The sequence below is a fragment of the Polynucleobacter sp. 71A-WALBACH genome, from assembly GCF_018882365.1.
Classification (GTDB): domain Bacteria; phylum Pseudomonadota; class Gammaproteobacteria; order Burkholderiales; family Burkholderiaceae; genus Polynucleobacter.
Genome location: NZ_JACVOP010000001.1, coordinates 173,015 through 600,349 on the forward strand (window position 1 = coordinate 173,015; position 427,335 = coordinate 600,349).

Sequence of the window (427,335 nt, forward strand, 5' to 3'; positions counted from 1 at the left end):
CACCGAGGGCGAGGTGTACTTTTCCATTACCGTACTTGCTGATGATCATGCTGGACAATTATTAGAGTTCAGAGTGATTGATACTGGAATGGGAATGGGTAGTGAGCAAGTCAAATTGGCTCTGCAAGCCTTTGAGCAATTGCCCGCTACACAAGAGTCTTACTTATCAGAGCAAAATAGGGGGACAGGCCTTGGACTCACCATCACGAATCATCTGGTGAATTCCATGAATAGTCATCTCTATTTTGAAAGCGCTCCGGGCTTTGGCAGCAATGTTCACTTTTCAGTAGCACTCCCTAGAACTAGTATTGCCGCTCCACAGGTTACAGGTGTCGACTCTCTCGGACCGTCGTCTACAAACTTAATCTCAAAAAGGCCAGGTCGAAAAAACTGTCGCATTCATGCATTGGTAGTGGAAGATCACCCAGCCAGCCGCCAAATTTTATCGCTGCAATTAGAGGCGCTCGGGATTGAGGCTTGCGTTTGTGAGAGTGCCGCCATGGCACTAGAGTTAATGAAGGATCATCATTTCGATCTCATGCTGACAGATCAATCTATGCCCGGTATGCAAGGCTCCGAATTGGCCAAACAAATTCGATCTCTTGGAAATCGTGACTTAATCATTATTGGCGTCACAGCGGATATTTATGCCCTAGACTCGCGACATCAATTTTTATCATCCGGCATGAATGGCGTACTCATCAAACCGCTGAGCTTGAGCGCCCTTGAGAATGAACTCATGCGCTATTTTGAGTCCGGCAAAGAACCCATCTTTACTAATGATGCTTATTCGTTTGATGCCTTCTCCAGTCTCATCAAAAACGACCCCCACCAAATCGTCGTCATCCTAGAAGAAATTGAAAAGGTTCATCTTGAAACTCTGGGTCAATTAAGCTCAGACGGCAATCAAGTAGCAATGGATGAAGCGCAATTTCAGAGTCTGGTTCATAAAGTCAAAGGTGGGGCGCAACTGCTGCAAGCTACTGAATTTATCTATGCCTGTGATTCACTTGAAGTTGAAGGTTCACTTTCAGGGCGCATTGAGCGATTCATCACCCTTCTTGAAGAACAAAACCAAATTATTGAGACTTACAGGAAAAGATACCAACAGTAATTTAGGATGGCTAAGATAGTTATTGGGCGGTGAGCGCCAAGGTTTATCCTATGGGGAATGCGCAACCAAAACCCTTCGCCCACCACTGCTGCACTGCTAGCCAGCCTCTTAGTCTGCTTGTTAGCTAGTCAACAGGCCTATTCTGCCGATCTAGTCTCTCAAGAGACTGCTTTGCAGTACATCCCCAAAGCTGTTGCTGCTAGCCTTGAAAAGAATCAGATCCCTAAAGATGCGATCAGCATTTCAGTAGTTGAAATTGAGCCAGGACGACCAGGAAAAATTACTGCCAAAACAGAATTGGACTGGCGCTCTAAGCAGGCAATGAACCCTGCATCCACTATGAAGCTGGTCACTACGCTCACAGGGCTCGATGTCTTGGGGCCTCAATATCGCTGGCGCACGAATGTCTATACCGACGGACTCATTCGTCAAGGAACCCTCAAGGGGAATGTCTATTTACAAGGTACTGGTGATCCAAAGCTAGTCCCTGAAGAAATGGCCAAGATGATGAAGGCTTTACAAAATCTAGGCATTCAGAAAATTGATGGCAACCTATTCTTTGATAGAAGCGCCTATGCTCCCAGCGTCATGGAGCACAACACTATTGATGGCGAGTCATTGCGCGCCTATAACGTGCCCCCAGATCCCCTGCTTTACGCCTTTAGAACCCTGTCATTCCAGCTAGGAAAATCGCGTACCGCAGACTTTATTGACATCAGCTACACACCGCCACTCTCTCAACTCAAGGTGATCAACCAAATGCAATTGGTCGATCAATCCTGCGATAGCTGGAAAAGCAATATTCGCTTTAACCTGGATCCCGAAGGAGATGAAGCCACTACCAACCAACTCCTAACTGCGCAGTTCTCTGGTAGCTTTCCCAATGCCTGCAAGGGAGTGAACTACAACGTCGTTGCTTTAGATGCCAATACTTTCCTTACCCAGGGATTTGCTGCAGCCTGGGAGTTGGCTGGTGGAACGTGGATCCAGGCACCAACCGGAAAGTCTGGCGCCGTTCCCCTAGCAGCTCGACTGCTACTGCAGTTTGAAGGCATCGCTTTGGCAGACGATGTACAAGATATTAATAAGTACTCCAATAATGTGATGGCTCGGCAATTAATGTTGACCTTAGCCCTTGAGAAAATGGGTAGGCCAGCAACTACTGAAAATGGTGAGCTCGTCATTCAGAGTTGGTTAAAGGGTGTGGGACTGCAGTTTCCAGAGTTGGTAATTGAGAATGGTTCGGGCCTATCTCGTAATGAGGCAATCTCTGCCCAGCATATGACTCAATTATTAGTGGCAGCTCGTAACTTATCCGTAGCGGATACTTTTTATAACAGCCTACCCATTGCCGGAACAGACGGCACCATGAGAAATCGCCTCATGGCGCATTTACGGAAATTTCTGCATTTAAAGAAAAAGCCTGAAGCCAGAATTAAAACAGGATCACTTGCCGATGTTAGAGCGATATCAGGTTATGTGATGAGTAAATCTGGAAAGATGTATGCCGTGACCTCCTTCATAAACCACCCCAATGCATGGAGAGGCCTAGAGGCACACGATCAACTATTGGCGTGGCTACTAGACGATGGGCCAGAACCAAAACAGGCGCGCTGAAGTCGGTCTCTAACACCATCCCACTCCTCGCCTGCTGGCGGCTCCGGAAACAGAATCAGATCCCAACCCTGTTGATCTAAATCTCGTAAAGAACGATACAAGCGACTTGCGAAGGCGGTACTATTACTGGGAACGATGACTTCCTCAAAGTGCACAGAAGGATGACCATCATGCCCCAAAGAAGAATCTGAATCCCACACTGCAACCGCTACCCGTGACTTGATATCTGGAAACTCACTGAGTGCATCCAAGACTCTGCCCGGTGCATACATTCTTAATGGGGTTGTAGGGGCATAGTGGGCACGCAGACTGCCAGAGACCCTAGGTAGGTCGCCATGCTGCTGTGTTGAGGTGTTTTCACCAGGCAAATAGACTTTGATGCCTGTCTTGGCAAAAATTTCTCCAGGAGTAATGAGTCCAGGGCGCAATAAGACAGGATGATCACCAGACGATAAATCAATGATGGTCGATTCAATGCCAACCTCGCAATCACCGCCATCCAAAATCATGAGATCCAACATGCCTTCAAATTCGCTACGGACATCTGAGGCACTCGTTGGAGATACTTTACCGAAACGATTGGCAGAAGGGGCAACTACTCCACCTTTAAATTTGCGCAGCAGCTCTTGTGCAATGGGATGGGCAGGCGCCCGAATCGCTACCGTATCCTGACCGCCTGTAAGTTCATTCAAAACACTTTTATCTTTTTTAAAGACTAGGGTTAGCGGACCCGGCCAAAATGCATTGATAAGCTTTAATGCATCCTCTGATAAATCCCTTACCCATGGCGCTAATACTGGCACCCAGTCAACTTGAGCCTGATCGAACTTATTAGGGGCTGCCAAGTGAACAATCAGCGGGTGATTAGAAGGTCTACCCTTGGCAGTGAAAATCTGTTTAATTGCTTCAGGATTCTTCGCATCCGCACCCAAGCCATATACCGTCTCCGTCGGAAACGCGACTAAGCCACCATCTCGCAAAGTTTGCACTGCTTCATTAATGACTGCGGAAGAATGCAGTGCGCTACTATCGCTGGACATTTCTAGGGCTCGATCCCTAATTCAACAGCGACGGCTGCGCAATTTTGGCGCGCCTGATTGAGCGACTCACCTAAACAGTTGATATGGCCCATCTTGCGACCCATACGTGGATCGGATTTACCGTAAAGATGCAACTTCGCATCTGGATGAGAAAGTACTTTATCCCAGGCAGGCTCCCTTGCCTTATCTTCACTGCCTTCGTACCAAAGATCACCCAAGAGGTTAAGCATAGAGACTGGGGCTAACAGGCGGGTATCGCCTAAGGGTAAGCGGGCCATGCTTCTAACTTGCTGCTCAAACTGACTGCTGATACAGGCATCCATCGTGTAGTGACCAGAGTTATGTGGGCGTGGTGCGATTTCGTTTGCTACGATATCGCCACTCTTGAGCACAAAGAACTCCACACATAAAACACCCACGTAATCAATCTTACGAATGAGTGCTTTAGCAGCTTCAATAATCTTTTTCTCCTGGGCGGGCTTAAGTGATGGTGCCGGCACAGTCGAGGTATGCAAGATACCATCGCGATGAATATTTTGCGAAACTGGATATGCCACGACTGCATCATCATATCCACGCACTACTAAAGCAGACACTTCAAAGTCCAAGTCCATCCGCTTTTCCAGAACACAAGGTACCTTACCTAATTCAGACCAAGCGGCAACTAGGTTGGCAGAGTCATAAACCGTAATTTGACCTTTACCGTCATAACCCATGCGGGCGGTTTTCAGAATGCCAGGAAATAACTCTGCAGGAACATGCTCAATATCGGCATCGTGCTCGACTACACAGTAAGGCGCAGGGCCAATATTAGTTTCCGCTTTCCAGGTAGCTAAGAATTTTTTCTCAGCAACACGATTTTGAGCCAAGGAAACACAGCTGCTGCGGGGCGCCACGAAGACACCTAAAGATTCCAACTCATCTAAAGCTTGTGCGGGAACATTTTCAAATTCAGTGCTAACGGATTTGCATAAAACTGCCATCTCTTTTAATGCGGCGGAGTCGGTGTAATCTGCTTGAATGAATTTTTCAGCGATGGAACCGGCGGGACTATCAGATCCAGGATCAAGAACGCAGACTTTGTAGCCCATAGCTTGAGCGGCTTGTGTAAACATCCGCCCCAATTGACCGCCACCTAAAATTCCTAAATACGAGCCCGGTAATATGGGCTCCAAACGATCTGCCATCTTATGAATATCCTGGCAAATTCATGGAGCGCGCGGTATCTGACTGCTTTGCACGAAACTCTTCTAGCTGTTTTGCTAAAGCAGGATCATTGACTGCTAAATTGGCAATCACGTGTAAGGCTGCATTTGCAGCTCCTGCTTCACCAATAGCAAATGTTGCCACTGGAATGCCCTTAGGCATTTGCACGATGGAATACAGAGAGTCCTCACCGCGTAAATATTTGCTAGCTACTGGAACGCCATAGATAGGGACAATTGTTTTCGATGCCAGCATACCCGGCAAATGCGCCGCACCACCAGCACCAGCAATAATGGCCTTGAGACCATTTTTAGAGGCATTTTCTGCATAAGAAAACATATCGTCTGGCATGCGATGGGCGGAGACGACTTTAGCCTCGTGAGCGATGCCGAATTGCTCCAGCATTTGAGCGGCGTGCTGCATGGTGTCCCAATCTGAATTGGAGCCCATTACTATTCCGACGACTGGCTTCTTACTCATTGACCTCTCCAAATGCCCTGATCTAATTCATTAATTTATCTAAGGCCTTATTATCCCAGCCTTTTTAGGGCCCCAAGAAAATTAGACCTTAGTTAAGCGAGCGAGGGCTTCGCGGTACTTTTCGGCTGTTTTATCAATTACATCGACTGGAAGAGTCGGTGCTGGAGCTGTTTTTGACCAAAGCTTGCCATCCACCATGGCCGTTTCGAGCCAGTCCCGTACAAATTGCTTGTCATAGGAGGGAGGATTTGCGCCCACATAATAGGTTTCAGCAGGCCAGAAGCGGGAGGAATCTGCGGTCAATATCTCATCCATCAATACCAATTGACCAGCGTCATCTAAACCAAATTCAAACTTAGTATCAGCAATGATGATCCCGCGAGTTGCAGCGTACTCAGAAGCCTCTTTGTACAAACGAATGCTGACCTCACGAATCTGATTGGCTAACTTCTCACCAATCATCTCAATTACTTTATCAAAAGAGATATTTTCATCATGCTCACCCGCCTCTGCTTTTGCAGCAGGAGTAAAAATAGGTTCAGGTAATTTCTGGGCATTTTCAAGGCCTTCTGGCAATGCGATGCCACATACCTTGCCAGTCTCTTTGTAGTCTTTCCAGCCGCTACCAGCGAGGTAGCCACGCACTACCGCTTCAACCAAGATCGGTTTGAGTCTTTTAGCCACTACAGCTCGCCCCTTCACTTGCTCTACTTCATCGGCAAGCACAACACTTTCGGGGGCAATCCCAGTTAAGTGGTTGGGGATCACCTTAGCTAACCTATTGAACCAAAAGTTGGCCATTTGATTGAGCACAATGCCCTTCTCAGGAATAGGTTGACCCATCACAACGTCAAAGGCAGATAGACGATCAGTCGTGATCATTAATAGCTTGTCTTCACCAAGGGCATAAACATCGCGCACTTTCCCTTTTGATAGCAAAGGCAGCGACTTGATGGAGGATGCGTATAAAGCTGGCATATTTATCTCACTTCACAATCTGGGCTAATTTGCCGCTCTTGTACAGCTCGGCCATTTTTTCCAAAGGAATTGGCTTGATTTTGGATGCTTGGCCTGCACTACCAAACGCATTGAAGCGCGCAATACACACTTTCTTAGCCGCTTCACGCGCAGGCTTCAGATAATCCCGTGGATCAAACTTGCTTGGGTTCTCAAACATATAGCGGCGGATAGCGCCAGTCATCGCCAAACGAATATCGGTATCGATATTGATCTTACGAACGCCGTTCTTAATACCCTCTTGAATTTCCTCAACAGGAACACCGTAAGTTTCTTTCATATCGCCGCCGAATTCACGAATCTCAGCAAGCAGCTCCTGCGGAACGCTAGAGGAACCATGCATGACTAAATGCGTATTCGGAATACGTGTATGAATTTCTTTAATACGCTCGATTGCTAAGATATCGCCTGTTGGCTTCTTAGTAAATTTATAGGCACCGTGGCTAGTACCAATTGCAATAGCTAGAGCATCACACTGCGTAGCTTTTACAAAGTCAGCCGCTTGCTCAACATCAGTCAACAACTGCTCACGCGTCATCTTGCCATCAGCCCCGTGACCATCTTCTTTGTCGCCTTGCATGGTCTCTAGTGAGCCAAGTACACCTAACTCAGCTTCAACAGTAACTCCAATAGAGTGGGAAAACTTCACTACTTCTCTAGATACTTCGACGTTGTATTCATAGCTGGCTACCGTCTTACCGTCGGCCTCTAAAGAACCATCCATCATCACACTGGTAAAGCCGCTCTTAATCGCAGCCATACACACCGCTGGACTTTGACCGTGATCTTGATGCATGACGACAGGAATATGCGGATACGCCTCAACCGCAGCAGAAATTAAATGGCGTAAGAATGATTCGCCAGCATATTTACGAGCACCAGCAGAGGCTTGCATGATGACTGGAGAATCTGCCTCATTGGCAGCTTCCATAATCGCAGTAACCTGCTCTAAATTGTTAACGTTAAATGCTGGCAAGCCATAGCCATTTTCAGCTGCGTGATCCAATAGTTGTCGTAAAGATACTAAAGCCATGATGGTCTCTTAATTGAAATGTTAGTAATAAATGATATGAATCAAAATCTTAAAAAAGTGAATTACTTCACCTGAATAATCTTGAGCGAATTAGTACCGCCAGGCTCACCCATGGGTTCACCTGAAGTCAAAACCACTACATCGCCTTTATTCACTGCCCCTAACTTCTTCAAGCAATCCTCCACCTCTTGCAAAGCAGTATCGCGTTGCTTGGTGTAATTCAAGCCAATTGGAAACACATTGCGATAAGTGCTCAAGGCACGCTGAGTTGCAATCTTTGAAGTTAAAGCAAAGATAGGTAAATGAATATTGTGACGACTCATCCATACCGCAGTAGATCCGGAGTCTGTTAAGGCGGCAATCGCAGTGGCATTGAGGTGATGCGCCGTAAATAGCGCGCCCAAGGCAATGGTTTGATCGATGCGTGAGAAAGTTTGATCCAAGAAATCAGTATCGAGTTTTACGCGGTCCGACTTTTCAGCTTCAACACAAATCTCAGCCATCGCCTTGATAGTTTGCACCGGGTACATACCAGCAGCAGATTCCGCGGACAACATCACAGCATCCGTTCCATCCAAGACCGCATTAGCTACGTCGCTCACTTCAGCACGCGTAGGCACTGGAGCATTGATCATGGACTCCATCATTTGGGTCGCAGTAATTGTAAATTTATCAGCCTCGAGTGCTAACTTGATCATGCGCTTTTGCAAGGCTGGGACAGCGGCGTTACCAACTTCAATCGCTAAATCTCCACGCGCGACCATGATGCCGTCACTCTCAGCAATGATGCTATTGAGTGCATCAGGCTCAATTGCTTCTGCGCGCTCAACCTTAGCAATCGTACGAACTTTACCAACGCCATGCTTTGTACTAGCGGCATCTGCTAACTTGCGGGCGTAAGCCATGTCTGCGCCGTCTTTTGGAAAACTGATCGCCAGAAAATCAACGCCCATCGCGATCGCGGCATCCAAATCCGCAATATCTTTTTCTGTCAGCGCTGGCGCAGTCAAACCCCCACCGGCGCGGTTAATACCTTTGTTATTCGAGAGTGGCCCGCCCTGCTCGACGAGGGTAATGATTTCTCCACCCTTCACGGCCTCTACTCGCAGTACAACTAAGCCATCATTCAATAGGAGTCGATCACCTGGTTTGACATCTTGCGGCAGCTCTTTGTAATCCAAACCGACGCGCTCTTGATTGCCGAGCTCACAAGCGACATCTAGAATAAATTGTGCGCCCTCTTTTAAAAGAATTTTGTTTTCTGCAAATTTGCCAACGCGAATTTTTGGACCTTGAAGATCGGCCATGATGCCGACCTCTTTGCCGACTTCCGCAGAAATACTCCGAACTAAATCATGGCGAGCCTTATGGTCAGCAACAGTGCCATGAGAAAAGTTCATTCTCACGACATCCACACCTGCACGAATCATCTCGCGTAATACCTCAGGCTTTTCGGATGCAGGCCCTAATGTGGCAATGATCTTTGTTGCTCTCAACATATTTAGTCTTTCGCTCTTTCAGCCAATACCGCAAAGGCTGGCAAGGTCTTGCCTTCTAAGAATTCTAGGAAGGCGCCACCGCCAGTAGAGATGTAATCCACTTGATTTTCAATGCCGTACTTCGCAATTGCCGCCAAGGTATCGCCACCCCCCGCAATCGAAAATGCCGGTGAATGTGCAATGGCTGCTGCCAACATTTTGGTGCCACCGCCAAACTGATCAATCTCAAATACACCCAAGGGACCATTCCAGACAATCGTGCCAGCATGCGCCAACATGATGGATAAACGCGCAGCAGTTTTAGGCCCAATATCTAAAATCATGTCATCTTCCGCGACCTGATCTGCGGGTACACGGTTAGCGCGTGCCAAGGGAGAGAGTTCATTCGCCACCACTACGTCTTCAGGAATGGGAACGTGCGCGCCGCGCTTTTCCATAATCTCCATGATTTCTCGAGCCTCATCAACTAAGTCTGGCTCTGCCAATGACTTACCGATTGGCAAACCTTTAGCCAACATAAAAGTATTAGCAATACCGCCCCCCACAATCAACTCGTCCACCTTGTCAGCCAGCGCTTTAAGAATGGTAAGTTTCGAAGATACTTTGGAGCCTGCCACAATCGCCACAAGCGGACGCTTAGGGCTTGCAAGAGCGCGACTCAAGGCATCTAACTCTGCGGCCATCAAAGGACCGGCGCAAGCAATCGGAGCAAATTTAGCCACACCATTTGTAGTTGCCTCTGCACGGTGAGCGGTACCAAAGGCGTCATTGACATACACATCACAAAGAGCGGCAATCTTCTTAGCTAGCTCATCGTTATTCTTTTTCTCACCCACATTGAGACGACAGTTCTCCAGCAATACCAACTCGCCTGGATTCACTTCAAAACCACCATCCACCCAATCGCTAATTAAAGGAACTTTACGATTTAAGAGTGCGGCAATTCGGTCTGCCACCGGAGCCAAACTATCCTCAGGCTTAAATTCACCTTCAGTTGGGCGACCTAAGTGGGATGTGACCATGACAGCCGCACCAGCATCCAAACACATTTGCACTGCCGGCATGGAGGCTCTAATACGAGTATCTTCGGTAATATTGCCCACATCATCCTGGGGAACATTGAGGTCGGCACGGATTAAAACCCGTTTTCCCTTAAGAAGACCCGCTGCAGCTAGTTCACTAAGGCGTTTTACTTTGAAGAGAGATTCCGGCATGAGAATGGGCGAATTAAGTGGTTTAAGGGGAATGCTCTATTCTAAATCGTCTGGGCTTGCCACCACAAAGGAATTGGGCTCCTCTAATGCGCTCCCTGCTCTACAATAAAGGCTTGGACGTAATTCAGGTCTTGGGGCTTCCCAGCGGCCTGGCACACTGTTTTACCCAATTGAATCACCCAATTTATTAAATATTTAAAAGGTAGAGAAAATGTCGATGTCCGACCGCGATGGCTTTATTTGGTCCGATGGGAAGCTGATTCCTTGGCGTGAGGCCAATATTCATGTGCTAACCCACAGTCTTCACTACGGAATGGGTGTATTTGAAGGTATTCGCGCCTACAAAACCCCTCAAGGCACTGCCATTTTCCGCCTGCCAGAGCATGTTAAGCGTCTATTCAATGGCACCAAGATTTTCCAGATGAATATGCCATGGACTCCTGAGCAGATTTCCAGCGGGATTATTGATGTTGTGAATAGCAACAAGTTGGAATCTTGCTATATCCGCCCAATTATCTTTATCGGCTCCCAAAAGCTCGGCATCTCACCCAAAGGCAATAGCATTCATACCGCGATCGCCGCTTGGGAGTGGGGCGCTTATTTGGGTGAAGATGGTCTCAACAAGGGCATCCGCGTTAAAACTTCCTCGTTTACCCGCCATTTCGTGAACTCCTCACTAGTTCGCGCTAAGGCATCCGGTTACTACATCAACTCCATTTTGGCCAATCAAGAAGTAACGGCAAATGGTTACGATGAAGCCCTTCTGCTCGATACAGAGGGCTATGTCTCCGAAGGTTCTGGCGAAAATATCTTCATCGTTAACAACGGAATTATTTACACCCCAGACTTGGCATCTTGTTTAGATGGCATTACTCGTAACTCCATCATGCAAATCGCCAAAGACCTTGGCTACGAATTGCGTGAGAAACGCATCACTCGTGATGAGGTGTATTCAGCGGATGAAGCTTTCTTCACCGGCACCGCCGCTGAAGTAACACCAATCCGCGAGTTGGATGATCGCACTATCGGTGATGGTAAACGGGGTCCGATTACTGAGAAAATCCAAAAGACCTACTTTGATGCGGTCTACGGTAGAAGTGATCAGTACAAAGCTTGGTTAACTTACGTTAAGTAATGGGAAATCAGAGAATGAGTGATGCTCAAGTTGTAATGGTTAATGGCAATACCGATTTACCTTTGCATTGCCCTACCAATAAAACCCCTAGCTGGAATTCGCATCCACGTGTATTTCTAGATGTTGCTAAAACGGGTGAAGCAAAGTGTCCGTACTGCGGCACCAAGTACAAACTCATTCCTGGTACCGAGCCCCACGGGCACTAAGCCTATCAGCACCCCTAAGTGGGGTGCTGTGTCGGGATACCTCATATGAATCGTATTCTGATCATCGCGCCCAACTGGATTGGCGATGCCGTAATGTCCCAGCCTCTGCTGGCGAATCTCAAAGTAATTTACCCGCAGTCTCAAATTGATGTTTTAGCAAGCCCTTGGGTTGCGCCGATTTATCGCGCCTGCGCAGAAGTACAGCAAGTCATCGAAGCGCGGCTAGAACACAAGCAATTGCAATGGAGCTTACGCAAGCAACTCGCAAAGCAACTGGAGTCGAATCAATACGATGCCTGCTTTGTTCTGCCCAATAGCTTGAAATCTGCCCTCATTCCTTGGCTCGCCAACATTCCGCTTCGGATTGGCTATCGTGGAGAGATGCGCTTTGGTTTAATTAATTTTGCTTTAGATAATCCAAGCAAGATTCATCGTCCACCCATGGCAAATCATTACCTTGCGCTCTGCAATGTAATGAACCATTTAAAAGAAATTGATAGCAAAAAGCCTGCAGACCCTAAACTCAATATTTCACCTGTAGCCAAAGCATCTATCGGCACAAAGTTGCAAGCGGCATCCATTAATGAGAAATCAATCTATGTGCTGTGTCCGGGTGCCGAGTACGGAGCAACAAAACGCTGGCCTACCGAGCACTTCGCTAATCTTGCGCAGCAGTTAATTGAAAACGAACCAGACGCTCATGTGATTCTTCTGGGTAGCAAGAGTGATCACGCTTTAGGCGAACAAATTCTTTCAAAAATGGCAAATACTTCTCAGATACAGAACTGGTGTGGGGAGACTTCACTCGATGAAGCGATCGCGCTCATTGGCTTAAGTAAGGCACTGGTCAGTAATGACTCTGGCTTAATGCATATTGGTGCTGCTTTAAAAGTACCGCAGGTGGCGATTTTTGGGTCAAGCGACCCACACCATACTCCACCACTGTCCGATAGAGCCGAAGTGATTTGGCTTAACTTACCATGTAGTCCTTGCCATAAAAGAGAGTGTCCACTGGGCCATCTCAAATGCTTAAAAGATATTTCGCCTACAACAGTATTAGGCGCAATACAAACGCTCCACTAAAACACTCGATTAATTTTGTAGATTCTTACATCATCAGAAAGTAAGCTATGTCTAAACTTGCCAGACTTTTTCATAACGCCGATGAGGTAGTAGAAGCATGGCGCGATGCCTTAAAACATCGTGATGTTAAAGGGGCTCTAGCAATCTGGTTAGATGATGACTCGATTACTTGTGTACTTCCAGAGGGTCAACGCCTGAGTGGTCATGCAGAAATCAGGGCGGGCTTAGAGCGCCTCTTGGCGAAACAAGCTCTTTTTTTAGAGCCGATTGCCTGCATTAGCCATTCTGTTTTAGGTGCTGCGGTATACGACACTACTGAAGCAGTGCATCTGCGCGATGATCAAATTGAGGCGGAGTTCTTTCTCAACATCACCCTGGTTCTCCTGCAGGATAGTCAAGGTTGGCGCATTGCCCACCTGCATGCCAGTCACTCGACCGAAGAGACCTTTGATGCACCTTCTACTCCACACGGACTGCATTAATTGGTAATGTTGCCAAGATTGCCACGCTATGGATGAGCAAGTACTGCGGTCTCTAATCAAGTGGCCCAATGTACCTCATTGTTTTGGCTGGCTAGCCCTTGATCGCCGCGGTCAATGGCGTATGCGTGATGAATTCGCACAAGCCAATCACTTAGCTGGGAGCGTAATCCAGCACGCCGCCCTCAATGAATTTATCTCCAGAAATTATGCGCATGATTCTTTGGGTAGGTATTTTTTTCAGAATGGCCCTCAAAGGGTTTTCATCACACTAGATGCAACGCCCTGGATTGCCAGAATCATTCCCAGTGAAAGTGGTCATCAACTATTAACCCAGTGTGGTACAGAGATAAGACCAGATGGCGCCCTGAGTGATGAAAAAGGCAATATCTACATCACTGGATTAATACCGCAATCACATTCCGATCAAATTGATGGCGCAGTATTTACTAAAACAGAATCTCTATCAGTTGCACTATTACACGATCACGACTTAGATCTTTTTTCAGAGCAATCCAAAGTGCAAGAAGATGCTTGTAGCTTTAGGGGTACTTGGCAATGGGAAGGCAAGGACCTACCAATTGAGCCCATTCTCTCCGCTGAACTGAGTGAGCGATTTCAATTCGTTAAAGCACCTAGCAATTAATTAGCTGGGCATATTTTTGCCCTGCTCCTTCAATTCCTCTTGATATTGCTTTTGTATTTCACGAAGGCGCGCATCAATGCTGGAGGCTTGATAAAAGTCAGCACCACCAGAGCTTCTAGCAATTTTGAGCTGCTCAATTGCTGAAGGCCATGCACCCTCAAGCGCATACTTTTCCCCAAGCGCGTAATGACGCATCGGGATATTTTTAGCCTGATCATAGGCATTGGATAGCATGGTCCACCACACCACCTCATTGGGTTGCGCTCTAGTTCGCGCCTTTAACCAAGTAATGGCGTCATTGGTACGACCCAGCTTGAGATAAGCATTCATCATCGCCGCACCAGCGGCATAGGACTGTGGGTAAGCTTTTAAAGTAGCCTGCGCAATTTGCAAGGCTTCATCACCCTTACCTTTAGCCAATGCTAACTCAGAAGCCGTGATATCTAAAGAGAGGCTTTGCCGCTGAATAGGTGATCCTGGAGCGCTAGCGCTATTAGCAAGATTACGCGCTTGTTGCAAATAGCTGGTGGCCTGATCAAACTTACCTTGTTTTTGGGCAACGAGTGCAAGCCCATAAAAGCCTTCCATCTGCTTGCCAGGAGCTGACTGTTTACTCAAACCTTCAAAGGTATTTTTTAAGTCGTACATCTGACTAGAACTTCCAGATTGCTCCATGCGGGCGCGCGCCTTTACCAAGTAAAACTCAACGGCCGTAGGTACATTGCGATTAGGGATATTGCGAGCACGATCTTGCATATCCGCAATACGATCTGTAGTTAACGGGTGAGTACGTACATAGGCTGGAACCCCGTTATCCATGATGCCAGTTGCTTTTTGTAGGCGCTGGAAAAAACCTGGCGCACCATTGACGTCATAACCACTTGCACTAAGTATCTGAAAGCCAATACGGTCAGCCTCGCGCTCAGCATCTCTTGAGTAGGAGAGTTGGTTATTCACGGCCATCGCTTGACCGCCCTGCATTAACCCAGAAGCTGCGCCAGGATTACGTGAAGCCGCTAGCGCACCTAGCAAAATACCAGCAAGCGCAATCATGGTGTTGGTAGCTTGCTTATCCATTTGACGTGCTAGATGACGCTGCAAAACGTGGCCCGTCTCGTGACCCATAACTGAGGCTACTTCAGAATCTGTTTCAGCGCTAACCAATAACCCGGTATGGAAACCAATAAACCCACCAGGCAATGCAAACGCATTAATACTGCTGTCTTTAACAGCGAATACCTCAAAGTTATAGGCCCCACTACCCTGCTCGTTAGCACCGCCCAATTGCAGCCGTTTTGCAGCTTGCAATAAGCGCCGCTCCATTTGATTTAAGAAATCATAGATTGGCAGGTCATTGGAATAATCGGCATCTGGACGAATCTGGCGCATGATCATCTCGCCATACTTTTTCTCATCCATACGGCTTAAGCTATCGCCACCAGGATCACCCATATCTGGGAGAACAAAGCTGGGTTGGGCTTGGGGCGCATTGCGTGATGGCAGATTCGAAGAGCGGGCATCTGGTGACTGAACCGCCCTACCCAAGTTTTGCAAAGCAGCCGAGTCACCTTGTACTGACACATCTCCTATTACCGAAGAAGAGGGAGGTCCGGCCGCATATACGAGGCCCGCACTAGGGCAAGCCAAGGCCAGAATGAGCTGGCCAGCCAAAATTCGCCTAAATAACGAAGATTTTCGTGATGTCTTTATGACTCGCATCCCTATATGGTAAAACTTATCTCATGAACAAACTAACTCATTTTGATGCCAGCGGCCAAGCCCATATGGTCAACGTTGGAGACAAACCCAATACCCATCGGATTGCTATTGCTACAGGCAGAATCACCATGCTGCCAGAGACCTTCAGCATGATCGAAGCAGGCACCCATAAAAAAGGGGATGTTCTAGGCATCGCCCGAATTGCAGGCATTCAGGCATCCAAAAAGACCTCAGACCTAATCCCACTTTGCCATCCCTTAGCCCTGACACACGTAAGCCTGGAGTTTGCCCTAAACCAGGAAACCAGTAGCATTGCCTGCCAAGTAAGAGTAGAGACTACTGGACCCACCGGCGTTGAAATGGAAGCCCTGACCGCAGTCCAAGTCGCCCTTCTCACAATTTATGACATGGCAAAAGCCGTTGACAGGGGTATGGTCATTGGTGATGTTCGCCTACTAGAAAAGAGTGGTGGCAAGTCTGGAGAATGGAAGGTTGTTAACCCAATTTAATCGATTCAACGCTGCTTCAAAAACTCAATATATCTCCGACTTGCTTCTGTGGGATTTTCTAACATCAGCAGGTGTCCCGCATCAGGCATGACGTAATGCTGATTGCCGGGGTACTTTGATTGCAAGGCGCTGATATCAACCACGGAGAAAATTTCATCCCGATCTCCCCAGAGTATCAAGGCTGGAGTACGGACCGAAGAGCTCTTTGCAATCTGGTTCAAATATAAATTCACAATATCCCACACCTGCTGGTAATGTCGATTTGATTTCCGATAATCATCGAGCAATTGATCCTTGATCGTTTCTGGAACTACTGGTGGCTTGTAAAACAATAAATTCATCTCTAAATTTAGCTGCTCCATTGTGATTGGAATAAATGGATTAACCCCTTGAGCAAGGAGATCTTTTACCTTTGCACCCCAGGGTCCTATGCCCAAAGGCGAGCCAATAAACGCCAAAGAGCGAGTCTGCATTGGGTATTGATTGGCATACATGCTAGAAATTGCCCCACCCATTGAACTGCCTGCAATATGCACCTTGCCAAGGCTTAATGCATTAGCTAACTGATGCAGGAGTACTACCTGATTCTCTAGCCGGTAATCCTCAATTGGAAAAGGAATGCTCTTTCCGTATCCAGGCAGATCTGGTGCAATGGCCATGAACCCAGCTGATGAGAGCGCACAAGCCATCTCAATCCACTGCTCTTTTTGAGCAAAGAGCCCATGTAATAAAAAGACTGAACTACCGCTCCCAGCCTTTAAATACTCAATTGAGCCTTTCCCAACCTGTCTACTATCAATTTCTATAAAACAGGGAGCACCAATTAGCGGTTCGGCTCTAGCAACACTAAGCGCCAACAAAATAACGCATAGGGACTGCACCAATTTTGCAAGCATTACATTCATGGGTTTAGCTTAACAAAAAGCCACCCTAGGGTGGCTAAATTTCTTATAGATTACTTGTAACTATTTTATTTGGTGATACGGCACTCCGAAGGTAGTAACTGCGGCAAAAGATTAGTGTCAGTAGAACGACAAGACCAACCACCAGCCCAAGTTGATCCCTCTGGCTTAGATAAATCAATCGCTTTGGGAACATTGGCATCTGGGTCATTTGTCGGAATAAGATGTAATGTATTTTTATTTTCAGGTGCGACATTGTTCTGAAAGTCGATAGCAATAGCTCCAGAAGGTGTGATCTCAATTAACTTCACACTTCGAGTGGGTACAAAGGTAAAGGAACCATGGGTTGCCTCGTCCATCATTACGGTGCCTCTACTTGCAAACGCCTCGGTCACTGCCAGCTTAGCGCTAGAAGAAAGATTCATGCCTTCTACGATGCGGCTACGAGCGATATAGTCCTGGTATTGAGGAACTGCAACAGCCACCAAAATACCAATGATGGCGACAACTACCATTACTTCAATTAATGTAAATCCAGACTCTTGGTGCTGATCTTGTTTAGACATTATTTTGCTCCTGAGGTTAAATACCCCATCATCCAGTCTATACCCAACATACTCAAGGCGTCCTAACGTCAGAAAAGCCGGCTTTGAAGGCCGGCTTTTCTGATTAATGCGTAAGAAAATTAATGCGCTTCTTTAGCTGCGTTCTTTTTCTTAAAGTAGGTACCGACAAGAATGACGATAGCCACACCAATAATTTCAAAGGCCAACTTAGCATCACCCAAAGCTGCCTGGATACTATCCTTAATGGCCGGATCTTCAACCAACATACCACCAGCTAGCAAGCCCAATAGGCCAGCGCCTAAGGTAATGATGATTGGGAAGCGCTCCATCACTTTGAGCAACATGGCGCTACCAAAAATGATTAATGGAATTGACATACCCAAACCAATAATCAAGAGCAATAAACGAGTCTCTTCAGGACCTTTTTGAGCAGCAGCAGCAACTGCCAAAACGTTATCCAAACTCATGACTAAGTCAGCAATCAAGATGGTGCGGATGGCAGCCCAAATACTGGTCTTGCCTTCCAGATGCTCCTCACCGTCGCTATCAGCCAATAGCTGAACGCCAATGTAGACGAGCAAAATTGCACCAACAATTTTTAGATATGGGAGACTTAATAATGCAACGGCAGTGATAGTCAAAATCACTCGCAAAACAATCGCTGCCGCACTACCCCAAAAAATAGCTTTCTTTTGTTGAGCGGGCGGTAGATTGCGGGAAGCTAAAGCAATCACAACCGCGTTATCGCCAGATAACAAAATATTTGCAACGATGATTGAGAGTAATGCCGCCCAAAAGGTTGCATCTGAAAATGCTGAAAAATCCATAATGTCTCCGTACTTTTATATATTTTAGTTTTGACTACAAGGTATTACAAAAAGCATGCCGACGAATCGGCATGCTTCTTTGATTACAACATGGCTTTGAGCAAAGCGGCCATTTCTGAAGGATTTCTTGTTACTTTAAAGCCACATTCTTCCATAACGGCAAGCTTAGCATCAGCTGTATCTGCACCGCCAGAGATCAATGCGCCAGCATGGCCCATACGTTTTCCAGGAGGTGCTGTTACACCTGCAATAAAGCCAACAACTGGCTTCTTCATATTGGCTTTACACCAGCGAGCTGCTTCAGCTTCATCTGGGCCGCCGATTTCACCAATCATGATGACCGCATCAGTATCCGGATCTTCATTAAACATGCGCATGATGTCAATGTGCTTTAAGCCATTGATAGGATCGCCACCAATGCCAACTGCTGTGGACTGGCCTAGACCAATTGCCGTCAATTGACCAACTGCTTCATAAGTCAAAGTACCAGAACGGCTAACTACACCAATGCGGCCCTTTTTATGAATATGGCCAGGCATGATGCCGATTTTGATTTCGTCTGGAGTAATGATTCCAGGGCAGTTTGGTCCTAGCAATAAAGTTTTCTTGCCACCAGCCGCTTCTTTTGCAGTCATCTTGTTACGTACTTCCAACATATCCTTGACTGGAATGCCTTCAGTAATACAGATAACAAAATCAAGGTCAGCTTCAACAGCTTCCCAAATTGCAGCAGCAGCGCCAGGAGGCGGAACATAAATTACAGAAGTAGTTGCGCCAGTTTGTTGAGCGGCTTCTTTTACAGTTCCATAAATTGGAATATTGAAAATAGACTCGCCCGCTTTTTTAGGATTTACACCAGCAACAAAACAGTTTTTACCGTTTGCATATTCTTGACACTTCTCAGTGTGGAATTGGCCAGTCTTACCAGTAATACCTTGAGTAATTACTTTAGTATTTTTATTTACCAAAATAGACATATTGAAGTTCCTTGATTATTTGTTTTTCGCAACAGCAGCAACTACCTTAGTAGCAGCTTCTGCCATTGAATCGGCGCTAATGATTGGCAAACCTGAGTCCGCAAGAATTTTCTTGCCCAACTCTTCATTAGTACCCTTCATGCGTACAACCAAAGGTACAGTCAAGTTCACCGCTTTACATGCTGTAACTACGCCATCAGCGATTACGTCACAACGCATGATGCCGCCGAAAATATTTACCAAAATCGCTTCAACGCTCTTGTTCTTGAGCATAATCTTGAACGCTTCTGTTACTTTCTCTGCAGTTGCGCCACCGCCAACGTCCAAGAAGTTTGCTGGCTCGCCGCCAAACAACTTAATAGTGTCCATCGTAGCCATTGCCAAGCCAGCACCATTTACCAAACAACCGATATTGCCGTCGAGTGAAATGTAAGCCAAATCAAATTTAGAAGCTTCGATCTCCGCCGCATCTTCTTCATCGATATCGCGGTAAGCCACGATTTCTGGATGACGATACAAAGCATTCGGATCAAAATTGAATTTAGCATCAAGCGCCTTGATCTTGCCGTTGCCTTCAAGAATCAATGGGTTGATCTCAACCAATGAAGCATCGGTTTCCCAATAGGTCTTGTACAAATTCTTAAACACATCGCTTGCCATTGGAATAGAAGCATCTGGAACTCCAATGCCTTTCGCAATGATCTGACAATCAGCGTCAGTTAAACCAATCAATGGATCAACAAACACTTTAATAATTTTTTCTGGGTGAGATTCTGCAACCTCTTCAATATCCATACCACCTTCGCTGGACGCCATGATCACATTCTTCTGTGTGCCACGATCGGTAACGATACTAAAGTAGTACTCTTTCTTGATATCAGCGCCGTCTTCAATTAAGAGGCGATTTACTTTTTGACCTTCTGGGCCAGTTTGATGGGTTTTTAATTGCATACCCAAAATTTCAGAAGCGTATTTTTTCACTTCGTCCATGCTGCGAGCTAACTTCACACCGCCGCCTTTACCGCGACCACCCGCATGAATTTGAGCCTTAACAACCCATACTGGGCCGCCTAGCTTTTCGGCAGCTTTAATTGCCTCATCAACACTAAATGCAGGAATGCCATTTGGAACAGGCACATTAAATTGGCGTAGTAATTCTTTGCCTTGGTACTCGTGAATTTTCATTATTACTCCCGAAACGGTATCTTTTTTAGCAAGCGATGAGGATTAGTAAAACCGGTTTCACCTTAATCACCTATCTACTCAATGGACAACCCATAGGTGTTCATCCGAATAAATGGAAGCGGTTCTGCCGACTTCATAAGTCTATCATGCTGCAATGCGGCAACTATGCCTCTTTACTCCGTAATTGCCCTAGTCAGGGCGACCAGCTATCACCTTAGACACCACATTCGAACTGAAGCCCTTAGAGGCCAGAAAACGATACTGACGAGCTCGTTCCTTTTGCTCTGTTGCCACAGCACCAAACTTACGGAGCCATAGCTCATAAGCGCGCTGATATTCAGTTTCTTTGAGATTCTTGAGCAGATCTGCTGTTTTTGAGCTATCCACCCCAGCCTGAGAAAGCTCATCCTGTATTTTGCGGGTCCCAAACCGCTCGCTACGGCGCCGAACTAGAGCCTCCGCAAAGCGCTGGTCAGAAAGCCAACCGCGGGCTTCGAAATCATCTAAAACCGCTTCAATCTGGATGTTTAGGGGAACGGCTGGGATAATTTCCTCGGACTCTTCCTCGGGTAACTTGAACTTCAGCATCCTTGCCGCAGACTCTTCGAGTTTCGCAGCTAGCCCCTTACGGCTGTACTCGCGCATAGATAAAAGGCGCAAAGCCCGAGCTTTGAGACTCGGGCTTTGATTCTTACCTTTTTTAACGGTGCTACCCAATTCTGACATCGAAGAATTACGCTTCCTCTTCCTCGCTCAAAACATCACTAATCACTGCGGTTCCAGCTTTAACACCTAATTTGGCACGAATCTTTGCTTCAATATCTTGTGAAATGGCTGGATTCTCTTTTAAGAACTCGCGAACATTGTCTTTACCTTGGCCAATGCGATCGCCGTTATAGGCATACCAAGAACCTGATTTCTCAACGATATCGGCTTCTACACCCATATCGATGATTTCACCTTCTCTTGAAATACCAGCGCCGTACATGATGTCAAAGATTGCTTCACGGAACGGTGGGGATACTTTGTTCTTCACTACCTTGACGCGGGTCTCGTTACCAACAATCTCATCACCTTTCTTAATGCTGCCGATGCGACGAATATCTAAACGCATAGAAGCGTAGAACTTCAGTGCATTACCGCCAGTAGTCGTTTCAGGCGAACCAAACATCACGCCAATCTTCATACGAATCTGGTTGATAAAGATCACTGTTGTATTGGTACGCTTGATTGCGCCAGTCAGCTTACGCAAGGCTTGGCTCATTAGGCGAGCCTGGAGGCCTGGTAATGAATCCCCCATATCGCCCTCGATCTCCGCCCTTGGAACCAAAGCGGCTACGGAGTCAATCACAATTAAATCGATTGAGCCCGAGCGCACTAAAGCATCGGCTATTTCCAAAGCTTGTTCGCCAGTATCTGGCTGGGAGATCAATAAATTATTTACATCCACACCAAGGCGTGAAGCGTACTGAACATCTAAGGCGTGCTCAGCATCGATAAAGGCGCAAGTGCCACCAATCTTTTGCATCTCAGCAATCGCATGCAGGGTCAGTGTTGTTTTGCCTGAAGATTCTGGACCGTAAATCTCAATCACGCGCCCACGCGCCAAACCACCAACTCCAAGAGCAATATCCAAACCCAATGAACCACTAGAAACTACCTGAATATCTTGATGAATCTCTGCATCGCCCAATCTCATGATTGAGCCCTTACCAAATTGCTTCTCAATTTGCGCTAAGGCTGCAGTTAATGCCTTTTGCTTATCTCCGCTCATACCGTCAAATTCGGATGAGGCTGATTTTCTCTTATCGTCCAAGGCCATGTTTAATCCCTTTTCACTATTTGTTAGGCTGTTTTTTGAGTTTTTTGTGCTTTTTATTGACATACGACTCACTGTATATAAAACCAGTACTATTTGCAAGTGGCTTTTAAAAAGAATTTACTGATTTTGTATTGGGCTTGATCCCACATGACGGCGATGCCAATAGAAAAACAGTGGCATCGCAACACCCCAAACGATAGCCAAGAGCGTTAGGCCTCCTAACTGCCCATTAGGCCCCCATGAACCTGCGCCCATACGGATGCCGGCTTCATAAGACATTGGACCTGCTATTGCGCCTAAGGCCGCCCCCAGCCATGGTCTGCCACGCAACCAGGACAAAGATCCATTGATGGTGCTTGCCACCAATGCCCATAGGGTCCACATCCAAAAAGGGGATAAGTAAGGACTGGGCCAGGCATCTTTAAAGTATAAAAAGCCTAAATTGGCTATAAGTGTGTCAGCGCTCACTCCAAATACAACCGCCTTCAATATGAGCTTTAGCTCTAACTTTGAATGCTCTGAGCGCCAAATATGTATTGCGAGATACAACAGCGTGCCGATGACTGGCCATAAAACCTGCTCATTGGCCGCGCCAATAATGCAGGTAAACCAACCAATCTGGAAAAGGACGAAATTCCAAAATTTAGCCATCGATCGAACCCAAGCGACATTACTAAGAAAAAGGCCACTGCCGGTGGGCAATGGCCTTTTGATATGGTGGCGAATCAGGGATTTGAACCCCGGACCTGCGGATTATGATTCCGTCGCTCTAACCAGCTGAGCTAATTCGCCGAACTCGTAATTGTAAATGATCAGACGCCTTCTGTCTAAACCAAAGGGCTCGCACTACCTAATCTGAAAGACGCTTAGCGCCTCATCTCGGTTATAGCGCACAAAAACCTCAATTTTCTTGGCTAGAAAGAGCTTTTTCAGAACCTCATCCTTGTTTTCAAAAATGATGGCGGTTTGCTCTGGAAAGCGCGAAAAAGGATCACTCATCACCTCGATAGCCTGTCCATCGACTTTAATGAGGCGAATAGTGCGTTTATAAAGACGGTCAGGCTGAATGAAAATGAGGCGCTTCACGTACTTATCTAAAACCAGCTTTTGGCCCTGATCATTAGTCTTGAAGTAATAAACCAGCTCATCTTTACCATTGGTAGTGACATCCCGTTCCTCATCCCACTTAGCGAATGCAGTCTGACTGGCAAGCATACAAAGCATTGCCGCCACTAATACTCTATAAAGATGCATTATTTACTTTCTTAATTTGATCATTTCATCTTATCAGCCATCTGAACTTATGCGACTTCTCTCAATATCTTCCGGCAAAGTCATGCCGCTTTTTGGATCCCATCACCCGAACTACTCAACAGTAGCCTCGGCTATCGATAAAAAGTCCATTAGTAATCTTGCCTCCCCTACCCCCATTGAAATCACTCGACTGGGTGTTGCAGGCGACGAACAAGCAGACCTATCAGTGCATGGCGGTATTGAGAAAGCCATTTACGTATATCCAATTGAGCACTATGATTTTTGGAATTCGCTCCTCACCAGAGAAACCAAAAAATCAGTCGAGCTTCCCCTAGGCGCTTTCGGCGAAAACTTTACTATTGAAGGCTTACTAGAAACTGAGATATTTATTGGAGATCAAATGCAGATTGGTGATCTGCAATTTACTGTAGTCAAACTACGTGAACCCTGCTTTAAGTTCAATGCCAAGATGGGGTATAAAGGCGCAGCCAAGGCCATGCTGCAATCTGGCTTTAGTGGATGGTATCTACGCGTTAATCACACAGGCCTAGTTACAGCGGGCGCTGAGATCAAAGTGATCCCAGGTCAAAGACTGACGTCTATCGCCGACCAGAATCAAGCCATGTTTAATCGTGGCAATCAAAAAAATCTTTGGGATTAATTTAGGCAATAAAAAACCCGACCATTTTGTGGTCGGGTTTAATTTTGAAACGGACTAGTAAAGCTTAGTCTTTAGCGTAGATATCTACGTCTTTAGTTTCTTTAACAAACAGTACACCGATTACCAATGTCATCGCAGCGATGATGATTGGGTACCAGAGACCGTAGTAAATATTACCGTTTTGCGCTACCAAGGCGAAGGAGATCGTTGGCAACAAGCCACCGAACCAACCGTTACCAATATGGTATGGCAAGGACATAGAGGTATAACGAATGCGAGTTGGGAACATCTCAACTAACATCGCTGCGATTGGGCCATAAACCATGGTTACCAAAAGTACCAAGTAAACCAACAAGAGCAATACAGCAACATAGTTAATGTCGGCTGGGTTTGCTTTAGCTGGGTAACCCTCTTTATTCAAGGCATCACGAATCGCAGCCTTAAACTCAGCATCTTTTGCTTTTGCATCAGCTGGAGCTAAACCTTTAGCTGAGTAGCCAGGGATTTCGATGTCGCCAATCTTCACAACAGCCGTACCACCAGCAGGACCCGCAACAGTGCTATAGCTAGCAGAGTTGGAAGCCATCACTTGTTTTGCAATGTCGCAAGAACTAGTGAACTTGGCTGTACCTGTTGGGTTGAACTGGAATGTACATTCATTCACATCAGCAGTAATCGTAGCTGGTGCGCTGGCCATTGCTTTTTCTAACGCTGGGTTAGCAAAGTGGGTCAAAGCATTAAATACGGAAACTGGTGTATTTGGAATGTATGTGATTACAGCTAATAACAAGCCACCCATGATGATGACCTTACGGCCGATCTTGTCTGACAAGCTACCGAAGATTACAAAGAATGGTGTGCCGATTACTAATGAAGCAGCAATCAACAAGTTCGCAGTCTTAGCATCTACCTTCAACACTTGTGTGAGGTAGAACAAAGCGTAGAACTGACCTGTGTACCAAACCACCGCTTGACCTGCAACCAGACCAAACAATGCCAAGATAACAATCTTCAAGTTCTTCCATTGACCGAATGACTCTGTCAATGGCGCTTTAGATAATTTGCCTTCTTCTTTCATCTTCTTGAAGGCTGGGGATTCGTTCATTGATAAACGGATCCAAACAGAAACAGCTAACAAAGCGATAGAAACGATGAACGGAACACGCCAGCCCCAAACATCAAAGTCTGCGCCAGTGAATTCACGTGTGAACAAAATCACTAACAAGGACAAGAACAAGCCAAGAGTAGCTGTTGTCTGAATCCAAGCTGTGTATGCGCCACGACGACCATGAGGAGCATGCTCAGCAACATAAGTTGCGGCACCGCCGTACTCACCGCCCAAAGCCAAACCTTGAAGCATACGCAATGCGATCAAGATCACAGGCGCAGCAACACCGATAGTGGCGTAGTTAGGAAGAATACCCACGATGAATGTTGCACCACCCATCAACAGGATCGTCACCAAGAAGGTGTATTTACGACCGATCAAATCACCTAAGCGACCGAATACCAAAGCGCCGAATGGGCGAACGATAAAACCGGCTGCGAACGCAAGCAATGCGAAAATGAAGGCTGAGCCTGCATCTAGGCCTGAGAAGAACTGCTTGGCGATAACGGCGGCCAATGAACCGTAAAGATAAAAGTCGTACCACTCAAAAACCGTACCTAAAGAGGAAGCAAAAATAACTTTGCGTTCTTCAGCGGTCATTGGGGCTGCTTTAGTTGATGTTGACATCAGTAGCTCCTAACTATTTTTATTGAAATAAAAAACAACGGGTCGATTATGCTTTGAAAAAAATCAAAGAAATCCACTACTTAGGGTAATTCCTCATCAAATCAGATCGGGGTTTTCCCGAGAATTTAGCGATTAGATGGAATCTAAACAACAATTGGAAGGGAAGGGCTCTAAATACACAGATCAAGCAATACGCCCAATTAAAGTGCACACTCTGTCTATAAAGGCTACAAAATTCGCTCTAATAGAGCCTCAATACAAATAATAAAAACTTTTTCAATAAAGTATTCAATGGAGAAATTAGCATGCAGCAAAAATGGGGTATTCGGGGTATGGCAGTGGCGCCCCACTCTCTGGCATCTGAATCTGCGTTAGCAGTTTTAAGAGAGGGTGGAAATGCCCTAGAAGCCATGATCGCTGCAGCAGCAACGATCGCAGTTGTATATCCCCACATGAATTCGATTGGTGGCGACTCTTTCTGGGTAGTTCACTCCCCCGGTAAGGCTATTGGTGGAATTGACGCCTGTGGTGCAGCAGCTGGCCTAGCAACCAAGCAATGGTATGCAGAGCGTGGAATCACAAAGGCTATCCCCTTCCGAGGCGCCGTTGCAGCCAACACCGTGGCTGGCACCATTTCTGGCTGGGGAGCGGCACAACAACTTTCAAAACAAGGTTTGAGTGGAAAGCTTCCCTTATCCCGCCTACTAGCCGATGCGATTCACTACGCCGAAGCTGGTGTACCAGTCACATTTAGCCAATCAAGCCTCACCGCCAAAAAACAGGGCGACTTGAAAGACATTCCTGGGTTTGCCGAAACATTCCTGGTTAATGGTCAAGCACCTGAAGTAGGCAGCATCTTTAAGCAAGAACGTCTAGCTAAAACCTTGCGCCAAATTGCTCGCAAGGGAACAGAGGATTACTACCGTGGTGATTTGGCCGATCTCATCGCCAAAGAACTCACAGAAATTGGTAGCCCGATCAGACTCGGAGATCTCCATCGTCATCAAGCAAAACTAATTGACCCGCTCGAACTCAAACACAGCATGGGTAATGTGTACAACATGACGCCACCAACCCAAGGTGTCGTATCTCTGATGATCATTGGAATCTTGGATCAACTTAATCTCAAACGCTTCAAAGTGGATAGCGCGGAGTATGTTCATCACTGTGTTGAAGCTACAAAACAAGCTTTTAAAGTCAGAGATCAATATGTGACTGATCCCGCCTACATGACAAAGCACGCACAAGCTTTCTTGTCTCCTGCTTTCTTAAAAAAATTAGCAAAAAATATTGACCCTCAAAAAGCCTTACCTTGGGGTCAAGGTAAAGGCCCGGCCGATACGATTTGGATGGGGGTGATAGATGGCAATGGAAATTGCGTTTCCTTCATTCAAAGTATTTATCACGAGTTTGGTGCTGGCATTGTGCTACCCAAGTCTGGCGTGAACTGGCAAAACCGCGGCTGCAGCTTCTCTCTTGATCCAAAGACACTAAATCACCTTGAGCCCTATCGCAAACCATTTCATACATTGAACCCTGCCATGGCTTTATTTAAGGATGGTCGCTCAATGGTTTACGGCACGATGGGTGGCGATGGCCAACCCCAAACACAATGCGCAGTCTTCACTCGCACGGCCACATACGGACTTGATCCACAAGATGCTATCAGCCGCCCACGCTGGCTCTTAGGTAGAACCTGGGGACAAACTAGCGACAGCTTAAAGTTGGAGTCACGCTTTAGTCCATGGGTAGCCAAAGAACTGCATGCCTTAGGTCATGAGATTGAAATGCTTGATGCCTTTGATGAAACTGTTGGTCACGCAGGCTGCATTATTCGTGATCCTTCCGGGACACTTCATGGCGGCTGGGATCCGCGTAGCGACGGCGCCGTTAGCGCGTTTTAGTAATAAATAATTTGGGTACGCGCAAATCCCAGTAAATGGCGGCTGCGCGTAATCCAAAAATAGCAAGCATGCAGATCACTGATCCCTCTAGCGTGTACGCGGGGAAGAAATTCAAAATCAGGATGTAAATACAACAACCCAAAGTGACGGGAATTGCATATAGCTCGTGCGACATGAGTAGAGTTTTCCGACCCGCCAAGATGTCACGTAGCAAGCCGCCACCAATCGCGGTAACAACACCCAAGATTACTGGCGCAACCGGCAATCCAAACCCTAAGTTCCAAGCCTTATCAGCCCCCTGAATTCCGAACAAAGCAGCGCCAAGGCCGTCGATGTAGAGCATCCAGCGGTAAATCTGCGGTTGTGTAAAAAAAGATTCAGCCACAAAGGTCACGATGCATGCGCCTAATGCAACCCAGATATAAATTTGAGCAATCGACCAAAACACAGGCACATCCAAAATGATGTCACGCACAGTTCCACCACCAATGGCGGTAATGACTCCTAAGACCAGCACGCCAAAAAGGTCAACGCCCCTATCGGCAATGGCTAGAACTCCAGTCACCGCAAAAGCAATCGTGGCAATGATGCCAATCCAGAAATTAATTTGATCCATGTTCCATAGTCTAAATCACCCAAGGGGATAATCTTCGAGGCCCTGAATATACTGAGGGCTATATTCCCAAGGAATCTCTCATGAAAACTCAGCTCTATAGTTTTTGGCGTAGCTCGGCAGCCTTTCGAGTACGTATTGCCCTTAATTTAAAAGGACTTGATTACGAAGTGATTCCGGTGCACCTAGTGAAGAATGGAGGCGAACAAGTCTCCCCTGACTATGCCAATAAAAATCCCAATCGCTTGGTGCCGCTTTATACCGATGGTAGTCATACTATCCATCAATCTCTTGCCATCATTGAATATCTCAATGAGATTCAAGCAAATCCTCCATTACTACCGCAGACCGCGATTGATCGAGCATGGGTGCGTGCGGTAGCAATGGATATTGCGATGGACATTCATCCGCTGAATAACCTGAGGGTATTGCGTTACCTCATCAAAACTTTAGGCGTGAGCTCTGACGCGAAAGATACCTGGAGTCAACATTGGATGACTTTAGGTTTAGAAAGTCTAGAAAAGCGATTAAGCACAGATGCTCGGGTCGGTCGTTTTTCCTATGGTGATCAAGCTGGCTTGATTGACATTTGTTTGGTGCCTCAAGTATTTAATGCCCTCAGCGCCAAGATCGATACGAAAGCCTATCCAACATTAATGAAGATATTTTATGAGTGCATGAAGCTACCGGCATTTATAGATGCCTCTTGGGAAAAACAAATCGATGCAGAGGGATTAAACCCCCCTATTCCACCACAGGAATAAAGACAGCGTTACCAAAGATCCCATCGTAGTTAAGAGCACTACCCTAGAAATTATTCTGCCATCTGCGTTGTAATACTGAGCCAGCATAAATGGGCCAGTTCCAGTGGGAAGAGCAGCCAGTATTACGATGGCACTCACCCACAACGCAGGCAGATCCAATATTGGCCCTGCTATGAACCAAGCGACTAGTGGCTGAATAATCAACTTTGCAAAAGTAATGCCCCATGCCTGTTGAGGCGCTGACTTTTCTTTTTGCATCAAAAATAGGCCAATAGAAACTAGTGCGCAAGGCGTTGCGGCTGCCGCCAAAAAAGCAATCACCTGAGCCAATGGCTCATATAAAACGAAGTCTGTAGATGACCATAACAAACCTGCAACCGGTGCAATCAATAAGGGATTTGTACAGAGCGACTTGAGTACGCTCCAAAAAATTTCATGGGATTTTTTGTGGGACTGTATGCCGACCTCAATGAGGACGGTTGCTATAGCAAACATCACAAACACAATAAAAGTAGAAATGATTGCTGGCGCTAAACCATCCTGACCAAGCGCTAAAACACAAAGCGGAATGCCCATATATCCCGTATTGGAATAAGACGCGCTCAAGCCCGAAAAACTCGCAGCCACTAAATCTCGGTTACGCATCCAACTGATTGCCAGTACAAAAAAGAATACCGCTAAGCAACTCAGAAAAAAAGCGGCGATAAATCCTGGCTGCCAAAGCGTTTGCCAACTACTACTAGAGGCGAAATTAAATAGCTGTGCAGGTAGTGCCAGCCACACTACAAAGCGATTTAACTCAATGGACGCGCTTTCACCGAGCTTGCCTGTTCTGCCACAAATATAGCCAATCAGAATGAGCGCAAATACCGGAAAGACGACATTAAAGACGTAGAACAATTTAGGCGTACTTTTTTAGATCAAGCAATTTTCTTCAGAGTCTTCTGGTATCGCTGTGCGTTTTTGACATAACGACCCGCAATATCTTCGATACCAGCAATCTGCTCTGGTGTCAGCGTCTTCACCGCCTTAGCCGGTGAGCCCAAAATCATCGAGCCATCTGGAAATTCTTTACCTTCAGTGACTAGTGCGCCAGCGCCGACTAAACAGTTCTTGCCAATTTTGGCGCCATTCAAAATGACTGCGCCAATTCCAATCAAGCTGCCATCGCCAACATGGCAACCATGAAGCATCACCTGATGACCAACGGTGACCTGCTTACCAATAATGAGGGGGTAGCCAGGGTCGGTATGCAAAATTGAAGCATCTTGCACATTGCTACCCTCGCCAATCTGAATAAGGTCGTTATCGCCGCGGATAACTACCTTGGGCCACACACTCGCATTTTGGTGAAGCTCGACTCTGCCGATCACTTCTGCGCTTTCGGCGACCCAAGCTCCCTCAGCCAAGTGAGGAGCATTTCCATCTAGTTCAAATATAGCCATGACTCATTATAGGTAATGGCTATATTTAGGAAAGCCTACCAGTTAGGCTCACGATCGGGAGTTGAAGAAATGCGGTGAATACTCAAATCCGCACCGTCATACTCTTCTTCATGGGACATCCGAATGCCAAGAATCGCCTTTAACAGTCCATAGACCACAAAACCGCTGATGAAGGCAATCGCAACTCCCAGACCGCTTCCAATCAACTGACCCAGGAAAGTTACGCCGCCAATACCACCCAATGCTTTTGTCCCAAAGATGCCTGCGGCCAAGCCACCCCATAAACCACACAGACCATGTAGAGGCCATACACCCAAAACATCGTCAATCTTCCAGCGGTTTTGTACCAAAGTAAACATATACACAAAGAGAGCGCCAGCAATTACGCCAACCACTAAAGCGCCCATGGGATGCATTAAATCCGAGCCCGCGCAAACTGCCACTAAGCCAGCCAAAGGGCCGTTATAGGTAAAGCCTGGATCGTTGCGCCCAATGACCCATGCAGCCAAAGTACCGCCAACCATTGCCATTAAGGAATTCATCGCTACTAGGCCGCTGACCTTGTCGATAGTCTGCGCACTCATGACGTTAAATCCAAACCAACCTACCGCCAAAATCCATGCGCCTAATGCCAAGAACGGAATGCTTGAGGGTGGATGCGCTGCGACGTTGCCATCCTTGGTGTAACGACCGCGACGTGCGCCCAGAAGAATCACTGCGGGCAAAGCGATCCAGCCGCCTACAGCATGCACCACAACGGATCCAGCAAAGTCATGAAACTCTTCACCAGTAAGAGACTTGATCCATGCCTGAATGCCGTAATGCTGATTCCAAGCAATGCCCTCAAAGAAAGGGTAAATGAAGCCAACCAAAATAAAGGTAGCAATTAATTGGGGATTGAACTTCGCACGCTCAGCGATACCGCCAGAGATGATGGCCGGAATAGCAGCAGCAAAGGTGAGTAAGAAAAAGAATTTGACTAATTCATAGCCATTTTTTTCTGCCAGCAACTCAGCGCCAGAGAAAAAGTCAACGCCATAAGCAATGCTGTAGCCAATAAAGAAATAAGCAATGGTTGAGACTGCAAAATCGACCAAGATTTTGACTAAAGCATTAACTTGATTCTTTTTGCGAACAGTGCCAAGCTCAAGAAACGCGAACCCCGCATGCATAGCCAGAACCATGATGGCGCCGAGCAAAATAAATAAGACATCGCTGCCTGATTTCAAAGTTTCCACCGAAATACTCCCCCTGTTTTTTGCATCATTATGGGGAATTCAGAGACCGAATTTGGGCATTAATGCACTCATTTAGTGCAATTTAGCGTCCTGAATATGGTTTATTATCGAATTTACACACACCCAAGGGAGAACCCATGAAAAAAGTTTTAGTTCTATTGGCCACTTTAGGCGCATTTTCTGGCTTAGTACAAGCTCAAGAAAAAGTTCAGGTACTAAGTACTCAAGAGCTCGTGAATGTTTGTAAATTACCAGCTAGTCCAGAATCCCGTAGCTTCTGCGTTGGTTATTCGACTGGTATTTATGACACTTACTTAGCTACTCGTCACCCACAACGCGCAAAACCTTATATTTGCGTAAAACAACCAGCCCCTTCACGCGATGAAGTAATTGGTGAGTTTGTGAAATTTGGACAAGCTAATCAACAGGTTTTGGATAAGCCTGCTGCGGGTGTGTTCTTGGGTTTCTTGGCGTCACGTTTTCCTTGCGCCAGAAAATAATTCAAGACATTTAGTTAATTCAATATTTAAAGACATAAGGAACAGTTGATATGAAAAAAATTATCGCTATTACCGCAGCAACTCTAGCAATCGCAGGTTGCTCCAATATGAGCAACACTGAGCAACGCACCTTATCTGGTGCCGGTATCGGCGCTGCTGCTGGTGCAGTTGGCACTGCTATTTTCCACGGCAACCCAATTTGGGGTGCAGTAGGTGGTGCAGCAGTAGGTGCAGCATCTGGCTACGTATACGATGCATACAAAAAAGAGCAAGCCTCCGAGTACAACTCTGGTTACAACGCTGGAAAAAATAATCAGCCAGCTAAAGCTCCTCAGTAAAAATCAACATGACAAGCTAGATTGAGTTCTAGTTGTAGCAAACAAAAAACCCGACCTGCGCAATGCAAGTCGGGTTTTTCTTTGGATGCCTTTGAGAGCTTTTCTGATTATGAAAGCAATAGCTGATTAACTCGCTTTACATAAGCGGCTGGATCATTTAATTGACCGCCTTCAGCCAAGAGGGCCTGATCAAACAAGACCTGAGTCCACTCGTCAAAATGCTGGTCATCTGACTTCAGCTTGAGCAGCAAAGGATGCTCTGGATTAATTTCTAGAATAGGCTTGGTATCAGGAGCTTGCTGGCCAGCAGCCTTTAACATGCGTAATAAATTTCCAGAAAGTTCATTCTCATCAGAGACTAAGCATGCTGGGGAGTCGGTTAGACGGAAGGTCACACGAACATCCTTCACTTTCTCCTCTAAAGCCGACTTCATGCGATCGAGTAAGTCCTTGAAGTTCTTCTCGGTTTCTTCATGCTCTTTCTTTTCCTTTTCATCACTTAAGCTACCAAGATCAAGTCCACCTTTGGCTACTGAGGTCATATGCTTGCCATCAAACTCGGTAAAGAAAGAAAGCATCCATTCATCAACTCGATCAGAGAGTAATAACACCTCGACACCCTTCTTGCGGAAGATTTCTAAATGCGGGCTGTTTTTAGCAGCATTAAAAGTATCGCCAGTCACGTAATAAATCTTGTCCTGACCCTCTTTCATACGCGAAACGTATTCAGCCAAGGAAACCGTTTGCTCTGCAGAATCGGAATGCGTACTTGCAAAGCGTAAGAGCTTTAAGATGCGCTCTTGATTTGGCTGATCCTCACCCACACCCTCTTTGAGTACTTGCCCAAATTGAGTCCAGAAGGTGCGGTACTTTTCTTTCTTAGCCTCGTCATCGCTATTAGCGAGATCCTCCAACATGCTCAGCACACGCTTAGTGGAGCTTTCGCGAATGATTTTGACATCCCGCGATTCCTGCAAAATTTCACGGGAGACATTTAATGGCAAATCCGTCGAGTCAATAACTCCCGTAACAAATCGCAAATACATCGGCACTAATTGCTCAGCATCATCCATGATGAATACCCGCTTCACGTACAGCTTAATGCCGCCCCGCTTATTGCGATCCCACAAATCAAACGGTGCACGTGCAGGCACATACAGAAGTTGTGTAAATTCACTGCGCCCTTCTACCCGATTGAGGGAGTAGCACAAGGGATTTTCGTAGTCATGTGACAGGTGCTTATAAAATTCGTCATACTGCTCTTCAGTAATCTCCGACTTGGCACGCGCCCACAAAGCACTCGATTGATTAATACTTTCGAGCTCATCTTTAATGACTTGCTCTTTTTTATCCGCATCCCATTCTTCTTTATTCATCTGAATAGGTAAGGAGATATGATCAGAGTATTTACGAATAATTGATTTGAGCTTATGAGTGGAAAGGAAGTCATCCTCGCCTTCACGCAGATGCATCGTGATCGATGTACCACGCTGAGGGCGATCAATACTTTCCACTGTGAATTCTCCCGAGCCATCAGACTCCCAACGAACACCATCGGTCGCTGGTAGACCAGCTCGACGAGTCTCAACAGTAATGCGATCAGCCACAATAAAAGCCGAGTAGAAACCCACTCCAAACTGGCCAATCAGAGCAGCATCTTTTTGCTGATCACCAGAGAGTTTAGAGAAAAATTCTTTAGTACCAGACCGCGCAATAGTTCCTAAATTAGAAATCACTTCCTCACGACTCATACCAATTCCGTTATCGGAAATCGTCACAGTTCTAGCGGCTTTATCAAAATTGACTTTAATCTTGAGATCAGGGTCATCGCCATACCAGTCGGGATGCTCGATTCCCTCAAAGCGGAGCTTGTCAGAAGCGTCAGACGCATTCGAGATCAACTCACGGAGAAAAATTTCCTTGTTGGAATACAAGGAATGAATCATTAGTTGTAAAAGTTGCTTTACTTCAGCCTGAAAGCCTAAGGTCTCTTTGCTAGCTACAGTCATACGAATACCCTCTTGATCAATGAACATAACCTCCAATACATGGGGGCTATTTAATGCATTTCAAGATCTCTGAAGCCAGAAATTTAGCCTGGGTGCGACTTTGAATGCTTTTCCGCTACCGGCAATTCAGCCTTTTTCCACGCACTAAATCCACCCTCTAAATGGCAAACTCCAGGCACCCCCATTTTTTGAAGGGTTTCTGTTGCCAGGGCCGAGCGCCATGCGGATGCGCAGTAGAGCAACAAACGCTTATCTTCACCAAAAACCGGCTTGTAATAAGGGCTGTCAGGATCAACCCAAAACTCCAGCATGCCACGGGGTGCATGTATTGCGTTTGGAATCATGCCATCACGCTCCAACTCCCTCACATCCCGAATATCGACAAAAATGGTGTTTTCATCACCCAGGAGTTTTTGCGCTTGGTCTAATGAAATAGTCTCAATTTGAACCATCGCATTTGCGATTAACTCCTGATAACCCAGTTTCAGTTTCATCAACATCTCCTAAATTGCCAATACTTTTACTGAATTAGCTTTATACCTATTCTGACAGGCTTGCCCTGATAATATGTCTGCATGAACTTTACCCCTACAGAGCTTGGCGCTAGTATTATTTTTGCCATCGCAGTACTGCATACTTTTTGTACCTCCTATTTTGAAGCGCTCGCTAAAAAATCTCCAAGACATGCTGGTTTATGGCATCTATTAGGTGAAGTAGAAATCGTCTTTGGATTTTGGGCGGCCATCCTGATTATTTTTATGTGGCTTGCAAACGATCTAGCGACAGCCAAAGATTTTGCAAACAAACGTAATTTCACAGAACCACTATTTGTATTTGCCATCATGGTTGTGGCTGGTAGTAAACCGATTCTGCATATTGCAACCCAGCTTCTCTACAAACTCGGCAAGTTCATCCAATTGGTCTTGCGTACCAAGCAAACACCGACTCTATATTTCTTAACCCTGAGCATCACTCCCTTACTGGGCTCACTCATTACTGAGCCTGCAGCAATGACGCTGGCAGCATTCTTATTGCGAGACCTAGTCTATCGCCACAAATGCTCTACCTCTCTTCTCTATGGGACCTTGGGCGTGTTGTTCGTCAATATCTCGGTTGGTGGCACGCTGACTAATTTTGCCGCGCCCCCCGTACTGATGGTGGCCTCTACTTGGGGCTGGGATACTCCATTCATGTTTGCCAACTTTGGCCTTGAGGCAACGATTGCGATTTTTATCAATGCAACGATTGCGACACTACTCTTTCATAAACAATTAATTGAGCCCACCAGCAAATCTGATCAGACTCGCATTCCACTAACGATTACCGCGATTCATCTACTCTTTTTGTTAGGTATCGTGGGATTTGCGCATGACCCAGTGATTTTTATGTGGCTGCTACTCTTCTTTATTGGCTACACCACCGCTTATCCAAAACATCAGAGCCCGTTAATTCTGCGTGAAGCTTTGCTAGTCGGATTCTTCTTGGGCGGATTAGTCGTATTGGGCGGACTACAAGGGTGGTGGTTGCAACCGATCCTGGAGACTATGAGCCCCACTGCCGTGTTCTATGGCAGCTTGGCACTAACAGCGATTACCGACAATGCGGCGCTCACGTATTTGGGCTCGCTAGTACAAGGCACCTCTCCAGAATTTAAGCTGGCTTTGGTTGGCGGTGCAGTTGCTGGCGGCGGCTTAACCGTGATCGCCAATGCACCCAACCCAGCTGGATTGGCTATTTTGCGTAGTTACTTCCCTAATGCGGCAGTTTCTGCAGGATTGCTATTGGTAGCAGCCATTCCCCCCACCATTGTTGCGATTCTGGCACTACGCATCCTCTAAACGTCTTATCCCGTAAAATCTGAGCTTCGCCCCCAGCTATAAACCTGAGAACGGCATATGAAAAAGCTCTATATCAAAACCTTTGGCTGTCAAATGAACGAGTACGACTCGGGCAAGATGGCCGACCTCCTACATGCCAATGACGGCATGGTTATGACTGATACACCTGAAGATGCAGATGTGGTGCTTTTAAACACCTGCTCGATTCGGGAAAAAGCAGAAGATAAAGTATTTTCTGATTTAGGTCGTCTACGCGAACTCAAGAAAACCAAACCCAATTTATTGATCGGTGTTGGCGGATGTGTTGCCAGCCAGGAAGGACAACAAATTATTAGTCGGGCGCCCTATGTAGATGTGGTCTTTGGTCCACAAACACTACATCGCTTATCCGACCTGATTACACAACGTCGTGAGACTGGCAGATCCCAGGTAGACATCTCTTTTCCAGAAATTGAAAAGTTTGATCATCTCCCTGCCTCACGCCAAACTCGCGGCTCTGCTTACGTCTCCATCATGGAAGGCTGCTCAAAGTATTGCAGCTACTGCGTAGTTCCTTACACTCGCGGCGAAGAAGTATCGCGCCCCTTCGATGATGTCTTGACTGAAGTGGCTGGTCTTGCGGGTCAAGGCGTGAAAGAGATTGTCTTGCTCGGTCAAAACGTCAATGCCTATCTTGGCAAGATGGGTGGCAGTGAAGAGATCGCAGACTTTGCATTACTGATTGAATACATCGCAGATATTCCCGGTGTTGAAAGAATTCGCTTTACTACCAGCCATCCCAAAGAATTTACACAGCGTTTAATTGATGTCTACGCAAAAGTTCCTAAGCTAGTAAGCCATCTGCATTTGCCCGTACAGCATGCATCTGACTCTGTTTTGTCTGCGATGAAACGTGGCTATACCGCCCTGGAATACAAGAGCATTATTCGTAAGATGCGCGCTGTGAGGCCCGACCTGACGCTCTCTAGTGACTTTATTGTTGGCTTTCCTGGTGAGACCGATGAAGACTTTGCAAAACTTCTCAAGATGGTTGAAGAGCTCAATTTTGATAACAGTTTTTGCTTCATCTTCAGCGCGCGCCCTGGTACACCTGCGGCTAACTTGAGTGATGACACTCCTTATGAAGTCAAACTCAAGAGACTACAAACATTACTTGCCCTGGTTGAGTCACAAGCAAATCAGATCAGCAAAAATATGTTGGGTAACACCGAGCGAGTGCTCGTTGAAGGCCTAGCGAAGGATGGTGTGAACCTACAAGGTCGCGCTACGAATAATCGCGTGATTCACTTTACTGCGCCCGAAGCGGATATTGAATCGCTAATAGGTCAAATGGTAGACATCCGCATCACTGAAGTACTCAATTACACCCTCCGGGGTGATCTCATCACCGAACTCACTCCCACCCAAACTCACTAACATGACGGCCAAGCAAACATCCACCTCTAAATTAGAGATTGATATTCAATTTGCTAGCGTTGCTATTGAAGACAAAGTACTGGCGATGACATCTCTAGCAGCAATTAAAAGATGGGTAAAAACTGCAGTTCAGTTAAATGGCCTCATCACCTTGCGCTTTGTTAATGCAGCTGAAGGTAAAAAACTCAATTTGGCTTTTCGCAATAAAGACAAGGCAACTAACGTACTCACCTTTCCGTATGAGCTCAGTAAAAATACTTTAGCTGCTGATATTATTTTTTGTCTTCCCGTGATTCAAAAAGAGGCTTCAGAACAAGGCAAGACTGTGAAGGCTCATCTAGCTCATCTGATTATTCATGGTTGCTTGCATGCCCAAGGCCTTGACCATGAGAGCGCTACAGAAGCGAAAAAAATGGAAGGTCGAGAAATCCGCCTGCTGCAATCCCTGGGCTATGCTAATCCCTACGCACCCATTTAAAGCATCTTTAACGCTTCCTTCATTGAATTTACTTATTTCTGCGATATTCTTGCTATATGCCTGACCCCAATAAATCCCTTTTAGAGCGCTTGGCTGATTTTTTAACGCCACAGCCAACCAGCCCAGCAGAACGTCGTCAAGAACTGATTGATACCCTCAGAGAGGCTCAGACTGAGGGCTTAATTGATGCGGATGCCCTATCGATGATTGAAGGTGTATTCCAGGTAGGTCAATTGTGTGCTCGTGATATTTTGATTCCAAGAGCTCAGATTGATTGGATTGACATCAACCTGCCTTTATCCGAAATTATTAAGAGCGTCATCACGGCAGCTCACTCACGCTTCCCTGTATTTGAAGGCACTCGCGATAACGTCATCGGCACCTTATTAGCAAAAGATTTGTTGCGGCACTCCAGCGAAAAAGATTTTCAGGTGCGTGACTGGCTTCGCCCAGCAGTCTTTATTCCTGAATCCAAGCGCTTGAGTGTTTTACTGCGTGACTTTAAAGATAACCGCAATCATCTAGCGATTGTGGTGGATGAATACAGCGGTGTTGCTGGAGTCATTACGATTGAGGATGTACTTGAGCAAATTGTCGGCGACATTGAAGACGAGCATGACATTGATGAAGAAGCGGATAACCTTATCTCTTTAGATAATGGCGACATTCGCGTTAAAGGAATTACTGAGCTCGAACAATTCAATGAGACCTTAGGCACCCAATTTGATGCTGAGGGTATTGAAACAGTGGCCGGCCTAGTCATTCAGCATCTGGGTCGAGTACCTAAGATGGGTGAACTAATTGAGATCGACGGAATTGAATTTGAGGTTCAGCGCGCTGACCCAAGACAGATACATATTCTGCTCGCACGACAACTCCCGAAAAAGTCTTCCTGAGAATTACCTTGATTGATCGGCAATCAGCAAGACCTAGGAATAGTCTCAATCTATTGCTGCTATTTTTTCTAGGGGCACTACTAGCTGCTGCAGCAGAGCTACCCTATGGCGGCTGGATACAAATCCCCATCTTGAGCTTGATTTGGTGGAGGATGAGTCAACAATCCATTGCTTCTATTAAAAATCAATTTATTTCCGGAATGTTGTTTGGCCTTGGCTACTTTGTTCTGGGCTTATGGTGGATCTACATTAGCCTGCATGATGTCGGCGGAATGCACACTGTCGTCTCTTGCTTGGCAGTTTTTTTGCTAGCTGCAGGAATGGCTTTATTTTTCTCTAGCGCCTCGCTCTCCCTCTGCCTACAAAGGCGCAGGCACTTAACGGGTTTGGTACTAGCGGCTTCTTGGGTACTCATCGAGTATCTGCGTAGTGTGGTGTTAACTGGCTTTCCTTGGATGGGATTTGCTGAAGCGCAATTCAATGGCCCCTTCGCGCCAGTGGCGCCATTCTTCGGCGGCTTAGCCTGCACATTTTTGGTGGTGTGGATTTCATGGGAAATAACACAGCTAAAGAAGAATATTTTCTTTAGCGGCATCTGCATCATTTCTGCCATCGCCCTCGCTCAACTCGCCAGCTTCTGGACTTTCACAAGCCCAATGGGTGAGCCACTTAGTGTACGTTTAATCCAAGGTAATTTTGAGCAAAGCCTCAAGTTCAATCCCAAGGCCATTGAAGAGCAATTTAGTTTTTATTCCAATGCTATCGAGCACCAATCAGCTGATCTGATCATCACCCCAGAGACCGCCTATCCTTGGCCCCAAAGCAATTTGCCTGCTGGCTTATTAGGATCACTCCAACAGTTTTCTACTACTACCTCTAGCAATGTCTTACTTGGCGTGATTGGAGAAGTACGCAGCCCCACTGGGGTGCAATACACCAATCGCGCACTTGGACTCTCTCCTAATGTACCGAGCTATCAATATGACAAGTCTCACCTAGTACCCTTTGGAGAATTTATTCCCCCTGGATTTCATTGGTTTGTGAATGCTTTCCATGTACCCATGAGCGACTTTGCGCGTGGCAAGTTGGATCAACCCCCTTTCAGCATTTTGCGTTCTGGCCAAGAGCCTATTAATGCAGCCATTACCATTTGCTATGAAGATGTCTTTGGCGGGGAACTGGCCTCCCGAATTCATCACAGCAGTAAACCTGTCAACCTGTTGATCAATATGACTAATCTGGCATGGTTTGGAGATTCTCAAGCGCCAGCCCAGCAATTGCGCTTGTCCCAACTGCGCTCACTAGAGACTGGCCTCCCATCATTGCGAGCTACCAACACGGGCATTACTGCAGCTCTTGGGTCCGATGGCAAAGTACTCTCGCAACTAGATGACTTTACCCAGGGGGTACTCAACCTAAAGCTTCAGGCCTACTCAGGCACAACCCCATACGTACTTTGGGGAAATGCACCCATTTTGAGTCTTTCTTGCCTCCTACTCATCCTAGGCCTCATTCGCCAAAAACGAATTTAATCGCTATTTCATGGTTGACTAGCTTAGCCATGTAAAATCAAAGGCTTAGCCAGGTTAATCATGCTTACTTTTCAGCAAATCATTCTCAAACTCCAAGATTACTGGGACCAACAAGGTTGCGCCCTATTGCAACCTATTGACCTTGAGGTCGGTGCCGGTACATCGCATACAGCCACGTTCTTGAGGGCCATTGGCCCTGAGCCATGGAAAGCCGCTTACGTCCAACCGTCACGCAGACCAAAAGATGGCCGCTATGGAGAAAATCCAAATCGCTTACAGCACTACTATCAGTACCAGGTAGTACTTAAGCCTGCTCCAGAAAATATTCTGGAGCTCTACCTTGGCTCACTTGCTGCACTAGGCCTAGATCTTCAGAAGAACGATGTGCGTTTTGTTGAAGACGATTGGGAAAACCCAACTTTGGGTGCCTGGGGTTTAGGCTGGGAAGTCTGGCTTAACGGCATGGAAGTAACTCAGTTCACCTATTTCCAGCAAGTGGGTGGTATTGACTGCAAACCCGTTTTAGGTGAGATCACCTATGGTATCGAACGCTTAGCGATGTATATCCAAAATTGTTCCAACGTATATGACCTCGTTTGGGCGGATGGCATCTCTTATGGTGATGTGTATCACCAGAATGAAGTAGAGCAGTCTTGCTACAACTTTGAACATTCCAACACTGACCTATTATTTGCCAACTTCACCAACTACGAAAGTGAAGCCAAGCGTTTGATGGAGGTCCCATTAGCCTTACCCGCTTATGAAATGGTGCTCAAGGCTGGACATACCTTCAACTTACTTGATGCCCGTGGCGCCATCTCAGTTACCGAGCGTGCGGCCTATATTGGACGCATCCGCAATCTATCTCGCGCAGTAGCGCAGGCTTACTTTGAGTCTCGCGAGAAGTTGGGATTCCCGATGTGCCAACGTCAATCCAAAGCCTAACCAGCTCGATCCAATTATGAGTACACAGAACTCCCTCTCTCAATCAGATAATCTTCTGATTGAAATATTTACCGAAGAGCTTCCACCAAAGTCTTTGCGCCGCTTAGGTGATGCGTTTAGCGAAGGTATTTATTCCGCCCTGAAGGCTGCAGGGCTCTTGAGCGAAGGCTCCGTTGCCACTGGTTACGCCACACCGCGACGCCTTGCAGTTCAAGTTACTCATGTCTTGAGTCAAGCGCAGGATTATCCAGTACGTGAAAAATTGCTGCCGACCAGCATTGCCTTTGACGCAGACGGAAAGCCCACTGCACCGCTGCAAAAAAAATTAGCCGCTTTGGGTTACGCTGATATTGAGCTTTCGACCTTGGAAAAAGCAGGTGAAGGAAAAAATGAAGCTCTGTATCTCAACATCATCGCCAAAGGCGCAGCATTAGAGCAAACTGCTCAACAAGCGCTCGAGCAGGCACTCAATAAATTACCTATCGCCAAAATGATGCACTACCAAGTGTTGCAGAAAAATGGTGAATTGGCGGATGTCGAGTTTGCACGTCCCGCACACAGCATCATTGCTCTTCATGGCAAACAAATATTGAATATCAGCGCCCTAGGTATTGATGCAGCAAATCAAACAGAGGGTCACCGCTTCCTAGCCCCAGGCACTATTACTATAGCCTCTGCAGATCAGTATGAGTCCGACCTTACTACCAAGGCAAAAGTATTACCAAGCTTTAATCAGCGCCGTGCATTTATCGAATCCGCTTTATTAAAAGCCGCTGGCAGTGATCTAGTTTTGATGCCAGATAGCCTATTAGATGAAGTGACGGCTCTAGTTGAGTGGCCAGCAATTTATGAGTGTCATTTTGATCAAGAGTTCTTGGAAGTGCCGCAAGAATGCTTAATTCTGACAATGCAGACCAATCAGAAATACTTTGCTTTGACTGATAAGCAAGGTAAGTTACGCAATCGTTTTCTGATTGTTTCCAATATTGAGACGGATAAGCCGGAAGCCATTATTTCCGGAAACGAACGAGTCGTTCGTCCACGTCTATCCGATGCACGCTTCTTCTTCCAGCAGGATCAAAAACGTCCGCTAGCATCCCGTGTTGCCGATCTTGCAAAAGTGGTTTATCACAATCAGCTCGGCAATCAATTGGATCGCACCAAGCGCGTTCAAGGAATTGCAGTGGGCATTGCAAAAGCCTTATCAGCCGATGAGGCACTAGCCAGTCGCGCTGCTGAAATTGCTAAAACAGATTTGCTGACCGATATGGTTGGCGAGTTCCCGGAGCTCCAAGGCATCATGGGTCGTTACTACGCTACCCATGATGGTGAGAATGCCGAAGTAGCCTCTGCTTGTAGCGAACATTACATGCCACGCTTTGCTGGTGACGTATTACCGCAGACTCAAACCGGCACCATTCTGGCCATTGCTGACAAATTAGAGACTCTCGTTGGTATTTGGGGTGTTGGACTTGCCCCTACTGGAGATAAAGACCCTTACGCATTACGTCGCCATGCTTTGGGAATCTGCCGACTCTTGCTAGAGAAGAATCTCAGCTTGAACCTGCCCGACTTAATTGAACTGGCTCGTAAACAATTTCCACAGAAAGACGTGCAAGAAAAAGCAAAGGCTGAAGACATTTACGCTTTCATCATTGATCGTCTGCGCGCTTACTTACGCGATCAAGCGGTTGCTGGCAAGCCATTCACTACCGAGGAGATTGATGCTGTATTAAGTCAGTCACCTGCTCAGCTTAATGATTTAATTGATCGCTTAACTGCATTGCGTGAATTTAACGCCCTAGCAGAAGCTGCTCAATTAGCTGCCGCCAATAAGCGCATTAGTAATATTCTGAAAAAGAATGCTACCGCTATACCAGCAACCTGCTCAAGCACTCTCTTGCAGGTTCCAGCCGAGATCGCACTTCATCAGGCTCTCGAGAAGCTCACCCCAACACTCACTGCCGCTTATGAGAAACGTCAGTTCGTGGATCTATTAAAAGCACTAGTAGCCTTAAGCGCCCCAATTGATCAATTCTTTGCCGATGTCATGGTGATGGATCCAAATCCAGAGTTGCGTGATAACCGCCTAGCTCTCCTGCAACAACTTCACCAGAAAATGAATCTCATTGCCGACCTCGGCAAATTAGCATGAGCACCAGCTCTTCTAAACTAATTATTCTTGATCGCGATGGCGTGATCAATGAAGATCGAGATGATTATGTGAAGTCGAGTGATGAGTGGGTTCCGCTACCAGGCAGCCTTGAAGCGATTGCACTGCTTAATCAAGCTGGATACCAAATTGCCATAGCAACCAATCAATCAGGCCTGGCGCGCGGTTATTTCAACATCAATGATCTGCATGCGATGCATAGCAAGATGGATAAGCTGCTTAAACCCCTCGGCGGCCACATTGACAGTATTTTCTTTTGTCCACATACCGATGCCAATGCCTGTGATTGCCGCAAACCTCTGCCGGGGATGATGAAAGAGATTGCCCTTCGTTACAAAAAAAATCAAAGTTCCCTGCCTTTATTAGGGGTGCCGATTGTTGGCGACTCCTTACGCGACCTTGAAGCAGGTATTGCCTTGGGTGCCAGCCCGCATCTAGTATTGACTGGCAAGGGTAGTAAAACCTTAGAAAAAGGGAAGCTTCCTGAGGGTACGCAGATTCATGCGGATTTAATGGCGTTTGCTAATGGGCTCTTACAAGATAAGGTTTAATGCAGATATGACTTTTATTCGCTCAGCCCTGTTTACCCTATTCTTGCTGATATTCACGCCTATCTGGTCGATACTCTGCATCCTGGTTTTTCCCTTCCTCAGTCCTGAGAATCGCTATCGCTTTATCGGCCTTTGGAATAAGGTCGTAATCTGGATCTTGCAACCCCTCTGCGGCATTCGCTACGAGATTCGCGGCATGGAAAACATGATGGCGGTTTTAGATAAACCCATTGTCGTTCTTAGCAAACATCAATCCGCTTACGAAACAATTTTTTATATCGCTTTACTGCCTAAGCAAGTCTGCTTCGTTTTCAAAAGAGAGTTGCTTTGGATTCCTTTCTTCGGCTGGGCTTTAGCTCTACTCAAGATGATTCATATTAATCGCAACAGTAAAGAAACCGCAGCCCTCTCCGTTGTCAGCCAAGGGAAAAAACGTTTAAGTGAAGGCAAATGGATTTTGCTATTTCCGGAAGGCACTAGAACGGCCACTGGATCACACAAACCTTATAGCAAGGGTGGCGCAAGGCTAGCGAGTGCTACTGAGGCCTTAGTAATTCCAATTGCGCATAACGCAGGTCGTTGCTGGCCTAAGAACAGCTTTCTAAAGCAACCAGGTACTGTCATATTTTCAATTGGTCCCGCAATTAGCTCTGCTGGAAAAACGGGTGGTCAACTTCACCAAGAAGTAGAGCAGTGGATTGAAGCAGAGATGCGAGTAATCGATCCTACGGCTTACCAGAAAACCTAGAGATCAATCAGCTAAAGTTTTAGCCCACTCAATATAGCGCTCTACTGGAATATCCTGGGCACGCGCTTTTAATTCAGATTCAGATAAAGATAATCGATCAGCAAAGGCTGATAAGTTAGTACGCAGCATTTTTCTTCTTTGAGAAAATGCTGCCGCGACTACCTTTTCCAAAGCATGCCACTGCGCATCACTTAAGCTGAAATCTCTTCGCGGAATCATGCGCACTACCGCCGAGTTCACTTTAGGCTGGGGATCAAATGCCTCAGGGGGGACTTCTAAAACCTGCTCCATGTCATAGCGAGCTTGCAGCATCACAGACAGGCGACTGAACTCCGAACCACCTGCCTTAGACACCATGCGCTCGACCACTTCGGCCTGAAGCATAAATACCTGCTCATCAATCACAGGAGCGGCGGAAACGAGATGAAAGAGTAGTGGGGAGGAAATGTTATAAGGCAAGTTACCAACCACCTTACATAAGCCACTATTAGCTGGACGAGTCTTTGCCCATTCTAAGAAATCAAACTTCAGCGCATCACCCTCAATGACATTGAGGCCCTGGAGATTTTCTTGATTCCAATATGCGACCAAATCTCGGTCGATTTCCAGTAGGTCTAAGCGATCTAGGTTGCTTAATAAGGGTCTTGTGAGTGCGCCAAGACCAGGACCAATCTCAATCACGTGCATATTTTCACTGGGATTAATAGCCGCAACTATGGAATAAATTACCCCTGAGTCCTGCAAAAAGTTTTGGCCAAATCGTTTACGAGCGCGATGCGTCATGTCTTTAGATTCTTTACGTTTACCGCTAATTGATGGGCGAGTCGCAGCGCCTCTAACATGCTGCCTGAATCCGCAATACCTTTGCCAGCAATATCTAAGGCGGTGCCGTGATCTACCGAGGTACGAATGATCGGCAGGCCCAAAGTGACGTTCACCCCGCCTCCAAAACTAACAAACTTAAATGGTGCTAAACCTTGATCGTGATACATCGCAATAAACGCATCTACACTATCTAAGGCTTTAGCATCAAACATCGTGTCACCTGGATAGGGTCCGCTTACTTCAATACCTAACTTTTTAGCCACCTCAATAGCTGGCGCAATCACATCAATTTCTTCGCGTCCAAGATAGCCTGACTCACCCGCATGCGGATTAAGACCAGCCACTCGAATCACGGGATTAGTAATATTAAATTTTGTCCGCAAGTCATGATCGACAATCTGAATGGTTTCTAGAATATGTTGGTGATTGAGTGACTCGGGAACTTCTTTCAAAGGCAAGTGGGTTGTTACTAAAGCCACCCGAAGATCACGACTTTTCTGAAGCCCTAAAAATCCTGCTGGTAATGTCGCGCAAAGCATCATAACCACATGCTCTTGATGACAAAGTTTGGCTAGATATTCAGTATGTCCGGTAAATAAGGTATCGCCTGAAGCAGCCCCCTCATTAATTACGCTCTTTTGTATTGGCGCAGTCACCATAGCATCAAAGCGTCCATCAAGACATCCCTGAACTGCAACATCTAAAAGATGGAGGACATACTGCGCATTGGCAGGATTTAACTGGCCTGCAGTTACTGGGGAAGCCGGCGAAATAGATTCGACTTTTAAGCGAGTCGATAATTCCTTGGAGATGCCAGGCATGGGAAATAAGCTTGGGTCCCCAACTAAAGTAATCGTGCATGCAGGCTGCTCTTGCAAGAAGGCCAGCGCAGCTGCAATAGAGACCTCTGGACCAACCCCTGCAGGCTCTCCAGAGCTGATGACTAGGTTAACGAGGGCTGGCTGCTGGATCATCTGCGTTAATGATCTTTACCGTAGCGGTGTCGCGTAATTCACGTAACCAATCTTGATAAGCCTGCTCAAACTTACGCTCACGAATCGCTGCGCGAGCAAATTGACGCTGCTTCTCGACCGTTAACTGCGCTTCACGACGTTCGAGCACCTGAATTAAATGCCAACCAAACTCGGTCTTCACTGGATTGCTGACCTCGCCAATTTGCAGGCGATTCATTGCTTGATCAAATTCGGGAACTAAATCGCCAGGCCCCATCCAGCCCAGATTGCCACCGTTCGCAGCGGATCCATCTTCAGAATATTTTTTTGCTAACTCACCAAAATCAGCAGTCTTAGCGCGAACCTGATCACGATAGCCCGCTAGGCGTCTTTCAGCATCTTGGTCAGTTAAGCCTGCACGGCTACGCAACAAAATATGGCGCGACAGAGTCTGAGTCACCATGATGTTTTGTGGGGTAGAAGCAGTATCCTGGGGTGCGGCTTGCTGTGGCTCAGGAGCACCTGCAACTAGCGCACGTCTATCGAGGACCTTCAGTACGTGATAGCCGGCAGGACTTTTAACAACGGCATTGGCAACCTGGCCTCCGCCCGTATTTCTGACAGCCTCGTAAAACAATTGTGGCAAGCGATCTGGAGTACGGTAGCCCAGCTCTTGAAACTTAATCTTCGGATTGTCTTTTGCAGCCATTGCACCCAATTGCAAGAAATCCACATCGCCACGTGCCTCACGCAATAGTGATTCTGCTTTTTTCTTTGCTTCCGCTTGGGCACCGGCACCCGCAGCGGCATCAGCAGGAATAAAAATCTGCGCCACATCGATTTCTTCAGGCTCACCTTTTGCAGCCGGAGTTGAGCGCACTGGTTTTCCTCCGCCAACTACTGCACGATTACGATCGGCAATAAAATTATCAACCTCTGCATCGGAAATCTTAATCTTGCCTTCAACTTCTCGCTCACGATAACGACTAATAACAACATCATCACGCAACATCTGACGATAGCGCTCATAACTACTTCCAGTTGCGGCAATTTTTACCTTCAACTCAGCTACGGTTAATTTATTCTTGGCGGCAATATCAGCAATAATTTTGTCGAGTTCTTTATTGGTAACGACCACGCCTTCTTGCTCAGCATTTTGCAACTGGATCTTTTCAATAATGAGGCGCTCGAGAATAGTCTTGCGCAAAGTGACAGCATCAGGCAATTTAGTGCCCTGCTTTTGTAACGCAGCAATGCGATCATCAATCTCTTTACGAGTAACGTAGCCAGTGTTGACTACCGCAGCAACTCCATCAATATTGCGAATTTTGCTATCGCTAGATGGCTTTGAACTATCTTGCGCAAATGCAAATTGAGACAGAACAGCGGCGCCAGCCAAAATCATGGCTGCAAGGGCTTGGTTAAATCGATTCCTACGCATCATTGATAGTTCTCATAGGTTGAGGGTGGTATAGGCTTGGAAGTAGGCATATATCCAGGAACATTAAGCTTCATGATATCAACTGGATTGCTACCAGCACTACCAAAGCCCCTAAATTCTATTTGGAATAAAACCTGGGTAGTGGTTATTTGTGAGGTATTGAGCATTTGTGAATAGGCTCCGCGCAGAGTCCAACAGTCGCGCATCCACTCTAAAGCCACCAGCGTATTTAGCGTTTTGGTCGTTAAGGCGTCATAACCCCAGCGGCCCAAGACCGATACCTCACGAGTAAGGGGCCACTGACCTGAGACGTTGTATTGGTCTGTTGTAGTCTGTGCCAAGGTAGCAGGAGTGGGGCCAAAAGCCTGCGTTGGCGGAGTCCAAACGTTTCGATACCCAAAGTTCAAGCTTCTACCTGGTGTGGGACGCCAACTGCCACCCACCGTGGTCTGTACAAATTTATTTAACTGAGTGTTGTATTGCCCGAACATATCTGCACTAAAGTTTCCAAGCAGGCGAACCGCGGCTGAACCCAAGGTATCTGAATAGGTTGTGGGATTGGCAATATTGCCATTGAGCCCCACCCGTTGGCCGGTAAAGTCTTGTCTTTGGGCAATAGTCACGTTTGCACGTTCGGCACCAGTATTGGCCTCAATCATGCGGCTAGTAATACCGCCAGTGAGTTTATTGTTATCCGCAATACGGTCATTACCAACAAAAGTATTTTCACTAAATATCTGAGTCACCCCAAAACCAGCATCCGTCGTGTCAAACAAAGGGGTAAGAGCCTGATTTTGATAGGGGGTGTAGACATAAAAGGCTCTCGGCTCCATTGTGAGCAACATATCGCGCCCGAAGAAACCTTTTAATTCTGCAGCATCCCTTTCAAAAGCAAGACCTGAGTCCAAACTAAATGTTGGAATCGTAAAACCTTGCACTGGAGGAGCAACGCCCAAGGGATTATTGGCAGTCACAGCGGCAGTAGCCGCGTAAGTATTGGACTGAAAACTTACCTTCGGAGTGATGTAATAACCCGGCGTAATTTGAGGTAAAGACATTGCGCCTTTAATGACAGTACGATCTGCCTGGCTGTAGAGATAGCCTGCTGGTGCATAAGCAGGGTTACTATTTACGTTATATGCAAAGCGGGTGTAATCCGTTGAGAACGTAGTGACTGGCCCAGAGGGCAATGCCAGGTACTTACCGCTAGCATCTGCGACCGTTGGCGTCAAACGATTGCTATAGCTCGCATTGATATTTGGTAATACGTTATATGGCGACTGAACTGGTGCAGTTAGGTCAGGCTGCAAGGTTTGGAAAGTGACCGCCTTTGCCGAAACATTCCAGTTACTCAAACTTCCAGTCAGGTTCTTGGTAGTGCCCACTTCTTGACGAAACTGACTGGTAACTGCCCCCGCAATGCTCTGAGAAAAGTCGGTAGGGTACAAGCTATCCGAAACACGGGCAACGTTGGCATATCCAGTCCAAGAGCCAGGCATGGGGATACCACCGGGTCCAAGACCACCAGTAAAGGCTTGACGCTGCTGCCAGTCATAGCGCCAGCGATCTGTTCCTGTTTTACGGTCATATGGCAGGTAATCACCACCAAGAGTCCCGGAATAAAGCGGGTCTAAGAATTGATACTTAGCGCCCAGCTGAACGCCGCGTTGACCCATTACTCGAGGTATCAACAACAAGTCGCGATTAGGTGCAATGTTGACGTAATACGGTTGCGTCACATCAATACCATTATTGGAGTTGTAGCCTGCTACCGGTGACAATATTCCAGAGCGACGTTGATTCGATGTTGGTGCGGTGAAATAAGGCACATAAGCAATGGGTACATCGAAGAATCGCATGACACCATGTGTGCCAACCATTTCTTTTTGCTCGTTATCAATCTCCAGCGTACTCGCCGTGAAATACCAATCTAAATTTTCTGGAGTACAGGTTGTGTAGGTGGCCTTATCAAACACAAACACGTCAGAAGTTTCGATCGTTAATTTTTTTGCATTTCCGCTGGCACGGTTATCACGCAACTCATAAGTAGGAGTTTCCATTTCCCCTTCACGCGCGTCTACCCTAAAGCGCGCTTTCGGCCCCTTGAACGATGCATTGCCTTTTGAAAATTCGGTATTGCCAGATAAATTGGCTACATCAGAATCGGGATCGTATTTAATTTCATCCGCTTTAATCACTGCGCCATTACGACGAATTTGAGCGCGCCCTTTTAAACGCATTTCACGATCGACAATTCCATCAATCGAATCGCTGGAGGTAAAGGTTAAAGCTCGACCGTCATCAATAGGCTTTCCAACACGCAGTTGATCATCCAATTTTAAGACAGTGACGTCTCCACGATCAGGTATTAAAACTGTATTTTGGGCTTTATTTGGATCACTGATTGGAGGCAAAGGAGCGGGTGCTTGAGCAACGCTTGGGAGGGCAAATTGCGACAATCCAACCCCCATCATTATTCGCAGGGTGACAGCTAAAAAAAGAGGGGCGCAAAGGCCGGCGCGACGGCGATAATGACTCATAGATCCAGACCCGCCTTATTATACGAATCGACCATGACTGACTCTCGCTTAGACACCCTCCGCAACTGGCTAAAAGGCCTTGAACCTCGCTGGCAATTAGATCTCCCCACTTTAGCCCCTGCCTCGGCAGATGCCAGCTTTAGGCGGTATTTCCGAATTAGGTCCAAAAACCCGGATTTTCCGACTTTGATCGTGATGGATGCCCCACCCCAACATGAGCCCTTAGATGCCTTCATTAAGGTTGATTTATTGCTTGAAAATGCCGGTCTTAATGTTCCTAAAATTTTAGAAAAAAATGTAGCCGAGGGATTTTTATTACTCAATGATCTGGGTACTAAAACTTACCTTGCAGAACTCAACTCTGAGAGCGCTGACCATCTATACAAAGATGCGACCCATGCCTTAATTCAAATGCAATTAGCAAGTAAGTCAGATGGATTGCCAAACTATGATGAAGCGCTATTACAACATGAGTTGGATTTATTTCCTGAGTGGTATCTTAAGAAACACTTACATGTCGAGTTAACAGCACTTCAAGATTCTCAAATCAAGCAAGCATTTGAATTGATTATTCAAAATAATTTGGCCCAAGCAAAAGTCTATGTACATCGCGATTACCATTCACGTAATTTGATGGTGACGGAAAAAAATAATCCTGGAGTAATCGATTTTCAAGATGCAGTGTATGGCCCCATCACTTACGATGCATCTTCACTCTGGCGTGATGCTTACATTGCATGGCCAGAAGAACGCGTGATTGATTGGGTGATTAAGTTTTGGGAAGAAGGTCGTCAAGCAGGCTTACCCATGCCAACTGATTTTGGTCAGTTCTATCGTGACTTTGAATGGATGGGTTTGCAACGCCACTTAAAAGTCTTGGGAATATTTGCCAGACTCTATCATCGCGATGGTAAAGATGGCTATCTCAAAGACATCCCCTTGGTACTCGAATATGCGATTGCCACTGCAAATCGTTATATCGAATTGAAGCCCTTGGCCCGTATTCTAGAATCGACGCGGCCCACTCAGGATTGATGGTCACTCCTCATGAATAAGCCCACTCTCATTCCGTGCTTTTTACTAGCCGCTGGTCGAGGTGAGCGCATGCGCCCATTAACGGATGAGCTGCCCAAGCCACTACTCACCATCAAAAACAAATCCTTGCTAGCCTGGCATCTAGAAGCCTTGAGTGAAGCAGGCATTCAAAAGGTTGTAATAAACCATGCCTGGCTTGGCCAGAAAATTGAATCGGCTCTGGGCAGTGGCAGCCAATTTAACCTCAATATCACCTACTCTCCAGAAGCGAGCGCCCTAGAAACAGCAGGAGGCATTCGCAAGGCATTACCCCTACTAAACCCTAGTGATTATTTCCTAGTCATCAACGGTGATGTTTTTAGCCCAAACCTGCCAATAAAGCAGCTTTTGGACCAAGTTTCCGTCTTACGCAGCCTGCCAAACAAGCCTTTAGCGCATCTTTTGATGGTTCCAAACCCGCCTCAACACCCTGATGGGGACTTTCATCTCAAAGACTCCCAGGTGACTGGTGAGCCTCTCGCTGGCACTGAAAAACTTACCTTTTCCGGTATTGGGCTCTATCACCTGGACCTCTTTCAGGATTTAGAGCTAGATGTGCCGGCTAAGCTTGCCCCACTTCTCAGAGAGGCTATGTCTGAAAATAGGGTGACTGGTGAAAAATATATCGGTCCGTGGCACGATGTAGGTACACCCCAACGATTACAAGAGCTCAATGTAGCTAATGAATAAATCTGCTATTTACCAACAACGTCGAGTTGAACTCGCAAAACTGATCTGTGCCAAAACCGGTGGGGGCATTGCCATCATCAGTACAGCACCTGAGACTGCTCGCAATCGAGATAGCGAGTTTCCCTATCGTCATGACAGTGATTTTTTCTACCTTACCGGCTTTGAAGAGCCGGGCGCAACACTGGTACTAAAAATTGCTGGATCAACCTCACAACCTCAACTGGAATCACATCTTTTTTGCCGGCCTAAAGATGCAGAGCGAGAAATTTGGGATGGCATTCGCCTAGGTCCAGACGCAGCACCGGCGGTATTGGGTGTGGAATATGCCCACAGCAATCATGAGCTTGATGGCAAGCTGAGTAATTTATTAGCTGATCAAGATGCTGTTTATATCCGCCTGTCAGAGAGTGCCGAGATAGATCGTCGCTTGCGTCATTGGATGGAAGAAGTGCGAGCTCAGGCTCGTGCTGGCGTCAATCCACCCTCAGAGTTTCATGACATTGAGAGTCTCATTCATGAAATGCGTCTCTTTAAAGATGCACATGAAATTGACATCATGCGTCGTGCTGCCGCAATTTCTGCGCGCGCCCACGTTCGCGCCATGCAAGCTTGTAAACCGGGAATCCGGGAGTACCATCTCGAAGCGGAACTCCTTCACGAGTTCCGCTATAGCGGTGCACAAAGCGTTGCCTACAACAGTATTGTTGCTGGCGGCGCCAACTCCTGCATTTTGCATTACCGCGCTAGTGATGCCGAACTCCGAAGTGGTGATTTATGCTTGATAGATGCTGGCTGCGAGCTTGATGGCTATGCTTCCGATATCACTCGTACCTTTCCAGTAAATGGAAAATTTTCAGGACCACAACGCGCTCTGTATGACATTACCCTCGCATCTCAAGAAGCTGCCATCGCGGCAACTAAGCCTGGCAATACATTTATGCAGCCACATGAGGCAGCGCTCAAAGTGCTGACTCAAGGCTTGCTTGATGAGAAGCTTCTCAGCTTAGCTGAGCTAGGTTCACTAGAGAACGCGATTGAGACTGCTGCCTATCGTCGTTTTTATATGCATCGCACCTCACATTGGTTAGGCATGGATGTGCACGATGTTGGCTCTTATCGTGAACCACTTAGCGCAGTAACAGATTCTTCAGAAAAACCATGGCGCCATCTAAGGCCCGGCATGGTGCTCACTATCGAGCCAGGCCTTTATGTGCGCCCAGCAAATGATATAGATGAGCGCTTCTGGAATATCGGCATCCGCATTGAAGATGATGTCGTAGTCAACGATGTCGGATGCGAATTAATTTCTCGTGGCGTGCCGGTTAATGCCGATGAGATTGAAGCGCTAATGAAGAATAATTAAATTCCCAAGCATGTCAGCAAAGAACTTCGATATCCTGATTCAAGGTGGCGGCCCAGTAGGCTTAGCCTGCGCCGCCTGGTGTCTGCAAAAATTTCCAGAAGCAAGCATCGCCTTACTTGACCGCAATCCGGTGGATGATGCTGATTTAGCGGCTGCTGACAGCCGAGGGATTGCCTTATCGCACGGCAGTAAATTATTGCTAGACACCATTGATGCATGGCCTACCGAATGTGCTGACATTTATCGGGTACACGTATCGCAAGCGGGCCGTTTTGGTCGCGCACTCATGACTCGTGAAGAGCTGAAACAAGATGCACTGGGCCACATCATTCGCTATCGTGATATTCACCTCACACTGCGTAAAGCTTTAAGAGCTATTCAAGCAAATAGTCCACATTTTGTGTGGCGCCATATCGATACCAATACAGATATTGCTGACATAGAAGCTAAATGTGTAGTTCATGCTGAAGGTGGCTTGTTTAAAAAACAGGATTGGGTGGAATCTGGCAGAGACTATGAACAATCCGCTTTAGTTGGATTGGTCGAGGTCGAGAATGCAGCGCCTCATCAGGCATGGGAGCGCTTTACCTCTGAAGGGCCTTTAGCAGTTTTGCCAAGCCACTATGGCCCCAATATTCTCAATCTCGTTTGGTGTGGTACCCCAAGCTCTTCGCAAACACGCCTCGCTTTAAGTGATGCTGATTTTTTGAAGAGCTTGCAAGCTGAGTTTGGATCGCGTATCGGGCAATTTCTTAAAATCCAAGATCGCCGCCTTTACGAACTGGGGCTCAATTACCGCAAAGAAATTACTCGGGTTAATGAGGTCTGGATTGGCAATGCAGCCCAGGCTTTGCATCCCGTTGCAGGACAAGGCCTCAACCTTGGGTTGAGGGATGCCTATCTTTTAGCCGAAAAACTCAGCTCCTTATTTTCCAAACCTGAAGATCATAAAACCGCTGCCGCCATAGAAAGCACCCTGCAAGACTATGCTCAAAGCCGCAAGGCGGATCGATCCGCCACCATTGGCTTGACCGACTTCATGGCCAGAATCTTCACCTCAAATCTTCTGCCGCTTGTGATCGGCCGAGGATTAGCTTTATCAGCCCTCCAATGGCTTCCCCCAGTCAAAACAGCCTTAGCCCGCCAGATGATGTTTGGCAGGCGCTAAGGGGCTTAAATAGCCTACCAAATACCCGCATTACCAGTTTGACCTAAGTCACGGAATCTGCCTATTTTTTAGGCAGATTTAGGCTGACTTGTGCTAAAGTGACACCCTTTCCCTAGCTCTAGAAGTGCTCCAGAATCCATCCTGAAATACATGAAGATTGGCCCACACCTTCTCGCAAATAGATTATTTGTTGCCCCGATGGCAGGGGTAACGGATCGCCCCTTTCGTCAGCTTTGCAAAAAGCTGGGTGCTGGCTATGCCGTGTCTGAAATGATCGCCTCTAACGCTTTGCTGTGGAAGAGTGAAAAAACCCAGCGTCGCGCTAATCACCAAGGTGAATTTAAGCCGATCGCAGTTCAAATCGCTGGGGCTGATCCCAGGATGATGGCTGCGGCAGCCAAACTCAACGTCGACCATGGCGCCCAAATTATTGATATCAATATGGGTTGCCCTGCTAAAAAAGTATGCAATGTTGCAGCCGGTTCTGCGCTATTAAGAGATGAACCTTTAGTGCGGCAAATTTTAGAAGCCGTAGTTCAGGCTGTAGGCATAGGCCCCAATGCAGTTCCTGTCACGTTAAAGATTCGGACAGGCTGGGATCGAGAGCATAAAAATGCGATTGATATTGCGCGTCTTGCAGAAAAGTCCGGTATCTCCATGTTGACTGTTCATGGTCGCACAAGAGCGGATTTGTATCACGGTGAAGCCGAGTACGAGACCATTACCGCAGTGAAAAATAGCGTTGCCATTCCAGTAGTGGCTAATGGCGACATCACGACTCCAGAAAAAGCGGCATTTGTTTTAAAAGAAACGGGTGCTGATGCCATCATGATTGGTCGAGCCGCGCAAGGGCGTCCCTGGATTTTTCGTGAGATTAATCATTTTCTGGAAACTGGCGGTAAATTACCAACTCCACAGATTAATGAGATTCAAGAGATCATGAATGCTCATCTCATTGATCACTATGAGTTCTACGGCGAATATATTGGTTTACGCACTGCGCGTAAGCACATCGGCTGGTATTGCAAGGGCTTGCGAGACTCTCGTGCATTTCGACAAAAAATGAATACTGCCGATGATTGCAAAACCCAATTGCAAATGGTGAATGATTTTTTCAATGAAATGAAATCCCATTCTGATCGTTTGTTATTTTTAGAAGCAGCCTAAATTTAGTTTTTTAGTTATTCAATTTATCTATGACCAATAAGCACCCTATTACCGAATGTATTGAGACTCAACTCCAACGTTATTTGGATGACCTCAAAGGAACACCCCCATCTGATCTTTACCAAATGGTTCTCGCAGTGGTTGAAAAGCCGATGTTGGAATTAGTGATGCAGCACGCGAAGCAGAATCAATCTTTGGCTGCGCAGTATCTTGGCATCAACCGCAATACGCTGCACAAGAAGTTGCTTGAACACCAACTCCTCAAATAAGCCAAATCCATTCGCAAATTCTTGATTAATTAAACCTTCTGAAAAATATGATCCGCACAGCCCTACTCTCTGTTTCCGATAAAAATGGCATTGTGCCGTTCGCCAAAGCCCTACATGATCAAGGCGTCAAGCTGATCTCTACTGGCGGTACCGCAAAGCTCTTAGCTGAAAATGATTTACCCGTAGTGGAAGTATCTTCACTCACTAAGTTTCCAGAGATGCTAGACGGCCGCGTAAAAACTCTGCACCCTATGGTGCATGGTGGCTTATTGGCTCGCCGAGATTTTCCGGAGCATATGGCTGCTTTAAAAGAGCATGGCATCGATACGATCGATATGCTGGTTATTAATCTCTACCCATTTAATGAGACCGTTGCTAAAGCGGATTGCTCATTTGAAGATGCGGTTGAGAATATTGATATTGGTGGGCCAGCGATGTTGCGCGCTGCCGCCAAGAATCATCAAGATGTGACCGTACTGATCTCCCCCGAAGATTACGCGCCAGTATTAAATGAAATGAAAGCCAATCAGAATGTGGTTTCTTATAAAACCAATTTGGGTCTGGCTAAAAAAGTATTTGCCCATACCGCACAATACGACGGTGCGATTGCAAATTATTTATCCGCCCTAGGCGATGACCTTGATCACAAAAAGCGCTCTGCCTATCCAGAAACTCTGCACCTTGCCTTCGAAAAGGTGCAAGAAATGCGTTACGGTGAAAACCCACACCAATCCGCAGCCTTCTATAAAGACATCTATCCAGTCGATGGCGCACTGGCCAATTACAAACAATTGCAAGGCAAAGAGCTCTCTTACAACAACATCGCTGACGCCGACTCTGCTTGGGAATGCGTTAAGAGCTTTACTGGTAATGTCGGTGGTGCAGCAGCTTGCGTCATTATTAAACATGCCAATCCTTGCGGTGTAGCTGTAGGTGGCAATGCGCTTGAGGCCTATCAAAAAGCATTTAAAACAGATCCAAGTTCAGCATTTGGTGGAATTATTGCCTTCAATGTACCGTGTGACGGTGTCGCAGCTGAAGCAATTGCTAAGCAGTTCGTAGAAGTATTGATTGCGCCTAGCTTTAGTGATGAAGCAAAAGCCATCTTTGCTGCCAAACAAAATGTCCGTCTCCTGGAAATTCCTCTAGGCACTGCATTTAATACTTTTGATTTAAAACGCGTTGGTGGTGGCTTGCTAGTTCAGTCTCCAGATGCGAAGAACGTACTTGAGAATGAAATGCGTGTTGTGAGCAAGCGCCTTCCAACGCCAAGCGAAATGCACGAAATGATGTTTGCATGGCGTGTTGCGAAGTTCGTAAAATCCAATGCGATTGTGTATTGTGCTAACGGCATGACGCTCGGGATTGGCGCCGGCCAAATGAGCCGCGTTGACTCTGCTCGTATGGCAAGTATTAAGGCTGAGAACGCTGGCTTGAGCCTCAAAGGCTCTGCAGTTGCCAGCGATGCCTTCTTCCCATTCCGTGACGGCTTAGATGTCGTGGTCAATGGTGGTGCAAGTTGTGCCATTCAACCAGGTGGCAGTATGCGTGATGATGAAATCATTGCTGCGGCTAATGAGCATGGCATTGCCATGATCTTTACTGGTACACGCCACTTCCGTCATTAAGCAAAGAAATTAGTAAACCACTCATGCGCTGGATAGGAATCGACCCAGGTCTACGAACAACTGGTTTTGGTGTCATTGATGTTGATGGCCAAAAACTGACTTATGTAGCATCTGGGACGATTGAAAGTGGTGATCCAGCCCAAGGACTTCCACAGAGATTGGGAATCTTGTACGCGGGAATCAAAGAAGTGCTGGAGACCTACCACCCAGAGCAAGCCGCTATTGAGGAAGTGTTTCTCAACGTCAACCCGCGCTCTACCCTGATGCTGGGTCAAGCTAGAGGCGCCGTGATTGCCGCACTGGTTTCTGAAAAACTATCCGTCGCTGAATACAGCGCCCTCAGAGTAAAGCAATCTATCGTTGGGACTGGTCGAGCTACCAAACCCCAAGTACAAGAAATGGTTAAACGTTTATTGCGTTTAAGCCGTGCTCCAGGAACGGATGCGGCAGATGCTTTGGGGGTAGCTATTTGCGCCGCCCATCACGCCCAGATTCCAAAAGCAATTACTGCCGCACTTGCGCCCAAAAAGACTGGCAAGAAATAACAATACAAACAGGTTAAGATCTTCACATGATTGGTCGCATTCAAGGAATTCTCGTTTCAGTTCATCCTCCCCGCCTCTTGGTAGATTGCCAAGGCGTTGGTTATGAGATTGATGTACCTATGAGTACTTTGTACCAATTGCCTGAGACCAATCAAAAAATTACGCTACTCACCCACTTCCAAGTCCGCGAAGATGCCCAACAACTGTTTGGCTTTGCTACCGAGACAGAGCGTGAAGCATTTAGACAACTGATCAAGATTAGTGGTGTTGGCTCACGCACTGCTCTCGCCGTGCTTTCTGGTATGAGCGTGAACGAACTCGCTCAAGCGATTGCAATGCAGGAGGCGGGTCGACTTACTCAGGTTCCTGGTATTGGTAAAAAAACTGCGGAGCGCCTTTGCCTGGAACTCAAAGGGAAGTTAGCTCCCGACTTAGAGATTACTGGTGGCAAGCCCCAAGCGGTTGAAGCGAGTAGCGAGGTATTACAAGCGCTTTTGGCGCTGGGCTACTCAGAAAAAGAGGCTCATTTAGCCCTCAAACAAATACCACCTGATACGACTGTGTCAGATGGTATTCGTATGGGCCTGAAATACCTCTCAAAATCTTAAAACCACTACACTTGTAGTATGGCAATACATACCGAAGACCTGAGCTCTATTCCTGAAGATTTGCCGGAAGACCATGATCGTATCGTCAGCGGTGCAGCAGGTAATTCTGAGGCCGTCTTTGAAAGGGCTTTGCGTCCAAAACAGCTTGATGAGTATGTTGGTCAAACTAAGGCACGCGCCCAACTAGAAATCTTCATTACCGCAACTAGAGCCCGTCAAGAAGCCTTAGATCACGTTCTGTTATTTGGCCCTCCCGGGCTAGGTAAAACCACCTTGGCCCACATCATTGCTAGAGAGCTTGGCGTGAACTTGCGCCAAACCAGTGGTCCAGTATTAGATCGGCCTGGTGATCTTGCCGCTTTACTGACTAACTTAGAAGCAAACGATGTGCTCTTTATTGATGAGATCCATCGCCTCTCTCCTGTGGTTGAAGAAATTCTATATCCAGCCCTTGAGGATTACAGCCTCGACATCATGATTGGTGAAGGTCCTGCCGCACGTAGTGTCAAGATTGATCTCAAGCCATTTACATTGATCGGTGCAACCACTCGCGCTGGTATGCTCACCAACCCACTGCGTGATCGCTTTGGCATTGTGGCAAGACTGGAGTTCTACACCACTGAAGAACTTACTCAGATCATCACCCGCTCCGCGAGCTTACTGAAGGCAGATATCGATCCCGAAGGATCAATTGAGATTGCGAAGCGCGCTAGAGGTACTCCACGTATCGCCAACCGTCTATTACGTCGAGTGCGTGACTATGCCGAAGTCAAAGGTAACGGTACCATCACTAAAGATATGGCCGATGCCGCATTGAAGATGCTCGATGTAGATCCAAGCGGCTTTGATGTGATGGACCGTAAACTGCTCGAAGCAATTTTGCACAAATTTGATGGTGGCCCAGTAGGTATTGATAACTTGGCCGCCGCGATTGGTGAAGAGCGCGATACCATTGAAGATGTCTTAGAACCTTACTTAATCCAGCAGGGCTACCTACAAAGAACGTCTCGTGGACGCGTTGCCACTAGACAAGCTTATGAGCATTTTGGTTTAAAAGCGCCAAGTAATTTATCGAACTCAGAGCCTTTGGAATAGCACTCGGCTTATTTAAGCGCAGGTGCTAATCTTTTCTTGGAGCTTGCCATGGCCAGCGGCCATCAATTTCTAATGTCAAAGACCAGCTTAAGAAGCATCGAATAAGCACAATAGCTCCGAGTACCGCGACACTAGTTAAGGTTGGGCTAATTGCCACCGTGCGAATCACATCGCCAGCAACCAGTACTTCAAGGCCCAAAATTAATGAGCGCACAATTTGAATGCGAAATCCTTTGTAAGCAATATCCGCTGATTGAGTAAGCAACTCTTTAGCAAAGATACATAAACCCCAAAGCACTCCTAGAGAAACAACTGCTACCCCTAAGGCATCCATGACATCGCTTACATCTCGAATAATTTCAATTAGATTCATGGGGAATTTTTATATGGAAGAATTAATGTAAGCAAATCATTGAAAATCTATACCAATACAACCTTAGCAAACTTTCGCTTACCCACTTGAACTACATAAGTTCCCGCTTCAACCTTCAATTGTTTATCACCAATAGTTACGCTATCAATCTTCACGCCGTTTTGCTCAATATTACGCATGGCTTCAGATGTTGATGGCGCAAGGCCTGCAGCTTTGAGTAAGCTGGCGATCCCCATAGGGGCACCAGTTAAATGGACTTCTGGAATCTCATCAGGTACTCCGCCTTTAGCTCGATGGTTAAAGTCTTCAAGCGCCTTTTCTGCAGCAGCCTGAGAATGGAAGCGCGCTACGATTTCTTGACCGAGCAGTACTTTGCAATCGCGTGGATTACGACCAGCAGCGACTTCTTGCTTCATTAAATCAATTTCAGCCATGGGGCGGAATGACAGCAATGTAAAGTAATCCCACATTAAGTCATCAGAAATACTCATGAGCTTACCGAACATCTCGCTAGCAGGCTCGCTGATACCAATGTAATTGCCTTTGGACTTACTCATCTTGTCCACGCCATCCAAACCAACGAGGAGTGGCATTGTCAAAATACATTGTGGCTCTTGGCCATACTCTCGTTGAAGTTCGCGCCCAACTAAAAGATTAAATTTTTGATCGGTGCCACCGAGCTCTAAATCACTCTTCAAGGCAACAGAGTCATAGCCCTGCATCAATGGATATAAAAACTCATGCACAGAGATAGGTACACCACTGCGGTAACGCTTTGTAAAGTCATCACGCTCTAGCATCTGGGCAACGGTATATCGAGCAGCTAACTGAATCATGCCACGTGCGCCCAGTGGATCACACCACTCGCTGTTGTAACGCACTTCAGTTTTACTTGGATCTAGCACCATACTGGCTTGACGATAGTAAGTCTGCGCATTGACGGCGATTTCTTCAGCAGTCAGTGGTGGACGCGTTGCATTACGTCCAGAAGGATCGCCAATCATGCTGGTGAAGTCGCCAATCAAGAAAATGACTGTATGGCCCAAATCCTGTAGCTGACGTAATTTATTCAAAACTACCGTATGGCCCAAATGAATATCAGGCGCAGTAGGATCTAAACCCAACTTAATCCGTAAAGGTGTACCCGTAGCCTGGCTCTTAGCTAGCTTTTGAATCCAATCGGCCTCGACTAATAGCTCGTCACAGCCTCTTTTGGTCACTTCAAGAGCTGTAAAAACCTCAGGAGTTAGTGGATATTTTTGTTCTGGTTTAGCCGTCATGCTGATGGGTTAACTTAGTTACTTACGTAGTCGGTTAAATTAGGAGTTAAATTGCTAAAGCATAATTGTCGCATTCCTGAGAACAAAGTCCCGATACCGCATGAATAAGCCGCAATCCCTCTATATTGGCCTGATGTCTGGCACTAGCCTAGATGGGATTGATGCCGTGCTGGCACAGATTGAAGCCTCTGGGGAGGCCTGCCTTCTAAACTACGTAAGCACCCCTTTTAGTGCCGAGTTACGCAAAGCCTTGCTGGACTTACAAAGTCCTGGACAAAACGAGATTCACCGAGAAAATCAGGCCGCCAACGCCCTGGCTACTGCTTATGCAGATACTGTTCACCAATTACTCGCTAAAGCCAAAGTAAGCCCTGCAGAAATCAGCGCTATTGGTGCCCATGGCCAAACTATTCGCCATCAGGCTGATCTCTCTCATCATCTTGCGTATACCCACCAAACTCTCAATCCAGCCCTGTTAGCTGAATTAACTGGCATCGATGTGATCGCCGATTTTAGAAGTCGTGATCTAGCGGCAGGTGGTCATGGCGCCCCTCTAGTACCCGCTTTTCATGCGCAACAATTTACTGCTAACAAGAGCATTGCCGTACTCAATCTTGGTGGGATTGCTAACCTGACGCTACTGCCAAAAGATGGTGAGGTAAAAGGGTTTGATTGTGGCCCCGGAAACATGCTGATGGATGCCTGGATTGCTGATCAGCAAGGGCATACCTTTGATGAAAATGGTGCCTGGGCATTGCAAGGCGAGGTCAATCAAGCTCTTTTAGAAAAACTATTAGCTGATCCATTTTTTGCAAAAGCTCCGCCCAAGAGTACCGGTCGCGACGACTTCCATTTAGCGTGGCTACAAAAACATATTGATGCAGAAAATATTAACGCTGAAGATATCCAAGCCACGCTATTACATCTCACTGTGAACTCAGCTTTACAGGCTTTAGTACGCCATGCGCCGCAAACCCAGACGCTGATTGTCTGTGGTGGTGGTGCTCGTAATATCGCTCTGCTAGATTTATTTAAAAGCAGAGCCAATGAAGTGTTTAAAAAATCGCTAGAGATTGTGACAAGTGATGCGCTTGGCATTGATCCACAACTAGTAGAAGGTCTTGCATTCGCATGGCTTGCCTGGGCCCACAAAGAAAAACGGCCAGCAAATTTGCCAGCCGTTACGGGAGCGAAGGGTCCTAGAATCCTAGGCGCTTGCTATCCTGCGTAGTTTTCTATTCCCTTAAGCAGAGAAAGAAGATCCGCAACCACAAGTAGTTTGGGCATTTGGATTTTTGATTACAAACTGTGAACCGTTAATATCTTCTTTGTAATCAATCTCAGCACCAACCAAGTATTGGAAGCTCATTGAATCAACCAATAAAGTCACGCCATTCTTTTCAAAGAGTGTGTCATCTTCATTCACAGCATCATCAAATGTGAAGCCGTATTGAAATCCTGAGCAACCACCACCCTGAACAAACACGCGTAGCTTTAATTCAGGATTACCCTCTTCGGCAATCAAGTCAGCCACTTTTGCAGCAGCACTATCCGTAAACACCAAAGGAGTTGGTGGCTCGGCTAAATCTTGTACAGATTGCGCAGTTTCTTGCGTTGCTAATTGGGTCATGATTTACTCCTAATTCAAAAGGCGATGATCTATTTTAGGCTTTTAATACCAAGTGTGCTGAAGGGTCTTTCCTTATGGGGAAACAGCAATCTGCGTTAATCCAGTGGTCTCAGGCAAGCCAAACATGAGGTTCATACACTGAACGCCCTGACCTGAGGCGCCCTTAACCAGATTATCCTCAACCACCAAAATGACTAAAGTATCGCCGTCGCCGGGACGATGAATGGCGATACGTAAGCCATTACTCCCCCGTACAGAGCGTGTTTCTGGGTGACTGCCTGCAGGCATCACATCCACAAAAGGCTCGTCTTTGTAGAAATCCTCGTATAGCTTTTGGAAATCCACATTCATTCCAGCCTCAGTCAAGCGCACATAAAGCGTTGAATGAATACCCCTAATCATTGGCGTCAAGTGCGGCACAAATGTCAGGCCAATTTGATCATGGCCAGCAATTGCCTTTAAGCCCTGGACGATCTCTGGAAGATGACGATGACCTTTAACGGCATAGGCTTTGAAGTTATCGCTAGACTCTGACAGCAAGGTTCCAATCTCTGCCTTACGTCCAGCGCCGGATGTTCCTGACTTAGAGTCGGAAATAATATGTTTGCCATCAATCAGCTGTTTACCGCTGGTGGACTTTGGTGAAAGTAATGGGGCAAGTCCAAGTTGTACTGAAGTAGGGTAGCAGCCAGCTAAACCGACAACACGCGCTTTTTTAATAGCCTCACGATTAATCTCAGCTAAGCCATAAACTGCTTCTGCCAATATTTCTGGACAGCCATGCTCCATGCCGTACCACTTGGAAAATTCTTTGACATCCTTCAAACGGAAGTCAGCAGCGAGATCCAAAATTTTCACATTATTGGCGAGCAACTCTTTTGCTTGCGCCATAGCAACGCCATGTGGAGTTGCAAAGAACACCACATCACATTCATTTAACTTAGCTTCGTCTGGGGTCGTGAACTTGAGGTCAATGCGGCCACGTAAAGAAGGGAACATCTCAGCCACTGGCATACCCGCTTCTGTGCGAGAAGTAATTGCCTGGATCTTTACGTCGGGGTGTTGCGCTAACAAACGCAGTAATTCCACTCCCGTGTATCCAGTGCCGCCTACGATACCAACTTTAATCATGCCATTCTCCAAAATACCGACTGATGAATTTTATTTCTTTAATACCTAGATTGTAGAAACAAAAAGGGCCGCTTGCGCGACCCTTTCGATAAAACTGAAGCGACCGAAAGAAATTAGCGCTTGCTGAACTGCTTACGGCGACGCGCGCCATGCAGACCAACTTTTTTACGCTCAACTTCACGAGCATCGCGAGTTACCAGGCCTGCTTTTGACAGGGCTGGCTTCAATGCGTTGTCGTAGTCAATCAATGCACGAGTAACACCGTGACGAACCGCACCAGCTTGGCCAGTTTCACCGCCACCGCTAACGTTTACTTTGATATCAAAGGTAGTTAGGTGAGCTGTGAGAGCCAAAGGCTGACGAGCAATCATGCGTGATGTTTCACGAGCAAAATAAGCATCGATAGGCTTACCATTAACAATGATTTCGCCCTTGCCAGATTTAATGAATACACGCGCCACAGAACTCTTGCGACGACCAGTACCGTAATTCCAATTTCCGTAATTAATAGCCATTTGGTTTCCTTAAATCTCTAACGCTTTTGGCTGTTGAGCCGCATGCGGATGACTGGCGTCGCCATAGACTTTTAATTTCTTAATCATGGCATAGCCTAGTGGGCCTTTTGGCAACATACCCTTCACAGCCTTCTCCAAAGCGCGACCTGGAAAACGATCTTGCATCTTGTCGAAGTTGGTCGAGCTAATACCACCTGGGTATCCGCTGTGACGGTAATAAATTTTGTTCAAGCCTTTTGTGCCTGTAACACGCAGCTTAGAAGAGTTGATGACAACAATGAAGTCGCCGGTATCAACGTGTGGGGTGTATTCAGGTTTATGCTTGCCGCGTAGACGGAGTGCCACTTCACTGGCGACACGACCGAGGACTTTGTCCGTAGCGTCAATCACGAACCATTCATGCACTACCTCATGGGATTTTGCAGAAAAAGTTTTCATGATTTCTCAAATTGTTATAGTCAAAAAAAATTACTCCAATCAAACTACGTCCACCTTGGCCCTGCTTATGTTTGCAAGCTCGCAGATTCTGTAATTCACTTGGTACAACAATTACCGCTGACTGGTTCGGTAATTCAGTAAAGCCTTGAATTGTAACCCAAAAAAAACCCAGGAACGAGTCCTGGGTTGGAATCCACCTATGTTTTAAGTGGAGGAGACACTGGGAGGTAAGTCGCAGTCTTGTATAAGACTGACTACCAATATGGTCATTCTACACAATAAATATGGTGCAATGCAAGAAAGTTGATCAAAATCAAGTTTTTGATGCTTTTTTGCAAAAACGGGCCTTCAGCTGGAACCCATCATTATTGGTAAACTATTGATAATATTGATTAATTTTGCAATTTAAGGGTCACTAGCATGGAATGTCGAGTAAGTTGGTTGGGTAACGGCGGAATGGCCTTTTCAGCGGAAACTGGTAGCGGCCATCAAGTCAAAATGGATGGTCCACCCGAAGCTGGGGGAAACAATAGCGCCCCAAGGCCCATGGAGCTGATTTTGGCTGGCACTGGTGGTTGCTCTGCCTTTGATGTGGTTTTAATCCTACAGCGCTCCCGTCAAGAGATTAGCGCCTGCGATGTCCAGCTAACTGCAGAGAGGGCGGAAACCGAGCCCAAGGTGTTTACGAAAATTAACCTGCATTTCACGGTTAAGGGCAAAAACTTAGATTTGGCCAAGGTTGAGCGTGCAGTAAAGCTATCTCACGAAAAATACTGCTCAGCTACCACAATGCTCGCCAAAACTGCAGAAATCACTTATTCCATCGATGTCCTGAACGACGATTAAAAGTACTTGATAGGTATTTGAAAAGTGCAGAGTCAATCGATAAGCCGGATTCTGTCGCCTAGATTTGCATCTAGGGGCAATCATTCCTCTAGGCCGGCAGTTACCTGACGGCTCAAGCTCCCTACCCGCAGACTCAGCGGGACGCCTCATCGCCTGCTTACTTGGGATTGCTCCAGGTGGAGGTTACCGCGTTTCACCGTAACTAAATACGCTCGTCTCTGTGGCCCTATTCCTCACGTCACCGTGGATGGCCGTTAGCCATCACCCTTCCCTATGGAGTCCGGACTTTCCTCCCCCTCAATAAAGAGGCGGCGATTGCCCAATTGACTCTGCGACTGCAGTCTAACGCAGTCGCAGAAATTTAGTCTAAAAATGAATTCTAAGAATCTTGGGGGACTTAAGCCAAAGACCAGGCAACAGTTTCGCCAGCGCGTAGGGGCACAATCGTCGCATCACCCAATGGAAGCTCTGCTGGAATACTTTGCGCCTGCTTTACCAAAGTAATTTTCTTAGTATTGCGTGGCAATGCATAAAAGTCAGGGCCATAGAAGCTAGCAAAGCCTTCAAGCTTGTCCAGCTTGCCAACACTTTCAAATGCCTCAGCATATAAGCCAAGAGCATTGAAGGCGCTATAGCATCCTGCACAGCCACAAGCCGCCTCTTTAGCGCCTTTGGCATGTGGCGCACTATCAGTGCCTAAGAAAAATCTAGGGCTAGCACTGGTTGCCGCCTCTAGCAAGGCAATGCGATGCTCCTCACGCTTAAGTACTGGCAAGCAATAATTATGCGGACGAATCCCGCCAGCAAAAATCGCATTGCGATTCATCAGCAAATGTTGTGGGGTGATAGTAGCTGCTAGAATATTTTTTCCACTGGTTTGCGCATCTCGCACATAGTGTGCAGCTTGCTTGGTAGTGATGTGTTCAAAGACAATCTTCAGCCCCGGAAAATCTTTGCGCAAAGGCTCGAGCACTTGATCTATAAATACTGCCTCACGATCAAAGATATCAATATCAGCACTAGTGACTTCACCATGCACTAACAAGGGCATACCGACCTCCTGCATTGCTTCAAGCGCAGCGTAGCAATGCTTGATATCACTCACACCAGCATCACTATTGGTTGTCGCCCCAGCGGGATAGAGCTTAAATCCGGCAACACCCACAGCTTTTGCTTTGCGTACTTCAGCAGCTGAAGTATTGTCAGTGAGGTACAAAGTCATCAATGGCGTAAAACCAGTCACACCTAAAGATTGAAGACTAGCTTCAATCCGACCGCGATAAGCATTTGCTAAATCTACAGTCGTCACTGGAGGCTTCAAATTTGGCATGATGATGGCGCGCGCAAATTGCCGCGCGGTATCTGCCAATACATCTTTCATGATTTCACCATCACGAATGTGTAAATGCCAGTCGTCTGGCTGAATCAGTTGGATTTGTGTTGGGCTATTGGACATAATTATTTATCGAGCAAGATGATGCGGAAATCATTCACATTCGTCAGTGTAGGGCCAGTTTCTACCAAAGCATCTAATTGAGCAAAAAAACCATAACAATCGTGCTGAGCCAAATACTGTGAAGGCATTAGACCCTGCTCATGAGCTGCCTGGCGAATCGCAGGAGTAAACCACGCACCAGCATTTTTTTCACTACCATCGATACCATCGGTGTCAGCAGCCAGAGCAGAAATATTCGGCAGATCTGTAGAGGCTGCGAAGAGTGAAAGGAGGTATTCGCTACAGCGACCACCGCGACCTTTGATTCCATTGGGAATAGTTACCGTGCACTCTCCACCAGAGATGAGGGCGATTGGTTTAGTAGTCTCGGTCAAAAAATGCTGACGCGACAATGTAGACTGCTCGATACCCACATCCCGAGCCTCTCCGGTAATGGTGTCACCCAATATCACTGGCTCGTAACCTTGGGTGCGGACATAGTTCGCTGCTGCCTCAAGACTCTGATAAGCAGTAGCAATCACATGATTACTTACTGCAGTATTTTTTAGGTCAGCCTCTTTTAAAGTCTCTGGAATCTCGCCAGCAACTCCACGATGCAAATGCGATAAAACAGAAGCTGGAATGATTTCACTTCCTAGGTGGTGTTTTTCCAAAATAGATAAAGCATCTTGGTACGTTGAGTAATCGGGAGCGCAAGGTCCGCTCGCAATATCCGCGGGAGCATCCCCCGTAACATCAGAAATCAATAAAGCTTCAACTCGAGCGCCTCTTGCAATCGCGAGTCTAGCTAAATTACCGCCTTGAATCGCTGATAAGTGTTTACGAATCACATTCATCTCTTCGATCGGCGCGCCAGATCGCAATAAGGCCTCAGTAGTCTTACGTATATCCTCAATACTGATACCCGCTTGGGGCATAGTGAGCAAGCTAGAACCGCCTCCGGAGATCAATGCAATCAGAATGTCACCAGCTTGTAATTCACCAACCAAACGGTAGATTTCTCTAGCGCCATCCATGCCCGCTTGATCAGGCACGGGGTGTCCAGCTTCAATAATTCGAATATGGTTTGTTGGCGAATGATGGCCATAACGAGTCAGTACCAAGCCCTCAAGATTTGCTTGGGGCCAATGGGTCTTTGCATGCGATTCCAGAGCGGTCGCCATTGAGGCGCTTGCCTTTCCAGCACCAACCACTAAACATCTACCTCTAGGCTCTGAGCCTTGAGGAAAGATCTTGGCGAGATATTCAGGGACGATTTGCTTTGGGTCAGCAACCCCTAAAGCTGCTTCAAAGGCATTTTTGAGGATAGATTCTTGCTGGCTCATGCGGATATTCTAATCAAGAGCAGTTCGCTCTTGCATTTGCCACATCTCGGCATATCGGCCATTAGCAGCTAACAGTTCGGCATGTGTGCCACGCTCAATAATCTGGCCATGACCCATAACCAAAATTTGATCAGCATGAACAATGGTGGATAGCCTATGAGCAATGATTAAAGTCGTACGGTTTTTAGCCAGGCTAAGCAACTCCTCCTGAAAAGCCCGCTCAGTTTTGGAGTCTAGCGCTGATGTCGCCTCATCAAAAATTAGCATCGCTGGCTTTTTAAGCAAGGTGCGTGCAATTGCAACGCGCTGCTTCTCTCCACCAGATAACTTCAAACCACGCTCACCCACTTGGGTGTCATAACCATCGGGGAGATGCTTGATAAAACGATCTATCTGCGCAGCTCTCGCAGCCTCATGGACTTCATCAATTGAGGCCTCGGGATTGCCATAGGCAATGTTGTAGCCAATCGTGTCATTAAATAAAACCGTATCCTGTGGAACGATACCAATCGCCTTGCGCAAACTCGATTGAGTGACATCCGTAATATTTTGACCATCAATCAGGATCTTGCCTGACTGAACATCATAAAAACGAAACAGCAGGCGCGCTAAAGTACTTTTACCAGCACCGCTTTGTCCGACGACTGCAGTAATTGTTCCGGCCGGAATGTTAAAGCTGACATCCTTCAGAATTTCACGCTTAGCGTCGTAATGAAAAGACACATTCTCAAAACGAACATCTGGGCCCCGGCCTTGATTGCTAATATGCAAAGGCCGTGCATTAGGCGCATCAGCAATCTCTTTCTCTGTATTGAGAAGAGAGAACATGCGATCCATATCCGTCAGTGCCTGCTTAATCTCACGATAGATCACACCCAAGAAATTGAGCGGAATATATAACTGGATCATCAAGGTATTGACTAAGACCAAATCACCCAAGGTCATGGATCCATCAATCACACCTAGGGTAGCGCGCCAAAGAATCATCACTAGACCAGTAGCAATAATGGTCTGCTGACCAAAATTGAGGATTGCTAAGGATTTTTGTGATTTGACTGCGGCAGCTTGATAGCGCACTAAATTTTGGTCATAGCGACTCGCTTCAAACGCCTCATTACCAAAATACTTTACGGTCTCAAAATTTAAAAGGGAGTCAATTGCTTTCTGATTAGCCTTGGAATCCATGTCATTCATGGTGCGGCGGAAATGCGTCCGCCATTCAGTCACTACAACAGTAAAGCCAATATAGAGCACCAAAGCCACCAGCGTAATAGCAGCAAACCAAATATCGTACGCATAAGCAAAGTAACCTAGAACCAAACAAAACTCGATCAGAGTCGGCAGAATGCTGTAAAGCGAATAGGAGATGAGAGACTGAATACCACGTGTACCGCGCTCAATATCTCGACTTACCCCACCGGTCTGACGAGCCAAATGAAAGCTCAGAGCTAAAGAATGTAAATGCTCAAAAACCTGTAAGGCTACCTTGCGAACGGCATTTTGGGTAACACGCGCAAAAAGAGATTCACGCAACTCAGTAAACAAAGAGGCGGAAATTCTTAAGAGGCCGTAGGCCAAAATCAATCCAGCGGGAACTACTAATAATGCTTGGGGAGAATCTGCCCTGATATTAAGCGCATCGATCAATCGCTTCATCAAAATCGGAATACCTAGGTTCGTAACCTTGGCAGCCACCAAGCATGTTAGAGCGATCGCGACTCTAAATTTGTATTCTAATAAGTAGGGGAGTAAATCGCGAATGACTTTCCAGTCGCTTCCTCGTGATGATTTTGAATCTTCTACCGAATGATGATGCCCTGATGAATGTCTCATCGCTCTATCTTAGTCAGTTATGCTCTGGCGCGCAGAAAATAGCCTTAGAAGCGCTTCACCATTGCTGGGAGAGAAACATTTTTTAGCAGCCTCCGTAAAGGGTAACCACTCATAAGCAACATGCTCTCTAGGCGCTAATTGGACTTGAGTGTCATCTGGCACTAGTAATGAAAACCAATGCTCAGTATTTCTGGTAACACCAGGGGCGTAGCGGTGACGCCATTGCGGATAAATCTCATACTCGATTTGGTGATCCATATCTTGCAAAGAGCCTGCTGGAAGAGATTGAACATCAATCCCAGTTTCCTCAAGGACTTCGCGCGCAGCAGCTAATCTGAGATCCTCATCGACAGAATCAACACTGCCAGTAACCGATTGCCAAAAGTTGGCTTTATCGGCTCGCTCTATTAGCAAGACCTCCCCATTCAATTTGTAAATAACAACTAAAACTGAAATGGGGATTTTCAAGATACTTTAAATACTCTCTTGCTTAAGCAGCTGGAGCCGCTTGGCGCAAGCGAATATGCAGCTCTTTTAACTGACGCTCATCTACTGGACTAGGAGCCTGTGTAAGCAAGCATTGCGCACGTTGTGTCTTAGGGAAGGCAATGACGTCACGAATAGATTCGGCGCCAGTCATCATAGTGACAATGCGATCCAAACCAAATGCAATACCACCATGCGGAGGCGCGCCGTATTGCAAAGCATCTAATAAGAATCCAAATTTCGCTTGCGCTTCTTCAGGACCGATCTTCAGCGCACGGAATACTTGACTCTGAACTGCCTCTTGATGGATACGGACTGATCCGCCGCCAATCTCGCTGCCATTCAGAACCATGTCATAGGCTTTGGCCAAGCACTTTCCAGGACTCGATTCGAGATACTGCATGTGTTCGTCTTTAGGACTAGTAAACGGATGATGGCATGCAACCCAACGAGCATTGTCTTCATCGTACTCAAACATTGGGAAATCAACTACCCATAATGGCTTCCAACCTTCTGTAGAGAGGCCATGTTCTTTACCCCAAGCCGAGTGGCCAATCTTCAGACGTAATCCACCGATAGCATCGTTCACTACTTTTTCTTTATCAGCACCGAAGAAAATAATGTCGCCGTCTTTAGCGCCAGTACGCTTCAAGATGCCTTCGATAGCAGCATCATGCAAGTTCTTGACGATTGGTGATTGCAGGCCATTGCGACCTTCGGCAACAGAGTTCACTTTGATCCATGCCAAACCTTTGGCACCATAGATTGCTACAAATTGAGTGTAGTCATCAATTTCACTACGGCTAATCTCTGCACCACCCGGGACGCATAGGCCGACTACGCGACCGCCTTCTTGATTTGCGGCACCAGAAAACACCTTGAAATCAACATCTTTCATTAAGTCTGTCAATTCAGTGAATTCAAAATTCACACGCAAATCTGGCTTGTCTGAACCAAAACGCGCCATACCCTCAGAGTAAGGCATTGTTGGGAACGGATTCGGCAATTCAACATTCATCGTTGTTTTGAAAATATGACGAATCATGTTTTCAAATAACTCACGGATTTCCAATTCATCTAAGAAAGCTGTTTCACAGTCAATTTGTGTAAATTCAGGCTGACGATCAGCACGCAAATCTTCATCACGGAAACACTTTGTAATTTGGTAGTAGCGATCAAAGCCAGCCACCATCAACAGCTGCTTAAATAACTGAGGGGATTGTGGCAAGGCAAAGAACTGACCATCATGAACACGTGAAGGCACCAAATAGTCGCGCGCACCTTCAGGGGTGCTCTTGGTCAACATTGGTGTTTCGATATCAATGAAGCCTGCAGCGTCTAAGTAGCGACGGCATTCCATGGCAACGTTGTAGCGCAGACGTAAATTCTTTTGCATTTGCGGGCGACGTAAATCCAAAACACGGTGGGTTAAGCGAGTGGTCTCGGATAAATTCTCATCCTCCAATTGGAACGGGGGAGTAATAGACGCATTCAAAATCACCAAGCTATGACAAAGCACTTCAATCTTGCCGCTGACTAAATCATTATTCTCAGTGCCAGCAGGACGCGCGCGCACCAGGCCTTTGATCTGAATACAAAATTCATTACGAACCTGCTCAGCCAACGCAAACATCTCTGGGCGATCTGGGTCACACACTACTTGCACAAAACCTTGATGGTCACGCAAGTCAATAAAGATCACACCACCGTGGTCACGGCGACGATTAACCCAGCCGCAGAGGGTAATTTCTTGACCAATGAGTGATTCGGTTACCTGACCGCAGGTATGGCTTCGCATCGACATAACAATTTCCTATAAATCAAAGATGATGGTTTGACCCAATAGCAGTCAAGCCAGGTGAACTGGTGGGAGGAACAGATCCCATTGAAACAATATGTTTGAGCGCCTCTTCGACACTCATCTCCAATTCAATGGTGTGTGCACGTGGGACGATCATAAAAAATCCAGAGGTTGGATTCGGAGTAGTTGGAAGAAATACATTGACGTAGTCCTCGCCTAACTTAGCAGCCACTTCTTTTGCTGGCATGCCAGTCTGGAATGCAATCGCCCAAGAGTCTGCGTGGGGATAGCGAATTAATAGCGCCTTACTGAAGGCTTGGCCACTGCCAGAAAATAAGGTAGAGGATACCTGTTGCACACTGGAATAGATTGATCGAACAATTGGAATTCGATTCATAAACCGATTCCATACCTTCATCCACCACTGTCCTGCAAAACTGATTGCGAGTAATCCAGTAATCATGATGACTGAAACAACAATCAGAATTCCAACACCCGGCAACTCACGGAAGTGCTGTAGATCAGCCGCAAACTGGCTAGGGAATACCGCAATAATGGCATGCATTACGGAACCAAAAACACCATCGAGCAGGCCCAAGCCCCATGCAATCACCCAAATGGTGATTGACATCGGTGCCCACACCAGAATGCCTGCGATAAAGTATTTTTTCATTTGCCCATGCTTACGCTTTGCCTAACCTGACATTTTAGCGGTTTAAGCGACGGCCGGCGACAGACTAGTAAAGACCAAGGCCGATTATCAGAATCCCAGCCAAAAAGCCGCCTGCGAATAGCAATGCCCCTACCAGAAGGCCATGAGTACGCCTTTCCTGCAATAAAAGGCCTTTTAAGACCTCTAATTCCACATTTTGCTCTCTGTGAGGGGCCCGCGTTTGCGCCAAACTCTCTGCAATCAGACGCGGCAAGGTTGGCAAGATTTGCGCCCAGCTTGGTGCTTCAGCCTTAATGCCATCCACCAAAGCCCTCCACCCTAACTGCTGGCTGACCCATTTTTCCAAGATTGGCTTAGCAGTCTTCCAGAGATCCAGATCTGGATCAAGCTGGCGCGCAAGACCCTCAACGTTCAATAAAGTCTTCTGGAGCAAGGTTAATTGGGGCTGAATTTCCACCTTAAAGCGGCGGGAGGTTTGAAATAAACGCATCAGCACGATCCCCAGGGAGATTTCTTTTAAGGGACGGTCAAAATAAGGTTCGCAAACGGAACGCACTGCACCTTCAAGCTCTTCAACGCGTGTATTCGCTGGGACCCAGCCAGACTCAATATGCAACTCAGCAACACGACGGTAGTCACGATTAAAGAAAGCGAGGAAATTTAATGCCAAATAACTTTTATCAGACTGACTTAAGGCACCAACAATACCGAAATCCAAGGAAATAAATCGCCCAAATGTTTCTGGCTCGAGACTGATCATGATATTGCCAGGATGCATGTCAGCATGAAAGAAGCCATGCTCAAAAACTTGTGTGAAAAATATTTCTACGCCATCAGCTGCAAGCTTTTTGAAGTCAACGCCAGCGGCACGCAACTCCGCAGTACGTCCAATCGAGATACCATTCATTTTTTCCATCACGATGACATTGGTATGACATAAATCCCAATACATCTCTGGAATCATCAACTTTTTAGAGTCGACAAAATATCGGCGCAACTGACTTGCATTTGCCGCCTCGCGCATCAAATCTAATTCATCATGCAAATAAGTATCAAACTCTGCAACATTCTCACGGGGCTTTAAGCGACGACCATCTTCCGAAAGTCTCTCAATAATTTTTGCCAAGTCATAGAGCAAAGCAAGATCGCCATCAATGATTGGCAAAATCCCGGGGCGCAGAACTTTAACCGCTACCGCACGACCCTCCCACTCTGGATGCTTCTCAGTCCCACGCAATAAACCAAAGTGCACTTGTGCCACAGAGGCACTAGCCACGGGGGTTGCATCAAAACTAATAAACACCTCTTCGATGGATTGCCCAAGAGCCTGTTCAATCAAACGGCAAGATTCATCATTAGAAAATGGCGGTACTTGATCTTGCAACTTCGCTAATTCATTAGCGATATCTTCTGGCAATAAATCGCGCCGAGTAGAAAGTACTTGTCCAAATTTCACAAAAATTGGGCCCAAGGCCTCTAGGGTCAAACGTATACGCTCACCCCTAGGCAGATCCTGACCCGGAGAAGTCCAACAAAGAATTGTTAACAAACCACGACGAATGCCAGGCTTCAAAATGTCGCGCAACAATGGCAATAAGCCATAGCGCCATGCAGTGAAGAAAATAAAAGAAAGACGAGCTAGACGACGCACAATGAATTAACCTTTTCGCTCTAAGAGTTGGATGCGCTTGTCCATACGATCGACCGCATCACGCAATGCGTTTAATTCATTTTTTCGAATTATAAAATCTCGTTTATTCAAAAGTACTTTTCTTTCTTCGCTAACATACTCCACTACATTTTCCAGCAGATCAGTAGCAGCAGATTTCCCAGCTGAAACTAACTTTTTACCTTGAAGTACAGCAAAGTTAGCTGGGGCATCTCCAATGACACGCGCCAAGTCTTCTTCATACTCCCAACGTATCTGACCTGCTAAACGACCCAATAATTGCGCTAGATCAGCATCACCAGTAATCTTGACTGACTTCATGGCCTGCTCTCGTAAATTACCAGTACCCCCGGCTAGGGCGCTGAGCGCTTCAGTGGAGACTTCCAGTTCAAGCGATGGAACATCAAGATTCGTTAAGGCAACTAATGAACCCTCGGGTGTTAGCTTAAAACAGAGCTTACCCATTGGCAGGCTTAGCAAGATGACTTTGCCAGCATGGCGCGCCAACTCTGACATAGCCCATGGCTCAGCCTTCAGCACATGGTTAATCCCTCGGCAAGCGGCAGAAGTTGCAATGTGGTGGGTAGTGGGAGAAATGGTGGTCATAAGCGTAAAAAACCCGCACAAGTGCGGGCTTTCAATGGAAAGTACCTCAAGCTTAAACTAACTGAGAAATACCCGCCAGTACCCAACCTCCAGGACCGTTTACTGGCTTACTTAAGTTCCAAATTTCAGAGAAATTATTTGCCTGTGCGCCCGCCTGCTCACGGATCATGCCAGTGAACTGCACGCTACAGTAATACACATTATCAGTTGTCTCAATTCCTAGTAGCTGAGCATTGAGCGTAACAACATCCGTTTGATTGGCGCTATCAGCACGGCCCGATAGATCTTGCTCAATTGTTGCGAACATTTCAGGCGTAGTGTACTCACGCAAGGCCGCTAAATCCCCTTGATCCCAAGCCTTTTGTAAGGTTGAGAAATATTGCTTCGCATTATCCAAAAATGCGAATTCATCAAAACCCGGGGGTAATGTTGATTGAAATGGTGCCGGCTCACTAGAGACACCTCCAAAAGCATTTGCAGCTGGCGTAAATGCAGGCTCCTGTCTAGGGGCTTGATCCATGCTTGCGCGCTGGATTCCCTGCGAGGTGACTTGAGGGCCTTTGTTGGCGCCAGATAAAGCAGGCATCAGTCTTCTCATGACAAACATAATGGCAAAGCCTGCCAAAACAGCAATTAACAATCCAGTAATGAGTGAGGATGCAGCCTCCCCCAAACCAAAATGCGATAAGAGGTATCCAATACCAAGTCCTGCCGCAAGACCGCCTAAGATACCGCCCACACCACCAAAACGGCTTGGTGCTGGCGCTTGAGGAGCCGTAGCTGGTGTTGCTGGTTGAACTTGTTGAGCTGGTTTTTGAACAGGGGCGGCTTGCTTTTGCATCGGCGCACTTGGCGCCTTACCGATACTCCTACCACCACCTAAACGGGCAGCATCAGCATGACCAACGGTAGCAAATATTAAGCTGACACTTAATAGAACTGCCTTGAAAAAATGCTTATTCATAATTTTTATCCCCTATAAAACTGCTTTAATTCTTGACTGCTAAAAACTACAAATTCACTAGTATTTAATACCAATATGTAGTGCAACGATACCCCCAGTCATTCTATGGGTATCCACTTCATCAAAACCAACCCCCAACATCATCTCTTTGAGGGCTTGTGCGTCTGGATGCATCCTAATGGATTCAGCCAGGTAACGATAACTTTCAGAATCTTGAGCAATTTTTTCACCCAACCAAGGCAGCACTTTAAATGAGTAGGTGTCATAAACCGGCTGCAGAAAGGGATCTGGCTTGGAGAACTCCAAGACCAACACTCGACCACCCGGTTTAATCACTCGCAACATCTCTTTTAAAGCAAGGTCTTTATAAGTCATATTGCGCAAACCAAACGCAACCGTGACCACATCAAAGTGATTGGCAGGAAAAGGGATTTTCTCTGCATCAAACTGAACACAGGGCAAAGCCAGGCCCTTATCTAAAAGACGATCACGACCAACTCCCAGCATAGAGGCATTGATATCACTTAACCATACCTGAGCTTCAGGGTTATGACCCCAATCTGCTGCGCGTGCAAAGGCAGCCGCTAGGTCACCTGTGCCTCCAGCAATATCTAGCACTTTTTGACCGGGGCGGACTTGAGCACGAGCAATCGTGACTTTCTTCCACAAGCGATGAAGACCAAATGACATCAAGTCATTCATGACATCGTATTTACTAGCTACAGAATGAAATACCTCTGCGACCTTACCCGCTTTTTCAGCTTCATCAACGCTTTGATATCCAAAGTGAGTCTTGCTCATATTGTTCGCTCTATCTTATTTAATGCTTAGTGACTGCCGCAAGATTTGCCACCGGCAACACTCATTGGAGTATCGCGGTCCAGACCAGCAGCAGCCAATTTATCCAAGTGCTCTTTCCACAATACCTCATGGTTCTCGCATAAAAATTGAAGGTAGTCCCAGGAATACAAACCTGAATCGTGCCCATCTGAGAATGAAGGCTTCAGCGCATAGTGGCCTACTGGCTCAATATTAGCGATGAGCACTTCACGTTTACCAGTTTGCAAAGTCTCCTGCCCAGGCCCATGACCCTGCACCTCAGCCGAAGGAGATACCACCCTCAAAAACTCGAAAGGAAGGCGATAGGTATTGCCATTCTCATAAGCGAGCTCTAGCACTTTCGACTGCTGGTGCACTACAACGTTAGTTGGGATCATCAAACCAATACCCTCTCAATTCCACCTTGATTTGCCTTGGCAACATAATCTTGCATCCAGTCCGGGCCCAATAATTTTTGTGCCATCTCAACCACGATGTAGTCGGCAGTCGTATCGCTATCTGCATCAAAACGGGTGAGGCCTTGTAAGCAAGAAGGGCAACTAGTTAGTACTTTGACTTCACCAGTAAAGTCGTCTTTACGCAATTCATTTGCGCCCTTCTCCATTTCAATCTGCTTACGGAAACGCACTTGAGTTGAAATATCAGGGCGTGTCACTGCAAGAGTTCCAGACTCACCACAGCAACGATCATTTTTCTGAATAGCTTTGCCATCCTCTTGCTGAATCAGCTCATTCACCGTCTTAAGTGGGTCTTGCAACTTCATAGGTGAGTGGCATGGATCGTGATACATATACTTCACACCAGTCACGTTTGAAAGTTTGACGCCCTTTTCAAGCAAGTACTCATGGATATCAATAATGCGACAACCTGGAAAGATCTGTTCAAACTGATAGCCTGCCAACTGGTCGTAGCAAGTGCCGCATGAAACCACGACAGTTTTAATATCCAGATAGTTAAGAGTATTGGCAACGCGATGGAAGAGAACGCGATTGTCCGTAATCATCTTCTCCGCTTTATCAAAGTCACCATTACCGCGCTGTGGGTAGCCGCAACATAAGTAACCCGGAGGCAGAACAGTTTGCACACCGACATTCCACAACATTGCTTGCGTAGCCAAACCTACCTGAGAGAACAAGCGCTCAGAGCCACACCCTGGGAAATAAAACACCGCTTCAGTATCAGCAGAAGTCGTTTTAGGATCCCTAATAATAGGAACGTAATTCGCATCCTCAATATCCAAAAGCGCACGGGCAGTTTTCTTCGGCAAATTGCCGGGCATCTTCTTGTTCACAAAGAAAATGACCTGCTCTTTTATGTTTGGCTTTGTGACGGTTGCGGGAGGATGCGCAGTTTGTTTGCGAGCTAACTTACGGAAAACATCATTACCTAAACGCTGGAGCTTATAACCCCAACCAATCATGCTCTTACGAACTAACTTGATTGTGTCTGGATCAGTAGCATTTAAGAAGAGCATTGAAGCTGCTGTTCCAGGGTTAAAACGCTGCTGACCCATCTTGCGTAATAGGTTACGCATATTCATGGTGACATCACCAAAATCAATTTTGACTGGGCATGGTGTTAAGCACTTATGGCACACAGTGCAATGTGCAGCAACATCATCAAACATTTCCCAATGGCGAATCGAAACGCCACGACGCGTCTGCTCTTCATACAAGAAGGCTTCGATTAACAAAGAGGTTGCCAAAATTTTGTCGCGTGGACTGTACAACAAATTAGCGCGTGGTACATGCGTAGAGCAGACCGGCTTGCACTTTCCACAACGCAGACAATCTTTGATGCTATCGGCAATCGCGCCAATGTCACTCTGTTGCATGATGAGGGACTCATGACCCATCAAACCAAAGCTCGGCGTGTAGGCAATGCTGAGATCCGCATGCGGCATCAACTTGCCTTTATTGAAGCGTCCCTCAGGATCCACGCGTTTTTTGTACGCACGAAAATCCTTAAGCTCTTCCTCAGTCAAATACTCAAGCTTCGTAATACCAATGCCATGCTCACCAGAAATCACACCATCTAATGAGCGGGCTAATTTCATAATCCGATCGACAGCGCGATGCGCATCTTGCAGCATCTCGTAGTCATCCGAGTTCACCGGGATATTGGTATGGACATTGCCGTCACCAGCATGCATATGCAAAGCTACAAATACCCGCTTGCGCAGAATATTTTTATGAATAGCCTCTAGCTCATTGAGGATGGGCTCAAACGCCAAGCCACCAAAAATAATTCTCAGCTCTGCACGAACTTCCGTCTTCCATGAGGCACGCAAACTAAAATTCTGCAGATCCGGAAAGTAGGTATCCATCTGCGTAAGCCAGTCTGACCAACGCGCTCGTACTTTAGAAATGAGCTCAAGAGCTTGCTGAACACGATCACCCAAGATTTCAGCGCTGGGGATTTCATAGTCTTCATCACTCTTACCAAGCGGCAAAGCACTCTTTTTCAAGAATGCTTCGAGACCATCTAAAACTTGTAATTTATTTTTTAGGGAGAGTTCGATATTGATACGCTCAATACCTTCGGTGTACTCGCCCATGCGTGGCAATGGAATCACCACATCTTCGTTGATCTTGAAAGCATTAGTATGGCGAGCAATTGCGGCAGTACGCGCACGATCCAACCAAAACTTCTTGCGCGCCTCAGCGCTCACCGCTACAAAACCCTCGCCAACACGATTGTTGGCCATGCGCACGACTTCACTAGTCGCTGCCGCTACAGCCTCTTCATCATCACCAGCGATATCGCCAATCAATACCATCTTAGGCAAGGCATTCCGTTTTGATTTGGTGGAGTAACCAACTGCCCTCAAATAGCGATCATCCAAATGCTCTAAGCCAGCGAGGATTGGCCCGCCATCCTTGCTCAAACCATCGAGATAAGCTTTGATTTCCACGATGCTTGGAATCGCCTCTTGTGCTTGACCAAAAAATTCCAGGCAAACAGTGCGCATGTGTTTAGGCATGCGATGCAAAATCCAAGTTGCGCTTGTAATTAATCCATCACAACCTTCTTTTTGAACACCAGGTAAGCCTGATAAAAACTTATCAGTCACATCCTTACCTAAACCTTCTTTTCGGAAGCGCTTACCTTCCACTTCCAAAATTTCTGTTTTCAGAATACGTTCGCCTGGCTCGCTCGAACCATCCGACCAAGTCAGTTGAAAACGGACTTTTTCTGCAACGTGAATTTTTCCTAGATTGTGGTCAAGGCGCTCAACATCGAGCCAATTACCTTCTGGATCTACCATGCGCCAGCTGGCCAAGTTATCCAGGGCAGTACCCCAGAGAACCGCCTTCTTACCGCCAGCGTTCATGGCAATATTGCCACCAATACAACTCGCATCAGCTGAAGTGGGATCGACAGCAAACACCAGTCCAGCGCGCTCTGCAGCATCTGAGACTCTGCGGGTTACAACACCAGCGCCAGTAAAGATCGTGGAAACTTCATGATCCACGCCCGGCAAATGTTTGAGCTTGACGCCATCGATTTGCTCAAGTTTCTCGGTATTAATGACTGCCGACATCGCGTAGAGAGGAATAGCGCCGCCGGTATAACCCGTACCACCTCCACGCGGAATAATAGTTAAGCCTAATTCAACACAAGCTTTAACCAGCCCAGGAATTTCTGACTCGTAATCCGGCTTGAGAACCACCAGTGGGAATTCAACCCGCCAGTCCGTCGCATCAGTCACATGCGCTGCACGTGAAACACCGTCAAAACAAATATTGTCAGAGGCAGTAATGCGGCCAAGCTCTTTACGGGCTCGTTTGCGAATCTCCGTAACTTCCCTAAAGCCCTGCTCAAAACTTTCAACCGCGCGATGCGCCGCTTTCAATAAAACCTGTACTTGCTCAACAGATTCACCGCTGGATCTTTTCTTTACTTCGCCCAAGCGATGCCATAAAGCATCAACTAACAACTGACGACGATTGGCGTTATCCAATAAGTCATCTTGCAAGAAAGGATTACGCTGGACTACCCAAATATCACCCAAGACTTCGAACAACATACGGGCTGAGCGGCCAGTGCGACGAACGCCGCGCAAGTCATTCAGAACACGCCATGACTCCTCGCCCAACAAGCGAATAACGATTTCACGATCGGAAAAAGAGGTGTAGTTGTAGGGGATTTCGCGAAGGCGGGGGGAGCCGGCTTCGGCATCCAACAACTGGTTCAAAGCTAATGGAGCGTTCATAGCGTCATATTTGATAAATATGCATTTTAATTGAGGGATCTTGATATTGGCAGGAAACCAAGAAAGATGTTGGTCTAAGGCGATAAACCCTTGCAAATCTAAGGGCTTAGAGCCCATTCATGGTACGCTCATCGCATGGCAACGAACTATTTAAAGAAAATTTTATCGGCCCGAGTCTACGATGTGGCCAGGGAAACAGAGCTCCAAGTAGCCCCCGAACTCACCAAGCGCTTAGGCAACCAAGTTTTGCTCAAAAGAGAGGATAACCAGCCGGTTTTCTCCTTCAAACTGCGTGGTGCCTATAACAAAATGGCGCATTTACCTCAGGAAGCCCTAAAAAGGGGGGTAATTGCGGCCTCAGCAGGCAATCATGCGCAGGGCGTAGCCCTAGCAGCAGCCAAAATGAAATGCAAAGCCGTGATCGTGATGCCGCTCACTACTCCCAGCGTCAAGATTGATGCCGTCAAGGCGCGTGGCGGATCCTGGGTTGAAGTGATCTTGCATGGCGAATCCTATAGTGATGCCTTCCAATATTCTGAAGTTTTAGAAAAAAAACGAGGGCTAACCTTTGTCCACCCTTTTGATGACCCTGACGTCATCGCTGGACAAGGTACGATTGCCCAGGAAATATTTCAGCAATACCAAGAGCCAATTGATGCGATTTTTGTCGCTATCGGTGGTGGAGGCTTAATTGCGGGCATTGGAGAATATGTCAAAGCGGTTAGTCCCAAGACTAAAGTCATTGGTGTTCAATCAGTAGACTCGGATGCTATGCGAAGATCGCTTGAAGCCAATAAGCGCATCGAAATGAAAGACGTTGGTCTTTTTTCAGATGGCACGGCAGTGAAGCTAGTTGGCAAAGAAACTTTTCGTATTTGCAAGCGCGTTGTGGATGACATTATCACTGTCGATACCGATGAAATCTGCGCTGCTATCAATGATGTCTTCACAGACACTCGCAGCATTCTAGAGCCCGCTGGCGCCTTAGCCATTGCTGGCATGAAGAAGTATGTAGAAAAGCATCGACTCAAAAAGAAAACATTGGTAGCGATTGCTTGCGGTGCCAATATGAATTTCAGTCGCCTACGTTTTGTTGCTGAACGTGCTGATGTTGGCGAATCCCGCGAAGCTGTTTTTGCCGTCACTATTCCTGAAGAGCGTGGCTCATTTAAACGTTTCTGCGAATTACTTGGTAATCGCAATGTCACAGAATTTAACTACCGCATTGCCGACCAAAGCGAAGCGCATATCTTTGTTGGCATTGGTACACAAAAGGCGACTGATAGCACCGCCATTGCAAAACATTTTCGCAAGGCAAAATTTGCCACCATCGATCTAACGCATGATGAGTTAGCAAAATCTCACTTGCGTCATATGGTGGGTGGACGCTCTACTCTCGCCAAAGATGAATTGCTCTACCGCTTTGAGTTTCCAGAGCGTCCAGGCGCACTCATGAAGTTCCTCACTAGCATGGCACCCAATTGGAATATCAGTCTTTTCCATTACCGGAATCATGGAGCAGACTACGGCCGCATCCTAGTTGGCCTACAAGTGCCGAAAAATGAGCAGAAGAAATTTCAAAGTTTCCTAGCATCACTCGGCTATCCGCATTGGAATGAAACTGATAACCCGGCTTATCGCCTATTTCTTAAGTAGGATGTAATTCGTCAATGTCATACACACTTACCGGAAAACTCGTTGTTGCGATTTCATCGCGTGCACTATTTGATTTCGAAGAAGAGAATCGCATCTTCGAATCTACTGATGACAGTGCCTATATGAAATTGCAATTAGAACGCCTATCTGAGGCCGCTCAAACGGGAGTTGCTTTTCCATTGGTAAAGAAGTTACTTGCTTTTAATGAAGAAGGTGAACAATGTGTCGAGGTAGTGATCCTGTCGCGCAATGATCCTGTTAGCGGCTTACGCGTGTTCCGTTCGGCCGAGCACCATGGCCTGCATTTAGAACGTGGTGTATTCACAAGAGGGCGCCCGCCTTATCACTACTTACGCTCCTTGCATGCCAACTTATTTCTCTCCGCGAATGAAGATGATGTGCGAGCCACCATTGATGCTGGCTTTCCTGCAGCTCGCGTCTATCCAGAATCTAGTAAGACCGCAGAGTCTCACCCCAATGAAATCCGCATTGCGTTTGACGGAGATGCTGTTCTCTTTTCCGATGAAGCCGAACAAGTATTTCAGAGTGAAGGCTTGGTAGCCTTTGTGGATCATGAAAGCAAGAAGGCTGCGATACCTTTGCCACCCGGTCCATTTAAACCCTTGCTAGAAGCGCTACATCGCTTGCAACGCAGCACCAGCGAGAAAGGCATGCGTATTCGCACTGCCCTAGTGACCGCTCGTTCCGCACCTGCACATGAACGCGCTATTCGCACGCTAATGGCTTGGGGTATTGACGTAGATGAAGCTATGTTCCTCGGTGGACTTTCCAAAAGTGAGTTCCTGCGCGAGTTTGAGCCAGACTTTTTCTTTGATGACCAAACGGGTCACTGCCAATCTGCCGCATCAGTAGCGCCTACTGGTCACGTTGTATCTGGCGTATCCAATAAACCTAAAAGCTAATGTCCATACTTCCTCTTGGTCAAGCGACACAATATCCCGATCAATACGATCCCAGCTTGCTCTTTCCTATTCCGCGCTCTGAAAATCGTCTCAAGCTCAACATTAAACCCAATCAAGCCTTACCATTTGTGGGTGTTGATATTTGGAATGCCTTTGAGCTCAGCTGGTTAAATAAAAAAGGGAAGCCGCAGATTGCTTTAGCGGAATTTCAGATTCCAGCAGATTCGCCAAACATGATTGAATCCAAGTCTTTCAAGCTTTATCTGAATAGCCTTAATAGCGCCCGCTTTGAAGACGAGAATGAGGTTCGTCAAAAATTAATTGCCGATTTATCGGCAGTAGCCGGTAGCCTGATTTCTACACGCATTAATGCACCTGAAGCCGTTGCCAAAAAAGGGATTCAGGAGATGAGTGGTGTTCTGATAGACCGCCTCGATATCGAAATTGATCCGAGTCTGTATGCTGACCCAAGCTTACTTGAAGTGAATCATTCTTTTGGGCCGATTGAGCAATGCCTAGTTTCTCATTTACTCAAATCGAATTGCCCGGTAACCGGTCAACCAGATTGGGCAAGTGTGCAAATTCGCTATCAAGGCCGTCCAATCCTGGAAGAAGGTTTACTTCGCTACCTCATCGGCTTTAGGCAACTAGGTGAGTTTCATGAGCATTGTGTTGAAACTATCTTTACCGACATCAAGCGACAGTGCAAACCAGAGAAACTCTCCGTCTATGCTCGCTATACCCGACGCGGCGGACTGGACATCAACCCCTTCCGTACCGATCACAATGCTCCCTGGCCTGACAATACTCGCCACGCAAGGCAATAACTAGGGTTCGAGTGCCCGCTTTTGCTGTGCGTTGCTGGGGCCATAGATCAGCTCAAGATTTTTTTGAATACTAGGTACCTGGGAAAAACAGTTTTTTACTAAAGCTGGGTTGGCATACCAATCGGCATCACCCTTTGCTTCATCAATAAATGATTTCATCACTATAGCGCTGTCAACATCATCAAGGCCCGCAGCCTTTAGTTTTGTAAACCCCGAGGAGCAGGCTTTTGCTAAATCAAGACCTTCTGCTTTAGCAATACGCTGTAATAAGCTGGGGGCAGAGCTATTTAAGATCTGCATAAAGTTCTGGCCCGCGCCAGGCATCTGGAAGTTCAGGATATATTCAGATGAGAGATTTTCTCGACTTGCCAATCCCTCAATATGGGAAACCGTCGGATAGAACACACTGCGGAAAAATTGAAACTCTAACTTCACCGTGAATAGAAGTTGCTTTTCCGCCTTAGGATCTTTTTGTAATTGCAGAATTTGTTTGTCAGTCAAACTACCAACACTTTGATCGGCTTTGTAGACTAAGATCTCAACCGCTTGAATTCCTTTGCGCAATTCAGACCAACTCAAAGTGACGGGCACCTTAGCATCAACCATTCCCTGCAAAAGGCCATTGGCTTTCTTTTGAGTCTCGCCTACTACTGAATTTCCGACAGTCGCAGAAATCCCGCCAATAGCTGCTGCTGAACCCCCCGTTGCCACAATCGCAGCCGCTCCCAGTAATAATTTGGCAGATCCAATGAAATCCTGATTGGAGTCACTTGAGCTCCTGACATTGAGAACCAAAGAGAGCGCACCTGGGTTAAATATGGAGTAGGTTCCCAGTAAGGTCATTGGAACTATTGATAAAGGAGTGGTGCTCAGTGAGGCGCATTCAGAGCCACCCTCCCTGCCATCAAAAGTAGCAATCGGAATTTCTAGCTTATCGAGCTTGCCCTTGAAACCATTTGTCACCACTGATAACACGAGTTGTGTTTTATCCGATCCCCAAAAACTGCGACTTGCCATTTGTGTACAACTACTAACAGGAATCACCTCTGAGCTAATCGTGAGGTATCCATCATTACCTCGCCCATCATGCAACCAATCGGGAGGATCCCCTTTGACAAATGAGGGGTTCATATCTGGAAAGAAAAAAGGAGCCGCCAGAGTTGATTGAGGCAAAACAGCAATGAAAATGGCTACACATGCCAAAAGTGGAGATTTCAGTGTCCCTAAATATTTCATGGATTCATTTTAAGGTGAATATAGAAAATCTAGTGTTGGTCTATCCCTGCAGCAAAAAGAAAACCCCAGAAAGCAAAAGCTCGCTGGGGTTAATTAATGCACAGTCAAATGACTGCTGCCGTCTCAATTAAAACGGAATGTCATCATCCATAGCACCAAGGGATGCAGCATTTGAAGATGCTGGCGCAGACTGCTCAGCCGGCTTTGAGCGGCTATAGCTTTCACCACCACCATCACCACTACCGCCTACTGGCTTGCCACCAAGCATTTGCATTGTTTCTGCAACGATCTCAGTGGAATATTTTTCTTGGCCACTAGCATCAGTCCATTTACGCGTACGTAAACGACCTTCTACATAAACCTGCGAACCCTTTTTCAGATATTGACCAGCGATCTCTGCAAGCTTTCCAAAGAATGCAACACGGTGCCATTCTGTGGTTTCTTTCATTTCGCCAGACTGCTTATCTTTGTAACGATCTGATGTCGCTACTGAAATGTTTGTTACTGCGTCGCCGCTTGGCATGTAACGTGTTTCTGGGTCGCGCCCGACGTTACCTACGATGATGACCTTATTTACCGAAGCCATGTTGTCTCCCGAAGAAAAATACTACTGTTATTAATACTAAAAAATAAACGACTCGCCTTAACCAAAATAGTGAAGCTACGGTTATATCTTTGCCGCCACATCCTTTGAATCCACTACTTTCGCAGGCAATTCGCGCATCGACCAAGCAATTATAAGCCAGCATAAAAGCAGGGCTCCACCCATAGCAAAGACTGATAAATCGCCATGGCTATCCATTAAGTAACCCCCAATTACAGCGCCTGTAAAGAGACCAATCGACTGAGTAGTGTTGTAAACACCCAATGCTGTGCCTTTAGATTCTTTGGCAAAGCGAGAGACTAATGATGGTTGCAATGCTTCAAGCAAGTTAAAGCCTACGAAGTAAATTAATAAGGCAGTAGCAATACCAGCGATGGAGTGGGTGCTTGTAAATACAAATTCTGCGACTAGGAGCAACACAATCGCCACCAATAGGATGGTTCTTAACTGCTGTTTCTTTTCACCAAAAATCAGAATTGGGGCCATCAAGAAAAAAGAGAGTAGCACTACTGGGAGATAAACCTGCCAATGAGATGCCAGCGGCAGACCTGCTTGAACTAGCAGGCGAGGCACAACCAAGAACATCGCCACTTGAGTTGCATGCAATACAAACACCCCTGCATTTAAACGCATCAACTCAGAACGCAAAAACACTTCTTTCAAGCTTGCTTGCTGCACCTTGGGTTCAGGCTTAGTGCTTGGCAGAACATAGTAAGCAACAAACATTGCCCCAACACCTAGTATTGCTAAGACCACAAAAATTCCACTTAAACTAATTAAGCGATAGATTGGCGCGGCAATCACGAGCGACAAAGCAAATGAAAGCGCAATACTGCCTCCCACTAAAGCCATCGCCCGAGTGCGAACCTGTTCACGCGTCAAATCAGCAACCCAAGCAGAAATCGCCGCTGAAACCGCGCCGGCACCCATTACCCCACGACCAATAGCAATCCAGAGAAGGTCATCTTGGGCGGCGCAAATTAAGGCCCCAGCTACAAACAAGGAAAGTCCCCATAAAACGACTGGTTTTCGGCCGATTCGGTCGGAAAGTCGGCCTAAGGGGATATAAAAGCAGGCCTGCACAATATTGAAGATTCCAAGGGTTAAGCCGACCCACAGGGCGTGCTCGCCACCGGGCAATCCTCGCGCATGAATGCTGAAAACCGGCAAAAGCAGAAATAGGCCCAGCATACGGAGGCCAAAGATGCCTGCTAAGGCCAGAGTGGAGCGAAGTTCAGAAGGATTCATGAGAAAGGGCTATATTAACAAGTTACGCTAAAAAATCATGAATAACGAAATTAAGATCCGCGGTGCGCGCACGCACAACCTCAAAAATATCAATCTAGATATCCCTAGAGAGAAATTGGTCGTTTTGACTGGCCTATCTGGCTCCGGCAAGAGCTCATTGGCTTTTGATACCCTATACGCCGAAGGTCAACGTCGCTATGTTGAGTCCCTGTCTGCCTACGCTCGCCAATTCTTGCAACTGATGGAAAAGCCGGACGTCGATACGATTGAAGGCCTCTCTCCCGCGATCTCGATTGAGCAAAAGGCCACTAGCCACAATCCTCGCTCGACCGTAGGCACAGTTACAGAAATTCATGATTACTTGCGCCTACTATTTGCTCGCGCTGGAACTCCACATTGCCCAGAACATGATTTACCGCTAGAAGCGCAAAGCGTTTCTCAAATGGTCGATACCGTTCTATCAATGCCTGAAGATACCAAGCTCATGATTCTGGCTCCAGTAGTCAGCGAGCGCAAAGGTGAATTCGTAGATTTATTCCAAGACCTTCAAGCACAAGGTTTTGTGCGTTTTCGTGTGCGCTCAGGCGGCGGCACAACCAATACTGCCAAAGCAGAGATCTTTGAAGTTGACCAGCTGCCAACACTCAAGAAGAACGATAAGCACTCTATTGAAGTAGTTGTAGATCGCATCAAAGTACGTCCCGACATTCAGCAACGTCTAGCTGAATCCTTTGAGACCGCTTTGCGCCTCGCTGATGGCAAAGCCATGATCGTCAACATGGATACTGGCAAAGAGATGATTTTCTCCAGTAAGTTTGCTTGCCCAATTTGTTCCTACTCCTTGCAAGAACTTGAGCCACGCCTCTTCTCATTCAACAATCCGATGGGTGCGTGCCCCTCTTGTGACGGCCTGGGCCATCAATCATTCTTTGACCCAAAACGTATTGTTGCTCATCCTGATTTATCGCTAGCATCTGGCGCCATCAAAGGCTGGGATCGTCGTAATCAGTTTTACTTCAAACTCTTGCAAACACTCGCTAAGCATGGTGGCTTTGATGTCGAGAAACCCTTCGAGACTTTAAATAAGAAACAGCAAGACCTCATTCTGCTTGGTTCTGGTGACGTCACCATTCCTTTTGAATATATCAATGAGCGCGGCAAAAATAGCATTCGCGAGCATGCCTTCGAAGGCATCGTTGCGAACTTTGAAAGACGTTATCGCGAAACCGACTCAGCAACAGTTCGTGAAGAATTGTCGCGTTATCAAAATGTACAAACCTGTCCAGAATGTAGCGGCAGTCGTTTGCGTAAAGAGGCGCGCTTTGTCAAAGTGGGTGATGGTAAGCAGTCACGTGCCATTTATGAAATCAGCGCCCTGCCTTTAAAAGAAGCTAAAGAGTATTTTGAGTCGCTCGAACTTAAAGGTGCTAAACGAGAAATCGCCGACAAGATTGTCAAAGAGATCGGTTCACGTCTGCGCTTCCTAAATGATGTCGGACTAGACTATCTCTCACTAGAGCGAAGTGCTGATACCCTCTCAGGCGGCGAGGCGCAGCGTATTCGTCTAGCGTCTCAGATTGGTTCTGGCTTGACTGGCGTGATGTATGTGTTGGACGAACCCTCCATTGGCCTACACCAACGCGATAACGATCGACTCATTGGCACCCTCAAGCATTTACGCGATTTAGGTAATAGCGTTCTAGTGGTAGAGCATGATGAAGACATGATTCGCGCTTCTGACTATGTCATCGACATTGGTCCTGGTGCTGGAGTGCATGGTGGTGAAGTTGTTGCCGAAGGCACTCCTGCAGAAGTTGAGGCCAACCCTAAATCGCTGACGGGTGCCTATCTATCTGGTCGTGAGTGGATCGCCGTTCCCGAACAACGCATTCCGGTTAATGATAAGTTCCTGGAGATTATTGGCGCGCGTGGCAATAACTTGCAATCCGTTCATGCAAAGATTCCAGTTGGCTTATTAACCTGTGTCACTGGTGTATCTGGCTCTGGTAAATCCACGCTCATTAACGACACACTGCACCATGCAGTTGCGCAGCATATCTACGGCTCTAATGCAGAACCGGCAGCACACGATGCAATCAAAGGCTTAGAGAATTTTGACAAGGTCATTAGCGTAGACCAGTCCCCGATTGGTAGAACGCCACGCTCTAACCCTGCCACCTACACTGGATTATTTACCCCGATCAGAGAACTCTTTTGTGGCGTACCTGCTTCACGTGAACGCGGCTATGAAGCTGGACGTTTTTCTTTCAACGTCAAAGGCGGTCGTTGTGATGCCTGTGAAGGCGATGGCGTTATTAAAGTAGAAATGCACTTCTTGCCAGACGTGTATGTGCCTTGTGATGTTTGTCATGGCAAACGTTACAACCGTGAGACTTTAGATATTCGCTATAAAGGCAAGAATATTCATGAGGTGCTGTCGATGACAATCGAGCAAGCCCATGAATTTTTTGAAGCGGTTCCGATTGTTAAACGTAAACTCAAAACCTTGCTTGATGTGGGCTTAGGCTACGTTAAGCTAGGCCAAAGCGCCACCACCTTATCTGGCGGCGAAGCTCAACGTGTCAAACTCTCGCTAGAACTTTCTAAACGCGATACTGGCAGAACCCTCTACATCCTGGATGAGCCGACTACTGGCCTGCATTTTCATGATATTCAGCTACTGCTGACCGTTCTACAGACCTTGAAGAAACAGGGCAATACGATCGTCATCATTGAACACAATTTAGATGTGATCAAAACTGCGGATTGGATTATTGACTTAGGTCCTAAAGGGGGTGCTGGTGGTGGACAGATTATTGCTACCGGTACACCTGAGGAAGTTTCTAAAAATGAGGCTAGCTTTACTGGACATTACTTAGCACCGTTATTGGTTCGTAAACAGCCCGTAGCTAGTAAAAAGAAAAAGTAATTCGCTCGGAATTAATTTGCAATCAGAGTAATTTAGATTCGGCTAAATCAGTCGCTTCTGAGTTACCTGAGAGCACCAGGATATCGTTAGCCTGTAAACGCAATTCTGGAGTGAGCTCCAACTTCACATAATCAGAGCCTCCAATCTTTCGTCTCACCGCTTGTACGCTCACGCCTTCATTTTCAAGATGCAACTCTTCCAGCGTCTTGCCAATACTAGCTGACTCAGGCAACAAGGTGACGGAGTGTAAGCGCCAAGATTCATTGGACTCAGCATCATCGGCAGCGCCACGAAAGTAGCCACGTAAAAGACTGTAGCGGGCTTCACGCGCACTCGTAATGCGACGTACCACCTTACGCATGGGAACGCCCATCATCAACAAGACGTGCGATGCCATCATGAGGCTACCTTCAATTAACTCTGGCACCACCTCAGTCGCTCCAGCCGCTTGCAGCTTTGCTAAATCTGCATCATCTTTTGTGCGCACTAATATCGTCATACCTGGGCGAAGGTGTTCTACCTGATGCAACACTTTTAAAGTTGCGGGGGTATCTGCATAGGTAATCACCACTGCCTTTGCTCTTGATAAGCCGGCAGCTACTAAATAATTTTCTCGACTGGCATCGCCATAGACGACGTTATCACCTGCAGCCGCAGCTTCTTTCACGCGATCAGGATCCATATCTAAAGCAATATAAGGAATCTTTTCTTGATCCAGCATACGGGCCAAGCTCTGTCCTGAGCGGCCGAATCCGCAGATAACAACATGGTTTTCTGTACGAACACTTTTTGCGGCCACACGAGTGAGTGCCAATGATTGCAATAGCCACTCGTTACTAGAGAAACGCATCGCAATGCGATCACTATATTGAATTAAGAAGGGCGCCCCAAACATCGAGAGCAACATCGCCGCCAATACTGCTTGACTCAAGGCGGGATCAATTAAATCCAAACCATCGATTTGATTTAAAAGAACGAAACCAAATTCACCAGCCTGCGCCAAACATAAACCCGTCCGAATAGAAATGCCAGGACTCGAGCCAAAGGTACGTGACAACAAAGCAATTAAGCCAAACTTAAAGACTAAAGGGCCAATGAGCAAGAGTATTACGAGCATCCACTGTTGATAGATCACCTCGAAATCCAAGAGCATGCCAACGGTGATGAAGAAGAGACCCAAGAGCACATCTCTAAAGGGTTTGACGTCCTCTTCGACTTGATGGCGATAAGGCGTCTCTGCAATCAACATCCCCGCCAAGAAAGCCCCAAGCGCTAGCGATAAGCCAAAGTGTTCAGTAAGACCTGCCATACCCAAAACAATGAGTAGCAGATTGAGCATGAATAATTCTTGGGAACGTAACTTAGCGACTAAGCTAAACCAGCGACTCATCAAGGTTTGGCCAATTACGAAAATAAGCACTAAGGCTACCGTGATCTTGATAGACGCTGCCGTCAATGCTAAAAATAAATCACCTGGATTTTTGCCCAGAGAGGGCAACAAAATCAATAAGAAAACTACCGCCAAATCCTGAAATAGCAAGATGCCGATGATGTTGCGTCCATGCTCAGTTTCAATTTCGGAGCGGTCTGAGATGAGCTTGGTCACAATGGCTGTTGAGGACATCGCTAGGGCGCCCCCTAGTGCGATGGCAGCCTGCCAAGAAATTGGATAAATCCAGTTCATCAGTAAGCTAGCTGGAACTGCCAGCAACATGGTCAAAACCACCTGACTGCCGCCCAAACCAAATACGATAGTCCGCATAGCCCGCAGCTTGTGGAGATTAAATTCCAGGCCAATCGAGAACATCAAGAAAACCACGCCAAATTCAGCCAAATACTTCACAGTGGCGGAATCATTAGCCAAAGCAAGGGCATGCGGCCCAATAAGGACGCCAATGGCTAGATACCCCAAAATAGGGGGTAGCCCAAAATAGCGGAAAATAACTACCCCGGCCACTCCGGAGGCCAGCAAGATGAGAGTTAACTGAAGGACTGACGGCATATACTCACCCCATGATAGCTAAGACTCGTGACCGAACCCTAAAGCTTGCGCGCGACACCCTCACCATTGAGGCTGCTGCACTGCACACAATGCGTGATCGCCTAGAAGGCGCAAACGCTGATGCCCTCGTATTGGCAGTTGATCTATTGCATTCTTGCAAAGGCCGCATCGTCGTTTCTGGAATTGGTAAATCAGGTCATATTGCCCGAAAGATTGCGGCTACTTTTGCCTCTACCGGCTCCCCTGCTTTTTTTGTGCATCCTGCGGAAGCCAGTCATGGCGACCTTGGAATGGTGACTCGTGATGATGTCTTTGTTGCGCTATCCAATTCTGGTGAGACCGATGAACTACTGACCATCGTACCGATAGTCAAGCGTACCGGTGCAAAACTGATCGCACTTACTGGTGCACCAAACTCTTCTTTGGCAAAGTTGGCAGACGCTCATTTGGACACTAGTGTTGAAAAAGAGGCCTGTCCACTCAATCTAGCCCCAACTACAAGCACAACAGCAGCGCTCGCCATGGGCGATGCCTTGGCAGTTGCACTTTTAGATGCTCGCGGCTTTCAGGCTGAAGACTTCCAACGCTCACACCCAGGCGGACGCTTGGGTCGCAAACAGCTAATGCATGTCAGTGAAGTTATGCGTAGCTTTGATGAGACTCCGAAAATTTCCATTAGCGCCACATTAAAAGATGCACTACTTGAAATGACCGCTAAACGCATGGGCATGGTTGTCACACTGGATGAAAAAAATCAGGTTGCCGGAATTTTTACTGACGGTGATTTGCGTCGACTACTTGAGAAGAGTACCAATCTCGATGGACTAACGCTAAAGAATGCCATCACTTCTGCTCCTCGCACAATTCCTCCTGAGTTATTAGCGGAAGAGGCGATTGAGATGATGGAAAAACATCGCATTAATCATTTAGTGGTGACTGCTCCTACAGGTGAATTACTTGGAGCACTCAACCTACATGATTTATTTGCCGCCAAGGTTATTTAAGGCGCTTACTTTTCAATCATTCACTGACTCACTCACATGCCTAGCGCCTTTCACGTTCACAACACCAACCCTTTAAGTCAATATCCACAGGCATTGGAGCGCGCTGGAGCAGTCAAACTTCTAGTTCTGGATGTCGATGGTGTTCTCACAAATGGCCAAGTATTTATTGGCGATAACGGCAAAGAATCGCTGAAGGCTTTCGATATTCAGGATGGATTGGGAATCAAACTGCTAGAGAAGATCGGTATTCAAACAGCCATTATCACGGGACGTAGCTCTAAGATGGTTTTGGCGCGTTGTGAAGAGCTGGGTATTCAGCATGTTCATATGGGTGTAGATAACAAAGCATTGGCTTTGGAAAATATCCTGCAATCGCTTGGACTAAAGTCATCCGACTGCGCAGTCATGGGGGATGATTGGCCAGATTTTCAAATGATGAAGTCTGCAGGCTTAAAAGTATGCCCCGCCCAAGGACATGAAGCAGTTAAGGAAATTGCTCACTTTGTTACTCTTCGTTCTGGTGGCAGTGGCGCCGTACGTGAAGTCTGTGACCTGATCTTAAAAGCGCAAAACCGCTACGACGAATTACTTGCTCAGGCTAAGGCTTAAGGTCTTTCGTCATGCAACTGAATGCCCAACACATCAAACTGAGTATCTGGCGTACCTTATTACGTCTCATGCCCTTGATATTGATGAGCACACTAACCCTCGTCACGTTTTGGCTAGTCAAGAAAAATACTCCTGCAGAGAAATCCGCCATCGAACGTGTACGCCTTCATGAGCCTGACTACATTATTAATAATGGCGCACTATCCGCGTTAAATGAAGCTGGAAATACCAAATATCGCGTCTTAGGTAAAAAGGTAACGCATTACGATGATGATGCATCGATCGATATTGAAACGCCTCGTATACGCCTATTCCCACCTGAAAAATCACCTGTTACCGTTAAAGCAGATACAGGCCATTTAGATGGTGATCTGACCATTCTGGATCTCATCGATAACGCCGAAATTTTTCGTCCACCTCAAGCCGCCACAGCAACTGAGCCAGCAAGACCTCGCATGCTTGCACGCTCTTCTTATTTCAAGGTGCTCATTAATGATGACATTATTGAGACTGATAAGCCCATTACGCTTGAGCAAGGAGTTTCCGTGATTCGTTCAACCGATGGCGGGGTATTTAACAATATTGAGCAAAGCATGGTGTTATCAGGACAAGTAAGAGGTCGCATTGAACGAGTGCAGCAAGGTGGTCAACCATGAGTCTATCGATCAATCGGATCATGGCAACTATGTTGCTAGTCGCTTGTTTTACTACTACTTCTCACGCTGAGAAAGCCGATCAAGACAAGCCGATTATTTTGGAAGCAGAAAAAGTTTCCGTGAACGACGTGCAACAAGTTTATGAACTTGACGGTGAAGTACTGTTAATTAAAGGCAGTATTTTGATTACGGGCGAGAAGGGCAATATCAAAGTCGATCCCGAGGGCTATGAGTATGTTGATGTTCAAGGCAACCCTGAATCCACTGCCAGCTTTAGACAAAGACGTGAAGGTCCGGCTAATGAGTTTATGCAGGGTCGCGGTCAAACGGTCACCTACAATGCAAAAACTGAGTTACTTACCTTGACTGGGGATGCCAACTTAAAGCGTCTTCAGAACATGCAAATGCTGGACCAATTACGTGGCTGGAAAATTGACTATGACGATGTCAAGCAGCACTACCAAGTCTCGCCGCCTGCCAATGCCAAACCAGAAGACTTGCCACTGGCTAGGGCCATCCTTTCACCAAGAAGAAAAGCTACACTAGAGAAATGACCACGGATTCCAGCAATAATCAAAACCCAGCAACCTTAAGTGCTCAACATCTTCAAAAGCGCTATGGGTCTCGTACGGTTGTGCGGGATGTATCGGTGGAGGTTAAGTGCGGCGAAGTGGTTGGACTCTTGGGGCCGAATGGCGCTGGCAAAACAACCTCTTTTTATATGATTGTTGGCCTAGTTCCTTTGGACGGCGGCAGCATTGTTCTGGATGGCACGGATATTACCCACCTCCCCATTCATGAACGAGCGCGCATGGGCTTATCCTACCTTCCGCAAGAGGCTTCTGTTTTCAGAAAATTGAATGTAGCTGAAAATATTCAAGCGGTATTAGAACTACAAGTTCAAGGTGGCAAACCATTGAGTAAGGCCGAGATAGCGCATCGCTTAGATGAACTCTTGGGCGAACTCCAAATTAGCCATCTCCGTGACAACCCAGCGCTCTCCCTATCTGGTGGAGAACGCCGCCGCGTTGAGATTGCTAGAGCCCTCGCCTCCCAGCCTAAGTTTATTTTGTTGGATGAGCCGTTTGCCGGTGTTGACCCGATTGCCGTTGGAGAGATTCAGCGGATTGTGCGCTTCTTAAGGGATCGTCAAATTGGCGTCCTCATCACCGACCATAATGTTCGAGAAACTTTAGGTATTTGTGATCACGCCTACATCATCAGCGAAGGTAGTGTGCTAGCAGAAGGCAAACCAGACCAAATCATCGAGAACGATGCCGTCAGAAGAGTCTATCTAGGCGAAAACTTCCGCATGTAAATTTTCGGAGTTTTTCGACTATTTATTAAATAAACATGATCTCCCCCCTTGGTTTTCAGCAAAATCGCTGATACGCTGGAGGTTCATGAAGTTCATTCCCATATAAACAAGTAGAACATTACAGGGGCATGCTGCGCACCCCGGGTAATTATTTGCGCATGCATTTTGTTTTGCTATGAATAGGAGCTGCTGATGAATCTGAAAATTAATAGCCGTCATGTCGAAGTTACTCCAGCCATGCGTTCCCATCTCGAGGCTGGGTTAGCCAAAATTCGCAAGCACTTTGATCACGTCTTAGATGCCTCTGCATTTTTGATTGTCGATAACGCTAAGGAAAAAAATCTTCGTCAAGCAGCCGAGATCACTATTCACCTCAAAGGCAAGGATCTTTTTGCTGAAGCGCATAACGCCGATCTTTACCACGCCATGGATGCGGTAGTCGATAAACTTGAGCGTCAAGTAGTGAAGCACAAAGAAAAAATCCAAGATCATCACCACGAAAAGCACTTTGAGTGATCTGAAGTGTCGGGACACCTATAATCAATCTACATGAATGCCCTGACCGATCTTTTCGCCTTAGACCGCATTGCCTTAAATAGCCCCTCTAAAAACCGGGCCGAGGCATTTGCGGCCGTAGGGCAACTATTTGCCAAACAAGCAGGACTAGAAGCAGAAGCAATTGTTGGCTTCTTAAATGCCCGCGAAGACTTAGGCTCTACCGCACTAGGTGCGGGTGTTGCCATCCCGCATGGTCGTGTAAAGGGGTTAAAGCATCCGATTGCTGCATTTGTAAAATTAAAAGAGCCTATTGAATTCGCTGCACCTGATGGTGAAGCTGTCTCTATTTTGATTTTTTTGCTCGTTCCGGAAAAAGCTACCCAGCAACACCTAGAAATTCTGTCTTCGATTGCACAACTCCTCTCTGACCAAGACGCTCGTAAGCTGCTTGCCTCAGAAGATAATCCAGAGAAGGTGTGCCAGCTGTTACAAACGTGGGGCTCGGCTTGACTACTCAGCCCCTACTCCTTGAGGGGGTAACCGCCCAACAGATCTTTGATGACAATGTCTCTGACTTAAAGTTATCTTGGATTGGCGGCCTAGAAGGTGCTGATCGAACATTTCCACCAGAGGCCGTTAAAGCTGCCGCAGCTAGTTCCGACCTGGTGGGTCACTTAAACCTGATTCACCCAAGCCGGATTCAGATTTTTGGCGAACAAGAGGTTGACTATCACGCCGAACTTGAACCAAAGCAGAGACAGGACCAGATCTCCAGCTTAATTTCCAAAACGCCACCTTGCGTCATCGTGGCCGACGGCAAAACAGCTGACGCCGATCTCCAACTCTTCTGCCAAAGATCTTCTACCCCACTGTTTACAACGGCGATATCGGCCGCTGAGGTGATTGACCACCTGCGTACTTATCTCACCAAGATTGGCGCCCCCCAGATCACCATGCATGGCGTATTCATGGATATTCTGGGCTTAGGCGTCTTAATCATGGGAGAGTCTGGTTTAGGCAAAAGCGAATTAGGCCTGGAGTTGATTTCTCGTGGCCATGGTTTGGTCGCTGATGATGCGGTAGATTTTGCTCGCCTTGGGCCTGACTATGTCGAGGGTCGCTGCCCTGTAATCTTGCGCAATCTCTTGGAGGTTCGTGGGCTAGGCTTACTGGATATCCGCACCATCTTTGGTGAAACCGCTGTGCGTCGTAAATTGAAATTACGTTTGATTGTGCAGCTGGTCCGCCGTAATGATGGTGAATTCGAGCGCCTCCCCCTAGAAACACAGCATATTGATGTATTGGGTATCCCGATTAGAACCGTAAAAATTCAAGTGGCTGCAGGACGCAACTTAGCGGTTCTTGTAGAAGCGGCAGTGCGCAACACCATTTTGCAACTGCGGGGTATAGACACCTTAAAAGAGTTTATGGAGCGCCAGCGTTTGCAAATGAATGCGGAGGCAGAGTCTTCAAAATCACAAGGCCGACTCATTTAATATGCAAATCAATCTGATTACCGGCATCTCCGGCTCAGGTAAATCAGTTGCGCTGAGAGCCTTTGAGGATGCGGGCTACGACTGTGTAGATAATCTACCGGTTACCCTCCTAGAAAATCTTATCACTACGCTAGAAAGTGAAAGGAGTGAGCGCGTTGCGGTAGCCATAGATGCGCGCCGTGGTCAGTCCATTGCAGATCTGCCTCAAATCCTAGAAAACCTGCGACGTAACCATCAGGTACGAATTGTTTTCTTAAATGCCGATACCAATACGTTGATCCAGCGCTTCTCTGAAACTCGCAGGCGTCACCCGCTATCTGGAAAAACTCAACAGACTCAAGCTGCCACCCTAATCGAGGCAATTGACAAGGAACGTAGCCTCTTAGAGCCGCTACGTTCTCAAGCACACAGCATTGATACCAGTAACATTCCTGCCCACGCCCTACGCTCGTGGATACATGATCTTCTTAAAGATAAGCCGCAAGGGCTCACTGTGATTTTTGAATCGTTTGGATTTAAAAAAGGTTTGCCAAGTGAAGCCGATCTCGTGTTTGATGTTCGCTGCCTACCTAACCCTCACTATGACAAAGTCTTACGCCCTCTGTCTGGCAAAGACCAACCCGTTCGCGAGTTCTTAGAAAAAATCCCTGAAGTAGTCAGCATGGAAAATGACATTATTCAATTTATCGAAAAATGGTTACCCCACTACATTGCAGATGGTCGTAGTTACCTTACCGTTGCCATTGGCTGTACTGGTGGGCAGCATCGCTCGGTTTATCTGGTAAGTCGCATCATTGCGCATTTTTTGCCACAAAAAGATTTAGCAGCACTCCAAATCAATTTCTTAAGTCGTCACCGCGAGCTAGACTCAATCCCTGCAACAGCAATTTAATGGGTTGAGGCAGACCGTATTTTCCTAGCTGACGCAAAGGAACCCACTTCAAGTCCTCGCCAGAGAATTTCACGGCATCACTTAATGCCACACTCCAGATCTGCATCCATAACCGTCGATGGGTAAAGACATGTTTAATCTCCAATCCCCGCTCAATTGATTTGTAACTCTTTACGGCGATAGAAGTCTTTTCCTCTGGCATTACCAGATTCAATAATTCCTTCAGAGTCAAACTAACTGCATCGCTAGCTAGAGGCTTGGAGTCTTTCTCTTTAATTCTCCAAGCCGATTCTGGCAAAGACCAAAGTCCGCCCCAGATGGCTTTATCTGGACGCCTCTGCAGTAAGACTGAATCACCATGCCGAAGTAACAACATATCGCAATTAAATTCAGGAGATTTAGCCTTTACCACCTTACGGGGCAATAGCAAAACTTGATCACTTAGATTGGCCTGACATTCTTTTGCAAATGGGCATATCTTTGCCCCACTCACACACACGGGTTTGCGGGAGGTACACCACGTTGCCCCAAAATCCATGAGTGCCTGGGTATACACCGGCATGTCTGTAGGTTTTTTAGGGAGCATTGTTTTGGCGAGGAGCCATAGTTCATCGTTCACCGCTTTTTCTTGAATCGCGCCCCCTATACCAAACAGTCTTGCCAAAATTCGTTTCACATTGGCATCTAAAATTGGTGCTCGCTCATGAAATGCAAAAGCGGCAATGGCCCCTGCGGTAGATCTACCAATACCCTTGAGTTGCTCAAGTAATACTGGATCTTCTGGAAACTTCCCACTAAATTCTTCCATGACCTGCTTAGCGCAGGCATGGAGATTACGCGCTCGCGTGTAGTAGCCGAGGCCCGCCCACTCCGCTAAAACATCATCCAATGGGGCGGCAGCCAATTTCTTGACGGTTGGAAAACGTTTCATGAAGCGGGGATATCGCTCCAGAACAGTGGCTACCTGAGTTTGCTGCAACATGATTTCAGAAACCCAAACTGCATAGGGGTCTCGAATACTTTGCCATGGCAAACCTTGACGCCCATCCTTGCCATGCCAGGCAATCAGTTTGGTGGCGAAGTGCTTAATCAGCGCTTCTGACATTGGGGGCAAAAATAAGTGGAGCGTTGACCTTGCACTATTTGCTTAATCGGCGTTTTACATACTTTGCAAGGCTGGTCTTTGCGATCGTAGACCTTGGTTTGCACCATGAAATGCCCGGGGTCACCCTCGCTATTCACAAAATCTTTTAAAGTACTACCACCCGCGGCAATCGCTTTTTTCAAAATCAATCTCACTGCGGCAGCGAGTCGAGAACATTGTGGGCGCGTTAACTTTCCGGCAGCTTTTGATGGATGAATACCCGCCTCAAATAAACTTTCTGAGCAATAGATATTGCCAACACCTACTACCGCTTGCCCTGCCAATAAAAACTGCTTTACCGCAACGCTCCGCTTGCGTGAGCACTGATATAAAACATCCGCACCGAGCTCACCAGAAAACTCTGACGAAAAGGGTTCAACCCCGAGCTTTTGCAAGAGCGCATGATTTTCAATCGGTCCTTTAGATTTTGGATGCCATAAAACAGCGCCAAACTTTCGGGGATCATGCAAACGTAAACTGAGATTCTCAAACTCGAAGGTCACTCGATCATGTAATTTGAGGAGGTCACTACTAGGGAGCACCCGCAAAGTTCCTGTCATACCTAGGTGAAGTAATAGATAGCCCGCATCCAATTCCATTAATAAATATTTACCGCGACGCTCTATTCCCAACACTTTCTGGCCAGAAAGGAGCTTATTCAAATTGCTCGGGACCGGCCAACGCAAACGGCCATCAATAATTTTGACCGCACTGACCCTGCGCCCCTCTAAATGGGGCTGAATACCCAATCGGGTTACTTCGACTTCTGGGAGTTCTGGCATAAATGGATTGTAGATTCGCGGATTAGAATGTGCTCATGACCAAATTTTCACTCAAGCCTTCTTTAAGGGCCTTAATACTAGTGACTGGGCTGGGCTTGGGCCTGGTCTCCAGTTACGCTGTTGCCAGAACCAATAGCCTAGATAGTGGTGAAGCCGTGTTTGAGGTCTTGGCCTCGGAAATCGCCCTACAACGCGGAGAAGCTGGTCTAGCGTACAAAACCTATTTAGAGCTTGCTCGCCAACTTGATGACCCCCGCTTAGCGCAAAGGGCTATGGAGATTGCCATTACGGCAGGCGCGCCCGATCTTGCGCTCCAAGCCGCTCAAACTTGGGATAGCTTAGCCGGACCTAAACAGACCAAACCCAAAGAAGTTCTCCTTACCCTCTTAATTCTGAATCAACGCTGGTCAGATGCGGTTAAACCAGCCATCTCCATATTGAATCAGCAGACCCCAGCACAACGAGAAAATACCTTACTGCAGATTCAGGCACTACTGGCCAAAGCCACTAATGAAACAGAGGCCTTAAGAGCTTTCTACGACATTGTTTCGACATTAAAACCAGAGCCAAAAGATCCAGGGCTACTCTATACCTACGCCATGTCTGCTGAAAAGTCTGGGCATATTGATGTGATGGAAAAAACTCTGCGCGAAATCTTGCGCAAGAATCCGAATGATGTAAATAGCCTAAATGCCCTTGGTTACTCACTGGCCGATCGCAATCAGAAGTTGCCAGAAGCATTCAAACTGATTAGCAAAGCACATCAACTCTCACCGAAAGATGGTTTTATTTTGGACAGTCTTGGCTGGGTGAACTTTCGCATGGGCAAAAATGCACTGGCGCTTGAACAACTGCAACAAGCATTTAGCATGAAGCCTGAGGCGGATATTGCTGCGCATATCGGTGAAGTCTTGTGGGTCATGAATCGCCCAGTCGAGGCAGAAGATATTTGGCGTCAAGGACAACAACTGGATGCTAACAACCCGACTCTCAAAGAAACCTTGAAGCGTATGAAACCAGATTGGTCGGTAGCTGATACCACCCTCAAAGGATCATGGGATGGTCGTTTCGCGGTGAAGGTCACCGGCTTAACTGAAAGCAGAAATCAAGGGGGTTCTGGTGGATTTACCTTAACTCAAGATGCGCTAACTGATGTTTTGGAAATTCGTAATCCCGTTGGTGGATCGATTGCCAAAATTACGATTAGGCCAGGAGAGGCTTCGCTTGAACGTGATGGTCAAGTAACTACTGCAATTGATGCTGATACCTTGCTTCAAAATGCATTAGGACTGCCACTGCCTGCTCGCGGTTTGTCTGACTGGTTGCGCGGACAAACTCGTCCTGGTAGCAATGCGAGTGTTGAGCGCAATGCCAAAGGGCAAGTAAGCAAGATTACGCAAGATGGTTGGACTTTAAATTACCTCTGGAGCAATGATCTGCGCTTAGAAAAACTCACAATGACTCGTAGCTCTAATATCGGATCAATTGACATCCGTTTGGTATTTGATACTCCGAATGAGTAATGCGATTGAACTGCTTTGCCCCGCAAAGCTTAATCTTTTTCTACACATTGTTGGACGCCGTGAAGATGGTTATCACCTCTTGCAATCTGTTTTTCAATTGATTGATTGGTACGATCTTCTCACCTTAAAACCTATTCCGGAAAATGAGATTCGTCGGATTGATCCCATTCCAGAGCTTCCCCCAGAACACGATTTAGTAGTTCGCGCCGCCCAACTGTTAAAAGATTTCTGCAAGACCGATCAGGGCGTCGAAATCAACCTTGAGAAAAATATCCCCATGGGCGCAGGTCTCGGTGGAGGATCGTCGGATGCAGCATCCACCCTGATTGGCCTGAATAGGCTTTGGGGTCTCCATCTGGATACACCCACACTTTGCCAGCTTGGCCTAAGGCTGGGGGCTGATGTGCCATTTTTCATCTTTGGTCAAAATGCCTTTGTGGAGGGCGTGGGGGAGAAATTAGAGGCGATTTCCCTTGAATCCCAAGACTTTGTAGTCATCTTCCCGAATCAGGGAATTGCCACAGCTCAGATTTTTCAAGACCCTGAATTGACCCGAGATCACGCACCGATTACAATAGATCGCTTTCTTGCATCGCCAAGGTCATATCAGTCGAATGATTGTCAGGCAGTAGCGGTGCAGAATTGTCCTGAAGTGAAGCAAGCATTAGATTGGATTTCCAAGGCAGTGCCAAACTCGGCGCCTTGCATGTCTGGATCCGGAAGTAGCGTATTTGCCGCCTTAGACCCTAAGACGGACACAGCGAATCTGGAAATTCTTCTGCAAAAGCTTCCAAAAGGATGGATAGGTCGAATTGTTCGGGGGCTAAATAAAAATCCCGCTTACAATTTGATTTCTTCAGATTGACCTGTAGGGGAATCGCCAAGCTGGTTAAGGCACTGGATTTTGATTCCAGCATGCGAAGGTTCGAATCCTTCTTCCCCTGCCAACCACTGTAGATACGACCAAAAGACATCCATCCGACCCCTACCAAAATTCCAAAATCACTTATGTCCGCCCCAATGAACGCTGATTTACTGACTCTTTTCACAGGCAATGCAAATCCGGTTTTGGCCCATGCAGTAGCCAAAGAGCTCAATCTCCCGATGGGAAAAGCATTTGTTGGTCGTTTCTCTGACGGTGAAATTCAGGTAGAAATTCAAGAAAACGTCCGCGGTAAGAATGTTGTAGTAATCCAATCAACTTGTGCTCCAACGAATGATAGTTTGATGGAGCTCATGATCATGATTGATGCCCTAAAACGAGCATCAGCAAGCCGCATAACCGCAGTGATCCCTTACTTCGGTTACGCGAGACAAGATCGTCGCCCACGCTCAGCTCGGGTTGCTATCTCTGCCAGGATCGTGGCGAATATGCTCCAGTCCGTTGCTGGCGTTGAGCGCGTCTTGACTATGGACCTCCATGCTGACCAAATTCAGGGTTTCTTTGATATCCCGGTAGATAACATCTATGCCTCCCCAGTCCTGCTGGCGGATTTAGAAGCTCAAAAAACTAAAAAAGACCTCATTATTGTTTCGCCTGATATCGGTGGCGTTGTTCGCGCCCGCGCAATGGCCAAGCAATTGGGCACAGATTTGGCAATTATTGATAAACGCCGCCCTAAAGCAAACGTATCAGAAGTAATGCACTTAATCGGCGAGGTAGAAGGCCGCCATTGCGTCATCATGGATGACATCATCGATACTGGCGGAACACTCTGTAAGGCCGCTGAGGCGCTTAAAGAGCGTGGTGCCAAGGGCGTTACCGCCTACTGTACTCATGCTGTGCTTTCTGGTGGTGCCGTAGCCCGTATTGCCGCCTCTGAATTAGATGAATTGGTTGTAACTGACACTATCCCATTGACTCCAGAAGCAATGAAAGTAGCCAAAATTCGCCAATTGAGCGTTGCCCCCATCTTAGCTGAGACCCTTTCCCGTATTAGCAAGGGTGATTCAGTCATGTCGATGTTCGCCGAATAAGCTAAAAATAGCGTTTCTAACCCTGTTTTTGCTAGTTTTGAGCCTTTTCTAGGCAAAAACCTCGATTCCCAAGATATAATCAAAGGCTTTTCTGTTTGGTCGCGAACGGAAATTAACCTTAATTTAGGAATTCGATATGAAAGTAGTAGCCTTTGAAAGAAGCGTACAGGGAACGGGTGCGAGCCGCCGTCTGCGCAACTCCGGTAAAACTCCGGGCATTATCTACGGCGGTAAAGACGCCGTAACTGTAATTGAGTTGGATCACAACGCACTGTTTCATGCTCTCCGCAAGGAAGCATTCCACTCATCCATCCTTGACATCGAAATCGGCGGAAAAGCACAAAAAGTGTTGTTACGCGATTACCAGATGCATCCATTTAAGCCGTTGGTTCTGCACATCGACTTCCAGCGCGTTTCAGCGACTGAGAAAGTTCACATGCGCGTTCCATTGCACTTCATCAATGCTGACACTTCATCTGCAGTGAAATTGCAAGGCGCTGTAATCAGCCATATTTCAACTGAATTGGAAGTGTCTTGCTTACCGGCAGACTTACCAGAGTTCATTGAAGTGGACTTGAGCAAAATTGAAGTTGGTCACGGTATTCATGCCAAAGACCTCGCATTGCCAAAAGGCGTTTCCTTGGTATTGCATCTTGAGCAAGAAAATCCAGTATTAGCTAACGCACGTATCCCAGCAGTGAAATCTGCCGATACTGAAGCTGCTCCTGCAGCTGCTGCGGCTCCTGCTGCTGAAGCACCAAAGGATAAAGCTTAATATTTAGGCGCTATCTTTGCGACAGAGGAAGCCCGCTACCAAGCGGGTTTTCTTTTTTGTAGAAATGCTTTTATCCTTATGCACTCATCATGACTAAATTAATTGTTGGCCTCGGCAACCCAGGCGAAGAACATATTGAAGATCGGCACAATGCTGGCTTCTGGTTTCTGGACGCCCTTGCTAAACAATTCAATACCCGCTTTGAAACTGAAAAGCGTTTTCATGGAAAAGTAGCGAAGGCTAAATGGGAAAATGAAGATCTCTTCTTGCTCAAGCCAACTACCTACATGAATCTCAGCGGTCAAGCCGTAGGGGCGCTCTGCCGCTTTCATAAAATTACCCCCAAAGATGTGCTGGTGGTTCAGGACGAGCTTGATCTGAAGCCAGGCACCGCACGCATCAAACTTGGCGGAAGTACTGGGGGGCATAACGGCTTAAAAGACATCCAAGCCCACCTTGGAAGCCCTGAATACTGGCGCTTACGCTTGGGTATTGGTCACCCACGCGATCTTGCTGCAGAAGGTGCGCGAGTAATGGATGTGGCTGACTATGTACTGAGAAGGCCTTTACAAGCAGAGCAAAAACAAATTGATGCCAGCATTGAAAATGGCTTGCAAATTCTGCCCTTATTCCTCAAAGGCGATATCCAAGCAGCGATGCTGGAGTTGCACTCTAAAACTAACTAAAAGAGACTGGCGTACTTGCGCCAATCGCTTATTTAGCGAGGGCTTTTTTGGCAGCAGTTAAAGCTTGATACTTCGCCATTAACTGTGTTTTATTTTCTGGAAACGCGGGGTTCAGTGGAATGCAATCCACTGGACAGACCTGCTGACACTGTGGCGCATCATAGTGGCCAACACATTCAGTGCACTTATTGGGATCAATCTCATAGATCTCTAGACCCATATAGATTGCATCATTTGGACATTCTGGCTCGCATACATCGCAATTGATGCATTCGTCCGTAATCAATAAAGCCATCTTATTTGTCTGCTAGCCTTACTCTTTATTTTGATTGGCAGCTGAAATCTTGTTGACTAGCCACTTTTCTACAGATGGGAAGACAAACTTACTAACATCTCCACCCATAGAAGCAATCTCACGAACAAAGGTTCCAGAGATAAATTGGTATTGATCGGATGGTGTAAGGAATAGCGTTTCAACATCAGGCAATAAATAGCGGTTCATACCGGCCATCTGAAACTCGTACTCAAAATCAGAGACTGCGCGCAAGCCACGCACAATCACGCGTGCATTGTGTTCGCGGGCAAAATCCTTTAACAAGCCTGTAAAACCAACAATCTTCACATTGGAATAATGGCCAAGAACTTCTTTAGCAATCTCAATGCGCTCTTCTAAGTTGAAGAAAGGGCGCTTGCTACGACTATCAGCAACGCCAACAATGAGTTCGCCAAAAATACTTGAGGCGCGACGCACTAAGTCCTCGTGACCACGAGTAAAGGGATCAAATGTTCCAGGGTATACGGCAACAGTCATAACTCTCCTAAGGCTTTTTCAGCTACACGCAAGAGTTTAGTCCCTCTTAGAGCGAAATAGACAAGCTTTTACTTGCCCGGCCTCTAAGTACTTTCCACAATGCCAATCGGGCACTAGAGCCTCAATCTCCTCGCGGGAGCGGCTGGCAGGAAACTCCACATAAATGCCCCCACCCGCACTATCATCGCAAACACGAGCAGCCTCTGTCAGCGCCTGATTTAATAAACCCTCCTCCTGAAAGGGAGGATCTATAAAGATCAAATTGCTAGAGCGATCGGCTTGTTGCTTTAAAAACTCCAAACTATCTCTGTGCAAAATCCGCACTTCTCCAGGAGCAGGAGATGACTGTAGCAATGCAAGATTAGCCAAAAGCTTGGCATGCGCCTTCTTATCTTTTTCTAATAGAGTCACTACATCAGCATGTCGTGAAGCAGCTTCAAAACCCAAAGCACCAGTCCCAGCAAATAAATCTAAGCAACTCAAACCGACTAGATCTTGCCCAAGCCAGTTAAATAAGGTCTCACGAACGCGATCAGTACTGGGACGTAGACCAGGCAAATCCAACACACTTAACAAACGACTGCGCCACACACCACCAATAATGCGAATTTTCTGTGGGAGCTCCGCATGCTTTCCCGTCTTTACTAGCTTATTGATTTTTAGCCCCCAAAACCACAATCTTCATTCGATCCATGGCTAAGTATTTTTGAAATGCTGCCTTTACTTGCTCTAAGCTCACCGCCTCTACTTGCTTAGTCCATACCTCCATCGTATCAAGGGGTAAATGATTCCAAGCAATGGATGACACGTTATCGAGCAACTTGCGGTTGTTATCAATTCTCAAAGGGTAGCCATTCACTAAATTTGATTTGGCAGCATCAAGCTCAGATTGTGTAGGTCCATCAGCAATAAATTGTGCAATGGTGGAGCTCATCACTTCTAGCGCCAAAGCAGCCTGATCATTCTTGGTTTGTAGACCCGCCTGAAAAATCCCCGCATCCTTACCAGGCGCGAAGTAACTAAACACACTATAGGCAAGGCCACGCTTTTCACGAACCTCTGACATCAGACGCGATACAAAGCCGCCGCCGCCCAAAACATAATTCCCCACTAGCAATGGAAAATAATCGGGGTTGCTACGACTTACCGCAGTCATTCCCATAGCAATATGCGCTTGCTGAGAATCAAATGGAATACTTACTTCGCGCTGACTTAAAGGCTCTACTGGCGAACGCTCGAACTCTGGTAGCTTTGCAATAGTAGGGCCAGACTGAGGTACTCTTTGCAATAAACCCTGAACGATCTCTGCAGCCTCGACTTTACTGACATCGCCCACGATGCTGACAATCATTCGATCGCCACGGTAAAACTGTTTATGAAACTGCTGCAAATCTAGTGCACTGATACTTGCAATACTTTGCACTGTTGGTGAATTGGCTAATGGATAGTTTCCATAGACTGATTTTCTAAAACGGCGATCCAACACTGGCTCAGGCTTAGTCTCTGACTCTAGTAATGCAGTAGTCATTCTTTGCTTCTCACGCGTCAAGATCTTGGCATCGTAAGTCGGTGCGCTCAACATAGCTGACGCCAATTGAATGGCGCGATCACGTAAATCTTTTCGACTTAAAGTCCGAATACGCATAACAGCACGCTCACCGCTAACAGAAACGCCGAGGTTTGCACCCAAGTCGGCAATCTCATCCGCAATCTGCGCCTCAGTCAATAAACCCTTCTCGGACTTGGCGCCGTAGTTCATGAGTTGGCCAGCCATAGTTGCTAAGCCACTCTTCACCGCCGGATCATAACGATCTCCTGCATCAATACTGATCTCAATGTCCACCATGGGTAGCGCTTTGGTTTGAACTAGATAAGCTTGCGTGCCCTTAAAAGAGTCCAATTTTTCAATTGGCAATATCGCATGGACGGATGACAGCAACCCAAGCATCAATGCCATCGCAAGAAAAACTTGCTTGATCAATTTATTTAGCAGCACTATTGCCCCCTTGCTTGCTCTCGCCCGACTGACGTGACTGGGGATCCAGCACTGCAATTGTTAAGCCCTCGTCGACTAAATATTTTTTTGCAACGGCTTGGACTTGTGTAGGAGTAATTATTTGCATCTTCTCCAACATGACATCAATATCTCGCCAAGAGAATCCTGCCATCTCCGTACCGCCGATTTCCATTGCCTGGCCAAAGATCGAGTCGCGCTTATAGATTTGATCAGACAAAATACGCACCTTAATGCGCTTGAGCTCTGACTCTAGAACGCCCTTATTGGCAATCTCCTTTAAAGCCTTCCGAATACTGCTCTCAGCCTGCTCTACTGTTTTACCTTTAGCCATGCTGACATTAATGAGAAATAGTTCCGGCCCTCTAGAGACCATGTCGTAACCGACACCCACATCATTGACTACGCGCTCTTGCTTCACCAAGGTGCGATTCAAGCGAGCATTGTCATAGCCATCAAGTACTGCGGCCAATAGTTCTAAAGCATACGGCTCATCATCATCCAGCTTCCCCACTTGAAGTTTGGGAACCTTCCATGCCATGGCTAGCTGTGCACTATCTGCAAGCGCTTTTACCTGAACCTGTTTAATGCCTTTTTGTGGAGGCTCGATCTGAGGTTTACGCACGGGCAACTCTCTTGCGGAAGCAGCTCCATAATATTTTTCGACTGCCCTCAAAATAACTTGAGGATCAACATCACCTGCGACAACAACCGTTGCGTTATTTGGTTTATACCAACTGCGATACCAATCACGTGCATCTGCAGCCTTCATATTAGCTAAGTCATTCATCCAACCGACTACTGGATGACGATAAGGAGAGCTCATGTAGGCAGTCGCCATGAGGGATTCGTTTAGCAAGCTACTAGGATTGTCTTCAGTGCGTAAACGACGTTCTTCCATCACTACCTGAATTTCTTTCAAAAACTCCGCATCATCAAAATTGAGATTAGACATACGGTCAGCCTCTAGCTTCATGACTTCATCTAGCTTGGACTTTTCAACTTGTTGAAAATACGCTGTGTAATCACGAGAAGTGAACGCATTTTCTCGCCCTCCTACTGCCGCAACCAAACGAGAAAATTCGCCTGACTTTACTTTGTCAGTACCCTTAAACATCATGTGTTCCAGCACATGAGCCACCCCAGTCTTACCATTGACCTCATCCATGGAGCCAGCACGGTACCAAACCATGTGCGCAACCGTAGGTGCTCGATGATCCTCACGCACAATCAGCTTGAGACCATTAGAGAGTTGAAACTCGTGGGTATTAGCTTGGCCTGACTCCGTCGCCGCCCAAGCGGTAGGACAACAGAGCATTAAATAGAAAGAAAAACACAATAAAGTGGAGCGCATCTGTAAGATCACCTATCCCAAGAATTAAATTGATAAGATGCAAGGATTAAATTGTATCGATTATGTTCGGCCTACGTAAAACCCTCGGATCCCTATTCAAATCTAATCAGACTGATGAAGCCTGGTTTGATGCCCTAGAAGAATCTCTCATTCTGAGCGATGTGGGTCTGCCTACGACCGAACAACTGATTAACAAACTTCGTAAAGCCGCTAAATCAGAAAAAGCGAATAGCCCAGAAGATCTTAAGCAACTACTCATCCAAGAAGTGGCAAGCCTATTAAAGCCTTTGGAGCCCGTCCCCAATCCCTTATATGTGCATGAGCAAAAGACCATGCCAGAGGTATGGCTAGTGATTGGTGTCAATGGCGCGGGCAAGACCACCACAATAGGTAAGCTCTGCAAACTCTTTCAGTCGCAAGGTAAGTCCGTCTTACTAGCAGCTGGCGATACCTTCCGAGCAGCAGCTCGCAACCAGCTGCTTGAATGGGGCGGTCGCAATCAGGTCGATGTCATCATGCAAGAGAGCGGAGATGCGGCAGCAGTTGCCCACGATGCCATTCATGCGGCGATTTCTCGTAAGAGCGATATTTTGATTATTGATACAGCCGGAAGACTGGCTACTCAAGACCACCTTATGGAAGAGTTAAAGAAGGTCAAAAGAGTGATCGGGAAGGCCCTTCCTGGGGCGCCTCACCAGACTTTGCTAGTTCTTGATGGGAATACTGGTCAAAACGGTTTAAGCCAAGTAAAAGCCTTTCATGCCGCTTTAGGGCTTTCTGCCTTAATCGTGACTAAATTAGATGGCACCGCTAAAGGCGGGGTGATTTGCGCACTCGCCCACACTCTTAATGACCCCACAAAACCAGCTGTTTTAGCACTAGGTAAAGGAGAGGGAATTGATGATTTAGCCCCCTTCACGGCTACCCAGTACTCCTCTGAATTATTCAATTAAATCAGATACTTATAGTAATAAAAAACCATTAGCACTCTCTTGACAAGAGTGCTAAAATGTAAGCTTGTTAATACCTAAAATATATAAAAAGAAAATGGTTCAAAAGAAAGCATACAAACCGCAATCGCAAGCAAGGCAAACATTGCCAGCAGCGCAGACTGCTGCGGCTTCGCTTGCCTTTCCGATGCTGCCTTCCCTTGGGGTTGGCACGCTCGACTCTTATATCTCGTACGTCAATCGCGTACCCATGCTCAGCGCTGCCGAGGAACTTCACCTCGCGCAAGAATTTCGTCGCACTGAAAATGTGGATGCTGCGAAAACTTTGGTTCTCTCGCACCTCCGCTTAGTGGTGTCTGTGGCTCGTCAGTACCTAGGTTATGGCATTCCACATGCCGACTTAATTCAAGAAGGCAATATTGGCTTAATGAAAGCCGTTAAACGCTACGACCCAAACCAAGGCGCACGCTTAGTCTCTTATGCAATCCACTGGATTAAGGCGGAGATTCATGAGTACATTCTCAAGAATTGGCGTTTAGTCAAAGTTGCGACAACTAAAGCACAACGCAAGTTGTTCTTTAATTTGCGTAGCAACAAGCCCACCCTAGCTGCCCTGACACCAAATGAGGTTGAGGCATTAGCAAAGGCACTGGATGTAAAAGGTTCTGACGTTAAAGAAATGGAAATGCGTCTTGCTGGTGGCGACGTTGCCTTAGAAGGTGACGATAATGACGATGAGTCCGCCTATGCACCGATTCAATGGCTAGCTGATAACAGTCAAGAGCCTACTGAAATGATGGCTGCCGCTGCGACTGATGCATTACATGGTCCTCAACTAGATCAAGCGCTCATGGCTTTAGATGAGCGTAGTCGCAACATTGTGCAATCGCGTTGGCTGGCAATGGATGCGGAAGGCAATGGTACAAAAACATTGCATGATCTCGCAAGTGAATACGGCATCTCTGCAGAGCGAGTTCGCCAAATTGAGACTGCTGCTCTCAAAAAGATGCGCGGCCTCTTACAAGCTGAAGCTGCTTAAGTCGCCTCGCTTTTCACTACGGCTTTACTTCAGTAGTTCTTTCAAGTCTTGCGCCAAGGTCTCAGGACCTTGCGCATGCTTGATATAAAGGCGTAAACGTCCCTCAGGATCGAAGGCATAGCTTCCTGCTGTGTGATCCATGGTGTATGAACCTGGACTCGTGCCAGGTACTTTCTTGTAATAAATCTTAAAGTCCTTGGTCACTTTTTCTAATGCTGCTTCATCAGCTGGACGTAAACCCAAAAAACGTGCATCGAATGCAGGAACATACTGCTTCAAGATGCTTGCACTATCTCGCTCAGGATCTACTGTCACAAACAGCACTTGCACTTTATCGGCCTGAGGGCCCAGTAAGGTCATCACCTGCTGCATCTCCGTCAGGGTTGTAGGGCAAATATCAGGGCACTGTGTATAGCCAAAGAACATCACAACCGCTTTGCCTTTAAAGTCAGCTAGCGTTCTTACTTTCCCATCTGGATCCAGTAAACTAAAGTCAGTGCCAAATGCCTTGCTGCCAGTAATATCCACATTCTTAAAGCTCTGCTTGGGGCTACAAGCCACCAAAGCCAAACCAATCAGCGACAACATAAAGATGTGCGCAATGCGAATGGAAAATGTTGATAAATTCATATTCATCTCAAATGAAATAATGATCGATTAATAGCGCTGCAAACAGCAGAGATAAATACGTAATCGAAAAACGGAAAGTCTTTTTCGCCAGCGCATCGCTATAAGAAACAAACAAAGCAATCACATAGGCGAGGAACATTAAACCTAAAATCATGGCAGAGATTAAATACACTATGCCACTCATGCCATAGATATAGGGAAGCAAAGTCGCAGCAATCAAAATTAAGGTATACAACAAGATATTCAGTAACGTAAATCGCTCACCATGAGTGACCGGTAGCATTGGCAAACCACTTTGCACATAGTCATCGCGACGATAAAGCGCCAGAGCCCAAAAATGTGGAGGGGTCCAAACAAAAATGATCAGCACTAAGAGCCAAGCCTCTGCAGATAAGCCATTGGTGACTGCTGCCCAACCTAAGGCCGGTGGCATGGCGCCAGAAAGACCGCCAATCACAATATTTTGTGGTGTCGCTGGCTTGAGCAACCAGGTGTAAATCACAGCGTAACCCACAAAAGTTGCTACGGTGAGCCACATAGTCAATGGATTACAGAAGTTCCATAAGATGACCATTCCCAAACTACCGAGAACAATCGAAAAAATAGTAATGTGAAAAGGCGTCACTTCACCAGTCGCGGAAGGCCGCCAAGCAGTACGTTTCATCTTGGCATCAACGGCTTGCTCAATCAAACAATTCATTGCAAAGGCAGCGCCCGCCAACAACCAAATACCAACAATGCCACCAATCAGAACGGGATAAGGAACCATGCCAGGGGTAGCCAAGAACATACCAATCACTGCGCAGAAAACTGCTAGCTGAGTGACGCGGGGCTTAGTGAGAACCCAATATTGACGCCAACGCGGCATAGCTACAGGAGCAGAAGAAGTAGGGCTACTCATAATGATTTAACTATCTTAAGATGAATGGGAGCGCTCCAAGAAGACCATTGAGCCAGACGAACCAAACAGAACACTAATGCAGCAGAACCAGCTGTATGCATTAAAGCGGCAAAGAGTGGCCACTGGAAGACCACATTGGAAATACCTGTCAGCGCTTGAAGAATTAATAAACCTAACAATAACCTAGCCATCCTACCCATTCCTGACAATGTGGAATTACTCAACTGGAGAGCGCTGATTCCCAAGAGGCCTAAGGCTGCTATAGCAATCACCGCAAATAAGCGATGCGCCCAATGAATTGTTTGTAAGGCTATAGGGGAAATCGATTCGCCTTGAGCATTTAGACCTAGGCCGCGCCATAGAGTAAAGCCCTCTTGCCAAGCCGTTTCTGGTAGAAATGATCCCATGCAAGTTGGAAAATCGGGGCAAGCTAATACAGCGTAATTCGTACTCACCCATGCACCCAAAAAGATTTGGGTGAATAAAGCCACTGAAGCAAGCAGGAGTAACTTCGCGGAAAGGGGTTTCGTTTGAAAGCGCAGAATAGAGGAATATTTTTCTTCCCACTCTTGCTGCGCATAAGCTGTCAGACAAGCCAGCAAAGCCAAAGCAAGCATTAAGTGGATGGTCACAATGATAGGTTGCAATTTGAGTGTTACTGTCCAAGCGCCAAACGCTCCCTGAGTACAAACCAAAACCAATAAGCCGAGACTACCCAACAAAGGCTTCTTACCTAAGCTCTTTACTTTACTGAATGCGAGGCCCACTTGAATCAAAATTAATGCGCCGACTGTCATTGCTAAATAACGATGAATCATTTCAATCCAAGCCTTGATAACCGTCACTGGGCCAGTGGGCATATTGGCTTCAGCTAGCTGAATTTCACCAATCGCATGCCATGGGTTCGATGTACCGTAGCAACCAGGCCAATCAGGGCAACCTAAACCAGAGTCCGTTAAACGGGTAAAGGCGCCAAAGACAATCAAGTCGAAAGTCATGAAGACCAAAACCCAATTCAGTTTTTGGAAAAAGCTATAGCCAGGCCTACTCCAGAGGTAAGCCAAAGGTAGGCCAGCAAAGACAATTGCGATTGCAGCTAACTCTGCAAGCAATAACAAACTACTCATTGCAAATTCTCGCCTTTACGATTGAGACGTAGTAGCTTCTCAAGATCTTTCTTGATACTGCCAAACTCTTTAGGTGAGTTGGTCACTGGAAAAACCATCATCTTGGCTGGGCTTGGATCAATCAGCTGAATTTTCTGACCAGTACCATCGCGATTAAGCCAAGCATCAAACTCGGCTTTCAACTTTGGATCGGTAGGCAAACTCAGAATCTGAAAACCGGCCGTCTTCTGATCGTAGGCTAACAATACTTCTGGATCTACCGGCTTGCCATCGGTATTGACCCATACCAACTGCACGCGACTACTCTCACGCCCAACAGCAATGCGCAACTGACGCATTAAAAATAAAGCCTCAAGGCAGGATTCATTTTTAATAGTGCATTCACCAGCAGGTCTAGCAACCAGTAAAGTCCACTTACCATTAAAGGGAATATCAAACCAAGCAGGATTCACCTCTTGCACAGGCTGAACTAAGGTTCCGAAATTAGTTTTACCGCCCTCAGGTTTAAAGACGTAATAGGCCAAATAAGAGCCGATTACGGGTGCTGCGCACGCAAGCAATAAAAAAAGCATCTGCAAACGGCCACGGCGAGTCTGCGCATTAATCGCTGCGGAATCCATTTGCGAAGCTGGGATCAATAATTCTTTATCACTCACACTCTATCTCCATTCACAGCAAGCTCTCGCCGATATTTCATGAGCCCATTAATGAGCCAAAATAAAAATCCAGCCAATGCCAATGCAAACCACTGGAAGGCATAAGCATAATGGCGATCGACTCCATTTGTTGGGGAGGGCCAATTTCTTACTAAACCGTCATTTTTATCTGAATTCGATTCTCGAACGATGAACGGCAATTGCTGCCAACCATGACTTTGAGCCTCAAGCGCCAAATCAAAATTCTGCTCAATTCTAGGGATGGCTTTCGTATCACCCTTTTGACCCAACTCATAAACCCTTCCTGGGTGAGCAAAGGCAACCCCCTCAATAGTCACTTCTGCATCAGCAGTCTTCACTGGGGGAAGTTCAATACGGTTTTCGTTATTGCGGGGAGCCCAACCCCGATTAACCCAAAGTACAGACTCCTGGCCATCCAATTTCAGAGGCATCATCAGGTAAAAGCCGGATTGCCCAGCACTGCCAGCACCACCCTCTGGAATGGGGCGAGGACGATTATCCAGCCAGATTGCCTCTTGTTGAATGAAGCGGCCACGGGCAACGATACGGCGCTCCAGAGCCTGCTCTAAGGTCAAACTATCGGCATTGGCATTTAATACGGGCAATTGCAATTTGGCAGCCAGGGATTCACCCAGACTAATTTTTTGATCCGCCCGATTTAATTGCCAAACGCCTGCTCCACAGCCCACCAAAACCACCAGTAGGGCTGATAAAGTAGCGACAATACGACTAGTAATCAAGCTAGAAAACATATTCACAGGAGTATTTTGAGATGAAATGGATTATTCCAGTTGCACTACTCATGATTGTAGGAAGCTTAGGATCTGCTCTCTACTTCATGATGAAAGATAAAGGCGGTAGCTCAAGAATGGTTCAGTCTCTCATGCTGCGTATTGGACTTTCAATAATTCTGTTTCTGGGTATCTTGATTGCCCACTACTTTGGCTACATTGAAGCTACCGGAGTTCGGGTGGGTACAAACTAAGCAATATTCAGCAGCACTCCAAAACAAATCGGGGCTTAACGCCCCGATTTTTTATTTCCTTACATCCAGTAAACAGCGATGTAGAGACCTAGCCAGACTACGTCAACGAAGTGCCAGTACCAAGCCGCACCCTCAAATGCAAAGTGATTTTCAGCTGTAAAGTCACCGCGGATCATACGGCGCAACACAATCGCTAGCATCAAGCCACCGAGGAATACGTGGAAGCCGTGGAAGCCAGTCAACATAAAGAATGTTGAGCCATAAACACCTGAAGTTAACTTCAAGTTCAGTGCATGGTAAGCGTGGTAATACTCGTAGCCTTGGAAGCATAAGAATACAAAGCCTAAGCCAACCGTTGCCGCCAAGCCCATGATCGCTTGCTTCATGTGATTTTCACGAAGCGCGTGGTGGGCATAAGTAACAGTGACACCTGAACTCAAGAGCAATAAAGTATTGATGGTCGGAATTGGCCATGGACCCATGGTCGTAAATTTCTCTACCAAACCTGCAGGGCCATCATTTGGCCAAACCGCTGTGAAGTTAGGCCAAAGTAATTTGCTCTCCACATCACCCATCCAAGGCATCGCAATATTGCGCGCGTAAAACAATGCCGCAAAGAAGGCGCCGAAGAACATGATCTCCGAGAAGATGAACCAAGCCATCGACCAGCGATAAGAAATGTCAACGTTCAAGCCGTTTTTGCCTGCATTAGACTCGGCAATAGTGTCCCCAAACCAGTTGTAGAGAACAAATAAAACCCAGAGAACGCCTAAAGCAGTTACGGGACCGCCCCAAGCTGCATGGTTTACCCAGCCAGACATACCGGCGGCAAAAGCGAGTAAACCCAGAGCCGCTGCAGCTGGATGACTGGATAGTCCAGGAACGAAATAGTAAGGGGTTGAATTGGATGACATCTTATTCTCTCTATTCAATCAAAAAATAATCAATGGGACACAACTGCTTTAACTATCAAGAGGAGTACGCCCATAAAAATCAAGGCACCAACTACTCCCGCAATAATAATGTGGACAAAACTTAATGAAGCAACATCTTCCTGCAATCCTGATTTTTTACGCACACCCAAAAAAGCCCACAATACAGCGATCATGGATTGCATAAAGGTACTTTTCTTGCTCATGACACCGATTTCGATTTAGGGGTTGTAGAGCCTGCCGGTTGCTGGCCAACACCCAACTCAAAGAAGGTGTAAGACAAAGTGATTGTTTTCACATCAGCAGGCAAGCCCGCATCAATCACAAACACTACCGGCATCTTCTTCATTTCATGAGCCGCCAAGGTTTGTTGCTGAAAACAAAAACATTCTAATTTAGTAAAAAACTCCATGGCGCTTTTAGGCGCATAACTTGGAATCGCTTGAGCTTCAACGGGGCGATTCAAATTATTGGTCACCTCGTAGACAATCTCTGTCATTTCGCCTGGATGCACTTCTAGAAAGTTCTTCACTGGACGAAACGTAAAAGGGCCGCGACTATTGGAGTCAAATTCGATAGTCACCTTACGGGAATAATCAACCTGAGTATTGCCGACTTTATTGGCGCTATAAGCTCGGATGCCATAGTCATTCTTGCTAGTGACCACATTAATACCAGTCACTTCACACAAGGCCTTATACATCGGCACTAATGCGTAACCAAAACCAAACATCATGACAGAAGCAATCAGGAGTTTCAGCAAGATTTGGCGGTTTATAGAGGCAATAGCGGACATGATGATGCGAAGGGCCTTAACCCAGTACGCTCCGCTTAATTACGATGCCAATAAAGAAAATAATGGCAACGCTTAAAAGGATAAAACCCAATCTGCGATTGCTGGCAGATTGGGATTTTTGTGTAGCTACTTTAGATTCCTGCGGCATTTAACTCTGCAGCGTTAGGAGGGGTTTCAAATGTGTGGTGCGGTGCTGGTGAAGGCACAGTCCACTCCAAACCTTTAGCGCCATCCCATGGCTTCATTGGCGCTTTTTCACCTTTGCCGTTGTAAGCTGGCAAAACAACGAAGAGCAAGAAATAAACCTGGGATAAGCCAAAACCAAGCGCGCCAATAGAAGCAACCATATTGAAGTCAGCGAACTGAGTTGGGTAATCAGCGTAACGACGTGGCATACCAGCTAAGCCCAAGAAGTGCATTGGGAAGAAGGTGATGTTAAAGAAAATCATGGAAGTCCAGAAATGGATCTTGCCGCGAGTTTCATTGGCCATGTAGCCAGTCCACTTAGGACACCAGTAATAGAAGCCAGCAAACATCGCAAACAATGAGCCCGCTACCAACACATAGTGGAAGTGAGCAACAACGTAGTAGGTATCTTGCACACCAATATCAATTGGCGCCATCGCCAAGATCAATCCTGTGAAACCACCCATGGTGAACACGAAAATAAAGCCAACTGCCCACAACATTGGAGTTTCGAATGTCATCGAACCCTTCCACATAGTTGCTACCCAGTTGAAAATTTTCACACCCGTTGGAACCGCGATCAACATAGTGGCGTACATGAAGAACAGTTGACCAGTTACCGGCATACCTGTTGCAAACATGTGGTGAGCCCAAACGATGAATGACAAGATCGCAATCGATGCAGTCGCATAAACCATTGAGCTATAGCCAAACAATGTTTTTCTAGAAAAAGCAGGGATGATTTCACTAACGATTCCAAATGCTGGAAGAATCATGATGTACACCTCTGGGTGACCAAAGAACCAGAAAATATGCTGGAACATAATTGGGTCGCCACCGCCAACTGCGGAGAAGAAAGAAGTGCCGAAATGACGGTCTGTGAGAACCATGGTGATTGCGCCAGCCAATACAGGCATTACCGCGATCAACAAATAAGCTGTGATCAACCAAGTCCAGCAGAACATTGGCATCTTCATCAAGGTCAAGCCAGGAGCGCGCATGTTCAAGATGGTCACGATGATATTAATCGAGCCCATGATGGAAGAAGCACCCAATAAGTGGAGTGCAAAAATACCCATATCTAAGCCTGGGCCCATTTGTGAGGTCAATGGAGCATACAAAGTCCAACCGCCAGCAGGTGCACCACCAGGAGCTAAAAATGATCCAAACAGCAAGCAAGCCGCTACTGGAAGAATCCAGAAGCTAAAGTTATTCATACGGGCAAAGGCCATATCCGATGCGCCGATTTGCAAAGGAATCATCCAGTTCGCAAATCCGACGAAGGCCGGCATGATCGCACCGAACACCATTACCAAACCGTGCATGGTAGTTAACTGGTTAAAGAATTCAGGGCGGAAGAATTGCAAACCTGGCTGGAACAATTCCAAGCGAATGCCCAAAGCCATCACACCACCAGCCAACAGACTGATGAATGAAAAGATAAGGTACATCGTGCCGATGTCTTTATGGTTGGTTGCGAACAACCAACGACGCCAGCCATGTGGCGTGTGATCATCATGCGCATGGTCGTGTGCGTGATCGTGGGTAGTAGAGACTGTGCTCATGGATTACTCCGGTTTAGTTTGATCTGTATTAATAAATGAATTACTTGCCAGCGCGCGCAGAAACAATATCTTGGGTCTGAATCACTTCACCCGTTTTATTGCCCCAAGCATTGCGGGTATATGTCATAACTGCAGCAATGTCGCCATCAGAAATCACACCAGCCCACTTCGGCATTGCACCTTTGCCATTGATGAGAATGTTGTACTGACCGGCTTTTGGTCCATTAACTACTTTGCTGCCATCCAACGCCGGGAAAGCGCCTGCTCCCTTGCCGTTAGGCTGATGACATGCTGCGCAATTGGCCGCATAAACTTTAGCACCACGCTCTTTTTGTTCGTCCAAGGTATAAACCTTAGTAGGATCATCAGAGGCCGCGCCCATTTCTTTTTTCTTCTCTTCTACCCACTTTGTATAGTCCTCTTGCGAAACTACTTTGACTACGATAGGCATAAAGGCATGTTCGGCACCACACAACTCTGAACACTGCCCGCGGAAAGTGCCGATTTTGTCAGCGCGGAACCAAGCATCACGCACAAAACCAGGGATCGCATCTTGCTTAACGCCAAATGCAGGAATAGTCCAAGAGTGGATCACGTCATTAGCGGTAGTAATCATGCGAATTTTTTTACCGACCGGTACAACCATCTCGTTATCCACTTCCATCAAATACGTATTTGATTTAGGGGCTAAGTTATTGATGGCTTCACGTGATGTAGACAGGGTGGATAAGAAGCTGATGCCCTCACCCTCGCCTTTAATGTAGTCATATCCCCATTTCCACTGGTAACCAGTGGTCTTAATAGTGATATCAGAATTGGTAGTGTCTTTCATCGCAACAACAGTTTTTGTTGCTGGCAAAGCCATGCCGATAACAATTAACAATGGGATAACTGTCCAGATAATCTCAACAGTGGTGCTTTCATGGAAGGAGGCAGATTTGGCGCCTAAGGATTTGCGATGCTTAAGGATGGAATAAAACATCACCCCAAAAACGCCCACAAAAATCACTGCGCAAATGATCAACATCATCCAATGCAACCAATGGATTTCTTGCATGATTTTGGTTGCCGGGGCAGTGAAATTTAACTGCATGACAGCTGGGCCGCCTGGCATATTTTCAGCCGCTTGTGCAAATGCAGTGCCAAAGGCTGCTACTAAATAGAGCGAAGCCCTAGTGACTTTTCCAAATAAATTCATCTTATTCTCTGTTTATTGTCGTGAACTTCTGTAGCAATACTGCTCCAGATGGTCCAAAAAAGCGGTATCAAGCCAATACTTCCAGCGCTGATTATAGGGTTAATTGAGTTCCAGAACAAACGGGGTAAACCATGCTTGCTTCAATCTTGGCAATGGTTTAAAAGATAGTAAGCACTCACACTTAAGCAGAATCACTCCTAGTCTTGCGTCCGATTTGATTTGGATCAATATAGGCGACATGATCTTGGGCCCTAGCAAGGTGCTTCCCTAAAGCCCAAGCATGCCCATAAACCACCTCTAAAGTGAGTTTTTTGGGCAATGGAGTCAATTGAGCGCAATGTTGATCACCAGGAACAAGCAAATTTAGAGCTCGAGCATCAGACAAGAGAACCGCGTCAGACTCGTAATCCAAGCCCAAGAACTCCATATCCATCACCGGATCAGAAAAACGCTCTCCCAGGAGAGCATCTCCCATATCGTGCATATCCCAAGGGCTAGCCAACTTCTGAAGTGGCAGTTGCTGCGCTAGGAGTTCGGAGTTGAGCTCCTTCGCTGTATCGGGACCCAAGTAACTCAAGGTTAGTAATCCCCCTTCTTTGAGCACTCGCCAGCACTCCTGCAGGAAATGCTTGGGGTCAGCCAAATCCTGAATCAAGAGAACGCTCACTACCAAATCAACAGAATTATTGGGAAGATTAATGCGGCCTGTTTTTTTGTAATCATCAAGAGAAACCAAGGATGCGGACTTCATTCTTGAGTTCCAAAAACGAGCCATCCTCAGCTTGAATAAACTAAAACTAGAAAGCTCACATTCTGGTGCACTGTGAAAACGAATTCCAGGAAAACGTTTTGTCAGAAAAGGGGCATGCGCTCCAGGGAAATCTGGAATCAACAGGACGTCCTTTACCTCTAGCTTCACAATGTCCAATTTTTGCAACATGCGGTCTGCAATTTCATCCTGAAGCCATCTGATTGATTGGGTCATTGGCTCAGTATACTCAGCGGCCCATGCATCCAATAGAGAATATTTTCCAGACAATTTTTTCTCACCTGTTGCCTAGCGCATGTATTGTTTGCGGGGCATTTCAGCAACATACTCTCTGTATTGATTGCTCCCTCCTATTGGAATCAGAGCAGTTATTAAATTACGAATGCTGTCAGCAATGCGGCCTTACTTTAGTAGTGGATGAGCTAAAAGAAAAACGTTGCCGAGCATGCTCAACCAATCCACCCGACTTTGATGAGACCCACTGTCTTGATCGCTACGATGGCAGACTGCAATCCGCATTGCATCAATTGAAATATCAGCGACGACTTGCTTGCGGGCATGGGCTAGCATCGGCATGGAATCAAATGATGAGTGGAAGTCTAATGAATTCACAAGCAAACTATTTGCTACCAGTGCCACTCAGTTCAGAAAAACTGTGCGCCCGCGGCTTTAATCAAAGCTGGGAATTAGCTAGGCGCATTGATTGTGACAAGCATATTCATAAAAACCCGCACATCTTGAGGCGCCATCACCATGTCCAGCATCAGGCTCAGGAAAACCGCGCCAATCGTCAAATCGCTATTCAAGGCATGTTCTACATCAACCCTCAATATCAGGACTGCTTAGAGTCTGCCTCAGTAATTGTGTTTGATGATGTCATGACTAGCGGGGCGACCTTAAATGAAATAGCCCGCGTATTGAAGGACAATGGCGTATCTCGTGTTATCAATTGGGTTCTGCTGCGAACGCTGTACCCAAGCTCATGAAGTGAATATAAAGATCAACCCATGTTTAATATTGTTTTATTCGAACCAGAAATTCCACCTAATACGGGCAACATTATTCGCCTGTGTGCAAATACGGGCGCTAAGTTACACTTAATTGAGCCACTCGGTTTTCCGATGGAGGATGCCAAACTTCGCAGAGCAGGCTTGGATTATCACGAGTTCGCCAAGGTAAAGGTTCACAAAAATTGGGCACAATTTCTGATTGATGAGCAACCTCAGCCTGAGCGTATTTTTGCGCTGACCACTAAGGGATCTGGAAAATTTCATGATGGTAAATATTTACCTGAAGATTATTTTGTTTTTGGCTCAGAAACCAAAGGCTTCACAGAAGAAGTAAGAAGCTCTATTCCAGCGCCCAACCAAATGCGCTTAGCGATGCAAGATGGCAGTCGCAGCTTGAATCTTTCGAATACGGTAGCGATTGTGGTTTTTGAAGCTTGGCGCCAAAACGGATTGCTTGGCGGAAGTTAGAAAACCTACACTTCGACTTTAGGATCGCGCCCCATTAGTTTTTTAACGGCTTCCTGTGGTGAGAGTTTTCCAGATAAGACCTCACCCATCATGGCAGTAATGGGCATTTCAACACCCAAACGAGTTGCCAGATTACCAACCGCAGAGGCGCACAAGACACCTTCAGCAACGTGCCCTAAAGTACCCAAAATTTCAGTTAAAGGTTTTCCTGCGGCAAGCGCTAAACCAACACGACGATTGCGTGAGAGATCGCCAGTTGCAGTCAGAATCAAATCACCTACGCCAGTTAATCCCATACAGGTCTCAGGTCTACCCCCGGCAGCTTTTACTAAGCGCATCATTTCTGCAAGGCCGCGAGTTAATACTGCAGCACGTGCATTTAAGCCAAGACCCAAGCCATCACCAATACCAGCAGCAATTGCTAGGACGTTTTTAATCGCCCCGCCCAGTTCAACACCAACCAAATCATCACTGGCATAAATGCGCATATTACCGTGATGGAAAGCGCCTTGAACGATGTCACATAAGGCATTGGATTTGCTAGCGACAGTTAATGCGCATGGCATTTCATTGCCAACCTCTTGCGCAAAACTTGGTCCCGATAGAGCGCCATAAGAATGATGTAGGCCATGGCTATACAGCTGATCTTCACGCTCTACTACTTGGTGTGGCAATAAGGTGGTGCTGGGCTCTAAGCCCTTACATAACCAAACAATATTGAGTGGATGTTTTGCAATGCGCAATACCTGCGCTACCGTTTCTGACAAACCTGACATCGGAGTTGCAATCACCAACAGATCGCTTTCAGAAAGGCGTTCAATAGCCCGCTCAAAACTCACTTCTAATTGCAAGCCCTTAGGCAAGATGATCCCAGGCAAATAGCTTGTGTTTTCGCCCGACTTCTGAATACCCTCTAACTGCTCAGCACTGCGTGACCACAGACAAACATCGCCCGACTGAAGATGGCGCGCAGCTTGTGCGGCCATAGCTGTGCCCCACGATCCAGCTCCAAGCAGCGTCACTTTCATGATCTGTGGGCTTTAACTAATTGAGCTTAGTGAGGAAGAATGATTTTGCTTTCATCGGCCGAGCTCTTTTCCGTTGCCGCACCCTGGGCAGCCTGCATGAGACGATGCTCGTACATACCGTGGAAATTGATCTCATTCAAATGAATTGGCTGGAAGCCAGCGCGACTGATGGTGTCAGCAATATTCGAGCGCAAGTAAGGATACAAAATCGTTGGGCAGGCAATACCCAGCATTGGGTCAATTTGCTCTGCGGGAATATTGCTAAATTCAAAAATACCCGCTTGCTTTGCTTCAACCAAAAAGAGTACTTTGCTTTCAACTTTAGCAGTTACGGTCCCAATCAAGGCAACCTCAAAAATTTCATCGCTCAAGCGAGTGACTGCTACATCGACTTCAACCTCTACTTGAGGCTCAGCCGCAACTAATAAAATTTGTGGTGCGTTTGGCTGCTCTAAAGACAGGTCCTTGAGATAGATCCGTTGAATACGAAAACCAGGCTCTTTTGAATTGTCTGCTGCGTCTGGAGAGGGAGTAGTTTGTTCAGTCATGGAAAACTTTCTGAGTAAATTTTTAAGCTAATAGTGGATCAAGTTTGCCGGCACGGTCTAGAGCAACTAGATCGTCATAACCACCAACATGAGTTTCACCAATATAAATTTGCGGTACGGTACGGCGGCCTGTACGAGTCATCATGATCTCGCGCTGCGCAGGATCGCGATCAATCAGGATCTTCTCTAAATTTGCAACGCCCTTCTTTTGCAATAGCTTCTCTGCCATAACGCAATAAGGACAAACTTGGGTGCTATACATCATGACTGTTGGCATATCTGAGACTCTCTGAATTATTTGACCAGCGGCAGGGCCGCAGCCTGCCAACCTTGAACGCCGCCATCTAAGACAGCAACTTCAGCGAATCCCAGTTTCTTCAAATCTGGAACGATCTTGCGAGCACTATTACCAGATTGGCACACCAAAATGATGGGGTTTTTGCGATCTAGCTTGAGCTTATCAATTCCAGATGGGATTTGCTCAGCCAAAATATGTTTTGCTCCAGGCAGATGGCCGGCCTTAAAGTCCGATTCTGGACGCAAATCCAAAACGGCCGCTTTACGGCGATTCATCCAAATAGTGGCTTCTGTAGGCGATAAGCCTTTTCCGCTAATAAGCGTAGATAATGTGGGAAGGAAGAGTGCTGCGCCCGAAACAAGCAGGAGGGCGATAAGCGCTAAATTATCAATTTGCGTGAGAAAGTTCATCACCGGATTATAGAATGGCTCTATGAAACAACTTGTCCTTATTCGTCATGGCGAATCCGCCTGGAACCTTGAAAACCGCTTCACTGGCTGGGCGGACGTTGACTTAACCCCAAAAGGTACTGAACAAGCCCTAGCTGCAGGTGAAAACCTGCGCAAAGCAGGCTATGAGTTCGATGTGGCCTACACCTCAGTTCTCAGAAGAGCCATCCGCACGCTGTGGCACGTTCAAGACACCATGGACCTGATGTGGCTGCCCGTAGTTCATAGCTGGAGATTGAACGAGCGTCACTACGGCGCCCTCACCGGCCTGAATAAGGCTGAAACTGCCCAACAGTATGGAGATGCCCAAGTTCATATTTGGCGTCGCTCCTACGATATACGTCCACCCCTCTTAGAAAAAGATGATGAGCGTAATCCCCAAAATGATCGACGTTACGAAAAACTGAGTGCTTCTGATATTCCTTTAGGTGAGTGCCTTAAAGATAACGTCGAGCGTGTATTACCACTCTGGAATGAATCTATCGCCCCCGCCCTCAAAGCAGGCAAGCGAGTACTGCTAGTAGCGCACGGTAATAGCATTCGCTCTTTAATTAAGTATCTTGACCAGGTTTCTGACGAAGACATTATGGAAATTAACGTTCCTAATGGCATCCCGCTCGTATATGAGCTCGATGACAACCTCAAGCCTATTCAGCATTTTTATTTGGATTAAGGTAAAACAAAAGCATGCGCGTATTTTTCAAGAACTTTGCCCTCGTATCTGTTGGCCTCATCGCCGGGGTTGCAGCCACCATCCAACTGTCCGCTACTGCACAGCAGGGAGCAACACTACCCTTAGATGAGCTACGAACACTATCCAATGTGTTTGCTCAAATTAAACGTGAATATGTTGAGCCGATTGAAGATAAACAGTTACTCACTGATGCTGTTAAGGGTATGGTGAGCAGTCTTGATCCTCACTCCACTTATCTTGATAAAAAAGACTTCTCTGAAATGCAGGAACAAACTAGCGGCAAGTTCGCTGGCTTGGGCATTGAAATCACTTCAGAAGATGGTGTTGTCAAAGTGCTTAATCCGATTGAAGATAGTCCTGCTGCGCGCGCTGGCTTACAAGCTGGCGACCTGATTACGCGCCTAGATGACAAACCAGTTCGCGGCATGTCGCTGGATAAAGCAGTACGCACGATGCGCGGTACACCAGGCACAAAAATTACATTAACCGTCTTCCGCAAAAGTGAAGAGCGTAGCTTTCCGGTGACGATTACTCGCGCTGAAATTAAAGTGCAATCCGTCAAAGCCAAAATTTTGGATAACGACATTGCTTGGGTCAGAGTAACTAGCTTTCAAGAACGAACTGTTCCTGATCTGGCTAAGAAATTAGCTGAGCTTGCAACTCAAGACCCAAAAATGAAGGGCATCATTCTTGATCTCAGAAACAATGGCGGAGGCTTGCTACAAGGTGCTGTTGGAGTTGCTGCTGCCTTTTTGCCAGCAGATGCTGTGATCGTCTCTACCAAAGGTCAGACCGCTGACTCCAAGCAAGTGTTCAATGCAACACCAGCGATGTATCGCCTCAGCGAGCCTGGTGATCCTTTAGCTAGCGTACCAGCGATGTATAAAAAATTACCGATGGTAGTTTTGGTAAATGCCTACTCTGCCTCTGCCTCTGAAATTGTTGCTGGTGCATTACAAGATTACAAGCGCGCAACCATTATCGGAAAAACCACTTTTGGTAAAGGCTCTGTCCAAACAGTCCGTCCGCTTACTAATGATTCCGCATTGAAAATCACTACGGCTTATTACTACACGCCGAGCGGCAAATCGATTCAAGCTTATGGTATCAAACCTGATATCGCGGTTGATCAAAATAAAGATGGCGATCCTGATGATGTATTGATCACCCGTGAAATCGATAGTGAGAAGCATTTGCGCAATAAACAATCGTCGGAAGAAAAGCTAGTTGCTGATCGTGAAAAACGTCGCCTAGAAGAGCTTCAGCGCATTGAAGAAAAAAATGCCAAGAAGACTCCAGAGGAGAAAGAAAAAGAAAAGTCTAAGAAGCCTGTCGAACTTGGCAGCGCAGATGACTTTATGCTTTCTCAGGCTGTTGCCTTTATCAATGGTGAGCCTGTAAAACGCTCCGCCTCTAAGCTAGAGTAAGTCCTAGTAATTAGGCCTACATATGAATGATGAGCAGCTACTTCGCTACTCGCGGCATTTACTGCTAGAAGAAATTGATGTTGCTGGCCAAGAAACACTCCTTGGCTCGCACGTCCTCATCATTGGTGCTGGCGGATTAGGAAGTGCTGCCGCACCTTATTTAGCAGCGGCTGGCGTAGGAAAAATAACGCTGGTCGATCATGACAAAGTCGAACTAACCAATTTGCAACGACAAATCATGCATACCCAGAAGTCCATTGGCAAGAATAAGGTGGAGTCTGGAAAGCAGTTTTTGCAAAGCATTAATCCAACCTTAATGATTAATGCAGTCGCAGAGAAAGCATCTAAGAATTTGTTGGAAGAACTCTTGCCAACAGTGAATCTCGTTTTGGACTGCACGGATAACTTTGCTACTCGCCAACTGATTAATGTAGCTTGCTTTTCTCATCAGGTGCCGCTCGTCTCTGGATCTGCCCTCAAATTTGATGGTCAATTAAGCGTCTTTGATTTTCGTCATTCAACATCACCCTGCTACGCCTGCCTCTTCTCCCCAGTAGAACAGTTTGAAGAAGTGAGCTGCGCTAGCATGGGCATCTTTTCACCTCTAGTTGGCATTATTGGCGCCATGCAAGCAGCTCAAGCCTTACAGGTACTGATTGGCTTTGGTCAGCCTTTAGTAGGGAGAATGTTGCTTTGGAATGCGCTCAATACTCAGATTGATGAGATTCGTATCTCTAGAAATTCTGAGTGCTTGGTATGCGGTCAAGCCCGCTAAACCTAGGGCTCCTCAAAACCGCACATTATTTAAGAGAGTAGATTTTCCAGCGCTTCGGCCTGCTCTTCAGGCTCAATTGCCCTGAGAACTGCACCAATACGGGATTTCAATAAACCGACATCCGCCTTTAAGATCTCTCGCTTTACCAATAACAGCTGGCTAAAGTGCATTGAAAAGTCTGTCAATCCCAGGCCGAGCAACAACTTAGTCATTGAGGGATCGCCCGCCATCTCTCCGCACACTGCCACAGGAATATTGGCGCGCTTGGCTTGATCAATGATGTTAAATAACAAATTCAAAATAGCTGGGTGATAGGGGTCATAGAGGTGAGCAACTGCATGATCTGCCCGGTCAATAGCCAAGGTGTACTGAATCAAATCATTGGTACCAATAGATAAGAAATCAAAGCGATTAATAAATAAAGGTAATACCAAAGCGGCAGCTGGAATCTCAATCATGGCACCCACTTGGATATTGGGATTAAATGCCTGACCACGTTGATGTAACTGCTGCTTCGCTTTTCCAATCAAACGCAAGGTCTCATCAATTTCCTTAACATGAGCCAGCATCGGAATCATGATCCGCGCCTGACCATGCGCCGAAGCCCTCAGGATCGCCCGTAATTGCGTCAAGAAGATCTCAGGCTCAGTCAAAGACCAGCGAATTGCTCGCAAACCTAGAGGTGAAGTACCCGTCTCCGATAAGTCAGAGCCAGCACCCAGAGCCTTATCTGCACCAACGTCAATAGTACGAATATTGACTGGCAAGCCATGCATCAGATCAACTACACGACGGTATTCTTGGTATTGTTGCTCTTCATCTGGAAGGGCTTGCTTGCGATCCATAAATAAAAATTCTGAGCGGAATAGACCAACACCAATTGCACCTAGATCTACTGCCTGAGTAGCATCTTCTGGTAATTCAATATTAGCTAGCAATTCAATCGCAACGTGGTCAACTGTAGTGGTCCGCGAATGCTTAAGCTCCTGAAGCTTACGCGTCTCCTGAATGGCTTTCTCTTGCAAAAGGCGGTATTCAGAAAGTAGCTGCTCGTCAGGCGCAACCACTACTACACCATGCTCACCATCTATAACTAACCAATCTCCATGGCGAATCATTTCACTAGCATGGCGTACCCCCACCACGGCGGGGATCTCCATACTGCGCGCAACAATCGCAGTATGTGAAGTCTTACCACCCAAGTCCGTCACAAATCCGGTAAAGGCATGCTCTTTAAAGCGCAACATATCATGTGGTGCGATATCGTGCGCCACAATGATGGCATCTACACCAACATCGCTAGGTGATAACAAATCAGAATTGTCTAGAGCATCTTTTTGCTGCGCATTGAGCGCTTTGAGCACACGCTCTGCCACCTGACGAATATCATTCGCCCGCTCTTTTAAGTAGGCATCCTCAATCTCTGAAAATTGCTCCAAGAGATCATTGAGCTCAGTAGTCAATGCCCAAGCAGCATTTAACCGTTGTGTACGAATCAGCTTTAATGGCTTCTCAGCCAAAGCTGGGTCCGCCAAAATCATGCCATGCACATCTAAGAAGGCGGCCATTTCTTGAGGCGCATCTTTAGGCAATCCTTGCCGCAATTGCACCAACTCCAGGCGCACCTGCTCAAAAGCATCTAATAACTTTTTAGCTTCAGCCTCTTCTTTCCCAGCTTCAACTAAGTAATGACTAACCTCTAATGCTGCACGCGATATCAGTACGGCTTTGCCGATAGCAATGCCTTTAGATACTGCAATTCCGTGCAAAGCAAAAGTCATCCTTATTCGCCCTCACCAAATCGATCATTGATTAAGGCAGTCAAAGCCTGCATTGCCTCATCCTCTTGTTCACCAACGGCCTCCAGAGTGACTGTGCTACCAATGCCGGCAGCTAACATCATGACGCCCATAATGCTCTTGGCATTGATTTGACGGCCATTGCGAGATAAGAAGATTTCGCAGGGGAACTCGGCAGCAAGTTGAGATAGCTTGGCAGATGCACGAGCATGCAATCCCAATTTATTAATGATTTCGATTTCAGCAACAGGCATAGCGAATCCTATTTCTCCGTAGTGACTTGTGGGGCTTTGGAACCTAAACGCAGAATGCCATTTTGACCACCTTGAAGCGCTTTATGCGCTAACTCTTCCAGGCTCTCGCCGCGATGAGAGATGCAACGCATCAGCATGGGTAAATTTAATCCCGCCAAAACAATTACAGGCGCATTCAAACCGGATAGTGGCCCTAAAGCCTCAAGCTTAGAGGCAACATTAGCAGGTGTAGCTCCCATCACATCTGTCAGAATTAAAACGCCCTGGCCACTGTTGACCCCGTAGGCCGCTTTTAAAACTCGATCGAAGCTAGCTTTTGTATCTTCATAGGGCGGAATATCGACAGCCCTAACTCTCTCCGGCACCACACCAAATGCATGCTCAGCAAAACCGAGCATCGCGCTTGCCACCGGGGTGTGGGCAACTATTAGGATTCCAACCATGTTTAAGCCAATGCCTTTTCGAGCGCTGTTAACCAAAATTTCGGAACATCAAATCCGCTTTGCTCAGTAATCTCTACAAAACATGTTGGGCTAGTCACATTAATTTCAGTGACATAAGCGCCAATTAAATCTAATCCTACCAAGAACAAGCCTCGGGCATTCAAAATAGGCGCGAGACGCTCTGCAACCTTCCTCTCGGCATCAGATAGTGGCATTGCCACCCCCTTGCCTCCAGCAGCTAAATTACCTCGAATTTCACTACCCTGAGGAATGCGAGCCAAAGCAAATGGCACCACCTCACCACCGATTAGCAGAACACGTTTATCGCCTTGAGCTATCTCCGGCAAGAATCGTTGCACCATCAAAGTACGCTCACCATTCTCACCTAGAGTCTCAACAATACTGGCAAGATTTAAGCCATCCGGCCCTACGCGAAACACGCCCATGCCACCCATACCATCTAGGGGCTTAATCACAATGTCTTGATGCTCTTGATGAAATACTTCAATAGCGCTAAGTTCACGCGTCACTAAAGTTGGGGGAATAAGTTCTGGAAATTCAGTAATGGATATCTTTTCGGAGTGATCTCGAATCGCTGTTGGATTATTGAATACCCTTGCGCCTTGACGAACTGCAGCAGACAGCAACCAAGTGGTATTGAGATATTCAATATCAAATGGTGGATCAGTGCGCATCATGACTGCGTTAAAGGTGTTTAAAGGGCGGCCCTCTATGGAGCCTAATTCAAACCATCCCGTACCGCTTGGCTTAATGTCGAGAGCTTGGCAATCAGCCACTACAAAATCATCTCTCCAGAGAATGTTGCGACTTTCACAAAACCAAAGTTGATGTCCTGCCTCTTGCGCAACTCGCATCATTGCTAAGGTAGAGTCCTTGCTTATCTTGAAAGACTCCAAGGGATCGGCAATGAAAAGAAGGTTCATCTCAGTACCTGAATAAATTAAGCAGCTTCAGCATTGGGATCAGAGCGCTCCAACTCCAAAGAGGCGGCTAGCAAAGCTAGGCGAGCCACGACGCCATAAAGGTAGAAACGATTTGGCGGTGCGCTGCCAGGCTTAGCGCCCATATCTGGCATAGAGTTTTGCTCAAACGCTAAGGGGACAAAATGCATACCAGGCGCATTGAGATTCTCATCAGGACCACGGTCAGTGTGCACGCGATAGAAGCCACCAATCACATAGCGGTCAATCATGTACACCACTGGCTCTGCAACTGCCTCATTCACTTTCTCAAAGGTATACACACCTTCCTGAATTAATACATCGCTTACTTCAAGACCTTCTTTTACTACGCTCATCTTGTTACGATCTTTGCGATTCAAGCCTTTGAGTTGTGAGGGATCATTCACCACCATCACACCCATGCCATAAGTACCAGCATCTGCCTTAACAACGACGTAAGGTTTTTCTTTAATGCCGTACTCACGGTATTTCTTAGCAGTTTTCTTGAGAACTTTTTCTACAGCAGCCTGCAATTCCTCTTCGCCCTTGCGCTCATGGAAGTTCACATTAGAGCAACTAGCAAAATAGGGGTTGATCATCCATGGATCAATATCGACCACCTTCGCAAATTTCTTAGCCACTTCATCGTAGGCTGCGAAGTGATTAGACTTGCGACGGACATGCCAACCAGCATGTAGTCCTGGCAAAAGATACTGCTCATGAATATTTTCTAAAATCGGGGGAATGCCGGCTGATAAATCATTGTTCAGCAGAATAGAACATGGATCAAAATCTTTTAATCCAAGACGTTGCTTCTTCAGACCCAGACGCGATAAAGGCTCCATTAAAAGACGATTGCCATCAGGCAAATCAATCCAAGTTGGTTTTTTAATTTCGTCAGACAAAGTACCTAGGCGGACATTCAGGCCCGCTTGACGCAAGATTGAAGACAAGCGCGCAATATTCTGTAAATAGAAAGTGTTGCGAGTATGTCGCTCAGGTATCAAGAGTAAGTTTTTTGCTTCAGGACAGATTTTCTCAATTGCCGCCATTGCTGCCTGAACTGCTAAAGGCAACATCTGAGGTGAAAGGTTATTAAAACCACCTGGAAAGAGATTGGTATCGACCGGTGCTAACTTAAAGCCAGCATTACGCAGGTCAACCGAACAGTAGAACGGGGGCGTGTGCTCCTGCCATTCAAGCCTGAACCAGCGCTCAATCGTCGGGGTTGCTTCTAATACCTTCGACTCGAGATCGAGAAGAGGGCCGCTAAGGGCAGTGATGAGATGTGGAACCATTTCACCATTGTAAGATTTTTAAAAGAAAGACGCGGAATCCGAGGATCCCGCGCTTAAAAACTGGGCAACCAACAAAAGCCGCCCAGTGAGGGGTAAAAAACGCTATTTAAGACTCGTAAGCAGACTCACCGTGGGAAGTGATATCCAAACCTTCGCGCTCTGCATCTTCTTTAACGCGCAGGCCAATCACCATATCAACCAATTTGTAGGCAATGTAAGAAACTACGCCTGACCAAATTAAGGTAACGATGACACCTTGACTCTGAATCCACAGCTGACTAGCGATAGAGTAATCAGGGGCCGCAGCATTAGCTACGTAATCCCAAATACCTGTTCCACCTAAAGCTGGGTCTGCGAACACACCAGTTAACAAAGCGCCCAAGATACCGCCCACGCCATGCACACCGAATACGTCCAAGCTGTCGTCTGAGCCCAAAATCTTCTTGAGACCAGAAACACCCCACAAGCAAACTACACCAGCAGCGGCACCGATAACCAGCGCGCCCATTGGGCCAACAAAACCAGCAGCGGGAGTAATAGCAACCAAACCTGCTACGCAACCAGATGCACCACCCAACATGGAAGGCTTACCTTTGTGAACCCACTCAGCAATTGACCAGCTCAATACTGCAGCCGCAGTTGCCAACAATGTGTTTACGAATGCCAAGGCCGCACTGCCGTTTGCTTCGAGAGCAGAGCCAGCATTGAAACCAAACCAACCAAACCACAAGAGTGAAGCACCAATCATCACGAACACTAAGTTATGGGGTTTCATAGCTTCTTTGCCATAACCTAAACGTTTGCCGATCACGAACGAACCTACCAAGCCAGCAATCGCTGCATTGATATGAACAACGGTACCGCCAGCAAAGTCGAGAACACCCTTCTGCCACAACCAACCAGCACGCGCTGTGATTGCTTCAAGTGATGCAGCATCTTTGATGTCATCAGGACCAGGCCAGAACCAAACCATGTGAGCGATTGGCAAGTAGCTGAAAGTGAACCAAAGAACCACAAACAAAACGATTGCAGAAAACTTAGCGCGCTCAGCAAATGAACCAATGATCAAACAGCAAGTAATGGTTGCGAATGCAGCTTGGAAGGCCATGAATACATACTCAGGAATCACAATGCCTTTACTAAACGTAGCGGCAACTGAGTCTGGAGTAATGCCTTGCAAGAACAAACGATCAAGTCCACCAATGAACGCGCCGCCTTCAGTAAATGCAAAGCTATATCCATAGAGAGACCACAACACGGTAATCAATGCGAAAACGAACATGCACTGTACGAGTACAGACAGAATGTTTTTGCTACGTGTTAAACCACCGTAGAACAAAGCCAAACCAGGCAATGTCATCAAGATCACTAATGCTGTACACACTAACAACCAAGCTGTATCACCCTTATTTGGGACTAATGCAGGAGCAGCAGCAACTGCAGCGGCTGCAGCAGCGGCAACCGGCTTAGCTTCATCAGCAAAGGCTGGGGAAGCCACCATGACACTGGTTGCACCAATAGCCAAGGCCATTGCGCTTCCAGCTAGGAGTCGTTTCATCCAAGTTAACATTTTGAACCTCTCTTTAAAGTGCTGACGCGCCGGTTTCACCGGTGCGAATGCGAATGACGTGTTCAACTGGGGAGACAAAAATCTTGCCATCGCCAATTTTTCCAGTACGAGCAGATTTTTCAATTGCTTCAATCGCTCGCTCCAAGATGCCATCTTCAACAGCAGCTTCAATTTTTACTTTAGGCAAAAAGTCGACTACATACTCAGCACCGCGATACAACTCGGTGTGACCTTTTTGACGGCCAAAGCCCTTAACTTCAGTGACGGTAATACCCGAAACTCCCACTTCTGAGAGAGCTTCGCGCACTTCGTCAAGCTTGAAGGGCTTGATGATTGCGGTAATTAATTTCATACGTTTCTCCGTTCAGAGGAAATTATTAGAAAGTTTTTGTAAGAGAAATCAAGCCTGTTTGACCACCAAGGTTTCTACCAGTTGGGGAAACATAAGCATACGAACCTCCGCTACCCTGCTTAACATTTGTACCAACATACGCCGCTGAAGCAGATAAACCGCCCCCGAAATCTTTAGTAAGGCCCAGTTTCCAATCTGTGTAACTAGCCGTGGCTTGCTGAGCTGTGTAGTATTGACCAGCAATTCTTTGCATACCGACGTGCGCATTTAAGGCAATACCATAAAAACCAGTATCGTAATTACCGGTTAAATCAAGATAACTTGATCCAGTACTGCTCGCAAATCCGAAAGTGTTGCTTAAAGCATAAGAAAATTTCAAGAAACCAGTAACTGGGCCAAATGTCGCATTTTGTGCAGCATAAATTTCAGTTGTATTTGGATTCGTAAAACCAGCAATGATCCCGCTAGTAGGATAGTAGTACTGCAAGAGACCAACATCAGAAGCAAATCCTTCTGCAATTAGATCTTTCTTAAAACCACCATAAAAGTCCATTTCAATAGGAGCGCTTGTAGCTGCACCGCCGTCTGAAACCCAACTAATTGAAGAGTTCCAGTTGCCGATATAGAAACCACTTTCGTGTGCATAATCAAAGCCGCCTTGAATAGCAGGCTTGTAATTTGACTGTGAAATACCACGGTAAATATAGTTATTTGTTATGGTCACATTGGCTGTAACTGGGCTAGCTTCTGGAGCCGCTGGAGCCTCTGCTGCTGGCGCTGTTTGCGCAAATGCCGCTGTTGCGAATAAGCCAGAAGCCGCTAGTGCGATGGCTGTCTTTTGAATCGTTTTCATTTGAAACTCCTTAGTGGTCATGAAAAAGGGATAAATGCTTTATTGCATGGAGTGATCATGAATCTCGGACCCCTTCTCCATTTGGTGCAATTCCCCTAAATAAGGCTAATGCCCTATTTTGGTGCTTTGCTTTGCACCATTTCCGTTCTTTTTGGGGCAATTTTTCAGTTTTAGCCCTTTTTTGCCTGTTTTTGCCTGTTTTTGGCCCAACAACATAAAATGTTAACTGTGTCTTTTATGCAACTCTTTATAGAATGGCGGGCAGCATCATGCAAAAACCAGGTGAAATCCTCGAACAAATTCAGCGTATTGCTAGCGATATGCAAAACAAAGTTGGTGATGCGATTCGTAATTCACCAGCGCAAGAGATTGAAAAAAATGTGCGCGCTATGATGAATCAAGGTTTTCAGAAAATGGATCTGGTTACTCGAGAAGAATTTGATCTGCAATCTAAAGTGCTTGCTAAAACTAGAGAAAAGTTAGAGGCTCTCGAAGCTAAAGTAGCCGCATTAGAAAAGTCTTAATTAGGACTTCAGTTTCATCTAGAAACTATTCTGGATGAAACTCATCAAAGAAGTTGGAGTAAGCCTCTTCAGAGAAAAACTTTTTTGCATCCACTCTTGCTGGAGCTGTATGTAAAACTGAGATCTGATAAATCCAAATCCCGTTATCTGGTGCTAGCCTGGTAATCCAACGTACCCGCATTGACTGCTCTACTGCACCACTAGATTTAAATTCCAGGAAATAATCTTTAGTAGAAAGACGCTGACGATTAGTTGTCTGGTACTGAGCATCGACACTAACAGCACTTTCTAAATTGACATTTGCACGATTCAGTAAATTGCCTTGTAATTGCTCTAATAATTTAGGCGCTAGTGCAGCTTGATCTTTACTCAAGTGAATCGTACTCACTGAATAAATATCATCCTCAATCTTTACCGCTTCTAAGGTTTGCGGAATGTCTTGATTTTGATATGGCAGTCGTCGCTCAATCTTTTCAGGTTTGCCCGGAAATAAAGTGCTATAGCCTTCTTGTGGAGACTGCACGGTCCGCCAATCCAGCTTGGGACTACAGCCAGTAAGCAGAAAAGCAAATGCTAGAAATACCCCGAGCTTTTGGAACACAGGTTTAGACAACACCAGCCCCATGCGCTTGTTCGTCAGCATGGTAGCTAGAGCGCACCATGGCGCCAACGGCAGCATGTGAGAAGCCCATGGCATAAGCCTCTTCCTCGAAATGCTTAAATACATCCGGATGCACATAGCGCCGAACTGGGAGATGATGACCTGAGGGAGCAAGATACTGGCCGATCGTCAGCATGTCGATATTGTGTTCGCGCATATCACGCATGACTTCTAAGATCTCTTCATCCGTCTCACCCAAGCCAACCATCAAGCCACTCTTAGTTGGAATATGTGGGAAGCGCTCTTTAAAGTCTTTTAATAACTTCAGGGAATGTGCGTAATCAGCTCCAGGTCGTGCTTGTTTATAAAGACGCGGCACAGTTTCTAAGTTGTGATTCATCACATCAGGCAGGCCTTGCGGCGCATGCTGAGAAAAAATATCTAAAGCTTTATCTAGACGCCCGCGAAAATCCGGAACTAAAACCTCAATGCGTGTATTGGGGGAGAGATCTCGGGATTGAGAAATGCAGTCCACATAATGCATCGCACCACCGTCGCGCAAATCATCGCGATCTACGCTAGTAATCACTACATAATTCAATTTCAAGGCGGCGATCGTGCGCGCCAAATTACCAGGCTCTTTTGTATCTAGCGGATCTGGTCTGCCGTGACCCACATCACAAAACGGGCAACGACGCGTACATTTATCGCCCATGATCATGAAGGTAGCGGTACCTTTTCCAAAGCACTCACCAATATTGGGGCAGCTTGCTTCTTCGCAAACCGTGACTAACTCATTTTCACGAAGAATCTTTTTAATTTCAGAAAAACGAGAGTTTCCAGAGGCGGCTCTTACTCGAATCCAATCTGGCTTTTTGAGAACTTGCTCTAAAGGCACGATCTTGATCGGAATACGCGCAGTTTTCTCACTCGACTTCTGCTTACGTGAAGCATCGTAGTTAAGATCCTGCCGACTATTGCTAGTGACAGTGGAATCGAGATCCGGCTTATTGATAGTCATGATGAAATCAGTTGCTTTTGCAAATGCCCTAAAAGGGTTTGGCCAATAATGTCTACATTGTCCTTGATCCCAAGGGTTTGCATATCCACCGTCCTTAAGCCCTCATAACCGCATGGGTGAATCCGGGAAAAAGCCGCCAAATCAGTTGATACATTCAAGGCAAGCCCATGATAGGAGCACCCCTTGGAGACCTTAAGGCCCAAAGCGGCAATCTTAGCGCCCCGATACTCTAATGGAGCTGGGCTCTCTTGGGCAACATAAATGCCAGGCGCACCAGCGTGTCTTTCAGCCTGGATACCAAAGTCCGCCAGGGTATCAATCAAAGCTTGCTCAATACGAGACACCAGCTCTTTAACAAAGATCCCTAAACGCCTCAGATCAAGCAGCAGATAGACCACGATTTGCCCGGGCCCGTGATAAGTGATCTCACCACCACGATCTACCTGTACTAATGGAATTTGATTGCTAGGGGAATGCAAATTACTGGCATCCCCCGCCAAACCCAAAGTAAACACTGGAGGATGCTCGAGGATCCAAATTTCATCTGGAGTATCACTATCTCGCTGCTGCGTGAAATCCCGCATCGCTTGATATGTCGACTCGTAGTCAGCCACTCCTAAATGTTTTACTAAAAAACTCATGCAGGCAATTTAGAGAACTATGCTAATCAAAGGATGTGTAGATAGAGTTCGATACAACTCATCTAACTGCTCACGGCTGGTCGCGGTAATTGGCAAAGTAATGCCAAGATAATTACCGTCTTTAGAGGGTCGCTGCTCAACCTTGCTCTCATCAAATGTAGGATCAAATTGACGGGCAATATGCAAAATCGCCGGTAGGTATTCTGGATTAGCTTTACCCATCACCTTAATTGGAAATTCAGATGGATACTCGATGAGGGATTTTTTATCTTCAGTCATTGATTTTTATCTTTCTCTCTATTTTTTCTTTTACTTTACTTAATGCGGTGATCGGGCATACCCAACCAAGCACTAGTGATGATGTTTCGAATGCAATGCAAACGTCGGTGGAAAAAATGATCCGCCCCTGGCACGACTTGCACTGTTAATTCTTGAGGGCGCGCCCAATCCAAGACATCGATCAGAGGAATAGTCTCATCTACTTCACCATGAATCAAAATCGTATCGGCAGGCACAGGTGCTAAGACCCACTTACCCGCTGCGCTACCCACCATGACTAGGCGCTCGGCAGTACGCCCTAGCTCTGCCAAGCGTTGCACTAGATGCGTTCCAACGAAACTTCCAAATGAAAAACCTGAAACTACTAAAGGTAATGTATTTGCAGTCTGAATCCATGCCTGTTGAGAAGTAGCCTCGAATTGATTCCAGCTCGAAGGGGTTCGCATCCAATCAGTAACATGCAACAAGTCTTCCATCTCGCCAACACCATCATCATGTACACCGGCAGTAGCGCCTACTCCACGAAAATTAGGGCGCACACTGACGTAACCCAATTGATTGAAGGCGCGCGCCATAGTTTGCGCAACCTTGTTATCCATCGTTCCACCCATTAGTGGGTGTGGATGCGCAACTAAGGCCAAACCCCTCACCAAAAAATTAGGATTATTTTTTAACTCATCAGGAAAATCAATTGACATTTCAATTTGACCCACAACACCATCAATATGAATTATTTTTGTACGGCTATTCATGGAAGAGCTTTCTTAAATCTTTTTAAACTAACTGCAGGCGCTCTACTGGGCGCCCTTGTATTAGGTGTGACTGGATAATATCTTCAATGTCTTCAGTATCCACAAAGGTGTACCAAACACCCTCTGGATAGATCACCATCACTGGGCCGTCAGCACAACGATCTAAACATCCAGCCTTATTAATACGGATTTTTCCAGGGCCAGATAAACCCAACTCTTTCACGCGTTTTTTTGCATACTCAAACAATGCAAAAGCGTTATGACGATCACAACAATCTTCTCCATTACTGCGCTGGTTTAGGCAGAAAAAAACATGGTGTTTAAAACTCATATGGAATCTCAATTAAGGTTTTAAATTAAAGGCAGTCCTGTTTCGAAGCACCCAAAATAATGCTAATGGCAACCATACTACTGAAACCCACTGCATTAATTCATTAAAGTGTAATAGCCGACCTTGGTACCAGTGTCGTAAAGTCAGGATGAAATACGGGTTGGCGGGTAAGAGATTAATTGCCAAGGTGGCACTAACCAAACAAGCGATCGCAAGCCAAGCTTTACCGGAAACAGAAAACTGGAGAGACCATCTGAGCAACAGACTTCCCAGCACCATTCCCCAAATAGCCCCCGCGGTAAGCCACAGCAAGCTAAATTCCGCCCCGAATTGCAAAGCAGTGAAAGCAATCTTTACCAACACAGTGAAGCAAAGCAAACTATTCAAGATTTTCCACTGAGGCGCTTTTTCGCGCATTCCCAGGGATAGTAAGAGCCCAGTCCCTAGCCAACATACTGCCGTAATAACGGCTTCTTGGACAACATGATTCACCACCATCGTGCCCCAATCAACTGAGGCAAAAATGGCATGCCCCCAGACCCCTGTACCCAACCAAGAGCTCTGAGGGTAAATCTGAGCCCAAGGAAAGAGCAGAAACAGGGCACAAGCAGCCCAATTCAGGCCAAACCACTGGTCAAAACAACGGCGTACCGCACTACCGGAGAGCCACTGGGGACCTAGGGGGATCGCCAATAAGGCACCCATCAAACCACCCAACACGTTGGCCCACCAATCCATTTGGCTCGGTATCCGAGTGGGTAGCCAAGTTTGCAAAGACTCCACGCTAAAAGCCAATACCGCACTAAAGCTCAAAGCAATGCCCAGGGCAACAAAATTACGCCAACGCGGGTAGCAGGCAAAGACCAGCAAAAATCCCAGGGGGATATAGGCCAAGATATTGACCGAAACGTCAAAGAGCGTAATAAAGCGGGGCAAAGGGGCATCTAACCATGCCCATGCAGTTATGCCATTGTCAAAGTTGAAATCAAAGGGATTTAGGCTAACGTAAACGATTAATAGCGCGTAGCTCAAGCTAATGGCCCTAGCCAATGGCATTGCCTGGAGGGGCCAAACAAACTTGCGAGGACGCTGATCTTCACGATGCATTCCCTCATTCTAGGTCAGCCCAGTCAGATCTTTCTACAATAGGAAAATGAGCCCGAATTGCATACTAGAACGTGTTGCCACCACCAAATCGACTAATGATGATTTATTGGCCCGTTGGCGTGCCGGGGAATTAATTGATCCAGTTGCTCGAATCGCCCATGAGCAGACCTCCGGCAAGGGCAGAGCTGGAAGGGTTTGGTTTTCTCGTCCTGAAGATACCCTGTGCTTCTCCTTGGCCTACCCCTTTTGTAAGCGCCCCAATGAACTAAGCGGACTCAGCCTAGTAATTGGACTGGCCGTGGTTGCTGGTATTGCCGGGGCCTTAGGAATCAGTGAAGCTGAGCTCCATCAACAAGGCCTTCGACTGAAGTGGCCTAACGATTTGCTACTAAACAATGCCAAGCTTGGCGGCATTCTGATTGAAGGCGGACAGAGCAATCCAGAATCAGCCACTTGGATGGTGATCGGCCTAGGTCTGAACTTACGTCATGGGGAGCTAATTGAAAAGAGTCTGAAGGACAGCACCTCTCTCAAGGTTGCAGCTCTAGATCAACTCATGCCACACCAGGCACCGATTCCTGATAATGAGTTCATTTGGCTCAAACTGATTGAGTCATTTGAAAAACATTTGATCGACTTTGAACGGCATGGGTTTAGTTATTTTAAGAACTCCTGGGCACAGTGGGATGCATTCGATGGTCAGTCAGTCTGTATATCTGGCACTGGTAAAGAATCTCTTGCTGGAATTTCTGTAGGAGTAGACGATACTGGCGCGCTTATCCTCAAGCAAAATGACAAATCAATTGCCATTCATGCGGGCGATGTTTCTTTGCGAGTTCAATCATGAGTCTGTATTTAGTATTCGATCTTGGCAATACTCGCCTTAAATGGGCTGCTGTTGAGTCCACGCAAAACATTGCAGATCGTAATAAAAAACTGTGGGCGTATTCTGGATCGATCAGCAATAAATCATTCCAATCCCCCGAGCTGCGCGCCGAGCTATCCGACTATATTTCTAAAACTTTACCCAAGCCTGATGCCATCGCTTTTTGCTGTGTAGCTGGCGATGCTGCAATTGACAATCTACGTGGTCTTTTTCCACAATGGCAGGATCTGGAGTGGAAGCAATTAACCGGTAGCAGCTCTTATGAGGGTGTACGCACACTCTATCAAGATCCAAATAAGCTGGGCGCAGATCGATGGGCCGCGCTGATTGGGGCAAGGGCACTCTCAAACACCAACACGCTAGTGATTAATGCTGGGACCGCCACCACTATTGACTTGCTAGGCGGTAATGGCGTTCATTACGGCGGCTGGATCTTGCCGGGTCTGAGCCTGATGCAAGAGAGCCTGCAGCAAAATACCGCTCAGCTTCCATTAGCAGTGCGCGCCAACCAATCTGATGCTCAAGCTCGCTTTGGCATAACAACAGATGAAGCCATTACTGGTGGTTGTGATGCCGCGCAAATGGGAGCGATACTGCGCGCCGTCTATTTAGCTAAAGCAATGAACCATCCAGTCGAGCGAATTTGGCTTGATGGCGGTAATGCCAAAATTTTGGCAAATGAGATTAAACAATTTCCAGAGCTAGCAGTACTGCCAATCGAACCGATTGAAGGTCTAGTGCTTCGCGGTCTTTGGGCCTGGCTCTTACAAAACCTTTAAACCAGCCCACGTTTATTTGCACTACTTAGTTAGTACGAATCTTGCTTAGCAGCGTTGTTGTGGAGCGCTCGTATAAAAACGGAATGGCAACTGCTGTGCCACCCCAAGTCTTCACCAAGCGAGTTTCTTCGAGAGAATCGATTTCATAATCTCCGCCCTTGACGTAGATATCTGGATGAATTTTAGAAATGAGATTTACCGGGGTCTGGTCCGTAAACAACACCGCTAAATCCACACTCTCCAGTGCCGCCAAGAGCGCTTGGCGGTCAGCCTCGCTATTAATGGGCCTGTCATCGCCTTTCCCCAGCATCTTGACTGAAGCATCCGAATTTACCCCCACCACAAGACTGGCGCCTAAGGCGCGCGCTTGGGCCAAATAACTGGCATGTCCGCGATGCAGAATATCAAAGACGCCATTCGTAAATACTAGTGGCCTCGGAAGTGCAGCAATTCGAGCCTCCAGCTCTGCCGGAGGGCAGACTTTGGACTCAAAAGAAGGTAAAGGTAAGGTACTCATAGCGTCATATTAATAGCATTGAGCTAGGCTCAACGATATTTGCCAGAATGTCTTAGACTTGGATATCCCCGCCCCACCTAAAGGTTCAAGATGATTCGCAATATGCCGAGATATTTATTAGCACTACTTTTGCTGCTACCGGCAATGCAATTGGTGGAGGCAGCTCCCCCAGCCGCACCAAACTGCAGCCCCCTTTTATCCCATACCTTTCCAAGATTGCAGGATGAGGCGCCTCAAAGCCTTTGCCAATATCAGGGCAAAGTCATATTGGTTGTGAATACAGCCAGTTTTTGTGGATTCACTAGCCAATATGAGGGGCTTGAGAAGGTGTACGCCAAATACAAAGATCGTGGCTTAGTTGTATTGGGATTTCCATCCAATGATTTTGGCCAGCAGGAGCCAGGCAGCAATAAAGAAATTGCCGACTTCTGTAAAAATACCTATGACGTGAAGTTCCCCATGTTTGCAAAGAGCTCCGTTAGCGGTAACAATCCCAATCCTTTATTTAAGATGCTTATTGCCAAAACTGGCACAACTCCTAAATGGAATTTTTACAAATACCTCATAGATCGCAACGGGAATGTAGTGGAAGCATTTGGCAGCATGACTAAACCAACAAGCAGTAGCATTACTGGCGAGATAGAAAAACTTCTTGGAGAGAAAATTTAGTGGGTAAGAAAAAAGTTGCCATCATTGGCGCTGGTATATCTGGCTTAGGATGCGCATATGCATTAAGACAGCACCCTGATTTAGATATCACTGTATTCGAAGGTGGCAATCATATTGGTGGTCATAGTAATACGGTAGATCTCACACTAGAAACTCCTCAAGGTATGGTGACGCATGGAGTAGATACTGGATTTTTAGTATTTAACCGTAAAACCTACCCCCGTTTAGTGCGTTTGTTTGAGGAAATTCAGGTTCCAATTGCGCCATCAGAAATGTCTTTTTCAGTATCGATTGATGCCAGCAAAAAAATGGGGCAAAGCAAAAAAATTGAATGGGCTGGCAATGATCTCAATTCATTCTTTGGGCAAAGATCAAATTTGTTTTCATTCTCATTTTGGAGAATGGCTTATGACATCTTGCGCTTTAATCGTCTCGCTACCCGACTCGCAGAAGAACAGATAACATCCAAGCTTGAGTACTCAGAGCCAGATGAACGCATTAAAGATTTTTTAGACCGCAATCGTTTTAGTACCAGCTTTAGAGAAAATTATTTTTTGCCGATGATTGGCGCTATTTGGTCATGCTCTGTTGAGCAGATGCTGGAATTTCCGATTCAAACGATGGTACGCTTCTGTCACAATCATGGCCTTTTACAAATCCAGAATCGACCGCAATGGCTTACCGTTAAAGGTGGTTCAAGAGAATATGTGAAACTCTTAGTAGCGGCTTTGGAGAGGCATCAGGTCAAATTTGTACGTGAATCTGTTTCTCGCGTCAACACGAGTCAAGCCGAGCATTCTCCAGTAGAAGTAATGACTCCCTCAGGATCGTACTGGTTTGATGAAGTGGTAATGGCATGTCATAGCGACCAGACTTTAGAATTAGTGCATGGCATTGACCAAGATGCTCGTAATATTTTGGCTTCAGTTCCTTATCAAAAAAATCGTGCGATTTTGCATACTGATATTCATTTCTTGCCGAAGACAGAGCGTTGCTGGGCAGCCTGGAACTACACCGCAAAATCTGGTACAACACCAACCGCACAACAACATGTCAGCGTAAATTATTTAATCAACCGCCTACAGCCATTGCCTACAGCATTCGAGCGCACCCAGATTATTGTGAGCTTAAATCCGCAAACAGATCCAAATCCAGAATTAGTGCATGAAGAAATTCATTACTCACATCCAGTCTTTGATATGCGTGCAGTACAGGCACAAAAAGCACTCCCCTTGATTCAGGGTAACTCCTCAATTTGGTATTGCGGTGCATGGACTTGTTTTGGTTTTCATGAGGATGGGCTTCGCTCAGGCGAGTTGGTGGCAATGGATCTGATGGAAAGCATTTCTCATCGCGTTAAACCCAATTCCATTAAAGATGTTCAGTAAATGAATTTGCCAACGATTAATTTTGGGGCGGTAAAACATCGGCGTTTTCGCCCCGCCATAAATGCGTTTGGCTATGGCGTCTTTACTCTATCTATTCCGATGCGCGCGCGCAGACAGGATCCAACATTACTTAGCAAGCGCGGTCTAAAAGACAAACAATTTGGTCTATTTTCCTTCTTTGATCAAGATCATGGATTAGGTAATCAGGATAGTCTGACCTGGATCGAATCGATCCTTAAAGAAAATCACATACATCGAGTTGATGGTGAAATTTGGCTTCAAACTTTTCCACGAGTGCTCGGCTATGTCTTTAATCCCGTCAGCTTTTGGATCTGTACCCAGGCCAATGGTCAAGTTCAAGCAGTACTGGCTGAGGTGAATAACACCTTTGGCGAACGACACTGCTACCTACTCCATCATGACTCTGGTGAAGCCCTACAATCTGGAGAAACTCTGGTAAGCAAGAAGGTATTCCATGTGTCCCCTTTTTGTGACGTACGAGGGGAATACCACTTCCGCTTTTTATTTCCCCAAGACAGCAAATCAAAGCGAAATATTGTGTGCCGGATTGAGCTCCACGAAGATGGCGCCCCGTTGATCAATACCAGCATCAGCGGCTTATCCCAACCCTTGAGTAAAAGCGCCCTCTATCTGGCCTTCCTGCGCTACCCTCTGATGAGTCTAGGCGTTATTGGCCGAATTCACTGGCAGGCATTGAAATTATGGTTAAAAGGTGTACCCTTTTATTCCAAACCTAAACCACCAGAACTTGAAATTACCCGATGAATCGCCCCGGTCAATCACTGCTATCTCGCCTTACCTTCTCTCGCCCTGAGAAACGGACGTCTAAACAACAGCAATATCGCGCCAGCACGCAAACCTTATTAAGTCTCTTGGCGCAATTACGCAGCGGCCATCTGGTACTCACTCTGCCAAATAAGGAAGTAAGGGAGTTTGGTAACAGTTCAGACCAACTACATGCTGAAATTCAAGTTTTAGACTGGTCCGTGTTTAAGCAAGTTTTATCTCATGGCGATATTGGCTTTGCCGAGAGCTATATTCGGGGCGAATGGAATACGCCTGATCTCAAGACTGTTCTGGAGCTAGCCATTCGAAATCGCACCATCCTAGAAAAAGCAATCTATGGAAGCTGGCTAGGATCCATCGCATATCGTCTGAGACATTGGTTTAGAGATAACTCTAAATCGGGAAGTCGCAAGAATATTCATGCGCACTATGACCTGGGTAATGCCTTCTATACCCTTTGGTTAGACCCCACGATGAGCTATTCAAGCGCATGGTTCTCTGAGGGTGACAAGCAATCACTCATGGATGCTCAGCGCGCCAAAATCAAACGTATTCTGGACTCTATTCATGCCAAAGCAGGTGATCAACTCTTGGAAATAGGCTGTGGTTGGGGCGGCTTTATGGAAGAAGCCTTGCGCAATGGTAATCAGATCACTGGTTTGACTTTATCGACGGAGCAAAAAGCTTTTGCAGATTCTAGACTTCAGAACGTCGCTGCAGAAGCAAGTAATGCAAGGAAATTTGAAGTTCGCCTGCAAGATTATCGAGATTGCGCAGAGCAATTTGATGGCATTGCCTCTATTGAAATGTTTGAAGCGGTTGGCGAGAATCATTGGGGCGAATACTTCCAAACGGTTGCGAAGCGACTAAAAACCGGCGGTAGAGCTTGCATCCAAACAATCGTGATAGCGGAAGATTTGTTTGATCGCTATCGCCAAAATACTGACTTTATTCAGCAGTATGTTTTCCCAGGGGGCATGCTTCCCTCGCCCACTAAATTCAAGGCTGCTGCAGCCAGTGCAGGCTTAGAGGTAGAGGCCGAATTTGCATTTGGTGCTGACTATGCCAAAACCTTATGTTTGTGGCGCGATAGCTTTAATCACAAGATTGAAGAAATCTATCGCCTCGGTTTTGATGAGGCCTTTATTCGACTCTGGAATTTCTATCTAATGTATTGTGCCGCTGGATTCACTGAAAAAAACATTGATGTCGTGCAGTACACACTAAAACACCAAAATATCGTTTGCTCAAGCGATGCCCTGCGCCCATGAAACAAAAAGGAATTAATTCTTTTGCAAACCAACGGATTTGGGTCATTGGGGCTTCCAGTGGAATTGGTGAGGCCTGCGCAAAAGCCTTTATTAAGGCAGGTGCAAAAGTTGCCCTTTCTAGCCGTCGTGCAGAGCGTCTAAATACCCTTGCACATTCCGGAGAGCCTGGACAAGCTTTAGCACTCCCACTAGATGTCACTCAGCAAGAGCAACTCACTACAGCCTATCACAGCATCTTAGAGGTCTGGGGCGGATTGGACCTACTGCTTTTTGTTTCGGGCGTATATACCCCCTTACGCGCTGACAATTTTGACTTTGAGATCGCACAAAAAACCATTGATGCTAACTTGCTGGGGCCTATGAGGGCAGTCGGCGTGGTCTTACCTAATATGCTCAAAAATCATGCTGGTCATATTGCTATCGTTGGTAGCGTAGCTGGATATAGCGGACTCCCAAAAGCCCTGGCCTATGGGCCAAGTAAAGCAGGGATTATTAATTTCTGTGAAACCCTATATTACGATTTACTACCGCAGGGTGTGAGCGTGCACATGATCTCTCCAGGGTTTGTCGCTACTGAAGCTACTGCACAGAATGATTTTGAGATGCCAGCACTGATCACTGCTGAAGCGGCTGCAAATAAAATCCTAGCAGGAATAGTGGCTGGAGAATTTGATATTCACTTCCCCAAGCGGTTTTCAGGATTCTTAAAGTTCCTCAGAATCCTACCTTACCCGCTGTACTTCTGGATCGTACGGCGCTTCGTCAAAATCTAAGATTCTGAATTACTGGTACTTATCCTTGCGGATTTTTTGTACTAAGTAATCCATTACCGCAATCGCCTTGGCTTTAGTTCCAGCAATTGATGGGGAGGTTACATAGCGGCCCTGCATCACAATCGTTGGAACACCATCAATACGATATGCATCAGCCATCTGTCTTGCAGCGCGCGCTTTAGACACCACAGCAAATGAACGATAGGTAGCCAAGAAAGTATTGCGATCGATACCCTGAGAGGCGACCCAATCCGCAATCTCATTTTCTGTCATGAGACGTTTATTTTCTTTATGCATGGCATACATCACTTTTTCATTCATCGCCTCGCCTTTGCCCATGGCCTCTAAGGCATAGAACAACTGGCTATGCGGCATAAAGTCATCACGGAAGGCAACGGGCACTCTACGGAAAGTTACATCCTTAGGTTGGCGCTTTACCCACGCACTTAACTCTGGTTCAAAGTCATAGCAATGTGGGCAACCATACCAAAAAAACTCGATGACCTCGACCTTACCTTTAGATTCAACTGGCTGAGGGGTGGGCAGAATACGATAATCAAATCCCTCTTCGATCTTAGGACTTTGCGCAGTAGCAATCCCTGAAAATAAAAATGCCAAGCCAAGAACGGCGGCAGATAAAAAGACTCGCTTAGACTTAGATAATGTAATCATGATTTGCTAGATTTAATAACGCTCGGTTTAATGCCCATGCCATTCAGTTTGTCTCGCACGGGGTTGCTTTCTTCAACACTGTTATATGGGCCAACGCGCACTCGCCAAAGTGTATTGCCCTCACTACTAATCTCACTTAACTGAGACTGAATACCTTGAATAGCTAGATTAGCTTTTTGTGCATCCGCATCAGCACGCTTATTGAAGGCGCCTACTTGTAAGAAATAGATTGCATCCGACTTTGCAGTAGGGGTCGGAGCCGCCTCTACTGGTTTTTTGCCATTAGCTAGATCAGCAATTGGATCTGGCGCGCTAGCGGCAGGCGCAGCCGACTTACCTTGTAAAGGCTTATTCAAGTCTAAGGCCTCTGCTGGGGCAGCTGACTCACCTTCGGCAGGCGCTGGTCCTGACTTAATTGTTAAAGGTAGATTAGGGGCTCTTACTCCTGGACGCTCTTGAGGGGTGTTCTTAGAAAGGTAAAAAGCGATCACGAAAGCGACCCCTAAGCCAACCCCAAGTCCCAGAATAAAGCCGAGAATAGTGCCACCATATTCCGGGCTTGATGACTGCATCTTTGGGGTGAAGCTGGTGTGTTGATTTGTTTTTTTCATCTTATCTCCATACCTCTTTTTACCACTTAAGCGCTAGCAAGTAACTACAGCTTACATCTTAGCGGGTGCTGAAACACCCAATACCTTTAATCCATTTTCTAGCACCTGGCGAGTCGCCGAGAGCAAGGCAAGGCGAGCCAATTTCAATGCAGGGTCATCCACTAAAACGCGATCCGCATTATAGAAAGTATGAAAGTCTCCCGCTAAATCACGCAAGTAAAAAGCTAAAGCATGTGGCGCTAAGTCTGCCGCAGCATCGGTGAGCATTTCGGGATACTCAGCCAAACGACGCAGTAAATGATCCGAGGCTTTGCTTTGCAGTAAAGAAAGATCTGCGTCCTTCAGATCAGAAACTTGTCCACCCCATTGAGTCAAGATTGAGCAAATGCGAGCATGGGCATATTGCACATAGAACACTGGGTTCTCATCATTCTGCTGTAACGCTAAATCAACATCAAAAACAAATTCAGTATCGGCCTTGCGGGAGATGAGGAAGAAACGCACGGCGTCTCTTCCGCGCTGAAGCGCTAACTCACGCTCATCAGCAGTCATTTCTGGTGTAACGCCACCCGACCACTCAACCAAATCACGCACAGTGACATATGAGCCGGCACGTTTAGAAATTTTGACTTCCTCACCATGGCGCATCACTGTGACCATCTTATGCAAAACATAGTCGGGGTAGGTTTTCGGAATATCCCAACCGCGCTTCTGCGCTACACCCTGCAAGCCAGAACGCACACGGGCGATCGTGCCATGATGATCGCTACCTTGAACATTGATCACCTTCTCAAAGCCACGACTCCACTTACTGGTGTGATATGCGACATCAGGCACAAAATAGGTAAAACTTCCATCAGACTTACGCATGACGCGATCTTTATCGTCACCATCATCCGTGGTCTTAAGCCAAAGCGCGCCCTCAGACTCATAGGTCTTACCAATACTCTGCAACTCTTCAACAATCTTCGCAACACTACCGTCGGTATACAAGGAAGACTCTAAGTAATAACAATCAAACTCCACACCAAACGTTTTTAAATCAATGTCTTGTTCATTACGCAAATACGCTACGGCAAATTGACGAATGGCTTCAAGATCATCTTTATATTCTGATGAAGCCTTAAAAGCAGTCGCAATCTCTGCAATATATTCACCGTTATAAGCACTCTCCGGCCAAGTAGTGTCGCCTGGCTTAAGCCCATTTAATCTAGCCTTTACTGAGAGCGCTAAATTCGCAATCTGCACTCCAGCATCGTTGTAATAAAACTCGCGATGCACCTTGATTCCCTGTGTAGCCAACAAGTTAGCCAAGGCATCGCCTAGCGCAGCTTGACGGCCATGACCAACGTGCAGCGGGCCAGTAGGATTGGCAGACACAAACTCAATCATGGCACTAGCCACTGTGGCCGCTTCCGGGGTAAGTTGACCAAATCGGGATCCTGCTGCAAGAACCTCTTGCACTACAGTAGTTTTGGCGGCATTACTAAGGCGAAAGTTAATAAAACCAGGTCCTGCGATTTCGCAAGAAGCAATGAGCTCACCATAGCCAGGCTGCTGCTCCAAACGCTTAACCAGGGCTTCTGCCAGCTCTCTAGGATTCAACTTCCAAGCCTTGGAGAGTTGGAGGGCAATATTACAAGCGACATCTCCATGGTCAACTGCCTTGGGGCGCTCTAAACGAGGCGCAGGGGCATCTCCTAAACCACGCTCCTGAGCCAAACCCTGCAGAGCTGCGCTCAGCATTTCAATTAAACGATTTTTATTAGTTAACAACATAGATAAGTGAGTTTATCAGGTGGTAAGCTATCGAAATGATCTATCAATTTCGCTCCAAAGCGGGTCCTGACGTCATCATGCTGGCTGATCTGACCCAGCGAATCTTTGAAATTTTGGGCCGCCCATTAGAGCCCAGAGGGATTTTGACCGTTGAGCAACTACCAGCCCTCATCATCGCCCTAGAAACTGCCATTCTGAAAGACTTGGAAGAGCGTGCCAGCAGCAATACGGCTGATCAAGAAAACAGCGAAAAACCGAAGCTTGCCGACAGGCTGGGACAGCGCGCCTACCCCTTCCTTGAACTGATGAAACAGGCTAAAGCCAAAGATGAGCCGGTGATGTGGGGCGTTTAAAGCGCCACATCACTGAATACGCCCGACTTAGTCGATTGAACTCGCCAACTGGCGGCGGATATCCTCAACAGACTCGTTACGTCGCTGAGCAAGATCCTCAATCTGATCTACTGAAAGCTTACCAACGTTGAAATAACGTGCATCCGGGTGCGCTAGATAAAAACCACTGACGCTAGAGGCGGGATTCATGGCCATCGACTCAGTCAAGGTCATACCAATATCTTCTGAGCCAATCACGCGCAGTAAATCTTTTTTCACTTCATGCGCAGGACAAGCTGGATATCCCGGCGCTGGACGGATACCGCGATATTCCTCATTGATCATTTGCTCATTCGTCAAAATCTCATCAGTGGCATAACCCCAAAGATCAGTACGAACACGATGGTGCATCAACTCTGCGAATGCTTCCGCTAAACGATCAGCCAAAGACTGCAGCATGATTGCACTGTAGTCATCATGCTTCGCATGAAACTCGGCAACCTTTTTCTCCACACCATGGCCAGTTGTAACTGCAAAGCAGCCTAGGTAATCCGCCACACTTGAATCTTTTGGAGCCACGTAATCTGCCAAGCAACGATTAGGTCGACGTACGCCATCCACTACTGGACGCTCAGACTGCTGGCGCAAGTTGTGCCATACAAACAATGGATGTTCACGAGATTCATCGCTATACAAGACAATGTCATCGCCGATCGTGTTGGCTGGATAAAAAGCCACTACCGCATCGGCTTGCAACCACTGACCCTTGATTAACTTATCTAATAGCGCCTTGCCATCTTCAAACACTTTACGAGCCTCTACACCAACTATTTCATCATCCAAGATTGCCGGAAACTTACCAGCTAAATCCCAAGTCTGAAAGAACGGCGTCCAGTCAATATATTTAGCAATATCACTGAGAGCAAAGTTCTTGAAAATGCGACGCCCAATAAATTTAGGTTTCTCAGGCACATAGTGAGCCCAATCAATTAATTCACGATTCTTGCGAGCTGCTTGTAGTGAGATAGTAGGGGATGCTTTTTTGTTTGCATGTTGCTCACGAATACGCACATAGTCATCGCGTAATTCTTGAATAAATTTCTTAGCGCTTTCATCAGAAAGCAAACTCGATGCTACTGAAACAGAGCGGGATGCATCCGGCACATAGACCACTGGGCCATCGTAATGCGGCGCAATCTTTACCGCGGTATGCACGCGAGAAGTTGTGGCGCCACCAATCATTAGTGGAATTTGACGCTCACGGAAGTAGTCGTCACGTTGCATCTCTTGAGCAACGTAGGTCATCTCTTCTAAAGATGGGGTAATCAAACCAGACAGGCCAACGATATCTGCTTTTTCTTCCTTGGCACGCTTAAGAATTTCTGCGCAAGGAACCATCACACCCATATTGGCAACTTCAAAGTTATTACATTGCAGCACCACTGTCACAATATTTTTACCAATATCGTGCACATCTCCCTTAACGGTCGCCATCACAATCTTACCTTTGGCTTTTGCTTCGCCACCAGAGGCGACATGCAGGCGCTTTTCTTCCTCGATATAGGGAATTAAAATCGCAACCGCTTGCTTCATCACACGCGCACTCTTCACTACTTGAGGTAGAAACATCTTGCCAGCGCCAAATAAGTCGCCGACGACATTCATGCCATCCATTAGAGGGCCTTCAATGACCTCAATTGGACGACCACCCGCACCCATAATTTGGGCACGCAGCTCTTCAGTATCTTCTTCAATAAAGGTGGTGATGCCATGCACCAAGGCATGGGTTAAACGCTCACGCACTGGGGCTTCACGCCATACCAAGTTCTCTACTTGTTTTGCGCCACCACCTTTAAATTGGTCAGCAATATCCAGCAAACGCTCAGTTGGGGTCTTGCCTTCTTTTTCCTTAAAGCGGTTTAGCACTACATCTTCAACACGCTCACGTAATTCAGGATCAAGGTCTGCGTAGACGCCGAGCTGCCCTGCATTGACAATACCCATATCCATACCAGCCTGAATAGCGTGGTACAGGAAAACCGTATGGATAGCTTCACGTACGCGATCATTGCCACGGAAAGAGAAGCTGACATTCGAAACACCACCACTCACTTTCGCGCCCGGCAGATTTTCCTTAATCCAGCGAGTGGCGTTAATGAAATCGACAGCATAGTTGTCATGCTCTTCAATGCCAGTGGCGATTGCGAAGATATTGGGATCAAAAATAATGTCTTCTGCTGGGAAGCCAATTTCATTAACCAGTATTTGATAGCAGCGTTGGCAAATTTCTGTCTTGCGCTTAAAAGTATCTGCTTGACCCACTTCATCAAATGCCATCACTACAGAAGCTGCGCCATACCGACGAATTAAACGCGCTTGTTTTCTAAAAGGCTCTTCACCCTCTTTGAGTGAGATCGAGTTAACAATCGGCTTACCTTGAACACATTTCAGACCCGCTTCGATCACACTCCATTTAGATGAATCAATCATGATCGGTACACGAGCAATATCTGGCTCGGAAGCAATTAAATTCAGGAAGCGCGTCATCGCAGCTTCAGAATCTAACATCGCCTCATCCATATTGATGTCAATGACTTGAGCACCATTCTCAACTTGCTGTCTTGCAACTACCAAGGCTTCATCAAATTGATTATTTAAAATCATGCGCGAAAATGCTTTGGAGCCCGTTACGTTAGTGCGCTCCCCAATATTGACAAAACCAACATCAGCCGTGACATTGAAAGGCTCTAGACCTGAGAGCTTCATCGGTGGCATTACTTTTACAGTCTTACTCATACTGATACCTCCGCGCTCTCGCGATAGAAAGCGCGTGGCTGGCGCTTAGCAACCGCATTAGCAATCGCACGAATATGGTCCGGAGTAGTTCCACAGCAACCGCCTACGAGATTGACTAAGCCATCTTTTGCAAAGCCATCAACCAAGCTAGAAGTAATTTCTGGAGTTTCATCAAAGCCCGTGTCACTCATCGGATTAGGCAAACCCGCGTTGGGGTAGCAAGATACAGCGGCATCGCAGATGCGCGCCAGTTCAGCAATGTAAGGTCGCATCAGCGCAGCACCTAAAGCGCAGTTCAAGCCAAAGGTCAGCGGTTTAATGTGACGCAGGCTATTCCAAAATGCCTCAACAGTTTGGCCAGACAGGATGCGACCAGAAGCATCGGTGACTGTCCCTGAAATCATTACCGGTAAACGCTCGCCAGTTTCTTCAAAGAATTCATCTAAGGCAAACAGTGCAGCTTTGGCATTGAGTGTGTCGAAAATAGTTTCAACTAGAAATAAATCAACGCCACCTTCAAAAAGGCCTTCAATCTGCTCGCGATAGGAAGCTCGTAACGCGTCAAAGGTCACATTGCGCGCACCAGGATCATTTACATCAGGAGAAATGCTCGCCGTCTTTGGAGTAGGTCCAATCGCGCCCGCTGCAAAACGGGGTTTATCTGGCGTAGAGTATTTTTCACAAGCAGCGCGAGCCAACTGCGCGGAGATCACATTCATCTCACGCGCTAAGCCAGCCATCTTGTAGTCTTCTTGCGCAACAGAGGTGGCGCCAAAAGTATTGGTCTCAATAATGTCAGCGCCCGCATCTAAATACTGCTCATGAATCTTGCTGATAATTTGAGGCTGCGTGAGAACTAAGAGTTCGTTATTACCCTTGATATCGCCAGGATGATCTTCAAAGCGGGTATTCGCAGGCAAGCCACGGTAATCTGCCTCATTCAGCTTGTATTGCTGAATCATGGTGCCCATGGCGCCATCCAGAATCAGAATGCGCTGCTTCAGTAGCTCGGGAAGTGCCTGACCGCGGGTGTAAGGCTGGGATAAACCATTAGATTGCATTGCTTAACCGGGATTAATCTCTAGAATCTCTTATTGTATTGGCAATAAGCCACTTTTATCTGACCTGGAGCCCGCCCTATGTTTGGAACTATCCCTGAATTCAACCAAAGCCTTGAAATGATGAAAACTATGTGGGGTCAAGGGGCAGCTGGACAGACCCCAGGCCAATTTCCGTTCACCACAGACGCCTCTAAGGCGGCAGGAGGGTTTGGGTCAGCTTTTCCAGGGCTCGATACAGACGAACTTGAAAAACGCATCAAGGACCTTAAAAGCGTAGAAAACTGGCTCAATCTCAATCTCAACATCTTGAAGTCCACCATTCAAGGCCTTGAAGTGCAGCACGCCACCATGATGGCGCTCAAATCTTTTGGGGATGCCGTTTCAGCAACTGCCGCCGCGGCAACTGGGGGGTCTTCTGAAGAATCTGGAACTAAGGCTTCTAAACCACGCAAAACCGCAACACGCCGTCGTCGCAAAGCTGGCGACTCAACTTACCTCGACGAAGTAGGTAATTCAGATGAGCAATAGCCTCACCCATGGCAAATGTCATTTGGTGAATATCTAGTTCACGCTTAAATAAAACCGGCACTATCTCACGAGCAGTTGCCGGTTTTTTACATGCTCCCAGTGTTTCCGCCAAGCGCTCATCATGATGCGCTTTCAACTGATCGATCCGCGGCTTCATCCCTGTAAAAGGCTTGCCATGTGATGGCAGCACTAGAGAGTCGTCAGGCAATGGCAGATATCGATCTAAAGAGCTTAGATATAAGCCCAAAGGATCCGCATCCGGATCCGCATCGTAAACACTGACATTCGTAGAAATGCGTGGCAACAACATATCCCCCGAAATCAGTACGCCCAAATCTTTGCAATACAAAGAGGCATGTTCTGGCGCATGACCAAATCCCATAATGACTCGCCACTCATGGCCACCAATCAAAATCATTTCGCCATCAATGATCCGGCGATATTGTCTGGGCACACCTGGAACCATATTGCTGTAGTAGTTGGAGCGCGCCCGAATTTTTTCTAAATCCTCTGGCGCATTTAATCCATGCTTTTGAAAGTGATCCGCTGAACCACCGCCACCAGCGCGCGCACCAATAGCAGCACCGCCCTCTTTATGGCTAAGCCATTGCGCAGTTAAATAATCCGTCATGGAAATCCAGAGCGGCACATTCCATTTTTCACAAAGCCATTGGGAGAGGCCCACGTGATCAGGATGCATATGTGTCACAATCACCCTCAGCACCGGCAAGCCCTCTAACTGAGTAGCAAAGATCTGATCCCAGGACGCTTTTGTCTCTTCATTAGCAATACCACAATCAATAATTGTCCAACCCTGAATACCCTCAAACTCATCACGCAGTAGCCATAAATTGATGTGATCTAAAGCAAACGGCAGGCGCATCCGCAACCAACGCACGCCAGGCGCAACCTCCATTGAGCTACCCACTTCCGGTAAAGCATCGGCTAAGGGATAATGAATAGAACTAAGATCGCTGGATTGGTTTTTGGTATTCATTTATTTCTATTCTAGGTTTGCTTTGACAACAGTTCCATCGCCCTGTATCAACTGGTGCGACATCAACCCTGAAAATGGTTTTTGCCGTGGCTGTTATCGCACGCTTTCTGAGATTGCGGACTGGTCTGAACTTTCTAACTCGGACAAACTTGAGGTTTGGGAAAAACTAGAAACGCGCAAACCTCAAGCACCACAGTAAATATTGCTAATGGCTAATTGCTTATTTATTTACATCCACAATTAAACGACCACGAACATTTCCAGCCATGAGTTCTGCGGCGTACTTTAAAGAATCCTCAAGACTAATTTCATGAGAGATCTCTTCTAAAGTATTGAGATCTACTAACTTGCTTAATTGCTCATAGGCAGCAATACGTTTTGCTTTTGGCACTGTCACGCTATTAATACCGTACAAAGTGACCCCACGCAAAATAAATGGCGCAACAGACGATGGAAAATCCATTCCCTGAGCAAGACCACAAGCGGCGACCGCCCCATCGCTCTTAGTTTGTGCGCAGGCATTAGCTAAGGTATGACTACCAACGCTATCGACCACTGCCGCCCAGCGCTCTTTAGCTAAAGGCTTGCCAGGAGCTGACAAAACCGCTCGATCAATGACTTCACTTGCGCCCAATTTCTTCAAATAATCAGCCTCAGACATCCGTCCTGTACTGGCCACAACCGTAAATCCTAATTTGCTCAAAAGAGTTATAGCGAAGCTACCAACCCCACCTGCAGCACCAGTCACTAATACCTCTCCATCACTAGGCTTCAAACCATGCTTTTGTAAAGCCATTACACACAGCATTGCGGTGTAGCCCGCAGTACCAATAGCCAAGGCCTGCTTAGCGGTGAAACCCTTCGGCAAAGGAATAAGCCATTCAGACTTCACACGTGCTTGCTGGGCTAGTCCACCCCAATGACCTTCACCAACACCCCAACCATTGAGTAGCACCATATCGCCAACCTTAAATTCTGGGCTAGCACTTTCTAAGACCTCGCCTGCAAAATCAATCCCGGGGACCATAGGGAAGCTACGCACTACCGGGCCTTTACCAGTAATTGCCAAACCATCTTTGTAATTCAGTGTGGAATAGAGCACCTTAACCCTGACATCCCCCTCAGGCAGGCTAGCCTCATCGACTTGAGCAAGCTCAGCCCGATAACCTTGATCATCTTTATTTACCAAAATTGCGTTAAACATGTCTCTTCCTTTTAAAAGCGCTGCATTCTCCACAGCAAATACGTAATAGGTTTATCCTAACGAGCATTGCTGATTATGGAGGTTTCCATGAAAAAAATTCTACTATTAACTTCGATTTCCGGTTTAGTGCTGATTGGCTGCTCTTCAAGCCAAATTAACATGTCTATGGGTAACATGCGCTTGATTACCTCCAGTGCGGCACCACAAGATGTCATGGATTTTGCCAATACGACCTGTCAGAATGATTTCTACCAAGGCGCAAGCTTCCTTTCTAAGGCTGGTAAGGAATATCGCTTTAAATGCGTTAAAGCCGAAGAAAATGAAATCCTGACTCCAATCCCCGGCACGACTATCCCCGCTGATACTCCTGCAGCAAAGTAAGTCACCAAATAAGCAAAGTAAGATGACCCCCTTTACCTCCCAAGAGCTCCGCAAAGGCTTCTCTTCCTTTGCAACTGGGGTCACTGTCATTACCTGCCTCGATACGGATCAGAATGCTCACGGCATCACTATCAGCTCTTTTAATACCGTTTCATTAGAGCCGCCACTCATTTTGTGGAGCCTCAAGAAGCATTCGCGTTTAATGCCCTACTTTGAAGTAGGTCACAAACAGCTAATCCATGTGCTGGAGCGCTCCCAAGAGTCAATGGCAATGCACTTTGCCACCGTTAAAGAAAATCAATTTGTGGGTATCTCTCACAAAATCGCAGCGAGTGGCCTCACCCAAATTGAAGGATGCTCTGCCTACTTTGAATGTGAGACTGTATCCGTGCATACCGGCGGTGACCACAACATTATTGTTGCTAAAGTCATCAACCTAAAACACGCCCCAGAAAGTCATCCACTCATATTTGCTCACAGCAAATTTATGGGTTTAGATTCATCACTTTAAAAATACCAAAATAGGAATTCTCATGATTCGCTTATGGGGAAGAAAAAGTTCCATCAACGTGCAGAAGGTGCTGTGGTGTCTTGCAGAGTTAGGACTTGAGGAAGGTAAGGATTTTGAGCGAATCGATGCCGGCTTACATTTTGGGAAAAATCGAACTCCTGAATTTCTAGCGCTCAATCCCAATGGCTTGGTTCCAACCCTAGAAGATGGTGATCTTGTGCTCTGGGAATCCAATACTATTTTGCGATATCTCATTCGTCAGTATGATCAGTCGAAGCGCTTTCCTGCGGATATTCAAAAGCAATACCAATCTGAAAAGTGGATGGATTGGCAGCTAGGAACGATGTGGCCAACCTTACGCATTGCTTTTCTGGGGCTAACTCGTACGCCTGAAATCGAACGTAACTACGAAGCCATCCGTAAAGCTTATCAAGGCACCAATGGATTGCTTGCCTTATTGGATCAGCAATTAACCAATCAACAATATTGCTCTGGAGACTCTTTCAATCTTGGAGATATCCCATTAGCACTCTGTGTCAGCAGATGGCTTCTATTGAATCAAACCTTTCCAGATCAAACTGGGCCACGCACTTCTCTGCCCAATATCGAATCATGGATGAAGCGCATCGAGGCAGAAACTCAATATAGTGTAGTCGCAGAAAAAGAACTTAACATCATGAAGTAAGTCTGCTGCTTCCTAGACTCTCAGAAGCTACTGGCTCAAATGAAAAGGGTGAACTGTGTTCACCCTTTTCATTTATTACCTTATCAACTAAATTACTGTTGCTTGAATTTCCTCTGATGGTGATCAGCGCCAATAAATAAGTACATTGCTGGTACTACGAATAATGTAAACAACGTACCAATCGATAAGCCAGTAAAGATCACGATACCCATAGATTGACGGCCAGCAGCGCCAGCACCCGAGGCGATCACCAGAGGTACTACGCCCAGTACCATTGCCGCTGTTGTCATCAAGATGGGGCGCAAACGTACGCTACTTGCCTCTACGATAGCGTCCACCTTACTACGTCCAGCTTCTTGTAGCTCATTGGCAAATTCCACAATCAAAATACCATGCTTACTAATTAAGCCCATCAGGGTAACGAGTCCCACCTGGGTATACACATTCAAAGTTGTGAATCCTAAATTAATAAAGATGAGTGCGCCAAATAAGGCGAGCGGCACTGAAACTAAAATCACGATTGGGTCTCGGAAACTTTCAAACTGTGCAGCCAAGACCAAGAACACGATCAAGATCGCAAAGAACATCGTGACCAAGAAACCGCCAGACTCTGCCATGAACTGACGGGACGGACCAGCGTAATCCATGGTGTAACCATTCGGCGCGACTTCTTTTAAAGTTTGACGCATAAACTCAAGCAAATCCGCCTGAGAAATAAATGGGGTACTCACCCCAGAGATTGTTGCCGAATTCAGCTGCTGAAAGTGATTGATCGATTGTGGAACCACTTTCTGCTTAATCGTAGCAATCGTGCGCGCCTGAATCATCTGCCCACTAGGAGTGCGAATGTAGTAATCCAAGATTTGATCTGGATTTAAGCGGTCCACTTGTTTAACTTGTGGGATAACGCGATAGGAGCGACCAGCGACAGAGAAGTAATTAACATAACCGCCACCCAATGCGGCAGATAACGCACTACCTACCTGCTGCTGAGTCATACCCAGTGCGGCTACTTTTTCACGATCAATTTCTAAAACATCTTGTGGCTTATCAATCTTCAGGTCGGAGTCCACAAAGAAGAAGTTACCGCTCCGGCGCGCTTTATCTAGCACCGCCTGAGATACCTCATTGAGCTGCTCATAAGACTCGGTAGTATTAATTACGACTTGAACTGGTAAGCCTTGTGCACCAGGCAAAGCTGGAAATTGAAAGGCTGCTACGCGAGCACCGGCGATCGTATTCCATTTATTCTGCATATCTTCTTGAAACTTCGTCGCATTACGGCTACGCTTATCCCAATCTTTGAGTAACACGCCACCAAAGCTACTAGTTGGACTAGTGATCTGGAACATCTGCTCATACTCAGGCTCTGCTGCTGATATTTGATATATCTGATCAGCGTAGGTCTGCATCTGATTGACTGTACTGTTAGGTGGTCCTGATGCCTGCATCAACACAATACCCTGGTCTTCTGTTGGCGCTAATTCAGCGCGAGCAGTAGCGTAAAGATAAGCTACTCCACCTAGCAAAATGACACCCATCACAATAATGACCTGCCAAGTACTCAAGAGATCGCGCAAAGTTGTTTGGTAGCTGTGATGAACTTTTTCAAAAATACGATCAATTTTTTGAACAAATGGGGAAGCTTCTTGCTCCTCGGTAAAGATACGCGAGCACATCATCGGAGAAAGTGTCAGAGCAATCAAACCAGATACCGCTACAGCACTTGCTAGAGTAAAGGCGAACTCAGTGAAAAGTGCACCCGTTAAGCCACCCTGAAAACCAATTGGAATATAGACTGCGATCAACACAATCGTCATTGCCAAAATAGGGCCACCCAATTCACGCGCAGCGATTAAAGAAGCCTCCAGTGGAGACTTTCCTTCCTTCATATGGCGGTCCACGTTCTCGACCACAATAATCGCATCATCCACTACCAGACCAATAGCTAGCACCAAGGCCAGCAGTGTTAGCAAATTAATGGAGTAGCCTAGAACCTGCATTAAGAAGAATGTACCAATCAAAGAGAGTGGCATAGCAATCACTGGTACCGCAACTGCGCGAGCGCTTCCTAGGAATAAATAGATCACCACGGTGACAATTAATAGCGCCTCTAACAGAGTCGCCACAACCTCATCAATTGAAGTAGTGATGAACATAGTGGAGTCATACACCACCTTGCCCGACATGCCGGTTGGCAATTGTTTCTGAATATCTGGTACTGCGGCACGAACGCGCGCAGCTACATCAAGTAGATTGGCTTGAGGCGCAACCTTGATAGCAATAAAGACAGATCTCTTGCCACTAAAGGCGACATTTGTGTTGTAGTCCTCGGAGCCCATGCTCACGGTCGCCACTTGATCAAGATACACAATATTGATGCCATCTTTTTTGACAACCAATTTGCGGAACTCATCGAGCGTATGTAGATCAGTGCCAGCCACTAAGTCCACGGCAACCATGTCACCTTTAGTGCTACCAACTGCTGATAAATAGTTATTAGCGGACATAGCGCTATAGACATCGTCCGCACCCACACCAAGGCCAGCCATCTTCTCGCGATCAAGCCAAGCACGCAGCGCAAACTTTCGACCGCCAGTAATTTCTGCATTTTGTACGCCATCTACAGAATCCAACTTTGGCTTCACTACCCGTAATAAGTAATCAGTAATCGCATTATTTGGAATGTCATCGCTATAAAAGCCCATATACATCGCTGCAGTCGACTGACCAATTTGCACTGTTAATACAGGCTGCTGGGCTTGTGGCGGTAGTTGATTCTTGACAGAACTAATCTGGGTCTGAATTTGCGTTAATGCCGCATTGGAATCGTAATTCAGCTTGAGAGTGGCGGTAATCGTTGAGAGACCGCTCACACTCGTGGAGGATAAATAGTCGATACCTTGCGATTGAGCAATCGCCGTCTCTAATGGTTGGGTAATAAATCCTGCAATCGTCTCGGGGTCAGCGCCATAGTAAGCCGTTGTAATCGTAACGATCGCATTTTGGGTTTGCGGATATTGATTCACTGGCAAAGAACCAACCGCCTTCAAACCAAATACCAAAACAAGCGCACTCACTACCAGTGATAGCACTGGCCTACGAATAAATATGTCAGTCCAATTCATCTAGGACTTATTCCTGTGGCTGTGGGTTTGGAGAATTCGAAGGCAGCACTTTGTTATTCACAATCAGTGGAGTGCCGTTCTTCAGCTTGAGCTGACCACTAGTGACCACAGTAGCACCCTCTTCAACGCCTTTGAGGATCGCCACTTGATCGCCGCGCGTTGGCCCTGTAGTCACAAAGACTTGCTGAGCCTCAAGCGCAGGCTTGCCCTGTTTATCCTTTTTACCAGTTGGCTTGGCAATAAAAACTGTTGAGCCATACGGGTTATAAGTTACGGCGGTTTGGGGCAAAGTAAGCATCTTTACCTCGTCACCTAACTTAATATTCACATTAGCAAACATGCCCGGCAAAATCTTTTTATCTGGATTAGCTAGCTGAGCTTCAATCTGAATATTGCGAGTATTAGTATCTACCTTAGGGCTTACCGCAGTGACCTTACCAGTAAAGCTAGCATCTTTGAATGCATCTGTTGTCACCACAATTTCTTGACCAACCTGAATTTGCTCAGCATTACTTTGTGGGAGATTGAAATCCACAAAAATAGGATCCAAAGTTTGCAGGGTGAGTAACTTATCGCCGGGGTTAACAAACTGACCTGGATTCATCATCACAATACCTACACGGCCACTGAAGGGTGCTCTTAAATTCTTCTTAGCCACTAAAGCCGTTTGCTGCTCTACCTGAGCCTGCTTAGATTTCGCATCCGCCTTACTGGTATCGAACACGTTCTTACTAATCGCTTGAATAGCCAGCTGCTGTCTATCCCGCTCATTAATCACTTTAGCTAAATCTGCTTGAGCCTTTAATGAATTGAGTTGCGCGACATCGGAAGCATCATTCAATTTAATCAGTAAGTCGCCTTCCTTTACGTCCATACCCGATTTAATGGGTACGGTTTGTACAAGACCGCCAATTTCGGTGCTGAGATCTACCCCTCTAAATGCACGCACATTACCAACGCTAGATAACTTGGGTTGCCATGCGGTAGTTTCTACAACCATGGTTGAAACCGTTGCAGGGGGCAATCCCATGCCAGCAATAAAATGCTTAATCATGAAAGTCTTGAGTTGATTAAAACCAAAGATCAAACCCAGTAACAGAAATACGCCACACAACATGATGGTCATGCGTCGACCCAAAGGACTCATAGTCTGTAGCTTGGCATAGGCCTTGCTGCGCATGAAGCGTTCACGCAAGCGCGCCCATAACCCTTTTGCTTTTTCCCAAAGCGCAATAAGTTTCTCGCGTAGCTTCCACTCCTCCGCTTTCGCAAGCATCCAAGCCCACAAGGCAACCGCAGCAGCAGTTACTTTGGTTTTAATTGTTTCCAGAAGTTTCATTTTGATCTTTGTTCGCTATGGCTTTTGGTTGAAAGGCTGGGCCGGTGCGATTCCACCAACCACCGCCTAATGCTGCAAATAATGCTGCTGTGTCAGAGAACCGAGTTGCTTGTGCAGAAACCGATTTGACTTTTGCAATTTGATACTGATTTTGATAGTAGAGAACGGCGAGGTAACTAGCGGTACCTAGCTTATATTGCTGCTGTACTAAATCCAAAGTTTCGTAAGCGTAACGCTCTGCATCGGATGCAGACTTTAATGCTTGGGCACCAGTCTCTAAAGCGCGCAAGGCATCAGCTACCTCCTGAAATGCTTTAAGTACGGTTGCTTGATATTGAAAAACCGCTTGTTCGTAATTTGCAATCGCACCACGACGTTGGGCTAGCAACTGACCGCCCTGAAAGAGTGGCTGGAAGATGCCCCCAGCAATAGACCACAAAGTAGCATTCGGTCCAAACAGGGCTGCGCTAGTTAATGCCGCAGAACCAATGGCTCCCGTGATATTAAATTGTGGCAACAAGTTCGCTGTAGCAACACCAACCAATGCATTAGTAGCCTTCAGCTGCGCCTCGGCTGCGCGTACATCTGGACGCTGCCTTACTAGGCTTGATGGCACTGATAGCGGTAACTTCTCTGGCAAATGCAAAGACTTTAAATCGAACTTGGTGATGTTGGCATTGCTAGGCAACTCGCCAACCAATACTGCTAACTGATTGCGTGCAAAAGCCAGATTGCGCTCATAGGTAAATAAATCTACTTGAGAGTTAGAGACCAAAGTTCTTTGTGACGTCACATCTACTTTAGAGACGGTACCAATTACGAGCTGCTTCTCAGTAACTTCCGCTAAATTCGTTTGCGCCTTCAAAATTTCTTCGGTAGCTTGCATTTGTGCACGCAGAGCAGCTTCACGTACAGCGCTAGTCACAATATTGGCCGTTAAAGAAAGATATGCACCCTCTAACTGAAACTGAGCAATCTCTGCCTGTGCTTTAGCGCCCTCAACCGCGCGGCGTGCGCCACCGAAGACATCGAGCTTATAGGTGACATTTACAGAAGCGTTATAGAGATTGTAGGTATCGGAGCCATAAGGCAAGCCATAGATGGCGGAGGGTTGTAGCTGTCGCGTAACTCCACCGCCCAAGCCAATGGCCGGAAAGTACTGTCCGCCAATTTGCGCGCTGACATTTTCTTGACTAGCACGCAGAGCTGCATCAGCAGCTCCTAGGTTTGGATTTTGCTGCAAAGCTTTTTTAATGAGTACATCTAGCTCAGGAGATTTAAATAGCTCCCACCACTGAGCCTCGATATCCGCACCCTCAATGAATTCTTGATCAGTACCACCGGGCACTCCTGGTGCAGTAGCTAATTTTTTGGAGAGAGTGGTATCGGTGTAAGTAGAAGTATTGGGAGCATCAGGCTGCTTAAAGTCTGGGCCTACCGCACAGGCGGAAAGTAGCCCCACAGAAAGTAGCGAGAGTAAACGCAAACTAGAGAAATCTTTAGAGCAGAGCATGAACTGTGACAAATATCCTTTTCAACGTTTATTAGAACACACTTTTATCAATCAATTCTTGTAACACATTGATTTAATTGGTATTTTTTGTACACAGCTAAACAAAGAAGTCAAATAGAATTTGGACGTCTTTGATTTTCAATGGGAAATTCTTCCGAAAGCACCACTATTAAAATCCTGCATAGCCTGAGCAATCTCCTCTTTGGAATTCATGACAAATGGGCCATAGCCAACAATAGGCTCATGAATAGGTTCGCCACTCAGGAGCAAGGCAATTGAATCTTCAAGCACATTCACTTGAATATCCTGACCTTGATTGCTAAACATCAGCATCTGAGCATCTTTGGCCACCACGCCATCGCCAGCCTCAACGGCACCCTTGAGAACCACTAGAGAGACATTCCAACCTTCTGGCACGGGTATATTGGTTGGGCCTTTGTTCAACTTAAGGTCAATCACATTCATTGGTGTAAATGTGTTGGCGGGTCCTTTATGGCCTCCAAACTCCCCGGCAATAATACGGGCTTGCCCAGCGCTATTTTTTAGATCAATCACGGGAATCTGTTTATCCAGAATCGCTTGATACCCCGGCTCAGTCATTTTGAGCTTAGCCGGCAAATTCACCCATAGCTGAACCATATTCAGTATTCCGCCTTCTTTGGCAAAGCCTTCTGAGTGAAACTCTTCATGCAAGATTCCAGAGCCAGCTGTCATCCACTGAACATCACCAGGCCCAATCACACCGCCCTGACCTGTTGAATCTTTATGCGCCACTTCACCCTCATAAACAATGGTGACAGTTTCAAAACCACGATGGGGATGTGATCCCACGCCCTTGTGTTCAGTTGTTGGGGGAAAGTCTGCTGGACCTGCGTAGTCCAGCATCAAGAATGGACTCATTTGCTTTCCTAGGTCTTGATAGAAGAACAGGGTGCGCACAGGAAAGCCATCACCTACCCAGTGACCCCGATCATTACCTTGCAAACCAATGAGTTGTTTCATCATTCCCCCAATTTTTTAGATCAACAATCTTTACTTAGCTTTAAGTTCACTAGCAATCTTGGCGATACGTTCACCATAAAGACGTGCCGTTTCCAAGTCGCCAGCATTTACCTCATCAGCACTTGCATCTGAAGGTGTCTGCATCATTGCGCCAGCAAAAGAGCCAACATAATTAACGTCATCACGTTTAGCTGCTTTAGCGTTAGAAGGCATTAGACCAGTACCAACCCAAACACCAGAATGCTGCATAGCTAAAGTAAAGAAGTAATGCAATGTGGAATGCTTATCACCATTCATAGTGGCAGAGTTAGTGAAGCCACCAAATACTTTATCTTTCCACTGCTGTGTGAACCATGGCTTAGAGCTAGCATCAGCGAACTTCTTGAATTGCCAGCTCACTGTACCCATGTAGGTTGGAGAACCAAATACGATAGCATCAGCAGTATTTAAAATTTCCCACTGAGCATCGGTGATATTACCTTCAGCATCAATCGCCACTAGGGTGCCATTGGCCCCCTTGGCTAGAGCTTCAGCTTGTTTAACAGTGTGGCCATAGCCACTATGAAATACAACTGCTACTTTAGTCATCATCATCTCCTTAGATAAATTAAATTACTGTGCCGCTTTACGACCATCAATACTGAAACTACCGGCACCAGCAGAAGCCAGCACCAACAAACCACCCATTACGGCGATATTTTTGAAGAACAACAATTGTGCGATGAATGCAGCGTCGGCGGGAGCCGCCCAGAAGGCATGGCCAGTTACCGCTGCTAACAAAGTAAAGGCCGCCATAATGATTGCAACCAACCTGGTTTGGAAGCCTACGAGCAAAGCAATGCTGCCAACCACTTCAATCACGATCGTGGCTACCAATGCAAATACTGGAGCAGGAATTCCCAATGAGGCGAAATAGCCTAGCGTTCCCTCGAATCCAGAAATCTTTCCAAGGCCCGCTGGCAAAAATAAGGCCACGATAAGCAATCGGCCGATGAAATTGAGTGCACTTTGATATGTATTCATTTGATATTCCTTTATGTTTTTTACTGAAATGTTAATTAATTAAAAATTGCTTTAACTTCTTTTAAAACTATGACCGCTTGCTCTAATTCCTTTTTACTTAACTTTCCAAAAGCTTTACTTAGATAATCCACGTGCTCTGGAAATACCTTCCTAAATAACTTGTCACCTGCTTTAGAGAGGCCAATCTTGTAGCTACGGCCATCCTCTAGATTCATCAATTTTTCTATGAACCCTTTAGCCTCCAAGCGCTCAAGAACCCCTGTCATGGTCCCCTTAGAAACCAGTGTTTTTTCACCCAGCTCTTTACAAGTCATTGGCGGCTGATTTCCCAGGGTTGCAATAATGTCAAACTGGGTTGTAGTCAGCCCCATATCTTTAATATGGGCCGCCGAATGAGCCTCGAAAGCCTGGTATGTCTGCACTAATTCCTTAACGAGCGACAAGTGATTCATGTCAATACCTCAATTTAGTCTGTATGCGTACTAGTTTAGTACTAGTTCGTACTAATTGCAAGACTCCATCAAAAAGGGTTTATACAAGGAGCACGAAAACACTAACCTGTAAATTAGGGTGAATCAATCCAAAAAATCAGTATTTTCTTTAATTTTTTCTAGTATTTTTTTCCGAGTAGACAGATACTAATGAAAATAAGCACCCGATGTTGCGAAGTCCTCAGATAGATTAAAAATTTGAAAGGATTGGATATGAAAGCCCTCAATACAGATCGTCGTCTCGTTCTTAAAGGCATTGGCCTTCTTGGTACGTCAGGCCTATTGGTAGCGTGTGGGGGAGGTTCCTCTGATAGCGCTACCCCATCAAGCTCATCCTCTACAAAGGGGCCAAGCGCTCCAATCTGCACTGGCTCAACCGCTACGATCCCCCTGACTATTGATGCAAGCGTAACCGCAACAGGCATTCCAGCGTCTGTCCCTATGTTTGCCTATATTGTTGGTCTTACTGCTTCTGGTGGGAACTCTTATTACCGCTACGACGCTACGCAGAACAAACCGGTTCTAATGTCTACCCTAGATAATTTGAATGCGGCTGGCACTTGCTCCGGAATGACCACCAACGGCGCTAGCGCCCTTATCAATTGCCCCACAACTTGGGCAAACTACTCCATTCCATTGGATCGTAGCTGCGCCACTGTAGTTGCTGACTTGGCCAGCTTTAATGGTACTAATCTACCAGGACTTGGGACAGGCACCAATGCATTTAGTGGTCGTATTTATATTTCAGTAGGAAAGCCCCTGATTCCCTTCACTCCACGTGCAGGAGTCAATGCAGATCAACTAAGTGGGAGCCCCGTAACGGGCTACACCGCTCCTGCACTTGCATCGGGTAGCGTTGGCTCGCTCTGCCTCTTTGATTGGCTAGAATTTTCCTTTGACATTAATCAAGCCCTGAACATCAATACAACACAGGTTGATCAATTTGGCTTTCCCATCTCCATGAATGCCTCAGGAGTCGGCATGAGTGGAGGAGAACAAGGGGTACTTAATACCAGTCGCTCCGCAATCATTAACAATTTAGCTGGGCTTTCCAGCTCTTTGTTTAATAGCGCAGTTCCGGTCCCTACAAGCGGAGTGGACACAGATGCATACCCATCAAGCATCTACACTAACAACACGCTACGCTCAGTTTCACCAAAAACCGTAGCTACAGTCAGCGATAGTTACTTCACTAATACTATTAATACCTGGTACACCAATTGGACAACAACTCCATTAGTAACAAATGATACGGCCACAGGTTATTACTCGGGAATGGTTGTTGGTGGAACGTTAACCTTTAAGCAAGGTAACTACAGCACCGCATCAAGCTGGATAAGTGCAAGCACTAGTGGTCAATTTACCAATTCACAAATAATCTCATACGATGTTTGGCAGTGCGCAAACTCACTGGCCAGCGGAACTGGCAGTCAAAAGAACGTGCAGAAAATGATCGCCGCCGCATTTCAGAGGGGGACAATGAATGCCGCAAACTATTCTTTAGACGACTCCAATAGTGCCAGCTTCTCTCCACCACTGAGCGAGAACTATTTCAATTCACCCTCTAATACTTGGGCTCAAAAGTTTCATCAATTTAATGCAAATAAGCTTGCCTATGGATTTCCCTATGACGATGTAGGAAGTCTACAACCCTCCATTTCGACTTCATCAGGAACAACTGCGCTAAATATTCAAGTGGGTTTATTTACTTAGAAAGAGCATGCTCTAGCGACGTAGCTAGAGTTACTCGACCGTAACGCTCTTTGCGAGGTTGCGTGGCTTATCCACATCGGTGCCTAGTGCGCATGCAGTGTGATAAGCCAAGAGCTGCAGGGGAACTACGTGCAAGATTGGGGAAAGATTGCCGTAGTGCTCCGGCAATCGAATCACATTGATGCCCTCACTACTCGTAATCTCAGTGTCTTGATCTGCAAAAACATACAGCCTGCCACCACGAGCTTTAACTTCCTGCATATTAGATTTGAGCTTCTCCAACAAATCATCTTTCGGCGCCACAGTAACCACTGGCATCTTCTCAGTAACTAGTGCGAGTGGGCCGTGCTTTAGCTCACCAGCTGGGTAGGCCTCAGCATGAATATAAGAAATCTCTTTCAGTTTGAGGGCACCCTCAAGCGCGATCGGATAATGCATGCCACGACCCAGGAAGAGGGCATTTTCACATTTGGCAAAGGCAGCGCTCCAAGCAATAATTTGCGGCTCAAGGGCTAAGACCGCATGCAACGCTTTTGGTAAATGGCGTAAGTCACGTAGGAGCACTTTTTCTTCTTCAGCATTCACCCTACCTGCACGTTTAGCTAATGAGACCGCCAACAGATAAAGAGCAACCAGCTGCGTCGTAAATGCTTTAGTAGAGGCGACACCAATCTCCATGCCCGCTTTAGTTAAAAAGTTCCAGTTTGTTTCGCGAACCATGGCACTGCTTGCAACGTTGCAAATAGCCAAGGTGTATTGGTGGCCCAAAGCCTGCGCATGACGCAAAGCCGCTAAAGTATCTGCAGTCTCGCCAGATTGGGAGACCACCACAATTAATGTATTCGGATTGGGAACGGTAGTGCGGTAGCGGTATTCACTAGCAATCTCTACCTGAGTAGGAATGCCCGCCAAATCTTCTAACCAATACTTCGCAACACATGCCGAGTAGTAACTGGTGCCACAGGCCAAGATCAAAATTTGATTAAACTTTTTCCACTGCTCGGGATCAGCATGAAAAAGCTCAGGGCCAAAACTAGCAATATTGGCAAGTGTGTCACCAATTGCTCTCGGTTGCTCAAAGATCTCTTTTTGCATGTAATGCTGATAAGGGCCTAGATCCACAGAGTCGGCTTGGGCAGGCATTGGCTTTTGCTCTCGCTGCACCATCTTGCCTATTTGATCAATGATCTCGACGCTCTCTGCCTTGAGAACAGCAACATCGCCTTCCTCTAAATACATCATCGCATGTGCGCGACCAGCTAAAGCTAGGGCATCAGAAGCGAGAAAATTTTCATTCTCGCCAAGCGCAACAACCAATGGAGAACCAGCGCGTGCGCCCACCAAAATACCTGGACGATCTTGCGCAATTACACCAATAGCGTATGCGCCATGCAATCGCGGCAATACCGAACGTACTGAATCCACTAAATCAGCTTGCTTGCTAGATATGTACGCTTGATGAATTAAATGAGCAATCACTTCAGTATCTGTTTCTGAATCAAAGCAATAACCCGCAGCTTTTAATTCAGTGCGGAGTGACTCATAGTTTTCGATAATGCCGTTATGTACTACAGCAATTAAGTCATCGGAAATATGTGGATGGGCATTTTGCGTATCTGGCTTGCCATGGGTTGCCCAACGAGTGTGCGCAATACCTAGGGTGCCATGGAAATCTTTACCCTGTTCAGCCAACTCAGAAACTCGTGCAGTAGTGCGAGCGCGCTCTATTGGATGCTTAACATCATCGCCATTGATTACTGCAAATCCACAGGAATCGTAACCGCGGTACTCGAGACGTCGAAGACCTTCAATCAAGACATCAACAATATTCTTACGCGATGCCGCGCCAACGATTCCGCACATTATTTTTTAGCCTTCACAGATTTTTTGCCAGCTACTTTCTTATCCTTCTTTACAGGGCGCTGCCACTGTAAAGAAATTTGCTTGGCTCGTGACACAGTTAGCTGATTAGGCGGTGCATCTTTGGTGAGGGTAGTTCCTGCACCCAAAGTGGCGCCACGCCCAACTCGCACCGGGGCAACTAACTGCGTATCCGAACCAATGAAGACATCGTCCTCGATAATTGTTTGGTGTTTATTCACCCCATCGTAGTTGCAGGTAATTGTGCCTGCACCGATATTGACTCTAGAGCCCACAATCGAATCGCCCACATAAGCCAAGTGATTAGCCTTGCTATTGGCGGCGATTTTGCTGTTCTTCACTTCTACAAAGTTGCCAATATGCACATCGTTGGCCAAGTCTGCGCCTGGACGTAAACGCGCATAAGGGCCAATCAGCGAACTTGCGCCAACCTGGGCGCCATCAATATGGCTATAGGGATGAATTGTGACGCTCTTACCAATCACGCTGTTTCGAACGATGCAGTACGGACCAACTTTTGTACCCGTAGCTAAAGTTACGCAACCTTCAAATATGCAACCGACATCAATAAAGACATCAGTACCGCACTCCAGCGTTCCCCGAATATCAATACGCGCTGGGTCAGCCAAAGAAACGCCGGCATCCATCAACACATTTGCTTGATTGAGTTGATGGACTCGCTCCAAAGCAGCTAACTGATCGCGGCTATTAACGCCAACGGTCTCATACTCGGCGTCTGCTTGTGCGGTACGAATGGGTACACCATCTTTAACTGCCATCGCAATGACATCTGTTAAATAGTATTCGCCCTGAGCATTACTGGCTCGTAAAGCTTTCAACCACTTTTTTAGTGAGTTAGTTGGCAGCACCATGATTCCAGTATTAATTTCTTGAATAGACTTTTGCTCAGGTGTTGCATCTTTTTCCTCAACAATCGCCTTTACCGAACGATCGATATCGCGCACGATGCGGCCATAGCCCATTGGATTGCTTAGGTTTTGGGTCAGGAGCGCTAAAGCAGAATCTTGGCCACGCGCGCCATCAGCCAATTTAACCAATTTAGATAGCGTCTTTTTACTGGTGAGAGGTACATCGCCATACAAAACTAAAGTAGGCTCGTTCACATCTAGCTTAGGTAAGGCTTGTAATAAAGCGTGGCCAGTCCCTTTTTGCTCAGCCTGTAACGCAGTACCCACTTTGCCGAAGCGAGAGTCCTGGTCGCCTACGACTTTGAGAAACTCTTTGACATCAGCAGCGCCATGCCCCACAACAACGATGGGGCCAGTTTTGGCGCTTTTGCCTTGTAGGTCAAGGGCCGTATTAAGAACGTGCTGGAGAAGTGGTTTCCCGGCCAAGGTTTGAAGAACCTTGGGTAATGCGGACTTCATCCGCTTTCCCTGCCCAGCAGCCAAAATAACGATGTTCATAGAGGCTGATTATAGGCCGTCTTTAACTCCAATCGGCATGATCATGTCAACTCACGGAGTGCTTATAACCCCATAGGCTATGGTTCCGCAAGCCGTTTTGTCAATTTCTGCTTCATCAATCGCTCTATCTCCCGACGATCTGGCAGCAATGCCTGTTAGTTCTGTAGAAATCTCTAAATTCTTGAAATCAAAAGCTTCACCATCCATTAAATGGGACGGGACAATGTGGTGCATTGAGCGAAATAGATTCTCAACACGCCCAGGGTGCTTTTTCTCCCACTCACGCAACATCTCTTTCATGGCGCCACGCTGTAAGTTTGGCTGACTACCACAGAGATTGCACGGAATAATTGGGAAATTCATATCTACTGCATAACGCTCAAGTAATTTTTCAGGAACGTATGCGAGGGGACGAATGACGATGTGCTTACCATCATCAGAACGTAATTTAGGAGGCATGCCTTTGAGCTTGCCAGCAAAGAACATGTTTAATAAGAGTGTTTCTAGGATATCGTCACGATGATGACCTAAAGCAATCTTGGTCGCACCCAATTCATCTGCTACACGATACAAAATCCCACGACGCAAACGAGAACACAGCCCGCAGGTAGTCTTACCTTCTGGAACTACACGCTTCACGATGCTATAGGTATCCTGATTTTCAATGTGGTACTGAACACCTAAAGCCTTCAAATAGTTTGGCAGGATCTCCGCCGGAAATCCTGGCTGCTTTTGATCCAAATTAACGGCAATAATTTCAAAGTCAATTGGGGCGCGCTCGCGCAACTTTAAAAGAATGTCGAGCATGGCATAGCTATCTTTGCCACCTGACAAGCACACCATCACCTTATCGCCCTCTTCGATCATGCCAAAGTCACCAATTGCTTGACCAACTAAACGGCATAGCTTTTTCTCAAGCTTATTTTCTTCGAAGACGACTTTGCGAATATCACTCATGGCTATAAAATTCTTTTCTGGATTTTCTTTAGATTTGCTTCATCCGAAATACTTCAACACCGACGGAGTGGCAGTCTGGATAGACATCTGGCTTTGCTGTGCTAACGCGAGCAGCAATGACCTTAGGGTGTAGCAGCATGGCGGTCACGATGTCATCGCAGAAGGTTTCTTGTAGATGGATGTGTCCCTGGGAAGACCGCGCCTTAATGGTTTCACGCATAAAGTCATAATCCACTACTTCATCTAATAGATCCTTAGAGGGGGTATTCATATTCAATGGAATATAAAGATCCACATTGAGTATGACGCGCTGCTCAGCCTTCTTCTCAAAATCATGTACACCGATATTGATATAGATTTCATAGTCACGCAGAAATAAGCGGCGGCAATCCGCAAGTGAGGGATGAGAAAGAATGGCGTGCATAAATTTTTATTCTGTATTGAAATTTTTAATTTGTTTTAAACATCACATCGCGTGAAGATGGTAATAGATGTTGTCCACCATCTACATATAAGGTGGTGCCAGTGATTGCATTTGAACTTGCTAAAAATACTGCTGCTTTTGAAATATCACTAGGCGTTGATGACTTACCCAATGGCGTCATCTGATGTGCTTTAGCGAATCCCGCTTCAGTTTGGTCACCAGAAGTCATTGTGATACCAGGAGCTAAACCGATGACTCGCACATGAGGCGCAAAATCTACCGCAAGCACTTCAACTGAGGTGAGAAGCGCGGCTTTGGATAATGTGTAAGACAAATAATCAGGGTTAAGGTTAATCAACTTTTGATCAAGCAACTGAATTACCGAGGGGATAGAAAAACCGCTCTCACTCGTTTGAATTGCCTTGCTCTTCTGATGCGAAAACATTAACTGAGATAGCAAGATGGGTGCAGTTAAATTGACCTGCATATGGTCTTGCAGACTTTTGCCACTTAATGGCGTCTCAGAATTAGCGCGATCATATTCAAAGATCGAAGCGCTATTGACCAGGCATTCCAAATTATTGAACTCACCAACCACTGCGGCAAACAGGGTATTGATTTCTGATTCGCTAGCGAGGTTAGCCTTAAAAGCCACCGCCTTACGCCCTAGCTTCCGAATTTCAGCTACAGTGGCTTGAGCGTCCGATGCGGACTGGCCATAATGAACCGCCACATCCCAGCCCTGACGCGCAAACTCCAAGGCAATTTCCCGACCAAGACGCTTGGCAGCGCCAGTCACTAAAACCGCTTTATTTTGCTGATGTTGTGGGTTTGAACTCAAGTTCACTTAAATTCTCTTAGACTAGCGAGCTATGGATATTACCTTGACCAGCCTTGAAACGGCTCATACTGAGCTTCTTAGTCAAAAAATAATGGCTGAAATCGCCTCTCAAGGTGGCTGGATACCCTTTTCAAGGTATATGGAAATGGCTCTTTATGAGCCAGGAATGGGTTATTACAGTGCCGGAGCCCATAAATTAGGCGCTGGTGGTGATTTCACGACCGCACCTGAGCTCTCCCCCTTATTTGGCGCAACCATTGTCGAGGCACTGTTACCCGTCTTGGAGGGCCTCCAAGCCCAAGGGCTCCCCACCCAGATTCTGGAATTTGGCGCCGGCACTGGCAAGCTGGCCGAATCCATTCTCACCCGACTACAGGATCTTGATTTTTCCTTAGATCGCTATGACATCATCGAGATCTCACCCGACCTAGCCCAAAGACAAGAGGAGCGCCTTCAAAGCCTTACCAAGCAGCTCAATCAATCCACTCAATGCCGTTGGCTCAACTCTTTGCCCAATAACTTCAAGGGCGTTATTTTGGCCAATGAGGTAATTGATGCCATTCCCTGTGATGCCATCATTTTTCAAAATGGCTTTTGGTACTGGCAAGGGGTTGCTGTGATTGACGGCAAGCTGGCTTGGGCGATAGGAAAGCCTGTTGAACAATCCCTACTTCCGGAAGCACTGCATCATGGCAACTTTTCTGAAGGCTATGTTACAGAGCTACACGCGCCAGCAAATGCATGGATACGCCAAGTAGCGAAACATCTCGATACCGGTCTCTTCCTCACTTTTGATTACGGCTTTCCGGAGAGCGAGTACTATCACGCGCAACGTCTCGAGGGGACCTTAATGGCGCACCATCGCCATCATGCTATTCAAGATCCATTTCATCTTCCTGGACTATGCGATTTAACAACTCACGTAGAGTGGTCTCAGATTGCACGCAGTGCACTCGAAGAACAAGTTGATGACGTCTATCTCAGCAATCAAGCGAGTTTCTTACTGGACGCTGGCATTGGCGACATTGCCCTAGAGGTCGGTGACCCGAGCAATCCAGAAACTTTCTTGCCAATTTCAAATGCATTACAAAAGTTATTGTCTGAAGCGGAGATGGGTGAGCTCTTCAAGGTCTTCGCATTCTCAAAGAAATTACACGATGTGCTTCCGGATCATGTCCTAGAGGATTTGCCTGGCCTTCGAGGCAGAAACCGACTTTAAGTGGGCTAGGTATTTAACGCTGCAGCAATAGCTGCGAGTCTTGCAGCATCTACTGCACGTCGAATACTTTCACCATTAGCTCGATCTTCAACAGGAATACCGTCAATCACTCCTGCGGTGTTGAGTGACTGAGTGCTATGCATCGCTGTAATTAGAGCGCTGACATTCAAGCCAATACGTTTTGCTAGATCTAGCAGAGCATGTCCACGATCCGACTTGCGCCAAACATCCGCACGATTAAACCAAGCCAATATATCGACAGCCTGATATACACCACCTGTATCGCCGACCGTCTTCTTAATTAGCACATTCAGCTCGGTAAATATTTCACTAAAATCACGCACTTCATTTGGCATCTTGACACACTCTGACCAAGACCGAATGTCACTGGCAGGCAGCTCCATGAGCGTTACGGCGCAGCGATCTTCCAAGCGACTACCCGATGCGTGTAAATATGAAATGAGCTGCTCACGATATTCTTCTTTAGCTAAATTGGACGTCAGCGTCAACGGCAGTAACACTTTAGCTGCACCAGTATCCAACAAAACTTGAAACATTCTCATTGGCTTGCTGGCAGTAAAACCTCTAGCCAACTCCTGCCAGATTCTCTCGGCCGAAAGTGCAGACAACTCATTGGATTGAACAATCGCCTTCAAAGCCTCCATTGTTTCTGGCGCTACTGAGAATTCTGGAAAGCGCGCGGCAAAACGGGCGATGCGCAATAAGCGCAATGGATCTTCAGCAAAAGCATCCGAGACGTGACGAAATACTTTCGCCGCTAAATCTTGCTGACCGTTGTATGGATCCAAAATAGGCCCCACCCATTTGCCATCAGCACCTACCTCCCGTGCCATTGCATTAATAGTCAGATCGCGACGTTCTAAGTCTTGCTCTAGCGTGACGCTCGGGTCAGCGTAAAACATAAAGCCTTTGTAGCCCTTACCCGTTTTACGCTCTGTACGCGCCAAGGCATATTCGGCCTGTGTATCTGGATGCAGAAATACTGGAAAATCTTTTCCTACTGGACGATATCCCTGGGTAATCATTTCCTCTACGCTAGAGCCAACCACTACATAATCAATATCATGCACCGGCAAACCCATGAGGGTATCCCGAATAGCGCCACCGACTGCATAGACCTTCATTTGATTACTGCATACCTTCTAATGTACGCCGACTGATACCAAAAACTTGAGTCAAGGCGTCTACACCATTGAGTGGCAAGATGTTTGGCAGCTGCATTGATGCGATATTGTCGCGGGACATTAAGGTCGGAACTGGTAAGAACTCAAAAGCCAAGGCCTGAAGATAGCCGACAAAAGCAGGTACTGGAATAATCGCACAGCGTGTATTGACCTTGCGCGCAGCAAATTCCACAATTTCTTTCATAGTGTAAACCGTAGGCCCCACCAAATCATAAGACTGATGAATGGTCGATGGCATTTTTAGAGACTTGGTAAATGCAGTAGCTACATCATCCACGCTAACAGGCTGGAACTGTGCTCCAGAGTTTGCCAAAGGCATCGCTGGAAACAACTTCGTTAGCTTGGCGAATAAATTAATAAATTGATCTTGAGCACCAAAGATTACTGAGGGCCTAAAAATAGTCCAGTCTAGATTGCTAGCTTTTACTGCGGCCTCACCGTCCCCCTTGCTGCGCTGATACATTGATGGTCCTTTTGAATCTGCGCCCAATGCACTCATGTGCAGATACCGCTTAAGGCCATGCAACTGCATAGCGGTGATGATATTTTTTGGAAGCTCTACATGAGCCGCCTCAAATACTTTTCCGTAAGGTTGCGCAGGCTTGTCATGCAGCACACCCACTAAATTAATAACTGCGCCACCAGGCTTAATTCGCGAGCAAAGCTCTTGCAAAGAATCAAACTCATGCACATCAGCATCTTCTAAATGCACCTTTGGAAGCATGCGCAATTCACGTGCAGATGCTAAGTGCCTAGTAGGCAGTAAAACGGAATAGCCCTCTGCTTGTAATTGGGCAGCCAAGACTCTGCCTACAAATCCGTTACCACCAATTAGCAGAATGTCATATTTCATAAAACTCCCATGTAGTTGAAATACTAAGGTAGCTCAGATGCGTTTGCCGCCTTAGGAGTGATTACGCCTAAACGCTGTTTTAAAGACTGTGTCTGCCCCTGCATTACCGATGAATAATACGTTGCATTAGCCAAAACATTTTTGACATAAGTTCGCGTCTCATTGAACGGAATAGTTTCCGCAAAAATAGCACCCTCAGTAGGGCTAGTTAGTTTTTCTCGCCAAGTTTTCGAGCGCGAGGGGCCGGCGTTATAAGCAGCTGAAGCCAGAACCCAAGAACCGTCTAAGTCCACCAAGACCATATTCAAGTAATTGCTGCCTAGGGTTAGATTGGTATTGGTATCAGCCAGCTTGTCATTGGTATAGGAGGTCATTCCAATCTTTTTAGCCACATACTTCGCTGTGTTCGGCATGACCTGCATCAAACCCGATGCGCCCACCGAGGAAGAGGCATTCATGATGAAGCGCGATTCTTGACGAATCAGACCATAAGCCCACGCCAAGTTCAAATCAATTTGCTTAGCAATTGGCGATAGCTCATCACGATAGGGGGTTGGGTAACGCAAGCTAAAGTCATGCTCTAACTTGGTACGATCTGCGGTATTCACAACACGGTCGTATAGACCAATGCGCTTAGCGTATTCGGCAGAGGCCAGCAACTGTTTATCAGTCATGTTGCGCAACTCCCAGTTCCACTCGCGATTGCCCTCAAAGCGCAGGTTCATGGCATACAAGCGCTCACCCCTGACAAAACCTTTGCGCTGAGACATGGCCTCGATTTCTGCATCACTGACTTTAGTACGCACGGGGGCATGATTGGACTTGCCCAAATCTTCGCGAGCTAATTGGCCATAGAAATTGTATTGATCAGCAATGAGTTCAAAATTCTCACGCGCTTTCTCATTCTGACCTTCGACCTTCAGTGCGCGCCCATACCAATAGGTCCAAGCAGGATCTTTGCTACGTACCGCAGGATTCATGCCTTCAATGGCATTCTTTACCAACGTCCAATCTTTAGCACGCAAGCCTGCACGCACTTTCCACTCTTGGCTTTCAGTAGAGAGAAGTTCGTTGTAGCCCAAGTCTTGTTGTAGTCGATATGCATCATCCGCATTGGGGTCTAATTTTTTTGCGAGGAACTGGCCAATCACACCCCAAGCTACCGCCTGATTTTCTTTGCTATAGCGAGACGCATTTTGTGAAAAATCTTTAAATGCTTTTGCAGGATCTGCTTTGGCCGCCTTCACGATTTCAGCAATGGGATCTTCACCTCCCAAGCGACGTGACATAGTGTCAAAACCCATCTCACTGGCAGCGCGGCCAATTGCTTTTGCTTCGCTGGGCGTCATACCTCCAGCACCAACTAAAGTAGGCACCAATTCTTGGCAAGCCTGACCAAAATAACGTGGGTCTAATAAAATTGCGCGCGCATCGATCGCTACTTTTGTTGGATTTTCACCTTGCGCCAATTTTGACTGAAGCGAGTAACACTTCACCTGAGTGTCATCATCCAAAACAAACTTGGGGTATTCAGCATCAAAGCGAGACCAATCTTTTCGCTTACCCAAAACGAGCAGCCAATCATTGCGCATACGATCGGCTAGGGCAGTGCCTTGATATTGATTTAGAAAAGCCACTACCTGAGAGTCCGCACTGCTATCGGCTCGGGCGCCACCAGCACTATCAAATAGCTGGGGCTTGATGCGGAAATAAGCTACGTAATCGTCATACGGGTAATTAGAGAGGCTGGCAGCCAAGGTTTGCGAACGAGTCACATCATTTCTTTTGGCAGCTTCACGCAGCTCTATAAAAGTACGATCGCCTTCGGTGATCTCAAAGGCTGAGATTCTGCTTTCTTTTGCAGGGATGGTTTTCTTGGATTTCTCTGCAAAAATGCTGGGCGCAGAAACTAGGAGGGTCAGAAATAGAATCCGGCCCACTGTTTTTTGCCAACCACTAAAAACACCAAACATCTTTTTCACCGTCTTGCCTTATCGATTTACTATATCTCTTAATTTTCGCCTGATAATGGCCTCTATGCACGGCAATTCTCCAAAAACGCTTCGGCAGGACTTGCTAGCCCAAAGAAAACAGTTTGTGGGCAGCGCAAGCTATGCCACGACACAAGCAACCATCTTGGCCAATCTGACCCACTTTCTAGCCGATTACGATGAGAAAGTTCAATCTATTGCCCTGTATTGCCCCATACAAGATGAGCTAGATCTCAGGCCAACTTTATTGACTTGGGCTAAGAGTAAAGCAGATAAAACGCTAGCCCTTCCTTTTGCACGTCCTGACAAGCATTTGGAGTTTTACACCTGGCAGGAGGCTGACCTGCTGATTCCAAGTCGCCACGGCGTGCCAGAGCCTGACCCTAACAACCCCCGTAGATCTCAGGTCGTTCCAGACTGCATTTTGATTCCTTGCGTAGGCTGGTCAGAATCTACAGCAGGTGAGAAAACACAGTATTGGCGACTGGGTTATGGTGGCGGCTATTTTGACCGCACCTTAGCTCAATTACGCAAAGCCAAACCAAACCTACTGTGTGTCGGTATAGGCTTTAATTGGCAAAAGTTAAATGATGCGCAGTGGCAGGCTCAAACGCATGATGAGCCTCTGGACGCCATGCTGACTGAGTCAGGCTTAGTAATTACTTACTAAGACTTAAATTATCCGCAATAGCTAGAACAGCGTCTGCTTGATTCAGTGAATAGAAGTGCAAACCTGGCGCACCCGCAGTCAAGAGCTGATCACAAAGATCCGTTACCACCTCCTCACCAAATGCACGAATAGAAGCAGTGTCATCACCGTAAGATTGCAAACGCAAGCGAATCCAACGCGGTATCTCCGCGCCACAAGTATCCGAGAAGCGCAGTAGTTGAGTGCTATTGGTAATCGGCATGATTCCAGCAATAACTGGCTGAGTAACGCCTAAGTCATAAGCCTCATCCACAAAACGGAAGTAGGCATCGCTATTATAAAAATACTGAGTCACCGCTGAATTGGCTCCAGCCTTCATCTTTTGCACAAAGAAATCCACATCAGTTGCTGGCGACTTGGCTTGAGGATGACATTCTGGATATGCAGCTACATCAATGTGAAACCAATCACCAGTTTCTGCGCGAATAAATTCCACTAATTCGTTAGCGTGATGGAACTCACCATACTGGCCCATGCCAGATGGTAAGTCGCCACGTAAAGCCACAATACGTTTAACGCCTAATGCTTGGTATTGCTTCAACATCTCACGCACGCTTTCACGTGAGCTACCAACACAAGATAAGTGTGGGGCAACCGCTGCGCCTGCAGCATGAATATCACTTACCACCTTTAATGTGCCAGATTGAGTAGAGCCACCAGCACCAAAGGTCACAGAATAAAAAGCGGGCTTGAGCGTTTCACTAAAACGCTCGCGCACGAGATGCAGCTTGCTCTCACCTTCAGGTGTTTTTGGAGGGAAGAATTCAACGCTTAATTCCATGATCTTGGGCCTGTATCTCTATTTCTCTATTGAACAATGTATAGCAAGGAGCAGATTAATAACGATAGTGGTCAGCCTTATAAGGGCCTTGCTTCGTTACACCAATATAGGAGGCTTGCTGATCAGACAATACAGTTAACACCGCATTCAAGGTCTTGAGCTGCAAACGAGCAACCTTCTCATCCAAATGCTTAGGCAAGGTGTAAACACCAACTGGGTATTTATCTGTACCCACTGCATTCCACAATTCGATCTGCGCAATCACTTGGTTTGCAAATGAAGAGCTCATCACATAAGAAGGGTGTCCAGTTCCACAACCGAGGTTAACTAAACGGCCTTTAGCCAAGATGATGATGCGCTTCTCAGGATTACCATTAGCTGCTGGGAAAATCACGTGATCTACTTGTGGCTTAATTTCTTCCCACTTGTATTTCTCGATACCAGCAACATCTATCTCGTTATCAAAGTGGCCAATATTACAAACAATAGCTTGGTTCTTCATCTTAGCCATATGGTCATGCGTAATCACATGGTAATTACCCGTTGCTGAAACAAAGATATCCGCCTTGTCTGCAGCGTAGTCCATTGTGACGACACGGTAGCCTTCCATCGCCGCTTGCAATGCGCAGATAGGATCAACTTCAGTAACCCAAACTTGAGCAGATAAAGCGCGCAAAGCTTGAGCTGAGCCCTTGCCCACATCGCCATAACCACAAACTACTGCAACCTTACCGGCAACCATGACATCAGTAGCACGCTTGATCGCATCAACCAAAGACTCGCGGCAACCATAAAGATTGTCGAACTTACTCTTGGTAACAGAATCGTTCACGTTAATCGCTGGGAACTTCAAATCGCCTTTTGCAAACATTTGATACAAGCGATGAACGCCAGTAGTGGTTTCTTCTGTAACGCCTTTTACTTTTTCTAAGCGCGTGGAATACCAAGTTGGGTCTTGCGCCAATTTCTTTTTAATGGCTGCGAACAAAATAGTTTCTTCTTCGCTGGTTGGGTGATTCAAGCAAGCCTGATCTTTTTCAGCACGGGCACCGAGGTGCAATAGCAAAGTAGCATCGCCACCGTCATCCAAAATCATATTGGTGAAGCCGCCATCCGCCCACTCAAAGATGCGGTGGGTGTAATCCCAATACTGCTCAAGAGTTTCACCTTTGATCGCAAATACAGGTGTGCCGTTAGCAGCAATCGCTGCAGCAGCGTGATCTTGTGTGGAGAAAATATTGCATGATGCCCATTGCACTTCAGCGCCAAGGGCCTCTAGAGTCTCGATCAATACCGCGGTTTGAATGGTCATGTGTAATGAACCAGTAATACGTGCGCCACGCAGTGGCTGCTGTGATGCGAACTCATCACGAATCGCGATAAGGCCTGGCATTTCAGTTTCGGCAATCGCGATTTCTTTACGACCAAAGTCAGCCAAAGAAATATCGGCAATAGCGCAACGGGTTGCTACAAAGTTGTTTAAATCGGAAACGGTACTCATGAATGCTCCAGCTAAATACGATCCAATGCTGGAGTAGAAACTCGCTAGCCATTGAATCATGGGTTAGCGAGCGCAGTTGCAATTAGCAAACTCTGGGATTACCTAGGAGTCCACTCCCTTCAAGCCTGGGGAAACACTGGTTCTCAGCATTCCTTGCAACGCTCCTTGAAGGTATGGCGAAATTGTAATCAATTTCGCCATATTTCGCCTCAATACAAAACAAACTGCCAATTTACTGCTTAGAAAGCAGATTACAAGCCAGCAGCTGCACGCAATGCAGGCGCCTTATCGCACTGTTCCCAAGTAAATTCCGGTTCTTCACGGCCAAAGTGCCCATAAGCAGCGGTCTTGCGATAAATCGGACGCAAGAGGTTCAACATCTTGACGATGCCTTTTGGACGCAGGTCAAAGTGCTCGGATACCAGTTGCGCAATCTTCTCATCAGAGATCTTCCCAGTGCCAAAGGTGCTTACCATCACTGAAGTTGGTTTAGCCACACCAATCGCATAAGAGATCTGAATCAAGCACTTGCTTGCCAAACCTGCGGCCACTATGTTCTTCGCCACATAACGACCAGCATAAGCAGCGGAACGGTCAACCTTAGAGGGGTCCTTGCCTGAGAACGCGCCACCACCGTGAGGAGCCGCACCGCCGTAGGTATCCACAATGATCTTACGACCTGTCAGACCACAGTCGCCTTGCGGGCCGCCGATAACAAATCGACCTGTTGGGTTTACTAAGAAATTAATAGCGCCCTTGATCAAATGCTTTGGCAATACTGGTTTGATAATTTCTTCGATCACTGCTTCGCGCAATTTCTCAAGAGAAATTTCTTCATCATGTTGTGTCGAGAGCACAACAGTGTCGATCGAGTCAGGCTTACCATCCACATAACGCAAGGTCACTTGAGACTTTGCATCTGGGCGCAACCAGTTCAAACGGCCATCACGGCGCAATTGAGATTGACGCTCTACTAAGCGGTGTGACAAATGAATTGGCAAAGGCATGAGTTCGGTAGTCTCATCGCAAGCGTATCCAAACATCAACCCTTGGTCACCAGCGCCTTGGTCTAGGCCGTCATCGTGCGCTTTGTCTACGCCCTGAGCAATGTCAGGACTTTGCTTGTCATAAGCAACTAATACAGCGCAACCTTTGTAATCGATACCATAGTCAGTATTGTCGTAACCAATTTCACGCAAAGTATTACGCGCTACTTGGATGTAATCCACATTGGCGTTCGTAGTAATCTCGCCAGCCAAAACTACCAAGCCGGTATTACACAAAGTTTCTGCAGCAACACGTGCTGTTGGGTCCTGAGCTAGGATTGAATCCAAGATAGCATCAGAAATTTGATCTGCTACTTTATCGGGGTGACCTTCAGAAACAGATTCTGAGGTAAAGAAGTAATCATTTGCCATTGCATATTCCTTTAAAAAATTAACACGATCTAAGGGACAACTCGACGTGCCAGGAACTACAACGGCGACGCTTTAGCAGAATTTATGAATCGCCCTGCAAGTTGCCTTAACTCAGCGATAGACGAATTCTATCCGACAAACACCTTATTCATCAAGTCAAACGTGAAATTTGGCCCTAGCGCCAGCATTGAATATCATGAGAGGGTGCGCAAACTCCTTCTCAAGCTAACCCTCGCTGCAATAGCGGTATTGCCCCTATTCCTAGTTCAGGCGATTGGGGCTGCTTTAGGGATATTGGCCTATCTAGGCTCAAAGCAATATCGATCACTTTTTCGCCCTCAATACGAGGCCGTTGTTAAAAGCCATCATCTACCCCTACAAATCTGGAGCGCGGCAGCGGCTTCAGGACAACTCTTTTCAGACAGTCTATGGATTTGGCGAAATCCAGCTAAGGCCATCAAACTGGTTGAAGTGCAAGACTGGGACATAGTCGAGACTGCTATTAATGAAGGTCATGGCTTAGTCATGCTCACACCCCACCTGGGTGGCTTTGAGATTATCCCCAGGGTGTTAGCTCAGCACTTCCCCGCCACCATCCTGTATCGACCCTCACGCCAAGAATGGCTGAACGAAGTAGTGGAAGAGGGTCGCGCTTATCCCAATATGCATTTCGTACCCACCAACCTGAATGGCGTGCGTCAAATGACGCGGGCGCTGACACGCGGAGAAGCTATTGGCATTCTTCCCGATCAAGTCCCCAGCGGCGGTGAAGGGGTTTGGGTACCCTTCTTTGGGCGCCCCGCTTACACCACGCCACTGCCAGCACGCCTAGCTAATCGGAACAACACGCCAGTCGTCATGTTTACCGCCAAACGTAAAGGCCTTGGTAAGGGTTGGCTCATGCAGGCGAAGAGACTGGAACCACTTTCCGAGGATTCTACTATTGCAGCCGCTGAGCTCAATGTCGCAATTGAAAATGCAATCTTGCTTGCGCCCAATCAATTTATCTGGGCCTATAACCGCTATAAGCACCCCAGCGGAGCAGAATTACCTCCAAGCCCTTAGTTAATAAATTTATAATTTATTCAACATGGCCTGGCTACAAAACGTATTTAATTTTCTGGCGCTTAATCTGTTGCGCCTTTTTGCATTTTTACCCTACAGCCTCACTATTTATGTTGGCTACGGTCTTGGCTGGCTAGCAGCCCATATTCCGAATGAACGCGCCAAGGTTGTAAAAACCAACCTGCGCCTCTGCTTTCCCAATCTGAGTAAAGACGAAATTGAGGCCCTTGCGCTAGAGCACTGGAAATTATTTGGACGCAGCGTGATGGAGAGAAGTCGTATTTGGCTTGGTAGCGGGAAACAGATTACCGACATCGTCGCCATCAACTCTGCAATTACGCTAGGTGATCGGAAGCCACGACTTTTAATCAACCCCCACTTTGTTGGGCTTGAGGGTGGCTTCATGGCGCTTTCTGTTTTAGCCAGTCAGCATGATTGGCCACGCGGTGCAGGTCTCTATCAAAATATGAAGAACCCCTTCTTTAATCAGAAGATGATTGAATGGAGAAATCGTTTTGGCGGTAAATCAATTGAGCGGCAAAGTCGCTTACGAGATTTGATACGTGAAATCCAAACGGGCAACTTTATTTTTATTGCGCCCGACATTGACCTAGGGCCGCGCGACTCTGTTTTTGTTCCCTTCTTTGGAATCCAAACTAATACGATCACTTCAGTTTCACGTTTAGCCAGACTCAGTGGTGCGGAGGTCTGCCTCATGACGACCACTTTAAATCCTGATCGTATGGGGTATACCTGCAACATCAGCGCACCACTTCCGAATTTTCCAACGGATGATGTAACGGCTGATACTGCCCGCCTGAACAAATACATCGAAGACCTTGTTCGAGAAAGGCCGGCAGAGTACTATTGGGTACACAAACGCTTCAAACATCGGCCGCCTGGCGAGCCCAGCCTTTACAACTAATTGGAATTCTTTTGAGTACGCATTTAAATAAGTCCACACGCACATTACGCTTCACTAAAATGCATGGTGCCGGCAATGATTTCATTGTGCTCAATGGCATTGATCAAGATCTCAGCAACATCACTCAGGAGCAATGGCAAAAACTAGCTCATCGCCAGTTTGGTATTGGTGCCGATCAAATTCTGATTGTTGAAAAGGCCACGCGCCCTGATGCTGATTTTCGTTATCGCATCTTTAATTCCGATGGGGGCGAGGTTGAACAATGCGGCAATGGATCACGTTGCTTTGTACGCTTTGTACTCGACCAAAGCTTATCAACAAAAAACCCTTTACGCGTAGAGGTTGCGCATACCGTTCTTACCCTAAGGTCTCATGAAGACGGCCAGGTGGAAGTGGATATGGGCGCTCCTATTTTTGAACATAGCAAAATTCCATTTAATGCAGACGGCCTGGCCAGCAAACAAGAGTTTCATGAAATGCTCTACGCGCTACCGATTGCCACGCCTGCCACGCACGACAGCTGGATTGGCGTGGTCTCGATGGGTAATCCCCATGCAGTACAAGTAGTAGGTGATGTCGATAGCGCACCGGTACTCGAAGAGGGTCCATCAATCGAGAAAGATCCTGCTTTTCCAAAGCGAGTAAATGCGGGTTATATGCAAGTTTTGAATCGCAACGAAATCAAGTTAAGGGTATATGAGCGCGGTGCTGGCGAGACTCTCGCTTGCGGCACTGGTGCATGCGCTGCGGTAGTGTCGGGTATTCGTCGTGGCCTACTGAGCTCACCAGTCAAAGTACATACCCGTGGTGGCGATTTACAGATTGCGTGGGGTGGCATGATCAATGAAGTCGCACAGCCTGTCATCATGACTGGCCCAGCAGTTACTGTATTTGAAGGTGAAGCAAGCATCTAAAGAGCGGTGCTACTGTACCTGCCCTTGAGATTAAATGCCGTATTTCTCACGATAAGCTTTTACTGCAGGTAAATACGTTGTTAACTCGGAATTACTTGAGTTGGTTAAGAAGGCCATCAAGTCTGCCAAGTTTGCAATCGCTACTACTGGCAATCCAAATTCTTGCTCCACCGCTTGTACCGCTGACTTATCGCCAATCTCTGTAGCAGTCCCTGACTTTTCCATACGATCAAGCGCAATCAATACTGCCGCTGGCTCGGCGCCAGCATCTCGGATTAACTTCACAGACTCTCTGACCGAAGTCCCAGCAGAAATTACATCATCAATGATGACTACCCTACCCTTGACCGGAGCACCTACCAATGAGCCGCCCTCGCCATGATCCTTGGCTTCCTTACGGTTATAGGCATAAGGCACATTACGACCCGCATCTGCTAAAGCAATTGCAGTGGCAGCGGCCAAGGTAATCCCTTTATAGGCGGGTCCATAGAGCATGTCGTATTCAAGACCAGATTCTTGCAAAGCTTTAGCGTAATAGCGGCCCAGCGCACTTAAACGGGCGCCATCATTAAATCCACCCGCATTAAAGAAATAAGGAGAAAGGCGGCCGGCTTTAGTTTTAAACTCCCCAAACGACAAAACATTTGCCTCCAGGGCAAATTGAATGAAGTTATCTTGATTAGAATTTTTTGAGCTCATAGGCCTATATGTTACGCATCATTTCTGCCAACCTCAACGGTATCCGCTCTGCGGTCAAAAAAGGCTTCTTGCCTTGGGTTGTAAAACAAAAGGCAGACTTTGTCTGTATGCAAGAGCTCAAGGCTCAACAGGATGAGCTGGAAGATGCCGTTCTTAATCCAGATGGCCTGCACGGCTTCTTTCATCATGCAGAAAAAAAGGGCTATAGCGGTTGCGGCATCTATACCCCACATAAGCCCGATGAGGTGCTCTATGGCTACGGCAATCCAGAATTTGATGCTGAAGGTCGCTACGTAGAGGCTAGATTCAAAAAGCTGTCAGTGATCTCGGTATACATGCCCTCGGGCTCAAGCTCTCCTGAAAGGCAGGAGGCTAAGTATCGCTATCTAGATTCTTTCTTACCGCATCTAGTTGAGCTTAAAAACTCAGGGCGCGAGATTGTGCTGTGTGGAGACGTCAATATTGCCCACAATGAGATTGACCTCAAAAACTGGAAAGGCAATCTCAAGAACTCGGGATTTTTGCCAGAGGAGCGTGCCTGGCTTACCAATCTATTCACTAAGGTTGGCTATGTGGATGTGTATCGCAAATTAGAGCCAGAAGCGACCGAGGCCTGCTACACCTGGTGGAGTAATCGTGGCCAAGCATATGCAAAAAATGTAGGTTGGCGCATCGACTATCACATCACCACCCCTGGGATTGCAGCTAGCGCTAAAAATACCGCCATTTATAAGGATGAGCGCTTTTCAGACCATGCGCCACTCACGGTAGATTACGACTGGTCTATTTAGCAACCTGAGAGTCGTGTTTTTTAAATTCGACCACTTTGAAGTGAATGGTGAGCCAAATCAGAATTAAGACTGGCGCGCCAATAATCGCGGTACTGATGAAAAAGCTTGAATAACCGAAAGCATTTACAAAGACGCCAGAGAACCCTGCCAACCACTTGGGCAATAAGAGCATCATCGAGCTAAACAATGCGTACTGCGTTGCGGAATACTGAATATTGGTCAATGCAGATAGGAACGCTATGAACGCTGCCGTTGCAATTCCGGAACTCAGGTTGTCAGCGGAGATTACCCATATCAGACCATGCAAGTCATGGCCCTGTGTAGCAAGCCAAGCAAATAACAAATTGCTAACAGCCGATAAAATTGCCCCCAGAAATAAAATGCGCATCACCCCAAAGCGCAAAGTGAGCACGCCACCAACGAATGCACCGACCAATGTCATCACCACACCAAAGACCTTGCTAACCGCAGCAACCTCATCTTTGGTGTAACCCATATCAACGTAAAACGGATTAGCCATAATGCCCATCACCACATCGCTAATCCGATAGATGGCGATTAAGGACAAAATTAAAATAGCGTGCCAGCCATAGCGCTTAATAAAGTCCGCAAATGGTTCAATCAAAGTTTGATGCAGCCATGCTTTTGCATTGCGGGCTTTAGCAAGCTCAACACGCACTGGCTCCCTACTAAACAAGGTAGTAATGACACCCACACCAATCGAGAGAGCCATACAAAGATAGGCAAATTGCCAGGCAGCTGGATCATAGCCAGCGACACTAGATTCAGCGCGAGCAGCTAACCAGAGAACGCCGGCACCAGACCAAATTAAGGCCAATCGATAGCCCGTTTGATAGGTGGCGGCTAGGGCTGCTTGATGATCACTATCGGCGGACTCAATCCGAAAAGCATCTAATGCGATATCTTGGGTTGCAGAGCCGAAGGCAACGAGGAGTGCGCACCACACAATCGGAGTGAGCTGAACCTTAGGATCAATACTGGCCATACCTACCAGCCCAAGAACAATGAGTAGCTGCGCAAAGAGCAACCAGCTCCGCCTTCTACCAAATAATGTTGATAACAAGGGAATGGGAAGTCGATCCACTAAAGGAGCCCACATCCACTTAAAAGCGTAAATCAAGCCTACCCAGGTAAGGTAGCCAATAGTGCTGCGATCAATGCCCGCTTCTCTCAACCAAAAACTGAGCGTTCCTAAAATTAGTAGTAGGGGTAGGCCTGCAGAGAAGCCCAAGAAGAGCATTCGGAGGCAAGGCCATTCGAGATAAACCCGAAAATCTTTTGCCCAGGACTGAAGCTTACTAAGCACGTCGAACGCGGAACAGCGCTAGGCTTCCAAAAAGATTCGGCATCAAAGTCACTTGTCGCCCCTCATGCAAAATGCATTGGTCCAAAATCCGCAATCCTAGGCTCGAGGCTAATTTTTCAAAATCGGCTACGGTGAGAACGCGCACATTGGGGGTGTTGTACCACTGGTATGGCAAGCTTTTAGAAACTGGCATGCGACCAAAGCCTACGGCTAGGCGGTGTGACCAATGCCCAAAATTCGGGAAGGAAACAATGGATTCCTTGCCAACTCGGACCACTTCACGCAAGATCTTTTCAGTTTCATGAATCGTTTGCAATGTTTGCGAGAGCACAACCGTATCAAAGCTATTATTCTCAAATAAAGCTAGGCCACCCTCTAGGTTTTGCTGAATGACGTTCAAACCTTTTTGTACGCAAGAAAGTACGCGTGCATCATCAATTTCAACTCCGTAAGCATGAACGGGTTTTTGTTTTTGCAAATACTCTAGGAAGCTGCCGTCACCACAACCAAGATCCAGCACTTCGCTATTGGGCGCAATCCAGTTGGCTATTGCGGCAAAGTCAGCGCGCTTCATGATTTGGCCTCTAGCATTTGTTCAAAATAAGCGCGAATCAAATTGTGATACCGAGAGTCATCCAATAAGAAAGCATCGTGCCCATGCGGTGCATCAATCTCCGCATAACTTACTTCACTCTTATTGCTAAGCAAAGACTCCACAATCTCGCGACTGCGGTTTGGGGGGAAGCGCCAATCTGTGCAAAAGCTTACAACTAAAAATTTGGCTTGCACTTCGGCTAGGGCGCGGTTCAAGCTGCCACCATAACGACGAGAGGGGTCGAAATAATCCAATGCCCTAGTAATCAGTAAATAGGTATTGGCGTCAAAGTAAGTGGAAAACTTATCGCCTTGATGGCGCAAATAGCTCTCAACCTCAAATTCGACATCGAAGCTAAAGCGATAGTCTTGAGATTCGCCATTGGGCCTTTGTAGCTCGCGCCCAAACTTTTCCGCCATATCATCGTCAGATAAATAGGTGATATGCCCAACCATGCGAGCCAATTTTAGGCCGCTCTTGGGAACTACGCCATGCTCGTAGTAATTGCCGCCATGAAAATCTGGATCAGACAAAATGGCATTACGCGCCACTTCATTAAACGCAATATTCTGTGCACTCAGTTTTGGTGTGGATGCAATTACCAAGCAATGCCCGAGGCGCTTTGGAAACTGAATTGACCAAGCCAATGCCTGCATACCGCCTAAGCTCCCGCCCATTACAGCAGCAAAACGGCGAATGCCTAACTTATCAGCCAAGCGCGCTTGGGTATTTACCCAATCTTCAACCGTAATCACCGGGAAGTCTGCGCCATAAGGTTTGCTAGTAGCGGGATTGATGCTCATTGGGCCTGTAGATCCAAAACAAGACCCCAAGTTGTTAACGCCAATGACAAAGAAGTGATCAGTATCAACAGGCTTGCCCGGTCCAATCATGTTGTCCCACCAACCAATATCGCTAGCATCATCAGGATTAGGGCCAGCTACATGGTGAGAGGCATTTAATGCATGGCAAACCAGCACAGCATTACTTTTATCGGCATTGAGCTTGCCGTAAGTTTCAATAACTAAATCGTAGCCCGATAAAATGGCGCCACTCTGCAAAGGCAAGGGCTCGGCAAAGTGGATAGTGTTTCTAGAGAGATGTAGCTCGCTCATTCGGACAGAAGAATACGAAGACTAATATCAGATGCTTCAGTTGGAAGCTTCTTAAAGCCACTACGAGCAAAGCGATGCCAGCGACCCAAGACATAACTCATCAACATCGCTGCGCGAATACTGACTTCATCTTGAGATACATTTGCCCACGCACCACCCTGAGATTGAGCAATACGTAGCGCCTGCTTTATAGATGCCTCGACTCGATCGAGCACTTGAGTAATGCGCTCTTGCAAGCGGTCATCCTCTTGCAATAAAGCATCGCCCAAAAGAACGCGAGTCATACCGGGATTTTTTTCAGCAAAGAATAGAAGCATTTGCAACATGCCACGAGCTTGCGCAAGACCAGATTCTTCTTTTTGATTAATTTGATTAATCAAACCAAATACAGTTTGCTCAATAAACGAAATCAAGCCCTCAAACATTTGCGCCTTACTAGCAAAGTGTCGGTAAAGCGCTGCTTCTGAAACTTGGATTTTTGCCGCCAAGGCCGCAGTAGTTACGCGCTCACCCTTGGGGTTTTGCAACATCTCTGCCAGCACTTGCAGAATCTGCAGGCGACGCTCACCTGGGCGCGGACGCTTACGTGTCTTACCCTCATCAGCAACTGTGGCTTCGATTTCTGACGAGGAAGAATCTAAAGAATCACGCATGTATGTATCTCTTGTTAAATTCTTAACGCGAGCGGATCATCGTTCCAAATGCTTGCTCTGTCAGAATCTCCAACAGTAAAGAGTGCTCGATTCGTCCATCAATAATGTGAACCGAATTCACCCCACTCTTTGCTGCATCCAATGCAGAAGAAATCTTTGGTAACATCCCGCCGGAAATCGTGCCATCAGCAAATAGGCCATCAATTTCACGAGCCGTTAGATCTGTTAAGAGCGTGCCATTTTTATCCATCACACCAGGAATATTAGTCATCATGACCAACTTCTCTGCATGCAAAATCTCTGCCATCTTCCCAGCTACCAAGTCAGCATTAATGTTGTACGCTTGACCCTCTTCGCTAAATCCAATTGGGGAGATCACCGGAATAAAGGCGTCGTCTTGCAATGCCTTAACTACCGCCGGATTAATTGCTTCAATCTCACCGACAAAACCTAAATCAATGGTTCCGCCAGCTTTCTTTTCATCGGCAACTAACATCTTCTTAGCGCGAATTAAACCACCATCTTTACCAGTCAAGCCAACTGCCTGACCACCAAAGTGGTTAATCAACATCACGATGTCTTGCTGCACTTCGCCACCGAGAACCCATTCGACCACTTCCATGGTTTCTTCGTCGGTCACTCGCATACCTTGAATAAAGGTGCCAGTCTTACCAATCTTCTTAAGAGCCTCATCAATTTGCGGGCCGCCACCATGCACTACTACTGGATTCATTCCGACCAGCTTAAGCAAGATGACATCACGCGCAAAACTTTCCTTCAAGCGCTCTTCCACCATGGCATTTCCGCCGTACTTAATCACAATGGTTTTACCGTGATAAGCGCGAATATAGGGCAAAGCCTCGGCCAAAATCTCCGCCTTTAATAAAGGAGGGATCTCACTAATAGATGGGGATTGCTTAGTCATTGCTACTTTTATATTCGATCTAGTAAATTAATCGCCAAACAACTTTTGACGAAGTTCGCGACGCTCTTGCGCCTCAAGAGAGAGATTGGCTGTCGGGCGTGCAATTAAACGGTTTAAGCCAATCGGCTCACCAGTTTCTTCGCACCAACCATAATCACCAGACTCAATACGGGCCAAAGCCTGCTCTACTTTTTTCAATAGTTTGCGCTCACGATCACGCGTGCGTAATTCAAGAGCATGCTCTTCTTCAATCGTTGCACGATCCGCAGGATCGGGAACCAAAATGTTTTCACGTAAATGCTCTGTAGTCTCAGAGGCATTTTTCAAAATATCGTTTTTTAAGGTCTGAAGCTTTTGACGGAAAAAATCCAACTGAGCCGCATTCATATAGTCCTTCTCGGACATCTTGAGCAATTCAGCTTCTGTTAAAGGCGCACCCTTAACAACCTTAGCGCTTGCAGCCTTACTAGGGGCCTTTGCTGTAGCTGTAGATTTCGTTGGTGTTTTTACCGTCATTTCATTCTTTCCATGGGTTTGAACCATTATTACTTCATTCTGCCAAAGTTTTACTGCACTTTTGCCAATATTCATCAATATTGGCCGTGGCGCCGGATTGTACTTGAAATTCCCTAGGCCAAACAGCCCTCAAGCCCAGCCAGCAGGGTATCTTTAGGCAAATCTATCCCAATAAAGACCATGCGGGTTTGCTTGGGTTCTGTACCCCATAAACCAGCCATATCACTCCCCATCATCTGATGGACGCCCTGAAACACCACTTTTCGGTTACTTCCCTTCACATATAGGACGCCCTTGTAACGCAGCATCTTTTCTCCAAAGACCTCCAAAATGCCCCCAAGGAAGTCTTCCAATTTTTTATGATCAAAGGGTTTATCACTACGAAAAACGAAGGATTGGATGCGGTCAGTATGGCCAGAATGATCGTGATGATCATGACTATGGTCGTGTCCGCAAGTACTGTGGTCGTGGTGATCATGACTATGGTCATGACCACAATTAGCGTGGTCATGGTCGTCTTGCCCTAGAAAATGAGGGTCTATATCGAGTTTGGCATTTAAATTAAAGCCCTTGAGATCCAAAACAGCATCTAAAGGCACCACTCCTTTAGAAATTCCCTGAATTGGAGCGCGGGGGTTCATGTGCATCAAACGATTGCGTAAGGCATCTACTTCAGAGGGTGTCACTAAATCTGTCTTAGTAATAAATATTTGATCGGCAAAGCCTACTTGGCGCTGCGCTTCTTCATGCTCGGTCAGTTGCTGTGGGCCATGTTTAGCATCTACAAGAGTAACTACCGCATCCAATACGTAGTGATCCGCGACATCATCGTCCATAAAGAATGTTTGGGCCACGGGACCTGGATTAGCAACCCCAGTAGTCTCAATGACTACGCGATCAAAGCTGATCTTTTTATCTTTCCGCTGCTCCCAGAGTGAATTGAGCGCTTCAACTAAGTCGCCTCGAATGGTGCAACAAATACAACCATTGCTCATTTGCACAATATTTTCTTGATTGTCTTGAACTAAGATGTCGTTGTCGATATTCTCTTCGCCGAACTCGTTTTCAATCACGGCAATTTTTTTACCATGTTCTTCCGTCAAAATATGTTTGAGCAAAGTTGTTTTGCCGCTACCCAAAAAGCCTGTGAGAATTGTTACCGGAATTAATGCCATCATTGATCCAATCAAAATCTATAAATACATTCCCCCAAATGGGAAGCCTTCTATCTTACCGAGTTCCTCAGGCTTTGCCAGCCTTTGCGCGAGGATGGGCTTTATCGTATGCCTGCGCTAGGTGCTGAAAATCCAAAGAGGTGTAAATCTGAGTGCTAGCAATACTGGCATGACCCAGCATCTCCTGCACCGCCCGCAAATCCTGGGACGATTGCAAAACATGGCTAGCGAAGCTATGGCGCATCATGTGCGGGTGCACATGGGTTGGCAGGCCCGCCCTCATTGCCAGAGTTCTTAGGCGAGCTTGAACTGTCCGAGGTGATAAACGCGCCCCGGTAGCTGATATAAATAAAGCGATTGATACATCCGCTTGCTCCAGCTGATCGCGAACCGCACGCCAGACCTTAAGAGATTGCATCGCTGGTCCACCAATAGGAACTGAGCGACGTTTTCCACCCTTACCCAATACCGTCACTTCCGCAGCATCCCAATCCAACCAGCCAGCAGACTCATGCTGACGATCCTTACTTTGTATTACATCAATGCCAAGTAGTTCTGATAAACGCAGACCGGAGGAATACAGTAAATCAATGATCGCGGCATCACGCACCGTTTCTAGATCTTGCTTTTCTTCAGCCTCTTTAACTGCTTGATTAACCAAGGCAAGCGCCTGCTCAACTGAAAGCGCTTTAGGTAAAGACTTCAAACGTTTTGGCGCTTTCACATCATCAACGGGGTTAGCAATGAGATTGGCGGTCACTCTTCCTGCTTGCGCATCACGGCGCGCATCTTTCTCGGTCAACCAGTCATACCAGCCCCGCCAAGCTGAAAGAGCTCTGGCAATGGTGCGAGAAGACTTTCCTTTTGAGTGCAAACGACCAGCCCAACGACGTACATGAGCATTAGTGACTTTCAATAACTCCACCGCATCATCTGTTGCAAGTGCCTGCAACTCAGCAAGATCCATACGATACGCTTTTAGCGTATGCGGTGAGAGCTGCCTCAATACATGCAGCTCGTGCAAATACTCTTGCACCAAGGGGTGAATATCAGCTGGTACTTGGCTCATAAGCCTGGATACGATCCAACGCTGCAGCAGTTAGCTCGGCAATTTGACGCAAATAGAATGCGCCCATATCTGCAGTAAAACGGGATTCATCTTTACTCGCCAACAAAAGTACTGCTGGTGATTGCACTGCACCGATACTTTTGCCTAATGGCAAGCCAATGGCTACCATGCTTTGCCACTCAGGATCGATGCTCGCTTGAGTTGCCAACAAATCTACACTTGCTGCAGCTAGCTCTTTAGCGGAGCCACATAGAGGCGTATCTATCCAGGGGCCAAATGCCGTATTTGGTGACAGGAGTTGCGCTGACTCCACTTCAAATACTTCCGCCAAACCAGCGGTTACTGCAGACTCAACATCTGCTTTTGTGTTGGCACGCATCAGGCGTAACAACCAAGCGACCAGGCTTTGCTGAGTCTTGTCATTCCGACTGCCAAAGTGAAGCATCTCACTCAAGCGACGATTGAGCTCTTGGTTTTGCGTGCGCAACAAAGTCATTTGGCGCTCTTGTAAAGAAATTGCGCGATCTTCATGTGGATGCTTCAGGCGAATCTCATTTAAGAGATTGGCATAGCGCTCAAAGAAACCAGGGGTAGCACGCAACCACTCCGCCACCAATTCCTCTTGTTCGGCCTGCTTAGGATCAATTGCGCTCATCTATTTCTTTCTCAATTAACTTGGTATTAGCCCAGCTTTTTACGCAGTAGCTCATTTACTTGGCCTGGATTGGCTTTGCCTTGGGAGGCTTTCATAATCTGGCCTACCAAAGCATTGAATGCTTTTTCTTTACCAGAGCGGAACTCTTCAACAGACTTTTCATTGGCTGCCAATACCTGATCAATCATGGCCTCTAGCTCACCACTATCGCTAATTTGCTTTAAACCTTTAGCATCAATCACTTGATCAACAGTGCTAATGGCTTTACCAGCGATCGCCTCCTCCCACAAAATCGCAAAGATATCTTTTGCGATCTTATTAGAAATGGTGCCATCTGCAACGCGAGTTAATAGCGGCGCTAAATGTTCAGCCTTCAAGGGCGCATCTGCAGTAGCAATTCCAGCGCGATTTAATGATGAAGCGAGCTCACCCGCAATCAGGTTAGCCGCAGCCTTTGCCAAAGACTTGCCAACAATGGCAAGCAGCTCTTCAAATACTTTTGCAGTGTCGCGATCTTGCGTGAGCAATTGCGTATCGTAGGCGCTTAAGCCAAATTCGCCTTGCCACTGTTCGCGAAGTTGCGCCGGCAACGCTGGCATCTTGCTGCGTACATCGGCAATCCATGCATCGTCAATCACAACTGGTAACAAATCCGGATCAGGAAAATAGCGATAGTCGTTTGCATCCTCTTTGCTGCGCATGCTACGAGTTTCTTGACGATCAGGATCATATAAGCGAGTTTCTTGAATGACTGTGCCGCCGTCTTCAATCAGCTCAATTTGCCTGCGCACTTCGTATTGAATCGCCTCTTCCAAAAAGCGGAAGGAGTTCAAGTTTTTAATCTCGCAACGTGTACCGAATTCTTTTTGACCAAGCGGGCGAACAGACACGTTGGCATCGCAACGGAAAGAGCCCTCTTGCATGTTGCCATCACAGACTCCGAGCCAGACCACTAGGGTATGAAGTGTTTTCGCGTAAGCTACTGCTTCAGCAGCGCTACGCATCACTGGCTCAGTCACAATTTCTAGCAATGGTGTGCCCGCACGATTTAAGTCGATACCACTGGATGCTTCGCCGTGCGGACCCAGAAAGCCCTCTTCGTGTACTGACTTCCCTGCATCCTCTTCCATATGGGCGCGCGTGAGCTCAACCACCATAACTTGATCGCCGACCAAGATCTCTAGCTGCCCTCCAACGACTACGGGGAGCTCCATCTGGCTGATCTGATATCCCTTCGGCAGGTCAGGATAGAAATAATTCTTGCGTGCAAAAATGCTCGCCGGTGAAATCTTCGCGCCCACCGCCAATCCAAAACGAATGGCATGCTCAACCGCCTGACGATTTAGCACGGGCAAAACACCAGGCAAAGCCAAATCGACCGCACATGCTTGGGTATTTGGACCTGCTCCAAAGCGCGTACTTGCACCACTAAAAATTTTCGATTGTGTTTGTAATTGCGCGTGGGTCTCAAGACCAATAACGATTTCCCATTGCATCATGCCACCTCGCTTGCTTGACGCAGATGCCAGTCACTATTTTGCTGATATTGATGCGCCACTTGAAGTAAGCGCGCTTCAGAAAAGTAATTACCAATGAGCTGCATACCGATAGGCAATTTGTTTGAATTAAATCCACAAGGAACACTCATCGCCGGTAGTCCCGCTAAATTCGTGGAGAGCGTGTAAATATCTTCTAGATACATTTGCACTGGATCTTTTGATTTTTCACCTAAGCGCCATGCAACATCAGGTGCGACAGGCCCCAAGATCACATCGCACTTTTCAAATGCCGCCTGGAAGTCGGCCGCAATGATGCGACGAATTTTTTGAGCCTGCAAATAATAAGCGTCGTAATAACCATGACAAAGCACATAGGTGCCAACCAAGATCCTGCGCTTGACTTCCGCACCAAATCCTTCGGTACGTGATTTCTTATACATGTCTGATAAATCGCGGTATTCATTTGCGCGGTGCCCGTAACGCACCCCATCAAAGCGACTCAAATTACTTGAGGCTTCGGCTGGAGCCAACACGTAATACACCGGAATGGATAGCTTAGTTTTTGGCAGACTAACTTCTAGCAACTCTGCACCCAAATCTTGTAATGCTTTTGCTGCAGCGTTGACTGCGTTAGCCACTTCTTCTGCGAGGCCTTCGGCAAAGAATTCTTTTGGCAGCCCAACGCGCAAGCCCTCTAATGGTTTTGCTGAATTGGAGCTACCCTCTTTCCAATTTTGCGTGAGATAGCGACCATAATCCTCACCAGAATCAGCCAGAGAGGTAGAGTCCCGCGGATCATGGGAAGACATTGCCGTTAGCAACAGGGCGCAATCTTCGGCAGTCTTGCCCATTGGGCCAGCCTGATCCAAAGAGGATGCATAGGCGATCATCCCATAGCGAGATACGCGCCCGTAACTTGGCTTGATTCCAGTCAGCCCACAAAAAGCGGCTGGCTGACGGATAGAGCCGCCAGTATCGGTGCCTGTTGCAATTGGAGCTAATCCTGCAGCTACTGCCGCTGCAGAGCCGCCAGATGAGCCGCCAGCAACATATTCTGAATTCCAGGGATTGAGGACTGGGCCATATGCTGAATTCTCATTAGAGGAGCCCATCGCAAACTCATCCATATTGGTTTTGCCAAGGCAAACCATGCCGGCACCATTGGGATTAAGTTCGTCTGGAATTCCGAGATTCGACACTACTGCAGCATCAAATGGGCTGAGGTAGCCTTCGAGCATTTTGGACGCGGCGGTCGACTTCCAGCCACGCGTCACAAAGACATCTTTATGGGCAACTGGAATACCCGTCAATTTTCCACCCTTACCGGATGATAATATCGCATCCGCTTTAGCTGCTTGCTCTAAACTTAAGCGAGCACTTACATCAAGGTATGCATTCCAGCGTTTTCCAGCTTCAATACGATCCAAAAAGTACTTGGTTAGCTCTGTGCTGGAGACCTCTTTTGCAGCCAATGCCTTGGCCATTAGGGCGATGGGGGTTTGGTGCCAGCTCATTCGATCACCCGCGGCACTAAGAAGTAACCATCCTGCACAGCAGGGGCGGATTGCATGTTTTCGGCTCGGTGGTCGGTTTCGGTAACCACATCGCTACGCAAAGGTTGTGCCAAATCACGCAAAAAGAGTATGGGGTGAGCCAAGGGGGCAAGACCGCTTGTGTCGACGGCCTGCATCTCCTCAACTAAGGCAAAAACTGCCTGTAATTGGGGCAAAACTGCCTCGGCTTCTGCTTGACTTAACTCAAGACTGGAAAGGTGCGCAATGCGCTGGACATCATCAAGTTTCATGGGGCGCTAGAGTATCATTCCTATATATATTTTTTAACACTTACTTATTTTCCCACTACATCATGTTTGGTTTTTTCCGCACCTACTTTTCCAATGACCTGGCCATCGACCTGGGTACCGCCAACACCTTAATTTACATGCGTGAACGGGGTATTGTGCTTGATGAACCGTCAGTTGTGGCAATTCGCACTGAAGGTGGTCCAAATGGCAAAAAAACCATTTTGGCCGTTGGAAAAGAAGCAAAAGCGATGTTGGGGCGCGTTCCTGGGAATATTGAGGCGATTCGCCCTATGAAAGACGGTGTTATTGCCGATTTCACCATTACCGAGCAAATGCTCAAGCAATTCATCAAACTGGTGCACGAGAGCAAGCTATTGAAGCCAAGCCCACGCATCATTATTTGCGTTCCTTGCGGCTCCACCCAAGTTGAGCGTCGCGCAATTCGCGAATCCGCCTTGGGTGCAGGCGCATCACAGGTATTTCTGATCGAAGAACCAATGGCTGCAGCAATTGGTGCAGGTCTGCCAGTTTCCGAAGCGGCTGGCTCGATGGTTGTCGACATTGGTGGCGGCACAACTGAAGTTGGTGTGATGTCATTGGGCGGTATGGTTTACAAAGGCTCTGTTCGTGTTGGCGGCGATAAGTTTGACGAAGCAATCACAAACTACATTCGTCGTAACTACGGCATGTTGATCGGCGAGCAAACTGCCGAGTTAATTAAGAAAACTATTGGGTCTGCATTCCCAGGGCAAGAAGTGCGTGAGATGGAAGTAAAGGGTCGCAATCTTTCTGAAGGTATTCCACGTAGCTTCACTGTTACAAGTAATGAAGTGCTCGAGGCCTTGACTGATCCATTGAATCAAATCGTGACAGCAGTTAAAGCAGCATTGGAACAAATTCCTCCTGAGCTTGCATCTGACATCGCCGAACGCGGCATGATGTTGACCGGTGGCGGCGCACTATTGCGCGACCTCGATCGCCTGCTCCTTGAAGAAACTGGTCTGCCAATTCATGTTGCAGAAGATCCCCTCACTTGCGTCGCTCGTGGTTGCGGCATTGCCTTAGAGCGCATGGACAAGCTGGGTGGCGTGTTCTCACAAGAGTAATTGACTTAAGCGTCGATTAGGGAATTGCAACATAGCGCTCCTCCTCTTTTCAGACAAGGCATTCCGGCTTTAGTCAAACTGATTGTCTGTCTATCGATCAGCATCGCATTGATGTTGATCGATTTTCGCTTTAAAGCGCTTGATCCTATTCGTAATAACGTCAACTGGTTATTGCGCCCACTAGAGTATGTGATGATGATGCCGCGCAATGCGTATGAAGCGACCTCAGAATATTTCACTAGTCGTGGAACGCTTGACAAAGAAAATCAAGAAATGAAAGCGCGCCAAGCAGAGCTCTCTTTGCTTGCTAACCAATCTGAATTTCTTCTGGTAGAAAACCAAAACCTGCGTCAGCTGATGGATTTGCAAAAGCATGTTCCATTCAAAACCCTGCCAGTAGAAATTTTATTTAACCCACCCAATCCAATCTCTCAGCGCATTGTGATTAATCGCGGCAGCGATGATGGTCTAAAGCTAGGTAATCCCATTGCAAATGATTCCGGCATCTTAGGTCAAGTAGTGCGTATTTACGATCACTCTGCAGAGGTATCTTTATTAGAAGATCGTGACTTTGCAGTGCCCGTGCAAGTTGCTCGTAATGGCTTGAGGGCAGCAGTATTTGGTGCGGGACGTGGCAACCCGCTTGAGCTTCGCTACCTTCCCGTAGCCAGCGACTTAGAAGTGGGTGATGTACTGATTACCTCGGGCATTGATGGTGTTTACCCGCCTGGCTTTGCGGTGGCCGTGATTAGCCGCATAGAACGTAATGCCGACAAAAATTCTTCCAATGTATTTTGCGTACCGGTTGCGCCAGTCAACCGCTATCGCCAAGCCTTGGCACTGCTCTATGACCCACAATGGGATGCCAAAGCCTCTACCGCCACTAGCAAACCCGGCACGTCACTGACAAATACACCGGGCCGCCGCCAAACTCGTGCGCGAGGAATGCAATGATCGATTTTCAAAGCGGCTACATCCTGCGCCCGGTAAATCCGGTCTTTATTTATTTCAGCCTATTTTGCGCACTACTACTCAACCTGTTGCCCATTGGTAATTACGGCTGGGTTCCTGACTGGCTCATCATTTGCATTGTGTTCTGGAATATCCACCAGCATCGCTATGTTGGCGTAATCATCGCCTTCACTCTTGGTCTGTTAATGGATGTCCATAACTCTGACTTATTGGGCCTGCATGCTTTTAGCTACTCCTTGGTGGCTTACCTCGCCATCTCCTGGCATCGCCGAATCATCGCCTTGTCAGTATTAACGCAAGCCCTCCATCTGCTGCCAATCTTTTTATTGGTTTCTTTATTTCCAGTATTGGCTCATTGGTTATTAAGTGGTGAGGTACATTGGTGGGCCTTGACTGGCGCCATTCAAGCCCTGATTGAGGCAATGCTGTGGCCTCTGGCAACGCGAATCTTGTTGTCACCTCAACGTCGCCCCATTGACGTTGATCACAATCGTCCAATTTAAAGAGCAGTATGGTTTCATTTAAAAAACCAGATCTCGACTCGTTTCAAGAACGCATCCATATTGCGACCTTGTTTGTCACCTTTTGCTTTTTATTATTAATTACGAGATTGGTGTGGTTACAGCTCGTAAGCCACGGCAAATACGCCCTATTGGCTGAAAACAACCGAATTGCCCTAGTGCCAGCGCCTGCTAATCGCGGTCTTCTCATAGATCGCAATGGCATCGTGATTGGCAGAAACTATTCCGCATTGACCTTGGACGTGAATGCTGAAGAAGTTAAAGGCAATGTTGATGAGCTCATCGATGAGCTCTCTCAAATTGTGCTGATTTCTCCAAGAGACCGCCGAAATTTCAAGCGTTCTCTGGAAGATTCTCGAAAAATGGGCACTTTTCCCCTTAGATCGATGCTCACTGAGGCTGAAACAGCCCGATTTATGGCCAACCGCTATCGTTTTCCGGGGGTGGAGATCCGTGCCCGCAGCTTTCGCGAGTACCCCTACAACGAGTTAGCCTCCCATTTAATTGGCTATATCGGGCGCGTTTCTCAAAGAGATAAAGAGAAAATGCAGGCAGAAATTGAGAGCTCCAAAGCGGATGATCCAGATGCACTACAGACTTCTTTTTTGCCAGGTATTCAGTATGTCGGCAAGATTGGTCTAGAGCAAAGTTATGAAACGGTTCTTCGTGGAGTGCCGGGATACGATCAAGTAGAAATTACAGCGGGCGGCAAACCAGTACGCACGCTCTCTAGCTCACCTTCAGTGCCTGGAAAAAATATAGTGCTATCAGTTGATATCAAACTGCAGTACTTAGTTGAACAGCTCTACGGTAATTTCCGCGGCGCATTTGTAGCAATTGAGCCTGAGACCGGCGATATTTTGGCCTTTGTCTCTAAGCCCAACTTTAATCCAAATGATTTTGTAGAGGGCATTGATTCAGTGACTTGGAAAGAGTTGAATGACTCTCCACAAAAGCCACTCTACAATCGCCCGCTTAAGGGAATCTACCCGCCGGGATCAACATACAAACCCTTTATGGCACTTGCTGCTTTAGAAAATAAAAAGCGTACACCCTCACAAACCATTTCTGATCCTGGATATTTTGATTTTGGAAATCACACTTTCCGCGACGATAAAAAAGGTGGGCACGGCATTGTAGATATGCAAAAGTCTATCGTCGAATCTTGTGACACTTACTACTACATGCTGGCACGCGATATGGGCGTGAACATGATGCATGACTTTATGAAGCCATTTGGTTTCGGGCAAATTACCGGCATTGATTTGCAGGGTGAATCTAAAGGCGTATTACCCTCTACTGAATGGAAGAAAAACACTTTCAAAAAACCAGAGCAGCAAAAATGGTACGAGGGTGAAACGATTTCCCTTGGTATTGGTCAAGGCTATAACGCATTCACTATTTTGCAGTTAGCGCACGCTATGGCGAATATGGCAAATAACGGAATTGTGATGAAGCCGCATCTAGTAAAAGCGATTGAAGATCCTTTCACAAGAAATCGTACCCTCACTACACCCAAAGAAAGTTATCGCATTGATCTTGTTCCAGAAAATATTGAGGTCATCAAGAAGGCCATGGTGGAGGTAAATAATTCGGGAACCTCTGCCTCTGTTTTTAAAGGTACGGGTTATCAAGTTGGTGGCAAGACAGGAACGGCACAAGTATTTAGTTTGAATTCAAAAGAATATAAGCATGGTGCAACTGCGGAATTTTTACGTGACCATGCTTTATATATTGCTTTTGCACCTGCAGAAAAACCGACTATCGTGATCGCCATGGTTGTTGAGAATGCTGGATTTGGTGCGCAGTATGCGGCACCGATTGCCAGAAAAGCGCTAGATTTTTATCTTGAAGGTAAATGGCCCAAGGAGATTCCTGAATGGAAAAGAGCGCCATAAGCAAAGCAAAGAAAATATTTCTGAGTATTTTCAGTGGGCTTGATCGCCAGCTTGGCCTTATTCTGCTTGGCTTAGCGACTGTTGGCTTTGTGACATTCTTATCCGCGAGCCAAAACACCCCCGTTCGCTTTGAAGATGAGCTTCGTAATCTCGCTCTATCTTTTGTGGTGATGTGGATAGTCTCTCGCATTCCACCAAAGTGGTTAGAGATGGCAGCTGTTTGGGTATACGGTTTTGGCATTGCACTACTTGTTGCGGTTGCTGCTTTTGGCCTAATTAAAAAAGGCGCACGTCGTTGGCTCAATCTTGGGGTGGTGATTCAACCATCGGAGATAATGAAGATTGCTATGCCGCTGATGTTGGCCTGGTACTTTCAAAAACGCGAGGGCATACAAAAAACTTGGGACTATGGGGTGGCTGCAATTATTCTTGGCATTCCAGTATTGTTGATTGCACGCCAACCAGATCTAGGTACTGCGCTCCTCGTTTTTGCTGCTGGCATGTATGTCATCATCCTCGCAGGACTGCCCTGGAAATGGATTCTTCCATTTGTTGGCATTGGTGCCTTTGGCATCATCTTGATTATTATTTTTGGCTCAACCATTTGTGCACACGACATTGTGTGGCCACTCGTACATGATTATCAGAAACATCGCGTGTGCACCTTACTCGACCCAAGTAGCGACCCTCTAGGAAAAGGTTTCCACACAATTCAGTCAATGATCGCCATTGGCTCTGGTGGATTTTTCGGCAAGGGTTGGTTTCAGGGTACACAAGCGCATCTTGAATTTATTCCAGAAAAACATACTGACTTTGTCTTCGCTGTTTTTTCTGAAGAATTTGGCTTACTGGGTAACTTAGTCTTGTTGGCACTTTTCTTCGCTTTAATTAAACGAGGCCTAGCAATCTCTGCCAGCGCACCCAATCTATTTACACGTCTACTTGGCGCATCCGTTACGCTGATTTTCTTTACCTACGCATTCGTCAATATCGGCATGGTAAGCGGTCTATTACCTGTTGTGGGTGTTCCGCTCCCCTTTATTAGTTATGGAGGCACTGCCCTAGTGACCCTGGGATTTGGTGCTGGCATTTTGATGAGTATTCATCGCCATCGACGTTTGGTACAAAGCTAAAAATTCGCATCACTGCGACGGCGCATTGCGCTATCTCTTGAAACAAAAAAGCCCGGCATGCCGGGCTTTTTCATCAACAAAGCAAGAATTACTTCTTACGCTTGTTAACTGAATCTTTAAATGCTTTACCAGCAGAAAACTTAACAGTTTTAGCAGCAGCAATTTTGAGTGGCTCGCCAGTTTTTGGGTTACGACCCATACGTGCAGCGCGCTTACCAGAAGCAAAAGTACCGAAACCGATCAGTTGTACTGAGTCGCCTTTAGTAACAGCTTTAATGATTTGCTCAATAGCAGAATTCAATGCAAATTCAGCTTTGGCTTTTGAGATCTCAGCGTCGTCAGCAATCGCTGCGATTAGTTCTGCTTTGTTCAAGTGAAGCTCCTTATAGATATTGATGTCAGCGCACAGTGCGCTTACATGATTTTAACCACAAAAAATTACAAAAATAAAGCTGCGTCACAGCAATTTTTTTTATTACCGCTTTTTTACTCTTCTAGAACTGTCACATCTGATACAAAATACTCGGTATCGCCAAAACAGCTTGTAGGCAATCCGATGTGCTGATCATATTTAAGGGCAACCTTTTTACCCAAATTAGCATTAATTTTTTGCGCCACAGCATCTTCACGAACCGTAAAGAGGAATTTTTCTGACATGGTTCCAGGCATAGAAACCATAGCTAGTTCACCTTCCCAGGTTTTACACACATAACCTCGATTTGAAAACTTCTGGACATACCCAGCACGCTCACCACTACCATAACTCCAATTGAGCATAATCCAGGTATAAGCCGCTAAACCGGCTAAGCCAATCAATATAAGGCTTACAAGCCATTTTACGAATCTATTCATGTGGTTTTCCTTAACAAATCATCTTTGCAGCCCTAATTAGGCGCATTTCCCGCGGCCTGTTTTGACCTCTACCAACATTTGAGCATATTCATTACAAAAATAGGGATGAAATGGCGCCCCATACAAATTAAAATACTAGTATTAACGCTAATTGGTAAATCCTATGGAACTACGTCACGCCATTTTTTTGATCTTTGTTGTCTCGGCTATTTATGTCTACTTCAGAGGAAAGGTGCGTTTTGGCTTAGTGCGCTCATTAACAGACTACCAAGTACTTTTAGCGCCAGTTAATTGCCTGCTCTACCTATTCTCGAAAACCAAGGCTGGGGCATTTATTCCAGTTGCAGACTTTCCAGAGATGAAACCCCTTCAGGATCATTGGCAGATTATCCGTGATGAAGCGCTCGCTTTAAATGCAGACGGTGCCATTGCAGTAGCTACAGGCTACAACGATATTGGATTTAACTCCTTTTTTCGGACAGGCTGGAAGCGCTTTCATCTCTATTGGTATGGCAAAGAAATTCCATCCGCACAACTGCATTGCCCCAAAACTGTTGCCCTTCTCAAATCAATACCCTCGATCAAGGCAGCGATGTTTGCCTCACTACCCCCTGGGGCAACGCTAGTAAGGCATCGCGACCCCTATGCAGGCTCGCTACGCTATCACATTGGGCTAGTCACCCCAAACGATCCTAAATGCTTTATTGATGTGGATGGGGAGCGCTATTTCTGGAAAGATGGCGAGCCAGTGATGTTTGATGAAACTTACATTCACTACGCAGCCAATGAAACCGATCACCAGCGCATCGTCTTATTTTGCGATGTGGAGCGACCAGTTCACACTAAATTGGTGCAATTATTAAATCGCTGGTTTGGGCGCTATGTCATGAGCGCTGCCGCCTCCCAGAATGTTGAAGGGGAGAAGGTGGGATTTGTAAATATTCTCTTTAAATACTTTTATCATCTGAGAGCGCAGGCAAAAAAGCTCAAAGCAAAACATCGCAGCGTTTATTACATTGGAAAGTGGGTTCTGATTTTAGGGATTTTGTGGGCGATATTCTGGTAAGCCTTAGGGACTTAGTGCCTCAATAATCTGCTCTGGGGTGATTGAGCCCCAGATTTCTACCCGCTTTACCCGGCTGCTTTGCCCCGATAAGAGCTGAATTTGTTTTTGCGGCACTCTTAAGCGCTTTGAAAGCCAAGACAGCAGCATCTCATTCGCCCTGTTTTCTAGGGCCGGGGCCTGAAGGGATATCTTGAGGCAGCCGTCGTGAAGGCCAACTATCTTGGTCAGCTTTGCGCCTGGCTGGCAGTGCAAATTAAGAACAATGCCGGCGGGGGTTTGTTTTAACCAAATAGGCATCATTAAAGTACTTTAAACTCAAAACATGATTATGAAGAACTCCAACGCCTTAGACCAGCTATTTGCCAATAATCGCAAATGGGCGGAGGCTATGATTGCTAAGGATGCTGATTTTTTTAAGCGCCTAGTTTCGCAGCAAGCTCCTGAATATCTTTGGATTGGCTGCTCAGATAGCCGTGTACCTGCAAATGACATTGTCAATCTCTTGCCAGGCGAACTCTTTGTGCATCGCAATGTTGCCAACGTCGTAGTTCACACGGACCTGAACTGCTTATCCGTCATTCAGTTTGCAATCGATCTCTTAAAGGTCAAACACATATTAGTGGTGGGTCATTATGGCTGCTCTGGTGTGCATGCTGCCCTAGCCGATAAACGCGTTGGACTTGCCGACAATTGGTTGCGTCACGTTAAGGATGTGCATCAAAAGCATGAGCGCTATCTTGGCGATCTCATCCCCACCCCAAAACGACAAGATCGCTTGTGCGAACTCAATGTTATCGAGCAGGTAGTGAATGTTTGCGAGACTACTATTGTGCAAGATGCATGGGCGAGAGGACAAGATCTAACGGTGCATGGTTGGGCTTATCGCCTTGAGACTGGACTGGTGAATGATTTAGGCATGTCCATTAGCTCAACTGAAGAAATGAATATGCGCTACGCCAAATCTTTATCTCGCTACGACGCCGAATCAGTTTAGTTTTGCTTAAAAACCTTTCAAACTATTCTGGGGTAGCACTCCTTAGATTTTTAGCATCGCTTCCTTATAGAGCTTTGGTTTCTATTGGATATGGCTTAGGCTATCTAGCGGCTCATATTCCTAACGACCGTAATCGCGTAGTTCAGAAAAACTTAGAACTGTGCTTCCCCGAACTTAGTGCGCAAGAAATTAATCAACTCAGGAAAGAGCATTGGCGATTACTCGGACGTAGCTTAGTAGAGAAAAGTATTATTTGGCTCGGCAGTAAAAAACAGCTCAGCGATATGATTGAAGTCAGATCAGAAGTCGACCTGAGTGATAGGCAGCCCCGTATCTTGGTGAATATGCACTTCATTGGCATTGAAGGTAGCATTATTTTGAGCGCGCTCGCTAACGATAAAGGCTGGCCTCGCACCTCTGGTTTTTTTCAAAGAATGAAAAACCCCTTCTTCAATAGAAAAATCATTGAGTGGCGCAATCGCTTTGGTGGAAATTCTATTGATCGCCAGGGAAACTCGCTTGAGCTCATTAGAGAAATCCGTAGGGGGAGCTTTATTATCATTGCGCCAGATATTGATTTAGGCCTCAAGGATTCCACCTTCGTTCCTTTTTTTAATATTCAAACCAATACGATCACAGCCGTATCTCGCCTTGCCAAAATCACTGGGGCGCAAGTCTGCATGATGATCACGACCCTTAAAAAGAATGAGTCTGGCTATATTTGCACTATTAGTAAGCCGCTTGAGAATTTTCCAACCGAAAATCCAGAGGCAGATACAGCACGTTTAAACCAAATTTTTGAACAAGAAATCAGGCTCAGACCAGCTGAATACTATTGGGTTCATAAGCGCTTTAAAAATAGGCCATTTAATGAAACTGGGCCCTATTAACCCTTCTTCTGTAAGCGCTTTTGTCCTATCATTAAAGAATGATTGAACGTATTGGGCTATTTGCCGATCTACATAGCAATTTGGAAGCTTTTGATGCTTGCATGGAGCAGGCCAAAGAGCTGGGCGTTACTCGCATGGTTTTCTTAGGGGATATTGTTGGCTATAACGCCGATCCTGGTGCTCTGATTGATCGCATTGGTGAGATGGTTGCCAATAAGAAAGCGATTGCAGTTTTAGGCAATCATGATCAAGCGGTTTTTGAAGACCACAGCAATCAAATGAATGCGAGCGCAAACGCAGCAATCGAGTGGACTAAAACTCAACTCAACTCAACTCAAGTGCAGTTTCTAAAAGATCTGCCATTAATGGTTCAAGAGGATGCGATATGTTTTGTTCACGCATCAGCCCACAATCCCGCAGACTGGAATTACATCACCGATAGCATGAGTGCTTGGCGTTGTGTACAAAATTCTGGCAAGACATACACTTTTGTTGGTCATTCTCATGAGCAAGCGCTTTTCTATCAAAGTGCCGTCGGTAAATTGATTCGCTTTGCACCCCACCCAGGTGACGGGGTTCCAGTAATGCATCATCGTCAGTGGGTTGGCGTGGTTGGCTCACTTGGGCAGCCACGAGATGGCAATCCAGAAGCTTGCTTTGCGGTTTTTGAACCAGAAATTGAAGTACTTACTTTTCATCGCACCCCCTATGATCAATTTACGGCAGCGGCTAAAGTACGTCGCGCAGGATTACCGGAAGATCTAGCCAACCGCCTCATCACAGGCAAATAATTTATCCATGTCGATGAATACTGATATTGAAGCTGTTGATGAGATTTTCCAAGAAGGTAAAGTAGTTGATGGATTTGTATTGGGAACAGAAGTTCATCGTGGTGGTATGGCCAGCCTGTACTCTGCAACCAAAGAGGGAATTGATGTTCCTATTCTCTTAAAGATTCCTAGGGTAGGCCGCGATCAGCCTGTGGAAAGTCTTATTGGCTTTGAGACCGAGCTCACTATTCTGCGTTCACTCAAGAGCCCATATGTTCCTAAGTATCTTGGCTCTGGCAATATGGCGACACGCCCCTACATCGCAATGGAGCGCGTGGCAGGGCGGCCACTTGAGGACTTCATCAAAGAAGGTAAAGTTTTTACAATTGATGAGGTAGTAAAGATTGGCGCTGACTTAGCGCAAGCAGTGCAATCCTTGCACGCACAAGATGCCATTCATTTAGACATTAAGCCAGAAAATATTCTGATTGATGATGAAGGCAAGCTTACTTTAATTGATTTTGGCTTATCGCATCACGCACGTTTCCCTGACTTGCTCGCCGAAGAAATGCGCAAGGGAATTGGCTCAGCACCCTATATTTCACCAGAGCAGGTGACTGGAATTCGCTCGGATTATCGTAGCGATATCTTTTCTATTGGCGTCATTCTGTATGAGTTGCTAACGGGCGAACTTCCCTTTGGTAATCCACAGTCTATGAGTGGTCTGCGAAAAAGAATGTGGGCTCAAGCATTTCCTCCGCGCGCCATCCGCAAAGAGATCCCACGCTGGTTACAAGAAATTGTTTTGCGTTGTCTAGAGCCACGCGCAGCCGACCGCTATCAAAGCGCTACTCGTCTACGTCAAGTCTTGCGTGATCATGAGAGCGTCACTCTGACCGAACGCGCAGACCGAGTCGACCCACTAAGCTTTTGGGAAAACCTGAAGCGCATGTTCCGTGCGGCAGGTTACGAACCCTCCCCAAGTCCGCGCCCTAGCATCGGAAATTACGATGCGCCATTAATGATTGCGGCGATTGATACACGACAATCTGATGCAGACTTGCGTGAGCGTATGCAAATAACCGCGAAGAATTTATTACAGGCCTATCCTGAAAGTCGTCTTGTATGTATTAGTACTATTGCGAGCACTCCGACTTTTGAGGGCAATCAAGAGAGTGAAACTGCTAGTGGCATTGTCCGAGGACATCTCGTGCAGCTGATGGAATGGGCTAAGCCCTTGAAGTTACCGCCAGAACGGATTTCATATCACGTACTAGAAGCGCTAGATCCAGCCACTCGAATTGTGGAATTTGCCAAAGATAACGACGCTTCACTTATCCTCATTGGCGCATCCCACAAGCTGCCAAATAAAGTAACGCCATGGCGAACCTCTATGACAAAAATTGTCGAAGAAGCCCCTTGCAGCGTCCATATTGTCAGAACCTAGATCATTGCTCTGATCTAGGTAGCAATTAATGCATTTTGTCTTGCTTCTGATCCAGAATTACTTCTGGCTCCTGAGCCTCAATCCAGCTATCGCGATTCAGTGCGGCCGTTAATTGCTCCTGATTTAACTCACCGGTCCAGCGCGCCACCACAATGGTCGCCACGCCATTACCAACTAAATTAGTAAGGGCGCGAGCTTCAGACATAAAGCGGTCGATGCCCAAAATAATCGCCAGGCCCGCAACAGGCACATTTCCTACTGCAGACAAAGTTGCCGCCAAGACGATAAAGCCGCTACCAGTGATTCCAGCAGCCCCCTTCGAGGTCAGAAGTAAGACTAGCAACAAAGTAACCTGCTGAGTAATAGTCATTGGCGTGTCCGTCGCCTGAGCAATAAAAACGGCTGCCATTGTTAAGTAAATTGAAGTGCCATCCAGATTAAATGAGTAACCCGTTGGAATAATTAAGCCGACACAGCTTTTTTTCGCGCCAAGCAATTCCATTTTTTCCATCATGCGCGGCAAAACCGACTCCGATGAGGATGTTCCCAAAACAATTAAGAGTTCTTCTTTTATATATCGCACAAACTTGAAAATGCTAAAGCCATTTAAGCGCGCAATGGTCCCGAGGACAATAAAGACAAAAAGTAAGCAAGTGATATAAAACGCGCCCATCAATTTTCCTAAAGAAAATAGAGAGCCCACTCCATACTTACCGATCGTGAATGCCATTGCGCCAAAGGCGCCAATTGGAGCAAATTTCATGACGATGCCAATAATGTCAAAAAGAACATGTGAGGTCTTTTCGATCAAGTCAAACACCATGGTTCCTCTGCCGCCGAACTTATGCAATGCAAACCCAAACAACACGGCAATAAAAAGCACCTGCAAAATTTCTCCTTTTGCAAAAGCGTCAACTACTGTATTGGGAATGATGTTGAGCAAGAACTCAGTGGTTGTGGCCATCTTGCCTGGACCAGTGTAGGCAGCGATTCCCTTGGTATCTAAAGACGCAGGGTCAATATTCATGCCGGCGCCTGGCTGCAGCACATTCACCACAACTAAGCCCACTATGAGGGCGATAGTGCTCACAACCTCAAAATAGAGAAGAGCTAAGCCACCAGTCTTGCCCACCTTCTTCATGTCCTCCATACCTGCAATACCCAATACAACAGTACAAAAGATAATCGGGGCAATGAGCATCTTGATGCCCTTGATAAAAGCATCACCAAATGGCTTCATATCTACGCCCAAGGACGGATATAGGTGGCCGAGCAATACGCCTACTACGACAGCTACAAGCACCTGAAAGTAAAGGATTTTGTAAATTGGGGGCTTTTTTAGTGTGGGTATCAATTTAATTTCCTTTGCTTAATAGATGACGCAGTCCGAATAAGGCGCCAAATCCCAATAATACCCTCGGCCAAACAGAATAAATTGGCAGCTTGCCCGATAATGTAGTCATGGAAGAAAAAATACGTGTATCCAAGCTGCTCTCTGAGCTAGGCCTATGCTCCCGACGCGAAGCTGACTCTTATATTGAACAAGGTTTGGTGACCGTCGATGGTGAAGTAGTCAATGAGCTGGGCTCTCGAGCCTTTCGTCATCAGAAGATTGAACTCCAGTCTGGCGCCAAAGCGCAGCAAGCATCCCGGATTACAGTCATTCTCAACAAGCCAGTCGGCTTTATCTCTCACTTCGATGACGAGCAAGAGTATCAACCCGCTGCCTCTCTCATTACTCCAGATAATTACTTTGCTAGCCCGCTGGATAAGGGCCGCAACCCGCGCTTTAATACCCGCGGTTTAGCGCCTGCCGGTCGCCTTGATATCGATTCCACTGGCATGCTAGTTTTAACCCAAGATGGCCGCATTGCAAAACTCCTCATTGGCGAAAACAGTCCGATTGAGAAGGAGTATTTAGTCCGAGTGGAGGGCGCCCTCTCTTTTGAGGATCTAGATCGCCTAAAACATGGCCTGGAATTAGATGGCGTTGTTTTGAAGCCAGCCCAAGTCAGCTGGCAAAACGAAGATCAGCTTCGCTTTGTCCTACGAGAGGGTCGCAAGCGTCAAATTCGTCGTATGTGCGAAATGGTGGGCTTGAGAGTTTTGGGTCTTAAGCGCGTGCGCATGGGCAGAATTTCCCTAGGCGCACTCCCCCCTGGGAAATGGCGATTTGTAAGGCCTGAAGAGCAATTCTAAGAAGCTCCACCCGCTTATAATTCTGTCAATTAGATTAAGCGCAGAATTACCATCGATACCATCACCTCCAGCACTCCCGGCGCAGAAGTTTTAAGACGCCGTAGCTTTGCCATCATTTCTCACCCAGATGCTGGTAAGACCACGCTTACCGAAAAACTCTTGCTATACGCGGGGGCCATTCAAATTGCCGGTAGCGTGAAGGCTCGTAAGGCAAGTCGCCACGCAACCTCCGACTGGATGGAGATTGAGAAACAGCGCGGTATCTCGGTTGCGAGCTCGGTCATGCAGATGGAATATCGTGACTGCATTATTAATCTTTTAGATACCCCAGGTCACCAAGACTTTTCTGAAGATACCTATCGCGTATTAACTGCCGTAGATTCTGCACTGATGGTGATTGATGCCGCGAATGGTGTTGAGTCGCAGACCTTGCGCTTGCTTGAAGTCTGTCGCGCACGCAACACACCAATTGTCACTTTCATTAATAAAATGGATCGTGAAGTAAAGCCACCCATGGAACTCATGGATGAGATTGAAACCGCACTTGGCATTGAAGTGGTTCCTTTTACTTGGCCAGTAGGCATGGGGAAATCATTTGCCGGCGTGATTGATATTGCCAATTCTCAAATGCGCATGTTCAAAGCTGGCGAAGATCGTGTAACCGAAGATTCTCATGCGATTGTTGATATCAATGATCCCGCACTGAGGGAGCGCCTAGGTGCTGATCTTGAAACTGCACTTGCCGAGGTGGACCTAATTAAAAATGCCATGCCAGCATTTGATCGGGAAGCCTTTTTAGCAGGCCGTCAGTCGCCAGTATTCTTTGGCTCAGCCATTAATAATTTTGGTGTGCGTGAAATTCTGAATACTTTAGTAGAGCTTGCGCCATCGCCAGGCTCACGCAAAGCGCTACAACGTGAAGTAAGTCCAGCTGAAAATAAATTCACTGCAGTGGTCTTTAAGATTCAAGCAAACATGGATCCTGCGCATCGAGATCGCGTTGCCTTCTTGCGTATTTGCTCTGGACATTTTCAGCGCGGCATGAAGCTCAAGATTTGCCGTAACGGCAAAGAGGTACGTACCAATAATGCATTGTCCTTCTTGTCGCAAAGACGCGACATTCTAGATGAGGCCTTTCCAGGTGACATTATTGGATTACCAAACCATGGCCTTCTGAGATTGGGCGATACGCTCACCGAAGGTGAGCAATTGCAATTCACGGGCTTGCCATTTTTTGCCCCAGAAATTTTCCGTATGGTCGAGTCTGCCGATCCATTGCGCTCCAAACAATTGCGCACAGGCTTAATGCAACTTGGTGAAGAGGGTGCGATTCAGGTATTCCGCCCCATGACTGGTGGCACCATGTTACTAGGAGCATTTGGACAGTTACAGTTTGAAGTGGTGAGTCATCGCCTGCAAACGGAGTATGGTGCGGAAGTTCGGTTGCTACCTGCTCGCTATAACCTAGCTCGCTGGGTAAGCTCGGACGATCCTGTAGCACTCAAAAAGTTCATACAAGAAAACATTCACCGCATGGCAGAAGATGTTGTGGGAGCGTCGGTATTTCTTGCTAGCCATAAATCCGAGCTGGATGTTGCTCAACAGCGCTGGGAATCTATTCAATTCCATGCGCTAAGAGAGCATGCGGGCCTTATCTATCAGTCAGACCTCGCTGGCTAAATCTAGCGTGTGCTTGATTGTGGCCAATTGCAATCAAATACCGCCACCAACTGAGTATCACTCTTCCTAAAAGATGCGGTCTTGCCATATTGCGCGCAATACGCATTGGCTTTTGGTGTAAGCGACGCAATAGATTCGTCGTCACTATTTAAAAAAGTGACATGATTAGAGTCTGATGCATCGGTATAAACCGCTGCACAGGCAGTTAAGCCAATGATGCTCAGTAACAAAACATATTTAAGATGCATCATTCGAACCCTATCTCTCAAGCTTCTTCACCAAACTTGCAGTAAGTTTGCTTGCAAATGGCCGATAAATCAAAATACAAATAATCGCAATGGGATAGGCGACTGACCATGCCTCTAGCCATACCCAAATGAAATCCTGTGCAATACCCACCAGCACAAAGGTTGTGGCTAAAGTAATGCTCAAGGACATGAGTCCACCCATGATGGCGGCAAAAATTAGATTTGGAACATTCATCGGAGTTCATTAAAAGGGCTAATGGCCCCCCAATCATAGCGCCTGATCCAGTTAACTGTTATTCTGATTTGTGATCACTATTCCGCGCCCTAGATAGGGGAGTCTACTGAGCAATCTCAGAGGTTCATCATTCCAAGACTCTAGGAAAATATATGGCTGTTGGCCAAAATCAAAGAAATAGAAAAAACGACCCCATGGTTAGCAAAACTGGTAAAGCCAAATTGGGTCCGCTTAACGTTGCTCAACTCAGCAAATTGCTTGACTCAAGCACTAAGCCTAAAGAAAAAGCAAAGATTCAAAGAGCTCTCAATAAGCGACCACCAGCACCAGCAGAAGCCGTAGCTGCACCAGTAGCAGCCTAAATACTAAGCCCCGAAATTACCGGGGCTTTTTCTTATGTAATATGCTCTTGTTATGAAGGCATCCCCCCAGATTCACTCGATTTTTATTGCTAACCTAGCAGGTGAGCCCATGATGCCAATCGAGCAAGCTGACATTATTGCCGGCGCGGGAATTGTGGGTGATCGATATGCATTAGGCCTGGGCGCATTCTCCAAAACTAAAGCTAAGATACGCCATATTTCTCTTATCGCCCTCTCTGGTGTGGAGCGGGCTAATTGTCAATTACTCGCTAAACACCAGACGCCCTTTAGCGAAGGCGATACTCGCAGAAATCTCGTGATCAGCGGTATCTCTGAGGATGAACTCAATAGCCTAGTTGGCAAGATTTTCTATTTAGGGGGCCTGGCGTTTAAAGGTACTGAATTGTGTGTACCCTGCCAGCGACCAGCCAACTTACTTCGAAGGCCGGATTTTATGACTGTATTTGAAGGTAGAGGCGGTCTCAGAGCGGAAGCGCTTGAGTCTGGAATACTTAACCATGGGGACATGCTCACCCACACTGGTAGCCAAGAAAAATGATCACTTATACCGAGCATGCCAGCATTGATCCCGAACAGGCAATTGATCTCTATACCCGATCTACGCTAGGAGAGCGTCGCCCGATCAACAATGTTGAAACATTTAGAGCAATGCTAGCCAATGCAAACCTCACCATCTCCGCATGGGACGGTGACAAATTAGTTGGGATCAGTCGCAGCCTGACAGATTTTTCCTATGTGGCTTATTTGGCTGACCTTGCGGTCGATGAGCAATACCAACGGCAAGGCATAGGCAAACGCCTCATTGAAGAAACTCAAAAGCGTTTAGGGTCAGAGTGCATGATTGTGCTTCTAGCAGCCCCGAAGGCAAACTCCTACTACGAACATCTTGGTTTTGAGCATAACCCGCGCGCCTGGATACTGAAAAAGTAATTCAACTTAATATAGCAATATGCTCACAACTAGACTCTGCTTAATTCGCCATGGCGAAACTTCCTGGAATGCGGAGAAACGTCTGCAAGGACACACAGACATTCCCTTAAATTCAAGGGGCGCCTTACAAGCGCGCCAAATGGCACAAGCCCTTAAAGACATCAATCTCACATTTGATGTCTTGTATACCAGTGACCTTAAAAGAGCAGCTGACACTGCAAATGCTGTCGTTGAATTATTTGGCGTAGATGCCCAAGTAGATAGCACTTTACGCGAGCGTCATTTTGGTGCACTTCAAGGACTTTCAATTAGCGAGGCGCCATTGCAGAGGCCTGATATTTGGCAAGCCCACATTGCTCGCGACTTGGAGCATGAGCTCGCTGGCGGTGAAAGTATTCAGCAGTTTGCATTACGCGTACAAAGTGCTCTAGACAAAATCCAAGTGAGGCATGCTGGTAAAACCATTTTGATTGTTAGCCATGGCGGCACGCTCGACATGATGTATCGGATTGCTAGCAAGCAAGCTTTAAATGCTGAAAGGGTGGCTTCAGTACCAAATGCTTCATTAAATTGGATTACCCATAGCGAACTTAATGGCTGGTCAGTAGAGCAATGGGCCGACACTCGCCACCTAGAGGGTCCTGCCTTAGAAAATATTGACCTCTAAGTAAAAAGTCACCCGAAGGTGACTTTGAACTTTTCAGAAAAGGTTTACTTTCTGATATGCGCGTGACGGGCAGCGTCTTGTGACATGCCCTCACCCTTTGGCTTGCCTTCAAGCGCTTCTTTTTCAGCGGTAATTTCTTTGCGGCGCTCTTTACAGGAACCAGCAATCTCTTGCAAAGCCTTACGAGCTCTTGCAGCAGAAGCTTTAATTCCTTTTCCATGGAACTTTTCATTCTCTGATTGATACGCTTCAAAAGCAGCAATTAACTTGTCATGATGGGACATATTTTCCTTATGAATAATTGAAATAATCGGCTTAAGATGCACTTTAACCCAATATACGGGATTCACTTCAATTTATTGCGTCCAACGATTAATAATCGCTTTTAACTTTTCTGGGCCTAGCTCAGAAAGGTATAGATTAAAGTCATCTCGTAACTTTGATCCCTTTTTAAAGGCAAACCCCAAATTATCAAACCCAACCACTTGGTAGCTACTACTCACTGGGAGGTTTAAGGATTTTTGATAATTAACTAGCATGACGTTGTCTACAAACACCAAATCCACATTACCATTTTGCAATGCGATCAGCGCCTCTGCTGGCGAAGGATATAGCTTGACCTGCTCTACTGAGTAATAGCCTTTTGGCTGCAAGACTGTTTTTACATAATCATCAAACACGCTACCCGTCGGATAAGCAATGGTATATTTTTTTAGCTGGGATAAATCTGTAATTTTGATATGGCGATTTTTTAAACCAATCAGCTGCCAAGTACTGGTGAAATAGGGGTTAGAAAAATCCATTACTTCTTTACGCTTATCGGTAATGGAGATTCCTGAAAATGCAACATCAGCTTGTCCGCTAGTTACCGCGCCCAGCATACCCAGCCAATCGTATGCAGTCATTTTGAATGTGCAGCCACGTGACTTGCAATAGCCTTCGAAAATCTCTAAATCTATACCTGTGTATTTGCCATCTTTTTCAAAAAGCATGGGGGGTATCGTAGGAGATACGGCAACCTTAATGACATTAGATGACTCTTCTTTAGTGCAGGCGCCAAGGAAAAATAGGGCCACTAACAATATAGAAATTAGGCGGGCAAGTCTCATGATGTATTCAGAATTAATTTAGGTAAATGATCTTATCAAGAATTGAATGTAAAAAACCACCCGAAGGTGGCTTTTAATTTTTTAGCGTGTACTGCCCAAGAAGCCCTATCCAGTGGTCACCTTTTTGGTTGCCACATGGCTCGCTTTACAGAAATCTACAATCGCATCGGCAAATTTTAAGTAGCGCGCATTCACTCGCCTAAGTTCACTTAACTCCAAAACACTTTTTGATATTTCCTGTTTAAAAGATGCATCTTCATAGCCTGGATGGTATGGGGCTTCTTTGGTATAGGTATTACTCATGTTGTATGCCTTATTCAGTAAGTTATATAGCTCCCGGTGGAGGGATTGGTAATTCGCTGTTACTGAGTTAGCTGGGGACGATATTCATACAGGACTCCTAACATGCACGTGCGCAATGAATACGTCACACGCTTGCCGCTCCCCCTGTCCTTGATACCTGAGAGATTCACACTGAGACCTAGCTGAGTGCTTGCTCCTTCGGTGCACCATAAATATGATGGCTCTCCAGACGGCTGTTTAGGATAAGCAGTACCTTCCTGTTGGGTACCTGAGCGTTCATGGGAGTTTGCGCCTTCGGTGGAGGCCTATGACCTCACTCTCCTGCTTGAGATAAGTATATCTCCTGAAGTTATTTTTTGACTACTGGCTTATACCTAGCCCCATGATTTACGAGAAATTAATCCTGTCGCCCAATAAAATAATCTGAGAGCTAGATCATTTCAAACTCGTGCATATTCGCTTCTGTAATGGATGGCTCTATTTGCTTAAATTTTTTGAAGTAAGGCCATAAAAAAACCCCGCATACACGGGGCTTTTTGTGTGGCTATTGTCTGCTAATTACTTAGCGCGGCTTTTTGTTGCCTTTGGAGTCTGACCAAATTGGCCTTGCGCAGTCTTCATCGCTGTTTCAACACTCTTCTCGAAATTTGCAAAAGCATCTTGAGTCGTTGAACGTACTTGGTCGAAATTTTGCATGGCTGTATTGAATGCGGATGTAAAGGCGCTGACATAGGCCTCTGATCCAGCGGGTGCCTTTGATGTAGCGGCAGCTACGAAACTCTTCAGATCATCCTGTGATTGATCAATGGCAGCTTCTACAGCCTCAACCAATTCTTGATTTCCGCGACGCAATACTGCAGCCACTTTTTTCTGGTACGCAGCAACTTCAGCAACAGCCTCTTGTACTTCTGGGCTTTGCAGGAGGTCTAATGCGGCTTTGGCATCTTTACCCTTTAATAACTCGGCGGCCTTCGCTTGCGCATTTGCTACGGCTTGCTGTGCAGCCTGGTAATTGATTTCTGCTAACTCTTGAGCATTCTCAAGGGCAGTTTGACTCAGCGCGCGTGCGCTTTCTACGGATTTAGCTTGATTTTCTGCAAATTGATTTTTGAACATGGCGTTTCCTTTAATGGGTTATTTGTTGCACTGCACCATATTAATGGCTAATTTTGTACTTAGCAAGCAAATATTGCTGCAAAGCAACATAAAGCCTCGTCAGATTAAGTGCTTATTACAAAAAAACAGCATTAAGCCGCGCTAAAAGGGGATTTTGCTGTTCTGTATGCCATTTGTAGTCTCCCGCGCCGTTTGAACCGCTACTTGGGATAAAAGTGGGGTTGAGATCAGTATTCAGGCGGCCTAGGTGCCTAGGTGAAACGAAATTAAGCGGGATTATTTTTTAAATAGTGAATCACCCAAGCTGGATCGCTATCGCTTGGAAAGATGGGATAGTGCACAGCCTCAATCACGCCATCATTCACTATCAGCGTAATACGCTTTAATAAAGTCATGCCTGCAGCAACGAAGGTGGGTAACTGCAAGGCTTTCTGAAATCGGTAATCCACATCACTTAGCACCGGAAACGGCAAATGTAGGCGATTTGCCATCTCTTGCTGGTATTCAGTAGACTGCACACTGAGACCCACCACATCGGCACCTAAGGAGCGTAGCTCCTGATAGTGATCTCTAAAAGAGCAACTTTGTGGCGTACATCCTCTTGCTCCCGGTATCTGATCCCAGCCCTCTGGTAACGCGACATTAGGCTGGCCCGTCATTGGATAGCAGTAAATCACCAAGCGACCGCTAATCTCACCGAAATTGAATTGGCTATCAGTAGTTGTGCTCAAGGAGATAGCAGGCAAGCGCATACCCACTAAATGATTGGCAGCTCCATCATCCTGGGGTATGGGTAGGTCACTGGGCAGCTGATTGATACTAGTCATGAATTTCACCTTAATTATTTACAGGCCTTTGCGGACAGTGGCCTCTTGAGTGATGCCATCTCAGCCATTGATTCAAACTGTCGGCGCACAATATTATTAATGAAGAATTCGATCACTGCTGATGGCACGAAAGAACTTGGTTCAACTTGTGCATCGTATTTAAAAGTGGTGAAATCCTTCCCAGGCAAAAGCCGCCAACTTCCCTTGTAATACTTTGTGTCTCCGCTTAACTGCTCAAAGAGTAATGCTTTATTAGGCACCTCAACATACTCTAGCTCAGATCGCATTTCAAATGGAATGAACAGAATTCTTTCCTCGAGTATGCGGGCAACCTTCACTTTGTTGCCTGATCTAGAAAGTACTTTTGAATCCACTATTCCCGGCAAATTTTTGGCGCCCTCATAGTCAGTAATAAATGCAAAGGCTTCACATGGAGTAATCGGCACCTCATAGCTTGCATTCACCTGAAAACGATCACCCGCTCTAGTAACAGCCACCCTTAAGTCATAAGAATTAGATCCTTCTTGTGCAAAGACAATACCAAAGGATGTAATCAGAAAAAAGGAGATAAGCTGCTTCATGCCCGTAGTTTAGAGACTATTAAGGCGACCTGCTTTCGCATGCCGCAAGGGGGTGCATTGACTGGGCAGAGCAGCTTTTTTCTTGATTTCTTCCATCTTTAACACGCTGTTGTCGTCTTATCTGCTTATCTATTTATTAGATTAATAAGTTCATATTAATTCATTGGACGGATCCCTTGATAAGGAACAAGATGGCCTCATCGCAACAAACAACGAAAGGCAAGTTATGAATATTCTGATCGCATTTATGGCTGGTGAATAGATCACTCAGCCGCATACAGACAAACAATTGGTTTATCAGTTAATCTGAAACAGTCAGGTTGAAAAAACCAAAAATGATTTACCTATATAGAAGGAGATCTAAATGACATCAAAAGGAATGTGCCCAGTTGCTCACGGGGCCAATACCGAATCCAGCAGTACCCCTATGGCATGGTGGCCAAAATCACTTAATCTCGACATTCTTCATCAGCAAGATACAAAGACAAACCCCATGGGTCCATCTTTCAGCTATCGAGATGAATTAAAAAAACTTGATGTAGGCGCACTCAAGCAGGATATGAAAGAGTTACTTCTCAATAGCCAAGATTGGTGGCCAGCGGATTGGGGTCACTATGGCGGCCTAATGATACGCATGGCATGGCACTCTGCCGGTAGCTATCGTATTGCCGATGGTCGTGGTGGAGCTGGAACAGGTAATCAACGCTTTGCCCCTTTAAATTCTTGGCCAGATAATGCCAACTTAGATAAAGCCCGTCGCCTCTTATGGCCCATTAAAAAGAAATATGGCAACAAAGTAAGCTGGGCTGATCTGATGATCTTGGCTGGCACTATTGCTTACGAATCCATGGGACTCAAAACATTTGGCTTCTCATTTGGCCGCGAAGATATTTGGCATCCAGAAAAAGATATCTATTGGGGCTCCGAAAAAGAATGGCTCCAAAAAAGTGGCGGGGAAGGAAGTCGCTATTCTGGTGAACGAGATTTAGCCAACCCTCTTGCGGCTGTCATGATGGGCTTGATTTATGTAAATCCAGAAGGCGTGGATGGTAATCCAGACCCCTTGAAAACTGCTCAAGATATTCGCGTGACTTTTGCCCGCATGGCGATGAATGACGAAGAGACGGTTGCACTGACTGCTGGCGGACATACCGTTGGCAAAGCGCATGGAAATGGCAATGCAGCAAATCTTGGCCCAGCCCCAGAGGGTGCGCCACTTGATGAACAAGGCCTTGGCTGGATGAATCACAAGACTCGCGGTATTGGCAGAGATACTGTCACCAGTGGTATTGAGGGTGCTTGGACAGCACATCCTACCCAGTGGGATAACGGCTACTTCCATCTATTACTCAATTACGACTGGAAGCTCACTAAGAGCCCGGCAGGCGCTTGGCAATATGAGCCTATCAATATCAAAGAAGAAGATAAACCAGTCGATGTTGAGGATGCCTCGATTCGTTGCATGCCGATGATGACGGATGCGGACATGGCGATGAAGATGGATCCTGAGTATCGCAAGATCTCGGAAAAGTTCTCCAAGGATCAGGCTTATTTCTCTGAAACATTTGCTAGGGCTTGGTTTAAGTTAACCCATCGCGATATGGGGCCAAAAGCGAGATATTTCGGACCAGACGTACCTAAGGAAGATTTAATTTGGCAAGACCCCATCCCAACGGGCCCAAAAGGCTATGACATTGAGTCTGTAAAAACCAAGATCAAGGCTAGCGGCTTATCGATTCGCGATCTGGTGACAACTGCCTGGGATAGTGCTCGCACTTATCGCGGCTCAGATAAACGTGGCGGAGCTAATGGTGCACGCATTCGTTTAGCGCCTCAGAAAAGCTGGGAAGGAAACGAACCAGAGCGTTTGGCAAGAGTGCTCTCAGTCTATGAAAAAATCGCCCAAGAATCTGGTATCAGCATCGCTGACACGATCGTACTCGGCGGCAATATTGGCATTGAACAAGCCGCTAAGGCCGGGGGATTTGACGTTAAGGCGCCATTTACTCCAGGCCGTGGCGATGCCACTCAAGAAATGACAGATGTAGAGTCATTTGAAGTTCTGGAGCCTCTAGCGGACGGCTATCGAAATTGGTTGAAGGAAAACTATGTTGTCACTCCAGAAGAGTTGCTCTTAGACCGTACACAGTTGATGGGGCTCACTGCGCAAGAGATGACTGCCCTAGTTGGCGGTATGCGCGTCATTGGAACAAACCATGGCGGGACTCAACAGGGTGTATTCACAGAAAGAGAGGGTGCATTAAGCAATGACTTCTTCGTCAATCTGACTGATATGAATTACCAGTGGAAGCCGACCGGCAGAAATAGCTACGATATTGTTGAGCGCGATACAGGAGAAACCAAGTGGACAGCTACTCGAGTTGATCTGGTATTTGGCTCCAACTCTATCCTGCGCGCTTATGCAGAGGTATACGCACAAGACGATAACAAGGAGAAGTTTGTAAACGACTTTGTCGCCGCTTGGACTAAGGCAATGAATGCAGATTTGTTTTAATTAATATCCAGTAATGAGTTACCAATAAGGGAGGCTTTGCCTCCCTTATTTTTTACCTTACCTTAGCAAGAGAAAGACTCCCCCCGAGTCACCATTGCCGATGCTGACTTTGCTAGATCTTCTCTGACTAATGAATGCAAGAATTGCTGTATTCAATAACGCTGAGACATCCTTAAATAAGCTCTAATACCTTACTTAGAGAGCTACCCTCATAGTTTGGCTTCTCACCAATTTCTTCAAAAGGATGCCCAAGACGATTAACCCAAAACACATCAAATCCAAACCACTTGGCTGCTAGCGCATCCCAAGCATTGCTCGACACAAATAAAACCTCTTCCCTAGAAACCGGAAATGCTTTTAATAAAAGTTCATAGGATTGGGGGGCGGTCTTAAATAAGCGGATCTCCTCAACAGTGACCACTTTATCCAAGTAAGCCGTCAGGCCATTACTCTCAACTACTGTTGCCAACATCTCGGTGCTTCCATTCGACAAAATTGCTGTGGAGATGTCTTTATTTTTAATTGTCTTTAGCACACTCAAACTATCTTCAAAACCAGTGAGCTTGGCGTACTGGCCCATCAATCGCTCCTCATACTCAGGAGTGAGGTTTAATTTCATACGTTTACATACATAACGCAATGAGCGAACCGTTAATTCCCAAAAGGGGAGATAGTGTTTACTGCCTCCAGGATTAGGGTCGCTCATAGTGACCAGGCGAGTGTATTCAATTTGGCGATCACGCCACATTAGGGCGAAGGGCTGGCCGTTGCCTGGGAATAATTCTTCCGCTAACTTTCCCATGGAATAGACATCAAATAATGTTCCATAGGCATCAAAGGCTATGAGCTTGTACATTCAGTCTCCTCATTATTGGCATTCGTTAGTATTGTCGTTTAAATCAATATTTCTTGATGATGCTCGATAAACTAGTAGGGCATCATCCGACGAACTCAATGAAAAACCACCCGAAGGTGGTTTAGAACTTACTAAAGATGGCGGCCGGAGCCAAAGTAAATACTATCCAACTTATTTAATCAGTCCACAGGCAATTCTTGGGCCTGAATTTCCGGCCGGCTGAGATTTGTAATCATCTGGGTCGCGATGCACTACAACAGATCTACCCAATATTCCATTGGATCCGCTATTAACGGCAAATCCACTCAACTTTGCTGAATAGCTGGCATTTCCATTAGCATCTGACTTGATGTTTGGCATATCTCCAGCGTGATTCGATCCGCTTCCAGGCATGCCATGTGATTTTGTATCTGGATTAAAGTGGCCACCAGCGCTTGTTGCGTCAGGGGCAGAACAATCCCCTTTTTCGTGAACATGAAAACCTTGCTCAGAATTAGGTTTCAGGCCAGAAAAGTTTCCAGTGACGAGGACATCATTTCCTTGCCATACAAAATTAACCGTACCCTTGGCACTTGATCCTGAACGCGACTCAAGAGCAGCAGAGGCCTTTTGTCCAGTTCCATGCTCCATTGACTGACAGGCAGTCAGCACTAAAACAGACAAAGCGCCAATTGATAGAGAGATATTTTTAATCATTATTAATTCCCTTTGTTTTTATCTTTGAGGACAAGTGCATTCATTCTCACACATAAATATCGCCAATAGAGACCTTGTTCCTAGTAGTCTTATTTCCCTGGGCTTTACTAGTGCAACCTTGGCCCGAGATATCAAATTCGGCATCAGTTGTGATATCTATATTCCTGAGTCTTTCCACCATAGCCATAGGATGCCGCACTAACATCCTGAACATAGATATAACTTTCTTCATGTATGTTGCCGAGAATTTGCTCAAAGCCTTCAAATGCCTCCTTAATATATTGGGCCTTTTCATCCTTGGTGTTAGTTTCATCGGTCACTTTGATATCAAAGTAAAAACTATTTTTTCCTTGCTCGCTTAGTAGATGCCCCCCAACAAACCAAGAATCATGCCCTACATAATCAATCGTAATCGCTGTAACTTCTTTCTTCTTACCGAGAATTCTGTGAGTGAGATCTAGAAGCAATTCATTAATCCGTTTGGTGGTTTCCGCTGACTTTTTACCGCTGACCTTGACATTTAAAATTGGCATAATATTCTTCTAATTAGTTAGCTATACAACTATATGAACAAAAAATAGGGGGCTCTACAAAGCACTACTAATTCCCCTCAGCTTTCCTACAACATCTAAAAACTCATCGGCTCCCAATAACTTCTTAAACTTCTTGGTCACCTCACCGCTGGCAGCATTGATTCCATCTTTCATGGCCTTGGCTTTTTTAGTGGGATGAACTTCCATTTCACGAGCATCATTTGCTGATGGCAATCTTTCTATTAGCCCTAAGCGCTCCAATCCATCTAAGCCTCTAGAGGCTGTAGGCTTGGTGATATTCATTTCTTTAGCTAAAGCATTTTGGTAGGACTGGGGCTTTTCTAAAATCACTCTCAGCATGAATGCTTGAGATGGAGTTAGGCCAAATGGTTTGAATGCTAATGTCCATTCCCGCTCTAACTTACGAGCAAGGGAGGTAGTGTTGAAATATAGGCACTGTTCAAACATGAAGTCACTATATCACAAAATGGTTAGCTATACAACTATTATGAAGAATGCTTATTAATTAGTACCTAGGAATGCCTAATCCACCGCCACCACAAAATCAATTTCTACTGGTGCATTCTTGGGCAGTTGAAATACTCCAACAGATGTTCTTGAGTGAACTCCAGCATCACCAAAGATTGAATATAGGACTTCAGAGGCTCCATCTGACACTTCGCTTTGCTGGGTAAAGCTGGCTGAAGACTGCACATAGACAGAAATTCGCAAAATTTTTTGAACTTGTTCCAATGATCCCAATTGCTTTAGCAAAAGCGCAACTGCTCGCATTACACAAATCTTTGCGGCCACCTGTCCAGCTTCAAGGGAGACATCAGCCCCTAGGGCACCCTGAATAACTACATGATTACCAATGCGAGGGATTTGTCCGCTGATATAGATGGTGTTTTGATGTCGCACCAAAGGAGCGTAGTTGCCCCCAACCTTGATTTCTCCATCAAAGCTGTATCCAAGCTCTTTGGCTATTTGCTGAAAGCGTTCTTCTCTTGTCATATAAGAAACATTCTAAGGGGCCCGTAAATGAAAAAACCACTCGAAGGTGGTTTTTGGTGTTTCTTAGTGGCTCGGGCCGGAATCGAACCAGAGCCTAGGATTCGTACATCTAGTTTCTAGACTAAGCAACCAGCTCGACATTGCCCGCGTCTAAATGATAAAGGCCGCCCACAACTATCAATTTTTGATTTGCGACCAACTGTCTCAATAATGGAGTTGAATCTTTGAGCATTGCCACATTGATTTTGATATTTTCTAATGTGGTCGCAGCAAGCAAATCGCCACCATCCTTTTGCCCAGCCTTAACGGCACCACGAAGGCTGGTAGTGATGGTTTGAATGTGTCCAGGGAAGTCAACATTATCTTTATCGGCTTTGATTGAGGCCTTGATTGCACCACATTCAGTATGGCCCAAGACCATTATCAATGGGGAATTCAATACTGCCGCGCCATATTCAATGCTTGCTAGGATATCTGGAGAAACATAATTTCCCGCCAAGCGGTTTACAAATAAATCTCCTCGACCCTCATCAAAGCAGAGCTCTGGACTTACTCTTGAGTCGGCACATGACAATATAGAGGCATAAGGATTTTGGCCCTTAGTTAGTGCCGCCCTTGTTTTTGTGAAATTTCGAGCATTAACCTTACCTGTCGTATATCTTTTATTTCCCTCCATTAGGCGCTTAAGGGCGCCCTCAGGAGTCATCACATTTGAGGCAATTGGCGGCTGATCACTGGCGGCCAATAATGTATTGCTATCCAGCATCGAGAAAAATGAAATGGCGCCAATCATCTTAAAAATAGCGCGGCGGGAATATGAATTCATTTTTAGCATTCAATCTTATTGACGGTTATCTCATACTACCCCTTAAAAATGAAAAAACCACCCGAAGGTGGTTTTAGTGTTTCTTGGTGGCCCGGGGCGGAATCTAACCAGGGCCGAGGATTCCCAACTCTGCTTTAGACTATCCAATAACCACTTCTTCAAAAGGCTCAAATGGCTTGGATCATTACCAAATATCTTTTAACAGCTGGAATGGTTGTATTCATTTCCGAAGTTGCTAAAAGAAGCGATAGGCTAGGAGGTTTTATTGCGGCATTACCTCTAATGACTTTGCTTACGCTCACTTGGCTCTACATAGAAAACCAACCTGAAGAGAAAATTGCCAATCACGCTTATTACACTTTTTGGTATGTAATCCCCACACTACCAATGTTTCTGCTATTTCCATACTTACTTCCAAAGCTAGGCTTCTGGCTAACAATGGGAGTAAGTCTTGTTGTGACTGTTATTTGTTTCGGGCTATTTGCCCTAGCAATGAAAAACTTTGGGGTAGAGCTCCTATAAATGGAAAAACCACCCGAAGGTGGTTTTAGTGTTTCTTGGTGGCCCGGGGCGGAATCGAACCACCGACACAAGGATTTTCAATCCTCTGCTCTACCGACTGAGCTACCAGGCCAAGACTGCTTATTATACGCAAACTGTAGTAGAACTTTCAAAAAATGTTCTCTACTGTTGTCAATCGCCTTGTAATTGCTCAATCCATTGCCACATCAGGATCTTTAATCCTGTTCAACGGTGTTCTGCTTTTCCTGCTTACGCAGACATTGCCTTCGTTAAATTCTGCTGTGCTTTTGCCACCTTCTGCCGCTTACGCTCCGTGTCTAACGCTCTGCTGACATTGTCTTTCTGCGTTTTTAATGCGTCTAAGCGTGCTTGCTGTGGGGTGCGTGGCTTGTTGGGGTTGGGCACGCTTTTAACCATCCTCTATCTATGGAGGCTTGATGATGCTTTTATAACAAGCTACTTCTTGACTGCAGATTTTGCCAGTGAATTAGCTTTAATACAGCTGATTGAGCCCAATGAATTCGATTCATAAACCCATTTATTATCCACCTGCTTTCTTGAAGCTGTCTCTGGCATCAATATATAACAAATGACGTCGTCAGACTGGTCATAAAGCTTGTAAATTCCTGCGCCAGGTTGACCTGCTTCAAATGTAGCGACATACTGCATTTGAGCTTTTTGTTGGGCTTGACTATTCTGAGCACTAAGAGCCAATATGAATAGACAGCCAACCAAAAATGAGAATTTTAATGTGCTCTTCATAATTAGAAGCTGATACCTAAACCTGCGCCAGCTGTGTAACTACCAGTTGAAGAACTACCTGATACCTTAAAAACTACATTCTCAGAAAGTCTTGCTTGTGCGCCAACAGCAATCGCACTAGCACTAATGTAGTTACCTACGCCAATACCCACGGCAAACTGTTTATTGGTCTCCAATGCTGGGATATTAGCTACCGCACTAACGCCCGCAACACCGCGTTGAGCGATTAGGTTATTTTGATTAACTTGGTTTTGTAAATTGTTAACTTGATTTTGAATACCATTAACTTGATTTTGGAGCGCAGGTGAAGCTCCGCCGCCGGACGCTGCAATTAACTGATTGACTTGACCCAAGTTGACGGCATCGGTCAGAGCAGTTGCTGCTGCAACATTCTGCAGTTTATTGTTATTAAAGCTAACGGTTGAAGTGCCAACGCCACCAGTCTGGTTACCAACAGTTACAGTTGAGTTTGAAGCAGAACCAACAACCGTATTGCCTGTAGTAGTTAAGGTACCCGCCTGCACCGCTCCAGTTGTTTGAATCGTGCCAGATCCGGCATTAAGACTACCTACGGTTGCTGCACCAGTGGTAGTTAATGTACCAGCCTGTATTGCACCTGTTGTTTGAATGATCCCTGAGCCAGCATTTACGCTAGCCACACTTATTGCTGTTGATCCATCCTGCAACTGCCCTAGATTTACAGCATCGGTTTGGCTTGTTGCAACACCAACAGACTGAAGCCTATTGCCATTAAAGGAAATATTGGAAGCGGCAGCAGTAGTTACGTCGTTACCAATCGTAATTGTGCCGCCAAATACCTGTGCGGTAGATGATGGCGAGAATGCTGTGCCAATCGTTGTTGATCCTGCACCAGAGTTATTGATTTGAACAGAGGTGCCATATAAAGAAACAGATCCACCGCCAGTATGGCCAATTTGTGTGGTTGATGAACCAGATGTATTAATGGATGTTGTGCCAACAACATTATTTGTGCCAGTAATCGTATTGGTTGATGCTGCATTACCAATATTTGTTGAAGCACTACCAGAGGTATTGATATTTGTAGCGCCAGTACTAGTTAAAGCACCAGTATTGGTAATACCTGTTGTTGATGAGGCGCCAGAAACACTTAAGCCAGTAAAAGATGCAGATCCTAGAGTGGTAATTGAAGCTGTCGTAACATTTCCAGCTGATGGATTTTGAATGTTCACAGCGCCACGAAAATTTGATGCCTGATTAACGTACAAGCCCCCGCCATTTAATGATGTAACACTACCGTAAATTTCAGTTCCCCCGTTACCTGCCGCAGTATTACCAATACGGGTTGTCGTTGTTCCGTTGGTATTGAATTGCGCCGCATCCCCAGTACCGGTAGCTCGAATATCAATTAATCCGTTGCTTGAGTTAATTAAAACTCCAATTGAACCGGAACCTGCAGTTGCATTCGTATTGGTTCCGGTGATGACTGTGCCCGCAGTATTGCTGTCGTAGACGCCAGTTGAACCATTGATGGTTGTTGTCCCTATTCCCGCTGAATTTAAGCTAGTTGCAGCTCCAGCGGTTGAATTGACGGCATCTGTTGCCGATTGCGCAAATACTCTAGATGAGCCTAGGCCTAATACTCCAGTAATAATTAGACTGATTGCTATGTATTTGAGTCGGGGCTTGTGATGCAGATTGTTATTCATATGTGTTTTGGTCAATTTTGGAATTGCCAAAATTTTCACAGCCAACAACCCACATAGCTATCCCCATCTTCTATGGATTGACGTCATTATTCTATGAATAGTGGATAGCAAACAATTCATAGAAGAAAAACTGCTTAAAATCCACCGATGCAGAGCAAACTCAAGATCGACTGGTTAATTAAAGATGACTCCATTCAGTCGACATCAATTACATCTGGCGGTAACCAAGTTCAAAGGCTCCACTACCAGATACCAAAAGAACTTGGCGCAGGGTATTACGAGCAGCTAGAAATTCTCCCGGGAATCCTAATAGTTCACGGAGTTCAAGAATTCACCCCAGCCGCAGCAGGCCAGATGATCTCAATTGGCAGGTTCTCATTTAACTTTCCTGAACCGACCCTAGTGGTGCAATCCATCACAGGCGGTATTGCCGTCCATCAAGAAGAAATCCCCAAGATGGATATTATTTTTAAGCCCGGGATTGATTTTTTTAGACATGCAAAAGATTTCAGCGTTACTCCACTAGCTGATGGCAGTAGCACCTTACTGCGAATGAACGGTGTAATTGCGGCCGATTCTAGTCTCAAGAAGTTATTAGGCGATGAGATTGTTAACAGCCTTTACGACGCGCTAAAGCTGGACCCAACACCAGCGATCAAAGCCATACCCACACCCATTAGTATTTCCAAATTTTTACGTGAGAGCTTCTCTCACACGGTAGCCGGTGATCTACAAAAGCTCTACGCGCAGTCAAAGATTATTGAGTACTTCTGTGCTCTGGTTTCGTATATCAATAAACCGGTTGAGCATAAGAAGAACGATAAGAAATTAGTAGAGGCCGCTCACTCGGCTAGGGAGTACCTTCTTAACCTTGACGGCAAGCTTCCAACCCTTGATGAGTTAGGAGGTAAGTTTGGAATTTCCTCAAAGAGACTAAATGAACAATTTGCTGTTGAGTTTGGCCAGTCAATGTATTCATTTATTACCGATAGACGCCTAACCGAAGCCTATGAGGCGATACAGCAGAGTGACGTACCCCTAAAGACCATTGCCGCTAGGCTTGGCTATTCTCATGTGAATAACTTTATCGGCGCATTTACAAAGAAGTTTGGTTACCCTCCAGGAAAGTTAAGACAAAACTCACAATCTAATTGAGTCACTGCTTTTGCACATAGCACATGAAGAATCTCATAACTAGACACCCCTCAAATTTGTTCCATTTGGAACAGACAAAAAACAAATCCTCTATCTATCCAGGCTTGATGGAATGGGGGTGGAAAGAGGCAAAGAAAAACCACCCGAAGGTGGTTCTTGTTTACCGCCAAAAATTGGTGCATCTATTATTTAGAAGCCAGCAATGGAAACATTTCATTGGCAAATTCTTTAGCAATATTTAAAGCCTGAGCGCCAGTAATCTTGGCCTTCGGATCCTTTGGCATTGAAGGAACAGCAAAACCTTCTTTTCTCGCAAATGTCACAATTGCAGGAACCATTGCTTGAGCCAACTCTGAATAAGATGTATCTAGATTATTAGGATCTGGAGCTACATAAGCTGGCGCTGGTCTTGCAACAATATTAGGCCATGTACTTGGGTCACGAGGCTTTTGTAGAGTAAAGCAAGTCTCTAATGTTCTAGCGCTTGCATCACGCTGGGTAAATGGTTTGCCTAGATCCCAGACTTTGCGCAATGTGGCAATCAATGAAGTGTGACGAAACTCTTCTGTGAAAACTGACTTCTCAGGAATCCACGGTGAAACTAATACTGCTGGCGTGCGATAACCCGATAAGGTGAAATCAAAATCGCATTGTCCTTTAGGTGCGCCCGCTTCAGGAGCCGGCACTCGTGGAGGCGGCACATGGTCATAGGTACCGCCTGGCTCATCCCAGCCAACTAGCAAGGTGGTATTGAGAACGTTAGAACCCTTCTGCTTAGTGCCCATTGCTTTATATGCGTTATAAATCTTTGACAGATAAGCCTCCCCACTTAAAGTGGATGACGGAGGATCTAGAGGCAAATCTTTGCCAGCAATCATCGCCATGCCAGCACTTGGATGATAGTCAGCGTGACCATTTACTAACGGTGGCTCGACAAAAGCAAAATTAGGTAATGTGCCATTTGCACAATCTTTTTCAAACTCAGAGAACGGCACAATATTGGTAGCAAAGTACTTCCTTAATACAGGCATGCTCACCAATGCTGTAAACGAAAGTGGGTCAGGTTGACCAACATAGATCTTCCAAGTCTTTCCCTTTTCAGACAGGCGATTGAAAATTGTTTCCGCCTTGTTGTTCATTAAAAAGTTATCAGCTGGGGAATTCACCACAAAGCCAGATGAAGTACCTGCGGTCCAGAAAGAGCGATTTGGAAATGTTTGCGATGGCACTTCTGAGTACCAATGGTCAAAGCAAGAAAAACCCTTTGCCAGCCCTGTAATCACTGGGATTTGCTCTGGAGTAAAGCCCGTCATAATCTCAGAGTACTCTTTAAGAGTAGGCTGACGAAGATGATCAGCCGTGAAATTACTGATGTAATCAGTCACAAAGCCTTGCATATTCGGAACTGCATCGGCTGACTTTGGCACATTCCAAGGGGCGACGATATTTTTACCCATCTTGAACTTATTTTGCTCATCAATGGTATTGAACATCTGTGTATTGGTATGAGGATACTCCTCACCCGGATCTGAACTTGGACAATTCATTGAAGGACTTACACCGTAGTACACCCTTCCGCCAGGGGCTGGATGCTGAGCCCAAGATGGAACTGGATTACTTAAATTCTTACCAATTACGCCTTCAAATTGGGGAACTTCTCCTGCCTGATATAGATGCCCCAAAATATTATCGAAGGAGCGATTTTCAAACAGCACCACAATCATGTGGTCCATTGCATTCTTACTTGTGGGCTCTTTCGTAGAACATCCAGATGCCCCAAGGGCGACAGTTGCGCTACCAAGAGCCGTAGTTTTTAAGAATTTACGGCGAGACTGTTGAGCCATAACTGCCTTTCTGAATTGGTTATAGTTATTACTAAGAACCCAATATACCGAAGTTCTCAAACTAAAAATAACCTTACATAAAATAGTCCATTATTGGCCGGAAAAAGCCATTGAGCGTCCCGTAACTAGACGCCTCTCGAAACTGTTCCATTTAGAACAGTCAATAAACAGTCCTCTATCTATCTGACCCCGTAGAATCAAGACATGAGAATGGAAGATATTGGAACGATTTGCCCAGCTTGCGGAATGACTAACGACTGCCAAATGACTGGTGACAAGAAATGTTGGTGTTTTGATGTGCAGGTTGATAAGGCAAAACTTGAACAGTCACTCAAAGACAAATCAAAAGATCACTGCTTGTGTAGAGACTGCCTGAAGAAGTTAAGTGTCCAGTAACTAGACGCTTAAAGCCTTCTACCAGCTCATCATCAGATTTCTAAGTCTAGATTTAATCTCCTCTTTCGCATCTTTAGAGTTTTGCAACGGCCTTGAGTTAAAGTTGCCACCCAAAGACTTTTGCCCAACAGCATAAGTGCCCCAGACTGAATCAAACAAAACAAAGACTTCTCCAACACTGTTGTCGCTAGAGACTGTGAACTTAATTGCTGGAGAATTAAATTCAATAACAGGCTCCACAAAAGAATGAAAATCAATGTGCTCCAACTCATTTTGAAGATCTACGATTATTTGGGGCGCAACTAAATTTAGAAAATCGTTATAAGCAATGCGACGATTCTCGTTTCTAAACAAAGAGTCTATTAAGTTCATATGGCTTTCTTTCCCAATTTAAGCCCTAACCATCAATAATTAACTGTAAATTTATACAGTCTTAGTTAAGGCGAAAATTACTTGGTTTACTTAAAAACTCTTCTATGTTACATTTAAACTCGTTTTTTGCAGAAAAACTGCGTAAATTACAAATTAATTACACGAAAAGACATGTTAATAGAATTTAGCGTCGCCAATTTCAAGTCCATTCTTGAGCGCCAAACCCTAAGCATGGTGGCCAGCGCGGACTCTGAACATGCTGAAAAAAATGTAATCGAGCTCCCTGGCGAGACAATTAAATACCTGAAATCGGCAGTTGTTTATGGGCCAAATGCTGCGGGTAAGAGCAACCTCTTAAAGGCGATGCTCGTATTGCAGCAACTTATCCTCCATTCCGCCTCCTCCCAAGAAGGCATTCCAATGATTGGGATTACACCTTTTCTGCTTGATGGGAATATTCCAGATGAGCCTTCTGAATTCAACATCGTCTTCATAGCAAGCGATGGAGTGAAATATGAATATCATTTTTCTGCAACACCAAAAGCAGTGGAAAAAGAGTGGATGGTTGCCTATCCCCATGGCAGACCGCAGCGTTGGTTTGAGCGCGAACTTAATAAAACAACCGGCAAATACGAGTGGTGGTTTGGCTCGAAGTTTAAAGGCGAAAAGGCAGAGAAAAAAGTTTGGCAAGATTTCACAAGAAATAATTCTTTGTTTTTTTCTACTGCCGTTCAGCTAAACAACGAACAACTTAAAACGCCTTTTGGCTGGATAGCCAATCAACTTATTGTCATAACATCGGGCATTGACCTTAACCCATTGCTCAGCATTAATCTCATTAAGAATAATGAAGGCCACAAAATTCTTGATTACTTGCAAGCCGCTGATATTGGAATTGATGGGATCGATATTAAAGAAGAGGATTTGCCCCCTCAAGCTCAGTTCATGGGCGGCAATCCTTTTATGCAGGCGATTGGCGCACTGAACTTCAACCCTGGCGGACCTGAAGATACAGCGGGACAAAAGCCAAAAATGATTAGGGTTACAACTACGCACAAAAATGCAGAAACCAATGAAGTGGTTCATTTAGGCATTGAGGACGAATCCGAGGGCACCAGAAAGCTATTCAACCTAACTGGCGGCTGGATTAGATCTCTTGACATTGGAGCAACCTTATTGGTTGATGAGCTTGAAAGAAGTCTTCACCCAAAGATAACCCGATTTTTAGTTGAGCTTTTTCATAGCAATAAAAATCAAAGCAATGCCCAATTAATTTTTACAACACACGATACAAATCTTTTGGACACCTCTTTATTGAGAAGAGATCAAATTTGGTTTGTCGAGAAAAACAATAGCAAGGCAACATACCTTTATTCCCTACTCGATTACAACCCACGCAAAGAAGAGGCTTTGGAGCGAGGATACTTAAAAGGCAGGTATGGGGCAGTTCCTGTTGTGGGGGAAATTAATTAATGCCACCTCGCAGGCTATCAAAATTAAGAAGTGAAAGGTCTTTTTCCAGAAAGGCTGGAAAGACTCCGCCCAAAGAGGTGACCTTGATTGTTTGCGAGGGCGAAACAGAGACAAAATATCTAAAAACTCTTTGTCAAACCCTTAGACTCACTACCGCCAGCATATATGTTTGTGATAACGGCACCGATTCTGCCCCAATTAATTTAGTGAACAGAGCAGAACGGCTCAATCTAACCAACGATGGCTACGACCATATTTATTGCGTGTTTGATAAAGATATTCATGAAAGTTTCGACAGAGCCAGAGAAAGAATACAAGCCTTAAATAAACGCAGCAGAAAACCCCTTCCCATTAAAGAAGCTATTAGCATCCCATCATTTGAGCTATGGATATTGCTCCACTATGAACAAACCGATCGCTCATTTAGTAACTCTGCTGAAGTGGTTAGATATATTACAAATCAAAATCACATACGAGCCTATAAAAAAGCTGATGATTCAATTTGTCAGGAGCTAATCGGGAAACTTGAAATCGCAATTGCTAATGCTGTCTGGCTTGAAAAACGCGGTCACACTAAAAATGAAAATCCGATGACCAATGTTCACAAACTTGTAGAACACATAAAAGAAATTTCTATTAAATAATCTCGCCAACTCAACGCTGTCGATGCCATTTTGGAAATATTTGAAACCGCTGCGAGCCAATAGATTCGGTGCTTGTAGGGCGGTAGGTTACAACCAGCTTAGACCCAATGTGCAGAACTGTTTTAGTCCTCTATCCTAGCTTTTCAATCCTCTGCTCTACCGACTGAGCTACCAGGCCAAGAGTTGGAATTATAAATGAAACTTATGGAAAGCCGTCTAAATGTGCCTACCGCAGCTAACTCTTGAGAAAATCTTGTAAATCCTGGCTGAGTGGGGAGGTTTGATCCTGCTGGACGGTACGGCAACTCGGACAAACTATTGCCAAATATCTCTTGCGATCCAGTTTTCAGGAAATCCCATGCGCTGAATCTCAATGGATGGATATTCGTTAAATAAATCAAGCAGGCGAGTGCTCCAATCTGAGCCTGGCGAAATCTTTTTCAGTAGCACCTGAATCATTACGGCCTGAGCATAGAACCGATCTTGCTGATATAGATCTATAGACACCCTCTTAGTAAGAGCCGGCTTAATTGTGTACTTTCTATTCCATAAACGCTGATGGTGAGCGGCAAGATTTCTTAAATAACTTAAAGAATGTAGCCAGGAAGCAAATATTCCAGCATCAAGATCATAGGTTCTTGCTATAGGCTTCTGATACTCTCGCGAAATATTCTTAAATATTTTAGAAACAGTACCCACAGATAAGACCTCAAACACCATCCATGATGGCGGTAATTCTGGCTCAGAATATTTATCGTAATAGTGTTGAATAAATGTCTGCCTTGCAGGCTTTCTAGAGTGGTCATGTCCGATATCTTTTTTGAGCCGATCCAGGAATGCTGCGTAATCAAAGGTGGGAACAAATAATTGTTTTCCCAAATACCAATGGGGGCCATATTGTTCAGCCATAGCCTGGCTAATAGTTGCTCTTACAGCAACCTCAATTCTCTCCAGCGCATCTATAACTAGAAGGCGCAGCTTCCGATCAAATGCATACAGATCAACAATATCCTCAAATCGCGTTCCAGGAAGAAAGAAGTGAGATCCATCTTCGTTGTAATTGATTTGTAAAGGCAATGCATAACCAGCTAACCTAAAGTACCCAATGAACTTCAGATATTGCTCTGCATAATCCGCATCTGAAATAATCAAACCGCGATTTCGCATAATCGCGATCTGCTCCTGAATCGAGGTTGATGGCTTTTGATATCTCATAAGTAAAAAACCCCCCGGGGTGAGCATTGTTAAGAGGCTTGGGGGGTGTTGTTGCAATGAATTGTACAGATATCTAAAGCCTTAATCTATTAGGGTGTTTATTTACAACAATATAAGAATTAGATCTTTAAAAAGGGGGTTTCTTTACTTCTGCCTTTGTATTGCGCTCAAATTTTGCTGTGCTTTTGTAATTTGTTGTCTAGCTCGCTCTGCTTTAACCGCTTCTTGATCTCGCTTTAAGCGATCCTTCATTGATTTAAGCCTAGCTTGCTCTGGGCTTAACGGTTTGTGCGGGGCTATCTCATCAAATCTCATGGGTTCTGTCCTTAGCAAATCTGCAGCGGTTGATGCGGCACATTACTAGCGCCAAATATGGCCTGAAATAACTTATATGCTTGGGCTTGATTTTGGGCATAGAGAATAGTTTCCACCCACATTCCAGCGGCATTAACGGTTGCCTTGTATCTTTTCATATAGATATTTAGTTGAACCATGATCGGGCCACCCCGCAAGTTTGCGAGGATGGCGCTGCCTTAAAGCTCTTTCATACCCAATATATGCGTTGCTCCCCAACTATGAGCTATAGCCTTAGCCTGTTCGGGATTGGGTGCGTAAATAATTGTCATCACTTCTGAGCCATTAATTCTGAGGGTTAATTGATATGTTTTCATATAGATATTTAGGCGCTCTTTTTGGTGCCAAAATATTTTCTAGATCCCCTCGAATGGCCACGAGCGATATCGTGGCCATTAATAACATCACTATCGCTTAAACCCACTCCTCAAGCTGGCGCTTGCAGTTTCTATTTGAGCATCTAGCTCACCAGCATCGACAGCGGCCTTAATCGACTCCAGTGCTTTTACTAGCTCAAGGCCACTTGCCACTTCAACGCTGGGCTTACCCTTTGCTAATTCTATGGTCCAGCTTCCATATTTGACTGACACACAAACCTTGCCCTGTTCTGATTGGAACCACCAGGGCTTAATTCTTTTTGGAACCTCTACTTGCTTACGAAGTCCTGTTTGAGGGTCTTTAATGGAACGATATTTCATGACTACAAAGGGCGTGCCGTCCATTTGACTCTTTGCCAACTGAATCTGCTCCCAAAGTTTTGATCCGAGTTTGTTTCTGCGAATCACGACGGCAGGCATATGGGTTGGTTTTTTAACTGCTACTAACTTTAAATTGCTTAATGCGCTCATTGTTTTCTCCTTTTGGTTAATGGGCACAAGCAGTTTGTTTTCGATCTATTTATTTGGTCGACCTCTTTTTGCCAATTCTTCTATTTCGACTCATTTTGGATAGAAAAAATATGGTTTTTATTGGGTTGTCATAAATATTTTTGCGAGTTGCTTGGTTACACAGTAGATGTCGCATAAAGAAAAAAGAAGTTGCAAAGTTGAGTTTGAGTAGTTACTAGTAAGTTACTCGTAGTGGCAAATGAGTAACTCTGACCAAGCAACACAACTTCGTCACTCCTCTTTGAGATCTGCGACTTTTTACTGCAACTGATCTCTTCTGATCTCTCTTGTAACCAACCAAGCAACTAGCAACGAGAACTCAATTAAAAACACAAGGAGAAAATAAATGAGAGAAATCGCAATCAGAGGCTTTATCAATGAGAAGTACAACACCCTGTTTGGCAAGGGATTATTTAGACGAGCCATCTATAATGGATCGGTGGAGCTTCATGATCCAAACCAAAAGTATCTAGTGGACTTTTATGAATATGAGCAATTTCAACATACCGCCAAAACAGATGATCAAATCAGAACGCTTAAGAAATTAGATGCTTGCGGCGTAGCGAATACACCCGATCTTGTGATGTCATGGATTGTGCATTACGAACCCCTAACTAAATCTAAAGAGCTGGTCGATGGCTATTGCATTTACCTACAAACTACGGGTGAAGTGCACATTGAAATTGATGATGTTCTAAATGGAACAAAAGATCAGTGGGACTTAAAAGCCCATCATTGCAAAGCTATAGGCGCCAACAAGCCTGTATTTGTTGCTACGAACGTGGACTTGAACATAAAACCATAAAAACCCCTCAAAAAAGCTCTACACGCAACAATCCTGGGGCATCACAGCGCTTTGTTGCTTGGCGCCAACCAAGCCCATCTGCCAAAGCTTTAAATAAAAATTCTTTTTTCGCATCCAGCGGCGGATTGGAACTAACAAAATTAGAAAACCGCCCAAAGTCATTTCGACCAATCGCTCATCAAGCCGCACTAAAGTATTCACACCCAACACCGTGAATGGTATTGCTGTAAAACTATAGGCAATACAAACGCGCCACTGAATGACATTCCACCACAAAAAAATACGCGAGAGATTGGCTACGGTTGCAACCAAAGCAATAACAGGAATGGCCTGAATAGGCCCATAAAAATAAACGAGAGCGGGCATTAGGATGATAGTGGTGCCAAAGCCAATGACACCACCCAAAACTCCGGCGCCCAGACCGAGCGAACCCAGAACTAGAGCCTGAAGAATCAGATCAAGCAAGCTTACTCATCTCAAATTATCAACAGTGGGTGACTAAATAAATACCCAGTCAATCCTTTAGCGACCGCCCTGGCAATCTAGCGGCATTTCCCACATGGGCTTACCTTGAGAATAGTTACAGTTAACCCCATCAGGAGAGGTTGAGCTGGCAAGACAGCCTGTTAGAGCCATAGCAACTAAAGTCGATGTAATAGTAAGAAGTAATTTTTTCATGATTTTTTATCCCGATTGAATGTATGAAATCCACTCCATTAGATATCCAATTTATAGCAGAACTTTTGATAAAAACTGCCCACGGGCGGTCTTAGAATTCCTCACCAGGAAAATTAAACGTGAATTGAATGACCCCTATGCAACTAGGCTATACAAGGGCCAGCCTACATTGAGAATTGCCAATGTAATGAGAGTCCCAAAAGTAAATTTCATCCCCAATACACGACTACTAAAGTTAGGTGGCGGCTCATTAATACCTTTGGCATGAATTAGGCGCCCAATGATTAAAGCGATGCCGGGAAGAATTACAAGCCACGAAGGGGCGCCATTTAACTCAAGGCAAGCAATCAAAATGAGTCCAATTGGCACATACTCGGCAAAGTTACCTTGAGCGCGAATAGCTCTTTCAAGATCGTCGTAACCCCCACTTCCTAGGCCAACTTTATTTTTTCTTCTAAGGCCAATTACCGCAAAAGAAAGCTTTACGAAAATAATAGTCAAGATTGCGGCAATAATTGAAGTCATTAGCAACATTTATTTCTCCTTAAATAACTTCTAAAACTTTGCTTAAAGAATTTCCTTCGTAATTTGGTTTTTCACCAATCTCTTCGAAAGGATGGCCAAGACGATTGACCCAAAATACATCAAATCCGTACCATTTCGCCGCTAGCGCATCCCAGGCATTGCTTGAGACAAACAAGATCTCTTCTTTCTTCACTGGAAAAGCTTTTAATAAAAGTTCATAAGCCTGTGGTGCCGTTTTAAACAAACGTACATCCTCAATTGTGACAACCTTATCTAGATATGGTGCTAGCCCATTGCTTTCGACTACCGTTGCCAACATCCCTCTACTACCGTTAGACAAAATCGCAGTAGAAATTCCCATATCCTTAATCGTTTTAAGAACGCTTAAGCTGTCGTTAAAGCCAGTGAGCTTGGCATACTGATCCATGAGTCGCTTCTCATATTCTGCTGTGAGATTTAATTCCATGCGCTTACAAACATAGCGAAGCGAACGAATGGTTAATTCCCAGAATGGCAGATAGTGTTTGCTTCCACCCGGATTAGGATCGCTCATCGTAACTAAGCGGGTATATTCAATTTGACGATCGCGCCACATTAAAGCAAAAGTCTGTCCGTGGCCAGGAAATAATTCTTCCGCCAACTGGCCCATCGAGTACACATCAAACAATGTTCCATAGGCATCAAAGGCTATCAGCTTATACATGCAGTCTCCGGCTTTTTATTATGAGTTTCTATTGTCGCTTAATGGCCTTGAGGTCCGTGAGTGATGGAAGCAACTGTGTTCCTTATTGAAATAGGGGCAACTTTAATACCGGTTTTATTATCTATTTTTTCGATCAATAAGTTCAATTTAATTCATTTGACTAATGATCTATCTAAGAACAAGATGAGTTCGTAGCAAGCAATAAGTAAGCGCCTAAAACTGGGGAAAGATTATTAATAATTTTTAACAAGGAGGGCATGTCATGAGCATTCTCATTACATATATGGCGGGCGAATAAAAATACTGTTTAGCACACAGACTATTTATAGCTTTATCATTTAATCTGAACGACAGAGATTAACAAATCAAATTATTTGTTATCTAAAAGGAGATCAATATGACATCAAAGGGAATGTGCCCAGTAGCACACGGAGCAAACACTGAGTCTGGCAATACTCCAATGGCATGGTGGCCTAAGTCACTTAATCTCGATATTCTGCATCAGCACGATACCAAGACCAACCCGATGGGGCCATCATTCAATTATCGTGATGAATTAAAAAAGCTAGATGTGAGCGCACTCAAAAAAGATATGCGAGAGCTCATGACAAATAGCCAAGATTGGTGGCCAGCCGATTGGGGACATTATGGTGGTCTCATGATTAGGATGGCATGGCACTCGGCCGGCAGCTATCGTATCGCCGATGGTCGCGGCGGAGCCGGCACTGGCAATCAACGTTTTGCGCCGCTCAATTCGTGGCCTGACAACACCAATTTGGATAAGGCTCGCAGGCTTTTATGGCCCATCAAGAAGAAATATGGCAACAAGGTTAGCTGGGCAGATTTAATGATTCTCGCCGGCACAATTGCTTACGAATCCATGGGGCTAAAAACTTTTGGCTTCTCATTTGGACGCGAAGATATCTGGCATCCGGAAAAAGATATCTACTGGGGATCAGAAAAAGAATGGCTACAAAAAAGCGGCGGGGAAGGTAGTCGCTATTCTGGCGAACGCGATTTAGCTAACCCTCTTGCAGCAGTGATGATGGGCTTGATTTACGTTAACCCAGAAGGTGTTGATGGCAATCCGGATCCGCTGAAAACAGCCAAAGATATGCGGGTCACATTCGCTCGCATGGCCATGAATGATGAAGAAACTGTTGCACTGACAGCCGGTGGTCATACGGTAGGCAAAGCACACGGTAACGGTAACGCTGCAAATCTTGGGCCTGCACCAGAAGGGGCGCCAATTGAAGAGCAGGGCCTCGGTTGGATGAATCATAAGACTCGTGGCATCGGCAGAGATACCGTTACCAGTGGCATTGAGGGCGCATGGACCACCCATCCAACTCAATGGGATAACGGCTATTTCCGCTTATTGCTCAATTATGAGTGGAAGCTCACCAAGAGTCCTGCGGGTGCTTGGCAATACGAGCCAATAAACATCAAAGAAGAAGATAAGCCTGTTGATGTTGAAGACCCGTCTATTCGTTGCATGCCGATGATGACAGATGCCGATATGGCCCTCAAAATGGATCCTGAATATCGCAAAATCTCAGAGAAATTTTCGCAAGATCCTGCGTATTTTTCAGAAACTTTTGCAAGAGCATGGTTTAAGTTAACTCACCGAGATATGGGTCCTAAAGCAAGATACTTTGGCCCCGATGTTCCCAAGGAAAGTTTGATTTGGCAAGATCCTATTCCAGTCGGCTCAAAAGACTATGGGGTTGAAGCGATTAAAAACAAGATCAAAGCTAGCGGCTTATCCATCGGCGATATGGTGACAACGGCATGGGATAGCGCTCGTACCTTCCGAGGCTCAGACAAACGCGGCGGAGCTAATGGCGCGCGCATTCGTCTGGCACCTCAAAAAGATTGGGTTGGCAACGAGCCCGATCGCTTAGCAAGGGTACTTAGTGTGTATGAAAAAATCTCCAAAGACTCTGGTGTAAGCATTGCTGACATCATTGTTCTCGCCGGAAATATTGGCATCGAACAAGCGGCGAAGGCTGGAGGATTTGATATCAAAGTGCCATTTAAGGCTGGTCGTGGAGATGCCACTCAAGAGATGACTGATGTTGAATCTTTCGAAGTTCTGGAACCATTGGCTGATGGTTATCGGAATTGGCTGAAAGAAAACTATGCAGTCACTCCTGAAGAGCTGTTACTTGACCGCACTCAATTAATGGGCCTAACTGCCCAAGAAATGACAGCGCTTGTTGGTGGCATGCGCGCACTTGGTACAAATCATGGCGGCACTCAACATGGAGTATTTACGGACAAGCCCGACGTATTGAGTAATGATTTCTTTGTGAATCTCACTGACATGAGTTACTCATGGAAGCCAACCGGCCGCAATAGCTATGACATCGTTGAGCGCATTACTGGCAAAACCAAGTGGACTGCTACACGAGTGGACTTGGTGTTTGGGTCAAACTCTATCCTGCGTGCATATGCTGAAGTCTATGCACAAGACGACAACAAAGAAAAGTTTGTGAATGACTTTGTTGCTGCATGGACCAAAGTCATGAACGCAGATATGTTTGAGTAGTTGAGCAATTCAGGCGCTAAACAGGGGGCAGTTTATGCTCCCTGTTTTTTAATGGCTCTTCAAATAATCAATTACCCATGCTGGATCACTATCGCTTGGGAAGATGGGGTAATGAACTGCCTCAATTACGCCGTTGTTCGCAATGAGCGTGACTCGCTTTAAGAGAGTCATTCCAGCAACAACAAATGTTGGCATATTCAATGCCTTTTGAAATTCATAATTCACATCACTAGCTACTGGAAATGGGAGATGAAGTCGATCGGCCATCTCTTTTTGATACTCAGTGGTTTGAACACTTAAACCCACAACCTCGGCACCCAATGATTGAAGCTCTTGGTAATGATCCCTAAATGAACAGCTCTGCGGTGTGCATCCTCTTGCTCCAGGAATTTGATCCCAACCATCTGGCAAAGCAACATTGGGCTGCCCTGTCATTGGGTAGCAATAAATAACCAGCTTACCTTTGATGTCACCAAAGTTAATGATCATTCCATTGGTAGCATTTAAAGAAACATTGGGTAGTTTCATTCCCTTCAAATGATTGGTTGAGCCGTCATCTTGAGGAATAGGTAGATCTGTAGGGAGCTGATTTAGGTTTGTCATATCTAAATACTATACAAAAAAGCCCCACATGAGGCTAAGGCAAAATAAAAACCACCCGAAGGTGGTTTATGGATTCTTGGTGGCCCGGGGCGGAATCGACCAGGGCCGAGGATGTCTAATCCGACTTGGCTTAAATTACATCTTCACAATTTTCCAAGCACCATTTAAGAAGCCATCACCAGTTTTATCGCCTGGCTTGGTATCTTTAACCCAGAAATATAAGGGCATACCTTTATATGCTAATTGTTTTTTGCCATCGTCTCGGGTGATCACAGAGTAATCGCCAGAAACAGTCGGGTTGCCGTCAACCAAGAGCGGAGGCCAATTAGCGGCACATGGGCCATTACATGTAGACTTACCAGAACCAGCGGTATCTTTAGCAAAGGTATACAGGGTCATGTTATTACTTCCTACCAACATGCCATCACTAACTTTTGTATACGGAGCCATTGCTCCTCCGCCCATCATTGACGCACATGCGGCCAATGTAGCAGTAGCAATCAAGCCAATTAATACGCTTTTAATATGATTCATCTGGATCTCCTTTGAGTGTTATTGATTGAGTCTACGCTGAATTTGTGTTTATCGCATTAAGTTGCTTAGAGCAGGCGAGCTTGGAATAAAAAACCACCCGAAGGTGGTTTAGGTATTAATAGGGCTAGATTCTGAATCTCTACTTCCTATTTGCCCCATAAGTCTTATTTAGATAATCCACTATGACTGGGACTTCTTCATCTGTAATTTGGGCCTTGAAAACATTTTTCATTCTCAAGACCTGCGCATTCCAATATCCTACTCCAGTGTTGGGTGGCTGATATTCAGCATAGTGGGCCGAGTGACAGGCGGAACATTTCTGTAAGGTCAGCTGATAGCCAGGCAAATCTGAAGGTCTCCATAAAATAGTATCTGCTGGCAACTCAATCGTTTTAGCTTGTGCCATTTGTGCCAAAGCAAGAACGGATAGAAGAAGGATAATTTTTTTCATATTCTTCTCCTTAAACCGCCGTGACTTTGACAGTCTCAACAATATTTCGCATATAGCCAGCAGGCATCCAGCTGGCCGTCATCGGCTGAACTTGGCCAGCATGATTAAAAGCTCTAACTCTCAAATCAAGAACGCCTTTTTGTTTTGGTGTGAACTCAACTCGCCACTCTCTAAATGAGAAGCGTCCAAGGTCCTGACCCAATCTAGCCTCGGTCCAATTCTGTCCATTGTCTTGAGAAAAAAGCACTTTCTTAATGCCGTAGCCAGCATCAAAGGCAATGCCTCGAGCTTGAACGGCCTTACCAACAGTGACAACACTATTGTCTGTGAAGTTCGTAATGAAAGAGCGAATCGTAAATTGATTAATTGGAATCGTTTTAGTGGGAGCAGTTCCAGGCGCAACACAGTTACAGTCATTGTCTGGAATGCGATAGGCAGGATTCATCCAGTAGCCGTTATACACATCATCAACCACCTTGATTTCACTAAGATGTTTAACCCAGTAGGTGCCGTAATAGCCAGGAACAATTAATTTAATTGGATAGCCATTGAGAAAAGGAATATCGGTACCATTCATTTGATAGGCAACCATGACATTGCCATCCATGGCGTGATCAATGTCTAAGCCTTTTACAAAATCAGAATCACTTGGCAATACTGGTTCATCCAATCCATTAAAAGTCACCTGCTTAGCACCACGACCAGGATTGGCCGCCCTCAGAATATCTTTTAGGGCAACGCCAACCCAAGCGGCATTACCCATCGCACCATTACCGAGTTGACCGCCATTCACCCTAGGTTCAAACAAGCCACGACTGTTACCAGAGCATTGATTAACAGCAACAATGCGTTGAGATGGAAAGTTTTTCTTTAAAGACTCTAGAGATATCTCTAAAGGTTTTTCTACATTACCGCCAACCTTTAATCGATAAGTATTGGGATCAATCGATGTTGGAATACCCGCCATGTGATAACGCACAAAGAATTCATCATTCGGCGTAATGACATGATTGTCGTAATACTTAAATGGGGTTTCTAATTGCGGTGGCCTAGAGGTCAACACAATCATGGGCTTCTTTTCAGGAAAGGCCATGAGTTCGCGCTCACCATAGGCTATGGGTAAATTTGTTTTCTCTGCTCCCATTGCCCAAGATGGCAATAATGAACTGGCTCCACCAGCCAAGGCCGCTGTAATGACTTTACGTCTATTAGTAAAGTTTTCTGAATTCATGGATATCTCCTCCATAGTATTTTTGGTTCAAATCAGAATAGCCACTTTTAGAAAGCAACGCCTTAGTGATAACCCTTGGAATTCATTAAAAGCGCTGTTTTAAACAATATTTTTATGAGTTTGGCCTTCTAATGAGCATGTTCGCCAATTGATCAACTACCTCCGACCACTCTGAGTCATCCGCTTTAGCCTCAATCAAAAAAGCCTTTTGATCTGGCGCCCAATAAATGGCATCGGACAAGATAGACCCCGGTTTTAATTGGTGTCTTTCTACAAATCGTTCCATATGAATCTGTTGCGAGGAAAGCCCTAACTGCTCGAATAGCTCCTCAAGGGTTCTTTGATGTTCACTCATCACAATTCTCCTTTACCAATATTTAAATGGCTTCTCGGCGTCCACATCTCCGCCTAGGGCCCTCATATTCATATTGCAGTGGGGACAGGTAAGCCCATCCCACTCCGACAAATGGCTACTAGAGTGGCAACTGGTACAAACTGGCGGCATACTAATTTCAGTATTAATGCTTCCTGGATGAGCAACTGTATATGCATCAATTGTTGAACAAGACTTGCAGACCATTGCCACTCTAGAAGAGTGAAGCCCAACTTCTCTCCCTATGCCACTGATGCATTCAAACTTACAAGAACGACAGACAAATTTATATCTAGCCATAAACAGCCCCCACTAATTATTTTTAGGCTGAAGCGCCAGCTTCTTCATGTGAGCATCTTGAATAAGCAGTTGCCTTTCTTGATTAGCTACACCAATGGTGATCTTTTTAGCGATAAGGTCCGCATACACGCCATCAATCTTCTTAAAGAAATCCTCATAGATCATTTTCTTTTCGGAACCTAAGCCCTCCAAAGCAATGGGCCGGCAAGAGTTTGCTTCAACCAAATAATTCGTCAATGCCACAGCTTGCTGATCAGTCAATTTATCTGGTGAACTAAAGAGTGCTTTAGCGTGAGGGTTGTTTCTTGTAACAGAGATGATTTGACTATCTACCAATAATGCATCAGCACTTTGATTGCTACGGATAATACAATCATTCAGTCTTTTAGCTACAGCCCCCGAGTGATCTGGTGCTGGAGCTGTCATTGGTGACGGAGCCTTTGCAACTTGCACTGAATTATTGGGTGCAAAGTTTGTCGCACATCCACTTAGGAAAGCAATTCCTATCAAACTTAATTTAAATATGTTTTTCATTGAGTAGCCCTTTAGTTATTGATAGACAAAATCAGCGCGGCGATTTTCTTTAAATGCCGCCTCTGTCTGATCTGAATTAGCTGGCTTTTCTTTTCCAAAGCTCACCGCCTCTAACTGAGATTCGCTAACACCTTGAGCAATTAAAGCCTTCTTAACAGCTTCTGATCGCTTTTGGCCTAGGGCTAGGTTGTACTCTGCAGTTCCACGATCATCCGTATTGCCTTGAATGATGATGAATGCTTTTTGTTTTTGAAATGCTTTTAGATATGCGGCATGAGCAGAGATAGTGGAAACATACTTTGGATCTACGGTATAGCTATCAAACTCAAAATAAATTGAACGCTTGCCATAGACGCTAGACTTTGGATCACTGATTGGATCGTAACCAGAAGAGCCCCTAGCATTAACAGTAGCAACGCCATTAGTGTCATCTAATTTAACGCTACTGCAGGCGGAGACGAATAAAACCAATAATGCCAAAGGCAATATTTTTACAAATTTAAACATGATGAAATTTCCCAAATATAGCTACGCACTGGTAGCCAAATAGCAAAGGGACATGCTAGAAAAGCACGCCCCACCTAAGAAAATTAGGCAATAGCTTTGGGTGGTTTAAACGCTGAGTCAGGAAAGTTTTGCGAAAACAAAACTTCTTTTGCAGGAGTAAATTTATTGGTAGTTATTGGCGGAAGAAAAATGGAAATTCCAACATCGCTAATATTTGCAGTTACATGACTCATAAGATACATGGTGTGAACCTGCTCTTTATCGTCAGCCGATTCAGAACTGCTGTGTGTTTGTTGTGAGACTGAAGCATTGCTGTAACTACCAGCAAGCTCTGCCCGCTCTATTGCGGCCTGGATAAAAATACTCCCAGCGGCCACTTTGAATGAGATCAAAAAGAGGCAAATCAATAAAACGATGGTTTTACTACGCGGCAACATGGCACAAATTCTATACCTGATTAACAAATTTGTCGTTTTAAACGACATCGACTGATGCGGGGATGTCTACGTGAACCGTCCTTTAAAAGGACACTTCATGAACCAGACACCCAGTCTAGAAACAGAGTGGTGGAATCCTGATTGACGGATTAAATCTATGGGATTTGACCGACTACGCTAAAAGCAAGGTGGAGATACCATCAACCACTTTAGAAACAAACAGGCAATAAAAAACCACCCGAAGGTGGTTTTGGTATTTCTTGGCACTATTAGGTAGCAGTTACCCAAGACTTTAATAGGTTGCTTCACCACAATAGGGGGTATGTTTCGCATACCCCCTTCTCTTTCTTGGTTGATAAATAAAAGAGCTCAATTATTGGGCGAAATTAATGCTGCCAGAAAAAATCTCAGTGAATATATCGCCGCCGAGGAAGAAAGAATAGCTTCCCTTGAGGTGAGTCTAAAAAATTTAGACGGGACAATGAAATTGCATGAGATTCAAATAGATCCCAAGCTAATTTCAGCAAAAAGGGTTAACAACGCCAAAAAGCATTTACCGCATGGTGGCTATACAAAATTAATTCTTGATAGCCTTAGGCAAGTACACCCAACCGCTATTGGTACTGATGATTTAACCTTAATCTTAATGAAAGTGATAAATAATCCAGAATTAACTTTCGAAGAGTTAAGGCCAATTTTTAGGCAACGTCTTAAAGCAATGTCTAGAAAAGGCACGATTATTGCTGTTCATAAAGATAACCCAGCATGGAATGCAAAGGGTTTATGGAAATTAAATCCCGACGGCATCCCAAATCCCAAAAAGGTCGTCAATGGTGAGCTCGCATCCTCTTTTGTGCCCTTGCCAATAACCCCTCCACCAGACTGACGTACCGTGCTTACCAATCTTGGTAAATATGTCCTGCATTTTTTCTTTATTCGTTTTTCTTCGTACCTCTTCACGCCATACCATCTCATAGCTGTAGTCCGTACAATAGGTCGGTCTCATTCCATGGGTTACTCCCACGACATTTCTTCTCATTCTGGAGAAAAATGATTCAGCTTGATTTTCGTTATAACCCTCAGCACTCACATATTCTTTGGAGTGGACCACTGTCTTGTGGTCATAAAAAGCAGATAACCAGCCATAGCAAGGGGCTTCGTCCGTTTGGATGGTTGAACCTCTAGCAACCAATCTAGAGACAATTTTTTTAACCTCTGGCTCACTCTCGGACCTAGCGACAAAGGTTAAGGTCTGCCCAGCTCCTTTGCCTTTCACTGTTTTTCTGATGACAAAGACTAATCGCTTCTTCTTGCGATTTCGAATTGTTTTCATGGAAGTCTTATGTTTTGGAACAAACGTTTTACCAGTCTTTAAATTTTCCTCAATGATGCGTGCTTTAACCTTGGGGTCGACTTCAATTTTCCTGGCGGGATTACGTTTCATGCCGCAAAACCAGCCGCCGTCTATTTCTATATTTCCAGACATAAAAGATACATCCGCTTGATAAATAAACATTTCCCTGAATTTACCAAACAGAACTGAAACTGTTTTGGGGTTAATTCCCAAATTATTTGCGACATGAAGTGCGGCAATACCTTTCTGCGCGGTCACGAAAGTCAGAATCAAATCTAATATCAAGTGATATTTGAGTTTTCGCTTATGAAGGATAGTCCCAGAAGTCGGGCTAAATTGCCTGTAGCAACCTCTGCAGGTAAATTGCATTCTCTGGCGCTTAAAGTAATGATTATTTATCTCGCCACAGTCTGGGCAAGCTTGCTTGTCGCCCATTTCCCAGCGAAATTCACAAAACTTCCAAAATGCCTGTTCCTCGCTGATCCCCATCAGGTCCTTTCTGGAAAATCTTCTAACAGCGCTACTTTGGAGAAAGTGTTGCCCCTGCTTCTTTTTTATACTCATTTAGTGCTTTTTCACGCCAAGCAAAGGCTTGGCCCCTAATGCGTTTGGAAAATTAAGAAAAAGCACTTCCCCATGCCCAAAAAATGGGCTTGACATGAAAAATGACCTAGGAGATACTGCAGACATCAATCGCCGTCAAAGCTTGATGCACTGATGAAAAACCGGATATCCGCTACAACGGAATTCGGTTTTTGTGCTTTTATCCCTCGCTTTACTACTCTTTACTTGGGATTCATGGGGCACCTCCATTTGAATTGTTATTTAGCCTATTAATCCAGTTGGCTACATCGCTTGTTTTGGCATATCTGCCCTTACGGCCGGGCAAATTAAATATATCGATTTCAACAGCCCCGTTTCGTACGGCTTTTGCAAAACCAGCCCAGGATTTATATCCAAGCGCCTTGTATAGATTTTCACCTGTCATCAGTGGGCCATGCTGCTCCAAGAGCTTTTCCAAAAGGTTGTCAGATGTCATCTATTGCCTCAAATTGCCATTAAAAAATACTGAATATCGCTATTAATAGCACCCTTTTTTGATATTCTTGAGAGCATGAAATGATCAATTTCATCGTACCAATCGAAAATCAGGGTTAAATGAATAAAGTCGCGAATCCCGCGCCGTTAAAAAAATCTAAAGCCGGCAGAAAAGAGCGTATGCAGATTGAAGGCTTTAGGGCCAAGGTTTGGTACTGGGCTGTTAGGCACTACAGTCAATTATCGGATTACAGATTAGATATGGAGTTTGGGCAGGAGGAAGGGCCCATTGAAACAGGTGGCGTTGGCAGAACACGCGTCTTTGGGGTGATTAAGAACAAAGGGACTGTCCCCAGTCGCGGCAAACACCCCAAGAGAAAGTTTGATCTGATTGAAAGGGTTGGCGATGTCTACCCTGAAACCATATGCTATTTTGATTCCCTGATTTGGGAATTATTTACTCTTGAGCCTTATGATTTGAAGGCAACAAATCAATTTTTAAATAAGTGTTTTGAAAAACATAAAGTTGCATTGATTAGTGGGAAATCAGCTGGAATTTGGGCGCAATACGCTCATCAACAACAAGAGCATGGCTTTGAGGACTATTTTTGGAATAGACGAAAACTAAGCTCCTTCAAGATGTCCCTGATTAATACGCTTGATTCGATTCCAGATAACTTGGATTCCTTGGCTTTATTTGGAGCGCTGTATCGAAAATACCACCTGGAGTTTAATCACCTTAAAGCTGAAGAAATAAAAGATGTTTTTAAAAGATGTCTTTCTGAAATCGCAGATTCAGAGGCGATGGAAAGGTGCGGCGCTACCTTTAAAGCACTAGCAGCAATGAATATTCTATGTGGACGGAAGGGGGTATTTCCGACTAGAAGAAATCGCCCGCAATATGATGATGAAGAATCGGTGCAACTAAAGTCGTCAGGAACTCTTTTGGTGAGCAATCTGAATTCTGCATATCATTTTTATAGGAAAAATAGGGGCGAAATTTCGACCAATATAACTAAAGGGCAGGAAGTTTTCTTGCAGATGCTGGGCGAAAAAGATCCGGTCAAATGTAAAAGGCTCAAGAATTTATACGAACAACTTGGCTATAGAAAATAGAGCATCTGTGGGGGGGGTGACAGCACTCAATCCAAAAGGTGTCCGCACCCTGAAATAAAGACTCTGAAATATTTCACTTCGCGTTCATCCTCTTGGAATAGATGCTATCGGAGCTCTATCAAAGTTTGAGTGGTTTTAGGGCAAATTAGGCTAGGACCGCCAGCTTACTTAATAAATGCCGAGCAAGATATCGAGCCACTGGAGCGGCAACAGCATCGCCCATGGCTTGATAGCCATCGTTATATGAACCAGGCAATTTATATGACTCTGGAGCACCCATGAGCCGAGCAGTTTCGCGCACCGTTAGTAGTCGAGTTGCCAAACCTTTGCTATGTTTTATAACTAAGTACTGGCGGCTACTACCTCCCTTGGGGGTTCGCAAGCATCCAGCAATTCCATCAAATCGCAACTCCAGAACCTGACTTCCATTGCGCGTGCGCTTATATCCCGGAGCAACTGCAATAGAGTCGCTTGATACCAGATCACGATGACGTTTAGGTATTAAACTAATGTTGCGAGCAGATGTTTTATCGTCATGGCACTCGGCTGCCCACTCAACAATGTCCTCTAGATTTTTCTTGCGCGCCTTGGGCTCCGGTAAATTCCACCACAGCCAGCCCTCCAAATTTCTAGCTGCTGATACCACGGCATTTGAATGAGCCCATGTTGGGCCGTCAGCCAGTAGGGCTGCAGGAATATCGATCGACTCCTTTATGGCAATAGCAAAGACACGGGGTCGCGAATGAGGCACCCAATGCGATGCGTCCAACTGCACAACTCCCACTAAATATCCTCGATTGCGCAATCCTTCGTGCAACATTCTATATTGACTGCCGCCATCAACAGACATTAAACCCACCACATTTTCAGCCACCAGGATTGACGGTGTATTTTTCATCTCATCCATTACACGCAACCATTCCCACACCAAACCGCTTCGCTCCCCATCGATGCCAGCGATTAGCCCGGCCAGCGAAAGATCTTGGCAAGGAAAACTTGCCCATGCAAGCGGAGCATCTGGAAGTGTAGAGCCATCAACATCCAGAATTGAGCCGAGGTGAAAGTGTTTTGTGCCATGATTGGCGGAATAGACGGCAGCTTTTTTTTCGCAAATATCATTTGCCCAAATCGCATTAAAGTACTTTTGTACTCCATAGGCTACTAAGCCGCTACCAGCAAAAAATTCGAGGTATCCATGGAGGGGTGCCTTTTGGGCTTTCGTTTTAATTTGCCCAAGTTGCTTAACCCTTGGCAAAAGGGGTTTGCATTCTTTAATTCGGATATGTCGTTCCATGCGCAACTTTATATGTTAATGACAACGCTTAATTGTCATGATTAATACTGTATAAATATACAGTATTTAGTTTCACTGATCTATTCTTGAGGATGTGGGGTGCGGGCTACCCCTAAAACGCCCCGTGGCAGTTCCGCGCGACTTTTTTGGTTGGATATCAATCTTTTCGAGAATGCTTTCGAAATCAATCCTGCATTCTTTCATTTCACCCAGTAACGCTGCAATTAATGCCAAATGTGATGGCACCAACCCTTTTTGCGAATAGTTGGTAATCGAACTGCGATTCATTTTTGTTATATCCGCAAATCTATAGGTGGTAAGACCAGCCTTACCCAAGTGATTTTTAAATTCTTGATAGGTCATTGAAGGGATTCTAACTGCCTTATTTAAATAGTGCTTTAGTCTGACTGTAATTCACATATTTTTATTTTAATTAAAAATAAATTTATTTGCAATAATAACAAATAAATAAAGCTTAATAAGACTTTAAAAATATTCATATCCATGAGCTTGCCTGAGACCATGTGGCACCAACTTTGGTTATCTAGATATATTTCAAATGGCGATGGTTGTTAAAATCTATTGCCCCCGCTAAACCATGTTTGCTACGTCCAATGGTGTTTCTAGCTTTTATGGGGTTTAAACTGAGGCTTTAATTGCAATTAAATTTCATTTTCAAATGATGTGCCCCTGCTTAAGCTGGCCGCATATAAAAACAGGGGCAAAAACCGATGAGCTCAATCCTTCTTGATAGCATCCTTCAAAAAGAGAAGCAAAAATATCCAGCGGATTTATCTGATGATGTTCTATTTGAATATTATTCCGCCGACAATATCTTGGTTAACTACGACCTAAATAGTGATGAAATTGAATGTGGGTTAATAGATGGCTCTCGTGATGCCGGTGTGGATGCGGGATATATTTTTGTAAACACAAACTTAGTTGCAGAAGACTTTAAATTTAGCTCCATCCGAGAGCCGGTTGAGCTTGAGTTGTATTTAATACAATCCAAAAACCAAGATTCATTTAAGGAGGGTCCGGTTGATAAACTCGCCTCATCTTTACCGCTCTTGCTGGATCACACAAAAAAACAAGAGGAACTGGAGCCTCTTTTTAAAAAGGAAGTGGTCGAAATTTCCCGAAGATTTCTTGATGCAATGGATAAGCTTGCTGATAAGTTTCCAAAAATATCAATACGAATTTTTTATTGCTGCAAGGGAATTGAGCCCAATGAAACCACTAAAGCAAAAGCAACTGCTCTAGAAAATACCCTCAAGGGTATGCAATTTACCAACGTGAATTTTAGGTTTCTTGGCTCACAGAATTTATATGAGCGATCCGCTCTCCAAAAAGTTCTAGTGAGCAAACTTACTACAACGGGTACTCCAATTTCCGGGGCCAACTCATACGTGGGGCTAATTAAATTGCGTGATTATCTGAAATTTATTTCAGATGATGGTGGAAGTTTAATTACTAGAATATTTGAGGCCAACGTCCGCGCCTACCAAGGTGAAGTCGAAGTTAATCGTGAAATTGCAACCTCCTTAGGGGCTCCAATAGTAGATTTAGATTTTTGGTGGCTGAATAATGGCGTAACCATAGTTGCCGATGAGGCTAGCTACATAAATAATCAATTGGTAATTAAAAATCCATTGATTGTTAATGGCCTGCAGACATCCCATGAAATTCATGCGTTCGCAAATTTACTTCGGGATAGTGATGAGCGCTCTATCCTAGTGCGTGTCATTGTTGAGCAAGATATAACCAAGCGCGATCAAATCATTAGGGCGACAAATCGTCAAACAAGTCTTAATAGCTCATCATTTAGAGCAACCGAACAAGTCCATCGCGAATTAGAGGATTTTCTTTTAACAATTGGCTACTATTATGATCGTCGAAAAAATGCCTATAAACGTGAAGGAAAGCCTGCAAATAAAATTATTAGTATCGATAGGTTGGCCCAAGCTATTCTCTCTCTTCTCGTGCAAGAGCCTCATACTGCGCGCGCACGACCAACGACTGCCATCAAAAGCGATGTTGATTACAGACGCATCTTCTCGGGTGATAAAACTCAGCAGCCATTGGAGATGTATGGGGTTGCTGTTCGCCTATTAGAAAAAGTAGAGAGTCATTTAAAAAGCATTTCAGGTGATGAGGCAAGAATTTATCGCAATAACCTTAAATTTCACACGCTAATGGTTCTGGGGTGGGCTATGAACCAAAGCGCTAACCTACCCGCACTGCGCATCGCGCAACTGAACATGTCAAAAATGACTGATGAACAGGTGGGAAAAGTTGTTTCTTGGGTATTTAATGAGTTTAAGGCGGCTGGGGCGGAAGATAAAACCGCTAAAGATAGCTCATTCACTAGCCGACTAAAAAGCAACTGGAGTGCGGCTGCAACGAGTGTCTAAATCTCTTACTATTTATTAAATGTAATGGGTTAAAAATGCAAAAAAGGCTAGAAGTAATTAAAATTATTGGGGTATTAAATGGCTATTGATCTAGCATTTCGTCAGGTGGCGCTGCGCGCACTCACAAACGATATTGGATGCTACGTTCTCTGCGATCTTAACGGTGTGCCTATGTATGTTGGGCAATCAAAAGACGGAATTCGCTCTAGAGTTAATCGACATCTTACATCTGCGAGATCAGACATCATTGCTAATAGGCAAATCGATGTATGGGAAATTGCATTTGTGTGGGCATATCCAGTTTCAGAGAGGGATGATATTTCCCCACTTGAGGATGCGCTCTTCCATGAATTTCATCCAAAGTCTGCGTTAATGAATGGGAGGGTTCCTCAAAAGCCGAAAAAAGAATTGGCGCTTCCAAAGCCAGCGCAAATTGTTCAAGTAATGTCAGATGCGGAAATTGCAGAGAAGCTTGATCCCGCGTTACGCTTGCCACGACAAGCGGAGCACTATACGCAAATTGTGGGGCATTTTTTGGCAGTCAAAAACTCAAAAGAAATTGCTGGTGCAATACAGGCTCACTTTGATCGCCTGCAGACTTATCACAATGAATTGCTGGGTAAGGCCGTAGATATTGAAGGCGACTAGGTAAAACTGGATTTAGGGCGATGCAATTAATGTCATTCGATGATGCGCTTCAATCATCCCCCGACCCCACTAAAAGGCATCTTCTGTTGGGACACGGTTTCAGTATTGGCTGTAGATCTGACATATTCTTGTACGGGAAATTATTCGAGCAGGCTGACTTTTCTAAATTTTCACCGCCACCCAAGAAAGCCTTTGATCCCCCGCCAACCTATTGAACCCAAGGGTTAATAACGCTTCAGGTAAATGTACAATAGATCGCCACGTATGCTTTCGTTCCCATAGTTTATGAATGCACCCACTCAGGATTTCGCAAATTCTTCATTAAGCCTCAAGTCCAATCAAGAGGGGCGGCGACCTCTCCGGGCATTTCTTGACAGTGCCGATTACTCAATCCTTTCTGATGAGAGGCGATCTAAACCGCAATTGAGTAAATTGAGGGATCAGCTAATTGGATGGGCTGATTCGGGTGCTGTTGAATTTTGGTATTCCGGGACTATTTTGAGTGAAATGGCACCATTAGAGAGTCGGTATGCTGGCGCATCGGTTGCAAGAGCTGATTTGTTGGTTAGGTTATGCAAGAGGCAGGCTCTTATTTCGTTTGACCAAATCCTTTTAAGAGAACTGCAAATCTTAAGGGCTGGAATACTGGAAACGGACTTAAGATCCGTTTATTCATATACAGGCGATTGGTTCCCTGAGAATGCTGTCGATATTTTGCCAGTGTCTTGGCTTGAAGGTATTCGAGAGTTTGATGTGGGCGCAAGGCAACAGGGCCATAATCGAGAGACTCGAAGAAAGCTAAAGAAGCAATTCTTCAAGAATGGACGGCCAACAAATGTAATGAGTGGGATGCTCGAAAAGCGGCAATTTGATTTGGACGAATTTCTTCAAAAATATCCAATGCGAGAGAACGATGCTCTGGTACTTGCAGGTTACGTAGCAGGAAGAGCCACTTGCGCTCAAGCTCAAGAAGCATTTCTTGCCAGTTTGCGCGACCCAAGCTGGATGATTCGATGGTATTACAACCACTCCAATAAGTTATCATCATTCACCGACTGGGTTCGGGGCTCTTCGAGCAGTATTGTTGAAATGATTGAGCAAGTCTCCGAAGATGCACTAATTCTCAAAGGAGACGCTGAAAAATTAAGAGAGACGGGATCGGAGTTAGGCATATCTCCGCTATTTCCAGCTATAGATAAGCTATGGTGGTTAAAACAGCAGGATCAATTAGTCGCTCACCTTGCAAAGCAACTTGCATCTCGACTATTTGAAATTTCTCTAGAGGACCGTACTTCATCGGATGTCGATAGACTAGCTCCAGGGTTTTCAACTTGCATAAGAGTGCTCCATTCTTCAATCTGGGAGTCAGTCGGCCCATCTGCTCGTAATCCTAAGCCAAGTGATTGGGCGGATACTCTTCACGCGCTGTACGCCCCTTATGTTGATATATTTCGCACTGATTCGTACATGGCACGAATTATTCAAGAAAAGACTCATAAATACGGAACTACCATCGTTGCAAAAATTGAAGATTTAGCGGAACAAATTGAAGTGCGACTGGAAGATTGATTGGTTAAATTGGGGGCGCTGGAGCCCTTAGAAAAGCAAAGCGCCGTAAAACAAAAGCCCAAGGCGAGCATCAAAAGCAACAAAAGATAGCAAAAGTTGCTTAGACGAAGGCTCCTAAGGGGGCTTTTTTCTTGCCCATGATGATTTCCTGGTCAGGGGAATGAGGGCATAAAAAAGTGCCTGAGCAGGTGTTTATTATGCTTAATTTGATTTTTATGTTTGCTTGCATATATAATTTGCAAGTAAACTACTTACGGAGACATTATGCAAGCAAAAGACCCATCAAAACAGAAAGGAGCACTAGCAAGAAGTGCGGTTCTGACCCCCGAAAGACGAAAAGAGATTGCTACAAAGGCTGCATTAAAGCGGGCGGGATATATAAGCGCATCTCATAGTGGAAATATAGTTATTGGTGGGGCCTCAATACCATGCGCAGTTCTTGAAGATGGAAGGCGTGTTGTTTGGCAGCGTGAAGTTGTTGGCCTTCTTACTGGAAATAAAAAAGGTGGATTGGGGAGGTATTTATCACCGGCCAATTTAGAGCCCTATGCTCCTGAAAAATTTAAATCGGGAGGATTTGATGAAACTGCAATTTCATTTGAAATTAATGGAAGAAAAGCTCACGGATTTGAGGCTGAAGATATTGTAGAAATTTGCAGAATGTATATGAATGCTAGAAGGGCAAATGCACTGTTACCAAGCCAAATACATCTTGCTGCTCAAGCTGAAATTATTGTTCTTTCACTGGCAAAAGTTGGTATAACGGCCTTAATTGATGAAGCAACAGGCTATCAAGAAATAAGGGATAGAAAAGCCCTTCAATCATTGCTAGATGCATATTTGAAAAAAGAGCATGCGGCATGGGCCAAAAGATTTCCTGATGAATTTTATCGGGAAATGTTTAGGTTAAAAGACTGGGTTTATCCGACTGTATCTGGTGGAAAACCTGGTGTTGTAGGAAGGTACACCAATGATTTAGTCTATGAAAGACTAGCTCCTGGACTGCTTGATGAACTAGAGCATAGAAACCCTAAAAATGAATCTGGCTATAGAAAAGCAAAACATCATCAATGGATGACTGATGATATTGGGCATCCTGCTCTTGCCACTCACATACATTCAGTCATGGGGTTAATGAGGGCTTCAGATACGTGGGATCAATTTATGACAATGATGAATAGATCGTTTGTAAAAAAGGGTGATCAAATACCTTTAATGCTCGATATTTAAAATCAAGCCCCATAAGGGGCTTTGGTTTTTAATCAATCCATGGTCTTATCATTGATTCAATTCTTTTCATTTCGGTATCGTAATGAGATTTAGATGCGCCAGCGTCAATTAGACTTTTTGAAAAAAGTGCTTTAGCTTCTTCCCATGTCATATTATCTTTAATAAATTTTCCTAGCAATTCATAAGCTCTCTCTAAGTCGCTTGGATGGCGCGCAAATTCTTTATCAGTACTTCCAAAGCAGCTATTAATTTTATATATAGCCATTTAACCCTCCTTAAGTAAATTAATCTCTAATATCAAAAAGTCTAGTATCCATGTCTTCTGGAATGTCTCCAAGGGTTACTGTAACAAGCCAGCTATGAAGCTCTTGATGATTTTCTTTGCTCCTGAATATGTCATAGTGAACGGATAAGACAATAAATTGCTGTACCTCTGATGGTGAGTTGACTGGATAATGTCTAACTATCTCACCAACTCTTGGGATTGGCATGCCAGCTTTAATCTCTACTGGCACATCGGTAATTAAATAACCCGAACTTGGCCGCTCTGCGTCATTTGATAAGTATTGAAATCTAATTGCACCACTCATTTTTAAGCCCCTTTACAGTTTTGATCCATTCTTAATTTAGGTCTTTATCTTTTGTGACGAGAATATGTCCTTCGATAGTCATATCAATTTCTTTCGCTAAATTGCTGCATTAAAAAATTATTCAAGATTTTCAATCACGACCAAACCATTGGCATCTCTATAAACCTGTTGATTAAATTCAACTTGAATTTGTTTATCAGATCGCTGCTTTAATCTATAAAAATCAAGACCAGAGAAGTCTAGGCTGCAGTCATCATCATAGTTAGATAGATACTCCTTCATCTGTCCAACAGTAATTAATGTTGGGCGTTCATTTTTGGATTTAGTTTGCATTTTTATATTTCCCATATCGATTCAAATTTAAAAACATTAACTTACATACCACCTGGCGGAAACGGACGGATTCGAACCCTCGATACTCTTACGAATATGCCGGTTTAGTAGACCGGTGCCTTCAGCCGCTCGGCCACGTTTCCTTTTGCTACTTAATATTCCTATTCTTCAAACGGCTCACGGCTGCATAGACCCAGACCATCTTCATCACCCGGAGGAAGGACTACTTTAGATCCCTTGATCTCACCAGCAACTGCCCTACGGTAGTTAAGCTCGGTATTGGTTCCATTATTTATAACATATTGATTTAACTAGGATTAAGCGGCAACTACATAATTGCGCTACAGCTATCACATAGCACTGAATAACCTATTGATTTACAACGATTTAGGTAACTGCTACCTAATAGCGTTTCTTGGTGGCCCGGGGCGGAATCGACCAGGGCAGAGGATTCCTATCCTAGTTAGTGATACAGTAAATCTTAATCAAACCACTTTTGGAGAAAAAATGCCGACCTATACAGTGACTTATTCCAATACAAAACTAAACTCCGCACAAATGGAGGGTATTGCTCAGGCCATTACAAAGACTCACAACGAGTGTACAGGTGCGAATACCTACTTCGCACAAGTGATATTTCAAGAAACCCCGAACGGTAAACATTTTATGGGTGGCAAACCAGTCCAAGATAGCCAAATTTTCTTACATGGACAAATACGGGCAGGGAGACCGCCGGAACTTAAAGAAAAACTTATATTAGCAATGAGGGAAGCTTTAATTAAAAGCTCTGGTCTAAGCAAAGATCAAATTTGGATTTACATTGTTGATCTCGTTCCCGCCCAGATGATTGAATATGGCGAAATCCTTCCCCTATCGGGAAAAGAGAATGAGTGGTTTGCTAGCCTATCAGCCGATCTACAAGCAAAACTAAAGGCCCTAGAAAAATAGCCCAACAAGTGGGCTATTAAGATTCTTGGTGGCCCAAGGCGGAATCGACCAGGGCACAGGATGCCTATCCTGCTTTACTACTATTACATTTTCACTATTTTCCAAGCGCCATTTAAGAAGCCATCACCGGTTTTATCTCCTGGCTTGGTATCTTTAGCCCAGAAATACAGGGGCATGCCTTTATATGCCAATTGCTTCTTGCCATCATCACGGGTGATTACAGAATAGTCACCTGAAACAGTTGGACTACCATCAATCAACAGTGGCGGCCAATTAGTGGCACATGGGCCGTTACACATCGACTTACCTGAGCCAGCCGTATCTTTGGCAAAGGTATATAAAGTCATACTGTTACTACCTACCAATATCCCATCACTCACTTTGGTATATGGCGCGATTGCTCCACCCGTCATCGACGCACATGCGGCTAAAGTAGCAGTAGCGATCAAAGCAATTAATACGCTCTTAATGCGATTCATTTAGGTCTCCTTTTAAAGTTACCTGAGTACTCTACTGGTAATTTAGGTTTATCGCATGAAGCCAGTAAAAGTAAGGGGTAAGCCATAAAAGAAAATAGCCCAACAAGTGGGCTATTGAGATTCTTGGTGGCCGGGGGCGGAATCGACCAGGGCCAAGGATGCCTAAGCCTGCCTTATGCCCGCTTTTCTTGAGGAAAAATCACCGCACCAAGAACGGTAAACAAACTTAATGCCGCAATTGATTTGAGCATTAAATCAAATCCGCCTTGGTTATACAAAATGGATACCAAACCAACAGATAATCCTGCCGCAGTAAAGCCCAAGAAGTATCTCGCGGAGTACGCTCTACCTCGCCACTCATCCACTGTGTACTTTCCAAGCATCGTGTCATTGACTGTGACCTGACCAAAGACTGCGGCAATAATCACAATCGCCAAAAGTATTAGTCCATAGTCGGTCATTGTGGAAGCTATGAATAATGCGGGAACAATCATCAAGGCCAGTGGCAAGAACACATTCTTTAATGAATGCCTATCAAGTAGATGGCCAATGATGTATTGCGATAAAGCGCCAAACAAGTAGACCAAGAACGTAATCGTTCCCAGTGCGGCAGTGTTGCTAGTAAGGTTCGACAGTCTTTCTTGAAAGATTTTAGGTAAAGCAACGGTGACGGAATTAAAGGTAATTGAGCTGGCAATAATCGTAATGATTAAAGAGGCTACCACCCAGATCATGACTGATTTAGGTACGCGGGCTGTACCTGCCACTGACTTCTTGGAGATACCATCAGCCGACCTTGGAACATCGCGCATAAACAAAAATCCAATAATTAAACAAACAATTCCAGGAACCCAAAAGGCGGCACGCCATCCAAAGTATTGGTTGATAACCCCTGTCACCAATGCTGATGAGGCAACACCGAAATTACCCCACATTCCATTGATGCCCATTTCTTTGCCGAGCTTATCTACGTTTGATACCAGCATCGCGGTTCCAACAGGGTGATAAATCGAAGCAACAACACCAACAGCCAATAACATCGCACCTAATTGGATGGGTGTTTGGACGAGCGAAATCCCAGCTAATGCCAAACCCATACCCACAAAGAAGATGGCCATCATATTGCGACGACTCCACTTATCGCCAAGCCATCCTGAAAATAATGAGCCTGCGCCAAAAGCAATAAAGCCTGGAGTTGCGTAAGGGAGCAACTCTCCATAAGTCATTCCAAAAGTCGGCGCAATCACAATCACGGCGGCGGCAAAGATCAACATCGCATAGTGATCTATGAAATGGGCGATGTTCATATACGAAATGATTTTGGAATGGCTCATGGGTATCTCCTTGTTTTGCTCATCATAATGTGGCAACCTATCGATAAAATGCCAAAAGACATCGCCAAACCGCCAAAATTGGGCAATGACATCATTACCCACCCGCGCTCATATAAGCGAGGGCATCAACTTGGCCTTCATGCTCACGCCCAAGCTCAGCTTTTGTATGTAGCTACTGGGCTAGTCAATGTCACCACACCCATTGGCAGATTCTTAGCGCCACCCCAAAGAGCAGTTTGGATACCGACAAACATTGAACATAGCGTGGATGTTATTACCGACATCGAAATGCGAAGTGTCTACATAGAACCCTCTTGGTTAAAGCGACATACCAATTATTCAAAACTCAATCAGGTTTATCTCATTGAAATAAGCGCATTGTTACGAGAACTCATATTGGCAACGCATCAGCAGAAGGCAAGTAAAGAGAAAATTAATTTATTAATGACGCTTGCGCTACTTGAATTAACTGGGGCGGAAGATGCCAGCACTTTCTTGCCAATGCCAATAGATGCTAGAGCAAAGAAGGTGGCTGAATTAATGCTGGGTGATATTCATTCAATGAAAGATTTTGAGCAACTTTGCTTTGAAGCAAGTACCTCAAGCCGAACGATAACAAGGCTCTTTACAAAAGAAACCAAAATGAGTTTTAGAGAATGGCGCCAAAGGGCAAGGATTATGAATGCTCTTGAATTATTAGAAAACAAAAAGCTCTCAATTAAGCAAGTGGCAATGAGTTTGGGGTTCTCAAGCACCGCATCATTTGCTCACGCATTCAAAGAAGTAATGGGAATGACCCCCACAGAGTTCTAACAGGCGTCCCGTAACTAGACGCCAAATAAATTTGTTCCATTTGGAACAGAGGATTAAGTATCCTCTATCTATCCAACCCCGTAGAATCAAGGCATGAGAGCGGAAGATATTGGAACTATTTGCCCAGTCTGCGGAAGGGCAAACGACTGTCAAATAAGCGGCAATAAGAAATGCTGGTGTTTTGATGTGCCAGTAGATAAGGCAGAGCTTGAACAAATCCTTCAGCGTAAATCAAAGGTCAGTGCTTGTGTAGAAACTGCCTGAAGAAGTTAGGCGTCTAGCGATGGGGCGCTTAATTGCTCTTGGGTAGTGGTTGATTTCCTGCTAGCAAGATACTTCACACCTTTCGCACCATAATTTTCTGTATGGATTTGATTGGGCAGTAAATGAAAAGCGTCTCCTGCCAAGTAGGCAGTCTTTATGCCGTTAATGGTGATGTCAATCTGCCCCTCAATCACCAATGCATGAACTTCATAAGGATGAGAATGTAAGTCTAAGAATCCGCCGACTTCTCGCTCGACTAAAACGGGGGCTGGAAAGTCTTCTTTTGCTAATTTTTCTAAAAATGCTTCTGGCTTCATTGACGAACTTCTATTAATTTGAGTGCCTCATTGTAATGACTGCGTTAATTAGCAGGATATGCCTTCATCTCACGCCAAACCAAATACGAGCTGCTTCATATGAATCTTCTACATGCTCATCTCTGATTTCAAAACTTTGCATAACATCACGAATCATCTGTACAGCTAGATTTTGTCGATTGTTATTAAAGTAACGATCTGCATCATTGCCCATCAACCAGTCAATTGCCTCTTCGAATACGCCCTCATCATTGGCGGTTTGCAACCACTTGCTAATGACAAACTTGCCCTGTAAGAAGATACTTACTTGAGCCTGTAATACTTGCTCATCTAAAGAGCCTACCAATACTTTCATATTGATTGGTTCTTTAAACATGAGTGAACGCTTACTTTGTACGCTTAATTACTTGGCGCGAGTCTTCTTTGGAGGAGCTTTAACCGCCTCACCAAACTGACCTTGAGCCTGGCTTAATGCTGACTCAACTGTTTTTTCAAAGTTAGCGACTGCATCTGCTGCAGATGCGCGAGCCTGATCAAACTGTTGAAGTGAAGTTTCAAAGGCTGTTTTGAATGCAGAAACAAAAGCCTCTGAACCAGCGGGAGCGGTTTTAGTTGCCTCTTTAACAAACTTCACCAAATCATCACGAGCATCATCAATGGATGACTCAACCACTTGTGCCACTTCTTTATTGGCGTTACGAAGAACATTGCCCACTTTGGCTTGATAAGCGGCAGCATACTTGGCCACTTCTTGAGCAGCTTCTTGCTGGCCTAAGTTAGCGAACTGTTGTGGATCTTTAATGGCGGACAATTGGGCGCTAGCTTCTTGGGCTACAACCATTGCGTCTTTAGCGGCAGCTTGATTAATTTCTGCCAATTCTTGTGCGCTCTTGGCGGCCACTTCAGCCAAATGTTTAGCGTTTTCTAGAGCCTTAGCTTGAGCTTGGGCAATCTGGTAATTTAATTGATTCTGAAACATGGCATTTCCTTTATTAGTGAGATAGCTGTATTTTGCTGCGATGCACCATTTTAAGAGCACTTTGGCGACAAAACAAGGCCTATTTGCTGCGACGCAACATATTTAGGGTGATTACCTAATATCCACAGCTAATAAATTGCATATGATGAAATGACTGTTAAAACCCTAGATAGGCAACATGCTCAGAAATACCAATCAATTACCCGTTAAATCTAGCGTGGTTTATATAGTAGATGATGATGGGGCAACGCGGGATTCGCTATCCTGGTTACTTGAATCAAATGGGTTTATGGTGAGCTGTCATGAAAATGCCGAGCGTTTTTTACAAGCACTTGCCAGCACCGATTCCGCAACAGTGGCTTGCGCCTTATTGGACATGAGACTGCCAGGCATGTCGGGGATTGAACTTCAAAATAGGCTTCGTGAGGATGGTCACCTGTTTCCTGTTGCGATAGTTACTGGATATGGGGAAGTGAAATTAGCTGTTCAAGCAATTAAACAAGGCGCAGTAGATTTTTTAGAAAAGCCGTTTAAAGAAAATCAACTTTGTAGTCTAGTAGAGAATATGTTGTCAAAAGCTTATCTAGAGCAAAAGCAAAATTTAGAAGTGCAAGCAGCGCAGTCCAAACTAAAAACTCTAACGAAACGCGAACGAGAAGTTTTAGAGTGCATTGTTGCAGGGTGCACCAATAGAGAGGTTGGTGAGACTTTAAATATTTCACTCAAAACAGTTGAAGCACATCGAGCCAATGTCATGGATAAGCTCGGAGTGAATAGAGCGGCAAGTTTATTAAAGCTAGCCATCTCTCATCAGCAATAATTTTACATAGCAAGCGTCTATTAACCAGACGCTTAACTTTTTTGTTCTAAATGGAACGGATAATCAACCATCCTCTATCTATCGAGGTTTTATTGGATATGGCACCTAAAGACCCAAAGAATTAGTTCTCATTAATGCTAGAAGCATTCTTCTCTAATTTTGATAAGACTTGGTTACGCACTAAATTAAGTGCACCCTTCATTGTGTATAGACGATTCTTCTCCTCTGAGGATACCCACCCATCTCGGGTGTCTTTATCGAGTTGCTCCAACCTAATCAATAACTTCCTAAGGAGATCTGGATTATTTGTATTCGCAGATAATTGATCAATTTCTTGAATCTCATCATAGCCATCCTCAATAATCATTAGCGAGTGCTTACTTCTATAGCTAGGTAACAACCTAAAAATTGGATAAATTACTGCTAATAGCCCTAGTAATATAAGCCACATGCGATCGATGTAACTTGAAAGCCAAACTGGTAGTCGCTCCAACATCGGCATCCTGCCGCCCTCATAAAATCTTTTAGCAATCGGACTAATTGCAACTGCATGATCTACATAAGCTGGAAAAAATTCTGGCTTTGCAAAGAATTGGTCTAGTTCATTAGAAATTTTTTCCGCGGCTAAAAGGAAAATGCTCTGTACCGCAGGATGCATATCCTTCCCAATTAAGAGGGTGACTGTTGAAGCTAACATCTGTATATCTTCAGCGGGGTAGGCTTTGTTTAGATCTAAAGAGCCCTTAGGAATAGTCACCACACTCATGTAGGGTAATTTTTTTACATAGGCAGGTGCATAACTAAAATTGAGAACATGGATGTCAGGATGTTGTAATAGCTCCTGAATATTAGGGCTATTAAATCCATCCATAATGAACACTCCATCAATCTCATTACTCAGCAATCTTGAAATAGCATCTTTGTTCGGTATTTTGAGCACATTAGGTCGACCCTCGATGGAAATTCCGCTTAAAGCCAATATCCTTCGCAAGATAATCTCGGCCGCACTTCCACTCGGGCCAACCGAGACTTGTTTGGTTGAAAAATACGCAAATGGCTTTGGTCCATGAAATTCTGGCCCCCTATAAAACAGCCAAAGTGGAGCATATTCAACGCTTCCAAGCGATCTCAATCCTGGATAGGCCCCGCTATCGGCTACACCGCCAATCATGAGTGCCGCATTAACAGCGTTTCCCTTATCCGCAAGATCGACAAGACTTTTTGCGGAGCCCTGGGTATTAACCAAGTGAAGGTGAACACCCTCAGCCTCAAAATAGGGAATAAACTTTTTTCCAAGCATTTCAAATGTTGAGCCTTCTTGTCCAACAGCGAAATAAACATCCTTTGGCGGCAAAGGGCGGCTGAGAATAATTAAAGCGGTTATGCCAACGCATAGCAGCAATAACCAGTGCCAATCAGTTCTAATTAAATTCATCCATGAGTGAAGCTCTTGAGCCAAAGAATTTCGAAGATGAGAAATTAGAGAGGGATTTCTAGACATTAGTGCGCCCAAAGAGAGATTAAAAAATTAACACTTGGCTCTTACTCTTTTATTAGACAACAATCCCTTGCTTGAATCTATTTAAATTCTTATTGCTTAATCAAAAGATTCAGAGTTCTATGGCTAAACTTTGCGGCTCTATATGTGAAAAAATATTTCTCCAACTAGACGCTGTCGATGCCATTTGGGAAATATTCGAAACCGCTGTGAGCCAATAGATTCGGTGCTTGTAGGGCGGTGGGTCACAACCAGCTAAGACCCAATGTGCAGAACTGTTTTAGTCCTCTATCCTAGCTTTTCAATCCTCTGCTCTACCGACTGAGCTACCAGGCCAAGAGATGGAATTATAAATGAAACTTCGTTCTGCCCTGAAAAACGGGTTAACTATCGATAAGTCTTGGCTAAACGCTGTAAATCTGCGGAAAAGGTCTTACCGTGAGTCTAGCTACTGGTTACTGTAGTTTTAGCTCTAGCAATATGTAATTTTCTATAGCTGTCAATCAAGCGATGATGCCTGTCGAGGCCCTCTAGCTTCATGGTCGTGGGGGTCAGGCCATAAAAGCGGATGTTTCCATCTACTGAGCCCATGACCGCATCCATTCTCTCGTTACCAAACATTCGGCGGAAGTTGACTATGTAATCATCAAGCTCCAGCTCGTCGTCTAGGATGGTCTCTAATACTGCACTTAAAGTCTGATAAAACAATTTGCGCTCGACGGTGTTGTCGTTGTATTGAAGAAAGGCGCCGATGAGCTCCTGTGCCTCTTCAAATTGCTTTAGGGCAAGATGAATGAGCAGCTTCAACTCCAAAACTGTTAGCTGACCCCAGGGCGTGTTCTCATCAAACTCAATGCCGATCAATGTTGCAATATCACCATACTCATCTAACTCATTATTTTCTAAACGCTCAAGCAGCGCACTTAAGCCTGCATCGTCTAAGTTAGACAGATTCAAAATATCGCTGCGGAACAATAGCGCTTTATTAGTGTTGTCCCAAATTAAATCTTCAATTGGATAAACCTCGGAATAGTCTGGCACCAAGATTCGGCATGCGATCGCGCCCAGCTGGTCATACACTGCAACGTAAGCTTCTTTACCCAGAGTCTCAAGAATGCCAAACATGGTTTTTACTTCTTCAGCATTGGAGTTTTCACCCTTGCCAGAAAAATCCCATTCAACAAAATCGTAATCTGATTTTGCGCTAAAGAATCGCCAAGACACAATGCCACTCGAATCAATAAAGTGCTCAACGAAGTTATTTGGCTCAGTGACCGCCTCGCTTGCAAAAGTGGGTGGCGGTAAATCGTTCAGGCCTTCTAAGCTTCGGCCCTGAAGTAACTCTGTCAAACTTCGCTCCAGCGCCACCTCTAGACTTGGATGTGCACCAAACGATGCAAATACTCCGCCTGTTCTTGGGTTCATCAAGGTAACGCACATGACTGGGTAGATGCCACCTAATGACGCATCCTTTACCAAGACTGGAAAGCCCTGCTCCTCAAGACTCTGAATGCCTGCCAGAATGCTGGGATATTTAGCTAGCACTTCTTGTGGCACATCCGGTAAAGCGATTTCACCTTCAAGAATTTCACGTTTAACCGCCCGCTCGAAAATCTCTGATAAGCATTGCACTTGTGCTTCAGCTAGTGTATTGCCAGCACTCATGCCATTGCTGACATAGAGATTTTCAATCAGGTTAGACGGAAAATACACAGTCTCACCATCTGACTGACGTACATATGGCAAGGAACAAATCCCACGCTCGCTGTTGCCAGAATTGGTGTCGACTAGATGAGAACCACGGAGCTCGCCATCAGAATTAAAAATATTGAGGCAATACTCATCAAGGATTTCTTTAGGCAGCGCATCTTTAGGCCCGGGTTTAAACCAGCGCTCATTTGGGTAATGAACAAAAGCGCTATTAGCGATCTCTTCACCCCAAAATGCGCCAGCATAGAAGTGATTATTGCTGAGCCGCTCGATATATTCGCCCAGGGCTGAGGCCAAGGCGCTTTCCTTCGTAGAGCCCTTACCGTTTGTAAAGCACATTGGTGAATGCGCATCACGGATATGCAAGGACCACACATTGGGAATCAGGTTACGCCATGAGGCGATTTCAATCTTAATGCCTAGATTGGCCAACACGCCTGACATATTGGCAATAGTTTGCTCTAAGGGCAAGTCCTTGCCTGCAATGTAGGTGCTCGCGTCTGAGGCCGGCTTCAAGGTCAATAAAGTCTGCGCATCAGCATCTAAGTTCTTGACCTCTTCAATAATGAATTCAGGTCCAGCTTGCACCACTTTTTTAACAGTACAACGCTCGATGGAGCGCAAGATCCCCTGACGATCATTGGCGGAGATATCCTCCGGCAGTTCAACCTGAATTTTGAAAATCTGCTGGTAACGGTTTTCTGGATCGACAATATTATTTTGCGAAAGACGAATGTTTTCAGTCGAAATATTGCGCGTATCGCAATACAACTTGACGAAATAGGCAGCACATAAGGCTGATGACGCCAGAAAGTAGTCAAAAGGCCCTGGGGCTGAGCCGTCACCCTTGTATCGGATGGGCTGATCAGCAATCACCGTAAAGTCATCGAACTTGGCTTCAAGACGCAACTTATCGAGAAAGTTAACCTTTATTTCCATGGGAATAATTCCGAAATGATATGAGCGCTATTATCCGTTGCAATAGCGATACCGTGTGCTACATCAAAAAGCCCACATGCCAATATGAGAAAAGATTGCCAGCCGCGAATGACGAACTAATTTATTGCTCGGTCTTGTTGCGCGAAGTGTCGATTCCCAAAGCTTTTAGCTTGCGATAAAGGTGGGTTCTTTCAAGGCCTGTGTATTCAGAAATCTTAGTCATGCTACCGCCCATAATGATCATTTGATGCTCAAAATAGGCCTTTTCAAATAAGTCCCTTGCCTCACGAAGTGGCAAATCAAAATAGGTTTTTGCAATCCCGCTGATGTATTCGCCATCCTGAGCTTGCGGGGCTAGTTCACTAACCGCTGCCTTAGGGCTTGGGCTTGATGAAGGCGCTAACGATGCCTTCTCTTCAAGAGGCTCAACGTATTTAGGGGAGCTCTCCAGGGCTTTATTGACTGTTTTGAGTAACTTTTGGAGCGCAATGGGCTTTTCTAAAAAATTGAGGGCACCAATGCGTGTAGCTTCAACCGCTGTGTCAATCGTGGCATGTCCAGACATCATCACTACGGGCATTGTGAGCTGCCCCGTCTTGGACCACTCTTTTAGTAAGGTAATGCCGTCAACGTCTGGCATCCAGATATCGAGTAAGACGAGGTCTGGGCGCATTTGCTCGCGGATTGTGCGAGCCTGCATAGCGCTCTCAGCTGCATAAACAGTGTGGCCTTCATCCGTCAGAATCTCATTGAGAAGCTCTCGGATTCCCATCTCATCGTCGACCACCAAAATACTTGCCATTCTTATGCTGCCTCTTTTGCCAGATTCATAAACAAAATTGATACTTGCGCACCGACCACTTCATCTCCCTGCATGCGGTTCCGGACTTCAATTTTGGCGCCGTGATCATCTACGATTTTCTTCACTACCGCCAATCCCAATCCAGTGCCCTTACTCTTTGTTGTTACATATGGTTCAAAAGCTCTTGCCAATATCTTAGCTGGAAACCCTGATCCACTATCACTTATTGTTAAACGCACCGCATTTTGTGGCACACCATTAACCTCACCATAAGGCACTAATTCTGTTTTTACTTCAACCGGCTCCGCCTGATGCTTACCCTCAAGGGTAGCATCTTGTGCGTTCTGTAAAAGATTATGAATAATCTGTCTGAGCTGCGTAGGGTCACCCATAATATTTGGGCAACGCGGATCAAGCTGAGTCTTGAGGGGGCTGCCCTCATATAAACCCAAGATCTCTTGCGTCAACGTATTGATGGAGACTGATTTCAGTTGCGGGCTTGGCGTCTTAGCGAAATCCCTAAAATCATTCACCATTTCTTTCATGGCTTGTACTTGGCCGATGATGGTTTCCGTACTGCGATTGATCATTTCTTCCTGCTCTGGACTCAACTTGCCAGCCAACTTATGCTGCAATCTCTCTGCAGAGAGCTGTATAGGGGTTAGCGGATTCTTAATCTCATGCGCTAGACGCCTTGCCACCTCGCTCCAGGCAATGGATCGCTGCGCGCTCACAACATCGGTAATGTCATCAAATACCACCATACGTAAATCATCAGTCAGCTCGGTTCCACGAATAAATAAGGTTACGCCAAGCTCGTTCTCAAACTCATTTGTGCTGTGGAGTTGAATCTGTTTTTGCCATACTGGCGCCGATTTATTTTTGCCCTGAGCTGGCTGACCACTCTCCACGCCAACCGCTAGCTTCATCGTGGCAAAGCCCTCTTTAATAGCCTCATCAAACTCAACAAGGCTTGGGGTATCGCTTAAAGGACGCCCATCCATGCGCGTTAAGTCTTGCCCAAAGATACGGTCAGCACCAGCATTACTAGAAACCACATTGAAATTTTTATCAAAAATACAAACCCCAGCAGTTAAATTACCCAGCACCGTCTCTAGGAATGATTTTGACTCCTGGAGGGATGTTCTTGTATCGGCTAACTGGCGTGTCATCACATTAAATTGACGGGTCAACATCCCCAACTCATCACCTGTATCTAGCTCTGGCTTAGGAGACAAATCTCCCTGAGCAACAGCCTGCGTTCCCTTCAACAGCATTAATAAAGGCCTAGCCAGCTGACGGCCAAGAATTAAGGCCAAGGTCACCGCTACGAATAATGCAAAAAATAGCGTTAATGTAAGCGTACCTACAAACATTTTTCTCAATCCAGTCCTACCCAATGACTTCTCTTGATAGTCACTATAGGCAGACTCAACCGCAACGATATTTTTAGCCAATGGGCCAGGAATGAAGCGCACTAATTGCAAAAAATATTTATCGTCTACTTCTTTGCCAGAATCTAATTTATTAGGTGTGTGTTTTTTACGGACAATCGGCACAATCGCTCTTACCCGATAGCCGCGTTGCCCATCACCCATTTCAATTTGATCTATAAAGGTGATGCCCTTCTTTTTGAATGCTTCGGCAATGACATCGGGGCTTGGTGCGGGAAAATATTTTTTTGGCCGTGACTCGCTGGTCAAAATCAAATTACGTTGAATATTAAAGAGGCTAACCTCTTGAATACCAAATTGATTGCGCGCCTTCATCACCATAGCGCCAACTTGCTCAGTAGTCGCACCTGGTGGAACTTGCACAATTTGCTCAGCAATGAAATTTCCTTCAGACAAAATCTCTTCTTGTGCAACGCGCAAAGTGACGCGCCCTAACTCAAGACCGGCATCTAGTGCTGACTCTACTTGGACATCAAACCAGGTCTCAATACTGCGTGATACGAACTGTAAAGAAACGCCGTACAAAATTAGTCCTGGGACAACACCAACTAAAGCAAAAATCATGGCTAGCTTTGCAACCAGGCGGGTACCAAATCGACCTTTACGCCAGCGAATAGCAATCACAATCACCAGGGTTAAGATGACCAAGGTTAAGCAAATACCAATAATGACATTGGCTGCATACAGCCAAATAAAATAGTTATCAAAGAACTCGGTATTTGACGTTGCAATCGACAGCAGCACTAACAATAAAAGCGCAAAGGCACCAATCACTGCCATCGCCGTAGGCAGTGCACGCCTTTTCCAGGCGCTCTTCTCAAAGGCGTTTGAGCCAATGAAGTCTAAAGATATCTTCATCGTTTAATGATGTTGGGTCCATTTGGCAAAAATGGAAAACGCAACCAATCGCTAGTGACATTCCAGTCGCGATTATTTAATGCATTCACTTGAAACGGTTTTGGTAGCTTGCTTAAATCTAGAGTCATTCTTAATGCAGCGGTGTAAGACTTGCTGGGATCAATTTGGTTGTTATCAATCACTCGCCAACCCCCGATACTACCCACAGCTTGCAATGCCTCAAACATTGTCTTAGCGGAAAAGGTAAAGCCCTCAGAGGCGATACGATATTGTTGCGTCATTGGCTGATAAGACAGACGTGTTAGTCGTTGAGCAAGCGCAGGCTTTTCGTCAAACCAGTACCAACGTGAACGCGTAAGGTCAAACTCAGTTTGAAAGTACAAAACGACGCCTTTTTGAACTGCATCTTCTAGCCCTGGGGTTAATTCAATCTGAAATGTGGCATTTAATAGCCAGTCACTATCCACCCGCTCAAGGTCGGCAGATTTAAGCTTGATCCCCTCTGCGCTTACTGCCGCTGAAAATAGACTCAGCGACATCAAAGCACACAGAATGAATTGTTTAATGCATTGGCTCATGGACCATTTTTCTTAAACAAAGCGTAGTAAAAACCATCATTTAGCTCGGCGGGCAAAATTTGTCCGGGGGCGCTTAATCGTAACGCATCAGCATGCTCTGCCGCAAACCACGTCGCCTGCTCTTCTCCCTCCTCTGGAAATATGGAGCAAGTGACATACAAAAGCGTGCCACCAGCCTTAAGCATCTTCCAAGCCTGCTCCAAAATCGCGCGCTGCCTTAGTTGTAGAGCCTGAATGTCTGCCTCGCGACGCAAGAAGGGAATATCAGGATGTCTTGCAACAATTCCTGATGCTGAGCAAGGCGCGTCCAAGAGGATTTTGTCGAATGGCTTGCCATCCCACCAAGCTGCCTTAGAGGCATCGCCACGCACTACTCGAACAGCATCAGACTGAAGGCGCAAGCGATCCAAGTTGCCACCAATTTTTCCAAGGCGCTCGCCATCCAACTCTAAGGCAATCAGCTCGCATTGCGCTAACTCTAATAAATGGGCGGTTTTTCCTCCAGGTGCGGCACAGGCATCCAAAATGCGCTCGCCCGGCTTTGGATCAAGCAATACTGCCGCAATTTGTGCTCCCGCATCTTGAACAGAAACCGCGCCACTATAAAAGCCTGGTAAATCTGATACCGGCACCGCCTCACGTAATAGCAAAGCAGAATCCAATGCGATCCCAGCAATACCATTAATAGGCTCAGCGACGATACTTGCCTGTTGCAATAACTCTTGATACTCTTTGCGCGTATGTTGTTGAGCGTTGACACGCAAAATGAGGGGTGCGCGTTGGGCTTGCTGAATCAACATGGCCTGCCACGACTTTGAATAATTGCGCTTCAGACTAGCTCGCCACCAAGGAGGAAAAAACATTGGAATAGGGTCTGGAGGATAAGGCTTTTCATTCTCAGCCTGAACCGCAAGACTAATCTTGCGAAGTACGGCATTCACCAAGCCCTTGGCGTACATCGTCGGCCCATATTCACTACAAGCTTTTACTGCTTGATCGACGATTGTATGTGCTGCATAGCCTTTACCATCGGCTCCGCTTTGCAAAAATAAGGCAATTGCTACGCTTAATAAATACTCTACCTCTGGCGGTGGTGTCTTTGGAATAAATTGTTTAATGAACTCGTGAGATCTCACCCACTTACGCAAAGCATCAAAGGTGAGGCTTTGAACAATAGGTCGCTCATGGGCATCTAATTGATCCAATACTTCTGTGAGTGATCGACCGACCATCACCTCGCCAATTGCTTGCGCAGAAATAGTGATCGCCTCTGATAGCGGAAGGCTGCGTGGTGTTTTTTGGTCGGTCAAATTATTCCGCTCCGGGGTAAGCCCCGTTTTTAGACATGCTGATTAAACGAGCTACCCGCTCCTCCATTGGGGGATGGGTAGAAAAAAGTTGTGAGAGTCCGCCAGCGGTCAAGGGATTGATAATCATCATCTGCGCTGCTTCAGGATGTCGCTCAATCGCTTGAAATGTTGTGCCTTGAGAGTAAGCATGGATTTTTTGTAAGGCTTGCGCTAGCGCCAGAGGATCGGCGCTAATTTCAGCGCCTCCACGATCTGCCTCATATTCACGAGCGCGGGAGACGCTCATCTGAATTAGGCTTGCTGCTAGTGGCGCCAAAATCATGGCCAGTAACGATGCCAGCGGATTGCCTTGTCGGCCTTCTGAATTTCGACCGCCAGCGAACATCGCAAAATTTGCTAATGCAGAAATTGCGCCTGCCATCGTTGCAGCCAAAGTAGAAATTAAGATATCCCGATGCTTTACATGTGCAAGCTCATGCGCCATGACGCCACGCAATTCGCGACTTGAAAGAATTCTGAGAATGCCAGTGGTTGCCGCAACGGAGGCATGCTCAGGATTTCGGCCAGTTGCAAACGCATTTGGTGCGTCCTCATCAATCAAAAATACTTTGGGCATAGGTAGCCCAGCCTTATTAGCTAACTCCTTGACCAGGGCATAGAATTGAGGAGCGGAATGTTCATCCACCTGTTGCGCATTGGTCATTTTCAGCACCATCGTGTCTGAAAACCAATAACTAAAAAAGTTCATGCCGACTGCCATCAATAAGGCTAAGAGCATTCCTTGTTTACCGCCCAGCATGCCACCAACCACGACAAAGAGCGCAGTAATTGCTGCCATCAAAATAGCGGTTTTCGCTAAATTAAACATTTGCGTCTCCTTGCTTACTTATGGATTTTTCAAATCTCATTAAAGGCTCTGCACTTGCACCACCAGAAACACATAGACTGGCAGCAATTCTTTTTCCGCCGGGCTTTTGCATTTCTAAGATCTCAATCACGCCCTCACCACACTGAACAAATACGCCATCTCCACTCAATCCCACAATTTGTCCTGGGATAGCATCTTGGTTCTCTGTCGCTTTACTAGGTAAGCAGGAATTCCAAAATTTGAGTTGCTCGCCATGAAGGCTACTGGTGGATCCCGGGAATGGATTAAAGGCTCGAATACGTCGATCAATTTCAGTGGCGCTTAACTGCCAATCAATCTCGGCTTCACTCTTTAATATTTTCTCCGCATAGGTAATACCTTCGCTAGGCTGAGGTGTTCTGAGAATAACAACGCCTTTATCCAATTCATCGAGAGTCTTCACCATTAACTCAGCGCCAAGGACTGCCAAACGATCATGTAGTGATGCGCTAGTTTCATGCGAAGTAATTTGTAGGTCGCCCACCAAAATAGTATCGCCAGTATCTAAGCCAGCATCCATTTGCATGATGCTCACACCCGTCCTGTCATCACCGCTCTCTATAGCACGCTGAATCGGCGCTGCACCGCGCCACCTTGGCAACAAAGAGGCATGAATATTAAAGCAGCCATATCTACCATTCTGAGAAGCAAGATCAAGAATATCTTGGGGCAGAATTAATCCATAAGCGACAACTACCATTGCATCAAAATCAATATCAGATAAATATTGATGCGCCTCTTGTGCCGCAGTTCTTGTTTCTAAATCCGCATGGCTCCGCTTCAGGGTTTCTGGTTGCAAGACTGGAATATTTTTTTCTTGCGCAAATACTTTTACGGGGCTGGCTTGAAGACGCATGCCGCGGCCCGCACGACGATCTGGTTGTGTAAGCGCTAAAACAATTTGATGACCAGCGCTTTCAATTGCACGCATTGCCTGTGCAGCAAACTCCGGGGTGCCAGCAAAAACAATTTTCATTGGGCGCTTAGCGCTCGCCTACTAATTCTTTTGCGCGCTTTTTCATTTTGAGAGAAATGCGATTGCGCTTTAACATCGAGAGATACTCAACAAATACCTTGCCTTGCAAGTGGTCCATTTCGTGTTGTAAGCAGACCGATAACAGACCGTCTGCCTCTACCTCAAATTCTTTGCCGTTGATGTCAAGGGCCTTTACTCGCACAACTGCTGGGCGATCAACTTCGTCGTAATACTCTGGAACAGAGAGACAGCCCTCGCGCCAGGATTTTTTTTCCGGGCTTGCCCAAACCAATTCTGGGTTGATGAACACCATCAACTCATCTTGATTTTCTGAGACATCAATCACCACGATCCGCTCATGAATATCGACCTGCGTTGCAGCCAAACCAACTCCAGGGGCTTCGTACATTGTCTCGGCCATATCGGCCACAATTTTTTTGATGCGTGCGTCTACCTGAGCCACAGGTTTGGCAACCTTGTGTAGGCGTGGATCTGGATAGCAAAGGACGGTTAATAAAGCCATATGGGAATTATCCAACAGAGTAATCAGACTGTCCCGATAGTTCTATTCCTCCCTATGCCGAAAATTGCTTTATGCACATCCCCAAAACCTCACACATCACCCAAATACAACGAAATGCTCCTAGCTATCCGGCTCGCTTGCTGGATTTATACGACCCGCCCAATTCACTCTATATATATGGGGATATTGATTTGCTGACTTTGCCCATGATCGCCATTGTTGGGTCACGCGCTGCCAGCCCCGAAGGACTCAAAAATGCCCACTACTTTGCTCAAGCCCTATCTGCAGAGGGGTATCTTGTTGTTTCTGGGTTGGCAAAGGGCATTGATGGTGCCGCCCACTTGGGGGCACTTGGGCCGGAACAGAACCGCCCGACTATCGCGGTATGTGGGACTGGGCTAGACCTCGTATATCCAAAGGAGCATCTAGAACTAGCGCACGCCATTGGTAACAGCGGGCTTCTGATTTCTGAGCTTGCACCAGGAGTCGGGCCAAAGGCCTGGCACTTCCCCCGCAGAAACCGCATCATTGCAGCCCTATCCTTGGGAATCCTGGTAATCGAGGCTGCTGAGCGCTCTGGCTCACTGATTACAGCCAGACTGGGCTGTGAGCTGGGTCGTGAAATTTTTGCCATTCCAGGCTCGATACATCACCCACTATCCAGCGGGTGCCACCAACTACTTCAGCAGGGCGCCAAACTAGTCCAATCCCCAAAAGATATTCTTGAGGAGCTGCCAAAATAGGAAAAAACCCTATTTAAGGCCAATTAAAGCGCTATTTTGGCAAAATTAAGCCCCTTAATAAGGCCTAGTTAATCATCAAAAAATGGGGGTTTTGGACTTTTGTCAATTTATCGGTTAATAATAAAAAAGGGTTCGGGGAGGATCGGCCCAAGAATTGGTTTAAATTGATCCCCCTTTTTCACCCATTAAAAACATCATTTTTAGCTCAAATTTAGGCAAAACGCGTGGCAACTAAAGCATCTACCAAAAAAAGCAGCCCAAAGACTTCAACCGTTGATCATCCTAAGGCGCTGATCATTGCGGAGAAACCTTCCGTTGCAAATGACATTGCCAAAGCTTTGGGTGGCTTCACTAAATACGAAGACTATTTCGAGAGCGATGACTTTGTTATTTCTTCTGCAGTTGGCCATCTACTGGAAATCGCTGCCCCCGAGGAATTTGATGTCAAACGTGGCAAGTGGTCGTTTGCAAACCTTCCGGTTGTGCCACCCTATTTTGATTTACGCCCTATAGCTAAAACGGAGTCACGGCTTAAGGTGTTGCAAAAACTCATTAAGCGCAAAGATATTAATGAGCTCATTAACGCGTGTGACGCGGGCCGCGAAGGTGAGTTGATCTTCCGCCTGATTGCGCAGCATGCAAAAGCGCCACAGGCCATTAAGCGCCTCTGGCTGCAATCAATGACGCCCGCAGCCATTCGAGATGGCTTTGCCTCTCTGCGCAGCGATGCCGACATGCAGCCCCTCGCAGACGCGGCACGCTGCCGTTCTGAAGCAGACTGGCTAGTCGGCATCAACGGCACTCGCGCCATGACAGCATTCAACAGCAAAAGTGGTGGATTCTTTCTGACGACAGTTGGTCGAGTACAAACACCAACGCTATCGATCGTAGTTGAGCGTGAAGAACTCATCCGTAAATTTATCTCTAAAGACTACTGGGAAGTGAAAGCGGAGTTCATTGCCGCAGCTGGCGTGTATGAAGGCCGCTGGTTTGATCCCAAGTTTAAGAAAGATGCGGCTATACCTGACGCGCGCGAGAATCGCCTTTGGAGCGAAGCTGCCGCACAGAGCATTGTCGCTGCGTGTCGCGATAAAAAAGCAAGTGTCAAGGAAGAAGCTAAGCCGGCGACCCAACTAGCGCCTCAGCTGTTTGATTTAACCAGTCTGCAGCGTGAAGCGAACGCGCGCTTTGGCTTCTCCGCTAAAAATACCTTGGGTCTAGCCCAAGCGCTTTACGAGCGTCACAAAGTGCTGACCTATCCACGTACAGATGCTAAGGCCCTGCCCGAGGACTATCTAGATACCGTGAAGCAGACCATGGAAAATCTGGCTGAGCACTCTCAAGAATATCGGGCATTCGCTAAGCAAATTTTGCAAGGCGACCCGAAAGATCCAAAAGCTAAGGCGGGATATGGCTGGATCAAACCCAACAAACGGATTTTTGATAACTCAAAAATATCCGATCACTTTGCAATCATCCCCACACTAGAGTCTCCAAAGACCCTTAGCGAGCCAGAGCAAAAGCTTTATGACTTAGTGGTTCGTCGCTTCCTAGCCGTGTTTTATCCTGCGGCTGAATTCCGCGTCACCACCCGCATCACCGAGGCATCAGGGCATCACTTTAAGACAGAGGGTCGCGTACTAGTCACGCCGGGTTGGCTAACGGTCTATGGTAGATCCAATCAAGCCGATGATGAATTAGTGGCGGTGCAAGAAGGTGAAACTGTCCAAAATGAATCTATCGCTGCGGTTCCGCTAAAAACCAAACCACCAGCCCGCTATACAGAAGCCACATTATTGTCTGCAATGGAGAGTGCTGGTAAATGGGTAGATGATGATGACATGCGTGAAGCCATGGCTGAAAAAGGCTTGGGCACACCTGCAACGCGTGCAGCCATTATTGAGGGCTTACTTGCAGAAAGGTATATGGTTCGCGAAGCGCGTGAACTCATTCCCACCGCTAAAGCATTCCAATTAATGACACTCTTGCGTGGCTTAGATGTTGAAGAATTAACCAGGCCCGATCTCACAGGTAACTGGGAAAATAAACTCTCCTTGATTGAGCGTGGCGAGATGAATCGCGACACCTTTATGCAAGAAATTGCACAGATGACGCAACGTATCGTCAAGCGCGCAAAAGAATATGACAGTGACACCATTCCTGGTGACTATGCGACTATGTCTACGCCGTGCCCACACTGTAAGGGCGCTGTTAAAGAAAATTATCGTCGCTTTGCCTGTGAGAAATGTGGCTTTACGATTAGCAAAACTCCGGGTGGGCGCGCATTCGAATACCCAGAAGTAGAAGAATTGCTTCGTGAAAAAACCATTGGGCCGTTGCAGGGATTCCGTAGCAAGATGGGAAGGCCGTTTGCGGCAATTATTAAGTTAAGCGAAATTCCTGAAGATGATGCCGATTATCCAAACGCGGGCTTTAAGCTTGAGTTTGATTTTGGTAACAATCAAGAAGATGAGTCTGAGGCAATTGACTTTACAGGTCGGCAGGCTTTGGGTGTTTGTCCAAAATGCTCTGGTGCCGTATATGAAGATGGCATGCGTTACCTTTGTGAAAATAATACCGGCCCAAATAAGTCATGCGATTTCAAAACAGGCAAGGTCGTTTTGCAACAAGAAATTTCTGCTGAGCAAGTTCAAAAATTGCTCACTGAAGGTAAAACCGATTTGCTGACGAATTTCAAATCTAATCGTACCGGGCGCGGCTTTAAAGCCTACCTAGCTTTAGGTACGGATGGCAAAATTGGTTTTGAGTTCGAAGCAAAGGCACCTAAAGCTGGTGCTGTCGCTAAAGCTCCTGCGAAGAAGCGAGCGGGTGCAAGCGCGGCAACTAAGTCTGTGGCAAAGCCCAAACGCGCTAGCAAAGCAAAGTCATCTTCGAGCACTTGAGCGGTAATGAGTTTGGCCGCTAAGGCCGACCAAAGCGCACCTCTCGATCCCAGGGCTGTTGCCAAAAATATCCCTGGGCGCTGAGCAAGCGCACCAATAATCGGCAGACGATCGCCAGCTACACAGCGAACGCCCACAAAGCTTCCAGCCTTTTGAAGCTGGCTGATATCACCCTCCGCATAACTCAGCAGACCCCTTGCCTGCTCGCGATTAAAGTCATCGCTTGAATCCCAATCTTGAAGATCAGACTCTCCTTCATCAAAACTTGAGCCCACAATCCATTCATAACTTCTATCAGCCAATTGTTTTGACGGCAGGCAATATCCATCACCCGAAATTGCAGTTCTTGGTAGCAGAGGTGTCCATACACTATCTGCGGCTACAGAAAAAATGCTCAGCTGTCCACGTACTGGCCTCAAGGGAAGTCGAACACCTATGCTAGCGGCTAACTTTTTGGTTTCAAGCGCTGCAGCAATAATGACCTTGTCGGCAGTCATGATTTCCTGATTTTGGAAGTCAAATAACTTCCAGCCCAAATCAGCTTTCTCCAATCTTGCTACAGAGGTATTCCAGTAACAATTGAGTTTTGGATGAGGCTTTAGCGCATCTTTGGTTGCTTCCGATAAATTGAGTGATGCGCCCCGTGGAAGCCAAATGCCGTCTTGATTCACTCCACAGGCTTGCAGTGCTTGATGCGCATAAAGCGCTTGCGCCATACTTTCGTCATGATCGAGTGATTGCAGATAACTCGCGACATCATCACGATTAAAAATCTTATCTTTCTTGCTTGGCTGAAATATGCCATGCTGATTCCAAATATGGCCCCAGCGAGCCTCAGCCATCAAAAATGCAATGCGAGTTAAGCGTAATAAACGGGGGGCGCCACGACCAACATGGGGATGAGCAATAGCGTAGGAGTGGCTAGAACATGCTGATGCAGGGTTAGGTGCGGATTCAACTATGCATACCGTTTGACCACGCTCAAGCAGCTCACTGGCAATGCTTGCACCTGCAATGCCTGCCCCAATCACCACGATGTCATGGTGTTGGGGAGAGGTCATTAAATAAAAATGTTGTTAAAAAGGCTTCTTAAATTTCTAGGGGATGCCTAGGCGTTTAAGCGCTTCTCAATTTTGCTGCGGGCTTCGATTAATTCTTTAGGCAAACGCTCGCCTAAATGCTCAAATAATTCAGAATGTAGTTTGAGCTCGTTCTTCCAATCGTCAACAGCAACAGTGATAGCTTTCTCGAATTTTTCTAACGAATAATCAAGACCATCCCAATGCATATCAGCATGTTCTGGGCAAATACCAAATACTGTTTCTGTGCCCTTAGCTGTGCCTTCGGCACGACCCAAGATCCAAGAAAGTACGCGCATGTTTTCGCCGAAACCAGGCCATACAAACTTGCCACTTTCATCTTTGCGGAACCAATTCACGCAATAGATTTTTGGCAACACAGCGCCCTCAGCAGCAAGCTTGCTACCGATGTTCAACCAGTGTTGGAAGTAATCACTCATGTTGTAGCCAGCAAACGCAATCATTGCGAAAGGATCGCGACGAACAACGCCTACTTGGCCCGTGATCGCAGCAGTAGTCTCAGAACCCATTGTTGCGGCCATGTAAACGCCCTCTACCCAGTCGCGCGCTTCACTCACCAGCGGCACAGTATTTGAACGACGACCACCAAATAAGAACGCATCAATCGCGACGCCTTCTGGATCATCCCAATTAGGATCAACCGCAGGGTTGTTAGTAGCGGCTACGGTGAAACGTGAATTTGGATGCGCCGCTTTGCGGCCAGCAGCACCGTCAGCAGGTGTCCAGTCTTTGCCTTGCCAATCAATTAAATGCGCTGGAGGGGTCTCGGTCAACCCTTCCCACCAAACATCGCCATCATCAGTTAAACCAACGTTAGTGAAAATCACATCTTGATTTAATGAGTCGAGACAGTTTGGATTGGTTTGACGATTGGTTCCTGGAGCAACGCCAAAGTAGCCGGACTCTGGGTTAATCGCAAACAAGCGGGTCTTGCCTGTAACGGCATCTTTGCGCGGCTTGATCCATGCAATGTCATCACCAACTGTAGTGACCTTCCAGCCCTCAAATCCCTTTGGAGGAATCATCATAGAGAAGTTGGTCTTGCCACAAGCTGACGGGAATGCGGCAGCGATATGGTATTTCTTACCCTCGGGTGAAGTCACACCCAAGATCAACATGTGCTCTGCTAACCAACCCTGGTCGCGCCCCATGTTTGAAGCGATGCGCAATGCAAAGCACTTTTTACCCAGTAAGGCATTGCCGCCATAACCAGATCCGAAAGACCAGATTTCACGAGTTTCTGGGTAATGAACAATGTACTTGTTTTTGTTGTTAGGCCAAGCAACGTCTTTTTCACCAGCAGCCAAAGGCTTACCAACTGTATGGATACAAGGAACGAATTCGCCGGTAGCGCCAAGCTGATCAATCACTGCTTTGCCCATGCGGGTCATCAGGCGCATGTTGATAGCAACATATGGGCTGTCAGAAAGCTCAACGCCAATATGGGCGATTGGGGAGCCAATTGGGCCCATTGAGAATGGCACTACGTACATTGTTCTACCGCGCATACAACCATCAAACAATGGTTGGAGGGTGGCGCGCATTTCACTTGGCTCTACCCAGTTATTAGTTGGGCCTGCATCCTCTTTTTTTGCAGAACAAATAAAGGTACGATCTTCAACGCGAGCTACATCATCAGGATCAGACAATGCTAAGAATGAGTTTTTACGCTTGGCTGGATTAAGGCGTTTGAATACGCCCGCCTTTACCAAAAGCTCACAAAATTCATCATATTCAGACTGGGAACCATCACACCAGTGGATCTTGTCAGGCTTAGTTAAGGCGGCTACATCTGCCACCCATTGAATCAGTTTTTGATTTTTTACGTACTCAGGTGCATTGGTGTTGATAGTCATGAGAGTCCTATGAAATGTAATATTTTTAATCGCACTATTTTAACATTTTGGGCATATTTTTAGGGATGGGCCTACCAAGTGCAAACCCTTTATTTACCAATACAAAATTGGCTAAATATCTTGCCCAAAAGATCATCTGGAAGCAGTTTTCCAGTGATTTGCCCAAGCTGATCTTGCGCTAAACGGAGCTCTTCTGCAAACAACTCCAGTGATATGTTGCCATCTGCTGCGAATTGTTGAGATTTCTCCAAATGGTTAGCTGCCCTATCCAGACAATCTAAGTGCCGCCTACGCGCCACAATGGCGCCCTCTTGAGAGCCACCCCAGCCTACAGACTCTAGGATTTTCTGTTTTAGGGTCTCGATACCATCCCCAGTCTTGGCTGAAATGAATAAGGGAGGGTTTTTACCTTGACTGGGGATAGGCAGACCTGACAAATCCGATTTATTGTTGACCTCTAAAACGGGGCATTTGGATGGAAGGGTTTTCAATATTTGGGTTTTCAACTCGGAAACCTCTGTGGCTTGCGCTACGTCCGAGGCGCCTGGTGCTTGCAGAAAAATAACCAAATCAGCGGCCCGAATGGCCTCCCAAGATCTTTCAATACCCTTTGCCTCAACTAGATCGCTAGTTTCTCGCAATCCAGCGGTATCAATGATGTGCATGGGGACGCCGCCAATAGTGATGCTCTCCTTAACGCGATCTCGTGTAGTTCCAGCGATCGGAGTGACGATGGCTACCTCTTCACCAGCCAGTCGATTAAGAAGAGAGCTTTTTCCTACGTTGGGTGCGCCAGCTAAAACCAGCTGAATACCATCCCTCAATATCTTTCCCTGTTTTGCGCCCTCTCTTAGCGCACGCAACTTTTTCATCACCGTACCAAGGCGCTCGCGAGCTTGAGCATTCTCTAAAAACTCAATCTCCTCTTCGGGGAAGTCCAGGGTGGACTCCACCAAAATGCGTAGCTGGGTAATTTCTTCAATCAGACTATTGATGTCGTTTGAGAAAGCGCCCTGCAATGAGCGTGCCGCACCGCGAACTGCGGCCTCACTTTGAGCATCAATTAAATCCGCAATAGCCTCCGCTTGAGCTAAATCGATTTTGTTGTTGAGATAGGCGCGCAAGGAAAATTCTCCCGGCTCCGCAATTACTAGGCCCCGGTCTTTTCCTAACTCGAGACATCGCTTCATGACCAGCTCTAAGAGTTGTGGCCCACCATGGCATTGCAGCTCTAAGACATCCTCCCCAGTAAAGGAGGCGGGGGCCGCAAAGTAAATAGCAATGAGTTGATCGATCGAGGCGCCTTGAGCATCACGGAGTGTGAGAAGGTTAGCCTGACGAGGAGCAAGCGATTTTTGAAATAAAGCTTCGGCCATTGGCAAAAGCTGAGGCCCGCTAATACGAATGACGCCAACGCCAGCCTTGCCTGGAGCGGTGGCAACCGCAATGATGGGTAGCTTTCTAGTCATCATTGCGGGTACTCCTTATATCTATAGGCAGCTAAAAATTTTATTTAGCCGGCTTCTTTCCAAACATTTGATTGATCTGCCATTGTTGAGCGATCGAAAGTAAGTTGTTCACTACCCAGTACAGAACCAAGCCCGCAGGGAAGAAGAAGAACATCACCGAGAATACGAGCGGCATATACATCATCACCTTAGCCTGAATTGGATCTGGTGGCGTTGGGTTTAATTTGGTTTGAACAAACATGGAGGCAGCCATGATGATCGGCAAAATGTAATACGGGTCTGGGACTGATAGATCATGAATCCATCCAATCCACGGTGCATTGCGCATTTCTACTGAAGACAACAGAACCCAGTACAAAGAAATAAATACGGGGATCTGAATCACTACCGGCAAGCAACCACCCAAAGGATTAATTTTTTCCTTGCGATACATCTCCATCATCGCTTGATTTAGTTTTTGTGGCTCACCCTTATATTGCTCCTTCATTGCAATCAGTCTTGGCTGCACTTCTTTCATACGCGCCATTGACTTATAGCTTGCTGCGGAAAGTGGGAAGAACACCAACTTAATCAAAATGGTTAACAGGATAATTGACCAACCCCAGTTACCAACATATGCGTGGATATTTTCTAGCAACCAAAAAATAGGTTTAGCAAGAATAGTGAGATAGCCATAATCTTTTAATAAAGCAAATCCAGGGGCAATTGTTTCTAAAACACTTTCTTCTTGAGGCCCTACAAATAGTTTTGCTTTTTCAACCACTGTTGATCCTGGCGCAATTACACCAAGCGGGGTTTGCATGCCAATACGGTAAAGGTTGTTATCAATCTTTCCCGCATATATGTCACGCGCCATTTTGTCGCCAGGAATCCAGGCGCTAGCAAAATAGTGTTGAACCATGGCGATCCATGCCGGGTCTCCAGCTGGTACTTGGGTTGGGATGGTAATTTTGTTTTTATCAATAGCCGTGAACTCAAGCTTATTGAATTTTTCTTTTTCGGTATAAGCGGCTGGGCCAGTAAACGTGCTTGCTGAGAATGCGCCACCAAAGGGTCCAATTTTTTGCTCTTGTGAAGCATCGCGAACAATCTCAGTGTAGAGAACTAAAGGCGCTGCATTTGCATTACTTTGAGTAATGCGATGCCCAACATCAACAACATAACTACCCGGACTTAAGATAAATGTCTTCTCTAGTTTTACGCCATTGCGCTCGCTAGCTAGAACAATAAAAGGTTTTCCAGACCCATCTTTACCAGACTGCACCAATTTAAATGCACTAGTGTGATTGGGTAAGTCTGCATTGCCCAAAGCAATTAAGCCAGAACGCGCAAAATATTTGTGATTGGGTAGATATTGGAATAGCTCAACTGGTTTTTTTTCTGCGGTAAGTTGTTTCGGCAACTTCGCATCAATAATGTTGCCACCATTGGCGCTGATTTCTAAAATCAATACATCGTTTTGTAAAACAAATTTTTCGGATGTTTCTATTGCGCCCGCAACAACAGCAGGCGCTTGGTTCGGCGCCAGAATGTTTGGGTTTTGTACTGGCGATGGAATATCTATTTTGGCCGGTGGCGCTTTATCCGCTACAACGGCAGTGCTTGTTGGGCTTCCACCAAACATCGATGGCTTTCCTTCGTGAACCTGCCAGTTGTTGTACAACATGAGGCCGGACATAGAAAAGACTGCCCAAAGAATTGTTTTTTTAAAGTCCATTTGCATTCACTTAATGATGATGTGTTGGTTTTACCGCGGGGTCGTGTCCGCCTTGTGACCATGGGTTGCAACGCAAAACACGCCACACCATTAGCCTAAAGCTTTTTAAAAATCCATAGTTCGCGAAGCAGTCGCATGCATATTGGGAGCAAGAGGGCTCAAATTTACAATGCATACCAACGAAAGGGCTAAGTGCTATTTGATAGAGTCTCACAGCCTTAATGGCAACTTTGTTTAGTAGGTGCACGTTAAATTAGCCCTGCAATTTGAGTTCGCAGAATATCTTTTTCTTTGTTTCTGAGTCTGCCACGGGTTTCGCGACCAATTGGTTTTTTTAGCTTCACTACAACATCGCTGCTGAGGTTTGTGGCCTGCGCGCTCCTGATTAGTTCTCGGATCATGCGCTTTAATTGGTTGCGATCTACCGCACGCTTAGCTAGTTTTTTAGCTACCGCAATACCTAAATCTGGTTTCGCGCCCTGATCAGCGGATGCCAAATACAAACCCCAATACAAACTTGTCTTGGGGCGTGTTTTTAGTAACTCAGAAATCCTAGCGCTATTCAACTTCTAAATTAAACGGCTAGACGTTTGCGGCCTTTAGCGCGACGAGCGTTTAATACTGCGCGTCCACTCTTAGTTTTCATACGAATACGGAATCCGTGAGTGCGTTTACGACGTGTTACTGAGGGTTGGTATGTTCTTTTCATGATTCATCCTGCAAAACCACGTATTTTCCTTGTTGCACAGCAAAAGGTCAACCGCTACGGAAGAATATATAGGTATTTTTCTCTATTTTATAAGGTTACATTTACCAAGCCCTTGATTTTTCTCATTTTTTTAGTTTTATACACAACTTATCCACAGGTTTTCCACGTTTTTCTAGCTTGTGGATAACTTTGGGGGATCGCTACAATGGATCCTCCAAAAATATGAGTAACTTACAGAATCCCCCCACATTGAATTCACTTAGCCCACTGGGGTTTTGGGACGGCGCCCTTGGTGCTCTCGCGCGCGAGCTCTCCCCCCAACAATTTAAAACCTGGATTCAACCTTTGAGTTTGGTTTCTTATGATGAAAGTGAGCAATCACTCATTGTTGGGGCACCAAATAGATTCAAACTAGATTGGATAAAGAAGACTTTTTCTGACCGATTCCAAGAGATGGCAGACCAGTACTTTGGACACCCAATCACACTTAGTTTTATTTTGAACGTCGATGGGTCGAGCACCCAAGCCATGGAAGTCCTCACACCCCAGGAAAAGCTTGAGCCACAAGAGCTTGTAATTGGCCCAGATAGCACCTCTACAGAGGAGCGGGCTTTTGAGATAGAAGACCACTCTAAACTCAACCCAAACCTTACTTTTGAGACTTTTGTAACCGGAAAAGCCAATCAACTTGCAAGGGCTGCATCAATTCAGGTTGCCCACAACCCGGGCACCTCTTACAACCCAATGTTTTTATATGGCGGGGTGGGTTTAGGTAAGACCCATTTAATCCATGCGATTGGAAACCACCTACTCAAAGAGAAGCCTAACGCTCGAATTCGATACATTCATGCTGAGCAGTATGTATCTGACGTGGTTAGGGCTTATCAACAAAAGGCTTTTGATCGTTTTAAGCGCTATTACCACTCTTTAGACCTGTTATTGATTGACGATATTCAATTTTTTAGCGGTAAATCACGTACGCAGGAAGAATTTTTCTACGCCTTTGAGGCGCTTTTAAGCAACAAAGCTCAGGTCATTATTACCAGTGACACCTATCCAAAAGAAATGGCTGGAATAGATGATCGTCTTATTTCACGTTTTGACTCGGGTTTAACTGTTGCCATCGAACCCCCCGAACTTGAGATGCGGGTTGCTATTTTAATGAAGAAGGCCCTGAGCGAGGGCATCCCTATGAGTGAGGACGTAGCCTTTTTTGTGGCAAAGCACCTAAGATCTAACGTACGCGAGCTAGAGGGCGCATTAAGGAAGATTTTGGCATTTGTTCGCTTCCACGGTAAAGAGGTCACGATTGACGTGGCCAGGGTGGCCCTAAAAGACTTGCTATCAATACAAAATCGACAGATTTCAGTAGAAAACATTCAAAAAGCGGTGGCAGACTTTTACAGCATCAAGGTTGCCGACATGTACTCTAAAAAGCGTCCGGCAAATATAGCTCGTCCGAGGCAAATTGCGATGTTTATGGCTAAGGAGTTGACCCAAAAAAGCCTCCCAGAGATCGGTGAGCTATTTGGTGGACGAGACCACACCACTGTTTTGCACGCTGTTCGGAAGATTGGCGAAGAGCGCTCCCATGATGGGCAGCTTAATCATGAAATCCACGTTATTGAACAAACCCTTAAATCATAGGTTTTTGCCTGTGGATAAGGTTGTGGATGACTTATTGGATAACTTTGGGGACAACATGTGGATAAATTGTGGAAAGCCCACGCTTCATGCAAAAATAGGGTGTTGATGAAAAGTTATCCAATATTTATACAGTGTTTATACAAAAGTTTTCCACAGGTTTTTTTGGTTTTAATGGGTTGTTTTATATACGGTTTTTGAGTTATCCACCGAAATAACGAGCCTTATTACTACTACTAATAAGATATATACAAGGATTTAAAAGCAATGCAACTCGTAAACACTTCACGTGACAGTTTATTAAAACCACTTCAGGTTGTTAGTGGCATTGTTGAACGTAGACACACCTTACCTATTTTGGCGAACCTGTTGTTTAAAAAGCAGGGGGATAAGGTATCGTTTATATCAACGGATATAGAGATCCAAATTACGACCAATGCGAATTTTGGTGTTGGTACAGAGGATGTCACCACTACTGTTGCTGCTAGAAAGTTACTTGATATCTTGCGCGCCCTTCCTGAGGGTCCTGTAGCGCTAAATCTTAAAGACAATAAGATGGTCGTCCAAAGCGGTAAAAGCCGCTTCTCATTACAAACCCTCTCTGCCACAGAATTTCCTGTGATGCAAAGTGTGGGTGAGGTGACTGCTAGTTGGAAAATGACTCAAAAAAGTTTTCGTCAACTGGTTAGTCAAGTTCATTTTGCAATGGCGCAACAAGATATTCGTTATTACCTTAACGGCATGTTGTTGGTTGTTGAGGGCAAGCAGGTGATTGCTGTAGCAACCGATGGTCATCGTTTAGCCTATTCGCAGGTTGAGTTGGCGGAGGCCCCAGTGGGCTCTGGTCAGAGACAGGAAATTATTATTCCTCGTAAAACCATTCTCGAGTGTCAGCACCTCCTAGAAGACTCTGATGAGATGTTGGAAATGAGTCTCACATCAAACCAGGTGAAATTTACTTTTGGTGATATTGAGTTGATCTCAAAGTTGGTTGAAGGTAAATTCCCCGACTTTCAGCGCGTAATACCTAAAGGTCACAAAAACTCATTGGTGGTCGGTCGGGATGTTCTGCAATCCGCGTTGCAGCGCGCCGCAATTCTTACCACTGATAAATTTAAGGGTGTACGTTTTTCTCTATCACCTAATCGAATTACTGTTCAATCAACCAATGCTGAGCAAGAAGAAGCGCAAGAAGAGATTGAAACTGAATATGCTGGTGACGCGGTAGAAATTGGTTTCAACGTAAGTTACTTGTTAGATGTTTTGTCAAACTTGAAGAATGAAAAAATTCAAATTAGTTTGGGTGATGCCAACAGCAGTGCGGTGATTACCTTACCTGGTTCGGAAGACTTCAAGTATGTTGTGATGCCAATGCGTATTTAATTTAGAAAAAAATGACTGAAGAAAAAAAAGTAGTTGAGCAGTACGGTGCATCATCAATTCAAATCTTAGAAGGTCTTGAAGCTGTTCGTAAGCGCCCAGGTATGTACATTGGAGACACCTCCGATGGAACAGGATTGCACCACTTAGTCTTTGAGGTTTTAGATAACTCTATTGATGAGGCCTTAGCAGGTTATTGCACTGAGATTACTGTTGTCATTCAAACTGATAACTCAATCTCTATTGTTGACAACGGTCGCGGTGTTCCAACTGGCATTAAATACGACGATAAACACGAGCCTAAAAGAAGTGCAGCTGAGATTGTAATGACCGAGTTACATGCTGGTGGTAAGTTTGACCAGAATAGTTATAAAGTCTCCGGCGGTCTGCACGGCGTTGGTGTAAGTTGCGTTAATGCATTGTCGAAATGGTTAAAGTTAACCATCCGTCGTGACGGTAAAGCTCACTACATGGAGTTTGCCCGTGGCGTTATTCAGAATCCCAATATTCAAGAGGAAAATGGTGTTGCAATTTCACCAATCACTGTAGTTGGTGACACTACATTATCTGGTACTGAGGTTCACTTCCTAGCTGATGAAGATATTTTTGGAAACATAGAGTTTCATTATGAAATTCTTGTTAAGCGTATTCGTGAACTCTCGTTCTTAAATAACGGTGTTCACATTAAATTAATTGATCAACGCTCTGGTCAAGAAGAGGATTTCGCTTTCTCTGGTGGTGTAAAAGGTTTTGTTGAATATATCAATCAAACAAAAAATGTTCTACATCCAAATATTTTTTATGCAGAGGGTATGCGCCCCTCGGATTTGGGTGGCAACATTACTGCTGAAGTATCTATGCAGTGGAATGACAGTTTTAGCGAGCAAGTATTGTGTTTTACGAACAATATTCCTCAGCGTGATGGTGGTACCCACCTTACTGGGTTGCGCGCGGCGATGACGCGCGTCATCAATAAATACATTGATGAGCATGAGGTAGCAAAAAAAGCGAAAGTGGAAATTTCTGGCGATGATATGCGTGAGGGCCTTGCCTGCGTTTTATCGGTTAAAGTTCCTGAGCCTAAATTTTCAAGCCAAACAAAAGACAAATTAGTTTCTAGCGAGGTTCGTGGACCTGTTGAAGAAATTGTTGCTGAGGCTCTAAGTGCTTATTTGCAAGAGCGCCCAGCTGATGCCAAAATTCTGTGCGGGAAAATTGTAGATGCAGCACGTGCCCGCGAAGCGGCACGTAAGGCGCGTGACATGACGCGACGCAAGGGTGTTTTGGATGGCTTGGGCCTTCCTGGAAAATTAGCTGATTGCCAAGAAAAAGATCCAACCAAATCTGAATTATTTATTGTCGAGGGAGACTCTGCGGGAGGCTCTGCGAAGCAGGGACGTGATCGCCGCTTTCAAGCAATTCTGCCCCTTAAGGGAAAAATTCTCAACGTTGAGAAAGCGCGTTTTGACAAAATGTTGGCCAGCCAAGAGGTGGTAACTTTAATTACTGTGCTTGGTACGGGTATCGGTATTGAAGAATATAAGGCCGACAAACTGCGTTATCACCGCATCATTATCATGACCGACGCGGACGTCGATGGAAGCCACATTCGCACACTTTTACTTACCTTCTTCTATAGGCAGATGCCTGAGTTGATTGAGCGGGGTCACATCTATATTGCGCAACCACCTTTATATAAGGTCAAGTTTGGCAAGAATGAGCAGTACATTAAAGATGATGCTGAGCTTAATCAACTTCTCTTAAAAATTGCTCTTGAGTCAGCATCACTTCAAACGCCTACTGGTGAAATTATCGAGGGCGCTGCATTGGGAGAGTTGGCCAAACACTATCAAGTTATTCAATCCATTGTGGATCGCCTTTCCCGAACCATTGATGAGGATGCCTTGCGCGCCATTGCTTCTGGTACGCAGTTAAATTTAGATACAGAAGCGTCCGCACAAGAATCTGCAGAGCGCCTTCGTGTCGCGCTAGCGGACTCTCTAAATCCCTTGGCTTTGCCCCCAGAAATTATTGTGCAAAAGGAAGAGCGAACCGATCGCTTTAAGTTGCTACTATCCCGCCGTATTCATGGAAACCTCAAGTTGTCCGCTATTAACTCCGACTTTGTTCATGGTGATGACTATCAAAGTCTGGCAAACGCTGCTGCGGTTTTATCTGGAAAAGTATTGCCAGGCTCAAAGGTACGCCGTGGCGACCCAGACAAAAACCAAAAGGAACAAGCTATTCAAAACTTCAGAGCAGCTTTTGCCTGGCTTCTCTCTGAGGCGGAACGCGTACTTAGCCGTCAGCGTTACAAGGGTCTTGGTGAGATGAACCCATCACAGTTATGGGAAACCACAATGGATGCTAACTCACGCACCTTGCTCCAAGTCAAAATTGAAGATGCTATTACTGCGGATCAAGTTTTTACTACCTTGATGGGTGACGAGGTTGAACCGCGCCGCGCGTTTATTGAGAAAAATGCCCTAATTGCCCGCAACCTGGATGTTTGACTTAAATGAGCAAAAAGAAATTAGTAATCCCTAAAATTGATCGTTCACGCATTATTGTTAAGTCTTCACCCATTCATGGAAAGGGTGTTTTTGTAGCAAAGCCAATTAAAAAAGGCGATGCCATCATTGAGTACAAGGGCGAGCGTATTAGTTGGAAGTTGGCTGAGAAACGGCACCCACATGATCCAAAAGATCCAAACCATACCTTTTACTTTTCATTGGAAGATGGCCGTTGCATTGATGCCAAGTATGGTGGTAATGCCGCCCGCTGGATTAATCACTCATGCAAACCAAGTTGTGAAACCCGGGAAGATAGTTTTGATGGAGAGCCCCGCGTTTTTATTTATGCTAAACGAGACCTTAAGTTGGGCGAAGAGCTTTTTTATGACTACTCGCTTGATGTTGAGGGTCGCGTTACCAAGCAAATGAAAAAAGATTACGAGTGTCGTTGCGGTGCAAAAAAATGCCGTGGCACTATGCTATCCCTTGACAATAAGTAACCCGTAGAAAATGTTGTTTGTTAGTATTCAAGATTTAGAGGCTGCCATCAATTATTGGCGCAGCCAATCTCCCGCGGTAGGTGAAGAGCTTCATTTGTGCCCAGAGGCGGCGGCACTTGCAAAACCTTATGCCCTCATGATTATTCAAGGGGCCCAAAGGGTTCCCATGGATGTTTTGGATGAAGTGGCAATGTCAGCAATTCAAGTTTTTCTAAAAAACACGCATAGAAATTAATCACCACACCCTTCGAGTGTTTAGGGTTATTGCTATATTAGTAAATGCTCTCTTAAGGTATTCTCAAACTCTTGCCCATGGAAGGGTATAAGGATTTGAGCTTGCAAGAAACAATATTAAAAACAATTGGCCTTGGAAAAACCTTTAAAGGCTTTTCCGCTGTGAGTGATGTCAATTTAGATGTCGCTCGAGGAACTATTCACGCCCTTATTGGACCCAATGGAGCTGGTAAGACTACCTGCTTTAATCTCCTCACAAAATTCTTAGAGCCCACCAGTGGCCAAATCTTATTTAATGGTTTTGACATCACCAAAGAAAAGCCCGCTCAAATCGCGCGACGTGGGGTTGTTCGGTCGTTTCAGATCTCCGCCGTTTTTCCACACCTTAGCGTCTTGGAAAATGTTCGTGTTGCACTGCAGCGAGGTCTAGGTACGGAGTTTCATTTTTGGAGGTCTGGGGACTCTCTTAATGTTCTCAATGAGCGTGCTGAGGAGCTTTTGTGTGAGGTTGGTTTGGCTGATTTTGCCCATGAGGAGACCTTAAACCTTGCTTACGGACGTAAAAGAGCCCTAGAAATCGCTACCACCATGGCAATGGAGCCTGAATTAATGCTCTTGGATGAGCCAACACAGGGAATGGGGCACGAGGATGTAGAGCGTGTCACAGAATTGATTGATAGAGTCGCTAAAGGCCGCACTATTTTGATGGTTGAACACAATATGAAGGTGGTTTCTTCTATTGCAGACCGTATTACGGTATTGCAACGGGGATCTATCTTGGCTGAGGGCTCCTATCATGAGGTCTCAAGCAACCCCTTGGTGATAGAGGCTTATATGGGCAGTCATGGGGGTGACAACCTATGAGCAACATGGCGCTTGAAGTCAAAAATCTTGAGTCTTGGTATGGGGAGTCTCACATTCTTCATGGTGTGAACTTTGCCGTACGTGATGGTGAGGTGGTTACCCTTTTGGGGCGCAATGGTGCTGGCCGCAGCACTATTTTAAAAACTATCTTGGGCTTAACTAGCAAAAGAACGGGATCGGTAGAGGTTTACGGCAAGCAAACTATTGCAATGCCTACGTACAGAATTGCACGCTTGGGGGTTGGTTTTTGCCCAGAAGAGCGCGGTATCTTTGCGAGCTTAAGTACCGAAGAAAACTTGATGTTGTTGCCAGAGATAGCTCCTGGCGGCATGGGATTAGATGAGATTTATGAAATGTTCCCCAACCTTTATGAGAGACGCAATAGCCCTGGTACTAGATTGTCGGGTGGCGAGCAGCAAATGCTTGCAATGGCGCGCATTCTGAGGACGGGCGCAAAACTATTGTTGCTTGACGAGATTACCGAGGGCCTGGCTCCGGTGATTGTTCAAAAACTGGGTGAGGTGGTAACGAGCCTGCGTAATAAGGGCTTCACCATTGTGTTGGTAGAGCAAAATTTTCGCTTCGCAGCGCCTTTAGCTGACCGTCATTATGTGGTTGAGCACGGCAACGTAGTTGAGGTTGTCAATCAAAATGAGCTTACTGAGAAGGCAAGCCTATTAAATGAGTATCTTGGTGTTTAGTGGTTATCTATAGGAGACAACAATGAAGTTAAAGCAAATTACCGCGTGTCTGGTGGCGGCAACCTTTTTTGGTTCAAATCCAGCCTTTGCCCAAACACCTAAAGTCAGCGGCGACGTAATCAAAATTGGTGTATTGACTGATCTATCTTCAACCTATTCTGATTTGGCTGGTCCTGGTGCCGTCATTGCAGCAAAAATGGCGATTGCTGACTTTTCAAAAGATGGCACTGTTATTGGTAAAAAAATCGAGTTAGTTAGTGCTGACCACCAAAACAAAGCAGACATTGCCGCAAACAAAGCGCGTGAGTGGTATGACAAGGATGGTGTTGATGTCATTGTTGAGTTGGTGTCCACCAACGTTGCCCTAGCCGTAATGGAAGTTGCAGAGCAAAAAAATAAAATTACACTGGTATCTGGAGCTGGCTCTTTACCTATTACCAATGAAAAATGCACGGCTAATAATGTTCATTGGGCCTACGATACTTATGCGCTCTCAAACGGTACAGGTAAGGCGATTGTTAAGCAGGGTAAAAAGAATTGGTACTTCATTACTGCAGACTACGCTTTTGGCGCGGCCTTAGAGAAAGATGCAACCGCTGTTGTAACTGCTAATGGCGGTAAAGTTTTGGGAACCAGTAAGCACCCATTCCCTAATAGCGACTTCTCCTCTTATCTGCTGAAGGCGCAAGCTAGTGGCGCCGATGTAGTTGCTTTAGCAAATGCGGGCCAAGACACCATTAATACTGTTAAACAAGCCTCTGAGTTTGGTATTAACAAAAAGCAAACAGTTGTTCCTTTGTTGATGTTTATTTCCGATGTTCACTCTTTGGGTTTAAATGCTGCACAAGGCATGTACCTGACCGAAGGATTCTATTGGGATAAAGACGAAAAAACCCGCGCATTCTCTAAGCGCTTTATCTTGCAACATAAGCGTATGCCAACCATGGTTCAGGCTGGTGTTTATTCATCTGTTCTCGCTTATTTAAACGCAGTGCAAAAAGCGGGCACTGATGATACTCAAGCTGTGATGAAGGCGCTTAAATCCACCAATATTGATGACGGTCTCTTCAAGGGCAAGATCCGGGCTGACGGTAAGTTTGAGCATGACATGTATCTCTTGGAAGTGAAGAAGCCTTCTGACTCTAAGAGCCCGTGGGATTACTACTATGTACGCGCTACGATCCCCGCCGCTGAAGCTACTTTGCCGCTTTCTCAGTCGAAGTGTAAGTTGGTTAACAAGTAATTTTTTAGAAATCAAGTATGTTTGAACTTCTTGGTATCACCCCACAAGGGCTGGTTGCTCAGCTCTTGGTGGGGCTGATTAATGGCTCTTTTTATGCCATATTGAGTTTGGGTCTGGCCATTATTTTTGGCCTGCTCAATATCATCAATTTTTCGCATGGTGCGCAATATACGATGGGAGCGTTCGTCGCGTGGATTGGTCTGACTCAGGTGGGTCAATGGTTTGGCTTTCCGGAATTCTCAATTAATTATTGGTTCGCATTAATTTTGGTTCCCTTGGTTATGGCGGGCTTCGGTTTAATTCTTGAGCGCACAATGCTCAGACGCCTCTATCACCTAGACCATCTTTATGGCTTGCTACTTACTTTCGGCCTGGCTTTAATCATTGAGGGTATGTTCCGTCATTGGTATGGTATCTCTGGTGAGAGCTATCCAGCCCCCGAGTTGCTGCAAGGTGCCATCCCTTTAGAGTCGATCGGTATTATTTTGCCCAAGTATCGTTTGTGGGTAGTGGTCATTTCTTTGGTGGTTTGTTTCTCCACTTGGTATGTGATTGAGAGAACTAAATTGGGCGCCTACCTTCGTGCTGGTACGGAAAATCCTAAATTACTTCAGGCCTTTGGTATTAATGTTCCTTTAATGATTTCTTTGGCCTATGCCTACGGTGTGGGTCTTGCTGGTTTTGCTGGTGTTTTGGCCGCACCTATTTTTCAAGTCAACCCATTGATGGGTTCAAACCTCATTATTGTGGTTTTTGCAGTGGTGGTAATCGGCGGAATGGGCTCCATCATGGGGTCTATTTTGACTGGCCTTGCTTTGGGTTTGATTGAAGGTTTAACTAAAGTGTTTTATCCCGAGGCATCTGGCGTAGTGATTTTTGTGATCATGGCAATCGTGTTGCTCATTCGTCCCGCTGGACTTTTCGGTCGGGAGAAATAAAATGAATTCAAAAACAAAACTACTCTACGGCATTCTTGTTTTCATTGCCCTGCTCTTACCTTTCCAAGACTTTATTTATTTAGTGTTTGCAATGAAGGTGCTGTGTTTCGCACTCTTTGCTTGCGCTTTCAATTTGTTATTGGGATTTACTGGCCTCCTCTCCTTTGGTCATGCCGCATTTTTTGGAACCTCCGCCTACATTACGGCATATCTTTGCAAAGAGGCCGGCTTATCACCTGAGTTTGGAATTGTTTTGGGAGTGCTGGGTTCGGGCGCGCTGGGCCTTCTAATTGGTTCTTTAGCAATTCGTCGTCAAGGCATTTATTTTGCGATGGTGACCTTAGCCCTTTCTCAGATGGTGTACTTCTTGGCTGTGCAGCTTCCATTCACCGGTGGTGAGGATGGAATTCAAGGCGTTCCTCGTGGAATGTTATTTGGGTTAATTGACTTAAAAGATGACGTGAGTATGTATTACTTTGTGCTGGCGGTATTCTTGTTGGGGTTCGCATTAATTGTGCGCACCGTTCACTCTCCTTTTGGCCAAGTTTTAAAGGCTATTCGTGAGAATGAGCCTCGTGCCATTTCTTTGGGTTATGACGTCGATCGGTTTAAATTGATCTCTTTTGTAATTTCAGCTGCGCTTGCTGGTTTAGCTGGTTCTTTAAAAACCCTAGTCTTCCAGTTGGCAACATTGACCGATGTTCATTGGCACATGTCGGGCGAGGTAGTTTTAATGACCCTGCTTGGTGGCATGGGTACCATCCTTGGTCCTGTAGTTGGTGCTGGCATTGTGGTTGGTTTGCAAAACTACCTAGCCAATATTGGTTCTTGGAGCACCATTGCCACCGGATTTATCTTCGTGATCTGTGTATTAGCATTTCGTCGCGGGGTTGTTGGCGAAATTACACACCTCTTTAAGAAGTAGATTTGATTTAGGTTTTTATCCTATTGGGGTTTTAATGCGGCGCTTCGGCGCCGTACTCATTTAAGGAGTCTTCCAAGCGGCCCATCTAGATAAAGTATCTATTCTGTTGATCGATTACCCGAGTGAGCCTATAGAGAAGGCCCATATTTTATAAAATATCAATAAAATCAATGACTTATAAAATATAAAAGATATATTTCATTACTAGGAAATGTATTTGTTTCACGTGAAACCAACAAAATGCTATGATCATCGCCCTATCTGAGGCAAATCATGCGCTATTCAAAGAATTTCGATGTCATTGTGGTTGGCGGCGGTCATGCCGGAACTGAGGCTGCCCTTGCGGCCGCGCGCATGGGATGTGACACGCTTCTCATTACCCATAGCATTGAGAGCTTAGGCGCCATGAGTTGTAACCCCTCAATTGGCGGTATTGGCAAGGGCCATCTAGTTAAAGAGATTGACGCTATGGGTGGCGCCATGGCGGCGGCTACTGATGAGGCTGGTATCCAGTTTCGGATACTGAACTCAAGCAAGGGCCCAGCTGTGCGCGCGACCCGCGCACAAGGTGACCGGGTTTTATATAAGGCAGCAATTCGCCGCCGCCTCGAGAACCAACAAAATCTGACTCTTTTTCAGGCTGCGGTAGATGATCTACTTGTGCAGGGCGACGAGGTTCAGGGCGTGGTAACCCAAATGGGCCTGAAGTTTATGGCCAAGAAGGTGGTGCTAACGGCTGGCACTTTCTTGGATGGGAAGATTCATGTGGGTTTAAATAACTATGCTGGTGGAAGAGCTGGCGACCCAGCAGCGGTTTCCTTATCTGCCAGGTTAAAAGAGTTGAAACTTCCCCAGGGAAGACTAAAAACGGGCACCCCACCACGGATTGATGGGCGAACCATTGATTTCTCGGTCATGCTGGAACAGCCGGGGGATTTAGATCCTGTGCCCGTTTTCTCATACCTTGGTCGACCAGAGCAGCATCCTAAGCAAGTTCCCTGCTGGATTTCTCATACAAATGAGCAAACACACGACATTATTCGAGGCGGGCTAGATCGCTCCCCAATGTATACAGGAGTAATTGAGGGTGTTGGCCCGCGCTACTGCCCCTCTATTGAGGACAAGATTCACCGCTTTGCCTCTAGAAATAGCCATCAGATCTTTTTGGAGCCGGAAGGCCTAACAACGAATGAGTTCTATCCTAATGGAATTTCTACTAGCCTCCCATTTGATGTCCAGTGGGACTTGGTTCGCAGTATCCGTGGTTTAGAGTCTGCGGTGATTGTGCGCCCTGGTTACGCGATTGAGTACGATTTCTTCGACCCACGCCATTTGCGCCATAGTTTGGAGACCAAGGCTATTTCTGGCCTGTACTTCGCCGGCCAGATTAACGGCACAACTGGCTATGAGGAGGCGGCAGCCCAAGGAATGCTTGCGGGCATTAACGCGGGCTTAGCATCGCAGGGCAAGGAACCTTGGCTACCTAAACGTAGCGAGTCCTATATTGGCGTTTTAGTGGACGACCTCATTACCTTGGGCGTTCAGGAGCCATACCGCATGTTTACAAGCCGCGCTGAATACCGCCTGAGCTTGCGTGAAGACAATGCGGATATGCGTCTGACTTCGATTGGCCGGGAACTTGGTTTAGTGGATGATTACCGCTGGAGCACGTTTTGTAGGAAACAAGAGGCTGTTTCACGTGAAACATCCCGCTTGCAAGAAATTTGGATTGGTCCAAAACATGGTTCAGCAAAGGCTGTATCTGAGCTTTTAGGCCAAGACTTATCACATGAATGTAGTTTGGCAGACCTTTTAAGGCGCCCGGGCATCACTTATGAGGCTGTTACTAGTTTGTCAGAAGGCCTTTGGTCACCAGGAACCCTGGATGATGACTTGGGTTTAGCGCAGCAAATTAGTGATCAGGTTGAAATTTCCATTAAATATCAAGGCTATATAGATCGGCAGGCGGTCGAGATTGCTCGTCAAGAACATAATGAAACCTTCCCATTGCCAGAGGCCTTGGACTACAACCAGGTTATTGGTTTGTCTAAAGAGGTGCAGCAAAAACTCAATTTGCATAAGCCTGGCACCTTGGGTCAGGCTGGTAGGATCTCTGGTGTTACGCCTGCAGCCCTCTCCTTGTTGTTGGTTCATCTTAAAAAGGGCTTAGGCCGCACCCAAGAAGAAGCGCATGAGTAATGATTTGGTTTCTTTAGGGATTGAGGATTTAGGTCTCAATCTCAGCCCGGCCAACATTGCTGATTTAGAGCTCTTTTTACAGGAAATGGGTCGCTGGAATCAGGTGCATAACTTAACTGCTATTGAGGGTGAGAAGAACTCTGTTCGTCTGCATCTCATTGATTCTATTACAGTTTTACCAATAATGCGCCAGTTTCTAAGTTTAGAAAACCCAAAAATTGCCGATCTTGGATCTGGTGGCGGTTTGCCGGCAATCCCTATTGCTATCTTGCAGCCAGAATGGCACGTGACCTTGATTGAGGCTATCCGCAAAAAGACTGCGTTCTTGCAACATGTGCGTGGCAAGTTGGGTTTGAAGAATATTCAAGTTTTAAGCGAGCGCGTCGAAGCTGTGGCGAAATCTCGGCCGGGGCAGTTTGACGCAGTGATTTCTAGAGCGTTTACCAACCTTGCTCATTTTCTGGAGCTTTCCCTCCCCCTTCTCAAGCCTGATGGCCTGGTATTTGCAATGAAAGCGAGGCGAGCGGATGAAGAGTTGCAGGATGTTTGTATGGACGACTGGCGATTGGTCGCTGATGAGCCCTTGCAGATTCCGAATTTAGCGGTGGAGCGTCGGCTTTTGGTCCTATCCCCCGTGAGAAAATTACCCCTTTAAAGCGCGACATTTTTTAAGAAAATTATGGCCAAAATATTTTGTATTGCAAATCAAAAAGGTGGGGTTGGAAAAACCACTACCGCTGTTAATTTGGCCGCTGGTTTAGCTGGGCATCAGCAACGTGTTTTGTTGGTCGATTTGGATCCCCAAGGTAATGCCACGATGGGATCTGGAATTGAAAAATCAGATCTCAACAGCACTGTGTATCAAGTGTTGATCGGCCTCTCATCGGTTAAAGAATCCGCGGTGCGTTGCGAGAGCTCTGGCTACGACGTGTTACCAGCGAATCGTGATTTAGCTGGTGCAGAAATTGAGTTGGTAGATTTAGATTCTCGCGAACAACGATTGAAAGATGCGCTTGCTGTCGTTGCAAATGACTACGACTTTATTTTGATTGACTGTCCCCCTGCGCTCTCATTGTTAACGTTAAATGGATTGTGTGCGGCAAATGGTGTGATCGTACCAATGCAGTGTGAATATTTTGCGTTGGAAGGGTTATCAGATTTGGTGAACACCATCAAGCAGGTACATGCAAACTTAAATCCTGATTTAGTAATCATTGGTTTGTTGCGCGTGATGTTTGACTCGCGCATGACATTACAACAACAGGTTTCAGATCAATTGCTGGAGCACTTTGGCGACAAAGTATTCAAGAGCATCATTCCCCGTAACGTCCGCCTGGCGGAAGCCCCGTCTTATGGGCTTCCCGGGGTGGCGTTTGATCGGTCATCTCGTGGCGCCAAAGCCTACTTGGAGTTTGGCGCTGAGATGATTGAGCGCATTAAGCAAATGTAAAACCTAGGAACAATAAAAATATTATGGTTGCAATAAAGAAAAAAGGTTTGGGTCGTGGCTTAGAGGCATTGCTCGGTGACAAGGCGCAAACAGAAGTCACAACAGAAATTAATCGTTTGCCTTTAACTGCATTGCAGGCAGGCAAGTATCAGCCGCGTCAAAAAATGGAAGTAGGTGCATTGCAAGAGTTGGCTGAAAGTATTCGCGAGCAAGGCGTAATGCAACCATTGCTAGTGCGTTTAGTTGCCCCTGGTAAATATGAAATTATTGCGGGTGAGCGTCGCTTTCGTGCGGCCACTTTAGCTGGCTTAAAAGAGGTGCCTGTTTTAGTTTCTGGCGCCAACGACCAGGCTGCTGCTGCAATGGCTTTGATTGAGAATATGCAGCGCGAAGATTTGAATCCGCTGGAAGAATCTCAGGGCCTGGCAAGATTGATTGAAGAGTTTGGCTTTACACACGAACAAGCTGCCAAAGCGGTGGGCAAGTCACGTAGCGCCGTAACCAATTTATTGCGTTTAAATCAATTAGCTAAACCGGTGCAAGCCATGCTCTTGGCTGGTGACATTGATATGGGTCACGCCCGCGCTCTTTTGCCTTTGCCCGGAGCAAGCCAAGTGGCTTTGGCGCAGAGAATTGCGGCACAAGGTTTGTCTGTTCGAGAGGCTGAAAGAATGTCTACCGCCCTTGCACTCGCAGGCGGTCAGATTGGAGACAAAAAAGCCAAAACTCAGGCGGAAGGCGGTGCGCCAAGTCGCGACCCAGATATGCGTCGTTTAACTCAAGAAATCGCTGATTTAATTGGATTAAGCGCTGAATTTAAGTTCAAAGGCAACGGTGGAGAGCTGAGAATCCGCTTTAGCCAGTTTGATGAGCTAGATTCTTTGTTGAAAAAGCTAGGCGTCGAGGCTTAAAAGTCTTCATAAATGACCCTAAAACATTTGACCTATTGCAGTGCACACATTAAACTCACGGGGCTAAATTGATTCCTCAAAAAGATCGATTTTCCGAGGCAAATGACTGGGATGAGCCTGAAGAAGAGGTATACCGGGTTTTAAGTAAAGAGGAAATGACCGCGTTGCAAGCCAGCAATGCCGTTAAACACCCCCCGCTGTCGCCTTGGAAGATTTTGGCTGCGCAAGTAGCTGTTACCGTGATTAGTATGGTGATTTGGTCATTTTTTGGGGAGCCGGTAGGGGTAAGCCTTTATACTCAGTCGGCCTTTTTAGGTGGTTTAATTAGCGTCTTGCCATCAGCCTTGTTTTTAACCAGGCTGGAGTTGGCAAAAAAAACGCAGAAATTGAATCCAGGGAATTATTTAGCAGCATTGGTTTCGGGCGAATTTATCAAAATCGCCGTGACTTTGATGCTGTTTATAGGGATTGCATATTTGATCCCAGGGGTGCATTGGGTCCCGTTGTTGGTGACTTATGTGCTTGCCCTAAAGTGTGTGTGGCTGGCGTGGTTGTGGCGCTAAGAGTAATAAATGAGATTGAACCAAAGGACTAGTTAAGAGATGTCTAGCGAAGTAAACCAAGCCCACGCGGCAGCCGAGCAAATGACGCCAACAGCGTACATTTCCGAGCATTTGCAAAACCTCACCAGCACTGGTGAGCATCAAGCCTCTATTATCGATTTCAGCATCATCAATTTAGATACTATTTTCTGGGCATCCCTCATGGGCCTGCTCACTGTTTTCATTTTGTTGATTGCAGCACGACGCGCAACCCCAGGCGTTCCAGGTCGTTTCCAATGTTTCGTTGAAATGATTGTGGAAATGGCGGACACACAAGCTAAGAGCATTGTTCATGGTGATCGTAGTTACATTGCACCGCTTGCACTATTTGTATTCTTTTGGATCATCCTCCTCAACACTTTGGACTTAGTGCCTGTGGATTGGGTTTTGGGTGTAAACCACTTCATCGAGAGCTTTGGCGTTCATGTGCCGCACCACAAATTGGTTCCTACAACTGATTTGAATGCCACTATGGGCATGTCCATGTCTGTCCTATTGTTAGTTTTCTTTTATAGCTTCAAAGTCAAAGGTTTTGGCGGCTTCTTGCACGAGCTCATTTCTGCCCCGTTTGGTGCAAAGTGGTACTTGGCCCCATTCAACCTAGCTTTGAACATCATCGAATATCTCGCTAAAGGTGTTTCATTGGGAATGCGACTGTTCGGCAATATGTATGCCGGCGAGTTGGTCTTCTTATTGATCGCATTGCTAGGTAGTGTGTGGACATTTAATTTAGATTTATCCCTGTTCGGATTGGTGGGTCATGTTATTGCTGGATCAGCTTGGGCCATCTTCCACATTTTGGTTATTTTGTTGCAAGCCTTTATTTTCATGATGTTGACCTTGGTCTACATCGGGCAAGCGCATAGCCATCACTAAGATTTTTATTTTTAACTTATCTCTTTAACTTCAGGAGTCAGCAACATGCAACAATTTCTCGCAAACATTCAAGGTTTCACAGCAATCGCTATCGGCATCATCATCGGCCTCGGCGCGATCGGTGCTTGTTTAGGTATTGCATTGATGGGCGGCAAGTACATCGAAGCTTGTGCACGTCAACCAGAATTGATGGAGCCACTGCAAACTAAGATGTTCCTTTTGGCTGGTTTGATCGACGCTGCGTTCTTGATCGGCGTTGGTGTTGCAATGTTGTTTGCTTTCGCAAACCCACTGCTCGCAGTTATTAAGTAATTGTTTTGGCGTGGATGACTACCGGGTCATCCAACCGTTCTCAACAATACTGAAAGGAATATCGTGAATCTGAACGCGACCCTATTCGCGCAAATGATCGTTTTCTTCGTCTTATGGTGGGTTGTTGCACGCTTTGTGTGGCCACCACTAGTTAAGGCGTTAGACGAGCGTTCAAGCAAAATTGCTGACGGCTTAGCTGCTGCCGAGCGTGGTAAAGAAGCACTCGCACTGGCAAGCAATGAAGCAGAGCAAGAATTAACTAAAGCACGCCAAGAGGGTGTGCAGCGTGTTGCAGAAGCTGAAAAACGTGCGCAAATGTCCGCTGAAGAAATTCGCGCCAATGCACAAGCTGAAGCAGCTCGCATCATCTCTCAAGCCAAGCAAGATGCAGATCAACAAGTAACTCGCGCACGTGAAGTATTGCGAGCTGAAGTCGCGGTGTTGGCTGTTAAAGGTGCTGAGCAAATTTTGCGTCGTGAAGTAGATGCAAAAGCCCATGGCACATTGCTTGATCAACTAAAGGCAGAACTTTGATATGGCTGAATTAGCCACGATTGCACGCCCTTACGCTGAAGCACTTTTTCAAAGTGCTAAGCCTGCTGAGCTTGCTACTTGTTTAGAGCAGTTAAATGAATTGGCGCAGCTTGCTGCATTGCCAGAAGTTGCTGCTTTATCAAACAATCCAAAAGTATCTGCAGATGATTTAAGCAAATTACTCTCCGGCATGGTGAAGACAAAGCTGGACGGCAAAACTGCAAGTTTTTTAAGTCTTGTAAATCAAAACCATCGCTTATCTGCCATTCCTGAAATTGCTCGTCAATTTGAGGCAATGAAGAATCAGAGCGAGGGTGCAGCAGAAGTAATGATTACTAGCGCATTCCCATTAGAGGGTTCTGCGCTGAATGATTTGTTGTCAAGTTTGAAGAAGCGCTTTGGGGGTAAAGAATTGCGCCCAACTATTCAAGTAGATCCTGCGTTGATTGGCGGAGTTCGCATTCAAGTTGGAGATGAGGTATTGGATAGTTCAGTTAAGGCACAGTTAGCTCAAATGCAAGCAAGTCTTGGCGCATAAGTTATCCCTATTAAGAACATACGAAATAAGACCCAGGAGTAAGTAATGCAACTCAACCCTTCCGAGATCAGTGAACTGATCAAAAGCCGAATTAGCGAAATGGGTGTTGATTCCCAACTTCGCAACGAAGGCACTGTAATTTCAGTGACCGACGGTATTTGCCGCGTACATGGCTTGTCTGGTGTTATGCAGGGCGAAATGTTGGAATTCCCTAACAACACTATCGGCCTCGCGTTGAACCTTGAGCGTGATTCAGTTGGTGCTGTAGTGTTGGGTGAGTACACCCACATTAAAGAAGGCGATCCAGTTAAATGTACGGGCCGTATTTTGGAAGTACCAGTTGGTCCAGAGTTGCTCGGTCGCGTTGTAAACGCACTTGGTCAACCGATTGATGGCAAAGGCCCAATCAATACTAAGCTGACTGACTTTATTGAAAAAGTTGCTCCAGGCGTTATTGCACGTCAATCCGTTAGCCAGCCAGTTCAAACTGGTTTGAAGGCGATTGATGCAATGGTTCCAATCGGCCGTGGCCAGCGCGAGTTGATCATTGGTGACCGTCAAACCGGTAAGACAGCAGTTGCGGTTGACGCGATCATTAACCAAAAAGGTAAAGGCGTTTATTGCGTTTACGTTGCGATTGGTCAAAAAGCTTCTACTATTGCTAACGTTGTTCGCAAGCTCACGGAGTTGGGCGCAATGGAATACACCGTTGTTGTTGCGGCAAGTGCTTCTGAGTCTGCAGCGATGCAATACCTCTCAGCATATGCTGGTTGCACAATGGGCGAATACTTCCGCGATCGTGGTGAAGACGCATTGATCGTTTATGACGATTTAACAAAACAAGCTGTTGCATACCGTCAGATTTCTTTGCTCTTGCGCCGCCCACCAGGCCGCGAAGCTTACCCTGGCGACGTGTTCTATCTCCACTCACGTTTGCTTGAGCGCGCTGCTCGTGTAAATGCTGAATATGTCGAGAAATTTACAAATGGTTCAGTAAAAGGTAAGACAGGTTCTTTGACTGCATTGCCAATTATTGAAACTCAAGCTGGCGACGTTTCTGCATTCGTTCCAACCAACGTAATTTCGATTACCGATGGCCAGATCTTCTTGGAAACTGACTTGTTTAACGCGGGCGTACGTCCTGCGATTAACGCTGGTATTTCTGTTTCACGTGTTGGTGGCGCAGCTCAAACTAAAGTCATTAAGAAATTGTCTGGCGGTATTCGTACCGACTTGGCACAGTATCGTGAATTGGCAGCATTTGCTCAGTTCGCTTCTGACCTTGATGAAGCAACACGTAAGCAGTTGGAGCGCGGTCGTCGCGTGACAGAATTGTGTAAGCAAGCTCAGTACAAGCCTTTGCAGGTTTGGGAAATGGCTGCATCACTCTTCGCTGTTAACAACGGCTACTTTGATGACCTCGAAGTGAAAAACGTATTGCCATTCGAAAAAGGTTTGCAAGATCACTTGAAATCTAAATACGCTGATTTAGTTGGTCGTATTGAAGAGACTAAAGATTTGAGCAAAGATGACGAAGCTGCTTTGCGTGCTGCAATTGAGGATTACAAGCGTTCAGCCTCTTTCTAGGAGGGCTCGCATAAATCATGGCAAGCACAAAAGAGATACGATCTAAGATCAAGAGCGTGCAAAACACGCGCAAGATCACGAAGGCAATGGAAATGGTCGCCGCATCGAAGATGCGTCGCGCCCAAGAGCGCATGCGTAATGCACGTCCATATGCTGAAAAAATTCGTGAGATTGTCGCCAATCTTTCCAAAGCAAATCCTGAGTTCCGCCCTGCTTACATGGCAACTCGTGAGGTAAAGAAAATTGGCACGATCTTGGTTACAACGGACAAGGGTTTATGCGGTGGTTTGAATACCAACGTATTGCGTCTGATTGCAAACCAAGTGCGCGATATGGAAGGCAGCAATGTGGGTATTGAATACACTGCTATCGGTTCAAAAGGCCTCCAGTTTTTAAATCGCTCAAAAGCAAAACTCATTTCTCAAACAATTCAGATTGGTGACACACCACATATGGATGTTTTGATTGGTGCTATTACTGCCCAGTTGGAAGCGTTTGAGCGTGGTGAAATTGATGCTGTTTATTTGGCATACACCCGCTTTGTAAATGCAATGAAACAAGAGCCTGTTTTAGAAAAGCTCTTGCCATTGGAGCCGGCTGAATTAACCCCAGAAGAAAAAGCAGGAAACTCCTGGGATTACATCTATGAACCAGACGCAGAGTCCATTTTGAATGGCTTGCTCAAGCGTTACGTAGAGGCAATGATTTATCAAGCGGTTGCTGAGAACATGGCTTCTGAACAATCTGCGCGTATGGTCTCGATGAAGGCCGCTTCAGATAATGCGAAGAATGTAATCGGTGAATTGCAATTGGAATACAACAAAACACGACAGGCTGCTATTACTAAAGAGTTGTCAGAGATTGTTGGCGGAGCGGCTGCTGTTTAAGCGGTTAGCGTTTAGGAATACGAAAGAATTCAGGAATTAAAAGCGGAGAAATGCGATGAGTAACGGAAATATCGTGCAGTGTATCGGTCCAGTGGTGGACATTCAGTTCCCACGCGACAAAATGCCAAACATTTATGATGCGTTGACATTAGTTGATAGCGGCGAAAAATCATTTGCTGAAAAAGGTCTGACCTTTGAAGTACAACAGCAGATCGGTGACGGCGTAGTTCGCGCGATTGCCATGGGCGCTAGTGATGGTTTGCGTCGTGGCATGGAAGTTGCTTCTACAGGTAAGCCAATTTCGGTTCCTGTTGGACCAGCAACATTGGGTCGCATCATGGACGTTTTAGGTCGCCCAATTGATGATGCAGGTCCAATCGCTACTGAAGAGCGTCGCGCTATTCACCAGCCAGCGCCAAAGTTTGATGAACTCTCCCCTTCTGTTGACTTGTTAGAAACCGGTATTAAGGTTATTGACTTAGTTTGCCCATTCGCTAAAGGCGGTAAGGTTGGCTTGTTCGGTGGCGCGGGTGTTGGTAAGACCGTGAACATGATGGAGTTGATTAACAACATTGCTAAGCAACACTCAGGTTTATCCGTGTTCGCTGGTGTTGGTGAGCGCACTCGTGAAGGTAACGACTTCTATCACGAGATGAAAGAATCTAACGTTATCGATAAAGTGGCGATGGTGTTTGGTCAGATGAACGAACCTCCTGGCAACCGTTTGCGCGTTGCGTTGACTGGTTTGACAATGGCCGAAGCATTCCGTGACGAAGGCCGTGACATTTTGTTCTTCGTTGACAATATTTATCGTTACACATTGGCCGGTACCGAAGTATCTGCGTTGTTGGGTCGTATGCCTTCAGCTGTGGGTTATCAACCTACTTTGGCTGAAGAAATGGGTAAGTTGCAAGAGCGTATTACTTCAACTAAGACTGGTTCTGTTACTTCTATTCAGGCCGTTTACGTTCCTGCGGATGACTTGACTGACCCATCACCAGCTACAACCTTCTTACACCTGGACTCCACTGTTGTGTTGTCACGTGATATTGCTGCTTTGGGTATCTACCCAGCGGTTGATCCATTGGATTCAACTAGCCGTCAGCTTGACCCACAAGTGGTTGGTCAAGAGCACTATGAAGTAGCTCGCGAAGTTCAGATGACATTGCAACGTTACAAAGAGTTGCGCGACATTATTGCTATTTTGGGTATGGACGAGTTATCACCAGAAGACAAATTAGCCGTGTCCCGTGCACGTAAGATTCAACGTTTCTTGTCCCAGCCGTTCCACGTTGCTGAAGTGTTTACTGGTTCACCAGGCAAATACGTTCCATTGAAAGAAACTATCCGTGGTTTCAAAATGATTTGCAGCGGTGAATTGGATCACTTGCCTGAGCAAGCGTTCTACATGGTGGGTTCAATTGATGAAGCCATCGAGAAAGCTAAGAAGCTTTAATCGAACTCATCTAGGGAAATTATGTCAACCATACGCGTCGATGTAGTAAGTGCTGAGCAATCTATTTTCAGCGGTGAAGCCAAGTTTGTTGCGCTTCCTGGTGAGAATGGTGAGCTCGGTATTTTGCGCGGCCACACTCCTTTGATTACACGTATTCGTCCAGGTTCAGTTCGTATTGAAAAAGCTGATGGCGATGAAGAGTTTGTATTCGTGGCGGGTGGCTATTTAGAAGTGCAGCCAGATCATGTGACTGTCTTAGCGGATACAGCTATACGCGGTCATGATCTTGATGAAGCTAAAGCTAACGAAGCTAAGAAGCGCGCCGAAGAAGCAATGCAGAATCGTGGCACCGACTTTGACTTGGCATTAGCTCAGTCAGAGTTTGCAATGGCTGCGGCACAACTTGCAGCTATTGCTCGTTTCCGTCGTAAAAAGTAAGAGCTGATCACCCCCTTGTTGTTAAATGATCGGTTTTTAAAGGCCTGCCTGGGCGAAGCGGTTGATCAAACACCGCTTTGGCTCATGCGCCAAGCGGGCCGCTATCTCCCAGAATATAACGCTACCCGATCTAGGGCAGGCAGTTTTTTAGGTCTTGCAAAAAATCCCGCATATGCAACTGAAGTAACGCTCCAGCCATTGGATCGCTACCCATTGGATGCGGCAATTTTGTTCTCAGACATTTTGACCATTCCCGATGCAATGGGTTTAGGTTTGAAATTCACTGCAGGCGAAGGGCCTAGTTTTGATAATCCGCTTCGTACTGAAGAGGCGGTAAAAAAATTACGTGTTGCGGACATGGATCAGCTCAAATATGTTTTTGATGCTGTGTCTGAGATTCGCAAAGCATTAATTCAGGATGGCAAGCAACGGGTACCATTGATTGGATTCTCTGGAAGCCCATGGACATTGGCTTGCTACATGATTGATGGTTCAGGATCTGATGATTTCCGTCACGCCAAGACCATGATGTTTAGCCGCCCAGATTTACTTGAGCATATTCTAGAAATCAATGTGCAGTCAGTTGCCGCTTATTTAATTGAGCAGGTAAAAGCTGGCGCACAAGCACTCATGATTTTCGATACTTGGGGAGGCTTACTTCCGGATGGTTGGTATCAGCGCATGTCGTTAGCTGCAATGCAAAAAGTAATTGCATTATTACCGCGCGAACATGAGGGACGTAAGATCCCAATCATCATGTTTACTAAGGGTGGTGGAATTTGGTTGAATGATATGGCTCAAGCTGGAGCAGATGTCATTGCAATCGACTGGACTATGCGTTTAAGTCGCGCCCGAAAGCAGCTCTTAGACATTAAGAAGCCTTTGGCCTTGCAGGGAAACCTAGACCCACTGATTTTATTCTCAGAGGCAAAGCAAATTGCTGCGGCTGCAGAAAGTCTTTTGATTGACTTAGCTGGAGCCCCCCCATTAAAGCCGGGCCTCCATTCACTCGATGGCCACATCTTTAATCTTGGCCATGGCATTAACCAATTTACCCCTCCCGAAAGCGTGACTGCCCTCTCCGAGACCGTAATCGCTAAGTCAAAAGCCCTACGGGCAAAGCAATAACCACAAGTAATTGCTAACTTTGGCCAATATTTTGGCAAAAGTTATGCACAGAAATGTGCAAAATCATAAATACAGTGAGATTGACGAGAATTATGAACTTTCACATTTAGTAAGCAATGTAAACCATTGATTAATATAGTTAAATAATAAAATGCTGATTTTCTGTGCAAGATAGCATTCCTATAAAATGACTATAGAAATCTAAATCAACGAATGATATCCACAGACTTATCCACAGGGTAAGACAGAAAATTTTAAGTAAATGACGGCTAAGCCCATCGTTGTTCAGGTAGTGATAGATAAGCCTTTGGCTCAGGGCTTTGACTATCTATGGGATGCTGAAAAATTAGGCAAGCTACCAGAGATAGGCAACGTGGTTGAGGTACCCTTTGCTAGATCAAAAATAATTGGGCTTGTAATAAAAGTGAGCGGTCACTCCGAATACGAGATAGAAAAACTCAAATCTGTAGAGCGTCTTGGCCCACTTCCAGCGTTCGATCCAGCACTGTTGAGGCTGATGAATTTTGCAAGCCAGTACTACATCCATGCACTAGGTGAAACCATATTGCCTGTAATACCGCTAATGTGGAAAAAGCCAGACGACTGGGAAAAGATTCCAGAAAAGATAGAGTCGGCAGAAAAGAAAAGTAAAAAAAAGATTGATGTAGTAGCAGAGGGATTAATCACGCTTGATCAATTGAATGTCGACCAAAAGAATGCCTTGCAAGAATTGCTCAAAGATGGCGAAAAAGAAAGTCAATTTAGAGCGATCTTGTTGCAGGGCCAAACAGGAAGTGGCAAGACTGCTGTCTTTCTAAATTGGCTGGCAAGCATCCTCGATGATGAAAGTGCCCAAGTACTTTTACTGGTGCCAGAGATCAATTTAACGCCACAATTAGAAAGACGCGTTAGAGCCTACTTTCCTAATAAAAAGATGGCAGTGTTACATAGTGGGGTCAGTGAAAAGAAAAGAGGCATTGCTTGGTATGAGGCAATGACCGGTAAAGCGCAAATAATTTTAGGAACCAGGCTGGCAGCTTTAACGCCAATGCCAAATTTACGCGCCATAGTCGTAGATGAGGAGCATGATCCATCTTATAAACAACAAGATGGGACGCGTTACTCTGCGCGGGATTTAGCAATCTGGCGAGCGCATGATCAAAAAATTCCGATAATGCTCTCCTCAGCTACGCCGTCTTTAGAAACATGGTTGGCTGCACAATCAGGACGGTATGAATATATTCGACTGGATCAGAGGGCGCAGGGAGCAAGCCTGCCGAGCGTGCATCTAATTAATACGCGTGACCCACAAAACCAATTTAGTCCTGGCGATGATGCAGCACCTAAGCAAAAAAGTCTCATCACCAAAACGCTAGCAAATGCCATCAGCAAAACACTTGCAGAAAATAAACAGAGCCTAATTTTAATTAATCGCCGTGGATATGCTCCTGTACTGAGTTGCTCAGCATGCAACTGGTTATCAAAATGTACCCAATGCTCTACCTATACGGTCATGCACAAGGCTGGCGCATTAGGAAAAAGATCGGTGTTAAGTTGCCATCATTGCGGATTAGTTAAGCCCATTCCACAGTTTTGCCCAGATTGTGGGAACGCAGACTTAAAAACCCTAGGTCATGGCACGCAAAAACTTGAAGATGCTATTGAGGAAATGTGGCCACAGGCGAGAGTGTTGCGGGTTGATACGGACTCAAGCAGAAAGAGTAAAGGAGCAGAAGCACTCTTTCAAGAGATTCATGATGGCAATGTAGATATTGTTATCGGCACACAAATGATTGCCAAGGGACATGACTATCAGAATATTGGCTTGGTTGCAGTTTTGGATGCAGATAGTCGGCTGTACTCGGCTGACTTTAGAGCGGCCGAAAGATTGTTTGCACAGTTAGTACAAGTGGCTGGTCGTGCTGGAAGATCTGGCGCTAGCGGAGAGTCAGGTGGCGATATTTATATCGAGACCCAATTCCCAGAGTCACCCGTATTCCAGTTTTTGTTAAGACACGACGTCGATGGATTTTTAGCATTCACTGCAAGTGAGCGAGAAGAGGCAAAGTTGCCGCCCTACTCATATCAAGCCCTCATCCATGCTGAGGGCAAAAGCATTGATAAGGCGATTCAGTTTTTGAGTGAGTTGAAGGCGCACCTGAAAAGCAGGGGCTTGATTACAAAAGAGTTGAAGGTGTACGACCCAGTGCCCAAGCCAGTTATGCGGGTGGCAGGTGCAGAGCGCGCCCAGTTATTGGTTGAGTCGGTTAATCGCAAGGCATTACAAGAAGCTCTTGAAATGATTGATCAAGAATTACGTCAAGATTCCACAGGAAGAATCAGCAAAACATCTCGCATTCGTTGGTTGGTAGAGCGCGACCCGATTTCTATTTAAGCGCCTGCAGTAGATTCGTATTTAGCAAGAGACATTAGCGTGCCGAGATCAGCACTCAGTGTTTCTGGAGATGTTGGCTTTACTTTAAAAAGCCAAACTGCATATGGATTTTCATTCACCATCTCTGGGGCGGCATCCATCTCTTCATTAAGAGAGATGATCTCACCGCTAATAGGCGCATGAATATCGCTAGCAGCCTTAACGGATTCGATGGCCGCAATCGCTTCACCCTGTTTAACTTCCTGACCAATCTTCGGCGCTTGAAAAAACATCACATCACCCAAGGCCTCTTGGGCGTGATTACTAATGCCGACCCATACAAGCCCATCATCTTCGATGCTGGCCCATTCATGTGTTTCTGCGAATTTAAATGTATCTTGAGTTTTCATTGTGTATCCTGTGAGATATATTCTAGCTTCTTTGCCGTAAGCTAGTGGCCAATCAATTTAAGCGCGCTCTATTTATGCCAATCAAATTAGGAATTGTTCCCGTTACCCCATTTGAACAAAACTGCTCTATCTTGGTTTGCCAAGAAACGGGAGATGCGGCAGTGGTCGACCCTGGTGGAGATATCGACAAGATTTTGGATGGTGTTAAGCAAATGGGCGGTACCGTTAAAAAGATTTTATTAACGCACGGACACCTTGATCATTGTGCTGCTGCTAAGGACTTATCCGATCAACTGGGGGTACCAATTGAAGGGCCTCAGATTGATGAACAATTTTGGTTAGATCAATTGCCAGAGCAAACTGTACGCTTTGGATTTGGTCATGCAAAGGCATTCGTACCAACACGTTGGTTGGAAGATGGCGATCATGTGCAAGTTGGTAATGTTGATTTAGAGGTGCTGCATTGTCCGGGCCATACGCCGGGCCACGTTGTGTTCTTTGATAAAGAAGATCGCCTAGCTCTAGTTGGTGATGTGCTCTTTGCGGGATCTATTGGAAGGACCGATTTTCCGCGCGGCAATCACGCAGATTTAATTCATGCGATTAAGACAAAATTATGGCCATTAGGTGACGACGTGCAGTTTGTTCCTGGCCACGGGCCGATGTCAACTTTTGGTAAAGAGCGCCAGACGAATCCCTATGTGGGGGATTGAGAAAGCTTGAGTTGATGAAACCTAATTGAGTAATTAGGTTTTTGCTGAACCAGTACGGTGAGTGCGGTTATATAAACAGCTTGCGCAAATCCAGCGTTGTTTACGATTACTCGTCGGAATCCATGTGCCACCTTCCAGGCGCTTTTCGCGACTGCAAGAAGAGCAAAACTTAAGGCTCTGAGAGGTTTCTTGAGGGGCAGCTGGAGTCGAGGTAGTCATGGGCAATCCGGGTAATCCAAATCTTGTACAGAAGATCTATTTTACCCGTTTTGTCCCGCTGGGGCTGGGCTCAGGACTACACGAACGGATTCAGCCGTTTTGTTACCATCAAAATCGAGCCAAGCCTTGTTTTCGAAGTCATAAAGCTTGCACTTGCGAGCCGTATCAAAATACCAGGCCCAAGAGAACTTTTGCACAAAAATACGCTCTGGAAGGATGGTTTCGAGGGTGTTTTGAGCTTCTTGTAGGCGATAGAGGGGTACGCTCATATCTACGTGATGGGCGGTGTGCTCCATGATATGGTGCATTAAAGAGCCCCAAATCCAGTTAAAGGTCAAATGCACCGTGGTTGAAACAAAAGGCTGGGCGCGTAACCACTCAGACTTCTTGTCGTACCAAGAAACTTTTGGATGGGTATGGTGAACATAGACAACAAAGCCAATCATGCCGTTCCAAAACAAGAATGGAACAGCAAAGCCAGTAATTAACCCAAGCCATATAGACTGCCCTGTGGCAATTGCTCCAGCAATCAGGCAGCCAATCCAAATAATGGCAAAGCCAGTAACTAATAAGTTGTCTTTAAGGAAGATTGGGCGATCACCTGGCTTGTTCTTGGCATTAGGGAAGTACTCACGTCTCCACCAGATTTCAATGAGGTAATAGAAAACGGGGCCCCAGCCACTACGGTAGAGGCGCTCTAGGGCTTTACGCCAGGCTGGCAAAGCATCAAATTCCGACTTGGATAGCGGAGCCCAGACAAAGTCAAAACCTTTGAGATTGGTTTGGCCGTGGTGAACCACGTTATGCCCAACATCCCATAGGCTGTATGGAGTTAAGGACGGTAAGAATGCAATGCGACCCAATATTTTGTTCAGTTCACGGTGTGGGGTATAGCTTTGGTGGCAAGCATCATGACCCAAAATGAAGATGCGACCAGTAACAAACCCAGCAACCAAGCCCAAGATGATCTTGATGAGGATGCTTTCGACAAAAATAGTCCCAGCTATACAGCCAAGCCACAAAACCGCATCTAATGCGAGAAGGGCGATTGCTTTTGCTGTTTCTCCTTGAGCCATTGGGATCAGCCAGCTACGAATGACTTTTCGGTGTGGCAATGGGAGATCTGGAGCCAAAGGATTGGCTAAAGATGGCTCAGAGAGTGCAGAATTTAGATGATTTGACATGATAAGAATCAATAAGTTAGGTGCAAATGATAGCCTTTTTCACGAATTTACGCATGATGTAGGTCAAAAACCCCCCTGTTTTGGTGCGCCCGGCAGGAATCGAACCTGCGACCCGCTTCGGAGACCTCAACCGACAAAAAATATACAAATACCTTAAATAACTGTACATTGTCTAAAACGCCTTAAGTCTATATAGATAAAGGGTTTAATGTTCAAAAACTTGTTTTAATAAAGACTAAAAACAACGTTTAATACCGATTAATTTTTTAAGTAGATATTTCTCGAATAATTCGCAAAATAGGCCAATTAGACCCCTAGCCTCAATGCCCAACAGCCTTATTTTACGTTAAACGGCGTTCGTAAATATTTTACTAACCTCTTCTAGGAAGGCGGTTATAAGCGCGGAGCTATTGTTTATCACTTCGAGCTAAAGCCTTTATAAAAGAGGTCAAGATGAGCATGAACCTTCAGCACAGAATCCGCATCGCCGATGGAGAGGCTTTTGCTAGTTAGTTGGTCGGTTAGTCGTTGTCTTAGTGTGGAATCTGAAAATATGGCATCGATACTTTGCTTGGTTGTATCTAAGCAAATCTTGGCAACATCCCTGCCTAACAACTGAATACCTGCCAACTCTGGGTCATGCCCCAATGATTCTAGTAGCGCTAATTCTTCCGTATAAATGCGATCCTCATTTCCAGCGTCGTGATAGCTTTTGGCGATAAGAAGAAAGTCGACGGCATCTTTACCTTGGTTTTCTTGGCCCCGGTCTTGCCAGGCAATTAGTTTGAGTGCGGCCATGCCCGCTAGTGATGCAACCCGTATAGAGAAATTCTCAGCAATCTTTAGCAAAATAGCTGATCTTAGGGCCTCAGAAAATCCAGAGACGTTCATAACCACATTCATTTCGGGTGGCCATTCAATCGTTGAGTCTAAATTTTCAACTCCGCCAAATGGAATGAGATCAAGTGGTGTGGAGTATTGGTCCTGCGGTCTTTTAAAGTGCATTTTCTGTGGCGCCTTACCCTCTGTAAAGCAGCCCATGGAAATCAAGATTGATTTAAGTTTGTCAAACTTAGCCCAGTCTTCTAGGCAGATCCCCAGATCAAGATCATAGGTTGCTTGCCCGGTTTGCTTGTTAAATACATGCCCCAAGATAAGATCTCTGGCCTGGGCTCCAGCTAAAAAATAGTCAATATTTAAAGACCGTGCCACGTCATCAAAAATTTGTAGGATGGCTAGATGCTCTGCCTTTAAAGGGCGGTTAGGTCTAATTTCAAGCTTGAGTGAGATATCGGTCATATATTAGTCTAGCTGTTTCAATATTGCGTGGATTGGTGGTGGCCAATAAATCTGCATATGCCAGTAGCGCAGGCACAACCCCGTTCATTTGCAACTCTGTATCTACTGCCCAAAAGGCTTCCAAAATTTCAATATTGCCGTTAACGTCGGGGCGCAGCCGATTTTCTACGATGAGTCGATCTAGGTTTTTACGGGCATAAATAGTTATCTTTGCAGGCTTGAGATAGCCAGTGAGTTTTTCTGCTGCGACTTCCCCGCCCCAATAGGCGTCGTACTGCTCAATATTGACATCTCGATACCAATCTTCTTTGGCAGCAGTAAATCGGCGTGCATTTAGTTTTGGTCGTAATTTAATGGGGTAGTGAGCCACCCACTCCTCTTCTAGTCGTTTCTTATCTAAAATTCGCCGTGGACCTATTTCAGCGGGAGTGAGAAAGCCTCGGTTTTCTAAATTCGTTAATACGGGGCCTACAGTTCCAAGGGCTACCTTGGCAAAAGTGGCTATTTGGCGATAAGTTTGGGGGGTAATTGTTTTTTGATTAAGCAGTGCAAAGACAATTTTTAACCCTCCAGTGGTCAAGGCTGTGAATTCTGGCTTTTCATGAGCACGTTCTGGGCGAGCTTGACCAACAACATATACAAATAGCCCCGGAGTCTTCATATAAGCATTGCCAGCTTCATCAATAAAGGGCAAATCTAGCTCGCGGCACTGAGTTGCAATGTCTTTGGTGATATAGGGCGCTACAAGCAAAACGGGGTTTGTTCGAACTCCCAGCTCTTTGATGAGCGTGAGCGTTTTGAAGCGATCGATTACCCCCTTAATTTCCGCCTCAAAATAAACGGGGTGATCAGGGGTTTGAATAGTTAACAAGGCATCTGCTGGCCCCCCTTGCCAAACATGGTCGATTTGTAGGCCAGTAGTTCTCAGAAAGGCATCAATTGCTTTAGCGAGAATGAGTTGTTCTTTAGTTTCTAGGTTCATCATTTTGTACGTAAAATTTAAATGTTCACGTTACGTGAACGATATACTTAATTGAACGCACTTTACTTTTGTTCAATGGTTTTAATTGTACACGTTACGTGAACAATAATCAATACTGAACAAACAAGATTCAGTCATATTGCTTGATTTGCAAACCCTCTTCTTTCGGTTTAAATGGTGGAATGGGGAAATCATCAGGAAAAGGTAAAAGAGCTGTTATTCGGATTTATGAAGAGAGTCCTGAGATTGAATTATTGCGAGAGCAATTCTCGCCCGCGCAAATTTACAAGCTCACGAAATCGACCGATTATCTCGAGAGGACCTTAACCAATTTCTCTGGTTAGTCAGACCAGAGCCTAAATTTCGGGCATTAGCACCGGCGATCGGTCGCCTTGCGGCAGTGTGCAAGGAAATGCAAAAGCCAGAAACTGGAGGTCTAAAGATAGACTGGGCGCTTCTCTTGCGCGTGGCTAATGAGATTCACCGATTGGGCATTTGGGCCCACAAGGTAAATCCATTGCTTTTTGAAAATATGGGGGAATTGGATGATGCCGTTTTGGGGAGCTTGGAGGATGCTAGCGATAAACCTCCAGTCAATCCAATTTTGGGTCACGGATCTTCTGCATTTCCATGGAGACTGTGAAGACTTTTTCTGGATTGGGTACTTGGCCTAGCATTGACTGGCTGCCAATGATCACAAATTCATACTGGTTAGTGATATCAGCGCTGGCGCGAATGATGTGCTCTAACTCTTCTCGTGTCATAGCGCATCCTTAAGATCTTCATCATCCTGAGCGGTAGTCAAAGAGCTACCAAACACCACCCCTTTTTTGAGCGCACTCACATCTTTCAAAATACGTAGGCGCACTTCATCTGGGGGGATGGTCGCCAGTGGTGAAGTTTGTCTGAGTTGCTGAGCATGTCTTGTGCGACCAAGCACCTTACGCCAAGAGCCTGCACTTAAGATGCTTTGCCATTCTCGCCATAGGCCAGCTGAGCGAGAATCGCCAGTAGCAAGCCAGCGCTCTAGGGTGCCTTGAGCTTGTAGTAGCAATGCAGGATCAGTCTTCACTAACTGAACAGCTTCTTCATGCAGAGCAAGGCTTTGTAGATCTTGAAGTCGGTGCCCGGCGTTATCTGGCAAAACGCGTACTTGTACGTTAGGGGCAATGCGTCTGGACCTTGCTCCTGCCGATCCAGCGGGAGCAACTTGCATCGTGTCGCCCGCCAAAAGCGCTAACTCTCCGCTAACGCCCAGAACGGACATCACTCTTAGGTAAGCGCCGATTGAAGGAGATGGATCACCTGCTTCAATGGACCGTAGAGTATTACGAGTAAGTTTTGCGCGCGCAGACACTTCGACCGTGCCAAGCCCCTGCGCCTTACGTAAGCGCTTAATGCGATCACCTAGCTGCAGTAGCAACTGGCGCTCTAGGATGGGGCTAAGTTCAGAAGTAGTCATTTGATCATTATTTTAACCATAAATATATTATTTGGTCAATATATTGATCAAATAACCACAAAATGATTCAAAGAATTGGCTGCCAATTGCTGAGTGGTCTTTCCGGTTTTCATCCAATGCTAACTAAGTGAACTTCGCATCTTGGAATCATGTGTGGGCAACCCCACGGCTTTACGGACAAGCTCAAAAATCCCCTTACCAAGTCGGTCGGGATGCTTGGGAATTCGCTGCAGGTTGGGGTTTGACTCTCGCTGAGCTATAAAGTCCGAAAAATAGAAGCATTTTTCTAATAGGAGTATTTCTATAGCTTCTGAAATGGTTTTAACTTTTGGAATGCGTGATGCGAGCATATCGCGCAATTGAATCCAGTCCGGTCGTCTTTGTAGATCCTCATAAAGCCTCCCCCTTGTTTTATTCAATAGTCTAGTGCTATGTAGGCCTAATTTTTTTAGGTAAAAGACGGATGCCTTAGTGTCAAGTGTCTTAAATTCGTTGATAAGTTTATTTGTGATTTCAATTTCAGCTTTTATACGTTCCTGCTCTGTGGGGCTGGTATTTCCCAGAAAGTCCGGCCAACTAGTCCACTCCGAATATCCACCGCTTGGGGCTGTTGGGGATTTTCTGATGAAGCCCCAGTCGCTACCCGTCTTGGGATGTTTCTCAAATTCTGTTTTTGATTGGAAGTTAAAGGAGCGTACAAATTGCTTTGCAGTCTCCCAGGCCCAAAAATCATCAATTTTTCTACCGTTAATAAACTCAAACCATGTCATTCCATAGCTTTGCAATATTGAATAAGGCGTATCTGTTGGGAAAAGACCTTTTTGGTGCGCATGTTCATATTGAGATCTTTCGATAATTCCCAGTCGAAGGCAATCTGCCCTGACATCTTCAATAGGCCTCAGCTCTTCTTTGTATGCGATAGACTTTCTTGCATAGATTTCATCGAGCTTAACTCTAACTTGCTTACGAAGGCCTTTAATTTTGATTAGGTTGTATAGATCTTGCGCCTTCTCCTGAAAATGCGACAGAAATTGAATATTGTTGGTTTGAGCGTAATTTATAAAATCATCTAAAGCCCAATTAATACCAAGGTCATGTTGACTATATTCAATTGGGAAATTTGTGGGATCGCATAACTCAAGGCCAAGGTTGATAAATTCTTGCTGGATATGACTTAAATATCTCTTATAGCCATGTTGACGATAAATTTCAGCCTCAATCGCAATGAATGGTAACCCCTCTGTTTCATAATAGAGTTCCTTTTTTTGGCGATTATTTAGGTAGTCTTTGCTCCAATTCGGCAAGTTTGTTCGACACTTGACCCCGTCTTTGGAGAACATAAATACTTCAATATTTGCCACCATGGGCAATTGAAAATCACCTCTGTACGGCTTGCTTGTTTCTTGCAGTCTTAGCTTTGGATGGCTGATGTATTCAATTTTTGAGTAATGAAGCCAATTGGCGACAATGAGTTCCGAGCGACTGGCATATTTGCGACCATCAATGCCATAAAGTTGGTTGGACCATTTCCCAGAATCAACCATTAATTTTTCTATTTCAGGCCAAAGACCTAAGTTATGTGCAGCACTTTGAGCGGCACCATAACTATCGCGAAATTTTCCAGCAGACGTAAATTGTTCGCACAGATTTAGCCAGTCGGGTAATTTATAGGATTCCCAATTCTCTACTCCCCTGCGCCATCCTCGTGTATCGCTTAAACGCGTTCTGAGAGTTTTGCGTAGCCCAATTTCGTTATACAAAACTGAGTCTAGGTTTCGAAGGCGGCTCAAGTTTGAGGGGTCGTAATTGCAAACTAATTCAAATAAAAAGTCATCAGTTGCATTGCCATAAAGCTTGTATTTAGGTGTCATATTTTTCTCAAGTGGTTAGTGATGGGTTGAAGTAAGGAGTTTGGCGAGCCTCATAAAAGGCCTCCCTTTGGGTGATCTGAGGATGGGATTGGGTCGCCTTTAGGGGGCACAGAAAGACCAGAATGTTTGGCAATTTCTAACCAAGGATTGGCGATAAGCGCAGCATCGGCACTTGGATTTACCCGAGTGTCGGGTAGATGATTTGGCAAATTCGGAGGGGCAAAAGGAGGTGGCTCAGGCGGGTTTATTGCCTGAGGCTCGGGCAATTGTGGCTCCTGATTAATTTCCTTGGGTGCTCGACTCTGATTTTTCGGTAAATGATTCACTCCAATGCTGTTGGGATTTATACCTGAGTGGGCACTTACTTCATTGTCTAATTGGGGGTTCACAATGGGGTGTGGCTGGTCTTGCATCTGCGCCGCCATGAGTCTTTCAAAGGCGCTTCCGTCCTGACGGGTCAAGTTTGGAATAAATCGGGAATACACCCGAAAGAGCATCTCGGTAGTGGTGTGGCCCATCTGACGGGCGATCCATTCGGGCGCCTCGCCAGAAGCCAACATGAGGGTGGCATAGGTATGGCGAGTTTGATACGGCACTCGCTTTTTTAAGCCCAATAATCTTAAGAGTGGATACCAAACTCGCTTAGAAATATTGCGATGAGAAATCGGCGTTCCCGCGCTAGTGGCAAAAACATAGACGCCCTGCCCGGTCACTTTATGTTGAGCCAAGAGTGCGTCAAAGACCATCTGGGACATTTGGATGTCACGTTCAGATTCTCCCGTTTTGGGAGTTTCCTCATAGTCATTCACAATCGTCTCTTTTATGGAAATCGTGCGACGTTCAAAATCAACGTACTGCCATTTCAGGCCATCGATCTCACCAGTACGGGTTCCCGTAAAAAAGCGAACAATGTAGTAATTGCGAAAATCAGTTCGAACTGTGCGAAGAATGTCTTGGACTTCTTGCATCGCGAACGGCTGAACGTCAGTCTTGCCTACTTTTAAGGGCTTGATATTGATAAAGGCCGGGGCAAATTCATATCGGTCGGCAGCCTCTGTCAATATCATCCGCAATGGGGTCATGATGTGGTTAATGCGGGAGGCCGAAAGGCTCTGTTTGTTCTTAATTCCGGGTAACTTCGCCAAAGAGGAGCGAAAAGCCAGAATGTCGCCCTTTTTGATCTCATTTACCGTCTTTTGGCCAAACTGAGGAATCAGGGAGTTATCTAGAACACCGCGGGTAGTCGTTCTATGGGAACGCTTCCACCCTACTTCCATCTCTGAGTACCACTGGTTGGCAAAGTCTGCAAATAAAGGGCCGCTAGCCTGAACTTGCGCAGGGAGGGCTGAAATGGGAGCTGCTTGAGTCTTAAAAGAAGGGTCAATCCTTGCTGGCATTGATTCTGGTGGCGATCCGTTTTCCAGCAATTCGATGGCGAAAAGCTGTTTACTACCTGGAAAGTAGTCTCGATAGTAAAAAGTGCGGTTCTTAATCTTGCCTATGATTTCATCTAAGACCTTTTGCATCTTTTTGCGGTTAGGTTTTGAGTCTTCTAATAAAGACTGCTCGCGGCAGCGTACCTTCAGGTATTGAAAGTCAAAGTACAGCAACCCCGTTTCTTTTCTTACGCGGATATTAGGCATAAAGGGCATCTCCTTGAGTCATTGGAATTGCCGAGATTGCAGCCATGGCTTTAAACATGTCTTGTTCCACGTTTTCCCAGATATAGAGAATCTTGCGACCCCCAAATGGGCGGAAATAGTGGCGACCCTCTAATAAGACAGAATCTTTGAGTTGATCCCGAATCGTGCGGGGGTCGTATTTGATGCGAGCTGATAGCTCTTCGGTGGTTAGATAGGTATTGTTCATAGCGGTAAAACTCCTTTAAAATCATTACAATCAAATGATCATTTTGTAGTCATGAAGACTAAAAGTGATCTTCTGTAGATCATTATATACCTATTATGATCTATTGCAAGTATTTTTGTAGCATTTAAGCTACATAATGATCTTTAGGAGATTATTTTGCGCATTTATCTGGCTCGGATGCTTGGAGAGCACAAGAAGAAGATCTCAGATGTAGTGAGGGATACCGGCGTGAATCGGGGTACGCTGACGCGCATGTATTACGAGAAGGTAGAAAGAATTGAGCTCGATGTGCTCGATATCTTGTGTGAATACTTTGGTTGCACGATTGCCGATTTGCTAGAACCCCAGAAGCCAGGAACTAAAAATGACACAGAGGCCGACTAGGCTAGTACTCAGCGGGGATTCTGTGCCAAATAATCTGTCACAGAGTTGGGCACAGATTTGTCACGCAGACAAAAGAAAAGGTAGATAAAAAGCGGCTACATCCTAGCAACTTCAATAGAATCAAGGCTTAAGGGTGTGACATTGTGGTGCGCCCGGCAGGAATCGAACCTGCGACCCTTGGCTTCGGAGGCCAATACTCTATCCACTGAGCTACGGGCGCCAGTAGGAAATTCGCTAACTACACTATTGTAAGTGCCTATATCCCCGCGGTCTCGTTATAATCTGTGCAAAGTCACCCTTTAACCCGTCAAACGATAAAAGTCCTATGAGCGAAGCGCACGGTAGCCTAATTAAGTCCCCTAAACAACTCATCATCATGGTGTTTGCCAGCTTTTTTGTGCCCCTGATCATCATTTTGTTGTTAATGGTGTTTGTAAACAATGGCAAGCGCACAGATGCTGCCGCTTCTGCGGAGCAACTGATTAAACCTGTTGCCCAATTAAATTTCAAAGATGCAAACCCACCGGCGGAGTCTAATAATGCCGCCCCTGCCGCTAAATAATTTTTAGCATCAGCAAAAAGCTGGCTATATGCCAGCTTTTTTATTGTTCTTCGCTTTGACCTTTTGCATCAAGCGCTACTTGGTAGGCTTCCTTTTTACTAAGACCAAGTGCTTGAGCGAGCACAGCAGCAATTTCTTTGCTGCCTAAATAAGGGCTTAATGCATTAGCCCACAGCAATAAGGCGGAATGCTCTGGAGCCTCGTGTGCACTAGCTTGGCGTCCAGCTACCAAAATAATAAATTCACCCTTGAGGCTCTCCGCTTTTTCAAGCCATTCTGGAATGGTGGCCGCAGTGAGTGTCACTAACTGCTCAAATTTTTTAGTAAGCTCCCTGCCTACCAGCACCTGTCGCTCAGGCTCAAGCTCATTGCTAAGCGTTGTTAACGTATCGCGTATTTGATGTGGCGATTCAAAGAAGATGCTCGTTTTTGAATTACTGCGAATATCTTGAATCAGTGCGCCCCGCTCTTTCGCCTTGTTTGGCCAAAAGCCAAGAAACTGAAAGCGCCCTTCCGAGGGCAACATGACTGAGCCACTAGCTGAAATAGCGGAAGACACTGCGCTAGCCCCAGGAATAGGAATAATTCGAAAGCCTGCTTTTTGAACGGCATTCACTAGGCGTGCGCCTGGATCAGAAACACCCGGAGTCCCTGCATCTGAAATATAGGCCCAGCGCTCGTTATGGGCGAGATGAGCAATGATGTTTTGAGCGCCAGCAATTTCATTGTGCTCATGTAAGGCGAGACACTTTTTATGAATACCAAAGTGTTGAAGCAAGGGCGCGCTATGCCTAGTGTCTTCGCAGGCAATGCCGTCTACCGCATTGAGGACGTGGAGTGCGCGTAAGGTGATATCTCCCAAATTACCAATCGGGGTTGCAACCATATACAGGGCTCCAGTAGGCAGATCCTGCTGTTTTAAAAATTCAAAGGAGCTTAATTCCATGGGGGCAATCTTTTGTGAAAGAGATATCAATAAGTAAGAGGATACGTCCCTTTTGAATTCAAGGGCAGCGCAGACATCTTGTCTGTAGTTTGGCGCATAATAATGTGATGGATAAAGATACCCTCGAACGTTTGCGCGCTCGCGCATCCCAACATTTTTTAGACAGCATTGCTGTAAAGCAAGAGGCCGAGAAGATGCTTCCCGAGCAAGTTGCTCGGGGCATAGTTGCTATGACGAATTGTCTGCGCGCTGGTGGAAAGATAATGGCCTGTGGCAATGGTGGATCTGCTGCGGATGCTCAACATTTTGCTGCTGAGCTTATTGGACGCTTTGAGAGAGAGCGACAAGAACTGGCTGCGATTGCATTGACAACTGATACCTCAATCTTGACCGCTGTTGGAAATGACTATAGCTATGACGAGATCTTTAGTAAGCAAGTACGTGGCCTTGGTAAAACAGGCGATATCTTAATGGGTATTTCCACTTCGGGAAATTCAAAAAACGTAGTGAAGGCAATCGAGGCTGCAAAAAAGATGGGGATCAAAATTATTGCTCTGACTGGTAATGGTGGTGGAAAAATTGCAACCCTATTAGATGCGGATGATATTCATCTGTGCGCACCCTCTACTCGTACTGCCCGTATTCAAGAAACACATTTAGTTTTACTCCACGCCCTATGTGATGGCGTAGATCATCTTTTGCTAGATTAATCGTTTTATATTTAAGAAAGCATTTCATATGCGCACTCATTTCATTGGCAAAGCATTGGCTGTATTAACGCTCACCTCCTTTTTATCTTCTTGTGCGGTGGTTGCTGTTGGCGGTGTCGCTGCTGGTGCAAGTGTGATGGCTGATCGACGATCTCCAGCAGTGCAAGCAATTGATAAAGGGATTGGGCTGGAAGTAGAGAACGCTTTAGACAAGAAGTTTGGAGATAGCGCGCATATCAATGTGACATCCTTTAATCAAAAAGTATTGCTAACTGGTGAAGTAAAGGATGCGAGCATTAAAGAGCAGGCTGGCGCTTATGCAAAAGCAAACAAGAATGTTCGCGCTATGTTTAATGAATTGGTTATTGGACCAAACAGTACCTACACTGCTCGTGCAAATGATTCTTATCTCGAATCTAAAATTAAAACCCAGATGATCTTTACTGATAAGTTACCGTCAAATTCAATGGAGATTGTTGCTGAAGGTAACAGTGTTTATTTGATGGGTATTCTGACGCAGAACGAGGCGGAGATCGCCAAGAAAGTAGCAAGCAATACTAATGGCGTAAAAGATGTTTACGCCTACTTCGATATTATTTCTGAAGCGGAAAAAGCGCGTCTAGAAAAACAAGGCAAAGCAGATGAGTCGCAACCTAACTCAATGCCTAAACAGTAAAACTGTTTGATGAGAAGTGGGTAATGAATTTATTTAAACAGCACCTGAAATATTTTTTTCTAGCCGCCCTCTTCTCGCTGCGCTCACTTAGTGCGCAAGCAGCTAGCGATGATGTAAAGGCAATGACACTTGCAAAACAAAATGCCTGCCTGGGATGCCATGCCATAGATAAAAAAATTGTGGGCCCTAGCTTTCAATCCGTTGCAAAAAAATATGCGAACGATCCCGGGGCAACTGTATTTCTAAAAAACAAAATTCTGAAAGGTGGTTCGGGATCTTGGGGCGTTGTGCCAATGCCAGCAAATGCAAAGTTAAGTGATGCAGACGTATCTTTACTAGCAAGTTGGATTTTGCGCGGAGCGCCCAGCGCAAATTAAGTTGGGCGAACTATTGGTTTGCCAAGAAACCAAGACCACACATCGTTTGAGCGTTTAAAGTTTTCTTTAACTGCATAGTCAAAGTCTGCCCATTGCTCATTGGTAGCTTCCTCAACGAACGTTCCTGGGTTTGCGGGCGGTAACTTTAAGTAGGCGTCTGCATCGCCGTAAGCGTATTCAACACGCATGCCAGCCTTTTGAGCTAAATGCATCATGGCGCGGTTGTTTGCCAGGCAATGAACAAACAAGGTTTCGATGCGAGTATTGCGAGAGTGCACCGCGGCACGTGCCAATAATGCAGTGCCTATGCCCTGTCCTCTACCATCAGGAAGTACGGATACACCGAACTCAGCAGCCACTGGAAGGCCTTTAGCTTTTGGTAGGTAGGCCAAATGCGCCATACCAATCAGATTAAGCTGGGAGTCAAAGCTACCAAATAGAGTGTCTTTGTCGAAATCTAGGCTCTCTACATAGTGGTGAATAACCTCATCAGGTGTCTGAGTACCAAAACGTAAGCGACGATCCTCTTCGTTTAAGAGTAAAAAGTGACGCAGAATCTCGTCCCTATGGTTGGCATGTAATTCACGTACAGGGACGGCCAAGCCGGCCATATATGGCTTGCTAGGTGAGTGACTGTTTGCTAATTTATTGTGCATAGCAACATATTAGCAGAAATCAGTGGAAATAACAGGGTTTTCCCTAGGATTACCAAAGAACAAAAAGAAAACGAAGTGATTCGGCCACAATATCCACTATCCCAGGCGCTATTTTCTTGCCCTATCCATAAAAACCCGTATATTTTGAAAAAAAGTTGAAAATATTTTCAACTCATATCCCACTGTTTTTAAAGGGTTTATTTCAAAAGTAAGAAAAAACTTCGCTTTTTTATAGAAAAAGACTACGAAAGGTGTTGACAGACCCCAATGACTAGGATAAAGTCTCATCTCTCTGCTGAATGTTATTAAGAAACACCAACAAGTCAGCCCTCTTTAAAAATTAGTCAACCGATAAATGTGGGTACTAAGTGAAAGCATCAAGTCCTTCGGGACAGATGTAAATAAATAGTACTCATAGACAGTAAAAAGATTTGGTTTTAAAACCAAGTCAATTTCTTGAATGAGTGCGACGATCCGCAAGGATCACAGGAATTGAACTGAAGAGTTTGATCCTGGCTCAGATTGAACGCTGGCGGCATGCCTTACACATGCAAGTCGAACGGCAGCACGGGTGCTTGCACCTGGTGGCGAGTGGCGAACGGGTGAGTAATACATCGGAACGTACCTTATCGTGGGGGATAACGCAGCGAAAGCTGTGCTAATACCGCATACGCCCTGAGGGGGAAAGCGGGGGATCGAAAGACCTCGCGCGATTAGAGCGGCCGATGCCTGATTAGCTTGTTGGTGGGGTAAAAGCCCACCAAGGCGACGATCAGTAGCTGGTCTGAGAGGACGATCAGCCACACTGGGACTGAGACACGGCCCAGACTCCTACGGGAGGCAGCAGTGGGGAATTTTGGACAATGGGGGAAACCCTGATCCAGCAATGCCGCGTGAGTGAAGAAGGCCTTCGGGTTGTAAAGCTCTTTTGTCAGGGAAGAAACACCGGCTCTAACACAGTCCGGGAATGACGGTACCTGAAGAATAAGCACCGGCTAACTACGTGCCAGCAGCCGCGGTAATACGTAGGGTGCAAGCGTTAATCGGAATTACTGGGCGTAAAGCGTGCGCAGGCGGTTATACAAGACAGGCGTGAAATCCCCGGGCTTAACCTGGGAATGGCGCCTGTGACTGTATAGCTAGAGTGTGTCAGAGGGGGGTAGAATTCCACGTGTAGCAGTGAAATGCGTAGATATGTGGAGGAATACCAATGGCGAAGGCAGCCCCCTGGGATAACACTGACGCTCATGCACGAAAGCGTGGGGAGCAAACAGGATTAGATACCCTGGTAGTCCACGCCCTAAACGATGCTGACTAGTTGTTCGGGATTTACATCCTGAGTAACGTAGCTAACGCGTGAAGTCAGCCGCCTGGGGAGTACGGTCGCAAGATTAAAACTCAAAGGAATTGACGGGGACCCGCACAAGCGGTGGATGATGTGGATTAATTCGATGCAACGCGAAAAACCTTACCTACCCTTGACATGTCACTAACGAAGTAGAGATACATTAGGTGCCCGTAAGGGAAAGTGAACACAGGTGCTGCATGGCTGTCGTCAGCTCGTGTCGTGAGATGTTGGGTTAAGTCCCGCAACGAGCGCAACCCTTGTCTTTAGTTGCTACGCAAGAGCACTCTAAAGAGACTGCCGGTGACAAACCGGAGGAAGGTGGGGATGACGTCAAGTCCTCATGGCCCTTATGGGTAGGGCTTCACACGTCATACAATGGTGCATACAGAGGGTTGCCAACCCGCGAGGGGGAGCTAATCTCAGAAAATGCATCGTAGTCCGGATCGTAGTCTGCAACTCGACTACGTGAAGCTGGAATCGCTAGTAATCGCGGATCAGAATGTCGCGGTGAATACGTTCCCGGGTCTTGTACACACCGCCCGTCATACCATGGGAGTGGGTTTTGCCAGAAGCCGTTAGCCTAACCGCAAGGAGGGCGACTGCCACGGCAGGGTTCATGACTGGGGTAAAGTCGTAACAAGGTAGCCGTATCGGAAGGTGCGGCTGGATCACCTCCTTTCTAGAGAAAGATGCTGAATCCTAGTGCCCACACTTATCGGTTGACAATAAAAGCCACGGGTCTGTAGCTCAGCTGGTTAGAGCACTGTGTTGATAACGCAGGGGTCGTAGGTTCAAGTCCTACCAGACCCACCACCAGCCAGAAACAAGACTTAGTGGGACGTTGGGGGATTAGCTCAGCTGGGAGAGCACCTGCTTTGCAAGCAGGGGGTCGTCGGTTCGATCCCGTCATCCTCCACCATCATCTAAATGTCAAAACTAAGCGAATATTTAATCGTTTAGTTTTGCCATTTATGGCTGTTCTTTAAAAATTTGAGTAAGCAAAGTGTCAAATGTTTCTTTGAGAGGACATTTGACAATGTAATAAGGGTAAAGATTGAATCATCAATCAGTAATACAAACGAGTTTTACCAAGTTCTTTAACAAGTACTTACAGTTTGGATTACGGCAAACATGTCAGAAGTAGAAGTAAACCTGTAACAGGTACTAGCAATGGTGCTCGTTATAGGATCAAGTGAATAAGTGCACATGATGGATGCCTTGGCGATTACAGGCGACGAAAGACGTTATAACCTGCGATAAGCCCCGGGGAGCTGGTAAATAAGCTTTGATCCGGGGATTTCTGAATGGGGAAACCCACCACTTTTGTGGTATCCATACCTGAATACATAGGGTATGAGAAGCGAACCTTGTGAACTGAAACATCTAAGTAGCAAGAGGAAAAGACATCAACCGAGATTCCCAGAGTAGTGGCGAGCGAAATGGGAACAGCCTTCTAGTGATAGCTCAGTAATTAACAGAATGGAATGGAAAGTCCAACAATAAAGGGTGATAGTCCCGTATGTGAAAATTATTGGGTGGTACTAGGCTAGAGACAAGTAGGGCGGGACACGTGAAATCCTGTCTGAATATGGGGGGACCATCCTCCAAGGCTAAATACTCGTAATCGACCGATAGTGAACAAGTACCGTGAGGGAAAGGCGAAAAGAACCCCGGGAGGGGAGTGAAATAGATCCTGAAATTGTGTGCATACAAACAGTAGGAGCCTCGTAAGGGGTGACTGCGTACCTTTTGTATAATGGGTCAGCGACTTACATTCAGTAGCAAGCTTAACCGAATAGGGAAGGCGTAGCGAAAGCGAGTCCGAATAGGGCGCTAGTTGCTGGGTGTAGACCCGAAACCAGTTGATCTATCCATGGCCAGGTTGAAGGTGCGGTAACACGTACTGGAGGACCGAACCCACTAACGTTGAAAAGTTAGGGGATGAGCTGTGGATAGGGGTGAAAGGCTAAACAAAACTGGAAATAGCTGGTTCTCTCCGAAAACTATTTAGGTAGTGCCTCGTGTATCACTGTAGGGGGTAGAGCACTGTCATGGTAGTGGGGTCCATTGCGGATTACTGCGCCATAGCAAACTCCGAATACCTACAAGTGCAAGCACGGGAGACAGACATCGGGTGCTAACGTCCGGTGTCAAGAGGGAAACAACCCAGACCGCCAGCTAAGGTCCCTAATATATGCTAAGTGGGAAACGAAGTGGGAAGGCTAAAACAGTCAGGAGGTTGGCTTAGAAGCAGCCATCCTTTAAAGAAAGCGTAATAGCTCACTGATCGAGTCGTCCTGCGCGGAAGATGTAACGGGGCTAAGCATATAACCGAAGCTGCGGATCACAGCAATGTGATGGTAGGAGAGCGTTCTGTAAGCCTGTGAAGGTGTCTTGTAAAGGATGCTGGAGGTATCAGAAGTGCGAATGCTGACATGAGTAGCGATAAAGGGGGTGAAAAGCCCCCTCGCCGTAAGCCCAAGGTTTCCTGTTCAACGTTCATCGGAACAGGGTGAGTCGGCCCCTAAGGCGAGGCAGAGATGCGTAGCTGATGGGAACAAGGTTAATATTCCTTGACCATTGTTAGATGCGATGGGGGGACGGATCGCGGAAAGTTGTCCGGGTGTTGGAAGTCCCGGTTCTTGCGTTGGAGATGGCTATTAGGTAAATCCGGTAGCGTAATTCAAGGGCGTGAGACGAGCGAATTTATTCGCGAAGCAATTGGAAGTGGTTCCAAGAAAAGCCTCTAAGCTTCAGTCTAACAAGACCGTACCGCAAACCGACACAGGTGGGCGAGATGAGTATTCTAAGGCGCTTGAGAGAACTCAGGAGAAGGAACTCGGCAAATTTGTACCGTAACTTCGGGATAAGGTACGCCCTCGTAGTTTGACCCTGTACAAGGGGAGGACGATAGGGTTGCAATAAAAAGGTGGCTGCGACTGTTTAATAAAAACACAGCACTCTGCAAACACGAAAGTGGACGTATAGGGTGTGACTCCTGCCCGGTGCTGGAAGATTAAATGATGGGGTGCAAGCTCTTGATTGAAGTCCCAGTAAACGGCGGCCGTAACTATAACGGTCCTAAGGTAGCGAAATTCCTTGTCGGGTAAGTTCCGACCTGCACGAATGGAGTAACGATGGCCACACTGTCTCCTCCTGAGACTCAGCGAAGTTGAAATGTTTGTGATGATGCAATCTACCCGTGGCTAGACGGAAAGACCCCATGAACCTTTACTGTAGCTTTGCATTGAATTTTGAACCGGTCTGTGTAGGATAGGTGGGAGGCGTTGAAAGCGGGATGCTAGTTCCGCTGGAGCCAACCTTGAAATACCACCCTGGTTTGTTTGAGATTCTAACCTTGGCCCATTATCTGGGTCGGGAACAGTGCATGGTAGGCAGTTTGACTGGGGCGGTCTCCTCCCAAAGTGTAACGGAGGAGTACGAAGGTACGCTTGGTACGGTCGGACATCGTACCTAAAGTGCAATGGCAAAAGCGTGCTTAACTGCGAGACCGACAAGTCGAGCAGGTGCGAAAGCAGGTCATAGTGATCCGGTGGTTCTGTATGGAAGGGCCATCGCTCAACGGATAAAAGGTACTCTGGGGATAACAGGCTGATACCGCCCAAGAGTTCATATCGACGGCGGTGTTTGGCACCTCGATGTCGGCTCATCTCATCCTGGGGCTGTAGCCGGTCCCAAGGGTATGGCTGTTCGCCATTTAAAGAGGTACGTGAGCTGGGTTTAAAACGTCGTGAGACAGTTTGGTCCCTATCTGCCATGGGCGTTGGAGATTTGACGGGGGCTGCTCCTAGTACGAGAGGACCGGAGTGGACGTACCGCTGGTGTACCTGTTGTTTCGCCAGAAGCATCGCAGGGTAGCTATGTACGGAAGAGATAACCGCTGAAAGCATCTAAGCGGGAAACTTGCCTGAAGATGAGATCTCCCGTAGGTTTAACCTACATAAAGGGTCGTTGAAGACCACAACGTTGATAGGTCGGGTGTGTAAGCGCAGTAATGCGTTGAGCTAACCGATACTAATTGCCCGTTAGGCTTGATCCTATAACCAGCACTATTGTGTTGGATGTTTGCCAGATTTAATTTGCATCCTTAATTACATGCTTACTCAAATAGAGTTGTTGATAAAATTATCAACAACTCGACCCTCTACGCCCGGTGACCATAGCAAGTTGGAACCACTCCTTCCCATCCCGAACAGGACAGTGAAACGACTTTACGCCGATGATAGTGCGGATTACCCGTGTGAAAGTAGGTAACTGCCGGGCACCAATGCGACGCCCAGACCCTTTTAGGTCTGGGCGTTTTTACTTGTGCAAAGCGTTTTGAGGTTTAAGAGATTGACATAAACTCCATTTGGAGTCAGAATATTGGGTTCGCGGAGGGGTGTCCGAGCGGCTAAAGGAGGCAGACTGTAAATCTGTTGGCTATGCCTACGTAGGTTCGAATCCTACCCCCTCCACCAGATGTGCGGGATTAGTTTAATGGTAAAACAGCAGATTTCCAATCTTCGGTCAAGAGTTCGATTCTCTTATCCCGCTCCAGTATTAATAGCATTTGTATTTGCCCATGTGGCTCAGTGGTAGAGCACTCCCTTGGTAAGGGAGAGGTCGGCAGTTCGATCCTGCCCATGGGCACCATGGCTTAAGTCGTAAATATTTTAATTTCGTGTGTTGGTTTGAGAGTTAACTAAAGGCAGACAAAAAAATGGCAAAAGAAAAGTTTGAGCGGACAAAACCGCACGTAAACGTTGGCACAATCGGTCACGTTGACCATGGTAAAACCACATTGACAGCAGCAATCGCAACCGTGCTTTCTAAAGCATTCGGTGGCGAAGCTAAAGCATACGATCAGATTGATGCTGCTCCAGAAGAAAAAGCACGCGGTATTACGATTAATACAGCACACGTTGAGTATGAGACTGCGAATCGTCACTACGCTCACGTAGATTGCCCAGGACATGCTGACTACGTTAAGAACATGATTACTGGCGCTGCTCAGATGGACGGCGCTATTTTGGTTTGCTCCGCAGCTGACGGCCCAATGCCACAAACTCGTGAGCACATCCTCTTGGCACGCCAAGTTGGTGTTCCTTACATCGTCGTATTTTTGAACAAGTGCGACATGGTGGATGATGCTGAGTTGTTAGAGCTCGTCGAAATGGAAGTTCGTGAGCTTCTATCTAAGTACGACTTCCCAGGTGATGACACACCAATTATTCAAGGTTCTGCTAAGTTAGCCCTTGAAGGCGACGAAGGCCCAATGGGTAAAGAAGCCATCATGAAATTGGCTGAAGCATTAGATACTTATATCCCAACTCCAGAGCGCGCAATTGATGGTGCGTTCTTGATGCCAGTAGAGGACGTGTTCTCTATCTCCGGTCGCGGTACTGTAGTTACAGGCCGTATCGAGCGCGGTATCGTTAAGGTTGGTGAAGAGATTGAAATTATCGGTATCAAACCAACTCTCAAGACAACTTGTACTGGTGTTGAAATGTTCCGCAAATTGCTCGACCAAGGTCAAGCAGGCGATAACGTTGGTATCTTGTTACGCGGTACAAAACGTGAAGAAGTTGAGCGCGGCCAAGTATTGGCTAAGCCAGGTTCAATCACCCCACATACTCACTTTACAGCCGAGGTTTATATCTTGGGTAAAGATGAAGGTGGTCGTCATACGCCATTCTTTAACAACTATCGTCCACAGTTCTACTTCCGTACTACGGACGTAACTGGTTCAATCGAGTTGCCAAAAGACAAAGAAATGGTAATGCCTGGTGATAACGTCACAATTACCGTAAAACTCATCGCTCCTATCGCGATGGAAGAAGGTTTACGTTTTGCGATCCGTGAAGGTGGCCGTACTGTTGGCGCCGGCGTGGTTGCAAAGATTTTGGCTTAATAGTTTTAATAAAGGGGTGTAGCTCAATTGGCAGAGCGTTGGTCTCCAAAACCAAAGGTTGGGGGTTCGATGCCCTCCGCCCCTGCCACGATTTGAACTGAAAGTAATATGTCTCAACATACAGCAAGTCACTCTGAAGAAAAGAGCAGCTGGGTCTCCGGACTCGCTGCTTTAATCGTCGTTGCAGCGTTAGTTCTTTACTACACGCTGGCGGATCAATCCTTATTGATTCGTTTAGCTGTTTTGTTAGGCGGCATTGCACTGGCAGTTTTGATTGTGGCGATGTCACCAGATGGGCGTCGTTTTATTGCCTATGCAAAAGATTCTTGGTATGAAGTAAAAAAGGTTGTTTGGCCGACTCGCAAAGAGACGACCCAAATGACTCTAGTCGTATTTGGCTTTGTTCTGATCATGTCCTTGTTTTTATGGATTGCAGACAAATTAATTGAATGGCTAGTTTTTTCAGTCTTCCTAGGCTGGAAGTGAGTAAAAAATGATTGATACTGAATTGGTCTCAAATCCACAAGCTACTGGCAATATGCGCTGGTACGTGATTCATGCCTATTCAGGCATGGAAAAAAGCGTCAAAAGAGGTCTTGAGGAGCGTATTGCACGCTCGGGTATGCCAGAAAAGTTTGGCCGTATCCTGGTTCCCTCCGAAGAGGTTGTAGAAATCAAGTCCGGAACAAAATCTGTCTCTGAGCGCCGTTTCTTCCCTGGTTATGTCTTAATCGAGATGGAAATGACTGATGAGAGCTGGCATTTGGTGAAAAACACACCAAAAGTGACTGGATTCGTTGGTGGTGTTCGTAATCGCCCAAGTCCGATTTCAACAGCAGAAGTATCCAAAATCATGGACCAAATGCAAGCTGGGGTTGATAAACCTAAGCCTAAGACTCTATTTGAGGTTGGTGAGATTGTTCGCGTTAAAGAAGGCCCATTTGTTGATTTCAACGGCAATATTGAAGAAGTTAACTATGAGAAGTCAAGATTGCGCGTTTCTGTTACAATTTTTGGCCGCGGTACCCCAGTTGAGCTGGAGTTTGGTCAGGTAGAAAAGATGTAAAAAATACCCTTTTTTGGGTGTTTTGTAGCAAAAAGTAGTGGTTTTAAGTGGTTAGCAATAACCGAGGAGCGGATCTAGAAAGCCAAAAACTAGTGAAGCGTTTACTCAACAGCGGTCTTTCCTAATGAGGTTAGGCGCGCTTTTAGGAGCAATCAATGGCAAAGAAGATCATTGGCTTTATCAAGCTGCAGATTCCTGCAGGTAAAGCAAATCCATCACCTCCCGTAGGTCCAGCATTGGGTCAACGCGGTCTCAATATTATGGAATTTTGTAAGGCGTTTAATGCTCAAACTCAGAGCATGGAACCAGGCCTACCAATTCCAGTCGTGATTACAGCGTTTGCTGATAAGAGCTTCACGTTCATCATGAAGACTCCTCCAGCGACCATCATGATTAAGAAGGCTGCGAAGATCGAAAAAGGATCACCGCGCCCCCATACCGATAAGGTTGGAAAAATTACTCGTGCTCAAGCAGAAGAAATTGCTAAAGCAAAAATGCCCGATTTAACAGCTGCTGATATGGATGCTGCTGTAAGAACAATCGCTGGTAGCGCCCGTTCCATGGGCATCACAGTGGAAGGTCTCTAATCATGACTAAATTATCTAAGCGTTTAAAAGCAATCGAATCTAAAGTAGATCGCAATAAGTTTTATGCATTGGAAGATGCATTGAACCTCGTTAAAGAGTGTGCGACTGCCAAGTTCGATGAGTCCATTGACGTTGCAGTTCAATTGGGTATTGATGCCAAGAAATCTGATCAAGTTGTGCGTGGCGCAGTTGTGCTCCCAGCTGGTACAGGTAAGCATGTTCGTGTAGCAGTTTTTGCACAAGGTGAAAAAGCTGAACAAGCTAAAGCTGCTGGTGCGGAGATCGTTGGCATGGAAGAGCTTGCAGATCAAATTAAAGGCGGCAAAATCGATTTCGATATTTTGATCGCATCCCCAGACACAATGAAGATCGTTGGTACTTTGGGTCAAGTATTGGGCCCACGTGGTTTGATGCCAAATCCAAAAGTTGGAACTGTTACTCCTGACGTTGCTACTGCAGTTAAGAATGCAAAAGCAGGTCAAGTGCAATTCCGCGTGGACAAAGCCGGTATCGTGCACGCAAGCATTGGTCGCCGTTCATTCGAGCCAGCTGCATTGAAGTCCAACTTGCTCGCATTGCTTGAGGCTTTGAACAAAGCTAAGCCACCAGCATCTAAGGGCATTTATTTAAAGAAGGTTGCCGTAAGCAGCACGATGGGTGCGGGCGTACGTGTAGACCAGGCATCGATACAGGCGGCGCAGTAATACGTCTGTAGCAAAAAGAACTTTGGGTCGACTCTCACTCTTTGAGAGGGAGTCGAACATCAAAGACCGTTGGTGAATTATTTGCTTACTCAGAATTAATTCTTAATCGTTACGAAAGTAATAGCCAGCGCAGATGGCGACCCTGAAAAGATTTCACAAGATCCTCTTGTGACAAATGATCAGACGCTGGTGTGTAACCCCAACTGGAAACAGTTGGTTTTTTAGGAGTTAAACCGTGCCTTTGAATGTACAAGACAAAAAAGCGATTGTTGCTGATGTCGGCGCTCAATTGGCTGGAGCTCAAACAGTCGTGCTCGCTGAATACCGTGGTATTCCAGTTGAGCAGTTGACAAAGCTACGTGCTAGCGCACGTGACCAAGGTGTATATCTTCGCGTTTTGAAGAACACATTGGCACGCCGTGCTGCACAAGGCACACAGTTTGAGCCTCTTGCTGATTCGATGGTTGGCCCCTTGATCTACGGCATCTCTGCTGATCCGATTGCTTCGGCAAAAGTATTGCAGAACTTTGCTAAGACTCAAGACAAGCTAGTCATTACTGCTGGCTTATATAACGGCAAGTTGTTGGACGTAGCGGGCGTTAAATCCCTCGCGTCTATTCCAAGCCGCGATGAGTTGTTATCACAGTTGTTGGGTGTCATGTTGGCCCCAGTATCTGCAATGGCTCGCGTATTGGGCGCAGTAGCAGCGCAAAAAGCAGAAGGAGCACCCGCTCCAGTTGCAGCGCCTGTAGCAGAAGTTGCTGAAGTGGCAGCAGCACCAGCAGTAGTTGCTGAAGCCGCCGCTCCAGAAGCAAGTGCAGAGCCTGCAGCAGCAAGCCCAGAAGCTGGAACAGAAACAAGCGAAACCCCTGCCGCTGAATAAGCGCAGATTAACTATCAAGTATTAGGAGCTAAAAATGGCGATTACCAAAGAAGAAATCATTGATGCAGTAGGCAGCATGTCCGTAATGGATTTGAATGACTTAGTTAAGGCATTCGAAGAGAAGTTTGGCGTTTCAGCTGCAGCTATGGCTGTTGCTGGTCCTGCTGGTGCTGGTGCTGCTGCAGCAGAAGAGCAAACTGAATTTACTGTTAACTTGCTCGAAGCTGGTGCAAATAAAGTTTCAGTAATTAAGGCTGTTCGCGAAATCACTGGTCTTGGCTTGAAAGAAGCTAAAGACTTAGTTGATGGCGCACCAAAGCCAATCAAAGAAGCTGTTGATAAGAAGACAGCTGAAGAAGCTAAGAAGAAGCTTGAAGAAGCTGGCGCTAAAGCAGAACTCAAGTAATACGAACTCAGTTAGTGCCCCTCAAAAAGGGGCGCTAGCCCTGTTGGGTTTGACCATTAGTGGTCAAACCCGATTTCATTTCTGATTGAAATCGGGTTTGCCTTCTGATACGACTGCAGAATGCAAGTTTGGTCGGACACTGAATCTATCGATTTAGTGTTGTCCGCCAGTGATTGGTAGTGGCCAATCGCCAAATCTTTGTACAGTCGCTGAATTCGGAGATGAAATGAACTACAGCTTCACCGAACGCAAGCGAGTCCGTAAAAGCTTTGCTAAGCGAGTAAATAATCATCAGGTGCCTTACCTGATCGCAACGCAGCTGGAATCCTACGCTAAATTTTTACAGGCCGAAAAGCCTGCCATGTCTCGTCTTACAGAGGGACTTCAAGCTGCCTTTACATCAGCATTCCCAATTGTGTCCAACAATGGCTACGCACGTATGGAATACGTGTCATACCAGCTGTCACAGCCACCGTTTGACGTTAAAGAATGTCAACAGCGTGGTTACACATACCACTCAGCCTTACGTGCAAAAGTTCGCTTGATTATTTATGATCGCGAAGCACCTACTAAGGTTAAAGAGGTAAAAGAGAGTGAAGTCTACATGGGTGAAATTCCACTCATGACAGATAACGGCTCTTTCGTTATTAACGGTACTGAGCGCGTCATCGTTTCTCAGTTACACCGTTCCCCAGGCGTGTTCTTTGAACACGATAAGGGTAAGACACATAGCTCAGGTAAGTTGCTGTTCTCAGCACGCATCATTCCTTACCGTGGTTCATGGCTTGATTTCGAATTTGATCCAAAAGATATTCTGTATTTCCGCGTTGACCGTCGTCGCAAGATGCCTGTCACCATTTTGCTCAAGGCAATTGGATTAAACAACGAGCAGATTCTTGCAAACTTCTTCAACTTTGATCATTTCTCCTTGAGCGCAAATGGCGCGTCAATGGAATTTGTTCCAGAGCGTTTGCGTGGTCAGATGGCTAACTTTGATGTGCTTGACAAGAATGGCGTTGTTGTCATTCAAAAAGACAAGCGTATCAATGCAAAACATATTCGTGAACTCGAAGCAGCTAAAACTAAGAACATCGTTGTTCCAGATGACTACTTGGTTGGCCGCGTAGTTGCACGCAACATTATTGATCCAGACTCTGGTGAAATCTTGGCTTACGCTAATGATGAGATCACTGAAGAGTTGTTGGCTACATTGCGTGATGCAGGCATCAAGCAATTGGAAACTATCTACACCAATGATTTGGATTCTGGTGCTTATATTTCACAGACATTGCGTACTGACGAAACTGCGGATCAAATGGCTGCACGTATTGCCATCTATCGCATGATGCGTCCTGGTGAGCCTCCAACAGAAGATGCTGTTGAAGCTTTGTTCCAGCGCTTGTTCTACAACGAAGATAGCTACGATTTATCACGCGTTGGCCGTATGAAAGTTAACAGCCGTCTCGGTCGTTCAGAGATGGAAGGCAAAATGGTTTTGTCGGACGAAGATATCCTCGACACCATCAAGTCTTTGGTTGACTTGCGTAACGGCAAAGGTGAAGTCGATGACATCGATCACTTAGGCAATCGTCGCGTACGTTGCGTAGGTGAGTTGGCAGAGAATCAATTCCGCGCTGGTTTGTCACGTGTTGAGCGTGCGGTTAAAGAACGTCTCGGCCAAGCTGAAACCGAAAACCTCATGCCGCATGACTTGATTAACAGCAAGCCAATCTCTTCAGCGATTCGTGAGTTCTTCGGTTCTTCACAGTTGTCCCAGTTTATGGACCAAACAAACCCATTGTCAGAGATCACGCATAAGCGTCGTATTTCTGCATTGGGACCTGGTGGTTTGACACGCGAGCGCGCCGGCTTCGAAGTGCGCGACGTGCATCCAACCCACTACGGTCGTGTTTGCCCAATTGAAACTCCAGAAGGACCAAACATTGGTCTGATCAACTCACTCGCGTTGTTTGCGCGTTTGAATGAGCATGGTTTCTTGGAAACACCATATCGTAAGGTTGCCACTAGCAAGGTTAGCGATGAAGTAATGTACCTCTCTGCAATTGAAGAGGCGAAGTATGTAATTGCTCAGGCAAATGCAACGATCGACAAGAGCGGTAAGTTGGCCGACGAATTGGTTTCAGCGCGTCAAGCTGGTGAGACTATGATGGTTAGCCCAGAGCGTATCGATTTCATCGACGTTGCTCCTAGCCAGATTGTTTCTGCTGCTGCTTCATTGGTTCCGTTCTTGGAGCATGATGATGCGAACCGTGCGTTGATGGGTGCGAATATGCAACGTCAAGCGGTTCCTTGCTTGCGTCCTGATAAGCCATTGGTTGGTACGGGTTTAGAGCGTATTGTTGCGGTTGACTCAGGCACGGTTATTTTGGCTTCTCGTGGCGGTATCGTTGATTATGTTGACGCAAATCGTGTAGTTATTCGTGTAAACGATGACGAGACAGCAGCTGGTGAAGTTGGTGTGGATATTTATAACCTCATCAAGTACACCCGTTCAAACCAAAATACCAACATCAACCAACGTCCAATCGTTCAGGCTGGTGATCGTGTAGCCCGTGGCGACGTAGTTGCTGACGGCGCATCTACCGATTTGGGTGAATTGGCTTTGGGTCAGAACATGACTGTGGCATTTATGCCATGGAACGGTTACAACTTCGAAGATTCAATCTTGATCTCTGAGAAAGTGGTTGCTGACGACCGTTACACCTCTATTCATATTGAAGAGTTGTCGGTTGTTGCTCGTGATACCAAACTCGGTTCAGAAGAAATTACACGCGATATCTCCAACTTGGCTGAGTCACAACTCTCCCGTTTGGATGAGAGCGGTATTGTTTACATCGGTGCTGAAGTTGAAGCGGGTGACGTATTGGTTGGTAAGGTAACTCCAAAGGGCGAGACTACTCTCACTCCAGAAGAGAAGCTCCTCCGTGCGATCTTCGGTGAAAAAGCATCTGACGTTAAAGATACTTCTTTGCGCGTTCCATCTGGAATGATCGGTACAGTTATCGATGTTCAAGTCTTCACTCGTGAAGGTATTGAGCGCGATGCCCGTGCACAAGCAATTATTCAAGAAGAATTACAACGCTATCGTTTGGACTTAAACGACCAGTTGCGTATTGTTGAAGGCGATGCCTTCATGCGTTTAGAAAAGCTGTTGATTGGCAAAGTTGCTAACGGCGGCCCTAAGAAATTAGCTAAAGGCACCAAGATCGACAAGGAATACCTTGCTGACCTAGACAAATACCATTGGTTTGATGTTCGTCCAGCAGATGATGAAGTTGCCACACAGGTTGAAGCAATTAAATCTTCTATCGAAGCGAAGCGTAAGCAGTTTGATGAGGCCTTCGAAGAGAAACGCACTAAGCTTACCCAAGGCGATGATTTGCAGCCTGGTGTAACGAAGATGGTTAAGGTGTACTTGGCAGTGAAGCGTCGCTTACAGCCTGGTGACAAGATGGCCGGTCGTCACGGTAACAAAGGTGTGGTTTCTAAAATCGCTCCAGCGGAAGACATGCCATTTATGGCTGACGGACGCCCTGTTGACATCGTCTTGAACCCATTAGGCGTTCCTTCCCGTATGAACGTAGGTCAGATCTTGGAAACCCACTTAGGTTGGGCGGCTCAAGGTATTGGTAAGCGTATTGACGAGATGGTTCGTCAACAGGCCAAACAAGCTGAACTCCGTAAGTTCATGAAGCAGCTTTACAACGAAACAGGTCGCATCGAAGACATCGACAACTTCACTGATGAGCAGATCACAGTATTGGCTGAGAATTTACGCCAAGGCTTGCCATTTGCTACTCCGGTATTTGACGGTGCAACTGAAGCTGAAATCGGCCGCATGCTCGAGTTGGCATATCCAGAAGAAGTAGCTACTTCTTTGAAGATGACGCCTTCACGTCAGCAGATGATTTTGTGCGACGGCCGCACTGGCGATCAGTTTGAGCGTCCAGTAACTGTTGGCGTAATGCACGTCTTGAAACTCCACCATTTGGTCGATGACAAGATGCACGCACGTTCAACCGGACCTTACTCGTTAGTAACGCAACAGCCACTGGGCGGTAAAGCTCAGTTTGGTGGTCAGCGCTTTGGTGAGATGGAAGTTTGGGCCCTCGAAGCATACGGTGCTTCATATGTCTTGCAGGAAATGCTGACAGTGAAGTCCGATGACGTCGCAGGCCGTACCAAGGTTTACGAAAACATCGTCAAGGGCGAGCACACAATTGATGCTGGCATGCCCGAATCCTTCAACGTGTTGGTAAAAGAAATCCGCTCGTTGGGTATTGACATTGACATGGAGCGCAACTGATATGAAAGCATTGCTCGATTTATTTAAGCAAACGCAGGGTGATGAGCAGTTTGATGTCATCAAGATTGGTCTTGCATCCCCTGAGAAAATTCGTTCATGGTCTTTTGGTGAAGTACGCAAACCAGAAACCATCAACTACCGGACTTTTAAGCCCGAGCGTGATGGTTTGTTCTGCGCCAAGATTTTTGGACCAACTAAAGACTATGAGTGCTTATGCGGTAAGTACAAGCGCTTAAAGTTCCGTGGCGTTATTTGCGAGAAGTGTGGCGTTGAAGTTACTCTCGCTAAGGTACGTCGTGAGCGCATGGGCCACATTGAGTTGGCAGCCCCTGTAGCGCACATTTGGTTCTTGAAGTCATTGCCTTCCCGTTTGGGTATGGTTCTCGATATGACCCTCCGGGATATCGAGCGCGTTCTTTACTTTGAAGCCTATGTAGTTGTTGATCCTGGCATGACACCTGAAGGCGCTATGAAGCGTGGTCAGATCATGTCTGAGGACGAGTACATTACCAAGACTGAAGAGTATGGTGATGGTGCATTTACTGCCATCATGGGCGCCGAAGGTATTCGTGATCTCTTGCGTTCGATTGATATCGATCGTGAAGTTGAGACGATTCGCGCTGACTTAAAAGCCACTGGTAGCGATGCCAAGATCAAGAAATACGCTAAGCGCTTAAAAGTGCTCGAGGCATTCCAGACTTCAGGTATTAAGCCTGACTGGATGATCATGGAAGTGTTACCAGTATTGCCACCTGAATTGCGCCCATTGGTGCCATTGGATGGCGGTCGCTTTGCTACTTCCGATTTGAACGATCTCTATCGTCGTGTGATTAACCGTAACAACCGTCTCAAGCGTTTGTTAGAGTTGCGCGCACCAGAGATCATCGTTCGCAATGAAAAGCGCATGTTGCAAGAAGCGGTTGACTCATTACTCGATAACGGTCGTCGCGGTAAGGCTATGACTGGCGCTAACAAGCGTCCTCTCAAGTCCTTGGCTGAGATGATTAAAGGTAAGAGCGGTCGTTTCCGTCAAAACTTGTTGGGTAAACGTGTTGACTATTCTGGTCGTTCAGTCATCGTGGTTGGTCCAACATTAAAATTGCATCAGTGCGGCTTGCCAAAATTGATGGCCTTGGAATTGTTCAAGCCATTTATTTTCAACAAGCTCGAGACTTTGGGAATCGCAACTACGATTAAGGCTGCGAAGAAAGAAGTTGAAAGTCAAACTCCAATCGTTTGGGACATTCTCGAAGAAGTGATTCGTGAACATCCAATCATGTTGAACCGTGCGCCTACATTGCACCGTCTTGGTATTCAGGCTTTCGAGCCAATGCTGATTGAAGGCAAGGCGATCCAATTGCACCCATTAGTCTGCGCGGCATTCAACGCCGACTTTGACGGTGACCAAATGGCGGTTCACGTTCCTTTGTCGCTCGAAGCGCAAATGGAAGCACGTACATTGATGTTGGCTTCGAACAACGTATTGTTCCCAGCTAACGGCGAGCCATCGATCGTTCCTTCGCAGGACGTGGTGTTGGGTCTGTACTACGCTACTCGTGACAAGATCAACGGTAAAGGCGAAGGCATGGTTTTCGCTAATATCACTGAAGTAATTCGTGCATACGAAGCTGGCCAAGTTGAATTGGCTTCCCGCGTTGCCGTACGTATTACTGAGTTTGAGATTGTGGATAAGAAGGCAGAGGGCGATGCCCGTTTTGCTGAAAAGACTAAGATCTATCAAACTTCAGTTGGCCGCGCCATCTTGTCGGAAATTTTGCCTAAAGGCATGTCTTTCGAGGAAATCAACAAGCCTCTGAAGAAAAAAGAAATCTCACGTTTGATCAATACTTCATTCCGTAAGTGCGGTCTTCGTGAAACAGTTATTTTTGCTGACCGTCTCTTGCAGTCTGGTTTCCGCTTGGCTACCAATGCCGGTATCTCGGTTGCGATCGACGATATGCTGATTCCAAGCTCTAAAGAGCGCATCATCACTGAAGCTTCAAATAAGGTTAAAGAGTATGACAAGCAGTTCATGTCAGGTCTTGTAACTAATCAAGAGCGTTATAACAACGTGGTTGATATTTGGGGTGCTGCTGGTGACCAAGTTGGTAAGGCGATGATGGATGAGTTGTCACACGTTGACGTACTCGACCGTAACGGTAAAACTGTTCGTCAAGAGTCCTTTAACTCCATCTATATGATGGCGGATTCTGGTGCTCGTGGATCTGCGGCGCAGATTCGTCAGTTGGCCGGTATGCGTGGTTTGATGGCTAAGCCTGATGGCTCCATTATTGAAACCCCAATTACCGCAAACTTCCGCGAAGGTTTAAACGTATTGCAGTACTTCATCTCAACCCATGGTGCTCGTAAAGGCTTGGCTGATACAGCGTTGAAGACGGCGAACTCTGGTTACTTGACACGTCGTTTGTGCGACGTAACTCAAGATCTCGTTGTGATTGAGGATGATTGCGGTGCGACTTCTGGTGTCACCATGAAGGCGCTTGTAGAGGGTGGCGAAATTATCGAAGCATTGCGTGATCGTATTTTAGGTCGTGTATGTATCGGTGACATCGTTCATCCAGACACGCAAGAAGTGATTGTTCCTAACGACACATTGCTTGACGAAGATCACGTTGATCAAATCGTTGCTTTGGGCATTGATGAAGTTAAAGTTCGCACAGTATTGTCATGCTTAACTCGCTTCGGCTTGTGCGCTAAGTGCTACGGACGTGATTTAGGTCGCGGTGGTTTGGTGAACGTTGGTGAGGCAGTTGGTGTGATCGCTGCTCAGTCCATTGGTGAGCCTGGCACACAGTTGACTATGCGTACCTTCCACATTGGTGGTGCAGCGTCACGGGCGTTGGTTGCAAGTAATATTGAAGCTAAGTCTAACGGTGCTTTGAAATTCTCTGCAACGATGCGTGTTGTGAAGAACGCAAAAGGTGAGCAGATCGTGATTTCACGTTCTGGTGAAGCTCTGATCATTGACGATAACGGCCGTGAGCGCGAGCGTCATAAAGTGCCTTACGGCGCAACTCTCTTGTTGAAAGAGGATGCGGCAGTGAAGGCCGGTGCAAGCTTGGCTACATGGGATCCGTTAACACGTCCAATCATTTCTGAGTACGCTGGTATTGCTCGCTTCGATAACGTTGAAGAAGGCGTTACTGTAGCTAAGCAGGTTGACGAAGTAACTGGCCTCTCTACTTTGGTGGTGATTGACGGTAAGCGTCGCAGTGCTGCTAGCAAAGGCGTTCGCCCAATGATCAACTTGGTTGATGATAAAGGCGGTGAAGTGATGATTGCAGGTACAGATCATCCAGTAAACATCGGCTTGCAAGTGGGCGCTTTGATCACTGTTAAAGACGGTCAAAAAGTTGAAGTTGGTGAAGTATTGGCGCGTATTCCAATCGAATCACAGAAGACTCGCGACATTACCGGTGGTTTGCCACGCGTTGCTGAATTATTCGAAGCACGTTCACCAAAAGATGCAGCTGTATTGGCTAAAGTCACTGGAACTGTTTCCTTCGGTAAAGAAACTAAAGGTAAACAACGTTTAGTGATTACCGATATGGATGGTGAAGCGAATGAATTCTTGATTCCTAAAGAGAAGCAAGTTCTCGTTCATGACGGCCAAGTTGTGAACAAGGGCGAGATGATTGTGGAAGGCCCTGCCGATCCACACGATATCTTGACACTCAGAGGCATTGAAGAGTTGGCGATCTACATCGTGGATGAAGTTCAAGACGTTTACCGTTTGCAAGGCGTGAAGATTAACGACAAGCACATTGAAGTCATCGTGCGTCAAATGTTGCGTCGTGTGCAAATTACTGATGGTGGCGATACTGCCTACATCACTGGTGAGCAAGTTGAGCGTTCTAAGTTGTATGACGCAAACGATGCTGTGATTGCTCAAGGTAAGCGCCCAGCTCAGTTCGAGAATGTGTTGCTCGGTATTACTAAGGCATCCTTGTCGACAGACAGTTTCATTTCAGCGGCTTCTTTCCAAGAAACCACCCGTGTATTGACCGAAGCCGCAATTATGGGCAAGACCGATACACTCCGTGGCCTCAAGGAAAACGTCATTATTGGTCGCCTGATCCCAGCTGGTACCGGCCTGTCTTATCGCCGTGCACGCAAGGTCAGAGAGCAATTCGAGCGTGATCGCGCTCAAATGATTGCTGCCGAAGAGGAAGCAATGGCTGATATGCCTGTAGAAATAGAGGCTGAAGTGATTGCTCCTGCTGCTGAGGCGGATCCAAGCTAATTTGGTATTTCTGGCCAGAAATGGCCAGTTTTTTCCCTCGAGGTTGACGGAAAGGGCTGGCCAGGCTAGAATGCTGAGTTCTACTGATTCAGAAGAGGGTCGTTTTGACCTAGAAATTATCTAAGTCATTGATTTTCTTGAAGAAAGCAACAAAGAAGTACTAACCGAGCTATTTTATGCCAACAATTAATCAATTATTACGTAAGCCAAGAACTCGGCTGACCGTTAAAAGCAAGAGCCCTGCGCTGCAAAACAGCCCGCAGCGCCGTGGTGTATGTACACGTGTGTACACAACCACTCCTAAGAAGCCTAACTCTGCGTTACGTAAAGTAGCAAAAGTTCGCTTAACCAATGGTTTTGAAGTCATTTCATACATTGGCGGTGAAGGCCATAACCTCCAGGAACACTCAGTAGTGTTGATTCGTGGTGGTCGTGTAAAGGATTTGCCAGGTGTTCGTTACCACATTGTTCGTGGCTCACTTGACTTGCAAGGTGTTAAAGACCGCAAGCAGTCACGTTCCAAGTACGGTGCTAAGCGCGCTAAGAAAGCTTAATAGCAACCAAAGCATTTGCAGTAAGTCTTCGTTTGTCAGACTTTAAAGACAAGTAAGTGGCCGTTCCGTCTAGAGATTGATGTATTTCAGTCTCCAGATAGTAGGACGGCCGGAGCGGGTGATCCATGTGGGCCACCCCTAACTGAACTGAAGGAGTAGTTATGCCACGTCGTCGTGAAGTTCCCAAACGGGAAATCCTGCCTGATCCAAAATTCGGCAATGTAGAAGTAGCAAAATTCATGAACGTCCTCATGTTGGATGGCAAGAAATCGGTTGCAGAGCGTATCGTTTACGGTGCCTTTGATCACATCGAGAAAAAAGCAAATAAAGAACCACTCGAAGTTTTCTCAACAGCTATGGGCAACGTTAAGCCAATGGTTGAGGTGAAAAGCCGTCGTGTTGGTGGCGCAAACTACCAGGTTCCTGTTGAAGTTCGCCCATCACGCCGTTCAGCTTTGGCAATGCGCTGGGTGCGTGAAGCCGCTAAAAAGCGCGGTGAAAAATCCATGGCTCAACGTTTGGCCAACGAATTATTAGAAGCTGCAGAAGGTCGCGGCGGAGCAATGAAGAAGCGTGAAGAAGTTCACCGTATGGCAGAAGCTAACAAAGCTTTCTCACATTTCCGCTTCTAATCGCACAGTAAAGAAAAGGTACCAACAGTGGCACGTAAAACCCCTATCGACAGATATCGCAATATCGGTATCTCTGCGCACATTGACGCAGGCAAGACAACAACTACAGAACGCGTTTTGTTCTACACCGGTGTTAATCACAAAATTGGTGAAGTGCATGATGGCGCTGCAACCATGGACTGGATGGAGCAAGAGCAAGAGCGTGGTATCACGATTACTTCTGCTGCTACCACAACGTTCTGGAAGGGTATGGCTGGTAATTTTGCAGAGCACCGCATCAATATTATTGATACCCCAGGACACGTAGACTTCACTATCGAAGTTGAGCGTTCAATGCGCGTTTTGGATGGTGCTTGCATGGTTTACTGTGCGGTAGGTGGTGTACAGCCACAATCCGAAACTGTTTGGCGTCAAGCTAATAAGTACCATGTTCCCCGTTTAGCATTCGTAAACAAGATGGACCGCACGGGCGCGAATTTCTTCAAGGTCTATGACCAGATGAAATTGCGCTTGAAAGCTAATCCTATCTTGATCCAAATTCCCATTGGCGCAGAAGAAAACTTCAAAGGCGTTGTGGATTTGGTAAAGATGAAAGCAATCTATTGGGATGAGGCTTCACAAGGTACTAAGTTTACTTACGAAGAAATTCCAGCTGAGTTGAAGGCGTCTGCTGATGAGTGGCGCGAGAAAATGGTTGAAGCCGCTGCTGAAAGTTCAGAAGAGTTGATGGAGAAGTACCTCGGTGGCGAAGAGTTGACCGAAGAAGAAATCAAAGCAGCATTGCGTCAGCGCACGATCGCCAATGAAATTATTCCAATGATGTGTGGAACAGCTTTCAAAAACAAGGGTGTTCAGGCGATGTTGGATGCGGTAGTTGAATTGCTACCATCCCCATTAGATGTTCCACCAGTTCCTTGTGAATTGGAAGACGGCACTCCGACAACACGCAAAGCCTCTGATGATGAGAAATTCTCAGCATTGGCATTTAAGATCATGACTGACCCATTTGTTGGCCAGTTAATTTTCTTCCGCGTGTACTCAGGTGTAATGAAGTCTGGCGACACGATCTACAACCCAATCAAGGGTAAGAAAGAACGTGTTGGTCGTTTGTTGCAAATGCATGCAAACGAACGCGAAGAAATTAAAGAAGTTTTTGCTGGTGATATCGCAGCTGCTGTTGGTTTAAAAGATGCGACTACAGGCGAAACATTATGTGATCCAGATGGCATCGTTATTTTGGAGCGCATGGTATTCCCAGAGCCAGTGATCTCACAGGCTGTCGAGCCAAAAACAAAGCCAGACCAAGAAAAAATGGGTCTTGCTTTGAATCGCTTGGCACAAGAAGATCCATCATTCCGCGTTAAGACTGATGAAGAATCAGGTCAAACCATTATTTCCGGAATGGGCGAGCTCCATTTGGAAATTTTGGTTGACCGTATGCGCCGCGAGTTTGGTGTAGAAGCAACTGTTGGTAAGCCACAGGTTGCCTATCGTGAAACAATTCGCAAGGTTTGCGAAGAGATCGAAGGTAAATTTGTTAAGCAATCTGGTGGTCGCGGTCAATACGGACACGTTGTATTGAAGCTTGAGCCACAAGAGCCAGGTAAAGGCTTTGAGTTTATTGACGCTATTAAAGGCGGCGTAGTTCCACGTGAATACATCCCTGCAGTAGAAAAAGGAATTCGTGAAACATTGAATTCCGGTATTTTGGCTGGCTATCCAGTTGTTGATATCAAAGCTACATTGTTCTTCGGCTCATACCATGACGTTGACTCCAATGAAAACGCATTTAAGATGGCGGGTTCAATGGCGTTCAAAGATGGTATGCGCAAAGCATCACCAGTGTTGCTTGAGCCAATGATGGCTGTTGAAGTTGAAACACCAGAAGATTTCATGGGTAACGTAATGGGTGACCTTTCATCCCGTCGCGGTATTTTGCAAGGTATGGATGACATTCCAGGGGGCGGCAAGATTGTTCGCGCTGAAGTGCCATTGGCAGAGATGTTTGGTTACTCAACTGGCTTGCGCTCGTTGACCCAGGGTCGCGCTACCTACACCATGGAATTTAAGCATTATTCCGAAGCACCTAAGAACGTTGCTGAAGCAGTTATGGCTGCTAAAGCGAAGTAATTTATCCACATTATTTTGAATATTGACTAGCTAAGAAGGCAGACAAAAAAATGGCAAAAGAAAAGTTTGAGCGGACAAAACCGCACGTAAACGTTGGCACAATCGGTCACGTTGACCATGGTAAAACCACATTGACAGCAGCAATCGCAACCGTGCTTTCTAAAGCATTCGGTGGCGAAGCTAAAGCATACGATCAGATTGATGCTGCTCCAGAAGAAAAAGCACGCGGTATTACGATTAATACAGCACACGTTGAGTATGAGACTGCGAATCGTCACTACGCTCACGTAGATTGCCCAGGACATGCTGACTACGTTAAGAACATGATTACTGGCGCTGCTCAGATGGACGGCGCTATTTTGGTTTGCTCCGCAGCTGACGGCCCAATGCCACAAACTCGTGAGCACATCCTCTTGGCACGCCAAGTTGGTGTTCCTTACATCGTCGTATTTTTGAACAAGTGCGACATGGTGGATGATGCTGAGTTGTTAGAGCTCGTCGAAATGGAAGTTCGTGAGCTTCTATCTAAGTACGACTTCCCAGGTGATGACACACCAATTATTCAAGGTTCTGCTAAGTTAGCCCTTGAAGGCGACGAAGGCCCAATGGGTAAAGAAGCCATCATGAAATTGGCTGAAGCATTAGATACTTATATCCCAACTCCAGAGCGCGCAATTGATGGTGCGTTCTTGATGCCAGTAGAGGACGTGTTCTCTATCTCCGGTCGCGGTACTGTAGTTACAGGCCGTATCGAGCGCGGTATCGTTAAGGTTGGTGAAGAGATTGAAATTATCGGTATCAAACCAACTCTCAAGACAACTTGTACTGGTGTTGAAATGTTCCGCAAATTGCTCGACCAAGGTCAAGCAGGCGATAACGTTGGTATCTTGTTACGCGGTACAAAACGTGAAGAAGTTGAGCGCGGCCAAGTATTGGCTAAGCCAGGTTCAATCACCCCACATACTCACTTTACAGCCGAGGTTTATATCTTGGGTAAAGATGAAGGTGGTCGTCATACGCCATTCTTTAACAACTATCGTCCACAGTTCTACTTCCGTACTACGGACGTAACTGGTTCAATCGAGTTGCCAAAAGACAAAGAAATGGTAATGCCTGGTGATAACGTCACAATTACCGTAAAACTCATCGCTCCTATCGCGATGGAAGAAGGTTTACGTTTTGCGATCCGTGAAGGTGGCCGTACTGTTGGCGCCGGCGTGGTTGCAAAGATTTTGGCTTAATAGTTTTAGGTATTAATCAGTAATCAATATTTAGCGGTTTGCTAACCGGTGACATCAGTGCTGCTGATGTCACCGAGCTCTTTAGAAATATAACGCGGCAGCACCGCAACGCTCTTTGGAATTAATATGCAAAACCAAAAAATTCGTATTCGCCTTAAAGCATTCGATTACCGTTTGATCGACCAGTCTGCAGCTGAAATCGTTGACACAGCCAAGCGTACTGGTGCAGTTGTTAAGGGTCCAGTACCTTTACCAACCCGTATTGAGCGTTTTGATATTCTGCGCTCACCTCACGTAAACAAGACTTCACGTGATCAGTTAGAGATTCGTACCCATCTGCGTTTGATGGATATCGTTGATCCTACAGAGAAAACAGTGGATGCCTTAATGAAATTAGATCTTCCAGCAGGTGTGGACGTCGAAATTAAGTTGCAATAATTCAGTATTTCCAGTCTTAGCTCTTGCCAAGACTGGCCTTTCGGGATAGAATCTAAGGCTTCGCTCAATTATTTGGGCGAATATTCAGGTTTTATCAGCATCAAAAACGTTGTAACTTATTGATTTAGAAGTACTTTTACTTGTAAATCACTTAAATTAATTTTGCCGACCAATCGAAGTCGGCGTGGAGCATGAATATGAGCTTAGGCTTAATCGGTCGCAAGATCGGCATGACCCGTCTATTTACGGACGAAGGGGAAGCGATTCCTGTCACCGTAATTGACGTGAGCGACAACAGAATCGCTCAAATCAAGACCCAGGCAACTGATGGCTATGATGCTATCCAGTTGGCACATGGCACACGTAGAGCTACTCGCGTTACCAAAGCAATGGCTGGACACTTCGCTAAAGCAGGTGTAATGGCTGGTAACGGACTCAACGAATTCCAATTAGATGCTACAAAAATCGCAGAAATGACAACAGGTCTAGTAATTCCTGCTGACACTGCATTTGCAGCAGGCCAAAAAGTGGATGTGCAAGGTGTAACGATTGGTAAAGGCTATGCAGGTACCATTAAACGTCACCACTTCAAATCTGGTCGTGCATCACACGGTAACTCACGTTCACATAACGTGCCAGGTTCTATCGGTATGGCGCAAGATCCAGGCCGTGTTTTCCCAGGTAAGCGCATGACAGGCCACCTTGGTGACGAAACACGTACTGTACAAAATTTAGTCATCGCACGCATTGATGCAGAACGCAATCTCATCATGGTTAAAGGCGCTATTCCAGGCGCCCCAGGCGGTAAAGTTATTGTTACTCCAGCGGTGAAGACACCGTTGAAGAAGAAATAAGGAGAGCGAATATGGAACTTAAGCTTCTCCAAGACAACGGAACTTTGGGCGCAGGCTTTCAAGCCTCACCAGAAGTATTCGAGCGCGAATATAACGAAGCATTGGTACACCAAGTTGTTGTGGCTTACCAAGCTAATGCACGCAGCGGTAACCGTGCACAAAAAGACCGTGAGCAAGTTAAGCACACAACCAAAAAACCTTGGCGTCAAAAAGGTACTGGTCGTGCACGTGCTGGTATGAGCTCTTCCCCGCTGTGGCGTGGAGGTGGTCGTATATTCCCGAATTCACCTGAAGAAAATTTCAGCCAAAAAGTAAACAAAAAAATGTATCGCGCAGGTATGAGATCTATTTTGTCTCAGTTAGCCCGCGAAGGTCGTTTAAATGTTGTTGACCAATTTAATCTTGATGCTCCAAAGACTAAAGTTTTAGCTGACAAAGTTAAAGCAATGGGATTGGATTCAGTCTTGATCATTGTTGATCAGGTTAGCGAGAATTTGTACTTGGCATCACGCAACTTGCATAAGGTTGCTGTATGTGAGCCACAGCACGCTGATCCATTAGCTTTAGTCCAATACAAAAAAGTATTGGTAAGTAAAGCAGCGATCGCAAAAATTGAGGAGTTGCTGAAATGAGCCAAGTCCGTAAAAACGATCACAGCTTGATGAAGGTTCTGCTTGGACCGGTTATCTCTGAAAAAGCCACTATGGTTGCAGAGAAAAACGAACAAGTGGTATTTCAGGTTACACGCGACGCTAATAAGAGCGATGTGAAACAGGCGGTTGAATTGCTCTTTAAAGTGCAAGTTGACTCTGTTCAAATCGTAAATCAAAAAGGTAAGCCAAAGCGCTATGGCCGTTTTGAAGGTCGTCGTGACCACACTAAGAAGGCCTACGTTAGCTTGAAGCCAGGTCAAGAAATTAACTTTGAAGCGGAGGCGAATTAATCATGCCTTTGATGAAGACAAAACCGACCTCACCAGGTCGTCGCTCAATGGTCAAGGTGGTAAATCCTGACCTGCATAAAGGTAAACCTTTTGCAGCGTTGGTAGAGCCACAGTTCCAAAAAGCAGGTCGTAACAATAATGGTCACATCACTACCCGCCATAAGGGTGGTGGTCATAAGCATCACTATCGTGTTGTTGATTTCAAACGCAACGACAAGGATGGCATTCCAGCAAAAGTAGAACGCTTGGAATACGATCCAAACCGCAGTGCAAATATTGCATTGATCGTGTTTGCTGATGGTGAGCGTCGCTATATTCTTGCTGCAAAAGGCATGACTGTAGGGCAGCCATTGATGGCCGGCTCAGAAGCCCCAATTAAGTCTGGTAACAACTTGCCAATTCGCAATATTCCAGTTGGTAGCACGATTCACTGTATCGAAATGTTGCCAGGTAAGGGTGCCCAAATCGCACGTTCTGCTGGTGGATCTGCAGTGTTATTGGCTCGTGAAGGTGTATACGCTCAGGTGCGCTTGCGCTCTGGTGAAGTACGTCGTATTTTGATCGATTGCCGTGCCACTATTGGTGAAGTTGGTAATGAAGAGCACAGCTTGCGCGTTATCGGTAAAGCAGGTGCAAATCGCTGGCGTGGTATTCGCCCAACCGTTCGCGGTGTGGCAATGAACCCAGTAGATCACCCACACGGTGGTGGTGAAGGTAAGACTGGCGAAGGCCGCGTACCTGTCTCCCCATGGGGCACACCAACCAAAGGTTATCGTACACGTCGTAACAAGCGTACAACATCGATGATCGTTCAACGCCGTCAGAAGCGCTAAACGAGAAAGCGATTAAGGAAAAGATATGACACGTTCAGCTAAAAAAGGCCCATTTTGCGAAGCCAGCTTAGTAAATAAAGTTGAAGTCGCACAAGCCAACAAAGACAAAAAGCCGATTAAAACTTGGTCACGCCGTTCAACAATCCTCCCAGACTTTATTGGTCTGACGATTGCTGTACATAACGGTCGTCAACACGTTCCGGTATATGTATCAGAAAACATGGTGGGTCATAAGTTAGGCGAGTTTGCCTTGACCCGTACTTTCAAAGGTCACGCTGCTGACAAGAAAGTAACGAAGAAGTAAGGGGATGATGATGGAAGTTAAAGCTATTCACAAGGGCGCCCGCATTTCTGCGCAAAAGACACGTTTGGTCGCTGATCAAATCCGTGGTTTGCCAATTGCGCGCGCTATGAACATTTTGAATTTCAGCCCCAAAAAAGCTGCCTTCATTGTGAAAAAAGTTGTTGAGTCCGCAATGGCCAACGCTGAACACAATAAGGGTGCTGATATTGATGAGCTCAAGGTTTCAACAATTATTGTTGATAAAGGTACTTCCTTGAAGCGCTTCACAGCACGTGCTAAGGGTCGCGGCAATCAAATTGAAAAACAAACATGTCACATCACCGTGACCTTGAGTAACTAAGGAAAGATATGGGACAAAAGATAAACCCAACCGGATTCCGACTCTCGGTAACGAAGAACTGGACATCTAAGTGGTATGCAAACAATACTGATTTTGCGAAGATGTTGAAAGAGGACGTAGATGTCCGCATCTATCTCAAAAAGAAGTTGAAGAATGCATCCGTAAGTAAAGTCATTATTGAGCGTCCTGCAAAGAATGCGCGAATCACTATTTACAGCTCACGCCCAGGTGTTGTGATCGGTAAAAAAGGTGAAGATATTGAAGTTCTCCGTCGTGAACTCCAGAAGCGTATGGGCGTTCCAGTCCATGTGAACATCGAAGAAATTCGTAAGCCTGAAGTTGATGCGCAATTGATCGCTGATTCTATTACTCAGCAGCTTGAAAAGCGCATTATGTTCCGTCGTGCAATGAAGCGTGCTATGCAAAATGCAATGCGTCTTGGCGCACAAGGAATCAAGATCATGTCTTCTGGTCGTTTGAACGGTGCTGAAATTGCACGTCGCGAATGGTACCGTGAAGGTCGTGTTCCACTTCATACATTGAAGGCTGATATTGATTACGCTACTTCAGAAGCGGAAACAACATACGGCATCATCGGTGTAAAAGTTTGGGTATACAAAGGCGATACATTAGGCCGCGGTGCGGATGCTCCAGCAGTAACAGCAGAGCCAGCAGCTGATGAGAAAAAGCCACGTCGCGCACCAGCTAAAACAACCGCACGCAAACCAGCAGCTGACAGCAAGCCATTGGTTGCTGCTAAGCCAGCAGTAAAGCGTGCACCGAAAGCCGTTGAAGCCGCAAGTGCTGAAGCGCAGAAGTCAGGAGAGTAAGCATGCTACAACCAAAGCGTCGTAAGTATCGCAAGGAACAAAAGGGTCGTAATACTGGCGTGGCAACACGCGGTAGCTCGGTAGCCTTTGGTGACTTCGGATTGAAGGCTATTGGCCGTGGTCGTTTGACAGCACGTCAGATTGAATCTGCACGTCGCGCAATGACCCGTCACATTAAACGTGGTGGTCGTATTTGGATCCGCATTTTCCCAGATAAGCCAATTTCACAAAAGCCAGCTGAAGTACGTATGGGTAACGGTAAAGGTAATCCAGAGTACTACGTAGCAGAAATTCAACCAGGCAAGATTTTGTACGAGATGGATGGCGTGGATGAAACTTTGGCACGCGAGGCTTTTAAGCTTGCCGCTGCTAAGTTGCCACTACAAACCACTTTCGTGATTCGCCACTTAGGTTGATCGGGATAGAGATTATGAAAAAGACAGAATTAGCATCCAAAGATCTGGTTGCCTTAAATGCAGAATTAACAGAGCTCTTGAAGACTAGCTTCAAGCTCCGTATGCAAAAGGGTACTCAGCAACTCACCAATACCAGCCAATTGGGTAAGACTAAGCGTGAAATTGCTCGCGTAAAGACTTTTATTACTCAAAAAACTGCACAGAAATAAGGAAAAAGGGATATGACAGAATTATCTAAACCCTTGCGCCGCACCCTTGTGGGTCGTGTCGTTAGCGATAAAATGCAAAAAACTGTGACTGTGCTAGTCGAGCGCCAAGTAAAACATGCGCTTTATGGCAAATATGTTGGACAGTCCAAAAAATACCACGCACATGACGAAGCTGGTCAATACAAGATGGGTGATACTGTTGAAATTGCTGAATCTAGACCAATTTCACGTACTAAATCTTGGGTTGTTACCCGTTTAGTTCAAGAATCAAAAGGTATTTAAAGAAATATTAGGGATTTTGGCGAACTTTCTTGCCAAATCCCTGTTTTGCGTAGTATGATAGAAGGCTTCTCCGGTTTTATTGGGAGAAGCAGTGTTTTTTCATTAATTCCGGGTTTTAACTTTCGTTAAAACCCATAGACGGAACCAAGACTGTTTGCCTTTGGCTAACAAGTTGGGGATTAAAAAATGATTCAGACCGAAAGTAGATTACAGGTCGCCGACAACACAGGCGCCAGTGAAGTTTTGTGCATCAAGGTATTGGGCGGCTCTAAGCGTCGTTACGCCAGTATCGGTGATGTCATTAAAGTGACTGTCAAGTCCGCTGCTCCACGTGGCCGTGTAAAAAAAGGTGATATTTACAACGCCGTAGTAGTGAGAACTGCTAAGGGTGTTCGCCGTCCAGACGGTTCATTGATTAAGTTCGATGGAAACGCTGCGGTATTGCTCAACGCGAAGTTAGAGCCAATTGGCACACGTATCTTTGGACCAGTGACGCGCGAGTTGCGTACTGAGAAGTTCATGAAGATCGTTTCTCTCGCCCCCGAAGTTATTTAAGAGGCTGATATGAAAAAGATTCGTAAAGGTGATTCAGTAGTTCTGTTGACTGGCCGCGATAAGGGCAAGCAAGGAACAGTTACAGCCGTACTCGAGAACAAATTAGTGATCGAAGGCGTAAATATTTACAAAAAGAGCGTTAAGCCAAATCCAGCAGCCGGTGTTACTGGCGGCATGATTGACAAGACGATGCCTGTTCACATTTCAAATGTGGCTGTGGTTGACGGTAACGGCAAACCATCACGTGTTGGTATCAAACTCGTTGATGGTAAGAAGCAGCGTTTCCTCAAAACCACTGGCGCGACTTTAAGCGCATAAGGGGCACGGAGAAATTATGAGCACACGTTTTCAAGAACACTACCAAGCTAAAGTTGTTGCTGATTTGATCGCCAAGTTTGGCTACAAGTCAGTAATGGAAGTTCCGCGTATCACCAAGGTAACCCTGAACATGGGCTTGGGCGATGCAGTGAACGACAAGAAAATTATCGAAAATGCAGTTGGTGATTTGACTAAAGTAGCAGGTCAAAAGCCAGTTGTGACAAAAGCGAAAAAAGCGATTGCTGGTTTCAAAATTCGTCAAGGCTACCCAATCGGCGCCATGGTGACATTGCGCGGTCAGCGCATGTATGAATTTTTAGATCGCTTCGTGACTGTTGCTTTGCCACGCGTACGTGACTTCCGCGGTATTTCCGGGAAGGCATTTGACGGCCGCGGTAACTACAACATCGGCGTTAAAGAGCAAATCATTTTCCCTGAAATCGAATACGACAAGATTGATGCCCTCCGTGGTCTCAATATCAGTATTACGACGACCGCTAAGACTGACGAAGAAGCAAAAGCTTTGTTAGCAGCGTTCAAATTCCCTTTCCGCAATTAAGAGGCTAACGTGGCAAAACTATCCCTAATTGAGCGCGAGAATAAGCGCGCAAAAACTGTAGAGAAGTACGCTGTAAAGCGTGCTGAACTCAAGGCAATCATTGCTGATCAATCACGCAGCGATGAAGAGCGCTATGAAGCTCGCTTGAAGCTACAGGCACTTCCACGTAACGCAAGCCCGATTCGTCAAAGAAATCGTTGTTCATTAACCGGTCGTCCACGTGGCACATTCCGTAAGTTTGGTTTGGCCCGTAGCAAGATTCGTGAAATCGCCTTCCGTGGCGAAATCCCCGGTTTAACCAAGGCCAGCTGGTAAGCGGCGAAAGAATTAGGAGAACTCATGAGTATCAGCGATCCAATCGCCGACATGTTGACAAGGATCCGCAATGCGCAAGCAGTGCAGAAACCCGTAGTCTTGATGCCGTCGTCAAAAGTTAAAGTAGCTATTGCAAAAGTCTTGCAGGATGAAGGTTATATCGATAGTTTCGAAATCAAAGGTGAAGCAGCTAAGCCAGTGCTACACATTGATCTCAAATACTATGCAGGCCGTCCTGTTATTGAGCGTATTGACCGTGTTTCAACACCAAGTCTTCGTATCTACAAAGGCCGTCACGACATTCCAGAAGTAATGAATGGTTTGGGCATTGCAATTATTTCAACCCCACAAGGCGTAATGACAGACCGCAAAGCACGTGCAAACGGCGTTGGTGGCGAAGTTATTTGCTACGTCGCGTAAGGAGAGAAATATGTCCCGCGTTGGTAAATCACCTATTCCAGTCCCTAAGGGCGCTGAAATCAGCATCAACGGTGCAAACATTACTGTTAAAGGCCCATTAGGCACTTTGACGCATAACTTGCATCCTTCTGTTGGTTTGAAACAAGAAGACGGCTTATTGACAGTTGTTTTAAATAACGACACACCAGAAGCTGGTGCACAGTCAGGTACAGCCCGCGCTTTAGTGAACAACATGGTTGTTGGCGTAACTACTGGCTTTGAGCGCAAGCTCAGCTTGGTAGGCGTTGGTTACCGTGCTGCTGCTCAAGGCGAAACATTGAAGTTGCAGTTAGGTTTCTCGCACGACATTATTTACAACCTGCCAAAGGGTGTAAAAGCTGAGACTCCAACTCAAACTGAAATCATTATTAAAGGTTCCAACAAGCAGCAAGTTGGCCAGGTTGCCGCTGAAGTTCGCGCATACCGTTCACCAGAGCCATACAAAGGCAAAGGCGTTCGCTACGTGGATGAGGTTGTACACCTGAAAGAAACTAAGAAGAAGTAAGCGAGATTAGAAAATGAATAAAGACGAATCCAGACAAAGACGTGCTAGGCAGACTCGTATTCGCATTGCCGAAGCATTGGCAAATCGCTTAACAGTTATCCGTAGCAATTCACATATTTCTGCGCAGGTTTATAGCCCATGCGGAACCAAAGTTGTAGCAGCTGCTTCAACAATGGAAAAAGATTTGCGCCAAGCGATCAAAAACGGCGGTAACGCTGATGCGGCTAAACAAATCGGCAAGTTAGTTGCTGAGCGTGCTGTTAAAGCAGGCGTTGTTGATGTTGCTTTTGATCGTTCCGGTCATCGTTATCACGGCCGTATTAAGGCCTTGGCTGAAGCTGCGCGTGAAGCCGGCCTGAAGTTCTAATAGGGTTTAGGAAAAAACATGGCAAAAATGCAAAACAAGATGCAAAACGAAGAGCGTGATGACGGTCTTCGCGAGAAGATGATTGCTGTTAATCGTGTAACTAAAGTTGTTAAGGGTGGTCGTATTCTCGGCTTCGCTGCACTGACTGTAGTTGGCGATGGCGATGGTCGTATCGGCATGGGTAAAGGAAAATCAAAAGAAGTTCCAGTTGCTGTTCAAAAGGCAATGGACGAAGCACGCCGCAAGATGATCAAAGTTTCCTTACGCAAAGGCACTTTGCAACATACTGTGATTGGTAAGCATGGCGCGTCACGCGTGATGATTTCTCCAGCTAAAGACGGTACTGGCGTTATCGCTGGTGGCCCAATGCGCGCAATTTTCGATGTAATGGGTGTAACTAACGTTGTTGCTAAGTCGCTTGGATCAACAAACCCTTACAACATGGTTCGTGCAACGATTGATGGCTTGAGCAAGATGAGCACTCCTTCTGAAATTGCTGCTAAGCGCGGTAAGTCAGTTGAAGAGATTCTCGGCTAAGACCAAAAGATTAGGAATCTATAAATGACAACAACTAACTCTAAAGTCAAACTGCAATTAGTACGCAGCTTGATCGGCACACGCGAAAGCCACCGTGCAACCGTTCGCGGCCTAGGTCTGCGTCGCATCAATTCTGTTTCAGAATTGGAAGACACACCAGCTGTTCGCGGAATGATTAATAAAGTTTCTTATCTAGTTAAAGTCGTTGGCTAATAACTAGCAAGTAAATAGGCGAAGAATATGCAACTCAATACACTAAAACCCGCAGCGGGCTCCAATAAAAATCGTCGTCGCGTAGGTCGCGGCATCGGTTCTGGTCTTGGAAAAACAGCTGGTCGTGGTCACAAAGGTCAGAAGTCACGTTCAGGCGGATTCCACAAAGTTGGATTCGAAGGCGGTCAGATGCCTATGTATCGTCGTTTACCTAAACGCGGTTTCGTGTCTTTGACACGTCGTCACGTTGGTCAAATTACTTTGAATGACTTGGCTAAAATCAACTTGCCAGAAGTGGACTTGTTGGTTTTGAGAGCCCACGGTTTTGCCGGTGAGCAAATCAATTCGGTAAAAGTCATTAAGACTGGTGAACTGTCTATTGCTGTAACCCTCAAGGGTATTACTGCAACTGCAGGTGCAAAAGCAGCTATTGAAGCAGCTGGCGGCAAATTGGTTGACTTGGTTTAATAAGTTTTAAGTAAACGATGGCACTCGCACCTAACAACGCAGCAAATATTGCTCAATCAGGAAACAAGTTCGGCGAATTACGTCAACGCTTGATATTCTTGGTTTTGGCATTGCTCGTGTTCCGTTTGGGCGCACATATTCCAGTGCCAGGCATTGATCCAGACCAGCTAGCACAATTGTTCTCAGGTCAAAAAGACGGTATCTTGGGAATGTTCAATCTATTCTCAGGCGGTGCTTTATCTCGGTTTACAGTTTTTGCCTTAGGAATCATGCCTTACATCTCCGCTTCAATCATCATGCAGTTAATGACGATTGTTGTGCCTTCTTTAGAGTCTTTGAAAAAAGAAGGTCAAGCAGGTCAACGCAAGATTACGCAGTACACCCGTTACGGCACCGTGTTTTTGGCAACGTTCCAGGCTTTAGGTATCTCTGTTGCATTGCAAGCTCAACCAGGTTTAGTTATTAATCCAGGCTTGATGTTTGAACTCAACACTGTAGTGACTTTGGTAACTGGCACGATGTTCTTGATGTGGCTTGGTGAGCAAATTACCGAGCGTGGTCTTGGTAATGGCATCTCCATCATTATCTTCGGCGGAATTGTTTCTGGCCTGCCAACTGCAATCGGTAGCTTGCTTGAATTGGTTCGCACTGGTTCCATGAATATCTTGTCCGCCTTACTTATCGTAGTGATTTGTATTGCAGTTACTTATTTTGTTGTGTTTGTAGAACGTGGTCAGCGCCGTATTTTGGTGAACTATGCCAAGCGTCAAGTTGGTAATAAGGTGTATGGCGGTCAGTCTTCTTACTTCCCATTGAAGTTAAATATGGCTGGTGTTATCCCTCCAATTTTTGCTTCATCTATTATTTTGTTTCCTGCAACGATTGCTGGCTGGTTTACATCAGGTGAGCCAACGAATATGTTCAGCAGAATAATTAAAGATTTAGCGGCGACATTGGCTCCAGGTCAACCTGTTTACACAATTTTGTACGCAGCTGCAATTATTTTCTTCTGCTTTTTCTATACAGCATTAGTTTTCAACAGCCGTGAGACTGCTGAGAATCTAAAGAAGAGCGGTGCCTTTGTTCCAGGTATCCGTCCTGGCGAACAGACTGGTCGTTATATCGACAAGATCTTGGTTCGTTTGACATTGGCTGGTGCGGTTTATATGGTTTTGGTTTGTTTGTTGCCAGAATTCTTGGTGTTGAAGTACAACGTACCATTCTATTTTGGCGGTACTTCATTGTTGATTATTGTCGTTGTTGCAATGGATTTCATGGCTCAAGTCCAGTCATTCGTAATGCAACAACAGTATGGCTCTTTAATGAAAAAAGCTAACTTTAAGATGGGCGCTTAACTGAATGTCTAAAGACGATGTAATTCAGATGGCGGGAGAAATTATTGAGAATTTGCCGAACGCAATGTTTCGCGTGAAGCTAGAGAACGGACATGTGGTTCTAGGGCACATTTCTGGAAAGATGAGGATGCATTACATCCGCATATTGCCAGGAGATAAGGTGACGGTGGAGATGACTCCTTACGACCTAACGCGCGCCAGAATTATTTTCCGAGCGAAGTAAAGATTAAGTAGTACATATTTTTTTAGAGGTGAGTTATGAAAGTTTTGGCATCCGTTAAGTGTATTTGCAGAAATTGCAAGATCATTAAGCGCAAACGCGTTGTGCGCGTGATCTGTTCTTCAGACGCACGTCATAAGCAGCGTCAAGGCTGATCTGGTTAATTAAGAGGAAATCTCATGGCACGTATCGCTGGGGTAAATATCCCAAATCATCAACATACTGTTATCGGTTTAACAGCAATTTTTGGCATTGGTACTACCCGTGCTCGCAAAATTTGTGAAACCACAGGTGTTGCTATCGACAAAAAAGTTAAAGATCTTACTGACGGTGACTTGGAAAAGTTGCGTGATGAAGTAGGTAAATTTATTACTGAAGGTGACCTTCGTCGTGAAGTAACGATGAGCATCAAGCGTTTGATGGACTTAGGCTGCTACCGCGGCGTACGTCATCGTAAGGGCTTGCCTGTACGTGGTCAACGTACTAAGACTAACGCGCGTACCCGCAAGGGCCCACGTAAGTCTGGCGTGCAACTCAAGAAATAATCAAGAAAGTTTATTGACATGGCAAAACAACAATCCGCTTCTGCAGCTTCACAGCGCGCACGCAAGAAGGTTAAAAAGAACGTTGCTGATGGTATTGCACACGTTCACGCTTCTTTTAATAACACCATTATTACGATCACTGATCGTCAAGGAAATGCGCTTTCATGGGCAACTTCTGGCGGCCAAGGTTTTAAAGGTTCACGTAAATCAACACCTTTTGCTGCTCAGGTAGCTGCAGAAGTGGCTGGTAAAGCAGCAGTTGAATGTGGAATCAAGAACTTGGAAGTTCAGATTAAGGGTCCAGGCCCAGGTCGTGAATCAGCAGTTCGCGCATTGAACTCATTGGGCATCAAAATCACTGAGATTCAAGACGTTACTCCAGTTCCACACAATGGTTGCCGTCCTCCTAAGCGTCGTCGTATCTAAGCTAGGAAGTAGGCAGTATAAGTTTTAGTAGTTTTTTATTAAAGCCCACTGTTCATCAGAATTAATGGATGAACTCACCGCCGGTCGTAAGACTGCGGCAAAGAAAGGAAAGCATCGTGGCACGTTACTTAGGGCCTAAGGCCAAATTAGCACGTCGGGAAGGTACCGACTTATTTTTAAAGAGCGCACGTCGCGCCCTGTCAGACAAGTGCAAGCTAGATACTAAGCCTGGTCAACATGGCCGTACATCTGGCTCAAGAACATCTGATTACGGTAATCAATTGCGTGAAAAGCAAAAGGTTAAGCGTATGTACGGAATTTTAGAGCGTCAGTTCCGTCGTTACTTTGCTGAAGCTGAGCGTCGTAAGGGCAATACTGGCTCAACATTGCTCCAGTTGTTGGAATCACGTCTTGATAACGTTGTTTATCGCATGGGCTTTGGTTCAACACGCGCTGAAGCTCGTCAGTTGGTTTCCCACTGTGCAATTTTGCTCAATGGTAGTCCAGTAAATATTCCATCTATTCAGGTTAAACCTGGTGATGTAGTGGCGATTCGTGAAAAAGCGAAAAAGCAAGCGCGTATTGCAGAATCACTCAATTTGGTTCAGCAGATGTCTGCTGTAGGCTGGGTATCAGTCGACGCAGCGAAGCTGGAAGGAACATTTAAGCAAGTGCCTGACCGTGAAGACATTAGCGGCGAAATTAATGAAAGTTTGATCGTTGAATTGTATTCACGCTAATTAGGCACTCTCAAGGAAAAAATATGCAAACAAATTTGCTCAAGCCAAAAATTATTTCTGTTGAAGCGCTTACCGCCAACCAAGCTAAGGTTGTTATGGAGCCGTTCGAGCGTGGCTATGGCCACACACTCGGCAATGCATTACGTCGTGTTTTGTTGTCCTCGATGGTTGGTTATGCGCCAACTGAAGTAGCAATTGCTGGTGTTGTTCATGAATATTCCACATTAGATGGAGTTCAAGAGGATGTAGTTAACCTTTTGTTGAACCTCAAAGGTATCGTATTTAAGTTGCAGTCACGTGATGAAGTTACTATCAATTTGCGTAAAGAAGGCCCAGGCGTTGTTACAGCAAAAGATATCGACTTGCCACATGATGTTGAAATCATTAATCCTGATCACGTAATCGCTCACTTGTCTGCTGGTGGCAAGTTAGATATGCAGATCAAGGTTGAAAAAGGCCGTGGCTATGTACCAGGCAATATGCGTCAATACCATGACGAAGCTACCAAGATCATCGGGCGCATCGTATTGGATGCCTCATTTAGCCCAGTAAGCCGTGTTAGCTATGCAGTTGAGTCTGCTCGTGTTGAGCAACGTACCGACCTCGATCGTCTCGTAATGACAATCGAAACAAACGGTGTCTTGTCTCCTGAAGAGGCGATTCGTCAAGCAGCTACCATTTTGGTTGACCAGTTAGTTGTATTCGCGGCCCTCGAAAGCAGCGAAGTATCTGGTGATCTCGCACCAAGCCGCTCTTCAATGGTTGATCCAATGTTGATGCGTCCAGTTGATGATCTCGAACTCACAGTTCGCTCTGCAAACTGCTTGAAGGCTGAGAACATTTACTACATCGGTGACTTGATTCAACGTACAGAGAATGAATTGTTGAAGACGCCTAATTTAGGTCGTAAGTCTTTGAATGAAATCAAAGATGTATTGGCGGCTCGTGGCTTAAGTCTTGGCATGAAACTCGAAAGCTGGCCTCCAGCTAACCTCGAGAAATAATTAGAAAGGAAGCATCATGCGTCACGGAAACGGCTTACGCAAACTAAACAGAACATCATCACATCGCTTAGCGATGCTGCGCAACATGTCCAATTCACTTTTGGAGCACGAAGTGATTAAAACCACTTTGCCAAAAGCAAAAGAATTGCGCATGGTTGTTGAGCCTTTGATTACCTTAGGTAAAAAAGATAACTTAGCAAATCGTCGCTTAGCATTCAATCGCACACGCGATCGCGATATCGTGACCAAACTCTTTACAGAGCTCGGCCCACGTTACGCAACTCGTCCAGGTGGCTACCTTCGTATTTTGAAGTTTGGCTTCCGTCATGGTGATAATGCACCTATGGCTTTGGTTGAGTTGGTAGATCGTCCAGAAGTTGAAGAAACAGCAGTAGCTGAAGAGGCTTAAATCCTTTAGCGAGATAAAAAGCCAGGCTTCGGTCTGGCTTTTTTCATTTATGCAGTTATAAATACGCTATGGCCACAGATAAAGCTACCGAATTACTAATTGTTGTTACCAGCTTTGCATCACTAGAGGATGCAAAGTGCGTGGCACGTCAACTGATTGAAGCCCGTCTCGCTGCTTGTGTGCAAATCCAAGAAGGCATGTATTCGATATATCGGTGGGAAGGAAAGATTTGCGAAGAGCGTGAAGTATTACTCTCTGCAAAAACCATTACTAATAAATGGTTGGATGTTGCTAATTTCATTAAAAGTCATCACCCCTATGATTTGCCAGAGGTGATTGCCTATTCTCCAGAGCAATATGAAGAGCAATATGGCAAGTGGGTTCAAGCCGAGGTAAAGTAAGCTCCATGCGATTGATTAATAAATTTATCCCTGTAGTAGCCACACTCTTTATTATTCTTGGTAACGCATTTGCTGCCCCAGAATTTCTTCCTCCTGAAAAAGCATTTAGAGCAGAGGCTACCTGGGTCTCTCATTCCAATGAGGTTGAAGTAGAGCTCTTTCCGGCTAAAGGATATTACCTTTATCAAGACTCACTACATTTTCAGATGGGCTCCCAACCCAATAAATTAGGGGTTGTAGGTACTTCCTTTCCCTCTGGCGTGGAAAAGTACGATAAAACTTTTCAAAAGAAAATGCAGGTTTATAAACAGGATGTTTTGCTTACACTCAATAAAAAGGCGGAGTCTGGAAAACCGCTTTATCTAGAGTTGGAATTACAGGGTTGTGCTGAAGCGGGTATTTGTTATCCGCCCATGACGCTGAAATTTTTACTTGCTGGCCCTGGAGTAAAGGCTGGGCCAATTCCTGAGATGCTTGATGGAGTTGCCGCAAGTTTGGCTCCAAAAGCAGAATTGAGCCTCATGGATTTATGGCGTGAGCGTGATGACGTTAATGCCATTAGTCGCTTTTTAGAAAGCACGCCAACAAGCTTTTTATTCTTAGCCTTCTTTGTTCTTGGGCTGGCTTTAGCATTTACCCCTTGCGTGCTTCCAATGCTACCAATTATGTCGAGCGTGGTTTTTGGAACGCAGGGCAAGCAATCGATCAATAAAGGACGTGCAAGCCTCTTGGCAGTGGCCTATGTGCTGGGAATGGCTTGTGTATACGCTTTGGCAGGGGTGCTGATGGCTGCATTAGGTGGGAGCGTGCAAAGAGCGCTACAGAGCCCTATAGCGCTCATTGGCTTTGCATTGCTTCTATTAGCCTTATCAGGCAGTCTATTTGGACTATACGACCTAAGAATGCCCCATTCGTGGCAACAAAAGGTTAATCAGCTGGCAGGGCGTCATAAAGGTGGTAGTACTGTCGGTGCTTTTACTTTGGGCGGAATATCAACTCTAGTTGCCAGTCCATGCATTACCGCTCCCTTGGCTGGAGTACTCGCTTTTATTGCCCAAACTGGTTCAATGAGTTTGGGGGCGGGGCTCCTCTTCGTGATGGCTATAGGGATGGGCTTACCACTGTTGTTTATTGCTATTGAAGCGCGCATCTTGATTCCGTCGACTGGAATTTGGATGGTGTGGCTACAAAGAACATTGGGCGTTCTCTTAGTGGCAACAGCAGCCTGGATTGCATCTCCATTATTACAAAGTAGCAGTAGCGAAGCAGGCAGGACGATGAGCAATGGTCAGCGACAACATCAAATTGGAAATGCTAGTTTTGCTGTTATTAACTCTTCTGCGCAACTAGACCAATTTTTAGCTCAAGCAAAAGAGCAGAAGAAGTTAATGTTATTGGATTTCTATGCAGACTGGTGCATCTCCTGCAAGGAGATGGAGGTCAATACTTTTGCTAACGCTGAAGTGAATCAAGACTTACAGAAATTTGTTTTAGTACAAGCTGATGTAACAAAAAACAGTCCTGAGAATCAAGCTCTGTTGAAGCGTTTTGGATTATTTGGCCCGCCTGGAATTCTGATCTTTGATCTCAACTCAGAAGAATTAAAAGACCAGCGTGTCATTGGCTATATGCCACCACAACGTTTTGGCGAGCGTTTGAAAAAAGCCTTGGGAAATTAAGCTGCTCAGAAGTTAAATGGGTATAACCCATTTAACTTGTTTAACCACTAATTACTTGCTTGCCTTTAAAAGGCGCGCAGCCTCGAGTGCAAAGTAAGTCAAAATGCCATCGGCACCAGCACGTTTAAATGCAAGCAAAGATTCCATCATCACAGCATCATGATCAAGCCAACCATTTTGTGCGGCTGCTTTGAGCATAGCGTACTCACCGCTGACTTGATAGGCATAAGTGGGGTAATCAAATTCATCGCGCACTCTGCGAACAATGTCTAGATAAGGCATACCAGGTTTGACCATTACCATGTCAGCACCTTCGCTTATATCTAGAGCAACCTCCCGCAAAGCCTCGTCAGTATTGGCGCAATCCATTTGGTAAGTTTTTTTATCTGCCTTACCCAAATTTTTTGCTGAACCCACAGCATCGCGAAACGGCCCATAAAATGCAGATGCATATTTTGCGGAGTAAGCCATGATGCGGGTGTGAATGAGTTTCTTCTGCTCTAAGGCCTCACGAATTTTGCCGATGCGGCCATCCATCATGTCTGAAGGCGCAACAATATCAACCCCAGCTTGTGCTTGAGCAACAGCTTGTTGCACCAAAATTGCGGTGGTCTCATCGTTCAGAATGCGACCTTGTTCATCTAAGATGCCATCTTGACCATGACTAGTGTAAGGATCAAGCGCGACATCTGTCATGATGCCTAAATTGGGAAAGCGTAGCTTTAGTTCACGTACAGCAGTTGGAATCAACCCATTTGGATTAAAAGATTCTTTGCCGTCTGGTGTTTTTAGTGAGGCATCTATCACCGGAAAGAGTGCCATGACAGGGATGCCTAATGAAACACACTCCTCAGCGACGCCGAAAAGTAAATCAAGCGAAACGCGATTGACGCCAGGCATCGAAGCAACTGCTTGAGATTGGTTGCTACCCTCAAGCAAGAAGACGGGATAAATTAGATCACTAGCGTGGAGATGATTTTCTTGCATCAGGCGACGTGACCAATCATCACGACGCATCCGACGAGGACGATGTGCTGGAAAGTTCAATAAAGAATTAGCTTGTGATTTCATCTTCTTTGATCTCTGCTTCAAATAACCATTTAATAACAATATTGTCTGCTTCTTCAAGGCCAATACGTTTGGTGCTTGAAAATAATTGTGCCGTAAGTTGCTTTGACTCACCATTGCCATCAGGCAAGGCTGGATCATATTGCTGCAACTGTTTCCGGACCGCCTCTATTGCATGCTTACATTCACTCTTGTTGAGTTTGTCGCATTTGCTCAGCAAAACGTGGATTGGCTTGCCAGTTGGTACAAACCATTGAATCATTTGCTCATCCAGATCGGTAATACCGCGTCTAGAGTCCACAATCAGGACCATGCCTACCAACTGCTCACGTTCCTGCAGGTAATCGCTCAGGAGGGCATTCCAGTGGTATTTGGTCTCGCGATTGACGGCTGCATAGCCATATCCAGGTAAATCCACTAAATAAGCCAAAAGATCGTCTTTTGCAAAAAGGCCAAAATAGTTAATGTGCTGCGTACGTCCTGGCGTTTTACTGGCAAAAGCGAGGCGTTTTTGGTTGCAAAGCACGTTAATTGCGCTAGATTTGCCCGCATTTGAGCGCCCAGCAAAGGCCACCTCACGGAGTGGAGTGGCAGGCAGGCAATGGGTGTCATTGACTGTGGTCGCAAATCGGGCTTGAAAGAGTTTAGACATGTCCAGAAGCTATTGTAAAATCACGCAAAATCATGAAATATCTCATGGTGTTGGGTAAAAGGTTGTAAAAGGTAGGGCCCAAACACTTTTAGGAATTTTTGCCAAGGTAAACATAATGCGTCAAACCTCTCAAATCTCCAAATTAACTAGCGTTAGCGCTAGCCTAGCCGCTGGCCTCTTGCTAGCAATGACCAGCTTCTCTGGTGTGGTGAGCGCCGCAGATCCTGCGCCGGCCGCCGCCCCCATGGCGGAAGCTGTCGCTAAGCCGGTTGTTCCAGGCAAGCCTAAGGTTGACCCTGCGGCTGGTGAAGCGCTTTACTCTAACGGCGATGCAAGCCGAGGCGTGACTGCCTGCTTAACTTGCCACGGCCCTAAGGGCCAGAGCGCTATCGCTACTTGGCCTAAGCTTTCTGCACAGCATGCAGCTTATACAGCCAAGCAGTTGAAGAACTTTAAAGAAGGTACTCGCGCCAATCCGATCATGATGGGAATGGCGGCCGCCTTAACTGATCAAGACATGCAAAATATTGCTGCTTATTTGGTTACTCAGCCAGTATCCCAAGGTGTTGCCCAGAACAAAGACACCATTGAACTAGGTCAAAGCATCTACCGTGGTGGAATCGCTGCTAAAGGCGTTCCTGCCTGTGCGGCATGTCATAGCCCAACTGGTGCTGGCATTCCTTCACAGTACCCACGTGTTGGCAGCCAATGGGCTGATTACAACGCAGCACAATTGTTAGCTTTCCGCGAAGGCACTCGTAAAAATAGCAGCCAGATGACTACGATTGCAACTAAGCTTTCTGATCAAGAAATGAAAGCAGTTGCCGATTACATGGCAGGTCTGCATTAATAGTTGCATTCAACACAAAACAAAAACCCCGCTGATCTAGCGGGGTTTTTTATTGCCTAGAAATTGACCAAGTCAAAATTAATTGATCATCCCATTTAGTTTGGCAAGATAGTTTCACCAGCAAAGAGATCAGCAATATTTTCACGTTTACGAATGACGTATGCGTTTTTTCCATCGACCATGATCTCTGCGGGCTTTGGTCTGGTGTTGTAGTTAGATGCCATTACAAAACCATAGGCACCAGCAGACAGAATAGCTAGCAGGTCACCTTCTTCAACTGCAAGTTCACGATCTCTTCCTAGCCAGTCACCAGATTCACATACAGGCCCAACGACGTCATAAGTAGAGCTGGCTACTGGTTTAGCTTGAACAGGAACAATGCTGTGATACGCCTCGTAGAGCGCGGGGCGCATCAACTCTGTCATGGCGGCATCAACGATGCAAAAGTTTTTCTCGGCACCTGGCTTGAGATACTCCACTTTGGTCAAGAGCACGCCAGCATTGCCGACTAAGGATCTGCCTGGCTCTAAGACCACATCGAGATGAGCAAAGCCACGCTCGCCAACACGATTGAGTAGGGTATTAGTGAATTCCGTGATATCAGGTGGATTGTCGTCACCATACGAAATACCAAGGCCCCCACCTAAATCGAGATGATGAATCTCAATACCTTCTTTTTTTAATTGAGCAACCAACTCGAGTACTTTATCAAGTGCATCAAGATAGGGCGCAGTATTAGTGATTTGAGAGCCAATATGGCAATCAATACCAACCACATCAATTTGAGAAAGCAAGGCAGCTTCACGGTATGTTTTTAAAACCTCGTGATAAGCAATGCCAAACTTATTGCCTTTTAATCCGGTAGAGATGTAGGGATGGGTTTGCGCATCCACATCTGGATTCACGCGTAAAGAAATTGGCGCGCGGCAATTCAGCTTAGTAGCAACTCGATTAATTTGGTGGAGCTCAGCAATCGATTCGACATTGATGCATTTAACGCCAGCCTGCAATGCTTGCGCGATTTCAGGAGCAGATTTACCAACGCCTGCGAATACCAAACTTTTTGGATCTGCACCAACAGCAAGAGCGCGGGCTAATTCGCCGCCACTGACTAAGTCAAAGCCAGAACCTAATTTTTTAAAGCAATCAATTACCGCTAAGTTGCTATTCGCTTTCATGGCATAGTGGACGCGAGCACGTCTTTTGCCCGAAGAATCTACGCAAGCTTTGTCATAGGCTTGATAGGCCTGCGTTAATGCTTTTTTGCTATAGACATACAGGGGTGTACCAAACTCCTTTGCCAAATCTGACAAAGGAATTTCTTCCGCATACCAATTGCCATTGCGTTCTGTAAATCCAGCTAAGTTGGGGAGTGGAATCGCTTTACTTGTCATTGCTTGGCCGATGATGGGTTAGTTGCAGCAGGGCTTTGGGGTGGATAGAGCTTGCCCTTAGGCTCTGGTTCAGCGGGTGGTGCTGGAGTGGGCGGCACATTTGGCAAATATAGCGGCCCTCTAACCCCACACCCAACAAGGGATATTAGAAGGCTAATGCCAAGAGTTCTTATAAGAATCGCTATCATGAATGTCTCTAAAACGAATGATTGAATATAGCATGCAGGACTCTAATATGAAGCCAGGCGATCTCACCGTGGAAACCATTGACGATAAGCAGTTCTATCAGGTGGGTAGTAATTTATTGCAGTCAATTGAGGCGGCCTTAGAGGCTGCAGATGATGCGCTGGATCTAGATCTGGATGTAGAGCGCCAAGGCGGGAACGTAATCAATATTCGGTTTAGGGATCGCAGCGTGATTGTGGTCAATACACAGCCACCTTTACATGAAATCTGGGTAGCAGCCAAATCTGGTGGTTATCACTATCGTTGGGCTGGCACTTTAGCCTCTCCACTCTGGTTAGATACTAAAACAGGGCGAGAACTGTTGAGCGACTTATCCGAATTTGCCAGCGCTCAAGCCGGGCAAGCGATTACTATCAGCCTGCTTCAGAAATAAGTAGCCAATATTTCAGGGGCTTAAACTGCCCCAGTGGCTGTTAGGGTCTCGATGACCTGAGCATCGGGAACACTCTTAATTTGGGCTTTGCCAATCTTTTCTAAAACGACGTAACGAATCTGACCGCCTTCAGTCTTTTTATCTACTTGCATTAATTCCATATAACGCTGTGCGCCAAACTTGGGAGGTGCAATCGGTAGATTCATAGATTGAATAATGTGAGTTAAACGATTGACCTCATCTTGCGTGATGAAGTTCAGGCGACGTGAGAGATCCGCACCCATGACCATGCCACAACCAACAGCTTCACCATGTAGCCATTCGCCATATCCCATGCCTGCTTCGATCGCATGACCAAAGGTATGACCGAAATTCAATGTGGCCCGAATTCCACCCTCTCTCTCATCAGCTGACACGACGGCCGATTTAATTTCACAAGAACGTAGAACAGCATGCGCCATTGCTGCGGTATCGCAAGCTAATAATGCTTTTGCATTTGCCTCAATCCAATCCAAGAATTCCGCATCCGCGATCGCACCATGCTTAACCACTTCAGCCAGGCCGGCAGAAAGTTCGCGCGCAGGCAATGTCTTGAGGGTGTTCAGGTCTGCAATCACCGCTACTGGCTGATGAAACGCTCCGATCATATTTTTTCCAAGTGGATGATTAATCCCTGTCTTACCGCCGACAGAGGAGTCCACCTGAGCTAATAAGGTTGTTGGAACTTGAATAAACCGAATGCCACGCATAAAGCTAGCAGCTGCAAAGCCAGTCATATCCCCAATGACGCCGCCACCCAAAGCTACCAAGATGGTTTGACGATCGGCGCCAAACTTCAAGAGATCATCAAAAATCAGCTGGAGATTTTTCCAATCCTTGTAAGACTCCCCATCAGGCAACACAATCGTTCTGACGGGTTTACCAAGTCTCTCTAGGGTCTTGGTGAGGCGCTCTGCATACAGAGGGGCAACAGTTGTATTGGTAACGATGTAAATCGATGTGGATTTTTCGCAGGCGCTAAATAGTTCTGGTTGATCTATTAAATCTGTACCAATATGAATGGGGTAGCTACGATTGCCTAGATCAACTTCTAATGTTTTCATGGATAAATTTATGCGGAGAGTTCGAGTTGCATGATTAATGTGTTGACTAGTTGATTGACGCTGGGTTTTCCAGTCTCAATCACATAGTCAGCGATTTCGCGATAAAGAGGATCGCGAATAGCGTATAGGTTTTCTAGAATCTTTTTTGCGTCACCATTTTTAAGGAGTGGTCTACCTTCGCCACCCTTAGTGCGATGCCACAGTTCCATAGGATTGGCGTGAAGATAAATGACAGTACCTCTTTCGCTGAGGAACTGACGATTCTCAGGCAGGAGTACGGCGCCACCACCAGTTGCCAAGATGACATCATGCTCGGCAGTAATCTCTTTAATAGCCTGTGCCTCACGTTTACGAAATCCTTCTTCACCTTCCATTTCAAAAATGACGGGAATTTTGACTCCACAACGATCCTCAATGACATGATCAGCATCTAAGAAGCGACGACCCAATTTCTTGGCCAGTAATTTACCGACGGTCGACTTTCCGGCGCCCATGAGGCCAATCAGAAAGATATTGTTAGATGAAGAGTTCACACTTTGATTTTATTAGTGTTTGTCCAGAACAGTGGGAGTTAAGAAGACTAATAGTTCAGTTTTATCCGCCAATTTAGATTTATGGCGAAATAAGTGCCCAATCAAAGGAATATCACCCAGCAGGGGAACCTTAATTTCGTCATCACGCTCAGTAGTTTGAAAGATGCCGCCAATGATGGCAGTCCCGCCATTTTCAACCGTGACTTCAGAGCTCAGGTTTTTGGTGTCGATCGCATAACCCTGTTCAGTTTTCATGCCAATGGTGTCTTTATTGATCCCCACCAACATCGATATCTTCCCGTCTGGATGAATCTTGGGTAGGACCTCAAGACGTAAATTAGCCTTGCGAAACTGCAATTTACTGCCGCTTTGAGAGCTGACTTGGTAGGGTAGTTCGGTTCCCTGCTCAATCGTAGCCTTAACTTGATCACCAGTCATGATGCGGGGGTTGGAGAGAATCTTGCCTTGACCGTCGGACTCCAGCGCTGAAAGCTCCATTTGCAATAGTCGGGCTGCGTTCTTGGAAACCAGGGTGGCAGCTAAGGTGGCCGGATTAAAGCCAGCCAAGCCACTACCAGCGAGATCTAGGTTTGCACTTGCGCTTTGGTCTGGATGATTGCCTATGCCATTGGCCTGATACCCCAGTTTGATACCGAGCTCTCGGGCAAAGCGCTGATCGGCCTCAACAATACGAGCTTCTATGAGGATCTGGCGCGGGCTATTAATATGATCTCCGCCAAAAGGCAGAGCAGCATCCTCCCGACGAAATTTTTGGAAACTTTGAATTTCGGCATGAGGACCAATCCAGTAAATATCCCCATTTCGGACAAGGCGTAATCCTCGGCTAGCAAGAATCGAATGCAGGGCGGTTTGCCAAGGCGTGTCCTTGAGGTCAACGGAAATCTTGCCTTGAATGGATTCGCTCAGGAGGAAATTGGTATCGCCCATTTTGGCTAAAACCTGCAAAAGCTCAGTCAACTCAATTTGGCTAAATTGCAGGCTAATACGAGTATCTTTAGGGTTGTCTGAAGGGCTGGCCTCGGGGTGGCTTCCCAAGATTGGATTGAGTAAAAAAACCAGGATTAGGAAGAGTAATCCGGCGCGGGATTTTTGTAGGATCTTCAATAGAGTCACTCTGATTGGGTGGATTTAAAAGTAATGGATTTACCTTTGGGGTGGGCCAGGATAGCCAATTCCTTTTCTGCTTGCGTGAGGCGCCATTCCCCTAAAGCCAAGCTCTCCTTACGCACCATCAGCGTCGTCTTGCCGGTGTGAAAAAAGGCATGCTCGGCGACCCCCATTCGGGTAATGCCCAAATATCTCCAGCGACGAAGTTCTGCCTCATATGGGATGGCGGCAGGCTTACTCTGAGAACTCTTTATTGGAGGCTTTGACTCTATTGAGTGAATACTCACTTCTATTTCATCTATTATTTCATATAGATCATCTCGCTCAGATACCCATTCACTTTGAGAAAGTTGAAATTCTTCTTTAAGCTCTAAAAGTTGATTTTGTAATGCGCTTATTTCCAGTTCAGCCCCAGATTTATTGGAATCAAAATGAAAAAAGAGGCCACCTGCACTAAGCAATAAGATGCTGATTAAGATCCAAATTGGGCTGAAATTGAACCCCTTGAGCTCGAAGGCTTTGGCCGGAAAAGCGGGTTTAGGAGTCTTGGTTTGAGGTGTCTGATCTACCCTCGGGGGCGACGAGGTTTTGCGAATTCCATGGGGATCTGGAATGGCGGGGTCATCCCCCAACTCACTCAGAATGTCATCAAAAGACTGGGGGGAAATGTGGCGTGGAGGCATGCCATATTGTTCGCCCAGGGGATAGTAAAAACGATCGGGCAAAGCGGAATTCAGTGTCAGAAATGTCCGCCCAAAAATATTTCAAACAAGGGTTTTGGAGCTTTAAGGAAAATTGTGTAAGCACCCTATAATTTGATTCTATGGCTCTACCCCCAAAAGACAAGCCGCCCTTAAACCGGCGGTTTAACCGACAGCCTGACAGACGTCCTGGTCAGCCAAGAGCGGAGCATGCCTCGTCTAGGAAATCAGGGAGCAATCCCCTTATTAAGGCGCTGCTTATTATCAGCATGGTCTTTGCGGTGGTATTCACCTTGTTGCTGGGATATGCCTTCTTAATAGCAAAGCCGAATTTGCCGAAGATCTCGGCATTGGTTGACTACAACCCCAAAACGCCATTGCGCATCTATACCGCCGATAAAGTCCTGATAGGCGAATTTGGGGAGGAGCGCCGTAAGGTAATCCCTTTGAATGAAATCCCTATGAGCATGCGTAACGCAGTCTTGGCTATTGAGGATGATCGCTTTTATTCCCATGGTGGGGTGGACTACGTGGGGATTCTCAGGGCTGCGCTCACCAATTTACGTGGCAACCTTTCTCAAGGCGCATCAACCATCACGATGCAAGTAGCTCGGAACTTCTTCCTCAGTAATGAGAAGACTTTCAGTCGCAAGATCTACGAGGTTCTTCTATCCTGGGAAATTGAGTCTCAACTAAGCAAAGACAAGATTCTTGAGATTTATATGAATCAGATCTTCTTAGGGCAACGGGCTTATGGATTCTCTAGTGCGGCTCAGATCTACTTTGGTAAAGAATTAAAAGACATCACGATTGCTGAGTCCGCTATGTTGGCCGGATTGCCAAAGGCTCCTTCAGCATATAACCCAGTCAGTAATTTCCGTCGCGCCAAGATTCGTCAGGAATATATTTTGCAGCGAATGCGTGATTTGTCTTACATCACGCCTGAGCAGTACCAAGTTGCCATGGCCGAAGAATTGCATATCCGCGGCCTTGGAAATGAATTTAGTACTCGTGCCGATTTCCCTGCTGAGATGGTGCGTCAGTTGTTATTTACGCAATACGGTGAGGCTATTTATTCTCAGGGAATAGATGTTTACACCACCATCTTGAAGGCGGACCAAGATGCTGCTTACAAGGCAGTGCGTCGCGGTATCTTTGAATATGATCTGCGTCACGCATATCGTGGTCCAGAGGGTTTTATTGATTTGCCAGAAGATCATGTCAAGCGTCAACGTGCAATTGATGAGGCCTTATTGGCTTACCCTCAGTTAGATGATTTGCAGTCTGGTGTAGTGCTCGATATCAAGCCAAAAGAAATGCAAGTGATGATTTCTACTGGGGATACGATCACCCTGAAAGGCGAGGGCATGAAGCTTGCTACCGCCTCTTTAACTGATAGCACACAACCCAAAAAACGTTTGCGCCCTGGTGCCATCGTTAGATTGCTCTCAGATGGTGGCGTTTGGAAGTTGGCACAATTACCGCAAGTTGAAGCTGCCTTTGTTTCCATGAATGCTGAAACGGGCGCGATCCTCTCTTTAGTTGGCGGCTTTGATTTCCGTCGCAATCAATTTAATCACGTTACCCAGGCACAACGCCAGCCAGGCTCTTCATTTAAACCATTTATTTATGCAGCTGCAATCGAGAAAGGTTTTTCTCCGAGCACCATGGTGAACGATGCTCCACTGTCTATTGGCAGCATGGAAACGGGCAGCCAAGCCTGGGAGCCGAAGAACTACGATGGTAAGTATGAGGGCATGATGCGTTTACGTACCGCCTTAGCCAAATCAAAAAACTTAGTGTCTGTGCGCTTGATTCGCGCTATCGGCCCCTCTTATGCGCAAGAATATATTCAGCGCTTTGGGTTTGAGGCAGAGAAGCATCCGCCTTATTTAACAATGGCCTTGGGCGCGGGCTCTGTAACACCCTTACAGATGGCATCTGCCTATAGCGTGTTTGCTAATGGCGGCTATCGTGTAGATCCTTACTTAATCAATAGGATGACAGACTCAAAAGGGACTGTTCTATTTGAAGCTAAACCTACTCATGCGCGCGAGGATGCCCCCCGTGTCTTAGATGCAAGAACTGCCTTCGTAATGGATAGCATGTTGCAGGAGGTTACAAAATCTGGAACTGCAGGAAGTGCGAGAGCGAAATTGGGCCGTAGTGATATCGCTGGTAAAACTGGTACAACGAATGATTCTCACGATGCTTGGTTTGCGGGATATAACCCGAAGGTAGTGGCCATTGCCTGGATTGGATTTGATAAGCCGGCAAGTTTGGGAGATCGTGAAACTGGTGGCGGTCTTGCTTTACCGATGTGGATCTCTTATATGAGCACCGCCCTGAAGGATGAACCACAACAAGGTCGCGAAGTACCTGCGGGCGTAACTCAAGTTGATGGTGATTGGTTTATTCCCGACTTTTCTAATAACGGCGGTGTGCGCGAACTGCAGTAGTTCGTTTTAGCAATGGCAAGGCAAGCACGCACCATTATTCCGGGCCAAGCAATGCATGTCATGGTTCGTGGCAATAATCGGGAAATACTTTTTTTTAATGATGCGGACCGTCGCATCTATTTGGATTGGCTACGAGAAGCGGCTAAGCAATTTGGTAGCGCGGTGCACGCATTTGCCTTAATGCCAAATCATGTCCATCTCTTGTTGACTCCCCAGAACGCAGATTCGCTTGCAAAGACGATGCAATCTCTGGGTAGACGTTATGCCCAGTATTTCAATCAACAGCATCATCGTTCAGGAACTATCTGGGAAGGTCGTTATCGTTCCTCGCTAATTGACCCTGATTATTTTTTGCGCTGCCAACGCTATATCGAACTAAATCCCGTCAGGGCGGGTTTTGAATCTAGTCCTCAAGATTCCACTTGGACTAGCTTTGCTTCCCACATCGGCGGCAACGCTGAGCCATGGTTGGTTGATCACCAATACTTTTGGAAGTTGGGTAACACCCCTTTTGAAAGACAAATGACCTGGGCTGCCTTCGTGAAGGACGGCGCGCCTCACTGGGAGGATCGTCAAATTACCGAGGCATTAGTGAGATCCAAGCCTTGGGTAAGTGACATTTACGCAAAAAAGCTCTTTAAAGATAACTCCGAGCAGACATTGATCCGTTATCGGGGGCGTCCAAAGAAATTAATATCAATTAATTCAACAAGTTAGAGGATGCTTTACCGGTTGGGTAGTTGGCTTTAGTGCTAGCAAGTTCTGACTCTGTCCCTTTTATATCAATTCATTTTGGTGCTGACCCAATTTAAATGGGACAGACTCATTTTATTTCTATTGCATCAACATGGGTATTCCCCTATATTGGATCCTCCAAAAGTAATCGGCCTTCAATGGCAATCGGAAATACCATGACTACACAAATGAATACAGACCTTCGTCCAATCGCACAGGGTCTCTACGATCCACAAAATGAGCATGATGCTTGCGGCGTAGGATTCGTCGCTCATATCAAGGGCAAGAAGTCGCACGAGATTGTTGCTCAGGGATTGAAAATTCTTGAGAACTTAGATCACCGGGGTGCAGTTGGTGCTGACCCATTGATGGGGGATGGCGCTGGAATTTTGATTCAGGTTCCTGATACTTTGTATCGCGAAGAGATGGCTAAGCAAGGTATCGAGTTGCCACCATTTGGTGAGTACGGCGTTGGTATGATTTTCTTGCCTAAAGAGCATGCATCCCGTTTGGCTTGCGAACAAGAATTAGAGCGCACTGTTCGCTTAGAGGGTCAGGTTGTTTTGGGTTGGAGAGATGTGCCTATCGATGTGAAGTTACCGATGTCTCCAACTGTGCAAATGACGGAGCCATTTATTCGTCAAATTTTTATTGGACGTGGCCGCGACATCATGACAACAGATGCGCTGGAGCGTAAGTTGTATGTCATTCGCAAAACTGCTAGCCATGCAATTCAAGATTTGCATTTGAAGCACGGTAAAGAGTATTTTGTTGCTTCAATGTCTGCTCGCACCATTGTTTACAAAGGCTTGCTGTTGGCGAACCAGGTAGGTGCGTACTATAAAGACTTGCAAGATTCACGCACAGTGTCCGCATTGGCGTTAGTGCATCAGCGCTTCTCCACAAATACCTTCCCAGCATGGGAATTGGCCCATCCGTACCGCATGATTGCGCATAACGGTGAGATCAATACTGTTAAAGGTAACGTGAACTGGGTGAACGCGCGCGAAGGTGCTATTAGTTCACCAGTGTTGGGAGATGACCTCAAAAAATTATGGCCACTAATTTATCCAGGCCAGTCTGACACCGCTTGTTTCGATAACTGTTTAGAGTTGTTGGTGATGTCAGGTTATCCATTAGCGCAAGCCATGATGATGATGATTCCAGAGGCATGGGAACAACATACCTTGATGGATGACAACCGTCGCGCTTTCTATGAATACCATGCTGCAATGATGGAGCCATGGGATGGTCCGGCTGCTATGGCGTTTACAGATGGTCGCCAGATTGGCGCTACCCTGGATCGCAATGGTTTGCGTCCAGCTCGTTATTACGTGACCGATGATGATTTGGTCATCATGGGTTCTGAGGCTGGCGTATTGCCAATTCCGGAAAGCAAGATTGTTCAAAAGTGGCGCTTGCAACCAGGCAAAATGTTCATGATTGATATGGAGCAGGGTCGCATTATTGATGACGTCGAATTGAAAGACGCAGTCTCTAAAGCTAAGCCCTATAAGAGCTGGATCGATGCGGTACGCGTTAAGCTCGATGAGGTTGACGCCAGCAAAGATGACCTGATTGATGAAAAAACGACTATTCGTCCAGCTGCAAAATTATTAGATCGTCAGCAAGCTTTTGGCTATACCCAAGAGGATATCAAGTACCTCATGGCACCTATGGCCATGAACGGTGAAGAGGCAATTGGATCAATGGGTAACGATAGCCCATTGGCTGTACTCTCCAATAAGAATAAGCCGCTCTATAACTACTTTAAGCAGTTGTTTGCACAGGTGACCAATCCTCCGATTGACTCGATCCGTGAAAACATGGTGATGTCATTGGTTTCGTTCATTGGGCCGAAGCCGAATTTGTTGGATACCAACAATATCAACCCACCAATGCGTTTGGAAGTAAGTCAGCCAATTTTAGATTTCGACGATATGACCAAGATTCGTCATATTGGCCATTACACCAACGGTAAGTTCCGTTCATATGAATTGGATATTTGCTATCCAGCATCTTGGGGTAAAGCAGGTATCGAGGCTCGCTTAGCATCTTTGTGCGCTGAAGCGGCTGATGCTGTTCGCTCCGGTTACAACATCTTGATCGTGAGCGATCGTCAGGTAGATGAGCAGCATGTGGCTATTCCTGCATTGTTGGCAACTTCTGCAATTCACCAGCACTTGGTTGAAAAAGGTTTGCGCACTAGCGTTGGCCTCGTGGTTGAAACCGGTAGCGCGCGTGAGACACATCACTTCGCACTCTTGGCTGGCTATGGAGCTGAAGCAGTTCATCCATACCTAGCAATGGAAACTTTGGCTGAGATGGCTAAGGGCTTATCTGGCGATCTGTCGGCAGAAAAAGCTGTAAAGAATTTTGTGAAAGCAGTTGGTAAGGGCTTGCAAAAAGTGATGTCCAAAATGGGTATCTCTACTTATATGTCTTACACCGGCTCGCAGATTTTTGAAGCGATTGGTTTAAATAAAGAGGTCATTGACCATTATTTCAAAGGCACTCCATCGAATGTTGGTGGTATCGGTGTATTTGAAGTGGCTGAAGAAGCATTGCGTATGCATCAGTCTGCATTTGGTAACGATCCAGTCTTAACCAATATGCTCGACGCTGGTGGTGAATATGCTTTCCGTATTCGCGGAGAGAACCATATGTGGACTCCAGATACGATTGCGAAGTTGCAGCACTCTACCCGTATTGGTATCGAGAAGGGCTATCAAACCTATAAAGAGTACGCCAACATCATCAATGACCAAACCAAGCGTCAGATGACATTGCGTGGTTTGTTTGAGTTCAAGATTGATCCAACTAAGGCTATTCCATTGGATGAAGTGGAGTCCGCCAAAGAAATCGTCAAACGTTTTGCAACGGGCGCGATGTCTTTGGGTTCTATTTCTACTGAAGCGCATGCTACTTTGGCGATTGCGATGAATCGTATTGGCGGTAAGTCCAATACTGGTGAGGGTGGTGAAGATCCCAATCGTTATGTGAATGAACTTAAAGGCATTCCAATTAAGAAGGGTGAAACCTTAGCCAGTATTTTGGGTGACGATGTTGTTGAAGCAAATATTCCCTTGCTCGATGGCGATTCATTGCGTTCCAAAATTAAGCAAGTTGCTTCGGGTCGTTTCGGCGTCACTACTGAGTACCTGCGGTCTGCTGATCAGATTCAGATCAAAATGGCTCAAGGTGCTAAGCCTGGTGAAGGCGGTCAGTTACCTGGCGGCAAGGTTTCCGATTACATCGGTAAGTTGCGCTTCTCTGTACCAGGCGTTGGTTTGATTTCTCCTCCTCCGCATCATGATATTTATTCGATTGAAGATATCGCTCAGTTAATTCACGATCTGAAGAACGTGAACCCAGCCGCAGACGTCTCTGTGAAATTGGTTTCTGAAGTCGGTGTTGGCACAATTGCTGCCGGCGTTGCTAAAGCAAAAGCAGATCACGTAGTGATCGCTGGACATGATGGCGGTACAGGTGCATCACCACTATCTTCTATTAAGCATGCTGGCTCCCCATGGGAATTGGGATTAGCTGAAACTCAGCAAACACTAGTGCTCAATGGTTTGCGCAGTCGTATTCGTGTGCAAGCTGATGGTCAAATGAAAACTGGTCGTGACGTGGTGATTGGTGCTTTGTTGGGTGCAGATGAGTTTGGTTTTGCAACGGCTCCATTAGTCGTTGAAGGTTGCATCATGATGCGCAAGTGTCATTTGAATACCTGCCCAGTTGGCGTTGCTACGCAAGATCCTGAGTTGCGTAAAAAGTTCTCTGGTAAGCCAGAGCATGTGGTGAACTTCTTCTTCTTTATTGCGGAAGAAGTACGCGAGATCATGGCTCAACTCGGCATTCGTAAGTTTGATGATTTGATTGGTCGCGTTGATCTCCTGGATACCCGCAAAGGTATTGAAAACTGGAAAGTGCATGGCCTAGATTTCAGCAAGATTTTTGCTGAGCCTAATGTCCCTAAAGATGCTCCTCGCTACCAGATCTTGACCCAGGAGCATGGTTTAGGCAGTGCACTGGATAACATTCTGATTGAGAAGAGTGAGCCTGCATTACAACGTGGCGAGAAAGTATCTTTCATTGTTCCAGTGAAGAACGTGAACCGTACTGTTGGTGCCATGCTCTCTGGAGAAATCGCTCAGCGTTATGGCCATGCTGGCCTGCCAGATGACACTATTCATATTCAATTGAATGGCACGGCCGGTCAAAGTTTCGCCGCCTTCTTGGCGCGCGGCATCACCTTAGACTTGGTTGGTGATGGTAATGACTACGTTGGTAAAGGCTTATCTGGTGGACGCGTCATTGTCCGTGCTCCACATGAGTTCCGTGGCGATACAGCAAAGAACATCATCGTTGGTAATACTGTTCTTTATGGTGCAATCGGCGGTGAAGCATTCTTTAACGGTGTGGCTGGTGAACGTTTTGCTGTTCGTAACTCTGGTGCGACAACGGTTGTTGAGGGTACTGGCGATCACGGTTGCGAATACATGACTGGCGGTACTGTAGTCGTTTTGGGCGCAACTGGCCGTAACTTTGCCGCAGGTATGAGTGGCGGTATTGCTTATGTCTATGACGAAGATGGTCTCTTTGATAAACGCTGCAATACCAGCATGGCGACTTTGGAGAAGGTATTGCCTTCTGCTGAGCAGATTGACAAGATGCCTCAGTCTCAATGGCATGCCCCTGTTGATGTTAAAGATGGTGGCGAGCGCATGACTGATGAGCAAATTCTGAAGGGCTTGATTGAGCGTCATTTCCGTCACACTGGTTCTGAGCGCGCTAAAGCACTCTTAGCTGACTGGGAAAATGCGCGTGGCCGTTTTGTGAAGGTGCTTCCTACTGAGTACAAGCGTGCTTTAGGTGAGTTGTGGGAAAAAGCGCAAAACAAAACTGTTGCAGCTTAATCAATAAAGACATTAAGAAAAGATACTAAGGATTCGATATGGGTAAGGTCACTGGATTTATGGAATTTGAGCGCGTAGATGAAACCTACGAAGCTCCTGTTAAACGCCTCCATCATTACAAAGAATTTGTCGCGGCATTAACGGATGATGAAGCTAAAGTACAAGGCGCACGTTGCATGGATTGTGGTATTCCGTTTTGCAACAACGGCTGTCCTGTAAACAACATCATCCCCGACTTCAATGATTTGGTATTTCATGATGATTGGAAGAATGCATTAGATGTTTTGCAGTCAACCAATAACTTCCCTGAGTTCACTGGTCGTATTTGCCCTGCGCCTTGTGAGGCTGCCTGTACCCTAGGAATCAATAGCGAAGCTGTTGGCATTAAGTCTATCGAGCACGCGATTATTGATAAGGGTTGGGAAAATGGTTGGGTTACGCCACAACCATCTAAAACTAAGACAGGTAAAAAAGTGGCCGTTGTTGGCGGTGGCCCTGCTGGTATGGCGACTGCGCAGCAATTGGCGCGCGTTGGTCATGACGTTACAGTCTTTGAAAAGAATGATCGTGTTGGCGGATTGTTGCGCTACGGCATTCCTGATTTCAAGATGGAAAAGTGGTTGATCGACCGTCGTGTTGAACAGATGCAGGCTGAAGGTGTGAAGTTTGAGACTGGCGTATTTGTTGGTAAAGAGGCGATTGGCGCTGAAGTTAAAAACTACTCCACAAAAACCGTTTCTCCAGATCAGTTGATGAAAGATTTTGACGCTGTAGTGATTAGCGGTGGATCTGAGCAGCCGCGTGATTTGCCAGTTCCTGGTCGCGAGTTGAAAGGCGTTCACTATGCCTTGGAATTCTTGATTCCACAGAACAAAGAAAATGCAGGCGATTTCAAAAATGAAATTTCTGCAGCTGGTAAGCATGTTGTCGTGATTGGTGGTGGTGATACTGGATCTGATTGCGTAGGCACCTCCAATCGTCACGGCGCTGCCAAGGTCACTCAGTTTGAATTGCTGCCACAGCCACCAGAAGTAGAAAATAAGCCTTTGGTATGGCCTTATTGGCCAACGAAGTTGCGTACATCCTCTTCGCACGAAGAAGGTTGCGAGCGAGATTGGTCGGTGGCAACTAAGCGTTTTGAAGGTAAAGACGGCAAATTGGAGAAGTTGATCTGCGTGCGTCTGGAGTGGAAAGACGGCAAGATGGTAGAAATGCCAAATTCTGAATTTGAGATTAAGGCCGACTTAGTGTTCTTGGCAATGGGTTTTGTGTCACCTGCAGCTCAGGTTCTCAATGCCTTTGGTGTTGAAAAAGATGCTCGTGGTAACGCAAAAGCGACTGTTGATGGTCAAAATGCTTACCAAACCAACGTTCCTAAGGTATTTGCTGCTGGCGATATGCGTCGCGGTCAATCTTTGGTAGTTTGGGCGATTCGTGAGGGTCGACAAGCTGCTCAGGCAGTAGATGAGTATTTAATGGGGTCTTCCGTTCTTCCCCGATAATATCGAGGATATGAACAGTAGCAACTCCAACTCGGTGGAAGTAAAGCAAAAAACCTCTAGCGGTGGCCATGGCAAAGTTGTAGTTGAAATTAAAGACGTCAACTTTTCCTACGCCCCTGGAGAGCGGCAAATTTTATCGGGACTCAATATGGAGTTCCGTCGCGGACAGGTGGTTGCCGTCATGGGCGGCTCTGGTTGTGGCAAAACCACCATTCTGAGACTCATTGGCGGTCAATTCACTGCGCAGTCTGGCCAAGTTTTATTTGAAGGGCATGACATTGGCAAAATGAGTGGTGCTGATTTAATGGCAGCCCGTCGTCGCATGGGAATGCTTTTTCAATTTGGCGCACTCTTTACAGATCTGAGTGTTTTTGAAAACGTCGCCTTTCCTTTGCGTGAGCACACCAATTTAAGCGAAGAACTATTGCGCTCTTTGGTATTGATGAAACTCAATGCAGTTGGCTTGCGCGGCGCGCGTGATTTGATGCCTTCGCAGATTTCTGGTGGTATGGCACGACGTGTTGCTTTGGCAAGAGCGATAGCGCTTGACCCACCCTTGATCATGTATGACGAGCCCTTCGCTGGCTTGGATCCGATTTCATTAGGAATTACCGCGCGCTTGATTCGGGATTTGAATCAAGCCTTGGGCGCAACCAGCCTATTGGTTACGCATGATGTTGAAGAAACTTTTGAAATTGCAGATTATGTTTATTTCATTGCCAATGGTCGTATTGGCGCAGAAGGTACGCCAGCAGAGTTGAGTCGTTCAACCGATCCTTTTGTGCGCCAGTTTTTAGATGCTTCACCTGATGGACCGGTACCGTTTCATTATCCTGGCCAAAGCCTTGCAGAAGATTTTGGGGTGATGTTGAAATGAGTATGCTTCATCATGTTTTAGATCTTCTCGGCGACCTCGGATTTTTTATTCGTCGTAACTTAACCAGCCTTGGGCTTGCTGCGCGAATGTTTGCCGCAGTCATTTGGCGCTCCGGTTTCTTATTAAAAAGACCCCGCTTAGTTTCTGATCAAATTCTGTTTGTGGGTAACCACTCGTTTGTGATCATTGCGGTATCTGGCTTATTCGTTGGCTTTGTTCTGGGTTTGCAGGGTTACTACACCCTGAACCGCTATGGCTCAGAGCAGGCCCTGGGTTTGTTGGTTGCCCTTTCGCTCACACGTGAATTGGGTCCTGTGATTACGGCTTTATTGTTTGCAGGCCGCGCAGGGACATCGCTTACCGCAGAGATTGGTCTGATGAAAGCCGGAGAGCAGTTAAGCGCTATGGAAATGATGGCGGTTGATCCATTGAGTCGAGTAATTGCTCCACGCCTGTGGGCCGGCATTATTGCGATGCCGATTTTGGCAACGATTTTTACCGCAGTTGGTGTGATGGGCGGCTACTTCGTTGGGGTTCCTCTCATTGGGGTAGACTCTGGCGCTTTCTGGTCACAGATGCAGGGTGGGGTTGATCTGTTCTCCGATATTGGTAATGGCCTGATTAAAAGTCTAGTGTTTGGTGTTGCAGTGACTTTTATAGCGCTTTATCAAGGTTATGAAGCAAAGCCTACGCCAGAGGGTGTATCGCAAGCAACCACCAGAACTGTGGTGATCTCTTCTTTATCGGTTTTAGCATTAGATTTCTTGCTGACCGCGATGATGTTCTCGAATTAGAAAGAATAAACTGGGACTCTTATGAGAAAAAGTGCAATTGATGTTTGGGTCGGAATCTTTGTTGCCATTGGTTTGCTAGCTGCTTTGTTTCTAGCATTGAAGGTCGGCAATATGAATGCTGTTTCCTTTGCGCCCACTTACAAAATTTCTGCGCGTTTTGACAATATTGGTGGATTAAAGCCACGTGCACCAGTGAAAAGTGCTGGCGTTGTTGTTGGTCGTATTGCCAATATCTCTTTTGATGACAAGACTTACCAAGCCACTGTCACCATGACGATTGAAGATGCCTATAAGTTTCCTAAAGACTCTTCTGCAAAGATTTTGACTTCTGGTTTACTAGGTGAGCAATATATTGGTCTTGAGGCCGGTGGCTCCGATGATATGTTGGCTGCTGGAGATAAGATTACTCAGACTCAGTCCGCAGTAGTTCTGGAAAATCTGATAAGCCAGTTCTTGTACAACAAGGCTGCCGACAGCGGTAAAGATAAAGGCGCTGAAAAGTGATGCAGTGGCTTCTCAAGCTGAAGCGTTTTGTATTACTTGGCCTAGTAAGCACTATGGTGGGCTGCGCATCCATCCCTGCAGGGGTTGAGCCTTCCCCCCATGACCCTTGGGAGCCATTTAATCGCTCTGTTTTTGAATTTAATGAAGGCTTAGATGCCTATTTGCTTAAGCCCGTAGTGGCTGGTTACCGTTTTGTCCTGCCAGAGTTTGTGCGTGATGGCATCTATAACTTCTTTAGTAATTACAACGATATTTACACCGCCCTACAGAACTTATTGCAAGGGAAGCCAGATTACGCCTTTAATGACTTGATGCGTGTTGTAGTTAATACCACTTTTGGTTTGGGCGGCTTGATTGATATGGCAACCCCAGGTGGACTAGAGAAGCACAAGGAAGATTGGGGTCAAACCTTTGGCGTTTGGGGTATTCCTTCTGGCCCATATGTCGTATTGCCATTTTTTGGACCAAGTAATGTACGCGATACCTTTGGTACGGTAGCGGATTTAGAGTCTGACTATCTATTTAGCTATGTCAAAGATATTGGCCTCCGGAATAGCATTACTGGCTTGCGCGTGGTCAATGCACGAAATACCTACTACGAGGCTGGTGATTTGCTAGATGGCGCAGCAATCGACAAATATAGCTTTATGCGGGATGCTTATATTCAGAGACGTGCGTACCAAATCAATGAGGGGCGCGAAGATGAAGAGCCTCTGATGCCAGTTTACGAAAACCCCTACGAATAAAGTCAGCCCAGCCTAACTTGATTTTCTTAAAGGGCTAAAATGAGTTGCAATGACCAGCATTAATCGAGGAAACATGAAAAGCTATAAAACCATTCAAAAATACTGTGCAGTATTGCTAGCGAGCTTGTTTTTGTTTGCTGGGAGCGTTTTTGCTCAAGCAGTTGATCAGTCCTCGCCAGATGCTTTGATTAAGACTGTGGTTTCTGATGTGATGGCTTCTGTGAAGTCTGATCCTGAAATTCAAAAAGGGAATATTCCACGCATTGTGGATTTAGTGGAAAAGAAAATTGTTCCCTACACCGATATGCGCCGTACTACTGAAATGGCTATGGGCCCTAACTGGAAAAAAGCTACTCCAGAACAACAGACTCAGTTAATTGGCGAGTTCAAGAATTTACTGATTCGCACTTACTCTGGTGCCCTAAGCCAATTGCGCGATCAAACAATTCAATTTAAGCCTTTGCGCGCAGCCCCGGATGATAAAGAGGTGGTAGTAAAGACTGTGGTGATTGGCCGTGGCGATCCTGTGCCGCTCGACTACCGCTTGGAAAAAACAGCCAACGGCTGGAAGGTCTATGACATGAACATTATGGGCGTCTGGTTGGTTGAGGCCTATCGTAATCAGTTTGCGAACCAAATTAGTCAGAACGGTATTGAGGGCCTTGTGAAGTTCTTGCAAGATCGCAATAAGCAACTTGCTGCTGCGAAGCCGGCAAACTAAAGATCAAATTAAGACAAGATCTAGCGAAGATAAATACCAGATGCCATTTTTATTACCTGTCTCAGTAACGCAAAAGAATGTATTGCAATTACAAAAAGACGGCTTACTCAACTTGGCTGCATTAAGAACAGTGGATTGCAGCAATCTGAAAGATTTTGATTCCACGGTACTCACGGTTTTATTGGCATGGCAAAAAAAATTACAAGCCGATGGCCAGCAGATTTCCGTGCAACATGCACCTGAAAAATTAACGGTATTAGCTGGCGTATATGGTGTTGCCGAGCTGCTGGGTTTGTCATAGAATGCACGCAGCAATATCGATTAAAAACGTCTCAAAAAATTACGGCGCACTACAGGCGTTAGATGATGTCTCATTGTCTATCGAGCCAGGCGAGTTCTTTGGCTTGCTCGGCCCCAATGGTGCGGGCAAGACAACACTGATCTCCATTCTGGCTGGCCTAGTGACAGCGGATAGCGGCCATGCTGCAATTATGGGCGCTGATGTTCAAAGTCAATTTCGTGATGCTCGCCGGATGTTGGGAGTAGTGCCACAGGAGTTGGTATTCGATCCCTTCTTTACGGTTAGAGAGACTCTGCAATTTCAGTCGGGTTATTTCGGGATTCGTCATAACGACTCCTGGATTGAGGAGATCATGGCGAACTTGGATCTGACTGGTAAGGCCGACAGTAATATGCGCTCTTTATCTGGTGGTATGAAGCGCCGAGTATTGGTGGCGCAGGCTTTAGTGCATAGGCCGCCAGTCATTATTTTGGATGAGCCGACTGCTGGAGTTGATGTGGAGTTGCGTCAATCCCTTTGGCAATTTATCAGTCGCTTAAATCAAGATGGGCACACGATTGTTTTAACAACCCATTACCTTGAAGAGGCTGAGGCACTTTGCCAGCGTATCGCCATGCTCAAGCAAGGAAAAATTGTTGCCTTAGACACTACCGCGAATTTATTGAGTCAATATGGCTCAGTTAAAAAAGATGGTGAAGGGAAGACCGATCTTGAAGATGTTTTTGTCAACATCATGTCGGGAGGTGCTCGATGAAATCTACTTTGAATAAGCTACCTATCTCTTACGGCAGTGGATTTCCAACGCTGTTACGAAAAGAAGTTAAGCGTTTCTATAAAGTGGCATTTCAGACTGTTGCTGCGCCAGTGCTTACCGCAGTTTTGTATTTAATGATTTTTGGGCACGTGCTTGAAGGCAAAGAAGTGTACGGTCGTCTGAATTACACGGCTTTTCTGATCCCTGGCTTGGTCATGATGAGCGTATTACAGAACGCGTTTGCCAATACATCCTCATCGCTCATTCAATCTAAAGTGACTGGCAACTTAGTCTTTGTTTTGCTTGCCCCCTTTAGTCATTTGGAGTTTTATGCGGCGTATGTTTTGGCTGCGGTATTTCGTGGGATAGTCGTCGGCTCAGGCGTATTGCTGATTACGGCGTGGTTCTCCATGCCATCCTTTGAATATCCCTTATGGATCATGGCATTTGCGCTCTTGGGCGCTGCAATTTTAGGAAGCATGGGTTTAATTGCTGGTATCTGGGCAGATAAATACGATCAATTAGCGGCGTTCCAAAACTTCATCATCATGCCTGCGACTATGTTGTCAGGTGTCTTTTATTCCATTCACTCCTTACCTGCGGCATGGCAAGTGGTGTCTCACTTCAATCCATTCTTCTACATGATCGATGGTTTCCGTTACGGTTTCTTTGGGGTGTCAGATATTTCCCCTTGGGATAGTTTGGTAATTGTTACTTGTTTCTTTATTGTGGTCTCAGCGGTCGCTTTGAGATTGCTACAAAAAGGCTACAAGCTGAGGAACTAATCGCAGTTGAATGTGCCTCAAAAATACGTATTAAAAATTGTTAAGAAATTAGAAATCAGGAGATTGTGATGTTGCCAACCCCAGAACAAATTGAAGGCTATATTCAGCAGGGCCTCGCTTGTACTCATGTCAAAGTAGAGGGTGATGGACAGCACTTCTTCGCGACAATTGTGAGTCCAGAATTTGAAGGTAAGCGCTTGATTCAGCGTCATCAGTTGGTATATGGCGCAATGGGCGATCGCATGAAAGCGGAAGTGCACGCCTTATCAATCAAAGCATTTACTCCTGAAGAGTTTGCGCAAAATACCGCAACTTAAATACTGCATTAGATTTTTACTGGAATAGATTCATGGATAAATTACGAATGGTTGGCGGCACCCCCCTCAAGGGTGAGGTGGTGATTGCTGGCGCTAAGAATGCAGCGCTCCCAATCTTGTGCGCATGCTTGCTAACTGATCAGCCTATTACTTTGCGTAATGTTCCAGATTTGCAAGATGTACGCACCATGCTAAAGCTGCTGCAGGAAATTGGCGTAACCGTCACTTTTCCAGATGCGAGCGATCGTAATCACGTAGTGCTTACTGCTGCCAATATTAAGAGTTCTGAAGCTAATTACGAGATGGTTAAAACCATGCGTGCCTCTATTTTGGTTCTGGGCCCATTACTTGCCAGAATGCATAGCGCTAAGGTTTCATTGCCAGGCGGTTGCGCTATTGGCGCACGCCCAGTTGATCAGCACATTAAGGGCTTAAAAGCCATGGGCGCCACTATCAAGATTAAGAGTGGCTACATTCAGGCAGAAACCAAATCCGCTAAAGGTCGCTTGCAGGGCGCATCAATTTTGACCGACATGATCACGGTAACGGGTACAGAAAATCTATTGATGGCTGCGACTCTGGCATCAGGCAAAACCATCTTGGAAAATGCTGCACGCGAGCCCGAAGTGGGGGACTTGGCAGAGCTACTCGTCAAAATGGGTGCAAAAATCACCGGCATCGGTAGCGATCGCTTAGTGATTGAAGGCGTTGAAAAACTGCATAGCGCAGAACATGCTGTGATTGCTGACCGAATTGAGGCTGGCACATTCTTGTGCGCAGTTGCTGCCGCTGGTGGTGAGGTGCTAGTAAAGCATTGTCGTCCGGACACTTTAGATGCCGTTATCGTCAAGCTCAAAGAAGCTGGCTTAGAAATGGAAGTGGGTCCTGATTGGATTAAGGCCTCCATGAAAAGCCGTCCTAAGGCAGTTAGCTTCCGCACTTCTGAATATCCCGCCTTTCCGACAGATATGCAGGCACAACTCATGGCAGTCAATGCGATTGCCGAGGGTAATGCCACGATTACCGAAACTATCTTTGAAAACCGCTTTATGCATGTTCAGGAGATGAACCGTCTCGGGGCAGATATCGCAATTGAAGGCAATACGGCAATTGCGCAGGGTGTTGAGAAGCTATCTGGCGCTATCGTGATGGCTACGGATTTACGCGCATCTGCCAGCTTGGTGATTGCCGGTTTGGCTGCTCAAGGCGAAACCCAAGTAGATCGGATTTATCACTTGGACCGGGGATATGACCGCATGGAGCAAAAGTTGACCCTCTTAGGGGCCAACATTCAGCGGATCAAGTAAGCCTGATGGATAATTAGTCCATGAAGTTAACTCTAGCCCTCTCGAAGGGGCGCATCTTCGAAGAAACCGCTGAGATCTTATCTAAGATCGGCATTCGTCCGCTTGAGGATCCAGAAAAGTCACGTAAGTTAATTATTGAGACCTCCAATCCAGATGTGCGCCTGATTATTGTGCGCGCTTCGGATGTACCTACCTACGTTCAGTTTGGCGGAGCTGATTTTGGGGTCGCTGGGCTTGATGTCTTAATGGAAAACGGCACCGATGGCCTATATGTTCCTTTTGATTTGAATATCGCCAAATGCCGTATGTCCGTTGCCGTCAAAGAAGGTTTTGATTACGCTGCTGCCGTAAAGCAGGGCTCACGGTTAAAAGTCGCAACCAAGTACGTTAATTGCGCACGCGAGCACTTTGCTAATAAAGGCGTTCACATCGATACAATTCATTTGTATGGTTCGATGGAGTTAGCTCCATTGGTTGGCTTAGCTGATGCGATTGTGGATTTGGTATCCACAGGTAACACTTTGCGTGCTAATGGCTTGGTTGAGGTTGAGCCAATCGCTGATATCAGTGCGCGTTTAGTGGTTAATCAAGCTTCGTATAAGCGCAAGCGTACACAGTTACAGCCATTTTTTGAATTGCTGAAGTAAAGAAAAATTCACATGTCAGCAGAAGTCAAAGTCAAACGCCTTAATAGCAAAGACGCAGGGTTTAAAGAAACGCTGCTCTCTAGCCTTTCTTTGCCGATGGCGGACGATGCCGCGATTGATGCTGCGGTAGTCAATATTCTGGCGCAAGTCAAAAGTGAAGGTGATGCCGCTGTACTCTCCTTTACGAAGCAGTTCGATCGCTTAAATGTTGCTAGTGTTTCTGAGTTAGAGATTTCTCGTCAAGAGTTAGAGAAGGCCTATCAAGGCTTATCCGCTGAGCAAAAAAATGCTTTGGATATTGCCGCACAAAGGGTGCGCGCGTATCACGAGAAACAAAAGATTGAGGCTGGTTGCCACTCTTGGGAATATGAAGAGGTTGATGGCACACGCTTAGGTCAAAAAGTTACAGCATTAGATCGCGTGGGAATTTATGTTCCGGGTGGTAAAGCGGCATACCCATCTTCTGTGTTGATGAATGCGATTCCGGCAAAGGTTGCTGGTGTAAAAGAAATCATTATGGTGGTTCCAACTCCTGATGGCGCCCGCAATCCATTGGTGCTGGCCGCAGCCTATCTGTCTGGTGTTGATCGCGTCTTTACGATTGGTGGTGCACAAGCCGTTGGCGCCTTAGCTTATGGAACGCAGACTATTCCGCCAGTCGACAAGATTGTTGGCCCTGGCAATGCTTATGTAGCAGCTGCTAAGCGTAGAGTCTTCGGCACGGTTGGCATCGACATGATTGCCGGCCCATCAGAAATTTTGGTGCTCTGTGATGGCTCTAGTAATCCCGATTGGGTTGCGATGGATTTGTTTTCTCAAGCTGAGCATGATGAGTTGGCGCAATCTATTTTGCTTTGCCCTGATGAGCAATTCATCGAGCGAGTGCAGACCAGCATAAATAAACTATTGCCAGAGATGCCAAGAAAGAAAGTGATTGAAACATCGCTTGCTAATCGTGCCTTATTGATTCAGGTGAGGGATATGGATGAGGCTTGCGAGATTGCGAATGCCATCGCCGCTGAGCACTTAGAAATTTGTGCCGCTGAGCCACGCAAGTGGGCAGAGTCCATTCGTCATGCTGGCGCTATCTTTATGGGTAACTACACTAGCGAATCTCTTGGCGATTATTGCGCCGGCCCCAATCACGTTTTGCCAACAGCACGTACCGCACGCTTCTCATCTCCGCTGGGTGTGTATGACTTCATCAAGCGTTCAAGCATGATTGAAGTTAGTGAAGCAGGCGCTCAAACATTAGGCGCTGTGGCTAGCATCCTTGCTCACGGTGAAGGCTTGACTGCTCATGCCCGCGCTGCTGAGATGCGCCTGAAAAAATAAATCCTGAAATAAATAAAACGATCAATGCAGGAGGCTAGCTTAATTCTTAGCTAGAATTTCTTGTAGAGCGGCAATCAATTCATTTGTTTGCTCATCGGTACCGATGGTGATACGCAAGAATTCCTCAACGCGTGGTGACTTAAAGTGACGCACAATTATTCCGCGATCCCGTAAGGTTTGATAGAGTTTTGCGCCAGCATGTTTTGGGTGACGCGTAAAAATAAAGTTTGCTGATGATGGCAAGGTATCAAAACCAAGTAAAGCCAGTTCATTTACTAAACGCTCACGTGTTTGAATCACCTTTTTTGTCGTCGATTCCAAATGGGCTTGATCTTGTATTGCAGCAATCGCTCCAGCTTGAGATAAGCGGCCCAGTGGGTAGGAGTTAAAGCTGTTCTTGACGCGCTCCAGACCTTCAATCAGTGCTGGGTGACCCACTGCAAATCCAACCCGTAGTCCTGCTAGGGCGCGTGACTTAGACAAAGTGTGAACTACTAATAGATTTTCTGGGCAGGCGTTTCCGCGCAGCAGTGGAATGCAAGACTCGGTCCCGTAATCCACATAAGCCTCATCAATCACGACTACTGAGTCTGTATTTCTGCTGAGTAGGATTTCGATATCCGATCGAGGAATGGCTCGACCAGTTGGGGCATTGGGATTGGGAAAAATGATCCCACCATTAGGGGTTTTGAAATCCCCCGTTTGAATTTCAAAATTGGAACCTAGGGGAACTGTTTGATAGTCAATGCCAAATAGCTTGCAATAGACTGGATAGAAGCTATAGGTGATATCTGGAAACTGGATCGGTTTGGCTTGCTTGAGGAGACCTAAAAATACGTGGGCCAGGACTTCATCGGAGCCATTGCCTAAAAACACTTGTTTTGGGTCTAATCCGTGTAAATCGGCAATCGCCTTTTTAAGAGCCACTCCTTCTGGATCTGGATAGAGTCTTAAATCATCTGTGGCCTGCTCATTGATGGCGGCTAGTGCTTTGGCTGAAGGGCCGTAAGGGCTCTCATTGGTATTGAGCTTAACCAGTCGCTGCATTTGCGGCTGCTCCCCAGGAATATAGGGGGTGAGGGTCTGAACTACGGGGCTCCAAAAGCGGCTCATGAGGGTACTTGGGTAAATAATTTGGTGAGAAAGTTTGGCCATTTAGATGGATCTGTAACCTTTAGCTATTGTGCCGCAACTCTCCATTCTTTATTCAGGCAATGGCACAGAGTTTTTTAAATTTATATTGTTGTCGCATAAATAGTACTGTATATAATTACAGTATGCTAAAGGCTATTAAAATTCGTCTATATCCCAATAAAGAGCAAGAGCAAAAATTAGCTCAAGATTTTGGCAATGCTCGAAAAGTTTGGAACTTGGCCTTGGATTTAAAGCAAAAAGCCTACGCAAATAAAGAATCCTTATCTTGCTACGACATCAAGAAAATGCTCCCTTTTTGGAAAAATGGTGAATATAGCTATCTAAAGCAAACGCATTCCCAAGTCTTGCAAGAAAGCATTTTGCATTTGGACAAAGCTTATAAAAATGCTTTTATCCGTGTCAAGCAAGGTAAGCGCTCGACTACCAAATTCTCTAAAAACATCAATATCTTTGGCTTCCCAGTATTTAAATCTAAATACGATAGCCGCCAAGCCATCAGCTACCCGCAAGGTGTCACGGCTATGAGTCACAAGATTACCTTGCCAAAAATTGGTCAAATTAAAGCCCGGATACACCGTGAGATTGTTGGTAAGATCAAGACAGTCACGATCTCGAGGGAATCAACGGGCAAGTATTACGCCTCCTTATTGGTAGAAGATTTCAAGACAGCGAGCAAGTCACTACAGTCTTTTGATGAATGCAAGGTCATCGGCATTGACTTGGGTGTGAAGGATTGGATTGTTGATAGCAATAGTCAAAAGCTACCAAACCCTCGGCATCTTCAGAAATCACTCAAAAAACTGCATAGAGTACAAAAGGATTTATCGCGCAGGATTGAGGCGGCTAGAGCCAGATGTCTCGCCGATGGTAAACCACTTAAAGAGCAGCGGAATTACTTTGGTACTAACATCGCCAAATATAAAAAGCGCGTCGCTCTAGAGCATGAAAAGGTGCGTCATGCTAGGGGGAATTATCAGCACCAAGTTTCCAAGTTACTCGCCAACGAAAACCAAGTGGTTGTAGCGGAAACATTAAACGTCAAAGGCTTGCTTGCGAACCGAAAACTTTCTAAAGCAATCTCTGATTGCGCTTGGACTGGTTTTTTAAATAAACTCGATTACAAGCTTAGAGCTAAAGGCGGGCAACTGGTTCGGATTTCTACATGGTTCCCATCAACCAAGACTTGTAACTCATGTGGTGTAATTAACGATCACATTACACTAAAGGACCGCATTTGGACCTGTAGTTACTGCAATACCATGCTTGATAGGGATATTAATGCTGCTCTAAATATCAGAGATACAGGTATTTTGCAGTTAAAGGCCGCAGGACTGTCGGTCTACGCCCATGGAGGCCATATAAGACTTGATGCGGTTGATCAAGCTACGGCCTGTGAAGTGGGAAGCCTCCGCGTTTACGCTGAGGAGCAGTCACGAATGATATTATGAGGCTTCAATCAACACTTCGCCTCGCGGCGCACTGAAGCATGCGGCAAGCCGACGTTACCCGAAACACTTCGGAAACCAAAATTCAAATTGCCATCAATTTAGATGGCACAGGTAAAGCTGAGCTAGCCTCAGGCGTACCGTTCCTTGACCATATGTTGGATCAAATTGCCCGTCACGGCATGATCGACCTGAAGGTGGTCGCAAACGGCGATACCCATATCGATGATCATCACACCGTTGAGGATGTGGGCATTACCTTGGGTCAAGCATTTGCCAAGGCAGTTGGCGATAAAGCGGGCATTACTCGCTATGGCCACTCCTACGTTCCTTTGGATGAGACCCTTTCTCGCGTTGTAATCGACTTTTCTGGTCGTCCAGGACTTGAGTTCAATGTTCCATTTACCCGTGCACGCGTGGGTGACTTTGATGTAGATCTCAGTATTGAGTTTTTCCGTGGCTTTGTAAACCACGCTGGAGTGACTTTGCACATCGATAACTTACGTGGCATTAATGCTCATCACCAGATTGAAACCGTGTTTAAGGCCTTTGGTCGTGCGTTACGCATGGCTTTGGAGCTGGATCCACGAGCTGCTGGTGTTGTTCCTTCTACTAAGGGCAGCCTCTAATCTAGAAAATTTCTAGCATTGAGTAGAAGACTGTCAAAAAACCACAGAACATAGGCTAACAATTGGCGCAAACCATTGCGATCGTTGACTACGGAATGGGTAACCTGCGTTCCGTATATCAAGCCTTTCATCATGTGGCGCCGGATGCCAATGTTGTGATTGCGCACACCCCAGAAGAAATCATCTCTGCAGAGCGCGTTGTGCTTCCGGGGCAGGGCGCCATGCCAGATTGCATGAAGCATCTCGAGGAATCAGGCTTATTGGAGGCCTTACTAGATGCCGCCAAAAATAAACCCCTATTAGGTGTTTGTGTAGGCGAACAGATGTTGTTTAACCAAAGTGCTGAAGTGCGGGCAAATTCCAATACAGCCTGGACTCCTTGCCTAGGATTGATTCCGGGTGAAGTTCGTCGTTTTGAGCTGGCCGGTGAATTACAACCAGATGGCTCTGCGTACAAGGTTCCACATATGGGTTGGAACCAGGTGCGCCAGGATCGCCAGCACCCAATATGGGACGGCATTCCCGATTTGACTAGTTTTTATTTTGTGCATAGTTACTATGTTGTGCCGCAGCGCAAGGAAGATATTGCGGGCTCAACCGAATATGGGGATTGGTTTACTTCTGCTGTTGCAAGGGATAATATTTTTGCAACCCAATTTCATCCAGAAAAAAGTGCAGAATACGGATTAAAGCTCTACAAAAATTTTGTTTCTTGGCAACCTTAATACTTTTCTAACCTACCGCTATGCTGCTGATTCCCGCGATTGACTTAAAAGACGGCCACTGTGTTCGACTCGAACAGGGTGACATGGATAAAGCCACTGTGTTTTCTGAGGATCCAGGGGCGATGGCAACGCATTGGATTAGTAAGGGTGCACGTCGCTTGCATCTCGTCGATTTGAATGGCGCATTTGCTGGCAAGCTCAAAAATGAATCTGCAATCAAATCTATTTTGAAGGCAGTTGGTGATGAGATTCCTGTTCAATTGGGTGGTGGTATTCGTGATCTGGAAACTATTGAGCGCTTACTAGATGATGGTATTAGCACTGTCATTATTGGCACAGCTGCAGTGAAGAGTCCTGGCTTTGTGCAAGATGCTTGTACTGCTTTCCCTGGCCACATCATGGTGGGTTTAGATGCGCGTGATGGCAAAGTAGCTACTGACGGCTGGAGCAAGATTACGGGCCATGAAGTAATCGACCTTGCCAAAAAATTTGAAGATTATGGCGTTGAAGCAATTATCTATACCGACATTGGTCGCGATGGCATGATGAAGGGCATCAATATGGATGCCACAATTAAATTAGCGCAAGCGATTCGGATCCCGGTAATCGCTAGTGGTGGTCTATCAAACAATCAAGATATCGAGGCTCTTTGCGAGGCTGAAGCTGAAGGCATCATGGGTGTGATTGCGGGACGCTCAATTTACGCTGGCGATTTAGATCTCACTGCGGCTCAAAAATATGCAGATGAGTTAACACTCAAGTTCGCTAAGAAAATTATCTAGATTGCTGATCAGTGCTAACTAAGAGAATCATTCCCTGTCTTGATGTCACGGCAGGGCGCGTTGTAAAAGGTGTGAACTTTGTGGGCTTGCGTGATGCAGGTGATCCTGTAGAGATTGCCAAGCGTTATGACACCCAAGGTGCGGATGAGCTTACTTTCTTGGACATCACCGCCACTTCTGATGGGCGCGATCTAATATTGCACATCATTGAAGATGTTGCATCCCAAGTATTTATTCCTTTGACGGTTGGTGGAGGTGTACGTGCTGTAGCGGATGTACGCCGCTTACTCAACGCCGGTGCTGATAAGGTGAGCATGAACTCCTCTGCAGTCGCCAATCCAGATTTAGTGTCGGATGCTGCGGCCTATTACGGGTCGCAATGTATTGTTGTGGCGATTGATGCCAAGAAGACTGAGGCGGGTAATTGGGAAGTATTTACCCATGGCGGTAGAACTGCCACTGGTATGGATGTAGTTGCATGGGCTTCTGAGGTTGCCAAACGTGGCGCTGGAGAAATTCTTCTCACCAGCATGAATCGCGATGGTAGCAAAGATGGCTTTGATCTTGAATTAACTGCCGCAGTAAGTGATGCAGTGAGCGTGCCTGTAATTGCTTCTGGTGGTGTGGGTAATTTGCAGCATTTAGTGGATGGCATTACTAAAGGCCATGCTGATGCTGTTCTTGCGGCAAGCATTTTTCATTATGGCGAATACACCGTTGGCCAGGCAAAAGAATATATGGCTAGCCAAGGCATCCCTGTACGTCTTTGAGTATAGGCAGATCAACAGAGAGAGTCATACTAGAGAGCCATGAAAAATACCTTCACTCCAACTGAATCTATAGAAGCAGGTGCATGGCTGGATGCGGTGACTTGGAATGAGCAAGGCCTGGTTCCCGTGATTGCGCAGGAAGTGGGTAGTAAAGATATTCTGATGATGGCCTGGATGAATCGCGATGCCTTATTGGCTACTTTGCGCTTAGGCGAGGCTGTGTATTGGACCCGCTCGAGGCAGAAGCTCTGGCATAAGGGTGAAGAATCTGGCCATACCCAAAAAGTAAAAGAAATCCGCCTTGACTGCGATGGCGATACGATTTTGCTCATGGTTGAGCAAAAAGATGGCATTGCCTGCCATACCGGCGAACATAGCTGTTTCTTTCTGCGGTGGGATTCAGGTAAATCCGCCTGGGTGGATGAGTCTAAGAGTCACAAATAAGGCCGTCTTCGTCTTCCCGGCAATAAAAGACATAAAATCGCTTTATGACTAGTCCAGCACAAAACCCTTCTAATTTAGATTCCGCTTTAGCTTATTTGGCCGATGTGGTGGATCAGCGACGTGATGCATTTAAGGCCGGTCAAGCAGATCCAAAGACCTCTTACACCGCGTTGCTTTTCTCCAAAGGGGATGACGGGATCCTCAAAAAGATTGGTGAAGAGGCGACTGAGGCGGTGATGGCAGCCAAGGATGCGCGTAACGCCAATTTAGCCCCTGAGCAGCAAAAGCTCCTGGTCGGCGAGATGGCAGACCTTTGGTTTCATTGCCTCATTGCCTTGTCCCAGTTTAGTTTGCGCCCAGAGGACGTTGTGGCGGAGCTCAATCGTCGCTTAGGCACTTCAGGCATTGAAGAGAAGGCGGCCAGAAAAGCTGCCGGGCAAGAGTAAATACAGCACAAAACCCAATAAATTAATCAAAATTAGAGGCAAAAGCGTGAGTCACGATCCTAATTGCTTGTTTTGCAAGATTTCCAAAGGGGAAATCCCATCCCAAAAGGTGTATGAGGATGAGGAGATTTATGCCTTTAAAGATATCAACCCGGCTGCGCCAGTTCACTTTTTAATGATTCCTAAGAAGCATATCTCTATGCTGGAGTCGGCAGAAGTGATCGATGCGCCATTGCTAGGTAGAATGATGGAATTAGCACCGCGTCTCGCCAAAGAGCAGGGCTGCCGTCCTGGAAAAGAGGGTGGCTTTAGATTGGTGGTGAACAATGGTGCGGATGGTGGGCAAGAGGTTTATCACTTGCACTTGCATGTGATGGGCGGTCCGCGCCCCTGGAAAAAATAGTCCAAGGAGATTAAAAATGGGTTCATTTAGCATTTGGCATTGGTTAATTGTTTTGGTAATCGTGATGTTGGTATTCGGTACCAAAAAATTACGCAATATCGGTACTGACTTAGGTGGCGCCGTTAAGGGTTTCAAAGACGGTATGAAAACGTCTGAAGAGCCACAAGACAAAGCCAAGGATCAAATTCAGAGCGCTGATGCATCAACAGAGAAGACTGTGGATGTTCAGGCAAAAGACATCAATAAATAAATTGATGGAAATAATGCGCAGCTGCAATGATTGATCTCGGAGTTTCGAAGCTTGCACTTATTGCAGTAGTTGCATTGGTGGTGGTTGGTCCCGAGCGCCTTCCTAAGGTTGCTCGCATGGCGGGTAATTTATTTGGACGTGCGCAACGTTACATAGCTGACGTGAAGTCGGAAGTTAGTCGCCAGATGGAAGTCGAAGAGTTCAAGAAACTTCGCGAAGAGAGCGCTTCAGTTTTCAAGGAAGTGGAAAGCAGTATTCAATCCACCGTTAATGAGGCGAATGCGAATCTCAGTGATCAAGCTGACATCTTTGAGAATAATTTCACTAGACCGCCCCTTGATGAAAAAGAAGTCTTTCGTAAGTCTATCCGTCAAGGTCGTAAGAGTTGGGGTGTGAAACGGGCCGCTAGACCAGTTTGGTTTAAACACTCTACTGGATTACGGTCAAGAGTTCAGTCTGGTGCTGCACGCATGAAACGCTTTCATCACAGCGCCAATAAGTAACTCAGTGAATTAGTGACTCGACACCCTAAGCAAAACGCACATTAAAAATACTATTTAGATGACTCAAAATAATTCAACAGAAGATTCGGGTTTACAAGAATCCTTCTTGTCTCATTTATTTGAGTTGCGCGATCGCATTATTAAGGCGGCGATAGCCATCATTGTTGTATTTGTTTGTCTCGTATATTGGGCGCCGGATATTTTTCATTTATTTGCGCAACCACTCCTTCAGGCTCTTCCTGCTGGTGGCAAGATGATCGTCACGGATGTTACGGGCTCTTTCTTCGTTCCGATGAAGGTGACCATGCTGGTTGCTTTCTTAATTGCCCTACCAGTGGTGATGTATCAGTTGTGGGCCTTCATTGCCCCTGGTCTATACCAGCATGAGCGCAGACTGATTCTGCCTTTGGTAGTAAGTAGCTATAGCTTATTTATATTTGGTATGGCTTTTGCTTACTTCTTGGTATTTCCAACGGTGTTTAGCTTCATGGCAAGCTACAACGCACCCTTGGGCGCGGAGATGTCTACTGATATCGATAACTATCTTAGTTTTGCGATGACTACCTTTTTAGCTTTTGGCATTACCTTTGAGGTGCCGGTAGTTGTGGTGGTATTGGTTCGGATGGGCATGGTCCCTTTGGCCAAGCTCAAAGAGATTCGTCCTTATGTAATTGTTGGTGCATTTGTTATTTCGGCCGTCGTTACACCGCCTGATGTCTTATCCCAGCTTCTTTTGGCTGTTCCTATGAGCTTGCTCTATGAGTTGGGATTATTAGTGGCGCGATTCTATGTCCCTAAGCCATCTAGCGAAGACGAAACTCAGACTGCCTCTGCCGCCGATTGATTTTTCGCGAAGGTATCGGCAAGCCAAATAGTGACGCGGTCAAACCGATAGCGTCTTTGCCTTAAATTTCCCTCTATTTCAGATTCCGCACCCGCAAATGCTTTGCCAGCTGCCAGCAAGGTACGACGCTGTTGAATAGTATCAATCTGAATGAGTCTAGGCAGAATCTTTGGTAACTCCCAACGAATGTCCACCACAACACAGTGTTCATGCTGAAGTTGCCCTACTTCGCAAAGAAGCAATTCTGCTTTACTGAGATTAAATTGATTCGCAACGATCAGGCGATGACACATTAAGAGCCATTCTTCATCGAGTTTGTATTCAGCATGGTGATCAAGAGCTTTCTCCGCATACAGAGCTAATTCATGCCAATCATTCTTCTGGGGGTTTGGCGTACTTTCTAAAATCTTTCCCAATAACTCTTTTGCTTCAGCAACGCCTTGTTGGTGTGCTTGCCAAACCCAATAGGAAGCTTGTAGGCCACGTACCTTCTCTTCAATCTTCTCTCGCTTGCGCCATAGGTTTGCCCCTTTACGGAACTGGGCTTGGGCATGTCCTAAATCAGCAGCCCTATCAAAGCAGCGATCACTCTCAGCTGCGTTATAGCCAGAAAACTGTGGACGACGATAAATCTCACCAAGTGCAAACCAGGCATCTCGATCACCATCCTTAGCGGCAAGTTCTAACCAGTAAGCTGCTTTTTTTAATGAGGCGTTTGATTTACTGCTTTCGCTACTGACTCCATCAAACTGGGCAAGCTGTAAGCCTAGGGTGAGTTTGGCAGCTGTGAGACCTAACTCTGCCGCCTTGATCAGCGCATCTTTATCCTGATTGGTAAGCCAAGAATCCCAGAGTGAGGACAGCGCCTCATTCTTTGGTTGTAACTTAATTAAGAGTTCTTTAGCGGGAGCTGTGAATGTAGATTCAGATTCAGCAAGGGCTAATAAAAAATTCTTAGCGATAATTTCTAAGGCAGAGAAGTCTTTACCGCCATCCTGTTTCGCAATCCAATCGGCCAATGTAGTTTGCAAATCTTTGCGCAGTGGATTTAATAAGAGATCGATTAATTGCCACTGCGCTGCCTCACTCGAGACACTCTGACCATTAGCAAGCTTCCAGAAGGAGTCCCAGCCGAACTTAAATGCGGGGGAGCTGAAGGTTTCAGCCAAAGGGACGGTTGATATTTGGCTGAAAACATCTATTAATTCTGGTGAAGTGCTTAAATCGGAGGGGGCTTCACCATCACTTGAGCTTGTCTCGCTAAGCAACTGATTTGTAATGGAAAAATAGGATTTCTCTAACCAAATCAAGGCATTAGAGGGTTGAATTGGGGTATTAAAGGTGCCGTTAAGGTAGGCACTAGCTAGATTTTGTTGCGCAGAAACATCACCCAAGCGGGCGGATCTGAGGATTTTTAAGAATTCACGGCTTGCCATATGACAATTTTGACATCTAAGCCCCCAAAACACCCGAAAAGTATGGCCTTGTTGCCGTGATACAACAAAGAAAGCCAAAAAACTGCCTTTTGACAAGCAAAAAGAACTCCTAAATACCCTGACCCCCAGTCTAGTAGGGCAAAAGAAGCAAAATTCGTAGGTCCCAGTTTTATTTGGGCATTACTTTCAATTTATGGAGATTTAAAGAATGAAAAAATCGCTATTCGCAGTTGCTGCAGTAACAGCATTTGCTGGTGCAGCTCAAGCTCAATCAAGCGTAACCGTATACGGCCTGTTGGACGTTGGTTACATCGGTGGTAACTCACGCCTTACAAACAACAGCTCAGTTCCTGTTTCCAGAACTACTACTAACCAATTCGGTCAATCTGCTGAATCTACATCACGTTTGGGCTTCAAAGGTGTTGAAGATTTGGGTAACGGTACTTCAGCATTCTTCACAGCTGAATTTGCGTTGTATCCACAAGATACAAATACTTCAGGAAACTCAAATGCTGGTCTCTTGAATCGTCAGACATTTGTAGGCTTGAAGAAGAATGGCATTGGCCAAACAGCTCTCGGTTTGCAACAAACTGGTATTTTTAACGCTGTTGCTGTAACTGACCCAGGTCAAATGAATAACGTTGTTGGTAACGTTGTTTACTCTTCATATGCAGGCGGCACATCAAATTCTGATTCTGGTGCAAACAGCATTGGATTTACAAACCGTATCTCTAACGTAATTACTTTCAAAACTGATAACTTTGCTGGCTTTACAGCAAACGCTTTATATTCTTTGAATAACAAGAATCAAAATCAAGTAACTACAACAACAGTTACTTCTGGTGGTAACACTAATGCTGGTGGTTGGGGTATTGGCGCTGATTACACAATCCAGAAGTTCTATATCAATGCTCAATACCAAGCACTGAAACAGTTAACTACAGCTACTGATTTAGGTACTGCTGCTCAAGGTAACACTGCAATTTGGACTCAGCCACAAGCGAACGGCGCTACAACTGCTAGCACTGTAACTGGACAAGCTGTTACTGGAGCAATCGGAAACAACGTTCAGGACAACCAGTTCTACGCTGGTGCAACTTATGACTTCGGTATCTTGAAGGCCTATGCCCAGTATTTGAACCGTAAAGCTACTTCAACTGTAAGCTCTAGCTATTTTGTTAAGCGTCAAGCTGAACAGATTGGTGTTCGTAGCTTCATCACTCCAACTATCGAAGCTTGGGCTTCTGCTGGTTTGGGTCGTTACACAGCTTTCGGTCAAAATAACGGAGCTGTTAACTTCAATGCATGGCAGTTGGGTTCTAACTACTACCTCAGCAAGCGCACAAACTTGTACGCTATTTATGGTCAAACATTGTCCTCAACAGGTAGCTACATAACTGTTTCAGGTACAACTGTTGGCAACAATAGCTCCGGTGCAAGCAACTACGCAATTGGCGTACGCCACACTTTCTAATTTGACGCTAGCGTAAGCTAGCTGAGAATTTCTAAGTAGCACGAAGCAATAAATTAACCCACTGTGGCAACACAGTGGGTTTTTTCTTTGGGTAAAAGCGCCGCGCAGAAACTGCGGAAATTAAGTACGAGTTAATTTATTGAGTGTTTATATTGGATAAGAAGTAATTGTTCAAAAGCTCTGATAGGCTCTACATCATTAAACAAAGCCTGTTTTTTCTGCCTGAGTTGAGGGTGAGTGAGATGAAATTTATCTAAATTACAAATAAGATCTACGGTAATTTCAACGTAGTCATCATTTGATTGAGCAATCAAGGATTTCATTCCCATCCTTCTGAGGATACTACTTGCTAACCTTCCGCGGAGGAATTCACCCTCAAGGGTAACTATGGGTAGATTGCACTCAATTGCTTGCATGGCGGTATTAAATCCAGAGAATCCAATGGTATCCAGATATAGGTCTGACTGTTTCATTAATGCATAAAAATTCTCTTTGCCCTGAAAGGGAATGAATTTTGCATAATCATCAAAGCACAGATTGCTTTTATGAAAGTAGCCACCTAAACGTTCTTTTAGTATGCGCGTGAGATCGCTCTGGAAATCAAAGAATACAAGCTGGCATTTACCCAATCTTTTTGCTATTTCAACAAGAACCCAGTCATTTTCGGGTGAGTATTTTGAGGGGGATCCTGGGCATAGCAAAATAGGCTGATCTCGACTTAAGCCAAGATCTTCTATTGCAAGGTTGGATGGCGTGACTCCGGAGGCCTCAAAAAAACATCCGAGATTTGGTAGCTTTATGAGTTTTTCTGAGTAGTTTTCAGCTGCATCATCTGGCTCTAAATCATCTCCAGAAATGAAATAATCGATTGTTGGGAGTCCTGTGGTTTCTGGGTGGCCCCATGATGCCATTTGAATGGGCGCGAGTCGCAGTGAGGCCATTTCTCGAGTGAGCGGATCCATTCCGATTTCCGGGAATAGCAGAACTTCAATATTATGGTCGACTACAGAGTGGGCCCAACCTGAAAGAGTCTTTTTTCCTTGCGTATAACTAACGCTACATTGCCTAGCAATTGCAGTCTCACTATCTTCGCCCATACCTAGATTGAAAAGGTGAACTTCAAATAAATTAGGATCTAGGTTTAATAGAAGTCCTTTGGTAATTGCATGCCAAACAGGGTGATTTGAAAAGTGAGCGCTAACAATTCCTAGTCTAATGGGCCCGGTACCAGAAAGTGGTTGATGTTTTATGCCTTGGGATTCCTGCCAGATTTTTAAAATGCCACAGCCAATTTTCCCAAAGCGCATCAGTAGATTTTTGTTATCTAGTTCCTGGTAGGCTAAATAAAAAGGTTGGTGTGCACCTATATTGGTAAAGCCGTTTAGAGCTTTTGATGTTGGGACCCACTGCTCTAGTGCCTGAAGCTGGCTTTCAAATGCCTCTCGAGATTTCTCTACGCTCTCACTGCTTGAGAATACTTTTGGGATGGTTGCAACGGCCAATGCAAATCTAGCATCTGGATAATCTGGTTGAATACTGAGGGCCATTCTATGGTTATCTTGCGCGGCTAAAGTATTGCCTTGCTCATAACAAACTTCACCAATCAGATAGTATGTAAGTGAATTTTTAGGATCGATTTCAATTACTTTTCTATAGGCTTGTAATGCTTGATCAAACCTTTTAATTTTTTTGAACGCGTTACCGTAATTAATTAAGGCGTCAATGTAGTTTGGGTTTATTTGCAGTGCTTGTTCATAACATTGAAGTGCGGACTCATAATTTTCGATGCCTTGAAAGACTGTCCCCGCATTATTAAAGGCTTCTGCATAGTTGGGATTGAGTTTGACTGCCTCTTCAAAGCAAGCAAGCGCTTCATCAGCCTTACCAGCATCTTTAAATGTGACGCCAAGATTATTAAAGGCTTCTACATATTTTGGGTTTAGTTGAAGTGCTTTTTGGTATGACTCTATTGCTGAATCAAGCTTTAATAAAGCCTTGAGAGCGTTGCCCCGATTGTTATAAATCTCCGGGATATTGTCTTGAAGGCCTAGGGCGATATTAAATTGGCTTAGTGCCAAATCAAATTTATGAAGGGCCTGATACGTCAAGCCAATAGTGTTGTATGTGTAAGGTGACTTTGGCTCAATTTCATTTGCTTGCATGAGAAAGTGAAGGGCACTTTCATAGTTTTGTTTTTGATATGCGCAAATTCCTGCAAGATTTAATGCATCAATATTTTGGGGATTTAGGGAGATTGCATTTGCAAAGCGTAATTCAGCTTCTTGCAATTTTCCCCCTTGAAATAGGCCTAAGCCTTCTGAGAAAAGTTGCTGAGCTGCGAGTTGTGACTCATTGTCAATGTTCGAGGAATCTTCCATCGTTTCTTAGCAATGAGTCTTATTTAAATGAATTTATTGTGGTCTTACTTCTTGAGACTATCTCTGATCTCTCGCAAAAGAACGGTATCTTCTGGTTCTGGAGGTGCGGGTGGAGCATCCATTAGTCGAACCTTGTTAACTACTTTCACCATTTGGAAAATCACAAATGCCAAGAGAATGAAGTTGATTGAAATAGTGATGAAGTTACCATAGGCAAAAATCGGCACCCCGGCCTTTTTGAGGGCGTCAAAGGTGCGAGGAACGTTCTCTGGGACTTTCCCAAGCACGATAAACAGATTGGTGAAGTCAATATGACCCCCCAAAAGGGTCGAAATCACTGGCATGACGATGTCATTAACCAGGGAATCCACGATTTTTCCAAAAGCCCCGCCAATAATCACACCAACCGCTAAATCGATCACATTACCCTTGACTGCAAAGTCCCGAAACTCCTTTAAAACGCTCATAAATGCCTTCCTTTTGAATTAGATACAGATTAACCCGAGATTAACCCCATAACTTACTTGCATACCCCACTTTTTACTTTAAAATCTTACCTTTAAGCAATTTCCACCCATAAATGCTCTTCCGAGGAATTTTGTAAATGAGTGACAAGCCCTGTATGGACAAGGATCGCCGTAATTGGTTGATCGCTACTTCAGCGGTTGGCGGCGTTGGTGCAGCCGCAGCCCTTTACCCTTTTGTGGACAGTTTTGAGCCTTCTGAGCGTGCTAAGGCCGCTGGGGCAGCTGTTGAGATCGATATCTCTGGCATGCAGCCTGATGAGATGCGTATGGTTGAGTGGCGCGGTAAGCCAGTTTGGGTGGTGCGTCGCACGCCTGAGCAAGTTGCTGAGCTCTCAAAAATCGACTCTGAGCTCGCAGACCCTGATTCTTTAAGGGATCCAGCACAATTTACACCTCCTTATGCCCAGAACCAGTGGCGTTCAATTAAGCCTGAATACCTGGTTGTAGTGGGTATTTGTACGCATTTGGGCTGTTCTCCAACACCTAAGTTTGAGTCTGGTGCTCAGCCTTCCTTGCCAAATACATGGCCAGGTGGATTCCTTTGCCCATGTCATGGGTCGACTTTTGACATGGCAGGTCGTGTATTTAAGAACAAACCAGCCCCAGATAACCTTGAAGTGCCGCCACATATGTATTTGAGCGATACCAAGATTCTGGTTGGCGACGATAAGAAGGCCTAAGGAGAGATAAATGGCATTTCACGAAAAAGAAGTCCCAGCAGACGCTTCTGGAGCCCAAAAGTTGATGGCATGGGTGGATTCACGCCTGCCAGTAACAGAAGCATTCAAAAGGCACATGAGTGAGTATTACGCACCTAAAAACCTAAATTTCTTCTACATTTTTGGTGCTTTAGCTATTGTTGTTTTGGCAATTCAAATCATCACTGGAATTTTCTTGGTGATGAATTACAAGCCTGACGCTGCTAAAGCCTTTGAATCTGTTGAATACATCATGCGCGAAGTGCCATGGGGTTGGTTGATTCGTTACATGCACTCCACTGGCGCATCCATGTTCTTCGTAGTCGTTTATATGCACATGTTCCGTGGATTGATCTACGGTTCATATCGCAAGCCACGTGAGCTGATTTGGATTTTCGGTTGTGCGATTTTCTTGTGCTTAATGGGTGAAGCCTTCTTTGGTTACTTGCTGCCATGGGGCCAAATGTCCTACTGGGGTGCTCAGGTTATCGTGAACTTGTTCTCTGCAATTCCATTGATTGGTCCAGACCTTTCTTTATGGTTGCGTGGTGATTATGTGGTCGGTGATGCCACCCTCAATCGCTTCTTTGCTTTCCATGTGATTGCTATTCCATTGGTATTGATTGGACTGGTTGCAGCTCATATTCTTGCCTTGCATGAAGTGGGTTCAAATAATCCAGACGGCGTAGAAATTAAAGATACGCTTGATGCTAACGGTCACCCCGTTGATGGCATTCCATTCCATCCGTATTACAGCGTTCACGACGTGATGTATTTAGGCGGATTCCTTATGGTCTTTGCTTGCATCGTGTTCTTTGCTCCTGAGATGGGCGGCTATTTCTTAGAGGCAAATAACTTTATCCCAGCAAATCCATTTGTGACTCCAACGCACATTGCGCCGGTTTGGTATTTCACGCCGTTCTATTCAATGTTGCGTGCAACTACTTCAAACTTCTTATTGCCATTGTGGATTTTCTTGGCAGTCATTTTGAGTATGTTTGCTATTAGCTCTAAGAACATTAAGGTGAAGGGCGCTTGCGTAGCTATCGCCCTAGTACTGGCTGCCGGCTTCTACGCATTTGATGCGAAGTTCTGGGGTGTGGTGATCATGGGTGGTTCTGTTGTGATCATGTTCTTCTTGCCTTGGTTGGATCATTCCCCGGTGAAATCCATTCGCTATCGTCCACAGTTCCATAAATATATTTATGGTGTGTTTGTCGTGAGCTTTGTGATTTTGGGTTACTTGGGTATTGAGCCGCCTTCACCAGTGTTTGAAAAGATTTCTCAGGTTTGCACTATTTACTATCTGGGCTTCTTCTTGGCAATGCCGTTCTGGAGCAAGCTTGGTACCTTCAAGCCAGTTCCAACCCGCGTTACTTTTGAGTCCCATTAATTCACGCCTGAGATATCAGCAAAGAGAAATTAGGAACTAGTATGAAACGAATTCTGCAAACTTTGATGGGCGTCTGCCAGGCAACTGTTGTGGTTGCCGCCCTTGGTTTTGGTCTAACTGCCCAGGCTAATGAAGGCGGTTTTCCATTGGATACAGCGCCCAATCGCGTAAGCAATAATGCTTCCCTGCAAAACGGTGCCAAGTTATTTGTGAACTATTGTTTGAACTGTCATGCAGCTTCAAGCATGCGTTACAACCGCTTACGAGATATTGGCCTGACTGATCAGCAAATCAAAGATAACTTGATTTTGACCGACGCTAAAGTTGGTGATCTTATGACGATCTCGATGACGCCAAAAGAAGGTAAGGCATTCTTTGGTAAGACTCCTCCTGATCTATCCGTTGAGGCGCGTGCACGCGGCACTGATTGGCTCTATACCTACTTCCGCACCTTCTACAAGGATGACACTACCCAAACTGGGTGGAATAACTTGGTATACCCCAACGTAGGTATGCCTCATGTTCTCTGGCAGTTGCAAGGTGAGCGTGCTGCGAAGTTTGAGGAGCGTAAAGATCCGCATGATGAAAGCCGCACAGAAAAAGTATTCGTTGGTTTCGAGCAATTGACGCCGGGTACGATGAAGTCACAAGAGTATGACGACAATATTGCTGATTTGGTTGCATTCATGTCTTGGATGGCTGAGCCAGTTCAGCTTGAGCGTAAGCGTTTAGGTGTTGTTGTGCTTATCTTCTTGGCAATTTTCACCTTATTGGCTTGGCGTTTGAACAAGGCTTATTGGAAAGATATCCACTAAGCCACAGTTGTAAAAGATTTAAAGCCGCAGCTAGTTGTGCGTTTGTTGTAATGAAGTAGATATTTAAGGAAATAAATTTATGATGGTGTTGTACTCGGGCACAAACTGCCCATTCTCGCAACGCTGCCGTTTGGTGCTTTTCGAAAAAGGCATGGATTTTGAAATCCGCGATGTGGACTTGTTTAACAAGCCAGAAGACATCTCGGTTATGAACCCATATGGCCAAGTTCCAATCTTGGTTGAGCGCGACTTGATTTTGTATGAGTCAAACATCATCAATGAATATATTGATGAACGTTTTCCTCATCCACAATTGATGCCGCCTGATCCTGTTGCACGTGCACGTGCACGTCTCTTCCTCTTCAATTTTGAGAAAGAGTTGTTTGTCCACGTAGCTGCCTTGGAAAACGAAAAAGGTAAAGCCGCTGAGAAGGTTCATGAAAAAGCGCGTTTAGCTATTCGTGACCGCTTAACTCAGCTTGCACCGATTTTCGTGAAGAATAAGTACATGTTGGGTGAAGAGTTCTCCATGCTGGACGTTGCAATCGCTCCTTTATTGTGGCGTTTGGAGCATTACGGCATTGATCTCTCACGTAATGCAGCTGCCTTACTGAAGTACGCTGAGCGTATTTTCAGCAGACCTGCTTACATTGAGGCACTCACACCTTCAGAAAAGGTAATGCGCCGCTAAGCGGCTCATTACTCAGGCGACTAAATCAGCATGTCTGACGTTCCAAGCAATAAGCCCTACCTAATCCGTGCTCTACATCAGTGGTGCACGGATTTTGGTTTTACGCCTTTCATGGCCGTATTTGTAGATTCCAGCGTTGAAGTGCCCATGGAGTTTGTGAAGAACGATGAGATCGTTCTCAACTTATCCCTTGAGGCCTGCCATCAGCTGAATTTGGACAATGACTGGATAAGCTTTCAGGCTAGATTTGGCGGCATTCCAAGGAAAATCATGGTGCCGGTAAGTCATGTTCTAGCAATTTATGCGCGAGAAAATGGCCAGGGAATGTCATTTCCATTTAATGCCAGTCAGGCTAATAAGCCAAAAGAAGTGATCTTGGATGACGTCGAAAAGACAAAATCCACAAGACCTTCCTTAACGATTGTGAAATAGGATAAAATATCAGTCGTTGCCCCTTTAGCTCATCTGGTAGAGCAACTGATTTGTAATCAGTAGGTGGTCTGTTCGAGTCGGACAAGGGGCACCACCATTTTTCTCTGTATCAAAATGCTCCATACAGAATCCCAAGCCAATTCAAATTAGTCAGACAATAGAAGCAGTGAATATGACTGAAAAAATTGAATGCAGGCTTTGTGGTGGAATCGCTCAATTTTCATTTGAAAAAAAAGTCCTCTCTAAATATCAAGTTAGTTACTATCGATGTGATGGTTGTGGCTCTTTGCAAACAGAGGTTCCATATTGGCTGGGTGAAGCATACAACCCGTTGAATGAAAGATTTGATACGGGGCAGCTCATACGATCTTTTAATAATGCAGCTTTTCTAAGCGCCATTGTTTTGCATTTGGGGCTTGAGGGTGGCAAGGTAATTGATTATGGGTGTGGGTCTGGACTGTTGGTTCGGTTGATGAGGGATGTGGGATTCAATGTATGGGGCCATGATGCTTATTCAATGCCTCGGCTTGCGATTGGTTTTCATGTTGCCTCCCTGGAGGGGGCAACAGTAATAAACTTATCTGAGGTGGCCGAACATTTCGATAAGCCTGCGCAATACTTCGATGAAATTTTTTCTTATCAGCCGGAAATAGTAGTTGCGCAAACAAACTTATTTGAGGCGCAAAACTCAGAGTGGGATTACTTGGCGGCCGATCATGGACAGCATATATTTTTCTACTCTTCTAATTCAATAGAGTATTTGGCTCGGCGCCACAATATACGGGCAACGCTTCTAGATGGATACATTATATTTTTTAAGTCAATCCATCTTGAGAAAATGTTCAACCCAAATTCATCGACAGTTCGCCCTGAGCTACAGGCATCCCTAAACGCCGCTATCCCAAATTTAATGAATCAAATGCTGATAAACGGATATAAATATGCGATTGAGGATAATTTGGAGCTACGAGCTCGAGAGTCTGGGGGGTAATAATGAAACTTGATGAAAATTTCTTTAATCAGCCATTGTTAATTGCTGGGTTGGTTCGTAATGGTGCCGCTAATATTGAGAGTAATATTTCAAAATTAAATCAGGCGGTATCAAGATTTTCTGAGGTGCATTGGTTGATTGTTGAATCAGATAGCTCTGATGATACGGTGGAAATATTGAGGGCTATTTCAAAAAATGTTCCAAATTTCCGATTTTTATCACTGGGAAATTTGACTGAAAAAATGCCACCTAGAACTGAGCGCTTAGCGTTTTGTCGAAATACATATCTTCAAGAGCTTAAACAAAATACAATTTACAAGAATATTGAATACGTCATAGTTTCAGATCTTGACGATACCAATACGCTTCTTACTGAAGAATCATTGCTAAGTTGTTGGCACAGAGAAGATTGGGACGTCTGTACCGCAAACCAGCTTGGCCCATATTATGATATTTGGACGCTTAGACATCATCTTTGGTCGCCAGGTGATTGCTGGCTGGAACATAGATTTTTATCGCAGTTTAATAGCAATCATGCCAATCTCACCTATGCATGCGTGTATTCAAAGATGATTGTAGTTCCACCTGACTTTGAGTGGTTAGAGGTTGATTCGGCATTTGGTGGGCTGGCTATTTACAAAAAATCCATGATGATCCAGAGTGCTTATGTTGGGTTATATGGAAATGGTGTGGAAATATGTGAACACATCCCACTAAATTTTGGGATAAGAGAGCAGGGTGGAAAAATATTTATCAATCCACGGCTAATAAATACTGACTATACGGAGCACTCATTGCCCTTGAAGGCTATTGAAACCCCTAAATAAATATGACATCTATTGCAATTTTGACCTGCGTAACTGGTGAGCCTGCTGTTTTACAGAATACGGCCGCCTCAATTTCACCATTTCTATCTGAGAACATCCAGTGGGTTATTAAATTTTCAGATAAAACTGATGTTAAATTTGCAAATAGTTTTTCTGGAGAGAATATCAAGATATATCGTGAGGCCGATACCTCTCTCTATGATGCAATGAATCAGTGTTTGAGCTATTGCCAAACGGATTACTACATGGTTCTTGGTGCTGGGGATATGATATTACCCGAGGCGATGAAGATTCTTTTGGATAAGTTAAATAGTGGTCTGCTTAGTGAGGTTGCATATCATGCGCCAATCTTATTTGCAGCTACGGGTGCTGTATCTCAGCCAGATCCAAATTCAATGAAATATTTCATGAGCTGCCCACATCCAAGCAGCCTCCTAAAAGTTAAGAATTCTTTGTCTATCAACGGTTTTGATGTTAGTTACAAAATTGCGGCAGACTATGATCATTTGAGTCGATATGCCCTTACGTTCGGAGCAGGCATTCACTTGGACACCCCCCCATTGGTCTCATTTATGGGTGGAGGGATTTCTGATCTGCGTGCTTTAGAGGGCTACATGGAGGTCAATTTAGTGCGAATGAGGGTTTGGAATACTCCCGATATCAGAATGTATGGTGACATGTTAAATGAATCAGCCACCGCGCTTTCTAGCAATATTCGCCAAAATTTTCCCTAAATCAGAATTTAGCACTCGAAGTTATTTGAGGGCTTTCATATGAAAATATTAATCGCATTGGCGACCTATAACCGCCCGATCACCACCGATTTGTGTCTTAAGAATCTTCAGTCTGTACGCGATGACCAAACAAAGCTGGTTATTTATGATGATGATTCAGGGGCTTACTCTTCTGAGTATTTAAGCGAGTTTGCAGACGAGGTAGTTAGATTTGCAATGCGTGGCGGCATTGAAAAATCTAGAGCAAGAGCTTTTAGAGATTTTTTAAATAAATATACAGATTGCGATCTTCTATATCTAACGGATAACGATGCTATTCACGATCCTAGCTTCGTAGACCTTCTGAGGGGGATATTTAATGGGCAGCAGCAACACGGTAATGAAGTTTATCCTGTTGGCTTGTTTAATTCAGTTTTTCATCAGAGTAGATTGATGGCTGAGAATGAGCAATTCTTCTTATATGAGACTTGTCCTGGAATCAGCATGTGCTACACGCGTGAAATGGTGAAGTTGATCGTTGATTACTTGGATAAAGAGCCGGCCGCTGAGACGGCTTACGGGTGGGACATGATCTGGCCCAAAACTCTTAATAGACCATTTCTAGTGCCAAAAAACTCATATGTTGAACATTTTGCACGCGATCGATTTGAGGCTGGAATGCATAGCAACAACTCCGGAATTTCACCCGATGCTTTACTAGATTTTGAAAGAGATAGGGCAATGAATCCCACTGACTATCTGGTTGAGGCTAGACCATTTGTCATTAAAGCAATATTGGGAATTTAAGTGTCACTGACAACAATTACTATTCTTCTTAACAATGCCCTGTCACATATTCAGATTGGGGAGTTTGATAAAGCAGATGAGCTTCTAGTTAAGGCTGAAGCCTTGGATGCTAGTAATCCTGATATCTTGAGGTTGTTGTCTGTAGTGGCTGCCATGAAGTTCGATTACGTTCGAGCCCTTGAGCTGATTAACAGGTCGATTTCTCTGGCCCCAGATAATGCCCTTGCTCATAGTAATCGTGGCAATATCCTCAAGGAGCTTCATCGGCTTGAAGAGGCGTTGATTAGCCTAGAGGCTGCAATTGAATTGGCCCCCGAATATGCTGAAGCTTACAACAACAAGAGTAATGTCTTGCAGGATCTTCATCGCTATGAAGAAGCCCTTCAGTGGTATGACAAGGCAATTTCACTGATGCCGGACTATGCTGAGGCTTATAGCAACAAAGGTAATGCTCTAGAGTTACTTCATCGTCACCAAGAGGCCATGGAATGCTTTGATATAGCCACCGCCATTAATCCACAATATGTTGATGCGTATTGGCATAAAGCTTTAGGGCAACTCTCTGGTGGTAACTATGAAACGGGTTGGCAGAATTACGAAGCCCGTTGGTTTAAAAGTCATGCATCCAAGCTCCTCTATAGCAATATTCCAAGATTAGAAGCTTTGCAAAATATAGCGGGCAAACAGATCCTGATTTGGGCGGAGCAGGGGCTCGGGGACACCCTTCAGTTCTGTCGCTATATCAAGCCGTTAGTAGATTTAGATGCCAGCGTGACATTTGTTGTGCAGAAGCCTTTAATGAAAGTTTTAGGTTCGCTGAGAAGCTGTTGCACTTTGGTCGACAGCATTGATTCAGAGCTAAAGCATTTTGATTATCAATCCCCATTGCTAAGCCTCCCCCTTCTTTTTGAGACTAATGTCGAAACTATTCCAGCAGGCATTCCTTACCTCGCATGTGATCAAGATAAAAAAGCGCAATTTGAATCAAGGGTTGCCAAAGGCAGGAATCTACGTGTTGGGGTTGTCTGGAATGGTGGATTTAGAGTTGATCATCCAGAACTATGGGCAATCAATAAGCGTCGCAATATTGAGCTAGAGCAAATTACAAAGTTAAAAGATGTACCTGGTGTAGATTTTTATAGCTTGCAGAAGGGTGATCCAGCAGAGTCTGAGCTGATTACCAAGAAGGATGAGCTTTGGCCAAACATTATTAATTGTGCTCAGTGGCTGGATGATTTTTCAGATACAGCTGCTCTCATTGAAAACTTAGATTTAATTATTTCGGTAGATACTTCCACAGCTCATCTAGCTGGGGCCTTAGGTAAGCCAGTTTGGATTCTCAATCGTTATGACTCTTGCTGGCGTTGGTTACGCGGAAGATCGGATAGCCCTTGGTATCCAACTGCAAAAATTTATCAACAGCCAAAGCCTGGTGATTGGGATAGCGTCTTAGAGCAGGTGAAGATAGACTTAAGTGCGTTAGCACTTCAGCATTTAAATCAATGATTTAAATTGGTTTTATGGGTCTCTGGCAAATACAACATTGCCACCACCGCTCCACTCGCCAGAAAAATTGTTGGGTACCAGAGCCCAGCAGTATCACTTGCCCACTCTTGATTTAACCAAGTAACAATCAAAGGCAGGAGTCCGCCTATCCAGCCAGCCGCAAGGTTGTGAGGGAGTGTAGCCGCACTATTTCTAGTTTTTGCAGGAAAGAGCTCTGCAAGTAGTGCTGTTTGTGGGCCCACTACTAGTGCAAGGATTGTCGATAAGCCAACTAATACTAGCGTTACCAATATTGTTGAATCGCTATTAGCTTGGAGACAATAGAATGCTGGAAGAATTAATGTAGCTCCTAGGATTAGACCGCTAACTACTACAGGCTTCCTGCCAACCTTATCGGATAGCCAGCCCGCAAAGATAGTTAGTGGTAGCAGGGCAAGCGTGGCATAAACGCTTAATTGATCTACGAGCTGAGGTACAAGTTTTACAGAGGTCTTTAGAAAGATTGAGGTATAGACTTGTACGCAGAAAAATAAAACTGCCCCGCCTGCTGAAATACAGAAGAAGAGCAAAAACATGCGTTTTCTAGTTTCAGGATCTTTGAGATTTTCTCGTAGTGGATTTTTTGCTTGAGTTGATGTCTTGCTAAGCTCCACAAAGATCGGTGTTTCTTCAAGAGCTATCCTTGCTTTAAATGCTAACAATAAAAGGATGAGCGAAACCCAAAATGGCACTCGCCAACCCCATGATAGAAATTCCTCTTGAGTCAGGTAGCCCTGAAGCAGTGCAATTTGAAGTGTCGAAACCAAGATGCCAAGTGGCCCCATCAATTGCAAAAAACTCGTCTTAAAGCCCCGATTAGCGTTGCCAGCATGTTCCGTGAGGTACACAGCGCTACCGCCAATCTCACCCCCAGCCGAGAGGCCCTGAAGCAGTCTGAAGCTAACCAACAGAATGGGTGCCCAGATTCCTACTTGGGCATAGGTAGGTAAAAATCCAACGCAGACCGTTGCAATTCCCATCAGGGTAATTGTGATCATGAAGACAGGGCGACGACCAATACGATCGCCGATGCTGCCAAAAATGGCCGCTCCAATTGGGCGCACCACCATACCAACTCCGAAGGTGGCTAAGCTTGCTAAAAGACCTGTGCTGGGATCGCTAGATGGAAAAAAGAGGGGGGCAAATACAACTGCAAGAGTAGCAAAAGTAAGAAAGTCATACCACTCTAAAAAAGTACCAAAACAAGCTGCAATAGCAACTTTTCTATAGGAATGTGATGCAGCTTTGATATCTGATGCGCTAGTAGCAGTCAATTTTCTATTCGGAGTCTGTTGACGATTCAATCAGTGGGGCAGACAAGTTCTTACTGGGCTTAACACCAAGCTCACGCACCTTCTCAGCAGTACGAATGAGATTGCCTTTGCCGGACTTGAGTTTATTAAAGGCATCGTGATAACTAGTTTGAGCCTGATCTAATCGTTGACCTAACTTTTCTAGATCATCTACAAATCCAACAAATTTGTCATAGAGAGTGCCGCACTGTTTTGCAATTTCTAGAGCATTACGGTTTTGGTGATCTTGACGCCACAAGTGGGCAACAGTACGCAGAGTTGCCATCAAAGTACTTGGACATACCAGCACAATATTCTTTGCTAATGCTTCTTGGTAAAGATTTGGCGCCGTCTTCAGTGCCAATAAGAAGGCAGGCTCAATGGGTACAAACATCAACACAAAGTCTACAGAACCAATGCCATACAAGGAGCTGTAGTTCTTGCTAGATAGACCTTGAATATGCTGTCTGAGCGACTGAATATGCGCAGTTAACTCTTGCTCGGCAATTGCCGGATCAGATGCCTCAGCATGGCGTGAGTAGGCCGTGATTGATACTTTGCTATCAACTACAAGGCTTCTGCCTTCAGGTAGTTTGACGACAACGTCTGGTTGAAGACGTGAACCATCAATTTGAGTATGACTATCTTGAACTAGATACTCTTCACCTTTACGTAGCCCCGAAGACTCAAGAATGGACTCTAGAACTAACTCACCCCAATTTCCTTGTACTTTGGAATCCCCTTTAAGTGCCTGGGTTAGTGAGCGCGTCTCATCGGACATACGCAGATTGAGATTAGCCAAACGTTCGATCTCACTCTTGAGTGCAAAGCGTTCACGCGCTTCATTGCCATAAGAGGTATTTACTTGTTCCTTAAATTCAGTCAGCTTAGTTTGCAATGGCTTCAGCAAGGCATCTAAATTAGCGACGTTCTGTTCGGTAAAGCGCTTGGATTTATCTTCTAAAATTTCATTAGCAAGATTTTTGAATTGGTTGGTCAGGGCTTCTTTGGCTTCATTGAGAGATTCAATCCTGCCTAGACCTTGCTTGCGCTCAGAATCAAGCGCCGCCTCAAGTCGAATAGCATTTTGTAAGGCTTGATCACGCTCAGCCCGAAGGCTAAGCGTAAGTGCAACTTCAGTTTGAGCCTGTTGTTCAGCTCGTGTAAGTGCTGAGCGTAAATTGAGCGCGTAGACTAGAAGGCCTGCACATAATCCTAATGGCAGGCCAAAAAGCAGGAGAGAGCTTAAATCAAAAGTCACTAATGGGGTCTACTGGCAATCTACCGGAACTTAACCTTGAACTAGCTTTTTCAATTCACCGCTTTGGAACATCTCGGTCATGATGTCTGAACCACCAATGAATTCACCATTGATGTAGAGCTGAGGAATGGTTGGCCAGTTGGCAAACTCTTTAATCCCCTGGCGAATTTCAGCATCTTCTAATACATTCACGGTGTGTAGATTTTCTACACCACATGAACGCAAGATATTGACTGCATTTCCAGAAAAGCCACACTGCGGAAATTGGGCATTTCCTTTCATGAACAATACGACAGGATGACTGCTAACGATTTCTTGAATTTTTGCTTTGGTATCCATAAAATTTTCCTAAGTAGTAGTGCATTGATTTTAAGGCCGAATCTGAAAAAATTCTTTAACTGGAGTGCTGGGTGTAAACTTTTCTTTACACCCCACCATCATCCAAGGAATTTAGAGGCGATTCTTGTTGTTAGGATTTCAACTACTGATTGCCAGTCTCCCCTGGAGGGTTGTCTAAGAACTTCCATGGTTGGATACCAGGGGCTATCTTCACGATCCAATAGCCATCGCCAATCTGGTACCCACGGCAAAAGAGTGTAGGTTGGTAAGCCTAGGGCTCCAGCTAAGTGTGCCAATGAGGTGTCAACGGAAACAACAAGATCCATTTGCTTTGCACAGTCAGCCGTATCGGTGAAAGAGTGTATTTGATCTCCAACATATTTAATTTCAGTCTGAGCATCTAGAAACAGGCGGTCTTTCTCAGAAATACCTTTTTGGATTATAAAAAGACTCCCAATATTAAGCAGGGGCTTTAATAGAGATAGATCAATAGAGCGGTTGAAATCATTTTTATGGCTCGGATTTCCAGAGAAGGCAACTCCAATATTTAATTTTTTAGCTGTTATATTGGAATTACTTTTTAAATAAATAAATTTCGATCCCTCACTCCTTAGATAGGGCACATCATTTGGTATTGATGTTAATTCTGTATTGAATAAGAGGGGTAGGCTTAGTAATGGCACTTGGAAATCTACCTCGTGAAAACTACTTCCGGTAGGAATAACTTCACAATCTAAAAAAGATTGTTGAATGAGGTCTCTAAGAAGTGGTTGAACTTCAAAAATTATTTCTGCTCCTAGGTTGATTAGGATTTTAATATACCTAGCAAACTGAATAGTGTCCCCATAGCCTTGCTCACACCATACAAGCACTCGTTTTTGACTTAGATCATTAAGATCTATTAGTTGAGAAATTTCGTTATGTCGGTATGATTCAGCCCCATCCCTGAGCCACCGTTTTTCGTGATTGTTCCAGCCACGCTTTAGGTCGCCAGTCAATAACTGGCCAAGACCCAAGTTAAAAATAGCATTATTGTGAGTGGATTTTAGTTCTATTGACTTTGTAAATAAGCTCAATGCCTCCTTAAAAAGTCCAATTTGATTAAAAGTAAATCCACGATTTGACCATGCTTCAGCATACTCAGAATTAATCTCAATTGCCTTGTCATATGATG

Annotated in this window: 450 protein-coding genes, 12 tRNA genes, 3 rRNA genes, 1 other RNA gene, 4 pseudogenes and 3 riboswitches (1 of these 473 running past the window's edge); of the genes and pseudogenes, 243 read left to right on the forward strand and 227 right to left on the reverse strand. The window is 45.9% G+C overall.

Annotation, left to right across the window (positions count from 1 at the left end):
- Nucleotides 1-1,114 carry the final stretch of a response regulator gene (locus tag ICN42_RS00815; RefSeq protein WP_255539194.1) on the forward strand. It extends 1,295 nt beyond the left edge of the window, so only the last 1,114 of its 2,409 coding nucleotides appear in the window; its start codon lies beyond the left edge, outside the window; it ends in the stop codon at nt 1,112-1,114.
- A 57-nt stretch (nt 1,115-1,171) separates the two neighbouring features.
- Complete coding sequence (gene dacB, locus ICN42_RS00820) at nt 1,172-2,731, forward strand: D-alanyl-D-alanine carboxypeptidase/D-alanyl-D-alanine-endopeptidase (protein ID WP_216249496.1); 1,560 nt, start codon at nt 1,172-1,174, stop codon at nt 2,729-2,731.
- Here the strand turns inward: dacB and ICN42_RS00825 are convergent.
- The 7 genes from ICN42_RS00825 to ICN42_RS00855 all read right to left on the reverse strand — a co-directional run bounded on the left by ICN42_RS00825 (nt 2,677) and on the right by ICN42_RS00855 (nt 10,220).
- Nucleotides 2,677-3,771, reverse strand: a complete 1,095-nt coding sequence (locus ICN42_RS00825; RefSeq protein ID WP_216249499.1) for an L-threonylcarbamoyladenylate synthase — start codon at nt 3,769-3,771, stop codon at nt 2,677-2,679. The two genes, dacB and ICN42_RS00825, sit on opposite strands and share 55 nt — an antisense overlap.
- 2 nt (nt 3,772-3,773) lie before the next feature.
- Complete coding sequence (locus ICN42_RS00830; protein ID WP_216249502.1) at nt 3,774-4,958, reverse strand: 5-(carboxyamino)imidazole ribonucleotide synthase; 1,185 nt, start codon at nt 4,956-4,958, stop codon at nt 3,774-3,776.
- 1 nt (nt 4,959) lies between these two features.
- Entirely contained in the window at nt 4,960-5,457 is a 498-nt protein-coding gene (gene purE / locus ICN42_RS00835) for a 5-(carboxyamino)imidazole ribonucleotide mutase (RefSeq protein ID WP_216249504.1), read from the reverse strand.
- An 81-nt stretch (nt 5,458-5,538) separates the two neighbouring features.
- Complete coding sequence (locus tag ICN42_RS00840; protein WP_216249506.1) at nt 5,539-6,435, reverse strand: phosphoribosylaminoimidazolesuccinocarboxamide synthase; 897 nt, start codon at nt 6,433-6,435, stop codon at nt 5,539-5,541.
- Nucleotides 6,436-6,442: 7 nt separating this feature from the next.
- The gene (fba, locus tag ICN42_RS00845) at nt 6,443-7,507 is read right to left on the reverse strand and encodes a class II fructose-bisphosphate aldolase (protein ID WP_216249508.1); all 1,065 of its coding nucleotides are present in this window, start codon (nt 7,505-7,507) and stop codon (nt 6,443-6,445) included.
- Between the two features lie 62 nt (nt 7,508-7,569).
- Nucleotides 7,570-9,006 (reverse strand): pyruvate kinase, encoded by a 1,437-nt coding sequence (gene pyk / locus ICN42_RS00850; RefSeq protein WP_216249510.1) that lies wholly within the window; start codon nt 9,004-9,006, stop codon nt 7,570-7,572.
- Nucleotides 9,007-9,008: 2 nt separating this feature from the next.
- The gene (locus ICN42_RS00855) at nt 9,009-10,220 is read right to left on the reverse strand and encodes a phosphoglycerate kinase (RefSeq protein WP_216249512.1); all 1,212 of its coding nucleotides are present in this window, start codon (nt 10,218-10,220) and stop codon (nt 9,009-9,011) included.
- Nucleotides 10,221-10,431: 211 nt separating this feature from the next.
- Between ICN42_RS00855 and ICN42_RS00860 the strand changes: the two genes are divergently transcribed.
- Genes ICN42_RS00860 through ICN42_RS00880 form a run of 5 tightly spaced genes read left to right on the forward strand, consistent with a single transcriptional unit; the run spans nt 10,432 to nt 13,769 of the window.
- Nucleotides 10,432-11,355 carry a branched-chain amino acid transaminase gene (locus ICN42_RS00860; protein WP_216249514.1) on the forward strand — a complete coding sequence of 308 codons (924 nt, stop codon included), beginning with the start codon at nt 10,432-10,434 and terminating at the stop codon, nt 11,353-11,355.
- A 14-nt stretch (nt 11,356-11,369) separates the two neighbouring features.
- On the forward strand, nt 11,370-11,561 hold the full coding sequence (locus tag ICN42_RS00865; RefSeq protein ID WP_216249516.1) for a zinc-finger domain-containing protein: 192 nt from the start codon (nt 11,370-11,372) through the stop codon (nt 11,559-11,561).
- 45 nt (nt 11,562-11,606) lie between these two features.
- Entirely contained in the window at nt 11,607-12,644 is a 1,038-nt protein-coding gene (waaF, locus tag ICN42_RS00870) for a lipopolysaccharide heptosyltransferase II (protein WP_216249519.1), read from the forward strand.
- A 47-nt stretch (nt 12,645-12,691) separates the two neighbouring features.
- On the forward strand, nt 12,692-13,126 hold the full coding sequence (locus ICN42_RS00875; RefSeq protein ID WP_216249522.1) for a nuclear transport factor 2 family protein: 435 nt from the start codon (nt 12,692-12,694) through the stop codon (nt 13,124-13,126).
- A gap of 28 nt (nt 13,127-13,154) precedes the next feature.
- Entirely contained in the window at nt 13,155-13,769 is a 615-nt protein-coding gene (locus tag ICN42_RS00880; protein WP_216249525.1) for a DUF2946 family protein, read from the forward strand.
- On the opposite strand, the gene ICN42_RS00885 is transcribed toward ICN42_RS00880, so the two are convergent.
- Nucleotides 13,770-15,350 (reverse strand): M48 family metalloprotease, encoded by a 1,581-nt coding sequence (locus ICN42_RS00885; protein WP_370625989.1) that lies wholly within the window; start codon nt 15,348-15,350, stop codon nt 13,770-13,772. It lies immediately after the preceding gene.
- Between the two features lie 161 nt (nt 15,351-15,511).
- On the opposite strand from ICN42_RS00885, the gene moaC reads away from it, so the two are divergent.
- Complete coding sequence (gene moaC / locus ICN42_RS00890) at nt 15,512-15,997, forward strand: cyclic pyranopterin monophosphate synthase MoaC (protein WP_216249530.1); 486 nt, start codon at nt 15,512-15,514, stop codon at nt 15,995-15,997.
- Between the two features lie 5 nt (nt 15,998-16,002).
- Here the strand turns inward: moaC and ICN42_RS00895 are convergent, their stop codons facing one another.
- The 10 genes from ICN42_RS00895 to ICN42_RS00940 all read right to left on the reverse strand — a co-directional run bounded on the left by ICN42_RS00895 (nt 16,003) and on the right by ICN42_RS00940 (nt 23,530).
- A complete protein-coding gene (locus tag ICN42_RS00895) occupies nt 16,003-16,902 on the reverse strand; it encodes an alpha/beta fold hydrolase (RefSeq protein ID WP_216249532.1) in 900 nt (299 codons plus the stop codon).
- Nucleotides 16,903-16,967: 65 nt separating this feature from the next.
- Nucleotides 16,968-17,465 (reverse strand): pilin, encoded by a 498-nt coding sequence (locus tag ICN42_RS00900; protein WP_216249535.1) that lies wholly within the window; start codon nt 17,463-17,465, stop codon nt 16,968-16,970.
- A gap of 119 nt (nt 17,466-17,584) precedes the next feature.
- Nucleotides 17,585-18,292, reverse strand: a complete 708-nt coding sequence (locus tag ICN42_RS00905; RefSeq protein ID WP_216249538.1) for a TerC family protein — start codon at nt 18,290-18,292, stop codon at nt 17,585-17,587.
- 83 nt (nt 18,293-18,375) lie between these two features.
- Nucleotides 18,376-19,269: a succinate--CoA ligase subunit alpha gene (sucD, locus tag ICN42_RS00910; protein WP_216249541.1), complete on the reverse strand. Its 894-nt coding sequence runs from the start codon at nt 19,267-19,269 to the stop codon at nt 18,376-18,378.
- A gap of 15 nt (nt 19,270-19,284) precedes the next feature.
- Nucleotides 19,285-20,454: an ADP-forming succinate--CoA ligase subunit beta gene (gene sucC / locus ICN42_RS00915; protein ID WP_215354929.1), complete on the reverse strand. Its 1,170-nt coding sequence runs from the start codon at nt 20,452-20,454 to the stop codon at nt 19,285-19,287.
- A 189-nt stretch (nt 20,455-20,643) separates the two neighbouring features.
- Nucleotides 20,644-21,180, reverse strand: a complete 537-nt coding sequence (gene recX, locus ICN42_RS00920) for a recombination regulator RecX (RefSeq protein WP_216249544.1) — start codon at nt 21,178-21,180, stop codon at nt 20,644-20,646.
- Between the two features lie 7 nt (nt 21,181-21,187).
- Complete coding sequence (gene recA, locus ICN42_RS00925; protein WP_216249547.1) at nt 21,188-22,276, reverse strand: recombinase RecA; 1,089 nt, start codon at nt 22,274-22,276, stop codon at nt 21,188-21,190.
- Nucleotides 22,277-22,393: 117 nt separating this feature from the next.
- On the reverse strand, nt 22,394-22,927 hold the full coding sequence (locus tag ICN42_RS00930; RefSeq protein WP_216249550.1) for a DUF2878 domain-containing protein: 534 nt from the start codon (nt 22,925-22,927) through the stop codon (nt 22,394-22,396).
- A gap of 64 nt (nt 22,928-22,991) precedes the next feature.
- Nucleotides 22,992-23,068: transfer RNA gene (locus ICN42_RS00935), tRNA-Met, on the reverse strand.
- Nucleotides 23,069-23,122: 54 nt separating this feature from the next.
- Nucleotides 23,123-23,530, reverse strand: a complete 408-nt coding sequence (locus ICN42_RS00940) for a hypothetical protein (RefSeq protein ID WP_216249552.1) — start codon at nt 23,528-23,530, stop codon at nt 23,123-23,125.
- Nucleotides 23,531-23,612: 82 nt separating this feature from the next.
- Between ICN42_RS00940 and ICN42_RS00945 the strand changes: the two genes are divergently transcribed.
- The gene (locus tag ICN42_RS00945; protein WP_255539196.1) at nt 23,613-24,191 is read left to right on the forward strand and encodes an MOSC domain-containing protein; all 579 of its coding nucleotides are present in this window, start codon (nt 23,613-23,615) and stop codon (nt 24,189-24,191) included.
- A 64-nt stretch (nt 24,192-24,255) separates the two neighbouring features.
- Here the strand turns inward: ICN42_RS00945 and ICN42_RS00950 are convergent, their stop codons facing one another.
- Nucleotides 24,256-25,926, reverse strand: coding sequence for an MFS transporter (locus ICN42_RS00950; RefSeq protein ID WP_216249558.1), 1,671 nt, complete (start codon nt 25,924-25,926; stop codon nt 24,256-24,258).
- Nucleotides 25,927-26,231: 305 nt separating this feature from the next.
- Here ICN42_RS00950 and ICN42_RS00955 point away from each other — a divergent pair, with 305 nt between their 5' ends.
- A complete protein-coding gene (locus ICN42_RS00955) occupies nt 26,232-27,830 on the forward strand; it encodes a gamma-glutamyltransferase family protein (protein WP_216249561.1) in 1,599 nt (532 codons plus the stop codon).
- On the opposite strand, the gene ICN42_RS00960 is transcribed toward ICN42_RS00955, so the two are convergent.
- Nucleotides 27,817-28,446, reverse strand: a complete 630-nt coding sequence (locus ICN42_RS00960; protein WP_216249565.1) for a trimeric intracellular cation channel family protein — start codon at nt 28,444-28,446, stop codon at nt 27,817-27,819. The two genes, ICN42_RS00955 and ICN42_RS00960, sit on opposite strands and share 14 nt — an antisense overlap.
- Nucleotides 28,447-28,526: 80 nt before the next feature.
- Between ICN42_RS00960 and maiA the strand changes: the two genes are divergently transcribed.
- On the forward strand, nt 28,527-29,207 hold the full coding sequence (gene maiA / locus ICN42_RS00965) for a maleylacetoacetate isomerase (protein ID WP_216249567.1): 681 nt from the start codon (nt 28,527-28,529) through the stop codon (nt 29,205-29,207).
- Here maiA and ICN42_RS00970 read toward each other — a convergent pair.
- Genes ICN42_RS00970 through ICN42_RS00980 form a run of 3 tightly spaced genes read right to left on the reverse strand, consistent with a single transcriptional unit; the run spans nt 29,178 to nt 31,890 of the window.
- Nucleotides 29,178-30,107: an AEC family transporter gene (locus ICN42_RS00970; RefSeq protein WP_216249570.1), complete on the reverse strand. Its 930-nt coding sequence runs from the start codon at nt 30,105-30,107 to the stop codon at nt 29,178-29,180. The two genes, maiA and ICN42_RS00970, sit on opposite strands and share 30 nt — an antisense overlap.
- A 20-nt stretch (nt 30,108-30,127) precedes the next feature.
- Nucleotides 30,128-30,652, reverse strand: a complete 525-nt coding sequence (locus ICN42_RS00975) for a gamma carbonic anhydrase family protein (RefSeq protein WP_216249573.1) — start codon at nt 30,650-30,652, stop codon at nt 30,128-30,130.
- A gap of 35 nt (nt 30,653-30,687) precedes the next feature.
- Complete coding sequence (locus ICN42_RS00980) at nt 30,688-31,890, reverse strand: ammonium transporter (RefSeq protein ID WP_216249576.1); 1,203 nt, start codon at nt 31,888-31,890, stop codon at nt 30,688-30,690.
- Between the two features lie 137 nt (nt 31,891-32,027).
- Here ICN42_RS00980 and ICN42_RS00985 point away from each other — a divergent pair, with 137 nt between their 5' ends.
- Nucleotides 32,028-32,390, forward strand: a complete 363-nt coding sequence (locus ICN42_RS00985) for a Rap1a/Tai family immunity protein (protein ID WP_216249581.1) — start codon at nt 32,028-32,030, stop codon at nt 32,388-32,390.
- A 50-nt stretch (nt 32,391-32,440) separates the two neighbouring features.
- Nucleotides 32,441-32,728 carry a glycine zipper domain-containing protein gene (locus tag ICN42_RS00990; RefSeq protein WP_215333930.1) on the forward strand — a complete coding sequence of 96 codons (288 nt, stop codon included), beginning with the start codon at nt 32,441-32,443 and terminating at the stop codon, nt 32,726-32,728.
- Nucleotides 32,729-32,835: 107 nt separating this feature from the next.
- Here ICN42_RS00990 and htpG read toward each other — a convergent pair whose 3' ends face one another.
- Both htpG and ICN42_RS01000 read right to left on the reverse strand, forming a co-directional pair.
- Nucleotides 32,836-34,737, reverse strand: a complete 1,902-nt coding sequence (gene htpG, locus ICN42_RS00995; protein WP_216252785.1) for a molecular chaperone HtpG — start codon at nt 34,735-34,737, stop codon at nt 32,836-32,838.
- Nucleotides 34,738-34,820: 83 nt separating this feature from the next.
- On the reverse strand, nt 34,821-35,231 hold the full coding sequence (locus ICN42_RS01000; protein WP_216249585.1) for a rhodanese-like domain-containing protein: 411 nt from the start codon (nt 35,229-35,231) through the stop codon (nt 34,821-34,823).
- 81 nt (nt 35,232-35,312) lie between these two features.
- On the opposite strand from ICN42_RS01000, the gene ICN42_RS01005 reads away from it, so the two are divergent.
- The 9 genes from ICN42_RS01005 to ICN42_RS01045 are packed head-to-tail and all read left to right on the forward strand — an operon-like array spanning nt 35,313 to nt 45,314.
- Entirely contained in the window at nt 35,313-36,575 is a 1,263-nt protein-coding gene (locus ICN42_RS01005; RefSeq protein ID WP_216249590.1) for a putative Na+/H+ antiporter, read from the forward strand.
- A 57-nt stretch (nt 36,576-36,632) separates the two neighbouring features.
- Nucleotides 36,633-37,991: a tRNA (N6-isopentenyl adenosine(37)-C2)-methylthiotransferase MiaB gene (miaB, locus tag ICN42_RS01010; RefSeq protein ID WP_216249593.1), complete on the forward strand. Its 1,359-nt coding sequence runs from the start codon at nt 36,633-36,635 to the stop codon at nt 37,989-37,991.
- 1 nt (nt 37,992) lies between these two features.
- A complete protein-coding gene (ybeY, locus tag ICN42_RS01015) occupies nt 37,993-38,469 on the forward strand; it encodes an rRNA maturation RNase YbeY (protein ID WP_216249596.1) in 477 nt (158 codons plus the stop codon).
- Nucleotides 38,470-38,525: 56 nt separating this feature from the next.
- Nucleotides 38,526-39,365 (forward strand): HlyC/CorC family transporter, encoded by an 840-nt coding sequence (locus tag ICN42_RS01020; protein WP_216249598.1) that lies wholly within the window; start codon nt 38,526-38,528, stop codon nt 39,363-39,365.
- Between the two features lie 53 nt (nt 39,366-39,418).
- Nucleotides 39,419-40,897, forward strand: coding sequence for an apolipoprotein N-acyltransferase (gene lnt, locus ICN42_RS01025; protein WP_255539197.1), 1,479 nt, complete (start codon nt 39,419-39,421; stop codon nt 40,895-40,897).
- Nucleotides 40,898-40,957: 60 nt separating this feature from the next.
- Complete coding sequence (gene glyQ / locus ICN42_RS01030; RefSeq protein ID WP_015422011.1) at nt 40,958-41,842, forward strand: glycine--tRNA ligase subunit alpha; 885 nt, start codon at nt 40,958-40,960, stop codon at nt 41,840-41,842.
- Between the two features lie 16 nt (nt 41,843-41,858).
- Nucleotides 41,859-43,997, forward strand: coding sequence for a glycine--tRNA ligase subunit beta (gene glyS, locus ICN42_RS01035; protein WP_216249601.1), 2,139 nt, complete (start codon nt 41,859-41,861; stop codon nt 43,995-43,997).
- Nucleotides 43,994-44,566: a D-glycero-beta-D-manno-heptose 1,7-bisphosphate 7-phosphatase gene (gene gmhB, locus ICN42_RS01040; protein WP_216249605.1), complete on the forward strand. Its 573-nt coding sequence runs from the start codon at nt 43,994-43,996 to the stop codon at nt 44,564-44,566. Before glyS ends, gmhB begins: the two co-directional genes overlap by 4 nt.
- A 7-nt stretch (nt 44,567-44,573) precedes the next feature.
- Nucleotides 44,574-45,314 (forward strand): 1-acyl-sn-glycerol-3-phosphate acyltransferase, encoded by a 741-nt coding sequence (locus tag ICN42_RS01045; RefSeq protein ID WP_216249609.1) that lies wholly within the window; start codon nt 44,574-44,576, stop codon nt 45,312-45,314.
- 3 nt (nt 45,315-45,317) lie between these two features.
- Here ICN42_RS01045 and rsmA read toward each other — a convergent pair whose 3' ends face one another.
- The 4 genes from rsmA to ICN42_RS01065 are packed head-to-tail and all read right to left on the reverse strand — an operon-like array spanning nt 45,318 to nt 51,073.
- Entirely contained in the window at nt 45,318-46,097 is a 780-nt protein-coding gene (rsmA, locus tag ICN42_RS01050; protein ID WP_216249626.1) for a 16S rRNA (adenine(1518)-N(6)/adenine(1519)-N(6))-dimethyltransferase RsmA, read from the reverse strand.
- Nucleotides 46,094-47,113, reverse strand: a complete 1,020-nt coding sequence (gene pdxA, locus ICN42_RS01055) for a 4-hydroxythreonine-4-phosphate dehydrogenase PdxA (protein ID WP_216249629.1) — start codon at nt 47,111-47,113, stop codon at nt 46,094-46,096. Before pdxA ends, rsmA begins: the two co-directional genes overlap by 4 nt.
- Complete coding sequence (locus ICN42_RS01060; RefSeq protein WP_255539198.1) at nt 47,088-48,533, reverse strand: peptidylprolyl isomerase; 1,446 nt, start codon at nt 48,531-48,533, stop codon at nt 47,088-47,090. Before ICN42_RS01060 ends, pdxA begins: the two co-directional genes overlap by 26 nt.
- The gene (locus tag ICN42_RS01065) at nt 48,533-51,073 is read right to left on the reverse strand and encodes an LPS-assembly protein LptD (protein WP_216249633.1); all 2,541 of its coding nucleotides are present in this window, start codon (nt 51,071-51,073) and stop codon (nt 48,533-48,535) included. Before ICN42_RS01065 ends, ICN42_RS01060 begins: the two co-directional genes overlap by 1 nt.
- 33 nt (nt 51,074-51,106) lie before the next feature.
- Between ICN42_RS01065 and ICN42_RS01070 the strand changes: the two genes are divergently transcribed.
- From ICN42_RS01070 to ruvB, 10 genes are all read left to right on the forward strand, one after another.
- Nucleotides 51,107-52,108 (forward strand): aminoglycoside phosphotransferase family protein, encoded by a 1,002-nt coding sequence (locus tag ICN42_RS01070; protein WP_216249635.1) that lies wholly within the window; start codon nt 51,107-51,109, stop codon nt 52,106-52,108.
- A gap of 12 nt (nt 52,109-52,120) precedes the next feature.
- Nucleotides 52,121-52,837 carry an N-acetylmuramate alpha-1-phosphate uridylyltransferase MurU gene (gene murU / locus ICN42_RS01075; RefSeq protein WP_216249637.1) on the forward strand — a complete coding sequence of 239 codons (717 nt, stop codon included), beginning with the start codon at nt 52,121-52,123 and terminating at the stop codon, nt 52,835-52,837.
- On the forward strand, nt 52,830-54,200 hold the full coding sequence (locus ICN42_RS01080) for an aminopeptidase P N-terminal domain-containing protein (RefSeq protein WP_216249639.1): 1,371 nt from the start codon (nt 52,830-52,832) through the stop codon (nt 54,198-54,200). Before murU ends, ICN42_RS01080 begins: the two co-directional genes overlap by 8 nt.
- Before the next feature lie 10 nt (nt 54,201-54,210).
- On the forward strand, nt 54,211-55,368 hold the full coding sequence (locus ICN42_RS01085; protein ID WP_216249642.1) for an FAD-dependent monooxygenase: 1,158 nt from the start codon (nt 54,211-54,213) through the stop codon (nt 55,366-55,368).
- Between the two features lie 150 nt (nt 55,369-55,518).
- A complete protein-coding gene (gene dusB / locus ICN42_RS01090) occupies nt 55,519-56,535 on the forward strand; it encodes a tRNA dihydrouridine synthase DusB (RefSeq protein ID WP_216249644.1) in 1,017 nt (338 codons plus the stop codon).
- Nucleotides 56,536-56,564: 29 nt separating this feature from the next.
- Nucleotides 56,565-56,804, forward strand: a complete 240-nt coding sequence (locus tag ICN42_RS01095; RefSeq protein WP_215298921.1) for a helix-turn-helix domain-containing protein — start codon at nt 56,565-56,567, stop codon at nt 56,802-56,804.
- Between the two features lie 47 nt (nt 56,805-56,851).
- Entirely contained in the window at nt 56,852-58,432 is a 1,581-nt protein-coding gene (gene purH, locus ICN42_RS01100; RefSeq protein WP_216249649.1) for a bifunctional phosphoribosylaminoimidazolecarboxamide formyltransferase/IMP cyclohydrolase, read from the forward strand.
- A 23-nt stretch (nt 58,433-58,455) separates the two neighbouring features.
- Nucleotides 58,456-58,977, forward strand: coding sequence for a crossover junction endodeoxyribonuclease RuvC (ruvC, locus tag ICN42_RS01105; RefSeq protein ID WP_216249652.1), 522 nt, complete (start codon nt 58,456-58,458; stop codon nt 58,975-58,977).
- A 26-nt stretch (nt 58,978-59,003) separates the two neighbouring features.
- Complete coding sequence (ruvA, locus tag ICN42_RS01110) at nt 59,004-59,585, forward strand: Holliday junction branch migration protein RuvA (protein WP_216249654.1); 582 nt, start codon at nt 59,004-59,006, stop codon at nt 59,583-59,585.
- Between the two features lie 18 nt (nt 59,586-59,603).
- A complete protein-coding gene (gene ruvB / locus ICN42_RS01115) occupies nt 59,604-60,680 on the forward strand; it encodes a Holliday junction branch migration DNA helicase RuvB (RefSeq protein WP_216249658.1) in 1,077 nt (358 codons plus the stop codon).
- A gap of 25 nt (nt 60,681-60,705) precedes the next feature.
- Here the strand turns inward: ruvB and ICN42_RS01120 are convergent, their stop codons facing one another.
- Together ICN42_RS01120 and tyrS are read right to left on the reverse strand one after the other, a co-directional pair.
- Nucleotides 60,706-61,053 carry a DUF1622 domain-containing protein gene (locus ICN42_RS01120; RefSeq protein WP_216249661.1) on the reverse strand — a complete coding sequence of 116 codons (348 nt, stop codon included), beginning with the start codon at nt 61,051-61,053 and terminating at the stop codon, nt 60,706-60,708.
- A gap of 47 nt (nt 61,054-61,100) precedes the next feature.
- Entirely contained in the window at nt 61,101-62,333 is a 1,233-nt protein-coding gene (gene tyrS / locus ICN42_RS01125; RefSeq protein WP_216249663.1) for a tyrosine--tRNA ligase, read from the reverse strand.
- Nucleotides 62,334-62,433: 100 nt separating this feature from the next.
- Here tyrS and ICN42_RS01130 point away from each other — a divergent pair, with 100 nt between their 5' ends.
- Nucleotides 62,434-63,564 (forward strand): anhydro-N-acetylmuramic acid kinase, encoded by a 1,131-nt coding sequence (locus ICN42_RS01130; protein ID WP_216249666.1) that lies wholly within the window; start codon nt 62,434-62,436, stop codon nt 63,562-63,564.
- Nucleotides 63,565-63,576: 12 nt separating this feature from the next.
- Here the strand turns inward: ICN42_RS01130 and erpA are convergent, their stop codons facing one another.
- From erpA to rplM, 4 genes are all read right to left on the reverse strand, one after another.
- Nucleotides 63,577-63,963: an iron-sulfur cluster insertion protein ErpA gene (gene erpA / locus ICN42_RS01135; protein WP_216249669.1), complete on the reverse strand. Its 387-nt coding sequence runs from the start codon at nt 63,961-63,963 to the stop codon at nt 63,577-63,579.
- Nucleotides 63,964-64,035: 72 nt separating this feature from the next.
- Nucleotides 64,036-65,094, reverse strand: a complete 1,059-nt coding sequence (gene argC, locus ICN42_RS01140) for an N-acetyl-gamma-glutamyl-phosphate reductase (RefSeq protein WP_216249672.1) — start codon at nt 65,092-65,094, stop codon at nt 64,036-64,038.
- A 113-nt stretch (nt 65,095-65,207) separates the two neighbouring features.
- The gene (gene rpsI, locus ICN42_RS01145) at nt 65,208-65,609 is read right to left on the reverse strand and encodes a 30S ribosomal protein S9 (RefSeq protein WP_072582726.1); all 402 of its coding nucleotides are present in this window, start codon (nt 65,607-65,609) and stop codon (nt 65,208-65,210) included.
- Nucleotides 65,610-65,618: 9 nt separating this feature from the next.
- Nucleotides 65,619-66,047 (reverse strand): 50S ribosomal protein L13, encoded by a 429-nt coding sequence (gene rplM, locus ICN42_RS01150; RefSeq protein ID WP_015422034.1) that lies wholly within the window; start codon nt 66,045-66,047, stop codon nt 65,619-65,621.
- Nucleotides 66,048-66,467: 420 nt separating this feature from the next.
- On the opposite strand from rplM, the gene ICN42_RS01155 reads away from it, so the two are divergent.
- Nucleotides 66,468-66,893, forward strand: a complete 426-nt coding sequence (locus ICN42_RS01155; RefSeq protein WP_216249675.1) for an OsmC family protein — start codon at nt 66,468-66,470, stop codon at nt 66,891-66,893.
- A 24-nt stretch (nt 66,894-66,917) separates the two neighbouring features.
- Here the strand turns inward: ICN42_RS01155 and rnpB are convergent.
- The 13 genes from rnpB to ICN42_RS01220 all read right to left on the reverse strand — a co-directional run bounded on the left by rnpB (nt 66,918) and on the right by ICN42_RS01220 (nt 82,762).
- Nucleotides 66,918-67,224: RNase P RNA component class A (gene rnpB / locus ICN42_RS01160), an RNA gene on the reverse strand.
- 66 nt (nt 67,225-67,290) lie between these two features.
- Nucleotides 67,291-68,349: a dihydroorotase gene (gene pyrC, locus ICN42_RS01165; protein WP_216862420.1), complete on the reverse strand. Its 1,059-nt coding sequence runs from the start codon at nt 68,347-68,349 to the stop codon at nt 67,291-67,293.
- 2 nt (nt 68,350-68,351) lie between these two features.
- Nucleotides 68,352-69,674, reverse strand: coding sequence for a glycerate kinase (locus ICN42_RS01170; protein WP_216249677.1), 1,323 nt, complete (start codon nt 69,672-69,674; stop codon nt 68,352-68,354).
- 9 nt (nt 69,675-69,683) lie between these two features.
- Entirely contained in the window at nt 69,684-71,507 is a 1,824-nt protein-coding gene (locus tag ICN42_RS01175) for an ABC transporter ATP-binding protein/permease (RefSeq protein ID WP_216249679.1), read from the reverse strand.
- A gap of 9 nt (nt 71,508-71,516) precedes the next feature.
- Complete coding sequence (nudB, locus tag ICN42_RS01180) at nt 71,517-71,975, reverse strand: dihydroneopterin triphosphate diphosphatase (protein WP_216249681.1); 459 nt, start codon at nt 71,973-71,975, stop codon at nt 71,517-71,519.
- A 22-nt stretch (nt 71,976-71,997) separates the two neighbouring features.
- Nucleotides 71,998-73,797: an aspartate--tRNA ligase gene (gene aspS, locus ICN42_RS01185; RefSeq protein ID WP_216249683.1), complete on the reverse strand. Its 1,800-nt coding sequence runs from the start codon at nt 73,795-73,797 to the stop codon at nt 71,998-72,000.
- Nucleotides 73,798-73,813: 16 nt separating this feature from the next.
- Nucleotides 73,814-74,467 (reverse strand): DUF502 domain-containing protein, encoded by a 654-nt coding sequence (locus ICN42_RS01190; protein WP_216249685.1) that lies wholly within the window; start codon nt 74,465-74,467, stop codon nt 73,814-73,816.
- A 64-nt stretch (nt 74,468-74,531) separates the two neighbouring features.
- Nucleotides 74,532-76,118, reverse strand: a complete 1,587-nt coding sequence (ubiB, locus tag ICN42_RS01195; protein WP_216249687.1) for a ubiquinone biosynthesis regulatory protein kinase UbiB — start codon at nt 76,116-76,118, stop codon at nt 74,532-74,534.
- A 6-nt stretch (nt 76,119-76,124) separates the two neighbouring features.
- The gene (locus ICN42_RS01200) at nt 76,125-76,742 is read right to left on the reverse strand and encodes an SCP2 domain-containing protein (RefSeq protein ID WP_216249688.1); all 618 of its coding nucleotides are present in this window, start codon (nt 76,740-76,742) and stop codon (nt 76,125-76,127) included.
- 52 nt (nt 76,743-76,794) lie between these two features.
- The gene (locus tag ICN42_RS01205; RefSeq protein ID WP_216249691.1) at nt 76,795-77,706 is read right to left on the reverse strand and encodes a Tim44 domain-containing protein; all 912 of its coding nucleotides are present in this window, start codon (nt 77,704-77,706) and stop codon (nt 76,795-76,797) included.
- Between the two features lie 57 nt (nt 77,707-77,763).
- On the reverse strand, nt 77,764-78,507 hold the full coding sequence (ubiE, locus tag ICN42_RS01210) for a bifunctional demethylmenaquinone methyltransferase/2-methoxy-6-polyprenyl-1,4-benzoquinol methylase UbiE (RefSeq protein WP_216249696.1): 744 nt from the start codon (nt 78,505-78,507) through the stop codon (nt 77,764-77,766).
- 26 nt (nt 78,508-78,533) lie between these two features.
- A complete protein-coding gene (locus ICN42_RS01215) occupies nt 78,534-78,923 on the reverse strand; it encodes a gamma-butyrobetaine hydroxylase-like domain-containing protein (protein ID WP_216252791.1) in 390 nt (129 codons plus the stop codon).
- Nucleotides 78,923-82,762: an FAD/FMN-binding oxidoreductase gene (locus ICN42_RS01220; protein WP_216249699.1), complete on the reverse strand. Its 3,840-nt coding sequence runs from the start codon at nt 82,760-82,762 to the stop codon at nt 78,923-78,925. The genes ICN42_RS01215 and ICN42_RS01220 overlap by 1 nt, the downstream gene beginning before the upstream one ends.
- A gap of 135 nt (nt 82,763-82,897) precedes the next feature.
- Between ICN42_RS01220 and ilvA the strand changes: the two genes are divergently transcribed.
- The 3 genes from ilvA to queF are packed head-to-tail and all read left to right on the forward strand — an operon-like array spanning nt 82,898 to nt 86,168.
- Nucleotides 82,898-84,418 (forward strand): threonine ammonia-lyase, biosynthetic, encoded by a 1,521-nt coding sequence (gene ilvA, locus ICN42_RS01225; protein WP_216249716.1) that lies wholly within the window; start codon nt 82,898-82,900, stop codon nt 84,416-84,418.
- 14 nt (nt 84,419-84,432) lie between these two features.
- Nucleotides 84,433-85,341 carry a 5'-nucleotidase gene (locus ICN42_RS01230; protein WP_216249720.1) on the forward strand — a complete coding sequence of 303 codons (909 nt, stop codon included), beginning with the start codon at nt 84,433-84,435 and terminating at the stop codon, nt 85,339-85,341.
- A complete protein-coding gene (gene queF, locus ICN42_RS01235; protein ID WP_216249725.1) occupies nt 85,341-86,168 on the forward strand; it encodes an NADPH-dependent 7-cyano-7-deazaguanine reductase QueF in 828 nt (275 codons plus the stop codon). The genes ICN42_RS01230 and queF overlap by 1 nt, the downstream gene beginning before the upstream one ends.
- Here the strand turns inward: queF and ICN42_RS01240 are convergent, their stop codons facing one another.
- The 3 genes from ICN42_RS01240 to ICN42_RS01250 form a co-directional block, all read right to left on the reverse strand.
- Nucleotides 86,169-87,404 (reverse strand): hypothetical protein, encoded by a 1,236-nt coding sequence (locus ICN42_RS01240; RefSeq protein ID WP_216249729.1) that lies wholly within the window; start codon nt 87,402-87,404, stop codon nt 86,169-86,171. It lies immediately after the preceding gene.
- A gap of 127 nt (nt 87,405-87,531) precedes the next feature.
- Entirely contained in the window at nt 87,532-87,990 is a 459-nt protein-coding gene (gene ssb, locus ICN42_RS01245; protein WP_088526472.1) for a single-stranded DNA-binding protein, read from the reverse strand.
- Between the two features lie 81 nt (nt 87,991-88,071).
- Nucleotides 88,072-89,256 (reverse strand): MFS transporter, encoded by a 1,185-nt coding sequence (locus tag ICN42_RS01250; RefSeq protein WP_216249732.1) that lies wholly within the window; start codon nt 89,254-89,256, stop codon nt 88,072-88,074.
- Between the two features lie 37 nt (nt 89,257-89,293).
- Between ICN42_RS01250 and uvrA the strand changes: the two genes are divergently transcribed.
- On the forward strand, nt 89,294-92,185 hold the full coding sequence (uvrA, locus tag ICN42_RS01255; protein ID WP_216249734.1) for an excinuclease ABC subunit UvrA: 2,892 nt from the start codon (nt 89,294-89,296) through the stop codon (nt 92,183-92,185).
- A 22-nt stretch (nt 92,186-92,207) separates the two neighbouring features.
- Here uvrA and ICN42_RS01260 read toward each other — a convergent pair whose 3' ends face one another.
- The gene (locus tag ICN42_RS01260) at nt 92,208-94,187 is read right to left on the reverse strand and encodes a monovalent cation:proton antiporter family protein (RefSeq protein WP_216249737.1); all 1,980 of its coding nucleotides are present in this window, start codon (nt 94,185-94,187) and stop codon (nt 92,208-92,210) included.
- Between the two features lie 11 nt (nt 94,188-94,198).
- Between ICN42_RS01260 and ICN42_RS01265 the strand changes: the two genes are divergently transcribed.
- The 9 genes from ICN42_RS01265 to rapZ all read left to right on the forward strand — a co-directional run bounded on the left by ICN42_RS01265 (nt 94,199) and on the right by rapZ (nt 100,660).
- Nucleotides 94,199-95,191, forward strand: coding sequence for an SIS domain-containing protein (locus ICN42_RS01265; RefSeq protein WP_216249741.1), 993 nt, complete (start codon nt 94,199-94,201; stop codon nt 95,189-95,191).
- Between the two features lie 36 nt (nt 95,192-95,227).
- Entirely contained in the window at nt 95,228-95,800 is a 573-nt protein-coding gene (locus tag ICN42_RS01270) for an HAD family hydrolase (protein ID WP_216249742.1), read from the forward strand.
- A gap of 11 nt (nt 95,801-95,811) precedes the next feature.
- Nucleotides 95,812-96,456: an LPS export ABC transporter periplasmic protein LptC gene (gene lptC / locus ICN42_RS01275; protein WP_216249745.1), complete on the forward strand. Its 645-nt coding sequence runs from the start codon at nt 95,812-95,814 to the stop codon at nt 96,454-96,456.
- Nucleotides 96,453-97,010 carry a lipopolysaccharide transport periplasmic protein LptA gene (gene lptA / locus ICN42_RS01280; RefSeq protein ID WP_216249748.1) on the forward strand — a complete coding sequence of 186 codons (558 nt, stop codon included), beginning with the start codon at nt 96,453-96,455 and terminating at the stop codon, nt 97,008-97,010. Before lptC ends, lptA begins: the two co-directional genes overlap by 4 nt.
- Nucleotides 97,007-97,774, forward strand: a complete 768-nt coding sequence (lptB, locus tag ICN42_RS01285) for an LPS export ABC transporter ATP-binding protein (RefSeq protein WP_216249751.1) — start codon at nt 97,007-97,009, stop codon at nt 97,772-97,774. Before lptA ends, lptB begins: the two co-directional genes overlap by 4 nt.
- A gap of 192 nt (nt 97,775-97,966) precedes the next feature.
- Nucleotides 97,967-98,290, forward strand: a complete 324-nt coding sequence (hpf, locus tag ICN42_RS01290) for a ribosome hibernation-promoting factor, HPF/YfiA family (RefSeq protein ID WP_114692000.1) — start codon at nt 97,967-97,969, stop codon at nt 98,288-98,290.
- A gap of 33 nt (nt 98,291-98,323) precedes the next feature.
- Nucleotides 98,324-98,782 (forward strand): PTS sugar transporter subunit IIA, encoded by a 459-nt coding sequence (locus ICN42_RS01295; RefSeq protein ID WP_216249754.1) that lies wholly within the window; start codon nt 98,324-98,326, stop codon nt 98,780-98,782.
- Nucleotides 98,779-99,768: an HPr(Ser) kinase/phosphatase gene (gene hprK / locus ICN42_RS01300; RefSeq protein WP_216249757.1), complete on the forward strand. Its 990-nt coding sequence runs from the start codon at nt 98,779-98,781 to the stop codon at nt 99,766-99,768. Before ICN42_RS01295 ends, hprK begins: the two co-directional genes overlap by 4 nt.
- Nucleotide 99,769: 1 nt before the next feature.
- Entirely contained in the window at nt 99,770-100,660 is an 891-nt protein-coding gene (rapZ, locus tag ICN42_RS01305; protein ID WP_216249760.1) for an RNase adapter RapZ, read from the forward strand.
- Here rapZ and mutY read toward each other — a convergent pair.
- The gene (mutY, locus tag ICN42_RS01310; protein ID WP_216249765.1) at nt 100,605-101,765 is read right to left on the reverse strand and encodes an A/G-specific adenine glycosylase; all 1,161 of its coding nucleotides are present in this window, start codon (nt 101,763-101,765) and stop codon (nt 100,605-100,607) included. The genes rapZ and mutY overlap by 56 nt on opposite strands.
- Nucleotides 101,750-102,586, reverse strand: coding sequence for a bifunctional DNA-formamidopyrimidine glycosylase/DNA-(apurinic or apyrimidinic site) lyase (gene mutM, locus ICN42_RS01315; RefSeq protein WP_216249767.1), 837 nt, complete (start codon nt 102,584-102,586; stop codon nt 101,750-101,752). The genes mutY and mutM overlap by 16 nt, the downstream gene beginning before the upstream one ends.
- A gap of 35 nt (nt 102,587-102,621) precedes the next feature.
- Here mutM and ICN42_RS01320 point away from each other — a divergent pair, with 35 nt between their 5' ends.
- The 6 genes from ICN42_RS01320 (at nt 102,622) to pth (ending at nt 107,547) form a co-directional block, all read left to right on the forward strand.
- Nucleotides 102,622-104,109 carry a lipoprotein insertase outer membrane protein LolB gene (locus tag ICN42_RS01320; protein ID WP_216249769.1) on the forward strand — a complete coding sequence of 496 codons (1,488 nt, stop codon included), beginning with the start codon at nt 102,622-102,624 and terminating at the stop codon, nt 104,107-104,109.
- Nucleotides 104,102-104,974: a 4-(cytidine 5'-diphospho)-2-C-methyl-D-erythritol kinase gene (gene ispE / locus ICN42_RS01325; RefSeq protein WP_216249772.1), complete on the forward strand. Its 873-nt coding sequence runs from the start codon at nt 104,102-104,104 to the stop codon at nt 104,972-104,974. The genes ICN42_RS01320 and ispE overlap by 8 nt, the downstream gene beginning before the upstream one ends.
- A 5-nt stretch (nt 104,975-104,979) precedes the next feature.
- Nucleotides 104,980-105,056: transfer RNA gene (locus ICN42_RS01330), tRNA-Gln, on the forward strand.
- A gap of 73 nt (nt 105,057-105,129) precedes the next feature.
- Entirely contained in the window at nt 105,130-106,086 is a 957-nt protein-coding gene (locus tag ICN42_RS01335; RefSeq protein ID WP_216135680.1) for a ribose-phosphate pyrophosphokinase, read from the forward strand.
- A gap of 136 nt (nt 106,087-106,222) precedes the next feature.
- Nucleotides 106,223-106,861, forward strand: coding sequence for a 50S ribosomal protein L25/general stress protein Ctc (locus ICN42_RS01340; protein ID WP_216249775.1), 639 nt, complete (start codon nt 106,223-106,225; stop codon nt 106,859-106,861).
- A gap of 89 nt (nt 106,862-106,950) precedes the next feature.
- The gene (pth, locus tag ICN42_RS01345; RefSeq protein ID WP_216249777.1) at nt 106,951-107,547 is read left to right on the forward strand and encodes an aminoacyl-tRNA hydrolase; all 597 of its coding nucleotides are present in this window, start codon (nt 106,951-106,953) and stop codon (nt 107,545-107,547) included.
- Nucleotides 107,548-107,575: 28 nt separating this feature from the next.
- Here pth and ICN42_RS01350 read toward each other — a convergent pair whose 3' ends face one another.
- From ICN42_RS01350 to ICN42_RS01370, 5 genes are read right to left on the reverse strand one after another with little or no spacing between them, the layout of a single operon-like run.
- The gene (locus tag ICN42_RS01350; protein ID WP_216249779.1) at nt 107,576-107,842 is read right to left on the reverse strand and encodes a YfhL family 4Fe-4S dicluster ferredoxin; all 267 of its coding nucleotides are present in this window, start codon (nt 107,840-107,842) and stop codon (nt 107,576-107,578) included.
- A gap of 18 nt (nt 107,843-107,860) precedes the next feature.
- On the reverse strand, nt 107,861-108,358 hold the full coding sequence (gene coaD, locus ICN42_RS01355) for a pantetheine-phosphate adenylyltransferase (protein ID WP_216249782.1): 498 nt from the start codon (nt 108,356-108,358) through the stop codon (nt 107,861-107,863).
- A gap of 36 nt (nt 108,359-108,394) precedes the next feature.
- The gene (rsmD, locus tag ICN42_RS01360; RefSeq protein WP_216862421.1) at nt 108,395-109,036 is read right to left on the reverse strand and encodes a 16S rRNA (guanine(966)-N(2))-methyltransferase RsmD; all 642 of its coding nucleotides are present in this window, start codon (nt 109,034-109,036) and stop codon (nt 108,395-108,397) included.
- Nucleotides 109,008-110,354: a M16 family metallopeptidase gene (locus ICN42_RS01365; RefSeq protein WP_370625990.1), complete on the reverse strand. Its 1,347-nt coding sequence runs from the start codon at nt 110,352-110,354 to the stop codon at nt 109,008-109,010. The genes rsmD and ICN42_RS01365 overlap by 29 nt, the downstream gene beginning before the upstream one ends.
- Nucleotides 110,341-111,726, reverse strand: coding sequence for a pitrilysin family protein (locus ICN42_RS01370; protein WP_216249785.1), 1,386 nt, complete (start codon nt 111,724-111,726; stop codon nt 110,341-110,343). Before ICN42_RS01370 ends, ICN42_RS01365 begins: the two co-directional genes overlap by 14 nt.
- Before the next feature lie 62 nt (nt 111,727-111,788).
- On the opposite strand from ICN42_RS01370, the gene ftsY reads away from it, so the two are divergent.
- Nucleotides 111,789-112,679 carry a signal recognition particle-docking protein FtsY gene (gene ftsY, locus ICN42_RS01375; RefSeq protein WP_216249789.1) on the forward strand — a complete coding sequence of 297 codons (891 nt, stop codon included), beginning with the start codon at nt 111,789-111,791 and terminating at the stop codon, nt 112,677-112,679.
- A gap of 94 nt (nt 112,680-112,773) precedes the next feature.
- Entirely contained in the window at nt 112,774-113,715 is a 942-nt protein-coding gene (gene rpoH / locus ICN42_RS01380; protein ID WP_216249792.1) for an RNA polymerase sigma factor RpoH, read from the forward strand.
- Between the two features lie 24 nt (nt 113,716-113,739).
- Here the strand turns inward: rpoH and ICN42_RS01385 are convergent, their stop codons facing one another.
- The 5 genes from ICN42_RS01385 to ICN42_RS01405 are packed head-to-tail and all read right to left on the reverse strand — an operon-like array spanning nt 113,740 to nt 117,802.
- Nucleotides 113,740-114,303, reverse strand: coding sequence for an SCO family protein (locus tag ICN42_RS01385; RefSeq protein ID WP_370626011.1), 564 nt, complete (start codon nt 114,301-114,303; stop codon nt 113,740-113,742).
- Nucleotides 114,304-114,352: 49 nt separating this feature from the next.
- A complete protein-coding gene (gene cyoE, locus ICN42_RS01390) occupies nt 114,353-115,246 on the reverse strand; it encodes a heme o synthase (RefSeq protein ID WP_216249798.1) in 894 nt (297 codons plus the stop codon).
- Nucleotides 115,243-116,373 carry a heme A synthase gene (locus tag ICN42_RS01395; RefSeq protein ID WP_216249800.1) on the reverse strand — a complete coding sequence of 377 codons (1,131 nt, stop codon included), beginning with the start codon at nt 116,371-116,373 and terminating at the stop codon, nt 115,243-115,245. The genes cyoE and ICN42_RS01395 overlap by 4 nt, the downstream gene beginning before the upstream one ends.
- The gene (locus ICN42_RS01400; RefSeq protein WP_216249803.1) at nt 116,370-117,029 is read right to left on the reverse strand and encodes a hypothetical protein; all 660 of its coding nucleotides are present in this window, start codon (nt 117,027-117,029) and stop codon (nt 116,370-116,372) included. The genes ICN42_RS01395 and ICN42_RS01400 overlap by 4 nt, the downstream gene beginning before the upstream one ends.
- Nucleotides 117,026-117,802: an SURF1 family protein gene (locus ICN42_RS01405; RefSeq protein ID WP_216249808.1), complete on the reverse strand. Its 777-nt coding sequence runs from the start codon at nt 117,800-117,802 to the stop codon at nt 117,026-117,028. The genes ICN42_RS01400 and ICN42_RS01405 overlap by 4 nt, the downstream gene beginning before the upstream one ends.
- Nucleotides 117,803-117,822: 20 nt before the next feature.
- Between ICN42_RS01405 and ICN42_RS01410 the strand changes: the two genes are divergently transcribed.
- A complete protein-coding gene (locus ICN42_RS01410; RefSeq protein ID WP_216249812.1) occupies nt 117,823-118,035 on the forward strand; it encodes a twin transmembrane helix small protein in 213 nt (70 codons plus the stop codon).
- A gap of 59 nt (nt 118,036-118,094) precedes the next feature.
- On the opposite strand, the gene ICN42_RS01415 is transcribed toward ICN42_RS01410, so the two are convergent.
- The 7 genes from ICN42_RS01415 to ICN42_RS01445 form a co-directional block, all read right to left on the reverse strand.
- Nucleotides 118,095-118,949 (reverse strand): cytochrome c oxidase subunit 3, encoded by an 855-nt coding sequence (locus tag ICN42_RS01415; RefSeq protein WP_216249814.1) that lies wholly within the window; start codon nt 118,947-118,949, stop codon nt 118,095-118,097.
- 29 nt (nt 118,950-118,978) lie between these two features.
- Nucleotides 118,979-119,173 (reverse strand): DUF2970 domain-containing protein, encoded by a 195-nt coding sequence (locus ICN42_RS01420; protein ID WP_216249817.1) that lies wholly within the window; start codon nt 119,171-119,173, stop codon nt 118,979-118,981.
- Nucleotides 119,170-119,763, reverse strand: a complete 594-nt coding sequence (locus ICN42_RS01425) for a cytochrome c oxidase assembly protein (protein WP_216178605.1) — start codon at nt 119,761-119,763, stop codon at nt 119,170-119,172. The genes ICN42_RS01420 and ICN42_RS01425 overlap by 4 nt, the downstream gene beginning before the upstream one ends.
- 16 nt (nt 119,764-119,779) lie before the next feature.
- On the reverse strand, nt 119,780-119,911 hold the full coding sequence (locus tag ICN42_RS01430) for a cytochrome oxidase small assembly protein (RefSeq protein ID WP_216249820.1): 132 nt from the start codon (nt 119,909-119,911) through the stop codon (nt 119,780-119,782).
- A complete protein-coding gene (ctaD, locus tag ICN42_RS01435) occupies nt 119,895-121,514 on the reverse strand; it encodes a cytochrome c oxidase subunit I (protein WP_216249825.1) in 1,620 nt (539 codons plus the stop codon). The genes ICN42_RS01430 and ctaD overlap by 17 nt, the downstream gene beginning before the upstream one ends.
- A 40-nt stretch (nt 121,515-121,554) precedes the next feature.
- The gene (gene coxB, locus ICN42_RS01440) at nt 121,555-122,712 is read right to left on the reverse strand and encodes a cytochrome c oxidase subunit II (protein WP_216249828.1); all 1,158 of its coding nucleotides are present in this window, start codon (nt 122,710-122,712) and stop codon (nt 121,555-121,557) included.
- Between the two features lie 181 nt (nt 122,713-122,893).
- The gene (locus ICN42_RS01445) at nt 122,894-123,697 is read right to left on the reverse strand and encodes a methyltransferase domain-containing protein (RefSeq protein ID WP_255539199.1); all 804 of its coding nucleotides are present in this window, start codon (nt 123,695-123,697) and stop codon (nt 122,894-122,896) included.
- Nucleotides 123,698-123,720: 23 nt separating this feature from the next.
- On the opposite strand from ICN42_RS01445, the gene ICN42_RS01450 reads away from it, so the two are divergent.
- Together ICN42_RS01450 and trmL are read left to right on the forward strand one after the other, a co-directional pair.
- On the forward strand, nt 123,721-124,467 hold the full coding sequence (locus ICN42_RS01450; protein ID WP_216249834.1) for a ComF family protein: 747 nt from the start codon (nt 123,721-123,723) through the stop codon (nt 124,465-124,467).
- A gap of 21 nt (nt 124,468-124,488) precedes the next feature.
- On the forward strand, nt 124,489-124,959 hold the full coding sequence (gene trmL / locus ICN42_RS01455) for a tRNA (uridine(34)/cytosine(34)/5-carboxymethylaminomethyluridine(34)-2'-O)-methyltransferase TrmL (RefSeq protein WP_216249837.1): 471 nt from the start codon (nt 124,489-124,491) through the stop codon (nt 124,957-124,959).
- Between the two features lie 5 nt (nt 124,960-124,964).
- Here the strand turns inward: trmL and ICN42_RS01460 are convergent, their stop codons facing one another.
- From ICN42_RS01460 to ICN42_RS01475, 4 genes are read right to left on the reverse strand one after another with little or no spacing between them, the layout of a single operon-like run.
- A complete protein-coding gene (locus ICN42_RS01460; RefSeq protein WP_216249840.1) occupies nt 124,965-125,987 on the reverse strand; it encodes an NAD(P)H-dependent glycerol-3-phosphate dehydrogenase in 1,023 nt (340 codons plus the stop codon).
- A 26-nt stretch (nt 125,988-126,013) separates the two neighbouring features.
- Nucleotides 126,014-126,535, reverse strand: a complete 522-nt coding sequence (gene secB / locus ICN42_RS01465; protein WP_216249843.1) for a protein-export chaperone SecB — start codon at nt 126,533-126,535, stop codon at nt 126,014-126,016.
- A gap of 22 nt (nt 126,536-126,557) precedes the next feature.
- Nucleotides 126,558-126,812 carry a glutaredoxin 3 gene (gene grxC, locus ICN42_RS01470; protein ID WP_216249846.1) on the reverse strand — a complete coding sequence of 85 codons (255 nt, stop codon included), beginning with the start codon at nt 126,810-126,812 and terminating at the stop codon, nt 126,558-126,560.
- A 17-nt stretch (nt 126,813-126,829) separates the two neighbouring features.
- Entirely contained in the window at nt 126,830-127,243 is a 414-nt protein-coding gene (locus tag ICN42_RS01475) for a rhodanese-like domain-containing protein (protein WP_216249849.1), read from the reverse strand.
- 22 nt (nt 127,244-127,265) lie between these two features.
- Between ICN42_RS01475 and gpmA the strand changes: the two genes are divergently transcribed.
- The 3 genes from gpmA to ICN42_RS01490 are packed head-to-tail and all read left to right on the forward strand — an operon-like array spanning nt 127,266 to nt 130,178.
- Entirely contained in the window at nt 127,266-127,955 is a 690-nt protein-coding gene (gpmA, locus tag ICN42_RS01480) for a 2,3-diphosphoglycerate-dependent phosphoglycerate mutase (protein ID WP_216249853.1), read from the forward strand.
- Nucleotides 127,956-127,969: 14 nt separating this feature from the next.
- Complete coding sequence (locus ICN42_RS01485; RefSeq protein ID WP_216249858.1) at nt 127,970-129,403, forward strand: S41 family peptidase; 1,434 nt, start codon at nt 127,970-127,972, stop codon at nt 129,401-129,403.
- A 22-nt stretch (nt 129,404-129,425) separates the two neighbouring features.
- A complete protein-coding gene (locus tag ICN42_RS01490; RefSeq protein WP_216249861.1) occupies nt 129,426-130,178 on the forward strand; it encodes a molybdopterin-synthase adenylyltransferase MoeB in 753 nt (250 codons plus the stop codon).
- A 29-nt stretch (nt 130,179-130,207) separates the two neighbouring features.
- Here the strand turns inward: ICN42_RS01490 and ptsP are convergent, their stop codons facing one another.
- The 8 genes from ptsP to ICN42_RS01530 all read right to left on the reverse strand — a co-directional run bounded on the left by ptsP (nt 130,208) and on the right by ICN42_RS01530 (nt 137,709).
- Nucleotides 130,208-131,959 (reverse strand): phosphoenolpyruvate--protein phosphotransferase, encoded by a 1,752-nt coding sequence (ptsP, locus tag ICN42_RS01495; RefSeq protein ID WP_216249864.1) that lies wholly within the window; start codon nt 131,957-131,959, stop codon nt 130,208-130,210.
- A 2-nt stretch (nt 131,960-131,961) separates the two neighbouring features.
- Entirely contained in the window at nt 131,962-132,231 is a 270-nt protein-coding gene (locus ICN42_RS01500) for an HPr family phosphocarrier protein (protein ID WP_216249867.1), read from the reverse strand.
- A gap of 8 nt (nt 132,232-132,239) precedes the next feature.
- Nucleotides 132,240-132,674, reverse strand: a complete 435-nt coding sequence (locus ICN42_RS01505) for a PTS sugar transporter subunit IIA (protein WP_216249869.1) — start codon at nt 132,672-132,674, stop codon at nt 132,240-132,242.
- A gap of 2 nt (nt 132,675-132,676) precedes the next feature.
- Nucleotides 132,677-133,618, reverse strand: a complete 942-nt coding sequence (gene gshB, locus ICN42_RS01510) for a glutathione synthase (RefSeq protein ID WP_216249872.1) — start codon at nt 133,616-133,618, stop codon at nt 132,677-132,679.
- Nucleotides 133,619-133,635: 17 nt separating this feature from the next.
- The gene (gshA, locus tag ICN42_RS01515) at nt 133,636-134,934 is read right to left on the reverse strand and encodes a glutamate--cysteine ligase (RefSeq protein WP_216249874.1); all 1,299 of its coding nucleotides are present in this window, start codon (nt 134,932-134,934) and stop codon (nt 133,636-133,638) included.
- 106 nt (nt 134,935-135,040) lie between these two features.
- Nucleotides 135,041-136,504, reverse strand: coding sequence for an ammonium transporter (locus ICN42_RS01520; protein ID WP_216249877.1), 1,464 nt, complete (start codon nt 136,502-136,504; stop codon nt 135,041-135,043).
- A 13-nt stretch (nt 136,505-136,517) separates the two neighbouring features.
- Complete coding sequence (locus ICN42_RS01525; RefSeq protein WP_011903792.1) at nt 136,518-136,856, reverse strand: P-II family nitrogen regulator; 339 nt, start codon at nt 136,854-136,856, stop codon at nt 136,518-136,520.
- A 25-nt stretch (nt 136,857-136,881) separates the two neighbouring features.
- Entirely contained in the window at nt 136,882-137,709 is an 828-nt protein-coding gene (locus ICN42_RS01530) for a TorF family putative porin (RefSeq protein ID WP_216249879.1), read from the reverse strand.
- Nucleotides 137,710-137,978: 269 nt separating this feature from the next.
- Here ICN42_RS01530 and ICN42_RS01535 point away from each other — a divergent pair, with 269 nt between their 5' ends.
- On the forward strand, nt 137,979-138,233 hold the full coding sequence (locus tag ICN42_RS01535) for an accessory factor UbiK family protein (protein WP_015422110.1): 255 nt from the start codon (nt 137,979-137,981) through the stop codon (nt 138,231-138,233).
- A 25-nt stretch (nt 138,234-138,258) separates the two neighbouring features.
- Here ICN42_RS01535 and ICN42_RS01540 read toward each other — a convergent pair whose 3' ends face one another.
- The 7 genes from ICN42_RS01540 to ICN42_RS01570 are packed head-to-tail and all read right to left on the reverse strand — an operon-like array spanning nt 138,259 to nt 142,965.
- On the reverse strand, nt 138,259-138,876 hold the full coding sequence (locus tag ICN42_RS01540; protein ID WP_255539200.1) for a hypothetical protein: 618 nt from the start codon (nt 138,874-138,876) through the stop codon (nt 138,259-138,261).
- Nucleotides 138,839-139,855, reverse strand: coding sequence for a lipoyl synthase (gene lipA, locus ICN42_RS01545; RefSeq protein WP_216862422.1), 1,017 nt, complete (start codon nt 139,853-139,855; stop codon nt 138,839-138,841). Before lipA ends, ICN42_RS01540 begins: the two co-directional genes overlap by 38 nt.
- Complete coding sequence (gene lipB / locus ICN42_RS01550) at nt 139,852-140,496, reverse strand: lipoyl(octanoyl) transferase LipB (RefSeq protein WP_216249882.1); 645 nt, start codon at nt 140,494-140,496, stop codon at nt 139,852-139,854. The genes lipA and lipB overlap by 4 nt, the downstream gene beginning before the upstream one ends.
- A gap of 9 nt (nt 140,497-140,505) precedes the next feature.
- Nucleotides 140,506-140,775 (reverse strand): YbeD family protein, encoded by a 270-nt coding sequence (locus tag ICN42_RS01555; RefSeq protein WP_216249885.1) that lies wholly within the window; start codon nt 140,773-140,775, stop codon nt 140,506-140,508.
- Nucleotides 140,776-140,810: 35 nt separating this feature from the next.
- Nucleotides 140,811-141,527 carry an alpha/beta hydrolase gene (locus ICN42_RS01560; protein WP_216249888.1) on the reverse strand — a complete coding sequence of 239 codons (717 nt, stop codon included), beginning with the start codon at nt 141,525-141,527 and terminating at the stop codon, nt 140,811-140,813.
- Between the two features lie 22 nt (nt 141,528-141,549).
- Entirely contained in the window at nt 141,550-141,858 is a 309-nt protein-coding gene (locus ICN42_RS01565) for a ferredoxin (RefSeq protein ID WP_216249897.1), read from the reverse strand.
- Between the two features lie 12 nt (nt 141,859-141,870).
- Nucleotides 141,871-142,965 (reverse strand): VanZ family protein, encoded by a 1,095-nt coding sequence (locus tag ICN42_RS01570; protein WP_216249899.1) that lies wholly within the window; start codon nt 142,963-142,965, stop codon nt 141,871-141,873.
- 46 nt (nt 142,966-143,011) lie between these two features.
- Between ICN42_RS01570 and ICN42_RS01575 the strand changes: the two genes are divergently transcribed.
- Together ICN42_RS01575 and ICN42_RS01580 are read left to right on the forward strand one after the other, a co-directional pair.
- Nucleotides 143,012-143,812, forward strand: a complete 801-nt coding sequence (locus ICN42_RS01575; protein WP_216249901.1) for a biotin--[acetyl-CoA-carboxylase] ligase — start codon at nt 143,012-143,014, stop codon at nt 143,810-143,812.
- A complete protein-coding gene (locus ICN42_RS01580; protein ID WP_216249903.1) occupies nt 143,809-144,630 on the forward strand; it encodes a type III pantothenate kinase in 822 nt (273 codons plus the stop codon). The genes ICN42_RS01575 and ICN42_RS01580 overlap by 4 nt, the downstream gene beginning before the upstream one ends.
- A 25-nt stretch (nt 144,631-144,655) precedes the next feature.
- Here the strand turns inward: ICN42_RS01580 and rfaE2 are convergent, their stop codons facing one another.
- A complete protein-coding gene (rfaE2, locus tag ICN42_RS01585) occupies nt 144,656-145,147 on the reverse strand; it encodes a D-glycero-beta-D-manno-heptose 1-phosphate adenylyltransferase (RefSeq protein ID WP_216249914.1) in 492 nt (163 codons plus the stop codon).
- A gap of 90 nt (nt 145,148-145,237) precedes the next feature.
- On the opposite strand from rfaE2, the gene ICN42_RS01590 reads away from it, so the two are divergent.
- From ICN42_RS01590 to ICN42_RS01610, 5 genes are read left to right on the forward strand one after another with little or no spacing between them, the layout of a single operon-like run.
- Nucleotides 145,238-145,816 (forward strand): glutathione peroxidase, encoded by a 579-nt coding sequence (locus ICN42_RS01590; RefSeq protein ID WP_370625991.1) that lies wholly within the window; start codon nt 145,238-145,240, stop codon nt 145,814-145,816.
- Nucleotides 145,816-147,204: an FAD-dependent oxidoreductase gene (locus ICN42_RS01595; protein WP_216249915.1), complete on the forward strand. Its 1,389-nt coding sequence runs from the start codon at nt 145,816-145,818 to the stop codon at nt 147,202-147,204. Before ICN42_RS01590 ends, ICN42_RS01595 begins: the two co-directional genes overlap by 1 nt.
- On the forward strand, nt 147,205-147,990 hold the full coding sequence (locus tag ICN42_RS01600; protein ID WP_216249918.1) for a DUF1365 domain-containing protein: 786 nt from the start codon (nt 147,205-147,207) through the stop codon (nt 147,988-147,990).
- Complete coding sequence (locus ICN42_RS01605) at nt 147,987-149,282, forward strand: cyclopropane-fatty-acyl-phospholipid synthase family protein (protein ID WP_216249921.1); 1,296 nt, start codon at nt 147,987-147,989, stop codon at nt 149,280-149,282. The genes ICN42_RS01600 and ICN42_RS01605 overlap by 4 nt, the downstream gene beginning before the upstream one ends.
- On the forward strand, nt 149,279-150,055 hold the full coding sequence (locus ICN42_RS01610) for an SDR family oxidoreductase (RefSeq protein WP_216249924.1): 777 nt from the start codon (nt 149,279-149,281) through the stop codon (nt 150,053-150,055). The genes ICN42_RS01605 and ICN42_RS01610 overlap by 4 nt, the downstream gene beginning before the upstream one ends.
- A 9-nt stretch (nt 150,056-150,064) precedes the next feature.
- Here ICN42_RS01610 and ICN42_RS01615 read toward each other — a convergent pair whose 3' ends face one another.
- From ICN42_RS01615 to argS, 3 genes are read right to left on the reverse strand one after another with little or no spacing between them, the layout of a single operon-like run.
- On the reverse strand, nt 150,065-150,727 hold the full coding sequence (locus ICN42_RS01615) for a thiol:disulfide interchange protein DsbA/DsbL (RefSeq protein WP_216249925.1): 663 nt from the start codon (nt 150,725-150,727) through the stop codon (nt 150,065-150,067).
- Nucleotides 150,724-151,338 (reverse strand): SPOR domain-containing protein, encoded by a 615-nt coding sequence (locus ICN42_RS01620; protein ID WP_216249928.1) that lies wholly within the window; start codon nt 151,336-151,338, stop codon nt 150,724-150,726. Before ICN42_RS01620 ends, ICN42_RS01615 begins: the two co-directional genes overlap by 4 nt.
- A gap of 51 nt (nt 151,339-151,389) precedes the next feature.
- Complete coding sequence (argS, locus tag ICN42_RS01625) at nt 151,390-153,117, reverse strand: arginine--tRNA ligase (RefSeq protein ID WP_216249932.1); 1,728 nt, start codon at nt 153,115-153,117, stop codon at nt 151,390-151,392.
- A gap of 35 nt (nt 153,118-153,152) precedes the next feature.
- Between argS and ICN42_RS01630 the strand changes: the two genes are divergently transcribed.
- Nucleotides 153,153-153,470, forward strand: a complete 318-nt coding sequence (locus ICN42_RS01630) for a DUF1840 domain-containing protein (RefSeq protein WP_216249935.1) — start codon at nt 153,153-153,155, stop codon at nt 153,468-153,470.
- Between the two features lie 27 nt (nt 153,471-153,497).
- On the opposite strand, the gene metH is transcribed toward ICN42_RS01630, so the two are convergent.
- Both metH and ICN42_RS01640 read right to left on the reverse strand, forming a co-directional pair.
- Complete coding sequence (gene metH / locus ICN42_RS01635) at nt 153,498-156,245, reverse strand: methionine synthase (protein WP_216249938.1); 2,748 nt, start codon at nt 156,243-156,245, stop codon at nt 153,498-153,500.
- Nucleotides 156,242-157,306 carry a homocysteine S-methyltransferase family protein gene (locus ICN42_RS01640; protein ID WP_216249942.1) on the reverse strand — a complete coding sequence of 355 codons (1,065 nt, stop codon included), beginning with the start codon at nt 157,304-157,306 and terminating at the stop codon, nt 156,242-156,244. Before ICN42_RS01640 ends, metH begins: the two co-directional genes overlap by 4 nt.
- A gap of 78 nt (nt 157,307-157,384) precedes the next feature.
- On the opposite strand from ICN42_RS01640, the gene ICN42_RS01645 reads away from it, so the two are divergent.
- Nucleotides 157,385-157,834 (forward strand): PhaM family polyhydroxyalkanoate granule multifunctional regulatory protein, encoded by a 450-nt coding sequence (locus ICN42_RS01645; RefSeq protein ID WP_216249944.1) that lies wholly within the window; start codon nt 157,385-157,387, stop codon nt 157,832-157,834.
- On the opposite strand, the gene ICN42_RS01650 is transcribed toward ICN42_RS01645, so the two are convergent.
- Complete coding sequence (locus ICN42_RS01650; RefSeq protein ID WP_216249947.1) at nt 157,746-158,831, reverse strand: MBL fold metallo-hydrolase; 1,086 nt, start codon at nt 158,829-158,831, stop codon at nt 157,746-157,748. The genes ICN42_RS01645 and ICN42_RS01650 overlap by 89 nt on opposite strands.
- Nucleotides 158,832-158,853: 22 nt before the next feature.
- On the opposite strand from ICN42_RS01650, the gene ICN42_RS01655 reads away from it, so the two are divergent.
- On the forward strand, nt 158,854-159,030 hold the full coding sequence (locus tag ICN42_RS01655; protein ID WP_216225619.1) for a DUF1289 domain-containing protein: 177 nt from the start codon (nt 158,854-158,856) through the stop codon (nt 159,028-159,030).
- Nucleotides 159,031-159,051: 21 nt separating this feature from the next.
- On the opposite strand, the gene ICN42_RS01660 is transcribed toward ICN42_RS01655, so the two are convergent.
- A complete protein-coding gene (locus ICN42_RS01660) occupies nt 159,052-160,035 on the reverse strand; it encodes an MDR family oxidoreductase (protein WP_216249950.1) in 984 nt (327 codons plus the stop codon).
- Nucleotides 160,036-160,122: 87 nt separating this feature from the next.
- On the opposite strand from ICN42_RS01660, the gene ICN42_RS01665 reads away from it, so the two are divergent.
- The 3 genes from ICN42_RS01665 to ICN42_RS01675 are packed head-to-tail and all read left to right on the forward strand — an operon-like array spanning nt 160,123 to nt 161,612.
- A complete protein-coding gene (locus ICN42_RS01665) occupies nt 160,123-160,416 on the forward strand; it encodes a hypothetical protein (protein ID WP_216249953.1) in 294 nt (97 codons plus the stop codon).
- A 22-nt stretch (nt 160,417-160,438) separates the two neighbouring features.
- The gene (locus tag ICN42_RS01670; protein WP_216249956.1) at nt 160,439-160,927 is read left to right on the forward strand and encodes a flavin reductase family protein; all 489 of its coding nucleotides are present in this window, start codon (nt 160,439-160,441) and stop codon (nt 160,925-160,927) included.
- 22 nt (nt 160,928-160,949) lie between these two features.
- On the forward strand, nt 160,950-161,612 hold the full coding sequence (locus ICN42_RS01675) for a glutathione S-transferase family protein (protein WP_216249959.1): 663 nt from the start codon (nt 160,950-160,952) through the stop codon (nt 161,610-161,612).
- A 92-nt stretch (nt 161,613-161,704) separates the two neighbouring features.
- Here the strand turns inward: ICN42_RS01675 and ICN42_RS01680 are convergent, their stop codons facing one another.
- The 7 genes from ICN42_RS01680 to ICN42_RS01710 all read right to left on the reverse strand — a co-directional run bounded on the left by ICN42_RS01680 (nt 161,705) and on the right by ICN42_RS01710 (nt 170,069).
- The gene (locus ICN42_RS01680) at nt 161,705-164,740 is read right to left on the reverse strand and encodes an efflux RND transporter permease subunit (RefSeq protein WP_216249961.1); all 3,036 of its coding nucleotides are present in this window, start codon (nt 164,738-164,740) and stop codon (nt 161,705-161,707) included.
- Nucleotides 164,741-164,747: 7 nt separating this feature from the next.
- Nucleotides 164,748-166,079, reverse strand: coding sequence for an efflux RND transporter periplasmic adaptor subunit (locus ICN42_RS01685; protein ID WP_255539201.1), 1,332 nt, complete (start codon nt 166,077-166,079; stop codon nt 164,748-164,750).
- Nucleotides 166,057-167,592, reverse strand: coding sequence for an efflux transporter outer membrane subunit (locus tag ICN42_RS01690; RefSeq protein WP_216249964.1), 1,536 nt, complete (start codon nt 167,590-167,592; stop codon nt 166,057-166,059). The genes ICN42_RS01685 and ICN42_RS01690 overlap by 23 nt, the downstream gene beginning before the upstream one ends.
- Before the next feature lie 138 nt (nt 167,593-167,730).
- Complete coding sequence (locus ICN42_RS01695; RefSeq protein ID WP_216249967.1) at nt 167,731-168,594, reverse strand: pirin family protein; 864 nt, start codon at nt 168,592-168,594, stop codon at nt 167,731-167,733.
- Between the two features lie 30 nt (nt 168,595-168,624).
- On the reverse strand, nt 168,625-169,182 hold the full coding sequence (locus ICN42_RS01700) for a flavodoxin family protein (RefSeq protein ID WP_216249970.1): 558 nt from the start codon (nt 169,180-169,182) through the stop codon (nt 168,625-168,627).
- 24 nt (nt 169,183-169,206) lie between these two features.
- Complete coding sequence (locus ICN42_RS01705; protein ID WP_216249973.1) at nt 169,207-169,617, reverse strand: DoxX family protein; 411 nt, start codon at nt 169,615-169,617, stop codon at nt 169,207-169,209.
- Nucleotides 169,618-169,652: 35 nt separating this feature from the next.
- Nucleotides 169,653-170,069: a MarR family winged helix-turn-helix transcriptional regulator gene (locus ICN42_RS01710; RefSeq protein WP_216249976.1), complete on the reverse strand. Its 417-nt coding sequence runs from the start codon at nt 170,067-170,069 to the stop codon at nt 169,653-169,655.
- Between the two features lie 252 nt (nt 170,070-170,321).
- On the opposite strand from ICN42_RS01710, the gene ICN42_RS01715 reads away from it, so the two are divergent.
- Nucleotides 170,322-171,821 carry a beta-1,3-glucanase family protein gene (locus tag ICN42_RS01715; protein WP_216249979.1) on the forward strand — a complete coding sequence of 500 codons (1,500 nt, stop codon included), beginning with the start codon at nt 170,322-170,324 and terminating at the stop codon, nt 171,819-171,821.
- A 30-nt stretch (nt 171,822-171,851) separates the two neighbouring features.
- On the opposite strand, the gene glmS is transcribed toward ICN42_RS01715, so the two are convergent.
- Genes glmS through ICN42_RS01740 form a run of 5 tightly spaced genes read right to left on the reverse strand, consistent with a single transcriptional unit; the run spans nt 171,852 to nt 177,357 of the window.
- Nucleotides 171,852-173,684 carry a glutamine--fructose-6-phosphate transaminase (isomerizing) gene (gene glmS, locus ICN42_RS01720; protein ID WP_216249981.1) on the reverse strand — a complete coding sequence of 611 codons (1,833 nt, stop codon included), beginning with the start codon at nt 173,682-173,684 and terminating at the stop codon, nt 171,852-171,854.
- Nucleotides 173,684-175,129 carry a bifunctional UDP-N-acetylglucosamine diphosphorylase/glucosamine-1-phosphate N-acetyltransferase GlmU gene (glmU, locus tag ICN42_RS01725; RefSeq protein WP_216249984.1) on the reverse strand — a complete coding sequence of 482 codons (1,446 nt, stop codon included), beginning with the start codon at nt 175,127-175,129 and terminating at the stop codon, nt 173,684-173,686. Before glmU ends, glmS begins: the two co-directional genes overlap by 1 nt.
- A gap of 51 nt (nt 175,130-175,180) precedes the next feature.
- Nucleotides 175,181-176,086, reverse strand: coding sequence for a tRNA 2-thiocytidine(32) synthetase TtcA (gene ttcA, locus ICN42_RS01730; protein ID WP_216249987.1), 906 nt, complete (start codon nt 176,084-176,086; stop codon nt 175,181-175,183).
- 28 nt (nt 176,087-176,114) lie between these two features.
- Nucleotides 176,115-176,510 carry a dihydroneopterin aldolase gene (locus tag ICN42_RS01735; RefSeq protein WP_216249990.1) on the reverse strand — a complete coding sequence of 132 codons (396 nt, stop codon included), beginning with the start codon at nt 176,508-176,510 and terminating at the stop codon, nt 176,115-176,117.
- A 25-nt stretch (nt 176,511-176,535) separates the two neighbouring features.
- Nucleotides 176,536-177,357 (reverse strand): SDR family oxidoreductase, encoded by an 822-nt coding sequence (locus tag ICN42_RS01740; protein ID WP_370625992.1) that lies wholly within the window; start codon nt 177,355-177,357, stop codon nt 176,536-176,538.
- An 85-nt stretch (nt 177,358-177,442) separates the two neighbouring features.
- On the opposite strand from ICN42_RS01740, the gene ICN42_RS01745 reads away from it, so the two are divergent.
- On the forward strand, nt 177,443-178,570 hold the full coding sequence (locus tag ICN42_RS01745) for a class I SAM-dependent methyltransferase (RefSeq protein WP_255539202.1): 1,128 nt from the start codon (nt 177,443-177,445) through the stop codon (nt 178,568-178,570).
- A gap of 5 nt (nt 178,571-178,575) precedes the next feature.
- Here ICN42_RS01745 and ICN42_RS01750 read toward each other — a convergent pair whose 3' ends face one another.
- From ICN42_RS01750 to ICN42_RS01760, 3 genes are read right to left on the reverse strand one after another with little or no spacing between them, the layout of a single operon-like run.
- Nucleotides 178,576-179,715: a polynucleotide adenylyltransferase gene (locus tag ICN42_RS01750; protein ID WP_216249996.1), complete on the reverse strand. Its 1,140-nt coding sequence runs from the start codon at nt 179,713-179,715 to the stop codon at nt 178,576-178,578.
- A gap of 4 nt (nt 179,716-179,719) precedes the next feature.
- Nucleotides 179,720-180,628, reverse strand: coding sequence for a complex I NDUFA9 subunit family protein (locus tag ICN42_RS01755; protein ID WP_216249998.1), 909 nt, complete (start codon nt 180,626-180,628; stop codon nt 179,720-179,722).
- 23 nt (nt 180,629-180,651) lie between these two features.
- The gene (locus ICN42_RS01760) at nt 180,652-182,601 is read right to left on the reverse strand and encodes a lytic transglycosylase domain-containing protein (RefSeq protein ID WP_216252810.1); all 1,950 of its coding nucleotides are present in this window, start codon (nt 182,599-182,601) and stop codon (nt 180,652-180,654) included.
- Nucleotides 182,602-182,656: 55 nt separating this feature from the next.
- On the opposite strand from ICN42_RS01760, the gene ICN42_RS01765 reads away from it, so the two are divergent.
- Entirely contained in the window at nt 182,657-183,289 is a 633-nt protein-coding gene (locus ICN42_RS01765; RefSeq protein WP_216250000.1) for a 5-formyltetrahydrofolate cyclo-ligase, read from the forward strand.
- Here the strand turns inward: ICN42_RS01765 and metF are convergent.
- The 3 genes from metF to metK form a co-directional block, all read right to left on the reverse strand.
- Nucleotides 183,279-184,109, reverse strand: a complete 831-nt coding sequence (metF, locus tag ICN42_RS01770) for a methylenetetrahydrofolate reductase [NAD(P)H] (RefSeq protein ID WP_216250003.1) — start codon at nt 184,107-184,109, stop codon at nt 183,279-183,281. The two genes, ICN42_RS01765 and metF, sit on opposite strands and share 11 nt — an antisense overlap.
- A gap of 55 nt (nt 184,110-184,164) precedes the next feature.
- Nucleotides 184,165-185,610: an adenosylhomocysteinase gene (ahcY, locus tag ICN42_RS01775; RefSeq protein ID WP_216252813.1), complete on the reverse strand. Its 1,446-nt coding sequence runs from the start codon at nt 185,608-185,610 to the stop codon at nt 184,165-184,167.
- A 61-nt stretch (nt 185,611-185,671) separates the two neighbouring features.
- Nucleotides 185,672-185,783: riboswitch (S-adenosyl-L-homocysteine riboswitch) on the reverse strand.
- 78 nt (nt 185,784-185,861) lie between these two features.
- On the reverse strand, nt 185,862-187,028 hold the full coding sequence (metK, locus tag ICN42_RS01780; RefSeq protein ID WP_216250005.1) for a methionine adenosyltransferase: 1,167 nt from the start codon (nt 187,026-187,028) through the stop codon (nt 185,862-185,864).
- Nucleotides 187,029-187,112: 84 nt separating this feature from the next.
- Between metK and ICN42_RS01785 the strand changes: the two genes are divergently transcribed.
- From ICN42_RS01785 to dapF, 3 genes are read left to right on the forward strand one after another with little or no spacing between them, the layout of a single operon-like run.
- A complete protein-coding gene (locus ICN42_RS01785; protein ID WP_216250007.1) occupies nt 187,113-188,093 on the forward strand; it encodes a lysophospholipid acyltransferase family protein in 981 nt (326 codons plus the stop codon).
- Nucleotides 188,094-188,118: 25 nt separating this feature from the next.
- A complete protein-coding gene (locus tag ICN42_RS01790) occupies nt 188,119-189,018 on the forward strand; it encodes a lipid A biosynthesis acyltransferase (RefSeq protein WP_216250009.1) in 900 nt (299 codons plus the stop codon).
- A 59-nt stretch (nt 189,019-189,077) separates the two neighbouring features.
- Nucleotides 189,078-189,932, forward strand: a complete 855-nt coding sequence (dapF, locus tag ICN42_RS01795) for a diaminopimelate epimerase (RefSeq protein ID WP_216252822.1) — start codon at nt 189,078-189,080, stop codon at nt 189,930-189,932.
- 30 nt (nt 189,933-189,962) lie between these two features.
- Here dapF and pyrE read toward each other — a convergent pair whose 3' ends face one another.
- The gene (pyrE, locus tag ICN42_RS01800) at nt 189,963-190,631 is read right to left on the reverse strand and encodes an orotate phosphoribosyltransferase (protein ID WP_216250011.1); all 669 of its coding nucleotides are present in this window, start codon (nt 190,629-190,631) and stop codon (nt 189,963-189,965) included.
- An 8-nt stretch (nt 190,632-190,639) separates the two neighbouring features.
- Between pyrE and ICN42_RS01805 the strand changes: the two genes are divergently transcribed.
- Complete coding sequence (locus tag ICN42_RS01805; RefSeq protein ID WP_216250018.1) at nt 190,640-191,422, forward strand: exodeoxyribonuclease III; 783 nt, start codon at nt 190,640-190,642, stop codon at nt 191,420-191,422.
- Here ICN42_RS01805 and ICN42_RS01810 read toward each other — a convergent pair.
- From ICN42_RS01810 to gatC, 12 genes are all read right to left on the reverse strand, one after another.
- Entirely contained in the window at nt 191,415-192,749 is a 1,335-nt protein-coding gene (locus ICN42_RS01810) for an MFS transporter (protein ID WP_370625993.1), read from the reverse strand. The two genes, ICN42_RS01805 and ICN42_RS01810, sit on opposite strands and share 8 nt — an antisense overlap.
- Nucleotides 192,742-193,323, reverse strand: coding sequence for a methionine biosynthesis protein MetW (gene metW, locus ICN42_RS01815; RefSeq protein ID WP_216250029.1), 582 nt, complete (start codon nt 193,321-193,323; stop codon nt 192,742-192,744). The genes ICN42_RS01810 and metW overlap by 8 nt, the downstream gene beginning before the upstream one ends.
- The gene (locus tag ICN42_RS01820; protein WP_216250031.1) at nt 193,320-194,459 is read right to left on the reverse strand and encodes a homoserine O-acetyltransferase; all 1,140 of its coding nucleotides are present in this window, start codon (nt 194,457-194,459) and stop codon (nt 193,320-193,322) included. The genes metW and ICN42_RS01820 overlap by 4 nt, the downstream gene beginning before the upstream one ends.
- Complete coding sequence (gene slmA / locus ICN42_RS01825) at nt 194,456-195,112, reverse strand: nucleoid occlusion factor SlmA (protein WP_216250033.1); 657 nt, start codon at nt 195,110-195,112, stop codon at nt 194,456-194,458. Before slmA ends, ICN42_RS01820 begins: the two co-directional genes overlap by 4 nt.
- 22 nt (nt 195,113-195,134) lie before the next feature.
- Nucleotides 195,135-196,037 (reverse strand): acetylglutamate kinase, encoded by a 903-nt coding sequence (gene argB, locus ICN42_RS01830; RefSeq protein ID WP_216250046.1) that lies wholly within the window; start codon nt 196,035-196,037, stop codon nt 195,135-195,137.
- A 27-nt stretch (nt 196,038-196,064) separates the two neighbouring features.
- Nucleotides 196,065-196,442 carry an RNA polymerase-binding protein DksA gene (gene dksA / locus ICN42_RS01835; protein WP_216252826.1) on the reverse strand — a complete coding sequence of 126 codons (378 nt, stop codon included), beginning with the start codon at nt 196,440-196,442 and terminating at the stop codon, nt 196,065-196,067.
- 224 nt (nt 196,443-196,666) lie between these two features.
- Complete coding sequence (locus ICN42_RS01840; RefSeq protein WP_216250051.1) at nt 196,667-197,731, reverse strand: GTP-binding protein; 1,065 nt, start codon at nt 197,729-197,731, stop codon at nt 196,667-196,669.
- A gap of 64 nt (nt 197,732-197,795) precedes the next feature.
- On the reverse strand, nt 197,796-198,797 hold the full coding sequence (locus ICN42_RS01845; RefSeq protein ID WP_216250054.1) for a tyrosine recombinase XerC: 1,002 nt from the start codon (nt 198,795-198,797) through the stop codon (nt 197,796-197,798).
- A complete protein-coding gene (locus ICN42_RS01850; RefSeq protein ID WP_216250057.1) occupies nt 198,778-199,452 on the reverse strand; it encodes a DUF484 family protein in 675 nt (224 codons plus the stop codon). The genes ICN42_RS01845 and ICN42_RS01850 overlap by 20 nt, the downstream gene beginning before the upstream one ends.
- 26 nt (nt 199,453-199,478) lie before the next feature.
- On the reverse strand, nt 199,479-200,948 hold the full coding sequence (gene gatB / locus ICN42_RS01855) for an Asp-tRNA(Asn)/Glu-tRNA(Gln) amidotransferase subunit GatB (protein ID WP_216252828.1): 1,470 nt from the start codon (nt 200,946-200,948) through the stop codon (nt 199,479-199,481).
- Complete coding sequence (gene gatA / locus ICN42_RS01860) at nt 200,948-202,465, reverse strand: Asp-tRNA(Asn)/Glu-tRNA(Gln) amidotransferase subunit GatA (protein ID WP_216250074.1); 1,518 nt, start codon at nt 202,463-202,465, stop codon at nt 200,948-200,950. Before gatA ends, gatB begins: the two co-directional genes overlap by 1 nt.
- Complete coding sequence (gene gatC, locus ICN42_RS01865; RefSeq protein WP_216250078.1) at nt 202,462-202,755, reverse strand: Asp-tRNA(Asn)/Glu-tRNA(Gln) amidotransferase subunit GatC; 294 nt, start codon at nt 202,753-202,755, stop codon at nt 202,462-202,464. Before gatC ends, gatA begins: the two co-directional genes overlap by 4 nt.
- Before the next feature lie 62 nt (nt 202,756-202,817).
- Here gatC and ICN42_RS01870 point away from each other — a divergent pair, with 62 nt between their 5' ends.
- Genes ICN42_RS01870 through rodA form a run of 5 tightly spaced genes read left to right on the forward strand, consistent with a single transcriptional unit; the run spans nt 202,818 to nt 208,385 of the window.
- The gene (locus tag ICN42_RS01870; RefSeq protein WP_216250081.1) at nt 202,818-203,861 is read left to right on the forward strand and encodes a rod shape-determining protein; all 1,044 of its coding nucleotides are present in this window, start codon (nt 202,818-202,820) and stop codon (nt 203,859-203,861) included.
- Nucleotides 203,862-203,885: 24 nt separating this feature from the next.
- Complete coding sequence (gene mreC, locus ICN42_RS01875; RefSeq protein WP_216250083.1) at nt 203,886-204,815, forward strand: rod shape-determining protein MreC; 930 nt, start codon at nt 203,886-203,888, stop codon at nt 204,813-204,815.
- Nucleotides 204,812-205,336 carry a rod shape-determining protein MreD gene (gene mreD / locus ICN42_RS01880; protein ID WP_216250085.1) on the forward strand — a complete coding sequence of 175 codons (525 nt, stop codon included), beginning with the start codon at nt 204,812-204,814 and terminating at the stop codon, nt 205,334-205,336. The genes mreC and mreD overlap by 4 nt, the downstream gene beginning before the upstream one ends.
- Before the next feature lie 8 nt (nt 205,337-205,344).
- Nucleotides 205,345-207,252, forward strand: a complete 1,908-nt coding sequence (gene mrdA / locus ICN42_RS01885) for a penicillin-binding protein 2 (RefSeq protein WP_216250086.1) — start codon at nt 205,345-205,347, stop codon at nt 207,250-207,252.
- Complete coding sequence (gene rodA / locus ICN42_RS01890; protein ID WP_216250087.1) at nt 207,234-208,385, forward strand: rod shape-determining protein RodA; 1,152 nt, start codon at nt 207,234-207,236, stop codon at nt 208,383-208,385. Before mrdA ends, rodA begins: the two co-directional genes overlap by 19 nt.
- A gap of 88 nt (nt 208,386-208,473) precedes the next feature.
- Here the strand turns inward: rodA and ICN42_RS01895 are convergent, their stop codons facing one another.
- A complete protein-coding gene (locus ICN42_RS01895) occupies nt 208,474-208,794 on the reverse strand; it encodes an HU family DNA-binding protein (RefSeq protein ID WP_143742185.1) in 321 nt (106 codons plus the stop codon).
- Nucleotides 208,795-208,871: 77 nt separating this feature from the next.
- Complete coding sequence (locus tag ICN42_RS01900) at nt 208,872-209,237, reverse strand: hypothetical protein (RefSeq protein ID WP_216250088.1); 366 nt, start codon at nt 209,235-209,237, stop codon at nt 208,872-208,874.
- A 163-nt stretch (nt 209,238-209,400) separates the two neighbouring features.
- Here ICN42_RS01900 and ICN42_RS01905 point away from each other — a divergent pair, with 163 nt between their 5' ends.
- Nucleotides 209,401-210,303, forward strand: a complete 903-nt coding sequence (locus ICN42_RS01905; protein ID WP_216250089.1) for an aspartyl/asparaginyl beta-hydroxylase domain-containing protein — start codon at nt 209,401-209,403, stop codon at nt 210,301-210,303.
- Nucleotides 210,304-210,306: 3 nt separating this feature from the next.
- Here ICN42_RS01905 and ICN42_RS01910 read toward each other — a convergent pair whose 3' ends face one another.
- The gene (locus ICN42_RS01910; protein WP_216250090.1) at nt 210,307-210,600 is read right to left on the reverse strand and encodes a DUF167 domain-containing protein; all 294 of its coding nucleotides are present in this window, start codon (nt 210,598-210,600) and stop codon (nt 210,307-210,309) included.
- A 25-nt stretch (nt 210,601-210,625) separates the two neighbouring features.
- Between ICN42_RS01910 and can the strand changes: the two genes are divergently transcribed.
- Genes can through ICN42_RS01930 form a run of 4 tightly spaced genes read left to right on the forward strand, consistent with a single transcriptional unit; the run spans nt 210,626 to nt 214,404 of the window.
- A complete protein-coding gene (gene can, locus ICN42_RS01915) occupies nt 210,626-211,297 on the forward strand; it encodes a carbonate dehydratase (protein ID WP_216250091.1) in 672 nt (223 codons plus the stop codon).
- Nucleotides 211,298-211,299: 2 nt separating this feature from the next.
- Nucleotides 211,300-212,187, forward strand: coding sequence for a lipid A biosynthesis acyltransferase (locus tag ICN42_RS01920; protein ID WP_216250093.1), 888 nt, complete (start codon nt 211,300-211,302; stop codon nt 212,185-212,187).
- A gap of 38 nt (nt 212,188-212,225) precedes the next feature.
- Entirely contained in the window at nt 212,226-212,978 is a 753-nt protein-coding gene (locus ICN42_RS01925) for a metallophosphoesterase (RefSeq protein WP_216250096.1), read from the forward strand.
- A 7-nt stretch (nt 212,979-212,985) separates the two neighbouring features.
- The gene (locus ICN42_RS01930; protein WP_216250111.1) at nt 212,986-214,404 is read left to right on the forward strand and encodes a serine/threonine-protein kinase; all 1,419 of its coding nucleotides are present in this window, start codon (nt 212,986-212,988) and stop codon (nt 214,402-214,404) included.
- Nucleotides 214,405-214,429: 25 nt separating this feature from the next.
- Here ICN42_RS01930 and ICN42_RS01935 read toward each other — a convergent pair whose 3' ends face one another.
- Nucleotides 214,430-215,758, reverse strand: a complete 1,329-nt coding sequence (locus ICN42_RS01935) for a dicarboxylate/amino acid:cation symporter (RefSeq protein ID WP_216250133.1) — start codon at nt 215,756-215,758, stop codon at nt 214,430-214,432.
- Nucleotides 215,759-215,865: 107 nt separating this feature from the next.
- Between ICN42_RS01935 and ICN42_RS01940 the strand changes: the two genes are divergently transcribed.
- Both ICN42_RS01940 and ICN42_RS01945 read left to right on the forward strand, forming a co-directional pair.
- On the forward strand, nt 215,866-216,603 hold the full coding sequence (locus ICN42_RS01940; RefSeq protein WP_216252830.1) for a pseudouridine synthase: 738 nt from the start codon (nt 215,866-215,868) through the stop codon (nt 216,601-216,603).
- 60 nt (nt 216,604-216,663) lie between these two features.
- The gene (locus ICN42_RS01945) at nt 216,664-218,283 is read left to right on the forward strand and encodes a peptide chain release factor 3 (protein WP_370626012.1); all 1,620 of its coding nucleotides are present in this window, start codon (nt 216,664-216,666) and stop codon (nt 218,281-218,283) included.
- Nucleotides 218,284-218,285: 2 nt separating this feature from the next.
- On the opposite strand, the gene ICN42_RS01950 is transcribed toward ICN42_RS01945, so the two are convergent.
- Both ICN42_RS01950 and ICN42_RS01955 read right to left on the reverse strand, forming a co-directional pair.
- Entirely contained in the window at nt 218,286-218,534 is a 249-nt protein-coding gene (locus ICN42_RS01950; RefSeq protein ID WP_216250134.1) for a hypothetical protein, read from the reverse strand.
- A 7-nt stretch (nt 218,535-218,541) separates the two neighbouring features.
- Nucleotides 218,542-218,766 carry a DUF2798 domain-containing protein gene (locus ICN42_RS01955; RefSeq protein WP_216250137.1) on the reverse strand — a complete coding sequence of 75 codons (225 nt, stop codon included), beginning with the start codon at nt 218,764-218,766 and terminating at the stop codon, nt 218,542-218,544.
- Nucleotides 218,767-218,918: 152 nt separating this feature from the next.
- On the opposite strand from ICN42_RS01955, the gene ICN42_RS01960 reads away from it, so the two are divergent.
- The 4 genes from ICN42_RS01960 to ICN42_RS01975 are packed head-to-tail and all read left to right on the forward strand — an operon-like array spanning nt 218,919 to nt 220,746.
- Nucleotides 218,919-219,128 (forward strand): hypothetical protein, encoded by a 210-nt coding sequence (locus ICN42_RS01960; RefSeq protein WP_216250140.1) that lies wholly within the window; start codon nt 218,919-218,921, stop codon nt 219,126-219,128.
- A gap of 52 nt (nt 219,129-219,180) precedes the next feature.
- Complete coding sequence (locus tag ICN42_RS01965) at nt 219,181-219,687, forward strand: MOSC domain-containing protein (RefSeq protein WP_255539205.1); 507 nt, start codon at nt 219,181-219,183, stop codon at nt 219,685-219,687.
- Nucleotides 219,684-220,079, forward strand: coding sequence for a GNAT family N-acetyltransferase (locus tag ICN42_RS01970; RefSeq protein ID WP_216250143.1), 396 nt, complete (start codon nt 219,684-219,686; stop codon nt 220,077-220,079). Before ICN42_RS01965 ends, ICN42_RS01970 begins: the two co-directional genes overlap by 4 nt.
- 19 nt (nt 220,080-220,098) lie before the next feature.
- Entirely contained in the window at nt 220,099-220,746 is a 648-nt protein-coding gene (locus ICN42_RS01975; RefSeq protein ID WP_216250145.1) for a histidine phosphatase family protein, read from the forward strand.
- A 44-nt stretch (nt 220,747-220,790) separates the two neighbouring features.
- Here the strand turns inward: ICN42_RS01975 and ICN42_RS01980 are convergent, their stop codons facing one another.
- From ICN42_RS01980 to ICN42_RS02005, 6 genes are all read right to left on the reverse strand, one after another.
- On the reverse strand, nt 220,791-221,030 hold the full coding sequence (locus ICN42_RS01980) for a hypothetical protein (RefSeq protein ID WP_216135496.1): 240 nt from the start codon (nt 221,028-221,030) through the stop codon (nt 220,791-220,793).
- Nucleotides 221,031-221,102: 72 nt separating this feature from the next.
- Nucleotides 221,103-221,855 (reverse strand): transporter substrate-binding domain-containing protein, encoded by a 753-nt coding sequence (locus tag ICN42_RS01985; RefSeq protein WP_216250149.1) that lies wholly within the window; start codon nt 221,853-221,855, stop codon nt 221,103-221,105.
- Between the two features lie 105 nt (nt 221,856-221,960).
- Nucleotides 221,961-222,158 carry a hypothetical protein gene (locus ICN42_RS01990; RefSeq protein WP_216250152.1) on the reverse strand — a complete coding sequence of 66 codons (198 nt, stop codon included), beginning with the start codon at nt 222,156-222,158 and terminating at the stop codon, nt 221,961-221,963.
- Nucleotides 222,159-222,292: 134 nt separating this feature from the next.
- Nucleotides 222,293-222,397, reverse strand: a riboswitch (glycine riboswitch).
- Between the two features lie 6 nt (nt 222,398-222,403).
- Nucleotides 222,404-222,484: riboswitch (glycine riboswitch) on the reverse strand.
- 232 nt (nt 222,485-222,716) lie between these two features.
- Nucleotides 222,717-223,274 carry a phasin family protein gene (locus ICN42_RS01995; RefSeq protein WP_216250155.1) on the reverse strand — a complete coding sequence of 186 codons (558 nt, stop codon included), beginning with the start codon at nt 223,272-223,274 and terminating at the stop codon, nt 222,717-222,719.
- Nucleotides 223,275-223,540: 266 nt separating this feature from the next.
- The gene (locus tag ICN42_RS02000; protein ID WP_216250157.1) at nt 223,541-224,101 is read right to left on the reverse strand and encodes a peroxiredoxin; all 561 of its coding nucleotides are present in this window, start codon (nt 224,099-224,101) and stop codon (nt 223,541-223,543) included.
- Between the two features lie 14 nt (nt 224,102-224,115).
- Nucleotides 224,116-224,682, reverse strand: coding sequence for an SRPBCC family protein (locus tag ICN42_RS02005; protein WP_216250160.1), 567 nt, complete (start codon nt 224,680-224,682; stop codon nt 224,116-224,118).
- 364 nt (nt 224,683-225,046) lie between these two features.
- Between ICN42_RS02005 and katG (ICN42_RS02010) the strand changes: the two genes are divergently transcribed.
- Complete coding sequence (gene katG, locus ICN42_RS02010; protein WP_216250163.1) at nt 225,047-227,197, forward strand: catalase/peroxidase HPI; 2,151 nt, start codon at nt 225,047-225,049, stop codon at nt 227,195-227,197.
- Between the two features lie 172 nt (nt 227,198-227,369).
- Here the strand turns inward: katG (ICN42_RS02010) and ICN42_RS02015 are convergent, their stop codons facing one another.
- The 6 genes from ICN42_RS02015 to ICN42_RS02040 all read right to left on the reverse strand — a co-directional run bounded on the left by ICN42_RS02015 (nt 227,370) and on the right by ICN42_RS02040 (nt 231,122).
- Nucleotides 227,370-228,053: a haloacid dehalogenase type II gene (locus ICN42_RS02015; protein ID WP_216250166.1), complete on the reverse strand. Its 684-nt coding sequence runs from the start codon at nt 228,051-228,053 to the stop codon at nt 227,370-227,372.
- A 171-nt stretch (nt 228,054-228,224) separates the two neighbouring features.
- Nucleotides 228,225-228,749, reverse strand: coding sequence for a superoxide dismutase family protein (locus tag ICN42_RS02020; RefSeq protein ID WP_216250169.1), 525 nt, complete (start codon nt 228,747-228,749; stop codon nt 228,225-228,227).
- Between the two features lie 143 nt (nt 228,750-228,892).
- On the reverse strand, nt 228,893-229,282 hold the full coding sequence (locus tag ICN42_RS02025) for a 4-oxalocrotonate tautomerase family protein (RefSeq protein WP_216250173.1): 390 nt from the start codon (nt 229,280-229,282) through the stop codon (nt 228,893-228,895).
- 54 nt (nt 229,283-229,336) lie between these two features.
- On the reverse strand, nt 229,337-229,750 hold the full coding sequence (locus tag ICN42_RS02030; protein ID WP_216250176.1) for a MarR family winged helix-turn-helix transcriptional regulator: 414 nt from the start codon (nt 229,748-229,750) through the stop codon (nt 229,337-229,339).
- Nucleotides 229,751-229,825: 75 nt separating this feature from the next.
- Nucleotides 229,826-230,296, reverse strand: coding sequence for a RidA family protein (locus ICN42_RS02035; protein WP_216250179.1), 471 nt, complete (start codon nt 230,294-230,296; stop codon nt 229,826-229,828).
- A gap of 121 nt (nt 230,297-230,417) precedes the next feature.
- The gene (locus tag ICN42_RS02040; RefSeq protein WP_255539206.1) at nt 230,418-231,122 is read right to left on the reverse strand and encodes a carbonic anhydrase; all 705 of its coding nucleotides are present in this window, start codon (nt 231,120-231,122) and stop codon (nt 230,418-230,420) included.
- A gap of 171 nt (nt 231,123-231,293) precedes the next feature.
- On the opposite strand from ICN42_RS02040, the gene ICN42_RS02045 reads away from it, so the two are divergent.
- Entirely contained in the window at nt 231,294-231,644 is a 351-nt protein-coding gene (locus ICN42_RS02045) for a DUF3147 family protein (RefSeq protein ID WP_216250182.1), read from the forward strand.
- A 36-nt stretch (nt 231,645-231,680) separates the two neighbouring features.
- On the opposite strand, the gene ICN42_RS02050 is transcribed toward ICN42_RS02045, so the two are convergent.
- The 4 genes from ICN42_RS02050 to ICN42_RS02065 form a co-directional block, all read right to left on the reverse strand.
- Nucleotides 231,681-231,756: transfer RNA gene (locus tag ICN42_RS02050), tRNA-Phe, on the reverse strand.
- A 137-nt stretch (nt 231,757-231,893) separates the two neighbouring features.
- Nucleotides 231,894-232,049 (reverse strand): hypothetical protein, encoded by a 156-nt coding sequence (locus ICN42_RS02055; protein ID WP_216253024.1) that lies wholly within the window; start codon nt 232,047-232,049, stop codon nt 231,894-231,896.
- Nucleotides 232,050-232,100: 51 nt separating this feature from the next.
- Nucleotides 232,101-232,406 carry a hypothetical protein gene (locus ICN42_RS02060; RefSeq protein WP_216250186.1) on the reverse strand — a complete coding sequence of 102 codons (306 nt, stop codon included), beginning with the start codon at nt 232,404-232,406 and terminating at the stop codon, nt 232,101-232,103.
- Between the two features lie 2 nt (nt 232,407-232,408).
- On the reverse strand, nt 232,409-234,094 hold the full coding sequence (locus ICN42_RS02065) for a YadA-like family protein (RefSeq protein ID WP_216250189.1): 1,686 nt from the start codon (nt 234,092-234,094) through the stop codon (nt 232,409-232,411).
- A 147-nt stretch (nt 234,095-234,241) separates the two neighbouring features.
- Here ICN42_RS02065 and ICN42_RS02070 point away from each other — a divergent pair, with 147 nt between their 5' ends.
- A complete protein-coding gene (locus ICN42_RS02070) occupies nt 234,242-235,249 on the forward strand; it encodes an AraC family transcriptional regulator (RefSeq protein ID WP_216250191.1) in 1,008 nt (335 codons plus the stop codon).
- 185 nt (nt 235,250-235,434) lie between these two features.
- On the opposite strand, the gene ICN42_RS02075 is transcribed toward ICN42_RS02070, so the two are convergent.
- Nucleotides 235,435-237,093 (reverse strand): alkaline phosphatase family protein, encoded by a 1,659-nt coding sequence (locus ICN42_RS02075; RefSeq protein ID WP_216252838.1) that lies wholly within the window; start codon nt 237,091-237,093, stop codon nt 235,435-235,437.
- A gap of 204 nt (nt 237,094-237,297) precedes the next feature.
- On the opposite strand from ICN42_RS02075, the gene ICN42_RS02080 reads away from it, so the two are divergent.
- On the forward strand, nt 237,298-237,489 hold the full coding sequence (locus tag ICN42_RS02080) for a cysteine-rich CWC family protein (protein ID WP_216250195.1): 192 nt from the start codon (nt 237,298-237,300) through the stop codon (nt 237,487-237,489).
- Between the two features lie 18 nt (nt 237,490-237,507).
- On the opposite strand, the gene ICN42_RS02085 is transcribed toward ICN42_RS02080, so the two are convergent.
- A complete protein-coding gene (locus ICN42_RS02085) occupies nt 237,508-237,861 on the reverse strand; it encodes a hypothetical protein (protein WP_216250197.1) in 354 nt (117 codons plus the stop codon).
- Between the two features lie 171 nt (nt 237,862-238,032).
- On the opposite strand from ICN42_RS02085, the gene ICN42_RS02090 reads away from it, so the two are divergent.
- Entirely contained in the window at nt 238,033-239,334 is a 1,302-nt protein-coding gene (locus ICN42_RS02090; protein WP_216250199.1) for an ATP/GTP-binding protein, read from the forward strand.
- Between the two features lie 77 nt (nt 239,335-239,411).
- Nucleotides 239,412-239,978, forward strand: a complete 567-nt coding sequence (locus tag ICN42_RS02095; RefSeq protein WP_216250201.1) for an RloB family protein — start codon at nt 239,412-239,414, stop codon at nt 239,976-239,978.
- Nucleotides 239,979-240,293: 315 nt separating this feature from the next.
- On the opposite strand, the gene ICN42_RS02100 is transcribed toward ICN42_RS02095, so the two are convergent.
- The 4 genes from ICN42_RS02100 to ICN42_RS02115 all read right to left on the reverse strand — a co-directional run bounded on the left by ICN42_RS02100 (nt 240,294) and on the right by ICN42_RS02115 (nt 242,416).
- A complete protein-coding gene (locus ICN42_RS02100) occupies nt 240,294-241,145 on the reverse strand; it encodes an Abi family protein (protein ID WP_216250203.1) in 852 nt (283 codons plus the stop codon).
- A 374-nt stretch (nt 241,146-241,519) separates the two neighbouring features.
- Nucleotides 241,520-241,666: a hypothetical protein gene (locus tag ICN42_RS02105; RefSeq protein ID WP_216250214.1), complete on the reverse strand. Its 147-nt coding sequence runs from the start codon at nt 241,664-241,666 to the stop codon at nt 241,520-241,522.
- 60 nt (nt 241,667-241,726) lie between these two features.
- Complete coding sequence (locus ICN42_RS02110) at nt 241,727-241,864, reverse strand: hypothetical protein (protein ID WP_216250217.1); 138 nt, start codon at nt 241,862-241,864, stop codon at nt 241,727-241,729.
- 90 nt (nt 241,865-241,954) lie between these two features.
- Complete coding sequence (locus ICN42_RS02115) at nt 241,955-242,416, reverse strand: DUF6641 family protein (protein WP_370626013.1); 462 nt, start codon at nt 242,414-242,416, stop codon at nt 241,955-241,957.
- Between the two features lie 364 nt (nt 242,417-242,780).
- Between ICN42_RS02115 and ICN42_RS11875 the strand changes: the two genes are divergently transcribed.
- Entirely contained in the window at nt 242,781-243,239 is a 459-nt protein-coding gene (locus ICN42_RS11875) for a hypothetical protein (protein WP_255539207.1), read from the forward strand.
- Nucleotides 243,240-243,257: 18 nt separating this feature from the next.
- On the opposite strand, the gene ICN42_RS02125 is transcribed toward ICN42_RS11875, so the two are convergent.
- The 4 genes from ICN42_RS02125 to ICN42_RS02140 form a co-directional block, all read right to left on the reverse strand.
- Nucleotides 243,258-243,704 carry a sulfite exporter TauE/SafE family protein gene (locus tag ICN42_RS02125; protein ID WP_216250223.1) on the reverse strand — a complete coding sequence of 149 codons (447 nt, stop codon included), beginning with the start codon at nt 243,702-243,704 and terminating at the stop codon, nt 243,258-243,260.
- A 57-nt stretch (nt 243,705-243,761) separates the two neighbouring features.
- Complete coding sequence (locus ICN42_RS02130) at nt 243,762-243,917, reverse strand: hypothetical protein (RefSeq protein ID WP_216250227.1); 156 nt, start codon at nt 243,915-243,917, stop codon at nt 243,762-243,764.
- A 135-nt stretch (nt 243,918-244,052) separates the two neighbouring features.
- The gene (locus ICN42_RS02135) at nt 244,053-244,451 is read right to left on the reverse strand and encodes an MAPEG family protein (RefSeq protein ID WP_216250232.1); all 399 of its coding nucleotides are present in this window, start codon (nt 244,449-244,451) and stop codon (nt 244,053-244,055) included.
- Nucleotides 244,452-244,461: 10 nt separating this feature from the next.
- Entirely contained in the window at nt 244,462-245,145 is a 684-nt protein-coding gene (locus ICN42_RS02140) for a haloacid dehalogenase type II (protein ID WP_216250234.1), read from the reverse strand.
- A gap of 397 nt (nt 245,146-245,542) precedes the next feature.
- Between ICN42_RS02140 and katG (ICN42_RS02145) the strand changes: the two genes are divergently transcribed.
- On the forward strand, nt 245,543-247,696 hold the full coding sequence (gene katG / locus ICN42_RS02145; protein WP_216250251.1) for a catalase/peroxidase HPI: 2,154 nt from the start codon (nt 245,543-245,545) through the stop codon (nt 247,694-247,696).
- A 48-nt stretch (nt 247,697-247,744) separates the two neighbouring features.
- Here the strand turns inward: katG (ICN42_RS02145) and ICN42_RS02150 are convergent, their stop codons facing one another.
- The 8 genes from ICN42_RS02150 to ICN42_RS02185 form a co-directional block, all read right to left on the reverse strand.
- The gene (locus tag ICN42_RS02150; RefSeq protein WP_216250253.1) at nt 247,745-248,299 is read right to left on the reverse strand and encodes a peroxiredoxin; all 555 of its coding nucleotides are present in this window, start codon (nt 248,297-248,299) and stop codon (nt 247,745-247,747) included.
- 135 nt (nt 248,300-248,434) lie between these two features.
- Entirely contained in the window at nt 248,435-248,833 is a 399-nt protein-coding gene (locus ICN42_RS02155) for a hypothetical protein (RefSeq protein ID WP_216250256.1), read from the reverse strand.
- A gap of 139 nt (nt 248,834-248,972) precedes the next feature.
- The gene (locus ICN42_RS02160; RefSeq protein ID WP_216250259.1) at nt 248,973-249,284 is read right to left on the reverse strand and encodes a cytochrome c, class I; all 312 of its coding nucleotides are present in this window, start codon (nt 249,282-249,284) and stop codon (nt 248,973-248,975) included.
- Between the two features lie 10 nt (nt 249,285-249,294).
- Complete coding sequence (locus ICN42_RS02165) at nt 249,295-250,515, reverse strand: molybdopterin-dependent oxidoreductase (RefSeq protein WP_216250264.1); 1,221 nt, start codon at nt 250,513-250,515, stop codon at nt 249,295-249,297.
- Between the two features lie 112 nt (nt 250,516-250,627).
- The gene (locus tag ICN42_RS02170) at nt 250,628-250,870 is read right to left on the reverse strand and encodes a DUF2789 family protein (protein ID WP_216250267.1); all 243 of its coding nucleotides are present in this window, start codon (nt 250,868-250,870) and stop codon (nt 250,628-250,630) included.
- 330 nt (nt 250,871-251,200) lie between these two features.
- Nucleotides 251,201-251,722: a hypothetical protein gene (locus tag ICN42_RS02175; RefSeq protein WP_216250270.1), complete on the reverse strand. Its 522-nt coding sequence runs from the start codon at nt 251,720-251,722 to the stop codon at nt 251,201-251,203.
- 15 nt (nt 251,723-251,737) lie between these two features.
- The gene (gene pal, locus ICN42_RS02180) at nt 251,738-252,229 is read right to left on the reverse strand and encodes a peptidoglycan-associated lipoprotein Pal (RefSeq protein WP_216250272.1); all 492 of its coding nucleotides are present in this window, start codon (nt 252,227-252,229) and stop codon (nt 251,738-251,740) included.
- Between the two features lie 83 nt (nt 252,230-252,312).
- Nucleotides 252,313-252,666: a hypothetical protein gene (locus ICN42_RS02185; RefSeq protein ID WP_216250277.1), complete on the reverse strand. Its 354-nt coding sequence runs from the start codon at nt 252,664-252,666 to the stop codon at nt 252,313-252,315.
- 322 nt (nt 252,667-252,988) lie between these two features.
- On the opposite strand from ICN42_RS02185, the gene ICN42_RS02190 reads away from it, so the two are divergent.
- Entirely contained in the window at nt 252,989-253,552 is a 564-nt protein-coding gene (locus ICN42_RS02190) for a hypothetical protein (RefSeq protein WP_216250279.1), read from the forward strand.
- Here the strand turns inward: ICN42_RS02190 and ICN42_RS02195 are convergent.
- Both ICN42_RS02195 and ICN42_RS02200 read right to left on the reverse strand, forming a co-directional pair.
- A complete protein-coding gene (locus ICN42_RS02195) occupies nt 253,457-254,584 on the reverse strand; it encodes an IS1595 family transposase (protein ID WP_216250282.1) in 1,128 nt (375 codons plus the stop codon). The two genes, ICN42_RS02190 and ICN42_RS02195, sit on opposite strands and share 96 nt — an antisense overlap.
- Nucleotides 254,585-254,816: 232 nt before the next feature.
- Nucleotides 254,817-255,059 (reverse strand): hypothetical protein, encoded by a 243-nt coding sequence (locus ICN42_RS02200; RefSeq protein WP_216250285.1) that lies wholly within the window; start codon nt 255,057-255,059, stop codon nt 254,817-254,819.
- A 119-nt stretch (nt 255,060-255,178) separates the two neighbouring features.
- On the opposite strand from ICN42_RS02200, the gene ICN42_RS02205 reads away from it, so the two are divergent.
- A complete protein-coding gene (locus ICN42_RS02205) occupies nt 255,179-256,174 on the forward strand; it encodes a hypothetical protein (RefSeq protein ID WP_216250288.1) in 996 nt (331 codons plus the stop codon).
- 145 nt (nt 256,175-256,319) lie between these two features.
- Here ICN42_RS02205 and ICN42_RS02210 read toward each other — a convergent pair whose 3' ends face one another.
- Together ICN42_RS02210 and ICN42_RS02215 are read right to left on the reverse strand one after the other, a co-directional pair.
- Nucleotides 256,320-257,468 (reverse strand): DNA cytosine methyltransferase, encoded by a 1,149-nt coding sequence (locus ICN42_RS02210; protein WP_216250291.1) that lies wholly within the window; start codon nt 257,466-257,468, stop codon nt 256,320-256,322.
- A gap of 72 nt (nt 257,469-257,540) precedes the next feature.
- Complete coding sequence (locus ICN42_RS02215; RefSeq protein WP_216250294.1) at nt 257,541-257,831, reverse strand: XRE family transcriptional regulator; 291 nt, start codon at nt 257,829-257,831, stop codon at nt 257,541-257,543.
- A gap of 368 nt (nt 257,832-258,199) precedes the next feature.
- Between ICN42_RS02215 and ICN42_RS02220 the strand changes: the two genes are divergently transcribed.
- From ICN42_RS02220 to ICN42_RS02235, 4 genes are all read left to right on the forward strand, one after another.
- Nucleotides 258,200-259,882, forward strand: coding sequence for an AIPR family protein (locus ICN42_RS02220; protein WP_216250299.1), 1,683 nt, complete (start codon nt 258,200-258,202; stop codon nt 259,880-259,882).
- 78 nt (nt 259,883-259,960) lie between these two features.
- Nucleotides 259,961-260,530 carry a GIY-YIG nuclease family protein gene (locus tag ICN42_RS02225; RefSeq protein WP_216250303.1) on the forward strand — a complete coding sequence of 190 codons (570 nt, stop codon included), beginning with the start codon at nt 259,961-259,963 and terminating at the stop codon, nt 260,528-260,530.
- 498 nt (nt 260,531-261,028) lie between these two features.
- Complete coding sequence (locus ICN42_RS02230; protein ID WP_216250305.1) at nt 261,029-262,099, forward strand: hypothetical protein; 1,071 nt, start codon at nt 261,029-261,031, stop codon at nt 262,097-262,099.
- Nucleotides 262,100-262,363: 264 nt separating this feature from the next.
- Nucleotides 262,364-263,329, forward strand: a complete 966-nt coding sequence (locus ICN42_RS02235; RefSeq protein WP_216250308.1) for a P63C domain-containing protein — start codon at nt 262,364-262,366, stop codon at nt 263,327-263,329.
- 28 nt (nt 263,330-263,357) lie between these two features.
- On the opposite strand, the gene ICN42_RS02240 is transcribed toward ICN42_RS02235, so the two are convergent.
- From ICN42_RS02240 to ICN42_RS02255, 4 genes are all read right to left on the reverse strand, one after another.
- Nucleotides 263,358-263,594 (reverse strand): hypothetical protein, encoded by a 237-nt coding sequence (locus tag ICN42_RS02240; protein WP_216250311.1) that lies wholly within the window; start codon nt 263,592-263,594, stop codon nt 263,358-263,360.
- A 19-nt stretch (nt 263,595-263,613) separates the two neighbouring features.
- Nucleotides 263,614-263,919 carry a hypothetical protein gene (locus ICN42_RS02245; protein WP_216250314.1) on the reverse strand — a complete coding sequence of 102 codons (306 nt, stop codon included), beginning with the start codon at nt 263,917-263,919 and terminating at the stop codon, nt 263,614-263,616.
- Nucleotides 263,920-264,036: 117 nt separating this feature from the next.
- Nucleotides 264,037-264,252 carry a hypothetical protein gene (locus ICN42_RS02250; RefSeq protein ID WP_216250317.1) on the reverse strand — a complete coding sequence of 72 codons (216 nt, stop codon included), beginning with the start codon at nt 264,250-264,252 and terminating at the stop codon, nt 264,037-264,039.
- Nucleotides 264,253-264,305: 53 nt separating this feature from the next.
- A tRNA-Ser gene (locus ICN42_RS02255) sits at nt 264,306-264,395 on the reverse strand.
- A 193-nt stretch (nt 264,396-264,588) separates the two neighbouring features.
- On the opposite strand from ICN42_RS02255, the gene ICN42_RS02260 reads away from it, so the two are divergent.
- Entirely contained in the window at nt 264,589-265,200 is a 612-nt protein-coding gene (locus ICN42_RS02260) for a tautomerase family protein (protein ID WP_216250319.1), read from the forward strand.
- Nucleotides 265,201-265,283: 83 nt separating this feature from the next.
- Here the strand turns inward: ICN42_RS02260 and ICN42_RS02265 are convergent, their stop codons facing one another.
- Both ICN42_RS02265 and ICN42_RS02270 read right to left on the reverse strand, forming a co-directional pair.
- Nucleotides 265,284-265,679 (reverse strand): hypothetical protein, encoded by a 396-nt coding sequence (locus ICN42_RS02265; RefSeq protein WP_216250322.1) that lies wholly within the window; start codon nt 265,677-265,679, stop codon nt 265,284-265,286.
- A gap of 173 nt (nt 265,680-265,852) precedes the next feature.
- Entirely contained in the window at nt 265,853-267,013 is a 1,161-nt protein-coding gene (locus tag ICN42_RS02270; protein ID WP_216250326.1) for an MFS transporter, read from the reverse strand.
- A 48-nt stretch (nt 267,014-267,061) separates the two neighbouring features.
- Here ICN42_RS02270 and ICN42_RS02275 point away from each other — a divergent pair, with 48 nt between their 5' ends.
- A complete protein-coding gene (locus tag ICN42_RS02275) occupies nt 267,062-267,826 on the forward strand; it encodes a helix-turn-helix transcriptional regulator (RefSeq protein ID WP_216250330.1) in 765 nt (254 codons plus the stop codon).
- A gap of 93 nt (nt 267,827-267,919) precedes the next feature.
- Complete coding sequence (locus ICN42_RS02280) at nt 267,920-268,090, forward strand: cysteine-rich CWC family protein (RefSeq protein ID WP_216250333.1); 171 nt, start codon at nt 267,920-267,922, stop codon at nt 268,088-268,090.
- 5 nt (nt 268,091-268,095) lie between these two features.
- On the opposite strand, the gene ICN42_RS02285 is transcribed toward ICN42_RS02280, so the two are convergent.
- The 3 genes from ICN42_RS02285 to ICN42_RS02295 form a co-directional block, all read right to left on the reverse strand.
- A complete protein-coding gene (locus ICN42_RS02285) occupies nt 268,096-268,407 on the reverse strand; it encodes a cupin domain-containing protein (RefSeq protein ID WP_216250336.1) in 312 nt (103 codons plus the stop codon).
- A 64-nt stretch (nt 268,408-268,471) separates the two neighbouring features.
- The gene (locus tag ICN42_RS02290; RefSeq protein ID WP_216250337.1) at nt 268,472-268,783 is read right to left on the reverse strand and encodes a hypothetical protein; all 312 of its coding nucleotides are present in this window, start codon (nt 268,781-268,783) and stop codon (nt 268,472-268,474) included.
- A 27-nt stretch (nt 268,784-268,810) separates the two neighbouring features.
- Nucleotides 268,811-269,386, reverse strand: a complete 576-nt coding sequence (locus tag ICN42_RS02295) for a phasin family protein (RefSeq protein WP_216250340.1) — start codon at nt 269,384-269,386, stop codon at nt 268,811-268,813.
- Between the two features lie 178 nt (nt 269,387-269,564).
- Here ICN42_RS02295 and ICN42_RS02300 point away from each other — a divergent pair, with 178 nt between their 5' ends.
- Complete coding sequence (locus ICN42_RS02300; RefSeq protein WP_216250343.1) at nt 269,565-270,206, forward strand: response regulator transcription factor; 642 nt, start codon at nt 269,565-269,567, stop codon at nt 270,204-270,206.
- Nucleotides 270,207-270,327: 121 nt separating this feature from the next.
- Here ICN42_RS02300 and ICN42_RS02305 read toward each other — a convergent pair whose 3' ends face one another.
- The 9 genes from ICN42_RS02305 to def all read right to left on the reverse strand — a co-directional run bounded on the left by ICN42_RS02305 (nt 270,328) and on the right by def (nt 281,761).
- Nucleotides 270,328-271,641 (reverse strand): TAXI family TRAP transporter solute-binding subunit, encoded by a 1,314-nt coding sequence (locus ICN42_RS02305; RefSeq protein WP_216250346.1) that lies wholly within the window; start codon nt 271,639-271,641, stop codon nt 270,328-270,330.
- Between the two features lie 507 nt (nt 271,642-272,148).
- Nucleotides 272,149-274,353, reverse strand: a complete 2,205-nt coding sequence (locus tag ICN42_RS02310) for an OsmC domain/YcaO domain-containing protein (protein WP_216250350.1) — start codon at nt 274,351-274,353, stop codon at nt 272,149-272,151.
- A gap of 121 nt (nt 274,354-274,474) precedes the next feature.
- Nucleotides 274,475-275,155, reverse strand: a complete 681-nt coding sequence (locus ICN42_RS02315) for a response regulator (protein ID WP_216250353.1) — start codon at nt 275,153-275,155, stop codon at nt 274,475-274,477.
- Nucleotides 275,156-275,157: 2 nt separating this feature from the next.
- Nucleotides 275,158-277,467: an ATP-binding protein gene (locus ICN42_RS02320; RefSeq protein ID WP_216250356.1), complete on the reverse strand. Its 2,310-nt coding sequence runs from the start codon at nt 277,465-277,467 to the stop codon at nt 275,158-275,160.
- Nucleotides 277,464-278,045 (reverse strand): DUF4390 domain-containing protein, encoded by a 582-nt coding sequence (locus tag ICN42_RS02325; protein WP_255539208.1) that lies wholly within the window; start codon nt 278,043-278,045, stop codon nt 277,464-277,466. Before ICN42_RS02325 ends, ICN42_RS02320 begins: the two co-directional genes overlap by 4 nt.
- Nucleotides 278,042-279,355, reverse strand: coding sequence for a 16S rRNA (cytosine(967)-C(5))-methyltransferase RsmB (rsmB, locus tag ICN42_RS02330; RefSeq protein ID WP_216250359.1), 1,314 nt, complete (start codon nt 279,353-279,355; stop codon nt 278,042-278,044). Before rsmB ends, ICN42_RS02325 begins: the two co-directional genes overlap by 4 nt.
- Before the next feature lies 1 nt (nt 279,356).
- A complete protein-coding gene (htpX, locus tag ICN42_RS02335) occupies nt 279,357-280,223 on the reverse strand; it encodes a zinc metalloprotease HtpX (protein ID WP_216250362.1) in 867 nt (288 codons plus the stop codon).
- Nucleotides 280,216-281,238: a methionyl-tRNA formyltransferase gene (gene fmt, locus ICN42_RS02340; protein ID WP_216250366.1), complete on the reverse strand. Its 1,023-nt coding sequence runs from the start codon at nt 281,236-281,238 to the stop codon at nt 280,216-280,218. Before fmt ends, htpX begins: the two co-directional genes overlap by 8 nt.
- A gap of 7 nt (nt 281,239-281,245) precedes the next feature.
- Nucleotides 281,246-281,761 carry a peptide deformylase gene (def, locus tag ICN42_RS02345; RefSeq protein WP_216250369.1) on the reverse strand — a complete coding sequence of 172 codons (516 nt, stop codon included), beginning with the start codon at nt 281,759-281,761 and terminating at the stop codon, nt 281,246-281,248.
- A 71-nt stretch (nt 281,762-281,832) separates the two neighbouring features.
- Between def and dprA the strand changes: the two genes are divergently transcribed.
- Both dprA and ICN42_RS02355 read left to right on the forward strand, forming a co-directional pair.
- Nucleotides 281,833-282,504: a DNA-processing protein DprA gene (gene dprA, locus ICN42_RS02350; RefSeq protein ID WP_216250372.1), complete on the forward strand. Its 672-nt coding sequence runs from the start codon at nt 281,833-281,835 to the stop codon at nt 282,502-282,504.
- 224 nt (nt 282,505-282,728) lie between these two features.
- Entirely contained in the window at nt 282,729-285,407 is a 2,679-nt protein-coding gene (locus tag ICN42_RS02355) for a DNA topoisomerase III (protein ID WP_216250375.1), read from the forward strand.
- A 59-nt stretch (nt 285,408-285,466) separates the two neighbouring features.
- Here ICN42_RS02355 and mnmC read toward each other — a convergent pair.
- From mnmC to rpmH, 7 genes and pseudogenes are all read right to left on the reverse strand, one after another.
- A pseudogene (gene mnmC, locus ICN42_RS11880) lies at nt 285,467-286,468 on the reverse strand (FAD-dependent 5-carboxymethylaminomethyl-2-thiouridine(34) oxidoreductase MnmC); the annotation flags it as partial.
- Between the two features lie 47 nt (nt 286,469-286,515).
- The gene (locus ICN42_RS02360) at nt 286,516-288,363 is read right to left on the reverse strand and encodes a phosphoenolpyruvate carboxykinase (GTP) (protein ID WP_216250378.1); all 1,848 of its coding nucleotides are present in this window, start codon (nt 288,361-288,363) and stop codon (nt 286,516-286,518) included.
- A gap of 89 nt (nt 288,364-288,452) precedes the next feature.
- A complete protein-coding gene (mnmE, locus tag ICN42_RS02365) occupies nt 288,453-289,832 on the reverse strand; it encodes a tRNA uridine-5-carboxymethylaminomethyl(34) synthesis GTPase MnmE (RefSeq protein WP_216252845.1) in 1,380 nt (459 codons plus the stop codon).
- A gap of 40 nt (nt 289,833-289,872) precedes the next feature.
- Complete coding sequence (gene yidC, locus ICN42_RS02370; protein WP_216250382.1) at nt 289,873-291,549, reverse strand: membrane protein insertase YidC; 1,677 nt, start codon at nt 291,547-291,549, stop codon at nt 289,873-289,875.
- A gap of 10 nt (nt 291,550-291,559) precedes the next feature.
- On the reverse strand, nt 291,560-291,796 hold the full coding sequence (gene yidD, locus ICN42_RS02375; RefSeq protein ID WP_216250384.1) for a membrane protein insertion efficiency factor YidD: 237 nt from the start codon (nt 291,794-291,796) through the stop codon (nt 291,560-291,562).
- Between the two features lies 1 nt (nt 291,797).
- Complete coding sequence (gene rnpA, locus ICN42_RS02380) at nt 291,798-292,115, reverse strand: ribonuclease P protein component (RefSeq protein ID WP_216250387.1); 318 nt, start codon at nt 292,113-292,115, stop codon at nt 291,798-291,800.
- 8 nt (nt 292,116-292,123) lie between these two features.
- Nucleotides 292,124-292,258, reverse strand: coding sequence for a 50S ribosomal protein L34 (gene rpmH / locus ICN42_RS02385; RefSeq protein WP_011903922.1), 135 nt, complete (start codon nt 292,256-292,258; stop codon nt 292,124-292,126).
- 222 nt (nt 292,259-292,480) lie between these two features.
- On the opposite strand from rpmH, the gene dnaA reads away from it, so the two are divergent.
- The 25 genes from dnaA to priA all read left to right on the forward strand — a co-directional run bounded on the left by dnaA (nt 292,481) and on the right by priA (nt 318,513).
- Complete coding sequence (dnaA, locus tag ICN42_RS02390; RefSeq protein ID WP_216250390.1) at nt 292,481-293,905, forward strand: chromosomal replication initiator protein DnaA; 1,425 nt, start codon at nt 292,481-292,483, stop codon at nt 293,903-293,905.
- 264 nt (nt 293,906-294,169) lie between these two features.
- Complete coding sequence (dnaN, locus tag ICN42_RS02395; protein WP_216250393.1) at nt 294,170-295,285, forward strand: DNA polymerase III subunit beta; 1,116 nt, start codon at nt 294,170-294,172, stop codon at nt 295,283-295,285.
- Nucleotides 295,286-295,296: 11 nt separating this feature from the next.
- Complete coding sequence (gene gyrB / locus ICN42_RS02400) at nt 295,297-297,795, forward strand: DNA topoisomerase (ATP-hydrolyzing) subunit B (RefSeq protein WP_216250398.1); 2,499 nt, start codon at nt 295,297-295,299, stop codon at nt 297,793-297,795.
- A 5-nt stretch (nt 297,796-297,800) separates the two neighbouring features.
- Nucleotides 297,801-298,295 carry an SET domain-containing protein gene (locus ICN42_RS02405; protein ID WP_216250401.1) on the forward strand — a complete coding sequence of 165 codons (495 nt, stop codon included), beginning with the start codon at nt 297,801-297,803 and terminating at the stop codon, nt 298,293-298,295.
- A 10-nt stretch (nt 298,296-298,305) separates the two neighbouring features.
- A complete protein-coding gene (locus ICN42_RS02410) occupies nt 298,306-298,530 on the forward strand; it encodes a DUF3717 domain-containing protein (protein ID WP_216250405.1) in 225 nt (74 codons plus the stop codon).
- A 77-nt stretch (nt 298,531-298,607) separates the two neighbouring features.
- A complete protein-coding gene (locus tag ICN42_RS02415) occupies nt 298,608-299,393 on the forward strand; it encodes an ABC transporter ATP-binding protein (RefSeq protein ID WP_216250408.1) in 786 nt (261 codons plus the stop codon).
- Nucleotides 299,390-300,094 (forward strand): ABC transporter ATP-binding protein, encoded by a 705-nt coding sequence (locus tag ICN42_RS02420; RefSeq protein WP_216250410.1) that lies wholly within the window; start codon nt 299,390-299,392, stop codon nt 300,092-300,094. The genes ICN42_RS02415 and ICN42_RS02420 overlap by 4 nt, the downstream gene beginning before the upstream one ends.
- Before the next feature lie 22 nt (nt 300,095-300,116).
- Complete coding sequence (locus ICN42_RS02425; protein WP_216250413.1) at nt 300,117-301,337, forward strand: ABC transporter substrate-binding protein; 1,221 nt, start codon at nt 300,117-300,119, stop codon at nt 301,335-301,337.
- 17 nt (nt 301,338-301,354) lie between these two features.
- Entirely contained in the window at nt 301,355-302,275 is a 921-nt protein-coding gene (locus tag ICN42_RS02430; protein WP_216250415.1) for a branched-chain amino acid ABC transporter permease, read from the forward strand.
- A 1-nt stretch (nt 302,276) separates the two neighbouring features.
- Nucleotides 302,277-303,200, forward strand: coding sequence for a branched-chain amino acid ABC transporter permease (locus ICN42_RS02435; protein ID WP_216250418.1), 924 nt, complete (start codon nt 302,277-302,279; stop codon nt 303,198-303,200).
- 273 nt (nt 303,201-303,473) lie between these two features.
- Nucleotides 303,474-305,399 (forward strand): tRNA uridine-5-carboxymethylaminomethyl(34) synthesis enzyme MnmG, encoded by a 1,926-nt coding sequence (gene mnmG / locus ICN42_RS02440; RefSeq protein WP_216250421.1) that lies wholly within the window; start codon nt 303,474-303,476, stop codon nt 305,397-305,399.
- Nucleotides 305,392-306,054 (forward strand): 16S rRNA (guanine(527)-N(7))-methyltransferase RsmG, encoded by a 663-nt coding sequence (rsmG, locus tag ICN42_RS02445; RefSeq protein ID WP_216250426.1) that lies wholly within the window; start codon nt 305,392-305,394, stop codon nt 306,052-306,054. The genes mnmG and rsmG overlap by 8 nt, the downstream gene beginning before the upstream one ends.
- A 24-nt stretch (nt 306,055-306,078) precedes the next feature.
- On the forward strand, nt 306,079-306,849 hold the full coding sequence (locus ICN42_RS02450; protein WP_216250429.1) for a ParA family protein: 771 nt from the start codon (nt 306,079-306,081) through the stop codon (nt 306,847-306,849).
- Between the two features lie 23 nt (nt 306,850-306,872).
- Nucleotides 306,873-307,760 carry a ParB/RepB/Spo0J family partition protein gene (locus tag ICN42_RS02455; protein WP_216250432.1) on the forward strand — a complete coding sequence of 296 codons (888 nt, stop codon included), beginning with the start codon at nt 306,873-306,875 and terminating at the stop codon, nt 307,758-307,760.
- 68 nt (nt 307,761-307,828) lie between these two features.
- A complete protein-coding gene (locus ICN42_RS02460; protein ID WP_216250435.1) occupies nt 307,829-308,323 on the forward strand; it encodes an ATP synthase subunit I in 495 nt (164 codons plus the stop codon).
- 39 nt (nt 308,324-308,362) lie between these two features.
- Nucleotides 308,363-309,238, forward strand: coding sequence for a F0F1 ATP synthase subunit A (gene atpB / locus ICN42_RS02465; RefSeq protein ID WP_216250437.1), 876 nt, complete (start codon nt 308,363-308,365; stop codon nt 309,236-309,238).
- 45 nt (nt 309,239-309,283) lie between these two features.
- Nucleotides 309,284-309,550: a F0F1 ATP synthase subunit C gene (gene atpE / locus ICN42_RS02470; protein ID WP_012357116.1), complete on the forward strand. Its 267-nt coding sequence runs from the start codon at nt 309,284-309,286 to the stop codon at nt 309,548-309,550.
- A gap of 63 nt (nt 309,551-309,613) precedes the next feature.
- Nucleotides 309,614-310,084 (forward strand): F0F1 ATP synthase subunit B, encoded by a 471-nt coding sequence (locus ICN42_RS02475; RefSeq protein ID WP_088526645.1) that lies wholly within the window; start codon nt 309,614-309,616, stop codon nt 310,082-310,084.
- Nucleotide 310,085: 1 nt separating this feature from the next.
- Nucleotides 310,086-310,622: a F0F1 ATP synthase subunit delta gene (locus ICN42_RS02480; RefSeq protein WP_216250438.1), complete on the forward strand. Its 537-nt coding sequence runs from the start codon at nt 310,086-310,088 to the stop codon at nt 310,620-310,622.
- Nucleotides 310,623-310,667: 45 nt separating this feature from the next.
- The gene (gene atpA, locus ICN42_RS02485) at nt 310,668-312,209 is read left to right on the forward strand and encodes a F0F1 ATP synthase subunit alpha (RefSeq protein WP_216250440.1); all 1,542 of its coding nucleotides are present in this window, start codon (nt 310,668-310,670) and stop codon (nt 312,207-312,209) included.
- A 17-nt stretch (nt 312,210-312,226) separates the two neighbouring features.
- On the forward strand, nt 312,227-313,096 hold the full coding sequence (atpG, locus tag ICN42_RS02490; protein WP_216250443.1) for a F0F1 ATP synthase subunit gamma: 870 nt from the start codon (nt 312,227-312,229) through the stop codon (nt 313,094-313,096).
- Nucleotides 313,097-313,151: 55 nt separating this feature from the next.
- Nucleotides 313,152-314,552, forward strand: coding sequence for a F0F1 ATP synthase subunit beta (atpD, locus tag ICN42_RS02495; RefSeq protein WP_215308674.1), 1,401 nt, complete (start codon nt 313,152-313,154; stop codon nt 314,550-314,552).
- Nucleotides 314,553-314,573: 21 nt separating this feature from the next.
- Entirely contained in the window at nt 314,574-314,990 is a 417-nt protein-coding gene (locus ICN42_RS02500; protein ID WP_015420208.1) for a F0F1 ATP synthase subunit epsilon, read from the forward strand.
- A 15-nt stretch (nt 314,991-315,005) separates the two neighbouring features.
- On the forward strand, nt 315,006-316,118 hold the full coding sequence (hemE, locus tag ICN42_RS02505) for a uroporphyrinogen decarboxylase (protein WP_216250446.1): 1,113 nt from the start codon (nt 315,006-315,008) through the stop codon (nt 316,116-316,118).
- 262 nt (nt 316,119-316,380) lie between these two features.
- Nucleotides 316,381-318,513 carry a primosomal protein N' gene (gene priA / locus ICN42_RS02510; RefSeq protein WP_216250450.1) on the forward strand — a complete coding sequence of 711 codons (2,133 nt, stop codon included), beginning with the start codon at nt 316,381-316,383 and terminating at the stop codon, nt 318,511-318,513.
- Here priA and gcvH read toward each other — a convergent pair.
- Nucleotides 318,510-318,902 (reverse strand): glycine cleavage system protein GcvH, encoded by a 393-nt coding sequence (gene gcvH, locus ICN42_RS02515; protein ID WP_216250452.1) that lies wholly within the window; start codon nt 318,900-318,902, stop codon nt 318,510-318,512. The genes priA and gcvH overlap by 4 nt on opposite strands.
- Before the next feature lie 80 nt (nt 318,903-318,982).
- Between gcvH and ICN42_RS02520 the strand changes: the two genes are divergently transcribed.
- Nucleotides 318,983-319,615 (forward strand): MBL fold metallo-hydrolase, encoded by a 633-nt coding sequence (locus ICN42_RS02520; RefSeq protein WP_216252847.1) that lies wholly within the window; start codon nt 318,983-318,985, stop codon nt 319,613-319,615.
- A gap of 33 nt (nt 319,616-319,648) precedes the next feature.
- On the opposite strand, the gene ICN42_RS02525 is transcribed toward ICN42_RS02520, so the two are convergent.
- The 9 genes from ICN42_RS02525 to ICN42_RS02565 form a co-directional block, all read right to left on the reverse strand.
- Nucleotides 319,649-319,834 carry a hypothetical protein gene (locus tag ICN42_RS02525; protein ID WP_088526654.1) on the reverse strand — a complete coding sequence of 62 codons (186 nt, stop codon included), beginning with the start codon at nt 319,832-319,834 and terminating at the stop codon, nt 319,649-319,651.
- 41 nt (nt 319,835-319,875) lie between these two features.
- Nucleotides 319,876-321,018 carry a fatty acid desaturase gene (locus ICN42_RS02530; RefSeq protein WP_255539210.1) on the reverse strand — a complete coding sequence of 381 codons (1,143 nt, stop codon included), beginning with the start codon at nt 321,016-321,018 and terminating at the stop codon, nt 319,876-319,878.
- Nucleotides 321,019-321,435: 417 nt separating this feature from the next.
- Nucleotides 321,436-322,317, reverse strand: coding sequence for a nucleotidyl transferase AbiEii/AbiGii toxin family protein (locus ICN42_RS02535; protein WP_216250455.1), 882 nt, complete (start codon nt 322,315-322,317; stop codon nt 321,436-321,438).
- Nucleotides 322,292-323,302 (reverse strand): type IV toxin-antitoxin system AbiEi family antitoxin, encoded by a 1,011-nt coding sequence (locus ICN42_RS02540; RefSeq protein WP_216250458.1) that lies wholly within the window; start codon nt 323,300-323,302, stop codon nt 322,292-322,294. The genes ICN42_RS02535 and ICN42_RS02540 overlap by 26 nt, the downstream gene beginning before the upstream one ends.
- Before the next feature lie 590 nt (nt 323,303-323,892).
- On the reverse strand, nt 323,893-324,063 hold the full coding sequence (locus ICN42_RS02545) for a hypothetical protein (RefSeq protein WP_216253026.1): 171 nt from the start codon (nt 324,061-324,063) through the stop codon (nt 323,893-323,895).
- On the reverse strand, nt 324,060-324,761 hold the full coding sequence (locus tag ICN42_RS02550; protein ID WP_216250461.1) for a helix-turn-helix transcriptional regulator: 702 nt from the start codon (nt 324,759-324,761) through the stop codon (nt 324,060-324,062). The genes ICN42_RS02545 and ICN42_RS02550 overlap by 4 nt, the downstream gene beginning before the upstream one ends.
- A gap of 119 nt (nt 324,762-324,880) precedes the next feature.
- Nucleotides 324,881-326,305, reverse strand: coding sequence for a hypothetical protein (locus tag ICN42_RS02555; protein ID WP_216250464.1), 1,425 nt, complete (start codon nt 326,303-326,305; stop codon nt 324,881-324,883).
- Nucleotides 326,306-326,682: 377 nt separating this feature from the next.
- Nucleotides 326,683-328,275 (reverse strand): site-specific integrase, encoded by a 1,593-nt coding sequence (locus ICN42_RS02560; protein ID WP_216250467.1) that lies wholly within the window; start codon nt 328,273-328,275, stop codon nt 326,683-326,685.
- Entirely contained in the window at nt 328,268-328,501 is a 234-nt protein-coding gene (locus ICN42_RS02565; protein ID WP_071538486.1) for a hypothetical protein, read from the reverse strand. The genes ICN42_RS02560 and ICN42_RS02565 overlap by 8 nt, the downstream gene beginning before the upstream one ends.
- A gap of 156 nt (nt 328,502-328,657) precedes the next feature.
- On the opposite strand from ICN42_RS02565, the gene ICN42_RS02570 reads away from it, so the two are divergent.
- Nucleotides 328,658-328,885, forward strand: a complete 228-nt coding sequence (locus tag ICN42_RS02570) for a helix-turn-helix transcriptional regulator (RefSeq protein ID WP_255539211.1) — start codon at nt 328,658-328,660, stop codon at nt 328,883-328,885.
- Nucleotides 328,886-329,029: 144 nt separating this feature from the next.
- Here the strand turns inward: ICN42_RS02570 and ICN42_RS02575 are convergent.
- Nucleotides 329,030-329,105 (reverse strand) — tRNA-Arg (locus ICN42_RS02575).
- Between the two features lie 105 nt (nt 329,106-329,210).
- On the opposite strand from ICN42_RS02575, the gene ICN42_RS02580 reads away from it, so the two are divergent.
- Nucleotides 329,211-329,447, forward strand: coding sequence for a hypothetical protein (locus tag ICN42_RS02580; RefSeq protein WP_255539212.1), 237 nt, complete (start codon nt 329,211-329,213; stop codon nt 329,445-329,447).
- Nucleotides 329,448-329,487: 40 nt separating this feature from the next.
- On the opposite strand, the gene rsmI is transcribed toward ICN42_RS02580, so the two are convergent.
- A complete protein-coding gene (rsmI, locus tag ICN42_RS02585) occupies nt 329,488-330,393 on the reverse strand; it encodes a 16S rRNA (cytidine(1402)-2'-O)-methyltransferase (protein WP_216250470.1) in 906 nt (301 codons plus the stop codon).
- 107 nt (nt 330,394-330,500) lie between these two features.
- On the opposite strand from rsmI, the gene ICN42_RS02590 reads away from it, so the two are divergent.
- Genes ICN42_RS02590 through ICN42_RS02600 form a run of 3 tightly spaced genes read left to right on the forward strand, consistent with a single transcriptional unit; the run spans nt 330,501 to nt 332,156 of the window.
- Nucleotides 330,501-331,103 carry a phosphoheptose isomerase gene (locus ICN42_RS02590; protein ID WP_216250473.1) on the forward strand — a complete coding sequence of 201 codons (603 nt, stop codon included), beginning with the start codon at nt 330,501-330,503 and terminating at the stop codon, nt 331,101-331,103.
- A gap of 28 nt (nt 331,104-331,131) precedes the next feature.
- A complete protein-coding gene (locus ICN42_RS02595) occupies nt 331,132-331,779 on the forward strand; it encodes a BON domain-containing protein (protein ID WP_216250476.1) in 648 nt (215 codons plus the stop codon).
- 23 nt (nt 331,780-331,802) lie between these two features.
- Nucleotides 331,803-332,156 carry a c-type cytochrome gene (locus tag ICN42_RS02600; protein WP_216250480.1) on the forward strand — a complete coding sequence of 118 codons (354 nt, stop codon included), beginning with the start codon at nt 331,803-331,805 and terminating at the stop codon, nt 332,154-332,156.
- On the opposite strand, the gene ICN42_RS02605 is transcribed toward ICN42_RS02600, so the two are convergent.
- Nucleotides 332,153-332,812 (reverse strand): GNAT family N-acetyltransferase, encoded by a 660-nt coding sequence (locus ICN42_RS02605; RefSeq protein ID WP_216250482.1) that lies wholly within the window; start codon nt 332,810-332,812, stop codon nt 332,153-332,155. The genes ICN42_RS02600 and ICN42_RS02605 overlap by 4 nt on opposite strands.
- 494 nt (nt 332,813-333,306) lie before the next feature.
- On the opposite strand from ICN42_RS02605, the gene ICN42_RS02610 reads away from it, so the two are divergent.
- The 53 genes and pseudogenes from ICN42_RS02610 to dsbD all read left to right on the forward strand — a co-directional run bounded on the left by ICN42_RS02610 (nt 333,307) and on the right by dsbD (nt 373,392).
- Nucleotides 333,307-334,839, forward strand: a 16S ribosomal RNA gene (locus ICN42_RS02610).
- Nucleotides 334,840-334,896: 57 nt separating this feature from the next.
- Nucleotides 334,897-334,973 (forward strand) — tRNA-Ile (locus ICN42_RS02615).
- Nucleotides 334,974-335,003: 30 nt separating this feature from the next.
- A tRNA-Ala gene (locus ICN42_RS02620) sits at nt 335,004-335,079 on the forward strand.
- Between the two features lie 267 nt (nt 335,080-335,346).
- Nucleotides 335,347-338,220 (forward strand): 23S ribosomal RNA (locus ICN42_RS02625).
- A gap of 110 nt (nt 338,221-338,330) precedes the next feature.
- Nucleotides 338,331-338,444, forward strand: a 5S ribosomal RNA gene (gene rrf, locus ICN42_RS02630).
- Together the 16S, 23S and 5S rRNA genes with 5 tRNA genes alongside form the textbook arrangement of a ribosomal RNA operon.
- A gap of 112 nt (nt 338,445-338,556) precedes the next feature.
- Nucleotides 338,557-338,641: transfer RNA gene (locus ICN42_RS02635), tRNA-Tyr, on the forward strand.
- A gap of 5 nt (nt 338,642-338,646) precedes the next feature.
- A tRNA-Gly gene (locus ICN42_RS02640) sits at nt 338,647-338,720 on the forward strand.
- A 21-nt stretch (nt 338,721-338,741) separates the two neighbouring features.
- Nucleotides 338,742-338,816: transfer RNA gene (locus ICN42_RS02645), tRNA-Thr, on the forward strand.
- 67 nt (nt 338,817-338,883) lie between these two features.
- A complete protein-coding gene (gene tuf / locus ICN42_RS02650; RefSeq protein WP_011901887.1) occupies nt 338,884-340,074 on the forward strand; it encodes an elongation factor Tu in 1,191 nt (396 codons plus the stop codon).
- A 12-nt stretch (nt 340,075-340,086) separates the two neighbouring features.
- Nucleotides 340,087-340,162, forward strand: a tRNA-Trp gene (locus tag ICN42_RS02655).
- Between the two features lie 20 nt (nt 340,163-340,182).
- Nucleotides 340,183-340,560, forward strand: coding sequence for a preprotein translocase subunit SecE (gene secE / locus ICN42_RS02660; protein WP_216250488.1), 378 nt, complete (start codon nt 340,183-340,185; stop codon nt 340,558-340,560).
- 7 nt (nt 340,561-340,567) lie between these two features.
- Entirely contained in the window at nt 340,568-341,140 is a 573-nt protein-coding gene (nusG, locus tag ICN42_RS02665) for a transcription termination/antitermination protein NusG (protein ID WP_216178753.1), read from the forward strand.
- A gap of 155 nt (nt 341,141-341,295) precedes the next feature.
- The gene (gene rplK / locus ICN42_RS02670; RefSeq protein WP_011901890.1) at nt 341,296-341,727 is read left to right on the forward strand and encodes a 50S ribosomal protein L11; all 432 of its coding nucleotides are present in this window, start codon (nt 341,296-341,298) and stop codon (nt 341,725-341,727) included.
- Between the two features lie 2 nt (nt 341,728-341,729).
- Nucleotides 341,730-342,431 (forward strand): 50S ribosomal protein L1, encoded by a 702-nt coding sequence (rplA, locus tag ICN42_RS02675; protein WP_173959377.1) that lies wholly within the window; start codon nt 341,730-341,732, stop codon nt 342,429-342,431.
- Nucleotides 342,432-342,666: 235 nt separating this feature from the next.
- Nucleotides 342,667-343,185, forward strand: a pseudogene (gene rplJ, locus ICN42_RS02680) (50S ribosomal protein L10); the annotation flags it as partial.
- Nucleotides 343,186-343,348: 163 nt separating this feature from the next.
- On the forward strand, nt 343,349-343,720 hold the full coding sequence (rplL, locus tag ICN42_RS02685) for a 50S ribosomal protein L7/L12 (protein WP_216250495.1): 372 nt from the start codon (nt 343,349-343,351) through the stop codon (nt 343,718-343,720).
- A gap of 226 nt (nt 343,721-343,946) precedes the next feature.
- Complete coding sequence (gene rpoB / locus ICN42_RS02690) at nt 343,947-348,047, forward strand: DNA-directed RNA polymerase subunit beta (RefSeq protein ID WP_216250498.1); 4,101 nt, start codon at nt 343,947-343,949, stop codon at nt 348,045-348,047.
- 1 nt (nt 348,048) lies between these two features.
- Nucleotides 348,049-352,311: a DNA-directed RNA polymerase subunit beta' gene (rpoC, locus tag ICN42_RS02695; RefSeq protein ID WP_216250501.1), complete on the forward strand. Its 4,263-nt coding sequence runs from the start codon at nt 348,049-348,051 to the stop codon at nt 352,309-352,311.
- Between the two features lie 176 nt (nt 352,312-352,487).
- A complete protein-coding gene (gene rpsL / locus ICN42_RS02700) occupies nt 352,488-352,865 on the forward strand; it encodes a 30S ribosomal protein S12 (RefSeq protein WP_216250505.1) in 378 nt (125 codons plus the stop codon).
- 161 nt (nt 352,866-353,026) lie between these two features.
- Nucleotides 353,027-353,497, forward strand: a complete 471-nt coding sequence (gene rpsG / locus ICN42_RS02705) for a 30S ribosomal protein S7 (RefSeq protein WP_015420229.1) — start codon at nt 353,027-353,029, stop codon at nt 353,495-353,497.
- A gap of 27 nt (nt 353,498-353,524) precedes the next feature.
- Nucleotides 353,525-355,627, forward strand: a complete 2,103-nt coding sequence (gene fusA, locus ICN42_RS02710; RefSeq protein ID WP_216250509.1) for an elongation factor G — start codon at nt 353,525-353,527, stop codon at nt 355,625-355,627.
- Between the two features lie 50 nt (nt 355,628-355,677).
- Nucleotides 355,678-356,868, forward strand: coding sequence for an elongation factor Tu (tuf, locus tag ICN42_RS02715; protein ID WP_011901887.1), 1,191 nt, complete (start codon nt 355,678-355,680; stop codon nt 356,866-356,868).
- 126 nt (nt 356,869-356,994) lie between these two features.
- On the forward strand, nt 356,995-357,306 hold the full coding sequence (gene rpsJ / locus ICN42_RS02720; RefSeq protein WP_011901899.1) for a 30S ribosomal protein S10: 312 nt from the start codon (nt 356,995-356,997) through the stop codon (nt 357,304-357,306).
- Nucleotides 357,307-357,503: 197 nt separating this feature from the next.
- On the forward strand, nt 357,504-358,160 hold the full coding sequence (gene rplC / locus ICN42_RS02725) for a 50S ribosomal protein L3 (RefSeq protein WP_216252854.1): 657 nt from the start codon (nt 357,504-357,506) through the stop codon (nt 358,158-358,160).
- 11 nt (nt 358,161-358,171) lie between these two features.
- On the forward strand, nt 358,172-358,792 hold the full coding sequence (rplD, locus tag ICN42_RS02730) for a 50S ribosomal protein L4 (RefSeq protein ID WP_216250511.1): 621 nt from the start codon (nt 358,172-358,174) through the stop codon (nt 358,790-358,792).
- The gene (gene rplW, locus ICN42_RS02735; protein ID WP_076024545.1) at nt 358,789-359,103 is read left to right on the forward strand and encodes a 50S ribosomal protein L23; all 315 of its coding nucleotides are present in this window, start codon (nt 358,789-358,791) and stop codon (nt 359,101-359,103) included. Before rplD ends, rplW begins: the two co-directional genes overlap by 4 nt.
- 2 nt (nt 359,104-359,105) lie before the next feature.
- On the forward strand, nt 359,106-359,936 hold the full coding sequence (gene rplB / locus ICN42_RS02740) for a 50S ribosomal protein L2 (RefSeq protein WP_216250514.1): 831 nt from the start codon (nt 359,106-359,108) through the stop codon (nt 359,934-359,936).
- 25 nt (nt 359,937-359,961) lie between these two features.
- Nucleotides 359,962-360,240, forward strand: coding sequence for a 30S ribosomal protein S19 (gene rpsS, locus ICN42_RS02745; protein WP_046329379.1), 279 nt, complete (start codon nt 359,962-359,964; stop codon nt 360,238-360,240).
- Between the two features lie 7 nt (nt 360,241-360,247).
- Complete coding sequence (rplV, locus tag ICN42_RS02750) at nt 360,248-360,580, forward strand: 50S ribosomal protein L22 (protein ID WP_215300499.1); 333 nt, start codon at nt 360,248-360,250, stop codon at nt 360,578-360,580.
- Between the two features lie 8 nt (nt 360,581-360,588).
- Nucleotides 360,589-361,410, forward strand: a complete 822-nt coding sequence (gene rpsC, locus ICN42_RS02755) for a 30S ribosomal protein S3 (RefSeq protein WP_216250517.1) — start codon at nt 360,589-360,591, stop codon at nt 361,408-361,410.
- Between the two features lie 2 nt (nt 361,411-361,412).
- Nucleotides 361,413-361,826 carry a 50S ribosomal protein L16 gene (gene rplP, locus ICN42_RS02760; RefSeq protein WP_088526677.1) on the forward strand — a complete coding sequence of 138 codons (414 nt, stop codon included), beginning with the start codon at nt 361,413-361,415 and terminating at the stop codon, nt 361,824-361,826.
- 14 nt (nt 361,827-361,840) lie between these two features.
- Nucleotides 361,841-362,035: a 50S ribosomal protein L29 gene (gene rpmC, locus ICN42_RS02765; RefSeq protein WP_015420239.1), complete on the forward strand. Its 195-nt coding sequence runs from the start codon at nt 361,841-361,843 to the stop codon at nt 362,033-362,035.
- A 12-nt stretch (nt 362,036-362,047) separates the two neighbouring features.
- Nucleotides 362,048-362,317, forward strand: coding sequence for a 30S ribosomal protein S17 (rpsQ, locus tag ICN42_RS02770; RefSeq protein ID WP_046329381.1), 270 nt, complete (start codon nt 362,048-362,050; stop codon nt 362,315-362,317).
- A 186-nt stretch (nt 362,318-362,503) separates the two neighbouring features.
- Nucleotides 362,504-362,872, forward strand: a complete 369-nt coding sequence (gene rplN, locus ICN42_RS02775) for a 50S ribosomal protein L14 (RefSeq protein WP_015420241.1) — start codon at nt 362,504-362,506, stop codon at nt 362,870-362,872.
- 9 nt (nt 362,873-362,881) lie between these two features.
- Nucleotides 362,882-363,190: a 50S ribosomal protein L24 gene (gene rplX / locus ICN42_RS02780; RefSeq protein ID WP_011901911.1), complete on the forward strand. Its 309-nt coding sequence runs from the start codon at nt 362,882-362,884 to the stop codon at nt 363,188-363,190.
- A 16-nt stretch (nt 363,191-363,206) separates the two neighbouring features.
- The gene (gene rplE, locus ICN42_RS02785) at nt 363,207-363,749 is read left to right on the forward strand and encodes a 50S ribosomal protein L5 (protein ID WP_015420243.1); all 543 of its coding nucleotides are present in this window, start codon (nt 363,207-363,209) and stop codon (nt 363,747-363,749) included.
- Nucleotides 363,750-363,758: 9 nt separating this feature from the next.
- Nucleotides 363,759-364,064 carry a 30S ribosomal protein S14 gene (gene rpsN, locus ICN42_RS02790; RefSeq protein ID WP_011901913.1) on the forward strand — a complete coding sequence of 102 codons (306 nt, stop codon included), beginning with the start codon at nt 363,759-363,761 and terminating at the stop codon, nt 364,062-364,064.
- 24 nt (nt 364,065-364,088) lie between these two features.
- Complete coding sequence (gene rpsH / locus ICN42_RS02795; RefSeq protein WP_100379473.1) at nt 364,089-364,484, forward strand: 30S ribosomal protein S8; 396 nt, start codon at nt 364,089-364,091, stop codon at nt 364,482-364,484.
- Nucleotides 364,485-364,494: 10 nt separating this feature from the next.
- Nucleotides 364,495-365,028 (forward strand): 50S ribosomal protein L6, encoded by a 534-nt coding sequence (gene rplF / locus ICN42_RS02800; protein WP_216250521.1) that lies wholly within the window; start codon nt 364,495-364,497, stop codon nt 365,026-365,028.
- Nucleotides 365,029-365,041: 13 nt separating this feature from the next.
- The gene (rplR, locus tag ICN42_RS02805) at nt 365,042-365,395 is read left to right on the forward strand and encodes a 50S ribosomal protein L18 (protein WP_216136719.1); all 354 of its coding nucleotides are present in this window, start codon (nt 365,042-365,044) and stop codon (nt 365,393-365,395) included.
- Nucleotides 365,396-365,413: 18 nt separating this feature from the next.
- Entirely contained in the window at nt 365,414-365,932 is a 519-nt protein-coding gene (gene rpsE / locus ICN42_RS02810) for a 30S ribosomal protein S5 (protein ID WP_100379470.1), read from the forward strand.
- 24 nt (nt 365,933-365,956) lie between these two features.
- Nucleotides 365,957-366,145, forward strand: coding sequence for a 50S ribosomal protein L30 (gene rpmD, locus ICN42_RS02815; protein WP_046329387.1), 189 nt, complete (start codon nt 365,957-365,959; stop codon nt 366,143-366,145).
- 27 nt (nt 366,146-366,172) lie between these two features.
- Nucleotides 366,173-366,613, forward strand: coding sequence for a 50S ribosomal protein L15 (gene rplO / locus ICN42_RS02820; RefSeq protein ID WP_046329388.1), 441 nt, complete (start codon nt 366,173-366,175; stop codon nt 366,611-366,613).
- 17 nt (nt 366,614-366,630) lie between these two features.
- On the forward strand, nt 366,631-367,968 hold the full coding sequence (secY, locus tag ICN42_RS02825) for a preprotein translocase subunit SecY (protein ID WP_216250525.1): 1,338 nt from the start codon (nt 366,631-366,633) through the stop codon (nt 367,966-367,968).
- Nucleotides 367,969-367,972: 4 nt separating this feature from the next.
- Nucleotides 367,973-368,191, forward strand: coding sequence for a translation initiation factor IF-1 (gene infA, locus ICN42_RS02830; RefSeq protein ID WP_015420252.1), 219 nt, complete (start codon nt 367,973-367,975; stop codon nt 368,189-368,191).
- Nucleotides 368,192-368,226: 35 nt separating this feature from the next.
- On the forward strand, nt 368,227-368,343 hold the full coding sequence (gene rpmJ / locus ICN42_RS02835) for a 50S ribosomal protein L36 (RefSeq protein WP_012357167.1): 117 nt from the start codon (nt 368,227-368,229) through the stop codon (nt 368,341-368,343).
- A 24-nt stretch (nt 368,344-368,367) separates the two neighbouring features.
- Entirely contained in the window at nt 368,368-368,733 is a 366-nt protein-coding gene (gene rpsM / locus ICN42_RS02840) for a 30S ribosomal protein S13 (RefSeq protein ID WP_015420253.1), read from the forward strand.
- Between the two features lie 18 nt (nt 368,734-368,751).
- Nucleotides 368,752-369,159: a 30S ribosomal protein S11 gene (rpsK, locus tag ICN42_RS02845; RefSeq protein WP_011901923.1), complete on the forward strand. Its 408-nt coding sequence runs from the start codon at nt 368,752-368,754 to the stop codon at nt 369,157-369,159.
- 116 nt (nt 369,160-369,275) lie between these two features.
- Nucleotides 369,276-369,899, forward strand: coding sequence for a 30S ribosomal protein S4 (gene rpsD / locus ICN42_RS02850; protein WP_216250528.1), 624 nt, complete (start codon nt 369,276-369,278; stop codon nt 369,897-369,899).
- 23 nt (nt 369,900-369,922) lie between these two features.
- Nucleotides 369,923-370,903, forward strand: a complete 981-nt coding sequence (gene rpoA / locus ICN42_RS02855; RefSeq protein ID WP_015420255.1) for a DNA-directed RNA polymerase subunit alpha — start codon at nt 369,923-369,925, stop codon at nt 370,901-370,903.
- A gap of 16 nt (nt 370,904-370,919) precedes the next feature.
- The gene (gene rplQ, locus ICN42_RS02860) at nt 370,920-371,312 is read left to right on the forward strand and encodes a 50S ribosomal protein L17 (RefSeq protein WP_015420256.1); all 393 of its coding nucleotides are present in this window, start codon (nt 370,920-370,922) and stop codon (nt 371,310-371,312) included.
- 68 nt (nt 371,313-371,380) lie between these two features.
- Nucleotides 371,381-371,713: a divalent-cation tolerance protein CutA gene (gene cutA, locus ICN42_RS02865; protein WP_216250545.1), complete on the forward strand. Its 333-nt coding sequence runs from the start codon at nt 371,381-371,383 to the stop codon at nt 371,711-371,713.
- 5 nt (nt 371,714-371,718) lie between these two features.
- The gene (gene dsbD / locus ICN42_RS02870; protein ID WP_216250548.1) at nt 371,719-373,392 is read left to right on the forward strand and encodes a protein-disulfide reductase DsbD; all 1,674 of its coding nucleotides are present in this window, start codon (nt 371,719-371,721) and stop codon (nt 373,390-373,392) included.
- Between the two features lie 51 nt (nt 373,393-373,443).
- Here the strand turns inward: dsbD and hemB are convergent, their stop codons facing one another.
- Entirely contained in the window at nt 373,444-374,463 is a 1,020-nt protein-coding gene (gene hemB / locus ICN42_RS02875) for a porphobilinogen synthase (protein ID WP_216250550.1), read from the reverse strand.
- Nucleotides 374,447-375,112 (reverse strand): ribosome biogenesis GTP-binding protein YihA/YsxC, encoded by a 666-nt coding sequence (yihA, locus tag ICN42_RS02880; protein ID WP_216250554.1) that lies wholly within the window; start codon nt 375,110-375,112, stop codon nt 374,447-374,449. The genes hemB and yihA overlap by 17 nt, the downstream gene beginning before the upstream one ends.
- 115 nt (nt 375,113-375,227) lie before the next feature.
- Here yihA and ICN42_RS02885 point away from each other — a divergent pair, with 115 nt between their 5' ends.
- Nucleotides 375,228-375,962, forward strand: coding sequence for a cytochrome c (locus tag ICN42_RS02885; protein ID WP_216250569.1), 735 nt, complete (start codon nt 375,228-375,230; stop codon nt 375,960-375,962).
- 95 nt (nt 375,963-376,057) lie between these two features.
- On the opposite strand, the gene lysA is transcribed toward ICN42_RS02885, so the two are convergent.
- Together lysA and ICN42_RS12005 are read right to left on the reverse strand one after the other, a co-directional pair.
- Nucleotides 376,058-377,356, reverse strand: coding sequence for a diaminopimelate decarboxylase (gene lysA / locus ICN42_RS02890; RefSeq protein WP_216250572.1), 1,299 nt, complete (start codon nt 377,354-377,356; stop codon nt 376,058-376,060).
- The gene (locus tag ICN42_RS12005; RefSeq protein WP_216250576.1) at nt 377,353-377,544 is read right to left on the reverse strand and encodes a lipoprotein; all 192 of its coding nucleotides are present in this window, start codon (nt 377,542-377,544) and stop codon (nt 377,353-377,355) included. The genes lysA and ICN42_RS12005 overlap by 4 nt, the downstream gene beginning before the upstream one ends.
- Before the next feature lie 17 nt (nt 377,545-377,561).
- Between ICN42_RS12005 and cyaY the strand changes: the two genes are divergently transcribed.
- Nucleotides 377,562-377,975 (forward strand): iron donor protein CyaY, encoded by a 414-nt coding sequence (cyaY, locus tag ICN42_RS02900; protein WP_255539213.1) that lies wholly within the window; start codon nt 377,562-377,564, stop codon nt 377,973-377,975.
- 20 nt (nt 377,976-377,995) lie between these two features.
- Here cyaY and aroB read toward each other — a convergent pair whose 3' ends face one another.
- The 4 genes from aroB to ICN42_RS02920 are packed head-to-tail and all read right to left on the reverse strand — an operon-like array spanning nt 377,996 to nt 381,464.
- On the reverse strand, nt 377,996-379,078 hold the full coding sequence (gene aroB, locus ICN42_RS02905) for a 3-dehydroquinate synthase (protein WP_216250579.1): 1,083 nt from the start codon (nt 379,076-379,078) through the stop codon (nt 377,996-377,998).
- A gap of 8 nt (nt 379,079-379,086) precedes the next feature.
- Nucleotides 379,087-379,611: a shikimate kinase gene (locus tag ICN42_RS02910; protein ID WP_370625994.1), complete on the reverse strand. Its 525-nt coding sequence runs from the start codon at nt 379,609-379,611 to the stop codon at nt 379,087-379,089.
- A 12-nt stretch (nt 379,612-379,623) separates the two neighbouring features.
- Nucleotides 379,624-380,736: a secretin and TonB N-terminal domain-containing protein gene (locus ICN42_RS02915; RefSeq protein ID WP_255539214.1), complete on the reverse strand. Its 1,113-nt coding sequence runs from the start codon at nt 380,734-380,736 to the stop codon at nt 379,624-379,626.
- Between the two features lie 5 nt (nt 380,737-380,741).
- Nucleotides 380,742-381,464, reverse strand: coding sequence for a hypothetical protein (locus ICN42_RS02920; RefSeq protein WP_216250583.1), 723 nt, complete (start codon nt 381,462-381,464; stop codon nt 380,742-380,744).
- Nucleotides 381,465-381,709: 245 nt separating this feature from the next.
- Between ICN42_RS02920 and ICN42_RS02925 the strand changes: the two genes are divergently transcribed.
- From ICN42_RS02925 to hisD, 16 genes are all read left to right on the forward strand, one after another.
- A complete protein-coding gene (locus ICN42_RS02925; RefSeq protein WP_255539215.1) occupies nt 381,710-383,899 on the forward strand; it encodes a penicillin-binding protein 1A in 2,190 nt (729 codons plus the stop codon).
- Between the two features lie 12 nt (nt 383,900-383,911).
- Entirely contained in the window at nt 383,912-384,616 is a 705-nt protein-coding gene (locus tag ICN42_RS02930; RefSeq protein ID WP_216250588.1) for a transposase, read from the forward strand.
- Nucleotides 384,617-384,792: 176 nt separating this feature from the next.
- Nucleotides 384,793-389,556, forward strand: coding sequence for a glutamate synthase-related protein (locus ICN42_RS02935; protein WP_255539216.1), 4,764 nt, complete (start codon nt 384,793-384,795; stop codon nt 389,554-389,556).
- A 38-nt stretch (nt 389,557-389,594) separates the two neighbouring features.
- Nucleotides 389,595-391,058 carry a glutamate synthase subunit beta gene (locus ICN42_RS02940; protein WP_216250589.1) on the forward strand — a complete coding sequence of 488 codons (1,464 nt, stop codon included), beginning with the start codon at nt 389,595-389,597 and terminating at the stop codon, nt 391,056-391,058.
- Nucleotides 391,059-391,068: 10 nt separating this feature from the next.
- Nucleotides 391,069-391,935, forward strand: coding sequence for an ABC transporter ATP-binding protein (locus ICN42_RS02945; RefSeq protein WP_216862425.1), 867 nt, complete (start codon nt 391,069-391,071; stop codon nt 391,933-391,935).
- Entirely contained in the window at nt 391,932-392,729 is a 798-nt protein-coding gene (mlaE, locus tag ICN42_RS02950) for a lipid asymmetry maintenance ABC transporter permease subunit MlaE (protein WP_216250592.1), read from the forward strand. Before ICN42_RS02945 ends, mlaE begins: the two co-directional genes overlap by 4 nt.
- 21 nt (nt 392,730-392,750) lie before the next feature.
- A complete protein-coding gene (gene mlaD / locus ICN42_RS02955; RefSeq protein ID WP_216250597.1) occupies nt 392,751-393,233 on the forward strand; it encodes an outer membrane lipid asymmetry maintenance protein MlaD in 483 nt (160 codons plus the stop codon).
- On the forward strand, nt 393,233-393,979 hold the full coding sequence (locus ICN42_RS02960) for a VacJ family lipoprotein (protein WP_216250601.1): 747 nt from the start codon (nt 393,233-393,235) through the stop codon (nt 393,977-393,979). Before mlaD ends, ICN42_RS02960 begins: the two co-directional genes overlap by 1 nt.
- 73 nt (nt 393,980-394,052) lie before the next feature.
- A complete protein-coding gene (locus ICN42_RS02965) occupies nt 394,053-394,700 on the forward strand; it encodes a phospholipid-binding protein MlaC (protein ID WP_216250606.1) in 648 nt (215 codons plus the stop codon).
- A gap of 40 nt (nt 394,701-394,740) precedes the next feature.
- Nucleotides 394,741-395,001, forward strand: a complete 261-nt coding sequence (locus ICN42_RS02970; RefSeq protein ID WP_216250608.1) for a lipid asymmetry maintenance protein MlaB — start codon at nt 394,741-394,743, stop codon at nt 394,999-395,001.
- Between the two features lies 1 nt (nt 395,002).
- On the forward strand, nt 395,003-395,755 hold the full coding sequence (locus ICN42_RS02975) for an ABC transporter ATP-binding protein (RefSeq protein ID WP_216250612.1): 753 nt from the start codon (nt 395,003-395,005) through the stop codon (nt 395,753-395,755).
- The gene (locus tag ICN42_RS02980; protein ID WP_216250615.1) at nt 395,752-396,540 is read left to right on the forward strand and encodes an ABC transporter permease; all 789 of its coding nucleotides are present in this window, start codon (nt 395,752-395,754) and stop codon (nt 396,538-396,540) included. The genes ICN42_RS02975 and ICN42_RS02980 overlap by 4 nt, the downstream gene beginning before the upstream one ends.
- Before the next feature lie 68 nt (nt 396,541-396,608).
- Entirely contained in the window at nt 396,609-396,857 is a 249-nt protein-coding gene (locus tag ICN42_RS02985; protein WP_216250618.1) for a BolA family protein, read from the forward strand.
- A 32-nt stretch (nt 396,858-396,889) separates the two neighbouring features.
- Nucleotides 396,890-398,164 carry a UDP-N-acetylglucosamine 1-carboxyvinyltransferase gene (gene murA / locus ICN42_RS02990; protein WP_216250636.1) on the forward strand — a complete coding sequence of 425 codons (1,275 nt, stop codon included), beginning with the start codon at nt 396,890-396,892 and terminating at the stop codon, nt 398,162-398,164.
- 20 nt (nt 398,165-398,184) lie between these two features.
- Nucleotides 398,185-398,811 (forward strand): ATP phosphoribosyltransferase, encoded by a 627-nt coding sequence (gene hisG, locus ICN42_RS02995; RefSeq protein WP_088526716.1) that lies wholly within the window; start codon nt 398,185-398,187, stop codon nt 398,809-398,811.
- Between the two features lie 12 nt (nt 398,812-398,823).
- Nucleotides 398,824-400,146 (forward strand): histidinol dehydrogenase, encoded by a 1,323-nt coding sequence (hisD, locus tag ICN42_RS03000; protein WP_216250637.1) that lies wholly within the window; start codon nt 398,824-398,826, stop codon nt 400,144-400,146.
- A gap of 39 nt (nt 400,147-400,185) precedes the next feature.
- On the opposite strand, the gene hisC is transcribed toward hisD, so the two are convergent.
- Complete coding sequence (gene hisC / locus ICN42_RS03005; protein WP_216250640.1) at nt 400,186-401,259, reverse strand: histidinol-phosphate transaminase; 1,074 nt, start codon at nt 401,257-401,259, stop codon at nt 400,186-400,188.
- 164 nt (nt 401,260-401,423) lie between these two features.
- Here hisC and ICN42_RS03010 point away from each other — a divergent pair, with 164 nt between their 5' ends.
- The 11 genes from ICN42_RS03010 (at nt 401,424) to tatC (ending at nt 408,542) form a co-directional block, all read left to right on the forward strand.
- A complete protein-coding gene (locus tag ICN42_RS03010) occupies nt 401,424-402,749 on the forward strand; it encodes an RNA-guided endonuclease TnpB family protein (protein ID WP_216250643.1) in 1,326 nt (441 codons plus the stop codon).
- Between the two features lie 38 nt (nt 402,750-402,787).
- Complete coding sequence (gene hisB, locus ICN42_RS03015) at nt 402,788-403,375, forward strand: imidazoleglycerol-phosphate dehydratase HisB (protein ID WP_216250646.1); 588 nt, start codon at nt 402,788-402,790, stop codon at nt 403,373-403,375.
- A gap of 62 nt (nt 403,376-403,437) precedes the next feature.
- Nucleotides 403,438-404,100: an imidazole glycerol phosphate synthase subunit HisH gene (gene hisH, locus ICN42_RS03020; RefSeq protein ID WP_216250648.1), complete on the forward strand. Its 663-nt coding sequence runs from the start codon at nt 403,438-403,440 to the stop codon at nt 404,098-404,100.
- A 20-nt stretch (nt 404,101-404,120) separates the two neighbouring features.
- Nucleotides 404,121-404,882, forward strand: coding sequence for a 1-(5-phosphoribosyl)-5-[(5-phosphoribosylamino)methylideneamino]imidazole-4-carboxamide isomerase (gene hisA / locus ICN42_RS03025; protein ID WP_216250651.1), 762 nt, complete (start codon nt 404,121-404,123; stop codon nt 404,880-404,882).
- An 11-nt stretch (nt 404,883-404,893) separates the two neighbouring features.
- Complete coding sequence (hisF, locus tag ICN42_RS03030; protein ID WP_216250655.1) at nt 404,894-405,652, forward strand: imidazole glycerol phosphate synthase subunit HisF; 759 nt, start codon at nt 404,894-404,896, stop codon at nt 405,650-405,652.
- Nucleotides 405,653-405,691: 39 nt separating this feature from the next.
- Nucleotides 405,692-406,096: a phosphoribosyl-AMP cyclohydrolase gene (gene hisI, locus ICN42_RS03035; RefSeq protein WP_216250658.1), complete on the forward strand. Its 405-nt coding sequence runs from the start codon at nt 405,692-405,694 to the stop codon at nt 406,094-406,096.
- Nucleotides 406,097-406,140: 44 nt separating this feature from the next.
- On the forward strand, nt 406,141-406,542 hold the full coding sequence (locus tag ICN42_RS03040; RefSeq protein ID WP_216250662.1) for a phosphoribosyl-ATP diphosphatase: 402 nt from the start codon (nt 406,141-406,143) through the stop codon (nt 406,540-406,542).
- A 46-nt stretch (nt 406,543-406,588) separates the two neighbouring features.
- Complete coding sequence (locus tag ICN42_RS03045; protein WP_216250664.1) at nt 406,589-406,945, forward strand: HIT domain-containing protein; 357 nt, start codon at nt 406,589-406,591, stop codon at nt 406,943-406,945.
- A gap of 16 nt (nt 406,946-406,961) precedes the next feature.
- Nucleotides 406,962-407,195, forward strand: a complete 234-nt coding sequence (gene tatA, locus ICN42_RS03050) for a Sec-independent protein translocase subunit TatA (RefSeq protein WP_216250667.1) — start codon at nt 406,962-406,964, stop codon at nt 407,193-407,195.
- 26 nt (nt 407,196-407,221) lie between these two features.
- Nucleotides 407,222-407,698, forward strand: a complete 477-nt coding sequence (gene tatB / locus ICN42_RS03055; protein WP_216250669.1) for a Sec-independent protein translocase protein TatB — start codon at nt 407,222-407,224, stop codon at nt 407,696-407,698.
- A 58-nt stretch (nt 407,699-407,756) separates the two neighbouring features.
- Nucleotides 407,757-408,542 carry a twin-arginine translocase subunit TatC gene (gene tatC, locus ICN42_RS03060; RefSeq protein WP_216250671.1) on the forward strand — a complete coding sequence of 262 codons (786 nt, stop codon included), beginning with the start codon at nt 407,757-407,759 and terminating at the stop codon, nt 408,540-408,542.
- Here tatC and ICN42_RS03065 read toward each other — a convergent pair.
- On the reverse strand, nt 408,518-409,978 hold the full coding sequence (locus tag ICN42_RS03065; RefSeq protein WP_216250673.1) for a tetratricopeptide repeat protein: 1,461 nt from the start codon (nt 409,976-409,978) through the stop codon (nt 408,518-408,520). The two genes, tatC and ICN42_RS03065, sit on opposite strands and share 25 nt — an antisense overlap.
- Nucleotides 409,979-410,186: 208 nt before the next feature.
- Between ICN42_RS03065 and ICN42_RS03070 the strand changes: the two genes are divergently transcribed.
- Nucleotides 410,187-411,452, forward strand: a complete 1,266-nt coding sequence (locus tag ICN42_RS03070; RefSeq protein ID WP_216250676.1) for a porin — start codon at nt 410,187-410,189, stop codon at nt 411,450-411,452.
- Between the two features lie 131 nt (nt 411,453-411,583).
- Here the strand turns inward: ICN42_RS03070 and ICN42_RS03075 are convergent, their stop codons facing one another.
- Both ICN42_RS03075 and mscL read right to left on the reverse strand, forming a co-directional pair.
- Nucleotides 411,584-413,830 (reverse strand): tetratricopeptide repeat protein, encoded by a 2,247-nt coding sequence (locus ICN42_RS03075; RefSeq protein WP_216250678.1) that lies wholly within the window; start codon nt 413,828-413,830, stop codon nt 411,584-411,586.
- A gap of 44 nt (nt 413,831-413,874) precedes the next feature.
- The gene (gene mscL / locus ICN42_RS03080; RefSeq protein WP_216250682.1) at nt 413,875-414,297 is read right to left on the reverse strand and encodes a large conductance mechanosensitive channel protein MscL; all 423 of its coding nucleotides are present in this window, start codon (nt 414,295-414,297) and stop codon (nt 413,875-413,877) included.
- Between the two features lie 137 nt (nt 414,298-414,434).
- Between mscL and petA the strand changes: the two genes are divergently transcribed.
- The 11 genes and pseudogenes from petA to ICN42_RS03135 all read left to right on the forward strand — a co-directional run bounded on the left by petA (nt 414,435) and on the right by ICN42_RS03135 (nt 423,230).
- A complete protein-coding gene (gene petA, locus ICN42_RS03085) occupies nt 414,435-415,037 on the forward strand; it encodes a ubiquinol-cytochrome c reductase iron-sulfur subunit (RefSeq protein ID WP_216250684.1) in 603 nt (200 codons plus the stop codon).
- Between the two features lie 10 nt (nt 415,038-415,047).
- Complete coding sequence (locus ICN42_RS03090; protein ID WP_216250687.1) at nt 415,048-416,448, forward strand: cytochrome bc complex cytochrome b subunit; 1,401 nt, start codon at nt 415,048-415,050, stop codon at nt 416,446-416,448.
- A 41-nt stretch (nt 416,449-416,489) separates the two neighbouring features.
- Nucleotides 416,490-417,263: a cytochrome c1 gene (locus ICN42_RS03095; RefSeq protein ID WP_370625995.1), complete on the forward strand. Its 774-nt coding sequence runs from the start codon at nt 416,490-416,492 to the stop codon at nt 417,261-417,263.
- Between the two features lie 79 nt (nt 417,264-417,342).
- The gene (locus ICN42_RS03100; RefSeq protein ID WP_062307169.1) at nt 417,343-417,954 is read left to right on the forward strand and encodes a glutathione S-transferase N-terminal domain-containing protein; all 612 of its coding nucleotides are present in this window, start codon (nt 417,343-417,345) and stop codon (nt 417,952-417,954) included.
- A 30-nt stretch (nt 417,955-417,984) separates the two neighbouring features.
- Nucleotides 417,985-418,317: pseudogene (locus ICN42_RS03105) on the forward strand (ClpXP protease specificity-enhancing factor); the annotation flags it as partial.
- Nucleotides 418,318-418,404: 87 nt separating this feature from the next.
- Nucleotides 418,405-418,480: transfer RNA gene (locus ICN42_RS03110), tRNA-Thr, on the forward strand.
- Between the two features lie 78 nt (nt 418,481-418,558).
- Complete coding sequence (locus ICN42_RS03115; protein ID WP_216250692.1) at nt 418,559-419,377, forward strand: class I SAM-dependent methyltransferase; 819 nt, start codon at nt 418,559-418,561, stop codon at nt 419,375-419,377.
- A 2-nt stretch (nt 419,378-419,379) separates the two neighbouring features.
- Nucleotides 419,380-420,204, forward strand: coding sequence for a hypothetical protein (locus tag ICN42_RS03120; protein ID WP_216250694.1), 825 nt, complete (start codon nt 419,380-419,382; stop codon nt 420,202-420,204).
- Between the two features lie 2 nt (nt 420,205-420,206).
- A complete protein-coding gene (locus ICN42_RS03125) occupies nt 420,207-420,938 on the forward strand; it encodes a hypothetical protein (RefSeq protein WP_216250696.1) in 732 nt (243 codons plus the stop codon).
- Nucleotides 420,939-420,977: 39 nt separating this feature from the next.
- The gene (locus tag ICN42_RS03130) at nt 420,978-421,724 is read left to right on the forward strand and encodes a glycosyltransferase family 2 protein (RefSeq protein WP_216250699.1); all 747 of its coding nucleotides are present in this window, start codon (nt 420,978-420,980) and stop codon (nt 421,722-421,724) included.
- Nucleotides 421,725-423,230 (forward strand): tetratricopeptide repeat protein, encoded by a 1,506-nt coding sequence (locus ICN42_RS03135; protein WP_216250702.1) that lies wholly within the window; start codon nt 421,725-421,727, stop codon nt 423,228-423,230. It begins immediately after the preceding gene.
- On the opposite strand, the gene ICN42_RS03140 is transcribed toward ICN42_RS03135, so the two are convergent.
- From ICN42_RS03140 to ICN42_RS03155, 4 genes and pseudogenes are all read right to left on the reverse strand, one after another.
- Nucleotides 423,224-424,543 (reverse strand): MFS transporter, encoded by a 1,320-nt coding sequence (locus ICN42_RS03140; RefSeq protein WP_216250705.1) that lies wholly within the window; start codon nt 424,541-424,543, stop codon nt 423,224-423,226. The genes ICN42_RS03135 and ICN42_RS03140 overlap by 7 nt on opposite strands.
- A 4-nt stretch (nt 424,544-424,547) precedes the next feature.
- Complete coding sequence (gene rmuC / locus ICN42_RS03145; protein WP_216250708.1) at nt 424,548-425,822, reverse strand: DNA recombination protein RmuC; 1,275 nt, start codon at nt 425,820-425,822, stop codon at nt 424,548-424,550.
- A gap of 30 nt (nt 425,823-425,852) precedes the next feature.
- Complete coding sequence (gene grxD, locus ICN42_RS03150; RefSeq protein ID WP_216250711.1) at nt 425,853-426,161, reverse strand: Grx4 family monothiol glutaredoxin; 309 nt, start codon at nt 426,159-426,161, stop codon at nt 425,853-425,855.
- 98 nt (nt 426,162-426,259) lie between these two features.
- A pseudogene (locus ICN42_RS03155) lies at nt 426,260-427,335 on the reverse strand (hypothetical protein); the annotation flags it as partial.

Coding starts and splice junctions, on each gene's coding strand:
- hisD (WP_216250637.1), top strand. CDS start 398,824: ATGTCAGCAGAAGTCAAAGTCAAACGCCTTAATAGCAAAGACGCAGGG.
- ICN42_RS01670 (WP_216249956.1), top strand. CDS start 160,439: ATGACCCCCTTTACCTCCCAAGAGCTCCGCAAAGGCTTCTCTTCCTTT.
- lptA (WP_216249748.1), top strand. CDS start 96,453: ATGAGTCTATCGATCAATCGGATCATGGCAACTATGTTGCTAGTCGCT.
- gyrB (WP_216250398.1), top strand. CDS start 295,297: ATGACTGAAGAAAAAAAAGTAGTTGAGCAGTACGGTGCATCATCAATT.
- ICN42_RS01005 (WP_216249590.1), top strand. CDS start 35,313: ATGAACTTTACCCCTACAGAGCTTGGCGCTAGTATTATTTTTGCCATC.
- ICN42_RS02405 (WP_216250401.1), top strand. CDS start 297,801: ATGAGCAAAAAGAAATTAGTAATCCCTAAAATTGATCGTTCACGCATT.
- yidC (WP_216250382.1), bottom strand. CDS start 291,549: ATGGACTTTAAAAAAACAATTCTTTGGGCAGTCTTTTCTATGTCCGGC.
- ICN42_RS01265 (WP_216249741.1), top strand. CDS start 94,199: ATGATAGCTAAGACTCGTGACCGAACCCTAAAGCTTGCGCGCGACACC.
- ICN42_RS02540 (WP_216250458.1), bottom strand. CDS start 323,302: ATGATGAACCTAGAAACTAAAGAACAACTCATTCTCGCTAAAGCAATT.
- ICN42_RS02545 (WP_216253026.1), bottom strand. CDS start 324,063: ATGACACGAGAAGAGTTAGAGCACATCATTCGCGCCAGCGCTGATATC.
- secB (WP_216249843.1), bottom strand. CDS start 126,535: ATGACTGAACAAACTACTCCCTCTCCAGACGCAGCAGACAATTCAAAA.
- mscL (WP_216250682.1), bottom strand. CDS start 414,297: ATGAGCGTTTTAAAGGAGTTTCGGGACTTTGCAGTCAAGGGTAATGTG.
- ICN42_RS00875 (WP_216249522.1), top strand. CDS start 12,692: ATGTCTAAACTTGCCAGACTTTTTCATAACGCCGATGAGGTAGTAGAA.
- moaC (WP_216249530.1), top strand. CDS start 15,512: ATGAACAAACTAACTCATTTTGATGCCAGCGGCCAAGCCCATATGGTC.
- ICN42_RS00960 (WP_216249565.1), bottom strand. CDS start 28,446: ATGGATCAAATTAATTTCTGGATTGGCATCATTGCCACGATTGCTTTT.
- ICN42_RS02500 (WP_015420208.1), top strand. CDS start 314,574: ATGTCAACCATACGCGTCGATGTAGTAAGTGCTGAGCAATCTATTTTC.
- hisG (WP_088526716.1), top strand. CDS start 398,185: ATGAAGTTAACTCTAGCCCTCTCGAAGGGGCGCATCTTCGAAGAAACC.
- ybeY (WP_216249596.1), top strand. CDS start 37,993: ATGACGGCCAAGCAAACATCCACCTCTAAATTAGAGATTGATATTCAA.
- ICN42_RS02105 (WP_216250214.1), bottom strand. CDS start 241,666: ATGAAAAGATACAAGGCAACCGTTAATGCCGCTGGAATGTGGGTGGAA.
- pth (WP_216249777.1), top strand. CDS start 106,951: ATGACTAAATTAATTGTTGGCCTCGGCAACCCAGGCGAAGAACATATT.
- tatB (WP_216250669.1), top strand. CDS start 407,222: ATGATTGATCTCGGAGTTTCGAAGCTTGCACTTATTGCAGTAGTTGCA.
- purH (WP_216249649.1), top strand. CDS start 56,852: ATGATCCGCACAGCCCTACTCTCTGTTTCCGATAAAAATGGCATTGTG.
- ICN42_RS02410 (WP_216250405.1), top strand. CDS start 298,306: ATGTTGTTTGTTAGTATTCAAGATTTAGAGGCTGCCATCAATTATTGG.
- ICN42_RS00830 (WP_216249502.1), bottom strand. CDS start 4,958: ATGGCAGATCGTTTGGAGCCCATATTACCGGGCTCGTATTTAGGAATT.
- ICN42_RS02190 (WP_216250279.1), top strand. CDS start 252,989: ATGTTTCGCATACCCCCTTCTCTTTCTTGGTTGATAAATAAAAGAGCT.
- ICN42_RS01410 (WP_216249812.1), top strand. CDS start 117,823: ATGAAATGGATTATTCCAGTTGCACTACTCATGATTGTAGGAAGCTTA.
- htpG (WP_216252785.1), bottom strand. CDS start 34,737: ATGACTGTAGCTAGCAAAGAGACCTTAGGCTTTCAGGCTGAAGTAAAG.
- ICN42_RS01660 (WP_216249950.1), bottom strand. CDS start 160,035: ATGTTTAACGCAATTTTGGTAAATAAAGATGATCAAGGTTATCGGGCT.
- ICN42_RS01575 (WP_216249901.1), top strand. CDS start 143,012: ATGAGCCCGAATTGCATACTAGAACGTGTTGCCACCACCAAATCGACT.
- rplV (WP_215300499.1), top strand. CDS start 360,248: ATGATGGAAGTTAAAGCTATTCACAAGGGCGCCCGCATTTCTGCGCAA.
- ICN42_RS01490 (WP_216249861.1), top strand. CDS start 129,426: ATGAATGATGAGCAGCTACTTCGCTACTCGCGGCATTTACTGCTAGAA.
- rfaE2 (WP_216249914.1), bottom strand. CDS start 145,147: ATGAGTACCTTACCTTTACCTTCTTTTGAGTCCAAAGTCTGCCCTCCG.
- ICN42_RS02040 (WP_255539206.1), bottom strand. CDS start 231,122: ATGAATTCATATTCCCGCCGCGCTATTTTTAAGATGATTGGCGCCATT.
- argC (WP_216249672.1), bottom strand. CDS start 65,094: ATGATTAAAGTTGGTATCGTAGGCGGCACTGGATACACGGGAGTGGAA.
- ICN42_RS01580 (WP_216249903.1), top strand. CDS start 143,809: ATGAGTCTGTATTTAGTATTCGATCTTGGCAATACTCGCCTTAAATGG.
- rplK (WP_011901890.1), top strand. CDS start 341,296: ATGGCAAAGAAGATCATTGGCTTTATCAAGCTGCAGATTCCTGCAGGT.
- ICN42_RS02535 (WP_216250455.1), bottom strand. CDS start 322,317: ATGACCGATATCTCACTCAAGCTTGAAATTAGACCTAACCGCCCTTTA.
- ICN42_RS01405 (WP_216249808.1), bottom strand. CDS start 117,802: ATGTTTTCTAGCTTGATTACTAGTCGTATTGTCGCTACTTTATCAGCC.
- ICN42_RS01965 (WP_255539205.1), top strand. CDS start 219,181: ATGAAGGCATCCCCCCAGATTCACTCGATTTTTATTGCTAACCTAGCA.
- mlaE (WP_216250592.1), top strand. CDS start 391,932: ATGAGTATGCTTCATCATGTTTTAGATCTTCTCGGCGACCTCGGATTT.
- ICN42_RS01685 (WP_255539201.1), bottom strand. CDS start 166,079: ATGAAACTTCTGGAAACAATTAAAACCAAAGTAACTGCTGCTGCGGTT.
- ICN42_RS02090 (WP_216250199.1), top strand. CDS start 238,033: ATGTTAATAGAATTTAGCGTCGCCAATTTCAAGTCCATTCTTGAGCGC.
- ispE (WP_216249772.1), top strand. CDS start 104,102: ATGAGTAATGCGATTGAACTGCTTTGCCCCGCAAAGCTTAATCTTTTT.
- ICN42_RS12005 (WP_216250576.1), bottom strand. CDS start 377,544: ATGATAGCGATTCTTATAAGAACTCTTGGCATTAGCCTTCTAATATCC.
- glmS (WP_216249981.1), bottom strand. CDS start 173,684: ATGTGCGGAATCGTTGGCGCGGCATCGCGTAAGAATATTGTTGATGTC.
- argB (WP_216250046.1), bottom strand. CDS start 196,037: ATGACTAAGCAATCCCCATCTATTAGTGAGATCCCTCCTTTATTAAAG.
- ICN42_RS02245 (WP_216250314.1), bottom strand. CDS start 263,919: ATGAGTGGTGCAATTAGATTTCAATACTTATCAAATGACGCAGAGCGG.
- rplB (WP_216250514.1), top strand. CDS start 359,106: ATGCCTTTGATGAAGACAAAACCGACCTCACCAGGTCGTCGCTCAATG.
- ICN42_RS01760 (WP_216252810.1), bottom strand. CDS start 182,601: ATGTTTGGTGTTTTTAGTGGTTGGCAAAAAACAGTGGGCCGGATTCTA.
- gshB (WP_216249872.1), bottom strand. CDS start 133,618: ATGAACCTTCTTTTCATTGCCGATCCCTTGGAGTCTTTCAAGATAAGC.
- ICN42_RS01960 (WP_216250140.1), top strand. CDS start 218,919: ATGGCTGTTGGCCAAAATCAAAGAAATAGAAAAAACGACCCCATGGTT.
- priA (WP_216250450.1), top strand. CDS start 316,381: ATGACGGCTAAGCCCATCGTTGTTCAGGTAGTGATAGATAAGCCTTTG.
- ICN42_RS00895 (WP_216249532.1), bottom strand. CDS start 16,902: ATGAATGTAATGCTTGCAAAATTGGTGCAGTCCCTATGCGTTATTTTG.
- rpoB (WP_216250498.1), top strand. CDS start 343,947: ATGAACTACAGCTTCACCGAACGCAAGCGAGTCCGTAAAAGCTTTGCT.
- ICN42_RS02075 (WP_216252838.1), bottom strand. CDS start 237,093: ATGGCTCAACAGTCTCGCCGTAAATTCTTAAAAACTACGGCTCTTGGT.
- tyrS (WP_216249663.1), bottom strand. CDS start 62,333: ATGACGGCTAAACCAGAACAAAAATATCCACTAACTCCTGAGGTTTTT.
- cutA (WP_216250545.1), top strand. CDS start 371,381: ATGGCCACAGATAAAGCTACCGAATTACTAATTGTTGTTACCAGCTTT.
- ICN42_RS01485 (WP_216249858.1), top strand. CDS start 127,970: ATGCGCGTATTTTTCAAGAACTTTGCCCTCGTATCTGTTGGCCTCATC.
- ICN42_RS01955 (WP_216250137.1), bottom strand. CDS start 218,766: ATGAATGTTCCAAATCTAATTTTTGCCGCCATCATGGGTGGACTCATG.
- ICN42_RS02530 (WP_255539210.1), bottom strand. CDS start 321,018: ATGTCAAATCATCTAAATTCTGCACTCTCTGAGCCATCTTTAGCCAAT.
- ICN42_RS02965 (WP_216250606.1), top strand. CDS start 394,053: ATGAAAAGCTATAAAACCATTCAAAAATACTGTGCAGTATTGCTAGCG.
- ICN42_RS02240 (WP_216250311.1), bottom strand. CDS start 263,594: ATGGCTATATATAAAATTAATAGCTGCTTTGGAAGTACTGATAAAGAA.
- recX (WP_216249544.1), bottom strand. CDS start 21,180: ATGTCAGAATTGGGTAGCACCGTTAAAAAAGGTAAGAATCAAAGCCCG.
- miaB (WP_216249593.1), top strand. CDS start 36,633: ATGAAAAAGCTCTATATCAAAACCTTTGGCTGTCAAATGAACGAGTAC.
- ICN42_RS01070 (WP_216249635.1), top strand. CDS start 51,107: ATGACTGACTCTCGCTTAGACACCCTCCGCAACTGGCTAAAAGGCCTT.
- ICN42_RS01870 (WP_216250081.1), top strand. CDS start 202,818: ATGTTTGGTTTTTTCCGCACCTACTTTTCCAATGACCTGGCCATCGAC.
- ICN42_RS00930 (WP_216249550.1), bottom strand. CDS start 22,927: ATGGCTAAATTTTGGAATTTCGTCCTTTTCCAGATTGGTTGGTTTACC.
- ICN42_RS02945 (WP_216862425.1), top strand. CDS start 391,069: ATGAACAGTAGCAACTCCAACTCGGTGGAAGTAAAGCAAAAAACCTCT.
- ICN42_RS02265 (WP_216250322.1), bottom strand. CDS start 265,679: ATGAATCGCATTAAGAGCGTATTAATTGCTTTGATCGCTACTGCTACT.
- ICN42_RS02300 (WP_216250343.1), top strand. CDS start 269,565: ATGCTCAGAAATACCAATCAATTACCCGTTAAATCTAGCGTGGTTTAT.
- glyQ (WP_015422011.1), top strand. CDS start 40,958: ATGCTTACTTTTCAGCAAATCATTCTCAAACTCCAAGATTACTGGGAC.
- rodA (WP_216250087.1), top strand. CDS start 207,234: ATGGAAAAGAGCGCCATAAGCAAAGCAAAGAAAATATTTCTGAGTATT.
- ICN42_RS01170 (WP_216249677.1), bottom strand. CDS start 69,674: ATGAGCCAGCAAGAATCTATCCTCAAAAATGCCTTTGAAGCAGCTTTA.
- ICN42_RS02980 (WP_216250615.1), top strand. CDS start 395,752: ATGAAATCTACTTTGAATAAGCTACCTATCTCTTACGGCAGTGGATTT.
- hisI (WP_216250658.1), top strand. CDS start 405,692: ATGAAAAATACCTTCACTCCAACTGAATCTATAGAAGCAGGTGCATGG.
- hemB (WP_216250550.1), bottom strand. CDS start 374,463: ATGAAATCACAAGCTAATTCTTTATTGAACTTTCCAGCACATCGTCCT.
- ICN42_RS00950 (WP_216249558.1), bottom strand. CDS start 25,926: ATGTCAACATCAACTAAAGCAGCCCCAATGACCGCTGAAGAACGCAAA.
- atpB (WP_216250437.1), top strand. CDS start 308,363: ATGTCTAGCGAAGTAAACCAAGCCCACGCGGCAGCCGAGCAAATGACG.
- mutY (WP_216249765.1), bottom strand. CDS start 101,765: ATGTCAGAAGCGCTGATTAAGCACTTCGCCACCAAACTGATTGCCTGG.
- rpsG (WP_015420229.1), top strand. CDS start 353,027: ATGCCACGTCGTCGTGAAGTTCCCAAACGGGAAATCCTGCCTGATCCA.
- ICN42_RS02250 (WP_216250317.1), bottom strand. CDS start 264,252: ATGCAAACTAAATCCAAAAATGAACGCCCAACATTAATTACTGTTGGA.
- lptC (WP_216249745.1), top strand. CDS start 95,812: ATGCAACTGAATGCCCAACACATCAAACTGAGTATCTGGCGTACCTTA.
- rplX (WP_011901911.1), top strand. CDS start 362,882: ATGAAAAAGATTCGTAAAGGTGATTCAGTAGTTCTGTTGACTGGCCGC.
- ICN42_RS02425 (WP_216250413.1), top strand. CDS start 300,117: ATGAAGTTAAAGCAAATTACCGCGTGTCTGGTGGCGGCAACCTTTTTT.
- queF (WP_216249725.1), top strand. CDS start 85,341: ATGTCCATACTTCCTCTTGGTCAAGCGACACAATATCCCGATCAATAC.
- mnmG (WP_216250421.1), top strand. CDS start 303,474: ATGCGCTATTCAAAGAATTTCGATGTCATTGTGGTTGGCGGCGGTCAT.
- ICN42_RS02600 (WP_216250480.1), top strand. CDS start 331,803: ATGAATTTATTTAAACAGCACCTGAAATATTTTTTTCTAGCCGCCCTC.
- ICN42_RS01790 (WP_216250009.1), top strand. CDS start 188,119: ATGGCCTGGCTACAAAACGTATTTAATTTTCTGGCGCTTAATCTGTTG.
- ICN42_RS01680 (WP_216249961.1), bottom strand. CDS start 164,740: ATGAATTGGACTGACATATTTATTCGTAGGCCAGTGCTATCACTGGTA.
- ICN42_RS02110 (WP_216250217.1), bottom strand. CDS start 241,864: ATGAAAACATATCAATTAACCCTCAGAATTAATGGCTCAGAAGTGATG.
- ICN42_RS02205 (WP_216250288.1), top strand. CDS start 255,179: ATGAATAAAGTCGCGAATCCCGCGCCGTTAAAAAAATCTAAAGCCGGC.
- dprA (WP_216250372.1), top strand. CDS start 281,833: ATGCACATCCCCAAAACCTCACACATCACCCAAATACAACGAAATGCT.
- ICN42_RS01430 (WP_216249820.1), bottom strand. CDS start 119,911: ATGCCGCAGGAATCTAAAGTAGCTACACAAAAATCCCAATCTGCCAGC.
- lysA (WP_216250572.1), bottom strand. CDS start 377,356: ATGACAAGTAAAGCGATTCCACTCCCCAACTTAGCTGGATTTACAGAA.
- tuf (WP_011901887.1), top strand. CDS start 355,678: ATGGCAAAAGAAAAGTTTGAGCGGACAAAACCGCACGTAAACGTTGGC.
- ICN42_RS01385 (WP_370626011.1), bottom strand. CDS start 114,303: ATGTTGTCGCTGATTGGTTTGGCTTTGGTGGCTTGTAGCCCCAAGCAG.
- ICN42_RS02005 (WP_216250160.1), bottom strand. CDS start 224,682: ATGAAGCAGCTTATCTCCTTTTTTCTGATTACATCCTTTGGTATTGTC.
- rplF (WP_216250521.1), top strand. CDS start 364,495: ATGTCCCGCGTTGGTAAATCACCTATTCCAGTCCCTAAGGGCGCTGAA.
- ICN42_RS00855 (WP_216249512.1), bottom strand. CDS start 10,220: ATGCCGGAATCTCTCTTCAAAGTAAAACGCCTTAGTGAACTAGCTGCA.
- rpsE (WP_100379470.1), top strand. CDS start 365,414: ATGGCAAAAATGCAAAACAAGATGCAAAACGAAGAGCGTGATGACGGT.
- ICN42_RS02195 (WP_216250282.1), bottom strand. CDS start 254,584: ATGAGTATAAAAAAGAAGCAGGGGCAACACTTTCTCCAAAGTAGCGCT.
- ICN42_RS00985 (WP_216249581.1), top strand. CDS start 32,028: ATGAAAAAAGTTTTAGTTCTATTGGCCACTTTAGGCGCATTTTCTGGC.
- ICN42_RS01130 (WP_216249666.1), top strand. CDS start 62,434: ATGAATAAGCCGCAATCCCTCTATATTGGCCTGATGTCTGGCACTAGC.
- aroB (WP_216250579.1), bottom strand. CDS start 379,078: ATGAAAACATTAGAAGTTGATCTAGGCAATCGTAGCTACCCCATTCAT.
- ICN42_RS01270 (WP_216249742.1), top strand. CDS start 95,228: ATGCCTAGCGCCTTTCACGTTCACAACACCAACCCTTTAAGTCAATAT.
- ICN42_RS03090 (WP_216250687.1), top strand. CDS start 415,048: ATGGCATTTCACGAAAAAGAAGTCCCAGCAGACGCTTCTGGAGCCCAA.
- murA (WP_216250636.1), top strand. CDS start 396,890: ATGGATAAATTACGAATGGTTGGCGGCACCCCCCTCAAGGGTGAGGTG.
- ICN42_RS02150 (WP_216250253.1), bottom strand. CDS start 248,299: ATGACAAACCTAAATCAGCTCCCTACAGATCTACCTATTCCTCAAGAT.
- can (WP_216250091.1), top strand. CDS start 210,626: ATGATTATGAAGAACTCCAACGCCTTAGACCAGCTATTTGCCAATAAT.
- ICN42_RS01320 (WP_216249769.1), top strand. CDS start 102,622: ATGACCAAATTTTCACTCAAGCCTTCTTTAAGGGCCTTAATACTAGTG.
- ICN42_RS01260 (WP_216249737.1), bottom strand. CDS start 94,187: ATGCCGTCAGTCCTTCAGTTAACTCTCATCTTGCTGGCCTCCGGAGTG.
- ICN42_RS02045 (WP_216250182.1), top strand. CDS start 231,294: ATGGCTTGGATCATTACCAAATATCTTTTAACAGCTGGAATGGTTGTA.
- katG (WP_216250163.1), top strand. CDS start 225,047: ATGACATCAAAAGGAATGTGCCCAGTTGCTCACGGGGCCAATACCGAA.
- metF (WP_216250003.1), bottom strand. CDS start 184,109: ATGGAATTAAGCGTTGAATTCTTCCCTCCAAAAACACCTGAAGGTGAG.
- ICN42_RS03125 (WP_216250696.1), top strand. CDS start 420,207: ATGACATCTATTGCAATTTTGACCTGCGTAACTGGTGAGCCTGCTGTT.
- ubiE (WP_216249696.1), bottom strand. CDS start 78,507: ATGAGCAAGACTCACTTTGGATATCAAAGCGTTGATGAAGCTGAAAAA.
- ICN42_RS01395 (WP_216249800.1), bottom strand. CDS start 116,373: ATGAGTAGTTTGTTATTGCTTGCAGAGTTAGCTGCAATCGCAATTGTC.
- ICN42_RS02235 (WP_216250308.1), top strand. CDS start 262,364: ATGCAAGCAAAAGACCCATCAAAACAGAAAGGAGCACTAGCAAGAAGT.
- lipA (WP_216862422.1), bottom strand. CDS start 139,855: ATGACTATCAATAAGCCGGATCTCGATTCCACTGTCACTAGCAATAGT.
- ICN42_RS02960 (WP_216250601.1), top strand. CDS start 393,233: ATGCAGTGGCTTCTCAAGCTGAAGCGTTTTGTATTACTTGGCCTAGTA.
- ICN42_RS01120 (WP_216249661.1), bottom strand. CDS start 61,053: ATGAATCTAATTGAAATTATTCGAGATGTAAGCGATGTCATGGATGCC.
- htpX (WP_216250362.1), bottom strand. CDS start 280,223: ATGTTTAATTTAGCGAAAACCGCTATTTTGATGGCAGCAATTACTGCG.
- ICN42_RS01450 (WP_216249834.1), top strand. CDS start 123,721: ATGCATCCAATAGAGAATATTTTCCAGACAATTTTTTCTCACCTGTTG.
- rplL (WP_216250495.1), top strand. CDS start 343,349: ATGGCGATTACCAAAGAAGAAATCATTGATGCAGTAGGCAGCATGTCC.
- infA (WP_015420252.1), top strand. CDS start 367,973: ATGTCTAAAGACGATGTAATTCAGATGGCGGGAGAAATTATTGAGAAT.
- ICN42_RS01845 (WP_216250054.1), bottom strand. CDS start 198,797: ATGAGCCAAGTACCAGCTGATATTCACCCCTTGGTGCAAGAGTATTTG.
- rpsK (WP_011901923.1), top strand. CDS start 368,752: ATGGCAAAACAACAATCCGCTTCTGCAGCTTCACAGCGCGCACGCAAG.
- rpsI (WP_072582726.1), bottom strand. CDS start 65,609: ATGGCTATTAATTACGGAAATTGGAATTACGGTACTGGTCGTCGCAAG.
- secY (WP_216250525.1), top strand. CDS start 366,631: ATGGCACTCGCACCTAACAACGCAGCAAATATTGCTCAATCAGGAAAC.
- ICN42_RS01540 (WP_255539200.1), bottom strand. CDS start 138,876: ATGCTGACGAACAAGCGCATGGGGCTGGTGTTGTCTAAACCTGTGTTC.
- ICN42_RS02220 (WP_216250299.1), top strand. CDS start 258,200: ATGAGCTCAATCCTTCTTGATAGCATCCTTCAAAAAGAGAAGCAAAAA.
- ICN42_RS01250 (WP_216249732.1), bottom strand. CDS start 89,256: ATGAATCCTTCTGAACTTCGCTCCACTCTGGCCTTAGCAGGCATCTTT.
- ICN42_RS11875 (WP_255539207.1), top strand. CDS start 242,781: ATGAGAGAAATCGCAATCAGAGGCTTTATCAATGAGAAGTACAACACC.
- erpA (WP_216249669.1), bottom strand. CDS start 63,963: ATGACCCAATTAGCAACGCAAGAAACTGCGCAATCTGTACAAGATTTA.
- ICN42_RS02940 (WP_216250589.1), top strand. CDS start 389,595: ATGGGTAAGGTCACTGGATTTATGGAATTTGAGCGCGTAGATGAAACC.
- rplO (WP_046329388.1), top strand. CDS start 366,173: ATGCAACTCAATACACTAAAACCCGCAGCGGGCTCCAATAAAAATCGT.
- ICN42_RS02975 (WP_216250612.1), top strand. CDS start 395,003: ATGCACGCAGCAATATCGATTAAAAACGTCTCAAAAAATTACGGCGCA.
- ICN42_RS02225 (WP_216250303.1), top strand. CDS start 259,961: ATGGCTATTGATCTAGCATTTCGTCAGGTGGCGCTGCGCGCACTCACA.
- mrdA (WP_216250086.1), top strand. CDS start 205,345: ATGGTTTCATTTAAAAAACCAGATCTCGACTCGTTTCAAGAACGCATC.
- ICN42_RS01535 (WP_015422110.1), top strand. CDS start 137,979: ATGCAAAAACCAGGTGAAATCCTCGAACAAATTCAGCGTATTGCTAGC.
- ICN42_RS03095 (WP_370625995.1), top strand. CDS start 416,490: ATGAAACGAATTCTGCAAACTTTGATGGGCGTCTGCCAGGCAACTGTT.
- pal (WP_216250272.1), bottom strand. CDS start 252,229: ATGTTTAAATTTGTAAAAATATTGCCTTTGGCATTATTGGTTTTATTC.
- ICN42_RS00865 (WP_216249516.1), top strand. CDS start 11,370: ATGAGTGATGCTCAAGTTGTAATGGTTAATGGCAATACCGATTTACCT.
- ICN42_RS02415 (WP_216250408.1), top strand. CDS start 298,608: ATGGAAGGGTATAAGGATTTGAGCTTGCAAGAAACAATATTAAAAACA.
- slmA (WP_216250033.1), bottom strand. CDS start 195,112: ATGCGTGATTCTTTAGATTCTTCCTCGTCAGAAATCGAAGCCACAGTT.
- ICN42_RS02140 (WP_216250234.1), bottom strand. CDS start 245,145: ATGTATAAGCTGATAGCCTTTGATGCCTATGGAACATTGTTTGATGTG.
- ICN42_RS01990 (WP_216250152.1), bottom strand. CDS start 222,158: ATGAGTAATACCTATACCAAAGAAGCCCCATACCATCCAGGCTATGAA.
- rsmA (WP_216249626.1), bottom strand. CDS start 46,097: ATGACGCATCGCGCTCGTAAACGATTTGGCCAAAACTTTTTGCAGGAC.
- ICN42_RS02480 (WP_216250438.1), top strand. CDS start 310,086: ATGGCTGAATTAGCCACGATTGCACGCCCTTACGCTGAAGCACTTTTT.
- pyrE (WP_216250011.1), bottom strand. CDS start 190,631: ATGAGCTCAAAAAATTCTAATCAAGATAACTTCATTCAATTTGCCCTG.
- fmt (WP_216250366.1), bottom strand. CDS start 281,238: ATGAAAATTGTTTTTGCTGGCACCCCGGAGTTTGCTGCACAGGCAATG.
- ICN42_RS01065 (WP_216249633.1), bottom strand. CDS start 51,073: ATGAGTCATTATCGCCGTCGCGCCGGCCTTTGCGCCCCTCTTTTTTTA.
- ICN42_RS02435 (WP_216250418.1), top strand. CDS start 302,277: ATGAATTCAAAAACAAAACTACTCTACGGCATTCTTGTTTTCATTGCC.
- ICN42_RS02930 (WP_216250588.1), top strand. CDS start 383,912: ATGGCAAGGCAAGCACGCACCATTATTCCGGGCCAAGCAATGCATGTC.
- gmhB (WP_216249605.1), top strand. CDS start 43,994: ATGAGCACCAGCTCTTCTAAACTAATTATTCTTGATCGCGATGGCGTG.
- ICN42_RS01555 (WP_216249885.1), bottom strand. CDS start 140,775: ATGACTGAAGATAAAAAATCCCTCATCGAGTATCCATCTGAATTTCCA.
- rplW (WP_076024545.1), top strand. CDS start 358,789: ATGAGCCAAGTCCGTAAAAACGATCACAGCTTGATGAAGGTTCTGCTT.
- metH (WP_216249938.1), bottom strand. CDS start 156,245: ATGAGTAAGACTGTAAAAGTAATGCCACCGATGAAGCTCTCAGGTCTA.
- ICN42_RS01765 (WP_216250000.1), top strand. CDS start 182,657: ATGGCCTCTATGCACGGCAATTCTCCAAAAACGCTTCGGCAGGACTTG.
- ICN42_RS00955 (WP_216249561.1), top strand. CDS start 26,232: ATGCAGCAAAAATGGGGTATTCGGGGTATGGCAGTGGCGCCCCACTCT.
- ICN42_RS02035 (WP_216250179.1), bottom strand. CDS start 230,296: ATGACAAGAGAAGAACGCTTTCAGCAAATAGCCAAAGAGCTTGGATAC.
- ICN42_RS01840 (WP_216250051.1), bottom strand. CDS start 197,731: ATGATGGCATTAATTCCGGTAACAATTCTCACAGGCTTTTTGGGTAGC.
- ICN42_RS01755 (WP_216249998.1), bottom strand. CDS start 180,628: ATGAAATATGACATTCTGCTAATTGGTGGTAACGGATTTGTAGGCAGA.
- dusB (WP_216249644.1), top strand. CDS start 55,519: ATGAAGATTGGCCCACACCTTCTCGCAAATAGATTATTTGTTGCCCCG.
- ICN42_RS02455 (WP_216250432.1), top strand. CDS start 306,873: ATGGTTGCAATAAAGAAAAAAGGTTTGGGTCGTGGCTTAGAGGCATTG.
- ICN42_RS01735 (WP_216249990.1), bottom strand. CDS start 176,510: ATGCACGCCATTCTTTCTCATCCCTCACTTGCGGATTGCCGCCGCTTA.
- ICN42_RS02275 (WP_216250330.1), top strand. CDS start 267,062: ATGCCAAAAGACATCGCCAAACCGCCAAAATTGGGCAATGACATCATT.
- ICN42_RS02550 (WP_216250461.1), bottom strand. CDS start 324,761: ATGACTACTTCTGAACTTAGCCCCATCCTAGAGCGCCAGTTGCTACTG.
- ICN42_RS01650 (WP_216249947.1), bottom strand. CDS start 158,831: ATGAATACCAAAAACCAATCCAGCGATCTTAGTTCTATTCATTATCCC.
- grxD (WP_216250711.1), bottom strand. CDS start 426,161: ATGGATACCAAAGCAAAAATTCAAGAAATCGTTAGCAGTCATCCTGTC.
- ICN42_RS02595 (WP_216250476.1), top strand. CDS start 331,132: ATGCGCACTCATTTCATTGGCAAAGCATTGGCTGTATTAACGCTCACC.
- ICN42_RS02210 (WP_216250291.1), bottom strand. CDS start 257,468: ATGGAACGACATATCCGAATTAAAGAATGCAAACCCCTTTTGCCAAGG.
- ICN42_RS02565 (WP_071538486.1), bottom strand. CDS start 328,501: ATGAACAATACCTATCTAACCACCGAAGAGCTATCAGCTCGCATCAAA.
- ICN42_RS00860 (WP_216249514.1), top strand. CDS start 10,432: ATGTCGATGTCCGACCGCGATGGCTTTATTTGGTCCGATGGGAAGCTG.
- ICN42_RS02185 (WP_216250277.1), bottom strand. CDS start 252,666: ATGTTGCCGCGTAGTAAAACCATCGTTTTATTGATTTGCCTCTTTTTG.
- ICN42_RS02215 (WP_216250294.1), bottom strand. CDS start 257,831: ATGACCTATCAAGAATTTAAAAATCACTTGGGTAAGGCTGGTCTTACC.
- ICN42_RS03065 (WP_216250673.1), bottom strand. CDS start 409,978: ATGGCAAGCCGTGAATTCTTAAAAATCCTCAGATCCGCCCGCTTGGGT.
- rpmD (WP_046329387.1), top strand. CDS start 365,957: ATGACAACAACTAACTCTAAAGTCAAACTGCAATTAGTACGCAGCTTG.
- ICN42_RS01570 (WP_216249899.1), bottom strand. CDS start 142,965: ATGCATCGTGAAGATCAGCGTCCTCGCAAGTTTGTTTGGCCCCTCCAG.
- rplC (WP_216252854.1), top strand. CDS start 357,504: ATGAGCTTAGGCTTAATCGGTCGCAAGATCGGCATGACCCGTCTATTT.
- metW (WP_216250029.1), bottom strand. CDS start 193,323: ATGAAGCGCGCTGACTTTGCCGCAATAGCCAACTGGATTGCGCCCAAT.
- ICN42_RS01970 (WP_216250143.1), top strand. CDS start 219,684: ATGATCACTTATACCGAGCATGCCAGCATTGATCCCGAACAGGCAATT.
- ICN42_RS02130 (WP_216250227.1), bottom strand. CDS start 243,917: ATGAAAAAATTACTTCTTACTATTACATCGACTTTAGTTGCTATGGCT.
- ICN42_RS02305 (WP_216250346.1), bottom strand. CDS start 271,641: ATGAATTTAATTAGAACTGATTGGCACTGGTTATTGCTGCTATGCGTT.
- pyk (WP_216249510.1), bottom strand. CDS start 9,006: ATGTTGAGAGCAACAAAGATCATTGCCACATTAGGGCCTGCATCCGAA.
- ICN42_RS01295 (WP_216249754.1), top strand. CDS start 98,324: ATGAATGCCCTGACCGATCTTTTCGCCTTAGACCGCATTGCCTTAAAT.
- metK (WP_216250005.1), bottom strand. CDS start 187,028: ATGGCAAATGATTACTTCTTTACCTCAGAATCTGTTTCTGAAGGTCAC.
- mnmE (WP_216252845.1), bottom strand. CDS start 289,832: ATGACTAGAAAGCTACCCATCATTGCGGTTGCCACCGCTCCAGGCAAG.
- gshA (WP_216249874.1), bottom strand. CDS start 134,934: ATGGTTCCACATCTCATCACTGCCCTTAGCGGCCCTCTTCTCGATCTC.
- argS (WP_216249932.1), bottom strand. CDS start 153,117: ATGTTGTTAACTAATAAAAATCGTTTAATTGAAATGCTGAGCGCAGCT.
- ICN42_RS01215 (WP_216252791.1), bottom strand. CDS start 78,923: ATGATCCCAACTAACGTTGTAGTGCACCAGCAGTCGAAAGTGCTAGAG.
- ICN42_RS01925 (WP_216250096.1), top strand. CDS start 212,226: ATGATTGAACGTATTGGGCTATTTGCCGATCTACATAGCAATTTGGAA.
- atpE (WP_012357116.1), top strand. CDS start 309,284: ATGCAACAATTTCTCGCAAACATTCAAGGTTTCACAGCAATCGCTATC.
- ICN42_RS02270 (WP_216250326.1), bottom strand. CDS start 267,013: ATGAGCCATTCCAAAATCATTTCGTATATGAACATCGCCCATTTCATA.
- ICN42_RS01175 (WP_216249679.1), bottom strand. CDS start 71,507: ATGAGACATTCATCAGGGCATCATCATTCGGTAGAAGATTCAAAATCA.
- ICN42_RS01905 (WP_216250089.1), top strand. CDS start 209,401: ATGGAACTACGTCACGCCATTTTTTTGATCTTTGTTGTCTCGGCTATT.
- rpmC (WP_015420239.1), top strand. CDS start 361,841: ATGAAAAAGACAGAATTAGCATCCAAAGATCTGGTTGCCTTAAATGCA.
- dnaN (WP_216250393.1), top strand. CDS start 294,170: ATGCAACTCGTAAACACTTCACGTGACAGTTTATTAAAACCACTTCAG.
- def (WP_216250369.1), bottom strand. CDS start 281,761: ATGGCTTTATTAACCGTCCTTTGCTATCCAGATCCACGCCTACACAAG.
- ICN42_RS03010 (WP_216250643.1), top strand. CDS start 401,424: ATGCTAAAGGCTATTAAAATTCGTCTATATCCCAATAAAGAGCAAGAG.
- ICN42_RS02155 (WP_216250256.1), bottom strand. CDS start 248,833: ATGAATCATATTAAAAGCGTATTAATTGGCTTGATTGCTACTGCTACA.
- mutM (WP_216249767.1), bottom strand. CDS start 102,586: ATGCCAGAACTCCCAGAAGTCGAAGTAACCCGATTGGGTATTCAGCCC.
- ICN42_RS02160 (WP_216250259.1), bottom strand. CDS start 249,284: ATGAAAAAAATTATCCTTCTTCTATCCGTTCTTGCTTTGGCACAAATG.
- ICN42_RS01620 (WP_216249928.1), bottom strand. CDS start 151,338: ATGAAAAAAACAAATCAACACACCAGCTTCACCCCAAAGATGCAGTCA.
- ICN42_RS01610 (WP_216249924.1), top strand. CDS start 149,279: ATGAAACAAAAAGGAATTAATTCTTTTGCAAACCAACGGATTTGGGTC.
- ICN42_RS03130 (WP_216250699.1), top strand. CDS start 420,978: ATGAAAATATTAATCGCATTGGCGACCTATAACCGCCCGATCACCACC.
- petA (WP_216250684.1), top strand. CDS start 414,435: ATGAGTGACAAGCCCTGTATGGACAAGGATCGCCGTAATTGGTTGATC.
- rplQ (WP_015420256.1), top strand. CDS start 370,920: ATGCGTCACGGAAACGGCTTACGCAAACTAAACAGAACATCATCACAT.
- rplM (WP_015422034.1), bottom strand. CDS start 66,047: ATGAAAACTTTTTCTGCAAAATCCCATGAGGTAGTGCATGAATGGTTC.
- ICN42_RS02420 (WP_216250410.1), top strand. CDS start 299,390: ATGAGCAACATGGCGCTTGAAGTCAAAAATCTTGAGTCTTGGTATGGG.
- rplA (WP_173959377.1), top strand. CDS start 341,730: ATGACTAAATTATCTAAGCGTTTAAAAGCAATCGAATCTAAAGTAGAT.
- hisC (WP_216250640.1), bottom strand. CDS start 401,259: ATGAGCCGCTTTTGGAGCCCCGTAGTTCAGACCCTCACCCCCTATATT.
- ICN42_RS01415 (WP_216249814.1), bottom strand. CDS start 118,949: ATGTCATCCAATTCAACCCCTTACTATTTCGTTCCTGGACTATCCAGT.
- ICN42_RS01475 (WP_216249849.1), bottom strand. CDS start 127,243: ATGAACTTTCTCACGCAAATTGATAATTTAGCGCTTATCGCCCTCCTG.
- ICN42_RS01745 (WP_255539202.1), top strand. CDS start 177,443: ATGGCTGAAATCGCCTCTCAAGGTGGCTGGATACCCTTTTCAAGGTAT.
- ICN42_RS02000 (WP_216250157.1), bottom strand. CDS start 224,101: ATGACTAGTATCAATCAGCTGCCCAGTGACCTACCCATACCCCAGGAT.
- trmL (WP_216249837.1), top strand. CDS start 124,489: ATGTTTAATATTGTTTTATTCGAACCAGAAATTCCACCTAATACGGGC.
- ICN42_RS01045 (WP_216249609.1), top strand. CDS start 44,574: ATGACTTTTATTCGCTCAGCCCTGTTTACCCTATTCTTGCTGATATTC.
- pdxA (WP_216249629.1), bottom strand. CDS start 47,113: ATGATCCAGCAGCCAGCCCTCGTTAACCTAGTCATCAGCTCTGGAGAG.
- ahcY (WP_216252813.1), bottom strand. CDS start 185,610: ATGAGTACCGTTTCCGATTTAAACAACTTTGTAGCAACCCGTTGCGCT.
- ICN42_RS02285 (WP_216250336.1), bottom strand. CDS start 268,407: ATGAAGCCAGAAGCATTTTTAGAAAAATTAGCAAAAGAAGACTTTCCA.
- ICN42_RS02430 (WP_216250415.1), top strand. CDS start 301,355: ATGTTTGAACTTCTTGGTATCACCCCACAAGGGCTGGTTGCTCAGCTC.
- cyoE (WP_216249798.1), bottom strand. CDS start 115,246: ATGAGTAGCCCTACTTCTTCTGCTCCTGTAGCTATGCCGCGTTGGCGT.
- ICN42_RS01020 (WP_216249598.1), top strand. CDS start 38,526: ATGCCTGACCCCAATAAATCCCTTTTAGAGCGCTTGGCTGATTTTTTA.
- dapF (WP_216252822.1), top strand. CDS start 189,078: ATGCATGGTGCCGGCAATGATTTCATTGTGCTCAATGGCATTGATCAA.
- ICN42_RS02925 (WP_255539215.1), top strand. CDS start 381,710: ATGGTCTTTGCGGTGGTATTCACCTTGTTGCTGGGATATGCCTTCTTA.
- rpmJ (WP_012357167.1), top strand. CDS start 368,227: ATGAAAGTTTTGGCATCCGTTAAGTGTATTTGCAGAAATTGCAAGATC.
- ttcA (WP_216249987.1), bottom strand. CDS start 176,086: ATGAGTGATATTCGCAAAGTCGTCTTCGAAGAAAATAAGCTTGAGAAA.
- ICN42_RS03075 (WP_216250678.1), bottom strand. CDS start 413,830: ATGGAAGATTCCTCGAACATTGACAATGAGTCACAACTCGCAGCTCAG.
- ICN42_RS02200 (WP_216250285.1), bottom strand. CDS start 255,059: ATGACATCTGACAACCTTTTGGAAAAGCTCTTGGAGCAGCATGGCCCA.
- ICN42_RS02935 (WP_255539216.1), top strand. CDS start 384,793: ATGGCAATCGGAAATACCATGACTACACAAATGAATACAGACCTTCGT.
- gcvH (WP_216250452.1), bottom strand. CDS start 318,902: ATGAAAACTCAAGATACATTTAAATTCGCAGAAACACATGAATGGGCC.
- nusG (WP_216178753.1), top strand. CDS start 340,568: ATGATTGATACTGAATTGGTCTCAAATCCACAAGCTACTGGCAATATG.
- ICN42_RS01085 (WP_216249642.1), top strand. CDS start 54,211: ATGTCAGCAAAGAACTTCGATATCCTGATTCAAGGTGGCGGCCCAGTA.
- ICN42_RS02080 (WP_216250195.1), top strand. CDS start 237,298: ATGAGAATGGAAGATATTGGAACGATTTGCCCAGCTTGCGGAATGACT.
- ICN42_RS01420 (WP_216249817.1), bottom strand. CDS start 119,173: ATGAGCAAGAAAAGTACCTTTATGCAATCCATGATCGCTGTATTGTGG.
- ICN42_RS01350 (WP_216249779.1), bottom strand. CDS start 107,842: ATGGCTTTATTGATTACGGACGAATGCATCAATTGCGATGTATGCGAG.
- ICN42_RS01805 (WP_216250018.1), top strand. CDS start 190,640: ATGTTACGCATCATTTCTGCCAACCTCAACGGTATCCGCTCTGCGGTC.
- ICN42_RS02060 (WP_216250186.1), bottom strand. CDS start 232,406: ATGAAGAGCACATTAAAATTCTCATTTTTGGTTGGCTGTCTATTCATA.
- ICN42_RS01460 (WP_216249840.1), bottom strand. CDS start 125,987: ATGAAAGTGACGCTGCTTGGAGCTGGATCGTGGGGCACAGCTATGGCC.
- ICN42_RS02315 (WP_216250353.1), bottom strand. CDS start 275,155: ATGGCAAGTATTTTGGTGGTCGACGATGAGATGGGAATCCGAGAGCTT.
- ICN42_RS00940 (WP_216249552.1), bottom strand. CDS start 23,530: ATGCATCTTTATAGAGTATTAGTGGCGGCAATGCTTTGTATGCTTGCC.
- ICN42_RS01850 (WP_216250057.1), bottom strand. CDS start 199,452: ATGAGCGCAATTGATCCTAAGCAGGCCGAACAAGAGGAATTGGTGGCG.
- ICN42_RS01985 (WP_216250149.1), bottom strand. CDS start 221,855: ATGAGACTTGCCCGCCTAATTTCTATATTGTTAGTGGCCCTATTTTTC.
- ICN42_RS01220 (WP_216249699.1), bottom strand. CDS start 82,762: ATGAACGCTCCATTAGCTTTGAACCAGTTGTTGGATGCCGAAGCCGGC.
- glyS (WP_216249601.1), top strand. CDS start 41,859: ATGAGTACACAGAACTCCCTCTCTCAATCAGATAATCTTCTGATTGAA.
- ICN42_RS02290 (WP_216250337.1), bottom strand. CDS start 268,783: ATGTTTAAAGAACCAATCAATATGAAAGTATTGGTAGGCTCTTTAGAT.
- rpsC (WP_216250517.1), top strand. CDS start 360,589: ATGGGACAAAAGATAAACCCAACCGGATTCCGACTCTCGGTAACGAAG.
- ICN42_RS02580 (WP_255539212.1), top strand. CDS start 329,211: ATGAGCGAAGCGCACGGTAGCCTAATTAAGTCCCCTAAACAACTCATC.
- ICN42_RS03120 (WP_216250694.1), top strand. CDS start 419,380: ATGAAACTTGATGAAAATTTCTTTAATCAGCCATTGTTAATTGCTGGG.
- ICN42_RS02320 (WP_216250356.1), bottom strand. CDS start 277,467: ATGAAGATATCTTTAGACTTCATTGGCTCAAACGCCTTTGAGAAGAGC.
- ICN42_RS02030 (WP_216250176.1), bottom strand. CDS start 229,750: ATGTTTGAACAGTGCCTATATTTCAACACTACCTCCCTTGCTCGTAAG.
- ICN42_RS01500 (WP_216249867.1), bottom strand. CDS start 132,231: ATGCCTGTTGCTGAAATCGAAATCATTAATAAATTGGGATTGCATGCT.
- ICN42_RS01340 (WP_216249775.1), top strand. CDS start 106,223: ATGAAAGTAGTAGCCTTTGAAAGAAGCGTACAGGGAACGGGTGCGAGC.
- ilvA (WP_216249716.1), top strand. CDS start 82,898: ATGGCAACGAACTATTTAAAGAAAATTTTATCGGCCCGAGTCTACGAT.
- rpoA (WP_015420255.1), top strand. CDS start 369,923: ATGCAAACAAATTTGCTCAAGCCAAAAATTATTTCTGTTGAAGCGCTT.
- ICN42_RS02295 (WP_216250340.1), bottom strand. CDS start 269,386: ATGTTTCAGAATCAATTAAATTACCAGATTGCCCAAGCTCAAGCTAAG.
- ICN42_RS00840 (WP_216249506.1), bottom strand. CDS start 6,435: ATGCCAGCTTTATACGCATCCTCCATCAAGTCGCTGCCTTTGCTATCA.
- ICN42_RS02310 (WP_216250350.1), bottom strand. CDS start 274,353: ATGGAAATAAAGGTTAACTTTCTCGATAAGTTGCGTCTTGAAGCCAAG.
- ICN42_RS01710 (WP_216249976.1), bottom strand. CDS start 170,069: ATGAATCACTTGTCGCTCGTTAAGGAATTAGTGCAGACATACCAGGCT.
- ICN42_RS00825 (WP_216249499.1), bottom strand. CDS start 3,771: ATGTCCAGCGATAGTAGCGCACTGCATTCTTCCGCAGTCATTAATGAA.
- ICN42_RS02020 (WP_216250169.1), bottom strand. CDS start 228,749: ATGATTAAAAATATCTCTCTATCAATTGGCGCTTTGTCTGTTTTAGTG.
- rpsM (WP_015420253.1), top strand. CDS start 368,368: ATGGCACGTATCGCTGGGGTAAATATCCCAAATCATCAACATACTGTT.
- rpsL (WP_216250505.1), top strand. CDS start 352,488: ATGCCAACAATTAATCAATTATTACGTAAGCCAAGAACTCGGCTGACC.
- ICN42_RS01080 (WP_216249639.1), top strand. CDS start 52,830: ATGAATAAATCTGCTATTTACCAACAACGTCGAGTTGAACTCGCAAAA.
- ICN42_RS01615 (WP_216249925.1), bottom strand. CDS start 150,727: ATGATTACATTATCTAAGTCTAAGCGAGTCTTTTTATCTGCCGCCGTT.
- tuf (WP_011901887.1), top strand. CDS start 338,884: ATGGCAAAAGAAAAGTTTGAGCGGACAAAACCGCACGTAAACGTTGGC.
- ICN42_RS02165 (WP_216250264.1), bottom strand. CDS start 250,515: ATGAATTCAGAAAACTTTACTAATAGACGTAAAGTCATTACAGCGGCC.
- ICN42_RS01705 (WP_216249973.1), bottom strand. CDS start 169,617: ATGAATACATATCAAAGTGCACTCAATTTCATCGGCCGATTGCTTATC.
- ICN42_RS00975 (WP_216249573.1), bottom strand. CDS start 30,652: ATGGCTATATTTGAACTAGATGGAAATGCTCCTCACTTGGCTGAGGGA.
- ICN42_RS02280 (WP_216250333.1), top strand. CDS start 267,920: ATGAGAGCGGAAGATATTGGAACTATTTGCCCAGTCTGCGGAAGGGCA.
- ICN42_RS01335 (WP_216135680.1), top strand. CDS start 105,130: ATGAACGCTGATTTACTGACTCTTTTCACAGGCAATGCAAATCCGGTT.
- rplR (WP_216136719.1), top strand. CDS start 365,042: ATGAATAAAGACGAATCCAGACAAAGACGTGCTAGGCAGACTCGTATT.
- ICN42_RS02070 (WP_216250191.1), top strand. CDS start 234,242: ATGCAGAGCAAACTCAAGATCGACTGGTTAATTAAAGATGACTCCATT.
- ICN42_RS01095 (WP_215298921.1), top strand. CDS start 56,565: ATGACCAATAAGCACCCTATTACCGAATGTATTGAGACTCAACTCCAA.
- sucC (WP_215354929.1), bottom strand. CDS start 20,454: ATGAAAATTCACGAGTACCAAGGCAAAGAATTACTACGCCAATTTAAT.
- grxC (WP_216249846.1), bottom strand. CDS start 126,812: ATGCCAACAGTCATGATGTATAGCACCCAAGTTTGTCCTTATTGCGTT.
- ICN42_RS02360 (WP_216250378.1), bottom strand. CDS start 288,363: ATGACTATCAACACCAATGCACCTGAGTACGTAAAAAATCAAAAACTG.
- dacB (WP_216249496.1), top strand. CDS start 1,172: ATGCGCAACCAAAACCCTTCGCCCACCACTGCTGCACTGCTAGCCAGC.
- ICN42_RS01530 (WP_216249879.1), bottom strand. CDS start 137,709: ATGAAAACGATTCAAAAGACAGCCATCGCACTAGCGGCTTCTGGCTTA.
- ICN42_RS01940 (WP_216252830.1), top strand. CDS start 215,866: ATGGAAGAAAAAATACGTGTATCCAAGCTGCTCTCTGAGCTAGGCCTA.
- rsmG (WP_216250426.1), top strand. CDS start 305,392: ATGAGTAATGATTTGGTTTCTTTAGGGATTGAGGATTTAGGTCTCAAT.
- hisA (WP_216250651.1), top strand. CDS start 404,121: ATGCTGCTGATTCCCGCGATTGACTTAAAAGACGGCCACTGTGTTCGA.
- ICN42_RS02590 (WP_216250473.1), top strand. CDS start 330,501: ATGGATAAAGATACCCTCGAACGTTTGCGCGCTCGCGCATCCCAACAT.
- ICN42_RS02085 (WP_216250197.1), bottom strand. CDS start 237,861: ATGAACTTAATAGACTCTTTGTTTAGAAACGAGAATCGTCGCATTGCT.
- ICN42_RS00990 (WP_215333930.1), top strand. CDS start 32,441: ATGAAAAAAATTATCGCTATTACCGCAGCAACTCTAGCAATCGCAGGT.
- ctaD (WP_216249825.1), bottom strand. CDS start 121,514: ATGAGCACAGTCTCTACTACCCACGATCACGCACACGACCATGCGCAT.
- ICN42_RS02025 (WP_216250173.1), bottom strand. CDS start 229,282: ATGCCAATTTTAAATGTCAAGGTCAGCGGTAAAAAGTCAGCGGAAACC.
- cyaY (WP_255539213.1), top strand. CDS start 377,562: ATGATTGAATATAGCATGCAGGACTCTAATATGAAGCCAGGCGATCTC.
- ICN42_RS01665 (WP_216249953.1), top strand. CDS start 160,123: ATGAAAAAAATTCTACTATTAACTTCGATTTCCGGTTTAGTGCTGATT.
- rplN (WP_015420241.1), top strand. CDS start 362,504: ATGATTCAGACCGAAAGTAGATTACAGGTCGCCGACAACACAGGCGCC.
- ICN42_RS01445 (WP_255539199.1), bottom strand. CDS start 123,697: ATGACCCAATCAATCAGATGGCTTCAGGATGAAATTGCAGACCGCATG.
- ICN42_RS01155 (WP_216249675.1), top strand. CDS start 66,468: ATGGAATGTCGAGTAAGTTGGTTGGGTAACGGCGGAATGGCCTTTTCA.
- murU (WP_216249637.1), top strand. CDS start 52,121: ATGAATAAGCCCACTCTCATTCCGTGCTTTTTACTAGCCGCTGGTCGA.
- ICN42_RS02970 (WP_216250608.1), top strand. CDS start 394,741: ATGCCATTTTTATTACCTGTCTCAGTAACGCAAAAGAATGTATTGCAA.
- ICN42_RS01715 (WP_216249979.1), top strand. CDS start 170,322: ATGAAAGCCCTCAATACAGATCGTCGTCTCGTTCTTAAAGGCATTGGC.
- lptB (WP_216249751.1), top strand. CDS start 97,007: ATGACCACGGATTCCAGCAATAATCAAAACCCAGCAACCTTAAGTGCT.
- glmU (WP_216249984.1), bottom strand. CDS start 175,129: ATGAACATCGTTATTTTGGCTGCTGGGCAGGGAAAGCGGATGAAGTCC.
- ICN42_RS01785 (WP_216250007.1), top strand. CDS start 187,113: ATGAATCGCCCTGCAAGTTGCCTTAACTCAGCGATAGACGAATTCTAT.
- purE (WP_216249504.1), bottom strand. CDS start 5,457: ATGAGTAAGAAGCCAGTCGTCGGAATAGTAATGGGCTCCAATTCAGAT.
- ICN42_RS01900 (WP_216250088.1), bottom strand. CDS start 209,237: ATGAATAGATTCGTAAAATGGCTTGTAAGCCTTATATTGATTGGCTTA.
- ICN42_RS01560 (WP_216249888.1), bottom strand. CDS start 141,527: ATGAATAGCCGTACAAAAATAATTCATATTGATGGTGTTGTGGGTCAA.
- tatC (WP_216250671.1), top strand. CDS start 407,757: ATGACTCAAAATAATTCAACAGAAGATTCGGGTTTACAAGAATCCTTC.
- ICN42_RS00945 (WP_255539196.1), top strand. CDS start 23,613: ATGCCGCTTTTTGGATCCCATCACCCGAACTACTCAACAGTAGCCTCG.
- rplP (WP_088526677.1), top strand. CDS start 361,413: ATGCTACAACCAAAGCGTCGTAAGTATCGCAAGGAACAAAAGGGTCGT.
- ICN42_RS03040 (WP_216250662.1), top strand. CDS start 406,141: ATGACTAGTCCAGCACAAAACCCTTCTAATTTAGATTCCGCTTTAGCT.
- ICN42_RS01525 (WP_011903792.1), bottom strand. CDS start 136,856: ATGAAATTAATTACCGCAATCATCAAGCCCTTCAAGCTTGACGAAGTG.
- ICN42_RS02175 (WP_216250270.1), bottom strand. CDS start 251,722: ATGAAAAACATATTTAAATTAAGTTTGATAGGAATTGCTTTCCTAAGT.
- ICN42_RS01975 (WP_216250145.1), top strand. CDS start 220,099: ATGCTCACAACTAGACTCTGCTTAATTCGCCATGGCGAAACTTCCTGG.
- ruvC (WP_216249652.1), top strand. CDS start 58,456: ATGCGCTGGATAGGAATCGACCCAGGTCTACGAACAACTGGTTTTGGT.
- ICN42_RS01980 (WP_216135496.1), bottom strand. CDS start 221,030: ATGTCCCATCATGACAAGTTAATTGCTGCTTTTGAAGCGTATCAATCA.
- ICN42_RS01630 (WP_216249935.1), top strand. CDS start 153,153: ATGATCTATCAATTTCGCTCCAAAGCGGGTCCTGACGTCATCATGCTG.
- ICN42_RS01200 (WP_216249688.1), bottom strand. CDS start 76,742: ATGACCACCATTTCTCCCACTACCCACCACATTGCAACTTCTGCCGCT.
- hpf (WP_114692000.1), top strand. CDS start 97,967: ATGAATCTGAAAATTAATAGCCGTCATGTCGAAGTTACTCCAGCCATG.
- ICN42_RS01565 (WP_216249897.1), bottom strand. CDS start 141,858: ATGAGTTTTAAACACCATGTTTTTTTCTGCCTAAACCAGCGCAGTAAT.
- ICN42_RS02885 (WP_216250569.1), top strand. CDS start 375,228: ATGCGTCAAACCTCTCAAATCTCCAAATTAACTAGCGTTAGCGCTAGC.
- ptsP (WP_216249864.1), bottom strand. CDS start 131,959: ATGACTTTTGCTTTGCACGGAATTGCAGTATCTAAAGGCATTGCTATC.
- rpsQ (WP_046329381.1), top strand. CDS start 362,048: ATGACAGAATTATCTAAACCCTTGCGCCGCACCCTTGTGGGTCGTGTC.
- gatA (WP_216250074.1), bottom strand. CDS start 202,465: ATGAGCTGGCACCAAACCCCCATCGCCCTAATGGCCAAGGCATTGGCT.
- ICN42_RS01700 (WP_216249970.1), bottom strand. CDS start 169,182: ATGACTAAAGTAGCAGTTGTATTTCATAGTGGCTATGGCCACACTGTT.
- rsmI (WP_216250470.1), bottom strand. CDS start 330,393: ATGGAATTAAGCTCCTTTGAATTTTTAAAACAGCAGGATCTGCCTACT.
- yihA (WP_216250554.1), bottom strand. CDS start 375,112: ATGTCTAAACTCTTTCAAGCCCGATTTGCGACCACAGTCAATGACACC.
- mlaD (WP_216250597.1), top strand. CDS start 392,751: ATGAGAAAAAGTGCAATTGATGTTTGGGTCGGAATCTTTGTTGCCATT.
- ICN42_RS02325 (WP_255539208.1), bottom strand. CDS start 278,045: ATGAGCCAATGCATTAAACAATTCATTCTGTGTGCTTTGATGTCGCTG.
- ICN42_RS01820 (WP_216250031.1), bottom strand. CDS start 194,459: ATGAGCGAGCTACATCTCTCTAGAAACACTATCCACTTTGCCGAGCCC.
- ICN42_RS02065 (WP_216250189.1), bottom strand. CDS start 234,094: ATGAATAACAATCTGCATCACAAGCCCCGACTCAAATACATAGCAATC.
- ICN42_RS01995 (WP_216250155.1), bottom strand. CDS start 223,274: ATGTTCAAAAATCAATTTGCAGAAAATCAAGCTAAATCCGTAGAAAGC.
- ICN42_RS01600 (WP_216249918.1), top strand. CDS start 147,205: ATGAATTTGCCAACGATTAATTTTGGGGCGGTAAAACATCGGCGTTTT.
- pyrC (WP_216862420.1), bottom strand. CDS start 68,349: ATGTCCAATAGCCCAACACAAATCCAACTGATTCAGCCAGACGACTGG.
- lipB (WP_216249882.1), bottom strand. CDS start 140,496: ATGAGTTTTTTAGTAAAACATTTAGGAGTGGCTGACTACGAGTCGACA.
- coxB (WP_216249828.1), bottom strand. CDS start 122,712: ATGAATTTATTTGGAAAAGTCACTAGGGCTTCGCTCTATTTAGTAGCA.
- ICN42_RS03070 (WP_216250676.1), top strand. CDS start 410,187: ATGAAAAAATCGCTATTCGCAGTTGCTGCAGTAACAGCATTTGCTGGT.
- ssb (WP_088526472.1), bottom strand. CDS start 87,990: ATGGCTTCGGTAAATAAGGTCATCATCGTAGGTAACGTCGGGCGCGAC.
- ICN42_RS03115 (WP_216250692.1), top strand. CDS start 418,559: ATGACTGAAAAAATTGAATGCAGGCTTTGTGGTGGAATCGCTCAATTT.
- ICN42_RS01690 (WP_216249964.1), bottom strand. CDS start 167,592: ATGCTCTGCTCTAAAGATTTCTCTAGTTTGCGTTTACTCTCGCTACTT.
- rpsS (WP_046329379.1), top strand. CDS start 359,962: ATGACACGTTCAGCTAAAAAAGGCCCATTTTGCGAAGCCAGCTTAGTA.
- ICN42_RS01950 (WP_216250134.1), bottom strand. CDS start 218,534: ATGATGCATCTTAAATATGTTTTGTTACTGAGCATCATTGGCTTAACT.
- ICN42_RS01205 (WP_216249691.1), bottom strand. CDS start 77,706: ATGAATAAGCATTTTTTCAAGGCAGTTCTATTAAGTGTCAGCTTAATA.
- ICN42_RS01060 (WP_255539198.1), bottom strand. CDS start 48,533: ATGCGTAGGAATCGATTTAACCAAGCCCTTGCAGCCATGATTTTGGCT.
- ICN42_RS01640 (WP_216249942.1), bottom strand. CDS start 157,306: ATGCAATCTAATGGTTTATCCCAGCCTTACACCCGCGGTCAGGCACTT.
- ICN42_RS01230 (WP_216249720.1), top strand. CDS start 84,433: ATGTCATACACACTTACCGGAAAACTCGTTGTTGCGATTTCATCGCGT.
- ICN42_RS01910 (WP_216250090.1), bottom strand. CDS start 210,600: ATGCCTATTTGGTTAAAACAAACCCCCGCCGGCATTGTTCTTAATTTG.
- ICN42_RS01695 (WP_216249967.1), bottom strand. CDS start 168,594: ATGAAACAACTCATTGGTTTGCAAGGTAATGATCGGGGTCACTGGGTA.
- rpmH (WP_011903922.1), bottom strand. CDS start 292,258: ATGAAAAGAACATACCAACCCTCAGTAACACGTCGTAAACGCACTCAC.
- ICN42_RS00880 (WP_216249525.1), top strand. CDS start 13,155: ATGGATGAGCAAGTACTGCGGTCTCTAATCAAGTGGCCCAATGTACCT.
- tatA (WP_216250667.1), top strand. CDS start 406,962: ATGGGTTCATTTAGCATTTGGCATTGGTTAATTGTTTTGGTAATCGTG.
- ICN42_RS02450 (WP_216250429.1), top strand. CDS start 306,079: ATGGCCAAAATATTTTGTATTGCAAATCAAAAAGGTGGGGTTGGAAAA.
- coaD (WP_216249782.1), bottom strand. CDS start 108,358: ATGACTGTTGCCGTATACCCTGGAACATTTGATCCCTTTACTCGTGGT.
- gatC (WP_216250078.1), bottom strand. CDS start 202,755: ATGAAACTTGATGATGTCCAGCGCATTGCGCACCTTTCCAGTCTTGAG.
- rpsJ (WP_011901899.1), top strand. CDS start 356,995: ATGCAAAACCAAAAAATTCGTATTCGCCTTAAAGCATTCGATTACCGT.
- ICN42_RS02100 (WP_216250203.1), bottom strand. CDS start 241,145: ATGCGAAATCGCGGTTTGATTATTTCAGATGCGGATTATGCAGAGCAA.
- rpoH (WP_216249792.1), top strand. CDS start 112,774: ATGGTTCAAAAGAAAGCATACAAACCGCAATCGCAAGCAAGGCAAACA.
- fba (WP_216249508.1), bottom strand. CDS start 7,507: ATGGCTTTAGTATCTTTACGACAACTATTGGATCACGCAGCTGAAAAT.
- ICN42_RS01520 (WP_216249877.1), bottom strand. CDS start 136,504: ATGTTAACTTGGATGAAACGACTCCTAGCTGGAAGCGCAATGGCCTTG.
- atpD (WP_215308674.1), top strand. CDS start 313,152: ATGAGTAACGGAAATATCGTGCAGTGTATCGGTCCAGTGGTGGACATT.
- ICN42_RS02135 (WP_216250232.1), bottom strand. CDS start 244,451: ATGTTGCTAATGACTTCAATTATTGCCGCAATCTTGACTATTATTTTC.
- ICN42_RS00900 (WP_216249535.1), bottom strand. CDS start 17,465: ATGTCTAAACAAGATCAGCACCAAGAGTCTGGATTTACATTAATTGAA.
- sucD (WP_216249541.1), bottom strand. CDS start 19,269: ATGTCTATTTTGGTAAATAAAAATACTAAAGTAATTACTCAAGGTATT.
- secE (WP_216250488.1), top strand. CDS start 340,183: ATGTCTCAACATACAGCAAGTCACTCTGAAGAAAAGAGCAGCTGGGTC.
- ICN42_RS02560 (WP_216250467.1), bottom strand. CDS start 328,275: ATGCCTAATATCCGCGTAAGAAAAGAAACGGGGTTGCTGTACTTTGAC.
- uvrA (WP_216249734.1), top strand. CDS start 89,294: ATGAATAACGAAATTAAGATCCGCGGTGCGCGCACGCACAACCTCAAA.
- ICN42_RS00905 (WP_216249538.1), bottom strand. CDS start 18,292: ATGGATTTTTCAGCATTTTCAGATGCAACCTTTTGGGCGGCATTACTC.
- gatB (WP_216252828.1), bottom strand. CDS start 200,948: ATGCAATGGGAAATCGTTATTGGTCTTGAGACCCACGCGCAATTACAA.
- dksA (WP_216252826.1), bottom strand. CDS start 196,442: ATGTCCGAGAAGGACTATATGAATGCGGCTCAGTTGGATTTTTTCCGT.
- dsbD (WP_216250548.1), top strand. CDS start 371,719: ATGCGATTGATTAATAAATTTATCCCTGTAGTAGCCACACTCTTTATT.
- ICN42_RS02555 (WP_216250464.1), bottom strand. CDS start 326,305: ATGGTTGATTCTGGGAAATGGTCCAACCAACTTTATGGCATTGATGGT.
- ICN42_RS01750 (WP_216249996.1), bottom strand. CDS start 179,715: ATGAAGGTCTATGCAGTCGGTGGCGCTATTCGGGATACCCTCATGGGT.
- ICN42_RS02605 (WP_216250482.1), bottom strand. CDS start 332,812: ATGCACAATAAATTAGCAAACAGTCACTCACCTAGCAAGCCATATATG.
- ICN42_RS02170 (WP_216250267.1), bottom strand. CDS start 250,870: ATGAGTGAACATCAAAGAACCCTTGAGGAGCTATTCGAGCAGTTAGGG.
- ICN42_RS01370 (WP_216249785.1), bottom strand. CDS start 111,726: ATGCGCTCCACTTTATTGTGTTTTTCTTTCTATTTAATGCTCTGTTGT.
- rpoC (WP_216250501.1), top strand. CDS start 348,049: ATGAAAGCATTGCTCGATTTATTTAAGCAAACGCAGGGTGATGAGCAG.
- gpmA (WP_216249853.1), top strand. CDS start 127,266: ATGAAACAACTTGTCCTTATTCGTCATGGCGAATCCGCCTGGAACCTT.
- ICN42_RS02015 (WP_216250166.1), bottom strand. CDS start 228,053: ATGTACAAGCTCATAGCCTTTGATGCCTATGGAACATTATTTGATGTC.
- ICN42_RS02985 (WP_216250618.1), top strand. CDS start 396,609: ATGTTGCCAACCCCAGAACAAATTGAAGGCTATATTCAGCAGGGCCTC.
- ICN42_RS01240 (WP_216249729.1), bottom strand. CDS start 87,404: ATGAAATATTTAGGGACACTGAAATCTCCACTTTTGGCATGTGTAGCC.
- ICN42_RS01000 (WP_216249585.1), bottom strand. CDS start 35,231: ATGAAACTGAAACTGGGTTATCAGGAGTTAATCGCAAATGCGATGGTT.
- ICN42_RS01590 (WP_370625991.1), top strand. CDS start 145,238: ATGATTCGCAATATGCCGAGATATTTATTAGCACTACTTTTGCTGCTA.
- ICN42_RS01645 (WP_216249944.1), top strand. CDS start 157,385: ATGTTTGGAACTATCCCTGAATTCAACCAAAGCCTTGAAATGATGAAA.
- recA (WP_216249547.1), bottom strand. CDS start 22,276: ATGGCCTTGGACGATAAGAGAAAATCAGCCTCATCCGAATTTGACGGT.
- waaF (WP_216249519.1), top strand. CDS start 11,607: ATGAATCGTATTCTGATCATCGCGCCCAACTGGATTGGCGATGCCGTA.
- rapZ (WP_216249760.1), top strand. CDS start 99,770: ATGCAAATCAATCTGATTACCGGCATCTCCGGCTCAGGTAAATCAGTT.
- ICN42_RS01425 (WP_216178605.1), bottom strand. CDS start 119,763: ATGTCCGCTATTGCCTCTATAAACCGCCAAATCTTGCTGAAACTCCTG.
- ruvA (WP_216249654.1), top strand. CDS start 59,004: ATGATTGGTCGCATTCAAGGAATTCTCGTTTCAGTTCATCCTCCCCGC.
- ICN42_RS01675 (WP_216249959.1), top strand. CDS start 160,950: ATGATTCGCTTATGGGGAAGAAAAAGTTCCATCAACGTGCAGAAGGTG.
- mreD (WP_216250085.1), top strand. CDS start 204,812: ATGATCGATTTTCAAAGCGGCTACATCCTGCGCCCGGTAAATCCGGTC.
- maiA (WP_216249567.1), top strand. CDS start 28,527: ATGAAAACTCAGCTCTATAGTTTTTGGCGTAGCTCGGCAGCCTTTCGA.
- atpA (WP_216250440.1), top strand. CDS start 310,668: ATGCAACTCAACCCTTCCGAGATCAGTGAACTGATCAAAAGCCGAATT.
- rplD (WP_216250511.1), top strand. CDS start 358,172: ATGGAACTTAAGCTTCTCCAAGACAACGGAACTTTGGGCGCAGGCTTT.
- katG (WP_216250251.1), top strand. CDS start 245,543: ATGACATCAAAGGGAATGTGCCCAGTAGCACACGGAGCAAACACTGAG.
- ICN42_RS01190 (WP_216249685.1), bottom strand. CDS start 74,467: ATGAAAAAATACTTTATCGCAGGCATTCTGGTGTGGGCACCGATGTCA.
- rplE (WP_015420243.1), top strand. CDS start 363,207: ATGAGCACACGTTTTCAAGAACACTACCAAGCTAAAGTTGTTGCTGAT.
- atpG (WP_216250443.1), top strand. CDS start 312,227: ATGGCAAGCACAAAAGAGATACGATCTAAGATCAAGAGCGTGCAAAAC.
- ICN42_RS01505 (WP_216249869.1), bottom strand. CDS start 132,674: ATGGTTGGAATCCTAATAGTTGCCCACACCCCGGTGGCAAGCGCGATG.
- rpsH (WP_100379473.1), top strand. CDS start 364,089: ATGAGTATCAGCGATCCAATCGCCGACATGTTGACAAGGATCCGCAAT.
- ICN42_RS01930 (WP_216250111.1), top strand. CDS start 212,986: ATGTCGATGAATACTGATATTGAAGCTGTTGATGAGATTTTCCAAGAA.
- ruvB (WP_216249658.1), top strand. CDS start 59,604: ATGGCAATACATACCGAAGACCTGAGCTCTATTCCTGAAGATTTGCCG.
- ftsY (WP_216249789.1), top strand. CDS start 111,789: ATGTTCGGCCTACGTAAAACCCTCGGATCCCTATTCAAATCTAATCAG.
- hisB (WP_216250646.1), top strand. CDS start 402,788: ATGCGGCAAGCCGACGTTACCCGAAACACTTCGGAAACCAAAATTCAA.
- ICN42_RS03100 (WP_062307169.1), top strand. CDS start 417,343: ATGATGGTGTTGTACTCGGGCACAAACTGCCCATTCTCGCAACGCTGC.
- dnaA (WP_216250390.1), top strand. CDS start 292,481: ATGAGTAACTTACAGAATCCCCCCACATTGAATTCACTTAGCCCACTG.
- ICN42_RS01605 (WP_216249921.1), top strand. CDS start 147,987: ATGAATCGCCCCGGTCAATCACTGCTATCTCGCCTTACCTTCTCTCGC.
- ICN42_RS02525 (WP_088526654.1), bottom strand. CDS start 319,834: ATGACTACCTCGACTCCAGCTGCCCCTCAAGAAACCTCTCAGAGCCTT.
- aspS (WP_216249683.1), bottom strand. CDS start 73,797: ATGTCGATGCGAAGCCATACCTGCGGTCAGGTAACCGAATCACTCATT.